Raw genomic sequence first — 461,373 nt, 5'->3', positions numbered from 1 at the left:
TGGGCAGCGCCCTGTGCTGCCGGTACGACTCCGCAGGCGGGGTGCTCTCCTGGGCGCAGGCGGGACACCCGCCGCCCCTGCTCTTCCGTGACGGGACGGGACGGCAACTGCCGCCCCCGGACGGGGTCCTCCTCGGTGCCGGGTCGCAGGTCGCGTACGAACAGGACGAGGTGCGGCTGCTCCCCGGCGATGTGCTGGTGCTGCACACGGACGGCCTCACCCGGCGCGACGACCGGGGCGCGGGCCCGGAGCGGCTGCTCGCCCTCGCCCCCCGGTTCGCCCACGCCCGTACGGCACAGGAGTGCGTGCGGGGCGTGGTCGAGGAGTTCGGCGGGGCCGAGCGCCTGGACGACGCGTGTGTGCTGGTCGCCCGCATCAGGGCGTGACGGGGCTCGGGGCCGGCCCTCGGGGCTGCCGGACTCCATGACGAAGGAGCGCCGGAGCATCGGGAGGGAAGACCGCCGGGTGCCATGACGGGGGTCAGGGCGTCCAGACGTCACGTCGTCGGGGCGTCAGGACGGAAGGTGCGCGCGGCGGTTACGGTCTCCGCCGGCGGACCCGTACGGAGTTCACGCCTGGGCCCCCTTGGCCTTCCTGGCGATCGGACTCTGCGGCAACGACCGCTCGATCTGCTCGCGGAGGTCCTGGATCCTGGCGTGCCCGGCGAACTGGCCGGTGAGCCGGTACATCTCGCGGAGCCGGTCCCAGGTGCGGTGCGACGAGGTCTCCCCCATCGAGATCAGGGCGAGCCTCGCGTACCGGTCGCCCTGTTCGGGGTCGTTGGCGATGAAGCAGGCCGAGGCGAGCGAGATGTGGTCGAAGAGCTTGGACCGCTGACGGCCGCCCACCCGCAGCTCCAGGGCCTGCTTGGCGTGGTGCTGGGCGATGACGGCGGCGGCCGGGTCGTGCTCGGCCAGCGTGCGGAACGCCAGGGCCTGCATGCCGTGCAGGTCGGCCTCGTCGAACATCTGCATCCAGCTGGGCGGGGGCACGTCGCCCTTGTCCGAGACGAACAGCTCCTCGGCCTCACCGAGGGTGCGCCGCATGGCCTGGCCCTTGCCCATCGCCGCCTGTGCCCAGGCCTCGATGGTGCGCAGCATCGCCTGCGTACGGGGCAGGGTCTCGTCGCCCGAGCCGGACTTGGCGAGCTTCATCAGGTCGAGGGCGTCGTCGGGACGGCCCAGGTGGACCATCTGCCGGGCGGCGCGGGAGAGCGCCTCACCGGCGCGCGGCCGGTCGCCGCCCTCGCGGGCCGCGTGGGCGGCGATGACGAAGTACTTCTGGGCGGTGGGTTCGAGGCCGACGTCGTGGGACATCCAGCCCGCGAGCACGGCGAGGTTGGCTGCGACGCCCCACAGGCGGCGCTGGAGGTGGTCGGGGTGGCGGTAGGCGAGCATGCCGCCCACCTCGTTGAGCTGGCCCACCACGGCCTTGCGCTGGAGCCCGCCGCCCCGGGAGGCGTCCCAGGCGCGGAACACCTCGACCGAGTACTCCAGGGCCTCGATCTCCTCGGAGCCCACAGGCGCGGCCTCGTACCGGTCGAGACCGGCGGGGTCGGCGTGCTGCGGTTCGTTGGCGCGTGGCGCGTCGGCCGCCAGGACGGGGTCGCTGTGCAGCCAGTCGTACATGGGGCCGGCGATGGTCGAGCCGGCGGCGAGCGCGGCGCCCGCACCCACCAAGCCGCGTCGGTTGAGCATGAGGTCCATTCCCGTGAATTCGGTGAGGACCGCTGCCGTCCGCTCGGGCGCCCACGGCAGTTGATCGGGATCGCGTTCCGTCCCGGAGTCACGCCGTTTCCCTGCACGCCCGCGTCGGCCGAACCCGAGGTCCTCGATGGTCACGACACGGCCGAGCCGCTCGGTGAACAGGGCTGCCAGCACTTCGGGCACGGGATCACGGGGGGACTCCCCCATGTCGATCCAGCGCCTGACCCGCGAGGTGTCGGTGGCCAGCTGCGGGTGGCCCATGGCCGCCGCCTGCCGGTTCACCATTCTCGCGAGTTCGCCCTTGGACCAGCCGGCCAGGCCGAACAGGTCGGAAAGACGGGTGTTGGGTTCTCCGGTCACGTCAAGCCCCCAGGTTCTCGGCTGACTTGACACTAACCCCCTGTCAGATGCGCTGTGACTATTCGCCAGGGTTCGCCAGGGTCCGCCAGATGGTCTGCCACCCGCGCTCCGGTGTCAGGTAGGAAAGCGCCACCCCGCCCGGCAGCCCTAGGTACTCCCCAGGGTGCCGAACGGCCGTCGGCCGGGTTGGCGTACGTAACTTGTCGGCGCACGAAGGGATCTGTCTCGCCCATGTACACAGCATCGTCCTCCGTGTCCGCCCCGCCCCGGCCGCTCCGTCCCATGGGGACGGGCGGCGGGCCGTATCTCGCCCCCCACGCCGGTGCGCCGGCTCAGGGTCTGGGCGGCCGGACCCGGCGGGCGGCGGGACCGGGTGCCGGACCTCTCAGCGGCAGAATCGACCTCTCCGGGCCGCAGGGCGCGCAGGTGCGGATGGCCATCGCCTCCGTGCAGCGCATCTGCCCCGAGTTCAACCCGGTCCAGGTGCTGCGGCGCAGCGGCCGTTCCGTACTGATCGTGGGCGCCACCGGGCGGGCCACCGCCGTGGCCAAGTGTTTACTGGACCACTCCCCCGCCTGGACGGAACGGTTCCAGCACGAAATAGCGGCATACCGCGCGTTCGTCCGGCACCGCCCCCCGGTGCGGGTGCCCCGGCTGATCGCGGCGGATCCGGAGAACTGCACGCTGGTGATCGAGCGGATGCCCGGACGGGTGGCCGCGCTGACCCGGCATCCGGCGGAGGCCCCGCCGCGGGCCGACATCCGGGCCGCGCTCGGGGCGATCGCCCGGGTGAACGCCTGGCGGCCGCCGCCCGGGCTGTTCGAGGCGCCGCTCGACTACGGTTCGCGGATCGCGCGCTACCACGAGCTCGGTCTCTTCACCGACCGGGATCTGGGCGACCTGCAGAAGCTGCTGCACGGTCTGGCCCAGACGGGCGGCCGTCAGTCCATGGGCCAGTTCTGCCACGGTGACGCGCTGCTCTCCAACATCCTGCTGTCGCCGACCGGCCCGGTGCTGGTCGACTGGGAGCACGCGGGCTGGTATCTGCCGGGCTACGACCTGGCGACGCTGTGGACGGTGCTGGGCAACGCCCCGGCGGCGCGGCGCCAGATCAGCCAGCTGGCGCAGGCCAGGGGACCGGCCGCGCGGGACGCGTTCCTGGTGAACCTGATGCTCGTGCTGACCCGCGAGATCCGTAACTACGAGACGGCCGTCCAGCGCACCATGCGCGAGACGCCCCCGGTGAGCGCGGGGCAGGACCGGCCGTGGGTGCTCTCCTCGGGCGAGGAGCAGCGGCTGCTGCTGCGCCGGCTGCACGACGACTGCGCGATGGCGCGGCGGGCGGTGCGGGCGGCGGTCGGGACGCGCTGAGTCCGGACGGCGAGAAGGCCACTGTGTAAGGGAAGCGCGCTGCGGGACAGGTGCCGACACACCGGTCCCGCAGCGCGCTGTGCTGTGTCCGGACGGGGGCGGGGACGTACGGGCATACGGGCATACGGGCATACGGGCATACGGGCATACGGGTCCGGCGTAGCGGGCTCGGGCGGGCGGCGGGCGAAGTCCGCCAAGGCTGTGCCGCTCCGTGACGGGGCGCTGACCGATCGCCACCCGAGGGGCGTCCCCGGGTGAGGCGCGCCACGAGACCCACGTCACCTACGAGCGGGGGTAGTGGGCGCGACCCCTCCCCTGCCGCGCAACGAAAACGCCAAAAGGGATATTTCTCCCTATCAACTACTCATCCTAGTAAATAGGGTCATTGCCTCCTGTCTCGACGGCCGTTAACCATGGATCCCGGCAAGCACCGAGACCGAGCCCGCGACGAGCGCCCTACGGCGGTCGCGGCCGACATCTCTCGGTCTCTGCTCACGCGGCCCATGGCCGCAGGCCCCGTCCCCCACAGGAAGAGCTACGCATGCCCCGCACCATCCGCATCACCCGCTCCCACAAGCTCGCCGCCGCCGTGCTCGTCGCGGCCGGTTCCGTCACGGCCATCACCGCGACCGGCGGGCAGAGCGAGGCGCAGCCCACCGCCGCCAAGTCCTCCGCCACCGCCGGGAAGGCCGCCACCGGCGCCCCGACGGCCCAGGAGATCGCGGCGGAGAAGGCTGCGGCGGAGAACGCCGCGAAGAAGGCGGCCGCCGACGCCGCCGCGGCGAAGAAGGTCGCGGCCGACCGCAAGGCCGCCGCCGCGAAGGCCGTCGCCGAGCGCAAGGCCGAGGCGAAGAAGGCCGCCGAGAAGGCGCGCTCCGAGAAGCAGGCCGCCAACCGCTCCACCGAGCGCAAGGCCGTTGCCGCCCCCAAGAAGGCCGCCCCCAAGGCCGCTCCCAAGAAGTACGCGAACAACCTCGACGGCTGGATACGCGAGTCGCTCGACATCATGAAGAAGAAGAACATCCCCGGCTCCTACGAGGGGCTGCACCGCAACATCATGCGCGAGTCCAGCGGCAACCCGAACGCCGTCAACGACTGGGACATCAACGCGCGCAACGGCATCCCCTCCAAGGGCCTGCTCCAGGTGATCCAGCCGACCTTCGACGCGTACCACGTCAAGGGCACCCCGAAGAAGCTCACCGACCCGGTCGCCAACATCACCGCCGCCGCCAACTACGCCGCGGACCGGTACGGCTCGATCGACAACGTCGACTCCGCCTACTGAGTCGACGCCGCACACTGCGGGCCGCCACACCTAACGGGCGCGCCGAAAAGGCACGCCCAACAGGCACAGACCAGACCACGATTATCTGACTAATCCCTCTGGTGCGTGCCCCGGTTGGCCGAAGGGTAGGGCTGGCGCGGACACCATCGATCCGCGCCCTCGCCGCGCGGAGCCTTCCGGAAAGGCCTATCGCACATGGCACAGCCCTTCTCACTGCCGGACTTCTATGTTCCGTATCCGGCCCGGCTCAACCCTCATGTGGAGGCGGCACGGACACATACCCGGGAGTGGGCACGCGGGATGGGGATGCTGGAGGGATCCGGCATCTGGGAGGAGAAGGACCTCGAGGCGCACGACTACGCCCTGCTCTGCGCCTACACCCACCCCGACTGCTCGGCCGAGGCCCTGTCCCTGGTCACCGACTGGTACGTGTGGGTCTTCTTCTTCGACGACCACTTCCTGGAGCTGTTCAAGCGCACGCCCGACCGTGAGGGCGCCAAGCGCTATCTGGACCGGCTGCCCGCCTTCATGCCGATGGAGCGCGGGGCGGCCATGCCCGAGCCGGAGAATCCCGTCGAGGCGGGCCTCGCGGACCTGTGGGAGCGGACGATCCCCGCGATGTCGGACGCGTGGCGCGCCCGGTTCGCGGTGGCGACGGAGAACCTCCTCAACGAGTCGCTCTGGGAGCTCTCCAACATCAACGAGGGCCGCATCGCCAACCCCGTCGAGTACATCGAGATGCGCCGCAAGGTCGGCGGCGCCCCCTGGTCGGCCGGGCTCGTGGAGTACGCGGCGAACGCCGAGGTGCCCGCTGCCGTCGCCGGGTCGCGCCCGCTGCGGGTCCTGCGGGACGCCTTCTCCGACGGGGTGCACCTGCGCAACGACCTCTTCTCGTACCAGCGCGAGGTCGAGGACGAGGGCGAGAACAGCAACGGGGTCCTGGTCCTGGAGAAGTTCCTCGGGTGCACGACCCAGGAGGCCGCCGAGGCCGTCAACGACCTGCTGACCTCGCGGCTCCACCAGTTCGAGAACACCGCCCTCACCGAACTGGGCCCGCTCTGCGCGGAGAGGGGCCTCGACCCGGCGCAGACCGCTTCCGTCCTCGCGTACGTCAAGGGGCTCCAGGACTGGCAGTCCGGCGGCCACGAGTGGCACATGCGCTCCAGCCGGTACATGAACGGCGGCGGGGCCGGAGAGGCGGTGGCGGGCTTCGGCATGTCCGCCGCCTCCATCAAGTTCACCCTCCGCTCCGAGACGGCACGGGCCCGCAGCCACAGCCACCGGCCCTTCCAGCACGTCGGCCCCTCGGTCGTCCCCGACCTGAAGCTGCCGTTCTCCACGACGCTGAGCCCGCATCTGGAGGGAGCCAGGCTCCGGCTGGTCGACTGGGCGCGCCGCATGGGCATCCTGGAGGCGCAGCCGGGCGTCCCGGGCTCGCACATCTGGGACGAGGAGCGGATCCTCGCGATCGACCTCCCCCTCTGCGCGGCGGGCATCCACCCGGACGCAGCACCGGAGGAGCTGGACATCTCCTCGGCGTGGCTGGCCTGGGGTACGTACGGTGACGACTGGTTCCCCGTGGTGCACGGGCGGACCAGGGACCTGGCGGGGGCCCGGCTGGCCAACGAGCGGCTCTCGCTCTTCATGCCGCTGGACGGCGAGGCCACCCCCGAGCCGGTGAACGCGCTGGAGCGGTCGCTGGGCGATCTGTGGCTCCGGACGGCGGGGCCGATGGACCCGGAGGCGCGGCGCGCCTTCCGGACCGCGATCGAGTCGATGACCGAGAGCTGGCTGTGGGAGCTGGCCAACCAGGCGCAGAACCGTATCCCTGACCCGGTCGACTACACCGAGATGCGGCGGGCGACCTTCGGTTCGGACCTGACGATGAGCCTGTGCCGGCTCGCCCACGGCAGGAAGGTGCCCGAGGCGGTCTACCGGAGCGGCCCGATGCGGTCGCTGGAGAACGCGGCCGCGGACTACGCGTGCCTGCTCAACGACCTGTTCTCGTACCAGAAGGAGATCGAGTACGAGGGTGAGGTGCACAACGGCGTCCTGGTCGTCCAGAACTTCTTCGGCGTCGACTATCCGACGGGCGTACGGATCGTGCACGACCTGATGGAATCCCGGCTGCGGCAGTTCCTGCATGTGGCGGAGGTGGAACTCCCGGTACTGTACGACGACTTCGATCTCGACGCCGAGGCGCGGGAGGTGCTGGCGGGCTATGTGCAGGAGCTGAAGCACTGGCTCGCGGGCATCCTCATCTGGCACCGGGGCTGCCGCCGCTACCGCGAGGAGGACCTGCGCCGCGGGCACGGCGCCCCGCAGATCCTCGCCGGGCCGACCGGACTCGGCACCTCGGCGGCCCAGGTGACCCGGCTGATGGCGGACCTGGCGGGCAGCAGGGCGTAGTTCCCGGCCCGCGGACGGCACGGCCACCGCCGTGCGCCGCACGGCCCGTCGCGACTGACACGCGGCGGGCCGTTCGCCGTGCCCGGACGCTCCTGGAGCCGGATGCTCCGGTGGTCAGCCAGGACGAGTGGCCGGAGACGAAGAGAGGCCGGGCATGAAGAAGGACCAGGCAGGAGAAAGGCCGCCCGGCATATTCGGGCGGCCTATGCAGTGACGTTTCAGCCCTGCTGGAACAGCTCGGCGGGAAGGGGCTTCAGAAGGGTGTAGAGATCGTCGGTGATGGGCCGGTCCCAGCTGGCGATGGTGACGAGCACCCCGTCGCTGCGGTCGAACTGGACGCAGGCGATACGGCTCTCCGAGAGCTTCACCCGGCGGACGATCAGCAGGTTGTCGCCCTGCATCACGGGGACGTCCTCGCTGCTGACGACCTCGATCGGCTCGTCGTTCTCCAGGGCCAGCAGCAGCTGCGCGACCTCGAAGGGAACCTGGCCCTCCTCGGTCTCGCGGGCGGGCGAGCCCTCCGGGAGATTGCCGATGATCATGGCCGGGCCACGGCCGCCGTACAGGTCGTATCGGAGGAAGACGCCCTGGCAGCTGCCGTCGGGCGCGGGGAGCAGACCGGCGCCCAGGTTGCCGGGCCAGTCCCCCGGGTCCATGGCCAGGACATCGAAGTCCGGGCCCGCGGGTGTTGCGGCGCTGCGGCGGCGGAGGAAGGACATGCTGACATGGTACGTGGCCCGGCTCACGTCGCGGAGCCGGGCCCGGGCCCGGCCACCGCCCCGGGCCCGGCCTTCCGGCCACCGGCGGACATCGTGCGCGGCACCCCGGCCCTTACCCTCCCGGCACCGCGTCGGCGCACGTTCGGGCACACCCTCGACTCTTCCGCGTGGAATCGGCGCAAGTTCCTGCACGACGGACCCATGTGCCGCATACCGTTGGATCACCGCCGTGCCCGGTCCGCCGTGGCAGTGGTGGGTGCGGGGACGGCGGTGCGCCGCGAGACGGATACGGCGATGCGCCGGAGGAGAGGACAGGATGACGGTGGAGGGCACAGTGGGCGGGCTGGAAGAGCGGGTGGCGGGGCGCGCGTGGATGGTGCGTCTGGACCCGGCCGACCGGGGCGGTACGGCGGTACGCGTCTCGTGCGGGCGCCCGGGCTGCGCCCCCCAGGTCCTGCCGTCCGCCGCCGTCGGCCGTACCGCAGCCGTCGCGCACCTGGCGACACATCTGCGGGCCGCGTCGGGGCCCCGGCCCGAGGCGTACTGCGCCTGCCGGGCCGATGACTGCCACACCCATGTGCGGACCGACGGCCCCCGCGACCGGGCCCCGGCGTCGCGGTGCGGGGGCCCGGTCGTCCTGGCCGTCATCAACGACCGGCAGGGCCGCTGGTGGCGGGCCCTGGAGTGCTGCGCGCGCTGTGCGGCCGCCCATCCCACGGCGAAGGTCGTCGCCACCGCCCCGGCGGTCGCCTCCCCGTCCGCCGCCCCCGCGGCAGGGGCTCCGGCCGGAGGGGCCCGGGCCGCCGCGCCCCGGCCGCCCGCCCAGATCGGCCCGCAGTTCTCCCACGCCGCAGCGGCCCCGGCCCCCGTCCCCGAGGGGGTGCCCGCGGCCCGTCCCCCCCGGCCCCGCCGCAAGCGCCGGTCCGGGAAGATCGCGCAGCGGATCGTGCCGTTCGACCTGCACCCCGTCGCCCTGCGCGAGGAGCTGATCGAACTGGGCGATCTCTTCCGCGCCTATCAGCAGCGCCCCGAACCGGATCTGGTCGAGCTGTCCGAGCTCCATTCCCGCAAGGCGAAGGCCTTCCGGACCTGGGCGGAGGTCACCGGGGAGACCGAACTGCGGCTGGAGGCGGAGCGCGCCGAGCAGGCGGCCGCCGCCGCTCTCCTCCAGCACCAGCAGCGCACCGGCCAGAGCCCGGCGGGCGACGGTCAGGTCACCAGCCGGCTGCTGCCCGGCCTCACGCAGTGGGACCACGCCCGGGCGATCCTCGCCCATGTCGCCGAGCACACCCCGGTGCCCGGCGCGGAGGCCCGCCTCCTGGCGGTGCTGCTGACCCTGCGCTCGGCGCTCACCGGCACCGGCAACCTCGTGGGGCAGGACGTCAGGGGGCTGCCCCTGACGGATCCCGAGGAGCTCATCGGCCGGCTCGTGGAGAGCGGCTGGCTCTCCTTCCCCGGTACGGTCGAGGAGTTGCTCGCCTCCCGTCCGGAGAGCCCCACCCCGATCACCATCCCGTCCCTGATGCCCGACGAGGACGGCCCGGGTCCGTTCGTCTTCGGCCGGAAGACCCGCCCCAAGCTCAGCGGGTGGGCCCAGCGGGTGGTGGGCGACAAGAAGCTCCGGAAGAAGAAGACCGGCGCCGATGTCCGGCTGCTGGCCCTGGCCCTGGCCGTACGGACCAGCGCCGACGGGCGGCTGGGGCCCGACGGCGAGGGCGTCGAGGTGGAGCCCCTCGCCTCCTGGTGCGCTGTCGAGCCCGACGGGCTGGAGGCGCTGGTGGAGCAGCTGACGGTGGCGGACTGGCTCACCGATGCGGAGTTCACCGCCGACGGCCTGCTCCGGGGGCGGCTGACCGAACGGGTGCTGCCGGTCAGCTGCCCGCTGGCCTGAGCCGGTGCCTCCCAGCCCCCGCCCGGGAGGCCCGGGCGGGGGGGCCGTCATCCCGGCGGGGGCTGTGAGCCGACGAGCCACATGGCGAAGAACTGCGCCCCGCCGCCGTAGGCATGGCCGACCGCCCGGGTGGCCCCGTCGATCTGGTGGTCGCCCGCCCGTCCCCGTACCTGGAGCGCCGCCTCGGCGAAGCGGATCATGCCCGAGGCGCCGATGGGGTTGGTGGACAGCACCCCGCCCGACGGGTTGACGGGGAGGTCGCCGTCGAGTTCGGTGACGCCCGCCTCGGTGAGCTTCCACCCCTCGCCCTCACCGGCGAAGCCGAGGTTCTCCAGCCACATCGGCTCGTACCAGGAGAACGGGACGTACATCTCGACGGCGTCGATCTCCCGGCGCGGGTCGGTGATCCGGGCCTGCCGGTAGACATCGGCCGCGCAGTCCTTGCCGGCCTGCGGAGAGACGAAGTCCTTGCCCGCGAAGAGGGTGGGTTCGCTGCGCATCGCGCCGCCGTGCACCCATGCGGGCGGGTACGGGGCGCGGCTCGCGCCCTCGCGGTCGGTGAGGACCATCGCGCAGGCTCCGTCGGAGGAGGGGCAGGTCTCCGAGTAGCGGATCGGGTCCCAGAGCATGGGGGACGCCTGGACCTTCTCCAGGGTGAGGTCCGGGTCGTGGATGTGCGCGTAGGGGTTCTTGAGCGCGTTGCGGCGGTCCTTGTACGCGACGAGGGAGCCGACCGTGTCCGGTGCTCCCGTACGGCGCATGTACGCGCGGACGTGCGGGGCGAAGAAGCCGCCCGCCCCGGCCAGCAGGGGCTGCTGGAAGGGGACGGGCAGGGAGAGCCCCCACATGGCGTTGGACTCGGACTGTTTCTCGAAGGCGAGGGTCAGGACGGTCCGGTGGACGCGGGCGGCGACCAGGTTGGCGGCGACGAGAGCGGTGGAGCCGCCGACCGAACCGGCCGTGTGGACGCGGAGCATCGGTTTGCCGACGGCTCCGAGCGCGTCCGCGAGATACAGCTCCGGCATCATCACGCCCTCGAAGAAGTCGGGGGCCTTGCCGATGACGACGGCGTCGATGTCGCTCCAGGTCAGTCCGGCGTCCTCCAGCGCGCGGACCGCCGCCTCGCGGACCAGTCCGGCGATGGAGACGTCGTGCCGGGCGGCGACGTGCTTGGTCTGGCCGATGCCGACGACGGCGACGGGCTCCTTAACCATGAGCGCTCTCCCCTTCCAGGACGGCGACCAGGTTCTGCTGGAGGCAGGGCCCGGAGGTGGCGTGGGCGAGCGCCCTAACTGACGCGCCCCGGTGGATGCGGGCGGCGGCCTCGCCGAGCCGGATGAGGCCCGCCGCCATGATCGGGTTGGCGGCGAGGGCTCCTCCGGAGGGGTTGACACGGACGTCGTCGCCGAGGTCGAGGGCCGTGCGGAGGATCACCTCCTGGGAGGTGAAGGGGGCGTGCAACTCGGCTGTGTCGACAGGCCGTTCGAAGGCTCCGGCATGCCGGGCGGCGAGCCGGGTGGAGGGTGAGTCGGTGAGGTCGCGGACGCCGAGGGCGTGGGCCTCGATGCGGTGGTCGATGCCCCGGATCCAGGCGGGGCGGGCGCAGAGGGCGCGGGCGGTGTCCCCGGCGGCGAGGATCACGGCGGCGGCGCCGTCACCGATGGGCGGGCAGTCGCCGGTGCGCAGCGGGTGGACCAGGAGGCCCCCGGCGGGGACGTCTCCGGTGAGCTGGGCGTACGGGTTGGCGGCGGCGTCGGTGCGGCTGCGGGTGGCGATGGCGGTGAGGGCGGCTCGGTCGGCGTGGCCCGCGTCGAGGAGTGCCTGCGCCTGGAGGGCGGCGAGGGCGAGGGAGTCGGGCCAGAGGGGGGCGAGGTAGTAGGGGTCGAGCTGGCGGGTGAGGACGTCGCGGACCTGGCCGGGCGAGGACTTGCCGTACGCGTAGACGAGCGCGGTGTCGGCCTCCCCTGTCATGATCTTCACCCAGGCCTCGTACAGCGCCCAGGCCCCGTCCATCTCGACATGGGACTCGGAGATCGGGGGGTGGGCGCCGACGCCGTCGAGCGCCATGGTGAAGGAGAAGGCGCGCCCGGCGAGGTAGTCGGCGGAGCCGGAGCAGGTGAAGCCGATCTCGTTGGCCTTGAGGCCGGTGGTCTCCAGCACCTGGTGGAGGACGGGCATCAGCAGGTCGACCTCGGAGAGTTCGTCCGTACGCCGTCGGTGCGGGCTCTGGGCGAAGGCGACGATCGCCACGTCTCGCATCTACACCAGCTCCTTGTACGTGTCGTAGCCGGCGTCGGGCTCCCCGGTGGGCCGGTAGTGGTCGGGGTGGCGGGCGCCCTCGGCCCAGACCGGCTCGACGCGCAGCCCCATGCGGACCTGGTCGTACGGGATGCCGGCGATGCGGCCGTGGAGCGCGAGGTCGGCGCCGTCGAGGGCGATGTGGGCGTAGACGTAGGGGACGTCGATGTCCAGGTTCTTCGCTTTGATGTTGACGATGCAGAAGGTGGTGACGGTGCCGCGCGGGCCGACCTCGACCTGCTCGGCGGTGGCGATGCCGCAGGTGGGGCAGGCGCCGCGCGGCGGTACGTAGACCTTGCGGCAGGCGGGGCAGCGTTCGCCGACGGTGCGGTGGTCCTCCAGCGCCTTGAGGTAGGCGCTCTGGGCGCGGCCGGGGGTGTGGACGTAGTCCAGGCGGGCGGGGACGGTGATGCCGGTGACGGAGTCGGTGAACTCCCCGCCGTGCGGCACGGGTTCGGTGGTTCCCGGCTCACCGTCGTACGGCTCGAAGCAGGCGATGTCGGTGATGGCTCCGGTACGGGTGGCGGCCCAGCGGATCCGGACGCGCATCCCGGTGTGCACGGCGTCGGGTCCGGGGGCGTCCAGGGCGTGCAGGAGCGCGGTGTCGGCGCCGTCGAGGCGGACGAGCACCCAGGCGAAGGGGGTGCCCAGGGGCTGGTCGCGGCGCGGGGCGGGGTTCCAGGCCCAGGTGGTGACGGTGCCGGTGGGGGCGACCCGGAGGAGCGAGCGGAGTTCGTTCGCGGTGACGGGGTCGTACTCGACGGGCGGGACGAGGACCCTGCCGTCGTCGGTGCGGACGCCGAGGACGGTGCGCTCGCGCAGTCCGGTGAGGAAGGCGCTCTGGACGGGGCCCAGGGAGCGGGTGAAGGGGAACTCGACCACCAGCGGGGCGCTGAGGATCTCGGTCATGGCTCTCTCCTAGGCTCAGGAATCAGAACTCCGGTCTCCGGGCTGAGGACTTGGGGCTCGGGGCACGAGACGCGGGGTCAGGCGCGGCGGTAGACGGGCGGGCGCTTCTCGGCGAAGGCGCGGGCGCCCTCCTTGGCGTCCTCGGTGGCGAACACGGGCCAGCCGCGCTGGAGTTCGGCGGCCAGCGCCTCGCTCTCGGTCAGCTCGGCGCCTTCGTAGACCGACGCCTTGACGGCCTCCACGGCGAGCGGGCCGCAGGCGTTGATCCGTTCGGCGACGGCGAGGGCCTCCTCCCGGGCGGTGCCGTCGGGCACGACCCGGCCGATGAGCCCGATGGAGGCGGCCTCGTCGGCGGTGTACGGGCGACCGGTGAGGAGCATTTCGAGGGCGTGGGTGTGCGGGATCTGGCGCGGCAGCCGGACGGTGGAGCCGCCGATGGGGAAGAGGCCGCGCCGGACCTCGAAGAGCCCGAAGGTGGCGCCCGCCCCGGCGATACGGATATCCGTTCCCACGAGGATCTCGGTGCCCCCGGCGACACAGGGGCCCTCCACGGCGGCGATCACCGGTTTGCGCGGGCGGTGGTGGCGCAGCATCGCCTTCCAGTGCAGGTCCGGGTCGGCGGTCATCCGCGCGCGGTACTCCTGCCCCGCCATGCCGTCGCCCGCGAGCGCCTTGAGGTCCATGCCGGAGCAGAACGCGCCGCCCGCGCCGGTGAGGACGATCGAGCGGACCCCGTCGTCGGCGTCGGCCGCGAGCCAGCCGTCGTAGAGGCCGACGAGCATCGGCAGCGACAGCGCGTTCCTGGCCTCCGGCCTGTTCAGGGTGAGCACCAGTGTGGCGCCCTCGCGCTCCACGGTCAGGTGTTCCGTACCGCCCATGACGAACTCCCCTCTGCGGACCTGGAACAGGTTGCAGGAGGCGGGTTCACAGTTCAATAGTTTTCTGACTGTCAGTCAGATTCTTTCGACGCCGCCCCTTCCCACTTGTGCCGACCGGCGCTCTAATGACGGCCGAGTCGCCAGTCATCCGGGGTCAGGAGGAACGGTGGAGTACAACCTTGCCGACCTGTTCGAGTCGGTCGTGGACGTGGTCCCCGACCGTGAGGCACTCCTCTACGTCGACCATCCCGGTACGGGCGCCGAGCGGCGTCTCACCTACCTCCAGCTGGACGCCGCCGCCAACCGGATCGCCCACCACCTCATCGGCGCGGGCCTCCGCCCGGGCGAACACCTGGGTCTGCACCTCTACAACGGGATCGAGTACCTCCAGACAGCCCTGGGGGCACTCAAGGCCCGGCTGGTGCCGGTGAACGTCAACTACCGCTACGTAGAAGAGGAATTGGTCTACCTCTACCGGGACGCGGATCTGGCGGGGCTCGTCTTCGACGGCGCGTTCGACGAGCGGGTGGCGGCGGCGTCCGCGCAGGCCCCGGCACTGCGCCACCTGGTCCGGGTGGGATCGACGCCCGCTCCACCGGACCTGGAGGCCGCCCCCTTCACCGAGGCCGAGAGCTCCGGCTCCCCCCTGCGCGGCTTCGAACCCCGCTCCGCCGACGACCAGTTCATCATCTACACCGGCGGCACGACCGGTATGCCCAAGGGGGTGATGTGGCGTCAGGAGGATCTGTTCTTCTCGGGCCTTGGTGGTGGCGCGCCGACCGGGGAACCGGTGAGGAGTCCGCAGGAGCTGGCCGAGCGGGTGGCGGCGGGCGGGGACGGCATCACCTTCTTCCCCACTCCCCCGCTGATGCACGGCACCTCCACGCTCACCGCGTTCATCGGCTTCAACTTCGGTCAACGGGTCGTCGTGCACCGCAAGTTCGTCCCCGAGGAGGTGCTGCGGACGATCGAGAGGGAGAAGGTCACCAGCGTCTCCCTGGTGGGCGACGCGATGCTGCGTCCGCTGATCGACGCCCTCAACGGGCCGCTGCGCGGGACGGACTGTTCGTCGCTGTTCTCCGTCTCCAGCTCCGGGGCGATCATGTCGGACTCGGTGCGGGCGGAGTTCCAGGCGCTGGTGCCGACCGTGATGCTGCTCAACAACTTCGGCTCCTCCGAGTCCGGCTTCAACGGCACGGCGACCGCCGACTCCGGCCCCGAGCGCGGCTTCCGGGTCCAGGTCAACGCCCGTACGGCCGTGGTCGATCCGGCGACGTACGAGCCGGTGGCACCGGGCGAGGTGGGTCGCATCGCCCAGCGGGGCCACGTACCGCTCGGCTACTACAACGACCCGGCCAAGACCGCCGACACCTTCTTCCACAAGAACGGCGAACGGTGGGTGCTGCTGGGCGACATGGCGACCGTGGACGCGGACGGCATCGTCACCGTGCTCGGCCGGGGCTCGCAGTGCATCAACACCGGCGGGGAGAAGGTCTATCCGGAGGAGGTCGAGCAGGCCCTCAAGTCCCACCCGGACGTGTACGACGCACTCGTGGCGGGCGTCCCCGACGCACGCTGGGGCAGCAGGGTCGCGGCCGTCCTCGAACTCCGCGAGGGGGCGGCGGCGTTGGACCTGGACGCGGTCCAGGCCCACTGCCGGACCCGGCTCGCCGGATACAAGATCCCGCGCGCCCTGGTCCTGGCCGACCGGATCCAGCGCTCACCGAGCGGCAAGGCTGACTACCGCTGGGCCAAGGCGGTGGCGGCGGCCGGGGCGAGGGCGGACGACTGAGAGGTCACCGCCCGCCGAGGGCGTGGGTCACCAGGCCCTGTACGTACGCGGCGTCCAGGCCACCGGGGCGGAACAGGATGCGGTACATGACCGGTGCCACGACCAGGTCGATGAGCGTTTCCGTGTCCGGGGCCGGTTCGCCGCGCCGGGCGGCGCGGTTCAGGATGGCCTCGATCTGCTGGGCGGCGTACGCGGAGCAGCGGCCGGCGTTGTCGCCGTCGGGGTCACCGAGGAGCGCGTCCCTGATGGAGGCGCGTCCGGCCGGGGAGGCTATCTCGTCGAGGAACTGCTCCGCCCACGCGTCGAGGTCGGCCCGGAGGCTGCCGAGGTCGGCGGGGTCGGCGTCCGGGCGCAGGTGCTCGACCGCGACGTCGGAGAGCAGCTCGCGCAGATCGCCCCAGCGGCGGTAGACGGTGGACGGCGTGACCCCGGCTCGGGCCGCCACCAGGGGCACGGTCAGCGCGTCCCGGCCCACTTCACCCAGGAGGTCACGGACCGCCGCGTGGACGGCCTCCTGCACCCGTGCGCTGCGCCCGCCGGGGCGGGCCATCGGCCTGGGGCTCATGCAGCTCCTCCTCGGATACGTAAAAGCAATGTGTTTGCGTTAGCTCTGCTCTGAGGGGCCCCGTGATCAGGCAAGCCAGCACCGGACCGGCATCCACGCGCCCCGTCCCCACGTGGTCCGTGGGCGACCACACCGTCCGGCGCATCGACGAGACGCCCCTGCCGCCGGAGACCGGGCCGTGGCTGCTGCCCGAGGCGACCGCCGATCTCGTCACCCGGACACCCTGGCTGCTCCCCGAGTTCGCCGACGACCAGGGGGTCCTCCGACTGGCGAGCCACGGTTTCGCCGTCGAGACGGACGGCCTGCGGATCGTCGTCGACACCGGCATCGGCAACGGGAAGCAGCGGGCCAACCCCGCCTGGCACCAGCAGCGGACCGCTTACGAGGAGCGGCTGAAGGCGGCGGACTTCGCGCCGAAGAGCGTCGACCTCGTCGTGCTGACCCACCTCCACACCGACCACGTGGGGCGGAACACCCGGGCCGAGGGCGATAACCGGGTGCCTATGTTCCCCAACGCGCGGTATCTCACCTCGCGCACCGAGTGGGACCACTGGGCAGGCGCCGAGCCGGACGAGCCGCAGCAGCAGATGTTCCGGGACGCCGTGCACCCCGTCCGGGAGGCGGGTCTCTTCGATCTGGTGGACGTCTCCGACGGGGGTACGGACATCGCCCCGGGCGTACGTCTGCTGCCGACGCCCGGCCATACACCGGGGCAGGTGGCGGTGGAGCTGAGCAGCCACGGCGAGCGGGCGGTCGTCACCGGCGACAGCATCCACCACCCCGTCCAGCTGACGCACCCCGGGATCTGCAGCTGCGCGGACCTCGACCCCGGTCTCGCGGCCCGGACCCGGCACCGGCTGCTCGACTCGCTGGCCGGCACCCGGCGCTGCTGCTCGGCACCCACTTCCCGCCGCCGACCGCCGGATCCGTCCGGCGCGCGGGCGACGCGTACCGGCTGGTCCCGGCCCCGCCGGAGCGGCGCTGACGGTCAGCCCAGGCCGAACGACCGGAGCGCGGCGAGGAACTCCTCCGGCCGGGCGGTGTGGACGAGGTGGCCCGCCTCGATGGTGACGAACACGGCGTCGGGGATGGTCTCCGCCATGTGGGCCAGCTGTTTCTGGTCGATGTGGCTCGTCGCACCGCCGCCGATGACCAGCGTCGGGGCGGTGATCTCGGCCAGCCGCTCGCGGGAGGCCGGGTCCGGGGCGTTCAGCTGGGCGTCGGTGTGCGGGACGACGGGCCAGTCGAAGTCCAGCTCGCCTTCGGGGCGTTCGGCGGCCGGGCGGGGCGGGTCGAGCGGGAGGAGCGGCGGGGCGTCCTCGATGACGAGCCGGCCGATGAGCCCCGGTTCGCGCTGGGCGAGGAGGTAGGCGGCCACCCCGCCCATGGAGTGCCCCACGACGGTGGCGCCCGCCAGGTTGCGGGCCTCCAGGAAGGCGTGCAGGTCGTCGCGGAACAGCTCGAAGGAGTAGTGGCCGGGCCAGTCGCTGAGCCCGTGGCCCCGGAAGTCGGGGGCGTACACGCGGTGTTCGGCGGCCAGTTCCCCGGCGATCCGCGTCCAGGTGAGGGAGGAGCCTCCCCGGCCGTGGAGCAGGACGACCGGCGGGGCGGCGGGGTCGCCCCACACCCGGTAGGCGAGCCGGACACCGCCCGCCGACACACTCCGGACCTCCCCGTCGAGGAAGGCCGCGACCGTACGGGAGAAGGCCCCCGGATCGTCGAGCCACGGGAAGTGCCCCGCGCCCTTCTGGACGGTGAACTCGCCGTACGGGAAGAGCGCGGCCAGCTCCGTCGCCCGGTCCGGGCTCGGGTGACCGTCCAGCTCCCCGGCGAGGACGAGGACCGGCGCGGTCAGCTCGCGCAGGGCCGGGACGGTGGTGGCGGGGTCGTACGCGCCGTCGTCGTACCGGCCGCGCGCCTCGGCGTTGGTCTGCCCGGCGGAGGCGGCGGCGTGGGCCTTCGCCGTCCCGTCCCAGCGGCCGTAGGTGAGCGGCCGGACGGCGGGCCACAGCTCGGCGAAGGGCCCGCCCGCGAGCAGCGCCTCCTGGGCGGCCCGTGCCTCGGCGTACCAGGGTTCGCCGCTGCGCAGCCGGGCCGCGTCGCGCAGGTCCTGGTGGGTGACGGGGATACCGGCGGCCTGGGTGGAGGGGGTGATCAGGGTGAGGGTGCGCAGCCGCTCCGGGTGCCGGGCGGCGTACAGCTGGGCCAGGTTCGCGCCCGCCGAGTGGGCCAGCAGGTCGATCCGGTCCAGGCCGAGGTGTTCGCGCAGCGCCTCCACGTCGTCGACGAGCCGGTCGCACCGGTAGGTGGCGGGGTCTTCGGGTGCGGCGGAGTCGCCCGTTCCGCGCAGGTCGAGCAGGACCAGCTGCCGTACGGCACCGAGCCCGCCCAGCTCCCCCAGGCAGGCGCTCGCCCTCATCGGCCCGCCGGGCAGGCAGATCAGCGGCTCGCCCTCCCCCACCAGGTGGTAGGCGAGCCGGGTGGTGTCGTACGCGGAGAAGGTCGGCATACCACCCATCCGAACAGGCGCACGGGGCCGTGCGCAACGTGCTTCGCCACGAGCCGATCCGCGGAAGCCGGCGGGAGGCCGTCGGGGAGCCGCGCCCCCGGTCCGCGGGGATGATCCGTGCGCCGCTCTTGCCAGCGCCCCCGGCCTCCTGAATTACTGCTCCCAGGAAGATCGACCGAATGATCGGTCGCCCGGTTCGGGAGGAAGGGCCCTGATGACAGCCATGCTGGACGCGGCGGAGCGGCTCGGACGCGCGGAGCTGGAGGCCCTCCAGCTGGAACGGCTCCGCACGACCCTGCGCCACGCCTACGAGAACGTCCCCTTCTACCGGGCCGCCTTCGACGGGGCGGGGCTGCGGCCGGAGGACTGCCGTACGCTCGCCGACCTCGCCCGCTTCCCCTTCACCACCAAGGCCGATCTGCGCGACAACTACCCCTTCGGGATGTTCGCCGTGCCGGAGCGGGACGTCCGCCGCATCCACGCCTCCAGCGGGACGACCGGGCGCCCGACCGTGGTCGGGTACACCGAACGGGACCTGGACACCTGGGCCGACGTGGTCGCCCGGTCGATCAGGGCGGCGGGCGGCAGGCCCGGCCACAAGGTCCATGTGGCCTACGGCTACGGGCTGTTCACCGGCGGGCTCGGCGCGCACTACGGGGCCGAGCGGCTCGGCTGCACGGTGATCCCCGCCTCCGGCGGCATGACCGCCCGGCAGGTGCAGCTGATCCAGGACTTCCGCCCCGAGATCATCATGGTGACGCCGTCGTACATGCTGACGCTGCTGGACGAGTTCGAGCGGCAGGGCGTCGACCCGCGGACGACCTCCCTCGAGGTGGGGATCTTCGGCGCGGAGCCATGGACCGAGGCGATGCGGCGGGAGATCGAGGACCGGTTCGCGATCGACGCGGTCGACATATACGGGCTCTCCGAGGTGATGGGCCCCGGGGTGGCGCAGGAGTGCGTGGAGACGAAGGACGGGCTGCACATCTGGGAGGACCACTTCTACCCGGAGGTGGTGGACCCGTTCACCGGTGAGGTGCTGCCCGACGGGGAGGAAGGGGAGCTGGTCTTCACCTCGCTGACCAAGGAGGCGATGCCGGTGATCCGCTACCGCACCCGGGATCTGACGCGGCTGCTGCCGGGGACGGCCCGGATCTTCCGGCGGATGGAGAAGGTGACCGGGCGCAGCGACGACATGGTGATCCTGCGCGGGGTGAACCTGTTCCCGACCCAGATCGAGGAGATCGTGCTCCGTACGCCCGCCGTCGCCCCGCACTTCCAGCTGCGGCTGACCCGGCACGGGCGGCTGGACGCGCTCACGGTCTTCGCGGAGGCGCGGCCGGACGCGACGGCCGACGAACGGGAGAAGGCGGCCCGGGCCATCGCGGCAGGCGTCAAGGACGGCGTCGGGGTGTCGGTGAACGTCGAGATCGTGGACCCGGAGTCGCTGGAGCGTTCGGTGGGCAAGATCCGGCGGATCGTGGACCTGCGGGAGACCGGGACGGAGTGAGCGAGACCACCCGAAGTCAGGCCTCCCACCACGGAGTTCACACGTCCGCAACACCCCTTCTCACTATGCGGACAGTTGCTGGAAAATCTCGACAGGGAGGCCCGCGCACTGGAAGTCTCCCGCTATGCATCTCGCCAACCGTTCCCTGGTCACCGCCGCCTGCTCCGCCGCCGTCCTCCTCGCCGCCCTGACCGGCTGCGCCCCGCAGCCGGAGGCCGGACCGCAGACGAAAGCATCGGGCCAGGCCGGTGGGACGGCCGGGGCGTGCGCGCCGGGCAAGCTCGCCACCGAGGTCCCGGGGAAGCTGACCGTGGGCACGGACAAGCCCGCGTACGCCCCCTGGTTCTCCGACGACGACCCGTCCAACGGCAAGGGGTTCGAGTCGGCGGTGGCGTACGCGGTGGCGAAGCAGCTCGGCTACGAGCGCGATGCGGTGGTCTGGCAGCACACGCCGTTCAACAGCGCGTTCGCGCCCGGCGCCAAGAAGTTCGACTTCGACATCAACCAGGTCTCCATCAACGAGGACCGCAAGAAGGCCGTCGCCTTCTCCTCGGGCTACTACGACGTCCGCCAGGCGGTCGTCGCCCTCAAGTCGTCGAAGGCCGCGAAGGCGACGAGCCTGGCCGATCTGAAGGACGTCAAGCTGGGCGCCCAAGTGGGCACCACCAGCCTGGAGTTCATCAACGACCTGGTGAAGCCCGACCAGAAGCCCGCCGTCTATCAGCGCAACGACTTCGCCAAGTCGGCGCTGAAGACCGGCCAGGTGGACGCCATCGTGGTGGACCTGCCCACCGCCTTCTACATCACGGGGGCCGAGGTGCCGGAGGCGACGGTCGTCGGCCAGTTCCCCAACTCCACGGACAATCCTGAGCAGTTCGGTCTGGTGCTGGACAAGGAGTCCGCCCTCACTTCCTGCGTGAGCGGTGCGGTGGACGCCCTGCGGAAGGACGGCACCCTCGCCGCCCTGGAGAAGGAATGGCTCTCCGACGCCGTCGACGCGCCGGTGCTCAAGTGACGCTGCACAAGACGCCGCCCGTGGTGGGCACGGACACCTACACCCCCTCCGAGCGCAGGCTCGCCCGTGAACGCCACCACCGCACCCGCACCCGGCGGGCCACGGCCATCGCCGCGACCAGCACCCTGGTCACGGGGGTGGTGCTGTACTTCCTGATCACGGGGTCACCGGGCTGGCAGCGTACGCAGGAGACGTTCTTCAGCCTCCACTACGCGCGCGAGGCGCTGCCCGAGGTCCTGGAGGGCCTCTGGCTCAACCTGCGGCTGCTGCTGATGTGCGGTTCCGCCGTGCTGGCGCTCGGGCTGCTGCTGGCCGTGGCCCGTACGCTGCGCGGTCCGGTGTTCTTCCCGATCCGGGCGCTGGCCACCGCGTACACGGACTTCTTCCGTGGACTGCCCCTGATCATCTGCCTGTTGATGGTGGTCTTCGGGGTGCCCGCGCTGCGCCTGGAGGGGGTGACCAACGACCCGGTCCTGCTGGGCGGCGCGGCGCTCGTGCTGACGTACTCGGCGTACGTGGCGGAGGTCTTCCGGGCCGGCATCGAGTCCGTGCACCCCTCGCAGCGGGCCGCCGCCCGGTCGCTGGGGCTCAGCAGCGGCAAGACCCTGCGGTTCGTGGTGCTGCCCCAGGCGGTACGCCGGGTGGTGCCGCCGCTCCTCAACGACCTGGTCTCCCTCCAGAAGGACACCGGTCTCGTCTCGATCGCCGGTGCGGTCGACGCCGTGTACGCGGCGCAGATCATCGCCAGCAAGGACTTCAACTACACCCCGTACGTGGTGGCGGGGCTGGTCTTCGTCGCGCTGACCATCCCGATGACCCGGCTCACCGACTGGGTGACGGCCCGGATGGACCGGCGGCGGGCGCAGGGAGGACTCGTATGAGCAAGGCAGCCGCCCCGGGAGGCCCGGTGCTGCGGATGGAGGCGGTCCGCAAGTCGTTCGGTACGTCGCTGGTGCTGCGGGACGTGGACCTGGAGGTCGCCCCGCACACGGTGACCGCGCTGATCGGTGCCTCCGGGTCCGGCAAGTCGACGCTGCTGCGGTGCGCCAACCTCCTGGAGGAGGTGGACGACGGGGCGATCTGGCTGGACGGCGAGGAGATCACCGACCCCCGGGCCGACGCGGACGCGGTACGCCGCCGGATCGGGGTGGTCTTCCAGGCGTACAACCTCTTCCCGCACCTCACCGTCCTGCAGAACATCACCCTCGCCCCGCAGCGCGTGCACGGCCTCTCCCGCGCCGACGCCGAGGCACAGGCCCGCGAACTGCTGGACCGGCTCGGGCTCGGGGCCAAGGCCGACGAGTACCCGGACCGGCTCAGCGGCGGCCAGCAGCAACGTACGGCCATCGTGCGGGCGTTGGCGGTACGGCCCCGGCTGCTGCTCCTGGACGAGATCACCGCCGCCCTGGACCCGGAGCTGGTGGGCGAGGTGCTGAACCTGGTCCGCGAGGTGAAGGACGAGGGCATGACGATGGTGATCGCCACCCATGAGATGGCCTTCGCCCGTGAGGTGGCCGACCAGGTCTGCTTCCTGGACGCGGGCGTGGTGCTGGAGCGCGGCACCCCGCAGGAGGTGTTCGGCGCGCCCCGGGAGGAGCGGACGCAGAAGTTCCTGCGCCGGATCGTGGAGGCGGGGCGGCTGTAGCGGCCGGGTTCAGGTGAGCTCGTCGCGCAGTTGCCGCTTGAGGATCTTTCCGCTGGCGTTGCGGGGCAGCTCCTCCACGAAGACGATCCGCTTGGGTGCCTTGAAGGGGGCGAGCTTCTCGCGGGCGTGGGCGATGAGTTCGGCGTCGCTCGCCTCGTCGCGCAGGACCACGACGGCGGTGACGGCCTCGATCCAGCGCTCGTCGGGCAGGCCGACGACCGCGGTTTCGGCGACGGCGGGGTGGGTGTAGAGGGCGTCCTCCACCTGGCGGGAGGCGACGAGGACGCCGCCCGAGTTGATGACGTCCTTCACCCGGTCGACGACGGTGAAGTAGCCCTCGGCATCCCGGACCGCCAAGTCGCCCGAGCGGAACCAGCCGTCGCGGAAGGCCTCCGCCGTCTCCTCGGGCTTGTCCCAGTAGCCGGTGCAGAGCTGGGGCGAGCGGTAGACCACCTCGCCTGCCGTGCCGTCGGGGACCTCGCGGCCCTCCTCGTCGACCACCCGGGCCTCCACGAAGAGGACGGGCCGGCCGCAGGACTCCATCCGCCCCTCGTGCTCGTCGGGTCCGAGGACGGTGGCGAGCGGGCCGATCTCGCTCTGGCCGAAGCAGTTGTAGAAGGCCAGGTGGGGCAGGCGGGCGCGGAGCCGTTCCAGGACGGGCACGGGCATGATCGACGCCCCGTAGTACGCCTTGCGGAGGGCGGAGAGGTCGCGGGCGGCGAAGTCGGGGTGGTGGGAGAGGCCGATCCAGACGGTGGGCGGGGCGAACAGGCTGTCGGCCAGGCCCGCTTCGACCAGGTCGAAGATCCGGCCCGCGTCCGGCCCGTCCAGGATGGTGTTCTCCGCGCCGACCGCCAGATACGGCAGCAGGAAGACGTGCATCTGGGCGGAGTGGTAGAGCGGCAGCGAGTGCACGGGCCGGTCGCCCGCCGCCAGGCCGAGGGCGGTGATCGCGCTGACGTACTCGTGGACCAGGGCCCCGTGCGTCATCATCGCGCCCTTGGGGAGGGCCGTGGTCCCGGAGGTGTAGAGCAGCTGCACCAGGTCGCCGGAGCCGGGGGCCCGCTCCGGGGTGAAGGGCCGCTCGGTCCCCAGGGCGTCCAGGAGCGAGCCCGGAGCGTCGCGCAGAGCTCGTACGGGGCGGCCGACGGGGACCCGGTCCGCGAGGTCCGGGTCGGTGAGGACGAGGGCGGATCCCGACTGGTCCAGGAGATAGGCCAGGTCGTCGCCGGTGAGGTTCTGGTTGACCGGTACGTGGATGAGCCCGGCCCTCGCGCAGGCGAGGAAGGCGATCAGATAGGCGTCCGAGTTGTGGGCGTACGAGGCCACCCGGTCGCCGGGGTGCAGGTCGTGATCCCCCGTCAGGACAGCAGCCGTGGTGGAGACCGCCGCGTCCAGGGCCCGGTAGCTCCAGACGCGGTCGCCGTACCGTACGGCGGTCCGTTCCGGGGTGCGGCGGGCGCTGCGGGTGAGGACGCCGTCGACTGTGCTGCTGCGTACACCGGTCATGGCGTGATCCTGTGCGGCCGGGCCCGGCGGGTCAAGGGGCCGTCGGGGAGTGTCGGCACGGGAGCGGGGATGTCGGGGCGGAGGGCGGCGAGCGGGGCGTGTCACGGGGAGGCCGGGGTGTGCCGGGCGGCCGGATACCGACCAGACGGTTGACAGCGGGCGCGGCGCCCTGGCTGAGTGGCGCGTGGCTGCCCGGCGGACCGGGCGAACCACCCTGGCCACCCGCTGTGTTGGGAGGAACACCCTTGACCTTCCGTAACCGCCTCAGACTCTTCGCGGTCTCCGGTCTCGCCCTGTTCACCGTGTCGGCGTCGCTGCCACCGGCCGCCGCCTCCGGTGCGCCGGAGGCCCGGCACCCGAAGGGCGGCGGGCTCTCCGCCACCGTCCGGTACACGGAGTACGGCATTCCGCACATCGTGGCGAAGGACTACGCGAACCTCGGCTTCGGCACCGGCTGGGCGCAGGCCGCCGACCAGGTCTGCACGCTGGCGGACGGGTTCGTCACCGTGCGCGGAGAGCGGTCGAAGTTCTTCGGCCCGGACGCGGCACCGGACTTCTCCCTCTCCTCGGCGACCACGAACCTCTCGAGCGATCTGTTCTTCCGGGGCGTCCGGGAGAGCGGGACGGTGGAGAGGCTGCTGAAGGTTCCGGCCCCGGCGGGTCCGAGCCGGGAGGCCAAGGAGTCGATGCGCGGGTTCGCCGCCGGGTACAACGCGTGGCTGGCGCAGAACCGTCACCGCATCACCGATCCCGCCTGCCGGGGCGCCTCCTGGGTGCGGCCGATCACCGCGCTGGACATGGCGGCGCACGGCTTCGCGCTGTCGGTGCTCGGCGGGCAGGGGCGTGCCGTCGACGGCATCACGGCGACCCGCCCGCCGACGGTCGCACCGCCCGCAGCGGGAGTCACCCCCAAGGAGGCGGCAGCGGCGGCCGAGCGCCTCCTCTCGACGCAGAACGCCGACATGGGCTCCAACGCGGTCGCCTTCCGGGGCTCCACCACCGCCAACGGGCGCGGCCTGCTCCTCGGCAACCCGCACTACCCGTGGGACGGCGGCCGCCGCTTCTGGCAGTCCCAGCAGACGATCCCCGGTGAGCTGAACGTGGCGGGCGGCTCCCTCCTCGGCTCGACGACCATCTCGATCGGGCACAACGCGGACGTGGCGTGGAGCCACACCGTGGCGACCGGCGTCCCCCTGAACCTGCACCAGCTGACGCTGGATCCGGCCGATCCCACGGTCTATCTTGTCGACGGGAAGCCGGAGCGGATGACGCAGCGCACGGTCACCGTGCCGGTGAAGGACGGGGCGCCGGTCACCCGGACGCAGTGGTGGACCCGGTACGGCCCGGTGGTCACCGCGTTCGGGGCGGCGCTCCCGCTGCCCTGGACGGCGACCACCGCGTACGCGCTCAACGACCCGAACGCGACGAATCTGCGCGCCGCCGACACCGCGCTCGGCTTCAGCAAGGCCCGCTCCACCGCCGGGATCGAGCGGTCGCTGCACCGCTCCCAGGGGCTGCCCTGGGTCAACACGATCGCCGCCGACCGGTCGGGCAACTCCTTCTTCTCCCAGGCGCAGGTGCTGCCGAGGATCACGGACGAGCTGGCGGCCCGCTGCTCGACCCCGCTGGGCCAGGCCACCTACCCCTCGGCCGGTCTCGCGGTGCTCGACGGCTCGAAGGCGTCGTGCGCGCTCGGCCGCGACCGGGACGCGGTGCAGCCGGGCATCTTCGGGCCGGGCCGGATGCCGACCCTGAAGAACGCCCCGTACGTCGAGAACTCCAACGACAGCGCCTGGCTGGCCAACGCCGACCGGCCGCTGACGGGGTACGAGCGAGTCTTCGGCACGACCGCCACCCAGCGGTCGATCCGGACCCGGGGCGCGATCGAGGACGTGGCGGCGATGGCGGAGCGCGGACGGCTGCGCGTCGGTGACCTGCAGCGCCAGCAGCTCGCCAACCGGGCGCCGACCGGCGATCTGGTCGCGGCCGATGTGGCGCAGTGGTGCGCGGCGCTGCCCGGCGGGACGGCCGTGGGCAGTGACGGGGCGGCGGTCGATGTGTCGGCGGCCTGCCCGGTGTTGCGGCGGTGGGACCGGAGCGTGGCCGACGACAGCCGGGGCGCGCTGCTCTTCGACCGGTTCTGGCGCAAGGCGACGGCCGGGGTACCGGCGGCGGAGCTGTGGAAGGTGCCGTTCGACGCGGCCGATCCCGTACGTACGCCGCGTGGCATCGACACCGCCGCGCCCGGCCTCTCCAGGGCGCTGGCCGACACGGTGACCGAGCTGCGGGCGGCCCGTATCGCGCTCGACGCGCCTCTGGGCAAGCACCAGTTCGTCGTACGGAACGGGAAGCGCATCCCGGTCGGCGGCGGGACGGAGTCGCTGGGCGTCTGGAACAAGATCGAGCCGGTGTGGAACCCGGCGGCGGGCGGCTACACCGAGGTGTCGGCCGGTTCGAGCTACATCCAGGCCGTCGGCTGGGACGACAGCCGGTGCCCGGTGGCCCGGACGCTGCTCACGTACTCCCAGTCCTCGAACCCGAATTCGCCGCACTACAGCGACCAGACGCGGCTGTTCTCGGACGGGCGGTGGGTGACGTCCCGGTTCTGCGAGAAGGACATCGCGCGCTCGCCGCAGCTGCGGGTGGTGCGGGTGCACGAGCGGCGGTAACTGATGGGCGGGGTCCGTGAGGGGGCTCTTCCTCACGGACCCCGCGTCCTGCTACAGGGGCCGTTCCTGGCCCTCCCAGTACGGCTCGCGCAGCCGCCGTTTGTAGAGCTTGCCGTTGGGGTCGCGGGGCATCGCGGCGATGAAGTCGATCGAGCGGGGGCGCTTGTAGCCCGCGAGCCGCTGCTCGCAGTGGGCCAGGATCTCGGCTGCGAGCGCCTCGCCCGCCTCGTATCCCTCGGCCGGTTCCACGACGGCCTTGACCTCCTCGCCCCGGTCGGCGTGCGGGATGCCGAAGGCGGCGGCGTCCGCGACGGCGGGGTGGGTGAGCAGGGCGGCCTCGATCTCGGCGGGGTAGATGTTCACGCCGCCCGCGATGATCAGGTCGATCTTGCGGTCGCGGAGGAAGAGATAGCCCTCCTCGTCCAGGATGCCGAGGTCTCCGACGGTGAAGAAGTCACCGATGCGGCTGGAGCGGGTCTTGGTCTCGTCCTTGTGGTAGCTGAAGCCGCCGGTGAGCATCTTCATGTAGACCGTGCCGAGTTGACCGGGCGGGAGCCGGTTGCCGTCGTCGTCGAAGACGGCGAGTTCGCTGATCGGCCAGGCCTTGCCGACGGTTCCGGGCTTCTTCAGCCACTCCTCGGCGGTGGCGAAGGCTCCGCCGCCCTCGCTGGCCGCGTAGTACTCCTCGACGCAGCTCCCCCACCAGTCGATCATGGCGCGTTTCACGGGGGCGGGGCAGGGGGCGGCCCCGTGGATGGCGTGGCGCATCGAGGAGACGTCGTACCGCTCCTTCACCTCCTCCGGCAGGGCCAGCAGTCGGTGGAACTGGGTCGGGACCATGTGCGTGTGCGTGCAGCGGTGGGTGTCGATGAGGCGGAGCATCTCCTCGGGCGCCCAGCCGTCCATGAGGACGAGCCGGTGTCCTATGTGGAGAGCGGCGCTCGCGAACTGGAGCACCGCTGTGTGGTAGAGCGGTGAGCAGACCAGGTGGACGTTGTCGTCGAACGGCCGGATGCCGAAGATGCCGAGGAAGCCGCCGAGGTACGTCTCCTCGGGGAGCCTGCCGGGGAGGGGGCGGCGGATGCCGCGCGGGCGGCCGGTGGTGCCCGAGGTGTAGTTCATGACCCAGCCGAGCGTGCGGTTCTCCGGCGGGGTGGCGGGGTGTCCGTCGAGCAGGTCGGCGTACGGGCGGCAGCCGGGGGCGATCCCCACGGCGTAGCGGTGGCTGCCGGGGAGTCCGGCCTCGTCGGCGGCGGCCGTCGCGGCGGTGGCGAAGCGTTCGTGGGTGATGAGGACGCGGGCGCCCGAGTCGGAGACGATCCAGGCGGTCTCGGGGCCGGTGAGGTGGTGGTTGACCGGGACCAGGTAGAAGCCTGCCTGGGATGCGGCGAGGTGGGCGGTGAGGAGTTCGGTGCCGTTGGGCAGGACGACGGCGAACGCGTCCCCTGTGCGCAACCCGGCCGCCCGCAGCCCGTGGACCATGCGGTTGGCGTCGGCGTGGAGGCGGCCCGCGCTCCACTCCTCGCCGTCGGGGGCGACGAGGACGGTGCGGTGGGGGTCGGCGGTGGCCTGGGCCCAGAAGCCGTTGGGGGGCGGGGTCACGGAGCGCTCCTTCCGGCGATGCGGTTGATGCGGGTGACGGCCCGTTCGAAGCCGCGCGTCAGATCGTCGACGACCGCCTGCACACTGCGTTCGCTGGTCATCCGGCCGACGATCTGCCCGACCGGGGTGCCGAGCAGCGCCCCGACCTCGTACTTCTGGATCCGGGAGACGGCGTCGGCGACCAGCAGCCCCTGGAGGGGCATGGGGAGGGTGCCGGGTCCGGCCGGGTCGTCCCAGGCGTCGGTCCATGCGGTACGGAGCTGGCGTGCGGGTTTCCCGGTGAGGGCGCGGGAGCGGACGGTGTCGCCGGAGCCCGCGGCGAGGAGCTTGCGGGTGAGGGCCGGTGAGTGGAGGTCGGCCTCCTCGGTGGTGAGCCAGAGGGAGCCGAGCCAGACGCCCTGGGCGCCGAGGGCGAGCCCGGCGGCGATCTGTTCGCCGCTGCCGATGCCTCCGGCGGCGAGCACGGGCAGCGGGGCGACGGCCTCGACGACTTCGGGGACGAGCACCATGGAGCCGATCTCGCCGGTGTGGCCGCCCGCCTCGTACCCCTGGGCGACGACGATGTCGATACCGGCCGCCGCGTGTCTGCGGGCGTGTTCGGCGCTTCCGGCGAGGGCGGCGACACGGACGCCGTGGTCATGGGCGCGTTCGACGACATCGGCGGGCGGGGAGCCGAGGGCGTTGGCGAGCAGCTTGATCGGATACTCGAAGGCCACGTCGAGCTGGCGCCGGGCGACCTCCTCCATCCAGCCGGTGATACGCCAGCCGCTCGCCTCGCCCTCGGGAAGTTCGGGCACGCCGTGACGGGCCAGCAGTTCCTGGACGAAGCCCCGGTGCGCGTCGGGGATCATCGCCTCGACATCGGCCTCGGTGACACCCTCGACCTTCCTGGCCGGCATGACGACGTCGAGTCCGTACGGCCTGCCGTCGGCCAGCTTGTCCAGCCGGTCGAGGTCGCGGGCCAGCTCCTGGGGGTCGGTGTAGCGGACCGCGCCGAGCACGCCGAAGCCGCCGGCTCTGCTGATGGCCGCCGCGACGGCGGGGAACGGCGTGAAGCCGAAGATGGCGTGCTCGATGCCCAGTTCTCTGCTCAGCTCCGTCTCCATGGGCGGCAGGATGGCGCAGCCGAGCGGCCGAGGGAAGAGATTTTCTGATGCAGTGTCAGATTCTTTGCGGGTCCGGAGGCGTACGGGACGGCGGGGGCGACAGTAACCTCGGCGGCGGCAGGAACTTTCACTGCTCGGCGAGATTTCGGAAGTTACTTTCGCGCCGGGGCCGTGGCCGTGGCGCGGGCACCACCGGGCGGCGACCGGCTCCGGGCACGGGAAGGGGTTGCGGATGACCGGGTACGCGGCAGGGAACGGGGAGACCCCGGGGAACGGGGACACGGCGGAGAACGGGGTCACGGCAGGGACCACGGACACAGCTGGGGCCGGGGGCGTCGGTGCCGCGGTCGGCGCCACCGGGATCGGCATCGGCCGCCGGAGACTGGGCGGCGGGATACTGGCACTGGGCGGCGCGCTCGCCCTGGCGCCGATCCCCCTGGCCGGGGCGGCCGAACGGGGCACACCGGGCACGGGCCCGGCGACGACGGAGGCGGGAGCGGCAACGGGCATGGCACCAGAGGCAGGTCGTCCGCACCGGCCCACGCTGCGGCGCGGCAGCGCGGCCCGCGCCGGGCTGCTCCAGGGGCCGCTGGACCAGCTGGTGCGCGAGGCCGAGGCGTATCTCGCGGACTCCCCCAAGCACCCCTGGTACGCGGGGGCGGTGCTGCTCGCCGGGCGGGGCGGGACGGTGGCGCTGCACCGGCCGATCGGCAAGGCGGTGCGCTACGCGGCGTACGACGAGACGACGGACACCGGGGTGGAGTTCCCGGCGGAGCAGCAGATCCCGATGGCGGAGGACACCGTCTTCGACCTGGCCTCGATCTCCAAGCTGTTCACGTCGATCCTGGCGGTGCAGCAGATCGAGCGGGGGGCGCTGGAGCTGGAGGCCGCGGTGGCCACGTACCTCCCGGACTTCGCGGGCGGCGGCAAGCAGGACATCACGGTCCGTCAACTGCTGACGCACACTTCCGGTTTCCGGTCCTGGATCCCGCTGTATCAGGAGCCGACCCGGGAGGGGAAGCTCCGGATGCTCTGGAAGGAGGTGCCGGCGAGCACACCCGGCAGCACCTACCTCTACTCCGACCTCAATCTGATCTCGCTGCAACTGATCCTGGAGGAGATCACCGGTCGCACCCTGGATGTCCTGCTCCACGACGAGATCACTGCTCCGCTCGGGATGCACCGCACGCGCTACAACCCGCCCGCCTCCTGGAAGCCGAGGATCGCCGCCACCGAGGACGCCCGGCTCCCCTGGTCCGGCCTCGAACGCGGCCTGGTCTGGGGCGAGGTGCACGACGAGAACGCCTACGGCTTCGACGGGGTGGCCGGGCACGCCGGGGTCTTCTCCTGCGCCAGGGACCTGGCGGTCCTCGCCCGTACGCTGCTCAACGGCGGGGTCTACGGCCGTTCCCGCATCCTCTCCGAGGCCTCCGTCGATCTCCTCTTCACCGACTTCAACACCGCGTTCCCCGGCGACGAGCACGGCCTCGGCTTCGAGCTCTACCAGCACTGGTACATGGGCGCGATGGCCACCCCGCGCTCGGCGGGCCACACCGGGTTCACCGGGACCAGCCTGGTGCTCGACCCGTCGACCGACACGTTCCTGGTCGTGCTGGGCAACTCGGTCCATCCCGTACGGAGCTGGCGCTCGGGCAGCGCGCCCCGGGTGGCGACGGCCAACCAGCTGGCGCGGGCGGTGCCGGTCCGGCCGGAGCGTGGGCGTACGGCCTGGTTCTCCGGGATGGCGAGCGCGTCGACCGCCACGCTGACCCTGCCCGCCCTGCGCCTTGACTCCGTACGCGCCCGGCTTGAGTGCGGCCTGTGGTGGGACACCGAACCCGGCTCCGACCGGCTGGTGCTGGAGGCGTCGGCGGGGCAGGAGTGGCGGCCGGTGCCGTTCACCACGGTGGGGCCGGGGTCCGGGCCGGGTGCCGGTCACGCCGGTGCGGGGCCTGGCCACCACCGGCCGGGACCGCAGCCGCATCCGGCGGGCTGGGTATCCGGCTGGTCGGGGCGGGTCTGGCACCGGCTGGAGGCGGACCTGTCGGCGTGGCGCGGGAAGCGGGTCCGGCTCAGGTGGCGCTACACCACGGACCAGTTGTACGTGGGGCGCGGCGCGTACGTCGACGCTCTCCGGGTCCGGGACGGCGGCCGCACGGTCTTCGACGCGGACCGCCCCCGGGACGCGGGGCGGATCGAGGCGACGGGCTGGGTGGTCTCGGCGGACTGAGCCGAGCTAGGGGCGCGGGGGCGGTGGGGCGGGGCCCGGGGAGCCGGGGGCTGGCGGCGCGGGGCCTGGCGAGGCCGGAGGCCGGTAAGCCCGGGGGCCAGCGGCGCGGGAGCCGGTAAGGCCGGAGGCCGGTGAGCCCGGAGGCCTGGCGAGCCCGGGGCCTGGCGAGGCCAGGGACCGGCGGCGCAGGGCTCGGCGAGGTCGAGCCCTCACCTGCCGGGGTCCCGCGCGCCGGGCCCCCGCGTGCCGGAAGCCCGCGCGACGGGCCCCCGCGCGGCAGGCTCAGGAGGCCTCCAGCACCGCCATCGCCGCGTTGTGGCCCGGCACTCCGCTCACACCGCCGCCGCGCACCGCGCCCGCGCCGCAGAGCAGCACATTGGCGTGGGCGGTCTCCACGCCCCACCGCCCGACGCCTTCCTCCGCGTACGGGAAGGAGAGGTCGCGGTGGAAGATGTGGCCGCCGGGGAGACGGAGGTCCCGTTCGAGGTCGAGCGGGGTCTTGGCCTCGATGCAGGGCTCGCCGTTCTCGTCGAGCGCCAGGCAGTCGGTGATCGGCTCCTCCAGGTGGGCGTCCAGTTCCGCGAGGGTGGCCTTCAGGAGGGTGGCGCGGGCGGTCTCGTTGTCGGCGGCGAAGAGCCGGGCGGGGGTGTGGAGGCCGAAGAGGGTCAGGGTCTGGTAGCCGCGCGCGGCGAGGTCGGGGCCGAGGATCGAGGGGTCGGTCAGCGAGTGGCAGTAGATCTCGGACGGCGGGGCGGTGGGGAGCCGGCCGGCCGCCGCCTCACGGTAGGCGTCGGCCAACTGCCCGTACCCCTCGGCGATGTGGAACGTTCCGGCGAAGGCCTGCCGGGGGTCGACGGACCGGTCGCGGAGGCGCGGGAGCCGGGTGAGCAGCATGTTCACCTTGAGCTGGGCACCCTCGGCGGGCGGGGGCGGGGTCTCCCCGAGGAGGGCGGCGAGGGCCTGCGGCGAGGCGTTGACCAGCACCCGGCGGGCGGCGACGGTCTGGTCGCCGTCGGGGGTGCGGACGGTGACCTCGGCGTGGCCGCCGTCGGTCTCGATGCGGGTCGCCTCGTGCCGTACGCGGATCTCGGCGCCCGCCGTTCGGGCGGCCCGGGCGAGGGCGTCGGTGAGTGCGCCCATGCCGCCGACGGGGACGTCCCAGTCGCCGGTGCCGCCGCCGATCACGTGGTAGAGGAAGCACCGGTTCTGGAGCAGCGAGGCGTCGTGGGCGTCCGCGAAGGTGCCGATCAGGGCGTCGGTCAGGACGACGCCCCGTACCAGGTCGTCGGTGAAGTTCCGTTCGACGGCCACCCCGATGGGCTCCTCGAACAGTGCCCGCCAGGCGTCGGCGTCGTCGATGCGGGCCCGTAGCACCTCCCGGTCGGGGAGCGGTTCGGTGAGGGTGGGGAAGACCCGTTCCGCGACGCGCTGCGTCATGGCGTAGAAGCGCTGCCAGGCCGCGTACTCCCGCTCGCCGCCGGTCAGCGCGGCGAACGACTCCCGGGTGCGGTCGCCGCCGACGAGCAGGCCGGTGGGGCGTCCGTCGCGCAGCGCCGGGGTGTAGGAGGAGACGGTCCGCTTCCGTACGGCGAAGTCCAGGCCGAGGTCGCGGACGATCTTCCGCGGCAGCAGCGAGACCAGGTAGGAGTAGCGCGAGAGGCGGGCGTCGACCCCGGCGAAGGGGCGGGTCGAGATCGCCGCTCCCCCGGTGGTGTCCAGGCGTTCCAGGACGAGCACGGACTGCCCGGCGCGGGCGAGATAGGCGGCGGCGACCAGACCGTTGTGGCCGCCGCCCACGATCACGGCGTCGTAGCGGTCCCGGGCGGGCGCGTGCGGCTGGCGGGCGGACGACGGGGATGCGGACGGCTCAGGTGCGGGCATGCACCTTCGTAACACGGGCGGCCGGGTCCCGGCCAGGGGTGCCGGGCACGTCGGGCCTGGCAGCCCCCGGGCCCGGCGCGGGCCCACGGCCAACGCGGCACCCAGGGGCGGCCGGGCGCCCGGAGCCCGGCACCGCGCCCCGGGCCCCGCTCAGTGCTGGGGTGGCAGGGCGTTCTGGGCGCGGTGGGCGGCGAGGGTGCGGTAGAGCTCGGCGGCCTCGTCCTTCCGGCCGAGGCGGTCCAGGCAGTGGGCCTCGTCGTTGCGGGCGGCGAGGGTCTCCGGGTGGTCGGGGCCGAGCGCCCGGCCGCGTGCCTCCGCGACCTCCCGGTACGCGGTCAGCGCGTCGGACCACCGCCCCAGCCAGCCGAGGGCGACGGCGACCTCGCGGCGGCTGATCACGGTGTCCGGGTGGTCGGGGCCGAGGGACTCCTCCCGGATCGCGCACACCTCGCGCGCCTCGGTCAGCGCCTCCTCCCAGTGGCCCATACGCCCCAGGTTGACGCCGAGGCCGTGGCGGGCGCGGAGCGTCTCGGGGTCGGTCGGGCCGCCCACCCGCGTACGGTCGGCGACCAGGGCGCGGTACAGCTCCAGCGCCTCCGCGCTGCGGCCGAGCCGGCCGAGGCTGATGCCCGCCTCGTAGCGGGCGGCGAGGGTGTCGGGGTGGTCGGCGCCGAGGGTGGCGGCGCGGGCCCGGGCGATGTCCTGGTACGTCTCCAGGGCTTCCGCCCAGCGCCCCAGCCTGCCCAGGGTGTAGGCGACCTCGTACCGGGTGGCGAGCGTGTCGGGGTGGGTCGCGCCGAGCAGCCGGGACCGGTCGTCGGCCACCTGACGGGCCAGTTGCCAGGACTCCTCGGGGCGGCCGAGCCGGCTGAGGTTGAAGGCGAGGTTGTGGCGGCAGCGCAGGGTGTCGGGGTGGTCGGGGCCCATGGACCGTTCCCGGGCGGCGAGGACCGCCGCGTACACCTGGTGGGCCTCGAAGTGGCGGCCGAGCTGGCCGAGGACGTACGCGGTCTGCTCCCGGGCCCCGAGGGTCTGCGGGTGGTCGGGGCCGAGGATGCGCTCGCGGCCCGCGGCGACCTGGCCGAACTCGCGCAGCGCGTCGGCGGCCCGGCCGGTGCGGCTGAGGGTGAGGCCGACCTCGTACCGGCTGGCGAGCGTGTCCGGGTGGTCGGGCCCGAGGAGGCTCTCGCGCTCGGCGGCGACCGCGCGGTGCACCTCGACCGCCTCCTCCCAGCGGCCGAGCCGTCCCAGGTCGACGCCCTCGCTGTGGCGGCTCGCCAGTGCGGTGAGCCGGTCGGCGGCGGGGGTGGGGGCGGAACGGGCGGGCGGCACGCCGGCGGAGCCGTCGGTGAGCGGGGGCCGGGGAGCGGCGGTGCTCGCCGCAGTGGTCCAGCGGCGGGTGAGTCCGGCGGCGGGGTTGGGGACGGCGGGGCTGCTCAAGGAGCCGTTCGCCTTGTGACCGGACGTCATGTTCCGGGCCCAGGAGGGTAGTTCGGTGTCCGATCGTACGGAACCCGCATGCCCGGACGCCGGCCGTGCGGACTCCTGTCGTACGACACCGGGCACGGGCTGTTCGCCCGAGCGGCCGAGCACGATGCGGCGGCGCAGGTCGCTCGCGTCGGCGGGCCGCTCGTCGGGGGCCTTGGCCAGCAGGTCCAGGACCACACGGTCGAAGAAGCCGGGGAGTTCGGCGCGGTGGGTGCGCGGCGGCTCGGGCCGGGTGTCGCGGTGCCCCACGAGGATGGCCCAGGGGTCCGCCAGGTCGAAGGGCGGCACGCCGGTGGCGATCTCGTACAGCACACAGCCCAGCGAGTAGAGGTCGCTGCGGTGATCGACCTCCTTGCCGCCGATCTGCTCGGGCGACATGTAGTGCGGGGTGCCCATGGCGATGCCGGTGGTGGTGAGCCGGGAGGTCATGCCGATGTCACGGCCGAGGCGCGCTATGCCGAAGTCGCAGATCTTCACCGTGCCGTCGGTCAGCCGCATGATGTTGGCGGGCTTCAGGTCGCGGTGGACGATGCCCTGACGATGCGTGTAGCCGAGGGCGTCCGCGACCTGTTCCGCGATGTCGACGACATGGTCGACGGGGAGCGGGCGCTGCTGGTTCTCCTCCAGGAGCTGGCTGAGGTTCTGTCCGTCCAGCAGCTCCATGACGAGGTAGAGGACGCCCTCGTGCTCGCCGAAGTCATGGACGACGGTGACGCCCCGGTGCTGGAGGGAGGCGGCGACCCGGGCCTCGCGGCGGAAGCGCTCGCGCAGGATGCGGGTGAACGCCTGGTCGTGCTGGGGGCCCATGGGCTTGAGGCATTTGACGGCGACCAGCCGGCCCAGCGACTCGTCGCGCGCCCGCCACACCTCGCCCATGCCACCGCGCCCGATCAGATCGAGCAGCCGGTACCGGCTCTGGATCAGCCTGGTGTCCGCCATCTGCCGTTTCCCGCCCCCGTCGTTCCCCGCCGCCGGTGCTGCGCCCTCCCCGGCCCGTCCAGTATGGCTGCCTCCCGGCGGAGTCGGTACGGCGGCGGGGCGGCCGGCCCGGCGCGTCGCAAGATCGGGAACAATGGCGGGCGCGGGTGTCCTCCACGGCGGAGGGCGGTCGCGCCACGGCGGTACGGTCGACGAGCGGGGGAGAACATGCCCAGGTGGGGGCTGCTGGTGGAACAGAACCTCGGGTTCGGGGGCCAGCGCCGGGTCTGGTCGGGCGGGGTCATCGACCATGTGGACGGCACCCGTGAGGAGGCGCTGGAGGTCCTGCGGCAGCGGGCCGAGGAGTACCGGCCGGTGCATCCGACGAGTCCGAAGCGGCGGCGGCTCTACCGGGAGCGGGACGGGTTCGTGCTGGTGCTGGACGGGGGCTGGCAGAGCTTCCACTGCCGGTTCACGGTGATCGAGCAGCTGTACGACAGCGCCCAGCCGAAGCCCGTACCGCAGCCGGAGGCCGTGCCCCGGCCGCCGCATGCCCGGGAGCCGGAGCCCGACCCTCAGCCGGAACCGGGGCACCCGCTTCCGCTCTCGCCTCCGCCCCCGCCCCCGCCTCCGTCGGCGCCCGAGGAACCGCGGGCGTGGGACGCGGATGTGCCCGAGGTCCCGTCGTGGCTGAACCGGGACCGGCCGTCCTGAGCCGGGAGGCCGGGGCCGGGAGATGTCCCCGGCCCCGACTCCGCACAACAGCACGGTCGGCCCCGTACGGTCCCGTCACTCCCCCACGTACGCCGCCAGGTGCTCGCCCGTGAGCGTGGAGCGGTCCGCGACCAGGTCGGCCGGGGTGCCCTCGAAGACGATCCGGCCGCCGTCGTGTCCGGCGCCGGGGCCGAGGTCGATGATCCAGTCGGCGTGTGCCATGACCGCCTGGTGGTGCTCGATGACGATCACCGACTTCCCGGACTCGACCAGCCGGTCCAGCAGCCCGAGCAGTTGCTCCACATCGGCCAGGTGCAGGCCGGTGGTCGGCTCGTCGAGCACGTACACACCGCCCTTCTCGCCCATGTGGGTGGCGAGCTTCAGCCGCTGGCGCTCGCCGCCGGAGAGCGTGGTGAGCGGCTGGCCGAGGCTGAGGTAGCCGAGGCCGACGTCGGAGAGGCGGGTGAGGATCTTGTGGGCGGCGGGGGTGCGGGCCTCGCCCTCGGAGAAGAAGGTCTCGGCCTCGTCCACCGACATCGCGAGCACCTCGCTGATGTCACGGCCGCCGAGGTGGTGGTCGAGGACGGAGGCCTCGAACCGCTTGCCCTCGCACTCCTCGCAGACGGTGGCGATGCCCGCCATCATCGCCAGGTCGGTGTAGAGGACAGCGGCGCCCTTGCAGGTGGGGCAGGCGCCCTCGGAGTTGGCGCTGAACAGGGCGGGCTTCACGCCGTTGGCCTTGGCGAAGGCCTTGCGGATCGGGTCGAGGAGCCCGGTGTACGTCGCCGGGTTGCTGCGGCGGGAGCCGCGGATCGCGGTCTGGTCGACGGAGACGACGTCCTCACCGACGGGGATCGACCCGTGGATGAGCGAGCTCTTCCCGGAGCCGGCAACCCCGGTGATCACGCAGAGCACCCCGAGCGGGATGTCGACGTCGACGTCCTTCAGGTTGTGCGTGGAGGCGCCGCGGATCTCCAGCGTGCCGGAGGGCGTGCGGACCTCCTCCTTGAGGACGGCCCGGTCGTCCAGGTGGCGGCCGGTGAGGGTCCCGCCCGCGCGCAGGCCGTCCACGGTGCCCTCGAAGCAGACGGTGCCGCCCGCGCTGCCGGCCCCGGGGCCGAGGTCGACGACATGGTCCGCGATGGCGATCGTCTCCGGCTTGTGCTCCACGACGAGCACGGTGTTGCCCTTGTCCCGCAGCCGCAGGAGCAGGTCGTTCATCCGCTGGATGTCGTGCGGGTGCAGGCCGATGGTGGGTTCGTCGAAGACGTACGTCACGTCGGTGAGCGAGGAGCCGAGGTGGCGGATCATCTTGACGCGCTGCGCCTCGCCGCCGGAGAGGGTGCCCGAGGGGCGGTCGAGCGAGAGATAGCCGAGGCCGATCTCCACGAACGATTCGAGGGTGCCGAGCAGGGCGCTGAGCAGGGGCGCCACCGAGGGCTCGTCCAGCTCACGCACCCAGTCGGCCAGGTCGCTGATCTGCAGGGCGCAGGCGTCGGCGATGGAGATCTTCTTGATCTTCGAGGACCGGGCGCTCTCGCTGAGCCGGGTGCCGTCGCACTCGGGACAGGTGGTGAAGGTGACCGCGCGCTCCACGAAGGCGCGGATGTGCGGCTGCATCGCCTCCTTGTCCTTGGAGAGGAACGACTTCTGGATCTTGGGGATGAGTCCTTCGAAGGTGAGGTTGACGCCCTCCACCTTCACCTTGGTGGGCTCCCGGTAGAGGAAGTCCTGCATCTCCTTCTTGGTGAACTTACGGATCGGCTTGTCCGGGTCGAGGAACCCCGACTCGGCGTAGGTCCGTACGGTCCACCAGCTGTCGGACTTCCAGCCGGGGATGGTGAACGCGCCCTCGGCGATCGACTTGGTGTCGTCGTACAGCTGGGTGAGGTCGATGTCGGAGACCGTGCCCCGGCCCTCGCAGCGGACGCACATCCCGCCGGTACGGGTGTAGGTCTGCTTCTCCGTCCTGGTCCCGGCACCGCGCTGGACGGTGATCGCCCCGCTGGCCTTGACGGAGGCCACGTTGAAGGAGAACGCGTTGGGCGAGCCGATGTGGGGTTTGCCGAGCCTGCTGAAGAGGATGCGCAGCATGGCGTTGGCGTCGGTGGCGGTGCCGACGGTGGAACGGGGGTCGGCGCCCAGCCGCTGCTGGTCGACGATGATCGCCGTCGTCAGCCCTTCGAGTACGTCGACCTCGGGGCGGGCCTGCGTCGGCATGAAGCCCTGGACGAAGGCGCTGTAGGTCTCGTTGATCAGCCGCTGGGACTCCGCGGCGATCGTGTCGAAGACCAGCGAACTCTTGCCGGAGCCGGAGACCCCGGTGAACACCGTCAGCCGGCGCTTGGGGATCTCGATGTCGACATCCTTGAGGTTGTTCTCGCGCGCCCCGTGCACACGGATCACTTCGTGGCTGTCGGCGACCGGCTGCGCAGCCGACTGCCCCGCCGACCGCGATCCGGTCTTCCCGGCCTTGCTCATCGTCTCTCCATCTGTTGCCCACACGCTGTCGCACACATCGTCTTCTCGTCGCCACGGCCCCGCCGGCCCCGTGCGACGACGGAACCGGTCCATCGGCGGGTGTCAGCCCTTGCGCGGCTGGTTGAAGCGCAGCATGTTCCCGGCGGGGTCGCGGAAGGCGCAGTCGCGGACACCGTACGGCTGGTCGATCGGCTCCTGGAGCACTTCGCCGCCGGCCGCTCGGATGCGTTCGAAGGTGGCGTCGACGTCGTCGGTGGAGAAGATCACCCCGCGCAGCAGGCCCTTGGCGAGCAGCTCGGCCATGGCCTGCTTGTCGGCGGCCGGGGCGTTGGGGTCGGCGAGCGGCGGTTCGAGGACGATCTCCACGTCCGGCTGGGCCGGGGAGCCGACCGTCACCCAGCGCATCCCCTCGAACCCCACGTCGTTGCGGACCTCCAGGCCGAGAACGTCCCGGTAGAAGGTGAGGGCCTTGTCGTGGTCGTCGACGGCGATGAAGGTCTGTGCGAGCTTGATTTCCATGGCTCTCACGCTACGGAGGGGGCGGAGGTTTTGCTTCTCCATTCCTGATCGGTCGCGTGCGGATCTTGGCGACGCACGCCGGAATGGCGGCACCTTCCTCGTGCGGCCGGGCCCGGTACGCGCTGGGGCTCTCCCCGACCAGCTCGGTGAAACGGGAGCTGAAGGACCCCAGCGACGTACACCCGACCGCGAAGCAGACCTCGGTCACCGACAGGTCCCCCCGGCGCAGCAGCGCCTTGGCCCGCTCGATCCGGCGGGTCATGAGGTAGCTGTACGGGCTCTCGCCGTACGCGGCCCGGAAACTGCGGGAGAAGTGGCCGGGCGACATCAGCGCACCCCGCGCCAGCGCGGGCACGTCGAGCGGCTCCGCGTACTCACGGTCCATCCGGTCACGGGCCCGGCGCAGCCGGACGAGATCCTCCAGCGTCACCCGGCCATCCTCCCACGGCGGGCCCGACGGCTCGCGGTGCCGGGCCCGCCGTGGCGCGACGCCGCCCGTGGCGTCAGGCCAAGCCGCCGTGGCGTGGGAGCGGGCCCGGCGTCACGCCGTCCGGGCCCGCTCCCACGCCTGTTCCAGGGCCCGGTCCCGGGCCTGGCGGTGCGCCGTGATCCGCGCTTCCCTCTCCCCCGCAGCGGCTTCCCGGCAGCTCCCGTCGGCGCTGCGACGGGAGCTGCCGCAGAACCCCGTCGCGGCGCTCGTCACGCGAGGGCGCGGATCGCCTCGATGGTCCGGTCCACGGTGAGGGTTCCGTTCGCACAGTCGCGCAGCAGGGCCGTCACCCGTTCGTCCTGGTATTCGCGCAGAGGCGCGGGTGGGGCCTCGGGCGGTGCGGACCCGGCGATGTCGTCGCGGGTCAGGAGATAGTCCGCCAGGGCGGCGCAGGAACGGTGCTGGAAGATGACGTCCGGTTTGATGGGAACGCCGAGGACCGTCCCGGCCCGGCGGGCCAGGCGGACGTAGATGATGGAGTTCAGGCCGAGCTGCCGGAACGACGCGTCCTCGTCGAAGGCCAGCGCCTCGTCTCCGATCTCCGGCTGGAGGATCTCGCGCTTGATGCGCTCGATCAGGTCCCGGCGCGGGTCGGGCGCGGGCTCCTCCGCGGGCTCCCGCGCAGGGTCCTCTGCGGGCTCCTTCGCGAGCTCCGGTGCGGGCTCCTTCGCGAGCTCCGGTGCGGGCTCCTGCGCGGTGGTGATCCGGTCGATGAGGGAGGTGAGCACCTTCGATTCGCCCAGTTCCGTGAAGGCCGACACGCCCGCGTCCCGCAGATACCGGATGCAGTCGGTCCAGCGGACGGGCTGGGCTATCTGGTCGGCCAGCAGATCGCGGACTTCCTGCGCGTCGGGGCCGAACGGGCGGCCCGTCACGTTGGAGATGACCGGTGTCCGCAGTTCGCCCACCTCGACCGAGGCCAGCAGGGAGCGGAAGCGGTCGGCGGCCGGGGCCATCGCCGGGGCGTGGAAGGGGCCGCTGACGCGGACCGGGACGAAGCCCCGGACGCCCTCCACCTGCTCGAAGGCCGGTTTGATCCGCGCCAGTTCCTCGCGGCTGCCGGAGAGCACGAACTGCTCGGGCGCGTTGTAGTTGGCGATGACGACGCCGGTGGCACCGTGCCGCTTCAGGGTCTCCTCGACGATCTGCTCGGAGAGACCGACGACCGCGGCCATCGCACCGCCGCTGACCTGGCTCATCAGTTCCGCACGGCGTCGCACCAGCGTCAGGCCGGTTTCGAAGTCGAAGGCGCCGGCCGCGAACAGGGCGCTGTACTCACCGAGGCTGTGGCCCGCGAAGAAGTCCGCGGGGGGCAGGTCCTCCTGCGCCGCCGACCAGTGCAGCGCGTTGACGACGTAGATCGCGGGCTGCGCGTACGCCGTGTCGGACAGCCGTCGTTCCGGGTTCTCCAGGCAGAGCTCTTCGATCGGGTAGCCGAGCACCCGGTCGGCGCGGCGGCGGAGGTCGGGGAACCTTCCGAAGAGGCTCCGTCCCATCCCCTTCTTCTGGGTGCCCTGTCCCGGGAACACGTAGCAGCGCATCAGATCCGCCCGCCTCCGAGGCCGGATCCGGCCGACGGCGCCGGCCACTCGGGAAGCTCGACGATCCGGACCACGGCGCACGTCCAGGTGAAGCCGGCGCCGACGCCGAGCAGCATGCAGAGGTCACCGGCGTCCACGGCGCGCTGCTCCACGAGGTGGCCGAGTCCGGCGATCTGGTCGCCCGCGCCGAGGTGGCCGACGGTGCGGCCCCAGGACCAGGTCGTGAGGTCGAGGTCGATGTCGAGTGCGGCGAGGACCTCGCGTTGCAGCACGATGCGCCCGAAGTGCGGAACCACGAACCGGGCGATGTCCTCCAGACCCGTGCCCGCGTCGCGCAGGGCCCGGTCGACGCAGTCGCTGAGGCCGGCCCGGAACCGGCGGGTGAACTCGTCGAGTTCCACGTCTCCCAGGTACTGCAGCTTGCGCAGCCGCAGATCGATGGGGAGCGTGGGGTCGTGGTGGGGCGTGAAGGGGGCGTCGCCGCGGTGCAGGCGCTCGAGGGTGGGGTCCGACACCGTGGAGGTGCTCAGCACCTGGGCGAACCCTGACCTCTTGCTGAGCACCATCGCCGACGCGCCGTCGCCGGGGACGATGCCGATGTCGCTGTTCCAGCGGTCGATCGCGGGCGGGCTGACCTTGTCGGCGGTGGTCACCAGCGCCGCCACGTCGTCGGTGGCCGCGAGGGACCGCGCCGCCATGTCCAGCGCGGTCATGCAGCCGTTGGAAGCGTTCTTGACCTCGAAGGCGAGGGCCGAATGGTCCCCGAGCACTTCGCGGTGGATGTAGGAGGCCGTCGGGTACAGCTCGAGGCCCTGGAAGTACACGCAGGCGTGCAGCAGCAGCGCGATGTCCTCGGCCCGGTGCCCGGACCTTTCCAGGGCATCTCTGGCAGCGGCCACCGCCATCTCGGGCGGAGCTTCGTCCGTGGCCTCGCGGACCGACTCCAGCTGCGTGTCCTCGGCGTCCTGGGCGTCGAACAGGCCGTCTGCGACGGCTTGTTCGACCTTGGTCGCCGGGGGCAGGTAGGTGGCGACACCCGCGATGAACAGGGCCTCTGTCTTCACTTCTCGTTCCCTCTCAGGGTGGTGGCGTCATGGAGCAGGAGCCCGGCGATGGCCTCGGCGGTCGGGTAGTCGAACACCAGGGTGGCGGGCAGCGTGGTGTTCAGCCGCTTGGCGAGGCGTTTGCGCAACTGGACCATGGTGAGCGAGTCGATCCCGAGGGACCGCAGGGCCCGGTCGGCCGGCACGCTGTCGGGTCCGGGCAGACCGAGCACGTCCGCGACTTCGCTGCGTACGAGGTCCAGCAGCAGAGCCGGTCGTTCGGCTTCGGAGGCGTCCGCCATCCGGGTGTCGAGCGACTGCGTGGTCCCGGCGACTTCGGTCCCGCGCCCTTCGGTTGTGCGCTGCAGCATGGCGCGCAGCAAGGGAGGCGCTTCCGCACCGCCGAGCGCGTGGCGCAGCGATGCCAGTTCCAGGCGTACGGGCATCAGCTGGGTCTCGGGCCGGGCAAGGGCGACATCCAGGGCATGCAGGCCCTCGGCCAAGGTGAGGGCACCGATCCCCTGACGCCGCAGGCGTCCCAGCTCGGCCTTGCCGAGGTGGGCGGTCATGCCCACTCCGGCCTGTTCCCAGAGCCCGAAGGCGAGGCTGAGTCCGGCAAGGCCCCGCTTGCGCCGGTTCGCCGCCAGGGCGTCCAGCGTCGCGTTGGCCGCCGCGTACCCGCTCTGTCCGGCGGTGCCCAGCGTTCCGGCCGCCGAGGAGAAGAGGACGAACGCGGCCAGGTCCAGCCGTTCGGTCAACTCGTCGAGCAGCAGCGCGCCCTGGACCTTGGGGGCCATCACCCGGTGCAGCCGCTCTGCGGTGAAGCCCTCCACCAGGCCGTCGTCGAGCACGCCGGCGAGGTGGAACACGGCCGTGAGGGGATGGCCCTGGTCGATCCCCTCCAGTACCGCGGCCACCGCGGCCCGGTCCGCGATGTCGCCCGCGACCAGGTCCACCCGCTCGGCGCCTGCGGCTTCGAGGTCCCGTACGAACGAGGCGGCTTCGGGGGCGCTGCCACCGCGCCGCGAGAGCAGCACGAGCCGCCGCACCCCGCACGCGCGGACCAGGTGGGCGGCGAGCGCGCTGCCCAGCTCGCCGAGACCGCCGGTGATCAGCACCGTGCCGTCCGGGTCGAGGGCGCGTGGCAGGGTCAGTACGCTCTTGTGGGCGGCGTTCTGCTGCGCGTGGCGCAGGGCGTACGGCGCTTCGCGCACGTCGAAGGCGGTGAACGACCCCCTGTCGTGCCTCGGTTCGGTGGCGGACGGATCAGCGGCCGCCTGGGCGAAGGCGAGGTTCGCGGGCATCGGCCTGAGGGCGGCGCCCTCCACCCGGATCTCCTTGCCGAGCGCGGCTGTCGCACGCCCCATGACCCGGTCACCCGTGCGTACGGAGGTGACGGCGCTGCCGACCTCCATGACGGTCCCCGCGAACTCCAGGACCTGTGCGTGCCCCGGGCTCATCGCGGCGGCCCGTACCTCGACGCGGGCCTCCGACGGCGCGACCGGCTCCGGCGCGCCCTCGTCGTGCGGGGCGGCGACGACGTCCACCTGGCCGTCCTCCCGCTGGTGCAGGTGCCAGCCGCCTCCGTCCGGCAGGACGAGCGCGTCGGTCTCCTCGACGGTCGGCCTTGCCCGTGGTACATGGACCGTCCCGCCGCGCACTACGCACTCCGGCTCGCCGCCGGTCCCGATCACGCGTGCCAGGAGCGGGAAGTCCGGGGTACCGGGATCGAGGTCGATCAGGCGCAGGACGCGCTCCGGTTGTTCCGTGCGGGCCGTGCGTACCATGCCCCACACTGCGGCGTGGGCCCAGTTCCGTACCTGATCGTCAGGGCTCGACGACACCGCGTCCCGGGTGATCCAGACCAGCTCCGTGCCCTGGAGCCGGGCATCACCGAGGCACACCTGAAGCGTCCGCAGCGTTTCGGCGGCGCTCCGTTCCGCGTCGTGCCCCTGGGCGGACGCACGGTCGGACAGCGTGAACAGCAGCCGCCGAGGCGCATCCGCCCTGCCGTCGAGCCGTTTCACGAGGGCGTCCAGGCCGGGTACGGCGTCGGCGCCGAGCCCCGCGCCCAACTCCGCGTCACCGACCACGAGAGTGCCCGCGGGGTCGGGGGTTTCGGCCTGGGGGTGTACGGGTTCGAAGCCGACGCGGTAGAGGTGCTCGGCGAACGGGTGTCCGCGGCGTCGGCCGCGCTGGAACTTCAGCCCGCCGATCCGGGCCACCGGGTCGCCTGCCGGGTCAGCCAGCCAGACAGTGGCCGGTGCGAGGTCCTCGTCCCCGCCGGACCCGTACGACACGCGCACGGTCAGTTCTCTGCCTGCGGGGCGGAACAGCTCGACGTCCGACCAGATGAACGGGACGAGCGGCCCGGGAGCCGCGCCCGCCTCCATCAGACCGGCGACGACCACCTGGAGTGCCGCGTCGAACAACGCCGGATGCAGGCCGTGTTCGCCCGGGTCCAGCGCGTCGGGAAGGGAGACCCGCGCATAGTGGACGCCGTCGCGGCAGGTGAGTTCGCGCAGTCCCCGGAACGCCGGTCCGTAGTCGAGCCCGTTCGCGAGGGCGCGTCCGTAGAAGGCCTCGACGTCGAGGGACCGGGCATCGGGGACCGGCCAGTTGCCGAGGTCCGACGGCACCGTGGCGTCGGCGCCCTCCCGGGTCACGCACTCCCCGGTCACGTGCTGCTGCCAGACCAGCGGTTCGTCCGTGTCCTCGGGCTGGCTGTGGAACGTGAAGGGGCGCCGTCCGTGCGCATCCGGCTCACCGACGGTGGCCTGGATCCGCAGTGCCCGGCCCGGCAGGAGGACGACCGGCTCCAGCAGCGTGAGGTCCGCCAGGGCGTCGGCGCCCGCGGTCCGGGCGGCGGACAGCGCGGCGTCGATCAGGCCCGCGCCCGGCACGTAGACCTGCCCGCCGACGACGTGATCGGCCAGCCACGGGCCGTCGTCGAGCGACAGCCGACCGGTGAACAGGCGGCCGCCACCGCCTGCGAGCGTCGTGGTCGCGTCGAACCACGGGTGGCCGTGCGTAGATTGACGTGCCGTCACTGCAACGGGCCCGGAAGGAAGTTCGCCGATCCAGAAGCGCTGGCGTTGAAACGCGTACGTCGGGATGTCGACCTTGTCGGCGCACTGGGGCCCGAGGACTCGCTCCCAGTCCAGCGGGAAGCCCCGCTCGAACAACTCGGCGGCCGCCCGCCAGAGTTGGTCCACGCCGCCCAGTGAGCCTTCGGAGGGCGGGCCGATCTCGACGAACGCTCCGAAGCCTTCGCCGCGCAGCCGCTCCAGCGCGCGGTCGAGCGTCCTGGGCTCCGGCTCCGGCAGGTCGCGGAACCAGTGGTCCCCGCCGAGCTGCGGGCCCGGTACGACCTCGCCCGTCAGGCGCGAATGGAAGGGGACGGACGTCCGGGCAGGAACGATCCCCGGCATCGCACCGCCGACCGCGCCCCCCGAGCGTGCGCGGGCTTGCAGGGCCACGACGCGGGCGCCGTCCGCCAAGGTCAACGCCCCGCTCACCACGGCGGCGGCGACCTCGCCCCGCGCGTCGCCCGCCACCGCCGCAGGCTCCACACCCCAGCTGCGCCACAGCGCCGCGAGTCCGAGGTGGGTCGCGAACAGCGTGCACGGCAGCGCATCCGGACTGCTCCGGTCCTCCTCGCCGCGCAGCACCTTCAGCACGGACCAGCCGGTCAACGGCGCGAGGGCGGCGTCGCACTCCGCCACGGTGTCGCGGAACACCGCGCTCTGCTCCAGCAGTTGGCGGTCCACCCCTGTCAACTGCGGTTCCTGGCAGCCGAAGACGAAGGCGATCTTCCCCATCAGCTTGCCGGAGCCGGGCTCGACCGCCCGCAGGGCTGCGGCGGCATCCGTGGCGTTGCCCGCGAAGACCACGGCGCGGGCGTCGAAGTGCGTACGGCCGACGGCGGAGGTGTGGGCGATGTCCCGCATCGGCGCGGCGGGCCGCGCGTCGAGCCACTCGGCCCAGTGCCGGGCCTGCGCGCGCAGGGCGGCCGTGTCGGTGCCCGAGATCACCAGCGGGTGGACGAGATCGTCGCCGGGCCGGTCCGCGACGACGGCCTCCGGTGTCTCCGGTGCTTCTTCGATGATGACGTGCGTGTTCGTGCCGCTGATACCGAACGAGCTGATACCGGCGCGACGCACCCGCCGGGTCCGGGGCCACTTCCTCGGCTCCCGCAGAAGCTCCAGTTCGCCGCCGGTCCAGTCGATCCGGGTGTTCGGCTTCTCCGCGTGGAGCGTGCGGGGCAGGAGTTCGTGCTGGAGGGCCAGCACCATCTTGATGACGCCGATGACGCCGGAGGCCGCCTGGGCGTGGCCGATGTTGGATTTGGCCGATCCCAGGTGCAGGGGTCGTACGCGGCCGGAGAACACCGAGGCAAGGGCTCCGGCCTCGATGGGGTCGCCGAGCACGGTGCCGGTGGCGTGCGCTTCGACGGCGTCGATGTCGGCCGGGGTCAGGCCCCCGTCGGCCAGGGCGCTGCGGACCACGCGCTGCTGCGCGAGGCCGTTCGGGGCGGTGAGGCCCTGGCTGCGGCCGTCCTGGTTCATGGCGGTGCCCCGTACGACGGCCAGTACGCGGTCACCGTCGCGCCGCGCGTCCGAGAGCCGCTTGAGGACCAGGACGCCGCAGCCTTCCGCCCAGCTCGTCCCGTCGGCGTCGTCGGCGAAGCTCTTGCAACGGCCGTCGGCAGCGAGCCCGTTGAGGCGGCTGAACTCGACGAAGATCTGCGGGGTGCTCATCACGGTCACTCCGCCGGCGAGCGCCAGGTCGCATTCGCCGCTGCGCAGCGCCTCGCACGCCAGGCGCAGGGCCACGAGCGAGGAGCTGCACGCGGTGTCGATGGTGAGCGCGGGCCCGGACAGGCCGAGGGTGTAGGACACCCGGCCGGAGATCAGGCTCGACCCGTTGCCGGTGATCTTGTAGCCGTCGCTGCTCCCGACGTCCCAGCGGCGGGCGACGTCGTAGTCCGAACTCATCGCGCCGATGTAGACGCCCGTGTTGCTGCCCTCGAGGGACGCGGTGCGCAGGTTGGCCCGCTCGATCGCCTCCCATACGACTTCCAGGACGAGCCGCTGCTGCGGGTCCAGGGAGAGCGCCTCACGTGGGCTGAGTCCGAAGAACGCGGCGTCGAAGTCCTCGACGTCGCGTACGAAGCCGCCCTTGCGCTCGAAGCGCCTGCCGGTGGCGGCGCGCTCCGTCTCCTCGATCGTGCCGAGATCCCATCCGTCCCAGCGCTGGGGGAACGGGGAGGAGGCTTCGCGGCCGTCGGCGAGCAGGTCCCAGAACGCCTCGGGCGTGTCGATGCCGTCCGGAAGCCGGCAGGCCATGGACACGATCACGACGGGGTCGTCATCATCGGGCCGTACGGGCGCCGCCGCGACGGCGGGCGGGACGTCCGGGGCCCGGTCCTGCGGGTCCTGTGCATCGGCGTGCGTCAGCAGCAGGGTCGCGATCGCTTGCGGGGTCGGGTAGTCGAAGGCGAGCACCGTGGGCAGCGGGACCCGCGTGCGTGCGCTGAGCCGGTTGCGCAGCTCGACCACCATGAGGGAGTCGAAACCCTGTTCGCGCAGCGTCAGGTCGGGGCGCACGGCGTCCACGGGACGGCCGAGCAGGGCCGCGGCCTCCTGCGTGACGAGTGCGACCACCGATCCTGGACGCTCGGGTTCGGGCAGTGCCATCACGTCCTCGCGCCATGAAGCCGTGCTGACGGCCGGGATCGCGTCGTCGTGTTCGTCCAGCCAGTAGCGGCGGTGTTCGAACGCGTACGTCGGAAGGTCCGTCCTGTACGTGTCGGAGGCCGGGAACACCCGCTGCCAGGAGACCGGGACCCCTTGGACGTGCAGCTCCGCCAGCGCCCGCAGCGGCTGTTCGAGCCCTCCGCGATCACGGCGCAGGGTGCCCACCACGACGGCCGCCGCGTCGGCCTCGGTTCCCTGCGCCAGGGCTATCTGGAGCACCGGGTGCGGGCTCACCTCGACGAAGGTCCCGAACCCGTCCGCCCGCAGGCGTTCCAGCGCGCGGTCGAAGCGGACCGGCTCGCGCAGGTTGCGGCACCAGTAGTCCGCGCCGAGTTCCGGACCGGCTGCCCGCTCCCCCGTCACGCTCGAATAGAAGGCGATCCCCGTATCCGTGGAGGCGAGGCCCGTGAGCTGTTCGCGCAGGGCGGGCAGCAGGGCGTCCATGTGGGGGCTGTGCGAGGCGTAGTCCACGTCCACGCGCTGGCAGTACGCGCCGGTGGCCTCCATCTGCGCGAGGAACCGGTCCAGCGCCTCGGCGTCTCCGGCCACGACGGTCGAGCGCGCGGTGTTCACCACCGCGACGGACAGCGCGTCGCCGTAGGCCGCCAGCTGCTCGGTGACCTCGCCCACCGGGCGCTCCACGAGCCCCATCGCCCCGTCCGGCGCATGGTCCTGCACGGCCCGGGCGCGCAGCGCCACGATGCGGGCGCCGTCCGCCAGGCTCAGCGCCCCGCTGACGACCGCCGCGGCCACCTCGCCCTGGCTGTGGCCGACGACCGCCGAGGGCTCGACGCCCCAGGCGCGCCACATCGCGGCGAGCCCGACGTACATCGCGAAGAGCGCCGGCTGCACCACGTCCGTACGGGTGAAGGGCGGCGCGGTCCCGTCCTGTCCCCGTACGACTGCGGCGACCGAGAACCCGGTGTGCGGGGCGAGGGCTTCGTCGCAGGCCGTCACGGCCTCGCGGAACGCCTCGCTCTCCTCCCACAGCGACCGGCCCATCCCCCACCACTGGGCGCCCTGGCCGGGGAAGACGAACGCGACACGGCCACGCTCGGCGGCCAAGCCCGTCACCACCGCGTCGTGGCTCTCATCGGCGGCGAGCGCCCGCAGACCGGCCACGGCCTCGTCCGTCGTACCGGCGATCACCACACCGCGCGTGGGGTGGTGCGTACGGGTCGTCGCCAGTGAGTGGGCGACGTCGGACAGCCTCGTGCCCGGCGACTGCCCGAGGTGGCTCGCCAGCCGTGCGGCGTTCCGCGCGAGCGCGTTCGGGCTCCTGCCGGACACCGCCAGGCAGACCGGCCCGCCCGCGTCCGGTGCGGCCGGTACCGGCGCGCTCCCGGGCGCCTCACCGAGGGCGACATGGGCGTTGGTGCCGCCGTATCCGAAGCTGCTCACCCCCGCGAACCGCGGCCCGTCCGGCCAGGCGGCCGCCTCGGTGACCACGTCCAGCCGTTCGGCGGCGAAGTCGATGCGCGGGTTCGGTGTGCGGAAGTGCAGGCTCGGCGGAAGGACGCCGTGGTGCACCGCCAGTGCGGCCTTGACGAGTCCGAGCACACCGGCCGCCGCTTCGAGATGGCCGAAGTTCGTCTTCGCGGAGCCGATGCGCAGCGGCGCGGGCCGGTCGGGCGCGAACACGGTGCCGAGCGCGCCCGCCTCCGTCACGTCGCCCAGGGGCGTGCCCGTGCCGTGCGCCTCGACGTACGACACCGACGACGGTGCGACCCCGGCGTTCTCCCACGCCGACCGCAGCACCTCCGTCTGCGCCTCGTGGCCGGGGGCGGTCAGTCCGTCCGTCGCGCCGTCGTTGTTGACGGCGCTGCCGTGCACCAGCGCGTAGACGCGGTCGCCGTCCGCGAGCGCGTCGGAGAGCCGGCGCAGCGCGACCACCGCGCAGCCCTCGCCCCGGGCGTAGCCGTCGCCGTCGGCGTCGAAGGCCCGGCACAGGCCGTCGGGGCTCTGTGTGCCGAGTTTCGTCATGGCGACCGAGGTGTTCGGATGCAGCATCAGGTTGACGCCCCCGGCCAGGGCGAAGTCCGACTCTCCGGAGCGCAGGCTCTGCACGGCGAGGTGCACCGCGACGAGGGAGGAGCTGGACGCGGTCGCCACGCCCATCGCGGGGCCGCGCAGCCCCAGCGCGTAGGCGATGCGGGACGGGATCACCGAGTTGTCCCAGCCGATGGCCGAGTGGGCGTGGATCGCCTCGGCGGCGCCCTGCGTGAACAGCGGGTACTCCTGCCACATCGCGCCCATGAAGACGCCGGTGCGGGTGCCCGCGAGACTCGCCGTGGAACGCCGCGCGTCCTCGACGGCGGCGCACGCCACCTCCAGGGCGATCCGCTGCTGCGGGTCCATCTGCCGTGCCTCGGCCGGTGGGATACCGAAGTACTCCGCGTCGAAGCCCGTGACGTCGTCGAGGAATCCGCCCCGGCGGTTCGCCGCCCCGCCGGACGCCTCCGCTTCGGCCCAGGCGGTGGCGTTCCACCGGTCGTCCGGCACCTGGCGTACCGCGTCGACGCCGTCGAGCAGTGCCTGCCAGAGCGCGGTCGGGTCCTCGATCCGGGCCGGCAGTCGGCAGCCGATGCCGACGATCGCCACCGGCTCGTGGCGGCCGTACGTCCGGGCGGCGGTCAGGTCAGACACGGGTGGCCCCGATCTCGTCGGGCGCGTAGAGCGCCAGGCAGGTCTCCTCGATCGCGGCGAGCGGCCCCGCGTCGTTCAGGATCGTCATGTGGTTCGCGGCGTCGATCTCCACCAGGCGGAGGCCCGGCAGCTCGCGCTCCCAGTCCTGCCGGTAGTTCACGTGGTCGAGGGAGAAGGTCTCGCCCGCGACCTGGAAGTAGGGTTCGACCTCGCCCAGGAAGAGCCCGCGCCGGTTGCGGAAGTAGGTGCACACCACGGCTTCCGGCCGTGGCAGAGGTCTGATGGTGTGCTCTCCGAGCCGGTAGGCGAGCTGGATCGCCATGTTGCGTCCGACGAACCGCGCGGTCCGGTCGGGTCTCATGGCGAGCCCGCGCTCGGCCGCCAGCTCCGCGAGCCGCAGGACGAACGCGTCCTCGTCCAGGGCCTCCGCGATCTCGTCCCGGTGGATCAGACGGGCGCGCAGGACCGCCGGGTCCTTCTCCCCCGCCGGCCAGAGCAGGGAGTTGACGACCTGGAGGGCCGCGCTCCGGGCCGACTGGAACCCGTTCGCGTTCGCCTTCGCCAGGCCCGTCTCGTCCGGCGAGTCCACCATCGTCAGCGAGGCCACGTCCTGGCCCTGCTCCTGCAACCGCCGGGTCACCTCGTAGGCGACGATGCCGCCGAGGCAGAATCCGCCGACGTCGTACGGCCCTTCGGGCTGCACCGAGCGGATGATCCCGGTGTAGTACTCGGCCATGGCCGTGACGCCCTCGATCGGCGCGTCCTCGGTCAGCAGGCCGCGGGCCTGGATCCCGTAGAAGGGCCGGTCGATCCGCCCGGCGATCGTACGGTAGGACTCGACGCCGGCGAGGGCGCCGTGGATCCAGAAGACCGGCCTGCCCTCGGTCGCGCCGTTGAGGCGCACCAGCTCCGGGGCCGACGCGCGCGTGGAGCGGGCCTCCGCTTGGGACAGCCTCGCGACCACGTCGTTCAACGTGTCGTGCGGCTGCCACCATTCGGGCCGGAACCCCGGGAACACACTGCTGATCCGGCCCAGCATCGCGACCAGGAGCAGGGAGTTGAGACCGTAGTCCGCGAGCGACCGCGTGCCGTCGATCTCGTGGCGCGGCAGGCCCAGCACCGAGGCGACGAGATCACCCACGAAGGCGTCGCCGTCCTCGCCTTCCGGAACGCCGACGCCTGTGTGCGCGGCCTGATCCGGCTGCGGTGTCTGCTCGGCGAAACACGTCAGCCGCGCGAAGGGGTACCCGGGCAGGGGGATCCGCCTGCGCCGGGCGCCGCGATGCATCAGCTCCCAGTCGATGGACGTGCCCGCGGCCCACTGTTCCGCCACGTCGTCGAGGTGCGTCGGCTGCCCGTCGTGGCCGGCCTCGGCAGCGGGATCGACGCCGTCGGTGAACGCCACGCGGGCGAGCGTGTCCGGGTCACCGTCGAGCCAACCGCCCAGGGTGCGAGCGGCCTCGTCGGTACTCCGCGCGACGAACGCCAGCCGGCAGCCCATCGCTTCCCGGCCGACCTGCAACGTGTACGCGATGTCCGCCCAGGAGCGCGGATCCGCCCCGGCCAGCCGGTGCGTCAGCCGGCGCGCCCGCTCGCGCAGGGCGTCGGCGCTCCGCGCGGAGAGCACGAGGACCTGCGCACCCGGGTCGTCGTCCAGGTTCGCGGAGGCGAGGTTCTCGGAGGCGAGGTTCTCGGAGGCGATGTGCTGCTCCAGCACGACATACGCGTTCACGCCGCCGATCCCGAAGCTGTGCAGGCCCGCGCGGCGCGGCAGCGGGCGGCCGGCGTCGTCGGTGCGCTCGGGCCAGGGCAGGTTCCGCGTGGCGATGCGCAGCCGCGTCCCCTTGAGGGAGAGGTCGGGGTGCGGCTGCCCGAACCCCGGGATCGCCGGGATGACGCCGTGCCGTATCGCCTGCGCGGTCTTCACCAGCGCGGCCAGGCCGGAGACCACCTCCGTGTGCCCGATGCAGGGCTTCACGTTGCCCAGATACGTCACGTCCTCCCCGCCGTCCTCGCTGCGGTGTCCGGCGCCGAGCGCCGCCAGCTCCGCGCTGTCCGCGAGCAGCGAACTCATGCCGTGGGTCTCGATGTAGTCCACGGCGCCCGGGGCGATCGCGGCGTCGGCGTGGGCGTGCGCGACGGCTGTCTTCATGCCCCTGATGTTCGGTGCCGTGAAGGACACGCCCCTGCCTCCGTGGGCCACGCCGGTGCCGCGTACGACGCAGTGGACGAAATCCCCGTCCTCCAGGGCCCGCCTCAGCGGTTTGACCAGTACGGCGGCGACGCCCTCGCTGCGCGCCGTACCGTCGGCACCCTCCTGGAACGGCCGGACGTCGCCGCCCGGGCTGAGCATCCCCGCGGCCCGCATCCCGCCGAACCCCGCGGGCGACATCACCAGGTTCACCCCGCCGACGATCGCCTGCTCGCACTCGCGGTCGCGGATGGACCGGATTGCCCGGTGCAGGGCCACGAACGAGGACGAGCACGTCGTGTCGTACTGCTCACTCGGGCCGTTGAGGTCGAGCAGGTACGAGATCCGGTTGGGCACCATCGCGGGCGACGGCAGGCTCATCAGGTCCCTGGCCGCGGGCCGGTATTCGCTCTGCGTCGTGGCGACGAAGACGCCCGTGGGCCGGTTCCGCAGCTCGGCAGGCCGGTAGCCCGCGTCCTCGACGGCGTTCCACGACGCCATCAGCAGCAGGCGCAGCTCCGGCGTCACCTGGCGTGCCTCGGTCATCGACATGCGGAAGAAGAGAGGGTCGAATTCATGCACGCCGTCGAGGAATCCGCCCCGCAGCGCGGCTGCCTCGTCGCCGTGGCCCGCCCAGTCCGGACGCTTCTCCGGCGGTGCGGTGATGCAGCGTCTGCCCTGCTCGACGATCCGCCAGAACTCTTCGACGTCGTCGGCCCCGGGGAAGCGTGCGGACATGCCGACGATCGCCATGCCGTCGAGCGCGGCCCCGTCCGGCTCGGGCCGAGGCCGAGGCCGTACGGGATCGGGCGCCGGGTCCGGCGGTGCGGGCTCCGGCGGTGCGGGCTCCGGCGGAAGCGTCTCCCGCAGCTCCTCGGCGTACTCGGAGACGATGAACTCGCCCAGCTCGGCCAGGGTGTTGTGCTCGAACAGCACGGTGATGTCGAGGTCGATGCCGAGTGTCCCGCCGAGGGTCCGGGCCACGTTCACCGCGAAGATCGAATCGAGCCCGTAGCCGGAGAAGGGCTCGTCCCGCGCGATCCTCGACCGCGGGATGTCCAGCGCCTCTGCCAGCACGTCGAGCGCGACCGCCTCGATGTGAACACGCAGCCGGTCCCCGGGCTCGCTCCCGGTACTGTGACCGGCCACGGCCCGCACCGGGCTCTCGGGCATCGGCTCCGCTCGCGGCGCGGACGGGCGCGGTACGGCGGCCGCCTGCCGTACGACGCCGTCGCTCTCGGCCACGATGATCTGCTGTCCCAGATCCTCGGCGTTCTGCGCGGGCAGAGCGATCGCGCGGAATCCTTCCTGCGTCAGGACGCGCTGCCAGTTGTCCGTGGAGAGCAGCGGGCTCCCCTGGATCCGCAGGTGCGGGTCCTCGTAGCGCCACCATCCGTCGAGGAGGCCGAACGAGAACTGGCTGAGCAGGTTGTTCGCGGTCAGTTCGTTCAGGACCAGCACTCCGCCGGGCCGGAGCAGCGCCTTGGCGTTGCGCAGGGTGTGGCGGATGTCCCGGGTGGCGTGGAGGACGTTGGCGGCGACCACGGCGTCGTACGCGCCGAGGGTGAGCCCCTGCTCCGCCACCGGGCGCTCGATGTCCAGGGTTCCGTAGGTCAGCCAGGGGTTCGCCGCACCGAACGAGCGCTCCGCGTGGTGCAGGAAGGCCCTTGATATGTCGGTGTAGCAGTACTCGCGCACGTCCAGCCGCGCGGACCGCAGTGCCTCCAGGACGACGGCGCTCGTGGCGCCCGTACCGGCGCCGATCTCCAGGATCCGCGCTCCGTCCGCCGTACGGGCCTGTGCCCGCCGTCGCAGCCGCGCCACCAGGTCGGCGGCCAGCACCCGGTTGAAGAACGCGGACGCCGGGTTGGTCGCGTAGGCGTTCTGCACCAGCTCCAGCGATCCCCCGGGGAAGAGGACCTCGGTGGCCGGCCGCCGTCCGCCGAGGATGTCGGGGAAGGCGCGTAAGGCGGTCTCCACCAGGAGGTGGGTGGCCGCGAGGTCGGGATTGCCCTGCCAGGCGGGCTTCTCCGCCTCCCATGCGCGCCACAGCTGCTCGATCGGCCGGTGCGGCCTGGCATCGTCGAGCAGGATCCTGCCCTCCCGCCGATCGAGGTAGCCGGCCCCCTCGAAGATGCGCAGGCACTCGTCGAACCAGGGTCCGTACCCGGGCGCGAGGCCTGCCGACTCCCGTGCGGCCTCCGGAGTCTGCCCGGATTCGCGGAACGCGCCGAGCGAGCGCAGCTGGGACCAGAGAAGGTCGAGCAGCAGCTGTTTCATGATCAGTCCCTTCGGAGGCCGCGATCAGATCGCGAGCGCGGTCAGCTCGGCGATGCGGGCGCGCACCAGCTCCAGTTCGCCGTCCGGCACCGCCGCCGGTTCCCGGACGTCGGCGGGTTCGGTGTCCGGCAACACGGCCGTGGGCAGGCTGACTTCGTCGTCGCCCAGCACGATGCCCCGGTCGTTGAGCGCGGGACTGAACTTCATCAACGTCAGTCTGCCGACCGGCGCCGCGCAGAGCCGTTCGATCGCCGCCGTCAGCTCGTCCGGCTGGATGAGCGGTGCCTGCGCTCCGACCACCGCGCCCCGCTCTCCCTCGGTGGGTGCGTTGTTGAAGCAGTACCCCAGGTTCAGCACCTTGCCTTCGGCCCCGTACTCGCGTTGCACGGTCAGTGCGAACGCGTCGAGGAACGTGCAGGCGGCCGCGTAGTTCGCCTGCTTGATGGCCTTGAGGTAGGAGTTGATCGAGGACAGGAACAGGGCGAAATCGAGCGATTCCCCGCCGAACACCTCCATGCACCGGACGCCGGCGTCGACCTTGCCGCGCAGCACGTCCTCGAACTGCGCCTCGCTCATCCGGGACAGGGTCGCCCCCGCGAACACGAGGCCCGAGTGGATGACGCCGTGCACCGCGCCGAACCGTCGTACGATCTCGTCCTTCGCCGCGCGCAGGGACGCGAGGTCGGTGGCATCGCACCGCAGGTAGAGCGGCGCGGGCCCGTCCGCGCCGGTCGCCCGGGCGACGGCGGCTTCGACGCGCGCGTCCTGCGGCCTGCGGCCGAGCCACACCACCTGGGCGCGGTACCGCCGGATCAGGTACTCGCTGATGACCGTGCCGAGGGCGCCCGCCCCGCCGATGATGACGTACGTGCCGCCCTGCCGCAGCCGGGACGACGTGGGCGGGGCCGGCCGAACCGTCATCAGCCGCTGCTCGTGCCACCGGCCGTCGCGGTGGATACGCAGGTTGCCGTCCGGATCAGCTGCCAGGTCCAGCACCGCGGCGAGCGAAGGCGCGTCGTACTCCTCGACGTCCGCCACCCGCACCCGCCAGTTCGGGTACTCCTTCGCGGCCGCCCCCGCCAGGCCCGCGACACCGGCGTGCGCCGGGTCGACGGCCTCGGCCTCATGGACGGCGTGCGCCCGCTCGGTGATCACGGTGAGGCCCAGGGAGCGGTCGCCGTACCCCGCGGCCAGCAGGGCTTTCACCGTACGGAAGGCGTGCAGCGAGCCGTCGGCCTGGTCCTCGACGACGCTCGCCGCGGACCGGTCGTCCACGGCGCCGGGCGCCACCCAGATCAGATGGTCGAGTTCCGGGACCGACCGGAGAGCCGTCTCCAGGTCGTCGTGCGTACGCCGCGCCGGGTCCGCCACCACGTGTGCGCCGGGAAGGCGCGCGAGGAGAACGTCCCGTGCCCGCCCCGGGGGCGCGATGATGCCCACGGACGCGGAACTCGGCGGCCACGGCGCGGATTCCGTCGGCTGAACGGGATCCCAGACCGGTATCAGCGTGGTGACGCCGTCGTCCGCCGGGGCCGCAGTCGTCTCCTCGGCACGCGCCGGGTCCGGCGTCCACTCGGTCCGTCGGCCTGCGATGCCTCGCAGACGCAGGCACACCGTGCCGTCGTCGGTCGTGAGGTCGATGTCGATCCGGTCCGCGCCGTGCGTGTCCTCGGCCCGGCGTATCAGGGCCCACATCGTGGTCGCGCCGGGGGCGAGGACTTCCACCGACTTGATGGTGAACACCAGCCCGACCCGGTCGTCGCCGCCGTCGCCGTCGCCGTCGAGCAGGCGCATGCACTGCATCGCCGCGTCCACCAGCGCCGGGTGCGGAAGGGGACCTTCCATGGATCCTGACGCCGCGCCGGGCAGCCTCAGTCGGGCGAGCACCCCGTCGTCGCCGCGATGAACCTCGGCGACCCCCTGGAACGTGGGGCCGTAGGCGATGCCGCGATCCCGCCACTCGGCGTAGAACCGCTGGGGGTCGAATGCCGTGGGCCGGAAGTCCCGGAGCAGCGCGGGCAGATCGAGCGCCCGCACGGCCGTCGGCTCCGTGGCGGACACCTCGCCCTGACAGTGGAGTACGGGCTCGTCTCCGGCGGACTCCGTGGAGGACACCGTGAACCGGGTGACGTCACCGTCCGCGCGGAGAGCCACTCGCAGTGCGCGCGGTGCCCCCGGCACCGAGAGGGGCCGCAGGAAGACGACGTCGTGCAAGCGCACCGGAGCGCTCGCGGTCCGCCTCGCCGCAGCCGCGGCCCACTGCAGATACATGGCACCCGGGGCGATCCCGGTTCCCTGTATCCGATGTTCCCGCAGGTAGAACTCGTCGCCGGTGAGGAGTTGCCCGTCGTGCCGCGGTGCGTCGTCCGCCGCAGCGCGGTTCGGCAGTGCGTAGCGTTCCCGCTCGAAGGGGTAGCCGGGCAGCGGAACGCGACGGTAGCGGCTGTCCCGGAACAGCTCGGCGAAATCCGGTGCCTCACCGTCGAGGAACTGCTGGGCGAGTGCCTGCACCTGGGAGTCCGCGCCCCGCGCCGGAATGTCCTGCCCGGAGAGCCAGGCGGTGCACCGGCTCTCCAGTTCCGTGATGTCCCGGACCACCGTTGCCCATCGGTGCCGCAGGTGTCTGCGGCCGAGCAGAAGGGTGTGGCTCACGTCTCCGGGATCGAGGTCCGGGTGCTCGCGGCAGTGGCGCGCGAGCCGGACCACCTGTTCGCGCAGGGCGTCCTCCGTCGCGGCTGACAGCGCAATCAACCGAGCCCTGCCCTGCCTGCTCAGCGGCGGCGTCGGCGTCGGCGGTGCGGACGGCTGCTCGATGACGGTGTGGGCGTTGGTTCCGCTCGCGCCGAGCGATGTGACGGCGGCGCGCCGCCTGCCCCCCTCGGGCACGGCCCACCGCCTGGGCTCCGTGTGTACGAAGAACGGGCTGCCGGCCAGCGTGACACTGGAGTTCGTCTCCGTGTGGTGGGGCAGGCCGGGGATCACCTCGTGCCTCATCGCCAGCAGTGTCTTGATGACGCCGATCACGCCGGCCGCGGCCTGCGCATGGCCGATGGAGGCCTTGGTCGAGCCGAGCGAGCAGAACCGCTCGGCGTCCGTGAAGCCGCGGAACGCGCGGTCGAGCGCCCGGAATTCCACCGGATCACCGAGCTTGGTCCCGGTGCCGTGCGCCTCGACCAGTCCGATCCCCGCCGGGTCGATGGCGAAGTCCTGGTAGATCTGCCGGATCAGCCGTTCCTGCGAGGTCCCGTTCGGCGCGGCGATCCCGTTCGTCGTGCCGTTGTGGTTGATCCCGATGCCGCTGATCACGCCGTGGATGTGGTCGCCGTCCGCCTCGGCGTCCGAGAGCCGTTTGAGGACCAGCGCACCGACCCCCTCGGCGGGCACGAATCCGTCGGCCGCCTGGTCGAACGCGCGGCTCCGGCCGGTCGGGGAGAGCATTCCGGCCCGCGACGCCGCCAGATACAGCCGCGGCGAGTTCTGTACGTAGACCCCGCCCGCGATCGCCGTGGTGACCTCGCCCGCCCACAGGGCCTGACAGGCCAGGTAGAGGGAGACCAGCGAGCTGGAGCACGCGGTGTCGACCGCGAGCGCCGGCCCGTGCAGGTCCAGGTAGTACGCGATGCGGGACGGCACGAGCGAGTTCATGTTGCCCCACAGCGCCTGGCCCGGGTAGTCGGACGGCCCCGTCAGATCCAGGTAGTCGCCCGCGGCGCAGCCCACGTAGATTCCGCACCGGTCCCGGTCGAGCGAGTCGCCCGCGTGGCCCGCGTCCTCGAGCGCCCGCCACGCTTCCTGGAGGAACAGCCGCTGCTGCGGCTCCATGTAGACGGCCTCGGCACCGGAGATCCCGAAGAAGAGCGGGTCGAACTCGTCGACGCCGTCCAGGAGGCCGCCGTCCAGGCAGACGCTGCCCAGCGACGCGAGGTCCCAGCGGTCCACCTTCGAGACGGCGTCCCGGCCGGAGGCCAGCAGGTCCCAGAACGCGTCGGTGTCCCGGGCGCCCGGGAACCGGCCACTCATACCGACGATCGCGACGGGCTCCCGGCCACGGCCCGACGGCTCGGGTACGGCGGGCGCCTCGGGTACGGCAGCCGGCTCCGGTGCAGCGAAGGGCTCGGATACCACCGACGGTACGGGGGCGGCCGACGGACCAGGTACGGGAGACGGCTCCGGCACCGCGGCCACGAGGGCGGCACCTTCCTCGTCGACGATGAAACGCGTCAGCCGCCTGATCGACGGGTTCTCGAACAGCACGCTCGGATCGAGGTCGGTGCTCAGCGACTCGTTGAGCCGCTGCACCAGGGAGACGCCGGTGAGCGAGTCCAGTCCGTAGTCGGCGAAGGGCTTGTCGGCCGCGAGCTCATCCGCCGTCAGCTTCAGCGTCTCGGCGAGGATCGCCTCGACGGTCGCGCGGACGTGCTCCTCGACCGAACCGGACGCGGCAGGCCGCGGATCCGGGCGCGAACCCCGGTGCGGGACGGGCGAGCCGACGCGCGCCAGGAGTACCTGCTGGCCCAGGTCGCGGGCGGGTTCCGCCAGCGGCTCGACCGTGTCGAACCCGCACTCCCGCAGCACGTCGCGCCACGCGTCCGGGGACAGCGCCGGTCCGCCCTGGATACGCCGTCCGTCCGTGAACCGCCACCACCCGTCGAGGAGCCCGAAGGTCAGGTGCGACCACCAGTCGTTCCGGGCGAGTTCGTTGAGTACGAGGACTCCGCCGGGCCGCAGCAGTGCTCGGGCATGGCGCACCGTCTGCACGATGTCCTCGGTGGCGTGCAGGACGTTGTTGGCGACGACGATGTCGTACTCACCCGTGGCAAGGCCCTGTGCGCCGGGCTCCCGCTCCACGTCGAAGGCCGAGAAGGACACGTAAGGTACACGGTCGGCGAACCGCCGCTCCGCGTCGATCAGGAACGCCTTCGATATGTCCGTGTAGCGGTACTCGGCGAGGTCGCGGCCCGCCAGTCGGGCGAAGACGCGCTCGCTGGTGCTGCCGGTGCCCGCTCCGATCTCCAGCAGCCGGATCCCGTCGCCGCGGGCGTCCACCTCCGCTCGGACCGCACCGGCCGTCACGTCGTTGAAGTAGTCGGCCGTCGCGTTCCCCCGGTACACCGGTTCGACCAGCTCGAACGAGCCGCCCGGGAACATGACCGCCGTGGCCTTCGTCCGCCCGGACAGGATCGCGGGCAGGGCCTCGATCATGCGCTCGGTCAGGCCGGTCTTGGCCGCCACCTCCGGATCGTCCGCACGGGCGTCCTTCCACGCACGCCAGGCGCGCCAGACCTGTTCAGGGTCCGGCGCGCTCTTCCCGGGCGCCACGAAGTCGCCCTCACGCACGAGTTCTCCGTGGTTCAGCAGCACGGTGACCGTGTGGTCGAGCCACTGGGCGAGGGAGAGCGTGATCCGCTGCCCGATCAGGTCGCGACGAACGGGCTCGTCGAAGAGGCCCGCCGCCACGAGCTGGGCGAGCACGAGCGGGCGCGAAAGGCTGTCCAGCTCTTCCGTGGCGGACGTGCGACCGGACAGGAACGTCTCGACGCCCTCGGGCCCGGCCGCGGCCACGAGCAGCGCTTCCGCGTCGAGCGGGTCGGTGGCCCGAGGCGCCGACACGGCGCTGAGCCGATCGGCGGCCCGGGGAACCGGCACGGCGTCGAAGGAGTCGGCGGCCCGAGAGACCGACACCGCCCCGCCATCCGGCCAGTACCGTTTCGCGGCGAACGGATACGTCGGCAGGCTCACCCGCACCGGCGGGCGGGCGCCGTGGTGGGCGTGCCAGTCGACGTCGATGCCGTTGACCCACAGGGGCGCGATCTTGTCCCACTCCCCGCGTTCGAGCCACCGGGCCAGGAGGTCCCGCAGCTCCCCGGGGCGCTCGAACATGGCCCGCAGCTCGTCCTCCGGCCGTCGGGCCGTCCCTTCGAACACCGTTCCGCGCGCCCCGCGCTCGACGTAGTCCTGAAGCGATGCGATCAGCCCGTCGACGTCGTTCGCGACGAAGACCACGCGTTCGGCCATCGCCCGCCGTCCGACCTGCAGCGTGTACGCGAGCGACGCCAGGTCGCCGTGCGCGTCCCGGTATCCCGGCAAAAACTCCAGCAGCTGTCGCGCGAGGACGCCGAGCCGCTCCCCGTCGCGGGCCGAGAGGACCACCGCCTGGGGGCCGGGGCGTCCGGCGGCGGCCTGCACACCGGTCGGCGCCTGTTCCAGCACCGCGTGCGCGTTGGTGCCGCCGATCCCGAAGGAGCTGAGTCCCGCCCGCGCGGGTCCGTCGCCGTCCAGCGGCAGATTCCGGTCGGCCACGAAGAACGGCGAATCGTCCCAGTCGATTTCCGGACTCGGCACGTCGCAGTGCAGGGTCCGGGGAACCTCGCCGTGCTGCAGGGCCAGGGCCACCTTGATGAGGCCCGCGATCCCCGCGGCAGCGTCCAGGTGACCGATGTTGCTCTTGACCGAGCCGATGGCGCAGTACTGGCTGCGGGCCGTGTACTGGCGGTACGCCTCGGTCAGCGCCGCCACCTCGATGGGATCGCCCAGCCTCGTGCCCGTACCGTGCGCTTCGACGTAGCTGATGGTCGACGGGTCCGTGCCCGCCTTGTCCAGCGCCTTGCGGATCACCTCGGCCTGGCCGCGTACACCGGGCGCGTAGAACCCCGCTTTGTCGCCGCCGTCGTTGTTCACCGCGATGCCGCGGATCAGGCAGTAGATGTGGTCGCCTGCGGCGATCGCCTCACCGGCGCGCTTGAGGACGACCACGCCGACACCCTCACCGCCGGACATGCCGTCGGCGCCGTCGGCGAACGCGCGGCTGCGCCCGTCGCTCGAGAAGTTCAGGCCCGGCTGGTGCACGTATCCCAGTTCCCCCGCGGAGAACAGGCTGGCCGCGCCGACGAGCGCCTGGTCCACGTCACCGGCCAGAAGTCCCTGACAGGCGACGTGCACCGCGCTCAGCGCCGAGGAGCAGTTGGTGCTCACCGCCATGCTGGGGCCGCGCAGACCCAGCTTCGTGGAGATCATCGTGGGCACGGTGCCGCCTTGCGCGAACAGCCACGCCGCGTACGTCTCGGAGCCGGCCAGGACCCGCGGGCCCGAGGCGTTCGCCATCAGGGCCGGGAGCAGGGCCTGGTAGAAGTTCGAGCTGGTGGAGGTGGTGACGCTGGTCTGGGGAACGTCCTCCGGGCGGTAACCGGCGTCCTCCAATGCCTGCCACGCGTGCTGCAGCAGCAGGCGCGCCTGGGGGTCCATGAACTCGGCGTCGCGGGGCGAGATGTCGAAGAACGCCGCGTCGAACTCCGCCCTGCCCTCCACGACCGACCGCTGCGGTACGTATCCGGGTCGGGTGATCAGCTCCTCGGGCACTCCGAGCGCGCGCAGCTCCTCCACCGACCAGGACGTGGCGCCGCTGCGTCCGTCCACGAGCGCGGACCAGAAGGCACGGTGGTCCAGGGCTCCCGGGAACCGGCAGGAGATGCCGATCACCGCGATCGCATCACCGAGCGAGGCGTCGTCGGCCGCCGGAGTGGTACGGCGCGGATCAGGGTGCCGCTCGGGCTCGACCGGCTGCGCCGCAGATCCCTGCGCCCCAGCGGCTGCCTGTCCAGCACGTGCCTGCCCGTGCGGTGCCTGCCCACCCGGTACCTGCCCGGCAGGCAGCAGCCCCGTCAGGTGCCGGGCCATCGCCGCGACGGACGGGTGCGCGAACATGCTGGTGGGCCGCAGCGAGCAGCCGAACTCACGGTTGATCCGCTCCACCGCTTCGATGGCCGCGAACGAGTCTCCGCCGATGTCGAAGAAGCCCGCGGCACGGTCGATGTCACGCGAGCCGAGCACCTCTTCGAAGATCCCGCGCACGGTCCGCTCGACGTCGGGCGCGGCCACCGGACTGTCGGCAGTCTGGCTGTCGGCGGCCGGGCTGCCAGCGGCCGGGGGCGGCTCCGTCCGCGCGGCCTCCGCCAGCTTCGCCCGGTCGACCTTGCCGTGCGGCGTGAGCGGAAAGGCGTCCAGGGCCACGAACGCGGCAGGCAGCATGTAGGCGGGAAGGGTCTTGGCGAGTTCCGCGCGCAGCAGCGCGGCGTCGACCGGCGCGTCCCCGTTCCCCGTGTAGTAGGCCGTGAGCCTGTCGGAGAGACCGGCATGCTCGAGCAGGACGATGCTTCGGGCGATCTCCGGGCGGGCGTCGAGCACCGCCTCGATCTCACCGGGTTCGACGCGGTGGCCGCGCAGTTTGAGCTGGTTGTCCATCCGGCCCAGGACGACGATCTCGCCGTTCGGCAGCCGGCGCGCGCGGTCGCCGGTCCGGTACAGCCGTCCGGGCGCGAACGGGTTGTCCAGGAAGCGCTCGGCCGTCAGCTCCGGCCTCCGGTGGTAGCCCAGGGCGACCCCGTCGCCCGCGATGTGCAGCTCGCCGGTCACGCCGACCGGCAGGGGGTTGAGGTTCCGGTCGAGGACGTACAGCTGGGTGTTGGCGATGGGGCTGCCGATGGTCACCGGCTCCTCGCGGCGCAGCCGCTTGGCCGCCGACCAGATGGTCGTCTCCGTGGGCCCGTACAGGTTCCATGCCTCGCCGCGCGCCACGAGTTGGTCCTTCAGGCCGTCCGGCAACGCCTCGCCGCCGCACAGCACCTTGACGCCCTCGGTGTTCTGCCATCCGACGCGCACCAGCATGGCCCAGGTCGCCGGGGTGGCCTGCATGATGGTGGGCCGCCAGTCCGCGACCTTCTCGGCCAGCAAGGTGGCGTCTGCGGCCGTCGCCGCGTCAGCGACGCAGACCTGCCCGCCGGTGATCAGCGGAAGGTACAGCTCCAGGGCGGCGATGTCGAAGCTGTGCGTGGTGACGGCCAGCAGCCGGTCGTCGGACGTCACTTCCAGCGTGTGGGCCATGGCCAGCAGGAAGTTGGTCAGCGCCGTGTGCGGAACGACGACGCCCTTGGGCTTCCCCGTGCTGCCCGAGGTGTAGATGATGTAGGCGGCCCGCGGTGTCGCGGCTCGCGGGTCCGGCGCAGCGCCGGTCGTCTCCCCCGCCGCTGCCGGTGCCTGGGCGGCCTGGTGACCCTGGCGGTCCGTCACGTACAGCCTCGTCTGCGGCGTCCCCACGGCGGCCAGCCTGTCCAGCACCGCCTCATGGCAGATGACGAGGTGCGCACCGCTGTCGTCGACCATGTAGGAAAGGCGTTCGGCCGGCGTCCGGCTGTCCAGGGGCAGGTACACCGCGCCGAGCCCCATGACGGCGAGAAGGGCCACGACCAGGTCCGCCGACCGTTCGTAGCAGACCCCTACGACGTCCCCGGGGCCGACGCCCTGACGCCTCAGCGTCTCCGCCAGCGCCGAGCTGCGGTCCGCGAGTTCGCGATAGGTGAGAGTCCGCTGCCCGCAGGTGACCGCCGGGGCCTCCGGGTTAGCCTCCGCCTGCTCCGTGAAGAGATCCCAGCACGTCCGGTGCGCGGGAAGGTCGGCCTCGGTGCGGTTGAATTCCTCGATGACGAGACGCCGTTCCTCGTCGTCGAGCAGGTTCAGCCCGCCGATCGGCGACTGCCCGTCCGCGTCGAGGATGCTGTCCACCAGGGTGGCGAAGTGTCGTGCCATGCCCGCGACGGCGTCGGCCGGGAAGGCGTCGGGGTGGTACTTCCAGTTCACCAGGAACCCGTCACCGGGAGCCACGTCCACCGTGAGGTCGTACTCGCCCAGTTGGTACAGCCCGTCGACGAGGTCGAAGTCCGTCTCGCCGGTGGCGCGGGCCCGCTCGCCCAGGTAACCGGAGAGAGCGGAATCCTGGTAGTTGTACACGATCTGGTAGAGGGGTGACCGCGGGTTCACTCCCCGGGCGCCGAGATCGGTCACGATCCGGTGGAACGGGTAGGCCCCGTGCTCCAGCACGTCGAGCACCGTGGACTGTACGCGCCGGGCGAACGAGGTGAACTCCTCGGAGGCGTCCGGTCTGCTCCGGACGGGCAGCGTGTTGACGAAGTGGCCGACGATCGGGTCGAACTGTTCCGTCGGGCGCCCGGCCACCGGCATCCCGATGACGAGGTCCTCGCTGCCGGTGTACCGGTGCAGCAGCGTCAGGAAGGCCGCCAGGAAGAAGATCCCCGGGCTGATCCCGTGGGCGGCGGTGAAGGCCGCGACGGCGGCGGCCCGCTCCTCCGACAGCCGGCTGGTGTGCACCTCGCCCACATGAGGCGCGTCCGGCTCCAGGGCCACCTGGGAGGGTAACCCGGTGAGGACGTCCGCGCCGGCGAGTTCCCTCACCCAGAACTCCCGGTCCTCCACGGCGCGTTCACCGGTGAGCGCGTCCCGCTCCCACGCGACGAACTCACCGAACGAGGCGGCGCCCACCTCGATCGGGACGTCCCGCCCCTCGACCCGCGCCCGGTAGGAACGGAACAGTGTGTCGATGACGAGACGCGCCGACACCCCGTCGATCACGAGGTGGTGGACGACCAGCAGGACGTACGCCTCCGAAGCGGAGCACCGCAGCACGGCCAGCCTGGCCAAGGGCCACCGGCCAGGTCGAACGGCCGCCTCGCCCTTTCCTTCAGAAGGTCCGGCACCTGGTCGGACGGCACATCGGAGATGTCCACATCCTCGATGACGAAACCGTCCGCATCCCCGTGGGACAGAAGCGGCCCGTCATCGGTCTCGCGCACCGTGGCCGAGAGCAGCGGATGCCGGGAGAGCGTGTCGCGGAACGCGGCCTGAAGCGCCTCGGTGTCGACGTCCGCGGCCGAAAGACACACGGGAACGTTGTACGCGTACGTCTCCGGCTCCAGCTTGGCCAGCGCCCACAGGCCGCGCTGCCCCTCGGAGAGCGGAGTGTCCGCACGCCGGGAGAGTTCGGCCAGTACCCCCGCCGTCGACACCTTGCCGTCGGCGTACATGCGGGCGAGCGCGTGAAGGCTCATGACGGATTCCCTCCTGCCACTCCACCGGACGGTTCGGGACGGTCGGACCGCTTCGGCACGCTCACCGGCATCTCGGCCAGGTCGTGGGACCAGCCGTGGTGGGTACGGGCGCAAGGGCGGATCGAGCCGAAAGGGGCGCGGCTCACCGGGGTGCCGCGGTCAGGGCACGAGTCGGGGCCTGCGCGCAGGAGCGAACAGCAGGCGTCCACGGATGTGCCCTCGGTGTCATGACACTCAGTATGTCTCGCAGGCCGTTGCGTGTTCACACGTTTGTTCCACTGTGAAACACGTCACTTGTATGTTTCGGCCAGCGTGGAATGCGTGATCCATGCTGTGCGCTGCGTGCTGCCGCCGTGATGCGGCGTCCTGCCGTCCGTTCACCGCCGCACGCGTGGCATCCCCAGTCCGATCCAGGAGATGATCTCGCGCTGGATCTCGTTGTTGCCGCCGCCGAAGGTGAAGATGACCGCCGACCGGTAGCCGCGTTCCAGTTCGCCGTGGAGGACCGCGCCGGTGGAGCCCTCCTTCAGGGGGCCCGCGGAGCCGGTGATCTCCATGAGCCAGGCGTAGGCGTCGCGGCGGGCCTCGGAGCCGTAGACCTTGACGGCCGAGGCGTCCTGCGGGGTGAGGGTCCCGTCCTGGAGGGCGGCGACCATCTGCCAGTTGAGCAGTTTCATGGCGTCGAGGCGGGTGTGGGTGCGGGCGAGGAGGGCGCGGACCCAGGGGAGGTCGATGACGCGGCGGCCGTCGGCCGACTCCGTCTCCGCTGCCCAGCGTTGGACGTTGTGCAGGGCACGGACCGCCATGGTGCCGTGGGCGGCGAGGGTGACGCGTTCGTGGTTGAGCTGGTTGGTGATGAGCCGCCAGCCCTGGTTCTCCTCGCCCACCCGGTGGGAGACGGGGACGCGTACGTTCTCGTAGTAGCTGGCCGTGGTGTCGTGCGAGGCGAGCGTGTTGATGAGGGTGCAGGAGTAGCCGGGGTCGCTCGTGGGGACCAGGAGCATGGTGATGCCCTTGTGCGGCGGGGCGTCGGGGTCGGTGCGGACGGCGAGCCAGACCCAGTCGGCGGTGTCGCCGTTGGTGGTCCAGATCTTCTGGCCGTTGACGACGTACGTGTCCCCGTCGCGGACCGCGCGGGTCCTGAGGGCGGCGAGGTCGGTGCCGGCGTCCGGTTCGCTGTAGCCGATCGCGAAGTCGATCTCACCGGCGAGGATCTTCGGCAGGAAGTACGCCTTCTGCTCCTCGGTGCCGTACCGCATGATCGTGGGGCCGACGGTGTTCAGGGCCATCAGCGGCAGCGGGACGCCCGCCTGGGCCGCCTCGTCGAAGAAGATGAACTGTTCCATCGGGGTGAGCCCCTGGCCGCCGTACTCCTCAGGCCAGCCCGCCCCCAGCCGGCCATCCGTGCCGAGCCTGCGGATCGTCTCGCGGTAGAAGCGCTTCTGGGCGGCGGGTTCCGCATAGCGGGCGTAGGCGTTGTCGGGGACCAGGGCGGCGAAGTACGTACGGAGTTCGGTGCGCAACTGCTCTTGTTCAGGCGTGTATGCGAGGTGCACGACCCCTCCAGAGTCTCGCGTCTGCGTCGCCCGTGTGCGGCGGCGCACACAGTAGAACGTGTTGCAAGAATCCGGAAGGGCCGGGGCGACGGGGATGTGCCGTCAGCGCTTCACCGCGCGCAGGACCACGAACTTCGGGTCCCCCGCCACCGTGGTGCAGTTGCCGAAGATCCGGCGCAGATGCGTGTGGTACGAGAGGTGCCGGTTGCCCACCACCCAGAGTTCGCCGCCCTGCCGCAGCGCCGTCCGCGCGCCGACGAACATGGTGCGGGCGGTGGCGTCGGTGGTCGCCAGGTGGGAGTGGAACGGCGGGTTGTTGAGCACCAGGTCCATGGAGCCGGGCGCCAGGTCCGCGAGTCCGTCGCCCACCAGGAAGTCCGCCTTCGCCCCGTCCGGCGCGCCCAGGCGGAAGGTCTCCTCGGCGGAGGCGACGGCCCCGTACGACTCGTCCACGAAGGTGAGGTGCGCGTCGGGGTTCGCGAGCGCGGCGGAGAGGCCGAGGACGCCGTTGCCGCAGCCCAGGTCGGCGATCCGGACCGGCCCGGTCCTGGTGGGCAGGTGCTTCAGGAAGAAGCGGGTGCCGATGTCCAGCCGGTCGGCGCAGAAGATCCCGGCGTGGTTGACGACCGTGCGGCCGGAGGCGGGGCCGATGCCGGTGGGGAGTTCGTAGCGGTACGGCCACGGGTTCGGCGTGCGCTCCGGCGCCGGGTCCGGGTCGGGGGTGGTGAAGATGAGCCGCGCCTTCCGTACCGCCAGGGAGGTGCGGGTCGGCCCGATGATCCGCTCGAAGAGCTTGAGGGTGGAGGTGTGGATCTCCTTGACCATGCCGGTGCCGATGATCACGGTGCCCGCGTGGACGGCGGGGGCGATCCGGTGGAGCTGGTCCTCCAGGAACGCCAGGGACTTCGGCACCCGTACGAGCAGGACGTCGACCCGCTCCGGCGGGGTGTCGCGCGAGGACAGCAGCGTCACGGCGTCGGCGTCCAGGCCGTTGCGCTCGAGGTTGGCGAGGGTGGCGCGCCGGGCCAGGTAGGAGTCGCTGATCTGGACGGGCCGGTGGGCGGCGAGCGCGGTGGCCAGGACACCCCACCGGTCCCCCACGACGGCGACCGTGCCCGAGAGGTCGACGGGCCCCGTCTCGGCGTCCGTCAGCTGCCGGAGCAGGTATTCGTCGGATGCGTCCCAGGCCCGGAAGGGATCGCTCGGGTGCTCGGGGAAGCGGGCCAGCTCGAAAGTGCCCTGTGAGGTCGTCAAACGGTTCATATGCCGCTCAGGCTAACCGAGAGGCCGGGGGCGCCCCACACGCTCCCCGGCCCCTCGGTCGTAGCGCGACCCGACGGCGGTCCTAACGCGACCCGACGGCCCTGTCCGCCGGGGCCGCTCCGGAGTCCCGGCGGGCCTGTCCTTCCGGTCTCCCGGCGGATCTGTCCGTCCCGGTGGTCCCTGCGCGGGGCGGTGCGCTCCGTCAGGGCAGCTGTCTGTCGAGGGCGGAGCGCCCCTCGTCGGCCAGCTTGCGCCGCGCCCACTCCAGGGTCTCGGGCGTCACGTCCCGCCCGGAGGCGAGCACCAGGTCCTCCGCGCTCGGCCGGTCGCTCCCGCCCGTGTGCAGGAGCCGGTCCGGGGTGATGCCCGACGCCTGGGGCGCGGGCGCGGATACGGATTCGGGGTCTTCGCTCATGCCGCCTCCTCCTCGTCCTTGTGCCGCAATTCTCGCGCCGTACGGGCCGGGCCGCATCCGAGGGGCCCGGGCCCGGTGTGCCACCCGGGAGAGTGAATCCGTCATTGGGCCGGACGAGGAGTGGGCAGAACCGGAACGTCGTTTCTCATCTCTCGAGGCGGTGCCCATGCTCCACGGCGTCGACGTCAGCGCCTACCAGCCCTCCTACGACACGGACGGCCTCGACTTCGTCTTCATCAAGTCCACCGAGGGCCGCAGCTACGTCAATCCGCGTCTCGACGCCCAGGTGAAACGGGCCCGGGACGCCGAGTGCGTCGTCGGCTTCTACCACTTCCTCTGGCCGGGGGACATCGAGGACCAGGTGGCGTACTTCCTCGGCAGGACCCCGGAGAAGGAGGGCGACCTGCTCGCCGTCGACTGGGAGCAGACCGGCGGCGGAACGCGCGCGAGCAGCGCGGAGAAGGACCGTTTCCTGCGCGCGGTGAAGCGGGAGCGGCCCGGTCACCGGGTCCTCCTCTACTGCAACCGGACCTTCTGGCGCACCCATGACACCAGCGGCTACGCGGGCGACGGGCTCTGGATCGCCGACTACGTCTCCGCCGGGAAGCCCCGGATCGAGGCGTCCTGGCGGATCCACCAGTACACCGACGACCCCCTGGACAGGAACGTCGCCGACTTCGGCTCGGTCCAGGCCCTGCGCGACTGGGCCGCCGGCTAGCCGCACCCGCCGGACAGCGCCTGCCCCCCCCCGGAGCGGGCCTGCTCCCGGGGCCGACCGGGCCCAATCTTGACCTGCACATGATAGGTACACAGCGTTCACACGCGGGCCACGGTCCGTGTGCGACTCTCCCGGGTACCACCCATCGCACGGCACCCCGACGAGCGCCCCCACCCAGGGCGAGCGCCGTGGCGCCCGCGTTCCGAGAGGACACCCCACATGTCCCGTCGCCATCCGTTCTACGCGCGTCCGCTCCTGGCCACCGCAGCGGCCGTAGCCGTACTCGCGGGCACCGCCGCCGCTGCGCCCGCCGACACCCCGCCCGACCGTCCCGCCACCCTCGCCGCCGCGCTCGACGACACGTACTACCAGGACGCCCTGGGCAAGACCGGTTCCGAGCTCAAGGCCGCCCTGCACACGATCATCAGCGACCAGACCAAGCTCTCCTACAGCCAGGTCTGGGACGCGCTCAAGGCCACCGACGAGGACCCGGCCGACTCCTCCAACGTGATCCTGCTCTACACCGGGCGCTCCCAGTCCAAGAACGACAACGGCGGCAACGCCGACCAGTGGAACCGCGAGCACGTCTGGGCCAAGTCGCACGGCGACTTCGGCACGGCCACGGGCCCGGGCACCGACATCCACCATCTGCGCCCCGAGGACGTGTCGGTCAACTCCGCCCGCGGCAACAAGGACTTCGACGAGGGCGGCGGCGAACTGGGCGAGGCCCCCGGCAACTACACCGACGGCGACTCCTTCGAACCGCGTGACGCGGTCAAGGGCGACGTCGCCCGCATGATCCTCTACATGGCGGTCCGGTACGAGGGCAACGACTCCTTCGCCGACCTCGAACCGAACGAGCAGGTGAACAACGGCTCGGCCCCGAAGATGGGCAGGCTGTCCGTGCTGAAGCGGTGGAGCCAGGAGGACCCGCCGGACGCCTTCGAGAAGCGCCGTAACGACGTCATATTCGAGCGGTTCCAGCACAACCGGAACCCGTTCATCGACCACCCCGAATGGGTCGACGCCATCTGGTAGTCCCGGCCTCCCGGCCCCGGGTCACCCCTCCCCGGCCAGGGCCTTCGCGCTGCCCTCCACCGCGGCCTCCCGGGTCGCGTAGCGCGGCAGGTCCTGGCCGATGCCCTCCCGGACGACGTCCGGCGGGCCCAGCAGGTCGCGCGGGTCGACGATCGCGACGCGCCGGCCGTCGGCGGAGAGCCGGCCCAGCCCCGTGTGCAGCATCCCCAGGCCGACGGAGTCGGCCGAGGTGACGTCGTGGAGGTCGAGCACGACCGGGCTCTCCTCGTCCGGCCCCGACTCGTCCAGGGCGTACAGCACCCGCTCGGCGGCCGTGAAGTCGATGGACCCCTGCGCGGCGACCACGCCGACCTGCTCGTGCAGGACCCGCTCGTGATCGGCCGAGGGCGCGGACGGCAGGTCGTCGGCGGTGGTGACCAGGCTGACGGTGGAGCCGGGCAGCGCGGGGTTGAGCATCAGATGGAGCCCGTACCGCTCCGAGAGCGCGCGCAGCGCCGCCTGGCCGCGTACCGAATTGCCCGCGGTGTCCAGCGGCGGGCTGTAGGTGGCGAGGCCGAAGCGGGCCGGGCCGACCGCGATCAGGCCGCCGGAGACCCCGCTCTTGGCGGGCAGCCCGATCCGCAGCAGCCACTCCCCCGAACCGTCGTACATCCCGCAGGTGGCCATCACGGCGAGCACCCGGGAGGTGACCTCCGCCGAGACGACCTGCTCCCGCGTGACGGGGTTGAATCCGCCGTACGCGAGGGTCGCGGCCATCGTGGCGAGGTCGAGGGCGGTGACGCGCACCGCGCACTGGCGGAAGTACCGGTCCACCGCGAGCACCGGGTCGACGGGCATGGTGCCGGTGGCGCGGATCAGGTAGGCGAGCGCCCGGTTGCGGTCACCGGTCGTCGCCTCGGAGGTGAACACCTCCTCGTCCACATCCAGTTCACGCCCGGCGAAGCGGCCGAGGCAGTGCAGGATGCGCTCGAAGGCGGGTTCGTCGGGGGCGTCGGGGATCAGGGCGGTGGTGACGATGGCCCCGGCGTTGACCATCGCGTTGGCGGGGCGGCCGGTGCCCGGTTCGAGGCTGATCGCGTTGAAGGCGTCGCCGCTCGGCTCGGCGCCCACCCACCGGCTCACCTCGTCCAGGCCGAGGAGGGAGAGGGCGAGGGCGTAGATGAACGGTTTGGAGACCGACTGGATGGTGAAGGGCACGTCGGCCTCGCCCGCGCTGTAGCAGTGGCCGTCCATGCTGACCAGGGCCAGCCCGAAGGCGTCGGGGTCGGCGAGCCCCAGCTGCGGGATGTAGTCGGCGGGCCGGCCGCCGGGGAGGTCCCGGAATTCGGCGCGCATCCTGTTGAGCGAGTCGGTCACCGCGTCGGAAGCACTCATCTGCGTCTCCTTCCTCAGCCGCGCTCGGCCTGGGCGACCCGGGGAAAGGTCTTCACCCCGGCGGCCTTGCGGCTGTTGGCCTGGGCGGTGACCGTCCGGTCCGGCGGGGCGTCCTCCACGCCGACGAACACCGTGTCGAGGACCTTGTCCTCCGCGTCGACGAACTCCACCTTCACGGCGTAGAAGGCGGGCGCGTCCGTGGGGTTGGTGATCCGGACGAGGGCGCTGCGGACCTCCTCCGACGCGGCGACGGGCAGCCCGTTCACCGAGACGTCGGCGACCGCGTTGCCCCGGCCCTGGACGCCTCCGAGCTTCGCGGCGGCCTCCTGCCGGAGGCGTTCGGTCTCGGCGGAGACGGAGGCTGCGAAGCTCCGCTGGGTGCGCGGGCTCTCCCCCGCGGAGGGCGACCCCTCCGGTTCGGCGTGCGGGGACTCGGACGACGACGCCGACTCCGCGTGCTCGGAGTGTTCCGGCGTGAGCGTCCGCACGCTTTGGGAGGTGCCCTCGCCGCTGGTGTCGGAGTCGCAGGCCACGGCGGAGGCGGTCAGCAGGGCGCCGGCCGCGGCGGGCACCAGGAGCCGGGCCCTGCGGCGGTGGAGGTTCGCTGTCACGGACGATCCGTCCAATCGAGGGATGAGAAGCGGGCGGAGGGGAACGCGGAGGCCGCGAGCGTGGACATCGCGCGCACCTCGACGGCCGATGATCACCAACTCGCCCATACTAGGATCAAAAGGTATGAATTGACTCGTCGAAGCATCCGCTTCATACGGGAGCGGGTTCGAGCCCCGGGAGGGAACGATGGACACGGACGCCCTGACCGCCGGAGTGTTGCGGGAGCTGCGGGCGACCCGGCCCTATCCGGCCCTGTCCCTGACGATGCCGACCCACCGCACGGCCCCCGACAACGCCCAGGACCCCGTGCGGCTGCGCAACCTGGTGGCGGAGGCGGGCCACCGCCTGGACGCCGATCCGCGGGTGAGCCGGGAGACGGCCGCCGCCATCAGGGCCGAGCTGGACCGGGCCGTCGACGAGGTGGACCCGCGCCGGGCCCTGGACTCGCTGGTCGTGCTGGCCACGGCCGACGAGCACCAGGTCTGGCAGCTGCCGCGCACCGCGCCCGAACGGGTGGTGCTCAGCGACTCCTACCTCACCCGCAACCTCGTCGCCGCGAAGGCCCAGGCCCGTCCGTACTGGGCGCTCACCGTCGCCGCCGACCACGCCACCCTGTGGAACGGCACGGACGGGGGCATCGAGGTGCGGGAGACCGGCGGCTTCCCCCTCACCGCGCCGAAGGAGCCGCCCAACCCGCAGCGCGAGGAGCGGACCGGGGGCACCCCGAGCACCTTCACCGACGAGGACACCCGGAACTTCTTCCGTACGGTCGACGAGAAGCTGCGCGCCCTGCTGGCCGCCGACCCGCGTCCGCTGTACGTGATGGGGCTGCCGCCCGCCCTCTCGCTCCTGGACGACGTCGGCGAGAGCGCGAAGGCGGCCGTCGGCCGTGTCGCCAAGGGCGCACCGGCCGACCTGCCCCCGGCCGAGGTCCTCAAGGAGCTGCGGCCCGCGCTGGAGGAGGGCGCCCGGCAGGCCACCGCCGACGTCGGGCGGCGCCTCGACAACGCGCGCAGCGCCCACACGTTCGCCGGCGGGCTCGACGAGGTGTGGGCGGCCGTCCGGGAGGGCCGGGTGGGGCTGATCGCGGTGGAGGAGCACTTCCAGACCACCGTCCGGGTGACCGACGGGCACCTGGAGCCGGTTCCCGAGGGCACCACGGCGGCGGAGGACCCGGAGATCCGCGAGGACATCGTGGACGAGCTGATCGAAGCGGCCCTGGACGGCGGGGCCGACGTGGTGTTCGTCGAGGACGACTCCCTGGCCGGGCACGGCCGGATCGCGGCGGCGCTGCGGTTCTGACGACCGCCGACCGGCCGAGGCCGCCTCCGTACGCGACCGTACGGGGGCGGCCTCAGCCGATCCGCCGCACCGGCTCCCCGTCGAGGAACGCCCGGATGTTCTCGACCGCCTGCCCGTAGTACGTCGCGTAGTTGGCGCGGGAGACGTACCCCAGGTGCGGGGTCGCCAGCAGGCGCGGGGCAGTGCGCATCGGGTGGCCGGACGGGAGCGGTTCGACGTCGAACACGTCGATCCCGGCCCCGGCGATGGTCCCGGCACGCAGGGCCGCGAGCAGGGCGTCCTGGTCGACGATGGCGGCCCGCGAGGTGTTGACCAGATAGGCGGTGGGGCGCATCCGGGCGAGTTCGGCGGCGCCGATCAGGCCCCGGGTGCGCTCGCTCAGCGCCAGATGTACGGAGACGAAGTCGGCGCTCTCCAGCAGCTCTTCCTTGGACCCGGCGAGCGCGGTCCCGACCTCCCGCGTACGTTCCTCGGTGAGGTTCTGGCTCCAGGCGACGACCTCCATGCCGAAGGCCCGGCCCACCTCCGCGACCCGGCCGCCGATCTTGCCCAGGCCGAGCAGTCCGAGCGTCCGGCCGTGCAGGTCGGCGCCGAGGGTGGACTGCCAGGGGCCGTTCCCGCGCAGGCCGTTCGCCTCGGGGACGATCGAGCGGGCGAGGCCGAGGAGCAGGGCCCAGGTGAGTTCGACCGGCGGGGTGGAGGAGCTGGCCGTTCCGCAGACGGTGACGCCGTGGCGCTCGGCGGCGGCGAAGTCGATCACGGAGTTGCGCATGCCGGAGGCGATCAGCAGCCGGAGCCGGGGCAGCCGCGCGAAAGCCTCCGCCGGGAACGGGACCCGCTCGCGCAGGGTGACGACGATGTCGAACTCCGCGAGGGCGGCGGCCACTTCGTCCACCGAGCCCAGGTGTCCGGTGAAGGTGACGACGTCCACGTCGGCGGTGACGGGCGACCAGTCGGCGACGGTGGTGGCGGCGGACTGGAAGTCCTCGATCACGGCGCAGCGCAGCTTCATGAAGGCTCTCTCCAACGAGGCGGGTCGGGCGGGGCGGTCGGACACCACCCATGATCACCCGGCCTGCCCCGCGGCCCTCACCCGCCCCAGCTCCACTCCGCGACCTCCGGCAGATCGACGCCGTGCTCGCGGATCCAGGCGTGGTGGCGGGTGCGGGTGTCGGCCATCGCCTGGCGTACGGCGACCGCGCGGACGCCGAGCCCCGGCACCCGGTCGATGACGTCCATGACCAGCCGGTAGCGGTCCAGGTCGTTGCGGACCACCATGTCGAAGGGTGTGGTCGTGGTGCCCTCCTCCTTGTAGCCGCGCACATGCAGGTGGGCGTGGCCCGTCCGGCGGTAGGCGAGCCGGTGGATCAGCCACGGGTAGCCGTGGTACGCGAAGATCACCGGCCGGTCCCGGGTGAACAGGGCGTCGTACTCGGCGTCCGTCATTCCGTGCGGGTGCTCCTCGTTGGGCATCATGCGGGCGATGTCGACGACGTTGACCACCCGGACGGCCAGCTCCGGCAGGTGGCGCCGGAGCAGATCGGCGGCGGCCAGCACCTCCTGGGTGGGCACGTCCCCGGCGCAGCCGAGCACCACGTCCGGCTCGCGGCCGCCGTCCTCGGTCCCGGCCCACTCCCACACCCCGGCCCCGCGCGCGCAGTGGGCGCGGGCCTCCTCCATCGTGAGCCAGTCGAAGGTCGGCTGTTTGCCCGCCACGATCACGTTGACGTAGTCCCGGCTGCGCAGGGCGTGGTCGGCCACGGAGAGCAGGGTGTTGGCGTCCGGCGGCAGATAGACCCGGACGACCTCGGGGCTCTTGTTGAGGACGTGGTCGACGAAGCCGGGGTCCTGGTGCGAGAAGCCGTTGTGGTCCTGACGCCAGACGTGCGAGGTGAGCAGGTAGTTGAGCGAGGCGATGGGACGCCGCCAGGGCAGCCGGCGGGCGGTGCGCAGCCATTTGATGTGCTGGTTGACCATCGAGTCGACGATGTGGGCGAACGCCTCGTAACTGGAGAAGAGCCCGTGCCGTCCGGTCAGGAGATATCCCTCCAGCCAGCCCTGGCAGAGGTGTTCGGAGAGCACCTCCACCACCCGGCCGTCGCGGGCGAGGTGTTCGTCGGTGGGCAGGGTCTCCGCCTGCCAGGCCTTGCCGGTCGCCCGGTAGAGGTCCTGGAGCCGGTTGGAGGCGGTCTCGTCGGGGCCGACCACCCGGAAGTCCCGGCGTTCGGCCGTCGCGGCCATGACGTCCGCGAGGAGTCCGCCGAGCACCTGCGTCGGCGAGTGGGTGGCCGAGCCCGGCTTGTCGAGGCGTACGGCGTGGTCCTCCAGGGCCGGGATCGGCAGCGCGCGCAGGAGCAGACCGCCGTTGGCGTACGGGGTCGAGCCGAGGCGGGCCGTGCCCTCGGGGACGCAGGCGAGGACCTGTGCGGTGGGGCGGCCGTCGGCGTCGAAGAGTTCCCCGGGGCGGTAGGAGCGCAGCCAGGCCTCCAGCTGCCGCAGATGGGCCGGGTTCTCCCGGACCCCGGGGAGCGGGACCTGGTGGGAGCGCCAGGTGTTCTCGACGGGGAGGCCGTCGACCTCCTCGGGGCCGGTCCAGCCCTTGGGGGTGCGCAGGACGATCATGGGCCAGCGGGGGCGCTCGGTGGCCCCGTCCTCGCGGGCCGCGCGCTGGTGGGCGGCGATCCGGTCGGCGGCGGTGTCCATGGCGGCGGCCATCGCCCGGTGGACGGTGGCCGGGTCGTCGCCGGTGACGTACAGCGGGTCATGGCCGTAGCCGCGCAGGAGGGCGTCGAGTTCGTCCTCGGGGAGGCGGGCCAGGACGGTGGGGTTGGCGATCTTGTAGCCGTTGAGGTGGAGGACCGGCAGGACGGCCCCGTCGTGGACCGGGTCGAGGAACTTGTTCGCGTGCCAGGAGGCGGCGAGCGGTCCTGTCTCCGCCTCGCCGTCCCCGATCACGCAGGTGACCAGCAGGTTCGGGTGGTCGAAGGCGGCGCCGTAGGCGTGGGCGAGGGCGTAGCCGAGTTCGCCGCCCTCGTGGATGGAGCCGGGGGTCTCCGGGGCGACATGGCTGGGCACCCCGCCGGGGAAGGAGAACTGTTTGAAGAGGACGCCCATGCCCTCGGCGGTGCGGGGGACGTCGGGGTACGTCTCGGAGTAGCTGCCCTCCAGCCAGGCGTTGGCGAGGACGGCCGGGCCACCGTGGCCGGGGCCCCAGACGCAGAGCGCGTCGATGCCCCGGTCCTTGACGATGCGGTTGAGGTGGGTGTGGACGAGGTTGAGCCCCGGTGAGGTGCCCCAGTGGCCGAGCAGCCTCGGCTTGATGTCCTCGGGGGTCAGCGGCCGGGTCAGCAGGGGGTTGGCCATCAGATAGATCTGGCCGACGGCGAGGTAGTTGGCCGCGCGCCAGTGCGCGTCGAGCGCGGCCAGTTCCTCGCCGGAGAGGGTGGGTGTGGTGTTGTGGGTGTCGCTCGCATCGCGGGGGTCGCTCACGGAGCAGGTCTCCTCGTCGGGTGACGGCGCACGGGTGGGCGGGGCTGCCCCGGGAAGGCCGGGGCTGGGGGCCCGGGGCTTGAGGTCGCGAAACCCCGGGTCAGGAGTTCTCGGGGCCGTACCAGAGCGTGGTCGCGTTGCAGAACTCGCGGATGCCGTGCCCGGCCAGCTCCCGCCCGTAACCGGAGCGTTTGATCCCGCCGAAGGGCAGGGCCGGGTGCGAGGCGGTCATTCCGTTGAAGAAGACCCCGCCCGCCTCCAGATCGCGGGCGCACCGCTCCTGCTCCCCCGCGTCCCGGGTCCAGACGTTGGAACTGAGCCCGAACGGGGTGTCGTTGGCCAGGTGGACGGCTTCGTCGAGGTCCGCGACCCGGTAGAGAGTGGCGACCGGGCCGAAGGTCTCCTCCTGGTGGATGCGCATGGCGGGGGTGATCCCGGCGAGCACGGTGGGGTTGTAGAACCATCCGTTCTCCAGGCCGCCGTCGAGCTTGTCGGGCCGGCCGCCGCCGCACAGGACGGTGGCGCCGCGCTCCACGGCGTCGTCGACCAGTTCCTCCAGGTCGGTGCGGCCCTGTTCGCTGGAGAGCGGCCCGATGTCGGTGGTCTCCTCCAGCGGATCGCCCACGGTGAGGGCCCGCATCCCGGCGGTGAAGTGCTCGGCGAACGTGTCGTACACGTCGGCGTGGACGATGAACCGCTTGGCGGCGATGCAGGACTGGCCGTTGTTCTGGACGCGGGCGGTGACGGCGGTGGCGGCGGCCTTCTCGACGTCGGCCGAGGGCAGCACGATATACGGGTCGCTGCCGCCCAGCTCCAGCACGGTCTTCTTGATCTCGTCCCCGGCAATGGCGGCGACGGCGCGGCCCGCCGGTTCGCTGCCGGTGAGGGTGGCCGCCGCGACCCGGGGGTCGCGCAGGACGGCCTCGACGGCGCCCGAGCCGATCAGCAGCGTACGGAAGCAGCCCGCCGGGAATCCGGCCCGGTGGAACAGGTCCTCCAGGTAGAGCGCGGTCTGCGGGACGTTCGAGGCGTGCTTGAGGAGGCCGGTGTTGCCCGCCATCAGGGCGGGGGCAGCGAAGCGCACGACCTGCCAGAGCGGGAAGTTCCACGGCATGACGGCGAGGACGACGCCGAGCGGCCGGTAGCGGACCAGGGCGCGGGAGGCGCCGGAGTCCGTGACATCGGCGGGTTCGGGGTGCTCGTCCGCGAGCAGGCGCTCGGCGTTGGCCGCGTACCAGCGCATGGCCTTGGCGCACTTGGCCGCCTCGGCGCGGGCCGCCGTGACCGGCTTGCCCATTTCGAGCGTCATCGTCCGGGCGATGGTGTCGCGGTCCGTCTCCAGCAGGTCGGCGGCCCGGTTCAGCCAGGCGGCGCGCTGCTCGAAGGGGGTGGTGCGGTACTGCTGGAAGGTGGTGTGGGCGGCGGTGATCCTGCGCTCGGTCTCCTCCTCGCCCAGGGCGTCGTAGGACCTGATCAGTTCGCCGGTCGCGGGGTTGACCGTCGCGATGGGCATGGCAGTGGCCTCCTTGCATCGGTACTTCGACGGTGCCGCGTCGTGTGGTCGGGCGCAACGTGGCCTCTCCCCCGCACGTACCCGGCCGACGCGGATCATGCGTGCCGGTGAGGCACGTTCCGCGTCGGCCGGGTGGGGTGCTGTGGCTATACGAGCGTCTGCGCGAGCGCCGTGAGCGGGGCGCGGCGGGACTCGCGCACGCCCGGCAGCGGCGGGTACGGGAGCAGGCCCGCGGTCTGCGGCGCCTGGGCGTAGCGGGTGAACCAGACGACCTTGCCGTCCGTGGTCCGGCAGGTGCCCCAGCTGTCGCTGAGGGCCATCACCCGGCTGAGCCCGCCGCCGGCCGCCAGCAGCCGGGGCATCCGGGGGCTGTTGTCCGCGACCGAGACGGTGACGTGCCGTCCGGTCCAGCGGAGTTCGACGACACAGGTGTTCTCGTCACCGACGTGCCGGTGGACATTGGTCAGGAGTTCGTCCAGGGCCCGGCAGACCGGCCGGACCTGGAGTTCGAGACTCCAGTGACGCAGGTGGGCGGCGACGATGCGCCGCACCTGGGAAACGCGCTCTGCGGACACCCGCAGTTCGACCGCGTAGTGCCGGTCGGGTGGAACGGTCATCGTCGAGGCTCCTCACCACGAGGCCCATCTGCTTCACCCCGTCGTACCAACGACCCCCGAACACGAAGCGTGAGCACTGATCACTTCTGGGTCACTCAACAGGGTGACCCGGGTGAGCCGTCCCCGCAACAGATGAGCTGTCGCCGCTGGTGAGGGCCGTTCGGCGGGGCTCGTCACGAGGAGGTTCAGAGGAGGTACGGCAGCAGTCGGTCGGGGGTCAGGGGCAGTTCGCGGATCCGGGCCCCGGTGGCATGGCGGACCGCGTTGCCGATGGCGGCGGCCGTGCCGACGATGCCGATCTCCCCGATGCCCTTGGAGCCCATCGGGTTGAGGTGGTGGTCGTCCTCGTCGATCCAGTGGGCCTGGATGTCGAGCGCGTCGGCGTTGACCGGCACGTGGTAGGAGGCGAGGTCCTTCGCGGTGAAGTCCCCGAAGACCGGGTCGATGGCGGACCCCTCGGTGAGCGCCATGCCCAGGCCCATGACCATGCCGCCGACGAACTGGGAGCGGGCGGTACGGGCGTTGAGGATCTTCCCGGCCGCGTACACCCCGAGGAGCCGGCGCACCCGGATCTCGCCGGTGACGGAGTCGACGGCCGTCTCGGCGAAGTGGGCGCCGAAGGCGTGTCGGGCGTACGGGGAGTCGGCGGCGGTCTCCTCCTCGGTGTCGGCGGTGGTGGTGAGCCCCTCGGCGGGCAGCGGCCCCCGGTGTCCGGCGAGGCGGTCGGCCAGACCGGACGCCGCCTTGTGGACCGCCCACCCCCAGGAGGCGGTGCCGGAGGAGCCGCCGGCGAGCGGGGCGGTGGGCAGGTCGGTGGAGCCGATGGCCACCTCGACGCTCTCCACGTCCACGCCGAGCGCCGAGGCGGCGATCTGGGCGAGGACGGTCCGGGCGCCGGTACCGATGTCGGTGGCGTTGACCTCGATCCGGAAGGTTCCGTCGGCCGCCGCGTGGGCGCGTGCGGCGGACCGGGAGACGAGGACGGGGTACGTCGCGGAGGCCACGCCCGTACCGAGGAGCCAGCGGCCCTCCTGGCGGGCGGCGGGGCGGGGGTCGCGCCCCTGCCAGCCGAACCGGTCGGCGCCCTCGCGCAGACAGGCGGCCAGGCCCCGGCTGCTGAAGGGGCGCCCGCTGTCGGGTTCGGCGGCCGGGTCGTTGAGCAGCCGCAGCTCGACCGGGTCCATGCCGACCGCGGAGGCGAGTTCGTCCATGGCCGACTCCAGCGCGTACATGCCCGAGGCCTCGCCCGGCGCGCGCATCCAGGAGGGGCTGGGGACGTCCAGGGCCACCACCCGGTGGACAGTGGTGCTGTCCGGCGATCCGTACATCACGCGGGCGGGGACGGCGGCCTGCTCGACGAACTCCTTGAGGGTGGAGGTCTGGGTGACGATCTCCTGGGAGACGGCGTGCAGGGTGCCGTCGAGGTCGGCGCCGAGGCGCACCCGCTGGATCGTCGGAGCGCGGTGGCCGACGACCTCCGCGAGCTGGGCACGCGGGAAGACCGTCTTCACCGGGTGGCCGGTGTGGCGGGCGGCCATGGCGGCCAGGACCGGCTGGGGGCGGGTGGTGCCCTTGGAGCCGAAGCCGCCGCCGACGTGCTCGGAGTGGACGGTGATGCGGTCGGGGTGGAGGCCGAAGACCTGGGCGAGGCTCTTGCGTACGGCGTTGGAGCCCTGGCTGGAGTCGTGGACGGTGAGGTGCCCGTCCTCCCACCAGGCGGTGGCGGCGTGCGGCTCCATGGGGTGGTTGTGGAGCGGGACCATGCGGTAGGTGGCGTCGACCTGGACGGGGGCGGCGGAGAAGGACCACTCGAAGTCGCCGCGCTTACGGACGGCGGGGAAGCCGCCGTTGGCCTCCTCCGGGGTGTAGAGGCCCGGATGGTCCTCGGTGAGGATCACGTCGTGCTCGGTGCTCTCGTACTCGACCAGCAGCCGGCCGGCGCCCGTGCGGGCGGCCTCCGGGGAGTCCGCGACGACCAGGGCGACGGTCCAGCCGTGGTGCGGGACCCGGTCGCTCTGGAGGACGGCGAGGATGGGGTCGTCGGGTTCCGCGAGCCGGGGCGCGTTGTCGTGGGTGAGGACGGTGTGGACGCCGGGGACGGCGAGCGCGTCGACGGCCCGTACGGCGGTGACCCGGCCGGCCGCGATGGTGGCGGGGACCGGCCAGGCGTACAGGGTGCCGGGCGGGGTGTGCTCGGCGGCGTACCGGGCGGCGCCGGTGACCTTGTCCCGGGCCTCCCTGCGGACGACGGGCGCACCGGTGGGCTGCGGGTCGAGGGGCATGGCGGTGGGGCCTCCGGTCGGTGGGGCGAAGGGGGTGGGTCAGACGGTCGGGCCGGGCTCGGGGCCCTGTGGCCTGGTGAGTTCGCCGAGGACGTCGAGGGCCACGCGGCGGACCAGGTCCACCTTGAAGGCGTTGTCGCGCAGGGGCCGGGCCTCGGCGAGTTCGGCGATCAGGGCGTGCTGGAAGGCGGCGGGCGTGGCGGGGGCGCCGCGCAGTTCGGCCTCCGCCCGGTGGGCGCGCCAGGGCCGGTGGGCGACTCCGCCGAAGGCGAGCGTGGCCCGGTCGACGCGGCCGTCGTCGACCTGGAGGGTGGCGGCGACGGAGACCAGGGCGAAGGCGTACGAGGCCCGGTCGCGGGCCTTGCGGTAGCGGGAGACCGTGCCGGGGGCGGGCGGCGGGAGCACCACCTCGGTGATGAGTTCGCCGGGCCGGATGACGGTGTCCTGGTCGGGGTTCTCGCCGGGCAGCCGGTGGAACTCGGCGACGGGGACGGTCCGTTCGCCCTCGGGGCCGAGCAGCAGCACGGTCGCGTCGAGTGCGGCGAGGGCGACGGCCATGTCGGAGGGGTTGGTGGCCACGCACTCGGTGGAGTGGCCGAGGATCGCGAGGTCGCGGTGGTGGCCCTCGCGGGCGGGGCAGCCGGAGCCCGGGAGCCGCTTGTTGCAGGGCTTGGAGACGTCCTGGAAGTAGCTGCAGCGGGTGCGCTGGAGGAGGTTGCCGCCGGTGGTGGCGGCGTTGCGGAGCTGCCCCGACGCCCCGGCGAGCAGGGCCTGGGCGAGGGCGGGGTAGGCGCGGCGTACGTCGGGGTGGGCGGCGAGGTCGCTGTTGCGCACGGTGGCGCCGATGCGCAGGCCGCCGTCGGGGGTGGCGGTCACCCGGTCCAGGGGGAGCCTGGTGACGTCGATGAGGAGGCCGGGCTCCTCGACGCCGAGCTTCATGAGGTCGACGAGGTTGGTGCCGCCGCCCAGGAAGCGGGCTCCCGATCCTTCCGCGCAGAGCCGTACGGCCTCGGCGGTGGTGGTGGGTCGCTGGTAGCCGAAGGGCTTCACGGTGTCACGTCCTCGATGGCTTCGACGATCCGGGGGTAGGCGCCGCACCGGCAGAGGTTGCCGCTCATCCGCTCGCGGATCTCGTCCGGGGTGAGGGTGGCGGGTTCCGTGGTCAGGGCGTCCGGAGGGGTGGCGTGGGACGGGTGGCCGTCGGCGGCCTCCGCGAGCATCCCGACGGCCGAACAGAGCTGCCCGGGGGTGCAGTAGCCGCACTGGAGGGCGTCGCGTTCCACGAAGGCCTGTTGCAGCGGGTGGAGGGTGTCGCCGTCGGCCAGACCCTCCACCGTGGTGATCTCCGCGCCGTCCTGGGCGACGGCGAGCAGCAGGCAGCTGTTGGTGCGGCGGCCGTCGACGAGGACGGTGCAGGCGCCGCACTGGCCGTGGTCGCAGCCCTTCTTGGCGCCGGTCAGGCCGAGCCGTTCGCGCAACAGGTCCAGGACCGTGGTGCGGTGGTCGAGCGTCAGCTCGGTCTCCTCCCCGTTGATGCGGAGGGTCACGGTGGAGCGTTCGACGGTGACCGGTTCCGGTGCGGTGACCGTCTCCAGGGCGAGGGAATCCATGCGCGAGCACCTTTCGCTTCGGGCCCTTGTCGACCCGGTTCACAGGCTTTTCGGCGTACGTGGCGTCCATCGGGGGCGCCGTGCGCGTCAGCGGTTCTCCAGGCGCAGCCGTACCTCCTGCTCCTGGTCCCCCGCCGCCGTACCGACCACGCGGACGGCGAACGCGCCGGTGAGGTGGGTGCGCAGCCGGTCCACGGCCCAGTAGCCGCCCTGGGCGTCCACGGTGACCGGGGCGGTGAGGGTCACGGGTTCGGCGGCGGCCCTGGGCTCGGTGACGTCGACCGTGGTGACCCAGACGGTGGGGCGGGGGCCGCTCGTCGCCTCGGGCTCGTCGTCCGCCTCGCGGTCGGAGTCGAAGGCGTGGCCGAGCACACCGAAGACGCTGCGCGCGTCCGCGAGGTCGCACCGGCTCAGCGACACCAGCACCTCCTGGCCGTGGCCGTCCGTGGCTCCGTCGCCGCTTCGTTCGGGGGTGCTGTTCACGGGGTTCCTTCCGTCGGATGCCGGCCTTCGGGTCCACTCCAGGCTGACCCCGCATCGGGCCGACGGCGACACGGGAAGGGCCGAAGAGGGCTACAGCTCCCGGAGAGCGGGCAGGAGGGTCTTCTCCGCCCACGAGATGAAGGACTGCTGGTGTTCCCCGCCCACCTGGACGAGCGCGACCTCGGTGAAGCCCGCGTCGCTGTAGGCGCGGACCGCGTCGACGAACGTGTCGACGTCCTGTCCGCAGGGGATGGCGGAGGCGATGTCCTCCTCGCGGACGAGTTCGGTCGCCTGGGCGAAGCTCGCCGGGCCGGGGAGTTCGGAGTTGACCTTCCAGCCGCCGACGGACCAGCGGAACTGTTCGTGGGCGCGGGCGACGGCGGCGTCCCGGTCGGGGTCGTAGCAGACGGGCAGCTGGCCCACCCGGGGCTTCCCCGCCCCTCCATTGCGGTCGAAGTCGTCCAGCAGCGCGCTCTTGGCCTCGGTGGCGATCACCAGGTCGGCGCGGCGCCCGGCGAGGGCGCAGGAGGCCGGGCCGGAGACGGCGACGCCGATGGGCACCCGGGTCTCCGGAAGGTCCCAGAGGCGGGCGTTCTCCACGTCGAAGTGGGTGCCGTGGTGGTTGACGTTCCCGCCGTCGAAGAGGGCGCCGATGATCTCCACGGCCTCGTCGAGCATCTCCAGCCGTACGTGGGCGGCGGGCCAGCCCGCGCCGACGACGTGTTCGTTGAGGTTCTCGCCGGAGCCGAGGCCGAGCCGGAACCGGCCCTCCGCGAGGATCTGCAGCGTCGCGGCCTTCTGGGCGACGACGGCGGGGTGGTAGCGGGTGGTCGGGCAGGTGACGTACGTCATCAGGCCGATGCGCTCGGTGGCCTGTGCCGCAGCGCCGAGGACCGCCCAGGCGTACGGGGCGTGGCCCTGCTCCCGGAGCCAGGGAAAGTAGTGGTCGGAGGTGACGGAGAAGTCGAATCCCGCCCGCTCCGCGGCCACCACATCCCGTACGAGTTCTCGCGGTCCGGTCTGTTCGGTCATCATCGTGTAGCCGATTCGCACCATGCGAAACGCTTTTCCCGTTACATACTCATAAAACATGAATTGATGTGACTGGCCGACTGACGCCCTTCCCTCGGGGTATGCGGCAACCATGGACGTATCGAACGGAGCCACGCAGGCACTGGCCGCCCCACTCGCCGACGGGACGGGCGCGCTGGCGGCCATCCTCTTCCCCATCGCCGCGCTCGCCGTGGTGGGGCTGCTGATCGGCGGTTTCCTGCTGGGGAAGCGGAAGCGGGACGCCGAGCTGCCGCCGCCGCGCCCCGATGAGCAGCCCCACAAGCCCGAGGGACGCACGCACATCGAGGCGCACGACCCGCACGGCACGGACCGCTTCCCCACCGACGGCAGCGCGCTCAACCCGCACCAGCTCGACGACCACGGGAACGCACCGCTCCCGCCCCACCGGGACGATCCGCGCACCGACACCGATCCCCCGCGCAGCTGACCCGTTCCCCCGCAGGGGGCGGGCCCGCCCGGCCCCCTCGTCACCAGAGGTGGTGATGAGCCGGTCGGCCGCCGACCGACAGACCCGTTTCACCGTCCTGGTCGCGCTCGCGGCCAACCTGGTGATCGCGGCAGCCAAGACCGCGGGCGGGCTGATCTCCGGCTCGCCCGCGCTGTTGTCGGAGGCGGCCCACTCGGTCGCCGACAGCCTCAACGAGATCTTCCTGCTCGCCGCGCTCCGGCGCAGCCGCCGCCCCGCCGACGCCCATCACCCGTTCGGCTACGGCAAGGAGCGGTACTTCTGGGCGCTCCTGGCCGCCGTCGGCATCTTCGTGATGGGCGGCTGCTTCTCGTTCCACCAGGGGCTCCACGCCCTCCGGCGCGACGACGACGAGTCCCCCAGCGGCTACACCGCCGGGCTGATCGTGCTCGGTGTCGCCCTGGTCGCCGAGAGCACCTCGCTGGCCCGGGCCCTGCACCAGGCGCGCGGCAAGAAGGGCGCGGCCATCGACCCGGCGCTGCGGACGGTCATCGCGGAGGACAGCACGGCGGTGCTCGGTGTCAGCCTGGCCATCGCCGGGATGTCCCTGCACCTGGCCACCGGCAGCGTGGTCTGGGAGGCCGCCGCCTCCCTGGGCATCGGGCTGCTCCTCGTGTACGTCGCCTTCCGGCTCGGCCGCAACGCCCGGTACCAGTTGATCGGGGAATCCGTCGATCCCGAACTCCACCGCGAACTGGTCGGCTTCCCCATGCGCCAGCGCGAGATCGACAACGTGGCCGAACTCCTCACCGTGCGACTGGGCATGCACTCCGTGCTGGTGGCGGCCCGCATCGACCTGGCTCCCGGTATCGGACAGCGAGCGGGTGGAGGAGGTCTCCATGCGCATCCGGCACGCGATGTGCGAGCGGTGGCCGCAGGCGGACCAGGTCTTCCTGGACATCACGAACGCCCCGCCGCGCATCGGACTGTGAGCGCGGCCCTCGTGCGGCCCCGCGTTGCGCCGCCGCACGGACCGTCCGAGGGTGGGTGCTGGACCACGGCGGCCGCACCTCGCGCCGCACCCCCGTGAGAAGGCAGTGGACCATGACCGGAAGCGATCCCCGTACGGCCCCCTCGACGGCGCCCCTGACCGGCCCGGCCGCGCCGTGCTGGGTGACCCTGATGACCCGGGACCTCCAGGCCGCCCAGCGGTTCTACTCCGGGGTGCTGGGGTGGACGTTCCGCCCGGGGAAGATCGGCGCGGAGTTCTCCGTGGCCCGCCGCGGCGACATCCCGGTCGCGGGCATCTTCGCCGTCTCCACCGCGTACCAGGTCGCGGTGGCGTGGACGCCGTACTTCGCGGTGGCGGACGCGGATGTGGCCGCCGCCCGGGTCCGGGAGCGCAGCGGGACGGTGGCGGTGGGGCCGCTGACGCTCGGCAAGGGGCGCGGCGTCCTGGCCTCGGACCGGGACGGCGCCTCGTTCGGCCTCTGGGAGCGCACGGAACCGGCCACTTCGCCGCCGGCCCCCGACGACCACGCCCACACCTGGCTGCGGCTGCGGACCCGCAACGCGTTCGACGCGGCGATCTTCTACGGCGAGGTGCTCGACTGGGCCAGCGGCCGCCCCGGGTGCTGCGACGTCGCGTACGAGGGCGACGAGGTCATCGTGCGGTGCGAGGGACGCCCGCTGGCCCGGATCAGCTCCGGGGCGGTGGAGACCGCCGTGGACCCGCTGGTGCGCCCGCACTGGCAGGTGCAGTTCCCGGTGGCCGACGTCCCCGTGACGGTGGCCGAGGCCGTACGGAAGGGCGGCACCCTGGTGGAGGAGCGGACCGTCGTGGGCGGCAGCGAGGCCACCCTGCGGGACCCCGACGGCGCGCTGTTCACGGTGACGGACGTGCGGGGCCCGGTGGAGGCGCCGGGCTGAGCCGCTCATTCCTCGGACGGCACGTCCTCGCGCGGTCCCGAGCGGTTGCGGGCCAGCGCCCAGACGGGGAAGACGATCCAGCAGGCCAGGAACCACAGCGCGATGCCGCCGACCAGCCAGAGGGCGAACGTGTTGTGGAGCGCGACGCGCATGATCAGCAGCAGGGTCGAGCACATCGTGAAGAACAGCAGCACCAGCCCCACCATGGTCATGCGGGAGGCCCAGATGACGGTCTGAGGCTTCAGCCGCCGGCCGGTGAGCAGCCGGTGGTAAGTGACGGGGCCGATGAGGGCGGCGACGGTCGCGGAGCCGAGCACCACCGTGGTGACGTAGATGTCCCGGTCCACCTCGGACAGTTCGGCGAACCTGGGCTGGAACACCACGGCGAGGAGGAACCCGAAGAGGATCTGCACCCCGGTCTGGGCGACGCGCAACTCCTGGAGCAGTTCGGTCCACTGCCGGTCCGCCCGCTCCTCCTGGGTCTCCTCGCGGCCTCTGCCGTTGGTGGTTGACACGGGCACCCTCCTCGTCTCGACGCGACCGGGGGCACTGACACACCCGTTCGATCCGCGTCTACAGGTTCCCCGGCCCCGCAGGCTCAATCCCGCCGGTGAGGCCCACGGTCGGCTCGACCGCACCGGACCGGTCGCCTAGGATCGCGCCTACGGCATCGCGCGCCGGTCACCGTCCGGGTGAGGCGTGGAGGTAGCCCGTGAGATGCCCGTTGGAGGCATTCCACCGTGTCGGTCGAGTTGAATCACACCATCATTCATTCCCGCGACAACCGCGAGTCCGCGGAGTTCCTGGCGGAGCTGCTGGGCCTGGAAGCCGGACCGGAGTGGGGCCCGTTCGTCCCCGTCGTCCTGGCGAACGGAGTCACCCTGGACTTCGCGACGGTCCCCGAGGAGTCGATCACCCCGCAGCACTACGCCTTCCTGATCTCGGAGGCGGAGTTCGACGCCGCGTTCGCCCGGATCCAGGAGATGGGGATCGCGTACTACGCCGATCCGCACCTCAAGCACCCGGGCGAGATCAACCACAACGACGGCGGCCGGGGCGTCTACTTCCCCGACCCCAGCGGCCACGGCATGGAGCTGATCACCCGCCCCTACGGCGGCTGAGCGGCCTTCACGCGCCGAGGGGCAGCAGAAACTCCGGGCGGTCCCACAGGACCGCCGGCGGGTTGGCACGGACGGTGCCGGTGGGCTCGGCGCCCACGCTGCGGTAGAAGCCCTCGGCGGGCGGGTGGGCCACGATCCGGATCCCGGTGAGGCCCGCCCGCCCCGCCTCCTCGCGCAGATGGCCGATGAGCAGCCGGCCGATGCCGAGCCCCTGCGCCTCGTCGGCGACGAACATCAGGTCCAGCTCCGGCGGCTGGAGGGTCAGCGCGTAGAAGCCGAGGACCCGGTCGTCGTCGCGGTCGGCGGCGACGAAGACCCGGTGCGCCTCGATGTAGTCGGGGCCGACCCGGTATCCGGCGACCATCGGGGCGTACGGGCCCTCGTAGGCGCGTGACGTCCGGACCAGCCGGGTGAGCCGGCGGGCGTCACCCGCCGTGGCCCGGCGGACCAGGGGCACGGCGCGGTGCGGGCCGCGCACCGACCTCGTAATGGCTGATGTCATACGTCGAGTATTACGTACGTCGACGTCTGCACGGTACACGGAGCGTTCGGCCGCCCTCGGCCGCATGAACGGCTGTTCGGGGGTACACGGACCCCTGCACGTCGCCCGGTGGCCACTCCGCCGGGCCGGACCGAGAGGGGTTGACCACTGTGCGACACCACAGCCGCGTACCGGCCGACGAGCGGTGGGGGCGGTAGCCGTGACAACAGCGATCATCGTCATCGCCGTGGCGCTCGTCGCGGCCGCCGCCGTCTACTTCTTCCTCGTCCGCGGGGGCGCCGCCGGCGGCCGGGGGCTGCGCGGCCGCTTCGGCCCCGAGTACGACCGGGTGGTCGCCCGGCACAACGGCGACACCAAGGCGGCCGAGCACGAGCTGGGCGAGCGGGTGCGGCGCCACGGGGACCTGGAGAAGCGGCCGCTGACGGAGGCGGCCCGCGCGGAGTACACCGCCCGCTGGGCCCGTACGCAGGAGCAGTTCGTCGAGTCGCCGCAGCAGGCGGTGGCAGAGGCCGACGCGCTGCTGGCCGACCTCGCCCGGGACCGGGGCTTCCCGGCCGGTGAGAGCTTCGAGGAGCGCGCCGACGCGCTCTCGGTCCACCACGCCCGCCATGTCGAGGGCTACCGCCGGGTGCACTCCGCGTGCGACGGCGGCACCGGCACCGAGGAGATGCGCGAGGCCTTCGTCGAGGCGCGCGGGCTCTTCGACGCACTCCTCGCGGACGGCCCGGCGCCGCGCGGCCACGACAACCGACAGCTCACGAAGGGACGCGGCACATCATGACGCAGACTCCGAACACCGGCGGCACCCCCGGCGACGCGCCGAACCGGGCCACCCCCTCGACCGGCGCCGAGCGCGTCCCGCCCGTGGCGCCTCCGCCCGGGAACGCGCCCGCCACCCCCGTACCGCCGACGGCCGCCAAGCCGTCCGGTCCCCCGCCGACGGCCGATCAGGCGGGCCCCGACCGGACGTCGGTCGACCGGACGCACACGGACCCGGCCCGGGCCGTCCCCGCCCGCCCGGACGAGACCCCGGAGGCCTCCCGTACAGCGGCTTCGACGGCCCCCCGCACGACGGCCTCCCCCGGCCGCACGGAGACACCCGCGCACAGCGGCCGTCCGCTCTTCGCCGCCGAGCAGCGGGAGAAGTTCGACGCGCGCATCCACCAGGCGGTGGCCGGCTTCGTGGAGAACCCGCGCCAGGCGGTGCAGGAGGCCGACGCGGCCTTCGACGACGTCGTCGCCGGGCTCACGGAGGCCCTGGCCGAGCGGTCCCGGCTGCTGCGCGCCGACCGGGACGGCGGGCGGTCCGAGGCTGGGACGGAGGATCTGCGGATCGCCCTCCAGCAGTACCGCGATCTCACGGAGCGGCTGGTCCGTCTCTGAGCGGCGCACACGCCGTTCACGCGGGTGCGGGGCCGGTCCGACCGATACGTATCGGTCGGACCGGCCCCGCACCATGTGGTGGGTCAGTGGCTCGCACCGCTCTCCTCCGGGTGGGTCGAGGAGTGCGGGGTGGCGGGCTGGTCGGTGCTGGGCCCGGGGGTGGGTTCCGGGTCCGGGCCCGCCACCCTGCCCACCCCGAAGGCGATGGCGAAGACGGCGGCGACCGCGGCGGCGAAGGCCGCGATCCTCAGTCCGGTGTTCATGGCTCTCTCCCGGCGGACGACAGCGGTTTCCGACACCGCCAATATACCCCCTAGGGGTATCAAAGTCACACCGGAGCGTCGGACCGGGCCCTCTCCGCACGGCGATCGGCCGACCGCCGGCCACCGATCACCAGCCCCTCGCGCAGCCGGTCCAGTACCGCTTCGGGGAGGCGCAGCCCGGTCCGTACATAGCCGTCGAGCCCGCCCCACCGCTCGTCCATCGCGTCGAGCGCCACATCCAGATAGCGGGGGCGCACCTCGACGATGGCCGCCGCGACGGCCGGGTCGCCGCCGCCGTCCAGGAACTTCTGGACGTAGGGCGCGAAGGCGGCGCGTACGGCGGGGTTCACGGCCAGGAAGTCCGCGCGCACGGTCTCCCGGGAGGCCCCCAGGATCATCAGCAGGACGGCCGCCGCCCAGCCGGTGCGGTCCTTGCCCGCCGTGCAGTGGAAGAGCACCGGGCGGGCGGCGGGGTCGGCGACGGTCTCCAGGAAGGCCCGGTAGGCGGCGGCAGCGCCCGGCGAGAGCACCATCTTGCGGTAGGTCTCCGCGAACAGCTCCTCGGCCCGGCCGCCGCCCAGCGCGCGGTCCGCCTCGTCCGGGTCGGCCAGCAGCGCCTTGAGCCGGGCCGGGGCCACGCCCGGGTGGTCACCGAGGACGTCGGCCACGAAGAGCCTGGCGCGGGCCGGGAGCCGGTCGGGGGCCCACCGGCGTTCGTCGGCGGTGCGCAGGTCGACGACCGTACGGATGCCGAGCGCGGCCACCGCCCGGTCGTGGTCGGGCGCCAGCTCGCTCAGCTGCCCCGAGCGGAACAGGACCCCCTGCCGCACCCGGCGGTCCCGGCCCAGGGCGATACCCCCCAGGTCACGCAGGTTGACGACGGTGGCGGCCGGAACGGTCCGGGCGGTCTCCACGATGCACTGCCTCTTTCCCTGATGAGAACACCCAGGACCCCACCGGTCCCGGCTCAGTCCGCCAGCAGCTTCGCCTTCTGCTCCGCGAACTCGGCGTCCGTGAGCACGTCCCGCCGCCACAGCTCCGCGAGCCGCTCCAGCCGGGTGATGATGTCGTCCCCCTCCGGGGCCTCGTCCGCGTCCGATACGGCCGCCGCGCCGAAGCGCTCGTGGGCGACGAAGGCACCGCCCGCCTCCCGGAAGGTCCGGGCGAGCTGCGAGGTCCACAGGTCCTCCCGGACGACGAGGGCGACCACCTCGCCCTGCGGCACGCTCCCCTCCAGGACCTCGATGTCCCCGGCGCCCAGCTCCACAGCGGCCCCGTTCTCAGCCGGGTCGGCGGGAACCGTTCCCTCCGGGTCGAGTTCCCGCAACTCCACCGGGATCGGCGCACCCCCTTCGGCGCGGCGGACGAAGGCCAGATCGGCGGGGCGTACGGCGCCGGACGCCACGGCATCGGCGAGAACGGGCACGACGGTTCCGGTGAAACCGCTGCCGGGGAAGGCGATGACGAGGTGTTCCACAGGTCCGACGGCCACGGTCGCGTCCTCTCCGCATCCCGGCGGCCACGCGGGCTCCGGGGTGGATACGGGCATTCCAGAGATTGCAGGTATGACAGGGATTGCATAAGAAACCGGAAAACTTCCCACATAATATGCATCAACCGGTCAATTCACCCCGATGTCGAGCATCGCCGTGTTGCGGCGGGCCCGTCCCGGCCTTTTCTTGCACGCAGAGGTCGCTCCGGTAACGCGACGGTAAGTAAAGGATCAAGTGCGGACCGGAGAGGGCAAGGTCACAGCACGTGCCCCTGCTGCTCGTTCCCCGCGCTGGCCTAGCATCTGAGCATGACGGTCCAGCCTGCTGACGGGCTCTCTCCGGCCGCCGCGTTCCCCGACCCCTCCCATGACCAGTGGCAGAGCCTCGTCGAAGGCGTTCTGCGCAAGTCGGGCAAGGAAGTCTCGGGCTCGGCCGCCGAGGAAGCGCTGTCCACCACACTGGAGGACGGGCTCACCACCCGGCCTCTCTACACCGCGAACGACGTCTCTCCGGACACCGGTTTTCCCGGCTTCGCGCCCTTCACCCGGGGCAGCAGGGCCGAAGGAAACGCGGCGGGCGGCTGGGACGTACGCCAGCGCCACGCCCTGACGGACCCGGCCCGGCTCAACGAGGCGGTGCTCGGTGATCTGGAGAACGGGGTCACCTCCCTCTGGCTCACCGTCGGCGGTCCGGCCGGGGTCCCCGTGGACGCGCTCGGCCGCGCGCTGGAGGGCGTCTACCTCGACCTGGCGCCGGTCGTGCTCGACGCTCCCGCCGACCTGGACGCGGCCGCCACCGAACTGCTGCGGCTGTACGGGGAGCGGGGCGTCGCCAAGGGCGAGGCGCGGGGGACCCTGGGCGCCGACCCGCTCGGCCACGAGGCCCGGACCGGAATCGAGGCCGACCTCACCGCGGCCGTCCGCTGGGCGGAGGTCTGCGGTGCGGAGTACCCGGGGCTGCGGGCGATCGCCGTGGACGCGCTCCCGTACCACGAGGCCGGTGGCTCGGCCGCCGAGGAGCTGGGGCTCTCCCTGGCGACCGGCGTCGCCTATCTGCGGGCGCTGACCGGGGCCGGGATGGGCGTGGAGGCGGCCTGCGGGCAGCTGGAGTTCCGTTACGCGGCCACGGCCGACCAGTTCCTGACGATCGCCAAGCTGCGGGCCGCGCGCCGGCTCTGGGCGCGGGTCGCCGAGGCGTCGGGGGCGCCCGCCGCCGGGGCGCAGCGCCAGCACGCCGTGACCTCCCCGGTGATGATGACGCGCCGTGACCCGTGGGTGAACATGCTGCGCACCACGCTCGCCACGCTGGGCGCGGGGGTCGGCGGCGCGGACGCCGTCACGGTCCTGCCGTTCGACCACGCGCTGGGGCTGCCCGACGCGTTCGCCCGCAGGATCGCCCGTAACACCTCCACGATCCTGATGGAGGAGTCGCATCTGGCCCGGGTCATCGACCCGGCGGGCGGCTCCTGGTACGTGGAGCGGCTGACCGACGAACTCGCCGCAGCCGCCTGGGCGTTCTTCCAGGAGACCGAGCGCGCGGGGGGGCTGCCCGCCGCGCTGCGCTCGGGGATGGTGGCGGAGAAGCTGGCCGCCACCTGGGCCGCGCGCAGTGCGAAGCTGGCCCGTCGCAAGGAGCCGGTGACGGGGGTCAGCGAGTTCCCGCTGCCCTCCGAGCGGCCGGTGGAGCGCGATCCCGCGCCCGATCCGTACGCGGACGCCCCGGGCGGTCTGCCCCGGGTCCGGCGCGACGAGGCGTTCGAGGCGCTGCGGGCCCGCTCGGACGCGCATCTGGCCGCGACGGGCGCGCGGCCGAAGGTGTTCATCGCCGCGCTGGGTCCGGCAGCCGCGCACACCGCGCGGGTCTCGTTCGCCGTCAACCTCTTCGGGGCGGGCGGGATCGAGGCGGTGCACGAGCCGGTGTCGGTGGACGCGGAGACGGCGGCGGGTGCCTTCACCGCCTCCGGTGCGGGTGTCGCCTGTCTCTGCTCGTCGGACGCGCTGTACGCCGAGCAGGCGGCCGGGGTGGCCGGGGCGCTGAAGTCGGCGGGCGCGGCGCAGGTGTTCCTGGCCGGGCGCCCCGGCGAGTACGCCGATGTCGACGCCTACGTCTTCGCGGGCTGCGACGCGGTTGCCGTTCTCACCTCCGTACTCGATCGCATGGGAGTGGCGTGATGCAGACATCGCCCACGGAACAGAAATCCTCCGTTCCCGACTTCTCCGAGGTCGCGCTGGAGTCGCCCGCTCCCCCGGCCGCCTCCGCCTCGGCCGAGGAGTGGCAGGCTGCCGTCGCCAAGGCGGCCGACGGCGGCGAGCCGCCGCTCTGGGAGACGCCCGAGGGCATCACGGTCAAGCCGCTCTACACGGGCGAGGACCTGGAGGGCCTGGACGCGCTGCACAGCTACCCGGGCATCGCCCCGTATCTGCGCGGTCCGTACCCCACGATGTACGTGAACCAGCCCTGGACGATCCGTCAGTACGCAGGGTTCTCCACGGCCGAGGAGTCCAACGCCTTCTACCGGCGCAACCTCGCGGCCGGGCAGAAGGGCCTCTCGGTCGCCTTCGACCTGCCGACCCACCGGGGGTACGACAGCGACCACCCGCGCGTCACCGGTGACGTCGGTATGGCGGGCGTGGCGATCGACTCGATCTACGACATGCGCCAGTTGTTCGACGGCATTCCGCTGGACCGGATGTCGGTGTCGATGACGATGAACGGCGCGGTGCTCCCCGTACTGGCGCTGTACATCGTGGCCGCCGAGGAGCAGGGCGTACCGCCCGAGAAGCTGGCCGGGACCATTCAGAACGACATTCTGAAGGAGTTCATGGTCCGCAACACCTACATCTATCCGCCGACTCCGTCGATGCGGATCATCTCGGACATCTTCGCGTTCACCTCGCAGAAGATGCCGCGCTACAACTCGATCTCGATCTCGGGCTATCACATCCAGGAGGCCGGGGCGACGGCCGATCTGGAGCTGGCGTACACGCTGGCCGACGGGGTGGAGTATCTGCGCGCCGGGCAGGAAGCGGGCCTGGACGTCGACGCGTTCGCGCCGCGCCTGTCGTTCTTCTGGGCGATCGGGATGAACTTCTTCATGGAGGTCGCCAAGTTGCGGGCGGCCCGGCTGCTCTGGGCGCGCCTGGTCAAGCAGTTCGACCCGAAGAACCCCAAGTCCCTTTCACTGCGCACCCATTCGCAGACCTCGGGGTGGTCGCTGACCGCGCAGGACGTGTTCAACAACGTCACGCGTACGTGTGTGGAGGCGATGGCCGCGACGCAGGGCCACACCCAGTCGCTGCACACCAACGCACTGGACGAGGCGCTGGCGCTGCCCACCGACTTCTCGGCGCGGATCGCCCGTAACACCCAGCTCCTGCTCCAGCAGGAGTCGGGCACCTGCCGGGTGATCGACCCGTGGGGCGGCAGCGCGTACGTGGAGAAGCTGACGCGCGATCTGGCGGAGCGGGCCTGGCAGCACATCGAGGAGGTGGAGGCGGCCGGCGGGATGGCGAAGGCCATCGACGCGGGCATCCCCAAGCTCCGGGTGGAGGAGGCGGCCGCGCGGACGCAGGCGCGGATCGACTCCGGGCGGCAGCCGGTGATCGGGGTGAACAAGTACCGGGTGGAGACCGACGAGCAGATCGACGTCCTCAAGGTCGACAACTCCTCGGTGCGCGCCCAGCAGATCGAGAAGCTGCGCCGGCTGCGCGAGGAGCGCGACGAGGTGGCCTGCCAGGAGGCGCTGCGCGCGCTGACGGCCGCCGCCGAGCGCGCACCCGGCCCGGGCCTGGAGGGCAATCTGCTGGCGCTCGCGGTGGACGCGGCGCGGGCGATGGCCACGGTCGGGGAGATCTCGGACGCGCTGGAGAAGGTGTACGGGCGGCACGCCGGGCAGATCCGTACGATCTCCGGTGTGTACCGCAAAGAGGCAGGGGATTCCCCTTCGGTGGACCGGACCCGCGCGCTGGTCGACGCGTTCGAGGAGGCGGAGGGGCGCCGTCCGCGCATCCTGGTCGCCAAGATGGGCCAGGACGGCCACGACCGGGGCCAGAAGGTGATCGCCACGGCCTTCGCCGACCTGGGCTTCGACGTGGACGTCGGCCCGCTGTTCCAGACGCCGGGCGAGGTGGCGCGGCAGGCGGTGGAGGCGGACGTGCACATCGTGGGCGTCTCCTCGCTGGCGGCCGGGCACCTCACCCTGGTACCGGCGCTGCGGGAGGAGCTGGCCGCCGAGGGACGCGAGGACATCATGATCGTGGTGGGCGGGGTGATCCCGCCGCAGGACGTCGAGGCGCTGCACGAGGCGGGGGCCGCCTCGGTCTTCCCGCCGGGGACGGTGATCCCGGACGCGGCCCACGATCTGGTGACGCGGCTCGGTGCCGCGCTCGGCCACGAGCTGTGAGCCGCTGACCGGATGGCTGCCAAGATCGACATCGACAGTTATGTGCAGGGAGTGCTCGACGGGAAGCGGGCGTTCATCGCCCGCGCGATCACGCTCGTCGAGTCGACGCGGGCCGAACACCGGGTGCTGGCCCAGGAGTTGCTGAGCCGGTTGCTGCCGCACGCGGGGGCGGCCCGGCGGATCGGGATCAGCGGGGTGCCGGGCGTGGGCAAGTCCACGTTCATCGACGCGCTCGGCACGATGCTCACCGGGCTCGGCCACCGGGTGGCGGTGCTGGCCGTCGACCCGTCCTCCAGCCGTACGGGCGGCTCCATCCTGGGCGACAAGACCCGGATGGAGCGGCTCGCGGTGGACCCGGCCGCCTTCGTCCGCCCCTCCCCCACCGCCGGGACGCTGGGCGGGGTGGCGAAGGCGACCCGGGAGTCCATCGTGGTGATGGAGGCGGCGGGGTACGACGTGGTGCTCGTGGAGACGGTGGGGGTCGGGCAGTCGGAGACGGCGGTCGCCAACATGGTCGACACGTTCCTGCTGCTGACCCTGGCCCGGACCGGCGACCAGTTGCAGGGCATCAAGAAGGGTGTCCTGGAGCTGGCGGACGCCATCGCGGTGAACAAGGCGGACGGTCCGCACGAGCGCGACGCCCGGTCGGCGGCGCGTGAACTGGCGGGCGCGCTACGGCTGATGCACCCGGCGGACGCGGCCTGGACGCCTCCGGTGCTCACCTGCAGCGCGCGCGAGTCCACCGGGCTCGACACGCTGTGGGACCGGCTGGAGCAGCACCGTACAGCCCTGGAGTCCACCGGCCGGCTGGCGGCCAAGCGCCGTGACCAGCAGGTGGACTGGACCTGGTCCATGGTTCGGGACGAGCTGCTGGACAGCCTGCGCAACCACCCGGCCGTACGGAAGCTGGCACCGGAGCTCGAACAGCGCGTCCGCGAGGGCACGTTGACGGCAACGCTGGCGGCCGAGGAGATCCTGCACGTGTTCCGGGGCGACGATCCCGCCTGAGCCGTGCGGCTACGGACCGATGGGCCCCTGGACGGAGGGGCCCATCGGCGTTTTCGGGGACGCTTCCTGACGGCTTGTCGAAGGCTTTCTGACGACTTGTCAGGCAGCGACGGGAGGCACGCTCACGGTCGGCACGACGACGGGGGTGCCGTCGGAGGTGGCGGTGAGGATCTCCGCCTCGATGCCGTACAGCTCGCGGACCAGGTCGGCGTCGACGATCTCGCGGGGCGGGCCGGAGGCGACGATCCGCCCGGCGCGCATGGCGACCAGGGTGTCGGCGTAGCGGGCGGCACCGGCCAGGTCGTGGACGACCATGACGATGGTCCGCCCCTCCGCCGCGACCTCGCGCACCAGGTCCAACACTTCCACGGCGTGGCCGATATCCAGGGCGCTGGTGGGCTCGTCGAGCAGGACGATCGGGGTCTCCTGGGCGAGGGCCATGGCGAGCCAGCAGCGCTGGCGCTGGCCGCCGGAGAGCTGGTCGAGGCGGCGGTCGGCCAGGCCGGTGGTGCCGGTCGCCTCCAGGGCCCGGGTGACCGCCTCCTCGTCCTCGTGCGACCACTGCCGGAACAGCCCCTGGTGGGGGTGGCGTCCGTACCGTACGAGCCCGGCGACGGTGACGGCCTCCGGGGCCTGCGGGGCCTGGGGCAGCAGGGCGATGCGGTGGGCGGCGTCCCGCTGGCGCAGCTCCCACACATCGGCGTCCCCGGCGAACACCTTGCCCGAGCGCGGCTGGTGGAGGCGGGCCACACAGCGCAGCAGGGTCGACTTGCCGCAGCCGTTGGGCCCGACGATCGCCACCACCTGTCCGGATCCGACGGTGAGATCGACACGGTCCACGGCGGTATGACCGGCGTACCCAGCGGTGAGCTGTTCAACACGGATGTCCACGAGGACCGGCCTTTCCGAAGAAATGGGGCATCACCTTGCCTGATGCCACTAAAGTAAGGCTAACCTTAGCTCGCCGAGAGGTCGTCGGTGGCCCCGTGCTGCCTTCTGCCCTCGTCGCTTCATGTCCCGTTGATTCCGGAGCCCTTGATGAACCTGCACCGCCCCGCCCGCACCGCCTCCCGAAGAGCCGCTCAGGCCGTCGCCACGCTCGGGGCCGCCGTGCTCCTCCTGACGGCCTGCGGAGGGGGCTCCGACTCCGGCAGCAGCAGCAAGCCCGCCGCCGACAAGACCGCCGAGGCGGACTCCGGATCGGCCAAGACCCGGACCGTCAAGGACGCCACGGGCACGGCCGTGGAGATACCGGCGGAGCCGAAGCGCATCGTGACGCTCACCCAGGAGGACCTGGACGCGGTGCTGGCGCTGGACATCAAGCCGGTCGGCATCACCAACGGCCAGGGCCTGGACAAGCCGCCGGCCTACCTGGCCGACAAGGTCCAGGGCATCAACATCGTCGGCAACCTGCTCCAGCCGGTCATGGACAAGGTCGTCGCCGCCAAGCCCGACCTGATCCTCGCCGGGGACATGCAGGACGAGCAGGTCCTCAAGCAGCTCCGCCAGATCACCCCGGCCACGCTGGTGACGATGGCCCCGACCGACGACTGGAAGCTGTTCTTCCGCGGGGTCGGCAACGCCGTCAACAAGCTGGACGCGGCCAACAAGTTCATCGCCGACCACGAGGCCGCCGCCGAGGCAGCCGGTGAGAAGCTCGGGAAGAACAAGGGCGCCGAGGTCTCCATCGTCCGCTGGAACCCGGACGGCCCGAGCTGGATGGAGAACAAGCAGTTCGCCAGCGGTGTCGCGCTGGAGATGGGGCTGAAGCGGCCCAAGTCCCAGAACAAGGACGGCAACGCGCACACGCCGTCGCTGAGCCTGGAGAAGATCAACGAGATCGACGGTGACTGGCTGTTCCTGTCGACGCTGACCTCCGACGGCGCCAAGGCGCTCAAGGACGTCCAGGACAAGCCCGCCTACAAGGAGCTGGGCGCCGTCAAGAACAAGCAGGTCGTGACGGTCGACGGTTCGGTCTGGTCGACGCGCGGCGGGCCGCTGGCGGCCGACGTCGTGATGGAGGACTACATCAAGGCGCTCTCCGCCAAGTAGTCGCGACGCCGCGACACCCTGACGTCGTTCGGCCCGGCCCGGAATTCCGGGCCGGGCGGGGATCAGACGGTGGGGGCGGCTTCCGCGCCCGCCGCACCTGCCGTACGGGCCGCCGCGAGGTCCGCCGCCGTCCAGGCCATCCCCACCGCACCGTCCAGCAGGGCCTGTTCGGCCGCCGGGGAGACCGCGGCGGCGACGAACTCGAGCTCGTGCGGGCCGCAGGCCCCACCGCTGATGTCGAGGACCGGGTGGATGGACGGCACCACGTGCGAGACGTTGCCCATGTCCGTACAGGCGAAGGGCGGGCGTTCCACGGACTCGGCGCGGCCGAGCACCCGGGCGTTGGCGGTCCAGAGCCGCAGCAGCTCTGCGTCGCCCCGGAAGTCGAGGTAGTCGGGCTCCGGCTGCTCCAGGGTCACTTCGCACCCTGTGGCGAGCGCACCGGCCCGGAAGCAGTCCTCGACGCGCTGCCGCAGCTCGCGCAGGTCCTCGGCGGCCAGCGCGCGGATCTCGTAGGTGGCGGTGGCCCGCTCGGGTATCACGTTGGGCGAGGTCCCGGCCGCCGTGGTGATGCCGTGCACCCGCCACTGGGGCGGCAGTTGCTGGCGCAGCAGCCCCAGGGCGACCTGGGCGACCGTGAGCGCGTCGGCGGCGTTGCGGCCCTCGTGCGGGTTGAGGCTGGGGTGGGCGGAGCGGCCGGTGTAGGTGACGTCCAGGGTGCCGAGGGCGAACGAACGGAAGTCGGCCAGCTCGAAGGGGCAGGGGTGGACCATCATCGCGGCGTCCACGCCGTCGAACGCCCCGGCCTCCAGGAGCAGCGCCTTGCCCGCGCCGCGCTCCTCGGCGGGGGTGCCGATCACCCGGACGGTCAGGCCGAGTTCGTCCGCGTACGGGGCGAGGCCGAGGGCGGCGCCGACCCCGGCGGCGGCTATGAGGTTGTGGCCGCAGGCGTGGCCGAGGCCGGGCAGCGCGTCGTACTCGCAGGCGATGGCGACGGTGACGGGGCCCGAGCCGATGGTGGCCCGGAAGGCCGTCTCCAGGCCGTGGGCGGGCGCGGTGACCTCGAAGCCGCGCGCGGCCAGGAGCTGGGCGCAGAGCGCGGCGGAGCGGTGCTCCTCGAAGGCCGTCTCGGGGTCGGCGTGGATGCGCCGGCTGAGGGCGACCAGCGCCTCGGCGTTCTTCATGACCGTGTCCCGGACGGCCGCTTTCAGGGCGTCCAGCCGTTCGTCGGCCCTCTCGTCGGCCTGCGGCGCGGAGGGGTCGGTTCCGGCTGCGGTCATGGGTTCTCCTGGCGTTCCGGACCGTCCGGGGACGGTCGCCTGCACTGTCGGAAATAGGTTAACTTAGCCTTACCTAAGTGCGTACCGGGGAGCCTGGTGGCCCGGTGTCCGTTGTCCTTCAGGGGAGTCGTCACACACATGCATGAGCGTCCGAACCGCCCGACCAGCTCTTCGGCAGCGCACCCCGGCGGCCCTCCCTCCCGAGCGCTGCCCCTCCTGACCTCCCAGTCGGGGATCTACTACGCGCACCAACTGGCCCCGCTCGGCACGGAGCTGAACACGGCCGACTGCGTGGAGATCGCCGGGCCGCTCGACGCCGACCTGTTCACCGAGGCCCTGGTGCGGACGGTGGGCGAGGCGGACACGCTGGCCCTGCGGATCTCCGAGGCGGACGGCACCCCGGTGCAGCACGTCGTCCACGGCGAACCCGTCGTCCACCGGCTCGACCTGACGCCGGAGCGGGCCGAGGCCTGGATGCGGGAGGACCTGGCCCGGCCGGTGGACCTCGCCTCCGCCGACGGGCTGATGACCCAGGCGCTGATCCACGTGGGCGAGGACCGCCACTGGTGGTACCAGCGGGTCCACCACATAGCCGTCGACGCCTACGCCCTCTCGCTCATCGGGCAGCGGGTCGCCGAGCTGTACACGGCCGCCGTCACCCAGGAGCCCGCGCCCGAGGGCCGGTTCGCCCCGCTGAGCGAGCTGACCGACGACGAGACGGCGTATCTGTCCGGCGAGGAGTACGCGGCGGACCGCGCCTTCTGGGCCGGGCGGATGGCCGGGTACGCCCCCGAGGCCGCACCCGTGAACCCCGAGGCCCCGGCCGGCGGCGCACTCCTCCACCGGATCACCGACCTCCCCGCGAGCACCCTCGACCGGCTCTCCGAGGCGGCCCGGGCCGCCAGGGCGACCTGGGCCGAGCTGATCGTCGCCGCCACCGCCGGGCATCTGCACCGGCTCACCGGCACCGAGGACGTGGTGCTGGGCCTGCCGCTCACCAACCGGCGCGGCCCGGCCGCCCTGCGCACCCCGGCCATGGCGGTGAACGTCCTGCCGCTGCGCATCGCCGTACGCCCGCAGGACACCGGCGCCGAGCTGCTGCGCCGGATCGTGCTGGAGATCCGCGAGGTCCGCCGCCGCCAGCGCTACCCGCAGGCCGACCTGCGCCGCGATCTGGCCCTGGAGTCGGCCGACGCCCCGCTGACCGGCCCGATGGTCAACATCAAGGCCTTCGACACCGCCCTGGACTTCGCCGGGCTCCCCGGCACCGTACGCAACCTCGCCGCGGGGCCCGTGGAGAGCCTGGCGGTCGGCGCGGCCCCGGGGCCCGACGGTGGCCTGCGGCTGACGCTGGACGCCAACCCGGCCGCGTACGGCGAAGCGGACCTCGCCGCCCACGAACGGTCCTGGCTGCGCTACCTCGACGGCCTGACCGAGCTGCTGCTCACCGACCCGGACCGGCCCGTCGCCTCGGTGGACCTGCTCACCGACGACGAGGTGCGCGAGGCCACGGCGGGCCGCACCGAGCCGGCCCCCGTCCTGACGTTCCCGCAGACGTTCACCGCGCAGGCCGCGCTGACGCCCGGAGCCGTCGCCGTACGCTCCACCCTCGCGGGCACGTTCCGGGGGGCGCTCCCGGAGACGGACGCGGCCGGGACCGCCCTCACCTACGCCGAGCTGGACGCCGCCTCCGACCGGCTGGCCCACCTGCTGGCCGGGCTCGGGACGCCCGGAGCGGGTCAGGCGCGGACCGGTGCCACGGTGGCGCTCGCGCTGCCCCGCACCGCCGACATGGTGGTGGCCCTGCTCGCCGTGCTCAAGGCGGGCCTGGTCTGCCAGCCGCTGGACCTCGGCCACCCCGCCGCCCGGACACTGGCCGTCCTGGAGGACGCCCGGCCCGTCGCCGTCATCGGCACGGCCGAGACCCTGGCCGCGCTCCCGCCGCACGGCGTGGCCACGGTGGCGCTCGACGAGCCCGCCACGGCCGAGGCGCTGGCCGCCTGCCCGGACGGCCCGCCCGCCACCGGGCCCGCGCCCGCGGACCCCGCCTATCTCATCCACACCTCCGGCTCCACCGGCCGCCCCAAGGGCGTCCTCGTCGGCCACGCCGCCCTGGCCAACCTCGGCGTCGGCCACCTCACCGACCACATCGCCCCGGCCGTCGCCCGCACCGGCCGGGAGCGGCTGCGGGTCGCGCACAGCGCCTCGTTCGCCTTCGACGCCTCCTGGGACCCGCTGCTGTGGATGGTCCACGGCCATGAGCTGCATCTGCTGGACGACGCCGCCTACCGGGACCCCGCGGTCCTGTCCGCGTACGTCGACAGCCACCGTGTCGACTATCTCGACGTCACCCCCTCCTACGCCGAAGCGCTCATCGCCGAAGGCCTGCTGGACGAGGGGCGCCACCACCCCGCCCATGTGGTCGTCGGCGGCGAGGCCGTACCCCTGGCCCTCTGGGAGCGGCTGACCGCCGCCGAGGACGTCCACCCGGTCAACCTCTACGGCCCCACCGAGACGACCGTCGACGCCTACTACTGGCTGCCCGGCGAGTCCGCCGACCGGCCCGAGGGCAGACCCGTGCGGGGATCGCGGGTCTATGTCCTGGACTCCTCCCTGCGTCCCGTGCCCGCCGGGGTGACCGGTGAGCTGTACGTCGCCGGGCCCTGCCTGGCCCTCGGCTACCTGGGCCGCCCCGACCTGACCGCCGAGCGGTTCGTCGCGGACCCGTTCGGCGCGCTCCACGGCACCCCCGGCGGCCGGATGTACCGCACCGGGGACCTGGTGCGCCGCCGCGAGGACCACACCCTGGAGTTCCTCGGCCGCAGCGACGACCAGGTCAAGATCCGCGGCTTCCGCATCGAACTCGGGGAGATCCAGGCCCGGCTGGCCGCCCACCCGCAGGTCGCGGCCGCCGCCGTCATCGCCCGGGAGACCGGGCACGGCAAGCGCCTCCTCGCCTACGCCGTCCCGGAGAAGGGCGACACGGCCCCCACTCCGAACGCCCTGCGCGACCACCTGGCCGCCGCGCTGCCCGAGCACATGGTCCCCGCGACCGTGACGCTGCTGGACGCCCTCCCCCGGACCGCCAACGACAAGCTGGACCACCGCGCCCTGCCCGACCCCGAACCGCTCTCCGCCGCCATCGGCGCGGAGGTCGTCGGCGAGAGCGGGCCGCACACCGAGATCGTGCGCGGGCTCTACGCCGACGTGCTCGGTATCGCGGAGCCCCCGGCCGCCGACGCGGGCTTCCTGGACCTCGGCGGGCACTCCCTGCTCGCCGCCCGGCTGGCCGCCCGCGTCCGCGAGCACTTCGGCGTCCCGTTCTCCATAGCCGACGTCTTCCGCCACTCCTCCCCCGCGGCCGTCGCCGCGCAGGTGCGCACCCGCAGTGGCGCGGCCACCGCGTCCGTACCGCTCTCCCCCGTGCCCCGCACCGGTCCCCTCCCGCTCTCCCCGGCCCAGCAGCGGCTGTGGTTCCTCCACCGCCTCGAAGGGCCCAGCCCGACCTACAACATCCCACTCGTGCTCAGCGTCAACGGCCCTCTCGACCGGGACGCCCTCCAGCTCGCCCTGCACGATCTGGTGGACCGTCACGAGACACTCAGAACGGTATATCCGCCCACTGACAACGGGTCCGGAGCCGACGGCGACGGCACCCCCCACCAGGTGATCCTTCCGCCGGGCCATGAGGCGGCCCGCCCGGTGCTGCGCCTCGCGGAGCCCGGCAGCGACCTCACCGAGGCCGTGCGGTACTGCTTCGACCTGGCCGCCGAGCCGCCGCTGCGCACGGTCCTCTTCAGCGACGGGCCCGACCACCACACCCTGCTCCTGCTGCTCCACCACATCGCGGGCGACGGCGCCTCCACCACTCCCCTGGCCCGCGACCTGGCCACCGCCTACACCGCCCGTCTCGCGGGCGGCGCGCCGGAGTTCACGCCGCTGACCGGGCAGTACGTCGACCACGCCGCCCGGCTCCAGGAGGTCCTGGGCTCCCCCGCCGAGCCGACCCCGCTGGCCGAGGCGCAGCTCGCCCACTGGCGGGAGGCACTGGCCGGGCTGCCGGACCAGCTGGAGCTGCCCACCGACCGGCCCCGCCCGCCCGTGGCCACCTCGGCCGGTGACACCGTGCCGTTCGCGCTCGACGCGGCCACCCACGAGGCGCTGCGCCGGCTGGCCCGGGAGCACGGGGCGACGGTCTTCATGACCGTCCAGGCCGGTCTCGCCGCCGTGCTGACCCGGCACGGCTGCGGCACCGACATCCCCCTCGGCACCCCCGTGGCGGGGCGCGACGACGACACCACGGCCGGGCTCGTCGGCTTCTTCACCAACACCGTGGTGCTGCGCACCGACACCTCCGGCGACCCCGGCTTCGGGGTCCTGCTGGACCGGGTGCGGGCCACGACGCTCGCTGCCTACGAGCACGACGCGCTCCCCTTCGACCACCTGGTTGAAGCGCTGAACCCGCCGCGCTCGCTGGCCCGGCACCCGCTGTTCCAGGTGATGCTGGCCTGGCAGTCGATCGCGGACGGCCCCGCCGCCTTCGGCCCGGACGCCACCGCGCGGCTCGCCGCCGTACCGTCGGGCACCGCCAAGTTCGATCTGACGCTGAACGCGGGCGAGCTGGCCGGGGGCGGGATCGCCGGGTTCCTGGAGTTCCGCACGGACCTCTTCGACCGAACGACCGCCCAGGCGCTCGCGGACCGGCTGGCCCGGCTGCTGACCGCCGCCGCCACGGAGCCGGAGACCCCGGTGGGGCTGCTGCCGGTGCTCGGTGCGGACGAGGTGCACCGCGCCCTGGTCGAGGCCAACGGCGTGCCCGCCGACCGGCCGGTGCCGCTGACGCTCGCGGAGGTCTACGAGGTGGCGGCCCGCCGTCACCCGGAGCGGGTGGCCGTGAGCTGTGCGGGCGATTCACTGACGTACGCTCAACTTTCCTCCCGTGCCCAGTCGTTGGCGCGGCTGCTGGCGGCCCGTGACATCGGCCCCGGCTCCATCGTGGCGCTGGCTCTGCCGCGCTCGCTGGACCTGGTGGCGGGGCTGCTGGCGGTGTCGCTGTCGGGGGCCGCGTATCTGCCGATGGACCCGGACTACCCGGCGGACCGGCTGGCGTACATGCTGGCGGACGCCCGGCCGGCCGCGCTGATCACCGACGCGGCGACGGCGGACCGACTGCCCGCGCACGACCTGCCGCTGATCACGGTGGACGAGGCGGCGGGCTTCCCCGACGGGCCGCTGAGCCAGTCGGACCGGACGCGGCCGCTGAGCCCGCAGGACCCGGCGTACGTCATCTACACCTCGGGTTCCACCGGCCGCCCCAAGGGCGTCGTCGTCACGCAGCACAATGTGACGCGGCTGATGACGGCGACCGAGCACTGGTTCGCCTTCGGCCCCGAGGACGTGTGGACGCTGTTCCACTCCTACGCCTTCGACTTCTCGGTCTGGGAGCTGTGGGGCGCGCTGCTCTACGGCGGCCGGGTCGTCGTCGTCCCGCATCTGACGAGCCGTGACCCGCAGGCGTTCCTGCGGCTGTTGGCCGACGAGCAGGTGACGGTCCTCAACCAGACGCCGTCCGCCTTCTACCAGCTGGCCGCCGCCGACCGGGAGGCACCGGGGCACGAACTGGCCCTGCGGTACGTGGTGTTCGGCGGGGAGGCGCTGGAGCTGGGGCGGCTCGCGGACTGGTACACCCGGCACGGCGAGAACGCGCCGACGCTGGTCAACATGTACGGCATCACCGAGACCACGGTCCATGTCTCCTACCTGGCGCTCGACCGGGCGACGGCCGCCTCGGCGGTCTCCAGCACCATCGGGGTCAACATCCCCGACCTGCGGGTCTATGTGCTGGACGACCGGCTCCAGCCGGTGCCGCCCGGGGTGACCGGTGAGATGTACGTCGCCGGTCAGGGCGTGGCGCTCGGTTATCTGGGACGGCCCGACCTCACGGCGGGGAGGTTCGTCGCGGACCCGTTCGCGCATCTCTTCGGGGAGAGCGGCACTCGGATGTACCGCTCCGGCGACCTGGCCCGGCGGCGGACCGACGGGGCGCTGGAGTACTTCGGCCGGGGCGACCAGCAGGTGAAGATCCGCGGGTTCCGCGTCGAACCGGGCGAGATCGAGGCCGTGCTGGCCGCGCACCCCGAGGTCGCGGATGTGGCGGTCGTGGTCCGAGAGGACGTCCCGGGCGACAAGCGGCTGGTCGGTTACGTGGTTCCCGCGCCCGGCTCCGAGCCGGTCCCGGCGGCGTTGCGCGAGCACGCGGCCGCCACGCTGCCGGTGCACATGGTGCCCTCGGCCGTGGTGGTGCTGGAGCGGCTGCCGCTGACCGGCAACGGGAAGCTGGACCGCAAGGCGCTGCCCGCGCCGGGGGTTCCGGTGGGCGGGGGCGGCCGGGCGCCGCGCACGGTCCGCGAGGAGCAGCTCTGCTCGATCTTCGCGGAGGTGCTGGGGCTGCCGGCAGCCGGGGTGGAGGACAACTTCTTCGACCTGGGCGGCCATTCGCTGCTGGCGGTGCGGCTCGCGGGCCGGATCAGGTCGGCGTTCGGCATCGAGGTGTCGATCGGCACGGTCTTCCAGGCGCCGACCCCGGCCGCGCTCGACGCGGCGCTGGACGTCTCGCGCGAGGACGATCCGCTGGACGTCCTGCTGCCGCTGCGCCCGGCCCGCCCCGGCGACCGGGCGCCCGTCCACTGCGTGCACCCGGCCGGTGGTCTGAGCTGGTGCTACGCGGGGCTGATCCGCCATCTCCCGGCGGATGTGCCGATCTACGGGCTCCAGGCGCAGGGCGTCGGTGAGGCGACGGCGGACGAGCCGCTGCCGACCACACTGGAGGAGCTGGCCGCCCACTACGCCTCCCGGATCCGCGAGGTACAGCCCGAGGGGCCCTACCGGCTGCTCGGCTGGTCGACCGGCGGGATCATCGCCCACGCCATCGCGGCGGTGCTCCAGGAGGCGGGCCAGGAGGTCGAGTTGCTGGCGATCCTGGACGCGTACCCCGCCGAGGGGTTCCGGGACCTGCCGGTGCCCGATCAGGCGGAGGCGCTCGAATCGCTGCTCACCATGGGCGGTTACGGCCCCGAGAGCCTCGGCGACAAGGAGCTGACGACGGCCAACGTGGTGGAGGTGCTGCGCCGCGAGGGCTCCCCGCTGGCCGCGCTCTCCGCCGCGAAGATCGAGGCGCTGGGCGAGGTGTACCTCAACACCAACGACCTCGTACGCGCCTACGACCACCGGGTGTTCCAGGGCGATGTGCTGTTCTTCCGGGCCACGGTGGACACCATCGACGACACCCTGACGCCGGAGACCTGGACCCCGTACGTGAGCGGGCGCATCGACAACACGAACGTCGCCTGCTCGCACAAGGACATGACCCTGCCCGAACCGATCGCGCACATCGCGCGCGTGGTCGCCGACCGACTGACCGAGCTGGAGAAGTGACACCGATGAGTGACGCACCCGCCAACCCCTTCGACGCGGACGGGGAGTTCCTCGTCCTGACCAACGACGAGGGCCAGCACTCGCTGTGGCCGCTCTTCGCGGCGGTGCCCGCCGGCTGGTCGACGGCGCACGGCCCGTGCGCCCGCCAGGAGGCGCTGGACTGGATCGGCGCCCACTGGTCCGGCCCCCTCGCCGCCCGGTGAGCGGGCTGCTGATCCGGCCCCGGATACGTCCCCGGGTCGCCGTCGTCCTCGTCTACACGGCCGCCATGTGCATGAACGGCCTGGACTCGACGATCGTGAACCCGGCGCTCTACACGATCGCGGGCGACTTCGGCCGCCCGCTGTCGGCCGCCAACACCGTGGAGACGGCCTTCCTGGTCGCGCTCGCGGTGGGGCTGCCGGTGGCGGGGTGGCTGGGCGACCGGTTCGGGACGAAGCGGGTGTTCCTCGGCGCGCTGACCGCGTTCACGATCGCCTCGGCGGTCTGCGGTCTGGCGCCCGATCTCGACACGCTCGTCGTCGCCAGGGCCGTACAGGGCCTGGCCGGTGGGCTGTTGACGCCGGTCGGGATGACGCTGCTGTTCCGGGCGTTCCCGCCGCACGAGCGGATGAAGCTGGCCAAGGTGCTGATCGTGCCGACGGCGCTGATGCCCGCGCTCGGTCCGCCGCTGGGCGGGCTGCTCACCGAACACCTCTCCTGGCACTGGCTGTTCTTCGTGAACGTGCCGATCGGCACGGCGGCGGTGCTGCTGGGCGTCTTCGGGCTGCGCGAGCATGTCGAGGGCCCGGAGGGGAAGTTCGACACGGTCGGCTTCTGGCTGGCCACTCCGGCGCTGGGGCTGCTGACGTACGCGCTCGGCTTCGGCCCGTCCCAGGGCTGGACCCGGCCCGCCGTCGCCGTCAGCGCGGCCCTCGGCTCGGTCCTGCTGCTGGCGGCGGTGCTGCACCAGGTGCGGGCGAAGACGCCGCTGCTGAAGCTGCGGCTGCTCGCGGACCGGGTGTACGGGTCGGCGTCCGCGCTGGCCGGGGTCACGGCTGCCGGGCTGATGGGGGTGCTGTTCGTCTTCCCGCTGCTCTACCAGGCGAGCCTGGGCGCCTCGGCGCTGGACGCCGGGCTGAGCGTCTTCCCGGAGGCGGTGGGGCTGATGCTGGCCTCGCAGGTGGTGGACCGGCTGCTCCCCCGGCTCGGCCCCCGGCTGCTGACCGTCCCGGCGCTGCTGGTCGCAGCGGCCGTCTTCGCCACGCTGGCGATTCCCGGCGTGGCGGAGAACGCGTGGAGCGTGCGCGGGCTGATGTTCCTGATCGGCCTGGTGCTGGGGACGGCGGTGCTCACCGTGCAGATCTCCGGCTTCGAGTCGATCGGGCCCGCGGACATGGGGCAGGCGATGGGCCTGTTCCAGATCGTCCGCACCCTCGGCGGGGCGCTGGGCATCGCCGCCTGTGCGGCGGTGATCGGCGGCGGCCACGTGACGGAGGCCGCCGCCGACCCGGGCCCGTACCGCACGGCGGTCTGGGTCACGGCGGGGCTCGTCGCGCTCGGGGCGGTGATGGCGCTGCGGCTGCCACGTGAGGCTCCGCAGCCACCGCCGTTCGACGACGAGGACGCGCCGCCGCCGGGCGAGGGCCTGGCGGCGGACGAGGCTCCGGCCGTCAAGGGCTGAGAGCGCACGAGGCTCGCAAGAGCTGAGTGCATACGGAAAGGGGCGGGGCGGCATCCGGAGGGGGATGCCGCCCCACCCCTTTCCGTATGCGTCCGGAGAGCGGGTTGTACGGGGGCGGGTCAGCGGCCGCCGAGCAGCGCGGCCAGGCCGTCCGCGAGGCCGCCGCGCCAGCAGGCGTAGTCGTGGCCGCCGTTGAACTCCCGGTAGCGCACGTCGTAGCCACGGGCCCGCAGGATGTTGCGGAAGCGGCGGTTCTCCGCCAGGAGCATCCACTCCTGGTGGCCCACCTCCAGGTGGAGGGTGACGGGCCGGCGCTCGCCCCAGGCGTACTGGCGGGTGAGCCATTCGCCCCCGCGGTCGTCGTCGGGCCACCAGAAGGAGCCGGACTGGGAGAGCGCGAGGCCGAACCGCTCGGGGCGGCGGAAGGCGGCGAAGGCGGCGGTGAGGCCGCCCGCGCTCTGCCCGGCGATCACCGTACGGGCCGGGTCGGCCCCGGCCCCGTACTCCTGCTCCGTCCAGGGCAGCAGGGTGTCGGCCAGCCAGTCGACGAACGGGCCGCTGCACGCGAGGTCCTTCATGCGACGGCCCATGGTGTCGACCAGGACCGTGACGGTGGGCGGGAGTTCGCCGTCGGCGTGGAGGTTGTCGACGATGTCACCGACGCCGAGGACCGGCCCCCACATCTCGCCGTCCAGGAGCACCGCGAGCGCGTACGGGCCGCCGTCCGGCCGGTGGCCCGACGGGAGGTGGACCGTGATGCGGCGGCCGTCGACCTCGGTGTCGAGCGTGGTGCCGCGCGCCACGCCGTCGCGGCGCCGGATGCGTGACTGGTCGGGTGCTTCGGGGAGTTCGAGTACGGAGGCGGGGTTGCGGCCGTCCCGGGAGGGCAGCGGGGCCCCGGTGTTGAGCGGGTCGGGTTCGGCGTGGTCGAGCACCCGCAGCCAGGAGGCCCGGTCGGCGCGGACGGCGTCCTCGCGGGTGCCGCCGCTGGCGTGGAACTGGTAGGAGGCGCGGTGGTCGGTGCGCAGCCGGTGGCTGATGGCCCAGACCCCGGTGCCCTCGACGCGCTCCATCAGGTGCGGGGCGAGGTCTCCGGCGTGCCGGTCCTTGTCGGTGACCGTGTGGACCAGGGCCAGGACATGGGTGGCGGGGCGGGCGGGGTCCTCGCGGCGGACGAAGGTGACCAGCCGGTGGTCGGCCTCGCCCTCCGGGTCGGGTTCGACGAGGGGGGCGCCGGTCTCGGAGACGTACGCCCAGAACGCCTCCTCGGCGCCGGGCTTGCCCGCTCGTACGTCCTCGACGAGCGTACGCAGCACGGGACTTCGCACGGCGGTCACCTCGGATCCGGTCGGTCCCGCGGGGGCGGGCGGGTTGCGGCGCGGTGGGTAGGTCATGTGCGGGGCGCCTTTCAGACGCGGGTGGCGGCGGAGCGGCCGAGGAGCACCCAGAGCAGGAACGGGCCGCCGAGGACGGTGGTGACGATGCCGACGGGGAGTTCGACGCCGTCGAAGACGATCCGGCCGAGGGTGTCGGCGGCGACGACGAGGACGGCCCCGGTGAGCATCGAGCCGACGAGCGGGACCCGCAGGGGTCCGGCGAGCCGGGAGGCGATGACGGGGGCGGCGAGCGCCACGAAGCCGACCGGTCCGCAGATGCCGACCGCGAGCCCGGCGAGGCCGACGGCCAGCAGCAGGGCGAGGGTGCGGACCCGGCCGGGGGCCGAGCCGAGCGAGGAGGCGGTGGCGTCGTCGAAGCGGAGGACGGCCAGGTGGCGGGCGACGGCGAGGCTGACGGGGACGAGGATCGCGAGGCCGATGAGGACGGGCACGGCGACGGAGTAGCTGCGCCCGTTGAGGCTGCCGGAGGTCCACACGTACAGCGAGCTGGCGGAGCTGAGGGAGCGGCGGGAGAGGACGACCTGCGTGATGGCGGAGGCCAGGGCGGACATGGCGAGGCCGACGACGAGGACGCGGTAGCCGCGCTGGCCGAGACCGCCCGAGACGGTGGTGACGACGATGACCGCGACCAGGGCCCCGATCGGCCCGGCCCACCAGGCGCCGAACGTGCCGGTGGCGCTGAGGGTGACGGAGAGCAGGACGGCGGCGGTGGCCCCGTCGTTGACGCCGAGGAGTTCGGGGGTGGCGAGGCGGTTGCGGGCCAGGGTCTGGGTGAGGCAGCCCGCGAGGCCGAGGGCGGCGCCCGCGGTGAGCCCGGCGACGATGCGGCCGAGGCGGAAGTTCTGGACGAGCAGTACGTCGAAGCGGTCGCCCTGGCCGAAGACCGCGCGGAAGGTGCGGCCGACGCCCATGTCGCTCTGGCCCGCGTAGGCGGAGAGGACCACCGCGCACACCAGGGCCCCGGCGAGCGCGACGGCGGCGATGGCCGCGCGCCGGGTGAGCAGGACGGAGAGGGGGCCGCGGCGGACGACGAGGGTGTCCGGCGGGCGGACCCGGACGGCCTTGGGCTTACGGGGCTTGGGGCGCGGCAGGGAGAACGCGAAGCGGCGCGGGCGGTCCGGGGTGCGCTCCTCGGTGGCCGGTTCCGTCATGCCCATCGAGGCCAGTTGCCTGGAGCGGACGATGGCGATGAGGACGGGGGCGCCGATGAGGGCGACGATCACGGAGACGGGCGCCTCGAAGGGCCGGGAGACCACGCGGGCGGCGACGTCGGAGACGGCCAGCACGCAGGCGCCGATGAGCCCGGCGAGCAGCAGGCGGGCGGCCAGCCGGGTGCCGGCGATGGCGCGGGCCAGGAATCCGGCGAGGAGGCCGAGGAAGGAGATGGGCCCGGCGAGCGCGACGGCGGAGGCGGTGAGGAGGGTGACGCCGATGGCGACGACCGTACGGATCACGGGGGGCCGGTGGCCGAGGCTGCGGGCCAGGTCGTCACCGAGCGCGAGGGCGGAGAGCGGCCGGGCCACCAGCAGGGCGACGAGGAAGCCGACGGCGAGGACGGGGGCCAGGCGGCCGAGTTCACCGAAGCCCTCGACCCCGGCGAGGGAGCCGAGGACCCAGAAGCGGAATCGGTCGTAGGTCTCGGCGGAGTTGACGACGATGACGCTGGTGAGCCCGCCGAAGGTGGCGCCGAGCGCCGCACCGGCGAGGACGAGCCGCATAGGGGAGCCGCCGCCGCGCCGTCCGGAGATGAGGAGGACCAGGCCGCTGGCGACCACGGCGCCGACGAACGCGCAGACCAGGTAGGCGTAACCGGAATCGAAGCCGAGGAGCGCGATACCGGCGACGACACCGAGCGAGGCGCCCGCGTTGACGCCGAGCAGACCGGTCTCGGCGAGCGGGTTGCGGGTGACCGCCTGGAGCAGACAGCCGGCCACGCCGAGGGCCGCGCCGACGAGGAGGGCGGTCAGGGTGCGCGGGAGCCGCAGGTCCCCGACGACCAGGGAGAGACGGGCATCCGCGCGGGCCCCGTCCCGGTTGAGCAGATAGTCGAGCACCCCGCCGACGCCGACCTCGCCCGCCCCGACGGCGAGGGAGAGGCCGCTGAGCAGCAGGACGGCGGCGGTGAGCCCGGCGACGGCGAGCGCCACCGTGCGGCGGCCGGCCGCGGGTGCGCCGACGGCCTTCCCCGTGCCCGCGGGTGTCTCCGTGGCAGCCGCGGGTGTCTCCGTACCGGGTACGGGGCCGGGTCTGGAGCCGGGTGCCGGAGCGGGTTCGTCCGCTTTGGCGGGCGATGTCTTCGCCTGCCGGTCGCTCTCCTCTCCGTCCAACTGGACGGTCGAGGAGTCATGTTCGGGAGCCGAGGCCGGGGTCCCCGTGTGCGGCGTTTGCATAAGGTGAGGCTAACCTAACCGTATATCGACGGCTCGACACCCTTCTGGGCGGTCGAATCAATTTAGGTTACCCTTACCTAACACCCAGGGGGAGGTTCGTTCATGCCTGAGCACATACCGGGCAGAAGTGACGAGTTCGCGGGCCGCACGGCCCTGGTCACCGGTGCCGGACAAGGCATCGGGGCCGCCGTGGCCGAACTGCTCGCCGACCTCGGCGCCCAGGTGGCCGCCACCGACCGCGCGGGACACAGTATCGAGGCGCTGGCGGCCGACTGGCCCCGGCGGCAGGAGAAACTGTCCGCGGGCGAGCGGTCGGCCGGCCGTCTGGAACCGTATGTGATGGACGTCACCGACCGGGTCGCGGTGGAGAACACCGTGGCACGGGTCGAGGACCAACTCGGGCCGGTGGACATTCTGGTGAACGTCGCGGGCATCCTGCGCACCGGCCCGGCGACCACGCTCTCCGCGCAGGACTGGGCGGACACCTTCGCGGTGAACACGACCGGTGTCTTCCAGGTCTCCCAGGCCGTCGCCCCGCTCATGGTGACGCGGAAGACCGGCTGCATCGTCACCGTCGGCTCCAACGCCGCCGGGATCCCGCGCACCGGCATGGCCGCCTACGCCGCCTCCAAGGCCGCCGCGGCCATGTTCACCAAGTGTCTGGGGCTCGAACTCGCCCGCAGCGGCGTACGCTGCAACGTCGTCGCCCCCGGCTCCACCGACACCGCCATGCAGCGGGCCCTGTGGACCGACCCGGGCGCCGAGGCGCGGGTGATCGACGGCGACCCGTCGACGTACCGCACCGGCATACCGCTCGGCCGGATCGCCGAACCCGCCGACATCGCCCAGGCCGTGGCGTTCCTCGCCTCGGACCGCGCCCGCCACATCACGCTCCAGGAGCTGTACGTCGACGGCGGCGCGACCCTGCGCTGACCGGCGGCCCCGCACCACCCCTCCGTACCACGTCACTTCTCCCACCAGCCCCCCGCACCCGCTGACGGGACCATCGAGAATGGAGTCCCCCGTGTCGACGGCATCCCAGGTCGCCACGCACGTCCCCCCGGCCGATCCGGCCCACCCCGCCGTAGGAGCGGCCACCTCCCTCCTGGACGCCTACGCACCGGGCGACCACTTCCTCGCCACCCCCGGGCGCACGCTGCTCGCACGGGGCGCGGGACGCCAAGTCCCGCACGACGAGAGACCTTTGACCGAGCGGGTGGACGCCGCCCTGGCCGAGGCCGTCGCCGTGGGCCAGGAGTCGCCCGTGGTGATCGGCGCCATCCCCTTCGACCACACGGCACCGGCCGCGCTCCACATACCGGCCACCGTGCGCTCCGCCCCGCCGCTCGCCTCCGACCCGCTCATCGCCCTGCCCGCGGGCTCCTCGGCCACCGCGGACTGGCGGATCCGGCCGGTGCCCGAGCCCGAGGTGTACGGCGAGGGCGTCGCCGCCGCCGTGGCCCGCATGTGGCGCGGCGAGTTCAGCAAGGTGGTGCTGGCCCGCACCCTGGAGCTGACCTCCGACGCCCCGCTCGACCTGCCCGCGATGCTCCAGCGCCTGGCCCGCCGCGACCCCTCCGGCTACACCTTCGCGCTGCCGACCGGCCCCGCGCGCACCCTGATCGGCGCCAGCCCCGAACTGCTGGTCTCCCGCCGGGGCAACCAGGTCGTCTCCAACCCGCTCGCCGGGTCCACCCCGCGCAGCGACGACCTCGCCGAGGACGTCCGCCGGGCGGCGACGCTGCTGGAGTCGGTCAAGGACCTCCACGAGCACGCCGTGGTCGTGGACGCCGTCCACCAGGCGCTCGCCCCGCACTGCACCGACATGACCGTCCCGGCCCGGCCGACGCTGATCCGCACCGCCACCATGTGGCACCTGTCGACCACGGTCACCGGCACGCTCACCTCCCCCGACACCTCGGCGCTGGACCTGGCGATGGCCCTGCACCCGACGCCCGCCGTGTGCGGCACGCCGACGCAGACGGCCCGTCAGGTCATCGCGGAGACCGAGCCGTTCGACCGCGGCTTCTTCACCGGAGTCGTCGGCTGGGGCAACGCCGAGGGCGACGGCGAATGGGTCGTCACCATCCGCTGCGCCGAGGCCGAGGAGCGCACCCTGCGCCTCTACGCGGGCGCGGGCGTCGTGGCCGCGTCCGAGCCCGAGGCGGAGACCGCCGAGACCGGCGCCAAGTTCCGCACCTTCCTGAGCGCCGTGGGAGCCGAGCTGTGAGTACGCAAGCCGCTCCCACCTGGCCCGCCGAGTTCGCCGAGAGGTACCGGGCGGCCGGCTGGTGGCGTGGCGAGACCTTCGGCGAGATGCTGCGGCAGCGCGCCGAGGAGCACCCGGACCGGGTCGCGATCATCGACCCGGTGGCGGGGAGCCGGTGGACCTACGCCGATCTCGACCGGCGGGCCGACCGGCTGGCGGCGGGCTTCCTCGCCCGCGGCATCGCCAAGGGCGACAAGGTGGTGGTCCAACTCCCCAACATCGCCGAGTTCTTCGAGGTGATCTTCGCCCTGTTCCGGATCGGGGCGCTGCCCGTCTTCGCGCTGCCGGCCCACCGCGAGACCGAGATCGCCTACTTCTGCGAGTTCACCGAGGCCGTCGCCTATGTCATCGCGGCCGAGCACGGCGGCTACGACTACCGGGAGCTGGCGGCCAAGACCCGCGCCCACGTGCCCACGCTGAAGCACGTGTTCGTCGCCCAGGGCGACCCGGGCGACTTCGAGGCGCTGGCCGAGGTGGCCGAGGAGCCGGTCGGCTACGGCGGGCCGCGCCCGGACGACCTGGCCTTCCTCCAGCTCTCCGGCGGCAGCACCGGCGTACCGAAGCTGATCCCGCGCACCCACGACGACTACATCTACTCGCTCCGGGGCTCCAACGAGATCTGCGGGGTCGACGAGAACAGCGTCTACCTGTGCGTGCTGCCCGCCGCCCACAACTTCCCGCTCTCCTCCCCCGGTTCGCTCGGGATGCTGTACGCCGGTGCGCGCGTGGTGCTCTGCCCGCAGCCCTCCCCCGAGGTGGCCTTCCCGCTCATCGAGAGCGAGGGCGTGACCATCACCGGTCTGGTGCCGCCGCTGGCGCTGCTGTGGACCGAGGCCGCGCCCGGCTCCGCGCACGACCTCAGCTCCCTGGACGTGCTGCTCGTGGGCGGCGCCAAGTTCAGCGAGGAGGCCGCCCGCCGGGTCCGCCCCGCGCTCGGCTGCACGCTCCAGCAGGTCTTCGGAATGGCCGAGGGGCTGGTCAACTACACCCGGCTGGACGACCCGGTGGAGACCATCGTCACCACACAGGGCCTGCCCATCTCGCCGGACGACGAGATCCTGGTCGTCGACGACGAGGACCGGGAGGTGGCTCCCGGTGAGACGGGCCACCTGCTGACCCGGGGCCCGTACACGATCCGCGGCTACTGGAACGCCCCCGAGCACAACGCCCGTTCGTTCACCGAGGACGGCTTCTACCGCACGGGCGATGTCGTCCGGGTCACCGAGACCGGGCACATCGTGGTGGAGGGGCGCGCCAAGGACCAGATCAACCGGGGCGGTGAGAAGGTCGCCGCCGAGGAGGTGGAGAACCACATCCTCGCCCACCCGGCCGTGCACGACGCCAATGTGGTGGCCGAGCCGGACCCGTATCTGGGCGAGCGCGTCTGCGCGTACGTGATCCTGCGCTCGGGCGCCGGACCGCTGAAGGCCGTGGCCATCAAACGGTTCGTGCGGGAGAGGGGGCTGGCCGCCTTCAAGGTGCCGGACAGGGTCGAGTTCGTGGACGCGTTCCCGCAGACCGGGGTGGGCAAGGTCTCCAAGAAGGACCTGCGCAACGCCGCCGCCCGCACCGCCTCCCCGTCCCTCTGACGTCCCCTCCCGCCCGCCTCCCGCACCTTTCGAACGGAACCCTCTCCACCATGGCCCTGCCCGCCATCACGCCCTACCCCATGCCGGCCGCGGACGAGCTGCCCGCCAACCGGGTCGACTGGACCGTCGACCCGGCCCGCGCGGTGCTGCTCGTCCACGACCTGCAGAACTACTTCCTGACGGCGTACGACCGCCAGGCCGCCCCCGTACCCGAACTCCTGTCACACGTGGCCGAGTTGAAGAAGGACGCGGCACGCCTGGGCGTCCCCGTCCTCTACACCGCGCAGCCCGGCGGCCAGAGCCCCGAGGAGCGCGGGCTCCAGCAGGACTTCTGGGGCCCCGGCCTGCCCGCCGACAAGCACCTGGCGGCCATCGCGGACGAGGTCGCCCCCGACGCGGACGACACCGTCCTCACCAAGTGGAAGTACAGCGGCTTCGTCCGCACCGATCTGCTGGAGCGGCTGCGCGAGCAGGGCCGCGACCAGATCGTCATCACCGGCGTCTACGCCCACATCGGCGTCCTGATGACCGCGTGCGACGCCTGGATGCAGGACATCCAGGCGTTCGTCGTGGCCGACGCCGTGGCAGACTTCTCGGCCGACGACCACGCGATGGCGCTGCGCTGGGCGGCCGGCAAGTGCGCCGTCGTCACCACCACCCGAGCCGTCTTCGAAGGAAAGTGACCGCTGTGGCCCTGACGCTGGAACAGTTGCGCGCCGATGTCGCCGACATCCTCGGCGAGGAGCCGGAGGAGATCCCGCTCGACGAGAACCTCGTCGACTACGGGCTCGACTCCGTCCGTCTGATGTCCCTGACGGCGGCCTGGCGCCGCGACCACGGAATCGAGGTGGCCTTCGCCGACCTCGCGGAGAAGCCGGCCCTGGAGGCCTGGGCGCCACTGCTCGGCGTCACCGCCTGAGCGGACGGCGGCAGCAGGCAGTTCTCGAGAGGGTGGTGCGGACCCGGCAGTACCGGGTCCGCACCACCCTCTCTTCGTTCACGCACGCATGGGGGCCGCCTGCCGGATCAGGCGCCGTCCAGCGCCTCGGAGACCAGGGCGCGGGCCTCCTCCTGGACCCGGGCGAGGTGGTCGGGGCCCTGGAAGCTCTCCGCGTACACCTTGTAGACGTCCTCCGTGCCCGAGGGGCGGGCGGCGAACCAGGCGCTGTCGGTGCAGACCTTGAGGCCGCCGATCGCCGCCCCGTTGCCGGGCGCCTCGGTGAGGACGGCGGTGATGCGTTCGCCGGCCAGGGTGTCGGCCTTGACCTGCTGCGGGGAGAGTTTGGCGAGGACCGCCTTCTCCTCGCGGGTGGCGGGGGCGTCGACGCGGGCGTAGGCGGGGTCTCCGAAGCGGGCGGTGAGCTGGGCGTACCGCTGGGAGGGGGTGGAGCCGGTGACGGCGGTGATCTCGGCGGCGAGGAGGGCCAGCAGGATGCCGTCCTTGTCGGTGGTCCAGACCCGGCCGTCGCGGCGGAGGAAGGAGGCGCCGGCCGACTCCTCGCCGCCGAAGCCGAGGCTGCCGTCGTACAGCCCGTCGACGAACCACTTGAAGCCGACCGGGACCTCCACCAGGGTGCGGCCGAGGTCCTGGGCGACCCGGTCGATCATCGAGGAGGAGACCAGCGTCTTGCCGATGCCCGTCCCGGCGGGCCAGGACTCGCGGTGGGTGTAGAGGTAGTCGATGGCGGTGGCCAGGTAGTGGTTGGGGTTCATCAGGCCGCCGTCGGGGGTGACGATGCCGTGCCGGTCGGCGTCGGCGTCGTTGCCGGTGGCGATGGTGTACGCGTCGCGCTGCTCGATGAGCGAGGCCATGGCGTGCGGGGACGAGCAGTCCATGCGGATCTTGCCGTCCCAGTCCAGCGTCATGAACCGCCAGGTGGGGTCGGCCAGCGGGTTGACCACGGTGAGGTCGAGCCGGTGGCGCTCCGCGATGCGCCCCCAGTACGCGACGGAGGCGCCGCCGAGCGGGTCGGCGCCGATCCGGATGCCCGCCTCCCGTACGGCGTCCAGGTTCAGGACGGAGGGAAGGTCGTCGACGTACGCGGTCAGGAAGTCGTGCCGGTGGGTGGTGTCGGCGGCCAGGGCGCGGGCGTACGGGATGCGACGGACCCCGTCGAGCCCCGCCTCGATCAGGGCGTTGGCCCGGTCCTGGATCCAGGAGGTGGCGTCGGAGGCGGCCGGTCCGCCGTTCGGCGGGTTGTACTTGAAGCCGCCGTCGGCGGGCGGGTTGTGCGACGGGGTGACCACGATGCCGTCGGCCAGGTGCTCGGTGCGCCCGTGGTTGTACGTGAGGATGGCGTGCGAGACGGCGGGCGTCGGGGTGTAGCCGTCCTCGCTGTCGATGAGGACGGTGGCCCCGTTGGCGGCCAGGACCTCCAGGGCGGTGGTCCGGGCGGGCTCGGAGAGGGCGTGGGTGTCGGCGCCCAGGAAGAGCGGTCCGTCGGTGCCCTGGCGGGCCCGGTAGTCGCAGATCGCCTGGGTGGTGGCGGCGATGTGGTCGTCGTTGAACGCCGCCGCGAGCGCGGAGCCGCGGTGGCCCGAGGTGCCGAAGGCGACCCGCTGGGCGGGTTCGGCCGGGTCGGGGTGGAGGGCGTAATAGGCCGTCACCAGCCGAGCCACGTCGACCAGGTCCGTGGACTGTGCCGGCTGCCCGGCCCGTGCGTGCGCCATCGGGTCTCCTCTTGCGTCTTCGTCGTCGTCGGCCCTGGGGTGCGGGCCGTCGTCCCGGGGTGGGCGATCGCCCCGATCCGTACCCGATTCTGTCCCCTTGCCCCGCCCGGGTGTGCGACGGGTCCGCCTCCGTACGGGGGCGGCGTCGCGGCCGGACGCACCGCGCCCCCGGCCGGGGTGGACCGGGGGCGCGGCACGGCGGGGAGTGCGGGGGTCAACGGCCCTGGAGCACCTTGACGTTGTCGCCGAAGGTCCAGTTCCGGGAGCCGTCCCAGTTGATGGACCAGGTCATCAGGCCCTTGAGGGAGCCGTTGTAGTGGTTCCAGGCCTGGGAGACGAGGGAGGGCGACATATGGCCGCCGCCCGCGCCGGGCTGGGCGGGCAGGCCGGGGACCTGCTTGTCGTAGGGGACCTTGATGGTGGTGCCCTGGATGACGAGCCCCCGGTTGAGGCAGTCCGTCTGGGCGACGAAGCCGGCGACCGTACCGGCGCTGTAGGAGTCACCGGAGCAGCCGTACATGCTGCCGTTGTAGTACTGCATGTTCAGCCACCAGAGCCGGCCGTTGTCGGCGTACTTCTTGATGACGGGCAGGTACGCGCCCCAGATCGAGCCGTAGACCACGCTGCCGCCGGTGACGTACGCCGTCTCGGGGGCCATGGTGAGGCCGAAGTTCGAGGGCATGGCGGCGAGGACCCCGTCGATGATGCGGATGAGGTTGGCCTGCGACGGGGAGAGCTGGTTGATGTTGCCGGTGCCGACGAGGCCGGTCTCGATGTCGATGTCGATGCCGTCGAAGTTGTACTTCTTCAGGATCGGGACGACGGTCGCGACGAACCGGTCCGCGACCGCGCTGGAGCTGAGGTCGATCCCGGCGGTCGCCCCGCCGATCGACATGAGGAGGGTGAGCCCGGAGGCCTTGGCCTGGCACATCTCCGCAGGGGTGGCGACCTTGACGGTGTTGTCCATGCCGTCCTCCCAGAGGACGGTGCCGTCGGAGCGGATCACGGGGAAGGCCGCGTTGATGACGTTGTAGCCGTGCTGGGTGATACGGGAGTCCGTGATGGGGATCCAGCCGAGCGGCGGGTGCACGCCGTTGGCGGCGCCGTCCCAGTTCTCCCAGTACCCGTGGAGCACCTTGCCCGTGGGCTTGGACTTGACCGCACAGGTCTCGGCGGCAGCAGCCTTCGAGGGAGTCTCGGCGGTCTTCGCCGGGGCGGCTCCTACCAGCATCGGTACGACGAGCGCCGCGGCCAGCCCGAGGCCCAGCAGTCGTGAGGTACGGCTCATGATCCGTATGTCCTTCCTGCCCGGGTCCGCCGCCGGCCGGACGAAAGGTTCGCCCGGCCCCGCCCTATGTCGTGACCCTGCCAAACCGTAGAATGGTCCAGACCTTCGGTCAAGAGGTCTGGACCAAGCCACGACCGCAGCGGCGGGAGTGGCGGAAACACACCGCAGCGGGGTGGGAAGCAGCACAGTCAACTGCTCCGCACCCCGCTCTCGGCACCGGACGCGGTCCCTCAACCGCGGCCCGGACCCGGGCCCCTCAGCCCCGGTCGTACGTGTGGAACCCGCGGCCGGTCTTCCGGCCGAGCAGCCCCGCCTCCACCATCCGCTGGAGCAGCGGCGGCGGGGCGTAGAGCGGTTCCTTGAACTCCTCGTACAGCGATACGGCGATGGAGGCCACCGTGTCCAGTCCGATCAGGTCCGCCAGCTTGAGCGGGCCCATCGGGTGGGCGCAGCCCAGCTCCATCCCGGCGTCGACGTCGGCGGCGGTCGCGTAGCCGGACTCGGCCATGCGGATCGCGGAGAGGAGGTACGGGATCAGCAGCGCGTTGACGACGAAGCCGGACCGGTCCTGGGAGCGGACCACGGTCTTGCCGAGCACGGAGGTCACGAACTCCTCCGCCGCCGCGACGGTGGCGGGCGCGGTGTGCAGGGAGGGGACGACCTCCACCAGCGGGAGCACGGGGACCGGGTTGAAGAAGTGCAGGCCCAGGACGTGGTCGGCGCGGTGGGTGGCCATGCCGAGGCGCATGACGGGGATGGCGGAGGTGTTGGTGGCCAGAATGGCCCCCGGGTCCTCGACGATCTTGTCGAGGGCGGTGAAGACCTCCGTCTTGGCCCCGGCGTTCTCGACGACGGCCTCCACGACGAGCCGGCGGTCGGCCAGGGCGTCGAGATCACCGGTGAAGGTCAGCCGGCCGAGGGCGTCCTCGGCGCTCAGCCGGTCCAGCTTGCCGCGCTGGACGGCTCGTTCGAGGGAGACCGCGACCCGCTCGCGGGCCCGGTCGGCTGCGGTGGCGTCCGCCTCGCAGACCATGGTGTCCACCCCGGCCCGGGCGCAGACCTCGGCGATCCCGGCCCCCATCTGGCCGCCGCCGACGACTCCGACCTTGGTGATACGAGCGGCGCGCGCGCTCATGCCCGCACCGCCGGGCGGCCGACGAGGTGGCGGGCGTACGCCTCCGTGGTGAAGAAGGCGGGCAGCTCCTTGGCGAGGGCGGTACGTTCGAAGAGGTCGCGGACCTGGTCGAGGCGGGCCCAGGGGTAGGTGGCGCCGAGCGCGGCCAGCTCCTCCTCGAAGTGGCGCTCCACCGTCTCCCGGGCGACCGTACGGTGCTTGAGCCACTGCCAGATCTGGACCCGGGCGATCTCGGCGGTCGCCGTGTCCTCCATCAGGCCGTTGAGGGCGACGGCTCCCTGGCCGCCCAGCCAGGCGTCGTAGTAGCGCAGGGTGACGGCGATGTTGTCGCGTACGCCCTCCGGGGTCGGACGCCCTGCGGTACGTCGTACGGCGACCAGTTCCTCGGCGGTGACATGGACGTCGTCGCGGGTGCGTTCCAGCTGGTGCGGCCGTTCCCCGAGGACCCCGTCGAAGGCGGCCCGGCAGACCGCGACCAGGCCGGGGTGGGCCACCCAGGAGCCGTCGAAGCCGTCCTCGGCCTCGCGCTCCTTGTCGAGCCGCACCTTGGCCAGCGCCGCTTCCAGGGCCTCCGTACCGCCGCCGGGGATCTGGGCGGCCATGCCACCGATGGCGTGTGCGCCGCGCTTGTGGCAGGTGCGCACCAGGAGTTCGGTGTAGGCGCGCAGGAAGGGGGCGGTCATGGTGACCGTGGCCCGGTCGGGGAGGACGAAGTCGGGGCGGTGCGCGAAGTTCTTGATCAGGCTGAAGAGGTAGTCCCAGCGGCCCGCGTTGAGGCCGGCGCTGTGGTCGCGCAGTTCGTAGAGGATCTCCTCCATTTCGAACGCGGCGGTGATCGTCTCGATGAGGACGGTGGCGCGGATGGTGCCCCGGGGGATGTCCAGCAGGTCCTGGGCCAGCAGGAAGACGTCGTTCCAGAGGCGGGCCTCATACCGGTTCTCCAGCTTGGGGAGGTAGAAGTACGGTCCGCTGCCCGCGTCGATCTGGCGCCGGGCGCAGTGGAAGAAGTAGAGCCCGAAGTCGACGAGGGCGGCCGGGACGGGCCGGTCGTCGATGACGAGGTGCTTCTCGGTGAGGTGCCAGCCGCGCGGCCGGACCATGATGGTGGCGGGCCGGTCGGTGAGCCGGTACTCCTTGCCTGCCTCGCTGGTGAAGTCGATGCGCCGGTCGATGGCGTCGATCAGGGTCAGCTGGCCCTGGACGATGTTCTCCCAGGTGGGCGAGGTGGCGTCCTCGAAGTCCGCCATCCACACCTGGGCCCCGGAGTTGAGGGCGTTGACCGCCATCCGCCGCTCGGGCGGGCCGGTGATCTCCACCCGCCGGTCGGTGAGGCCGGGGGCGGGGCGGGCCACCTGCCAGTCGGGGTCGGTGCGGATCGGCTTGGTGGCGCGGGAGAAGTCCAGCGGGGTGCCGCCGCGCAGCAGGGCGGAGCGGCGGCGGCGCTCGGTGAGCAGGTCGAAGCGGCGGGCGGCGAAGGCCGCGTCGAGCCGGGCGATGAAGTCGAGGGCCTCGGGGGTGAGGACCTCCTCGGGGCGGTCGCCCGGTACGCCGAGGACCTGGACGCGGCCGGTCGTGACAAGGGTGGTCATGCGGGTCTCCTCAGCGGGGTGTGGGCGGGATCGGGCCCCGGCCGCGGGGGTGGCGGGGCCCCCGCGGCCGGCCGGGACTTCTAGTGGAACTGCTCCTCCTCCGTCGACCCGGTCAGCGCCGTGGTCGAGGAGGCGGGGTTGATGGCGGTGGAGACCTGGTCGAAGTAGCCGGTGCCGACCTCGCGCTGGTGCCTGACGGCGGTGAAGCCCTGCGCCTGGGCGGCGAACTCCCGCTCCTGGAGGTCGACATAGGCGGTCATGCCCTGCTCGGCGTAGCCGCGCGCCAGGTCGAACATGGCGTGGTTGAGGGAGTGGAAGCCGGCCAGGGTGATGAACTGGAAGCGGTAGCCCATCGCACCCAGCTCGCGCTGGAACTTGGCGATCTGGTCGTCGTCCAGGGCGGCCCGCCAGTTGAAGGAGGGCGAGCAGTTGTACGCGAGCATCTGGTCCGGGTGCTCGGCGTGGATGGCCTCGGCGAACTCACGGGCCTGGGCGAGGTCCGGGGTGCCGGTCTCGACCCAGATGAGGTCGGCGTACGGGGCGTAGGCGAGGCCGCGCGAGATGACCGGCGCCATGCCGTTCTGCACCCGGTAGAAGCCCTCGGCGGTCCGCTCGCCCGTGATGAACTGGGCGTCGCGCTCGTCCACGTCGCTGGTGATGAGGTTGGCGGCGAGCGCGTCGGTGCGGGCCACGATCAGGGTCGGGACGTCCGCGATGTCGGCGGCGAGGCGGGCCGCGTTGAGGGTGCGCACATGCTGGGCGGTGGGGACGAGGACCTTGCCTCCGAGGTGGCCGCACTTCTTCTCGGAGGCGAGCTGGTCCTCGTAGTGGATACCGGCCGCACCGGCCTCGATCATCGCCTTGGTCAGCTCGAAGGCGTTGAGCGGGCCGCCGAAGCCGGCCTCGGCGTCGGCCACGATCGGGGCCAGGTAGTCGGTGGTGTCGCCCGCGTCCTCGGCGGTGGCGATCTGGTCGGCGCGCAGCAGGGCGTTGTTGATGCGGCGGACCACGCTCGGCACCGAGTTGGCCGGGTAGAGGCTCTGGTCGGGGTAGGTGTGGCCGGCCAGGTTGGCGTCGGCGGCGACCTGCCAGCCGGAGAGGTAGATGGCCTGGAGCCCGGCCTTGACCTGCTGGACGGCCTGGCCGCCGGTCAGGGCGCCGAGCGCGTGGATGTAGTCCTGCTCGTGCAGCTGGCGCCAGAGCCGCTCGGCGCCGCGCCGGGCGAGGGTGTGCTCCTCGCGAACGCTGCCGGAGAGCCGGACCACGTCCTCCGCGCTGTAGGTGCGCTCGATGCCCTTCCAGCGGGGATCGTTCGCCCACCGCTGCGCCAGCTCTTCCGCCGTCGTCCTTGCCTGCGCCATGGCGTTTACTCCCGAAGTCGTGTGGGTCGATCGTGTGAAGGGTGCGAAGCCATGTCACCGGGTGACGCGCATCCCAGGTGCGGCCCACCGGACCTCCGAGGTGGAACGGTAAGCAATGCGCCCGGCGGACCGGTCCGGGATCCCGAGGAGTACGACGTCAGGGCATGAAATCGTGCTCGATACCCCGGTCCGGAGCCGGTGTCCGGTGGGCCGCTGGAACAACTCTGACAGTGGCACTGAGTGCCATCAACAGAGGACGTCTGCCAAGTTCTGCAAATCTTCCCGCCCACTTTGCCAAGGTTGCGAAGGCTTCCGGGGGTCGTATCGCGGCTAGGGTTGTCGACATGTTGACCACGGCTGGGAGGGCTCCGGCATGAGCAAGACCTACGCGGGCGCGCGGCTGCGCAGGCTGCGTGAGGAGCGCGGGCTGAGCCAGGCGGAGCTGGCGCGGATGCTGGCGATCTCGCCGAGCTATCTGAACCAGATGGAGCACGATTCGCGCCCCCTCACCGTGCCGGTGCTGCTGCGCCTGACCGAGGCGTTCGGGGTGGACCCCGGCTTCTTCTCGGAGCGGGACACCACCCGGGTGCTGGCGGATCTGCGCGAGGCGCTGGCGGACGAGGTCGGCGCGGCGCGGGTCTCGGCCGCCGAGCTGTCCGAGCTGGCCTCCCGGCTGCCGGGGGTGGCGAACGTGCTGCTGGATCTGGGCCGCCGCAACCAGGCGCTGGCCTGGCGGCTCGCGGAGGCCGCCGAGCTGCGGGGCGGCGGCGGGACGGAGCTGCCGCGCTCACCGCACGAGGAGATCCGCGAGTTCTTCTACCGGCGGCAGAACTATCTGCACGAGGCGGACCTCGCGGCGGAGGAGCTGGCGGCGGAGATCGGGGTGCGCCCGGGGGAAGTGGTACGGGCACTGTCGGCCCGGCTCACCGAGCGGCACGGCATCCGGCTGGCCACCGCCGACGACCGGCAGGGCCGGTCCGGAGGCCACGGGCCGGTGCCGGGCCGGGGTGACCGGGGCGCCTCACGGAGAGCCGCTCCCCCGCGCCCGGACACGGGCCGGCTGCACCACTACGATCCGGACGCGCGGGTGCTGTACCTCTCCGGCCGGCTCCGGCCCGGCCAGCAGGCGTTCCGGATGGCCACCCAGCTGGCGCTGCTCGAATACGGCCGGGAGATCGCGCAGTTGGCGTCCGAGGACTACGACGAGGGGTCGGCGGTCTGGCCACTGGCCCGGATCGGGGTCGCCAACTACGTCGCGGGCGCGCTGATCCTCCCCTACCGCGCCTTCCACACGGCGGCGGAGGAGGTCCGGTACGACATCGAGCGGCTCACCGACCGTTTCGGGCTCGGTTACGAGACGGTCTGCCACCGGCTCTCCACGCTCCAGCGGCCCCGGCTGCGCGGGGTGCCGTTCTCCTTCGTCCGGGTCGACCGGGCGGGGAACATGTCGAAGCGGCAGTCCGCGACCGGGTTCCACTTCTCCCGCGCGGGCGGCACCTGCCCGCTCTGGAACGTGTACGAGGCGTTCGCCGCTCCCGGCCGTATCCACGTGCAGATCGCGGCCATGCCCGACGGGCAGCGCTATCTCTGGACCGCGCGGGCGGTGACGCGCCACCGGGGCGGGTGGGGCGAGCCGGGCAAGACGTTCGCGATCGGGCTCGGCTGCGAGATCCGGCACGCGGGGCGGCTCGTCTACTCCGACGGCCTCGACCTGGACAACGCCTCGGCGGCCACCCCGATCGGGATGGGGTGCCGGATCTGCGAGCGGCTGGACTGTCCGCAGCGGGCGGTGCCGCCGCTGGGGCAGCCGCTGGCCATCGACGAGAACAGCAGCACGTTCGTGCCGTACCCGGTGCAGGGGGCGCCGCCCGCCTGAGGCGGTGTGCGGGCCCCCGCACCGGTCCGGGTCAGGAGTAGCGCAGGGCGATGGTGTCGCCCACGTTGATCACCTTGTCGCGGGTGGCCCCGGCGAACGCCGAGCCGTCGACGGAGACCTTCCAGGTCGCCGAACCGGCGTTGGCCTTGCCGTTGACCGAGGTGATGGTGCCCGTCCCGGAGGAGGGGACCACGGAGGTGACGCACCCGGCCGGGGTGGAGGCGGTGGACGCGGCGGCCAGGACGGTGCCGAGGTCGGTCGTGGTGCCGGTGGGGGTGAAGGCCACGTTGCAGACCTTCAGGGTGCCGGTGCCGTCGTCCACGGTGAGCGCCAGCTTCGTCGCCGTACCGGAGGTGAAGCCGCTCGCCGCGACCCAGGTGGGCGCGCCGGAGGTGACCGGGGTGGGCGGGGCGGCGGTGAAGCCGCCGCCCGCGACGGCGCGCAGTGCGTCGGTGGAGGAGTAGGCGGAGGGGCTGGTGTCCGAGGGCTGGTACTTGAAGCCGCCGGCCGGGTTGAACTGGTTGGCGATCAGGAAGTCGATCGGGGTCCTGCCCATGGAGGTGAGGAAGTCGCCGGTCTGCGGGTTGATGCCGCAGGCGTTGAGGCCGGAGACGGCCCAGCCGTTGGAGCTGGTGTTGATGCCGTACATGGCGTTGAAGGCGCCGGAGGCGTTGACCAGCTTGCTCTTCAGGAACGCCTTGGCCTGGACGATGTCGGGGTCGGTGTTGGGGACGCCGGAGGAGCAGAGCGCGGCCATCGAGGCGCCCGTCATGTCGATGTCGCCCGGCTTGGCCAGCTCGGTGGGGTTGCCCTCGGCCTTGGCGTAGGTCCAGCCGCCGTCGGCGTGCTGGTTGGCGCGGATCCGGGTGACGATCTTGTCGACGAGCGCCTGCGGGACGCGCTGGGCGCCCGCCTGCGTTCTGGCACCGCTCAGCGCGAGGGCGGCGAAGACCGTGCCGTTGTAGTTGGCGGAGGGGCCGAAGTAGCCGGCCTCGGCGTTCTGCCAGTAGCCGTAGATGTCGGCGATGAGGTTGCGCGAGGCGGAGACCCGGGCTGGGTCGATCCCGGCGGCGTACGCGTTGAGCGTGCCGCGCTGGTAGTCGGTGACCACGGGGGTGGCGGAGGGCCAGCCGGGGGTGGTGAGCAGATTGCGGTAGACGGTCCGGGCGTTCTTCGTGGCGTCACCGCCGGGCGTCACGTCCACGGCGGCCGTCCCGGCGGCGGCGAAGGCGCTGAAGGCCCACTCGTTGGAGAGGCCGGAGCCCGCGTACGAACCGTCGGCGGCCTGGAGGGACTTGAGATACGCCACACCGTTGGTCTTCGAGGTGGCGATCTGGGCGGGGGTGGAGGTCGCGGCGGCCGGGAGCGCGGTGAGGACGAAGGCCCCCAGGGCGGCGGGCACCACGAGGGCGATGCGACGGGACGTACGAGAGGTACGGGAGGTGAGAGAACGGGGCATGTGCCTGCTCCTGGAGTGAGGGGCGCACGGCACCGCCCGCCCCCGCGTCCACGCACGGGCAGAGGTGGGTGGCCGACGCCCGAACGCGTGGGTACGGCTTCGCTGGTACAGCTGCCAGCAGGGCATTCGGGCTCGGGAACGGCCCCCTGCCGTCCCACACCGCTGCGCGTCAGCCCCGGATTCGCACCGGGTTCCCCCTCGTGGCAGGCCAGGACGCTACCCGAGGCGGCAGGGGCGCGCCAGGCACGGCCGGGAGCGTAGGGGGGCGCGAAGGGAACGAGACGTAAGCCACCTTGACGCTCTCTTCGAGAGCGTGTTCCAATCCGCCTGATAAGCACTCAGCCTCAGGGGAAGCCGGTCGGAATCCGGCGCTGACCCGCAACCGTAGGCCCGCCACCGCGCGGGCGAGCCGGAATGCCTGGGGCCTGGAACGTCAGCGAGAAACGCCGTCGCGGACTACGGCGTGGTTCGAACAGCTCCCTGTGGGCGGCCCCTTGTGCGGCCGCGTCCCCGCGGGGGGCCTTCCGCCGCGCACGGGCCGCCCGGACGACACGAGGGGCCGTGGTGGGGACCGCACAGCAACATGACCGGCTCGCGGCCGGGCGAAGACTCCTGTCGCTGTTCTCGGCGGCGGCGACCTTCGCCGCGGGCCTCACCTTCGTCACCGGTGCCGCTCCGGCCGCCGCCGACCCGCTCGAGCAGTGCACACCGACGCACGGCGCCGTCGTGGCCGTGGACTTCGGCCCGTTCGGCGGCGGGGTGGTGCGCGGCTGCGACACCACGCCGACCACCGGGTACGAGCTGCTGCGCGACGGCGGGTTCACCACCGAGGGCACCCAGCACGACGGGGAGGGCTTCATCTGCCGTATCGGCACCGCCTCCTTCAACTCCGGTACGCGGTACCCGACTCCGCTCACCGAGGACTGCGTGCTCACCCCGCAGGCCACCGCCTACTGGTCGTACTGGATCGCCTCGCCCGGCCAGTCGAGCTGGTCCTACAGCCCGCTCGGCGCCATGGACCGCAAGCCCAAGACGGGCGACGTGGACGCCTGGGTGTTCGGCGGCACCGACGTCGGCGGCTCAACCGGCCGCCCCACCTTCACCCCGGACGATGTGCGCGCGGGCGGGGGCGCGACCCCGGGCCCCACGCCGACGCCGACGGACGGACCCAGCGTGCCGGTCGGGAAGATCGATGTCCCGGCCGCCGCCCGCTGGGTGTCGGAGCAGTTGCACGACGGCTCCCATGTGGTGGACGAGGGCTCCGAGACCCCGAACTACTTCCTGACCACGGAGGCCGCGTACGCGCTGGCCGCCGCCGGAGGGAAGAGCCCGGCCCTGGACAAGGTGGTGGCCGAGCTGGCCTCCGGCGCCACCGAGTACGCCTACCCGGCCGGGCCGGAGGAGGCTCCGGACGCCGCCGCGGCGGCCCGGCTGGCGCTGGTCGCGGCGGTCACCGAGGGCGACCCGCGCGCCTTCGGCGGGCGCGATCTGCTGGGTGACCTGGAGAAGAACGTCTGCGCGTCGGGCCCCGCACCGGGGTGCACGGCGAAGGGCGACTTCCGGGGCGCCGCGTACGGCGACGGGCAGGCGCTGGCCGTGCTGGCGCTGCTGCGCGGCGGGGTGGTGCCGCCGGCCGATACGGTGACCCGACTGACCCAACTGGTCTGCGAGGACGGCTCGGTGACCAGCATCCTCATCGGGCCCGGGGAGTACTGCGACGGCGACCCGATGACCACCGGTCTGGTGGCCCAGGTGCTGGACGAGGCGGGCGGCCAGGACGCGGCCGTGGCGAAGATGGTCGCGTACCTGGAGAAGGCGCAGCTCAGGAGCGGCGCGTTCCCCCCGTACAACGGGGCCACCACCGGCTCCGTCGCGGCGACCGCCTACGCGGCGCAGGCGCTGCGCGCGCTCGGTGAGGCGCGGGCGGCCGACGCGGCGGTCTGGTGGCTGTCCCGGGAGCAACTGGCCGACGGCGGCTTCGGGTTCGACGAGGGTGCCGAGTCCGGCGCGCTCTACGCGACGGCCCCCGCCGTGCTGGCGGGCACCGGCACCAGCCTGGTCACGCTGACCACGAAGGCGCCCGAGCCCACCGACCCGCCGACCACTCCCCCGACAACCCCGCCCACCACCGCACCGCCCACGACGCCCCCGGCCGCTGGGGACGGCCCGGACCTCAAGAAGGCCGTCGCCTATCTCACCAGCCCCGCCAACCTCCAGCAGAGCCGCTACTACGCGGCGGGCGGGTCCACCACCCGGGCCGACTTCGGCCTCACCATCGACGGCGCGTTCGCGCTCGCCGCGACCGGCCACGACAACGACGCGCTGCGCACGGTCGTGGACTTCCTGGACCGGGGCGGCAAAGACGGCGAAGCCCGTACGGTGCACGACTGGACCAACGTCGGCTCCGCGCACGCCATGGGCGGCTCGATGGGCAAGGCGGCGGTGCTCGCCCAGGTCGTCGAACGCGACCCGCGCGACTTCGGCGGCAAAGACCTGATCGGCGGTCTCGCCGACGCGGTCTGCACCGCCAAGAGCCCGCAGCCGGACCGGAGTTGCGCCGACAAGGGCGCCTACGCTTATGCGATGTCCGTCTTCGGCCAGTCCCTCGGTGTCATCGCCCAGATACGGGCAGGCGAGACCAAGGCCGCCGAGGCCCCGATCGGCTATCTGGCCGGGCTCCAGCACACCGCCACGGGCGCCTGGCCGAGTCTGGTCCCGCCGACCGGTGACGCGGACGTCGACTCCACCGCGATGGCGGCGATGGCCCTGGACCTGGTCGCCGGCGACACGCACGCGGGGGCCGTGGACCGGGCGCTGGCCTGGATCGCCGCCCAGCAGCTGCCGGACGGCGGCTTCCCGGGCGCGGCGGGCAACTCGGTCAACTCGGCGGCCCTCGCCGTGCAGGGTCTCTCCCTGGACGCCGGGAAGTACGGCGCGCAGATCGCCAAGGCGCGTAAGTTCCTGGCCTCGCAGCAGAACGCGGACGGCGGCTTCAACGTGGCCAAGGAGGGCCAGCGCGGCTCCGACCTGCGCGCCTCGACGCAGGCGGTGGGCGGTTCGACCGGCATCTCGTTCGGTGTGCTGACCCGCTCCCTGGAAGGGACGACCCCGAATCCGGTGCCGTCACCCTCCGCCTCCGCCCCGGTGATCGTCACGCCGGGCGACAGCGCGGGCTCCGCGGGCGGACCGGGCATCGTGGACACCGACGGTCCGGGCGGCGGCAGCGGAGGCGGTGGTGGCCTCGCGGCGACCGGCGGTCAGGCGCTCGGCCTGGCGGCAGCGGCCGCCGTGCTCGTGCTGGCGGGCTGGGGCGCGGTCGTGGCCGCCCGCAACCGGCGTTCGGCCGTGGGCGGTGGGCTGTGAGGTCCCGCCTCCGCCGGGCCGTCGGCCATGCCGTGGCTGCGCTGGGGCTCGCGGGCGCGGCGCTGCTCGCGCCCGCCGCCCCGGCGGCAGCGGCCCCGCAGCCGATCGGGCAGTGCACGACATCGTCGGGTGTCGTGCTGGCCGTGGACTTCAGCCACTGGGGCGGTCCCGTCTACCGCTCCTGCGGTACGACGCCGACGACCGGCTACGAGCTGCTCAACCAGGGCGGCTGGCGGACCACCGGCACCGGGCACGACGGTCCGGCGTTCATCTGCCGGATCGGCTACAGCGGCCACCAGGGCGGCAAGCAGTATCCGACGCCCCAGCAGGAGGACTGCGTCCTCACCCCGCCCGCCTCCGCCTACTGGTCGTACTGGCACGCCAACCCCGGGCAGAACACCTGGGAGTACAGCCAGTTGGGCGCCATGAGCTACAAGCCCGAGCCGGGCAGCGTGGATCTGTGGATCTTCGGCGGGACGGACATCGGGGGCACGAAGGGCCGCCCCACGCTCACACCCGACCAACTGCGTGCCCACAACACCCGTCCCACGGGCGGCGATCCGGCCCCGCAGCCCCCGCCGAAGCCGAAGCCCCAGCCCGACCCCGTGAGGACGACGGAGCAGCCGGGCGGCGGCGCCCCGGCGGCTCCACCTCCGCCGGCCGCCACGGCCCCGGCGACCCCTTCGCCGTCCTCCTCCGCCAACACCTCGCCGTCCGCGTCCCCTTCCGACTCCCCGTCCCCCTCCCCCAGCGTGTCCGCGTCCCCCTCCACCTCGCCGGGTGAGGTCGTCGCGGCGCCGGGCGGGGAGGCGAAGGTGGTCGACGCCGCCCCGGCGCCGGACGCCGAGCACGACTCCGGCTCGATGGTGCCGCTCGCGGCGACGGCCGGTCTGGTGACGGTGATCGGCGGCGCGGCCGTCTTCGCCGCCAAGCGCCGCCGCCGTGCGGAGTGACGCCCGCGTGACCCGTACCGCCGCCGCGAAAGCCGCGACAGCCGGTGCGCCGGTGTCCGCCTCCGGGCCGGACACCGGCGGCAGGCGGCTGCCGCGCACCCTGCACCCGCTGGCCTGGTGGATCTGGGCGCTCGCCCTGGCGACCGCCGTCAGCCGGACCAACAATCCGCTGCTGCTCTTCCTGGTCCTCGCCGTGCTCGGCTACGTCATCACCGTGCGGCGGACCGAGGCCCCCTGGGCGCGGGGGTTCAAGTACTACCTGTATCTGGCGCTGACGGTCGTCGCGATCCGGGTGATCTTCCGGGCCGTCTTCGGCACCGGTATGCGGCCGACCGACCACCACCTCTTCTCGCTCCCCCACATTCCCACCCCGGACTGGTACGCGGGCATCCAACTCGGCGGCCCCGTCTCGCTGGAGGCGCTGCTGTCGGCCGCCACGGACGGGCTCCGGCTCGCCTGCATGCTCTGCTGCATCGGCGCGGCGAACACCCTCGCCAACCCGAAGCGGGCACTGCGCGTACTTCCGGGCGCACTGTACGAGTTGGGGGTGGCCGTCACCGTATCCATCAGCGTGGCACCGCAGTTGGTACAGAGCGTGCAGCGGGTCTCGCGCGCCCGCCGGCTGCGCGCGGGCCGCAACAAGGGGCTCAAGGCGCTGCGGGGCATCGTCGTGCCCGTGCTGGAGGACGCGTTGGAGCGCTCGCTCCGGCTGGCCGCCGCCATGGATTCGCGAGGGTACGGGCGGGCGGGTTCGGCGACGCGCGGTTCGCGGCGGCTGACCGGGGCGCTGATGCTCGCGGGCATGTGCGGGCTCTGCGCCGGGGCGTACGGGCTCCTCGACCCGACCGCGCCGAAGCTGCTGGGGCTGCCCGCGCTGGCGGCCGGTTCGGTGCTCTGTCTGGCGGGACTGCGGCTCGGCGGGCGCCGGGTGACGCGGACGACCTACCGGCCCGATCCCTGGCGGTTCGCGGAGTGGGCGGTGGCGGGGTGCGGGGTGCTCTCAGCGGTGCTGCTCTTCGCCAACGTGGGGTACGACCCGGCCGCGTTGAACCCCAGCTACTACCCGCTCACCTGGCCGACGCTGCCACCGGTCCCGGCCGCCGCCATCCTGCTCGCCGGGGCGGCCGGGTTCCTGGCGCCGCCGCCGGCCAAGCCCGTCCCGTACGTCTCCGCACCGCGCACCGAGGAAGCCGCATGATCACCTTCGACCAGGTCACCGTGGAGTACGACGGGGCCGACGAGCCGGTCCTGCGGGAGGTGGACCTCACGGTCGAGGAGGGCGAGCTCTGCCTGGTGGTGGGGCATACGGGCATCGGCAAGTCGACGCTGCTCGGCGCGGTCAACGGGCTGGTGCCGCACTTCACGGGCGGCACGCTCTACGGCACGGTCACCGTCGACGGCCGCACCACGGCCGACCATCCGCCCCGCGAGCTGGCCGATGTGGTCGGCGTGGTCGGCCAGGACCCGCTGGACGGTTTCGTCACGGACACGGTGGAGGAGGAACTCGCCTACGCGATGGAGCAGTTGGCGATCTCCCCGGCGGTGATGCGCAAGCGGGTGGAGGAGACCCTCGATCTGCTCGGGCTGGCGGATCTGCGCCACCGGGCGCTGTACGAACTCTCCGGCGGGCAGCAGCAGCGGGTCGCCATCGGCTCGGTCCTCACCGCGCACCCCCGCGTCCTGGTCCTGGACGAGCCCACGTCCGCGCTCGATCCGACGGCGGCGGAAGAAGTGCTGGCCGCCGTGACCCGCCTGGTGCACGACCTCGGGGTCACGGTGCTGCTGGCCGAACACCGCCTGGAGCGGGTCGTGCAGTACGCGGACCGGGTCATCCACCTCCCCGGCAACGGGCTGGTGGTCTCGGGCGCCCCCGCGGACGTCTTCACCACGTCGTCGATCGCGCCGCCCATCGTGGAACTGGGCCGCGCCGCCCACTGGTCACCGCTCCCGCTCTCCGTACGGGACGCCCGCCGGGCCGCCGCTCCGCTGCGCACCGCCCTGGCGGCCACCGCTCCCCCGCCACCGCCCGTCCGACCGGTGCCGGAGACCCCGGGCCCGGCGCTGCTCACGGCGCGCGGGGTCACGGTGGCGTACCGGGGCGTGGCGGCGGTGCGTGAGGTGGACCTCGAGCTGCGGGGCGGCGAGATCACCGCGCTGATGGGCCGCAACGGTTCGGGCAAGTCGTCGCTGCTGTGGGCGCTCCAGGGCTCGGGGCCGCGCAAGTCCGGTACGGTCAGGGTGGGTTCGAGCAAAGATGTGGGCTCGACGAAAGGCAGCGACCCCAAGTCGCTCTCCGCCGCCGAGGCCAGACGGCTCGTCGGTCTCGTCCCGCAGACCCCGACCGATCTGCTCTACCTGGAGAGCGTCAAGCAGGAACTCGACCAGGCGGACGCCGAGTCGGCGGCCGGGGAGGACGGTGGGCTCTCCGCCCGCGCGATCCTGGAGCGGCTGGCGCCCGGCATCGACGGCGCCACGCATCCGCGCGACCTCTCCGAGGGCCAGAAGCTGGCGCTGGTGCTCGCCATCCAGCTGACGGCGGCGCCCCGGGTGCTGCTGCTGGACGAGCCCACCCGGGGACTGGACTACCGGGCGAAGACCCAGCTCATCGCGATGGTGGACGGACTGGCCGCCGAGGGGCGGTCGGTGGTGATCTCCACCCATGACGTCGAGTTCGCGGCGCGGGCGGCGGACCGGGTGGTCGTGATGGCCGAGGGCGACATCGTCGCGGACGGCCCGACCACGGAGGTGATCGTCGCCTCGCCGGTCTTCGCCCCGCAGGTGGCGAAGATCCTGGCGCCGCTCCCGTACCTGACGGTCGATCAAGTGGCGTCCGTGCTGCCGGAAGAGGGGACGGGCGCATGACGGAGCTTCCGCCGCTCACCGAGCGGTCGGCGGGTGCCATCCGGATCGGTCCGCGCGCCGGGATCGTCATCGCCCTGGCGGCCTTCCTCGGCCTGGTCGCCTTCTTCTGGCCGTTCCTGGTCGCCCCGGGCAAGCTGGGGGCCAACTACGCCCCACCGCTGATCTTCGGGGTCCTGCTGGTGCTCGTCCTGTGCGCGGTGATCTCCGAGATCTCCGAGGGCGGCATCAACTCCAAAGCACTGGCGATGCTCGGGGTGCTCTCCGCCGTCAACGCGGCCCTGCGCCCGCTCGGCGCGGGCACGGCGGGGATCGAGACGGTGTTCTTCGTGCTGGTCCTGGCGGGCCGGGTCTACGGTCCGGGGTTCGGCTTCACGCTGGGCTGCACCTCGCTGTTCGCCTCCGCCCTGATCACGGGCGGGGTCGGGCCGTGGATGCCGTACCAGATGTTCGGCTGCGCGTTCGTCGGGATGCTCGCCGGGCTGCTGCCCCGGGCCACGGGCCGCCGTGAGGTGATGATGCTCGCGGTCTACGGTTCGCTCTCCGGCTACCTCTTCGGGTTTCTGCTGAACCTGTCCTTCTGGCCGTTCTCGGTGGACCCGAACAGCTCCATCGCCTATCTCCCCGGGCTCCCCTTCACCGAGCAGTGGCAGCGCTATCTCGCCTTCGACGTGGCGACCTCGCTCGGCTGGGACACGGGCCGGGCCGTCACCAACTTCGTCTGCATCACCCTGGCGGGCCCGGCGGTCCTCACCACGTTCCGCCGGGCCGCCCGCAAGGCGCGTTTCCGGGCCCCGGTGCGGTTCGCGGGGCCGAAGGGGTAGGAGCGGGGGGGGGCGCCCCGTGGGCCCCCGGCCACGGAGCGCCTCGCCGGACACCGTACGGACGTATCCCGCCTATCCTGGGCCCGTGGAACCACCCCAGGGACACCAGGACGATGCGGAGACCGCCCGCTACCGCGCCGAGTTGAGGCGGGTGCTCGACACGGCATCGACCACGGTGGCCCGACGGCTCGAAGCGATCCGGGACACCGCGACGGCACGGACCGACGGGGTGGTCGTCGTTGTGTTCCCCGACCAGGACGGCGAGGGCACGTTCGCCGTGTGGGCGCGGTTCGAGGGCGCGGACTCCTTCGAGCTGGACCGCCGGCTCGGGGAGGAGCGTGAGCTCTTCACGGCCGTCCGGACCGGGACCGGCTGGGAACCACCGGTCCCGGAGCGGCCCGCCTCCTGGTCAGCCGCACTCCTCGAGAACGTCCTGTTCGACGTCGTCACCGAGTGGATCGACCCGCTCGTCCCGGCCGACGCCACCGCCCTGTTCCGGGAGGTCACCACGGCGGACGGGACGCAGGACCACCGCCCGGTGGGCCCGAGCCGCTGATGCGGGGGGGGTCCGGTCGTCAGCTCGTACGGTTGTAGATCGCCGTACCGGGGCAGGCCGTGACGCCGAGCCGGGTGCCGCAGCCGGAATACTGGCCGGAACCGTTCCACCAGGCCCAGCCGCCGATGGTGCGGCCGTTCAGCCAGGTGTACTGGCCGTTGTAGTTGGCGTCGTACGTGCGCAGGCTCCAGTGCACATGCGCGCCGGTCGCGGAGCCACCGGCACAGGTGTCGGTGCCGATGGTGCCGAGCAGCGCGCTCCGGGCGATCGACGTCCCGTTGTAGTAGGTGGTGTTCCGCATGTGGTAGTAGTCCGTGGAGAAGCCGCCCGGGTGGATGACCCGGGTCCAGCCGCCCCCGGCGCCGCACATCGAGGTCGCCGTGCCCTCCCGTGAGGAACGGACCAGTCCGCTGGCGTTGCCCCCGGCGAAGTCGAGGGCGCTCCAGTAGCCGGACCCGCCGTCGTGGGCGTGGGGGCCGCCGGTGAGGGTCATGTAGTAGTCGGGCATCCAGGGCAGCAGCAGGCCGTTGGTGTTGGCCAGGACTCCCACCTCACCCGCCCCGGCCTGCGGCTCGGTCCTGCGCTCCGCGTACGCCGTCATGTTCCGCCGCTCCGCCTCGCCCACCAGCGGGGAACGGGCCACGTACGCGGCGAACTCGCGGTCACCCTCCAGGCCCGGGATCCACCGCCCGTTCTGCCGGTGCGCGATGTAGAGCCAGCCCTCCGGTTCACCGTGCTGCGCACGGGAGGCCTCGACATAGGCCACGCCCCGGGCCCAGTCGCCGGCGACGGTCCGTACGTCGACGACCACCTTGCGGCCCTCGTCGGCGAGCTTGGAGACGGCCGCCTCCGGGGCGAGGCCCTCGGCGTCGTGGGACCGCGCGAGGACGTCGGCGGAGACGGCGTCGACCAGCTTCTCGCGGTCGGCGCCGAGGCGGTCCCCGACGGCGGACGGCATCTTGACGACGACGTCGGCGGAGGTCGCCGCCGCGGAGGCGTCGGGGGCCGCCGACGCCACCGGGGCGACGGCGAGGAGCCCGGTGACGGCCAGGGCGGCGACGGTGATTCTTATGGACAGTCCGGGGAACACGGGCGGTCTTCCTTTCGCGTGGGAGGAGCCGGGGGCGGGCCGGGGGATCGATGCGGCGGACGGCCCGACCGCGACGGCTGGAGGTGGCGCCGGAACTCTTGACGGAGGGGTCGGCTCACCGACCCCCTCCGCGCAATTTGGCGTGCACCTGTCAAAGATTGACGTCTCGGTCAACGCGCGTCAACCAGCGAGAACAGGCCATACCTCAGAGGTTCGATCAAGACGCTCGCACGCCTGGTCGGCCGCTCCGTGCCCCGGCTCTCAGCAGAGGCTCAGGGCCCGGAGCGGCCGACCAGGCTTCAGGGCCCTCAGCCCGCCCCCGGCTCCGGACGGGAACCCACCGCTCCCCCGCCGTTGAAAGTCAGCCCCGAGATGTCGTGCCCCTGGATCACCTGGCTGTAGTAGGTGCCCCCGTTGGTGCTGTTGTTCACCGTGACGGTCGGGGCGGCAGGCTGGTGGGGCTCCAGTTCGTCCAGCAGCTCCCGAAGCTCCCGCGCGGCCTCCGGGTTGTCGCGCAGGGCCCGGCGGAGCCTGATCCGCCACTCGGCGGTCACATCGGCGGCACCGTCCTCGTCGCCGCTGCGGCGCGCTGCCAGCAGCGCCACGCGGGACTCCTCCAGCTCCGCGTCGACGGCCTCGCTGTCCTCGCCGTCCTCACCCCGCGCCAGGAACCGGGCCACCCGGCCGCGCACCTGGTTCCACGCCTCCGTCGCCATCAGCCCCACGAAGGCCGTCGCGCCTGATGCCGCCAGCGCCGTCAACTCGGCTTCCACCGGACCCCCCTCTTGCCTCACCCGTCACCGTACGGGCACGTAACCCGTCACGGCGCCCACCGTAGAGAGCGAACGGTGCCATCGGAAGCGGCATCGGGGGCGCGGCACCGTACAGTTCCGGCCATTGCCCCGAGCCGGGGGCGGCCGTGCGCCCGGGCTGTGCGGGGGCGTGGGAGCAACCGCGAACCGGCCGGACGCGTGATGATGGATGAGGGGCCCGACACGGCCATGCTCCGCCGGGACGGCCGGCCGGTGCCCCGGAAGGACGGTCGTCGCCATGTCCGTAGCCCTCCGAAGGCCCGCACGCCCCCGCACGTCCGTGATCCACCGGCCGAAGGCCTCGCTCACCGCCCTGATCGCCGCGCTCCTGCTCGCCCTCCTCGCGGCCGGCTGCACGGGCGGGGGCGGTGCGGAGCCCGAGAGCGAGAGCAGCAGTCCGTCCGGTACGGGGGCGGGTGCGAGGGTGCTCGCGGTGAAGATCGACAACGTGGGACCGGCCCGGCCGCAGACCGGGCTCGACCGGGCGGACGTCGTCTACGTCGAGCAGGTGGAGGCCGGGCTCAGCCGCCTCCTCGCCGTCTACTCCTCCGAGGTGCCGCCCGTCATCGGCCCGGTCCGCAGCGCCCGGGAGACCGATCTGGAGCTGCTGCGCCAGTTCGACCGGCCGGTGCTCGCCTTCTCCGGGGCGCAGAGCAGGCTACTCCCGGCCATCGAGCAGGCGCCGCTCGACGCCGTACCGCCGTCCGTCGCGCCCCGGGCGTACTTCCGGGGTGCCGAGCGTCCCGCCCCGCACAACCTCTATCTGCGGGCCGAGCGGATTCCGTACGTGGCCCCGGGCAGCCAGGCCGTGGAGGCGCTGGGGCTGCGGTTCGGCCCGGCGCCCTCCGGCGGGAGTGCCGAGGAGAGCCGTACGGTCCGCTTCCCGTCCGCACGCACCACCTTCACCTGGTCCGCCGAGCGGGAGCGGTGGCTGATCGCCATGGACGGCTCCCCCGCCCGGACGAGCGAGGGCGAGCGGCTGGGGGCCGCCACGGTGATCCTGCAGGAGGTGACCGTACGTCCGTCGTCCTTCGGTGACCGCTCCGGGAACAACACCCCGTTCACCGAGACCGTGGGGGCGGGCACCGCGCAGGTCCTGCGCGACGGCAGGACGTACGAGGCCCGGTGGTCCCGGCCCGCGGCGGACGCGGACACCCGGTTCACCACCCCGGACGGTCAGCGGATCGACCTGGCCGAGGGGCCGCTGTGGATCGTGTACGAGGCCCGCTGAGCATCCGGGAAGGGGTAGGGCGTGCGGTCCGGACCACGGCCTGCCGCGGCCCGGACCGCACGCGCTTCAGCGAAGGGTCACTGCCGGACCTTGCTGAAGGTCACTGCCAGACCTTGATGTAGTCGACGCTCAGCTTCTGCGGGAAGCGGGTGGTGGTGTCGGGCGGGCCCGGCCAGTCACCTCCGACCGCGTTGTTGAGGATCAGGAAGAAGTCGTGGTCGAACACCCACGGACCCCGGGTGCGCTCCAGCTCCTCCCTGTCGACCCGGTGGGTCACCCGGCCGTCGACCCGGAACGTCATGCCCGTGCTGTTCCAGTCGACGGCGAAGGTGTGGAAGTCGTCGGCGAAGTTCGCGCCGCCGGGGAGTGAGTAGGGGGCTCCGTAGCCCGCCGCGCCGTGGTAGGCGGGGGCGTGCAGGGTGGAGTAGGTGGTGTTCGGCTCCTTGCCGACGTGCTCCATGATGTCGATCTCACCCGTGTACGGCCATGGGCGCCGCTGGTCGAAGTAGTCCGCGCCCAGCATCCAGAAGGCGGGCCAGAGCCCCTGCGTGCCGGAGACCTTCATGCGTGCCTCGACCCGGCCGTAGGTGAACTGGAACTTCCCGTAGGTGTTGAGCCGCGCCGAGGTGTACTGGCAGGTGGTGCTGCCGCTCAGCGGGTCGCGCGGGCAGGACGAGCCCGGGGTGGGTTCGCGGCGGGCCTCCAGGACGAGGTTGCCGTTGCCGTCCTGGGCGGCGTTCTTGTTGTCCGTGTAGTACTCCAGCTCGTTGTTGGGGCCGGTGCCGGTCTCGGGGACCCACTTGGCCGGGTCGGGGGCGGCACCGGCGGGGCCGTTGAACTCGTCGCTGAACACCAGCCGGTCGTAGGTGGGTTCGGGTGGCTGCGGCGGGGCGGGTATCGGTGCTCCGCCGGTGCCCCAGACCTGGAACTCCCAGAGCGAGTAGCCGTATTCACCGCTGCGCTGGGTGGCGTACAGCCGTACGTGCCGGCCGGTGCCGCTGACGTTCAGGGTCTCCTTGAAGCCGGTGCCGGTGGTGGTCTGGTGGATCGTGCGCCAGTCGGTGCCGTTGTCGGAGACCTCGATCCGGTACGCGCGGGCGTGGGCGGGGTCCCACTGGAGGACCACCCGGTTGATCGTGGCAGGGGCGCCGAGGTCGACCGCGATCCAGCCGGGGTCGGTCCAGCCGCCCTCGGGGCTGGTGGCCCAGCGGCTCGCGGGGTCGCGGTCGAAGGCCTTGTCCGGGGTGCACTGCCAGCAGGTGGAGTCGTGCTGGGAGGTGGAGGCCGAGCCGGTCCTGCCGTACGAGAGCAGGACGTCGCCGCCGGGGCCGCTGCCGCCGCTGGTGGAGTAGACCTGGAACTCGTACAGGGAGTAGCCCCACGGGGTGGCGCGCTCGGTGCCGACGAGGCGGATGTGGCGGCCGGTTCCGGAGACGGTGAGGGTCTCGGTGCCGCCGGTGCCGGTGGTGGTGGAGTGGATCGTGGTCCACTGCTGCCCGTCGGCGGACAGTTCGATCCGGTAGCCCTTGGCGTACGCGGCCTCCCAGTTCAGCACGACCTGGCCGACCGCCGTGCTCGCACCGAGGTCGATACGGATCCACTGGTCGTCGGAGAACGCGCTGGACCAGCGGGTCCCGGGGTCGCCGTCCACGGCGTTGGGAGCGGTGAAGGGGCCTTCGGCGCTGGAGGCGGTGGCCGGTTTCCCCTGGGAGACGAGGACCGGTGCGGCGACCGCCCGCTCCGGGGCGAGCGCCACCGAGAGGGTGAGCAGGAGGGCCACCACGGCCATGACGGCCAGGGTGCCTCTGAGCCGTGGTGTTCCACGGGCATACATGCGGACTCCTTGGTCTGTAGCGGGACAGGTCGAGAGAGCGCTCCCCGCATGGGGGAGCGTGGCGGGAGCGGCGCCGACCGTCAAGGGTTCGCGTGCCTTCCTCTCAACTTCCCTTCTGCTTTCAGGAGATGAAACATCAATCGGCTCCGGAGCCCGTTCGCACCGAGCCTGTACACAACTCTTGACGTGGCCGAAACGTGGGAGAATCATGCGCGTATCGAGAGAGCGCTCTCTCTCCCTGTCGGAGCTTGCGCCCGCCCCCACCTCTCCACTCCACGTGCCCCCGCGCCTCTGAGACCTCAGGAGATCCGGACATGTCCGTTGCCCTCGTCAGACCCTCGCGGCCCCCGATGGCCGTACTCCACCGATGGCGTGCGCTCGGCTTCGCCCTGGTAACCGCTCTGGTGGCGGCCCTCCTCGGGGTGGCACAGGCCGGCCCGGCGCAGGCCGCGCCCGTCCTGCTCTCCCAGGGCAGCCCGGTCACCGCCTCCAGCGAGGAGAACGGCGGTACGGCCGCGCGCAACGCGGTCGACGGGGACGGCGGAACCCGCTGGTCCAGTGCCTTCTCCGACCCGCAGTGGCTGCGGATCGACCTCGGTTCACCGGCCGCCCTCAGCCGGGTCGAACTCGCCTGGGAAGCCGCGTACGCCAAGAGCTACCGCATCGAGCTGTCCACCGACGGCTCCACCTGGCGAAACGCCTACAGCACCACCACCGGCCAGGGCGGCAACGAGACGCTGACCGTCTCGGGCGAGGCCCGGTACGTACGGCTGACCGGCACCGAACGCGCCACCGGATACGGCTACTCCCTCTGGGAGTTCAAGGTGTTCGGTACGCGGGACGGGGGCGGCGGTCCGGAGATTCCGGGCGGCGGTGACCTCGGCCCGAACGTCCATGTCTTCGACCCGTCCACGCCCGACATCCAGGGCAAGGTCGATGCGATCTTCCGGCAGCAGGAGTCCGACCAGTTCGGGCTCGGCCGCCACGCGCTGCTGTTCAAGCCCGGCACGTACAACAATCTGAACGCCCAGATCGGCTTCTACACGCAGATCGCGGGGCTGGGGCTGCACCCGAACGCCACCACGTTCAACGGTGATGTGACGGTGGACGCGGGCTGGTTCGACGGGAACGCGACCCAGAACTTCTGGCGCGCGGCGGAGAACCTGACGCTGAACCCGGTGAACGGCACCAACCGCTGGGCGGTCTCCCAGGCGGCCCCCTTCCGCCGGATGCACGTCAAGGGCGGGCTGAACCTGGCGCCCGACGGCTACGGCTGGGCCAGCGGCGGCTACATCGCGGACAGCAAGATCGACGGCACCGTCGGCCCCTACTCCCAGCAGAAGTGGTACACCCGCGACAGCTCCGTCGGCGGCTGGACCAACGCCGTCTGGAACATGACCTTCTCCGGTGTGCAGGGCGCGCCCGCGACCAGCTATCCGAACCCGCCGTACACCACGCTCGACACCACCCCGATCTCGCGCGAGAAGCCGTTCCTCCACCTGGACGGCAACGAGTACAAGGTGTTCGTCCCGGAGAAGCGCGTCAACGCGCGCGGGGTCTCGTGGGACGGCGGGAGCCAGCGGGGCGAGTCGATCCCGCTGGACCGCTTCTACGTCGTCAAGCAGGGCGCCACCGCGGCGACGATCAACGCGGCGCTCGCCCAGGGCCTCAACCTGCTGTTCACGCCCGGCGTCTACCACCTCGACCGGACCATCGAGGTGAACCGGGCCAACACCGTCGTCCTGGGTCTCGGCCTCGCCACGATCATCCCGGACAACGGGGTGACCGCCATGAAGGTCGCCGATGTCGACGGGGTGAAGCTGGCCGGTTTCCTCATCGACGCCGGTCCCGTCAACTCGCCCACCCTGCTGGAGGTCGGCCCGCAGGGCGCCTCCGCCGACCACGCGGCCAACCCCACCACCGTGCAGGACGTGTTCATCCGCATCGGCGGCGCGGGCCCCGGCAAGGCGACCACCAGCCTGGTGGTCAACAGTGATGACGTGATCATCGACCACACGTGGGTGTGGCGGGCGGACCACGGCGAGGGCTGGGGCTGGGAGACCAACCGGGCCGACTACGGCGTCCGCGTCAACGGCGACGACGTCCTGGCCACCGGCCTCTTCGTCGAGCACTTCAACAAGTACGACGTCGAGTGGTACGGCGAACGCGGCCGCACCATCTTCTTCCAGAACGAGAAGGCCTACGACGCCCCCAACCAGGCCGCCATCCAGAACGGCTCCACCAAGGGCTACGCGGCCTACCGGGTCGACGACTCCGTCGAGCAACACGAGGGCTGGGGCATGGGCAGCTACTGCTACTACAACGTCGACCCCACGATCATCCAGGAGCACGGCTTCAAGGCCCCGGTCAAGCCGGGCGTGAGGTTCCACAACCTGCTGGTCGTCTCGCTGGGCGGCCACGGGCAGTACCAGCACGTGATCAACAACATCGGCGCCCCGACCTCGGGGACGTCGACGATTCCTTCCACCGTCGTCAACTTCCCCTGATCTCCAGGGAGTTCCTTTGATCTCCCGGGTCTTCCCCTGATCGCACCGCAGGAGCCCTCCGGTGGACATGAGCGTCCGCCGGAGGGCTCCGTCCTGTGCGCTCAGCGGCGGAGCCGGTGCTCGACGAGGACGATGGCGTCCTCCACGTACCGTTCGAAGTACGCGTCGCTGGTGAGCGTGGGCAGTTCGGCGGCGGCACGGGCGTACGGCACGTCCAGCTCGGGGTGGACGGCGAGCCAGGGGGCGGGCACGGGCTGCTGCATCATGGCCCGGACGGTCTCGTCGCTGCGGTCGTAGCGGTAGTCGATCAGCAGGGTGAAGGCGAGGACGTCCTGGAGGAAGCGCCCCCGGACGTGTCGCCGCCGTCGATCCGCAGACCGAGGCCAGGATCCAGGAGGCGCTGGCCCCGGCTGGTGGCGGGGCGGACGACGGTCGTCATCGCCCACCGCCTGGACACGGTCCGCGAGGTGGACCGGATCGTGGTCCTCGCCGGGGGCACGGTGGAAGCCGCCGGGACGCACGAGGAGTTGGTCACCACGAGTCCGACGTACCGCGCGCTGCTGGAGGCGCACGGCTCGTAGGAGGTCTCGTTAGGATCACGGCAAGGCTCCGGGCCGAGAACTGCGGGCCGAAATGAGCGCCCGTGCCCGAGGAACTGCGGTGAAGGAGAGAAGTGCTCCCCGAAACGGTTCTCCGAACGGACGACGTGGCACCGGACATCAGATTCGACGTGTGGCGGGACGCCATGGCGGCGACGATGTCACCGATGCACGTCAGCAGTCAGCACTCTTCCGATTTCTGGGGCGAGACACGCCTATTGACTCTGGAGGACATCCTGCTCTGGCCGGTGGCGATGCAGGCGTCCCGCTATCGCCGGACGCCGAAACTGATCCGCCAGGGCGATCCCGAGCTTTACCACATCACGCTCGTCCTGCCGGGGAGCGGGCGGCTCAGGGTGGACCACAACGACCGGAGGCACATGTCCCTGGTCAACGACCTGTACATCCTGAACAGCTCGTACCCCTGCGATGTCGAGGTGGAGGAGAACGAACTGGCCGTGGGAATCGGCGTCGAGATTCCCCGGAGCCACTTTCCGCTCGCGACCGAAAGGGCCATCGGCCGCGTGCTCGGCCAACGCCTTCCGGGACAGGAGGGGTTCGGGGCGGTCCTCGCCCATTTTCTCTCCCATCTCGTCGCCCGCAACTCCGCGCACCAGCCGTCCGACGTGCCCCGGCTCAAGCAGATTCTGCTCGATCTCGTCACCGGACTCGTCGCCCGCGAACTGGACGCGGAGACGGCGCTCAGCAAGGAGACAAGACAGAGGAACAAGTTCCTGCTCATCCGCTCCCACATCAACCGGCACTATCACGATCCGGGGCTGACCCCGCGCACCGTCGCCGCCGCCCATTTCATCTCCCCGCGCCAGTTGCACCGGCTGTTCGAGGCCGAGGGGATCACGGCGGCGGCCTACATCCGCGGCCGGCGCCTGTCGGAGGCCCGGCGCCGACTGGCGGACCCCGCGCAGTACACGACCTCCATCCAGTCGATCGCCCGGCGCTGCGGCTACACCAGCGCCGCGCACTTCAGCCGGTCGTTCTCCGCCGCGTACGGGATGGCGCCCCGGGAGTACCGGGAGCTGGAGCACCGGCAGCAACTGGACACGGAACTCCGGACGCTCACTCGGCCGCCCGCCACCGGCCGCGACCCGATACCGGCGTAGGACCGCATGCGGCCAAGGTGTCGCTCCGGGGCAAGGGGCTGGCGCCGATGGTCAAGGACAGCTCGCCGCCGATCGGTCAGTGTTCTCTTCGGGCCCTGGGGAACGACCCCTGGAGACCTGCCCCGGAGAACCGCACGACAATTCGGCGCGCCCTGCGCCCGGGCTGCCGTGCCACGACCCGAGAGGGAACAGCATGCGATCGACCGTCCTGGTCAAGACACTCGTCAGTGTCACCACCGCCGTCGGCATCGCCGCCGGAGGACTGGCAGCGGCGGGCACGGCCGCCGCGTCACCCGCACCGGCCGAGAAAGCCGCAGTGAGCACGCAGTCCGTAGCGCCTCTCTCGGTGAACAACCTCGGGCTGAGTGTCTCCCAGGCCAAGAAGGTCCAGCACTTCCTGGCCAAGTACTACAAGTACGACGGGGCCATCGACGGACAGCTCGGTTCCGAGAGCTGGAAGGCGCAGCAGCGCTGGCTGAAGAGCTGGGACTACACCGGCCCCGTCGACGGGATCGCCGGAAGCGGCACGATCAAGGCGTTGCAGCGCTTCCTCAAGACCCGTCACGGCTACACCGGTGCCATCGACGGGATCGCCGGGACCGGAACCCGGTCCGCGTACGAGCGGTTCGCCAACCGGCTCTGAGCCTGCCGCGACCGGCCTGGCCCCGGACATCGGCCCCGGGAAGACCCACGACGATCCGGCGCGCAGGCCGTCCGTGCCGCGGCGCCACGACCCGAAAGAGACCTGCATGCGATCGACCGTCCTGGTCAGGACACTCGTCAGTGTCACCACCGCCGTCGGCATCGCCGCCGGAGGACTGGCAGCGGCAGGCGCGGCCTCCGCCACACCAGCACCCGCCGAGAAGACCGCGGTGAGCACGGTGAGCACGCAGTCCGTCGCACCGTACGCGGTGAACAACCTCGGGCTGAGTGTCTCCCAGGCCAAGAAGGTCCAGCGCTCTCTGCCCGCCTGGGGCTACAGGGGAGAGATGGACGGGTACCTGGGCACCGGGAGCTGGATGGCCCTGCAGCGGTACATGAAGGCGTACTGGGGTTACAACGACGCCATCGACGGAGTCGTCGGACCCAACACCGTCAAGGCGCTCCAGCGCTGGATGAAGACGCAGTTCAACTACAAGGGTCCCATCGACGGGATCGCCGGGCCGGACACCCGGGCCGCCTTCAAGCGGTACGCCAACTTCGTCTGACCGTCCCGCGACACGGACCGGCAGGTACCAGGGGCTTCCTCCATCGCCTCCGGTACCTGCCTCTTCCCGTGCCGTCAGGGGCGGCTACGGCTGCACCACGATCTTCCGCCCCACCCCCGCCTTGAACTGGTCGATCGCCTCCGGGTACTGCTCCAGCGGCAGCCGGTCGCTGATGAAGACCGCCGGGTCCAGGACCCCGCTGGCGAAGAGTGCGGCGGCCCGTTCGTAGCTGTGCAGGACCGCCATCGAGCCGGTGATGGTGATCTCCTGGTTGTAGATGCGGTACGGCTCGATGACCGCGGTCGTGGCGTAGTCGGCGACCCCGAACTGGAGGAACGTGCCGCCCTTGGCGACCCGGCCCAGCCCGTCCTGGATGGCGCCCGCGTTGCCGGTGGCGTCGATGACCACGTCCCAGCCGCCGGGGCGGTCGAACTCCTCCGCGCGGGCCGCCGCCCCCGTGCAGCCGAGGAGCGTGGCGGTCTGCAGGCGCTGCGGGTTGACGTCCAGGACCTCCACCGAGGCGGCGCCCGTCCGCTTGGCCAGCTCCAGCATCATCAGGCCCATCGTGCCGGAGCCGTAGATCAGCACCTCGGCGCCCAGGTTGCCCTTGAGGACGTCGTAGCCGCGCACCGCGCAGGAGAGCGGCTCGATCAGGGCGGCGTCGGCGACGTCGATGTGCTCGGGCAGCTTGACGCAGTTGGCCACCGGGGCGACGGCGAACTCGGCGGCGCCCCCGGGGACGGTGACGCCGATGGCGGCCCAGTTGTCGCAGAGGTTGCCGCGGCCGGAGCGGCAGTAGCGGCACTCGTGGCAGTGGAGCGAGGGGTCGACGGCCACCTTGTCCCCGACGGCCAGTTCGGTGACGTCGGTGCCGACGGCGACGATCTCCCCGGCGAACTCATGGCCGGGCACGATCGGCAGGGTGGGGGCGAACTCCCCCTGGAGGATGTGGAGATCGGTGCCGCAGAGCCCGCAGGACGCCACCTTCACGACCACGTCACGGCGGCCGGGCGTGGGGTCGTCGACCGTGGTGACCGACACCTTGCCGGGGGCCTCGACGATGGCTGCCCTCATTTGACTGCTCCCAAGGAAAGGCCCTGGACGAGTTTGTCCTGGGCGGCGTAGCCGGCGACGAGCACCGGCAGGGACACGACCACCGACGCGGCGCACAGCTGGGCGAGGAAGAGGCCCTGGCTGGTGACGAAGGTGGTCAGATGGACGGGGGCCGTCCCGGCGACCACGCCGGTCAGCACCCGGGCGAACAGCAGCTCGTTCCAGCTGAAGATGAAGCAGATCAGGGCCGTGGCGGCGATGCCGGGGGCGGCGACCGGGGCGACGACCCGGCCGAGGACCGTGGGCAGCTTCGCCCCGTCGACCTGGGCCGCCTCGATGATGGAGACCGGGACGTCGGCGAGGAAGGACTGCATCATCCACACCGCGATCGGCAGGTTCATCGAGGTGTAGAGCAGGACGAGCAGCCAGATGTTGTCCAGGAAGCCGGTGTTCTTCGCGAACAGGTAGATCGGCAGCAGTCCGGCGACCACCGGCAGCATCTTGGTGGAGAGGAAGAAGAACATCACGTCGGTCCACTTGCGCACCCGGCGGATGGAGAGCGCGTACGCCGCCGGGAGCGCCAGCAGGAGGACCAGCACGGTGGAGAACACCGACGCCATCAGGGAGTTGACCAGCGGCGGCCAGGGGGTCGGGCCGCCTCCGCCGCCGAAGAACGTCCGGTAGCCGTCGAGCGTCAGCGCGGCCGCCAGGGAGGGCGGGTTGGTCGCCGCGTCGGCCTCCGAGTGGAAGGAGGTGAGCACCATCCACAGGGCGGGCAGGCAGAAGACCAGGCCCACGGCCCAGGCGGCCAGGCCGAGGGCGGTGGAGCGCCTGCGGGCCCGGTTGGTCGGGGCGGTGGCCTTCGCGGTGGCGCGGGTGCGGGTCGGTGCTGCGGTCGAGGCGCTCATGCGCGGCTCGCCTCCTCACGGAAGAGGGAGGAGACCACCCGGAGCGCGAACGTCGCGATGATCACGGTGCCGATCACCACGACCACGCCCACGGCGGACGCCAGTCCGTACTCATGGGCCCGGTAGAAGGTCTCGTAGACGGTGTACGGGAGGTTGGCGGTGCCGAGGCCGCCCGCGGTGATGGTGAAGACGGCGTCGAAGTTCTGCACGATGTACACCGAGCCCAGCAGGACGCCGAGTTCGAGGTAGCGGCGCAGATGGGGCAGGGTGAGGAAGCGGAACATCTGCCAGGCGCCCGCGCCGTCGAGCCGGGCGGCCTCCATCATCTCGGCGGGGCGGCTCTGCAGTCCGGCCAGCAGGATCAGCATCATGAACGGGGTCCACTGCCAGACGAGGGCTGCGGCGACCGCCATCAGGGGCATCTCGGAGGTCCACTCCGGCTGGACCATGGAGTCGATGCCGAAGAGGTTCCCGAACCAGGTCAACGCCCCGTTGAACAGCCCGTACTCGGGATTGTAGAGGGCGTGTTTCCACAGCAGCGCCGCCGAGACCGGCACGATCAGGAACGGGGTGATGAGGAGGGTGCGGACGAAGCCCCGGCCGAAGAACGTGCGGTCGAGCAGCAGAGCGAAGGCGAGGCCGAGGACGACGCTCACGATGACCACGGTGGCGGTGAGCAGGACGGTGGTCAGGACCGAGTCGCGTAGGGCCGGGTCGGTGAAGACGGAGCCGTAGTTGGCGAAGCCGGTGAAGTGGCGCTGGTCCGGCTTGAGCGAGTTCCAGTCGAAGAAGGAGATCACCAGCGTGGCCACGAAGGGCAGTTGGGTGACCACGATCAGGAAGACGAGGGCGGGCAGGAGCGGTGCGCGGGTCGCCCAGGCCTTCGCTCTGCTGCCCGTGGGGCGCTTGCCCGATGGGGCGGGACGGGGCGGGGTCGGCCGTACGGCGGTGGTGGTGGTCATCGGTACTCCTCCGCGACCTTCTCGGCCAGCTTCTGGGAGGTGGCGAGTGCAGTGTCCACCGACTGGCGGCCCGCGATGGCGGCGCTGATCTCCTGCGCCACCTTGGTGCCGAGGTCGGTGAACTCCGGAACGCCGACGAACTGGATGCCCGCCGTGGGGCGCGGCTGGGTGCCGGGGTTGTTGGGGTCGGCCTCGGAGATGGCCTGCTGGGTGACGTCCGCGAACGCCCCTGCTTCCTTGCGGTAGTCGGGGTGGGCGTAGGTGGACGCGCGCTTGCCCGCCGGGACGTTGGACCAGCCGCTGGTGGCGCCGACGAGTTCCTCGTACTCCTTGCTGGAGGCCCAGGAGATGAACTTCCAGGCGTCGTCGGCCTTCTTGGAGGCGTTCTGCATGCCCCAGGCCCAGGTGTAGAGCCAGCCAGAGCTGTCGGTCCGCTCGACGGGGGCCGGTACGTACCCGATCCTGCCCTTGACCGGGGAGCCCTTGGCCTCCAGCGATCCGGCGCCCGCGGTGGCGTCGTACCACATGGCGGTCTTGCCCTGGGTCATGTTGTTGAGGCACTCGGCGTACCCGGACTGCGGGGCGCCGAGCTGTCCGTGCTTGCGCACGAGGTCGACGTAGAACTTCGTCGCCTTCTTGAACTCCGGTGCGGTCAGCTGCGGTTGCCAGTCCTCGGTGAACCAGGTGCCGCCCATGGTGTTGACGACGGTGGTGAGCGGGGCGATGACCTCGCCCCAGCCGGGGAGCCCCCGCAGGCAGATGCCCTTCATCCCGCGCTGCGATCCGTCGGTTTTCGCGGCGAGTTCGGCGACCTCTTTCCAGGTGGGCTTGGCGGGCATGGTGAGCCCTTCCTTCTCGAAGACGTCCTTGCGGTACATCAGGAAGGAGGACTCGCCGTAGAAGGGCTGGGCGTAGAGCTTGCCGTCCTTGTGGGTCAGCGACGCGCGCAGCGGCGGGAGGATGTCCTGCTGGTCGAAGTCCGGGTCGGCCTCGACGTATTGGTCCAGCGGGCGGAGCCAGCCGTTCTCGGCGAAGAACGGCAGCTCGAAGTTGGAGATGGTGGCGATGTCGTACTGACCGGCCTGGTTGGAGTAGTCCTGGCTGATCTTGTCGCGGACGTCGTTCTCGGGCAGCACCGTGAAGTGGACGGTGATGCCGGTCTCCTTGGTGAAGTGCTCCTTGGTCAGCTTCTGCAGTTCGACCATCTGCGGGTTGTTCACCATCAGGACGTTGAGGGCGTCACCGCCCCCGAAGGAGGTCCCGCCCGCTCCGGCGCAGCCGGTGGCGAGGAGGGCGAGTGCCGTGGCCACGGCGGCGGCGCGCGGCAGGCGGCGTGGTCCGTGGCGTCGGCGGGGGTGGTGGCGCATGGGGACTCCTGATCAGTCGTAGCGGCTCGGTGATCGGGTCGGGCGGAGGCGGCAAGGGGATGCCGGAGGCGTACGGCGGCAGGACGGACCGCGCCCCGACGGGGGGCGGGGCGCGGTGGTACGGGGGTCGCGCGGCCGGTACGGGACCGGGGGCGCGGGTCGGGTCAGGTGCGGATGACCTGGGGGCCCAGGAGGGAGTAGCGCTGGGCCTCGGCGGAGGAGAGCCCGGCGTCGGTGACGATCGTCTCGAAGTCCCCGACCCCGGCGAACCGGCAGAAGCTCACCGCGCCGAACTTGGCGTGGATCCCGACGAAGACGCGCCGCCGGGAGCTGCGCATGGCCTGGGCCTTGACCTCGCTGACGGCCGGGTCGGGGGTGGTGAGGCCGTACTCGCGGGAGATGCCGTTGGCACCGACGTACGCCAGGTCGATGACGAAGCCGGCGAGCATCCTGGAGGCCCAGTGGTCGACGGTGGCCATCGTGGAGCCGCGGACGCGGCCGCCGAGCAGGATGACGGAGATCTTCTCGGCGTCCGCGAGGACGGTGGCGACGGCCAGGGACGCGGTCACCACGGTCAGCGGCCGGTCCCGGGGGAAGGCCTCGGCGACGAGCTGGGGGGTGAAGCCCTCGTCGACGAAGACGGTCTCGGCGTCCCCGAGCAGATCGGCGGCGGCGGCCGCGATCCGCGACTTCTGCGGGACGTTACGGGTGGTGCGGACCGCGAGCGTGGTCTCGAAGCCCGCCGACTCCACCGGGTAGGCGCCGCCGTGGGTGCGGCGGACGAGACCGTGCTCCTCCAGTACGTGCAGATCGCGGCGGACGGTCTCCTTGGCCACCTGGAACAGCGCCGCGAGGGCGTTCACCTCGACCGATCCGTCCCGTCGGGCGGCGTCGAGTATTCCTCTGCGGCGTTCGTCGGTGTCCACGACACACATCCCTGGCTCTTGCGGTGGCGCTTTTCGGGGGTGGGTCCCGTCCGTTCGGGCCCATGTGACGTTTTTACAAGCAGGGTCAGCCGCTCGACCAGGCTCTTCGCGGGATTCCCTCTGCCCGTTCCTGCCCGTTTCCCCGGCGGGCCGCCGCTGGTCACGGGCCTGCCAAGGGCTTTCCGGGCGCTTCCGCCGCCCGCTCGGCGGAGGCGGGCGCCCGAATCGCGCCCGAACCCGGGGAACGGTGCCCGTTGGACGGCTCCCGTTCCCCGGGGAGGTGCGGCTCCCGTCCCCGGGGAGGGGGTCAGACGGTGGTCTCCTCCTCCAGCCCTTCGAGGCTGTCCATGAAGGAGCTGACGGAGAAGACGGCCCGGCCGGGGCCCGCGGGGCCGTAGCCGGGCGGGGAGTTGAGGCCGAACTCCTCCAGCGTCGCCCGGTAGGCCTGGAGCAGCCGGATGTGGTACTCCAGCGGCGCGCCGAGCGGGTTGGCCTTGCCGAGCGGAGTGGTGGGCTCGGGGCACCAGGTGGTGAAGCGCGGCACGACCCCGTTGGACATGAAGAACCGCAGCCCCTCGGTGGTCGAGTCGATGGCCTCGCTCACCTTGGTGAAGCCGAAGGGCTCGGCCATCTCGATGCCCGCGACGAAGTTGGGGATGACGTTGCGCGGCCCGAAGACCTCGGCGGAGTCCAGGATGCGGCGGTGCCACTCGTCGCGGCCGACGTACCGCTCCTTGCCCGGGCAGTGCAGCTGGAAGAGCCGGCGGTCCCACACCTCGAAGTTGGGGTGGTAGATGCGGATGCCGTAGTCGTGGAAGCGCTGCACGTCCTCGCGGGGCAGCGCCTGGGCGACCACCTTGCCGGTCCAGCGGCCGGGGAAGCGCTCCTCGATGGCCTTGGCGTAGTGGCCGTAGAAGTCGGCCTCGTCGCGTCCGCCGACCTGGGAGGTGATGGAACCGCCGGTGAGGGTGTAGGCGCGGGAGACGCCGGCGGTGTCGTACCGGTCGATGATCTCCAGGGCCTCCAGCACCTCCTCGACCGGCTTGACCCCGGTGTAGGGGCGGCCGGCCGCCTTGTGCTGGCGCCAGTTGTGGTTGATGTCGCAGAACTGGCACTCCTCCTTGGCGCCGAAGTACTGGCACACCCGGAAGACCGTCAGATAGATGAGGTAGCCCCACTGGATGGTCGGGGCGACCTCCATGACGGACTTGCCGTTGGAGAGCTGGTGGCGGTAGTACTCCGGCATCGGCGGGAGGCCGACGTCCGCGATCCGCGCCCCGTCCAGGTAGAGGCCGAGCGTCCCGTCCTCGCCGCCGCGCACGACGTACGGGGAGTCGGGGTTGACCCGCACCGAGACCACGGTGCGGCGCAGCCCGTAGGGTCCGCCGGTGAGGACGACCTCCTCCGGCGGCCGGTTGAGCGCGGCGGCGCCCAGCTCGGGCAGGGTGCGGTGGTCGAAGGAGAAGATGAAGTACGACTTCGGCTTCACGTCACCGGTGGCGCCACCGATGGATCCGCTGAGCGCGGACTCGTCGAAGGCCATGCCGCCGCGCAGCAGGTCTTCCTTGATGACGGCTTCCCGGGGCACCTCGGGGAAACGCCCCATAAGGTCCTCGACCAGTGCCGTACGACTGCTGCTCGGCATGTACGCGAACCTCCGTTGTCACCCCACCCGCGACGGCGCACGCACGGGTGGGCGGGTCTGTCCAGTCAGGCTGGCAAGCCTACGCCAACGGCTTCTCCCACCTGCATTGACCAGGTGGAAACGGGCTGCGGGGGCGGTTCGGCAGGTACGTCGCCGCCGTAGCTGGGACAATGCGGGTGAGGAGACGGGGGCCACGCGTCGACCGAACACCTGGGGCCGCACATGTCCGGCACACCGACCGCCGAGGGCGGGGACCCGATCCGCGTCTTCCTGCTGGACGACCACGAGGTCGTCCGCCGGGGGCTGCGCGATCTGCTGGGGTCCGAGCCCGGTGTGGAGGTCGTCGGGGAGGCGGCCACGGCTGCCCAGGCGCTGGCCCGGGGCCCGGCGCTGCGGCCCGATGTGGCGGTGCTGGACGTCCGGTTGCCGGACGGGGACGGCATCACCGTCTGCCGGGAGCTGCGTTCGCGGATGCCGGGGCTGGCCTGTCTGATGCTGACGTCGTTCGACGACGAGGACGCCCTGCTCGACGCGATCATGGCCGGGGCGGCCGGGTATGTGCTCAAGCAGATCAACGGCTCGGACCTGGTGTCGGCGGTACGGACCGTGGCGACGGGGCAGTCGATGCTCGACCCGGCGACCACGGCCCGGCTCATGCGGACCCTGCGCGCGCCCGAGGCCGCCGGCCCCGTGGAGGACGAGAGGCTGTCGGTCCTCTCCGAGCGGGAGCGGTCGGTGCTCGGCCTCATCGGGGAGGGGCTGACCAACCGGCAGATCGCGGGGCGGCTGTTCCTCTCCGAGAAGACCGTGAAGAACCACATCTCCCGGCTGCTGGGGAAGCTGGGGGTGGAGCGCCGGGTGCAGGCGGCCGTCATCGCGACGGAGGCGCGGGAGCACGGGCAGCAGTGAGGCCGCGGGACCGGGCGTGCGGGCTCGGGCGGCGCGGCTGAACGCGTACGGCTCGCGCACGCCGCGTACGTGTCCGGCCCGCCCGTCCCACGTAGTACGTGTCCGGTCGCGCCCGCCCACGTACGTGCCTGCCCGCCCGTCTCCGTACGCGCACCGCCTGCCCCCACGTACACGCTGGCCCCGCCCGCGTACACGCACCGCCGACCCCCACGTACGCGTACGGTTCGCGCGCCCTATGCGCGCCCCGTCGGCAGCGGGACCCGCCACTCCAGGACCGTGCCGTGGTGCGGGGCGGGCCGTGCGGTGGCGGAGAAGGTGCCGCTCAGCCGTTCGGCCCGCTCCGCGAGGTTGCGCAGGCCGCTGCCGTGGACGCTCTCCGGGAGGCCGGTGCCGTCGTCGGTGGCGGTCACCGTCAGCGTGCCGCTCCCGGCGACGACCGCCACCTCGGCCCTGCCGGCCCCCGCGTGGCGGGCGACGTTACTCAGGGCCTCCACGATCACCGCGACCACCTGGTCGGCCACCTCCTGGGGCACGTCCGTGTCGATCAGCCCCTCCATCCGCAGGGCCGGGGGAAAGCCGAGCGAGGGCGCGGCGGCGTCCACCGCCTGGACGACCCTGGTCCGCAGGCCGGGGGCGTCGCCGGTCGGTTCGTGGTCCCGGAGGCCGAAGATCGTGGAGCGGATGATCTTGATGGTGGTGTCGAGGTCGTCGATCGCGCGGCCCAGCCGCTCGGCGGCCTCCGGGCGCTCCACGAACGGGCGGGCGCTCTGGAGGGTCATCCCGGTGGCGAAGAGCCGCTGGATGGCGAGGTCGTGCAGGTCGCGGGCGATCCGGTCGCGGTCCTCCAGGAGGCTGACCCGTTCGGCGGCCCGTCGGCGCTCGGCCAGTTCGAGCGCGAGCGCGGCCTGTCCGGCGAAGCCCGGCAGCGAGGCGATCTCCGGCCCGGCGAACGGTGGACCGCCCTGGAGGCGGGCGAGGATCAGGACCCCGCTGAGCTTCTCCTTGGTGCCCACGATGACGGCCACCGCGGGCCCGAACCCCTCCCAGCGCTCCGGCCGCACGGTGATCCGGGGGTCGTTTCCGACGTCCGCGACCGTGACGAGGCTGTCCGCGGCGAGCGTGGCCCCGGCGAGGGTGCCCCGGGTCGTCGGCAGCGCCAGCCCGCGATGGGCCCCGGCCCGCTCCCCGTGGGCGAGGGAGCCGCTCAGCTCGCCGTCGACCCCCACCAGGTGGAAGACGCCGACGTCGGCACCGGCGATGTCCACGGCCCGGGCGAGCATCCCCTCCAGGACCTCCGTCTCCGCCGAGCCGGAGAGCAGCGCCCTGGTGAAGTCGGAGCCGGCGGCGAGCCAGCGCTCCCGCAACCGTCCGGCCTCGTAGAGGCGGGCGTTCTCGATGGCGATGCCCGCCGCGACGGCCAGGGTCGAGACGACCGCCTCGTCCTCCGCGTCGAAGTCGGCGCCACCGCGCTTCTCGGTGAGGTAGAGGTTGCCGAACACCTCCTCGCGGACCCGGACGGGCACGCCGAGGAAGGTGTGCATGGGCGGATGGTGGGGCGGGAAGCCGTACGAGGTCGGGTGCTCGGAGAGTTCACCGAGCCGCAGCGGCTCCGGGTGGCGGATCAGCTCACCGAGGAGGCCGTGGCCGGAGGGGAGGTCGCCGATCCGTTCCCGTACGTCGTCGTCGATGCCGATCGGGAGGAACTCGGAGAGCTTCTGGTCGTCCCCGATCACGCCCAGCGCCCCGTACTCGGCGTCGACGAGGACGACCGCCGCCTCGACGATCCCCCGCAGCACCTGGGGCAGCGCCAGTTCCCGGCCGACCGACATGACGGCCTCCAGCAGGCCGTTGAGCCGGTCGCGGGTGCCCCGGGCCTCGTCGATGCGGCCCTGCAGTTCGTCCAGCAGCTCGTCGAGCCGCAGGCGCGGGAGCCTGGCCCGCCCGGTCTCACGGGCATCCCCGCCCATGGGTACCTCCGGCGGCTTCGAGGGAGGCGGACTGCCGGCGTCCGCTCCTCCAACGTAGCCGCCGCACCGCGCGGCCTCATGTCGAGCGCCCGGCCGTACGGGATCAGCTCGGGGCCGTACGAAATCGGTACGGGTCCGCACGGGATCAGCTCAGGGCCGCACGGGTTCGGTACGGGTCCGTACGGGGTCGGCGCGAGGTCGTACGGGATCAGCACGAGGCCGTGCGTGGTCACGGCCGCTCCTCGACCGGGACCGTGATCACCGGGCAGGGGGCCCGGTGCAGCAGCCCGTGGACGACCGAGCCGACGCGCATGCCCAGGTAGCCGCCGTCGCCCCGGCGGCCCACCACGAGGGCCTCCGCGTGCTCGGCGGCCTCCGCCAGCGCCTCGACCGGGGAGCCGGTCACCACCTCGTGGCTCAGCCGCACACCGGGGTACTTCTCGGCCCACCCGGCCACCGTCTCGGCCAGCAGCCGGCGCTCGGTGTCGAGCGGGGCGTCCCGGCCCCGGAGCGAGAACACCGGGGGCTGCCACACCGCCACGGCCCGCACGGCGCAGCCCCTCAGCTCGGCCTCCTCCAGGGCCAGTGCCAGGGCCGCCTGCGAGGGCTCGCTCCCGTCCACGCCCACCACCAGGTACGGCGGCTGCCCGGTGCTCCGCGCGGTGCGGACCACGACGACCACGGGGCAGTGCGCCTGCGCGCTGACGGGGACGGCGAGGGAACCGGCGCTGAGGAACTCCGCCACCCGGTTCAGCCGCCGGGAGCCGAGCACCACCATGCGGGCTTCGCGGGTCAGGCCCGCCAGGGTGGGCGCGGGGACCCCGTCGAGGAGCGTGGCGGTGGTCCGGATCTCCGGCTGCCGCTCCCGCACCCAGGCGTCGGCGGCCTCCAGCGCACGGGTGGCGGCCTCCTCGAACTCCCGGTGGCGGGGGAGGTCGCCGGGGCGGCGGGGCTCGTGGAGCGGGGGGACGGCGACGACGAGCCGCAGCAGAAGGCCGCGGCGGTGGGCCTCGTCCGCCGCCCACGCGACGGCCGGGCGCCAGTCCTCGCGGGGGTCGACGCCGACCACGATGTCCTGGCGTGTCGCCGAGGTGCTCATGAGGGGTTCCTCCTGCCGCACGGGGCTGCCTCTTCTCCGGGGTCTCCCGGGCGGTACGGGAGGCTCCCGGACCGGTAGGTACGCGGGGACAACCGGGGGATTCCAGGCTGATACGGCGGCGAGGGGCGCGGGAAGGGCCGCTGGGGGCCGGAAAGGGGCCCCGGTCGGTCCGGGGACAGGGCCGTTCGGCCCCTCCCCTCCCGGGGCGGTCGCGGCGGAGGGTGGAGCTGCGGGGAGCGCGGAGAGGAAGCCATGCCCACCACAGACGAACTCGTGGAGACCGTGACGGCGCTGGTCGAGGACGCCGTCACCGCTCCGTCCATGCACAACGCCCAGCCGTGGAGGTTCATCCACCGTGCGGGCACCCGTTCGCTCGCCCTGTACGGCGACCCGTCCCGCACCCTGCCCGCCGGGGACCCGGAGGGCCGCGGGCTGCATCTGGGGTGCGGGGCGGCGCTGTTCAATCTGCGGGTGTCGGCCGCCCACCACGGGTGGGACGCCGCCGTCGAGCTGCTCCCCGACCCCCGCGACCCCTGGCATCTGGCCGATGTGGTGCTCCAGGAGCCCGATCCGGTGGAGCCGGAGACTCCGGGTCCGGTGCTCGCCGACCTCCACCCCGCGCTGCCGAAGCGGCACACCAGCCGCTTCCCCTTCTCCGACGAGCGGATCCCGGGCGAGATCCTCGACGGGCTGCGCGGTGCCGCCCTGCTGGAGGGGTGCCGGCTGATCGTGCCGGGGTCCTGGCACTCGGACGCCGTCCTGGACCTGGTCCGTGACGCCGAGCTGTTCGAGTCCGCCGACGCGGCGCTGCGCGAGGAGATCGCCTCCTGGACCCGTACGGGCAGGGCCGGTGAGGGGCCCGCCACCGAGGGCGTCCCGTCGTACGCCTTCGGCCCCCGCCAGTACGGTGTGACCGCCCCGGCCCGTGACTTCGACCCCGAGCGCGGCCTGCCGGGCCGGATCTCCGCCGACTTCGAGGAGCGGCCGCAGATCGCGCTCCTGGGCACCCTGGACGACTCCCCGGCCGACTGGCTGCGGGCGGGGCAGGCCATGGAGCGCGTACTCCTCCAGGCCACGCTGGACGGACTGTCCACCTCGCTGATGTCTCAGCCCCTGGAATGGCCCGAGCTGCGTGCCCTGACCCGTGAACCCGGCTCGCCGACCGGCTTCGTCCACATGCTGTTCCGGTTCGGGTACGGGCCCCGGGGCACACGGACGCCGCGTCGGCCGGTGGGCGAGGTCCTCACCGTGGAGTAGGAGGTCGTCATGCCGTCCGGCTCCGGACCGGCCCCGCACGCCGCCCGCGCACCCGCCCGGCCCGCCCTGCTCACCCTGCTGGGCGGGGTGGGCACCGTGACCGGCAGCAAGTTCCTGGTCGAGAGCGACCACGCCCGCATCCTCGTGGAGTGCGGGCTCTTCCAGGGCCACGCGAAGCTGCGCAGGCGCAACTGGGTGAAGTTCGCGCGGGCCGCGTCCGATGTCCACGCCGTCGTCGTCACCCATGCCCACCTGGACCACTGCGGGTATCTGCCGCGCCTGGTCCGGCAGGGGTTCCGGGGGCCGATCCTGATGAGCACCCCCACGGCGCGGTTCGCGGAGATCGTGCTGCGGGACAGCGCCCGGCTCCAGACGGAGGCGGCCCGGCACGCGAACGAGCACGGCTGGTCCAAGCACCGCCCGGCCGACCCGCTGTACGACGACGCCGATGTGGAGCGGACGCTCGCCTTCTTCGACCCGGTGCCGGTCGGCAGCGAGGTCGAGATCATGCGGGGCACCCGGCTCACGCTCCACCACGGCGGCCACATCCTCGGCTCCGCCTGGGCGCACCTCACCCTGGAGGACGGGCACGCCCTGGCCGTCTCCGGCGATCTCGGCCGCCCGGGGCATCCGCTGCTGCGGCCCCCGGATCCGTTCTCCGGCGCCGACGTCCTGCTCATGGAGTCCACGTACGGCAACCGCCGCCACGACCGGGAGGGCGGCCGCCGGGCCTTCGCCTCGGCGGTCGGCCGGACCCTGGCCCGCGGCGGCTCCGTGGTGATCCCGGCCTTCGCGATCGACCGCACCGAGGTGGTCCTGCACGAGCTGGCGGAGCTGCGGTACACGGGGGCGCTCCCCCGCTCGGTCCCCGTGTACGTCGACAGCCCGATGGCCCTGGCCGCCCTGGACGTCTACCGGGACGCGCTGCGCGGCCGCTCCGCCGAGCTGCGCCCGGAGATCCTGGACCGGGGCACGGACGCGCTGAGCCCCGATCCCTTCCTCGCCGCCCGTACGGTCCAGGAGTCCATCGCCATCAACAGCGCGCGGGGCCCCTGCGTCATCGTCTCCTCGGCCGGTATGGCGACGGGCGGCCGGGTGCTGCACCATCTGCGCCGACTGCTGCCCGACCCCCGCAACTCCGTGGTCGTCGTCGGTTTCGCCGCCGCGGGCACCCGCGCCCGGGACCTGGTGGACGGGGCGCGGGTGCTGAAGATGTTCGGCGAGTACGTTCCCGTACGCGCCGAGATCGTCGACGTACCGCACTTCTCGGCGCACGCCGACGCGGACCAGATCCTCGACTGGCTGCGGGACGCACCCGCCCCGCACACCACCTATCTGGTGTACGGGGAGGAGGGCGCGTCGGCCGCGCTGCGTGACCGGCTGGACCGGGAGCTGGGGTGGACGGCGGTCGTACCGAAGCCGGGCGAGGCGGTCCTGGTGCGGTGAGGGTGCTGCCCCCGACGGTTCGACTCGACGGTTCAGCTCGTGGCCCTGTAGCCCGGCGGGATGATCTGGACCGGGCAGTGGCCGTGGTGCAACAGGGCGTGGGTGACCCGGCCCAACGCCGTCCCGGAGCCGAGCATCCGGCGCCGGGCGCCCATCACCAGCAGGTCGGTGAGGGCCGTGGCCTCGACGAGGATGCCCGGCACGCTGGTCCCCGTCTCCACGTCGTGGGTGACGGTGAGGCCGGGGTACCGCTTCCGTACCTCTTCTGCGACGGCGGCCGTCTCGTGCACCTTCTCCTCGGTGATCTCCCCGATGCTGTCGAGCATGGTGGTGAACCTGCCGACGTGGGTCAGCACGTTGCTGACGCTCAGCAGCCGCAGGGACGCCTTGCGTGCGTCCGCCTCAGCCGCCGCGATCAGCAGCCAGTCCAGGTCGGAGGTGCCCTGCACGGCCGCCGTGACCACCCCGGTCGCCGGCCGGTCGGTCTCGCCCCGTACGACGATCACCGGCACCTCGGTCCGTGAGGCCACCCCCAGGCCGACGGAGCCGAGGGTGAGCGAGGCGAAACCGCCCAGCCCCCTGCTGCCCACGACGATCGTGCCCCGGTCACCGGCCGCCGCGTGCAGCGAGGACACCGCGTCCCGGTTGCTCAGTTCCTTCGTCACGGTCAGGTCGGGGTGGGCGGCCCGGACGGCCTCCGCGGTCCCGTCCAGCAACTCGTTCCCCGTCTCCCGCAGGGCCCGGAGGGTCTCGGCCGGGGTGAGGACGGACCGGCCCTCGATGTCGGCGGCATGGACGATGTTCAGCGGCTGCCCGCGGTGGGCGGCCTCGGCGGCGGCCCACAGGGCGGCCGTCCGTGCCTGCTCGGACGCGTCCACTCCGACGACGACGGCGCCGAGTTCCACGGGGTCGGGAAGGTCGCTGGTCATGGCTCCTCCTCGGGGGCGGCCATCATCGGGGGTGGCCAGGGGACTACCTCTCCACGGTCGCACCGCGGGGCGGCCCCCGCAGATGGGCCCTTCGGCCCCGATCCGGCCCTGTCGGCCCCTGTCCGGCGGCCGCCCGGGCGGGGAGGCTGGATCCGTGGTTCCGCAACCGAAGCCCGCCGTACCGAGGAGGCCCTGGTCATGACAGCGCACGTCACCGTCGGAATGGACGAGTCCCCCGAGAGCCTCGCGGCGGCGCGCTGGGCCGCGGAGGAGGCCTCCCTGCTCGACGTTCCGCTGCACCTGATGCATGTGGAGGAGTGGCCGATCACCGCGGAGGTGCCGGTGCTCTCCGCCGATGCCCTGGTCGAGCGGTACGAGACCCTGCTGCGGAACACGGTGGACCGGGTCCGGCGCGAGCGCCCCGGGCTCGAAGTGACCACCGAGATGGCCCGGGGGCGCGCCCCGGCCGAGCTGACCGCCGCCGCCAACGAGTCCGAGGTGACCGTGCTGGGTTCGCGGGGGCTCGGCGGTGTCGTCGGCTTCCTGATCGGTTCGGTGTCGCTCGCGGTCGTCGGCCGGGCGCGGCGGCCGGTGGTGCTGGTGCGCTCCCCGGAGGACACCCGGGCGGCCACGTCCGTGCCGGGCGCCGACGGCCCGCCCTCGGGGATCGTGCTGGGGCTGGACATCGACCAGCCGTGCGACCCGGTGCTGGCCTTCGCCTTCGGTCAGGCCGCCCGCAGGCACGAGGAGCTGCGGATCGTCCACAGCTGGTCCCCGTCGCCCGCCTACGGGTACGCGGCGATCCTGAACCCGGGCGTCGGCAGCGGGCTGGGCCGGCGGGCCGCGGAGGGGCTGGCCGACATGGTGCGGCCCTGGCGGCAGAAGTTCCCGGCCGTCCGGGTGACGGAGCGGGCGGTGGTGGGACCGGCGGCGGCCGAACTGGTGGACGCGTCCCGGAGTGCGGGGCTGCTGATCGTGGGGCGGCGCAGCCGGCGCTCCCCGGTGGGGCCGCACCTCGGCCATGTCGCGCACGCAGCGATCCACCACAGCCCGGCGCCGGTCGCGGTCGTGCCGTTCGAGTGAGCCGGGTTCATCCACCCTGCGGGGTCAGGGGGTGTCCTCCGGGGCGTCGGCCACGATGATCCTGCGCCCGGTGGTGCGCCGGGGCGTGAGGATCATGACGTGTTCGCGCCCCTCCCCCGCCCAGGGTCCCGAGTACGCCGCCTCCCTGAGCCGGAGCGCCTCGCTCTCGTCCTCCACGGCCCGGACGGTCCCCACGAGCAGCACGCTCCAGCCCTTGCTGAAGGCGTCGTCGAGGTGGTCGGTCTCGAAGGCGATCTCCGTACCGGCCGCTCCGGCGAGCGGGGAGCGGTCCCCGGTGGTGAACATGACCTCGCCGTTCAGCACCTGGTAGTTGATCGGCAGGACCACCGGCCCGTCGCCCCCGGTCAGCGCCACCCGCCCCACCCCGTGGTCACCGAGCAGCTCCCGGCACTCCGCCTCGTCCAGTTCGACCATCCGGGCCTCACGGGCCGCCCGGCCGAGCCCGCCCGGCAGGTCCACGGTCCCGCCGGTCAGCTCCTGGACCGTGGTCTCCAGCGCGTCCGCCAGCCGGAGGAGGAAGCCGATGCCGGGGGTGGCGGACTGCTCCTCCACGTACTGGATGTAGCCGGGCGCGGCACCCGCCCGCAGGGCCACGTCCTGCCGGGACAGACTGAGTTGGTGGCGGCGCGCCGCGACGCGTCGGCCGATGTCGCCTCGCGGCGACTGCGGTGCTGGGGACATCGTATGGTCCTTCGGCTCGTGGGGCTTCGACTCAGGGGGGCGGGGCCCTACGTGCTCACGCTAACGAGACCCCGGACCGGGCGCAGTCCGGAAACCCGGGCCGAAAGCCCCTAAGGTTAGGCTCGCCTTATGCAGGGCGGGCCCGGCCCTTCCCCATCCCCTCTCGCAAGGAGATGTTCATGCGCCTCGCGGCGGACGCGACCAGCCCTTTTACTCCTTTCGGGCTCCCCGGTGAGCCCGGCACCGACGCGTTCTGGGCGGCGGCCCGGCCCCCGCTCTCCGTTCCCGCCGACGACGGCTGGACGACCCTGTTCCTGTGGCGGGGCTCCCCGGCCGACCTGGACTTCGAGAGCTGGTCGGGGCCGGTCCCGCTGCTCCGGTGGAAGGACACGGACTGCTGGTACGCGGAGGTGGCCCTGCCCGCGCGGCTGCGGGTGACCTACCGCTTCCTGGTGGACGGCGAGCCCCGCGCCGACCCCCTCAACCCGGCCGGGGCGGGCGGTGACCGGTCCATCGCCGCGACCCCGGACGCCCCGCCCCAGCCGCACTGGCCCGCCCTCGGCCCGGACGCCGTGCTGCCGCTGCCGGAGACCCGGCTGCGCTGGAGCAGCGAGCGGCTCGGCGGGCGGCGGACCGTGCGCGTCCAGCCGGTGGGCGGTGGCGGCCCGGTGGTCCTGTTGCTGGACGGGGACGACTGGCTGTACCTCCATCCGGCGATGACCGCCTTCGCATCCGCCGTGGCCGCAGGGGAGTTGGAGCCCGTCACCCTCGTGTTCCTGCCGGCGAAGGACCGGTCGGCCGAGTTCGGGTGCCGCCCCGGGCTGTGGGAGGCGGTCCGGGACGAGCTGCTGCCGCTGGTGGCCGGGTCCGGCGTACCGGCCGATGTGGGCCGGCTGGTGGTCGCCGGGCAGAGTCTGGGCGGGCTGAGCGCGCTCTACGCGGCGGTGACGTTCCCGGAGCTGGTCTCCCGTGTCGCCTGTCAGTCGGGGTCGTTCTGGTGGGCGCCCGGCGCGGACGAGGTGGCGGACCCGCTGGGCGGGCCGGTCGGCGGGACGATCGCCGGACTCCTGCGCGAGGGGCCCGACTTGTCCGGGCTGCGCTGCGCGTTCGACGTGGGCGAGCACGAGACGCGGATGCTGCCCCACTGCGAGCTGGCCGAGTCGCTCACCGAGCGGGCCGGGGCAACCGTACGGATCTCCCGGTCCGCCTCGGACCACGACCGCGCGGGCTGGCGGCACGCACTGCTCCGGGATGTGGCCTGGGCGCTGGGCTGAGCGAGGCCCCCGGGCGGGTGGGGTACTACCGCGCCACCGCCAGGCAGTACGCCTCGTCCTCCGCGAGCAGGTTGCGGTGGGTGTCCTCTGCGGTGATGATCCCCTCGTCCAGGACCAGCACCCGGTCGGCCGCGTCCAGGAGCGCCGGGCTGCTGGTGATCACGAGCGTGGTGCGGCCCCGGCGCAGCTTGGCGATGTTGCGGGCGATGAGCTGTTCGGTGACCGCGTCCACGGCCGTGGTCGGGTTGTGCAGGACCAGGATGTCGGTGTCGGCGGCCAGCGCGCGGGCCAGGGAGAGCCGCTGGCGCTGCCCGCCGGAGAGGTTGGCCCCCCGGTCGCGGACCGCGTAGTCGAGCCCGTCGCGGTGGAGGGCGACGACATCGGTGAGCATGGACGCCTCGACGGCCTCGGGGAGCGTACGGCTGCTGCCCGACGGGTCGATGTTGGTCCGCAGGGTGCCGCCGAAGATCTCCGCGTCGTACGGGTTCACCAGCAGGTGTTCCCGGACCGCCTCCACCGACAGCTCCGCCAGCTCCCGGCCGCCGAGCCGGACCACTCCCTCGTACGCGGGTGGCGGCACGTTCACGGCGAGCACGGCGGCCAAGTCTGCGGCCGCACGCGGCTGGTAGGGCGCGATCGCCACGAACTCCCCCGCCCCGACGCGGAACTTCACCCCTTGCAGGGTCCCGTGGCGTACGCCGTCGACCTCCAGGTCCCCGCCCGGCTCGGGGCGTTCGGGCCCGGGTGCCGCGACCGGCGGGGCGGAGAGCACCAGGGCCATGCGCTCGGCGGAGGCGCGGGCGATCATCACGTACTTGGGCATCTCCGAGAACATCTTCAGCGGCTCCATGATGAACTGCGCGAGGCCCACGGCCATGACCAGTTCACCGATGGAGATCTGGCCGCCGAAGGCCAGCCAGCCCGCCGTCAGCGAGACCGCCGCGGCGAGGACCGCGTTGAGGGCCAGGGCGGTGCCCGCGTAGGCGCCGTTCACCTTGGCGACGGTGATCGCCTGCCGCTTGGCGTCGGTGCTGACCTTGCGGTAGGAGCCGAACGCGGCGTGGTTGCCGCCGAAGCCGTGGAGCGGGCGCAGCCCGATGATGAGGTCGGCGACCTTGGCCCCGGCCCGCGCCACCTTGGCCTGCTGTTCCTGGGTGCTGGAGCCGATCCGCCCGGACATCACCGCGAGGATCGACAGGATGCCGACCGTCCCCACGATCACCAGCAGGCCGAGCCTGATGTCGGCCAGGCTCAGCGCGACCGCCGCCACGACCACCGCGACCAGGGAGCTGATCAGCAGCGGCACCACCTCGATGATGTCGGCGGTCTGGTCGGCGTCCTCGGTGGCGATGGTGAGGATCTCGCCGGACTTGAGGCCGTCCACGTCCCGGGCCACCGGCTGGAGCCCGCAGGCCGCGACCTGGACCCGCCAGCGGTGCGCCTCGGTCGTGTTGGCCTTCTGGAGCACCCGCATGCCGAACCGCCACGACAGGGAGACCGTCGTGATGATCACGGCGAGGGAGCCGATCGACACCCCGAGCGAGCCGAGGCTGCGGTCCTGCATCGTGTGCTCGACGATCATGCCGAGCGCGATGGGGAACGCGGTCTCGGCCGCCTGGTAGAGGCCCATCAGGACGGTGCCCGCGATCATGGCGCCGATGTTCCGGCGCAGGGCGGTCCGCAGGATGGCGGCGCCGGGGCGGGGCCGCTGCGTGTCAGTCTTCATCAGGCAGTGTCAGTTCTCGTCGAGGTGGCGGGCGATCGCTTCGGGGGTGCGCAGGGCGAACAGATCACGGATGGTGATCACCGGACCGTACTCGCGGCGGAGCAGCCCGATCAGCCGGACCGCCAGCATGGAGTGTCCGCCGAGCGAGACGAAGTCGCTCACCGCGCTCACCTCGTCGTCGTCCAGGTCCAGTGCCTCCGCGAAGAACTCGCAGACCACGGTCTCCGTCCCGGTCTCCGGCCCGCGCTCCCCCGCCGTGGTCAGCGCGCCGAGGGGCCGGGCCTCGGGCAGCGCCTTGGTGTCGGCCTTCCCGTTCACGGTCAGCGGGATGCTCTCGACCTGGGCGAAGTGGGTCGGGCGCAGGAAGTCCGGCAGCCCCGCACTCACTTCACCCGCGACGGCCGCCAACTCCGCTCCCTCCAGGACCAGATAGGCGGCGAGCCGGTGGGCGCCGTCGACCTGCGGGTCGGGCTGGGCGACGGCGGCGACGAACCGCACCGCCGGGTGGGCGGCGAACACGGCCTCCACCTCGCCCAGTTCGACCCGGTGGCCCCGGATCTTGACCTGCTGGTCGGTACGGCCCAGATAGGCGATGTTCCCGTCGGGCCGACGGATCACCAGGTCCCCCGTGCGGTACATGCGCTCGCCGGGCGCACCGAACGGGCAGGCGACGAAGCGGTGGGCGGTCTGGGCGCTCTGGCCCAGGTAGCCGCGGGCGATGCCGACGCCCGCCACGTACAGCTCGCCGGGCGCCCCGTCGGGCAGCGGTCGCAGCCAGGGGTCGAGGACGTACACCTCGGTGTTGTCGATGGCGACGCCGACCACCGGGTCGGGGCATTCGAAGGTGCCGACGCCGAGGGTGTTGATGGTGTACTCGGTGGGGCCGTACAGGTTGTAGCCGACCGTGCCCTCGGTCTCGGCCAGTTGCCGCCAGAGCGTCGGGGTGACGGCCTCGCCGCCCAGCAGGACGAGTGCGGGCCGCCGTCCGGGGTTGTCGAGGAGTCCTTCCGCCACGAGCTGCTGGGCGTAGGTCGGGGTCACGTTGATGACGTCGATCGCGTGCTCGCCGCAGTACTCGACGAGTCGGGGGGCGTCGCGGCGCAACTCCTCGTCGCAGATGTGGACTTCATGTCCGTCGGCGAGCCAGAGCAGCTCCTCCCACGACATGTCGAAGGCGAACGACACGGTGTGCGCGATCCGGAAGGTCCGGTGGCCGTGTTCGGCCAGGACCGGTGCGAAGATACGGCGCTGATGGTTGATCAGCATGTTGGTGAGTCCGGCGTACTCGGTCACCACGCCCTTGGGCTTCCCGGTCGATCCTGAGGTGTAGATCGTGTACGCGGGGTGGCGCAGCCGGTCCGGGTCGTCCGGGGCGAACGTCACATACGGTTCGGCGGTCGGCAGCGGGCGGTCCAGTTCGATCAGCTCGCCGCTCAGCCGGTGCGACACGCTGCTCACGGTGAGGACGACCTCGGGCCGCGCGTCCTCCACGATGGTGGCGATCCGCTCGTCCGGGTGGTCCAGCTCCAGCGGTACGTAGGCGGCGCCGACCCGCAGGACGGCGAAGAGCGCGGCGACCCAGTCGGGGGAGCGCGGGATCGCCAGGCCCACGGTGGTCTCGGGCCCGATGCCCCGCGCGGCGAGCACGCCCGCCAAGGTCCGGCTGCGGTCGCGGAGTTGGGCGAAGGTCAGGGTGGCACCGTCCGCGACGAGCGCGATCCGGTCGGGGTGCCGGTCGGCGGCGAGGTCGAAGCGGTCGACGACGGTGTCGGTGCCGATCTCGGTGCGCGCGGCGGGCTCGGGGTCCGGCCCCAGTCCCCGCAGCGCGCCCAGCGGCCCGGTCGCCCGGGCCACGTCCTCCAGCACCCGCAGGTAGTCGTCGAGGAGGCGGCGGGCGGATGCGGGGTCGCCGTGGCGGTGCTCCAGCTTGACGGTGAGCCGGTCGCCGGGGGTGACGACCCAGGTGTACGGGTAGTGCGTGGAGTCGTCCGCCCGGACCGAGGTGATGCCGTGGCGGGCGTTCATCGCGGCGAAGGCGTCCAGGTCCAGGAAGTTCTGGAGGACGAAGAGGTTGTCGAAGAGGGTGTCGTGGCCGGCAGCCCGCTGGATCTCCCCGAGCCCCAGGTGCTCGTGGTCCATCGCCGCCACCCGGGCCGCCTGCACACCCGACAGATAGGCGCCGACCGTCTCGTCGGGCCGGGCCCGGGTCCACATCGGCACGGTGTTGAGGAGTACGCCGACGATGTCGCCGTGCCCCTCGCCCTCCCGGCCCGATACGGTCACACCGAAGACGGCGTCGCTCCGTCCGGTACGGGCCCCGAGCAGCAGGCCGAACGCCCCGGTCAGCACCGAGTTCAGGGTGACGCCGTGGACCCGGGCCGCCTCCTTCAGCGCCTCCGTCAGCTCGGCGGAGAGGGTCTCCACGAGCGGGCTCGGCAGCTCCTCGCCGAGGACCGGGGCGGGTCCGGCGAGCAGCGTGGGCCCCGCGAGACCGGCCAGGTGGTCCGCCCAGAAGCGCTCCGACGCGACGTGGTCCCTGGCGGCGAGCGCCCGCGCGTACTCCTCGAAGCCCGGCACGGCCGGGGTCGCGTCCCACGGTTGACCCGCCACGACGGCCTCGTACGCGTCGAACAGGTCCCGCAGCACGATCTCCCGGGACCAGCCGTCCCAGAGCAGCAGGTGGTAGCTGAGCAGCAGCCCGTCCCGGCCGTCGGGCATCCGGACCACGGTCACCCGGATCAGCGGCGGCTCGCCCGGGTCGAAGCCGCGCTCGCGGTCGCGGGTGCGGAGGTCGTCCACCTCGGTGTCCGTGACCAGTTGGACCGTGCGGACGTCGACGCGGCGTCCTGCCTTGAGGAGTTGGACCGGGTTGCCGTCGTCGTCGGTGGTGAACCCGGCGCCGACGACCGGGTGGCGGGCGATGACGTACGCCATCGCCTCGGCCAGAGCGTCGGTGTCCAGGCGCCGGTCGAAGGTGAAGTAGCTCTGCGCCACGTAGTGCCCGGCCGCGCCCGCCAGTTGGGCCTGGAAGAACAGGCCGCGCTGGAGCGGGGTGACCGGGGCCGTGCGCTCGGCGGTCGCGGCGGCGGTGGAGATCAGGGTGAGGGCGGTGAGCCAGTGCTCGGTGATCGCGTCGGGAATGCCCGCGGCGAGGGTGAAGGCCGCGTGGAGGCTGCCGGTGGCCTCGTCGGTCCAGGCGTTGACCTCCACGGCGTACGGGCTGTGCTGCTCACCGCCGGTGATGTGGAGAGCCTGCGACTCGCCGCCGCGGCCGAGGTAGTTGAAGAGCACCTGGGGGCGGGCGGTGAGGAGGGGTGCCGTCTGCGCGTTGAGGTGGCGGAGCCGGCCGTATGCCACATGGCCCTGCTCGTCGGGCTGGCGGGCGGCGACCTCGCGGGCGGCGGCCACGGGGTCGGTGTGCGGGGTGAGGCGGACGGGGGCGATGGAGGTGAACCAGCCGACGGTGCGGGTGTAGTCGTGGTGGTCCGCCGCCGGGACGCGGCCGTGGCGCTCCAGGTCGATCGCCAGGTCGGTGGGGTCCGGCTGGACCTGGGTGAGCGCGGTGCGCAGGGCGCCGCAGAGCAGTTCGGTGAGGCCGACGCCGAGCGCGGCGGGGGCGCTGCGGGTGACCAGGTCGCTGACGTCGGGCGGGAGGGTGACGGCGGTCTCCCTCAGCCCGGTGGGCGCGGGGAGCGGTGCCGGGGCCTGGAGGGTGGTGATCCAGTGCCCGAGCCCGTCGGCCGACTCGGCCGCGCGTAGGGCGAGGGCCTCGGCGTACTCGGCGTACGGGGTGGTCGGGGGCGGCAGGGCGGAACCGGCGAGGGCGGTGGTCAGGTCGTCCAGGAGGATCAGCCAGGACACCGCGTCGACGGCGAGGTGGTGCACGGTGACGACCAGGGTGCGGGTCGCCGCCAGCCAGGTGAAGGCGATGAGGTTCCCGGTCTCGGGGTCGAGCCGCCCGGCGGCCTCGTTCGCGGCGGCCGTGGCGTCGGTGGTGTCCGGGGTGGTGACCGTGGCCTCGCGGGCGGGTTCGGTGCGCAGGGCCCAGACGCCGTGCTCGATGTGGAGCCGGAGCCGCAGGGCCGGGTGGGCGGCCAGGACGGCGTTCGCGGCGCGCCGGATGTCGGGCAGGCCCGTGGTGTCGGGGACCTCCAGGGTCCTGGCCTGGGCGAACCGGTCGAGCGATCCGCCCAGCTCGCGCTGGCGCAGGATGATCGGCGTGAGAGGCAGGGGGCCGTCCTCGCGGCGGGTCTGCGGTGCGGGCGCGGTCTCGGGGTCGCTGGTGGCCAGGTGGGCGGCGAGGGCGCGCGGGGTCTTGAGGAGGAAGACGTCCCGGGGGGCGATCGGCAGGCCGAGGGCGCGGGCGCGGTTGATGACGGTGATGGCGACGATGCTGTCGCCGCCCGCGCCGAAGAAGTCGGTGTCGGCGTCCACGGTGGCGCCGGGCAGCGCTTCGGCGAAGATGGTGACCAGCGCGGCGAGTCGGGAGCCGGTGGGAGCGGCTTCGGCGCCGTCCTGCTCCGCGGCGGCGCGTTCGGTGAGGGCCTTGCGGTCGAGCTTGCCGTTGACCGTCAGCGGCAGTGCGTCGAGGGCCAGCACCCGGCCCGGGATCATGTGGACGGGCAGCTTGGCGGAGAGGCGGGCGGTGAGGTCGGCGGGCGCCTCACCGACGACATGGGCGACGAGGTGGTCGCCGCTCTCCGCCACGGTGACGGCGACATCGACGACGCCGTCCACCTCCCGTATCACGCCCTCCACTTCGCCCAGCTCGACCCGGAACCCCTTCAGCTGCACCTGGTCGTCCGCCCGGCCCGCGAACTCCAGCTCTCCGTCGAGCGTCCGGCGGGCGAGGTCGCCCGTGTGGTACATCCGGGAGCCGTCACCGGCGAACGGGTCGGCCACGAACCGGCTCGCGGTGAGTCCGGGGCGGCCCAGATAGCCGAGGGAGAGCTGATCGCCCGCGACATAGATGGCGCCCACCCGGCCCGGTGGCACCGGCCGGAGCCGGTCGTCGAGGAGATAGGTGGTCAGACCGGGGATGGGGCCGCCGATCGGGCTGACGTCTCCCCCGTGGGCGAAGTCCCGTGCGTCCAGCACCCGGTGGGTGACGTGGACGGTGGTCTCGGTGATGCCGTACATGTTGACCAGCTCGGGCGATGTCGTGCCGTGCCGCTCGACCCAGCCGCGCAGCCGCCCGAGGTCCAGCGCCTCGCCGCCGAAGATGATCCGGCGCAGGGCGGTGACCGGTCCGTCCGCGTGCAGGTCGGCCTCGATGAACTGATAGAAGGCGGAGGGGGTCTGGTTGAGGACGGTCACCCCGCGCTCGCGCACCAGCCGGTGGAAGTCGACCGGCGAGCGGGTCAGCGCGTACTCCGGCACCAGCAGCTCGCCGCCGTGGACGAGGGCGCCCCACAGCTCCCAGACGGCGAAGTCGAAGGAGAAGGAGTGGAACTGGACCCAGACGTCCTGCGGCCCGAAGTCCATCTCCGGCCGGGTGTTGGCGAGGAGCGTGACCACGGCGGAGTGCGGGACGACGACGCCCTTGGGGCGGCCGGTGGAGCCGGAGGTGTAGATGACGTACGCGGGGTCCTGCGGGCGCGCCACGGCTGCCGGGGCGTCGGCGTGCGGGAGGCCGTCCTCGCCCTGGACGAGCACCCGGGCGTCCACCCCGGCCCGGTCCAGCAGCCGGGTGAAGCGGTCGCGCTGCTCCCGGCCGACCAGGACGACCTGCGGGGCGGCGTCGGTGAGGATGTACTCCAGCCGTTCGTCCGGGTAGGCGAGGTCGAGCGGTACGTACGCGCCTCCGGCGGTGACGACGGCGACGAGGGCGGCGACCTGCTCCAGGGAGCGCGGGACGGCAACGGCGACCCGCTGCCCGGGGCGGACCCCGGCCGCACGCAGTACGGAGGCCAACGCGTCCTTCTCGGAACGCAGTTCGCCGTACGTCAGGGAGCGCGTGGAGCCGTCCAGGGCGCACTGGGTGACGGCGGTCGCGGCAGGGTCGCGGTCCGCCGCCGTGTCGAACAGCTCGCCCAGGGTGGTCGCGGTCACCCGCTCCGGGGCCCGGTCCGTCCCGGCCGCCAGCTCGTCGACCCGGGCGTCCGGGCGGCTGAGCAGCTCGGTGAGGGTCCGGGTGAAGGTGGTCAGGATGGTCTCGGCGCTCTCCCGGCGCAGCAGCTCTCCGTCGTAGATCAGGTTGAAGCGCGGGCGGCCGTCGGGCGACCGCTCGACGAGGAGCGTCAACGGGTAGTGCGGGGCACCCTCGTTGACGATGTCGGTGATGGCGAGGGTGTCGTCCGGGCCGCGCAGGGCGGCCACGTCGGTGGCGACGTCGAAGACCACCAGGGTGTCGAAGAGCGAGCCCGCACCGGCCGCCTGGCGGCCGATCCTCGCCAGGGAGACGTGCTGGTGGGCCAGGACCGCGCTCTGGTGTTCCTTCACCGCCGTGAGCAGGTCGTACGCGGTGTCGGTCGCGGACCAACGGGCCCGTACGGGAATGGTGTTGATGAAGAGGCCCACCATGTCCCGGATGCCGGGGACATCGGCGTCGCGTCCGGAGACGGTGGAGCCGAAGACGACGTCCCGGCCGTGCAGGAGGGAGCCCAGGGTCACCGCCCAGGCGCTGTGGACGGCCACGCTGAGGGGGACGCCCGCCGAGCGTGCGGCGATGTCGATGTCCTCGGCGGGCTCGGTGGCGACATCCGCGAACTGCTCGGAGGGGGTGTGCCCTTCGGCGACCAGGGAGGGGCCGGGCAGCTCCGCGAGTTCGTCGCGCCACACCCTGTCGCTCTCGTCCTGGTCCTGTCCGGCGAGCCAGCCGACGTAGTCGCGGTAGCCGCCGACCGGGTACACGGAGCCCGGTGCGTGGTACTCGGCCAGCAGGGCGCGGAGCATCGGCGGGACGGACCAGCCGTCCGCGATGATGTGGTGCACGGTCTGGACGAGGACGGTGCGGCCGGCTCCGGCGCGGATGAGGGAGTAGCGCATGAGGGGGCCGGTGGCGAGGTCGAACCCGGCGCGGCGGTCCCGCTCGGCCAGGTCGCGGATCTCGTCGTCCGTGATGGCGGGGCGGTCCAGGGTGGTGAAGGGCGCCCGGCGGCCGCTCTCGACGACGGAGACGACACGGCCGTCGGCCAGGGCGGTGAAGCGGGCGGCCAGGTTGGGGTAGAGGGTGAGCAGCCGGGTGGCCGCCGCCGCGAGCCGGTCGGCGTCCACCTCGCCGTCCAGGGTGAGCAGCTGCTGCTCGACGTAGCTGCCGGTGGTGTCGTCGTCGAAGACCGAGTGGAAGTAGAGGCCTTCCTGGAGCGGGGTGAGCGGCAGGATGTCCCGCAGCTCCGCGCTGTCGAGGTCGTCGACGTCGGCCTGGGTGAGCGGGACCAGCGGGAAGTCGCTGGGGGTGTGGCCGCCCTCCTCCAGCGTGGCGAGGGTGGCCAGGGCCGAGCGGAAGTAGCCGCCGAGCGTGGTGATGTCGCCGTCGGTGAAGAGGCCGTCGGGCCAGGAGATGGTGGTGACGAGTTCGTACGCTCCGCTCGCGTCCGGTTCCGCGATGGCGTTGAACTCCAGGGCGCGCGGCAGCCGCATCCTGGGGTCGCGCTTCTCGCCCAACTGGCCGGTGGTGCCGGTGAGCTGCCAGTCCCCGGCGGCTCCCGCGTCGAAGCGGCCCAGGTAGTTGAAGAGCACCTGGGGTGCGGGGGCGGTCGGCGGGGTGTCGGTGAGGTAGCGCAGGGCGCCGTAGGAGAGGCCGTTGCTCGGGACCCGGGCGAGGTCTTCCTTGACCGCCTTGAGGGCGGCGGCGAGGTGGCCGGGGGCAGTGAGGTCGGGGGCCGTGCCGGGGTCGACGGTCACCGGGAAGAGGGTGGTGAACCAGCCGACCGTACGCGAGAGTTCGGGTTCGAACCCGGCCGCGTCCGCGACGAACCGCCCCTCACGGCCGTGGCCCTCCAGCTCGATGTGGGCGAAGGTCTGCTCCTGCCCCCGGTCGCGTCGCCAACGGGCGAGGGCGACGGCCAGGGCGGTGAGCAGGACGTCGTTGACGCCCGCGTGGAACCGGGCGGGGATCTCGCCCATCAGCGCGGCCGTCTCCTCGGGGCCGACGGTGACGGTACGGGTCCGCTCCCGGGCCACGGTGTCGGACCCGGTGAGGGCGCGTCGGCCGATCGGCGCGTCCGGGCCGGGCAGGGCACGCCGGAAGTGGGCGCGGTCCGCGTCGAAGGGGGTGCGCCCGAGCAGTTGGGTCCAGCGCCGGAACGACGTGCCGACGGGCGGGAGTTCGACGGTGCCGCCCGAGGTGTACTGGCGCCAGGCGATGGCGAGGTCGTCCATCAGGATCCGCCAGGACACGCCGTCGACCACCACATGGTGGGCGACCAGGACCAGTTGGCGGGCCTCCCGGCGCCAGACGGCGCGCAGCATCACGCCGTTCTCCGGGTCGAGCCCCCCGGTGGCCCGCTCGACGCACTCCTCCAGCGGCCGGTCGCTCTCCTGCCAGCCCACGCTGGCCCGTCCGGCCGGGGGGATGTCGAAGCTCCAGCGGGCGCCGCGCACCAGCCGGGCGCGGAGCATGTCGTGGCGTTGGAGCAGGGCGTTCAGGAGGGTGTCGAGGGCGTCGGCGGTCAGCCCGGCCGGGGTGTTGAGGACGACGGACTGCACGAAGCCGTCGATCGCGTCGGTGGTCTCGCCGAGCCACTGCACGATGGGTGATCCGACGACGGCCCCGGTGGCGGTGTCGCCGTGGTCCACGGTGGCGACGTCCTCGCGGCTCGCCACGGCCGCCAGGGCTCCGACCGTACCGTGGGTGAAGATCTGGCGGGCCGTCACATAGAGGCCCGCGTCCCGCAGGGCGCTCAGCAGGGAGATGGCCAGGATGCTGTCGCCGCCGAGCTGGAAGAAGTCCTGGTCGACGCCGACGTCGTCGAGCCGCAGCACGGTGGCGACCGCCGCGCACACCAGGCGCTCGTTCTCGGTGGTGGGTGCGGTGACGGTGCCGGTGGGCCGGGCGGGTTCGGGCAGGGCGGCGCGGTCGATCTTGCCGTTGGCGGTGAGCGGGAACTCGGTGAGGACGACGAGGTGGGCGGGGACCATGTACTCGACCATGTGGGCGGTGGCCCAGGCCGTCACCTCCTCCGCCGTCAGTTCCTCACTGCCGCCCGTGGGGATGACGTACCCCACCAAGTAGGTGCCTCCCGCGCTGTTCTTCCGGGCGACGACACAGCTGTGCCGTACGCGGGGGTGTTCGGCGAGGGATGCCTCGACGTCCTCGATCTCCAGCCGCATCCCGCGGATCTTGATCTGGTTGTCCGCCCGGCCGAGGAAGTCCAGGGAGCCGTCCGGGGCGTACCGGGCCAGGTCACCGGTGCGGTAGAGGCGGGAGCCGTCGGTGGCGAAGGGGTTGGCGACGAAGCGGGATGCGGTGAGGCCGGGGGCGCCGACGTAGCCGCGGCCCAGGAGGAGCCCGCCGACGTACAGTTCGCCGCCGACCCCCACCGGGACCGGGCGCAGTTCGTCGTCGAGCACATAGAGCTGGGTGTTGGGGTTGGCCCGGCCGATCGAGGTCGACAGACGTTCGGCCGCGCCCCGGTAGATGACGTGGGAGACGCCGATGGTCGTCTCGGCGGGGCCGTAGCCGTGGTACATGGGGATGTCGAGGCGGGAGCGGAACCGCTCGTACAGCTCCGGGGTGAGCACCTCGCCGCCGCACCAGACGTGACGCAGGCTGTCGAGGCGGCCGGATCCGGCCTCGATCTCCAGGAGGACGTCCAGCATGGACGAGACCAGGTAGGTGAAGGTGACGCGCTGCTCGTCGATCACGCTCAGCAGATGGTGCGGGTCGCGCTCGCCGCCGGGGCGCAGGATCACCAGCCTGCCGCCGGAGACCAGCGGGAGGAAGATCTCGTTGATGGAGATGTCGAAGGAGAGCGGCGCCTTGAAGAGGGACGCGTCGTCGTGGCCGAACCGCAGGATCTCCTCCCGCTGCCACAACAGCCGCTCGCTGATCGCCTCGTGGCGGATCATGGCGCCCTTGGGACGGCCGGTGGAGCCCGAGGTGAAGATGGTGTACGCCAGTGAGGTGGCGTGGACGGTCACCTCGGGCGCCTCGGCCGGGCAGGAGCCGTACGCCCAGTGGCCGAGGTCGACGGGGACGGCGTCCGGCTCGGCGGGGTCGGCGTCGGGTGAGCCGCTGAGCTGGAGCACGACGTGGGCGTCCTCGATGACGACGGCCCGGCGGGCGGCGGGCCACTGGGGGTCGAGCGGGACGAACGCGCACCCGGCCCGGAGGACGGCGAGGAGGCCGACGACCATGTCGGCGGAGCGGCCGAGGGAGATCCCGACGACCTGTTCGGAGGTGAGTCCGCGCTCGATCAGATGGTGGGCCAACTGGGCGGACTTCTCGTCCACTTCCCGGTACGTCAGGGTCCGGTGCTCATCGGTGATCGCGACGGCGTCCGGCCTGGCGCGCGCCTGCTCCTGGAACAGCTCCACGACGGTGGGGCGGGTGCGGTCGGTCCGGTTGTCGTTCCACCGGGCGAGGGTCTCGATGCGCGCCGCGATGCTGGAGGGGGCGATGGTGGCGACGGGCCGGTCCGGGAAGTCGGCCAGGTCGTCCAGGGCGAGCTGGGCCTCGGCCTGCTCGACACCGTCCGGGACCGTGATGCTCAGGCCGTCCGCCGCAACCTCCCACCCCGGGCTTCCGCCGCCGCCGTTGTCGACCCAGCCGAGGACGTCGGCGAAGGAGGTGCCCGGGGTGAGGTCGATGCCGTCGGGGCCGCTGCCCGTCGCCCAGTAGGCCAGCCCTATGGCACACGCCTGGGCGATGGTCCGGTCGTGGTGCTCGCCGCCGATCCGCCGGCGTACGGAGGTGAAGTGGGCGGGAGAGAGGAGAACGTGAGGAGCGGTCGGTCCCGTCATCGAAAACTCAGCACCCTTCCAAGGTACGTAAGTTGGCCTGACCTTACTGAGGTTGACCTAACTGCCTTCGCGCCACGCACGCCACAGTCGCGCGTACATGCCCCCGAGCGCCACCAGTTCCTCGTGTGTGCCCTCCTCCACCACCCGGCCCGCGTCCAGGACGGCGATCCGGTCCGCCGCCATGGCCTGGGTCAGCCGGTGGGCGACGAAGAGCGTGGTGCGGCCCGCGCAGGCGGCCAGGACGGCACGCTCCAGCTCGGCGGCGCCCTCGCTGCCCGCCTCGGCGGTCGACTCGTCCAGGACGACCACCGGGGAGCGGCTCAACACCAGCCGGGCCAGTGCGACTTGTGCGACCTTGGTGACGTCCAGCCGCTCACCGCCCTCCCCGACCATGGCGTGCAGTCCGCCGGGGAGCAGTTCGACCCAGCCGTCGGCGCCGACCGTCCGCAGCGCCTCCATCAGCTCCTCGTCGCTCGCCTCGGGCGCGGCGAGGCGCAGATCGTCGGAGAGCGGCCCGGAGAAGACGTGCGTCTCCTGGGTCAGGATGCTCACCAGGGACCGTGCCTCGGCCTCGTCGAGCCCGGCGAGATCCCGGGACCCGATGCGTACGGCTCCGGACTGCGGGGTCCCGATACCGGCGATCAGCGCGGCCAGGGTCGATTTGCCGGCCCCCGTCGCGCCCACCAGCGCCAGGGAACCACCGGCCGGAATGGACAGGCCGACCTCCCGCAGCACCGGTTCCTCGGTGTCGGGATAGCTGAAGGTCAGGTTCTCCACCGTGACCGCGTACGGCACGTCCTCGGCGCGGGCGACGGAGGCGTCGCCCACGAGCCGCTGCTCCGCCGGCTCCCCCAGCACCCCGACCAGGCGGGTGAGGCTGGCGCCGGACTTCTGGGCCTCGTCGAAGGTGAACATGATGGCGCCGAGCGGAGTGAACAGCCGGTGGAACATCAGCGGGGCGGCCGAGACCTCACCGAGCGTCGCGGCGTCGGCCTCCAGGAGGGCGTATCCGACCACCAGGATCAGGACGAGGCCGATGAACTCGGCGCGGTTCTCCCGTCCGACGAACCGGCCGAAGAAGCGGAAGACCTCGATGCCGAGGTTGCGCACCCGCCAGGACTCGGCGGTGACCTTCTCGCGGACGTCGCCCTCCAGGCGGTACGCCCGTACGGTGTCTATCCCGTTGAGCCCGCTGATCAGCGCCTGGGCGCGGTCCGCCTGGGCGATGCGCTGCTTGCGGTAGAGGGGCGCGGAGCGCGGCAGATACCAGCGGAGGGCGAAGGCGTACGCGGGCAGGGCGCAGGCGCCGGCGATGCCGAGCCGCCAGTCCAGGCCGAACATGCCGAGGGTGGCGATGGCGACCAGCACCCCGGCCGAGAAGACGGTGGGGATGGCCTGCCGGATGCCCTTGGAGAGCACGGCCACGTCGTCCCCGACCCGGGAGAGCACATCGCCCCGGCCGACCTGTTCGACGCGGGCGCTCGGCATCCCGAGCACGGCCCGGACGGCGCTCTCGCGGAGCTGGGCGAGCAGTTCGGCGCCCAGCCGCCCGATGAGGTACGTGGAGGCCGCGGTGGCCGCCGCGCCGAGCAGCGCGGCGGCCCCCATCAGTACGCCGACGGTGATGAGCACCGAACGCGGTTCGCCACCGACCACCCCGTCGACCACCCGGCCCAGCAGGAGCACGGGGACCACTTGGAGGGCCGCCCCGGCGACGGTGGTGAGCACGGTGGAGAGGGTGAGCCACGGGGCTCTGCGGCAGTGTGCCGCGACCCATCCGGTGGCCTCCCTCCCCGTCGCCGTACGCAGCTTCGTCGGGGCCGCGGGGATGTCGGTGACGTTCACGCAACCGCCAGTTCTCGTTGGAGGGAGGGCAGTTCGGCCACCATCACTACTTGGCCGACTTCACGAGTTCGTCGATCGCGTACGGCAGGGAGAGCAGGGTGCCCTGGGACATGGCGGCGCCGATGGCCGGGCCCTCGCTGTCCAGCAGGTAGGAGACCTTGCCGTTCTTGACGGCGGGGAGGTTGGCGAACAGCTCGAACTTCTTCAGCGCCTCGGTGTCGGCCTTGTCGTTGATGACGAAGATGCGGTCGACGTCGATCAGGTCGATGCGCTCGGGCGAGAGCTGGGTGGAGAAGTTGCCGTCGGCGACCTTGTCGATCTCGGTCTGGTACGTGAAGCCGCTGCCCGTCACCAGCTGTCCGCGCACATCGGTGGAGGTGAAGGGGTGCACCGCGTCCTTGTACCAGGAGAGGGCGACGGCCTTCTGGTCCGCGAAGTCGGGGTTGGCCTTCTTGGCCGCGTCCAGCTTCTCCTGGATGCCCTTCACCAGCTCCTCGCCCTCGGTCTCCTTGCCGAGCGCCTTGGCGATGTGCACCGCGTTGTCCTGCCAGGGAGCGCTGAAGGGCTCCTTCTCGGTCCTGGTGCGGCCGACGGTGGGGGCGATCTTGGAGAGCTTGTCGTAGGCGGCCCGGTCGACCTCGGAGTAGACCGCGATGATCAGGTCCGGGCGCAGGGAGGCGATCTTCTCGAAGTTGGGGCCCGCGTCGCCGTTCTTCATGACGACCTCGGGGCGGGTGTCGCCCCACTTGTCCTTCACCCAGGGCCACTGGGTGTTGATGTCGGGGACCTGGCCCACCGGGTTGGGGTACTGGTCGACCATGCCGACCGGCTTGATGCCGAAGGCCAGGATGGCCTGGTCGTCCGTGTAGCCGACGGAGACGACCCGCTGGGGGGCCTTCTCCACCTTCGTGGACCCGAAGGCGTGCTCCACCGTGACCGGGAACGCGCCGGTGGCGGCGGCCGGGGCGTCGTCGCTCTTCTTCCCCTCCGTCTCGGTGCCGCAGCCGGTGAGGAGGCCGACGCCGAGAGCCGCGACGGAGAGTGCCGCGGCCAGCCGCCGTCGCGGCCGAACAGGCGTCGTTCGATGGAGAAGCATCCAGGATCCCTTGCTTTCGCGCTGTCCACTGCGCCCCGGTACGAGGGCGAGCAAACCTTATCCCGCTCAAGTGAGGCCAGCCTAGCCTTACTTGGAATTTTCCCTCGTCCGGGTCAGGTGGGTCCGAGTGGCCAAATCGCTTTGCTGCAGCCCTACTTCACGGGGGCGTCGTTCACCGGTTCGATCCGTACATGCGTGCGGCCGATCGGGACGATGAGCGGCCGGTCGCCCACCGGATCGTCGATCACCGCGGCCTGCAGCCCGAAGGCCTCGTGCAGCAGCTCGGCGGTGATCACGTCCCGGGGGTGTCCCTGGGCCAGGATCCGGCCCGACCGCATCACGATGAGGTTGTCGCTGTAGCGGGCGGCGAGGTTGAGGTCGTGCAGCACCATCACCACCGTGCACCCCGACTCGTGCAGATCGTCGACCAGGTCGAGCACGTCGATGGCGTGGGCGAGGTCCAGATAGGTGGTCGGCTCGTCCAGGAGCAGCAGGTCGGTGCCCTGGGCCAGGGTCATGGAGATCCAGACGCGCTGGCGCTGGCCGCCGGAGAGCGAGTCGACCGGGCGGTCGGCCAGATCGGCCACCCCGGTCATGGTCAGCGCCCGCTCCACCACCCCGGCGTCGTCCGAGGACCACTGGCGCAGCCAGCTCTGGTGCGGATGGCGGCCCCGGGCGACCAGGTCCCCCACGGTGAGCCCCTCGGGCGCCACGGGCGCCTGCGGCAGCAGGCCGAGCTTCTTCGCCACGTCCCGGGTGCGGAGCTTCGCGATGTCCTCGCCGTCCAGCACGACCGTCCCGTCGGCCGGCTTGAGCAGCCGGGTCAGGGTGCGCAACAGGGTGGACTTTCCGCAGCCGTTGGGGCCGATGATCGTGGTGACCACACCCGGCGGGATCTCCACGTCGAGATCGTCGATGACGGCCCGTCCGCCGTAGCCGACCGTGACGCCCCTCGCGGCCAGCCGCGAGACCTCCTCGGCCCCGGTCCGCTTCTCGGTGATGAACTGCGTGGCCACCAGCCCCCCTTGGTTTAGGCTCGCCTAACCTTAGTGCCTCCGGCGGGAGTTCGTCTCCGTACGGCGAGGAGGCCACGCGCTAGCGGAGGTTGGCCCGGACCAGCAGATACACGAGGAACGGGCCACCGATCGCGGCCGTCACGACCCCCACCGGCAGGGTCACCGGCAGCGCCGTCCGCGCGACGAGGTCCGACCCGGTCAGCAGCACCGCCCCCAGCAGGCCGGACGCCACCAGCGGCGGCGTCGGGCACCGGGCCAGCCGCATCGCCACCTGGGGCGCCACCAGCGCGACGAACGGTACGGGCCCCGCGGCGCTCACCGCGACGGCGGCCAGCAGCACCGCGCAGAGCAGCAGGACCGCCCGCACCCGGGTGTACCGGACGCCCAGACCGGCGGCCACGTCGTCCCCCAGGTGCATCGGCTTGAACTGGAACGCGGCGGCGGCCACCACCACCAGCAGCACCAGCGAGCCCCAGGACGCCACCAGGACCTCGCCCCAGGACCGGCCGTCCAGGGAGCCGACCAGCCACGCCTGGGCCCGGGCCACGTCCCGGATGTCGGCCGACACCAGCAGCCAGGTCGTGAGCGCCTGCATCACGGCGCTCACCGAGATCCCGATGAGGATGAGCCGGAAGCCGTCGATCCCGCGCCGCCAGGCCAGGAAGTAGACCAGCAGCCCGGTGCCGAGGCCGCCCAGGAGCGCGGCCGCCGACAGCCCCACCGAGCCGGCGACCGCCGCGGCGGCCCCGCCCGACACCGTCACCAGGAAGACCGCGACCGTACTGGCCCCGCCGGTGATCCCGAGGATGTCGGGGCTGGCGAGCGGGTTGCGGGCGACGGACTGGGTGATGGCCCCGGACACACCCAGGGCGATGCCCACGACGAGACCGGCCAGGGCGCGCGGCATCCGCAGGTCCATCACGACGAACTCGTCGACCTGTTCGCCCTGGCCGGCCAGGGTGGCGATCACCCGGGACAGACCGATGGGGAAGTCCCCGACGGCGATGGAGAGGCAGAACACCAGGAAGGCGGAGCCGGCGAGCACCAGGGTGACCAGGACGAGCCAGGGCCGCCAGACGAACGACACCTGCCCGAGCCGCACACCGGCCGCCAGCGCGGGCCGCGTCTCCACCTTGCTCATGTCCGCCCTGCTCATCTCTGTTCCGCTCATGCGCTCTTGAACTTCCCTCGCCAGACGAGAACGGCGAAGAATGGGGCGCCGAGAAGCGCGACCACGACGCCGGGCTCCAGCTCACCGGGGCGCACCACCAGGCGCCCCACGATGTCGCAGACCAGCAGGACGACGGCGCCGAGCAGCCCCGCGTACGGCACGAGCCAGCGGTAGTCGGGGCCCGTCAGATACCGGGCCACATGGGCGACCATGAGCCCGAGGAAGGCGATGGGGCCGCACGCCGCCGTGGCCGCGCCCGCCAGCAGGGTGATGGCGACGATGCCGACGGCGCGGCTCCGCACGATGCCCACGCCCAGGCCTCGCGCCACGTCGTCGCCCAGGTTGAGCAGGTTGAGGGAGGGCAGCGTGGACAGCGCCAGGACGAGCCCGAGGGCGATGAACCCGGTCACCGGCCAGATGACGTCGAACCCCACCCCGGCCACCGAGCCCGCGTTCCAGAACCGCAGAGCGTTCAGCGACTTCTGGTCGGTGAGGGCGACCGCGGTGGTCATCGCCATGAGGAAGACGGTGATGCCCTGCCCGGCCAGGGCGAGCGTCAGCGGGTTGCCCGCTCCCCTGCCGATGCTGGCCAGCCCGAAGACGACGACCCCGGCGAGGGCCGCTCCCGCGAAGGCGAACCAGACGTACTGGAAGGGGTTGGTGAACCCGAACACGGCGATCGCCGTCACCACGGCGAAGGAGGCCCCGGTGTTCACCCCCAACAGCCCGGTGTCGGCGATGGGGTTACGGGTGTAGCCCTGGATCAGCGCCCCGCCGACGCCCAGGGCGATGCCCGCCACGACCGCGAGGACCGTGCGGGGCACCCGTACGGTCTGCACGATGAGCCTGATCTCGGTGAGCCGCTGATCGGGGTCGGCCGCCGCGAACAGCCCCTGCCAGACCTCGGCCGGGCTGAGCGCCCTGGCCCCACGGCCAGCGAGAGGGCGGCGGCGAGCGCGAGGCCCGCGGCCAGCGCGCAGAGGCCCCCAAGGCGCCCTCGGCGTACCTCCGTTGCGCCCTTGGGAGCTGGGCGCTCGACTGCAGTCGTGCTCATGTGGACGTACGTTATCCCTATTGATCGTCATCGCTGTCGGTCCCGCCGGAACGCATGATCGGCCGGGCAGGGGCGCACCCGCGGCCGGGTGCGCCCGTACGGCTGCTAGCCGACGGTGCTGCCCGTGCCGTCCGCGACGGGGCGGGCCTCGTCGGAGCTGGACTTGACGCTCCGGTCGAGGAGGGAGTCGAGGATCTCCCCGACGCGTATCGCGGTGTTGGAGAGCAGGGACGTGGTGATGCCGTGGGTGTGCTCCGTACCGCCCTGGAGATAGATTCCGCAGGTCAGGGCGGGGTCGGTGGCGATGCGATAGTCGCGCTCGACCCGGACACGGCCCTCGTCGTCGAGCAGGCAGCGGTCCGCGACCTCGCCGAGGAGGCCGAGCGGGTCGGCGGGGCTGTAGCCGGTGGCGAAGACAACGATATCGGCGTCCAGGGGGGTCTCCTCGCCGGTGACGAGGGACTTCACCGTCGTACGGACCCCGTCGGGGGTCTCCTCGACGTCGGTGACCCGCGAGACGTTGAGGAAGCGCAGCCGTTCGGTGCCGAGGACCTTCTCCCGGTACATCTGCCGGTAGAGGTCGTCGATCAGGTCGATGTCCACCACGGAGTAGTTGGTGTTCCCGTGATAGGCCATCAGCTGACTTTTGACGTCGTCGGGGGCGGCGAAGTAGTCGTCGACCGCACCGGGGTCGAAGATCCGGTTGGCGAAGCTGCTGTCGTCGGCGGGGCTGTAGCCGTAGCGGGAGAAGACCGCGCAGACCTCGGCGTCGGGGAAGCGGCGGTGGAGGTAGGCGACGTTCTCGGCGGCGCTCTGCCCGGCGCCGACGACGACGAAGCGCGAGGGTGAAGTACCCTCCAGCGCTTCGACGTTGCGCAGCAGGTCGGAGTTGTGCCAGACGCGGTCGCCGCGCCGTACGCCTTCGGGCAGGAGCGGGCGCAGCCCGGTGCCGATGACGAGGTTGCGGGTCCGGTGGACCTCCAGGCCGCCGCCCGACCGGACGGTCACGTCCAGATACTCCACGGTGCCGTCATGGACCAACGGCGTGACGGAGACGACCTCGTGGCCGTAGGAGACCATGTCGTCGACCTTGGCCGCGGCCCACTCGAAGTAGTCGTGGAACTCCACGCGCAGCGGGAAGAGGTTCTTGTGGTTGATGAAGTCGATCAACCGGTCCTTGCTCTGGAGATAGCAGAGGAAGCTGAACTCGCTGGCCGGGTTGCGGAGTGTCACCAGGTCCTTGAGGAACGACACCTGCATGGTCGCGTCGTCGATCAGCATGCCGCGGTGCCAGCCGAATTTCGGCTGCTGCTCGAAGAAGCGGGCGGTGACCGGCGCCTGCCCGCCGACGCGTGTGTTGTGCTCTCTGAGCGCGATCGCCATGGCCACATTGGACGGGCCGAAGCCGATTCCGATGAGGTCGTGGACCGGTGGTGCGTCGCCAGGATGAACCTGTGACATGTCACTCCCATCGTGCGGGAAAGCCGCCTGTCAGGCGCCGGGGAAGGTGGGCGAGATGGGCACGCCGACAGAGCGGCCCAGTCCGACTTAGGTGAGCCTAAGCTAATCAATTCGCAACTGTCGATAGGGCAAAGCGGATACCGAAGATCTGACGTTTCATCAATTCATCTGCACGTCAGTCCTGTTGTCGAACACGGTGAGTAATCCATCACCCTGTGCGACCACAACGCCGACCGAAGCGAACGCGCCACCGCACCCGTCCGGCGGGACGGCCGGGCACCCCCTAGAGTGCGGGGGTGCCTTCGTACAGCATTGGCCAGGCCGCGCAGTTGCTGGCCGTGAGCCCGGAAACGGTCCGCCGGTGGGCGGACGGCGGTCACCTCGCGATGGACCGGAGCAGCTCGGGAAACCGGCTGATCGACGGCGTCAGCCTGGCGGCCTTCGCCACGGAGCGTGCGGCCGGGCTCCACCCGGTACCCGAGGGCGGCGCCCTGACCTCGGTCCGCAACTCCTTCGCCGGCATCGTCACCGCCGTCACGATGGACGACATCGTGGCCCAGGTGGAGATCCAGTCGGGTCCGCACCGGCTGGTCTCGCTGATCAGCCGCGAGTCGGTGGAGGAGCTCGGGCTGGAGGTCGGCGTGCTGGCGACGGCCCGGGTCAAGTCGACCAACGTACACATCGACCGCCCCGGAAGCCCGGCCTGAGCCCTCCGGCACGCCGTCACTGCGGCGGATATGATGACATCCCCCGTCCGGGCTTCACAGAAGCGAGCCCGAAAAGGCCTGCAGCCTGGCAGACGCGACTCGGCGGGATATCCGCCGGGCATACCTCCCCGGCAGCCGCCGCCCTGCGGGCCGTCCGATCGGGGGAATGAGCACGAGCCGACCCGGTGCGCCACTCGGCGCCTCCGCCACACAGCTCGCATCGCTCTCCGTGATCGGCGAGGTCGATCTGCCCGCCACCCTTACGGTGCGTGATTTGCGCGAGGGGTGGCGCCCGCACCGGGCGGAGGTCGTCTTCGACTGCGCCACCAGTGGGCCGCGACGCCATGTGCTCGAGGGCCCCCGCTGCGCGAGGTCGCCCTCGCCTCCGACCCGCTCTTCGACATCCGCCGGCGCAAGGAGCGGTCCCGGTTCACCCTGACGGTGTCCGGCGGCGAAGGGCACCGCACCGTGCCGGCCCGGGCGGAGATCGACGCCGATTTCGGGGACGCGCCCGTCCTCCTGGCCACCCGCCTCGACGGGGGGGCCTGGACGCGGTCGGCAGCCGGCCGGTGGTCCCCGTCGACCGGTACGGGGCGCGCTACATCAGCGCCGTGACACGGGTCCGGGTCGGTGCGTGGCCGGGGGCCTGGTAGAGCGGGCGGCATCCGAACCCCGGCCCCCGACTGACACGTGGAGCGGTGTACGCCGGTTTCGGGCAGTCTCCGGTCGAGCGCCGGAAGAGGCCGTTTGATCCCGGTCAGGTCTCGGAATGCCCCGGAGAGTTGACGTTTAGGTTAGGCAAACCTTAGATATTCATGACCATCACTTGAGAAAGGCTTTTCCATGAGACGCGCAACCTCTCGTCGTATATCCGCTCTGGCCGCGGTCGCCCTCCTCGTGCCGCTCGCCGCTGCCTGCGGTTCCGACGACAAGGGCGCCAAGGACAGCGGCACAGCTGCCGAGGAGAAGGCGACCGGACCGCTGGTCATCTACTCCGGGCGCAACGAGGAACTCATAGCCCCGCTGCTGGAGAAGCTGGAGAAGGCGACCGGCACCAAGGTCGAGATCCGCTACGGCGACAGCGCCGAACTCGCCGCCCAGCTCCTGGAGGAGGGCGACAAGACCAAGGCGGACATCTTCTTCTCCCAGGACGCCGGTGCCCTCGGGGCCCTGGCCAAGGCGGGCCGGCTCGACGCGCTGCCGCAGGGGACCCTGGACCAGGTCGACAAGGAGTACCGCGCCGAGGACGGCAGCTGGGTCGGCGTCTCGGGCCGGGCCCGTGTCATCGCGTACAACAGCGACAAGGTGGCCAAGGCGCCGGAGAGCGTCAAGGACCTCACCAAGCCGGAGTGGAAGGGCAAGGTCGGCTACGCTCCGACCAATGCGTCGTTCCAGGCGTTCGTCACCGGCATGCGCGTGCTGGAGGGCGACGACGCCACCCGTACCTGGCTGAAGGACTTCAAGGCCAACGAACCCCAGGTGTACGAGAAGAACGGCGCCGTCCTCACCGCGGTCAACGACGGCAAGGCCGAACTCGGCCTCATCAACCACTACTACTGGTACGAGAAGGCGGCCGAGGAGGGCGCGGACAAGCTCAAGGCCGCGCTGAGCTTCCCGAAGAAGGGCGACCCTGGCGCGCTCGTCAACGTCGCGGGCGCCGGCGTCCTCAAGGGCAACGACCAGAAGGCCGCCGCGCAGAAGGCCGTCGACTTCCTCCTCGCCGAGGAGGCCCAGACCTACTTCGCCGACGAGACCCACGAGTACCCACTGGCCGCCGGTGTCACCAGCAAGGACGAGCTCCCGAAGCTCGACACCCTGGGCGTGCCCGAGATCGACCTGAGCAAGCTGGAGTCGCTCGAAGTGACGCTGGAGATGCTGCGGGAAGCCGGGATGGTCTGACCCGTATGAACGACCCGGGTACCCGGGGCCGCGAGGCCCCGCCGGCGCCCGCCCGCACCGCCACCCGCCCGGACGCCGCCCACGCGGCGTCCGGGCGCGGGCGTGCCGGGCGGAGGCCGCCTCTCGTCCTGATCCTGTCCGCCTCCGTCGCCGCCGCCCTGGCCCTGCTTCCGCTGATCTATCTGGGTGTACGGGCCCTGGAGCGCGGTCCCGCCTTCGCCTGGGAGGTCGTGGCCACCGGCCGTACGGGCCAACTCCTCGCCCACAGCGTGGGCCTGGCCCTCGTGGTCGTCGTCGCCTCCCTCGTGCTAGGCGTCTCCCTCGCCTGGCTCACCACCCGCACCGCGCTGCCCGCCGCCCGCACCTGGTCGGTGCTGGCCACGCTGCCGCTCGCGGTGCCCAGTTACGTCGCGGCCTTCGCCTGGGTCTCCGCGCGCCCGGGTCTCGCCGGGTTCGGCGGCGCGGCGCTCGTGCTGACCCTGGTCAGCTACCCGTACGTCTATCTCCCGGTCGCGGCGGCGCTGCGCGGGATCGACCCCGCCCAGGAGGAGGCGGCACGTTCGCTCGGGCACGGCCCCTGGCGGACGTTCCGGCGCGTCACGCTCCCCCAGTTGCGTCCCGCTGCGGCGGGCGGCGGGCTCCTGGTCGCCCTCTACGTCCTCTCCGACTTCGGGGCCGTGTCGATCATGCGGTACGAGACGTTCACCCTGGCCATCCACACCTCGTACAAGGCGAGCTTCGACCGCACCCCGGCGGCGGCGCTCGGGGTCGTGCTGGTCCTCATGACCGTGCTGCTGGTCGCCGCCGAATCCCGTACGCGCGGCCGCGCCGGGTCCGCGCGGACCGGCTCCGGAACGGCACGGCCGACGGTGACCGCGCCCCTCGGCCGGCTGCGGCTGCCCGCACTGGCCTGGTGTTCCGCCGTCGCCGCGGCCGGGGTGGTCTTTCCGCTCGGCACCCTGGCGTACTGGCTGGCCGTGGGCGGCTCCGCCACCTGGGAGCCCGCCCGGCTGCTGGAGACCGGGACGACGACCCTGCTGGTCGCGGCCCTCGGCGCCCTGCTGACCACCGTCCTCGCTCTGCCGGTCGGGGTGCTCGCCGCCCGGTACCGGGGGCGCGCCGCGCACTTCCTGGAGCAGGCGGCGTACGCGGGCCACGCCGTGCCCGGGATCACGGTCGCGCTCGCCATGGTCTTCCTCGCGGTGCGCTACGCCTATCCCCTGTACCAGGAGCTGCCGTTGCTGGTGATCGCCTACGCGGTGCTCTTCCTTCCCGTGGCCGTCGGCGCGACCCGGGCGGCGGTCCTGCAGTCCCCGCCGGTGCTGGAGGACGTGGCCCGGTCGCTGGGCCGGGGGCCGGTACGGGTCCTGCGCGAGGTCACCGTGCCGCTCGCCGCCCCCGGCATCGCCGCGGGGGCCGCGCTCACCTTCGTCGTCTGCATGAAGGAACTCCCCGCCACCCTGCTCCTGCGCCCCACGGGCATGGACACCCTGGCCACCCGGCTGTGGACCGAGACCGGCACCGCCTCGTACGCGGCGGCCGCCCCCTACGCGGCCGTTCTCGTCCTGATCGCCGCCGTCCCCGCGTACCTCCTCGGAAGGCACCGCACATGAGTGACCTGCACATCACCGGCCTCACCCGCTCCTACGCCCCCGGGGTCCGGGTCCTGGACGGGCTGGACCTCACCGTTCCCGGTGGGCGACTGGCCGCGGTGCTGGGCCCCTCCGGCTGCGGCAAGACCACGATGCTGCGGATCGTGGCGGGGTTCCTGCGGCCGGAGGCGGGTTCGGTCGCGCTCGGCGGGCGGGCCCTCACCGGCCCGGGCGTCCATCTCCCGCCGGAGCGGCGCGGGATCGGGATAGTCCCGCAGGAGGGCGCGCTCTTCCCGCACCTGGACGTCGCCCGCAACGTGGCGTTCGGGCTGACGGACCGACCGCATGCCGAGCGCCGTCGGCGCTCCGAGGAGATGCTCGAACTCGTCGGCCTGCCCGGCTACGGCCCCCGCATGCCCCACGAACTCTCGGGCGGCCAGCAGCAACGGGTCTCCCTGGCCCGGGCGCTGGCCCCGGCGCCCGCCCTGGTGCTGCTGGACGAGCCGTTCAACGCGCTCGACAGCGCCCTGCGTGCCGGGGTGCGGGCCGACGTCCGCACCGCGCTCCGGGCGACCGGGGCCACCGGCGTCCTGGTCACCCACGACCAGCAGGAGGCGCTGTCCACCGCGGACCTGGTCGCGGTCGTCCGGTCGGGCCGGGTCGCCCAGTGCGGGACGCCGGAGGAGGTGTACCGCAGGCCGGCCGACCCGTGGGTGGCGGGCTTCGTCGGCGGTGCCGTGCTGCTGCCCGGCAAGGGCGAAGGTGCCACCGCCCGGACCGCCCTCGGTCCCGTACGCCTGGAGGTCCCGGCCGACGGAGGCGGCGGAACGGTCGTGCTGCGGCCCGAACAGCTCGCCCTGACCGCCCCGTCGGACGGTGCGGCGCGGGCCACGGTGGCGGACGTCTCGTTCCACGGGGCCGACACGCTGGTGAACGTCACCGTGCCGGGGGTGGACGCCCCGGTGCAGGTGCGCGCCACCGGTCCGGTGGACCGGCGCCCCGGCGACCCGGTCGGGATCGTCGTCACGGGAACCGCCACCCTCCACAGCTCGGACGAACCGTTCCGGACAGCTTCGGGGCGTGAGTGAGGCCACACCCTTTCACGTTTGACAGAAGAATCTTCACGAAGTCGACGCCGGATCCGCAAAAGCTCCCGCCACGATCCCGTTCTGTCGGTCGAACAGAAAGATCAACTTCGTTGAAGGCCGCACGGTCCCTTTCGGTCTGTCCGTATGACGGTGAACCGACCGGCCGTGACTACACCCTCCCGCGCATGTGGCTGTAGGCATATGACAACACGGTCCACCGGACGTGCCGGCCCTGACCAGGTCGAGCGCCCGGCCGGTGACATGCCGTCAATCAAGGGGGGTCCGGGGGCAGTAGCCCTCGCACTCCCCCATGCCACTGCCGCACTTGGGGGGACTTTCCCATGTCTCGAATCACCCGTCGCCATGCCCTGGGGGCCGCTGCCGCGACCGCTCTGACCGGCCTCGCCCTGGCCGGCCTCGCGCGGACGGCCGGAGCCACGTCCGCCCCCGGGCCACCGGCCACCAGCCCCCCGAGGGGCACGCCGGGCACGACGGCCCGCAGCCCTTCAGCGAGACCTTCCAGGGGCGCCGCATCGAGGGCGCCCCGTCGCACGCCGACGGGCACCACGGCGGCTACGCCGTACGGATCGACGGCGAGGAACTGCACGTGATGCGGAACGCCGACAGCACCTGGGTCAGCGTCATCAACCACTACGAGACGTTCACGACCCCGCGCGCGGTCGCCCGGGCCGCCGTGATCGAGCTCCAGGGCGCCCGACTCGTACCCCTGGCCTGATCCCGTCCCCGCGATTCCGCAGAACTTCTCAACCCTTTCCTGAACCGGGGAGCACCCTCATGACCGTACGCAAGAACCAGGCGAGCCTGACCGCCGCCGAGAAGCGCACCTTCGTCGACGCCGTCCTGGAGCTCAAGCGCACCGGCCGCTACGACTCGTTCGTCACCACGCACAACGCCTTCATCATGAGCGACACCGACAACGGTGACCGGGTGGGTCACCGGTCGCCCTCCTTCCTGCCCTGGCACCGCAGATTCCTCATACAGTTCGAGCAGGCGCTCCAGGAGATCGACCCCGCCGTCGCCCTGCCCTACTGGGACTGGACGGTGGACCGCACCGTCGCGTCCTCCCTGTGGGCACCGGACTTCCTCGGCGGCACCGGCCGTGCCAGGGACGGGCAGGTCGCCGAGGGGCCGTTCGCCGTCAGCAGCGGCAGATGGCCGGTCACGGTGACGGTCGACGGGCGCGGCTTCCTCCGCCGGGCCCTCGGCTCCGGCGTAGCGCAACTGCCGACCCGGGCGGAGGTCGAATCGGTCCTCGCCATGCCCACGTACGACACCGCGCCCTGGAACAGCGCGTCGGACGGCTTCCGCAACCACCTCGAAGGCTGGCGCGGCGTCAATCTCCACAACCGGGTGCACGTGTGGGTGGGCGGCCAGATGGCCACCGGCGCCTCGCCCAACGACCCGGTCTTCTGGCTGCACCACGCGTTCATCGACCGGCTCTGGGCCCAGTGGCAGGCACGCCACCCCCGCTCCACCTACCTGCCGGCCGCGAGGACCAGGAACGTCGTGGGCCTGGATGACGTCATGCGCCCCTGGAACGACGTGACGCCCGCCGACATGCTGGATCACACCCGGCACTACACGTACGACACGATGGCGTAGCTCGGCGTACGGGCCCCGGGGCGGGGGGCGGTTCGGTGGCCTGTCGGGGGGCGGCGGCCGGCCCGGGCGTTCCGTGGCCGGTCGAGGGGCGGAGGCCGGCCCGGGGCCGATGGCCGGAGCACTGTCGGTCCCGGGCCGCCGTCCCACCCGCTCAGCCTCCGTGCAGGGCCGTCCTCAGGGCGTCGACGGCGAGCTTGCGGGCGACGTGGGCCGCACGGGTGTCGCGCAGGCTGTCCAGGAGCAGGAAGTCGTGGACCATACCCGCCACCCGGACGGAGGTCACGTCCACACCGGCCTCCCGCAGCCTGTTGGCGTACAACTCCCCCTCGTCGCGGAGGACATCGGCCTCGTCGGTGATGACCAGGGTGGTGGGCAGCCCCTTGAGCTGTTCCAGGGAGGCCCGCAGCGGGGAGGCGTACACCTCGGTGCGCCGGGCGGGGTCGGGGATGTAGGCGTCCCAGAACCACTTCATGCCGTCGCGGGTGAGGTAGTAGCCCTCGGCGAACCGGAGGTACGACGGGGTGTCGAAGTCGGCGTCGGTCACCGGGTACAGCAGGACCTGCGCCTTGAGGCCGATCCCGCCGCGCTCCTTGTTCATCAGCGCGAACACCGCCGACATGCAGCCGCCGACCGACTCACCGGTGACGGCGATCCGCGAGGTGTCCAGGCCGTGTTCCGCACCGTGCTCCAGGACCCACTGGCCCACGGCGTAGTTCTGCTCCACCTGGGTGGGGTACCTGGCCTCGGGCGCCCGGTCGTAGACGGGGAAGACCCCGGCCGCACCGGCGCCGACGGCGAGTTCGCGGAAGAGCCGGTCGTGGGTCCTGTCGTCGCCGAAGACCCAGCCGGCGCCGTGGATGTAGAAGACCACCGGCAGCGGCCCGGTGGCCCCCTCGGGCCGGATGATCCGGGTACGGACCGTGCCCCACTGGCCCGCGTCCACGTCGACCCACTCCTCGTCGACGTCCGGGCGGGGGACGCTCTCGTCGCTCTGCAGGCCGAGCAGGATGTCGCGGCCCTTCTCCGGGGGCACCTCGTAGATCCGGGGGTGCGGATCCGTGGCCTCGCACAGCTCCTTGGCGGCGGGTTCGAGGTAGGGCGTGATCGGAGGGGGAAGGTCGCTCATGTCAGCTCCCTGTCGCGGGCACGCGCGGGTGCCCTGTTCGCGGTCGCACGGGTGCCACGGATCGCGGGGCTCACCGACGTACCACCGTGAGTCTCATCGGCGTGGGTCCTCCCCCGTGTGCTGCCGTCGGTCTCACCGGCCTGGCACGACTACGGATACCCCGGCACCCATGCCCGGGTTTCCATAGTTCGTTCCGCCTTCCTCCTCCGCAATCCGGCACGGAAACCATCGGGAGTTCATGGCCGGCGCCGTCGCGCCGCCGTCGCGTCGGCGTCCGCGTCGATGCGCCGGGCCAGGCGCTCGGAGGAGGCCGCGCTCCGCCCGGCGCAGAGGCTGCGGTCGGCGACGACGCACGGGCGGAGCGGCGGGCTCCCTCGATGCCGAACCCGGTGCTGGCACGGAATCCGTCCACCTCGGGAAGCTCCGGGGCCGGCTGTGACCGAGCGCCGTGGTTGGCCGGTCCGGCCAGGTGTGTGCTCACTTCGGGAGGAGCTTGTTCGTGCCCGGTGCCGGCCCGCTGCTCCTGGCTCGGCCGGGTGTCGTCCTGAATCCGGTGATGCAGGCGGCTGCGGAGAGTGCTGCGAGGGCGATGAAGAGCTGTGGGTAGCCGCCGAGTGGTGGGGCGACGGCGGTGGCGGCGAAGGGGGCGATGGCGGCGGCTGTGGTGGTGGGGGCTGCGAGGAGTCCGGAGAGGCGGCCGTAGTGGGTGGTGCCCCAGCGGTCGGTGATGGCGGTTGCCTGGAGGAGGGTGAGGTTGCCGCGGACGGCTCCTGCTGCGACGGAGAGAGCGACCAGCATCGCGTAGGGGCCCGAGGTGACGGCAAGGGCTGCGGTGGTGAGGGCGCCGAGTGCGACAAGCGTGACGGTGCGGGTGGTGGGGCTGGTGCGGCGAGCGAGAGTGGCGTAGAGGGTTCGGCCCAGGGTTTGTCCGGCGCCGCCGAGTCCGAGTGCCCAGGCTGCTTCGGTGCTCGTGTAGCCGCGTTCGGCCATGAGGGGGACGAAAGCGATGACGGCGGCGGAGACGGTGAAGGCGGACAGCGTCAGGGTGGCTGCGAGCATCCAGAAGGGGCGCGTGCGTGCGACCTTCTCCACGGCACCGCCGTTGTGGGGTCCGGTACAGACGGAGGCTCTGGGCCAGGGGGCTCTGAGTGCCAGGGCGTGGGCGGGGATGGTCACCGCGGCGAGGATCAGGGCGAGGACGGCGTAGGTGGCACGCCACGACAGGTGATCGGCGAGGGTGGCGGTCAGGGGTGCGAAGGCGGTGGAGGCCAGGCCTCCCGCGAGCGTGACGATGGTGAGCGCGCGGACGTGGTCGGGTGCCCACCAGCGGGTCAGGGCGGCGAAGGCCGGCTGGTAGAAAGTGGCTGCCATCGCGAGTCCGGCGAGCAGCCAGCCGGCGGTGAAGGCGGGCAGGTTGGGTGCCGAGGCGATGATGAGGACGCTCAGGAAGCCGAGGACCGAGCCGGTGGTCATAACGGTACGCGGGCCGTGGCGGTCGATGATCCGGCCGACACGGATCCCGGCGAGGGCGGAGACGAGCAGGGCGGCGGAGAAGGCTGCGGTGGTCGCCCCGGCGGGCCAGCCGGTGGCGGTGGTGATCTGCGGGTTCAGGACGGGGAACGCGTAGTAGACGACGCCCCAGCTGGTGATCTGCGTGACGCACAGCGCGGGCAGCGCGGCGCGGGGCCGTGACCGGACCCCCGTCCCGGTCACGGCCCCGCGCTCGGGAGTGTTGAGGTCGGTCATGAGCCGCAGCAACCACCCGCCGGCGATTCATCGGCCGACTCCGCCGTGACAGGCTTGCCGACGCCGAGCTGCACGAGGGCCGGTTCCGGCGTCGCGCAGCAGCCTCCGGCATCGGTCTTGGCCGCGTCCGGGGCGTCGAAGAGTCCGGCTCCGCCGCAGACTCCGGTCTCGGGCAGGGTGAGTTCGACACGGTCGGCGGCTTCCAGGTCTCCGGCGAGGGCGGCCGCGACGGAGCGGACCTGCTCGTAGCCGGTCATGGCGAGGAAGGTGGGGGCGCGGCCGTAGGACTTCATGCCGACCAGGTAGATCCCGGCCTCCGGGTGGGAGAGTTCGCGGTGGCCGTGCGGGTAGACGGTGCCGCAGGAGTGCTGGTTGGGGTCGATCAGGGGGGCGAGCCCGGTGGGGGCCTGGAGCCGATCGTCGAGGCCGAGGCGGAGCTCGCCAAGGAAGCCGAGGTCGGGGCGGAGGCCGGTCAGCACGATGACTTCGTCGACCGGATCCAGGCGGCGTCCGTCCTCGCCCACCAGGACCAGGCGGCCGTCGGTGTCGCGTTCGATCGCCTCGGTACGGAATCCCGTGACCGCGTCCGCGTGCCCCTCGTCGACGGCGGCCTTCGCCGCGAGGCCGAGGGCTCCGCGGGCGGGGAGCTGGTCGGCGCTGCCGCCGCCGAAGGTGGAGCCGGAGATGCCCCGGCGCAGGACCCACACCCCCTTCGTGCCCGCGCCGTCGTCGGCCGTCGCCAGGCCGGCGAGGGAGGCGAGGGCGGTGAAGGCCGAGGCCCCCGAGCCGATGACGGCAGTGCGGCGCCCCGCGTAGCGGGCGCGGACAGCCGGGTCCTGGAGGTCGGGGACGCGGTAGGTGATCCGGTCGGCGGCGGCCTCCTCGCCCAGGGCGGGCAGGCCGGAGGCGCCCGCCGGGGACGGCGTGGACCAAGTGCCGGACGCGTCGATGACGGCGCGGGCGAAGACCCGCTCCTCGCGGCCGTCGGCGTGGGCGATGTGGACGACGAACGGCTGCCGCTCGCGGTCGGCGTCGACGATCCGGTCGCGGCCGGTGCGCGAGACGCCGGTCACCCTGGCACCGAGGCGGACCCTGTCGCCGAGCGCGTCGGCGAGCGGCTGCAGGTACTGCTCGGCCCAGTCCCCGCCGGAGGGATACGTGGCCGCGTCGGGGCGGGTCCAGCCGGTGGGGGCCAGCAGCTTCTCGGCGGCCGGGTCGATCAGCTCACCCCAGGTGGAGAAGAGGCGTACGTGCGCCCATTCCCGGACGGCGCTCGCGGCGGCGGGGCCGGCTTCCAGGACGAGCGGGAGGAGGCCGCGCTCGGTGAGGTGGGCGGCGGCGGCAAGGCCGGCGGGACCCGCGCCGATCACGGCGACCGGCAGGCCCTCGGGGGTGGTGGTCATGGCGGTGATCTCCTCCGGGAAAAGGCGGCAGGTCGGCTGCTGTTTCGATTGCTGTCTATGTTTGGAGCTTGCCACTCACATCGACAAGCGTCAACATAGACATATGTCGAATTCTGAGGTTGCCGAGTCGCCGGTGCCGGACCCGGAAGCGGTGGTGCCGTGCTGCCCGCCCCTCACCGCCGGGGAGCTGTCCGCCCCGGACGCGGAGCGGATGGCCGCGATGTTCAAGGCGCTCTCCGACCCGGTGCGGCTGCGCCTGTTCTCCAAAGTCGCCTCGCATCCGGGGGGAGAGGCATGCGTCTGCGACATCCAGGACGTCGGCGTCTCCCAGCCGACCGTCTCCCACCACCTGAAAAAGCTCCGCGCGGCAGGGCTCCTGACTTCGGAGCGGCGCGGAACGTGGGTCTACTACCAGGTCGCACCCTCCGTCGTGGCCGCCATGTCCGCCATGCTCGACCTCCGCCCGGCCGCCCGCAGATGAACTGTCGGCCTGCCCCCGTCCGGCGTCAGCAGACGGTTCCGGGCGGGCAGCAGACCGCCAGGTACGCCTGAAGGTCGGAGAGCCGCTCGGCCATGGCCGCGCCGTCGGCGCGATAGAACACCTGCCTGCCCTCCTTGCGGGCGACGACCAGCCCTCCCCGGCGCAGCAGGCTCAGGTGCTCCGAGGCGGTCGACGCCTTCAGTCCGCACCGTTCTGCGACCTCGCCGACCATCAGCTCGGCACCACCGGCGAACTGGAACATCACCCGCTGGCGGGTCTCGCTCGCCAGCGCCTTGAGGAAGTCGGCCGTCGCCGGATCGAGCACGGCCCCCTCACCCCTGTCCTCCGTCAACGCCCCACACCCCACATTTCGTTACTTCCCGAAACAACGACTCATTGTGAGAGGTCCAGGTTCTCATGGAGCACGCTGATCTCATCGTCATCGGTGCCGGACAGTCCGGTCTCGCCACAGCCGCCCTCGCCCCGCGCCACGGCTTCGCCCGGGTGCTGGTCCTGGAGAGCGCCGAGGAGCCGGGCGGGGCCTGGCCGCGCTACTACGACAGCCTCACCCTCTTCTCCCCTGCCCGGTACTCCTCCCTGCCCGGAATGCGGTTCCCCGGCGACCCGGACCGCTACCCGCGCCGCGACGAAGTCGTGGACTACCTGCGCGCCTACGCCGAGCGCCTGCCCGCCTCGATCCGCACCTCGACGGTCGTCGCCTCCGCTATCCGCCAGGACAGCGTGTGGAGGGTGCGGTCCGAGGACGGACGGGAGTTCACCGCCCCTGCGGTGATCGCCGCGACCGGCGACTACGGCACACCGTTCTCCCCCGATATCCAGGGACACCCGGGGTTCGGCGGCCGTGTCCTGCACGCCGCCGACTACCGCAGCCCCGGCGCGTTCGCCGGGCAGCGGGTGATCGTGGTCGGCGGAGGAAACTCCGCGATCCAGATCGCCGCCGAACTCGGCCCGGTCGCCGACACCACCCTCGCCACCCGCCGCCCGGTCGGCTGGACTCCCCAGAAGCCGCTGGGCCGGGATCTGCACTGGTGGCTCAAGTACTCCCGGGTCGACATCGCACCGATCCGCCGTCTGCTCGCGAAGGTCCCCGTGTCCGTGATCGACGACGGGCACTACCGCGCCGCACTCGACGGGCACGGCGTCGACCGCCGCGACATGTTCAGCCGGTTCACCACCGGCGGTGTCCTGTGGGCCGACGGGTCCAAGGAGGACGTCGACGCGGTCGTCTTCGCCACCGGCTACCGCCCCGTGTTCAGCTACCTGACTGGCTCGGGAGCCCTGGACGCGGCGGGAGCGCCCGTTCACCGCGGCGGCTTGTCCACCACGGTGAAGGGGTTGGGCTTCGTCGGCATGGACTTCCAGCGGAGCTTCTCGTCGAAGACGCTGCGTGGAGTGGGGCGTGACGCCACCTGGCTCCTTCACCGCCTGCCAGCGCCGCGCCGCTGACGTCTCAGGCATTGCCGCTCTGCGGCCGCAGCTCCTCGAACCCGATCACCTGTTCGGAGGTGAGGTGGCTGGGGCGCAGGCCCCTCACCAACGTGGTGTCCCAGGGGCGGCTGCCGCTGTGGTTCGGGGTGAGTATCACGCCGTCGCTGCACAACGAGTCCGGGTGGCTGTATGGGCGTTGGCCTGTCCGGCGCCGGCCGGGACCTGGGGAAGCAGGGGCGTGAAGAACCGGTGGCCGCCCGGGCCGACGCGTTCGGTGTCGATGTCCACGGGCGGCGCGGCGGCGTCGGCCGCCGCGTGCTCGCAGTAGGGCACCAGCTCGTCGTTCAGCGCGATGGGCGACTCTCCGGCCACTCGGAGCAGCGAGTCCAGCACCTCCGTGGTGGCGGGACCCCGGAACATCTCGTGGCCTTCAGCGTCGTGGCGCGCCGAGTGGACAGCGCAGCCCTCGACGCATCCTGAGCACGGCCGGGAGGCATCAGCCCAGCAGGGCGGCGATCTCCCGGACGGCGTCCCGGGCCGGGCGGCCGACGCCGATCAGTGTGGCCGATGCGGGACCCGTCCAGTCGCCGTAGCCGAGGAGGTGCAGGCGAGGTTCGTCGACGGCACGAGTGCCGTGGGTGGGGATGCGGCCGCGTTCGCCTCGCAGGCCCAGCGGGGCAAGGTGGGAAAGCGCGGGGCGAAAGCCGGTGCACCAGATGATTTCGGCAGCTTCCGCTCTGGTGCCGTCCGCCCACTCCGCGCCCTTCTCGGTGAGACGGGCGAACATCGGCTGGGCCTTGAGGAGGCCGGCATCCCGTACGGCGCGGACCGGCGCGACGGCGACGATATCGCCGAGCGAGGCGACGCCCCCCGTGTCGGTGTCCCCCGTGTCCAGCGCGCGGCGGCGGGCCGTGGCAGCGTCGAAAAGGGCACGGCCGTCGATGTCGTCGGCCAGGTAGCGTGCGGGCCGTTGGGTGACCCAGGTCAGGTCGGTGTGCGGGGCGAGGTCGGCGGCGATCTGGGCTCCGGAGTTGCCTCCTCCGACCACGATGATCCGCCGTCCCGCGAAGTCGTCAGGGTTGCGGTACTGCACGGTGTGGAGCTGGCGGCCGGTGAAGGTCTCGCGGCCGGGTACGGCAGGGAGGAAGGGCCGCCACCAGGTTCCGGTCGCCGAGACGACCGCGCGGGCGGACCAGACACCCGCGTCCGTCTCCACCCGCAGCCGCTCCTTGTCACGGCGTACTGCGCTGACCTGGACCGGTCGCTCGACGGGAAGGGCGTAGCGCTCCTCGTACGCACTCAGGTACTGGACGACGTGGCGCGCGTCCGGGTACTCCCACCCGTCTTGGGAGGGCATCAGCCAGCCCGGCAGGGAGGAGTAGGCGGCCGGGGAGAACAGGCGGAGCGAGTCCCACGTGTGCTGCCACGCGCCGCCCGGTGAGGGCTGGGCGTCGAGGATGACGAAGTCGAGGTTCTGGCGGCGCAGGTGGTAACCGGCGGAGAGGCCCGCCTGGCCGCCGCCGATCACCACCACGTCCACATCCACCGCGTGTGTCACCGGACCGCCCCCGGACCGACGGCGAGCGTCTCGGCTCCCGCCCCACCCCTGCGCGGCGCAGCTTCCGCCGCCGGGCGCACGGCGAGGTGGGCCGTGGGGCGGACGGCGGGATGCGGGCGGGAACCGAGGCGGTACATCAGTGCTGCGTGGTGCTGGTGGTGATCGCGGTCGGGGCGAACCTCTTGCGCCAGGCCAGCGCCACGTACACCAGGGCGATGAGAACCGGGACCTCGATGAGCGGGCCGACGACGCCCGAGAGCGCCTGACCCGAGGTGACTCCGAACGTGGCGATGGCCACGGCGATGGCGAGCTCGAAGTTGTTCCCGGCGGCCGTGAAGGCGAGTGTCGTGGTGCGGTCGTAGGCCAGGCCGATCGCCTTGCCGATCACGAAGCTGCCGAAGAACATGATCGCGAAGTACACCAGGAGCGGAAGCGCGATCCGCACCACGTCCAGAGGCTGCGAAGTGATCGTCTTCCCCTGGAGGGCGAAGAGGATGATGATCGTGAAGAGCAGGCCGTAGAGGGCCCAGGGGCCGATCTTCGGCAGGAACTTCGCCTCGTAGGACTCGCGGCCCATCTTCTTCTCGCCGAGGCGGCGGGTGAGGAAGCCGGCGAGCAGGGGCACGCCGAGGAAGATGACGACGTTGAGGGCGATCTTCCACATGGAGATGTCGAGCGTCTCCCCTTCGCCGAGGCCGAGCCAGCCTGGCAGCAGGTCGAGGTAGAGCCATCCGAGAAGGCCGAAGGCGATGACCTGGAAGACGGAGTTGAGGGCGACGAGGACGGCTGCGGCCTCGCGGTCGCCGCAGGCGAGGTCGTTCCAGATGATGACCATGGCGATGCAGCGGGCGAGGCCGACGATGATCAAGCCGGTGCGGTACTCGGGCAGGTCCGGCAGGAAGATCCAGGCCAGGGCGAACATGACGGCCGGGCCGATGATCCAGTTGATGACCAGCGAGGAGACCATCAGCTTGCGGTCCCTGGTGACGACGTCGAGCTTGTCGTAGCGGACCTTGGCCAGTACCGGGTACATCATGATCAGCAGACCGACGGCGATCGGCAGCGAGATACCGCCGACCTCCACCTTCGCCAGGGCGTCGTTCAGCCCCGGGATCAGCCGACCGAGGCCGAGGCCGAGAGCCATGGCCAGGAGGATCCAGACGGCGAGGAAGCGGTCCAGGATGGACAGCCTCTGCACGACCGAGGACTCCTCGGTCATCGCGGGTGCTTGCGTGGGGGTCACGGACAGGCCCTCTTGTTCTCGGCGGCGGTACGAGCGGACTCGGCCAGATCGGCGAACTGGCCGGCGAGCTGGGCGATGACGTCCGGGCGGAGCTTGTAGTACGTGAAGCGCCCGCACGGTTCGGTCTCCACCACTCCTGCCTCGCGCAGGACCCTCAGGTGGTTGGAGAGGTTCGTCTGCTTCGCACCGGTCTCCTCCACCAGGTGGGTGGTGCACAGCGTCTCGCGGGCGAGCAGGGTCACGATCCGGAGGCGGAGCGGATCGCCCAGCACCCGAACCAGTTCAGTGTCGACTGACGTCATCATGGGCTGATACTCTCACATCAGTTGCCACTGACGCCACCAGGTGCTGATGTCATGTGCGCCTGATTCGACCCTATGACGAGAGAGACCTCCTGATGCCCGAGAAGCCCTCTGTCCTGTTCGTCTGCGTCCACAACGCCGGCCGCTCCCAGATGGCCGCCGCCTGGCTCACCCATCTCGCCGGGGACCGCGTCGAGGTCCGCTCCGCCGGATCCAACCCGGGTGACGCGGTGAACCCGGCCGCTGTCGAGGCGATGGCAGAGGTCGGCATCGACATCTCCGCCGAGACCCCCAAGATCCTCACGGTCGACGCGGTCAAGGAGTCGGACGTCTGCATCACCATGGGCTGCGGCGACACCTGCCCCGTCTTCCCCGGCAAGCGCTACCTCGACTGGAAGCTGGAAGACCCGGCCGGCCAGGGTGTGGCAGCGGTCCGCCCGATCCGCGACGAGATCAAGGTCATGGTCGAGGGCCTGATCAAGGAGATCGCGCCGGAGACGTCCAAGTGAGCGCCGACACGGACGTCCGGAACGTCATCGTCATCGGCTCCGGCCCTGCCGGATACACCGCCGCCCTCTACACGGCGCGCGCCGACCTCAAGCCGCTGGTCTTCGAAGGCTCGGTGACCGCGGGCGGCGCGCTCATGAACACCACAGAAGTGGAGAACTTCCCCGGCTTCCCCGAGGGCATCGTCGGCCCGGACCTCATGGACAACATGCGGGCCCAGGCGACACGCTTCGGCGCCGAGTTGGTCCCCGACGACATCGTCGCCGTCGACCTCACGGGCGACATCAAGACGGTCACCGACAGCAGCGGAGCGGTCCACCGGGCCCGCGCCGTGATCGTGACCACCGGATCGCAGCACCGCAGGCTGAATCTGGAGCGCGAGGACGAGCTGTCGGGCCGCGGCGTCTCCTACTGCGCGACCTGCGACGGCTTCTTCTTCCGCGACCGCGACATCGTGGTCGTCGGCGGCGGCGACACCGCGATGGAGGAAGCCACGTTCCTCACCCGGTTCGCCCGCTCCGTCACGGTCGTCCACCGCCGCAGCACGCTGCGGGCCTCCCAGGCCATGCAGAGCCGCGCGTTCGCCGACGACAAGATCTCCTTCGCCTTCGACAGCGAGATCGCAGAGATCAAGGAGGAGAACGGCGCGCTGTCAGGCCTCGTCCTGCGCGACACGTTCAGCGGCCGGACGCGCGACCTGGACGCCACGGGCCTGTTCGTCGCGATCGGCCACGACCCCCGCACGGAACTCTTCGCCGGTCAGCTGGACCTGGACGACGAGGGATACCTGAAGGTCGAGGCCCCCTCGACCCGCACGAACATCCCCGGCGTCTTCGGTGCGGGAGACGTCGTCGACCACACCTACCGCCAGGCGATCACCGCTGCCGGTTCGGGATGCGCCGCAGCCCTGGACGCCGAGCGCTACCTCGCGGCTCTCACCGACACCGAGGCGGGCGCGGAACCCGAGATGACCCCGGCAGCTGTCTGAACGTCCCGGCCGAACAACTCCGCGCACGAGCTCCGGGAAGGCTCTCCGCGCATCGAGAAGTGCGCGCGGCCGCCATCATTCCAAGGCGGGCGAGAGGGCCGGCCAGGGCTCGACAGCCCAGCAGAATGCGCTGAAGCACTTACTTCAGAAGCATCGGAGCTCTAGTCTTCTGAGTTAGGAATTCTGTTCAGATGTATAGGCTTGGCCTGTGGCGCGTACTGGGCGGCCGAAGGCCGAGTTGATCCTGTCGGGTGAGGAACGGGCCGCGCTCGAAGGGTGGGTGCGGCGTCGGTCCACGCCGCAGGCGTGGGCCTTGCGCTGTCGGATCATCCTGGCCTGCGCGGAGGGCGCTTCGAATAAGGACGTTGCTGTCCGGCTCGGCTCGACGCCGCATGCGGTGGGCCGGTGGCGTGCGCGTTTTGTCGAGCACCGGATCGCCGGCCTGGGCGACATGCCCCGCTCGGGCGGTCCCCGGACGGTGACCGACGAGCGGGTGGCCGCATTGGTCACCAAGACGCTGGAGTCGGCGCCGAAGAACGCGACCCACTGGTCGACGCGGTCGATGGCGAAGCAGACGGGTCTGTCGCAGTCGACCGTATCGCGGGTCTGGCGGGCGTTCGGCCTGCAGCCGCACCGCTCGGAAACGTTCAAGCTGTCGACGGATCCGTACTTCGTCGACAAGGTCCACGACGTCGTCGGCCTCTATCTGGACCCGCCCGAGCGGGCCCTGGTCTTCTGCGTCGACGAGAAGTCGCAGATCCAGGCCCTGGACCGCTCTCAGCCGGTGCTGCCGATGATGCCCAAAGTGCCGCAACGCGTCACGCACGACTACGTCCGTGCCGGCACCACCACCCTGTTCGCCGCACTCGAGGTCGCCACCGGCAAGGTCATCGGTTCCCTGCACCGCCGCCACCGCGCCGAGGAGTTCAAGAAGTTCCTCATCAAGCTCGACCGGGAAGTGCCGGACGGCCTCGAGGTCCACCTGGTGCTGGACAACTACGCCACCCACAAGACCCCGGCCATCAAGACCTGGCTGCTGGCCCACCCCCGGTTCCACCTGCACTTCACACCGACCGGGTCGTCCTGGCTCAACCTGGTGGAGCGATGGTTCGCCGAGCTGACGAACAAACAGATACGGCGAGGCGTCCACAAGACCGTCCAGGCCCTGGAGAAGGACATCCGGACCTGGATCGCAGCCTGGAACACCGACCCCAGGCCCTATATCTGGACCAAGACCGCGGACGAGATCCTCGAACGCCTCGCCTCATATCTGAACAGAATTCCTGACTCAGGAGACTAGGGCCTGTCGTCAAACTGCCGTCGTTGCCCGAAGGGCGGCCGTGCGGCGTCCGGTGCGTGCGATCGCAAGGCGCCGGAATGGTCTTGTAGCGGAGCTACCAGGGCATTTCGGCAACGCCGCGAGCGTGCGTGCCGGGCGTCGCACGGCAGGCGGCAGTTTGACGACAGGCCCTAGTCCCGCAGCGCGGGCAGCGGCGCCTCGCCGGGAGCGTCCCGGAGGCGGGTGCGGAGGGTTTCGGCGAAGTCTTCCGCGCGGGTCAGCTGGGTGCGCAGGTCGTCGATCTTCCGGGCGGCGGCCCGCTCGTAGGCTCTCATGCGTTCCAGGAGCGCTTCGCGTTCACCGCTGTCGCCCGACAGGGCGGCGTCGAGGCGGTCGGTGATGTCGAGGAGGTCGCGCATCTCGTCCAGGGTGAAGCCGAGAGGCTTCATCCGGCGGATGACCATGAGCCGGGCGACGTCGGCCTCGGTGTAGAGGCGGAATCCGCCCTGGGAGCGGGCGGAGGGGGTGACGAGCCCGACTTCCTCGTAGTGGCGGATGGTGCGCAGGGACAGCTCGGTCCGCGCGGCGACTTCGCCGATCTGCATGTGCTCGTCGTCCACGCCTGTGGCCCCGGCCCTTCTCGTCGCGGCGGCCCGCATCGGTACGACCCGCCGATCTCCACTCTAACGTTAGGGTAGAGTTGCTGGTGCGGAGCGGCTGGTCCGTACCGTGGCTGTTGTTCCAGGGGCAGCAGACGCCCCCGGCGAAGGTTCCTATTCCTGCAGGAGACAGAGCGTGCGCGAGTCGATGACGCCGATCGCCGCCACCTGCCCGCCGTGAATCTTCGCACCCCGATGTGAGCCGTCGGCCGCACACCTGCGCCAAGCTCCGCCCTCATTCGGCTTCCGGCCCGCCACGCGGGCCGTCCGCAGGGTTCCGCTCCGGCCCCTGCGTGTCCTTCCCGCATGCCCCGGCTTACCCGCGGGCTGTGCCCGAGCACGACAGGTGCCTGCTTCCTTGTCTTCTTCCGTACTGACTCCCACCGGACGGCTGCGCGGTCTGCGCCCGGACTGGCTGAACAACCCGAAGGTCTGGCGCACCGAGATCCTGGCCGGCCTGGTCGTCGCGCTTGCCCTGATCCCCGAGGCGATCTCCTTCTCGATCATCGCCGGTGTCGACCCGGCGGTCGGCCTGTTCGCCTCGTTCACCATGGCCGTGGTCATCTCGATCGTCGGCGGGCGCCGGGCGATGGTCTCCGCCGCCACCGGCGCCATCGCCCTCGTCATCGCCCCCCTGAACCGCGAACACGGCCTGGGCCACCTGATCGCCGCCGTCATCCTCGCCGGAATCATCCAGATCGCCCTCGGCGCCCTCGGCGTGGCGAAACTGATGCGGTTCGTCCCGCGCTCGGTGATGGTCGGCTTCGTCAACGCCCTCGCCATCCTGATCTTCATGGCCCAGGTCCCCGAGATGCGGGACGTCCCCTGGGCCGTGTATCCGCTGATCATCGGCGGTCTGGCGCTCATGGTGTTCTTCCCGAGGATCACCAAGGTGATCCCGGCCCCTCTGGTGTCCATCGTCATCCTGACCGTGATCACGGTCGCGGCCGGCATCGCGGTGCCCACCGTCGGTGACAAGGGCGAACTGCCCTCCTCGCTGCCGGTGCCGGGCCTGCCCGACGTGCCCTTCACCATGGACACCCTGACCACGATCGCCCCCTACGCGTTCGCGATGGCCCTGGTCGGGCTCATGGAGTCGCTGATGACCGCGAAACTGGTCGACGACATCACCGACACCCACTCCTCCAAGACCCGCGAGTCCATCGGCCAGGGCATCGCCAACATCGTCACCGGCTTCTTCGGCGGCATGGGCGGCTGCGCCATGATCGGACAGACCATGATCAACGTGAAGGTCTCCGGCGCCCGCACCCGCCTCTCCACCTTCCTCGCCGGGGTGTTCCTGATGGTGCTGTGCATCGTCTTCGGCCCGGTCGTCTCCGACATCCCCATGGCCGCCCTCGTCGCCGTCATGGTCATGGTGGCCTTCGCGACCTTCGACTGGCACTCCATCGCCCCGAAGACACTGAAGCGCATGCCCGCCGGGGAGATCGCCGTCATGGCCATCACGGTGATCGTGGTGGTCGCCACCGACAACCTCGCCATCGGCGTCGTCGTCGGCTCCGTCACCGCCATGATCATCTTCGCCAAGCGCGTCGCCCACCTCGCCCGCGTCCACGCAGTCACGGACCCCGACGGCAGCAGCGTCGTGTACTCCGTGACCGGCGAGCTGTTCTTCGCCTCCTCCAACGACCTCGTCGGGCAGTTCAACTACAACGACGACCCCGACCGGATCATCGTGGACCTCTCCGCCGCCCACATCTGGGACGCCTCCTCCGTCGCGGCCCTCGACGCCATCGAGACCAAGTACGAGCAACGCGGCAAGACCGTGGAGATCATCGGCCTCAACGACCCGAGCGCCGACCTCCACTCCAAGCTCACCGGCGAACTCACCAGCCACTGACTGACCCCCGCACCCGCAGCCCCACAGCCCAGGGCCCCGGCATCAGCACCGGGGCCCTGGGCATTTCGAGGCTCTACTCCGGCGAAGGTCCACGGTAGGTGCCGAAGGTCCACAGGTTGTGCTCGGGATCCCGCACCGTGCACACGAACGCCGCAGCACCCGACCCGAACCGGGTCTCGTGCGGCGGTTCGAGGACCTCTCCCCCAGCGGCGACGACCCGTCGGTGCACCGCGTCCACGTCATCGCTCACCACGTAGACCGCGCTGGTACCCGCCCGCATCACACCGTGCACCGAGTCCGTGTGCCGGGTCGACCCGAACACCAGCGCACCGCCCCCGGGCCACCGCAGCTCGGCATGCACCACACCGCCGTGTTCGTCCCGCGCCGCAACCACCGGCGCAAACCCCAGGACGTCAACCAGAAACCGCAGCGCCCTCTCCGTATCGTCGTAGTGCAGGACGGGCCACACCGAGGACACAGCAGCATCGGACGACATGCCACCCATCGTAGGCCCGAGCATCCTTACGCTGTCTGCCACGTACCCCAGGTGGACGCACTCAGGGCGGTCGACGGCGAACCGGTGCGGCTCTCTCCGCGGAAACTCACCATCCGCAAGTGCCGCCGCTTACGTCAGGGCTGCCGCCTTTCGGTTGCCGAACGGGAAGACACCAGGGCCTGGGCTGCGCCCGCCCGTAGCTCCCCGCCGCAGCAGTCGCGTGCGTAGTGTGGACCGGATGCTCCTCACAGCAGCTTCGACGAACGCAGTGCGCACGCCACAATGGGTCTGCAGAATCGGTGAGAGATGTTCGGCAGCCGGGGCCGAGCCGCCCCGAGGCCTCACGACCCACAGGTGACGGGCAGTCTGGTAGATCGGCAACCGGTCAGCACGAGCGCCGTCTAACGAAGCTTCCGGACGCCGAGGATCACCCGTATCGATACCGCACCGCATCCCCCTTCACCAGTAAAAAGCAGATCGAGAAGCCCTCTGCCATCGCCCCTGGGAGACAGTCGTGAAGATGCTCATCAACGTCCCCGAGACCGTGGTCGCCGACGCCCTCCGGGGCATCGCCGCCGCCCACCCCGAACTGACCGTCGACGTGGAGAACCGGGTCGTCGTGCGGCGGGACGCGCCGGTGGCCGGGAAGGTGGGGCTCGTCTCGGGGGGCGGGTCGGGGCACGAGCCGTTGCATGCCGGGTTCGTGGGGCCGGGGATGCTGTCGGCCGCCTGTCCGGGGGAGGTCTTCACCTCGCCGGTGCCCGACCAGATGGTGCGGGCAGCCGCGGCGGTGGACAGCGGGGCGGGGGTGCTGTTCGTCGTCAAGAACTACACCGGTGACGTGCTGAACTTCGAGATGGCCGCCGAACTCGCGGAGGACGAGGGCATCCAGGTCGCCCAGGTCGTGGTGGACGACGACGTGGCGGTGAGCGACAGCACGTTCACGGCCGGGCGGCGCGGTACGGGGGCGACGCTCTTCGTGGAGAAGATCGCCGGGGCCGCCGCCGACGAGGGCGCGCCGCTGGACCGGGTCGTCTCGGTGGCCCGCCAGGTGAACGGGTCCTCGCGGAGCTTCGGGGTGGCCCTCAGCGCGGTCACCACCCCGGCGAAGGGCAGCCCGACCTTCGATCTGCCCGCCGGAGAGCTGGAGTTGGGCATCGGCATCCACGGGGAGCCCGGTCGCGAGCGGCGGCCCATGATGACCTCGGGCGAGATCGCGGACTTCGCCGTGGAAGCGGTGCTGGACGACCTCCGCCCCACCGGCCCCGTACTCGCCCTGGTCAACGGGATGGGGGCGACCCCGCTGCTGGAGCTGTACGGGTTCAACGCCGAGGTGCAGCGGGTCCTCACCGAACGGGGTGTGCCGGTCGCCCGTACGCTCGTGGGGAACTACGTGACCTCGCTCGACATGGCAGGCTGCTCGGTGACGCTGTGCCAGATCGACGAGGAGCTGCTGCGGCTGTGGGACGCGCCCGTGGAGACGCCCGCGCTGCGCTGGGGCCGCTGAGCCCCGCGCTCCCGGTGACGCAGTCGCACGGACAACCGTACGCACCGGGCCTCACCGGCCCGGGGAACAGGAGACCAGGTGCTCGACGCCGACTTCTTCCGCCGCTGGATGGCCGCCGCCGCGGCCTCGGTGGACCGTGAGGCGGGCCGACTGACCGAGCTGGACTCCGCGATCGGGGACGCCGATCACGGCAGCAACCTCCAGCGCGGCTTCGCGGCGGTGGCCGCCGCGGTGGACAAGGACGCGACCGCCACCCCGGGAGCGGTGCTGACCCTCGCGGGGCGGCAGCTGATCTCGACCGTCGGCGGCGCGTCCGGGCCGCTGTACGGGACGCTGCTGCGGCGTACGGGCAAGGCGCTCGGCGAGGCCGCCGAGGTGGACCGGGACCAGTTGGCCCGGGCGTTCGCGGAGGGCGTGGCCGCCGTTGGGCAGTTGGGCGGGGCGCAGGCCGGGGACAAGACGATGCTGGACGCGCTGCTGCCGGCCGCCGAGGCGCTGGGCTCCTGCTTCCGGGGCGCGGCCGAAGCGGCCCGGGCGGGAGCCGAGGCGACGATCCCGCTGCAGGCGCGCAAGGGGCGGGCCAGCTATCTCGGGGAACGCAGCATCGGCCACCAGGACCCGGGGGCGACCTCGGCGGCCCTGCTGGTCGAGGCGCTGGCCGACACGGCACGGGCCGGGGGTGCGGAGGCATGAGCGAGGCTGCGCAGGTGGGCATCGTGCTGGTCTCGCACAGCGGCCCGGTCGCGGAGTCGGTGGCCGAGCTGGCCCGGGGGCTGGCCGCCGGAGGGGTGACGGCCCCCGTCGCGGCGGCCGGCGGGCTGCCGAACGGCGGTCTCGGCACCAGCGCCGAACTCATCGGCCGGGCGGCCGCGTCGGTCGACCGGGGCGCCGGGGTGGCGGTCCTCGTCGACCTCGGGAGCGCGGTCCTCACGGTGAAGGCGATGCTGGCGGAGGGCGACGAACTGCCGGAGAACTCACGGCTGGTGGACGCCCCGTTCGTGGAGGGCGCGGTCGCCGCCGTGGTGACGGCCTCCTCCGGTGGTGACATCGACGCGGTGGAGGCGGCGGCCTCGGAGGCGTACGGGTATCGGAAGACGTAGGAGCAGGGGTGGAGGGGCGGGCGGGGGCCGGCGATTCCGTCCCCCCAAGCGGTTCCATCCCGCCCGGCGGTTCCGGAGCCGTCGCCTCCATCGCCCCCGCCCCTCCGTTCGCGTCTCTCCCCGCCCCGCCGCAGACTGGGCCGCATGGCGGCGACCAGGCGCAGTGCGGGGCTTCTCCTCTTCCGGACCACCGGTACGGGAGGTGAGCGGGATGTCGAGGTGCTGATCGGGCACATGGGCGGGCCGTTCTGGGCGGGGCGGGAGGCGGCCGCCTGGTCGGTGCCGAAGGGTGAGTACGGCCCCGAGGAGGACCCGGCGGCAGCCGCGCGGCGGGAGTTCGAGGAGGAACTGGGGCTGCCGGTGCCGGAGGGGGTGTGGCTGCCGCTCGGTGAGGCCCGGCAGCGCAGCGGCAAGACGGTGTCCGTGTGGGCGGTGGAGGCGGAGCTGGACGTGGCGGCCGTGGTGCCGGGGACCTTCACGATGGAGTGGCCGCGCGGCTCCGGCGTGCAGCGGGAGTTCCCGGAGATGGACCGGTTCGCCTGGTGCACGCCGGAGCAGGCCGCCGAGCGGCTGATCGCCGGTCAGCGGGTCTTCGTGACGCGGCTGCGCGACCGGGTACGCGAAGAGGGCTCCGGCTCCCCGGAGGCGTAGGCGAGTCCCGGCGGGGTCGGGCCCGCTTCCCCGGAGGGACAGTCCGCGGCGGGGCGGCCCGCCCTCAACTCCAGTACGTCACCGGTGAAGCGGGCGCGGAAGCTGCGGTCGTGCGACACCACCACGACGGCTCCCGGGTACTGGGCGAGCGCCGTCTCCACCTCCTCCACCAGGTCGAGCGCGATGTGGTTGGTCGGCTCGTCCAGCACCAGCAGATCGGCCGGCCGGACCACCAGCCGGGCCAGGGCGAGCCTGCGCTGCTGGCCGATGGAGAGGGACGCGACCGGCACCCCGAGGTCCTCGGGGCGGAACAGGCCCAGCTCCAGCAGTTCGTCCGCGTACTCGTCCGGGAAGCCCGGGCGGCCCGCCGCGTAGGTGGCGAGCAGGGTGCGCCGGGTCGGCCGGGCGGGCAGCTCCTGCGGGAGGTAGCCGACCCGGGCGCGGCGGGCGACCGTCCCGGTGTCGGGCGCCAGGTCCCCGGCGAGGGCCCGCAGCAGGGTGGTCTTCCCGGCCCCGTTCTCCCCGGTGACCAGCAACCGCGCCCCGGGCTCCACGCGCAAGGCCGGGATGTGGAGCCGGTCGCCCACGGAGATGTCGGCCAGCTCCACCAGGGGGCCGGGCCCGGTCTCCCCCGCGAGGGCCGGACGGCCGGTGAAGGCGAGCGGCTTGGGCGGGGGCGGTACGGGGGTGCGGCGCAGCGCCTCCAGCCGGGTGCGGGCGGCCCTGACCTGGCCGGAGAGCTTGGCCTCGTGGGAGCGGCGGTGCTTGCCGAACCCCTGCTTCGGGTCCTTGCCGGTGGCCGCGAGCCGCTGTCCGGCGGCGTCCACCAGCTCCTGCGTACGGGCCAGTTCGTCCAGGTACTCCTGGTGTTCCCGCGCCCAGCGGCGGCGGGCTGCCGCCTTGGCCGTACGGTAGCCGTCCCAGCCGTCCCCGTACCGGGTGACCGTGCGCAGATCGCGGTCGACCTCCAGGATCACGGAGGTGACCCGCTCCAGGAAGGCCCGGTCGTGGGTGATGGCGACGACGGTGCCGCGGTGGGCGCGCAGGTGTTCCTCCAGCCAGGTCACCGCCCGTACGTCCAGGTGGTTGGTGGGTTCGTCCAGGAGGAGCAGTTCGGGGGCGGCCGCCAGGACGCAGGCGAGGGCCAGCCGGGACTGTTCGCCGCCGGAGAGGGTGGCGAGCGCACGGTCCCGGGTGAGGTGGGCGAGGCCGAGGCCGTGGAGGGCGGCTTCGGTGCGGGCGTCGGCGCGGTAGCCGTCGCGCTCCTCGTAGGCGGTGAGGAGGTCTCCGTACGCGGCGAGTTCCGCCTCCGTCGGGTCGCCCGCCGACAGTCTCTCCTCGGCCGCGCGGATGGCCCGTTCCAGGGTGCGGAGTTCGGCCAGGGCGGCGTCGACGACGTCCTGCACGGTGTCGGCCGGGTCGAGGGCGAGGGTCTGGGCGAGATAGCCGGTGGAGCCGGGGAAGCGGACGGTGATCTCACCGCTGTCCGGCTGCTCGGCCCCGGCCAGCAGACGCAGGAGGGTGGACTTGCCGGAGCCGTTCTCGCCGATGACGGCGGCCTTCTCGCCGGGGCGGACGGTGAGCGTCACCTGGTCGAGTACGGAGCGGTCCCCGTACGCCTTGGAGACGTCCTTCATGGTCAGTTGGGCGCGTTCGCGCTGGGGGTGCATGGGTGCCTTTTCCCTGATTCCTGGGTGCCCGGCCCGCGGTGGCGCGTGCGGGGACGCGCGGGGAGGGCGGGGCGTGACGTGGGTGTCCGGACGGCGGAGGGACAGCGGCACACCGGGGACGGCGACGAGCGGGGGCCGCCCGGTGAGGTCACGGGCGGTGCTGTGCTCGGCGGCGGTCGGGCCGGTGGGTGCCTGCCGGTGACGTCAGGCGTCGGGCGGCGGCTGTCCGGGCCGGGGAATCAGCGGAAGTAGTAGTACGAACCCATGGCATCGAGTGTAACGGGGTGCGGGAAGCGGGGCCGGGGATTCTTCCCTGCCCCGCTCGCGGACGTACGGGTACGGCTCAGCCGTTCGGCAGGATGACCGCGCGGCCGTTGATCCGGCCCTCGTGCAGCCGCTCGTAGGCGCGCGGGGCCTCGTCGATGGAGTACGTCTCCACGTGGACGTCCACGGCGCCCGCGTGGGCCAGGTCCAGCACCTCCGCCAGCTCCTTGCGCGAGCCCCAGTAGGGGGCGCTGACGTTGGTGCCGTACGGAAGCGTCCCGAAGCCGACGGGGAGCGCGCCACCGCCGATGCCGACGATCGTGACGTCGCCGTCGACCCGGGCGGCGGCCCCGGCGGTCTGCACGGTGGGCGGGGCGCCGACGAAGTCCAGGACGACGTGCGCGCCGAGTCCGCCGGTCAGCTCCAGGACGCGGGCCGCCGCCTTCTCGTCGGAGAGGACGGCCTCGTGGGCGCCGACGGCCCGGGCGAGGTCGAGCTTCTCCTCGGTGACATCGAGTGCCACGACCCGTACGGCCGTCATGGCGCGCAGGAGCTGGATCGCGACATGGCCGAGGCCTCCGGTGCCGATGACGACGGCCGTCGCGCCGGGGACGAGCTTGGGCAGGGAGCGCTTGATCGCGTGGTACGGGGTGAGTCCGGCGTCCGTGAGCGAGACGGTCTTCACCGGGTCCAGCTCACCGATGGGCACCAGGTGGCGGGGGTCGTCGACGATCATGTACTCGGCCATGGCGCCGGGGGCGCCGAGGCCGGGCGGCATGATGCCCAGCTCCTTGGCGCGCAGGCAGTAGTTCTCCTTGCCCTCGGCGCAGTTGACGCAGATCCCGCAGCCCCAGGGCCCGTACACCGCGACGGAGTCGCCTTCGGAGAGGCCGGTCACGCCGTCCCCGAGCGCGGCGACCGTGCCGACGCCCTCGTGGCCCAGGGTGAGCGGGAGCGGGAAGGGTATCTGGTCGGCGGTCCAGCTCATCACCGCGATGTCGGAGTGGCAGACACCGGCGGCGGTCACCTTGAGGAGGACCTGGCCGGGGCCGGGCTCGGGGTCGGGGACGGTGACGACCTCGGGGGCGGCGCCGACGGCTCGGTACTGGACGGCTTTCATGGGGTCTCCTCGCTTCTTCCCGCTGGTTTCTTCCTGGCCCTCGTTGCCCCCGTGCCCTCGTTGCCCCCCGGCTCCCTCGCCCCCGTGCCCGTATCGCTCTCTCCTTTGTCCCGCCCGACTCCCCCGTCCGCCACCCGGGCGCCGTCGTCACGGGGCGGAGTAGCCGCCGTCCACCAGGTGGTAGCTGCCGTGGATGAAGGAGGCCTTCTCTGAGAGGAGGAAGACGGTGAGTTCCGCGACCTCCTCGGCGGTGCCCAGGCGTCCGGCCGGGTGCAGGGAGATCAGGTGCTCGCGGGCCTGGGGGTCGGCGTTCCGCAGGAGCGGGGTGTCGATGAAGCCGGGGCCGACGGCGTTGATCCGGACGTTCTGTGCGGCGTATTCGAGCGCGGCGCTCTTGGTGAGGCCGACGACGCCGTGCTTGGCGGCGACATAGGCGGGCGAGCCCGCGAAGCCGTTGGTGCCGAGGATGGAGGACATGTTGACGATCGCGCCGCCGCCCGCCGCGACGATGGCGGGGAGTTCGTGGCGCATCGAGTAGAAGACGCCGCTGAGGTTGGTGGCGACGACCCGGTCCCAGTCCTCGACGGGGTAGGCCCCGGTGGGGGCGGAGGGGCCCGCGATCCCGGCGTTGTTCACGGCCAGGTGGAGGGCGCCGAAGGTCTCCACGGTGAACCGCACCCCGGCTTCCACGGAGGCCGGGTCTGTGACGTCCATGCGGACGGCGGCGGCTCGCGCCCCGGTGCTCTCCAGCTGGGCGGCGGCCTTGCGGGCGCTCTCCTCGTCGTAGTCCGCTACGACGACGGCCGCACCGGCCGTGGCGAGCAGCCGGGCCACGGCGAGGCCGATGCCGGAGGCGCCGCCGGTGACGAGGGCGGTACGGCCGGCGAACTCGGCTGCGGGGGTGGTGGGGGTAGTGCTCATGAGGTTGCCTCTTCTGCTTCTGCTTCTGCTGTGTCTTCGGTGGCGCTGTCTTCTGCAGTGCCGGGCCGGTGGCGGCCCGTTGCGGTGTCCGGTGCCGTGAGCAGGTCCGCCGAGAGCGCGTCGAACGCCTCGGTGACCAGCGCGGGCAGGGCGTCCGGGCGTCCGCCGCGCACCCAGGCGGCCTGGGCCGCGAGGAGCGCGCCCGCGCCCGCCGCCACGGTCACGGCGGGGCGGATGTCATGGCGCGGGTCGACGCCGAGCCGGTCCGCGACGATGGCGATCGAGTCCTCCTGGGCGTCCACCCGGATGTGGTGGAAGGCCGCGTAGAGGGTCGGTTCGTCCTCGGCGGCGACCAGGAGGTCGAAGATCCGGGGGCGGCGGTGCCAGGGCTCCGCCTCGGGGTCGGCCAGCCAGGCGAGGACGGCGCGCCGGTAGGCGAGGAGCGGGGGCTCCTCGGCCGGGCGGGCACGCAGGGCCGCGTTGATCCGGTCGCCGTCGCCGCGCAGGGAGTCGAGGGCCGCGGCCTCCTTGCTCGCGAAGTAGCGGCTGAAGGTGCGGCGGTCGACGTCGGCGGCCTCCGCGATCTCCTCGACTGTGACGTAGCGCAGCCCCCGGTCGAGCACCAGCTCGAACGCGGCCTGCGCGAGGGTGTCGCGGGTGCGGCGGGCCTTGCGGCTGCGCCGCTCGGGCGCCCTGCGTTCAGCTGTCCCGCGCTCCGGGCGCTCCGGGGTGCTCTCTTCCGGACTCATACATGCACCGTACACCTGAAAATGTCCCCATGCGACATCAGTCTCATGGGGACATCGGGCGGCTCTCCGTTCAGTCGGTCACGGCGCCCTCAGTCGGTGACCGCACCCGCGACCGGCCTGGCGGCCTCCCCGGCCCCGGAGGCCGGTCGCGGTCCGCCGTCGCCCGGGGCGCGGCGCAGGGCGAGTGCGGCGACGTCGTCGCGCCGGACCCCTCCGGTGAACTTCTCCAGGTCGGTGCGGAGCGCGTCGAGCAGCTCGCGCGGGCCGTGCCCGGCCCAGTCGGCCAGCCGCCGGTCGAACGGGTAGAAGGCGCGGGCCGCGTCACGGGCCTCGGTCACCCCGTCGGTGACGGCCAGGAGAGTGGCGCCGGGTGGGAAGGCGAACGATTCCGCCGTACGGGTCTCGCGGCTGAGCCCCGCGAGGCCGAGGGGCACGGAGATCTGGCGCAGCGGGACGGCGGAGGCCCGGCCCTCGTGCAGCAGGCGCGGCGGCAGATGGCCGCAGTTGACCGCCTGTACGCGGTCCTCGTCGTCGAACCCGAGGACCAGCGCGGTCACGAAGCGTTCGGCCTCGCCGGTCTGGGCGGAGAACACGTTGTGCCGGACGACGGCGTCCTCCAGGGCCTCCACCACCCCGGTCAGCGTCGGCTCGCGGACCGCGGCCTCGCGGAAGGCGGCGATGGCGGCGAACCCGGCTCCTATGGCCGCGAGCCCCTTGCCCTGGACGTCCCCGATGATCACCCGGGTCCCGTACGGCGACTCGACGACCTCGTAGATGTCGCCGCCGACGAAGCGGTCCTCCTCGATCGGCTCGTAGAGCCCGTACGCGAAGACCTGGTCGGTGACGACCGGCAGCGGGCGCAGGATCTGCCGCTGGAGGGCGACGGCGGCGGAGCGGAGCCGGGCCACCTCGGTGGCGTGGCGTATGCGGGCCGCGCAGGCGGCGACGCCGAGGGCGCAGGCGAGGACGGTGAAGCCGATGCCGAAGACGAAGTCCCAGAAAGTGCCGTCACCGCCGAGGCCGGACGCGACGACGACCACCGTGATCCAGACCGCGACCCAGACCGTCTGCCGGAGGGTGCAGAAGACCGAGGCCAGCGCCGGGACGACCACCAGCAAGGGGATGACCCGCAGGTCCTCGCCGACGGCCAGGTCCAGGAGGACGATCAGGGCGGTGAGCAGCGCCAGCCCGCCGGCCAGCGCCCCGCTCCCGATCCGGCCCGTGGCCGCCGCCGCGACCGCGTCCGTTCCGGACGGGGCCGCCGTCCGGTCCCGTGCCGTGCGCCGTCTGCCCAGGGCCACGGCCGCTCCTTCCGTCCACTCCTCGATGCCGCCCGCTGTTCGGCCGGTCCCTTCCAGTTGACCGGGGTCCGGGCCCGGGCGCAGGGGGGCATAGGGCCCGCAGGGGGTGCCGAAGGTCCCGAACGGGTCGTTCGGCCCGGGACCTCCGGCGGGCCCGGCGGGGGTACGAAGTCCTGGAAGCCGACCCGGCGGCGGGTGCCGGAAGTCCCGCCGCCGGGCCGTGGGCGCCCCGGGTCCCGCCGCCGGACCGGGCCACCGGAGCACGGCCAGGGGCATCGCAGCGCGATCCCGGTCACCGGAGCACGGCCCTGGTCACCGCAGCGCGGCCTCGCGGGCCTCCTCGGTGGGCGGGAGCGCGGCCGGGGCCTGGAGGGAGAGGAACTCCGGGTGGGCGCGGAGCCGGAAGCCGAGCGCCTCGTAGAGCCGGATCGCCCCCGTGTTGGCGGCCGAGGTGTGCAGGAACGGGGTCTCGCCGCGCTCCCGGATCCCGTACGCGACCGCCCGGACCAGGCGGCTCGCCAGCCCCTGCCCCCGTACGGACTCGTCCGTGCAGACCGCGCTGATCTCGGTCCAGCCCGGTGGGTGCAGCCGCTCCCCCGCCATCGCCACCAGGGCGCCGCCCCGGCGGATGCCGAGATAGGTGCCCAGCTCCACGGTGCGCGGCAGGAAGGGGCCGGGGCGGGTGCGCTCCACCAGGTCCAGCATCTCCGGTACGTCGGCCGGGCCGAGCCGCACGGCTTCCGCGTCGGGCTCCGGGACCACCGACTCGTCGACGAGCTGGACCCCGGCGACCCGCTGGAGGATCTCCCACCCCTCCGGCGGCTCCTCCCGCAGCGTGTTCAGGCCGATGGCGCCGCCCGGACCAGCGAGCGCCGCGAGATCGACCCAGTCCCGCGCGTCCGGCGCGTCGGGGTGGGCGGTCCAGGGGGTGACGTCGACGGGGTAGCGCAGGATCCGGCCCCGGCGCTCGGCGAAGTGGGCGTGCGGGCCGGTGAGCGAGGCGAGGGCGGGGGCGTCGAGCGGGTGCGGGTCCCCGGCCACCGGACTGGGCTCCCCGGACCCGGCGCCCGCCGCCCGGGCGGCGGCGGACGGCTGTCGGAGGGCTGGTCCCTGGTGCCGGTCGAGGGTGCTCACAAGATCACCCCGGCGATCGGATCGGGCCGTTCACCGGCACCCCGTGCCATGCCCCGGCACCCCTCTTCGTACGCGTACGAATGGCGCATGCTCTCCCTCGTTCCGGTCCATCGCGCGGTTCCTCCCTGCGGGCACCCCGGTGCCCTGGCGTCGCGCGCCCGCCACCCGGCAAAAGCCGATGCGCGCAGGGCGTATTCCGTGTCGGGGAACTGTTCACGCGGCTGCAACGGAGCGCTCGGCCGGGGGCTCCGAAGGGCTCCGCGCCGCCCGGAGGGAGAGGTTCCGGAGCACGGTGCGGACCGGCGTGCGCCCGCCCCGGGGACCGGCGAATTCGACTCATCCGTCAGCCAATACGGCCCGGTCCGGCCCCAACTGCCCGTCAGCTGTGGCACTCTGGTGGAGACCGCCCCACCGGGCTCCCCCGTACCGGTGGGGCGGTTCTGTGCGCCCCCTGTGGATCCGTCCGCCCCATGACGGGGTTTCAGGGCTCCAGGCAGGCCGTTCCCGGCCACTTCTCACCGGCCGACTGAATCCCGTCCCCTGCTCCATGCATGAGGGCGGGAGTGCAGGGCAGGCGAGTAGACCTCATGGCCTACGAGCGAGGGGAGCGTGACGAGATGACGGCACAGACCGCGCGGACCACCGGTGCGGACCACCGGACGAGCACCACGGAGGACCTTCCTTGGATCGAAGATGCCGGCAAGGTCGCCCCCATGGACGCGCGCCGGCTCTCGCGCCTCTTCTTCGACCGTCTCCAGGTGCTGGAGGAGGGCACGCACGAGTACCAGTACGCGCGCAACACCCTGATCGAGATGAACCTGTCCCTGGTCCGGTTCGCCGCCAACCGCTTCCGGAACCGGGGCAGCGGGGACATGGAGGACATCGTCCAGGTCGGGACGATCGGGCTGATCAAGGCGATCGACCGCTTCGACCTCTCCCGCGAGGTCGAGTTCACCTCCTTCGCCGTCCCCTACATCGTCGGTGAGATCAAGCGGTTCTTCCGGGACACCAGCTGGGCCGTCCATGTGCCCCGGCGCCTCCAGGAGCTGCGGGTCGACCTCGCCAAGGCGAAGGAGCAGCTCTCCGCCGAGCTGGACCGCGACCCCACGGTCAAGGAGCTGGCCGAGCATCTGGGCATGGACGAGGCGGAGATCACCGAGGGCATCGTCGCCTCCAACGGCTACACGGCGGGTTCCCTGGACATGCCGACCGACTCCACGGAGTCCGGTCCGCAGAACACCGCCGGGCGGACCTTCGCCGATGTGCTGGGCGAACCCGATCCGGCGATGGAGGCCGTGGAGAACCTGCACGCCCTCGCGCCGCTGCTGGGCGACCTGGACGAGCGGGAGCGGCGGATCATCGACATGCGGTTCGGCCAGGAGCTGACGCAGGCCCAGATAGGGGCCGAGCTGGGGATATCGCAGATGCACGTCTCCCGGCTGCTGAGCCGGATGCTGGGCAAGCTGCGCAGCGGGATGCTCACCCAGGAGTGAGACCTCAGGAGTGAGATTTCGCCGCGTTGCGGCACGGGATGAAGGCCGGTCCGGGGTTCCGGACCGGCCTTCGCATTGCCGCCGTATTGCAGGTTCGTGGCCAAGAGGGCGACACGCTTCCGGGGCGGTCCGGCACGTCCTACGGTCCGTAATCAGCCCGGTGCCGCCCGGGCTGCCGCCGACCGGCGGACGTACGCCGTACGGCGACCGAACCACGTGCGAGGAAACACATGAGCCAGCCCCTCGACTCCGTCACCGCAGGCCACACCCCCGAGGACACCGACCGCCGGAAACCCGGGGCCGCCTGGTCGTTCGAGACCCAGCAGATCCACGCCGGAGCCGCCCCGGACCCGACGACGGGCGCCCGCGCGGTGCCGATCTACCAGACGTCGTCGTTCGTCTTCCGCGACACCCGGCACGCCGCGGACGTGTTCTCCCTCGCCGAGCCCGGCAACATCTACACCCGCATCCACAACCCCACGCAGGACGTCCTGGAGCAGCGGATCGCCGCGCTGGAGGGCGGGGTCGCGGCCGTGGCGCTCGCCTCCGGGCAGGCGGCCGAGACCCTGGCGCTGCTGACGCTGGCCGGTTCGGGCGACCACATCGTCTCCTCGCCCTCGCTCTACGGCGGCACCTACAACCTCTTCCGCCACACCCTGCCCCGGTTCGGGGTCGAGGTGACGTTCGTCGAGGACCCCGACGACCTGGAGGCCTGGCGGGCCGCCGTCCGCCCCAACACCAAGGCGTTCTTCGCCGAGACGCTCGGCAATCCGCGCGGCGACGTGCTGGACGTCCGGGCGGTGGCCGACACCGCGCACGCCGCCGGGGTCCCGCTGATCGTGGACAACACCGTGCCGACGCCGTACCTGCTGCGGCCCATCGAGCACGGCGCGGACATCGTCGTCCACTCCGCGACCAAGTTCCTCGGCGGGCACGGCACCACCATCGGCGGGGTCGTCGTGGACGGCGGCACCTTCGACTTCGGGGCGCACGCCGAGCGCTTCCCAGACTTCCACGAGCCGGACCCGAGCTACCACGGGCTGCGCTACTGGCCCGCCCTGGGACCGGGCGCCTTCGCCATCAAGCTCCGTGTCCAGCTGCTGCGCGACCTGGGCCCGGCGCTCTCCCCGCACTCTGCGTTCCTGCTGCTCCAGGGGGTGGAGACGCTGAGCCTGCGGCTGGAGCGGCACACCTCCAACGCCCTGGAGCTGGCCCGCTGGCTGGAGGGGCGCGACGAGGTGGAGACCGTGCACTACGCGGGTCTGCCGTCGAGCCGCTGGTACGAGGCCGGGCAGCGCTATCTGCCGCGCGGCGCGGGAGCGGTGCTCTCCTTCGAGCTGAAGGGCGGGGCCGAGGCGGGCAAGCGTTTCGTGGACGCGGTGGAGCTGTTCAGCCATCTCGCCAACATCGGTGACGTACGGAGCCTGATCATCCACCCCGCCTCCACCACCCACAGCCAGCTGACGGAGGAGCAGCTTCTCCTCACCGGCGCCACGCCCGGTCTGGTGCGGCTCTCGGTCGGTCTGGAGAACGTAACCGACCTCAAGGCCGACCTGGACGCCGGGTTCCGGGCCGCGAAGGCCGCGTCCTGAACCGTACGACCGCGCCCGCCGCACTTCCCTTCCCACCGGCCTCCGGCGGCCGGCGGGAGGGGGACCCGCCCGGTCGTCGCCGCTGGGTGACGATCGAGGACCCGCTGCCCCTGGAGTCCGGCGCCCGGCTACCGGGGGTCCGCCTGGCGTACGAGACCTGGGGGCAGCGGGCGGCGGACGGCTCCAATGCCGTGCTGGTCCTGCACGCGCTGACGGGCGACAGCCATGTGGCCGGAGCCGCCGGTCCCGGCCACCCCGCCCCCGGCTGGTGGGACGCGCTGGTCGGCCCCGGCCGGGCGCTCGACACCGACCGGTGGTTCGTCGTCGCCCCGAACGTGCTCGGCGGCTGCCAGGGCAGTACGGGCCCCTCTTCCCCGGGGCCCGACGGCGCGCCCTGGGGTTCCCGGTTCCCGTATCTGACGGTACGGGACCAGGTGGCGGCCGAGGCGGCGCTCGCCGACGCGCTCTCCGTCGAGCGGTGGGCGGCGGTGATCGGCGGGTCCATGGGCGGGATGCGGGCCCTGGAGTGGGCGGTGAGCAGACCGGAGCGGACCGGTTCGCTGCTGGTGCTCGCCGCCCCGGCCGCCGCCTCCGCCGAGCAGATCGCCTGGGGCTCGGTGCAGATCGACGCGATCCGCTCGGACCCGGGGTGGCGCGGCGGCGACTACCACCACGCCCCGCCCGGCACCGGTCCGCACCGGGGCCTCGGCCAAGCGCGCCGCATCGCCCACATCACGTACCGCAGCGAGCCCGAACTCGCCGTCCGCTTCGGCCGGGAGCCACAGCCGGGCGAGGAGCCGCGGCGCGGCGGGCGCTATCAGGTGGAGTCCTATCTCGACCACCACGCGGGGAAGTTGGTGCGCCGGTTCGACGCGGGCAGCTATGTGACGCTCACCGAGGCGATGAACGGGCACGACGTGGGACGGGGCCGGGGCGGAGTCGAACAGGCGCTGCGCCGAGCCGAGTTGCCCGCGCTGGTGGCAGGCGTCGACTCGGACCGGCTCTATCCGCTCTCCCAACAGCGGCAGTTGGCGGAGCTGCTGCCCGGCTGCGACGGACTGCGGATCGTCGAATCTCCTTACGGCCACGATGGGTTCCTCATCGAGACGGACCAGGTCGCCTCTCTCGTAAGGGAGTTGCTGCCCACGGTCCCGTCCGCTCCCCCTGCCGCCTCCCCACCGTCCCTCCCCCACCAGGAGCTGCCATGACCCCACTGTCCCCGGCCTCCGAGGCCGCCTACGACCGGATACGGCTGCGCCAGTGGTCCGCCGGGCGGGCGCGTTCCGCCGGGATCGACCGCCGCGATCTGCTGCGGCTCGTCGCGGCCGCGACGGCCGCCGTACCGCTGGCCTCCGTCACCGCCCCGGCCCGGGCGGCGGCTCCGGCCCCCGCCGCCGGGCTGCCCGGGGTCGTCAAGCCGCTGCCTCCGGAGCTGTTCACGCTGCGCGGCACCAACGCGGAGACCAACTTCGCCGCGCTCAAGGGCACCGGGCTGCTCACCCCCGCCGACCGGTTCTTCGTCCGCAACCACACCGCGACCCCGGACATCGACCGGGCCACCTGGAAGCTGACGGTCTGGGGCGACGGCCTCAAGGGCGGCCCGGTCGACTTCACGTACGCCGATCTGCTGCGGCTGCCCTCGGTCACCCGTACCGCCTTCGTGGAGTGCGCGGGCAACGGGCGCAGCTTCTTCGCCTCGCAGCAGGGGCAGCCGGTCAGCGGCACGGCGTGGACGCTCGGGGCGATCGGCACGGCCCGCTGGCGCGGGGTGCGGCTGGGCGATGTGCTGCGCCGGGCCGGGATCGGGCGCCACGCGGAGGACGTGCTGCCGCGCGGGCTGGACGCCGAGGTGGTCACGGACGGAGTGAGCCTGGGCCGGGTGCGCCGTCCGCTGCCGGTGGCGAAGGCGCTGGACGACGTGCTCCTCGCGTACGAGATGAACGGCGAGCCTCTGCCGCCCGACCACGGGTACCCGCTCCGGGTGATCGCGCCGTCCTGGGTGGGCATCGCCGACGTCAAGTGGCTCGGGGACATCGAGGTGAGCGCCGAACCGCTGCTCACCCCGTGGAACACCGGCCTCTACCGGCTCTTCGGCCCCGGCTACCCGCCGGAGGGCAGCGCCCCGCTGACCCGGCAGACCCTGAAGAGCGCCTTCGAGCTGGAGCGGGGCGCCACGTTCCGCGCCCGTCGCCGTACGGTGCTGACCGGCCGTTCCTGGTCGGGCGGGGCTCCGGTGCGGTCGGTGGAGGTCAGCACCGACGGCGGGCAGCGGTGGCGGCCGGCCCGGCTGCACGACGTGCCGCGGGCCGGGAGCTGGGTGCGGTGGTCGGCGGACTGGGTGCCGGTGCGGACGGGGCCGGTCGAGCTGCTGGCGCGGGCCACCGACCGGTCGGGGCGTACGCAGCCGAAGGAGACCGCGCACAACACGCAGGGGTACCTCTTCGACGCGGTGGTGCGGCACCCGGTGACGGTCAGCTGAGGTCCCGCGCCGGGCGCGCTCCGGCCAGTACGGCGGTGTGCACGGCGCGGGCGATGCGCGCGCCCCAGGGGGAGCGGGGTCCGGCGAATGGCTCGCCGCCGTCGGGCCCCGGCTCGGGGGCGGCGATACAGACGGCGTCCGTGGGGGTGCCGGAGCAGTCGAGTCCGGCGTCCAGGAGGGCCTGGACCTTGGCCTCGGTGGCGGTGGCGACGGCGTTGACCAGGGCGGCGTCGGAGAGGGCGACGGGGAGTCCGACGACGATGTTGACCGTGCCGGGCCGGGGCGGGGTGCGGGGTTCCGTGCCGGGGGCCACAGGTTTGGGAGCCGTGGTTTCGGGCGTCGGGGTTTCAGCGGCCACGAACTCCGGGGCCGTGGTTTCGGGCGTTGAGGTTTCGCCGGTCGCGGTTTCGGCGGCCGCGCGTTCCGGGGCTGCGGTCTGGGAGGCCACGGTATCCAGAACCGTGGTTTCGGGGGCCGCCGCCCAGCCCCGTACGCCGAGGCCCGTGGTGACGGTCGCGGTGACGCCGCCGTCGTGGCCGGTCGTGTACGCGGCGACCTCGGCGGCGGTCATCAGCCCGACGCCCGGGCCGGTGAGCCCTTCGGCGGCGGCGATCTCCGCGAGATGGCGGTCCGGGTCGAGGCGGGGATAGCCGCCGGGGACCTGGGCGTTGAGGATCCAGGCGCGGGGGCCGATGCCGCCGCCGAGCACCGCGCTGCTGCACACCCGCACCCCGGGGCCCAGCCGCCACACCAGGTGGTGGAGGTGGTGGCCGTCCTCGTGCCGGTCGCGAAGCTCGGCGCGCGGTTCGCTGCGGGGTTCAGCGCATCGGCCGGGCAGGTGGACACGTACGGAATCGATGGCGCACCCCTGGTGGCTCGGCGGGACCGGCTCTGGCCCGTCCTCCCGGGGCCGCCGCGCTCCGCCGATCATATGCGGGGCCCGCACCCGCTCACCCGATTGGCCTAACCGGGTCACGGGCCGCCGGGCGGCTCCGTACGGGGCCAGCAGGGTCCCCGGGGCCTCCGGGGGCCCTTCGGCCGGGTGGCCGGGCGGTTGCACCGTCCAACCGGGTGAGGCGCGATGGAAGCCGGACGTGCCACATCTGGTGGAGCCACCCACAGGGCGCGCCCAGCGAGGAGGGTTCGGTTATGGGAGCCGCTGACGGTTTCACGGATTCCGGAGAGCTCGACGGTCTGACCGTGTACGACAACGAGGGCGAGAAGGTCGGCAGTGTGGGCCGGGTGTACGTCGACGACGACACCGGCAAGCCCGACTGGGTCACGGTCAAGACCGGCCTGTTCGGCATGAAGGAGAGCTTCGTACCGCTCGCCGGAGCCCGTCGAGTGGGCTCCGACCTGCATGTCTCGCACTCCAAGGAGACGGTCAAGGAGGCGCCCCGCGTGGACGCGGACGCGCACCTCTCCGTCGCCGAGGAGGAGGAGCTGTACCAGCACTACGGCATGACCCGTAAGGCGGGCAATCTCGGCGGTGACGCCAAGGGCACCGGCACGGGTACCGGCGCCGACGCCCGGACCGTCGCCGGAACGGGCGCCATGGGCGCGGCCGGAGCGGGTGCGGCGGGCACGGCCCGAGGCACGGGCACGCCGCCGCCGAGCGCCAAGGCGACCGGCCACACCACGACGGGCACGGGCGCCGCGGGGACGACGGCCGGAGCCGGCATGGCCGGTGCGGGCGCCGGTACCGGCAGGCACCGCGACACCTCCGCCACCTCCAGGCCGCTCGCGGGCGCGGGCGCGTCCCGGGGTGCCGACATGAGCGGCAAGGACGAGCTGATCCGCTCCGAGGAGCAGCTGCACGTCGGTACGGAGGAGTACGAGAGCGGCCGGGCCCGGCTGCACAAGTACGTGGTGACCGAGGAGGTCACCCGGTCCGTTCCGGTCTCCCACGAGGAGGTGCGGGTGGTCCGCGAGCCGTTGCAGCCCGGTGAGAAGGTGACCGGTACGACGGACTTCGGCGAGCAGGACGTGGAGGTCACCCTGCACGCGGAGCGCGCCACCGTGCGCAAGGAGGCCGTCCCGGTGGAGCGGGTGCGGCTGGAGACCGAGCGGGTCACCGAGCAGAAGGAAGTCTCGGCCGAGATCCGCAAGGAGAAGATCGACTACGCGGACGGCAAGGACATGGGCACCGGCAAGGACGCCGGTGGCGAGTTCGGCCAGGGGCGCCGCCGCTGACGGCACCTCCTTCCGGCGGCCGGAAGGCCGCTCCCATGTCCTCGACCTCCGGGCGGGCCCGTACGACGGGTCCGCCCGGCGGGCTGTCCGGGACCGGTGCCTCCTGCCCGGCATTCATGCCGGACCCCGACGGCTACCGACGCGGCAGGAACCGTACCGAAGGTCGTCCCTCCGGCCCGTCCGGGGTGACGACCGCACGGACCCCGTACACGTCCTCGATCAGCTCCTCGGTGAGGACCTCGGCCGGGGTGCCGCCCGCGACGACCCGGCCCGCCTTCATCACGGTGATCCGGTCGCAGAACATCGCGGCCAGGTTGAGGTCGTGCAGGGCGACGACACTGGTCAGGGGCAGTGCGGCGACCAGGGCGAGCAGTTCCAGCTGGTGCTGGATGTCGAGGTGGTTGGTGGGCTCGTCGAGGAGGAGTTCGCGGGGCTGCTGGGCGAGAGCGCGGGCGATCTGGACGCGCTGGCGTTCGCCGCCGGAGAGGGTGTGCCAGGACTGGGCGGCCCGGTCGGTGAGCCCGGTGCGCCGCAGGGCGTCGGTGACGGCTTCCTCGTCACCGCGGTCCGGGGCGGACCAGGCGCGGCGGTGCGGGATGCGGCCGAGGCGTACGACATCCAGGACGCTCAGGTCGACCTGGGTGACGGCGTGCTGGTCGACCACGGCGATCCGGCGGGCCACGGTGCGGCGGCCGAGGCCGGTGAGCGGGTCGCCGTCCAGGGTGACGGTGCCGGTGTCCGGGGCGAGGAGCCCCGCGAGGATGCGCAGCAGGGTGGATTTGCCGGAGCCGTTGGGGCCGAGCAGTCCGACGGTGGCGCCGGGTGGCGGGGTGATGTCGACGCCGTCGAGGATGAGCCGCCCGCCCGCCTTCCGGCCGACCCGTTCGGCACGCAGGCCGCCGCCGGTGGTGGGGCTCATGAGGCGCTCCGGGTGCGGTACAGGACGAGGACGAAGGCGGGGACGCCGATCAGCGCGGTGACCACTCCGACGGGCACTTCCTGCGGGTCCAGGACGGTCCGGGCCAGGGTGTCGACCCAGACGAGGAAGATCGCCCCGGCGAGCGCGGTGACCGGCAGGAGCCGCCGGTGGCCGGAGCCGGTGAGCGCGCGGGCCGCGTGCGGGAGGACGAGGCCGACGAAGCCGATCGCCCCGGCCGAGCTGACGAGGGCGGCGGTCAGCAGGGCGGTGGTGCACAGCAGCACGATCCGGGTGCGGGCGACGTCGACACCGAGCGCGGCCGCGGCCTCCTGCCCGAAGGCGAAGGCGTCGAGCGTACGGGCGTGGGCCAGGCAGATCACCAGGCAGACGGCGAGGACGGCGGTGCAGAGGGCCACTTCGCCCCACCCGACCCCGCTGAGCGAGCCCAGCAGCCAGAAGAGCACTCCGCGGGTCTGCTCGGCGTCGGCGGAGGTCATCACGACGAAGGAGGTCAGGGCGGAGAAGAGCTGCATCGCGGCGACCCCGGAGAGGACCACCCGGTCGGTGGTGGCGCCGAGGGTGTGGCTGAGCAGCAGGACCAGGGCGAAGGAGCAGAGGGCCCCGACGAACGCCCCGGCCGAGAGCGACACCGCTCCCCCGCCGACCCCGAGGACGACCACCACGACCGCCCCGGTGGAGGCCCCCGAGGAGACGCCGAGGACGAAGGGGTCCGCGAGCGGGTTGCGCAGCAGGGACTGCATCACCGTGCCGCACACCGCGAGCCCGGCCCCGCACACGGCGGCGAGCAGGGTGCGGGGCATGCGCAGGTTCCAGATGATGCCGTCCCGGATCGGGCTCAGCTCCGAGGTGCCGAAGCCGAGGTGGGAGGCGACGGCGGACCAGACGTCGGGGACGGAGATCCGGGCGGGCCCGATCGTGACGGCGACGGCTGTGGAGAGCAGCAGGAGCGCGAGTCCGCCGGTCCAGAGCAGCGCCTGGAACGGCGCGCCCACCCGCCGTGCCCCGGGGGACGTCTTCGCCGTCGGGTGGCCGGCGCTCACCCCGTGAGTCCGAAGTCGCGCAGCCCGGCGGCGACGCGCTCCAGTCCTTCGACCGTCCGGATGGTGGGGTTCATGGCCTGGCCGCTGAGCAGCACGTAACGGCGGTTCTTCACGGCGTCCATGGTCCTGGTGACCGGGTTGGACTCCAGGAACTCGATCTTCTTCTCGGCGCTCTCGGCGGTCTGCATGGTGCGGCTCAGGTCGCCGATGACCAGGACGTCGGGGTTGCGGTCGGCGACGGTCTCCCAGCTGATCTGGGGCCATTCGTCGTGGGTGTCGTCGAAGACGTTCTTCGCGCCGAGTTCCCTGGTGATGACGCCGGGGGCGCCGCAACAGCCCGCGAGGTAGGGGGCCTTGGAGTCGGAGAACCAGTAGAGGAGGGAGGCCTTCGAGCCGTCGATGCCCTCGGTGGCCTTCGCGACCCGCTCCTGGAGCTTCTTCACCAGGGCGTCGCCGCGCTCGGGGACGCCGAACACCTGGGAGAGTTCCCGGACTTCGGTGTAGACGCTGTCCATGGTGAGGGGCGCGGTACGGGCTCCGTCGCCGCCGCCGCTGTTGTCCTTGCCGACGCAGTCGGCGGGCGAGATGTAGGTCGGCACGCCCAGCTTCTCGAACTGTTCGCGCGGTGCGACGCCGCCCTTGGCGAGGGTGGAGGCGAAGGAGGCGGAGAGGAAGTCGGGCTCCTTGTCGAGGACCTTCTCCGAGGAGGGCCGGTTCTCGGAGATGCGCTCGACGCCCGCGTTGGCCTTCTCCAGGCCCTTCATGACCGGGTCGCTCCAGGTGGCGGTGCCCGCGAGCCGGTCGGCGAGGCCCAGTGAGAGGAGGATCTCCGTCGATCCCTGGTCGACCGAGACGGCCCGCTGGGGCGGCGCCTTGACGGTGACGGTGCGCCCGCAGTTCTTCAGGGTGACGGGGAAGCCGTCGGCCTGGTCGCCGCCCTCGGCGGAGGATGTGGTGGTCCCGCCGCCGCAGGCGGTGAGCAGGACGGCGGCGGCCGCGAGGAGGGCGGCGGTACGTATCGGGGCGGGGGTGGCCTGGGGCAGCACGGAGGACCTCGGTTGTCTCTGGGCCCAGCCGCGGAGCCCGTCGTACGGTTCCGTGCCCCGGGTGCGGGGCGCGGGTGCCAGCAGGTCTTCGGACTCGGGTTCGTCCGGGCGGGACGCCTTCCCGGAGCGTGTGGGTGCTCCAGTGGCCGTGGCCCCGCCCGTCCCCCTCACCGCTGCGCGTCAGTTCCGGTCTCGCACCGGATTCCCTGACCCCGTCGCCGGGGTTCGACTGGCCCCGGCAAGCTATCACGGGCCTTCGCCCAGGTCGGAGCCGGTGCGCGGGCCGCTCCCCCGTGGGCCGGTGCGGCGCGGGATCGTCCCGCCGCACCGGCCCGGCCGCCCCTCAGGGGGCCTGTCGGACGGTCTACGGGGCCTCCAGGGCGATCACCGCGTTCTGTCCGCCGAACCCGAAGGAGTGGCTGACGGCCCGTCGTACGGGCACCTCACGCGGGGTCTTGGTGACGCAGTCGATGGCGAACCCGGGGTCGGGGGCGTCCAGGTTGGCGATCGGCGGGACGATGCCGTGCTGGAGCGTCAGGACGGTCAGCCCCGCCTCAATGGCCCCGGCCGCCCCATGCAGTGGCCCAGGACGCCCTTGGGGGCGGTGACGGGCGGCCGGTGCGGGTAGGCCCGGCCGATGAGGGCGGCCTCGGTCGCGTCGTTCAGGGGCGTCGAGGTGCCGTGCGCGTTGACGTGCTCCACGTCCTCGGCCCGCCAGCCCGCGTCCCTCAGCGCCGCCTCCACGGCGGCCTGGGCGACCGCCCCGGAGGGGTGCGGGGAGGTCGGGTGGTGGGCGTCGGTCGTGGCGCCGGTGCCGGCGAGCAGCGCTCGGGGGGCCGCTCCCCTGGCCCGGGCGTCCGCCGCCCGCTCCAGGACCATGATCGCGGCGCCTTCGCCCATGACGAGCCCGGCCCGGTCGGCGGCGAAGGGGCGGCAGAGGCGGGCGGGGTCGCCGCCCTCCGGCCCGTCCGCGTCCCGCAGGGCGGCCGCGCCGGAGCGGGCGAAGCCGGTCATGGCGACCGGGAAGACGATCGACTCGGTGGCCCCGGCGATCGCGATGTCGCACTGGCCGAGCGCCAGCATGTCGCGGGCCACGGAGAGGGCGGTCACCCCGGAGGAACAGGCCGTGCAGGGCGCCAGGCTGGGGCCGGTGGCCTTCATCTGGATGGCGATCTCGGCCGCGGGCATGCTCGGGATGGTGAGCAGGATGCCCGAGGGCGAGGTGGCCTCGGGGCCGCGCCGCTCCAGGGCGACGGCCTGTTCGGTGAGTCCGGCGGAGCCTCCGCTGCTGGTGCCGACGACGACGGCGACGCGGGCGCCGTCCCAGTGGGCGGGGTCGAGCCCGGCGTCGGCCACCGCCTCCCGTGCGGCGAGGACGGCGAACTTGACGTACCGGCCCATCCGGAAGGCGCTGCGGCCGCCGACCGCTCCGTCCAGGTCGATGCCGGTGACCGTACAGGCGAAGTCGACGGCGCAGCCGTGCAGTTCGGGGACGGTGCGGGCGAAGGAACCGCCTCGGCAGACGCCGTCCCAGGTGGTGTCGGTGGTGTGGCCGGCCGGGGTGATCATGCCCAGGCCGGTGACGGCGATGGCGGGTCGGTTCATCGGGTGTTGCTCACCGGCACCGCACTGCCCGCCGCCTCGCCGCCGACGGCCGCGTCGATGAACGCGGTGATGTCGGCGAGCGTGGCGTCCTTGTAGAGCTTCTCGGAGTCGGCGGTGACCCCCAGGGTCTCCTTGATGATGACGGCGAACTCCGCGACGGCCAGGGAGTCCATCTCCAGGCTGTCCATCGTGGACTCCGGCAGGATCTCGGCCGCGGGCACCTTGAACGTCCCGGTGAGTACCTCGGTGATCTTCGGGTGGATGGTCTGGGTCTGCACGGCGTTTCCTCTCATCGGTTCATCGGCCCGCCGACGGCTTCATCAACCCATCGGGGGCTTGACGCGGGGCGGGTGGCTGAAATCAGCCCCCGCCGAAGTAACTGGATGAAGATCTTCCGGTTACGCCCTGGGGCGAACCGATTCATCTGCGCCCACCTGCGGCTTCTCGAACCACCGGGAGAGCACGGATGTGGTCCCCCAGTACGCCAGCAGCACCCCGCGCGTCCCGAGCGCCGCGACCTTCTCGCGCAGCGGCCGCCGCCGCTTGCTGCCACAGGCGGGCCGCAGGAAATCCGCCGTACGACGCCCGGCCCCGGCGCCCGTACGGGTGCCGCTCCCCTCTCCCGTGCGGCTGCCGCTCCCGCCCGAAGCGCCCGCCCCGGTCCCTGCCGGCCCGCGGTCCCGGTGCCAGGGCCCCTCCGGGTCGTCGTAGGCGTCCGCGTAACCGGGTCCGGCGATCGGCCAGTCCGACATCAGCCGCTCCGGCAGCGCGAAGGACCGCACCAGCTCGGGGGCGTGCCGGGCGACGGTCGCGATGAGCCGCTCCTCCGCGTCGGGCAGCGCGGACACCTGTCCGGCGGTCAGCCGTCCGGCGGCGAGGAGGTCGCCGCTGTTGCGGGCGATCCACCGGAGGGCGAAGAGCCGGTGCAGCTCGGTGAGCCGCTCGCGGGCCGGTCCTTCGGGCAGTGCGGCCACGGCCTGTTCGAACGCCTCGCCCGCCTGCCGGTAGCCGTACGCCTCCACCCCGCGCAGCGCCGGGCCCGAGGCGGCGTTCCACCGGCCGAGCGGGTCCCCGGCCGGGGCGGCGCTGATCCGCTCCCGGGCGCGGTCGAACCAGATGTCCTCCACCGCCGCGAGCAGCCGTCCCAGGAAGTGCGGGTCGTCCAGGTCGCCGGGCCCGTCCCCCTCCTCCTCGTCCCGGACCGTGACGCCGAACAGCATCTCGGCGGCGGCCTTGGCGTGGACGGCGAGGTTGTCGCCCTCGGCGGTGATCGCCCCCTCGATTCCGGTGAACAGCTCGGTCATGCCGTTGTTCTCCAGCAGCCCCTGCGCCCCGCACCGCTCCCGGCACTCGACGATGACGCCGCGCGCCTGCCAGGTGATCCACCCCTTGGCGACGGCGACCAGACGCTCCGCCTCGGCCCGGTCGGCAGCCGGGGCGGACTCCCAGCGGTCCAGTGCCCTGCGGTGCAGGAGGCTCATCGCGAAGACGGTGGCCATCGCCCCGGCGAGCGGGCCGTGGTGGCTGCGGTGCGCGTAGACGGGCACCCGCCGGTCGCCGCGCGCCCCGGAGACCAGCCGGTGGCCCGCGTACCGGATCGCGATCGCGAGGGTGACCCGGGCGGAGCCGACGGCGCAGGCGCTCATGGAGAGCTTGCCGGGGGTGACGCGCCCGATGGAGAGGAGGAACCGCCTTCTGCGGTTGGCCAGTCGGCTGGTGAACCGGCCGTCCGCGCCGATCCGCCCCTGCTCCCCGGCGAGCAGCGCCTCGCGCGGGACGAAGTACCGGTCGAAGGAGGTGAGGCAGTGGTCGACCGGGGAGCCCATCCGGGCGGGCAGCCGCCGCACCCGTACGCCGGGCAGCGCGGCCACGGCATCGGTGAGCGGGGCGAGGAAGAGGAAGACCCCGTGGTCGGTGCCGTCGGCGAGGAGCCGGGCGGCGACCACTCCGGTCTTGGGGCCCCCGGCGGGGCTGGTGTTGGGCATGAACTTCTGGGCGCCCGCGTGCGGGGTGTGCAGGACGAAGCCGTCGCGTTCGGGGTCGTACGTCGCGGTCGTCTCGACGGCCGCCGCGTCGTTGCCGTGCGCCACCTCCGTACAGAGGAAGGTGCCGATGTTCCGCAGCTCCAGGAAGTCCGACAGGTCGCGGAGCGTGCCTGGGTCGTGGTCGAGGAGGGAGCCGAGGAAGAGGTTGTAGTGGATGCCCGCGACGGTGGTCAGCGCGGGGTCGACCGGGCCGAGCCATTCGTGCAGGGCGGCCAGGGCGCGGGGGTCGGCGGCCAGCCTCGCGCCGCTGTCCAGTGCGTCGTTGAGGATGCGCAGCCGGTGGTAGGAGAGGGCGAGCCGCTCGTCGGGGGTGCCGCCACCGGGCCGCCGAAACGGTTCTGTTGTGATCAGCCGACGCCAGAAGGCGTGCTCCTGGCGGAAGTTGTCACCGTAGAGCGTTCGGGTGAGCAGATCGATCGTCGTGGACGGGGGCGTTTCATGCATGAATACGGTCACGACAGAGTAACGATCAAGGAACGGCGAGGACACCCCTCGCCGTTCCCGAACGGCCCTTTCGGGTCAGGCGCGTTGGAAGGCGAGCGCCACGTTGTGACCGCCGAAGCCGAAGGAGTGGCTAACCGCGCGTTCGACCCGCTGGTGGCGGGGCTCCTTCACCACGCAGTCGAGCGGGAAGGCGTCGGGGAGGGAGTCCAGGTTGGCGATCGGCGGGACGAGCGAACGTTCCAGCGTCAGGACGGTGGCCACCGCCTCGATCGCGCCCGCCGCCGCGAGGGTGTGCCCGATGACGCCCTTGGACGCGGTGACGGGCGGGCGGTGCGGGAAGAGCCGGGAGATGAGGTTGGTCTCCATGGCGTCGTTGAGGGGGGTGGAGGTGCCGTGGGCGTTGATGTGGTCGACCTCGCAGGCCGTCCACCCCGACTGGTCGAGGGCCGCCCGCACCGCGCGTTCGGCGCCGCGCCCGTCGGGGGCCGGGGCCGTGGGGTGGTGGGCGTCGGTGCTGGACCCGGCGCCGGTGAGCAGGGCGCGGGCCCGTACGCCCCGGGCGCGGGCCGCCTCCGCCCGCTCCAGGACGAGCATGGCGGCGCCCTCGCCGATCACGAACCCGTCCCGGTCGGCGGCGAACGGCCGTGACGCGCCCGCCGGATCGTCGGTACGGGTGGAGAGCGCGCCCATCCGTGCGAACGCGGTCACCACCAGCGGGGTCAGCACCGACTCGGAGCCGCCCGCCACCACGACGTCGCAGCTCCCGCCGAGCAGCAGATCCCGGGCGACGGCGACGGCGGTGGCCCCGGAGGCGCAGGCGGTGGCGGGGGCGAGGGAGGGGCCGCCCGCCTTCAGCGCGATGGCGACCTCGCCCGCCGCCGCGTTGGGGATCATCATCGGGACGAGCAGCGGGGACACCGCGTCGGGCCCCGAGGCGGCCAGTTTGGCGGCGTTGTCGACGAGGACGGAGACGCCCCCGACGCCGACGCCCAGCACCACGCCGACCCGCCCGCCGTCCCACACCGCGGGGTCGAGCCCGGCGTCCGCGACGGCCTGCCGGGCCGCGACGACGGCCAGTTTCACGAAGCGGGCCATCCGCCACACCGAGCGGCCGCCGACCGCCGCATCGAGGTCGATGCCGTCGGCCGCGCAGGCGAAGTCGACCGGGAGACCGGCCAGTTCGGGCCGGCGGCGGGCGGTGGAGTGCCCGGCGCACAGCCCCTCCCAGAAGCTGTGCTCGTCAGCCCCTGCGGGTGTCACCAGGCCGACGCCCGTCACCGCGACGGCGGTTCCGGATCCGGCTCCGGTGCCCTGATCAGCGGACTGCGACATGCTGTGTTCCTTCCGTAGAAATCGTCGAATCGGTCTGCGGGGTTCCCGGCCAGCGGAGTGCGGCCGAGCCCCAGGTCAAGCCGCCCCCGAACGCGGTGAGCAGCACCCGGTCGCCGCCCCGGAGCACCCCCCGGCCCGCCGCGTCGGCCAGGGCGAGGGGGATGGAGGCGGCGCCGGTGTTGCCGACCCGCTCCAGATGGGTGACGCAGCGCTGCGGTCCGATCCCGACCCGGTCCGCGACGGCCCGCAGGATGCGGGCGTTGGCCTGGTGCGGCACGAAGCGGTCGACCTCGGCCGGGTCCCAGCCCACCCGCTCCAGCAGCGTCCGGCAGGAGCCGGTCATGCGCTCGACGGCGTGCTGGTAGACGGTGGAGCCCTGCATCCGGAAGTACGCGTCCGGCAGCGCGGGCGGCTTCCCGCTCGCGCGGGCGCGGGCACCGCCGCCGGGGACGGTGATCAGCTCGTAGCCCGTGCCGTCGCTGCCCAGGTCGAAGGCGAGCAGTTCACCGGGGTCACCGGCCTGCCCCGCCGCCACCAGGGCCGCGCCCGCCCCGTCGCCGAAGACGACTCCGGCGGAACGATCCTCCGGGTCGAGCCAGGTCGAGTAGACATCGGCGCCGACCAGCAGGACGCGCCCGTACAGCCCGGAGGCGATGAGCCCGTGGCAGAGGGCGAGCCCGTAGACGAAACCGCTGCACACGGCGGCGATGTCCAGCGCCGGTACGGTGCCGAGCCCGAGTCGGGCCGCGAGGGCGGGGGCGGTGCCGGGGCAGAGGTGGTCTGGGGTGGCGGTGGCGAGGACCACCGCGTCGACGGGCCCGGCCGCCGGGGCGCCCGCGAGGAGCCGGGAGGCCGCCTCGTAGGCGAGGTCACCGGTGGCGGCCCCGGGTCCGGCGCGGTGCCTGCTGCCGATGCCGGTGCGCCGACGCACCCAGGCGTCGTCGACGCCCCAGCCGGCCGGGAGCAGTTCGTTGGGGACCGGCTCCCCCGGCACCCAGCCCGCCACGCCCTCCAGTACGGCCGTGCGTCCACTCCCGGTCGCTAAGGCGCGCTCGCGTCCCCGCGGCCCCGCCCCGCTGCCTGCTGCTCGTCTTCCCGTCACCCGCTGCCCCGATCCCGTTGTCATACTGCGGCCGGTTGACGAACGGCGGGGCGCCTGGCGAGGATGCGTTCGACTGGGCCGAACGGGTCATGACGGTCTGTCAGTTACGGTCGGGCGCCTCCCTGCGCGTCGAGCGCCTCCCTCAGCTCCGCCGCGTCGGGCGGGTTGGCACCGGCCCGGGAGACGGTGACGGCCGCGGAGGCGACCGCGTGGCGCAGTACGTCGGTGAGGGTGGCCCGGTCCACCGTGCGCAGCCGCTCCCGTGCTCCGGCGCCGAGGAGGCCGTGCGCGGCCAGCGCGTGGAGGGTGCCCGACATGAACGCGTCGCCCGCGCCCACGGTGTCCACCACCTCCGCCCGTGCGGCGGCCACCGTGAACGGCCCGCCGGGCAGCACGGCGAGGGCCCCGTCGCCGCCCCGGGTCACCAGCACGGCGGCGGGCCCGTGCTCCAGCCAGCGGGCGGCCACCTTCTCCGGCTCCTCCCCCGGGTAGAGCCAGGCCAGGTCCTCGTCGCTCGCCTTGACCAGGTCGCTCAGCCCGACGCACTCCTCGACCCGCCGCACGGCCTCGGCGCGCTCCCCCATGAGGGCGGGCCGCACGTTGGGGTCGTAGCTGACGGTCGCCGTGGCGCGGGCGGCCCGCACGATCTCCAGGACCGTGTCCGCCCCCGGCCCCACCACCGCTCCGATCGACCCCGTGTGCACATGGCCCGGGGCCGGGTCCACGGCGACCGGGGCGAGGGTCCAGGAGACGTCGAAGGCGTACGAGGCCTGCCCGGCCGCGTCCAGGGTGACGGCGGCCGACGGGGTGCGGGCGGGCGCCCCGTCGGTGCGGACCGTGACTCCGGCGGAGGTCAGGTGGTCCCGGATGAGCCGCCCGTTCGCGTCGGGGCCGAGCTGGGTGAGGAGGGTGGCCCGGTGGCCGAGCCGGGCGAGGCCGTACGCGACGTTGGCGGGGCTGCCGCCAGGGTGGACCCGGTCCTCCTCGTCCGGCAGCCGGACGATGTCGGCGACGCATTCGCCGACGACCAGCAGGTCGCTGTGGTCGAGCATGGGGGTGGATCTCCTCAGCTGCTGTGACGTGGGGTGGCGACGGATGGACCGGTCTTCCGCCGTCTCCGTACCGGTGCGGGTGACCGGTGCGGTCTCCGCCCATTCAGCCCGATCGTGCCCCTCCGGCGGAAGCCGCCCGGGCGATCGGGCACCGGCCGGTCACCGTTCGGACGCCGATCCGGCCACAACGGGCAGCGGGGAGGGCAGCCGCTCCTCCGGGTTCCCTGCGGTCCGGCGCACCCAGAGCAGCGCCCCGGCGAGCACGACGGCGGCGGCCAGCAGCCAGGGCAGCGGCCCGAGCGGCAGCAGGCCGAAGGCGATCCCCGCACCGGCGGCGACCAGTTGCAGGGCCAGCGACTGGACGGAGAGCGCGGTGGCCCGGCCCGAGGCGTCGACCCGGCGGTGCAGCAGATCGTTGGCGTTGGGGGCCGCGATGCCCAGCCCCAGGTACGCCAGCCCGAAGCCGGTGCCGGCGGCCGCCGTGGCGAGGGCGCTCGTCGAGGACGCGGAGGCACCCAGCAGGACGAGCCCCAGCACCACCACGCCCCGGCCCGCCAGCACCGCGCGCCCACTGCTGCCGGTCGACCGGGCGGCGAGCGGCGCCAGTTGGCTGCCGAGGGCGGCACAGAAGAACCCCGCACAGGCCAGCCCGGCGAAGACCACGGCGCCGGACTCGGCCGTACCCGTGAGGGCGGCGGCCCGGCCCGGGGTGAGGAGTTCGAGCACCGCCAGTCCGGCCCCGGTGGTGCCTGCGGTCAGCAGGAGCGGCCGGATCACGGCGTCCCGGCCGCCGAGCCGGAGCCCGGCCCCGATCGCGGCGGGCACCCCGCCCAGGACCCCGCGCAGGGTGGCCCGGGGCCGGGGCGGTTCGGGCAGGGCACTCACCACGTAGAGGACGAAGCCGACTTCGACCAGGGCTCCGAGGAGCGCGGGCACGGAGAGCAGGATGACGTGGCCGCCGGTCGCCCCGGTGAGCCACTCCCCCGCGCCGGGGACGCGGCCGAGCAGCCAGGGCAGCCCGCCGCCGAGCAGGGTGCCGAGCGCGAGGGCGGCCGAGGTGGCGGAGCTGCCGCGCGCCAGCCCCGTACGGAGGTCGGCGGCGGGTCCCGCGTGGGCGTGGACGGTGTCGACGTACCAGGCCTCGGCGGGCCCGCTGGACAGGGCACGGGCGCACCCCATGAGGGCCATGCCGAGCGCGATGGCCCAGGCGGCGGAGGCGAGGCCGAAGAGGGTGAAGGCGGCCACGTTGAGCAGCCCGGCGGTAGCGAGGACGGCGCGCCGCCCGATGACGTCGGAGAGGCCTCCGGTGGGCAGCTCCATCGCGGCGGCGGTGAGCGAGTGCACGGCGAAGAAGCCCGCGACGGCGGCGAGGCCCATGCCCCGGTCGGTGAAGAGGAGCACCCCGGTCGCGATGGACATGCCGATGGGGAGCCAGAAGAGGAAGGAGACCGTGACGAACCGGCGGCGCGCGGTCAGCGGGTCCAGTCGCCGGGCGGCGGGCGGTGGCGGTATCGGGGCGCCGGGGGCTCCGGCCGTCCCGCTCATGAGGCGCGCCCGTCGGCGGGGGCGTTCCCGTCAGCGGGGGCGTTCTCGCTGGTGTGGGCGGACCCCTCGGTGGCCGCGGACCCGGCGGAGGCCACGGGCGGTTCCGGCGCCAGTGGGAGCCCCGCCGTGAAGACCACGACCTGCTCGGCGCGGGGGTCGTCCGCGTCACGGGCGGCCAGTTCGGCCGTCTTGGCGGCCAGCGCCTCCCACAGCTCGGTCAGCGACTCGGGGGTCAGCCGGGGCAGGCTGTCGCTCAGGCCCGACGGCTCCTGCCAGGCGCTGTCGAGCCGGCCGCTCTCCAGATCCGCCTCGTGCCGACCCAGCGAGCGCTCCAGGTGCTCGAGCTGGCGGCGGCGGAGTGCGCTGAGCGCGGCCCGGCCGCCGGGGGCGCGGTGCATGGCCTCGTTGCTAAACGAGGTGAGGGCGTGCACGGACTTCCAGCGGCGCTCGCGGCCGTCGCGGTGCTCGGCCTCGGCGACGAACCCGTATTTGGCCAGGACCCGCAGGTGGTAGCTGGTGGAGGCGGAGGACTCGCCCGTGCGCGCGGCCAGCTCGCTGGCGGTGGCCGGGCCGTGCTGCCGCAGCAGGCCGAGCAGCTCGATCCGCAGCGGGTGGGTGAGGGCCTTGAAGGCGGCTCCGTCGCGCTCGGGATCGAGGACGCGGCGGCTGGGTTCGCTGGTCATGGCAGCAGCGTAGAGCGGCCCGGCCACTTTCCCAAAGTATTTTTGCAGAATATCTTTTGGAGAGTTGCGCGGACCCCCTCAGGCCGCACGGACCCTCCTCAGGCGGACCGCGCCCGCAGGACGTCGATCACCTCCCGGCACCAGTCCCGGTTGGCGCGCTCGAAGGCGAGCCCGCGTCGGCAGGTCAGATAGGGCCCGATCCGCTCCCCGTACCGCAGGAACTCCGCCTCCGTCCGCCCGCCGCGCATCCCCTTCAGCAGCGCCACGAACTGCGCGGCCTTGGCCTCGGCGAACTCCGCCCGCTCGGCGAGCCGGGCGATCAGCTCACCGGCGTCGAGATGGTCGGCCGCCTGCACCTTGACGAGCAGGTCGTCCCGGATGAACGAGGGCTTGGCGCTCTCCGCAGCGAACCGCTCCAGCTCGGCCAGCCCGTCGGCGGTGACCCGGAACAGCCGTTTGTTGGGCCGGGCGTCCTGGACGACCTCGCGCCCGTCGACCAGCCCCTCCTTCTCCAGCCGGGCCAGCTCGGCGTACAGCTGCTGCGGCTGCGCGTGCCAGAAGTTGGCGACGCCCATGTCGAACGCCTTGGCCAACTGGTAGCCGCTCAGCTCCTCGTCGAGCAGCGCCGCCAGTACGGCATGACGCAGAGCCATCGGGCCGCCCCCCTCTCCCACTCGTTCCCCCGCACCCCTGTTCCGGAGCGCAGGACCATGGTAGTCATAAAAATGACTACTCACATTCATGACTAGTCACTTTTATGACCGACCACCTCCGAGGGGACGCCATGACCACCACCGCAGTGGACCGCTTCCGCGCAGCCGTCGACACCCGCGACCTCGCCGCCCTGGACGACCTGTTCACCGAGGACATACGGCTCTACAGCCCGGTGAAGTTCACCCCGTTCGAGGGCCGCCCCATGGTGCTGGGCCTCTTCGGGGTGCTGCTGCGCACCTTCGAGGACTTCCGGTACGTCGGGGAGTTCGCGGGCACGGCACAGACCAGCGCCGACGGATCCGAGGCCCCGGCGGCGGTCCTCCTCTTCCGGGCCACCGTGAACGGCAAGGGGATCCACGGCATCGACCTGGTCCACCTCGCCGAGGACGGCCGGATCAAGGAGTTCACGGTGATGGTCCGGCCCCAGTCCGCCGTCCACGCGCTCGGCGAGGCGGTCCTCGCCGGGCTCGTGGCCGACGGGCTGGTACCGGCTCCGTAACCGCGCCTACCGCGCCCGGGCCGCCTCCAGCGCGTCCGCGACCAGGCCGAGGAAGCGGGCGTGGTCGCGGGGGCCGTACAGCGGCTCCGGGTTCCACGGCACGACGGGCACCGCGCCGTGCTCCTCCCCGCGCAGTTCGTCGAGCGGGGCGGCGTGGGCGCGGATGTCGGTGAGGATCACCTCGGGGCGGAGCGCGAAGGTCTCCGCCCGGCCGAGGGTGGACCAGTTGGCCCCGGGGCCCGGGGCCGGCTCCACCAGGCGGACGCCCAGCTCGGTGAGGACGCGCAGCTCGGGCCACATCTTGGGGCGCGCCACATGCGCCTGGTCGGGTCCGGCCGGGGAGAAGGCGACCACCCGGGGCCCGTCGGCCCCGCCCGCCGCGGCGGCGACCGCCCGCAGCCGCTCCCGGGCGGCGTCGAGGTCGGCGTCCGCGTCCGCGCGGCCCTCGGCGCCGAGCGAGCGGGCCAGTTCGGCGAAGCGTTCACCGATCTCGGTGAACGTGCGGGCCTGGCTCACATCGATGACGACGACCGGAACCCGCTCCTCCAGCGGCTTGGCGGTCTCCGGCGCCAGCCCGTACACATGACCGCCGCCGTAGCTCACGGTGACCACCAGATCCGGCCTGCCGGCGAGCAGTCGCTCAACGTCCAGCGCGCTGCCCGCGCCGACGTACGCCACCTCGTCCAGCGGGAGCGTCCCGGTCTTGGCCCGGTCGGGGTCGGGGCCGTCGTGGTCGGAGCCGAAGATGCCCTGCGGCCGGATGCCGAGGCCCCACAGCGTCGCCCCGGCCTGCGCATAGGCGAGCACCCGCCCGGGCCGCCGGGGTGCCGCGGACAGCTGCCCCCGGTCGTCGGAGAACCGCCATTCGCTCTGTTCCGTCACGTCACACACGCCCCTCTACCGCCGACTGCCGTACCGCTTGTGCGAGTTCGTACACGTGTACCTGCCCACCTCCTCACCGGCACATCCCTCGGTCCGGCCTCAACCTTCGTACCGCCCGGTATCCGGCGCGACCAGCGGCCGGGTCGACCGAGTGTTAGAAAGCCGTCGCACTTGGTAAGCATGAGCGGCACCTTCCGCCGCCCTCTCCGGATGGAGTCAACTCCCCATGCGCGCGCCCCTCCTGAAGGCGGCTCTGGCCGTCTCCCTCGCCGCCTCCCTCTGCGCCGCCCCGTTCCTCGTCGGCCGTTCGACGAGTGCTCCGGCCGCTCCCCCGGCGGAGGGCAAGGCGGCAGGGGCGGCGGCGTGCCCCGTGGTCGACGTACTGGTGGTGCACACGCCCAAGGCCGCGCAGCGGGTCGGCGGCGAGCACCGGGTCCGGGCGTCGGCCCAGCGGATCGCGACCCGGCTGAACCGCTCACTGGCGGCGGACGGGCTCTGCGGGACGATCCGGATCGTCCACCCGTACACGGCGAAGGGGTACGACGGTCCGGAGGAGTTCCGCGGCGCGTACGCCGTCCTCAAGGACCACACCCGAGGGCTCGGGCGCCAGGTGCACCAGCAGCGCGACCGGTACGGCGCCGATCTGGTGACGCTCGTCGTGGAGCGGGCCGAACGCGGCGGCGGCACCGCGGACTACACGCCCGCCCTCGACAGCTCGACCCATGAGTACGCCTACGCGGTCGTCGAGGTCGACGGCATCGAGCTGGACTCGGCCAGCCACGAGATCGGCCACAACCTGGGCCTGGCCCACGACCGTACGACGCTGGCGTCGGACGGCGGCGGGGCGATGAGCGTGAGCCGCACCCGCCCGTACAACACCGGCTGGATCACCGAGGACGGGAGCCACTACACGCTCATGGCGTACCGCGCCGCCTGTGGCGGCCACTGCAAGCGGATCAGCCGGTTCTCCAGCGCGGAGGGGGTGTGGAAGGGGCACCGGCTCGGGGACGCGTCGAACGACAGTGTGCGGGTGCTGCGCGAGACGATGCCGATCGTGGCCGGATACCGTGCGAAGGCCTGACCGGCCGGGCCGCTCGCCCGGGACCGGGCCGAACCGTCGTACGAAGGGTCCCCGCCATGGACCGCATGCGCGCCGTGCGCCTGCACCTGCCCACCCGCACCCTCTCCGTCCAGGAGGTGGCGAAGCCGGTACCGGGCCCGGGTGAGGTGCTGGTGAAGGTGGGCGCCGCCGGGGTCTGCCTCTCCGATGTACACCTCGCGGACGGCACGCTGACGCCCCTGTATCTGGAAGGAGAATCGGTCACCCTGGGCCATGAGGTGGCCGGGACGATCGAGACGCTGGGAGCCGGGGTCGGCGGCTGGACGGCCGGGCAGCGGGTGGTCCTCCAGGCGGGCGAGCGGCGCGGGGGCCGGACGCATACGCGGGGTGTCGACTACGACGGTGGCTGGGCGGAGTACGCCGTGGCCTCGGCCACCACCCTGGTCGCCCTGCCCAGCACGCTCCCCCTGGAGCAGGCGGCGATCATCCCGGACGCGGTCTCCACCCCCTGGGCGGCGGTGACCGGCACCGGTGACGTGCGCCCCGCGCAGGCCGTCGGCGTCTGGGGCGCGGGCGGGCTCGGGGCGCACGCCGTGCAGCTGCTGCGGGCGGTCGGGGCGTATCCGGTCATCGCGGTGGACCCGCACCCCGCCGCCCGCGACCGGGCCCTGCACTTCGGGGCCGACCTGGCGCTGGACTCCGGCGACCCGCTCCTGCGCGAGCAGGTGCTCGGGGCGACGGGCGGTGCCGGTCTGGAGGCGGCCTTCGACTTCGCGGGCGCGCCCCCGGTCCGGGAGCAGGCGCTGAGCGTGCTGGCGCCGAAGGGGCGGCTGGTGCTGGTGGGGCTGAGCGACCAGCCGCTGACGGTCGACCGCTCCACCCGCTTCAGCTACCTCCAGCACCGCATCCTGGGCCACTACGGCTCCGAGGAGCACCATGTGGCGCAGCTGGTCCGGCTGGCGGAGGGCGGGCGGCTGGACTTCTCCCGGTCGATCACCGACGTACTGCCGCTGGAGGAGGTGGCCACGGCGGTGCGGCGGATGGAGACCAAGGAGGGCGCCCCGGTCCGCCTCATCCTTCGCCCGTAGCGGGCGTGACGGCCCCCTTCTCCGACTGCTTCTCCGGCTCCGGGCGGTCCAGTTCCACGTTGAACTGGGCTCCGGCGAGCAGGGAGAGGTTGGCGAACCAGACCCAGATCAGGAAGACGACGAGGCCGGCGAGCGAGCCGTAGAGCCTGCTGTAGCTGCCGACCTGGGTGGCGTACAGGGCGAAGAACGCCGATGCGGTGAGCCAGAGGAACGCGGCCAGCACCCCGCCGGGCAGCCCCCGGCGGATGCCGCGCGCGGAGCGGGGGCCGGTGCTGAAGAGGACCAGGATCAGACAGGCGACCAGGCAGAGCAGCACCGGCCACTTCAGCGCCACCCACAGGGTCTCGCCCTCGTGGGGCAGACCGACGCGGCGGCCGAGCCAGCGGGCCAGGGGGCCGGTCAGGACGAGGGCGAAGGCGCTGGTCATCAGGAGGACGAGCAGGCCGATGGCCGAGACGACGATGATGTGCGCCTGGCGGAGCGGCGGCCGGTTGTCCCGTACGTGGTGCATGGCGTGCATGGCCCGGCGGAAGACGGCGAGATAGCTGCACGCGGACCAGATCGCGCTGACGGAGCCGGTGCCGACGAGCAGCCAGACGGCGGTGCGCTGCTCGGTCGCCGCCTCCAGCGGGCGGCGCAGCGCCTCGCCGGATTCGGCGGGGGCGAAGGCGGTGATGTCCGCGATCAGGGCGGTGGTGGCGGCGGGGTTGGCGAGGCCGATCACGGAGACGGTGACGAGGAGCGCGGGGAGCAGGGCGAGGATCGCGTAGTAGGTGAGGGCGGCGGCCCAGTCGGTGATGTCGTCGTTCCACAGCGAGACCGGGGTGCGGCGCAGGGCGGTGAGCCAGGGGCGCGGCGTGCGGGGGCGCCCGGCGGGGGTGGTGGTGCGGTCCGCGGGGGCGGCGGTCTGGGTGGTCAAGCTGGTACTCCGGGGACGTGGATCGGACGCGGCGGGCGGGGGTGCCCGTCCGTCGGACGCCCCTGCTTGTCTCGATCCTCTCCTGCCACGTCGGCGGCCGGACACACCTGTCCGGGCCGTACGAGTCCGCAGGCCCTGTTGTTCCTCTACGGTCCGCGGCTTCTTCTGCAGCCCGCGGCTTGTCCTGCGGTCCGCAGCCGTCAGTCGTTGACCGCCGTGAGCAGCACCACCGCGTCCTGGAGGGCCACCAGCCCGTGGCGCTCCTGCGGGATCGGGTGGAGCGTGCCGGTCGGGAGTTCCGCGTCCCCGGACGCGGCGGTGAGGCGGACGGTGCCGCGCAGCACCAGGAGGGAGGCGGCGGGCGGGGCGTTGTGCTCGTCGAGCGCGGAGCCGGAGGTGAGGGCGATCACCGTCTGGCGCAGGGGCGGTTCCTGGATGAGGAGGTGGGCGCTGCGGCCGTGCGCGGAGGCGCGGGCGGCGGTCAGGTGCTCTTCGGCGAGTGCGTTGAGGTCGTCCATGGTGCCCACTCTGCCGCAGGGCCCGCCGCCCCGCGATCCTGGAGGCGCCTCCCGCCGGGCAGGAGGCGCCTCCGCGTCGGACCGGTTCTCCCTTCGCCAGGGGTCGGTACGGATCCTGCTCCGCTACGGGTTGATGTTGATCTTGAAGGTGGAGGTGGTGTTCCGGATGTCCTGGGCGTTGTCCGCTGAGCCTCAGCCCGTTGAAGGTGACCTCACCGACGGCCGGGCCCTGCCCCGCCTCCGGCCGCCCGTACCTCCAGCTCGGAGAGCTGGGCCGCCTGCCAGCCGGTGTTGGCGGTGATGTGCACCCGGACGAAGCGGGTCAGGGTGGCCGGGAAGGTGACCTTCACCGTGTTGGCGGCCCCCGGGGTGAAGGAGTAGGCGGCCGAACTCCTCAGCGTCGCGAAGCTCGTGCCGTCCGCGCTGCCCTGGAGCGACAGGGTCTGCGTCCGGCTCTCCCAGGACGGCGGGAGCTTCAGGGTCACCTCGTCGACCCGGGCGGGAGTGCCGAGGTCGGTCTGCACCCACTGGGGCAGGCTGCCGCCCGCGCTCTCCCAGTACGTCGACGCGTTGCCGTCGGTGATGCCGGTGGCCGGGTACTCGGCGTGGGCGCTGCTCGCGGCCGTGGCCCGGCCCGCGGCGAGGTTGGGGCCGTCGGCCGCCGATGCGGCGAGCGGCGGCCCGCCGATCAGCAGAAGACTCGTCGCGACGAGGGCGGATATCGCCCGCCGTCTCCAGCGTTGGGCTCTCATGGTTCCCCGATCGTCGGCCCCGGCGCAGAGTGCGTCGAGGGCGCGGCTCTGGATCCGTAGTCAGGAACACGCGATTCTGCACGCACTACGGCTTCTTTTGCGCTATGCGGTCAGAGAGTTGCAGAGAAATGAGAGACCGTCCACCGTTCCGGCAACAGCCGGACAGGGCGGGGGCCGGTGGGCGGGAGGCCGGTCGGCCACCGCTCACCGGCCCCGGCCGGCGGTACGGGTCAGAGACCGCCGGTGTGCAGCAGCAGGTCCGGCGAGCCCTGGCCGAGGCCGGAGAGCACGTCGGGGGTGGCGGTCTCGGTCAGCGTGCGCGCGAGCGCGGCGGGCGAGGCCTCCGGGTTCTCCTGCAGGTGCAGGGCGGCGACCCCGGCGACATGCGGGCTGGCCATGGAGGTGCCGTTCAGGGAGACGGTGCCGCCGCCGAGCCGGGCGGAGACGACATCGGCGCCCGGGGCGTAGAGCGAGACGCAGGAGCCCCAGTTGCTGAACGAGGTCTCCCGGTCCTGGCGGTCGCTCGCACCCACCGTGACCACCCCGTCGGCCGCCGCCGGGGAGACGTTGCAGGCGTCCTGGTCCTCGTTGCCCGCGGCCACCACCGGCAGGACCCCCGCGTCGGCGACGGCCTCGACCGCCGCGTCGACCGCCCGCGAACGGGCCCCGCCGAGCGAGGCGTTGAGAACGGCGGGGGTGGTCCCGGCGGCCGCGTCCTTGGCCGCCCAGTCGAACCCGGCCAGGATCCCGGCCCAGCTGCCCCGGCCCCGGCAGTCCAGCACCCGTACGTTGACCAGCGAGACGTCCTCGGCCACCCCGGAGGTGGCACCGCCGACGGTCCCGGCGACATGGGTGCCGTGACCGTTGCAGTCCTGGCCCGTCCGGCCGTCCCCGACCGAGTCGTACCCGTTGACCACCCGGCCGCCGAACTCGGCGTGAGCGGCGTCGATCCCGGTGTCGACGACGTACACCTTCACGCCGTCGCCCGTGGCGGTCGTGGTGAAGGTGCCGTCCAGCGGCAGGGCGCGCTGGTCGATCCGGTCGGTGCCCCAGGTGGCGGCGGGGGCCCGGAAGAGACCGCCCGTGCGGGGTGCCTCCACGGCCACCTCGGCGTTCTCCTCGACGGCGAGCACCCCGGGGAGGGTCCGGACGGCCTCCAGCTCGGTGGCGGTGAGCGTGACGGCGAACCCGTGCAGGACGTTCCCGTACGTGAAGAGCGGGCGGAGCCCGAACTCCTCCAGGACGGTGTCCGGGGAGAGTTCGGGCTCCAGGGTGACGATGTACTGCCCGGGGACGGCCCGGGCGCTCCGCTCCACCGGGACCCCCTTCGGTCCGGTGTCGGCGGTGGCCGGGGTGGTGGTGCCGATCAGTGGCGCGATCAGCAGCAGGGCTGCCGGGGCCCATCGGGCGCGCAGGCGCATGCAGGTCTCCTTGGGTGGGGTCGGTCCGCGGTGCGGGTGTGCGGCCGCGAAGCGCGAATACCCGGTCCTTCGTCCCCTCCCGTGCGGCGCCTTAACACGGGTTCAGCCGGACAGCGCAACGCCCGTCGTGAGCTCCAGCTCGGCCAGTTCCCGGTCGGGGCCGGCGGCCGGGTCGTGGTGGGTCCAGCTGCCGACGGCGACCTCGGCGGTGATGCCCGGGCCGAATCCGGCGATCATGCCCTGCGCCGAGGGGGCCGCCCCGCCGTCGTCGAAGAGACGGGCGAGCGCGTCGAAGACGACGGAGCTGGCGATGTTGCCGCGTTCGGTGAGGGTGGCCCGGCTGTAGCGGAACATCTCCATCGGCAGGTCGAGGTAGTGGCAGAGGTCGTCGAGGATGCGCGGTCCGCCCGCGTGGATGATGAAGAAGTCCATGGCCGGGACGGTCCAGCCGTGCAGGTCGACGATGTCCTTGAGGACCGGCGCGAGCATCTCCATGGTGCCGGGGACGCGCTTGTCGAGCAGGAAGTGGAATCCGGTGTCGCGGACGGCGTAGGAGATCCAGTCCTCGGTGTCGGGCACGAGGTGGGAGCCGTTGCGCTCCAGGCTCATGCCGGTGCCACCCTCGCCCCGGACGACGGCGGCGGAGATGGCGTCCCCGAACAGGCCGTTGGAGAGCAGCGACCCGACGCCGATGTCAGTGGGCTGGTAGCAGAGCGAGCAGAACTCGCAGGAGACGATGAGGACGTTGGAGCCGGGGTAGGCGCGGCAGAAGTCGTGCGCCCGGTTGATCGCCGCCCCGCCCGCCGCGCAGCCGAGCTGGGCGATGGGCAGCTGCCGGGTCTCGGCCCGGAACCCCATGGTGTTGATGAGCCAGGCGGTCAGCGAGGGCATCATGAAGCCGGTGCAGGAGACGTAGACGATCAGGTCGATCTCGTCCGGTTCGGTCCCGGCGTGGGCGAGGGCCTGCCGTACGACGTCGGGGACCCGGGACTTGGCCTCGGCCTCGTACACCTGGTTGCGGAGTTCGAAGCCGGGGTGCTGGAGGGTCTCCTCGATGGGCCGCACCAGGTGGCGGGTCTGGACGCCGGTGTTACGGATGAGCCGCAGGACCAGGTCGCGCTGCGGGTGCCCGTGGTGGGTCTCCCGCGCCAGGTCCAGCGTCTGCTCCATCGTGATGATGTGTTCGGGCACAGCGATGGCGGGTCGGCACAGGGTCGCCATGGGTTCTCCTCGTATCTGGGAGCGGAGGCTCTCGTCACCATGTGACGGGCAGGGCGAGCGGGTAACGCCAGATGGACGTGGTGTTCCACCGGATGTCCTCGGGTGCGGCGTCGAGACGCAGGCCCGGGAAGCGGGCCAGCAGCGTGGTGAAGGCCACCTCCAGCTCCATGGTGGCCAGCGGTGCGCCCAGGCAGTGGTGGGCGCCCCAGCCGAAGGTCATGTGCGGGATGGAGGACCGGTCGGGGTCGAGTTCGTCGGGGCGGTCGAACTTGGCGCCGTCCCGGTTGGCCGTCAGGTACGACACATGGACGACGTCGCCCGCCTTGATCGTGACCCCGCCCAGCTCCACGTCCTCCATGGCGATGCGGGGGATGCCGACGCCCTTGCGGAAGGGGATGTACCGCAGCAGCTCGTCGATCGTGCGGGGCAGCCGCTCGGGTTCGGCCCGGAGCGTCTTGAGCAGGTCGGGCCGGGTCAGCAGGGTGTAGGCGATGTTGCCGAGTTCGTAGGTGGTGGTGTCCTGGCCGGTGATGAGCAGGACCATCGCCATGACGGCGAGTTCCTTGTCGTCGAGCAGTTCGTCACCGTCGCGGGCGGTGGCCAGGGTGCTGATCAGGTCCTGGCCCGGGGAGCGGCGGCGCTCGGCGGTCAGTTCGGTGAAGTAGCCGCGCAGTTCGGCCTTGGCCCGTACCGCGTCCTCCTTGCCCGCCGCGCCGACGCTCATCATCGTCATGGCGTGGGCGCGGAGCCAGGGCCGGTCGGCCTCGGGGATGTCGAGCGCCTCGCAGATGGTGATGAGCGGCAGCGGCGAGGAGACCCGGGCGACGAAGTCGGCGGGTGAGCCCTCCGCCTCCATCTCGTCGAGCAGCCGGTCCACGACGCGCTGGGTGCCCGGCCGCATCTGTTCGACGCGGCGCGGGGTGAAGCTCTTGGCGACCAGGCTGCGCAGCCGGCTGCTGGCGGGCGGGTCCATGAGGTTGATGGACTCGGCCTGGACGATCGGCTCGGGGGTCATCCGGGGGAAGTCCCGGCCGAGGACGGCGCCGCGGCTGAAGCGCCGGTCGGTGGTGACCGTCCGGACGTCCTCGTACCGGGTGACGAGCCAGGCCTCGCCCTCGCCGTACGCCATACGGATACGGGAGACGGGCTCCTCGGTGAGCAACTCCTTGAGCTGGGGGTCGAACTCCAGCCGCTCCGCGAAGTCGAAGGGGCAGCTCCGTACGGATTCCTTGTCCTGCGCCGGGGCGTTCTGCACCGAGGTGTTCTCCACCGAGGTTCTCCCAATGGCCGGTTCGGGGGTGTCGGGGCGTCCGGGCTCCGGGCCCGGGGACAGACCTCCCCTGTGTCCCCCGTCAGGGGGGAAAACATGTACGTCACCCTCCGCAGTCAGCCGATCAGAGGGGCGCACGCCCCGGCGCTCGTCCGCTCGGCGCACAGAGGTGGAGCCTCGGAGCAACATGCGTGGTGAGCTGGTGGTGAGGGGGAGGGTCGCGGAAGGGGACCCCCAGAGCCATGGAGAGTGCGGACATGACGGAAAGTATCGAGGACCAGCGTGCGTATCCCGGCCGGCGCGCCTTCGCCCGTGGCGCCGCCGGGCTCGCCGGAGCCATGGCGCTGACCGGGACGGTGCCGACGGGCAATGCGGTCGGCGCGGTGCGCTGTCCATCGGCAGCGGAGGCGGGCCGGGTGCCGTTCCACGGCCCGCACCAGGCCGGGATCATCACCCGGCAGCAGCCGTTCGGCGGCTTCGCCGCCTTTGACGTCCTCGCCCGCGACCGGGCGGAGTTGGTGGAGCTCTTCCGGCGGCTGACCGTGCGGTGCCGCACCCTGACTGCCGGGGTGACACCTCTGGACCCCGAGGTGGCAGCGGTGCGGGGCCCGGAAGACCGGCTGACCATCACCATCGGCGTGGGGGCCTCGCTCTTCGACGGACGGTACGGGCTCGCGCACGCCCGGCCGCCCGGACTCGTCCCGATGCCTGCGTTCCCGGGAGACCGGCTCGACCCGGGACGGTGCCACGGTGATCTCTCGGTGCAGGTCTGTGCCCAGCACCCGGACGCCGTCCTCCATGTCGTCCGGGACCTGGCCCGGGAGAGCTCGGGACTTCTCCGGGCCAGGTGGCGGACCGACGGTTTCCTCAACCCGCCGCGTCCCGAGGGTGCGCCCAGATCGTTCGTCGGCTTCAAGGACGGCACCGCGCACCCGGACACAACCTCGCCGCGGGAGATGGACCGGTTGGTATGGGTCGGGGCGGAGGGGCCGCGATGGGCGCGAGGCGGCAGCTACCAGGTGCTGCGCACCATCCGACTGCGCGCCGAGGCATGGGACCGGGTCCCCCTCCGCGAGCAGGAGCAGATCTTCGGCCGCCGGAAATCGACCGGGGCCCCGCTCGACGGCCGCAAGGAGAGCGACCTGCCCGACTACGGGCGGGACCCGGAGGGGCGGGTCACCCCGCTGGACTCGCACATCCGCCGGGCCAACCCGCGGACACCGGGCAGCGAGGACTCGGTCCTGCTGCGACGCAGCTACAACACCGACCACGGCCTCGCGCCGGACGGCACCCTTGACGTGGGGCTGGCCTTCTGCTGCTACCAGCGGGACATCGCGCGGCAGTTCGCCACCGTGCAGAAGCGGCTGGAAGGCGAGCGCTTCGCCGACTTCAGCACGACGACGGGCGGCGGCTACTTCCTGGCGCTGCCGGGGGTGGCCGACGCCTCGGACCGGTACGGGTCAGCGCTGTTCGGCTCCTGAGTTCCGGCCTGGGCGCCCTGTTCCCGCACATGGGTGGTCGCCGGTGGGGAGCGTCAGGGACGGCTCGAGACGAGGCCCTCGATGTCCTGCTGCGTCAGCCCGGAACAGGCGCCAGGGTGGCATCGGGCTTGGTGTCCCGCGACGGCCTCGAAGTCGATCCCGTCGGTCCCCGTCGCAGAGCACCGGCGTCCTGGCCGCGAACCGCGTCGGCCACTCCTCATACCAAGGCAGCACGCCGTTGCCGCCGCCGTCACCGACGTTGGCCGTCGCTATGACGACGAGCACGCCACCGAGCGCGGGCGGCACTTCGTGGTTGGCCCGGTTGACCGTGGCGAAGCTCTTCGGCCCTGCGGGGATCGTGGACTCGCCGAGGGCATGCCCGCCGACAGCGGGAAGCAGCCGACCGTGCTTCCCCCAGCCTTCTGGTTCGTGGTGTCACCAGCCCCGCCAGGCAGCGACGGAGACGAGGGCGGCGGCCAGGGGTGTCGTGGGTGACGACCTCGTCGTAGGGCTGGATGACGAAGGGGGTGTCGACCGCGCCGGGCGCGTGCGCGGGCAGCGATCGGGGCTCCCGGGTCGTGGCCGGTCCGGCTTCCCCGGTCCCGACGGGCGTCACTCGCATCCGTCCACCCTGGAAGGTGGGCCCGGCGGTCCCTTCCCCCGCTCCCTCGGTACGACACCGCCGTCGGCGGACCGTACCGGGGCGTGCAAGGGGCGCGGGCCCGGAACGTCTGCCTCAACTGGACGTTTGCGCCGGGGCGGTTACGTCCTTCAGGTGAAAGGGGGACGACTTTCGCCGCGCCCGCCCCTTCCCGGCCGGACAGTGGGTCCCGCCGACCGGGCTCCGGTCGGCGGGACCGTACGGCGAAAGGTGACGGATTCATGACCACTGAGGCCGACCGGCGCGTGGCGCTCGTCTTCTCCCTGTTCGATGCCAACGCCAATGGAGTCCTGGAGGCCGACGACTTCGAGATCATGGCCGACCGGGTCATCCGGGAGGCGCACGCCTCGGACCAGGCGGCGAAGGACGCGATGCGGGCGGCGTTTCGGCGGTACTGGCGGACCCTGCTCACCGAACTGGACGAGAACGGCGACGGTGAGATCAGCTTCGAGGAGTTCACCGCCTGTGTGCTGTCGCCGGAGCGGTTCGACGAGACCGTGGCAGTCTTCGCGGAGGCGCTGGCCGCGCTCGGGGACCCGGACGGCGACGGGCTGATCGAGCGCCCCCTGTTCATGGCGCTGATGACGGCCATCGGGTTCGAGCCGGCCAACATCGACGCGCTCTTCGACGCCTTCGAGCCCTCCGACGGGGACCGGATCCGGGTGGAGACCTGGGTCGCCGGGATCAAGGACTACTACGCCCCGGGCAAGGCGGGCATCCCCGGCGACCAGCTGACCGTCGGCACCGCCGTCTGACCGGCCGCCCCGCTGAACCGTCGGAGGCCCCCGCCCTCACAGGGTGGGGGTCTCCGGCGTACGTCCGGCCGGTCAGCCCGTGAGCAGATCCGGGTTGTCCGCCAGGGCGGCCAGCCGGCCACCCGGGTCCGGGACGAGGCGGCGGGCGGTCAGGTCCAGGACGCCGCCCACGCCGGTGATCTCGGCGGCCACCGTGCCGTCCTCCTTGAGGATCCGCTGCTCCAGGGTGAACGTCTTCCCCGTGCCGTAGTCGAAGCGGCAGGTCACCCGTACCCGCTCACCGCCACGCAGCTCGCGCAGGTACTTCACGGTGACCTCCAGCGCCACCGGCCCGATCCCGTCCGCGAGCAGCTTCTCCTGCGGCAGCCCGGCCGCCCGCAGCAGCTCCCAGCGGGCATGTTCCGCGTACTGCAGGTAGACGGCCTGGTTCAGATGGCCCTGGGTGTCCAGCTCGTAGCCGCGCACGGTCACATCGACGGAGAAAGTCATGACCGTGCGAACGCTTCCGGACGGCGGTCCATTCCGGCCACCGGTCCCGCACAGGTCTGCCGAACCGGCCCTGCCCGATCCCTTTACGGGCCTGTCATGCACCGGTAACTTCCACCCCGCAAGAGATTGCAGCAACATTCCGGCAGAGTTTTCTGCCGGGCCGTGTTCCAACTCGCCGAACCCCGAGGCGCGTCAGGGTTCTCCCCCTCCCCTGGAGACACGCATGAGACGCACCCCTCGCCGGCTGCTCGGCCGCCCGCTCGCGGCGGCCCTGGCGGCGGCCGGACTGCTGGGACTCCTCACCGCCGTACCGCAGACCGCCCCCGCACCGGCCACCGAACCCGTCGCCGCGGACGGGACCACGGCGACCGTCTTCTACTCGACCAAGACCCGCGACTGGTCGGCGTACCACCTGCATTACGCCCCCGACGGCGGCTCCTGGACCACCGTGCCCGGCACCCGTATGCAGTCCGCCTGCACCAACTGGGTCAAGCTGACCGTCCCCCTCGGCGGCGCGGCCGGGCTCCAGGCCACCTTCACCGACGGCTCGGGCACCTGGGACAACAACGCGGGCCGGAACTACGACCTGGGCACCGGGAACATCACCGTCAAGGACGGGGTCGTGGCGCACAGCGACCCGTGTACGGGGACGGGCCCCGAGGAGCCTGATCCCGGCGGGCCGAACACCGCGTCCGTCTACTACGCGACGTCCACCGTCGGCTGGTCCACCGTCAACCTCCACTACCGGCCGCACGGCGGAGCCTGGACGGCGGTTCCAGGGGTCGGCATGGAGGCGGCCTGCACCGGCTGGGTGCGGCGGACGGTGGACCTGGGCAGCGCCACCGGTCTCCAGGCGGCCTTCAACAACGGCACCGGGGTCTGGGACAACAACAACGGCGCCGACTACACCCTCCCGGCCGGGCTCACCACGGTGCAGGACCGCAAGGTGACCGCCTCCGCAAAGGACCCGTGTGCCGCCGAGGAGCCGGACACCGAGGCGCCCTCCGTGCCCACGGGCGTGAAGGCCGTGGCCGACGGGGTGTCGGTGCTGGTCACCTGGGAACCCGCCACGGACGACCGGGAGGTGACGAAGTATCAGATCACCCGGATCGGTGGCACGAAGGGCACCCTGGTCACCGATGTCGGATCAACCATCGTCGCGGATACCGGACTTGAGGCGAAGACCGCCTACCGCTACACCGTCCGGGCCGTGGACGCCGCCGGGAACGTGTCGGCCGAGTCCGCACCGGCCACCGCCACCACCGGCGAGAAGCCGACCGCCCCGGCAGCCGGTACGCCGCTCGGCACCGATCCGCGCAAGGACCCGATCTACTTCGTACTGACCGCCCGCTTCAACGACGGCGACCCCACCAACAACCGGGGCGGCAGCCAGCACGAGAAGTCCGGCAACGCGGCCAACGACGACCCCATGTTCCGGGGGACTTCAAGGGTCTGGTGCAGAAGCTCGACTACATCAAGGGGCTCGGCTTCTCCGCGATCTGGATCACCCCGGTCGTCCTCAACCGCTCGGACTACGACTACCACGGGTACCACGGGTACGACTTCTACAAGGTCGACCCGCGACTGGAGTCGGCAGGCGCCTCCTATCAGGACCTCATCAACGCGGCCCACGCCAAGGGCATGAAGATCTACCAGGACGTCATCCACAACCACTCCTCGCGCTGGGGCGCCAAGGGGCTGTTCACGCCGAAGACGTACGGCGTGCGCGACGCCCAGTGGAGCTGGTACTACGACGAGCGCAACGACGGTTTCGCGTACGACGGCCTCACCGTCGAGCCCAAGTCGGGGAAGTCGTACTACAACGGCGACCTGTGGTCCACGGCCGAGCCGACCGGCAACACCTGCGTGGGCTGGGGCACGCCCACCGGGCACACCTCGCCGGAGGGCTACCGGATCTACAACTGCCAGTGGCCGAGCCCCACTTCGGGGATGTTCCCGAAGGCTCTCTACCACAACTGCTGGATCGGCAACTGGGAGGGCGAGGACTCCCGTTCCTGCTGGATCCATGACGACCTGGCCGACTTCAACACCGAGAACGCCCAGGTCCAGAACTATCTGATCGGCGCCTACAACAAGTACATCGACATGGGCGTGGACGGCTTCCGCCTGGACACGGCCGTGCACATCCCGCGCACGACCTGGAACCGCCGTTTCCTGCCCGCGATCCAGGAGCGCGTCACCCAGCGGTTCGGGGCCGAGGCGGCGGAGAACTTCTTCGTCTTCGGTGAGGTCGCCGCCTTCGTCAACGACAAGTGGAACCGCGGCTCGGTCAACCACTCCGCCCAGTTCTTCACGTGGAAGGAGCGCAAGGAGTACAGCGCGGACGACGAGAAGGCCGCCCTGGAGATGTACGACTACGAGCAGCAGCAGGGCACGGCGGCGCAGCCCGTCTCCGACAACGCCTTCCTCAGGGGCAACGCCTACCACGCCCCCGACCGCAGCCGGTTCTCCGGGATGAACGTCATCGACATGCGGATGCACATGAACTTCGGTGACGCGAACAACGCCTTCCACAACGGCAAGGACTCCGACGACAGTTATCACGACGCCACCTACAACGTGGTGTACGTCGACAGCCACGACTACGGGCCCAACAAGAGCAGCGAGCGGTACACGGGCGGCACGGACGCCTGGGCCGAGAACATGTCGCTGATGTGGACCTTCCGGGGCATCCCGACGCTCTACTACGGCTCCGAGATCGAGTTCCAGAAGGGCAAGAAGATCGACTGCGGGCCCACCTGCCCGCTGGCCTCCACCGGACGGGCCTACTTCGGGGACCAGCTGACCGGTGAGGTGACCGCCTCCGACTTCGGCAAGGTCTCATCGGCCACCGGCAAGGTCGCGGACACCCTCGCCGCGCCGCTGGCCCGCCACCTCCAGCGGCTCAACGAGATCCGGCGGGCCGTGCCCGCGCTCCAGATGGGCCAGTACTCCACGGAGGGCATCAGCGGCTCCATGGCGTACAAGCGGCGCTACACCGACGCGGCGACCGGCACCGACAGTTTCGCGCTGGTGACGGTCTCCGGGGGCGCCACGTACACCGGCATCCCGAACGGCACGTACACGGACGCCGTCACGGGCGACACCAAGGTGGTGAGCGGCGGCACGCTCACGGTCCCGGCGCCCGGCAAGGGGAACCTGCGCGTGTACGTCCTGGACCTCGGCGGGAAGAACGCCGCGCCCGGGAAGATCGGCACGGCGGGCCCGTATCTGAAGTAACACCCGTGCCCGGAAACGAAGTTGCCCGGGCTCACCCCGCGACCCGCCGCACCGTGCGCAGGAGGTACTCCTTACGGTGCAGCGGGTCGTGGTCGGTGCGCGGGCGCTCCGGGACCGGCCCGGTCACCGGGCGGTGCCCGTCGAAGGCGGACTCCAGCACCCCCTCGCCCCGGGTCGCCCCCGGCAGCAACTGCTGGAGTTCATGGACCCGGGCGGCCGGGATCACGCCCTCCACCATGCAGAGCGCCCCGCGCGGCTCGGGCGGATCCGGTACGGCCCCGAGCCGGGCGAGGACCGGGACCAGCGCGCCGAAGGTGTCCGTGGGCAGCTCCAGGCGGAAGCGGTGCATCGGCTCGTACACCCGCGTCCCGGCCCGGCGCAGCGCGTCCATCAGCACCAGCGGTGTCAGATTCCGGAAATCGCCCGCCGTGCTCGACATGCTCTCGTCGAACGTGCCGTGGGAATGGCTCTGCCGGGGCCAGTATCCGGAATGCGTCTGTGTGACGACGCAATCGGTCACCTGCCATCCGTGAATTCCCTGGCTCAGCGTGGAATACACGGTCTCCTCCACCGCCCGCATCAGCGAATAGGGCATCGAGCCCAGTTCCACTTCGCGGCGGAATTCCACCCCGCTGCCGTACGGGGCGGGGTCGACGCGGAGTCCGACGGTGGCGAGGAAGGGGTTCGGGTCGGTGTCGATGAACTCGGCGGCCGCCCCCGTACCGACCGGGCGTTCCAGGCAGATGGTCGTGGTCGTACGGAAGGTGACGTCGACGCCGAACTCGTCGGCCAGGGTCGCCTGGATGACCTCTTTCTGCACCTCCCCGTAGAGCGAGAGGGACACTTCCCGGCGGATGTCGTCCCGGCGGACGGCGATCAGCGGGTCCTGGTCCGCGAGGTGGGCGAGGGCGACATGCAGGGCGCCCCGGTCCTCGGGCCGTGCGGGGAGGACGACCGTCTCCAGGGTCGGCGGGGCGAAGTGGCGGCCCCCGGCCTCCGCCCGGGCCTCGCCCACACTGTCACCGATCCGGATGCCGGTCAGCCCCTTCAGCCGGGCGATCCGCCCGGCGCCGACGGCGGGCACCGGCACCTCACCGCCGTCCTCGAAGAGGCCGACCGCCGAGACCTTGCCCTCGCCCTCCCGGCCGTCCGGGCTGCGGAAGCGCAGGACCTCGCGGGTGCGGACGGTTCCCTCGACCATGCGGACGTACGCGGTCCGCTCGCCGTTCGCGGTCCGCTCGACCTTGAACACCGTGCCCCGGGCCGAGGCCTGCGGATCCCCCGTGGCGGCGGGCAGCAGTGCGGTGATGCCGTCGACCAGGGCGTCGATGCCCGCGCCGGTCGCGGCGGAGCCGAAGAAGACCGGGTGGACCAGGCACCGGGCGGTCTGTCGAGCCAGCGCCTCCAGGAGCCGGGGATGGGTGAGGGCCGCCGGGTCGTCGACGTACGCGGCCAGCAGTCCGTCGTCATGGCGGGTCAGCAGCTCGGTGAGCGCGGCAGTGAAGCCGGGGTCGGCCGCCGTGAACGGGGTGGTGGCCGCCTCGCGGGTGCCGAGACGGCGGGTGGCGCCCATGGCGACGGTGTCCGGGGAGAGGCGTTCGGCGATGCTCGCCAGGAGCGAGCCGTACCGTGCGCCGGTCCGGTCGGTCTTGTTGACGAACAGCAGGGTCGGGATACGGAGCCGGCGCAGGGTGCGCAGCAGGACGCGGGTCTGTGCCTGGACGCCCTCGACCGCCGAGACCACGAGCACGGCCCCGTCGAGCACGCCGAGGACCCGCTCCACCTCCGCGATGAAGTCGGGGTGGCCGGGGGTGTCCATCAGGTTGACCGTGGTGGTGCCGAGGGTGAAGGAGACGACGGCGGACTTGATGGTGATGCCGCGCCGGCGCTCCAGGGCGAGGGAGTCGGTCCGGGTGCTGCCGTCGTCGACGCTGCCGAGGGTGTCGACGACCCCGGCGGTGTGGAGCAGCCGTTCGGTCAGGCTTGTCTTACCGGCGTCGACGTGCGCCAGAATTCCGAGGTTCAGCGTGTGCACGAAGCTTCATGTCCTTGAGAGAAAGGTCAGTTTCTGTCGGGAGGAACACGAAAGCTCCGCGCATAATCAGACTCCTGGGTCGTTCCGATGACGTTCGGGGAGTAGATCAGGGGGCCGCGGAGAGCCGCAACCTATTTTCCTTCGGCGCCCAAGTGCGGAAAGCGCCATTCGGTGCGGCTGTGCAGGGTTTCGCCAGGGCGCAGGACGGTGCTGGGGTGGTCGGGGCGGTTGGGCGAGTCGGGCAGGTGCTGGGTCTCCAGGCAGAGCGAGCCGTGGCGCTGGTGGGGGCGGCCGGTGCCGTCGGTGAAGGCCCCGTCGAGCTGGTTGGCGGTGTAGACCTGGAGCCCCGGTTCGGTGGTCCAGAGTTCGAGGGTGCGCCGGTCGCCGGGGGCGGTGAGGCGGGCGGCCCGGCGGAGCGTCGCGGGGTCCGTGCCGCGCAGCACCCAGCATTGGTCGAACCCTCCGGCCAGGGCGAGTTGGGGGTGGTCCAGGGCGAGGCGTTCACCCAGCGGGCTTGGGGTGGTGAGGTCGAAGGGGGTGCCGGTGACGGGGACTTGGGGGCCCTCGGGGATGGAGTCGGGGTCGACGGGGAGGTAGTGGTCGGCGTCGACCTGGAGGGTGTGGCCGAGGATGTCGTCGGCGCCGAGGTCGAAGTAGGCGTGGTGGGTGAGGTTGACGACGGTGGGCCGGTCGGTGGTGGCCGTGTACTCCAGGGCGAGGGTGCACCAGGGCCAGGCCCCGGCCGCCGACGAAGAGGGCGAGGGTGGCGACGATGGGTTGCAGCCCGACGAGCGAGACCAGCGACCCGTTGACGGCCCCGACGACCGCTCCGGCGAGCAGTGCGACGACGAGGCCGGGCACCAGCCCGTAACCGAGGTAGAGCGGGAGGAGGGCGGCGGCGAGCGCCATGGTGGAGCCGACGGAGAGGTCGATGCCCTCGGTGCCGAGATTCTTCGCCGTGCGGCCGATCTCCGGGACGGTCTCGGCCCCGGACGTCAGTCCGCCCTTGCCGTCGTAGACGACCTTGACCCGCTGGCCCTTGAGGACGGGGGCGGCGAGGTCGACGACCAGTGCCCGGGGTTGTCCGAGGCGCGCCGCACCGCCTTCACCGGCATCGGGGAGGTGTCGACCTCGATCTTGAGGTGGTCCTTCACCTTGCCGTGGTTGCCGACCCGGTCCTTGAAGGTGGCCTGGAGGCGCTCGCCGTTCTGCGCGACGCTCAGGGCGACCGGGTAGACCTCGAAGTCGGCGGGCGGGGTGAAGGCGGACTCGGGCACGATCTGCTTCTTGACCGTGTCGCTCTGCCAGCGCAGGAACATGCTGGCGCCGGCGACGTCCTGGAACATCTCCAGCTTGAAGTCGTGCCTCTCGCCCGCCTTCAGCGCGATCGGCTCGCTGTGCCGCTCGTTGTCCCAGTCGGGCTACCAGTGGTCGATGACAACGTTGCCGTCGAGGAGGAGCCGGAAGCCGTTGTCACCGATGGCGGAGAAGGTGTACGTCCCCGTTTCGGGGGCTTCGAGCTGTCCGGTCCAGCGGGCGGTGGTGTGATCGGTCCGGCCGGTCGCCGACTCGAAGGTGCCGGTGAGGCCGGGGAAATCGATCTCGGGGTCCAGGGCGGTGGCGCCGAGTTCGGCGAAGTCCCGGGCGCCCGGGGCGGACATGCGGAAGTACTCGCCCTTCAGCCCCCGTACATCGGTGACCGGGTCGTCGGCCGTGAAGGCCGTCACGGCGGCGGGAGCGGGGGTGGCAGGGGCGGCCGCCGCCGTCGGGACCAGGGTGGCGCCGACCGGCATCAGAAGCGCGGCGGCGCAGGTGAGGGCCCTGAACAGGGCACGGTGGCGCGGGTGTTGTCGCCTCAAGGCGTCGTCCTCGTCGCAGAGCCGGGGAGTGACTCGAACCGGCGAGGCACTGCGCATAGTCGAACATTGAGCCACAACACCAAACACTCCACAACGGTCGTGCACCGAGAATTTTCAACGATAGAAAACGGCGGTGCGGTACGGCGCGCGAGCCCGCCCCCCTGCCCCGGGGGTGGCCAGTCCGGGCCGCCCGCCCCGGGCGCTTTCCATGAAACGCCGTTCCGGGGGTATCCGGTTCTTCAGCCAGAAAGCTCACGCGACGGGGTGACCGCCATGAACGACCGCATGCTGATGACACTTTCGCCGGACGGGGAGACCCGCACCGATTACGTCTGCAGGCCGGAGAAGGCCGCCGACGCGCGGGACGCCGTCACCAGCTTCGTCGCGCGGCTGCACCCCGCGCCGGCCGCCCACGCGGTGCAGAACCTCCTGCTCCTCGTCTCCGAACTGGTCACCAACGCCATCCGGCACGCGGGCGCGGTGACGGCGCTCCGGCTCACCGCGGACCGGACGGGCATCCATGTCCGGATCAGCGACCCGAGCCCGGCGTACCCGCAGGACCGCACGCCCGACCTGACCGGCCGCACCGGGGGCTTCGGCTGGCCGATGATCCGGCGGCTGGCCCATGAGATCACGGTCCAGGAGTCGCCGGAGGGCGGGAAGGTCATCCTCGCAACCGTGCTCCGCTGACCGTGGGCCACTGACCGCTGAGCACCGGGCGCCGGGGCTGGGGATCGCAGCGAGGGCCGGGGCCGCGGGTCCGGGCCCGGGCATCCGAGGGTCCGGGTCGGGGGCCCGGGGATCCGAGGGTCCGGGTCAGGAGCCCAGGCCAGGGGGCTGGATCACGGTCGACCGGCCCGGGGACGGCAAGGTCGACGCAGCCCGGCAATGGGGCGAGCGCGCCTCGGCCATGAGGTCGACGCAGCCCGGCGGCAACGGGGGCAACGCGGCTCGGCGGTGAAGCGAGCACAGCCCGGCGATGAGGTGAACATGGCTCGGCGGTGAAGCGAGCGCAGCCCGGCGGCGACGGGCGCCGATCGTGACGTATCGATAGAATTCAGGACATGGGAGAGCGGCCCGCAGCACCGACTGCGCCCGAGCTCGTCCTGGAGACCGATCTCGGCTCCACGGTGATGAGTCCGAGCCGGGACTACCATGTCGGGCGCGACCCCGAGAGCGACATCGTCATCGACGACGACCGGGTCTCCTGGCACCACGCGGTGCTCCACCCCGAGGCCGGTCACTGGCTGCTCCAGGACGAGGACAGCACCAACGGCACGTACACCGGCGGTCATCGCGTCCGCACGTCGGACGTCGGCGCGGGTACCGTCATCCGCTTCGGCAACCCGGGCGACGGCCCCCGCGCCGTGCTCGTGGGCCGCGAACCCCCTGCCCGCCCGGCCGCCGCCGACCGGCCCTCCGCCGTCTCCGTGCCCGCCGCCACCGGCACCTTCCGGCAGCCCACCACCGTACGGCCGCTCCCCGCGAAGACCGTCCGCATCGGCCGCGACGCGGGCAACGACCTCGTCATCGACGACCTCGTGGTCTCCCGGCGCCACGCCGAGCTGCGGGCGCTCCCCGACGGCCGGCACGAGATCGTCGACCTCGGCAGCCACAACGGGACCTTCCTCAACGGCCAGCCCGTCGACCGGGCGGTCGTGGAGGCCGGGGACATCATCGGTATCGGCCACTCCGCCTTCAGCCTCGTCGGGGAGGTGCTCCAGGAGTTCGTGGACACCGGTGAGGTGTCGCTGGACGTGCAGGATCTGGAGGTCCACGTCGGGCGGGCGGGCCGGGGCCGCAAGACCCTGCTGGACAAGGTCTCGTTCCCCGTCGGGGAGAAGTGCCTGCTCGGGGTCGTCGGGCCCAGCGGGGCGGGGAAGTCGACGCTGCTCAACGCCCTGACCGGGCTGCGCCCGGCCGACACCGGCACCGTCCTCTACGACGGCCGCGACCTCTACCGGGACTTCGCGGAGCTGCGCCAGCGCATCGGCCTGGTCCCGCAGGACGACATCCTCCACTCGCAGCTGACCGTACGGAAGGCCCTCGGGTACGCCGCCGAACTCCGCTTCCCGCAGGACACGGCGAAGGCCGAGCGGCAGGCCCGGGTGTCGGAGGTCATCCATGAACTGGGCCTGGAACAACGGGTGGACCAGCCCATCCACTCCCTCTCCGGCGGCCAGCGCAAGCGCGTGAGCGTCGCCCTGGAGCTGCTGACCAAGCCCTCCCTGCTCTTCCTGGACGAGCCGACCTCGGGGCTCGACCCGGGGATGGACCGCTCCGTCATGCACATGCTGCGCGGGCTGGCCGACGACGGCCGTACGGTCATCGTCGTCACGCACAGCGTGCTGAGCCTGGAGGTCTGCGACCGGCTGCTCGTCCTCGCGCCCGGCGGCCGCATCGCCTACTACGGTCCCCCGGACGACGCCCTCGCCTTCTTCGGCTTCGAGGAGTGGCCGGAGGCCTTCGAGGCGTTCGAGAACGACCGGGACCGGGACTGGGCGACCACGTACGCGGACTCGCCCTTCCACCGGCAGTACATCGCGGGCGCCTCGGCCCAGCCGCAACTGCCCCCGGCCGCGCCCGGCGCGTCCGTCGCCCCGCCGCCGAAGACCCGTAACTGGGGTGCGCAGCTGGGCACTCTGGTCCGCCGGTACGCCTCCGCGCTCGCCGCCGACCGCACGTTCCTCATCATCATGATCGCGCTGCCCTTCGTCATGGGCGCCATGGCCCGCGCCCTGGCCGGGAGCAGGCTCACCCAGGAGACGGCGATGAACGCGCTGCTCATCCTGTGTGTGGGCGGGGTGCTGACCGGGGCCGCCAATGCCGTACGGGAGTTGGTCAAGGAGCGGGTGATCTATCAGCGGGAGAGAGCCGTCGGCCTCTCCAGATCCGCCTATCTGATGTCGAAGATCGTGGTGCTCGGCACCATCACGGTCCTCCAGGCCATCGTGCTGACGCTGGTGGCACTGGTCGGCGTGAACCTCAACGCGCCAGGTGACGAAGGGGTGTTCCTGCCACCGCTGGTGGAAATCACCCTGGCCGTCGCCCTGTTGTCCTTCACCGCGATGATGCTCGGTCTGCTGGTCTCCGCCCTGGTGCGCAAGGAGGAGGTCACGATGCCGCTGCTCGTCCTCCTCGCCATCGTCCAAGTGGTGTTCTGCGGTGCCCTGCTGAAGCTGAACGGGGTGCCGGGGCTGGAGCAGCTGTCCTGGCTGGTGCCGTCGCGGTGGGCGCTGGGCGCGATGGCCGGCACGATCGATCTGGCCCGGATCGTGCCGGGCGACCTGACGTCCGACCCGCTCTTCGGGCACTCGGCCGGGGTCTGGCTGCTCAACATGGGCATGCTCGTCGTCCTCTCCGCCCTCTTCGGATACATCGTCGCGAAGCTGCTGCGGCGCCATGAGCCCGCGGTCATGCGGAAGTGAGGCGGTGCCATGGCGACCCCGGACCCGGCCCCGGCCCTTGATTTCCGCCCCACCCATGTCGTCCCCCCGGACGGGCTGCCCGCCTGGGAGGCGCCGGACGCCGCCCGGCCCACCGACCCGCTGGACGCGCTGCTGCCGGTGCAGCTGGCCGAGCGGCGCGGTGACTGGGCGTACGTCGTCTGCTCCAACGGCTGGGCGGCCTGGGTCGACGGCCGGCTCCTCGTCTCCGTACCCCGCACTCCCCCGGCCCCCGGTCAGCCGCTCGCCCGCACGGCGGACCCGCGCCCCCTGCTGGCCCGCGCGGAGGAGGCCCTGAACCGGTACCGCCGCGCCGCCCAGGATCTGGCCGAGGGCCGCAGCGACGGTGAGGGCTTCCGGCAGCGGACGCGGGGGCTGCGGGTGGGCATGGTCGTGGACGGCGAGTCGGTGTGGCTGTACGACGCCGAGCACGAGCGGTGGGTCTTCTGCGACGGGACACAGCTCAGTACGTACGCGGCGGAGTCCGGGCCCGGGTCGGGGACGGCGTTCACGGGGCCGGGCGCGGCAGGACCGGAGCCCACCCGGGTGGTCACGGCGGACGGCCCACCGGAGGCGACGCGGGTGGTGGCTCCCGAGGGCGCCGAACCGCCCGAGGCGGTGGCGTCCGGCGGCCCCGAGCCGACGCGGGTGGTGACGCCGGAAGGGCCACCGGAGCCCACGCGGGTCGTACCCGCAGACGAGCCCGAACCGACCCGCGTGGTCACCGCCGACGGCCCCGAACCAACACGCCTGGTGACGCCGGAGGGACCGCCGGAGCCGACGCGGGTGGTGGCCCCCGACGCCCCCGAGCCCACCCGGGTCGTACCCGCCGACGGCTCCGAACCGACCCGCGTGGTCACCGCCGACGAGCCCGAGCCCACCCGGGTCGTCGCTCCGGACGAGTCGCCCGACGGCGGGCGGTGACGGGCCATGGCGCCGCCCCCGCCTTCTCCGCCGCCGCCCTCGCACGATGCCGGGCTCCCCACCGGCCGGGACGACGACCTGGTGGGGAAGCGCATCGCGGGCTATCTCGTGGAGGCCGAGATCGGCCGGGGCGGCATGGCGGTCGTCTACCGGGCCAAGGATCTGCGGCTGGACCGGGTCGTCGCGCTCAAGCTGCTCGCCCCGGAGCTGGCCCGTAACGACACCTTCCGGCAGCGGTTCACCCATGAGTCGCGGGTGGCGGCCGCGATCGACCACCCCCATATCGTGCCGGTCTTCGAGGCCGGTGAGACGGACGGGCTGCTCTACATCGCGATGCGCTATGTGGCGGGCGCCGATCTGCGCGTGCTCATCGACCGGCGTGGGCCGCTCGATCTCACCGCCGCCGTCCGGATCGGCGGGCAGGTGGCGTCCGCGCTGGACGCGGCGCACGACCACGATCTGGTGCACCGCGATGTGAAGCCGGGGAACATCCTGGTGGCGGCGGGCACCGACAGCGACCATCCGGAGCATGTGTATCTGACGGACTTCGGGCTCACGAAGAAGTCGCTGTCGCTGACGGGGTTCACCACGGTCGGCCAGTTCGTCGGGACGCTCGACTACGTGGCGCCGGAGCAGATCTCGGGGAAGCCCGTGGACGGCCGGTGCGATGTGTACAGCCTCGCCTGTGTCGTACAGGAGACGCTGACCGGGGCTCCACCGTTCCAGCGGGACGACGACATGGCCCTGCTCTGGGCCCACCAGTACGATCCGCCGCCCCCGCCGAGCGGGCAGCGGCCCGATCTGCCGGGCGCGGTCGACGGCGTTCTGGCGAAGGCGCTGGCCAAGTCGCCGGACGACCGTTACGAGACGTGTCTGCGGTTCATCGCGGCGCTGCGGGCGGCGGCGTCGGGAGCCCCGGCCGGGCACCGTACGGCGACCGTCGTGGACGCGCGGGCCGGTTCCTGGTCGGCCACGCCCGAGCCGGTGCCCCGGCCGCCGCGCTGGGCCCTCCCGGTCTTCCCCGAGGTCTAGGTCTCCTCCGGCGGCGGGACCTCGCCGTGGTGCCGGTGCACCCGGGAGGCGGCGAGCGCGCCCAGGAAGCCGGCGACCAGGCCCCAGAGGAAGGCGATCCCGAGCGCGGTCCAGAGCTGCGGGCGCACCGAGACCTCACCGCCCAGGCCGCCGCCGAGGTCCCCGATGCCGAGCAGGGAGAGCCCGTAGCGGGCGGAGACCGCCGCCGTCAGGCCGATGAGCAGCACGGTCAGGGTCAGCGCGACCGCCAGGTGCAGGGCGTGCTGCCAGGGGCGCATCCGGGCGGGTGAGCGGACCGCCATGAGGAAGGCCGCGCCGAGCACCAGGAGCGCGGCGACGACGAGCAGCCACCAGACGCGCCCGTCCTGGGCCGCGAGGGTGCGCAGGTTGACGGTGGAGAGGTCGGGCGTACGGAGTACGGAGTCGAGCACCTGGGGCATCGGCAGCCCGAAGGGGCCCTGTACCTTGCCCTCCCAGGAGGCTCCCAGGCCCACCGTGAACGCGAGCCAGACCAGGTTGGGCAGGCCGAGGAGGATCACCGCGAGGGTCTGGGCGGGGTGGCCGCGCACCACCATCACGACCAGCCCGGCGACCACGCCCAGGGCGACGGAGGCCAGGAGCAGCGCCACCATGGCGGAGGCGGCGGGGCGCACGGTCTCCTGGAAGCGGACCAGCCGGGGCGGGAGCGGCGCCCGGCGCGAGACCAGGAGCGCCAGCAGGAGGACACCGGCCAGCCACACAAGGCCGATGATCACGGTCAGCGGGATGTCGGCCCGGAATCCGACCCGGGCCGAGTCGCCCAGGACGTCGCCGAAGGCGTCTTCCGTCCCGTCCCCCGCTCCGTCTCCCGTGAGGTTCTCGGCCGGGAGGGTGAACGTGTGCCGGGCCACCAGCGAGAGGACGACCAGCACCACGGCCCAGAGGACGGCGACCCGGCCCGCCCAGCCGGCCAGCTCCCGCACTCCGGCGACGGCCCGGTGGCGCAGCGGGCGGAGGAAGCCGTGGGCGATGAGCAGCGCGCCCGCGAGGGTCACCGAGAGCGGCAGCACCGAGAGGCCCGCCTGCGCCCCCACGAGGGACCCGGCGTCGCCCGCCAGGCCGACCGAACCGCCCGCCGCCATCACGACGACCGCGGCCACGACCCGGGGGAAGCCGCCGTCGGGCAGCCCCGCGGCATCGGCGGCCCACAGGCCGAGGGCGGCCGTCACCAGCATGGCCAGGGTTCCGGCCAGCACCGCCACGAGGGCGTCGAACCAGCGGTGCGGCGCGCGCGCCGCGCTCTTCCTGTCGTTGCTCGCCCGGACGTTCACGCTGCCACGCTAAGCAGTGGTACGACGCTCCGCTCCCCGGGGAAGCGGTCGCTCCCTCCGCTTGCGGGGAGCGCGCGGACGGTACACACAATGAGGGCAATAGGCCCGGATCACCCGCGTATGCCCCGGTTGTGGGAGCGGGAGTCCGGAGCGGGTCCCAACCTCGGGGAGTGCAGCCCGTGAGTGTCCAACCGCCGTCCTCCGGCCGACCCACAGGACCGCCCTCCGGTCCGCTCTCGGGTCCCTCCCAGCCAGGCCCTTCCGAGTCGGGTCCGACGACACCTCCGCCCCCCACCGTCTCCGGTGCCCCTCCCGGCCCGCCCAGCGGCGGTGACCACGGATCGGGCGGCTCCGGTGGTTCGGGCGGCTCCGGGGACTCCGGTGGCGGTTCGACGGGCGGCCCGGGAGGCGGTTCCGGCAGTGGTTCGGGGGCCGCCCCCGGGTCCGGTCCCGGGCGCCCCTGGTGGCGCTCCGTCCCCCGGATCGCCGCGATCACGGCGGCTGTCGTGGTGGCCGTCGCGCTGGTCATCTTCCTGACCCGCCCCGACGACGGCGGCGGCTCGAAGGCGGGCGGCGAGGTGTTCCTCCAGGCGGCGGGCACCTCCGGCCCGGACCCGTTCACGGAGTCCACCGCGCGCGACAGCGACCCCGAGCCGTCGACCGCCTCCCCGTCCGCCGTGCCGAGCGCCTCGGGCACCGGCTCGCAGGTGACGCGCGGGGTGGACGGCGCGGCGCCGGGCCTCTACGGGGGGACCCGCAAGGTCGCCAGCTGCGATGTGGAGAAGCAGATCAAGGTGCTGGGGGCGGCCCCGGAGAAGAACCGGGCGTTCGCCTCGGTCCAGAAGATCGAGCCCTCGGCCGTACCGGAGTATCTCCGCTCCCTCACCCCCGTACAGCTGCGCATGGACACCCGCGTGACCAATCACGGCTTCCGGGACGGGAAGGCCACGGCGTACCAGGCGGTGCTCCAGGCCGGTACGGCGGTGCTCGTCGACGACCGCGGGGTGCCCCGGGTGCGGTGCGCCTGCGGCAATCCGCTGCTGCCGCCCGTCGCCCAGAGGAGCACCCCGAAGCAGACGGGGAAGGCCTGGCCGGGGTACCGGGCGTCGGACGTGGTCGTGGTGGAGCCGTCGTCGAAGCCGGTGGACGAGTTCGTGATGGTCGATCCCGAGAACGGTGAGTGGTTCACCCGTCCGGCCGGTGACACCGGCGACGGGGACAAGAAGACCGATCCGCCCGAGGGCACGGAGAGGGACGAGTCCGGTTCGCCCTGCCCGCCGGGTGCCGGTGACGACAGCCGTTCCTGTCCCCCGAGCCCGGGTGAGTCGCCGCCCGACGGCGAGTCCCCGCCGCCCGGTGACTCCCCGCCCCCGGCCGACGACGGGACGACGGCACCGCCGGACAGCCCGCCTCCCTCCGACCCGCCGCCGGACAGCCCGCCCGCGGACACACCCGACTCGCAGCCCGCACCGCCGCAGGAGCCGCAGCAACCGGAACAGCAGCAGTCGGAACAGCAGCAGCCGCAGCCCCCGGAGGAGCAGCAGCCCGGCTCCGGCGCGGCGGCCCTGTCCCGGAGCGTCTAGAGCACGGCGTCCGGCCGCTGGTCCGCCCTGCCGGTCTTCTCCGGGCGCGGGAGCTCCACCGGGGCGCCCGCGCCCTTGGCCCGTCCGAGTCCGGCCGAGGCGGCGGCGGAGTGCAGGGAGCGCAGCGCCAACAGCAGGAAGCCGATGTCGTCGAGGTAGACGGGGTCGGGCAGCAGGTCGACCGGGGAGACGGTGTAGACGACGGCCGCCCAGACGAGGGCCTTGTTGCGCAGCGGGATCCCGGCGTCGACCAGGAGCTTCCGGGCCTTGAAAACGCGCACCAGCAGTACGGCGGCCAGGGCCAGCATGGCCAGGGCGGCGACGGCTGCGACAACGAGCCAAACGGTGGTGTCCATGGCTCATCGTCTACCCACTGCCGCCGATGACGAAATTCTCCGTCCGGGCGGACATCGGTGACGACGGGGCCGTGGCGGGAGGTCAGCCGGCGGAGTTCTTCGTACGGCGGCGGTTGCGGCGCTTCAGCGCGCGTCGTTCGTCCTCGGCGAGGCCGCCCCAGACGCCGCTGTCCTGGCCGTTCTCCAGGGCCCATTCCAGGCACTGGGCCTGCACCGGGCAGGTCCGGCAGACCGCCTTGGCCTCCGCCGCCTGGACGACGGCGGGGCCGGACGTCCCGATGGGGAAGAACAGGTCCGGGTCCTCGTCGCGGCAGGCCGCGTGTGTGCGCCAGTTCTCCATGCTGCTCACTCCCGGGTGTCGGATGCGTGCCGTAGGCACCTGCTTACGGCCGTACCGTGCGGGTGACCGACGATCGGCGCCTCAAACACGTGGCGGCCGGAGAACCGGGCTGGTCGCCCCGGTGGGGCGGTGCAGGGCCAGGAGGGCCTGGTCGTCCTGGATGCGGCCGCCGGTGTGGCGCCCGACGTCGTCGCTCAGCAGTTGGCGGATCTGCGCGGGGGCCGGCGGGTCACCGACGAGCGAGCGGTGGCGCAGCAGGTGGGGCAGGCGTACGGCCGCGTCGTAGAAGACCCCGTTCTCGTCGCGGGCCTCGGTGACGCCGTCCGTGTAGCAGAGGAGGGTGGAGCCGGGCGGGAAGGCGAACGTGTCGACGGGGGCCTGCCAGGTGCCCAGGTCCCCCATGCCGAGCGGGGACGCCTCGCGGGACGGGCCGAGCACGGCGGCCCCGCCCCGGGCGTCCAGCAGCAGCGGGGGCGGATGGCCGCGGTTGACGATCCGTACGGTGTCGAGCCCGGCGGCGAACTCCGCGATCAGGGCGGTGGTGAACCCCTCGTCCTCCTCCTGGCCGCCGCGCCGCCCGCCCTCGCGCAGCAGGGCCCACTCCAGCGCGTTCACCAGGCGCGGCAGGTCCTCCGCCTCGTCGGCGGCGTACCGGAAGGCCCCCAGGTCCGCGCAGACCGCGCTGACGGCGCCCAGCCCCTTGCCCCGGACGTCCCCGACCATCACGCGGACGCCGTGCGGGGTGTCCTGGACGACGTAGAGGTCGCCGCCGATCATGGCCTCGTCCTCGGCGGGGATGTAGCGGGCGGCGATGGCGAGGTCGCCCAGCCGCGAGGGGGGCCGGGGCAGGACGGCGGCCTGGGCCACGGCGGCGACCTGGCGGGCGCGCCGGGTCCGGGCGCTCTGGCCGGTGAGGGTGCGGTTGATGAGGACGGCGAGCACGGTCACGGCCACCACGGTGAGCTGGTTGCGACGCCCCCGTGCCAGCCGAAGGTGTGGTCGACCCGGGCGAGGATCACGTGGACGATCATCGACAGGACGCCGACGGCGACGATGCCGACCGGGCTCAGCAGGGCGCGGCGGCGACGGGCGCCGTCGCGATCAGGGGCGCGGAGGTCACGTCGGTCGGGGTCACCAGATCGATCACGACTGCCAGCGCGATCACCCCGACCGGGATCCACTGGGCCCTGCGCTGCCGCACCACTCCCCCACGCTGTACGGCCCCGGCCCGCACCGCATCCGGAGCGGTCCGTACGGACCCCGGGGCCGCCCTGCCCTGCGCCCCGCCCGGGGAGTCAGCCGGCCGCGAGGTCCGGCAGCGGGGTCTCCGGCGGTGGGGCGGCCGCGCATGCGGCGTCGAGCCGGATGCGGTGGGCCATCACGGCCTCCGGGTCGTCGATGAGGTCGACGCGGACCCCGGGCGTCTCCAGCACCGCCTGGTCACCGATCTCCGGGGCCGGGACCCGCAGCAGGTGCAGCGGCGGCATGGCGGTCATGGCGTGCGGCGGATGGTCCAGCGGCACCACCTGGACGGTCACGTGCTGCTGCTCCATCGCCCCGGCCAGCGCCCGCCGCTGCCCGGCCATGGTCTCCGGGTCGCCCACCCGGGTGAGCAGGGCGGCGGCCGGGAACAGGGCCCACAGGGCCGTACCGCGCTCGTACAGCCGGCGCTGCCGCTCCCGCAGCAGCTCCACGCGGCGCCCGATCCGGTCGGGTCCGTCGTCCGGGTACCGCATCCGGTAGAGCCCGGCGGCGTAGGCGGGCGTCCGCAGCAGTTCGGGCACGAGGGCCGGGTGCCAGGTGCGGACCAGACTGGCCGAGGACTCGACCCCGATGACCTCCTGCTGCCAGCTCTCCATGGTGTCGCGCCACTGGTGCCACCAGCCGGGCAGGTTCGCGGCGCCGAGCCCGGCCAGGATCGGTTCCGCGATCCGGGGCGGAGCGCCGTAGCAGCGCAGCAGCTCGGTGACCTGCCGGGCGTCGAGCCCGGTCTCGGCCCGCTCGATCCGCCGTACGGTGGCGGGGTGGGCGCCCAGGGCGTCGGCGGCGGCCCTCAGGGAGACCCCGGCCTGTTCCCGCAGGATGCGCAGCCGGGCCGCCAGGACGCGGTGCTGCACCGTGGGGCCGGAGCGGGGTCGCATGCTCGTACCTCGTTCGTCGAGCCCCGGAACGGAGCCTTAAACACTCTGTCGCTTGCAAAGTACGCGTTTTGCGCCGAGAGTGCATACATGTCGGAAATAGTCAGTTGCGCAGAACGCGCCCCCGCCGAGGGGAGTGTCAGAAGTGCACACAGCTGGTGGGTCCCCCGGTTGCCCGGGGGCGTTCCGGAGGCCCGGCACCGGGTGCAGGAGGTGATGCACGCGTGGGGAGAACCCGCGGAACGCATCGAGGCGGCGGCGCTGATAGTGACCGAACTGGTCACCAACGCCGTGCAGCACACCAGCACCCGCAGGATCCGCTGTCGCCTCCTCCGCTCGGCGGACGGGGTGCGTATCTGCGTGTGGAACCGCGGCCGGGCCCGGATCCCGGCGCCCGCCTGCCCGGCCGATTCGGCGGTGCTGCCCGTCGAGGCGGCCCCGGCGGCGGACGGCCCGGACGGCGATGATTCGCTCGACTGCCTCGCCGAGGACGGCAGAGGCCTTCTTCTCGTGGACGCCCTGGCGGCCCGCTGGGGCACGCGCGCCGCGCTGGCCGGCCGGCTCGTCTGGGCCGACGTCTGAGACCCACCGCGTGACCGCCTCCCGCGACTCCCCGCAGCGTCCGGACCGTCCCTGATCAGACGGTGGCCGTACGGCACTCCGGGTGACCCCAGCCGTTGGGGTTCTTCGCGATCGGCTCCTTCGCCGCGTACGGCTTCCCGCAGTGGCACCGGCCGGCGAACCGCGCCTTGATCGTGCCGCTCGACGACCGTCCGTTCCGGGACGCGCCCCCCGCGCCCTTCGCCCTCGCACCGCCCGCGCTGCCGCCGCCCGTCTCCGTACGCCCCTTCGTGGAGCGCGCCGGGGCGGGGACGGGCAGGGCGGTCGCCCCGTGCGCGGTACCGGCCGGGCGCTGCGCCACCGCCGCCTCGCTGGCGGCCTGGTCGGCGAGCGCGTTGAGCAGGTCCCCGTCCACCTGGTGGGCGGGGACGTAGCGGAACGTCACCGTACGGGCGGTGAGCAGGGCGTCGATACGGGTGACCAGCTCACGGTTGGCGACCGGCTTGCCCGCCGAGGTCTTCCAGCCGTTGCGCTTCCATCCCGGCAGCCACTTGGTCACGGCGTTCATCGCGTACTGCGAGTCCATCCGCACCTCGATACGCGCCGCCGGGTCGGTGGACTCCAGCAGCTCGGCCAGGGCGGTCAGCTCGGCGACGTTGTTGGTCGCGGTGCCCAGCGGGCCCGCCTCCCAGCGCTCCGGCCTGCCCTGCGCGTCCGCGACGACCCAGGCCCAGGCGGCCGGTCCGGGGTTTCCCTTGGACGCGCCGTCACACGCGGCGATGATGCTCTCGTTCATCCCCCGATCATGCCAGCCCCGCATGACCGTCAGGACCGGCCCACGCCCCTCCGCAGCGCCTCGGGGCGCCTCGCTCAGGAACGTCCCAGGAGCGCCTCGCGCCAGGACTCCTCGCTCAGGGCACGATCGAGTCGACGTACCCGCCGTCGACCCGCACCGCCGCCCCCGTCGTCGCGGATGCCTGCGCGGAGCTGAGGTAGACCACCAGGTTGGCGATCTCCTCGGGCTCGATCAGCCGCTGGAGCAGGGACTGCGGCCGGTGCAGCCGCATGAACTCCCGCTGGGCCTCCTCCCACGGGAGGTCCTTGTCCACCAGCTCGTGGACGAAGTCCTCCACGCCTCCGGTGTGGGTGGGGCCCGCGATCACGGAGTTCACCGTCACTCCGGTCCCGGCGGCCTCCTTGGCGAAGCCCCGGGAGACGGCGAGCAGCGCGGTCTTGGACATGCCGTAGTGGATCATCTCGGCGGGGATGACGAGCGCGGAGTCGCTGGCGATGTTCAGCACCCGGCCCCAGCCCTTGCCGGTCATCGAGGGCAGGTAGTGGCGGATGAGCCGGACCGCGCTGAGCACATTGGTGTCGAAGTACGTCCGCCACTCCTCGTCGGTGATCTCCAGGGGCGGGCGGGAGCCGAAGATGCCGAGATTGTTGACGAGGACGTCCACCGCCGGGACGGCCGCGTACAGCTCGGCGGCCCCCTCCTCCGTGGTCAGGTCGCAGGCCACCGCCGCGACGGCCGCACCGGGGACCTGATCCCGCAGGGAGCCCGCCGCCGCGTCCAGCCGGTCCCGGGAGCGGCCGGTGAGGACGACCTCGGCACCCGCCGCGGCCAGCCCGGTGGCGATGGCGAGGCCGATGCCCTGCGAGGAGCCGGTCACCACCGCGTTCCTGCCCGTCAGATCGATGCGCACACCGTCGCTCCTCTGGTCCGTTCGTCCCGTCTGCCGGTCGGCCGACTACCCGGCGAGGGGCGTTCTCACCCTCAGGCTCGCACCGGGCGGAGGGCGGCGCCCGGCGGAGGGCGGCGCGCCCTGTTGACCTCAACCAAACTTGAGGTCCTAGCGTTCCGATCAGTCCCCACCATCCAGGTCGGCAGAGTTCGGAGCACCCCATGGACATGGAAGTCACCGCATGGACCTCGCTGCACAGCGCGATGAACGCCGAGCAGGACCGGCGCCCCTTCTCGAAGGCGACGCTCCGCCGCATCCTGGTCTTCGCCCGGCCGCACAGGGCACGTATCTACCGGTTCCTGCTGCTCAGCACCGTGACCGCGCTGCTGGCGGTGGCCACCCCGGTCCTCGCCGGGCGGGTCGTCGACGCCATCGTGCGGGGCGCGGAATCGGGGACGGTCACCCGGCTCGCCCTGCTGATCGCCCTGATCGCGGTGGCGGAGGCGGGGCTCGGTCTGGTCACCCGGTGGCTGTCGGCCAACCTCGGTGAGGGGCTGATCCTCGATCTCCGTACGGCGGTCTTCGACCATGTGCAGCGGATGCCGGTCGCCTTCTTCACCCGGACACGGACCGGTGCCCTGGTCAGCCGCCTCAACAACGACGTGATCGGCGCCCAGCGGGCGTTCAGCAACACGCTCTCCGGGGTCGTCTCCAACCTCGTGACCCTGCTGCTGACGCTCGGCGTGATGCTCACGATCTCCTGGCAGATCACGCTGCTGTCGCTGGTCCTGCTGCCGGTCTTCGTCGTGCCCGCCCGCCGGATGGGAGCCCGGATGGCCGGTCTCCAGCGGGAGGCGGCCGCCCACAACGCCTCGATGGGCACGCAGATGACCGAGCGGTTCTCCGCCCCCGGCGCCACCCTGGTCAAACTCTTCGGCCGCCCGTCGCTGGAGTCGGCCGAGTTCGCCGAGCGGGCGCGCCGGGTGCGGGACATCGGGGTGCGCTCCGCGATGGCCCAGTCCGCCTTCATCACCGCGCTCACCCTGGTCTCCGCCCTCGCGCTCGCCCTGGTCTACGGGCTGGGCGGCTACTACGCGCTGCGCGGCACGCTGGAGCCGGGGGCCGTGGTGGCCCTGGCCCTGCTGCTGACCCGGCTGTACGCCCCGCTGACCGCGCTGGCCGGGGCCCGGGTCGAGGTGATGAGCGCCCTGGTCAGCTTCGAGCGGGTCTTCGAGGTGCTGGACCTGAAGCCGCTGATCGCCCAGAAGCCGGACGCCCGTGAGGTGCCGGAGGGGCAGGTCTCGGTGGAGTTCGACAAGGTGTCCTTCGGCTACCCGTCGGCGGAGAAGGTCTCCCTCGCCTCGCTGGAGGAGGTCGCGACGCTGGACAACCGGGGCGGCACCCCGGTCCTGCACGATGTGTCGTTCCGCGCCGAACCGGGGCAGATGATCGCCCTCGTGGGCTCCTCCGGCGCGGGAAAGTCGACCATCGCCCAGCTGCTGCCGAGGCTGTACGACGCGGACGCCGGTTCCGTACGGCTGAACGGGATCGACGTACGGGATCTGAGCGCCGACTCCATCCGCGACACGCTGGGGATGGTCACCCAGGACGGGCACCTCTTCCACGAGTCCGTACGGGCCAATCTGCTGCTCGCCCGGCCGGATGCCTCCGAGGACGACATCTGGGACGCCCTGCGCCGGGCCCGGCTGGAGGGGCTGGTGGCCTCGCTGCCCGACGGGCTGGACACGGTGGTGGGCGAGCGCGGCTACCGGCTCTCCGGCGGTGAGCGCCAGCGGCTCACCATCGCCCGGCTGCTGCTGGCCCGTCAGCGGGTCGTCATCCTGGACGAGGCGACCGCGCACCTGGACTCCACCTCCGAGGCCGCCGTCCAGGAGGCCCTGGCCGAGGCGCTGGAGGGGCGGACCGCCGTGGTGATCGCCCACCGGCTCTCCACCGTACGGGCGGCCGATCAGATCCTGGTCGTCGAGGCGGGCCGGATCGTCGAGCGCGGTACCCACAGCGAACTGCTGGCGGCGGGCGGGCGGTACGAGGAGCTGTACCGCACCCAGTTCGAGCGGCCGTCGGCGGACGAGGCCCAGCCGGTCGGCTGACAGCGGACCGGCCTCAGCGGCGGACGAGGCGGGGACGTCCCGTGGTGCGCAGGCGCCGCAGGGCGTCCCCGCCGCAGCTGCGCCACTGCTTGGGCGAGACCCGGGGGCGGTGGCTGCCGTTGGTGACGAGGGCGTTGACCGAGGTCATCGGGTCCGCCGCCATGGACTTGGCCAGCAGCACGCCGACCACCAGGGGCAGCAGGGAGACCGCCAGGGCGGTACCGGCGGTGGTGACGTGCTGGATGCGGGGGCTGCGCCGCGCTGCGGAGTCCATGGCCTCATTCGAACAGCGGCCGGGTGGCCGGAACATCGGGCCGGGTACTCAGCGTCCGGCGCACCGCATACTCAGACGCGCGTACGGGGACGCTGGGGACGCGGCCCCGGTCGTCGGGGGCGCGGCTCCGCGAAGCCCCTCGTACGGAGGCTTCGCGGAGCCCCTCGTACGGAGGCTTCGCGGAGCCCCGTACCACCGGAAGGACCACGCCCATGAGCGACCAGACCCCTGGACGGCCCGCGGGGCTCCCCGCAGCGACGGTGTTCGACGCGCTGGGCGCCGAGTACGAGCGGGCGTTCGGCGGTTCGGCGGCCCACCACGCCTCGCTGGACCGGCTGCTGGAGCGGCTCGCGCCGGGCAGCCGGGTGCTGGACGTGGGGAGCGGTACGGGAGTGCCGACCGCGCGGCGGCTGGCGGCGGCCGGGCACCGGGTGGTGGGGGTCGACGTCTCGCCGGTGATGACCGCGCTGGCGGCCCGGCAGGTGCCGGAGGCCGAGTTCCGGTGCGGGGACATCCGTGAGCTGCCTCTGGTGGACGGGGAGTTCGACGCCGTCTGCGTCTATTTCTCGCTGCTCCAGCTGGCGCGCGGCGAGCAGCGGGAGCTGCTGGGCCGCCTCGCCCGTGCGGTGGGGCCGGGCGGCCGGCTGGCCGTGGCGACGGTGCCGGTGGACGTGGCGGAGGTGAGCGCGGTGTTCATGGGGCAGCCGGTGGTGGTGTCGAGCTTCGGCGAGGAGGAGTTCGTCTCGGTGGTGGCCGGGGCGGGGTTCACGGTCGAGGAGCGGCAGAGCGTGCTGTTCACCCCGGACCACCCGATGGGCGAGCCCGAGCCGCATCTCTTCCTGGACGGCCGCCGTCCCTGACGCCCCCGCAGGACGCATCCCGCTCCCCTGCCGTCGCATAGGGCGCCATTGCCCCAAAGGTTTTCGCAATCACAAAGAACAAGCCGAATGAATGACAAGAATGGCGCATTCGCGCTCCTTCACGAGAAGGTAATGCGATAGCAAAGTTCTCGTCTATATGCTGAGCTGTAGTCGTACCCGTTCGGATGCCGTGCGCACGGCTTCACAGCCCGGATGTTCGACAAAAGCGGGAGGTGGAACACAACTCCTCCTCCGAACATTCATCCGGATTTAATCAGCGCATTCGTCCCCATGACCCGACCACACCGCTCCCCGGAACCACCGGGCGCAGGAGGCAGGCCACCCCATGAAGTCCCTTGTCTTACCCGCCCGGACTTTCACCGAGCACGACACCGCGAACGCAAAGGAGGCCGGGCTCCCCACGTACGCCCGGCCCCCGAGACCTTTCCCTTCGGTCCGCGGCGCGGTGCGCCCCGGACCGATCAGCGTTCACCGGCCGGAGAGCGGCCCGTCGTGCGGCCGCCTCTGACGGCTTCCCGCCCCCACCCTTTCCGTGCCCGGCCCCGGCCGGGCACGGATCTGACCCCCGAGGGAATCGTCACCGTGATCTCCGTGAAGGAACTCAAGAACCCCCACGTCGTACGACGTGACCTGCTGGCGTCACTCGTCGTCTTCCTGGTCGCCCTTCCCCTCTGCGTCGGCATCGCCGTCGCCTCCGGCGTACCGGCCGAACTCGGCCTGGTCACCGGGATCGTCGGCGGCATCGTCGTCGGCCTGCTGCCCGGCAGCAAGCTCCAGGTCAGCGGCCCGGCCGCCGGTCTCACCGTCCTCGTCTACGAGGCGGTCACCGAGTTCGGTCTCGCCACGCTCGGGCCGATCGTCCTGGCCGCCGGTCTGCTCCAGGTGGTGATGGGCTTCGCGCGCTTCGGCCGCTGGTTCCGCGCCATCTCCGTCTCCGTGGTGCAGGGCATGCTCGCGGGCATCGGCCTGGTCATCGTGCTCGGCCAGCTCTACGCGATGGCCGACACCGCACAGCCGGACACCGCCCTCGCCAAGCTCGCCGGACTCCCCGGGCTGGCCGCCGAGATCGTCACCGACACCGAGGCGATGACCGCCTTCGGCCTCGGCGCCGGGACCGTCGCCGTCCTGCTGATCTGGCCCAAGCTCCCCGCCCGCGTACGGATCGTCCCGGCCCCCCTCGCCGCGGTCGGCCTCGCCACCGCCGTCGCCGCCCTGGCCGGGCTGCGGCCGATGGTGGCCGATGTGAACGGGCTGCTGCACGCCATCGACCTGCCGGGCGCCGCCGAGTTCGGCAATCTGGCCAACGTGGCCGTCATCGGCACCGTCCTCGCCTTCGCCCTGATCGCCTCGGCCGAGAGCCTGTTCAGCGCGGCGGCCATCGACCGGATGCACGACGGTCCCCGTACGAACTACGACAAGGAGCTGGTCGCCCAGGGCGTGGGCAACACCATCTGCGGGGCGCTCGGCGCGCTCCCCATGACCGCCGTCATCGTCCGCAGCGCGGCCAACGTCCAGGCCGGGGCCACCACCGCGCTCTCCCGGGTCGCCCACGGCGTGTGGCTGCTGCTCTTCGCCGCGCTGCTGCCCGCCGCCATCGGCATCATCCCGCTCGCCTCGCTCGCCGGGATCCTGGTGCACGCCGGGTGCAAGCTGGTGCCCTGGAAGGAGTTCGGCCCGCTCTGGCGCGAACACCGCGGGGAGGCCGTGCTCCTGGCGGTCACCGCGCTCGCCATCGTGGTCACCAACCTCTTCGAGGGTGTGGTGCTGGGGCTGCTGCTCGCCGTGGTCAAGTCGGCCTGGGAGACCTCCCACGTACAGCTCTCCACACGTGAGCTGACCGGCGGCCGGGTCGTGGTGACACTCACCGGCAACGCGACCTTCCTGCGGCTGCCGCGCATCCTGGAGCAGTTGGAGAAGCTGCCGCAGGACCAGCCCATAGAGCTGGACCTGACCGGGCTGCGCCACCTCGACCACGCCTGCCGGGTGGCCCTGGAGAACTGGGCGCGCCGGCACAACCACGCGGAGATCGAGCCGGTGACGATCCGCCGGTAGACCGGTGGTTCAGGCGGCCGTGCGGGTCGCCGAGCGCTTCACACAGGCGCCCGGCGTCTCGCCGAAGTAGCGCCGGAAGGCCAGGATGTAGCCGTTGGTGGAGACGAAGCCGAGCCGGGCGGCGACCGTGCTCACCATGTGCCCGGCGGCGAGCAGTTGGAGCGAGTGGTTGAGGCGCAGCCGGGTCCGCCACTCGGAGAAGGCGAGCCCGGTCTCGGCGCGGAATCCCGGCGCAGGCTGGTCGAGCTGGTGTAGAGGCTCTCGGCCCACTCGGAGGCCGTACGGGGGTCCCCCGGGTTGCGCATCAGCTCACCGGCCACGGTCGCGGCGGACCGTCCGGTGGGCCGGGGCAGCGGCAGGACGTCGCGGTGGCCTGAGCAGAGGGCGGCGAAGAGCGCCGGGTTCTCCTCGGTGGGCTCCGACGCGCGCATCCGGCTGAGCAGCAGCTGCCGCTGGGCGCCGGAGACGTTGACGCTGGTCACCTCGGAGTAGGGCAGCCGGTGCAGCTCCGGGTCGAAGTTCTCCGGGACCACCAGGGAGTCGGGGTCGAAGCGGGCGCTGTGCGGGATGCCGGCGGGGATCCAGAGCGCGACCGACGGGGAGAGTTCGTGGTCGCGGCCGAGCGCGGTGACCACGATCCGGCCCAGCGGTACGTGGAGGAACTGGTGGAAGTCGTGGACATGGGTCGGGTGTCCTCCGGCCGCGATGAACTCGTCGTCGACCAGGACCTCGGACGCGGGCTCGGCTCCGGCCGACGCCTCGGACGCGGCCCGGGCTCCGGCCTGCGTTTCGGGCGCGGGCTCGGCTCCGGTCGGGGCCACGGTCCGCAGGGCAGCTTCCGCCACACCGTCCTCCGAGCAGCGCGGGGCCGGCTAGTTGACACCTGATTGTGAGCGCAACGGTTCCGGCATTGGACCGTCCCAAAGTTGGATAAGGGTAACCTCACCTGCGGCTTGCCCAGGTGAGGAGCCCAGGAATCCCCATGTACGCCACGTCCCCGCCGGCGCCACCACCAGCGCCACCGGCGAGGATCCGCTCCTCGCGCGGTACGGCGCTGGTGGTGACCGCCTGCGCCCTTCTCTTCGTCGCGGTCGTCGCGAGCATCGCGCTCGGCTCCGTGACATCTCCCCGCCGGAGGTGGTGCGCATCCTGCAGCACCCCGACAGCACCGGATACAACAGCCATATCCTGTGGACCGAGCGGATTCCGCGCACCCTCCTCGGGCTGACCGTGAGGGCCGCGCTGGGGGCCTCGGGGCTGATGATGCAGGCGCTGACAATGAACCAGCTGGCCGACCCCGGGATCCTGGGCGTCGAGCAGGGCGCGGCCATGTTCGTCGTGCTCGGCATCCTGTTCCTGGACATCAGCGGGGTGACCGGATACTTCTGGCTGGCGCTGGCGGGGGCCGGGGTCACCTCGGCGCTGGTCTATCTGATCGGGACCCGGACCAACGCGGGCAGCTCCACCCTCGGGCTGGTGCTGGCCGGGGCGGCGCTGGCCGCCGTGATGTCGTCGCTGATCACCCTGCTGGTGGTCCGGGACGAGGCGGTCTACGCGCATCTGCGGTTCTGGTCGGTGGGGCAGCTCACCGGGCGGGCGAAGGTGCTGGACGAGATCCTGCCGTTCGCGGTCGCCGGACTGCTGCTGGCGCTGCCGTTCGGCCGCACCCTCAATGTGCTGAGCATGGGCGAGGACGCGGCGCGCGGGCTCGGGGTGCGGGTCGAGCGGGCCCAACTGCTGGGCGCGGCGGTGGCGGTGCTGCTCTGCCCGGCCGCCACCGCCGCCGTGGACCGGTGGCGTTCGTGGGTCTGGTGGCCGCCCACTGCGCCCGGATGCTGGCGGGGGCGGACCACCGGTGGTCGCTGCCGCTGTCGATGGCGTGCGGGGCGATCCTGCTGATCGGCGCGGACATCGCGGGCCGGCTGGTGCTGGGCCGCGGCGAGATCCAGGTGGGCGTGATGACGGCGGTGATCGGCACCCCGTTCTTCGTCTGGCTGGCCCGCCGCCGGAATCTGGTGCGTGTCTGATGGACCTGCTGATACGGGTCGCCGCACCCGACTCCGCGTTGCGCGAGGCGACGCTCGCCCGGCTGCTGGCGGACCGGCGCCCGGACGCGCCGTACGGTCCTCGCCGTCTCCGTCCTGACCGCGGTGCTGCTCGGGCTGCTCGTCGCCCCGGTGCTGCTGGGTCTGGTGTACGCGCTGAGTCTGCGCGGCGGGCTCAACACCTACCGGCTGGTGCTGGTGGGGATCGGGCTGAGCGGGGTCTGCACCGCGTACACCAATTGCCTGTTCAGCCTGGCCGACCAGCACAGCATCGCCGTCGCGATGCGCTGGCTGGTCGGCAGCGTCAACGGCGCCGACCGGACCGGGGTGTCCGCGCTCGCCATGGGGCTGGCCGTCTGCGGGGACTGTGCCGCGCGGCTCGGCCGCCCGCTGGGCAGCATGTCGCTCGGGGACGAACTGGCCACCGGGCTCGGCACATCGGTGCCCGCCGCCCGGGTCGCCGTCCTCGCGCTCGGTGCGGGCGCGGCGGCGCTCGCCACCAGCGTCGTCGGGCCGATCGGCTTCGTCTCGCTGATCAGCGGGCCGATCGCCGCCCGGCTGGTCGGCGCGGACCGGGCCCTTCGGGCTCGCCCCGTTCGTCGGCGCGGCCCTGGTGCTCGGCGCCGACGTCCTCGCCCAGAACGCCCCTCTGATCAGCCCGGTCCCGACCGGGGTCCTCACCGCGCTGCTCGGCGCGCCCTACTTCGTCTGGCTGATCCTTCGGCGCAGACCGGAGCCACGTCGTGACCCACCACATCGAAGCCCGCTCCATCACCGCCGGGTACGGCAAGGTCCCGGTCATCGACGGTCTCTCGGTCGCGATCCCCGCCGGGGAGATCACGGCGCTGGTCGGCCCGAACGCCTGCGGGAAGTCCACGCTGCTGAAGTCCGTCGCCCGGCTGCTGCCGATCGCCTCGGGCTCGGTGCTCCTGGAGGGCTCCGACATCCACGCGATGCCGACCCGGGAGGTGGCCCGGAAGCTGGGCATCCTGCCGCAGTCCCCCATCGCCCCGGAGTCGATCGCGGTCGGTGATCTGGTCTGGCGGGGCCGCCATCCGCACCGCCGGTTCGGCCAGCGGCGTACGGCGGCCGACGATGCGCTGATCACCGACGCGCTGCTGGCCACCGGGACGGCCGAGCTGATCGACCGCCCGGTGGACGAACTGTCCGGCGGTCAGCGCCAGCGTGTCTGGATCGCGCTGGCACTCGCCCAGGACACCCCGGCGCTGCTGCTGGACGAGCCCACCACCTATCTCGACATCGCCCACCAGTTCGAGGTCATGGACCTGCTGGGCGATCTCAACGAGAAGACCGGCAAGACGATCGTGCTGGTCTCCCACGACCTCAACCAGGCCGCCCTGTACGCCGCGTCGATCGTCGCCATGCGCGACGGCCGGATCGTGCACCAGGGACCGCCCGAGCATGTGCTCACCGAGGAAACCGTCGCCGACGTGTTCGGTCTGAACTGCGTCGTCGTCCCCCATCCCCGTACCGCGAAGCCCCAGATCTTCCCCCTGGGCCGCCGCACCCTCACGCAGGAGAAGTGAACGATGTCCCTTTCCGTACGCCGTCGGCCGCTCGTCGCCGCCGTGCTCGCCTACGCCACCTGCCTCGGCCTCCTCACCGCCTGCTCGGGCCCCTCCGACACCGGCTCCTCCGACGGGAAGGCGGCCGCCGCGGGTGACGGCTCCTTCCCCGTCTCGCTCACCACCGCCTGGGGCCGTACGGAGGTGAAGGAGAAGCCGGTCCGGGTGGCCACCGTCTCGGACGGCGACACCTCCATCGCCCTGGCGCTCGGTCTGGTCCCGGTGATCACCCCGGACGTGGAGGACGGCGACCCGGTCGCCGAGTACAAGCAGCGGGCGGTCGAGAAGCTGGGCAAGAAGAAGCTGAAGACGTACGACGACACGGACGGCACCGACTACGAGGCGATAGCCGCCGAGGAGCCGGACATCATCCTCGGGGTCAACACCTGGGACGTGGACACCGACTACGCCAAGCTCAGCCCGATCGCCCCGGTCGTCACCTTCGCCGACAAGAACCAGGCCAACACGCTGACCTGGCAGGAGCGGCTCAAGACCGCCGCCAAGGCGCTCGGCCTCAGCGAGAAGGCGGAAGAGGTGATCGCGGCCAACGAGAAGACCGTCAAGGAAGCGGCCGCGGCCCACCCGGACTTCAAGGGGAAGACGTACACCTACTCCGTCGTCCACCCCGAGCAGATCACCTACATGTCCTTCGCCGACCAGGACCCGGGCGTCTTCGAGCAGTTGGGGTTGGTCAAGCACCCCCGGTCCAAGAACTACACCGCCGACAAGGACAGCGTGAGCCTGGAGAACCTGGACGAGCTGGAGGCCGACGTCCTGCTGATGACCTACCCGTTCGGGGACGAAGGGCTGCTCTCCGCCTCGGAGTTGGAGAGCAACAAGCTGTTCCGCTCGCTGGACGTGGTGAAGAACAAGCACTTCGCGGTGGTGCCCTCGGAGAACACGCTCGCCTCCGCCATCGCCTACCCGGACGCGCTGAGCGCCCCGTGGGTGGTGGAGAACCTGACGCCGATCCTGGCGAAGGCGGTCGCGGGCGAGTAGCGCCCGGACAGGGGTGGCCTGCCGGTCGGTGACGGCGCCGGTCGCATCGGCCGGCCCGACCACGGCGGCCGGTCCGGGCCCGGGGCGGGCCCGGACCCCGGAGGCGGGTCAGGGGACCGGGGCCGTCATCACCGTACCGTCGCCGAAAGCGAGGAAGTAGGCCCCGCCGGACACCAGCACCACGCTCGGTTGGACCTTGCTCCCGGCGGTACCGCCCTCCAGGGGCCAGTTCCGGACGGTGCTCAGGGCCGCCCCCGGGGCGCCGTCGGCCAGGGCGAAGGTGCGCACACCGTCACCGCCGAAGACCAGCAGCCTGTCCCCGGCCACCACCACGGAGTCCCCGCGCGTCCAGGGCGCGGTCCACCGCTCGTCCCCGCTCCGCACGTCGACCGCCGCGATGTACCGGGAGCCCGCACGACGGCCGTCCCCCTCGACGAAGAGGAGTCCCTCGCGGCTCACGGCCTCCGGGATGCCCGGGTAGGTGCCGTTGCCCACCGGCCGCAGGGTCCGTGCGTCCACGACGCGGCCGTTGCAGGCGTCGTAGAGAGCGCCGCGGATGCGGCGGTCACAGTTCCACGGGGCCTCGGCCAGCGTCTTCCCGGTCTCCGGGTCGAGGGTGAAGGTGGCCCGGCTGCCGGTGAGCCACACGCGGTCGCCCACGATGTCCAGGCTCGGCGTGAACGCCCAGGGGATCACCCGTTCCCAGACCTGGGCGCGGTCGTCGGCGTCGTACGCGCGGAAGAGCATGTTGGCGGCCAGGCCCGCTCCGGCGCCGCCCGCGTACGAGGTGAAGATCCGCCCGTCGTGGACGCGGACCACCGACGGGTCGTACCCGGTCCGGCCGGGCAGCCGGGCGACCGGCTTGCCGTCGGACAGGTCGAGCACCTCGAAGCCCTCCCCGTCGGCCGCGGTGACATAGGCGTGCCGGTCGTCCACGTCGAGGCCGCCGACCCCGAGGAGGCCGGTGGCCTCGCCCTCGGCGGGATAGCTCCACAGCCGGGAGCCGTCGGAGGCGTCCCGCGCCTCCAGCCGGGTCTGCCGGGTCGGCTCGTCCCGGAGCCGGCAGACCAGTACGTCGCCGCTGAGCGCGCAGTCGTCCGCCGCGCCGGGCCCCTCGAAGGAGACCGCCCAGGGCCGCCAGTCCTCGGGCTGGAGGGTGCGGTCCAGGGCATCGGGCCCGAAGTCCGACATCTTGCTCGCGGCTATGGGGGCGGTGCGCGGGGGTGGCGTGGGCGAGGGGGTGGCTCCCCCGCTCGCCCCGGCGCTCCGCTCCGGTGTCGCACGGGAGTCGCCCGGGGTACGGCGTGCCGGATCGTCAGGGAGGAGCAGCAGGACGGCCGTGAGCACTCCGGCGAGCACCGCCGCCCCCGCCGCGACGGCGAGGCCCCGTCGACGGCCGCGCGCCCCGGCCGGTCCCCCGGCGCGGGTCTGCCCGGCGGGGTGCCCCGCCGGAGGTCCGGCCGAGGGCGGCGCCGGGGCCGGGGCGGTCCGGGGCATGGGAGGCGCGGCCAGGGCCGCCGCCGCGGCGCTCTCGTACGTACCGATCAGCTCACGCACGTCGTCCGGCCAGGGGAAGGCCCGGGGTGCCGGTGCCGGGCGGACGCCCGGTCGGTCCGGCGGGGAGGACGTGTCGAGCGCGCGGATCAGTTCCGCGGTCGTCGGTCTGCGGCCGGGGTCCCGGTGCAGACAGTCGGTCACGATCTGCCGCAACTCCTCCGGCACCCGGGAGAGGTCGGGCCGCCCCTGGGCGATGCGGTGCACGATCGCGGCGAGTTCGCTGTCCTCGAACGGCCCGTGGCCGGTGGCGGCGAAACAGAGCACCGCCCCGAGGCAGAACACGTCGGACGCACCGGTCACCGACCGGTCGGCCGCGATGTGCTCGGGCGACATGAAGCCCGGCGACCCCACCATGACCCCGGTCGCCGTCAACGCCGTCGCGTCGTAGGCCTGGGCGATGCCGAAGTCGATCAGCCGAGGTCCCGTGGCGCCGAGGACGACATTGGCCGGTTTCAGGTCCCGGTGGACGAGCCGTGCGCCGTGCACGGCCGCCAGCCCGCGGGCGACGGCCGCGCCCAGGTCCCGGACGACGGGCACGGGGAGCGGGCCCCGTCGGTCCACCGCCTCCTCCAGTGAGGGCCCGGCGATGTACTGGGTGGCCAGCCAGGGCCGTTCGGCGTCCGGGGCGGCATCGACGAGCGCGGAGACGTACGGGCCGCGGACGGCACGCGCCGCCTCCGCCTCGCGCCGGAAGCGGAGCCGGAAGTCGCTTGCCTGCTCCAGATCGCGGCGTACGGTCTTCAGCGCGACCAGGTCCGCGGTGCCGCCGCCGGACGGGACGGCGAGATGGACCGTGCCCATCCCGCCGGAGCCGAGTGAGGCGAGCAGGCGGTACGGGCCGATCTCGTACGGGGAGTCGGAGTCGAGCGGGCGCAGCACGGGGTACCTCTCGGGAACGGTCCGGCGCCACGGGGAGCCGGACGGGTCTGCGGTCGGGGCTGAGCAGGGGCTCGCGGGACGGCGGCCCCGTTCGTCAGGCGGGCAGTTCGACGGACCGGACGGTCCCGTCGTGGAAGACCAGGTAGAGCACTCCGCCGATCGAGATCACCTCGGGCGCCCAGGCCTTGTCCGCCAGGTCGTCGAATTCCCCGGTGCCGTCGGTGCCAGTACCGGATCCAGCGGGCGGCCCGTGTCCGGGCGCTCCCTCGATGTCGTGCCGTTGGCTCCCGCCGCCGCGCAGGGGCAGGGTGTAGAGGCTCCGGTTGTCGGCGAAGAGAGCCGTGGATCCGACGATCACCGGCTCCGAGTGGAGGCCGCCGCCCTTCGCCGACCCCGCCTGGTCCGCCTCCGGTCCGGGCAGCGCCCCGACCGTGCGCGGGGACCGGTCGGCGCCGGTGGCCGACAGGTCGGTCAGCTCGACCGCGCCCTTGGCCTCATTCGGTTCCAGGGCGTACTCCCGGCCTCCGGCGGCGACGACGCCCCGGGCCCGGGGAGCGCGGCTGCCCGGGTCCAGCTCATCGAGGATCGGGCGCAGCGTGACGGCGTCCAGGACCGCGGTGTCCTGGCCCTCGATGTCGCAGTAGACCTGGCCGCCGTGGACGCGCATCGCGGCGCAGCTCTTGTCCCCCGGTACGGTCACCGGTGTCCGCTTCCCGGTCCGGGCGTCGAACGCGACCAGGCCGCCGTCGGTCACGGCGATGAGCCTGCCCTCCACGAACACCTCGGCGCGGTAGCGGCCGTACCCGGCCATCGGGGCGTCGTGCGAGGTGAGTTCCGCCTGCCACAGCCGTTCGCCGCTGCGGACGTCCACCGCGTACACGCTTCCCGCGCCGCCCAGGGTGAAGAACGCGACGTCCTCACCGAGCAGCGGGTCTCCGTAGACCTCGGTCTCCTCGCCGCCGCCCGGGTCGCTCTCCCAGCGGACCGCCCCGTCCGCGGCCGAGCGGCCCCTGATCACACCGGCCTCCATGGTGACGACGACATCGTCCTGGATGAGCGGGCTGCTGCCGCGCCCCGGGAGGACGACACCCCGGTTGCCGGTGACCGCGCGGTCGCCGGGGAAGGGAGAGGCCGCCTTCCACAAGGGTCTGCCGTCGGACGGACGGACGGCCTCAAGCCCGCCCGCGAGCGTGCGGCAGACCAGCACGTCGGGGCTCAGGGCACAGCTCCACGGCCGCTCGTCGAGCTTGGCCGACCACGGCTTCCAGCCGGCCGGGCGGGCGTCGGGGGCCGCCGGGAAGTAGCGGCTGCGTTCGGCACCGAGCGGGCCCAGCCCGGTGCCTGCCGTGGCCCCGCCCGGCGGTGAGCCGGACTCCGAGGGGGAGGCCGAACCGGACGGCCCGGCCGGAGCCGCCGTCCCCGGCCCTCCGCCCCCGGCCTCGTCCCCGCCACCGTCGTTCTGCCAGGCCCGCAGACCCACGGCGCCCAGCACACCGAGGACGAGCACCGCCGCGACCGCCGCGGCGATCGTGCGACGGCGCCGACCGGGGCGAGGGGCGTCGGGAACGGTGGGGGCCGCGCCGGGGGACGCCACGGGGTCGGGGCCGCCCGGCGGACGGGTGACCGTTTCGGCGCTGTGGACGGGCGAGGCGCCCGGCATCGTGGGCGCATGGGCGGTGAGAGGGCCCGCCGCCGCCACGACGGCGGCCAGTTCGCTCTCGTGAGCGGCCACCAACTCCCGTACCACGGGCGGCCAGAACGGCCGGTCGCCGCCGCTCCCGGGCCGGGCGTCCTCCGGAGCACCGGGCTCCCGCTCGGACGCGCCGGGCTGGCGGGGCGGTGTGGGCTCGTGGGGCAGCTCCGACTCGTGCGGTTCGGCGGGTTCCCGGTGCACTGCGGGCTCATGGGGCGGCGCGGACTCGTCCGCTGCGGTCCGGGGGTCCGCCAGGACCGCCGCACGGAACCGTTCCTCCAGGGCCGTCGAGTCGGGCCGGCGGGCGGGATCGGCGGACAGGCAGTCCTCGATCAGCTCGCGCACGGCGTCGGGCACCGCGCGGAGATCCGCCTCCGCCTGCGAGATCCGGTAGAGCACGGCCGCCAACGGGCCGTTGCCGAACGGGGATTCGCCAGTAGCGGCGTAGCACAGCACCGAGGCCAGGCAGAAGACGTCCGACGCCGCCACCACATGCCGTCCGCCCAGCACATGCTCCGGGGACATATGGCCCGGTGACCCCAGCATCGCCCCTGTCGCGGTCATGGTGCTGGCGCCGAAGGCCCGCGCGATGCCGAAGTCGATCACCTTGGCGCCGTCCCGGCCGAGCAGCACGTTCGACGGTTTCAGGTCCCGGTGCTGGACACGGGCGTGGTGGATGCCGCGCAGCCCCCGGACCAGATCGAGCCCGAGGGCCCGCACGGTCGCCACGGGCAGGGGCCCGGCCGCGCGGACCGCCTGCTCCAACGTGGGCCCGGCCACGTACTCGGTGGCCAGCCACGGTTCCGCGGCCTCCGCGTCGCCGGACAGCAGCCGGGCGGCGAAACGGCTCTCCACCGAGCGGGCGGTGTCCATCTCGCGGCGGAACCGGTCACGGAACGCCCGGTCCCCCACCAGTTCGCGCCGGACGGTCTTGACCGCCGCCAGCTGCGGCCCGGTGCCCCAGGGCGCCGGGCGGGTGTCGGCGCCGAGGTAGACCTCGCCCATGCCACCCGCGCCCAGACGGGCGAGGATCCGGTACGGGCCGATACGCCGGGGCGCCCGCTCCGGCAGCGCACCGAGCACTCCCCTGCCCGGCCCGTCCCCGGCCGACTCTCCGACTGCCATGCTCCACACCCCCGTTGACGCGTCGCCGCCTTCGCGGCCCATCCGACGATCAAGCCTTGCACCTGGCAACCTTCCGCGCCACCCTCGGCCGCCGCCCGGGCACGGCCCTCAGCCATCAGCCGCACACTTCAGAACCCTGTCGGCCTCCTCCTGCACGACGTCGGTGAGGCGGCCTCCGGGCATGCGCAGCAGGCGGCGGCCTCGGGCGAGGGTGTCCGCGCGGTGGGCGATGACGACGAGGGTGGAGAGCGCCTCCTCGATGCGGGCGGCGGTCGCGTGGTCGACCCCGGCGGTCGCCTCGTCCAGGATCAGCACCGCCGGATCGGTGAGCGCGGCCCGTGCGACGGCGACGAGCTGCCGCTCCCCGGCGGAGAGGGTCCGGGTGGAGACGGCGGTGTCGAGCCCGTACGGGAGGGAGTCCACCCACTCCGTCAGCCCGAGCAGCCCGAGGGTGCGGGCCACGGCCGCCCGGTCGGGGCTGCCCGCCGTCATGGCCAGATTCTCCGCGAGGGTGCCGTCGACGAGGGGCACTCCCTGCGGTACGAGGACGGTCCTGGAGCGCAGCCGGTCCGGGTCCACCGTGGCGAGGTCGTGGCCCGCGAAGCGGACGGTGCCCCGGTCGGGGGCGTACAGCCCGGCCAGGAGCTTGCCCAGGGTGGACTTGCCGGAGCCGGTCTCCCCGGCGATGACGAGCCGTTCGCCGCTGTCGACGGCGAGCGTGAGCGCGTCGAGGACGGGTGGACCGGTGCGGTAGCCGAACGTGACGTTCTCCAGGGCGAGTTCACCGCACGGGGGCAGCTGGCCGCGGGCGGCCGGGCGGTGCTCCTCGCCGGTCGCGCGGAGGAGGTCCAGAAGTCGTGCGAGCCGTACGTGGGCCTCGCGGGCGTCCCCGACGGCCCCGGCGAGGTCCTCGAAGCGGTGGAAGATGTCCCGGGTCGCCAGGACGAACACCACCGCCACGCCGACGCTCAGCGCCCCGCGCCCCACCATGACCGCACTGACCACGAGCAGCCCCGCCACACAGACCGCCTGGGTCAACGCCAGCTGGTTCAGACGCAGGAGGAGGACGGTGGCGGCGACGGCGAGGCGGTGTCCGGCCAGGAAGGGGGCGGCTCGGCGGAGGACGGCACGCTGGTCGGGGAGATCGGTGAGCAGCGCGGGGTCAGCCATGGAGCGGTTCCTGTTCGGGGGCGGGGGGGTGCGGCGGGTGCGGGGAGGGTGGCGGTGGCGGCGGTGGTGGCCTGCCCGGTGCCGGGTGCCGTAGGGGTGGCGGCGGCCGTGCCCCTGGTGCCGGATACGGGAGGCGCCGCGAGGGTGATCTCCCGGTCGGCGCGGGCGCGGACGGCGGGGGCGTGGGTGGCGAAGAGGACGATCCGGTCGGCGGTGGCGGCGCGGAGCCGGTCCAGCACGGCGGCCTCGGTGGCGGCGTCCGGGGCGGAGGTGACGTCGTCGAGCAGCAGGACGGGCGAGTCGCGGAGCAACGCCCGTGCCAGGGTGACCAGTTGGCGCTGACCGCCGGAGAGCGCCCCACCGCGCTCCCCCACCTGCGTGTCCAGGCCGTCGGCCGACTGGGCCAGCGCCAGGTCGAGTCCGGCGGTGTGCGCGGCGGCGACCTCGGCGGGCGGCCGGTCGCCGGGGAGGAGCAGGTTCCCGGGACGGTGCCGTGGAGCAGGAGGGGCCCTTCGGGGACGAACCCCACCAGGGCGTACAGCTGTTCCGGATCCAGGCGGGCCAGCGGTACCTTTCCGTAGGCGGCGGTGCCGGATGCGGGCACGAGCTGGGCGACGGCCCGGAGCAGGGTGCTCTTGCCGGAGCCGGTGGGGCCGGTGAGCACCACCCACTCGCCGGGGGCGGCGGTGAGGGTCGGCGGCCCGACGGCCGCCCGGTCGGGCCTCCGTACGGTCAGCCCGTCCACCCGCAGGACGTCCCGCCCGGGCAGGTCGACGTACGGGCGTGCCGGTTCGGGCAGTTCCAGGATGCGGGCGATCCGGTCCGCCGCGACCCGGGCCTCGGCGAAGCCCCCGAGCCGGGCGATCATCGCGTTGACGGCGAGGGAGACCGTCCCCGTCCAGAGGACGAAGGTGGTCAGCGCGCCGACGGTGATCCGTCCGTCGGCCACGGCGAGACCGCCGACGAGGAGCCCTGCGGTGACCGCCAGCAGCGGCACGGCGAACGCGACGGCCTCCCACACCGAGCCGACCGAGGCGAGCCGCTTGGTGGCGCGGGTGACCTCGGTGCTGTGCCGGTGGTGCCGCTCGACCAGCAGGTGGTCGGCGCCGACGCCCCGGAGCGGGAGGTGGGCGGAGAGGAGTTGTTCGGCGGCGGAGCCCCGGGCCCCGTGGGCGGCCGCGAGGTGTTCGGCGCGGCGGCCGAAGAGCGGCGGGAAGACCCGGTTCACGGCGAGGAGTACGGGCACGGTGGCGGCGGCGACCAGCAGGAGCAGCGGGTCGAGTCCGGCGACGGCCGGGACCAGGACGAGCGCGGTGAGGCCGATGACCACCCAGGTCGTCAGTCCGTGGATCCAGACGATGACGGTGTCCACGTCGCGGGTGGCGCGGGTGGTGATGTGCCCGAAGGTCCCGGTGCGGCGCTGGAGGGTGTCGGCGTCGACCGCGAGGATCGCCGTCAGCAGCCGGGTGCGCAGCCAGGTCCCGGCCCGGTTGTCGGCGAGCGTGGCCCACAGCTGCCAGCCGCGCATCCCGGCGTACTCGACGCAGGCGGCGGCCAGGAACGCGCCCCCGTACAGCAGCGCGCCGCGGGGCGATCCTGCCTGCACCCCGGCGTCGACGGCCCGGCCCAGCAGCCAGGGCATGGCCAGGAAGGCGCTCTGGCGCAGGGCGGCCCAGGCGACCGAGCGCAGGACGTGGCCCCGCACCCGGGAGAGGGTGCGGCGCAGGAGCCGCGCAGCGGGGTCGGCGGGGCGGCGGGAGAAGATCCCGGGCGGCTGCGTCCTCGGTCACGGGCGGCGGCGGTGCGGGCGGGTCCGGTCACCGTAGGAGCGGCGCGCGGGCCGTGGTCCGAGGCAGAGAGCGGCCGGTCGAAGCGGCAGGTCGCGGCTCTGCCCTCCGAACTCCGGGTACTCGACGAGCGGATCCTGGACACCGACGTCTCACCGAGCGTCGAACTGATCCCGCAGACCGGGCCGGTGCCGCATGGGGGCAGCACCGTCCTGGTCTCGCGTCTTCTGGAGCGGCTGGCCGACGAGGACGCCGTCCTGGCGCTCACCGAGGCGTCCGCCGCCCTGCCCGCCGACGGGACGCTGCTCCTGGTCGAGCAGATCCGTCCCGTCGGCGGGGACGACCTCGATGCCACGCTCCAACACCTGCGGCCGGCCTGCCTGTTCGGCTCGGGGCTGCGCTCGCGGGACGAGCCGGCCGCACTGGCGGTACGGGCCGGGCTGCGGGTCCGCCGCTGCGACGACATCGGGTGGGACCGCCGGCTGTGGGTGCTGGAGCGCGGCGCCGGGGAGTGACGGGCCGGGGGCCGGGGCGGTATCGCCCGGGCCCCGGCGGTGTTCTCGGGCCGTTCGGGCTGCCCGGCCCTCACGGGCTCCCAGCTCCCTGGACTGCTCAGGCTGCCCGGGCCTCCTGGGCCGCTCGGACCGCTCAGGCCGCCGCGCCGAGCTGGGTCCGGGCCGCTGTGGTGAGCTGGGCGCGGCCGAAGAGCAGGGCGTAGCCGGGCGGCAGGGACTCGATGACCCGGGTGACGAGCGCCGGGTCCATCAGCGTGGCGACGGCCGCCAGCACGGTGCCCGCGTCCCAGCGGGCGGTCGCCGCCGTACCGCCGGTCCGCGCGGCCAGATCGTCCACGAAACGGGCGGCCGGGGCCGGGTCGATGCCGGGGGCCTCGGCGGTGAACACCCGGGCGGCCTCCCTGGGGAGCGCGGCGGCGAACGCGACCCGCTCCTCACCCGTGATCTGCGCGCCGAGCCCGCCCAGTACGGCGTTCAGGGCCTCCTCCGCCCGCTCCCGGGTGGGGTAGGCACCCTCGTATCTGATCTTCTCCAGCAGCCGGTCGAACGTCATGGCCTTCGGGGCGGCGATGGTCCGAGGCTCAGGAATCATGGCGGCAGCAGCCCTTCTCGTGGTCCTGCGGTGTCGTGTTGTCTCTGGCTTCTTCTCCGAAAGCGCCGCCGTACACCCCCCGGGGGTGATCCGAGAGTGATCCGGACAGGGTCCGGGGGTGATCAGGCGGTCACAGGGGCTGCGGGCGGCCGAAGAGGAGGTCGTACCCCGTCGGCAGCTGCAGCAGGATGCGGCGCAGGAGGTCCTCGCCCGCCGCGTCGGCGGCGACGCTGAGGACGGCTCCCACGTCCCACAGGGCGGTCCGTTCGGTGGCGCCCTCGATCCAGGCCGCCGTGGCGCGCACGAACCGCTCGGGCGAGAGCGGTTCGGCGGCCTGGAGCGGGTTGAGCAGGATCAGGGCCATGGTCTCGGGCAGCCGGGCGGCCAGTTCGGCCCGCTCCGCGCCCACCAGGTGTGCGCCGAGAAGGGCCAGCACCACGCGCGCGGCGCGCTCGGCCTCTTCCCGGGTCTCGTACGTGCCGCGTTCCCGGACCCGGTCCAGGAACGCCTCCCATCGCAGAGTCACGGTGACCGCTCCCTCGGACGTCCCCCCTCGGGTTCCCCCGGCGGCCCGTCCCCTGGGGCCCCTCCAGAAGGAGGACGGGGACGGGCCGGGTGCCGGTCAGCCCTTGATCTGCTTGCGCGAGGAGCCCGCGCCGATGGAGATCTTGCGGGGCTTGGCGCGCTCGGCGATCGGGATGCGCAGGGTCAGGACACCCGCGTCGTAGTCGGCGTCGATGCGCTCGGTGTCCAGGGTGTCCGCCAGGACGATCTGCCGGGAGAACACGCCCAGCGGCCGTTCGGACAGCTCCATCTGGACGTTGTCGGCGTTGACGGCCGGCCGCCGCTCGGCCCGGACGGTCAGCATGTTGCGCTCGACGTCCACGTCGATCGCGTCCGGCGAGACACCGGGGAGATCGAACGCCACCACGTACTCGTCGCCCTCGCGGTACGCGTCCATCGGCATCGCCGAGGGCCGCGACCAGGTGCCGGGGCGCAGGATCTGCTCGGTGATCCGGTCGAGTTCACGGAAGGGGTCGGTACGCATGAGCATTGCGGAAACACCTCCAGTCGGTCGGGCGGTAGCCCGCGCGTTTCACCTGACACCGTTGTAGCATGTCATCCATTCGATGACAAATGAAATGTCACCGAAAGGACGACATGACGTCGAACCTGTCGTGAAACCGCACCTGCCGAAGGAGTCACCGTGTCAGCAGCGGAGCAGCCCGACCCCACCCGCCACCCCGATCCGGACGCCGTCTCCCTCCTCGCCGCAGCCGCGGCGCTGGGCATCATCGACGGCGCGGTCCGTGACGCCCGGACCGCCACGGCGGAGCAGGCCGACGGCCCGGCGACCGATCCGGACCGGGCCCAGGCACTGGCCTCGCTCCAGCTGCTGCGCGAACTGCGGGAGCGGCTCGCGGGGTGGGAGACCGGGCTGATCGAGGCCGCCCGGGCGGCGGGGGCCAGCTGGGCCGAGCTGGCCGACCCGCTCGGTGTCGCCAGCCGGCAGGCGGCCGAGCGCCGCTATCTGCGGCTGCGTCCCGGCTCCCTCGGCTCCACCGGGGAGGAGCGGGTCAAGGCCACCCGGGACCGGCGCGCGGCCGACCGCACCATCACCACCTGGGCCCGTCAGAACGCCGCCGACCTGCGCTCCCTGGCCGGTCAGGTCACCGCCCTCACCGGGCTGCCCTCCCCCGCGGGCGCCCCGCTGGACCAGTTGCGCCAGGCCCTCGCCGCCGACGACGCCGCCCTCCTCGTCGCCCCGCTCACGGCGGTCCGGCCGCATCTGCCGTCGGGGCAACGGCAGCTGGCCGCCCGGATCGACTCCCTCACCCGCCGCACCGGCGAACTGCGCGAGGACACGGCGGCGCGGCGGCAGGGCGGCTGAGTACGGGAGCGGCACGTCAGGCGGAGCCGCGTACGGACGCCACGTACGGAACCGGGCCGGGCCGAACGGAGCGCGAGGAACACCGCGTACGGGACAGGCCGCATACCGGACCCGCTCGCGAGGAACACCACGTACACGTACGCGGGGAAACGCCCGAGGGGCGGAGGGTTCCGCAACCCTCCGCCCCTCGGGCGTGCCACACTTCCCCGCTCCCGGCTACGGCTTGCGGGCCACCAGCCCCCACTGGTCGACCAGCACCGGGTCGTCCTCCTCGGGGCGCCACAGGGCGATCGACAGGAAGCCCGGCTCGATGATCTCCAGACCCGCCGCGCAGTCCGTGATCTCCTCCGGCTCCCTGACCAGGTACGGGGGGTTCTCGCCGGAGTCGTACGCCTCCTGGGCGGCCAGCGTCTGCGGGGTCTTCACCGTGTCGCAGAGCACCAGGTAGCTGCCCGAGGGCATCCGGGCCATGTACTGCTGGACGACCCTGATGCCGTCGGCCGGGACGAGGTGCCCCAGCGTCGAGAGCAGCAGCACGGCGACCGGCTCGGAGAGGTCGAGCGTCTTCGCCGCCTCGTCCACCACCGTGTCCGTCTCGGAGAGATCGGCGTCCACGTAGGCGGTCCGGCCCTCCGGGGCGCTGGTCAGCAGGGCGTGGGCGTGGGCGAGGACGATGGGGTCGTTGTCCACGTAGACGATCCGTGCGTCCGGCACGATGCTCTGGGCCACCTCGTGGGTGCTGTTCGCCACCGGCAGACCCGTGCCGACGTCCAGGAACTGACGGATGCCCAGGGAGGCGAGGTGCCGGATCGCCCGGGCCTGGAAGGCGCGGGAGGCGCGCGCGATGTCGACCATCTGGGGGTAGGCGGCGCTCACCGCGTCGGCCAGCTCCCGGTCCACGGGGTAGTTGTCCTTGCCGCCCAGCCAGGCGTTCCACACCCTCGCCGAGTGCGGGACATCGGAGCGGATCCTGCGGCGGAACTCAACGTCGTCGACGCTCATGTCTCTCCTCTACTCACTGTCCGTGCAAGGCCGTTGACCGCATAACCGCCGGTGAGAGCCTTGAGCTGACCGTACATCGCCATTCCTCTCCGCGCTGGACCGGCTCCCGCTCAGACCGGCTCCCGCTCAGACCGGGTCCCGTTCAGACCAGGTCCGCGTCCAGCCCGGTCAGCCGTGCCGACTCCTCCCAGAGTGCCCGCGCCATGTTCCTGTCCCGCGCCCGTCCGGACCTGCGGGCGGGTCCCGGGGCGCCCCGGGTCTCGCCCAGGTGCCGGGGACCGTAGTACGAGCCGCCGGGCGCGTCCGGGAGCGTCGCCGCGTACAGCGTGGGCAGCGCACCGGCGGAGGCGGGCTGGGTGTACAGGCGCGACGCCCGCTCCAGCTTCGCCGCCCACTTCCGGCCGGACAGCAGCGGTCCGGCCTGCCCCAGCTCCGTGGCGGCGAGGCCGGGGTGGGCGGCGAGCGCGAGGAGGTCGCGGCCCGAGGCGCGGGCGCGCCGGTCGAGTTCGGCGGTGAAGAGCAGGTTGGCGAGCTTGGACTGCGCGTAGGCGCCCCACTTGCTGTAGCCGCGTGCGGCGTCGAGGTTGCCGAGGTCGATGCGGCCGATGCGGTGACCGAGCGAGGAGAGGGTCACCACCCGGGCGGGTCCCGTCACGCCGAGGACCGGGAGCAGCCGGAGGGTGAGGGCGAAGTGGCCGAGGTGGTTGGTGCCGAACTGCATCTCGAAGCCGTCCGCCGTACGCAGGAGCGGCAGCGCCATCACTCCGGCGTTGTTCACCAGGAGGTCGAGGCGGCCGTCCGCCTCCTTCGCGACGGTGTCGGCCGCCTCGCCCACCGAGGCCAGATCCGCCAAATTGAGGCGGACGAGCCGGGCGTCCGAGCGCGGCGCGGCCCGGCGGACGGCCTCCAGCGCCCGCCGCCCCCGCTCCGGGTCCCGGCAGGCGAGCAGAGTACGGGCCCCGGAGCGGGCGAGGGCGAGCGCGGTGACCGCGCCGATGCCGCTGTTGGCGCCGGTGACGACGGCGGTCCTGCCGGAGAGGTCGGGCATGTCGTCGAGGTTCCAGGAGTGCATGCCGCACACCTCCCCGGCGGGGGCCGGGTCACACCCACCGTTCGGCCGGAGGTCGGCCGAAGGCCGACCGGCGACGGGGGCCGGGGGCCGACTCTCACACGCCGTTCGGCCGGAGGCCTGCCGGGGAGGGGGAGCCCAAGGGGGCCGGGGGAGGCAGCCCGGGGTCAGCCGAACTGGCCCACCTGGTAGTCGCCCGCAGGCTGCTGGACGATGACGTTCAGCCGGTTGAAGGCGTTGATGAGGGCGATCAGGGAGACCAGGGCGACGAGCTGTTCCTCGTCGTAGTGCTGGGCGGCCCGCGCCCAGACATCGTCCGGGACGCCGCCGGCCGCGTCCGCGATGCGGGTGCCCTGTTCCGTCAGCTCCAGGGCCGCGCGCTCGGCGTCGGTGAAGACCGTGGCCTCCCGCCAGGCCGCGACCAGGTTGAGGCGGAGCTGCGTCTCCCCGGCCGCCGCGGCCTCCTTGGTGTGCATGTCCGTGCAGAACCCGCAGCCGTTGATCTGGCTCGCACGGATCTTCACCAGTTCCCGCGTCCTGTCGGGCAGCCCGGTCTCCGACACCGCCCGGCCCGCGGCGGTGAGGTTCTTCAGGATCGTGCCCGCGGTGGGGCTGCCGAGCATGTTCAGTCGGGCGCTCATCTTTCCGGCTCCTTCGTGATGGTCATCGGTCCCTGCACCTCGAGGGTGTCCGACCACCCTCAGGACGGAAAGGATCTTCCTGATGTGACACGCGGACCCGTCACCTCTGTCGTCGCGGTGCACCGGCCACGTCCCCTGCGCCGAATCGAGCCCGCAGCCCGGTGCGTTGTGGCCACAGTTCCCGTGGGTGGCGGCAACTCGGGCTGTACGGGGGCATGGTGGGCGGTTCCGGAACGACTCAACTGGTGTTCGTCCATGGGATCGGCGGACCGCGGGACGCGGCGGAGGAGCGGCGCGAGTGGCTGAACGCCCTGGCGGACGGGGCCCGTGCGGCCGGACACGCCGACGCGGTGTCCGGGCTGACGCAGGGCCGGCTCGCGGAGACCCGGTTCGCCGACTACAGCGACCTGTTCACCGACCCCGACGCCCAGGGGGCGGAGGCGATCCCAGGGGCCGGAGCGCTCGGCGGACCCGAGGACCGGCAGGACACGGAGTTCATGACCGCGTTCGTACGGGCCCTGATCGACGAGGTCGACCACCAGGCCCGGGAGCGCGGCGACCGGCGGACGGCGGCGGTGGCCGAGGACGCGCTCGCCCAGTTACCGGACGAGGACGGAAAGGACGACGAGGAGCAGGGCGTCGGCGAGCCGTTCCGCGTGCTGGGCCGGGTCCTGACGACCCTGCTGCAGGCACCGGGGCTGCGGGGAAGCACGCAGTGGGCGAGCGGCCTCCCGCTCCTCAGCCACCTCTCCCAGGTCGGCCGCTATCTGCGCAGGCGGGAGGCGGACGGCGACAGACGCACGCTGGACGCCCGGATCCGCGAGCGGGTGCTGAGCGGAACGGACCCCGACCGGCCGCTGATCGTGGTGAGTCACTCGCTGGGCACCGTAATCGCCTTCGAGGCGCTGAGGGGTTACGAGGGGCGGGTCCCGCTGCTGGTGACGCTCGGCTCCCCGCTGGCGACGGGAGCGGCGGTGCTCCAGCGGCTGGAGCCGCAGCCGCCCCGTACCCCGGCCCGGGTGGAGCGGTGGCTGAACTTCTGGGACCGCGACGACATCGTGGTGGGCCGCCCTCGCCTGGAGCGGTGGATGCGGCCCAACGCCTCGGGCGTCGTCCCGGTGACCGCGCGGGTGGACTCCGGCGGGCTCTGGGTCCACACGGCCACGAAGTATCTGCGGCAGGCGGCGGTCGCCGGACCGCTGGTCGAAGCGCTCAAGGCCGGGCCGCTGGTCGAAGCGTTCGAGAAGTGACCGACGAGCAACACCGGCCCGGGGACGGGCCACGTCGGCATGTGCTGGTCGTCGGTGCGCAGTGCCGGTCCATGGGCACGCTGACCCGGCTGGAGGAGGCGGCCCGGGAGCTGCACACCGTACTGACCGACCCGGCGCGCGGCGGGTGCGCGCACCGTACGGGCGAGCGCGGGTCGCTCCTGGTCGGGGCGGAGCTGACCCCGGAGGACGTCGTCACCTCGGTGCGCGAGGCGGCGCTCCGGGCCCGGGCGGACAACGCCGTGCTGGTGATGGCGCTGCTCGGGCACGGCTTCACACCACCGCAGCAGAGCGAGCTGTACTACATGGTCGCCGGGTCCACGACCGGCAGCACTCTGTCGGCGCTGAACGTCGGGCAGCTCCTCGCGGAGGCCGTCGACGAGCCCGGCGTCGAGGGCGTGATCGCCCTGATCGACACCTGCCATGCGACCGGGGCGATGCCGGACGCGCGCCGGATCGCGGGCGGGGTCAAGGCCGGACGCACGCGGCTCTCCGTCGTCACCGCCGCCGCGGCTGATCAGGCGGCGCGCGGGATGCGCCTGTCCTTCGCACTGGCCGACGTGTTGCGGGACGGCATTGCCGGGGCCGGGCCGGCCGTGTACGCGGACGCCCGGCTCACCGAGGCGCTGCGCGAGCGGATCGTGGGCCAGGTCGTCGGACGGTTCGACTACGACAACGATCCGTTCACCGCGGAGGGCCTGTGGCTGGCCCGTAACGTACGCTCTGCCCCCGGCACGGCGGGCGGGGTGGTGGGGCCGCTGGGCCGGCAGGACCTGGAGGAGGCCGTCGCGATGTGGCGGGGGGACGGCCTGCGGCTGCCCGCGCCCCTCACCCTCGCCGCCCTCGGTGAGCTGGATGCCTTCGCCCGGGAGGGGAAGGCGGACGGGAGCGCCGACCCGCGCTGGCACGGCCGGGTCCGCCAGGTGGTGGCCACGCTCCTGCGCTGTGCCGGGACGGTGGACCTCCTGACCACGGTGCTGACGTCCGTGCTGACCAGCGACGTCCTGCGCGAGGCGCGCCGGCTGTCCGGCCTGCCCGCCGAGGCGGAGGGGGCCGAACTGCTGCGCGGGCTGGTCGAGTACGCGGCCCTGCGCGCGCCGGGCGCCGACGAACCGCCGTGGAAGGCGTCGGCACGGTTCCTCGCCGCCCTCGCCCAGGTGTCCGGGTCCGACGACGTGGCGGCCCGGCTGCGCGCGTGGGCGCGGGACCTCGGCGCGGTCACCGAGTTCAACGACGCCCTGGCCGAGTTCGCCCGCAGGCGGCAGGAGGGGGAGCTGCGGCTGGTGGTCAGTCTGGCGGGGGCGCTCACGGACTGGCCCGAGGAGGTGGACGCCTGGCTGGTCGGCACCGGCGAGCCCCTGCCCGTACACCGGCGCTTCGCGTGCGCATCGCCGGACCGTGCCGGGACGTGCCGGGCGATCGGTACGGCCCTGGCCTGGGCGCGCGCCCTGCTCCCCGCGCCGGCCACCCTCGTCCATGTGGACATCGCCGCCCCGGCCCATCTGCTGGCCCGTTGGCGGCCGGAGGAGTCGAAGGTCGGGCTCCGGCTGCTCGGGGTCAACCACGACGTCGTCGTCCGGTGGAGCGGGCGCATGGACCCGGCCGACGAGAGCGCCGAGATGAACGACGCCGCCCGCAAGGCCCTGAGGTCCATGGCCGGCTGCACCACCGTGCCGGTGGAGTGGCTCGGCGCGGCGGTGCTGGGCGACCACGAGGCGCTCGAACGGGGGCTCAGCACCGGCCGTTACGACACCGTCGTCGGCCTCGACCACCACCCCGACGCCCTGCAGGACGTTCTCGAACAGCTGCTGCCCTACGCCCCGATCATCCTGTGGCCCCGCCAGGACGCCCGCCCGTCCGACGACGGGCTGGCGGGCCTGGTGCGGCAGCACTGGCAGAGCCTGCCCCACGGTCTGCCCGCCGCCTACCGCAACCGGTGGAGCGAGCAGCACGAGGGATGCGTGGCCTGCCTGGGAGACGTACGCGCGATCTGGCACGACGAACCATGGCTGGAATTCTGCCGACCCTTCGAACAACGCGTCGTGGCCGGCCCTGAGGAGGAGTGGTGACCTGGAAGCCCTACTACCGTGGCGACGGCGAGCAGCGGGAGGCCGCACTGGCGGACCCGCCGCCGTGGCGGACGTTCCCGCGCAGGCCGCAGCACCGCGAGTACCGGCCACCGCCCGGCCTCGTCGACGCGGTGAACGCGGCCCTGCACCTCCGCCGCCCGCTGCTCGTGAGCGGCCCTGCGGGGTCCGGGAAGTCCTCCGTGATCGAGCAGGTGGCCCATGAGCTGAGGCTCGGCGGTGTGCTGCGCTGGCACATCACCTCGCGCAGCTCGCTGACCGAGGCCCTGTACCGCTACGACGCGCTCGGCCGCATCCACGCCCAGAGCCTGCGCTCGGCCATGTCCCAGGGAGCGGCGGCCCGGACGGGGCGCGGGCGCAGCCGGGACGAGATCGGCCCCTTCCTCCAGCTCGGCCCACTGGGAACGGCGTTGGTCCCGTCGGAACAGCCACGCGCGCTGCTCATCGACGAGATCGACAAGAGCGACCTGGACCTGCCCAGCGACCTGCTGGAGGTGCTGGAGCGCGGCGAGTTCGTGATCCCGGAGCTCGTCCGGTACCGCAAGCCCCGGGTGGCGGTCCGGCTGTGGGACAGCGACGAGGAGTACGTGGTCGAGCGCGGGCGGGTGCCGTGCACACAGTTCCCGTTCATCCTGCTCACCAGCAACGGGGAGCGCGACTTCTCACCGGCCTTCCTGCGGCGCTGCATCCGCTACACCATGCCCCCGCTCACCGCCGACCTGCTGCACGGCATCGTCGAGGCCCATTTCGACGGTGCGCCGGAGGGCAGCGACGAGCTGGTCCGGCTGTTCGCCGAGCGGGTCGGGGCGGGCGAGCACCTGGCCATCGACCAGTTGCTGAACGCGGTGGCCCTGCTGCTCGGTGAACAGGCCCCGGGGGGCAGCCAGTACGAGGAGCTGCGCGAGCTGATCCTGCGGGAACTCTCCCGTGCCTGAGGGGGCGGGGAGCGGCGATGCGGTGGGAGGGCATGCCTCCGCGCCCGGGGACGCGCTGACCCGCTTGCTGCGGGCGCTCGGGGAGACGCGGGCGGTAGGCGGCGCGGCGGACGCCCGTACCCTCGCGGACGCGCTCTGGCTGGCGGCGTCCGGTGTCCTCGGGGAGGGCACCGGCCCGGCGTCCCGGCCGCCCTTGGAAGCGTCCGAGGAGCCGGAGCCCGAGGAGCCGGAGCGGTCCGGGGCCGACGCACTGCCGGGGCCGGCTCCCGGGGCAGTCGCGACGACCACGAGCACCGCGGTCTCCGTCCGCCACCGGCCCGGGTCGGGAACGACGGTACGCGGCGTGCCGCTCTCCCTGGGACGGGCCGACCCGCTCCCGGACGCCCTCGCCGTCGGCCGGGCGGTCCAGCCGTTCCGGCGGCCATGGCTGCGGGGCGGCCGCAGCGAGCTGGACGTCGAGGCCACGGTGGAGCACTACGCGCGCGGAGGGCCGCTGGTCCCGCTGTTCCGCCCGGCCCCGGAGCCCTGGTTCGAGGTGGTGGTGCTCGTCGACGCCTCGCTGTCCATGAGCGTGTGGGAGGAGACCACCCGTGCGGCGACCCGGCTCCTGACCGCGCTGGGCGGGTTCCGCGCCGTCCACGCCTGGCGCCTGGAGTGGCAGGGGACGGAGCCGCTCGTACGGGACCACCACGGCCGCGAGGTCCCCGGCGACCGGGTCCCGCACCACGGCAGCGGGGCCCTGGGCCGACGCCTGGTCCTGGTCTTCTCCGACTGCGCGGCCCGGGGCTGGCACGCCCCGGCCCCCTGGCTCCTGCTCCGCGACTGGGCGAACCGGGTTCCGGTGGCCCTGGTCGACCCGCTCCCGCCCCGCCTGTGGCGCCGCTCGGCCCTGAACCTTCCCGCTGTACGGGTCACGGGCAGCCGGGTGGGCGCCCACAACGGCACGTTGCGCTTTGCGCTGCCCCGACGGCTGGGCACGGAGGCGGGACAGGCGTACGCCGGGGGCCGGAGCACGTCTGCCCGGGGCGCTTCCGCCGGGGGCGCGTCGGCCGGGGACGGGACCGCCGGGGGCCAGGGCGCTTCCTCGAAGGGCGCGTCCGCGAGGGCCGCGTTCCCCGGGCCGTGGACCGCGCTGCCGGTCGTGTCGTGCACGCCGCACCTCCTGGGCGCCTGGGCCTCTACGTTGATGCGCTCCGACCCGGCGGGGTGCGGGGCCGTCCTCATCCCCGCCACCGGCCGCCTGCCCTCCCGTACCCGCGAGGGCGAGACACCGCCCCGGCGGCCGGACCCGGCGCGTCTGGCCGAAGCGTTCGCCCACACGGCCCCGGCCCCCGCCGTCCGGCTCGCGGTCCTCTGCTCAGGCCTCCCCGACCTCTCGCTCCCCCTGCTGCACGTCCTGCACAAGGAGGTGGTCCCCGAGGCCTCCCCCTCCGACCTGGCCGAGGTCCTGACCAGCGGCCTGCTCACGGTACGGCGCGAGGCCGACAGCGACCCGGTGCTGGTGTTCCACCCCGCCGCCCGGCAGTACCTGCGTACCCACCTCACCACGCACGACGAGTGGCGCACCCGGGCCGCGTTCGGCCGCCACGCGGCCGCCCACCCGAGCGCGCCGCAGGGCATCGCGGCGGTGCTGCACAGCGCCTGGGCGGAGACGGAACTTCCGGCGCAGGAGGAGCCGTTCGCGGAGGTGGCGACGGTGGCGCGAGCGGGTGCGGAGGCACCGCGACGGACGGATGGCCGGTCCCCCGGTGGCGGCACCGGAGCGGTCGCCGCTCCCGGCGGGGCGTCACCCGTCGCCCGCCGGGCGGTGGGCCGGCTGCGGTCCCTCCTCGGCACGGCCGTGTCGGGTCGCACCGTCCGGGAGGCCGAGGAACTGCTGCGGCTCCTGATCGACTACACCCACTCCAGACTGCCCGCCCCGGCCGGAAGCTGGCCGAGACCGGACACCCTCTTCGACGACCTCCGTACGGCCGACAGCTTCGTCCGGGCCGCAGATGTGGCCGACGACCTGCGCAGGTTCTTCGCCCGCCGCGGCATCACCCTGCTCCATTCCGCCGGCGGGCAGGACCCGGCCGTGCAGAATCTGGTCCGGCCGACCGCCGATGGTCCCATCGGCATCCGGGTCGACACCCCGTTCGTGTTCTCGTGGTCGGCGCTGACCTCGGCCGCACGCTCGGCACCCGACCGCTTCACTGCCCACGCCTGCCCTGTCGAGTTCCTCGTCTCCCTCGACAATTCGGACCGGAAGGACGGCTTCCAGGACCTCGACCACTGTGTGCGGCTGACCGAGTGGCGCGGCGAGCGCCCGGGGGTGACCGTGCACATCCGCGTGCAGACCCGCTACGGACGGGACCCCTCCCACAGCCGAGCCGCCTTCGCGGGGGAACTGCGTGCCCTCTACAATCGCGCCGGCAGCCCGCCGTTCTCGGAGCTGGTCCGGGAGGCCGACGCGGCGACCCCTCCGGTGGCCCTGCGGAGCACCACCCTGCACAGCTGGCTGACCGGGCGGAGTGTTCCGGCCGAGGCCCCGCCCTTCGACTGGCCGGCGCGCTATCTCCTGGCGCGGGCCGACCTCCAACCCCCCTCCGGCCCGACACTGCCCGACGATCTCGCCGTTCCGCGCCACCACGCCCTCGGTGGGACGGCTCGGCAGGGCGATCGCCCCTCGCCGGAGCGCATCGCGCGGCTCGGCCGCCCTGTCCGCACATTCGACCGGGCGGAGGAGGAACTGGGCATGCCTCGCTTCGTCGAGCGGCTCCACGATCAGGCTCTCCGCGATGCCGTACGGGAGTGTGCCGCCGGGGCCAGCCGGATGGTGACGCTCGTCGGTCCCGTAGGGTCGGGGAAGAGCCGGTCGTGCATGGAGGCAATGCGTACGCTTCCGAGCGACTGGTGGTTGTGGGAGCCCGGCGGGAGCGCCGACCTGGCCGCCGTACTCGACGCGGTCCCGGAGGTCCCTCCCCGTACCGCGATCTGGCTGGACCCCGGGGAGCGATACCTGCTGGACCGGTCGGAGGGGCGCAGAGGTGCCCGCACGGCGGCCGGGCTGAGGAGGCTTCTACACGAGACCGGCAGCGGGCCCATCCTCGTACTGGCGTCCCTGCGGCCCGAGGACTGGAGCCTCCTCACGGCCGGTCCTCGTCCGGACGGGACGCATCCGTACGTTCTGCCCCGGTCCTTGTGCGAAGAGGGCCTGGTCATCCGCTCCGAGCCGGACGGCACCGCCACGTTGGACCACTTCAGGTCCGGTCCGCCCGCCGCCCGCGCATTCGTGACCGCTGCGCTCGACGCCCGCCACTACGGCCACGGTGCCGTGATGTCCGAGCAGTTGCTCATCGACGCGGCCCGCGGATATCCGGGCGATCGTGCATCGCCCTTCTCGTCCGCGGACCTCCCTCCGGCCGTCCTCGCGAGGATGGGCCCGTACCGGCTGCCACGGACGACCGACGAGAGCGACGGCCCCGGGCCCGTACCGACGTACTACCGGCTCTCCGAGTCGATGGAGCAGTACGCGAAGGACCCGTTGCGGCGGCCCTCTCCCCCGGACACCCTGTGGGACGCCCTGGCCGCACATGCCCCGGGCTCCGACCTGGACCGGATCGGGCGGACCGCGCGGAACTCCGGCCACTCGCAGCAGGCGGACCGCTTCCGTGTGCTCGCCCGGTCCGACCGGGTGCGGCGCGGATCGCTCGCCCGCCAGGTGAGGCAGGCCCGCGCACTGCGCTCACAGCTCCAGCAGGCGAACCGCACCGGGTTCGCGGTACGAGGCACCGCCGACGAGGCTCTGGCCTGGCTCCGGGCCGAGGACCGCAGCAGCGCCGCCCAGTACGTCCTCAACGGCCTGCTGTCGTGCACCGGGCTGCCCTGGACGGTGACGGCGGAGACGTTCCGGCAGGCCCTGGACTGGCTGATGGTGCACGGGGACACCCCCTATGCGAGGTTCGTCCTCCGTCCGCTGCTGCAACGGGCCGACCTCACACCGGAGCAGGCGCACAGAGCGACGGCTCTCGCGTTCGACTGGTTGCGGGCTCATTGCACCGTACGCGACGCCGGGTTCGTCCTGAGCGCCCTGCTCGGCCGTCCCGGGCTCCGTCCGGCAACGGTCGAGGCTGCGGGACGGCTGGCGATCCGCTGGCTCGGTGTCCACGGCACCGACTCCTCGGCCCGGCACGTTCTGCGCCCGCTGCTGGAACGCGACGACCTCGGGATGGAGCTGCTGGTGGACGTGATAGCGGCGGACGAGACCTGGGGGCGTACGCGGCCGCCAGGTGAGCGGGCCGACGCGATGCGCGCCCGAGCCCCCGGGAAACGCCGGGCCGAGGAGCAGGTGGCAGAGGAGCGTATCGTCCTGGTCGCGGAGATCGTGGGCGATACCGACATGCAGGGGTACCAGATCTCCGCACTGGCGGGCGTCCTCTCCCGGGTCCTGGAGCGTCGCGAGAGGCTGCTCTGGGACAGTGAGTTCTCGGGAGACGGTATGACAGTCGTCCTCGCTCCGGACCAGGTGCGGCGCACGCCCCTCGTCCCGGAACTCCTGAGAGACCTGGAAGCCGAGTTGCACGACCATGCCGTCGTCGGAAGGCTGCGGCTGCGGGTCGCTCTGCACCGCGGTGCGGGCGTCAGCGACGGATGGGGCTGGCAGGGGACACCGGTCACACTCACCCGGCGGCTCGTCGATTCCGCGGTGCTGCGCACCGCACTGCGTGAAGCCCACCGGTCGCCCTTGGCCGCGGTGGTGTCCGACAGCCTCTTCAGGAGCGCCCACTTCGGACGGGAACACCCGCTGGTCGACCGGTTCCGTTCGGTGTACATCCCGACCAAGGAGCGCACAGAGAAGGCGTGGATCTCCGTCACCGGCTACGAGGAGCCGCCTGGCATCGCGCTGTGGACCGCGCCACGGCCCGATGGGGGAGCCGGAAACATTGCCCCCGGCCGACCCCGATAAGCCGGCCGACGTCGGTCAGCCCTCCCCCGACGTCCGCCGGAACCACGCCGGCCCCTCCGTCAGCGCCTGCTTGATCCGGAAGAGGGCGAACTCCGCGAGCGGCGGCAGCCCGTCCAGGGGGAACCAGCCGACCTCCAGGGACTCGTCGTCGTTGACGCGGGCCTCGCCGCCGGTGGCGCGGCAGCGGAAGGTGATGTCGAGGTACTGGCAGCGGTCGCCGTTGGCGTACTGCACGGGCGCCAACGCCTGCGTGAGGACCAGGCGCTCGGCCACGCAGTGCACCCCGGTCTCCTCCAGGACCTCGCGCTCGGCCGTCAGCGCGGGCTCCTCGCCGGGCTCCGCGATGCCGCCGATCACCGACCACCTACCGGTGTCCGCCCGCCGCCCCAGCAGGACCCGGCCCTCGTCGTCGAAGACGATGGCGGTCACCCCGGGCAGCAGGAGCAGCTGGTGGCCGGCGGTGGCGCGGATGGTGCGGATGAAGTCGGGAGTCGCCATGGGTCCGAGCCTACGTGGCCGGTGCCGGGCTACCGCGCGCTCCCCGGCCCTGCCCGGCAGCCGGTCCGGGGGCGGCCCTTCGGTCCCCCGAGCCCGGGGCTACCCCTCGGTCCCCCGCCCCCTCCGGGCCCGTACCGCCGACACGCCCACCCAGCCCAGGCCCGCCACGGCCACCAGGGCGATCAGGCCCTCCGGCAGCGGGCCCAGCCGGGTGGCCGGGGTGAGGGAGGAGCGCAGCGGGACCTCGGCGACCAGGGCGTCGGGGGTGAACATGCCGCTCCGGTCGGCGATGGTACCGTCCGGCCGGATGACGGCGCTGACCCCGCTGGTGACGGGGACGACGACGGCCCGGCCGTGTTCGACGGCCCGGACCTGGGACATGGCGAGCTGCTGGTAGGTCATCTCGCTGCGGCCGAAGGTGGCGTTGTTGCTCGGTACGGCGATCAGCTGGCCGCCGTGGAGGACGGTGTCGCGGGCGGCGTCGTCGAAGGCGGCCTCGTAGCAGGTCACCAGCCCCACCTTCGTACCGGCGAGGTCGAAGACGCCGACCTCGGTCCCGGGGACGAACTCGCGCTGCACCCGGTCGACGTCCTCGCTGAAGAACCGGGCGACCGTCCGCATCGGCATGTACTCACCGAACGGCTGGATGTGCCGCTTGTCGTAGGTGTCCACGGGGCCCTGTTCCGGGTCCCACTCGATCAGGGTGTTGCGCAGGCTGTCCGAGCCCTTCTCGACCACCGAGCCGATGACCGTCGGGACCCCGATCGCCTTGACCGCGTCGTCGATGACCTGGTGGGCGTCGGCGTTGAGGTAAGGGTCGAGGTCGGAGGAGTTCTCCGGCCAGAGGACGAAGTCGGGCTGCTTCGCCTTCCCGGCCCTGACCTCCTCCGCGAGCTGGGCGGTGCGCCGGGCGTGGTTGTCCAGGACCGCGCGGCGCTGGGCGTTGAAGTCCAGGCCGAGCCGCGGCACGTTGCCCTGGATCGCGGCGACGGTGGCGGTGCCGTCCTCGGCCGAGTCGTCGACGAGCGGGAGCGCGGCGACCGCGGCCACGACGGGGGCGAGGACGCAGGCGGCGGCTCCGGCGGCCGCAGCGCGGTGGGCGTGCCCGGAGGTGCGGTACGTACGGAGCCGGCGCGCCGTCTCGTAGAGGCCGAAGCCGCACAGGACGACGGCGAAGGAGAGCAGCGGGGTACCGCCGAGCGCGGCGAGCGGCAGGAACGCGCTCTCGGCCTGGCCGAAGGCGATCTTGCCCCAGGGGAAGCCGCCGAACGGGATCCGGGCACGGACCGCCTCGTCCAGGGTCCAGACGGCGGCGGCCCAGACGGGCCAGTACGCGAGCCGGGTCACGGCGGCGATCCCGAGGCAGCCCACCGCGATGAAGAGCGCCTCCGCGGTGGCGAGGGCGAGCCACGGCACCGGGCCGACGTCCTCACCGGTCCAGCGCAGCAGCGGGAGCATGAAGCCGAGCCCGGCCAGCAGCCCGAGACCGAAGGCGGCGCGCAGCCTGCGCCCGTGCAGCACCCAGCCGAGCAGGGCGAAGCCGGGCAGGACCAGCCACCACAGGGGCCGGGGCGGGAAGCTCGCGTACAGCAGCACCCCGGAGAGGGCGGCGGCGGCCGGGCGCAGGAGCCGCCGGGGCCATCCGGCGGGCTGGGGCGTCGGCGCGGGCTGCGGGTCGTCGACGGGGGTCATAGTGGCGCTCACCTGGCGGAGTCTACGGTGGGCGGCTGTGGAGAGCGGTGCAGGAGTCGGTGCCAGAGGGCGGTGCAGGAGGGCAGTGCCGGACTGGACACGCCGGGGGCCTCCGGCGCTTCCGGCCCTGCTCCCCGCGTCCCCTCAGCCCCGGTCCCGTTCCCCGCGCCCCGTCAAGTGGAGGCGTTCCCGGATGAACCGTACGGCGGTCTCCGCATCGTCGACCGTGACGGTGAAGGTGCGGCCGTCGCCCAGGCGGAGGGCCATGCCCTCGCCCTTGCGCACGACGACGGCGGTGCCCTGTTCGGGGCGCCAGCGGTAGCCCCAGCCGCCCCACTGGCGCGGGTTGATCCGGGAGACGTACTCCGCGCCGACCACATGGTCGAGCAGGATCCTGCGGCGCGGCAGGCCGGCGTGGCCGCAGCGGACCTCCAGGGCGTCGCCGTCGACCTTCACGGCCACGTGGACGAAGGCCAGCGTGCCGAAGAGGATCAGCAGGCCGACGGCGAGGCAGCCGATGACGGACATCAGCAGCGGGGTGAGACCGGAGGACCAGGGCGAGGCGACGGCCAGCTCGACGCCCAGGGCCATGCAGCCCGCGCCCGCCAGGGCCAGGAGCCACTGGAAGTGGTTGGTCGCACGGCCGGTCCAGACGGTGGACGGTGCCTGCGTCGAGCCGTGGTATGCGCTCTCGGGGTGGTCCGTCATATGCGCAGCGTACCCACGTCGAGGCCGCTCGGCCCGGGGTGGCCGAGCGGGGCGCGGTGGTTCCGCACGGGCGGAACCGCCGGACAATCCCAGGTCAGCGGGTGGAGGCGACGGCCTGGAGGGCCCGGCCCTCCGCGTAGGCCAGGGCGGGCTGCGGCAGGGTGCCGGGGCGGCCGCCGAGCAGGACGGTGAGGGTGCCGGAGGGGGCGGCCGTCGGGGCGGGCCGGGCGCCGATCCGGCGGAGCGCCTGGGCGGCCACGGCCCCGGCGGAGCCGTGCAGGACGAGCGGCGGGCGGCCGGGCTGCTGGACGGCGGCGCGGATGCGGTCCGCGACCAGCTCGTAGTGGGTGCAGCCGAGGACCACGGCCTGTACGCCCGGCGGAGTGAGGGCGGCGGCAGCGGCGACGGCGCGGTCGATGCCGGTCTCGTCGCCGTGCTCGATGGCGTCGGCCAGTCCGGGGCACGGGACCTCGGTGACGTCGACGTCCCCGGCGAACTCGGCGATCAGCCCGCGCTGGTAGGGGCTGCCGGTGGTGGCCGGGGTGGCCCAGATGGCCATGGGGCCGCCGCCCGCCGCGGCGGGCTTGATGGCCGGGACGGTGCCGATGACCGGCAGCGCGGGCTCCAGCGCGGCACGGAGCGCGGGCAGCGCGTGGACGGAGGCGGTGTTGCACGCGACGATCAGGGCGTCCGGCCGGTGGTCGGCGGCGGCGCGGGCCACGGCCAGGGCGCGGGCGGTGACGTCCTCGGGGGTGCGTGGGCCCCAGGGCATGGAGCCGGGGTCGGAGGAGACGACCAGCTCGGCGTCGGGCCGCAGTCGGCGAACGGCGGCCGCTGCCGCCAGCAGGCCGATTCCGGAGTCCATGAGCGCGATCTTCACCCGGTCACCCTAGCCGACAGCCCTTGCGGACCGGGCTCAGTGGGGCAGACTGCGGCGAATGAGCGCCGTTGCCTGGATCGCCGTGGGTTCGCTGATCGCGTGGGGGTGGCTGCTGCTGGGGCAGGGCTTCTACTGGCGGACCGACCAGCGGCTCCCCCGTCGCACCGATCCTGCCCGCTGGCCCTCGGTGGCCGTGGTGGTCCCCGCCCGCGACGAGGCGGAGATGCTGCCGGTGAGCCTGCCCTCGCTGCTGGTCCAGGACTATCCGGGCGAGGCGTGGATCATCCTGGTGGACGACTGTTCCGGCGACGGTACGGGGCAGCTGGCCCGGGAGCTGGCCGCCCGGTACGGCGGGCTCCCACTGACCGTCGTGGAGCCCGGGGAGCCGGAGCCGGGGTGGACGGGCAAGCTCTGGGCGCTGCGGCACGGAATCGCGCTGGCCCGGCGCCACAAGCCGGACTTCCTGCTGCTGACGGACGCGGACATCGCCCACGAGCCGGACAGCCTGCGCGACCTGGTGGCGGCGGCCGGGGACGCGGGGCCTGCGGGATACGACCTGGTGTCGCAGATGGCGCGGCTGCGGGTGGAGAGCTTCTGGGAGCGGCTGGTGGTGCCCGCGTTCGTCTACTTCTTCGGGCAGCTCTACCCGTTCCGCCGGGTGAACCGGATGGAGTCGCGGACCGCCGCCGCGGCGGGCGGCTGTGTGCTGCTGCGCACGGAGGCCGCCGAGCGGGCGCGCATCCCGGAGTCGATCCGGCAGGCGGTGATCGACGACGTGTCGCTGGCCCGGGAGGTGCGGCGCGGCGGCGGCCGGATCTGGCTGGGGCTGGCGGACCGGGTCGACAGCGTGCGGCCGTATCCGCGGCTCGCGGACCTGTGGCGGATGGTGGCGCGCAGCGCGTACGCCCAGCTGCGCCACAGCCCGCTGCTGCTGGCGGGGACGGTGCCGGGGCTGCTGCTCGTGTACGTGGCTCCGCCCGCGACCCTGGCCGCCGGGCTGGCGACGGGCGACACGGTGGCGGCCTGGGCGGGTGGCCTGGCGTGGGCGGTGATGACGGTGACGTATCTGCCGATGCTCGCCTACTACCGGCAGTCGCCGTGGCTCGGGCCGCTGCTGCCGCTCACGGCGGTGCTGTACCTGCTGATGACGGTGGACTCGGCCGTGCAGCACTACCGGGGGCGGGGGGCGGCCTGGAAGGGGCGGACGTACGCCCGGCCGGAGCCGGACGCGGCCCCCGGCCGGAAAGGAGACGTGGCCTCCGGCCTGGACGGAAGGGCCGGGCCGGACGTGGCGCCCGGTCGGGGCGGAACCGCTCAGCCGGACGTGGTGCCGGGAGCCGGGCCGGACGGAGCGCCTGGGCCCGCGCCCGGGCGGTGATGCGACGGGGGCACGTGCCTGTCACGTCACCGGCCGGGCGGCGGAGAGCAGCGCCCGAGGCGCGGCCCGGAGGTGCGTCAGGCGCTGCTCACTTGCGGCCCGGCGTCCAGTTCATGCCCCAGCCGTAGGCGGCGTCGATCGTGCGCTGCGGGCTGACTCCGCGCTGCGGGACGAGGTAGCGGGCCTCGCGCTGCACGGTGAGGTCGTCGCCGTTGTTGGTGATCAGCGCGAGCGCGCAGACCGTGGAGGGGACGGTGCACTCGTCGAGGGAGAAGTCGATCGCCGCGCCGTTCTGCGGCTGGAGGGTGACCGTGGCGTGGAGGTCGGCGAAGCTGCGGGCGCCTTCGTAGATGGTGACGAAGATCAGGACGCGGCGGAGCAGGTTCTTGTGGTCGAGGTTGACCGTCATGTTCTCGCCGGTGGAGACCGCGCCGGTGCGGTCGTCGCCGTCGAGGTGGATGAAGGGCGGCTGGTGCAACGACCCGAAGGCGTTGCCGAGGGCCTGCACGACTCCCTTGCGCCCGTCGGTGAGTTCGTACAGGGCGCAGAGGTCGAGGTCGAGGTCGGAGTGCATCGCGACGGCCCGGCCGAGCTTGGCGCCCCAGCCCTTGAACTGCTTGCGCACCTCCCAGTTGAGGTTGACGCGGAGCGCGCCGGAGGTGCCGCCCTGCTTGGCGAGGGAGACCGCCGGGGCCTCCTTCGTCAGCGTGATCTTGGACAGCCGGACGGGCTCCGCGGGCGCCGGGGCGGGCGGGGCCGGAGGGGCGGGAGGCGCCGCCGGGGTGGAGAGCGGGGTGTGGAGCGTGGGCGCGGTGTGGAGCGTGGGCGCGGGCGCGGAGGGCGCCGGCGGGGCCGGGGGCTGTACGGAGCCGGGGGCGGCGGGCCAGGCCGGGGCGGGCGGCGCGACGGGAGCGGGCGGTGCCACGGGGGCGGCCTGCTGCGGTTCGTCCACGGAGATGCCGAAGTCCGTGGCCAGCCCTTCGAGCCCGGTGCTGTAGCCCTGGCCGACCGCGCGGAACTTCCAGGCGCCCTGGCGGCGGTACAGCTCGCCGAGGATGAACGCGGTCTCGACCGTGGCGTCGGTGGGGTCGAAGCGGGCCAGCTCGGCGCCGTTCGCCGCGTCCACGACCCGTACGTACAGGCCGCTCACCCGGCCGAAGCTGCCGCCGTCCGCCGACCCGGCGACGACGATCCGCTCGATCGCCGGCTCGACCCGGCCGAGGTCGACGAAGAGGGTGTCGGTGACCGCGTCGCCCGCGGTCCGCTTGCCCTCGTGGCGGACGGCGCCGGAGGAGTGGGCGGGCTGGTTGTAGAAGACGAAGTCGGCGTCGCTGCGGACCTTCCCCGATGCCAGGAGGAGTGCGGAGCCGTCGACGTCCGGGGTGCCCGGGGCGGACCGCCAGCCCAGTTCGACGCGCACGGTGCCCGCCGGCACCGGAACGTTGGTTCCCTTTTGCATGGTCATGCTCGCCCCCATCAGGTGTCCGGCTGCCCGCAGGCCTCTCCTCCACAACCTAATCCCTCCGGGGGGCGATGGACCGGCACGGTCGGGCGGTCAGCCGTCGGTGTGGCGGTCAGCCCTCCGTGTGGTGCGGGCGGAGGACCGTGAGCGCGTCCTCCTGGGTCGCCACCATGGCGAAGGGGAACCGGTCGAGTTCGAGGCAGAGGGCGATGTCGTCGGGGTGGACGCCCAGGCGCACCCCCTCCGCCAGTTCGTGGGCGGCGCGCGAGTCGCGGGCGCGGCGGAGGTGGTCGGCCGGGTCCGTCCCGGGGCCGTCCTCGGTGGCCCTCCGTGCGATGTACTGGGCGCAGGCCAGGTCCTCGTCGGCGCGCCCGTCCTCACCGGTGACCACGTACGTGACGCTGTCGCCCCCGTGGGCCCGCAGCACCCGGGCCGTCGCCTCCGCCACCACGAACCCGGCGCAGAGCACCAACGGCGCCTCCTTGACCGCGAGGGCGCCGACCGTCCCCGCCGTGGTCTTCTGCACGACGGTCCGCCCGCCGAGGTCGAGGGAGCGCAGCAGGCCCGGGGAGTTGACGGTGTCGAACCCGGGGGCGGGCGCCCCGTCCTTGAGCGCGATCCACTCCGGGTTGCGGGCCTTGAGCGCCAGGGCCTCGTCCGGCGACCCGGCGAGCACGATCTTCTCGGCCCCGCGGGCGAAGGCCCAGGCGGCCACCGTGAAGGCACGCATGACGTCGACCACGACGGCCACGGACGGAGTGGAGCGCAGTTCACCTATACCGAGGAAACGGGATTCCATCCGATCATGGTCGCATATGCCCTGCGGGAAGCGTCCGACGGGTGTGCGCCCGGGTGCCGGTTTGCCGGTATGCCGTTCATGACGGGGGGACACAAAGCCGTACGGGCACGGCAGTTGCCGACGCCCGGGCCGGGGGAACACGGAGTCGCGTTGCCGGAATCGTATCGGACCTTTGTCGCCGGGATAGCGGGCGGGTCACGTCCGGGCCCTCGTTTACGGGCGGCCCGGGGCGGCGCCCGAATGCGGGCCGCCGCCATGCCCGGAGCCGCCCGGTCACGGGCCGCCCGCCGTGTCCCGACCCGCCCGGCGACGGTCCCACGCACCGGGTCACCACGGCCCGTCATCGCTTCTCGGGCACATCCGCATTACCGAGGGAAATGACAGCCCCGGCCGACCGGGGGTCGCCCTTTGTAACCCGCCCGCCACTTCTCGTCAACAATGGCGACCATGAAGAGAAAAGCCCCCTGGTGAGGGTGGGATGAGCGGTGTTTTGGCAGTTCCGGCCGACAGAACCGACGAAAATCTGATGAGCCCAGGATTGGGGCTCCCCAACCGGCTCATCGTGGGCTTAACTTAGGTGCCATGACCTCCCCTCGCTCCGCCTTCGGCGGCGGCTACTACGCCGCGTCGTTCCCCGACACTCCGATCTACGACTCCCTGGTCGCGGAGCGGGGCACCCCGCAGATCGCCCCGATCCGCGTCCCTGCCGCGTACGACACGTCCAGCAGCTATCTGCCGGCCCTGCCGTCCGCGCTGCCTGCTCTTCCCTCGGCGCCCTCGCAGCCCATGGGCGGCTCCTACGGCTACCCGCAGCAGCAGCCGGTGCCGCAGTACCAGCAGGCTCCCGCGCAGAGCGCCCCGATGTATCCCGCCGGGCTGCAGAACGCCCCGGCGCCGTACATCCCGCAGCAGCCCTCGGCCGTGCGCGGCTATCCGCAGCAGCCCCAGCCGCAGCGCCCCGCACCCGCCTCCGGGTACGAGTCGATGCGACCGGCCGCGCCGCGGCCCGCGCCGACCCCGTCGCCGTACGAGGATCCGTACAACCGCCCCTATCAGGGCCGCGGATACTGACAGCGTCCACCTGACAGGTCCGCGAGAGACCGGGCGTACGCGTGCGGGGTGACTGGCAGGATGGGCTCATGGTCCTTCCTGTGCTCCGGTCCGTCCATGTGTATCCGGTCAAATCGCTGGGCGCCCAGACATCAGATGAGGTCGCCGTCGAGCCATGGGGACTCGACGGCGACCGCCGCTGGATGCTGGTCGACAAGACCTCGCGGGGGATCACCCAGCGCGAGCAGCCGTCCATGGCGCTGATCTCCGCCGCGCCGCTGCCCGGCGGCGGGATCGTCGTCTCCCTGCCGGGCCGTCCGCCGCTCCGGGTCGAGGTGCCGGGCCCCGAGCGGCTGATCCGGGCGGAGGTGCGCCGGGACACCGTCACGGTGGCCGAGGCGGCACCGGAGGCGCACGCCTGGTTCAGCGAGGCCCTGGGGGTGGAGCTCCGGCTCGTCCATCTCGACGAACCGGCCCACCGCAGGCCCGTCGACCCGGAGTACGCGCGCCCCGGCGACACGGTCTCCCTCGCGGACGGCTATCCGCTGCTGCTGACCACCACCGCTTCGCTGGACGCCCTCAACGACCTGATCGCGGCGGGCGGCCACCCGCACGAGGGGCCGTTGCCGATGAACCGCTTCCGGCCGAACGTCGTGATCGACACCGCCGAGGCCTGGGCCGAGGACGGCTGGCGGCGGATCACCATCGGAGATGTTCACTTCTCCGTGGTGAAGTCCTGCGCCCGCTGCGTCATCACCACCACCGACCAGCACACCGCCGAGCGCGGCAAGGAGCCGCTGCTCACCCTGGCCCGGCACCGGCGGGTCGGCAAGCGGCTGCTCTTCGGCCAGAATCTGATTCCGGACGGGACCGGGGTGATCCGGGCCGGGGACCCCGTCAAGATCCTCGACTGAGGACGGCGGGCCCGAGGGGGGAGGTGTCGGCACATGGGGGCGATCAGGGGAGTTCGGCGGTGGCGGCACAACCCGCTGTGGCGCGCCACCGACCGCCACGAGGCGTGGGTGACGCTCGGCGCGCTGGTGCTGCTGACCGTGGGGGCGCCCACGGTTGGCTGGGCGGCCGGGGCGCTCGCGGACGCCTCGCTCCAGCGGGAGGTGAAGGCCCAGCACGCCGAGCGCCGGGCCACGGCGGCCACCGTGGTGGGCGGAGCGCCGGGGGCGCGGCGGTTCACCGGTGACCCGGACGTGACGTCGGGGCGGACGGTGGTGGCGGCCTGGCGGGCGCCGGACGGCTCCCCGCGTACGGGGGAGGTCACGATGGTGTCGGGGTCCGGGGCGCCCGGTTCGCCGGTGCGGATCTGGACGGACGGCGCCGGAGTCCCCGTACCGCCCCCGATGGCCCCGGGGACGGCCCGTACGCATGCGGTGCTCGGTGGCATCGGCGCGTTCCTGCTGGCCGCCGGGTGTGTCGAGGCGGGCAGGCGGCTGATCGTGGGGCGCCTGGTGCGGGCGCGGTACGCGCGCTGGGACCGGGCGTGGGCCGAGGCGGGGGCCGACTGGGGCCGGGCGGGGACCGGCAGCGGGGAGCCGGAACCGTACGGCGGACGGTGACGGGGAGCGCACAGCAGGCCGGCGCGGACGGTGACGGGAAACGCACAGCAGGTCGGCGCGGACGGACCCTCCGCCCCGCACCACCCCGACTCGTCAACTCCCGCCCCTCCCGCGCGCTACGGTGGTCCGACCGCGTCCGGCTCCCCGAGCAGTTGCACAGGCAGGGCGGGCGGACGGACCCGAGGCAGCGCACGGCACGAGGTGGGGGCAGAGCAACTCCATGGCACAGGGCACGGTCCAGGTGACGCACACCGGCACATCGCGATGGCGCCGCCGCACGGGCGAGTACGCCTCCCTCTCCGCGGCCCTGGAAGCGGCGGCCGACGGGGACGTCCTCACCGTCGCGCCCGGGACCTACCGGGAGAACCTCGTCGTCCACCGGGCGGTGACCCTGCGCGGCCCCGAGGGGTCGGTCGGCTCCGTGCGGATCGCGCCGGTCGACGGCGTACCGCTGACGGTCCGGGCCTCCGCGATCATCCAGGATCTGCACATCGAGGGGCAGGACTCGGCCGCCCCGGCGCTGCTGGTGGAGGACGGTACCCCGGAGTTCACGGATCTGCGGGTGGTGACGCGGTCGGCGGCGGGCGTGGAGGTACGGGGAGCGGCCCGGCCGACCGTGCGGCGCTGCACGGTCGACAATCCGGCCGGGGTCGGCATCGCCGTCCTGGACGGGGCGGGCGGGGTCTTCGAGGAGTGCGAGATCGTCTCGGCCGGACAGTCCGGTGTCTCGGTCCGCGACGGCGGCCACCCGCGCCTGGACCGGTGCCGGATCCACCACGCCTCCGGTGCGGGCATCGGCGTCACCGGCGAGGGCAGCGGCCTGGAGGCGATCGGCTGCGAGGTGTACGAGGTGAAGGGCAGCGGCGTCCAGGTGACCGCCCGCGCCACCGCGCACCTCACCGACTGCACCGTGCACCGCACGTCGGGCGACGGCGTCACGCTGGACACCGACGCGGTGCTGACGCTCGCCGACTGCGACATCCACGACATCCCGGAGAACGCGATCGACCTGCGGTCGCGTTCGGTGCTCACCCTCACCCGCTCCACGGTCCGCCGGTTCGGCCGCAACGGCCTCTCGGTCTGGGACCCGGGGACCCGGGTGGACGCCAACCAGTGCGAGATCCACGACAGTACGGGCGACTACCCGGCGGTCTGGGTGAGCGACGGAGCCACGGTGATACTGGACGCCTGCCGGGTCCACGACGTGCCGGACGCCCTCTTCGTCCTCGACCGGGGCTCGCGCGCCGACGTGGTGGACAGCGATCTCTCGCAGATCCGCAACACCGCCGTCTCGGTGAGCGACGGGGCCACCGCCCAGCTCGACGACTGCCGGATCCGGGAGACCTCCACCGGCGCCTGGTTCCGCGACCACGGCAGCGGCGGCACCCTCAACAACTGCACCATCGACACGGCCCAGACCGGGGTCATCGTCACCAAGGGCGCCGACCCGGTGATCGAGCGGTGCACCGTCACCAACCCCGCCGAGGCCGGGTTCTACGTCTCCGCCGAGGGCCGGGGCACCTTCGACAGCTGCCGGGTGACGGGCAGCGAGGGGTACGGCTTCCATGTCATGGACGGCTGCCGCACCACGCTGACCCGCTGCCGCACCGAGCGGTGCGCGCGCGGTGGTTACGAGTTCCCCGAGGGCGGCGACGGGTCCGGCGCGTCGGGCCCGGCGGTCACCGACTGCACGAGCGACGAGAGCGGTCTGCGGACGGCACCGGCTCCGGCGCCCACCGTGCTGACGGCCACCCAGGCGACGCCCGGCCTGCTCTCCGCCCTGCCCGGCCAGCGCCCCGTGGCACCCGAACCCGCCGCCCCGGCGCCACCGTCCCCCGCCGCCGAGCCCGCCCGGGACGCCTCGGCGGTCCTCGGTGAACTGGACGCGCTGGTGGGGCTGGAGAGCGTCAAGCGTGAGGTGCGGGCGCTGACCGACATGATCGAGGTGGGCCGCCGCCGCCAGGAGGCCGGGCTCAAGGCCGCCTCCGTCCGCCGCCACCTCGTCTTCACCGGCTCCCCCGGCACGGGCAAGACCACGGTCGCCCGGCTGTACGGGGAGATCCTGGCCTCCCTCGGGGTGCTGGAGCGCGGCCACCTGGTGGAGGTCTCCCGGGTGGACCTGGTCGGGGAGCACATCGGCTCGACCGCGATCCGGACCCAGGAGGCCTTCGACCGGGCGCGCGGCGGGGTGCTCTTCGTGGACGAGGCGTACGCCCTCTCCCCCGAGGACTCCGGGCGGGATTTCGGCCGGGAGGCCATCGACACGCTGGTGAAGCTGATGGAGGACCACCGGGACGCGGTGGTGGTGATCGTCGCCGGGTACACCCACGAGATGGAGCGGTTCCTCACCGTCAACCCCGGGGTGGCGTCCCGCTTCTCACGGACCATCACCTTCAGCGACTACATCCCCGAAGAACTGCTGCGGATCGTCGAGCAGCAGGCCGAGGAGCACGAGTACAGCCTGGCGGACGGGACCGGCGAGGCGTTGCTCAAGTACTTCACGGAGCTGCCCAAGGGCCCCGCCTTCGGCAACGGCCGCACCGCCCGGCAGACCTTCGAGTCGATGGTGGAGCGGCACGCGGGCCGGGTCGCCCAGCTCGCCGAGACGAGCACGGACGACCTGACCCTGCTCTACCCGGAGGACCTCCCCGAACTCTTGTGAAGCCGCCCGCCCTCCTCTCCCCCGGTCTGCCGGGGCAGGCGGGGGCCCAGCTCCTCGAGGAGGGCGGTGCGCTCCTGGGCGAAGACCGGGTCGGCCTGGTAGTCGGAGTGGCCGAGGATCGGTTCGGGCAGCGGGAGCGCGGTGGTGCGCCCGTACGCCAGCGGGTCCTTGAGGGGTCCCCGGTCGACCCGGGGGTCGTGGTCGGTGGCGAGCCGGACGGGCCCGCCGATCGGGTCGGTGGCCCGCCACAGGTTGCGCCAGCAGTGCACCGAGTCGTGCAGGCCGAGCAGGGGTACGGCCCCGAAGTAGGCCGGGAACCAGCGTCCGTACAGCCGCTCGATCGGGGAGCCGTAGGTGAGCAGCCCGACCCGGCGGCGGGCGGTGTCGGGGAGCTGCCAGACGGCGGCGGCCGCGAGGACGCTGCCCTGCGAGTGGCCCGAGATGATCAGTCGGCCCTTGGTCGTCGCCGTCCAGGCGCACATGCGGGACGCCAGGTCGGGGACGGCGCGTTCGGCGTAGCAGGGGGGCGCGAAGGGATGGGCGGCGCGCGGCCAGAAGGTGCCCACGTCCCAGAGGATGCCGATGGTGCGCCGGGCGGAGGCGTCCCGGTAGGCGCGGCGGCCGCCCGCGACGAACAGTATGAAGCCGAAGCCGATCAGCCAGGAACCGGTCGACTGGGCGGCCTCCGCGAGCGATTCGACGGGGGCGGCGGCCCCGTCCGTCGCGAGGCCCGGCACTTCGCCGCTGGTCCAGGAGCCGACGACGGCCGCCGCGCCGAGGAACAGGGTGGCGGCGGAGACCACGCCGACGATCCAGGGGGCCGAGTCGGTGAGGGCGGCGGTGGCCCGGATCCGGGCGATCCGCCGGGTGCGGGCGCGGTCGGGCGGCTCGGGGGCGTACTCCGCCTCGATGTCCGGCCCCATCCGGCGGGCCCGGCGGGCGGTGCGGACGACCAGGTAGAGGACCGGGACGAGCAGCAGGAGCAGCAGCACCGGGATGACGGAGGCCTGCCAGCTGAGCAGGACGGGCGGGCCCTCGATGATGGAGCCGCGCCCCATGCCCGGGGTGCCGGGCCCGTCCAGCCAGTCCGCGACGCGCTGGGCCACGCCCCCGGTCATCACGCCGCCCAGGGCGCAGGCGAGCATGGCGACGGAGGGGCCGCCGAGCCCGTACAGCGTGGTGCGGGGTTCGGGGGTACGCCGGTAGAGGCTGCGGGCGACCAGGGCGAGGATCACGACCAGGAGCCCCTGGGTGAGGGCGAGGAACCGGAAGGCGGTCTCGCCGGGCAGGCTGCCGGAGGACTCCCACGCGGGCCGCGACCACCCGGCGTGCAGGACGGCGAGGACCAGCAGGGCGAGCGCGGAGCCCGGGAGGTACGTGATGAGCGCGCCGTCGAGCCGGGTGTCACGGGCGTTCTCGCTGCGGCCGCGCCGGCAGACCACCCACACGGTCACCACGGCGCAGAGGACCAGGGCGGCTTCCAGGGCCGCGCCCAGCACCTGGGGCACCGGGCTGTCGGCGGTCCGGTCGTGGCGGGCGGCGGCGACGGTGACGGCGGCGGCCACCGTGAGGAACCCGGCGGCGGTGTGCGCGGCCCGCAGCCGCGCGACGAGCCGCCGCCCGTACCAGAATCCGGGCCGGCCGAGCGCGGGACGGACGGCGGGGGCCGGGGGCGTGGGGGCGGGGACGCCGCACGGGAAACCTGGGGAGGCCTGGGGCTCCGCGGACCGCGGGGCGGCTGGGGAGCCTTGGGGCCCCACGGACCCCGAGGCGGCCGGGGAGCCCGCCGGGTCAGGGGTGTTCGTGGTGTTCGCGGTGGCCGGGGTGTTCGCGCCGTCCCGGGCCTCCGGGACCTCCGGGGCGCCGGGCCCGTGGGCCTCCTCCGCCCCGTCCGGGTCGCAGGCGTCGGCGTCCGTGGCGTCCAGCGGGCTCTGGGACTCGTAGGCGCTCCAGGTCCGGTTGGAGAGGTACCACAGCAGCCCCACCAGGGCGGCGGGCACGACGGCGGCGAGCGCGAGCCGCCGCCCGGGCTGGGACCACCAGCCGCCCTGATGGCTCGACAGGAAGCCCAGCCAGGAACGGCGTTCGGAGCAGGCGGAGGTGCCCGCGCACTGCCAGGCCACCAGGTCCAGGGCCACCTCGCAGGCGGCCGCGGTGAGCAGCACGGTGAGGCTGAGCGCGACGAGCCGCACCACCAGCCCGTACAGCCGGACCGCGCGGGTGCGGCCGGTGGCGGTGGGGCGCATCCAGTGGGCCAGGTTGACCACCATGAACGGCAGGAGCAGCAGCCACAGGGCGCGGGAGCCGTTGCCGGAGGTGAGCCCCGACCAGCAGTACGCCTCGGCCACGGGCTCGTCCCGGTAGCGCTCGGGGTGCTTCTCGCCGTGGGCGTCCTCGGTGCGCCGGTAGACGGCGGCGGTCGCGTCCCCGGTGACCCGGACCGTCCGGGGATCGCCGAGCATCTCCTGCGGGGTGGCGCCTCCGACGCCGTGGACCAGCAGTTCCAGCGCTGCCCCGGTGTTCGGCGGGGGTGGCTGCGGGGGCGGGATGGCAGGAGCCAAGGGGGAACTCTCTCTCGGGCGCGTCGGCCGTGCGTTCGGGCCGACGGAGACATGACAGGGGTGGAGCGGCGAGGGGCGCGGGGAGCCGTGGGCCCCGGCCCGTGGCCCGGTCCCAGAATCCTTCGGGCGGGGCGCGTGCGTGAGCGGTCTCACGGAATCTCCCCAGGTGGTACGCGGGACATGCCTGCGTGGCAGGATGAGCGTGTCTCGCAGACCGCTGCGGACCGTACGGCAGAGGGAAGGACCGGGCGACCGCGTTGAGCGAGAATCAGAATCTGCTCGCGGAGCAGCGACGTGCCCTGATCCTCGACGAGGTGCGCAGGCGCGGCGGGGTCAGGGTCAACGAGCTGACCCGCAGGCTGAACGTCTCCGACATGACGATCCGTCGGGATCTGGACGCGCTGGCCCGCCAGGGGGTCATCGAGAAGGTCCACGGCGGTGCCGTCCCCGTGGTCGAGGCGAGCACCCACGAGCCGGGTTTCGAGGCCAAGTCGGCGCTGGAGCTGAGCGCCAAGGAGGACATCGCGCGGACGGCGGCGGCGATGGCCCAGCCCGGCAGCGCGATCGCGCTCTCCGGCGGTACGACGACCTACGCACTGGCCCGGCAGCTGCTGGAGGTGCCGGATCTGACGGTGGTCACCAACTCGGTGCGGGTGGCCGATGTGTTCCACGACGCCCAGCGCCCCGCGTCCGGCCGGGCCGCGCGGCCGGGGACGGCGACGGTGGTACTGACGGGCGGGGTGCGGACGCCTTCGGACTCGCTGGTGGGACCGGTCGCGGACCGGGCCATCGACTCGCTCCACTTCGATCTGCTCTTCCTCGGCGTGCACGGGATCTCCGCCGAGGCCGGTCTCTCGACGCCCAACCTCGCGGAGGCCGAGACCAATCGCCGCTTCGTCCGCTCGGCGCGGCGGGTCGTGGTGGTGGCCGACCACACCAAGTGGGGGACGGTGGGGCTGAGTTCGTTCGCCACCCTGGACGAGGTGGACGCCTTCGTGACGGACGCGGGGCTGACGGCCGGAGCACGCGAGGAGATCGCGGAGCATCTGCCGGGGCTGGTGGTGGCGGGCGAGGCGCGTGAGCCGCAGGAGTCGCGTGAGGCGCACGGGTCGCGTGAGGCGGCCGGGGAGACCGTCCACCCCGGCTGACAGGGCGGCCCGCTGCCCTGAGCCGGATTCCGTTCGGGTCGCCGTCCGGCCGTGACGTCCTAGGATCGAAGAATGGCCGTCTTCCGGATCGAGCGCTTCTCCCCTCTCCCCGCAGCCGAGGCCTGGCGCCGGGTCACCGACTGGGAACGGCACGCCGAGCATGTCCCGTTGACCGCCATCACGGTGACGGGCGGGGCGCCGACCAGGGTCGGCACGGTGTTCACGGCGCGTACGGGGGTGGGCCCGCTGGCCTTCGACGACCCGATGGTAGTGGTCCGCTGGACGCCCCCGGCGGGCGGCCGGGCGGGGATCTGCCTGCTGGAGAAGCACGGTTCCGTGGTGCTGGGCCGGGCCTCGATCGACGTCCTGCCGACGCATTCCGGTTCCCATGTGGTGTGGGTGGAGGAGTTGCGGGTGCGGCTGGTGCCCCGATGGGGTGATCCGCTGCTGGCCTCGGCCGGGCGGCGGCTGTTCGGCGGGGTGCTGGACCAGCTGCTGGCCTCGCCGGGAGGGCCGTCCCGGCGAGGATGACCGCATGGGTGACCGCGCGGGTGACCGGTGCGGGTGATGTGACCGTCACACGATTGACTCGTTTGCCGGTATGACACTTCCCCGCCACGGCCCCGGAAGGCACCGAACCCATGCCGATCCATCCACCGCAGCAGCAACAACATCGGTCCGCCCCCGCACCCGGTCGGCCCCTGGGCGTGCAGCAGGCCGAGGCCGCGCTCGTCGAGCACTACCCGCGCCTGGTCCGGCTCGCCTATGTCGTGCTGCCGCCCGCGCTGGGCCGGCACCGCCGGGTCCTGGCCGCGCACGGGGCCGTACAACGGGCGCTGCCGGGGGCCAGGACCGTCCCGGCGCCCGCCTCCCGGGTGCCCGCCCAGTCCCGCCGTCGCTCCTCCGAGGAGGCGGCAGCTGAGGCGGTGGGGGCGGACGCCGCGAAGGGGCCGGTGAGCGCCCCGTACGCGTGGATGCGGCTGCGGGTGCTGCGGACGGCCCTCGCGTACGAACGCAGGCCCCGCTGGTGGCCGGGGCGGCTCCCCGCGCCCGCCGCGCTGCGGCCGACGCTGCCGGTGGTGTGGGGGCTGCGGCTCTTCCCCCGCGCGGGCGGCGCCGACGAACTGGCCCTGGACCGGGCTCTGTCGGGGGTGCCGGGTGCCGTACGGGCCGCGTTCGCGCTGCAGTTGCTGGAAGGGCTGACGGAGTCCGGGGCACGGGCGCTGCTGGCCGAGGCGGGGGCGGACGATCCGGCGGGGGCGGTGCGGCGGGCGGCCGGGCTGGGGACACCGGACCGGGCGGGGGCCCAAGTACTGCTGCGGTCGGACGAGTTCGACCCGTGTTCCGTACAGACCCGGCCGAGCGATCTGCTGCGGCGCAGGCACCGGACCCGGGGGCTGGCCCTCGCGGCGGCGCTCTGCGTGGTGGCGGGCGCGGTCGTGGTGACCGCCGAGCGCGGCGTGCAGGGTGCGGGTGACGAGAGGGCCGGGGTCTCCGTCCCCGCGCTCGACCCGGCGGCCCTGCTGCGTACGGCGGCGGAGCAGTGGGCGGACACCTCCCGCATCGACTTCACCGCCTGGCCGGTACGCGGCGACCGGCGCGGCGATGACGGACTGCTGGGGCGGGCGCTGCGGGCGTGGGCCGAGCCTTCGGGGGCCGTACGGGTGTCGGCCACGCCGGGCACCGTCGACGTACCGCCCGCGCAGCCGCCCCAGTTGCTGTTCGCGGGCGAGGTGGACGGGGCGGCCGTGGTGCTCTTCCACGACCGTGGCGTACGGGTGGTGCGGTACGCGGAGCCGTCGGCGGGCGGGGGCGCGGCGGCGCTGGACTTCGCCCGGACCGATGACGCGGACGTGACGACGGGGGCGGCCGTGGTCGTGAGCCGTACGGGGGACACGGCACGGTTCCTGCTCGCCCCCTGGATCTCCACGGCCACCACCCGGGACCTGCTCGCGCCGGGCACGCCCGACCGGCCGCTGGAGGTGGCACCCGACGGGGTCACCGCCCCGGTGGAGCGCCCGGCGGCGGGCGGTGGCTGCGACTCCTGGCCGGTGCTCCGGCTGCGCTCCTCCGAACGCATCGTGGAGAACCACGCGTTCCTGCTGACCGACCTGGGCGACCTGACCCCCGCCCACCTGACGTACACCCCGCAGCCGGGCAGCGGCGCGCCCGCCCGGCAGCCCCGCGAGGCGACCGGCCCGGAGGCGCTGGGCGCCTGGGCGCGTACGGCGTGTTCGCTGCGGACGCTGTCGGGCTCGGGGGTGCGGGCGGTCAACAACTGGGCCTTCGCGGAGCAGCGGCTGCCCGAGGGCGGGGCGCGGGCGGAGTGGCTCTGCACCCGCGCCGACACCTGGCGCGGTCCCGGCCGGGTGCTGGTGCAGTTCCTCCAGCCCGCCGGCTCCCCCACCACCCCGGCGGCCGTCGTCGCGGACCGGAACGACACCGCGCTGTGCAGCCGGTTCGGGCAGCACATCCTGGCGGGCACCCACTGGAAGGCCGCCTCCGGCCGGTGGTACGTCCTGGCGGCGGGCAGCCGTGCGGTGGACCGGATCGAGGCCACGGGTCAGGTGCGGGGCACGGCGGACGGCCCGACACTCGCGGTACGGGCGCCGCGCGACGCCTCCGTACGGCTGACGGCCGGACTGCGCGAGGGCGGGACGCTGGCGGCGGTGCGGTGAGCCGCCGGTGACGCGCACTCCGCCGTACGGAGTCCTCTTACCGCCCCCGTACCCGATCCGGTGCGAGACTCGGACGGGTGACGGATCTTCCTGAGGAACCCGGCGTACGCGACTCCACCGACAACTCCACGGGCGAGGCCGGGCCGCGCTGCCTGGTCACCGGTGCCACCGGCTACATCGGCGGCAGACTGGTGCCCGCGCTGCTCGACGCGGGTCACCGGGTCCGCGCGCTGGCCCGGACGCCGCAGAAGCTGCGCGACTACCCGTGGGCGGACCGGGTGGAGGTGGTGCGCGGCGATGTCACCGACGCGGACTCGCTGACGGAGGCGATGCGGGACGTCGACGTCGCGTACTACCTGGTGCACGCGCTCGGCTCCGGCTCGGACTTCGAGGAGACCGACCGCCGGGCCGCCCGGAACTTCGGCGAGAAGGCGCGGGCGGCCGGGGTGCGGCGGATCGTCTACCTGGGCGGGCTGACCCCGGCCGGGGTGCCGGAGAAGGAGCTGTCGCCGCATCTGCGCTCGCGCGCCGAGGTCGGGCGGATCCTGCTCGACTCCGGGGTGCCGACGGCGGTGCTGCGGGCGGCGGTGGTGATCGGTTCGGGTTCGGCCTCGTTCGAGATGCTGCGCTATCTGACCGAGCGGCTGCCGGTGATGGTGACCCCGAGCTGGGTCTCCACCCGGATCCAGCCCATCGCCGTACGGGATGTGATCCGGTATCTCGTGGGGAGCGCGGCCCTGCCGTCCGAGGTGAGCCGCACCTTCGACATCGGCGGCCCGGACATCATGACGTACCGGGACATGATGCAGGGGTACGCGCGGGTGGCGGGGCTGCCGCGGCGGGTGATCGTGCCGGTTCCGGTGCTCACGCCGACGCTCTCCAGCCACTGGATCGGGCTGGTCACCCCGGTCCCCCGGTCGATCGCCCGGCCGCTCGCGGAGTCGCTGCGCCACGAGGTGGTCTGCCGGGAGCACGACATCGTCCGGTACGTCCCCGATCCGCCGGACGGGCCGATCGGCTTCGACCGGGCCCTCGGCCTCGCCCTCCAGCGGATCAAGGACGCCCAGGTGGCCACCCGCTGGACCTCCGCCTCGCTGCCGGGGGCGCCGAGCGACCCGCTTCCCACCGACCCGGACTGGTCGGGCGGCAGCCTCTACCGGGACGAACGGGAGCTGGCGGTGCCGGTGGACCGGGCGGACCTGTGGCGGGTGATCGAGGGCATCGGCGGCGAGAACGGCTGGTACTCCTTCCCGCTCGCCTGGGCGGTACGGGGCTGGATCGACCGGATCGTCGGCGGGGTGGGGCTGCGGCGCGGCCGCCGGGACGCCCACCGGCTGCGGGTCGGGGACTCGCTGGACTTCTGGCGGGTGGAGGAGATCGTGCCGGGCGAACTGCTGCGGCTGCGGGCGGAGATGCGGCTGCCGGGCCGGGCCTGGCTGGAGCTGTCGGTCGACACGGACGACCGGGGCCGCACGCTCTACCGCCAGCGCGCGCTGTACCACCCGCAGGGGCTGCTCGGCCACGCGTACTGGTGGGGCGTGTCACCGTTCCACGCGGTGGTGTTCGGCGGGATGGCCCGCAACATCGCGGAGGCCGCGAGGACCGCCGCCCGGGCACGGCGGGGGGGCCGCCGGGACGCGGTGGCCGACTCCGGGCCCAAACACCGCACCCCGGGGGCCGACTCCCGGCCGAAGGGCCGGAAACCGACCTCCGGCAGTGGTACAGACAACTGACGCCCCGGCCGCTAGGGTGTGCCTCCCCCATACGCGCAGACCGCCGGGAGGTGCAGCGATGGCACGCCGACTCCGTACCGTAGGGCTGGAGTTCACCGACTCCGCGCCGATCCTTCTGGTGTTCGCCGCCGAGGTGTCCGCCGCCCCGGACGTGGTCTACCGGGCGCTCGCGGACGACGTCGCCTCCTGGCCCTCCTGGTTCACCGCCGTCACCCGGGCCACGCCCACCGACGGGGGCGCGGGCCGGGAGGTGCGGCTGCGCGGCGGGGTCCGCTTCCGGGAGACGGTGGTGGCCGCCGAGCCGGGCGAGCGGTACGCCTACCGGGTGGACGAGACCAACGCCCCCGGGCTGCGGGCCCTGCTGGAGGAGTGGCGGCTCACCGCTGACGGGACCGGCACCCGGGTGCAGTGGACCTTCGCCGCCGACGGGACCGGCCCGTTCCGCGCGGTGCTGGGGATAGCCCGCCTGGGGATGGGCCGGTCCTTCCGGGACGCGGTGCGCCGGCTCGACGGACGGCTGACAGCACCGGCTGCCTGAGGGCTCGACGGACGGCCGACGGCACCGGCGGCGTGATCCGCGCGAGGCCCCGGCTCAGCCGGTCAGGGCCCCGGTCGTGAGGAAGGCGTCGATCGCCGCGCTGTACGGGGCGATGTCCAGCCCCTGCTCCTCCAGCCAGGAGTCGGAGTAGTACTTGTCCAGGTAACGGTCGCCCGGGTCGCACAGCAGCGTCACGACGCTGCCCCGCTCCCCCCGCTCCACCATCTCCGCGATCAGCTTGAAGGCGCTCCACAGCCCGGTCCCCGTCGAGCCGCCCGCCTTCCGGCCGATGGCCCGCTCCAGCGCCCGTACGGCGGCGACGCTCGCCGCGTCGGGCACCTTCATCATCCGGTCGATGGCGCCGGGCACGAAGCTCGGCTCCATGCGCGGGCGGCCGATGCCCTCGATCCGGGAGCCGCAGTCGCTGCTCGCGTACGGGTCGTCGCGGGTCCAGCCGTCGAAGAAACAGGAGTTCTCCGGGTCGGGGACGCAGACCCGGGTGTCGTGCTGGAGGTAGTGGACGTACCGGGCGATGGTGGCCGAGGTGCCACCGGTCCCGGCGGTGGCGACGATCCAGGTGGGTTCCGGGTAGCGCTCCAGCCTGAGCTGCTGGTAGATCGACTCGGCGATGTTGTTGTTGCCGCGCCAGTCGGTGGCGCGCTCGGCGTAGGTGAACTGGTCCATGTAGTGCCCGCCGGTCGTGGCGGCGAGCGAGGCGGACTCCTCGTACATCTTGCGGGAGTCGTCCACGAAGTGGCACTGCCCGCCGTGGAATTCGATGAGCCGGCACTTCTCGGGGCTGGTGGTGCGCGGCATCACGGCGATGAACGGCACCCCGATCAGCTTCGCGAAGTACGCCTCCGAGACGGCGGTCGAGCCGCTGGACGCCTCGATGACCGGCTTGCCCGGCCGGATCCAGCCGTTGCAGAGCCCGTAGAGGAAGAGCGAGCGGGCGAGCCGGTGCTTGAGGCTGCCGGTGGGGTGGGTCGACTCGTCCTTGAGGTAGAGGTCGATGCCCCACTCCTCGGGCAGCGGGAAGCGCAGCAGGTGGGTGTCGGCGGACCGGTTGGCGTCGGCCTGGACCTTGCGGACGGCCTCCTTCAGCCAGGCCCGGTACTCGGCGTCGCTGCGGTCGACGTCCACCGTCTCCAGGACCGCCCCCGTGGCCCCTCGGTCATGTCCCGGCTCGTGGCTGTGCATCGCCGTGCTCCCTGTTCCGTACGTTGCTGGTGTGCCGCCGGTCCGCATGCTCGTCCAGGCGGTGTTCCTCCCTTTCACGATAGGCCCCCGACCTGCACAAACGTTGACTTTGACCGTCCATAGCCCTGCCTTTGGGCAGGCCGGCGGGGGCAGTTGGGGCGGGCGGGGCGAACGGCGCGCGACCGGGCCGGACGCCCTCTGGCGGCCGGGGCCCCGGCGCGGCACACTGCAACAGGAGAAGTGGTGACGAAGGGGGGCGAAGCCGCAATGGCGGACGCCGAGTTCAGTGCGTCGGGGGTCAGGATCGAGCGGTTCACCCGGTCGCTGACCCATGCCGGCCAGGTGGTCGTCAAGGACGGTCGGCTCTCGCTGCTCACGAGCAACGGGCGGGAGATCGACAGCGCTCCCGTGACCACGGTGAGCGCGGGCAAACGGTGGTTCTTCGCGGCGGATTCGGCCATCGCCCGGGTGAACGGCGTGCGCTACCGGTTGACGATGGGGCAGCGCAACCGCAGACGCGACGGAGCGGCCCCGCTGCGCCGCTTCCTGGAAGCCCTGCGCAGCGCGGGAGGACGCCGGGGCTGAGACGGGACGGCGTGGCGGATGCATCCCGGGTGCAGCGTCGCGTATCGGCGCGGCGTGCGGGCCTTGGGGTGGCGTACGGATCTTGGGTGCGGCTCCGCGAGTTGCGGAGCCGCACCGGGTGGGCCACGCTGGATCCACGTCACTGAAGGTGAACTTCCGGTGACAGAGCGATTCGCCTCATGGGCTCGCCCCGGGGGACGGGTCGCGCGACACGAGCAGACACGACAAGAGCAGAGCGGATTCGGCAGCCAGTCGTCCGCCGGCTCCGTTCGTCCGTCTTCTTTCTTCCGGACCTATTTCGGGGAGTCGCAGCCGTGATCAGCGAGCCAAGCAGGCACTGCACGGTGGAGCTCCAGGCCCTGCCGTCGCGGATCGGTCAGGTCCGCAGGATCATCTCGGCGCAACTGCGCTACTGGCATCTCGATCCTCTGATCGACCAGGCAGCCCTGGGCGTCACCGAACTCCTGACCAACGTCCACCGGCACGCACAGCCGGACAAGTCATGCACCGTCGACATCGAGCTGCTGCTCGACCGGTTGACGGTCTCCGTCCACGACCACGACCCCCGTGTCCCCACGGTGAACGAGGCGGATTCCTTCGCCACCTCGGGCCGGGGTCTGGCCCTGATCGCCGCTGTCAGCGAGAGCTGGGGCGTGCGGCCGAGCGGCGCGGCCGGAAAGGCCGTCTGGTTCACCCTGCCGGCGACCTGCGACACCTCGACCCTGCCGCCGCTCGCGGTCTACGGGTCGACGACCGACGGGCCGTTCGGGTCCGTGCCCATCAGCCCCGAGGCCGTCGCGGCGGCCCCGGCCCGGTCGGCCGTCGTCGGCTGACCGGGCCTCCCGGGTCCTCACGTCGTTCCGGCGGTGCGGCGAGCGTCATGCCGCACCGCCGGAACGGTGCGCCCGCACCGTCCGGGCCTTCCCCGTACAGCTCCCTCGGCCAGTTCCCTCAGCCTTCTGTACCTACTGTTATGTACAGTGTCCGCATGAGCACTCCGGACCGGCTGATCGAGGCCACCCAGGACCTCCTGTGGGAGCGGGGCTACACGGGGACGAGCCCCAAGGCCATCCAGCGCGCGGCGGGTGCGGGCCAGGGCAGCATGTACCACCACTTCACCGGCAAGTCCGATCTGGCGCTCGCCGCCATCTCCCGTACCGCGCAGGAGATGCGGGAGACCGCGGGCAGGCTGCTCGACGGGCCCGGCACCCCCCACGAGCGGATCACGGCGTATCTGCTGCGCGAGCGCGAGGTGCTGCGCGGCTGCCCGGTGGGGCGCCTCACGATGGACCCGGACGTCATCGCGGACGACGCGCTGCGCGCGCCGCTCGACGCCACGCTGGAGTGGCTGCGGGAGCGGATCGCCGCCCTGCTCCAGGAGGGCCTGGACAACGGGGAGTTCGCCCCGGGCACCGTCCCCGGCCCGGTCGCGGCCACCATCGTGGCCACCGTGCAGGGCGGCTATGTCCTGGCACGGGCCTCCGGCTCGTCCGCCGTTTTCGACTCCGCGGTGGGCGGGCTGCTCTCGCTGCTCGCGACCCCCGCCCGGCCCGCCTGAGGAGAGACAACGCCGTGCACGCCATGCAGTACGAGATAACGCTGCCCGCCGACTACGACATGGACATCATCCGCACGCGGGTCGCGACGAAGGGACACCTCCTCGACGCCTTCCCGGGGCTCGGCCTCAAGGCCTATCTGATCCGGGAGCGCGCGGGCGGCTCCCCGGTCAACCAGTACGCGCCGTTCTATCTCTGGCGCGCCCCCGAGGGGATGAACGCCTTCCTCTGGGGCGCCGGGTTCCAGGGGCTCGTCGACGACTTCGGGCGCCCCGAGGTCCAGCACTGGACTGGGCTGTCGTACGAGGAGGGGCCGGCCGCCGACGCGCTCCCCCGGTCGGCCGTCCGGCTGCGGCGGTCCGTCCCCGGTGCCGTACGCCCGGCCGCCGCCGTCGACGCGGCGCTGGAGGAGTCGCGCCGGACCGCCGCGGGGCCGGGGGTGGTCGCCACCGCGCTGGCGGTGGACCCGCGCCGCTGGGAGCTGGTGCGCTTCACGCTGTACGAGGGGGCGCCGCCGGGGGCGGAGGGCGAGGCGTACGAGGTGCTGCACCTGTCGGCGCCGGAGGCCGGGCGGCTGGGGCGGGGGCGGCAGTGGTGAAGCTGGTCCGTACGGCGCTCGGGGACGTTCCCGCCGATGAGCTGGGGATCTGTGACGCCCACGACCACCTGTTCCTGCGCAGCCCGCGCCTGCCGGGCCAGGAGCTGGACGACCCGGAGCGGGCGGCCGGGCAGCTGGCGGCGTTCCGGGAGCTGGGCGGCGGGACGGTCGTGCAGTGGACGCCGTACGGGATGGGGCGGCGGGCGGCGGATCTCGCGGCGCTCTCCGCCTCGGCCGGTGTCCATGTGGTGGCGGCGACGGGGCTGCACCAGGCGGCGCACTACGCGCCCGAGGTGCTGCACCGGCTCGGCCACTCGCACCCAGGCTCCCCGGCCTCCCCCGCCCCCACCTTCCTCCCCGACCCCGCCCGCCTCTCCGACCTCTTCGTGGCCGAGCTGACGGAGGGCATCGGGGAGAGCGGCGTACGAGCCGGGATGATCAAGGTGGCGGGGGCCTTCCACGGGGTGGACGCCCACGCCCGGCGCACCATGACGGCCGCCTCCGAGGCCCACCACCGCACCGGTGCGCCGATCGGCGTCCACCTGGAGCTGGGCACCGGTGCCTTGGACGTCCTGGACCTGCTCTGCGGCGAGCTGGAGGTGGCGCCGGACCGGGTCCTCCTCGGCCACCTGGGCCGCTGCCCCGACGTGGGCGTCCAGCGGGAGGCCGGACGGGCGGGGGCGTTCCTCGCCTTCGACGGCCCCTCCCGGGCCAACCACGCCACGGACTGGCGGCTGCCGGACCAGCTGGTGGCGCTCGCGGAGGCGGGGCTCGGCGGCCAGCTGCTGCTCGGCGGCGACACGACGGTGCCGGAGACGCCGGGCATGCCGCATCTGCTGCGCCGGGTACGCCCCCGGCTCGAGGAGGCCCTGGGCAAGGAGCTGCTGGACACGGTACTGACCACCAACCCGGCCCGGGCGTTCGGCTTCGTGCGGGGGCCGGGGAGCTGAGGGGCGGGGGCCTACGGCCTGGGAGCCGGGGCCCGGCCACAGGCTCCCCTCGGCCAGCGGCCCACGCACCCGGCGCCCCGCGCCCCCGCCTCCTCAGGCGAGAACGGCCAGCGGGTCGTCGAGGACCGGCTGCCAGGCCAGTTCGGCGGCGCCGACCAGGCTGTTGTGGGTGAGGGTGCAGGGCAGGATCGGCACGCTGCCGCTGCGCCCCCAGAGGCTGCGGTCGGCGACGACGGCCCGCAGCCGCTCCGGGTCGGCCTCCAGCAGCTCGCGGTGGAGGCCGCCGAGGATGATCCGGTCCGGGTTGAGGATGTTCACGAGCCCGGCGAGGCCCAGGCCCAGGCGGTCGATCAGCTCCTCGGCGGCATGCCGTACGTCCGCGTCCTCGTACTCCGTACGCAGCAGATCACCGGCCTGCTTGAGCAGCGACTCCTCCGGGCCCGGGTCCCGGCGGGCGGTGGTGAGGAAGGCGAGCGGGTCCGTCTCGACGTCGAGGCAGCCGCGGCCGCCGCAGTGGCAGGGCCGCCCCTCGGGGTTCACGGTGAGGTGGCCCACCTCCAGCGCGAGCCCCGAACTCCCGCTGTGCAGACGGCCGTCGAGGACCAGGGCCCCGCCGACGCCCCGGTGGCCGGTGGCGACGCAGAGCAGGTGCTGCGCGCCGCGTCCGGCGCCGTGGCGGTGCTCGGCCAGCGCGGTGAGGTTGACGTCGTTGCCGGTGAAGGCGGGCCCCGCGATGCCGGCGTCCCGTACGCAGGCGGCGAAGATGTCCCGTACCGGCGAACCGGCGGGCCAGGCGAGGTGCAGCGGGTTGAGGGCGGTGCCCTCGGGTTCGGCGACCGCCGAGGGGACGGCGAGCCCGGCGCCGACGCAGCGCAGCCCGCTCTCGCGCAGCAGCCCGGCCCCGGCGGCCACCACCTCGCCGAGCACCTGGGCGGGGTCGGCCATCACCGTGACGCAGCCGGGCGCGGTGGCGACGATCCGGCCGCCGAGCCCGACGAGCGCGGCCCGGAAGCCGTCGGCGTGGACCTGGGCGGCGAGGACGACGGGGCCGGTCTCCAGGACGGCCAGCCGGTGCGAGGGGCGGCCCTGCGAACCGGCCGCGGAGCCGGGGCTGGAGTCGACCCGGATCAGCCCGAGCGCCTCCAGCTCGGCGGCGACCGCCCCGGCGGTGGCCCGGGTGACGCCCAGCTCGGAGGTGAGGACGGCGCGCGTGGGGGCGCGCCCGGTGTGGACCAGTTCCAGTGCGGGCCCGAGCGCGCTGCGGCCCCTCTCCAACTTCGTCCGGGTGGTGGTCGCCTTGCCGTTCATGAGGGCGAGTCTCCCATGATCCGGCGGGTGCCCCGGACCCCGAGGGAGCCCACCGGAACGGGTGATGTGCCCCTCCGTCAGGCAGGTGGCACCGAGCCCGTCGGGCGGGTTGTGCCGGACCGTCGTCCGCGTCGCGCCCACCCCGCCGGCCCGGTCGCACCCGCACCGTCGGCTGTGTTGCACCCGCCGTCCGGCCGCCCCTATGCTGAATTTGTGCCGCAACTAAACAAACTGCGGACGGCCCTACCGGGGGGACCTGGCGGAGACACCGCCCCTCCCGCGTCGGCCCGCCTCCGTACCGCGCTGACCGTGTTCTTCGCCCTCGACGGGTTCCTCTTCGCCGGCTGGGTGGTCCGTATCCCGGCCATCAAGCAGCAGACCGGAGCCTCCGCCTCCACCCTCGGCCTCGCCCTCCTCGGCGTCTCCGCGGGCGCCGTGATCACCATGATGCTCACGGGCCGGCTCTGCCGCCGCTACGGCAGCCACGCCGTCACCGCTGCCTGCGGTGTCCTGCTCCCCCTCTCCATCGCCCTGCCCGCCCAGACCCACTCCGCACTCTCCCTCGGCCTCGTCCTGCTGGTCTTCGGGGCGGCGTACGGCGGGATGAACGTGGCGATGAACAGCGCGGCCGTCGACCTGGTCGCCGAGCTGCGCCGACCGGTGATGCCGAGCTTCCACGCGGCGTTCAGCCTGGGCGGCATGGTGGGCGCCGGACTCGGCGGGCTGGTGGCGGGCGGCCTCTCCGCCTCGGCCCACCTGTTCCTGCTGGCCGGCATCGGCCTGCTCGTCACCGCGTTCGCGGGCCCGGCGCTGCTGCGCCACCGCCCGGCCCGTACGGCGTACGAACCGCGCACGCCCCGGCAGCAAGGCCCCCGGCGGAAGCTCGACCCGCGGGCCCGCCGGATCGTGCTGCTCTTCGGCGTGATCGCCCTGTGCACGGCGTACGGGGAAGGCGCACTGGCCGACTGGGGCGCGCTCCACCTGGAACAGGACCTGGGCGCCCACCCCGGCCTCGCCGCCGCCGGCTACGCGCTGTTCGCCCTGACGATGACCATCGGCAGGCTCACCGGGACGCTGCTCCTGGAACGGCTCGGCCAGACCCGCACACTGGTCCTGGGCGGGCTGGTCGCGGCGGCCGGAATGCTGCTGGGCTCCCTGGCGCCGACCGCCTGGCTCGCGCTGGCCGGGTTCGCGGTGACCGGGCTGGGGCTCGCCAACATCTTCCCCGTCGCCGTGGGCCGGGCCGGTGAACTGGCCGGACCGAGCGGGGTGGCCGCCGCGTCGACCCTCGGCTACGGCGGGATGCTGCTGGGCCCGCCCGCGATCGGCTTCCTCGCCGACTGGTTCTCGCTGCCGGTGGCGCTGACGACGGTGGCCCTGCTGGCGGCAGGGGCGGCGGTGCTGGGGTACGGGGCCAGGAACGCGACGCACACGTGAGCCGAGCGGGCTCTGCCGCAGGCGGCGGAGCCCGCTGGCAGAATCCCGCCATGGAGATCACCCAGTACATCGCGTCCCTGTCCGAGGAAGGCCGGCTCCTCGCGGCGGCGGCCGAACAGGCGGGCCCCGGGGCCTCGGTCCCGACCTGCCCCGGCTGGCAGATACGCCATCTGCTGCGCCACACGGGCATGGTGCACCGCTGGGCGGCCGAGCTCGTCGCCGAGGGACACACCACGCCCCACCCCGACGGCGGCGAACCGGACCTCGACGGCACGGCACTCCTCGACTGGTTCCGGGAGGGCCACGACCACCTGGTCCGTTCCCTGGAGGCCGCTCCCACCGGTCTGGAGTGCTGGACGTTCCTGCCCGCCCCCTCCCCTCTGGCGTTCTGGTCCCGCCGCCAGCTGCACGAGACCACCGTCCACCGGGCCGACGCGGAGTCGGCGCTCGGCGGCCCGCTGTCGCCGGTGGACGCCGACCGGGCGGTGGACGGCATCGACGAACTGCTCACCGGCTTCCACGCCCGCCCCAAGAGCCGCGTGCGCTCCAGCACGCCGCGCACGCTGCGGGTGCGGGCGGTGGACACGGACGCGGTGTGGACCGTACGGATCTCGGAGGAACCGCCGCAGGCCGTACGGACGTCCGCCGCGAATCCCGGGACGGACACCACGGATCCCGGGGCAGGCGCTGCGGATCCCGGGACGGGCGCTGCGGACTGCGAGCTGAGCGGAACGGCGGAGGGGCTCTACCTCGCCCTCTGGAACCGTCTGCCGCTCACCGCCGTCACCCTGCGCGGCGACCGCTCGGTGGCCCGGCTCTGGACGGACAACTCGGCGGTCACCTGGTGAAACCGCGCGGTACGGGGACGGGCGAGCGGCCCACCCGTACGGATCGGAGCCGTACACAGCAGAGCCGTACGCGGGACGGGGCACGCTTGCCGGGAGCGTGCCGTCCCTGTGACACTGCGTCAATGGGACGGCGGACGCAGGCGGAACGGGACGCGATGACGGTCGAGATCGGCTTCGCGCTGGTCAGCGCCGCCGTGCTGGCCGGCCTCACCTTCGCGGCGATCTCGGCCCCGGCCCTGCTGCTCCTCGACCTCGGCCGCACAGCGCGGACGGCGGTCCTCGGAGTCGCCGTCACGACGGCCGCGGTGGCGTTCGTCGCCCGGACCGTCCATGTCCTGTGGCGCTTCCCGTCGAGACAGCGGGGCCACCGGCTGGACGGCACCCCGGACCCGGCCGGACTGAGCCGCCCCGGCTCCACCGACTCCTCCCCGTAGAGCGGCGGTTCCGCCCCCACTCTCAGCGGCCGGCCGGACGCCCACGGAGGCCGACCGAACGGGCCAGTTCCCCCGCCGCCTGCCGGAAGAACGCCTCGCGCGCCTCGACCATGCGGTTGAACTGGCCGAAGAGCTCGAACGAGATCAGGCCGAACAGCTGCGCCCAGGCGGCGACCAGGGCGAGCGCGGCGGCGGGCGGGAGGTCCGGGGCGATCTCGGCGGTGATCCGCTCGGCCTCGCCACGCAGCTCCGGTGCGAGGGGCGGCACGGCGAGACCGTCGGCCCGGAACGCGTCACGGATGAGACCGATGAACACCATCCCCACCCGGGAGGCCGGGCCCACGGTGTCCATGGGGGCGCTGTACCCGGGGACGGGCGATCCGTAGATCAGGGCGTACTCATGCGGGTGGGCGAGGGCCCACTCCCGTACGGCACCGGCCACGGCGACCCAGCGCTCCGCGTACGGGGCGGGGTGCGGGCGGGCCCGGTCGGCGGTGGCACGGGCGGACTCCGCCACCTCGCCGATGGCGTCGTAGGCGTCGATGATCAACGCGGTGAGCAGCTCGTCACGGCTCGGGAAGTAGCGGTAGAGCGCCGAGGAGACCATGCCGAGTTCACGGGCGACGGCCCGCAGGGAGAGCTTGGCCGCACCCTCCGCCGCCAGCTGTTTCCTGGCCTCGTCCTTGATGGCGGCGGTCACTTCGACGCGGGCACGTTCCCTGGCCCCTCGGATGGTGCTCATGACGATCAGTCTGCCACCCGGCCGGAGAGCACCGGCCGGAGGAGGTGCGAGCACATCGCCCGGGGGCCGGCCCTCGGTCGGCGAGTCCGCTCCAGGGCGTCGGACCCCACGCCCGCCGTCCCGTCGGCATGGCGCCGGTCGTGCTGGTTCCGTCAGGGGCTGGGGCTGGGGCTGAGGCCCTCGACGGCGAGGGCGAAGAGGCGGTCGGCCTGGACCGATGGTTCGGTGTGGTGCTCGGTGGCCAGGGCGATGCCGACGGCGAGGGTGAGCAGGTCGTGGAAGGTGGTGCCCGGCCTGACAACGCCGTCGTCCAGGGCGCGGGCCAGCAGCGGGGCGGCCGCGTCCGCGAGCTGCGCCCCGCAGGAGTCGGGCGCGGCGTCGGCCGGTCTGTCGGTGGGGGGCTCGAAGGTCAGGGCGTCCGCGAGCCCCCGGGCGGAGACGGCGTACGCCACCAGGTCGTGCAGCCACTCCAGCAGCGCGGCGCGGCTGCCCTCGGTCCGGTGCAGCTCTGCCGCGCGTCGGCAGAGGGCCTGGATGCGCTCCTGGAAGACGGCTTCGAGGAGGGCCTGCCGGGTGGGGAAGTGGCGGCGCACGGTGGCGGACCCGACGCCGGCGGTACGGGCGACCTGTTCGAGGGAGGCCGCCGAGCCGTGCCGGGCCACCTCGGCCTCGGCCACGGCGAGGATGCGGCTGTAGTTGCGGCGGGCGTCCGCTCGCTGACCGGTCACGTTCTCTCCCCGTTGCCAAGTGGTGGGCCCCGCCATATCGTAGCGACCACGAAACGGCGGGGTCCGCCGTTTAGCGTGGCGCACACCCCTGCCCCTGCCCCTGCCGCTCTGCGCGCGGCCGGTTCCGCCGATCCCGAGGAGACACCGACATGACATCGCCCACTGCCCCTGTACTGGTCACCGGCGCCACCGGACGACAGGGCGGGGCCGCCGCCCGCGCCCTGCTGGCCGCCGGGGTGCCGGTCCGCGCGCTGGTGCGCGACCCGCTGGCCCGGCGCGCGAAGGAGGTGGCGGCGCTGGGCGCCGAACTGGTCACCGGCGACCTCTCCGTGCGGTCCTCGCTGGACCCCGCATGCGCGGACGTACGCGCCGTGTTCTCGGTGCAGATGCCGCCGATGAGCGAGAGCGGGGTCGACTTCGCCGGGGAGCTGGCGCAGGCCACGAACCTGATCGGGGCCGCGCGGGCGGCGGGCGTCCCGCAGTTCATCCAGTCCTCGACCAGCGGGGTGGGGCAACACACGGAGACCCCGGGCTGGGCGGCAGGGCAATGGGCGGCGATGGAACCCTACTTCGCCACCAAGCAGGCGATCCTGGAGGCCGTACGCGGGGCGGGCTTCGCCCGCTGGACCGTGGTCAAGCCCGCGTTCTTCATGGAGAACCTGCCCCAACTGGCACCGAACGGGCCGGAAGGCGGCCTGGCGACGGTCGTCCGGCCGGAGACGACCCTGGCGCTGGTGGCGTGCGAGGACATCGGCACGGCCGCCGCCCACGCCGCACGGGAGCCCGACCGCTTCCACGGGGTGGAGCTGGAACTCGCGGGCGACCGGCTCACGATGGAGCAGGTGGCCGAGGTGCTGTCCGAGGTGTGGGGCGTACCGGTGAAGGCTCCGACGATGGACCTCGACGAGGCGCTCGCGGCGGGCATGCCGGCCTGGGGCGCCGGTCACACGTGGAGCAACGCCATCACCCAGCCGGCCCGCCCCGAACTCGCCACGGAGCTGGGGATTCCGGTGACCTCGTTCGCCACCTGGGCGCACCGGCACCTCTCGGCGGCGAGCTGACAGCGGACGCCGCGCCTCCGAGGGAGCGAGCGCGTCGCTTCGGATGCCCCGCCCCTGGGGCCCGGCGGCGCTCGCCGCGGCTTCACCGAACGTCACGGCGTGACGTCGGCACCCCCGTTCGCCTCACGCCACAACTCCTTCGCGTACGCGTCCCAGTCGGCCGGCGGGTAGGTCGCCTCCGGAGCGGCGAGCGCACGGTCGATCCGATCGGCGAAGCCGTCGCCGAAGAAGGTGTCGAGTTCACGGAGCAGTTGCATCGCCCGCACGGTGTCCTCGCCGAGCGGGCGCGCCATCCGGTCGACGCCGGAGGGGACGGAGAGCGGCGCATGACGGAGAAGGGCGCGTTCACGCGCGGCCTGGTTCTCCAGACCGAGGGTCATGAAGCCGACGTACTGGGCGAGACCGTCCATCCGCTTCCGCAGACCGTCGACCATTCCGCCGAGCCCGATCAGTGTCTGCCGGGGGCTCCCCGCACTGCTGTCGTGGCTCCGACCGGACCGTCGTTCCTCGAGGCGTTCCTTCTCCCTCCTGAGCAGAACGAACGCTTCGTTCAGGATCCCGCCGACGCGCTTGAGCTCTTCCAGATCATGGTCCATCCGTGTTCCTTCCTCCGGGCCTGCACCGACCTCAGAGGCGGATGTACGGAGCGGATGGCGCTTTTCCGTACATCCGCGGAGACCGCGCCGACAACGTCGAGGGGGGCACCGAGCCCGCGCCTCCGGCCTGCTCCATCGGCCCGAACTCACAGGCCTGCGGCGAGGCCCGCACAACGGAACGAGAGCAGTGCTCTTGCTTTTGAGCAGCGATCTCGCACACACTGGTCTCAAGCAAGAGCACTGCTCTCTCAAGAGTGCGGCTCCGCCCCGGCGCAGCGCGCACGGACAGCACACGGGAGTCACCATGTCGCAGACGTACTACCTCCGGGCGAGCGCCTCCGCCCAACGTCTCAACAAGGCCGTCGGCTGGCTGGCGCGGCACGGTGTCAGCCTCATGGGCTCCGCCGAGCTGTCGGTACGCGGACGTAGGAGCGGGCAGCCGCAGCGCGTCCCCGTCAACACCCACACCTTCGAGGGCGAGCGATACCTCGTCTCGGCCCGGGGCCACTCCCAGTGGGTGCGCAACATGCGCGCCGCGGGCGGCGGCGAACTGAGGCTGGGGCGCAAGGTCAGCCGCTTCACCGCCGTCGAGATCCCGGACGACGCAGAAAAGGCCCGGATCATCCGGGCCTATCTGGAGCGGTGGGGCTGGGAGGTGAACCAGTACTTCCAGGGCGTCACCGCGAAGTCCACGGACGCCGAACTCCTGGCCGCCGGCCCGGACCACCCGGTGTTCCGCATCACGGTCACCGACTGACGGCCCCCGCCCCCGCCAACAGCCACCGACCAGCGACCACCGACCAGCGCCAATAGCTACCGGCTACCGGTCCATCGCGCTCAACGCCCGCTGGGCCAGCGGGTGCGTACGGACCAGCTCGGCCAGCGACGTCGTGCCGCGGGTGATCCCGGCGAACGCCTTCCAGGCCGGGCGGAAGCCCGTCAGGACCGCGTGCAGCACCCCCGGGCGGCGCTCGAAGAGCTTGAGCATGCGGCGGCCCACGCCCATCTCCACGCCGAGACCGGCCTTGATGGCGAAGGCGTAGTTGAGGGCCTGCCGGCGGGCGTCCACCGCGTCGTGCGACTCGGCGATCCTGACGGCCCATTCACCGGCGAGGCGGCCCGAGCGCAGGGCGAAGGAGATGCCCTCCCGGGTCCACGGCTCAAGGAGGCCCGCCGCGTCGCCGCAGACCACGACCCGGCCGCGCGAGAGCGGTGAGTCGTCGCTGCGGCAGCGGGTCAGATGACCCGAGGAGATGGACGGCTCGAACCCGGCCAGGCCGAGGCGGGCGATGAAGTCCTCCAGATACCGCTTGGTGCCCGCGCCGTCGCCGCGCGCCGAGATCACCCCGACCGTCAGCGTGTCGCCCTTGGGGAAGACCCAGCCGTAACTGCCGGGCATCGGGCCCCAGTCGATGAGCACCCGGCCCGCCCAGTCCTCCGCCACCGTCGCCGGAACCGGGATCTCCGCCTCCAGGCCGAGGTCCACCTGGTCGAGCTTCACCCCGACATGTGCTCCTATCCGGCCCGCGCTGCCGTCCGCGCCGACGACCGCCCGCGCGAGCACCGTCTCACCGCCGGCCAGCACGACCGCGACCGTACGCCGGTCGGGCACGGCCGGTCCGTGCTGCTCCACCCGCACCACCGAGGCGCCGGTGCGCAGTTCGGCACCGGCCTTCTGCGCCTCCTCGACCAGGCCGGCGTCGAACTCCGGCCGGTTGATGAGCCCGAAGAGCATGCGCCGGGAGCGGCGGGTGCGGGCGAGCTTCCCGTTGAGGGAGAAGGTGACCGCGTGGATACGGTCCTTCAGGGGCAGTTCGAATCCGGGCGGCAGGGCGTCCCGGGAGAATCCGATGATGCCGCCGCCACAGGTCTTGTAGCGCGGCAGTTCCGCCTTCTCCAGCAGGAGGACCCGCCGGCCCGCCACGGCTGCCGCGTACGCCGCCGATGCGCCGGCCGGTCCGGCGCCGACGACCACGACGTCCCAGACCGACGACGACTCTTCGTTTTCCCGCCCGGCGTCTGCGTTCTCGCTGCTCACGATGTGCTTCTGCTCCCGATCCGACCAGTGGCCCCAAGCTGCTCACGGCATCCTACGGCGCGCCCCGGCCGAGCCCCCCTGTGGGAGGATCGGCCATGATTCTGTCCTGCCTCACGGCACCGCACCCACGGTGTCGTGGCGGGGCGCGTACACACCGTGCCCTACCCATAACGTCGCACCCACGAGGAGCGTGCCCATGACCGCCCGCCCGATTTCCGAGACCGTCGCCTCGCTGATGCCCCGTGCGCGGGCGGAGCTGGCCGAGCTGGTCGCGTTCCAGTCGGTGGCGGACCCCGCGGTGTTCCCGAAGAGCGAGTGCGAGGCGGCGGCGAACTGGGTCGCGGACGCCCTGCGCGCCGAGGGCTTCACCGACGTCGCGCTGCTCGACACCCCCGACGGCACCCAGTCGGTCTACGGTTTCCTGCCCGGCCCGGCCGGTGCCCCGACCGTGCTGCTCTACGCCCACTACGACGTGCAGCCGCCGCTGGACGAGGCGGCGTGGCTCTCACCGCCGTTCGAGCTGACCGAGCGCGACGGCCGCTGGTACGGGCGGGGCGCGGCGGACTGCAAGGGCGGGTTCATCATGCACCTGCTCGCGCTGCGCGCCCTCAAGGCGAACGGCGGCGTCCCGGTCTCGGTGAAGGTGATCGCGGAGGGTTCCGAGGAGCAGGGCACCGGCGGTCTGGAGCGGTACGCGGAGGCCCACCCGGAGCTGCTGGTGGCCGACACGATCGTCATCGGGGACGCCGGGAACTTCCGGGCCGGGCTGCCGACGGTCACGGCGACGCTGCGTGGGATGACGATGCTGCGGGTGAAGCTCGACACGCTCGAAGGGAACCTGCACTCGGGCCAGTTCGGCGGTGCCGCGCCCGACGCGCTGGCCGCGATGATCCAGCTGCTCGCCTCGCTGCGCGACGAGAACGGCACGACGACGGTCGACGGTCTGACGGGTGACGCCGACTGGGACGGACTCCAGTACCCGGAGGCGGAGTTCCGGCAGGACGCCAAGGTGCTGGACGGCGTGGAGCTGATCGGTACGGGCACGGTCGCGGACCGGATCTGGGCGCGCCCCGCCGTCACCGTCATCGGCATCGACTGCCCGCCGTGCGTCGGCGCCACCCCGTCGGTGCAGGCGAGCGCGCGGGCCCAGATCAGCCTGCGGGTGCCGCCCGGCCACGACGCCGCCGAGGCGACCAAGCTGCTCACCGCGCACCTGGAGGCGCACACCCCGTGGGGCGCGCGGGTGGCGGTGGAGCAGGTGGGCCAGGGCCAGCCGTTCCAGGCCGACACCTCCAGCCCGGCGTACACGGCGATGGCGGAGGCGATGCGGGACGCCTACCCGGGCCAGGAGATGCAGTCCTCCGGCATGGGCGGCTCCATCCCCCTCTGCAACACGCTGGCGTCGCTCTACCCGGAGGCCGAGATCCTGCTCATCGGCCTGAGCGAGCCCGAGGCGCAGATCCACGCGGTGAACGAGAGCGTGTCGCCGGAGGAGCTGGAGCGGATGTCGGTGGCGGAGGCGCTGTTCCTGCGCAACTACGCGGAGTCGAAGAAGGTCTGAGGGCCGGACCGTGAAGCCCCGGTGGCGGCCCCGACCGGCCGCCACCGGGGCTTCGGTGCCTCCGCCACGCCGTCGGCCGCTATGCCGTCGGCGAAGTCGCCGGAAGCGTAGCTCCGTACGGTGGGTGCCGTCGGCTGCGTACGTTCACGGCATGGATCTCATCGAGGTGCTCCCCCACCGGCTGTACATGTTCCGCTTCCGGATCGGCCAGGCCTATCTCTGGCACGACGGCAACGGCGACGACGGCAACGGCGACGACGGCACGTCGGAGCTCACTCTCGTCGACGCCGGTGACATCGATGCGGCTCCGGCGATCGAGAACGCGGTACGGGGTCTGGGCCTCGCCCCCGCCCGGATCGCCCGCATCGTCCTCACCCACGGCCACCGCGACCACTACGGCGCGGCGCAGGAGCTGGCCGACCGCCACGGCGCCGAGATCCTCGCCCACCCGCTGGACGCCCCGGTGATCCGGGGTGAGCTTCCCGTACCGGAACCGGACCTCCTCGACTGGGAACGTCCGCTGTACGAGCACGGGTTGACGGTCCCCGAGGCCCCGCCCACCCGGGTCGACCGCGAGGTGGCCGACGGTGAGGTGCCGTTCGGCGGCGGGGCCCGGGTGGTCCATGCCCCCGGCCACACGCAGGGCTCCATCGCCCTCCATCTGCCGCGCCACGGGGTGCTGTTCACCGGGGACTGCGTGGCGGCGGTCGAGGAGGTGATGCTCGGCGTCTTCAACGTGGACCGGGCGCGGGCGCTGGAGACGTTCCGGCGGCTGGCCGCGCTGAAGCCCCGTACGGTCTGCTTCGGCCACGGCGACCCGCTGACGGAGAACGCGGCGGAAGTCATGCGGGCAGCGGCGGAAGCGGCGGCCTAGGACGTGCGTGCCGGGCGTCGCACGGCAGACGGCAGTTGGACGACAGCCCTGGGACGTGTCCGGCGCATGGGGTCCGCTCAGCCCACCGGGACGCCCGCCTCCAGGTTGAGAACCGTGGACCGTTCGCGCGCCCGCAGCGCCCAGCGCAGCCGCTCGTAGCGGGTGGGGGCAGCATCCCCGCCGCCTCCTGCTCGGTGACGAAGCGCCAGCCGCGCAGTTCGGAGCCGGGGAGCAGGAGCCGTGCGGCGTCCTCGGAACGCAGCAGGCCCCCGTCGAAGAGGAAGCGCAGCCCGCCGTAGCCGGGCGGGGAGGGCGGCTCCCAGTCGACGAGGAGCAGGGTGGGGACCCGGTCGAGCCGGAGCCCGGTCTCCTCGGCGACCTCCCGTATCCCCGCCTGGGCCGGGGGTTCGCCCTCCTCCACCACGCCGCCGGGGAACTCCCAGCCCGGCTTGTACGTGGGGTCGACGAGGAGCACCCGGTCCTGTTCGTCGAAGAGCAGCACCCCGGCGGCGACGGTGGCGGCGGTCGGCTGGGGGCTCTGGACGATCTCGCACGGCCCGGCGGCACCGGTGCGGACGGCCTCCGCGATGCGTTCGGCGGTCTCGCGCGGGGTGAGGGCGCCGTTGTCGACGACATGGGCGTCCTCGGTGATCCACCCGAGCGCATCCCGGTAGGGGCCGATGTGGTCGTACGCCCACCGGTTGACGCGCTCGCTCCGCTCCCGGTCCCCCGGGTGCTCCGCACGACCGGCTATCCGGCTGCGCAGGATCGTTTCCTCAGGTGAGAGCAGCACATGGCGGACCGGGATACGACGGGAGGCCAGCCCGCCGAATATCTCGTCCCGGTACTCCTGTCTCAGCAGCGTCATCGGTACCACCAGCACCCCGGGTGACTCCGCGAGCAGGGCGGCCGCCGTGTCCACCACCAGCCGCCGCCAGATCCTGAGGTCCTGGAAGTCGTCCACCTCGGCCAGCTTCTTCGGGGGCAGCAGCCCGCGCAGTCCGGCCCCGGTGAGTTCCGGGTCGTACAAGGTGCTGTTCGGGATCAGATCGATCAGTTCGCCTGCGACGCTGGACTTGCCCGCGCCGAACGCCCCGTTCAGCCAGACGATCACGGTTCCCCCTCTTCGTAGCCCCCTGTGGCTTGCCCGCAACACCCTGCCGGGGAAACCCCACCACGGCGACGGCGTTTCCGGGACGGGGCGATCCGGCCTGATTTGGGACGTGCGCCGGTACGGAGGCGGGGCGCGCGGCGGTACGACGTGGGGGGCAGGAGGTAGCACGAGGAGGGCACGGAGGCGACAGGGGGCGCGAGGGTGGTACGGGGGTGGGGCGCGGGGGCCGGGGCAGGCGCCGCGCCACCGCCCGCGCGCCGACGGGACGCCAAGTCCTCCCCGTGCGCCCTGTGTCGTGGTCAACCCCTGCCCGTACGCCCGGCGCCATGGTCAACCCCTCCCCGTACAGCCCGTGTCGCGGCCGGCCTCTCCGCCGTACGGCCCGTGTCGCGGTCAAGCCCTTCCCGTACAGCCCTGTCGTACTACTCGCATCTACGGGGTCAGCGCAGCGCGATCGCCGCGGCCGCCGCGCCGACCAGGCCCGCGTCGGTGCCCATCACGGCGGGCGCGATGTCGAGGCCCTGGACGAAGGAGAGCGTGGCGTAGTCGTGCAGGCTGCGGCGCAGCGGGGCGAATAGCACGTCCCCGGCGCCCGCCACTCCCCCGCCGATGACCGCGATGTCGATCTCGACCAGGGTGGCGGTGGCGGCGATCCCGGCCGCGAGGGCCTGGGCGGCCCGTTCGTACGAGGCGATGGCGACCGGGTCCCCGGCGCGGGCGGCGGCGGCCACCGCGGCGGCCGTGGTATCGCCGTCCGGGCCGGGGAACCAGCCGTCGGCCAGGGCGCGGCGGGCGATGTTGGGGCCGCTGGCGATGCGTTCGACGCAGCCGCGCGCGCCGCAGGGGCACGGGTCGCCGTCCAGGTCGACGCTGATGTGGCCGATGTGGCCGGCGTTGCCGGAGGGGCCGGGGTGGAGGGAGCCGCCGAGGACCAGGCCGCCGCCGACGCCGGTCGACACGACGAGGCAGAGCGCGTTGTCGTAGCCGCGCGCCGCGCCGAGCCAGTGTTCGGCCGCCGTCATCGCCACGCCGTCACCGACCAGGGCCACGGGCAGCCCGCCGATCGTCTTCTGCACCCGCTCCACCAGCGGGAAGTCTCGCCAGCCGGGGACGTTGACCGGGCTGACCGTCCCCGCGCCCGCGTCCACCGGTCCCGCGCTGCCGATCCCGGCCGAGCCCGCCCTCTCCCACAGCGGGGAGGCCGTCAGCTCGCCCAGGACCTCGTCCACGGCGCCCATCACCGCCTCGGCACCCTCCCGGGCGGGCGTCGGCCGCTGCGCCCGTACGAGAAGGGTGCCGTCGCCGTCGACCAGCGCGCCGGCGATCTTGGTGCCGCCGATGTCGAGCGCGGCGACGAGGTCGGTATGCATCGGTGTGGCTTCTCCGGTGGGTGAAGGGCGGGACCTGCGGGTTCAGTCAATAGTCTGCACAGTCTCTCTGGCCTTGACAACGTTGTCCAGGGCCTATGCTCGACGCCAAGGCCTCCGTTCGTGTCCGCAGCGGGCTCCGCGGACCGTCCGGAGGTGCCCGTTTGCCGCCCGAATCGCCGACCGCTCCCCTTCCTCCCCCGCCCGTATCCGACGACAGGACAGCGCACCGTGGACCGGACCACCCGTCATTCCGAGACCCGTTACGGCAACCGGCCGACCATGAAGGACGTGGCGGCCCGCGCCGGTGTCGGCCTCAAGACGGTCTCCCGGGTGGTGAACGGCGAGCCCGGCGTCACGCCCGACACCGAGCGCCGGGTACAGGAGGCGATCGAGGCGCTGGGCTTCCGCCGCAACGACAGCGCTCGCGTGCTGCGCAAGGGGCGTACGGCCTCGATCGGCCTGGTCCTGGAGGATCTCGCGGACCCCTTCTACGGCCCGCTGAGCCGCGCCGTGGAGGAGGTCGCCCGGGCGCACGGGGCGCTGCTCATCAACGGCTCCAGCGCCGAGGACCCCGAGCGGGAGCAGGAGTTGGTCCTGGCGCTGTGCGCCCGCCGGGTGGACGGGCTGATCGTGATCCCGGCGGGCGACGACCACCGGTATCTGGAGCCGGAGATCAAGGCGGGCATCGCGACGGTCTTCGTGGACCGCCCGGCCGGCCGGATCGACGCGGACATGGTGCTCTCCGACAGCTTCGGCGGCTCCCGCGAGGGGGTGGCCCACCTGATCGCGCACGGCCACCGCCGGATCGGGTTCATCGGTGACCAGCCCCGCATCCACACCGCCACCGAGCGTCTGCGCGGCTACCACGCGGCGATGGCGGACGCCGGGATCACCGTCGAGGACTCCTGGGTCTCCCTCGGCACGACCGACCCCGGCCGGGTCCGGGCCGCCGCCGAGGCGATGCTGGAGGGGCCCGAGCCGGTCACCGCGCTCTTCGCGGGGAACAACCGGGTGACGGTAACGGCGGTCCGGGTCATCGCCGAACGGCAACGGCCGGTGGCGCTGGTCGGGTTCGACGACATCGAGCTGGCCGATCTGCTCGGCATCACCGTCATCTCGCAGGACGCGGCAGCCGTGGGCCGCACCGCCGCCGAGCACCTGTTCCGCCGCCTCGACGGCGCCGACCACGCCCCGGCCCGGGTGGAGCTGCCGACCACACTGATCCCACGCGGCTCGGGCGAACTGCCTCCTGCGTGAGGGTGGTTGGCGGATGCCGGGGCTTCGTGCCGCCCGCGACGGAACTGCGGGACGTGCCCTGAGGGCAGCCACTGGAGCCGTCACTCCCTCCCCGCGCCGAACTCCCGCGTGAGCAGGGCCAGAAGCTGCGCGGGCGCGTCCTCCTGGATCGCGTGGCCCGCGTGCTCCACCCAGTGCAGCTCCGAGCCCGGGATCAGCGCGTGCAGTTGCTCACCGAAGGGCGGGGGCAGGAAGCGGTCCTCGCGCCCCCAGATGATCCGGGTCGGCACCGGAATGGCACCCAGCAAGTGCTGGAACTCGTCGGTGGCGGCCTGCTCAAGCTGCCCGTACTGCCGGTAGTACGCCGCCCTGCCTGCCTCCCCGCGCCAGGGATCGAGGTGGGCGGCGAGGACGTCCGGCCGGTAGCCGGAGTGGCTGGCGTACCGCAAGTGGCTCTCGGCCAGCGCCTCGTGCGCATATACGGGGAGCTGCTCGAAGACGCGGGCGTTCTCCCGTACGAGCCTGAAGAGGCCGGTCCCCCAGTCACCGCAGGCCACCGCGTCGACCAGGGTGAGATCTGCGTACCGGGCCCCCTCCAGCAGGAGCGCCCGCAGCGCCACGGCCCCGCCGATGTCGTGGGCGATCACCCGGGGGCGCTCCAGCCCCCAGTGGTCCAGGAGCCCGGTGAACGCCCGCGTCTGCGCCTCGAGCCCCACGTCCTGGCCGTCGCGGCGCTCGGAGCGCCCGTAGCCGAGCAGGTCGAAGAAGTGGACGCGGTGGTCCCGGGCGAGTGCGGGGGCGATCTCCCGCCAGATGAACGACGAGAACGGGGTGCCGTGGAGCAGGACGGCCGGGTCGCCCTCCCCCAGCACGCCCCAGCGGACCGCGCCGTCCGGGGTCTCGAAGGTCCTGGTCGGACGGACGTTCATGACACGCCTCCTGACGTCGGGGGCAGAACCCTGCCGGATTTTCGACGTTACCAGAGAAAGGATTATGTCGGTAACGTTGATAAGGTGGCGATCATGCGACGGAAACCGGCCCCGACGGAACTCGAACCGGTCGAGGTGTTCTGCAATACGGCGGTCCAGCTCCACGGCGAGGACGAGTTCGCCCGGCCGGAGACGGCGAGCAGGTGGCTGCGGGCGCACGGCCATCCGGAAGCGGTCGCCCCGCCCGAACTGGAGGCCCTCGCGGAGGCCCGGGAGACCGTACGGGCATTCCTCGTCGACCGTTCCTCGCCCGAGGCGCTCGACGCCCTCAACCGGCTCATCCGCTCGGTCGCGGGCGCCCCCGTCGTACGCCCCGATGGCACCCTCGCGCTGCACCCGGCCACCGACGAGCCGGTGGCACGGACCGTGCGGACGGTGCTCGAAGCGCTGTTGCGGGACGGCCTGACCGGACGTCACGCGGCGCGGCTCAAGGCCTGCGCGGCGCCGGAGTGCCGGTGGGTCTTCTACGACCGGGCCCCGTCGTCGAACGGCCTCTGGTGCGACATGGACGTGTGCGGCGCCCGGCACAAGATGCGCGCCTACCGGGCCCGTACGGGTGGATCCGGCGCACACCGGGACGGCTGAGGGCGGACCGCCGCGGACTGTTCCGGTGGCCGGGCTCGACTCCCCGTACCGCCTGGCCTCCGCCCCGACGGGGACGCTGCACATCGCGGACTTCGGCAACGACCGGGGGGAGCTGCCGGTAGGCGGCGGCCGGCGGACCCTGCCCGCCACGGACCTGTGCACCCCGGCCGGACCGGCCGTACCACCGCCGGGGCGCGACGCCCGCTCAAGGCGGGTACTGAAGGCGGGCCGCTACGGGGCCGTGACCGTCAGGTCGCCCCGGCGCGGCGAGGCGAAGGCGTCCAGGTCGGCGCGGGTAAGGCCGGTGAGCCGGGCGACCTCGGCGGTGTCGAGCGCGCCGCAGTCGATGCCGCGCAGCAGGTAGCCGCTGAGGGCCTTGGCGGTGGCGGGCTCGTCCATCACGTCACCGCCCGCCTTGGCGACGTACGCGGCGAGCCGGGCGGCCGCGGGCTCCAGGCCCTCCCGGTAGAAGGCGTAGACGGCCGCGTAACGCGTCGGGAGGTGGCCGGGGTGCATGTCCCAGCCCTGGTAGTACGCGCGGGCCAGAGCGCGGCGGGTGAGGCCGTAGTGGAGCCGCCAGGCCTCGTGGACCCGATCGGTCGGGCCGACGGGCAGGACGTTGGTGGAGCCGTCGGAGACGCGTACGCCGGTGCCCGCCGCGGCGACCTGCATGACGGCCTTGGCGTGGTCGGCGGCCGGGTGGTCGCTGGCCTGGTAGGCGGCGCTGACCCCGACGCAGGCGCTGTAGTCGAAGGTGCCGTAGTGCAGCCCGGTCGCCCGGCCCTGCGCCGCGTCGATCATGCGGGCGACGGCGGCGGTGCCGTCGGCGGCGAGGATCGACTGGCTGGTCTCGATCTGGATCTCGAAGCCGAGCCGCCCGGCGTCCAGGCCGTGGGCCTTCTCGAAGGCCTCGAGGAGTCGGACGAAGGCGGTGACCTGCTCGGGGTACGTCACCTTCGGCAGGGTCAGCACGAGCCCCTCGGGGAGCCCGCCCGCCTCCATCAGACCGGTGAGGAAGACGTCGGTGGTGCGGATGCCCCGGTCGCGCACCCCGGCCTCCATGCACTTCATCCGGATGCCCATGTACGGGGCGGCGGTGCCGTTCGCGTACGCCTCGGAGACCAGGCGGGCGGCGCGGGCCGCGGCCTCGTCCTCCTCGGCGTCGGGGCGGGGCCCGTAACCGTCCTCGAAGTCGATCCGCAGGTCCTCCACCGGCTCGCGCTCCAGCTTGGCGCGTACGCGGTCGTGGACGGGGCCCGCCAGTTCCTCCGGAATCCCGAGGACGGCGGCGAAGGAGGCGTCGTCGGGGGCGTGTTCGTCGAGGGCGGCCAGCGCCTGGTCGCCCCAGGAGCGGAGGGTGCCGGGTGCGAAGACGTCACCGGGGACGTAGACGGTGTGCACGGGCTGGCGGGTGCCGGGGTCGCCCGGGTAGCGGCGGGCCAGCTCCGCGTCGACCGCCGTGAGGGAGGCGCTGATCTCCTCGCTGACCGTGCCCGCGAGGCTCGTTGCCACCTTCTCCTGCTGACCCATGACCGTAACCCTCCACGCTCTCGCAGTTTCCGCTTCCCGGAATCAACAATCCGTATAGTGAATTTATAAGGCCGCTCGACCTGCGTCAATGGTGACCCGGAACGGCTCCGGGCCGCATGGTGGGGTTCACCGTGCGGCCCGGAGGGGTGGAGCGGGAGGGAAGGGGATCAGCTCTTGCGGTTGTTGATCTCTTCGGTGAGCTGGGGCACGACGGTGAAGAGGTCGCCGACGACGCCGTAGTCGACGAGGTCGAAGATCGGGGCCTCGGGGTCCTTGTTGACCGCGACGATCGTCTTCGAGGTCTGCATCCCCGCCCGGTGCTGGATCGCCCCCGAGATACCGGAGGCGATGTACAGCTGCGGGGAGACGGACTTACCCGTCTGGCCGACCTGGGAGGTGTGCGGGTACCAGCCCGCGTCCACCGCAGCACGCGACGCCCCCACCGCAGCCCCCAGGCTGTCCGCGAGGGCCTCGATCAGGGGGAAGTTCTCCGCCCCGTTCACCCCGCGACCGCCCGAGACCACGATCGCGGCCTCGGTCAGCTCCGGACGCCCGGTCGACTCACGCGGCGTCCGCGCAACCACCTTCGTCCCCGCCGCCGCCGCACCGAACGACACGTTCAGCGCCTCCACCGCACCCGCAGCAGCAGCCGGCTCGACCGGAGCCGAGTTCGGCTTCACCGTGATGACCGGAACACCCTTCGACACCCGGGACTTCGTGGTGAAAGAAGCGGCGAAGGCCGCCTGAGTGGCGACGGGACCCTCGGAACCGGCCTCCAGATCGGTGGCGTCGGTGATGATCCCCGACCCGATCCGCAGCGCCAGACGCGCCGCGATCTCCTTGCCCTCCGCGGAGGACACCACCAGCACCGCCACCGGGGAGACCGCATCGAACGCGGCCTGCAGGGCATCCACCTTCGGCACCACGAGGTACTCCGCGAACTCGGAGGCATCCGCCGTCAGGACCCGCACGGCACCGTGCTCGCCCAGCACCCCGGCGGTCGCTTCGGCACCCGCACCCAGGGCGACGGCGACGGGGTCACCGATACGGCGGGCCAGCGTCAGCAGCTCCAGGGTGGGCTTGCGGACCGCACCGTCCACGTGATCGACCAGAACAAGAACATCAGCCATGACAACGCACTCCAGACACAGAGACAGAAGAGACAGAAGAGAGGGAGGGAATCACCCGGGGGCGGGGCTCAGATGAACTTCTGGCCCGCGAGGAACTCGGCCAGCTGCCTGCCGCCCTCACCCTCGTCCTTCACGATCGTGCCCGCCGTCCGCGCCGGCCGCTCCGCCGCCTCGTCCACAGCCGTCCACGCACCCTCCAGACCGACCTCGTCCGCCTCGATCCCCAGATCATCCAGATCCAGCGACTGAACCGGCTTCTTCTTCGCCGCCATGATCCCCTTGAACGAGGGGTAACGCGCCTCACCGGACTGGTCGGTCACCGACACCACCGCCGGCAGCGACGCCTCGAGCTGCTCCGATGCCGTGTCACCGTCACGCCGCCCGCTCACCACACCGCCGTTCACCGCGACCTCGGACAGCAGCGTCACCTGCGGCACACCCAGACGCTCCGCCAGCAGGGCCGGGAGGACGCCCATGACACCGTCGGTCGAGGCCATCCCGCAGATCACCAGGTCGTAACCGGTCTTCTCGACCGCCTTCGCCAGCACCAGCGACGTCCCCATCACATCCGTGCCGTGCAGATCGTCGTCCTCGACATGGACCGCCTTGTCCGCACCCATCGACAGAGCCTTGCGCAGCGCGTCCTTCGCGTCCTCCGGACCCACCGTCACCACAGTGATCTCCGCGCCGTCCGCCCCGTCCGCGATCTGCAACGCCTGCTCGACCGCGTACTCGTCCAGCTCCGACAACAGACCGTCCACATCCTCACGGTCCACCGTCAGGTCATCGGCGAAACGCCGGTCACCGGTCGCGTCGGGCACATACTTCACACAGACAACGATCCTCAAGCTCACGCCGGCTCTCCTACTGCATCGTCATTTCTGGGCTGCCTTGTTGCACGCAGCATAGGCGCCTTACAGGGCCGTTTCCGGCCGGGCCGACCGAGGCCCCGCCCGATATTACTCGCCAGTACACCCAGTCTCTTACCCCTGAGCAAGCGCTCCGCACTGTGACCTTGCCTACGGCGGAAACGGTCCTGCACGGCGCGCTCGCACGCGCTCAGTCTCGCAGAGCCGTGAACCGTCCCTGGTGGTAGACCAGCGGCCGGCCGGCCCCCGAGGGGTCGCCCGCCACGGCCTCCGCGATCACGATGCGGTGGTCGCCCGCCGGGACCCGGGCCACGACCCGGCAGACCAGCCAGGCGGAGACGCCGGCCAGCAGCGGAACGCCTTCGGGGCCGCTGCTCCAGTCGGTGGACGGGCCGAAGCGGTCGGCGCCGCTGCGGGCGAAGGTGGCGGCCAGCTCCTGCTGGTGCTCAGCGAGTATGTGGACGCCGACGTGTTCGGCCTCGGCCAGCACCGGCCAGCTGGAGGAGGACGTCCCGATGCCGAAGGAGACGAGCGGGGGCTCGGCGGCGACGGAGTTGAGCGAGGTGGCGGTGAAGCCGACCGGCCGGTCCCCGGCGGCGGTGATCACCGCGACGCCCGCGGCGTGGCGCCGGAAGACCGAGCGCAGCAGCTCGGGCGAGGCCTTGAGGACGGGGGCGGGAGCGAGTTCGGGTGAGGCCGTCATGGAGGTGTCCTTCTGCGAGGAGGGCGTACGGGGCCGTGGTTGCTCAGGCACCCGGACAGCGCGCACTCGCGTGGCGTGCGAGGTCCACGTGGACCCGGCCGTAGAGAAGGAGTTCTGGCGGCATAGCGTCAGACTGACGATGCGTGGCGGGTGCAGTCAAGTGCGTCCCGGAATGTGGGAGATGTGTCACGGTCCGTCATATGGCCCGTCCCAGCGCCGCGACGACGTCGGCGGTACGGGGCTGGCCCGAGGCGCGCCGGACCACTTCGCCCGCGCTGTCGAGCACGAGGACGGTCGGGGTCCGCGTGATGTCGAGCTGCCGTACGAGCGTGAGATGCGCCTCGGCGTCGATCTCGATGTGGGCGACCCCGTCGACCATGGCGGCCACCTCCCCGAGGGTGCGGCGGGTGGCCCGGCACGGCTGGCAGAAGGCGGTGGAGAACTACACGAGTGTGGCCCGTTCCCCCAGTTCCGCGCCGAGTTGGGCCGCGTCGAGCCGCTGCGCGGGTGTTCCGCCGTCCACGTGTCGCCTCCTGGTCCAGAGCCCTTCGCAAGGAGTCAGCACCGGCCGGCCGCAGGACATTCCCGCAGCTCGGAGGCGACGCCCACGTGACGAGAATCTCGCCGCCCGGGCCCACCGGGACTGGTCACGGGCCCGCACATGGGGCACCATCGCCACAATGCCGAAAACCTACGGCTGCGTAACTTCCGCCGGGAGAACCCTCCCCAGGCACTGAAGAAGGGTCTTCCCCAGATGGCAGAACTCGTCTATCGACCGGTCATCGGCGCCGCTCGCACCATGTTCAAGGCGCTCGACCTGAAGATCGACACTCAGGGTTCGGAGCACATCCCGAAGACCGGCGGCGCGGTGCTGGTCAGCAACCACATCAGCTATCTCGACTTCATCTTCACCGGTCTGGGCGCCCTGCCGCAGAAGCGGCTCGTCCGCTTCATGGCGAAGGAGTCGGTCTTCCGGCACAAGGTCTCCGGTCCGCTGATGCGCGGGATGAAGCACATCCCGGTCGACCGCAACCAAGGCGAGGACGCGTACGCGCACGCCCTGCGGTCGCTGCGCTCCGGTGAGATCGTCGGCGTCTTCCCCGAGGCGACCATCTCCCAGTCGTTCACGCTGAAGAGCTTCAAGTCGGGTGCCGCGCGCCTCGCCCAGGAGGCCGGGGTCCCGCTGATCCCGATGGCGCTGTGGGGCACGCAGCGGATCTGGACCAAGGGGCGCCCGCGCAACTTCAAGCGCAGCCACATCCCGATCACCATCCGGGTCGGTGAGCCCGTGGAGGCGCCCGCCGACCAGTACGCGGGGGCGATCACCCGGCGGCTGCGGGAGCGCGTGCAGGAGCTGCTGGAGGCGGCGCAGCGGGCGTATCCGGTGCGGCCGAAAGACGCGAGTGACACGTGGTGGGTGCCCGCCCATCTCGGCGGTACGGCCCCGACGCCCGCCGAGGTCCGCGAGCGCGGCTGATCCCGGCCGCCCTCATGACCTGAGCGTGGCCACTCCCACGGCCTGAGCGTGGCCACTCCCACGGCCTGAGCGGCACGTCTAAGGCCGTGAGAGGCATCCTGAGCCCCCGGCGCACCCCGCCGGGGGCTCAGAGCTGCGTGGGGAGCATCCGCCACAGCTCCGTACGGTCCTGGGCGCTCCGCAGCGCGTGGAGCACGGCGGCGGGCGGGGTGGCATGGAGGGCCGGGTAGTCGATCTCGCCCAGTTCCTCGCGTACCGCCCAGGCCAGCCGCTCGGTGTCGAGCGAGAACCGCGCGTCGACGCCCGGCCTGTTGCCCCGGGGGTCCACCCGTGCCCAGCGGTCGCGGCCGGGGAGCCGGAGCGCGACCAGACCGTGGACCACGGGGTTCGTGCCGTCGTCGGTGAGCCGCTGGTAGCAGAGCCCGGCGGGGACGGCGTGGGCCCGGAGCAGTGCGGTGAGGGCGATGGACTTGGCGTAGCAGATGCCGGTGCGGGTGGCGAGGACGTCGGAGGCGCGCCAGGTGACGCGCGGATCGCCCGAGTCGGCGGAGTGCGGGATGGTGTCCCGTACGTACGCGAAGGCGGTACGGGCGTATGTGTATGCGTCGTCCGCCCTGCTCGCCAGCTCCGCCGCCACGCCTCTCACCTGCGGGTGATCGTGGTCGATGGCTTCGTCGGCGGCCAGGTAGGCGGCGATGTCCGGGGTCTGCTGGATCAGCTCCATGGCCCCGGAGCGTACGGAAGCGGCCGACCGGAGATCAATCGATTTCCGGTCGGCCGCATATCCATGCGAACAGTTGGGCGTCCGCTACCGCGCCATCTCTTCCTTCAGCGCCTGGAGGAAGGCGTCCACGTCGTCCTCGCGGGTGTCGAAGGAGCACATCCACCGGACGTCGCCCGCGGTCTCGTCCCAGAAGTAGAAGCGGAAGCGCTCCTGGAGCCGCTCGCTGACCGCGTGCGGCAGCCGGGCGAAGACGGCGTTGGCCTGGACCGGGTAGAGGATCTCCACACCGTCGATGGCGCGGACGCCCTCGGCGAGCCGCTGGGCCATGGCGTTGGCGTGCCGGGCGTTGCGCAGCCAGAGGTCCTTGGCGAGCAGCGCCTCCAGCTGGACGGAGACGAAGCGCATCTTCGAGGCGAGCTGCATGGAGAGCTTGCGCAGATGCTTCATCGCCCGGACCGCGTCCGGGTTCAGCACGACGACGGCCTCGCCGAACAGGGCGCCGTTCTTCGTGCCGCCGAAGGAGAGCACGTCGACGCCGACCGTGTTGGTGAACGTCCGCATCGGCACGTCCAGGGAGGCGGCCGCGTTGGCTATCCGGGCCCCGTCGAGGTGCACCTTCATGCCGCGCTCGTGGGCGTGGTCGCAGATGGCGCGGATCTCGTCAGGGGTGTAGACGGTGCCCAGCTCGGTGTTCTGGGTGATCGAGACGACCTGCGGCATGGCCCGGTGCTCGTCGTCCCAGCCGTACGCCTGCCGGTCGATCAGCTCGGGGGTGAGCTTGCCGTCCGGCGTGGGTACGGTGAGGAGCTTGAGGCCGCCCATCCGCTCGGGCGCGCCGCCCTCGTCCACGTTGATGTGCGCGGACTCGGCGCAGATGACCGCGCCCCAGCGGTCGGTGAGCGCCTGGAGGGCCACCACGTTGGCTCCTGTGCCGTTGAAGACCGGGAAGGCCTCGGCGGTGGGGCCGAAGTGGCTGTGCATGACGCGCTGGAGGTGGCCGGTGTAGTCGTCCTCGCCGTAGGCGACCTGGTGGCCGCCGTTGGCGAGGGCGATGGCCGCGAGGATCTCGGGGTGCGCGCCGGCGTAGTTGTCGCTCGCGAACCCGCGCACCTGCGGGTCGTGGTGGCGGCGCGCGTCGGTCCTCACGGTTGCGGGGTCAGCCACAGGCGCTTTCCGTTCACTTCGGGGGCGGGCCGGTCCCAGACGCCGGCGATGGCCTCGGCCAGCTCCTTGACGTCGGTGAAGCCCGCGAACTTCGCATTCGGGCGCTCGGCGCGCATGGCGTCGTTCACCAGTGCCTTGACCACCAGGATCGCAGCCGCCGCGGCGGGGCCGTCGTCGCCCCCCTCCTTGCGGAAGGCGTCCGCGAGGGCGAGGGTCCAGGCCTCGGCGGCGGCCTTGGAGGCGGAGTAGGCGGCGTTGCCCGCGGTGGGCTTGCCGGCGCCCGCGGCGCTGATCAGCAGATACCGGCCCTTGTCGCTGCGCTGGAGAGCCTCTTGGAAGGCGAGCGAGGTGGACTGGACGGTGCGGATCAGCAGCTTCTCCAGGGTGTCCCAGTCCGCGAGGCTGGTCTCCTGGAAGCTGGGGCTGCCGCGCCAGCCGCCGACGAGGTGGACCAGGCCGTCGATCCGCCCGAACTCGGCCTCGGTCCGCTTGGCCCAGTCCCGGGCCGCGTCGAGGTCGAAGAGGTCGACGGTCTCGCCGGTGACGGTCGCACCGCCGTGGGCGTAGCGGGCGGCGTCCACCGCTTCCGCGAGCCGCTCGGGGTTGGCGTCGCAGCCGACGACGGTCGCACCGGCCTCCGCGAGCCGCAGCAGCGTCGCGCGGCCCGCGGGCCCCGCCGCTCCGGCGACCGCGATCACAGCACCTTCGAGCACACCTGTCCCCTCGCCCTTGCCTGTTCCGTTCATGGCCACCGCCTCCTCAGGAGATGCGTTCACGCGGCTGCCTTCTCGGCGCTCGCGGCGGTAATTCCCTTGGCGGAGGCAATCACGTGCTTCAGCTTCTTGGCGAGCGCCTCATAGAACATGCTCAGGGGAAACTCGTCCGGAAGCACGTCGTCGACGAGCTTGCGAGGGGGCTGAGTGAGGTCGAGGGCGTCGGGACCCTTGGCCCAGGTGGATCCGGGGTGCGGGGCGAGGTAGGTGGAGACCAGGTCGTAGGCGGCGAACCAGTGGACCAGCTTGGGGCGGTCGATGCCGTCGCGGTAGAGCTTCTCGATCTCGGCGCAGAGCTGGTTGGTGACCTGCGGGGCACGCTCCCAGTCGATCTTCAGGGTGTTGTCGGTCCAGCGGACGACATCGTGCTTGTGCAGGTAGGCGAAGAGGAGCTGGCCGCCGAGGCCGTCGTAGTTGCGGACGCGGTCGCCGGTGACCGGGAAGCGGAACATCCGGTCGAAGAGGACGGCGTACTGGACATCGCGGCCGTGGCTGTTGCCCTCGGCCTCCAGCTTCACGGCCTCCTTGAAGGCGGTGAGGTCGCAGCGCAGCTCCTCCAGGCCGTACATCCAGAACGGCTGGCGCTGCTTGATCATGAACGGGTCGAACGGCAGGTCACCGTGGCTGTGGGTGCGGTCGTGGACCATGTCCCACAGGACGAACGCCTGCTCGCACCGCTTCTGGTCGCCGACCATCTCGCGGATGTCCTCGGGCAGCTCCAGGCCGAGCAGCTCGACGGAGGCCTCGGTGACACGGCGGAAGCGGGCGGCCTCGCGGTCGCAGAAGATGCCGCCCCAGCTGAAGCGCTCGGGGGCCTCGCGCACGGCGATGGTCTCGGGGAAGAGGACCGCGGAGTTGGTGTCGTAACCGGCGGTGAAGTCCTCGAAGGTGATCCCGCAGAAGAGGGGGTTGTCGTAGCGGGTGGCCTCGAGGTCGGCGAGCCACTCGGGCCAGACCATCTTCAGCACGACGGCTTCGAAGTTGCGGTCCGGGTTGCCGTTCTGCGTGTACATGGGGAAGACGACCAGGTGCTGGAGGCCGTCGACCCGGTTCCGCGCGGGCTGGAAGGCGAGCAGCGAGTCCAGGAAGTCCGGTACGCGGAAGCCGTCGGCGGCCCAGCGGCGCAGGTCGGTGACGAGCGCACGGTGGTAGGCGGCGTCGTGCGGCAGCAGCGGGGAGAGCTCCTCCACCGCGCCGATCACGCGCTCCAGGACGCGCTCGACATCGGCCGGGGACGGGGCGCCCTCGGCATCGAAGTCGATGGAGCCGTCCTTGGACTGCCACGGGCGAAGCTCCTCGACGGCATCCCTGAGCGCGGGCCACGCCGGGTGCTCGACCACCCGCGGGGCAGCAGCTATCGCGCCTTCGGTGGCATCGTGCACAAGAATTTCCGTCATAACACTTCCTCCACGGGAGAACCTCGCGTGCAGTCACCGTAGCCGCGCCGGGTTACTTCACACAAGTGAAGACCCGAAAATTATCCTGCCGACCCCCTATGGTCACCGCTGTTTTTCCTGTCGTATGCCGGGTAGGCGGATAGTTCCCACTGCCCTCCCTCCCTCCGGCCCATCGGGCCCGCACGGCGGCAGACATCCATGGCCCCGGCCGCTACCCTCACCGGTGCCGTCTTGCCGTATCTCCTTCCGTATCTCCTTGCGGGCACGAGCAGTTGGCGGGCAGCCGCCGACGGGAACGAGGTCGCCTTGTCATTTCTCACCCTGGGCCATCGCGGCGTGATGGGCGTCGAGCCCGAGAACACCCTGCGCTCCTTCGTCCGCGCGGAAGAGGCGGGGATGGACGTCATCGAGCTGGATCTCCACCTGAGCAAGGACGGCGCGCTCGCCGTGATGCACGACGCGGACGTGGACCGGACGACCGACGGCACCGGGCCCATCGCGGGCAAGACCCTGGCGGAGCTGCGGGCGCTCGACGCCGGGCAGGGCGAGCGGGTCCCGGTCTTCGAGGAGGTCCTGGACGCGGTGAAATCCCCGCTCCAGGCCGAGATCAAGGACGTGGCGGCGGCCCGCGCGCTGGCGGACGTGCTTCTCGCCCGCGACCTGGTCGAGCGGGTTGAGGTCTCCTCGTTCCACGACGAGGCCGTCGTGGAGATCGCCCGGCTGGTGCCGGGGGTACGGACGGTCCTCGTCGCCAGCCACTGGAGCGGGGACATCGTGGAGCGGGCGAAGGCGGCGGGCGCCCAGAGCCTGGCACTGAACATCCGCCGGCTGACCCTGGAGGTGGTGGAGCTGGCGCACGCGGAGCGGGTCAAGGTGATCGGCTGGGTGGTGAACACCCAGGACCACCTGCGCCTCGCCCGGGCCCTGGAGCTGGACGGCGTCACCACGGACTTCCCCGAGATCCGCCGCACGGGCCGCTTCACGGCCTGAAGCCGGGGCGGGGGCGGGGCCCCGGTGGGGGGACTGGAGGCCTGAGACTGGCGGCCGGGGCCGGAGGTCGGGGGCGTACGGAACCCGAGGCCCCGGGAGCCGGAGGCCTGAGGCCGACGGCCGGCGGCCGGGGGCGGAGGGTACGGGGCCAGGGACGTACGGAACCCGGGGCCCGGGGCCTTGTAAGCCCGGGCCCGGAGGCCTGAGGCCCGGGTCCTGGCCTCTAGAGGGCTTCGATGTTCTTGACCAGGAGTTCGAAGGCCAGGTCGTCCCGCTGCGGGATGCCGAAGCGCTCGTCGCCGTACGGGAACGGCGTGAGCTGCCCCGTACGCCGGTAGCCGCGCCGCTCGTACCAGGCGATCAGCTCCTCGCGCACCGAGATCACCGTCATGTGCATCTCGCGCACGCCCCAGCTCTCCCGGGCCGTGCGCTCCGCCTCCGCGATGATCACCTTGCCGAGGCCGCCGCCCTGGGCGCCGGGGCGGACCGCGAACATCCCGAAGTACGCCGCGTCGCCACGGTGCTCCAGCTGGCAGCAGGCGATCAGTTCGCCGTCGCGCTCGACCGCCAGCAGCCTGCTCGCGGGAGCGTTGATCACCGCGCGCACACCCTCCTCGTCGGTCCGCTGCCCCTCCAGGAGGTCGGCCTCCGTGGTCCAGCCGGTGCGGCTGGAGTCGCCCCGGTAGGCGGACTCGATGAGCGCCACCAGCGCCGGGGCGTCCGCGTCGGTCGCGTCGCGGAAGGTCAGGCGGGCCGAGCCGGGGGGCGTGGCGGTGTCCATGGGGAAACGCTCCGTTCTCTGCTGCTTCGCTGCTGCTCGCCGCGTGGGGTGCACGCGTGCGGGTCGAGAGTAACGCGACCCGGAGCGCCCCTCCCGGGCCCCGGCGCACCCCCTTCACGCCCCCACGCGCCGGGTTCGGCGGCCCGGGCCTGGGCATCGACCAGAACGGTGCCGTACGCCGCCGCGCGCGGTTTCGTGGCCGTACGCCGCCGCACTGGGCTGTACGTCCGAGGGGGAGGTTCGCCGTGCACGGAGGGGCCCTGGCCGGCTGGCTGATGGTGGCGTTGTGCGCGGTGAGCGGCGCCTACTGCCTGCTGCGCACCCGCACCGGCACCCCGCAGGAGCGCCGGACCGCGCGCAGCGAGGCGCTGATGGGGTTCGGCATGGCGGCGATGGCCCTCCCCGCAGCGGTGCTGACGCCTCCGGAGTGGGCCTGGGCGGTGTACGGGGTGGTGTTCGGCGCCGCCGCGCTGCGGGCGCTCCGGTGGGCCCGGCACGGCGGCCACCATCTGCACCACCTGGTGGGTTCGCTGGCGATGGTCTACATGGCCGTGGCGATGGCCCCGGGGGTGGCGGGCGCGGGCGGGCACGCCGGGCACGGGGCGGTTGGGGACGGCGGCATGGGAGGCGCGGGGGGCCTCCCCCTGCTGACGGGGGTGCTGCTCGTCTACTACGCGCTGTACGTGCTGCGCTCGGCCGGGCACCTCATACCGGCGGGGACAGCAGTGGCCGGCTTCGCGGGCGGGAGTGCGGAAGGGATCGTACGGGGCGGTTTCGGAGGCGGTCCGGGCGGTGTCCCGGGCGGCCCGGCGGGCGGGGGGACCGAGCTGACGGCGGCCTGCCGGCTGACGATGGGCCTCGCCATGTTCGCCATGCTTCTCACCCTGTGAGACGGATCGTGGGACAGAGGCCTTCCAAACCGTGGTCTACGTCACTTGCCGGGCAGAGCCGTACCCGTGGATCGCCCGCCCCTCATAGGCTGACGTCATGCTGGTCTCCCTCGCGCTGCTGCTGCTCGGTGCACTGACCGCTCTGGTGACCCCGCGCCTGATGGCCCGGGCCCGGTGGCCGGAGCGGGAACCGGTGGTGGCGCTGTGGGTATGGCAGTGCGTGGTGGCCGGGGTGCTCGTCTCGTTCGCGCTCTCCATGGTCTTCAGCGCGGCCGCCGCCTGGCAGGCGGTGCGCGGCCATGTCTTCGCCCCCGCCCCGCACGCGGTGGTCGAGGCGTACGCCCTGGCCGCGTACGGGCCCTGGTCGGCGGTGATCGCGGTGCTGCTGGCGTTGGGCGGCCTGTGGAGCGGCGCGATGCTCCTGCGCGAGATCCGGCGCGCGCGGCGGCGGCGCAAGCAGCGCCGGGCGGAACTGCTGGTCCGCGCCCCGCTGATGCCGGGCGAGGAGCCCGGTGCCGACCGTCTCGTGGTGCTGGAGGGCGCGCGCCCGGACGCCTGGTGGCTGCCCGGCGCGGCGCCCCAACTGGTCATCACCACGGCGGCGCTCGGTCGGCTGAAGGGCCGTCAGCTCGATGCCGTGCTCGCCCATGAGCAGGGCCATGCGCAGGCCCGCCACGACTGGCTGCTGCACTGCTCTTCGGCGCTGGCCAACGGTTTCCCGCAGATCCCGGTGTTCGCCGCGTTCCGCGACGAGATGCACCGGCTGGTGGAGCTGGCCGCCGACGACGTGGCCTCGCGCCGCTTCGGCCGGCTCACGACCGCGCTCGCCCTGGTCGGGCTCAACGAGGACCGCGGGGTCTTCGGGCCTTGCCCCACCCCGGACGCCCAAGTGCCGCTGCGGGTCAACCGGTTGCTGGCCCCGGTCGACCGGCTGACGGCGGGGCGGCGGCTGCGGCTGACGGCGGCGGCCGCGCTGGTTCCGGTCATCCCGGTCGTGGTGGCCTTCGTCCCGGGGCTCCGCGCGCTGGGCTGAAAGCCTGGGGGCGCCGACCGGCCGACGCGGCGCCGAACCGGCGAACCTGCCGAACCGGCCCGGAATTTCGTGCTCCGGGTTGGCCATGCGGCGGTGGCGTCCGCGAGGATCGGCCCATGTACTCCCCCCACATCACCCGGCCCGCCCCCTCCCCCCGCCCCACGGCCGCGCTGGCCGCCGGGATCGCGGGCACGGCCCTGTTCGTGGCGCTGCTCGCCCTGGTGGTGGCGCAGTGGTCCCCGCTGATGGCCCTGGACCGTACGGTCGCCGACGGCCTGCACCGGCACGCGCTGGCCGACCCCGGACAGGTCCGGGTCAACCGGGTGCTGACGGACTGGTTCTGGGACCCCTGGACGATGCGGGCGCTGGTCGCGGTGGCCGTGGTGGTCCTGTGGTGGCGCGGTGCCCGGCGGCTCGCCCTGTGGGTGGCGGCGGCCAGTCTGCTCGGCTCGCTCCTCCAGCAGGGGGTGAAGGCGGCCGTCGACCGTGACCGCCCGCGCTGGCCGGAGCCGGTGGACACGGCCCACTTCGCGGCCTTCCCCTCCGGGCACGCCATGACGGCCGTGGTGAGCTGCGGACTGCTCCTGTGGCTGCTGCGGCTGTACGGGGCCGGTCCGGCGCTGTGGGCCGGTTCGGTGGGGGTGGCGGCGGTCTCGGTGGCCGGGGTGGCGGTGACCCGGCTGTATCTGGGGGTGCACTGGCTGACCGATGTGGTGGGCGGGGTGCTGCTGGGCGTCGCGGTGGTGGCGTTCGCCGTCGCCGGGTACGCGTGGAGCGTGAGCCGACGGGAGGCAGAGCCCGTAACCCGTGGAGCGTGAGCCGACGGAGGGCGGAGCCCGTAACCCGTGGAGCGTCAGTCGGTGGAGGGTGAGCCCGTGGCGGCCCAAGGGCCGCCCGTAACCCCTCCAGGGCCCGGAGTGTGACCGAGATCCCGCCCCGAATCCCCGCTGTGTGAGGGATATCCCGTCCCGCGAGGGGTCGGATCATCGGATCGGGGCCGTAGCCTTGTATCCATGTCCCCGATGTCGTCGTCGTCCGTTTCCACGCGCTCCGCCACCGAAGTCAACGCGGACATCCGCGGCCTGTGGCAGCGCTCGGGCGGCTACCTGTCCCCGCAGGACGAGGCGGAGTACCAGCGTCTGCTGGTGGAGTGGGCCGCCGCGACCGGCGCCGGCGCCCGTAACGCCCGTACCGGCGTCTGAGCCCCTGACGAGCCGTATCCCCGGGAGCGCGCCTGACTCCGGCGATCCCCCGCGTCGCCGGATCCAGGCGCGGCCTACAGCATGTCCCTGCCCCGCCTCATCGGTCAATGAATAATCTGCGTCGCACGCGCATGCACACGCACTGATGGGGCCGGTGTGTACCGGCCCCATCAGTGGGGCGTGCTCGGCGGAGTACGTGCCCTGCCCTCGATCAGCGGGCGAAGTAGTCCGGCTGCGTCTGCACGTTCAGCTCGTCCAGCTTGACCCGTTCGGCCGGGTCGGTGCGCTTGTCCGTCAGCTTCAGTACGTCGAAGCCCTTGGCGATGTCGCTGGAGTAGATGTGGCCGTTGTAGTAGTACGTCGACCAGGGGCCGGCCGTGGTGACCTGGCTCAGCGTGACCGGGCCGCGCTCGAAGAAGGCGATCTCCCTCGGCTTGGAGGAGTTGGTGAAGTCCCAGACGGAGATACCACCCTGGTACCAGGCCTGGACCATGATGTCGCGGCCCTTCACCGGGATGATCGAGCCGTTGTGGGCGACGCAGACCTCGACGTCGGCCTGGTGGCGGTCGATCTTGAAGTAGCTGCGGAAGACCAGCTTGCGGTGGTCGCCCTTGCCCACGATGTCGTAGATGCCGTTGGCACCCCGCTTGGGCCCGATCTCCTCGTTGCAGGTGGCCGCGCCGCCGCCGCCGAGCTCGTCGGTGAAGACAACCTTCTTCGCACCCTGGTTGAAGGTGGCCGAGTGCCAGAACGCGAAGTTCACGTTGTCCTGGACCCGGTCGATGATCTTCGGGCGCTCCGGGTTCTTGATGGAGAACAGGATGCCGTCACCCATGCAGGCACCGGCCGCGAGGTCCTGGGAGGGCAGGACCGTGATGTCGTGGCAGCCCGACGTCTTGGTGACGCCCGGGTTCTCCGGCGCTCCCGGGTTGCCGCCGTCCGGGAAGAGGACCGAGAAGTCCACGAGACGGGCCTTCTGCGGCGCCTTGAGCGGCACCTTGATGATGGAGATGCCGTCATGCGGCGGCCGGCAGTCGGGGAACGCCTCGTTGGGGCCGTAGGAGGAGACGTAGATGTAGATGTTCTTCTTCGTTTTGTCCGGTACGAGGGTGTGCGTGTGCGAGCCGCAGGCGGTCTCGACGGCCGCGATGTACCGGGGGTGGCGCTTGTTGCTGATGTCGAAGATCTTCATGCCCTCCCAGGAGGACTTCTCCGTGGCGGGCTGGGTGGTGCTGGAGCAGGAGTCGTCGCTGCGCGAGGAGTCGGTGGAGAGGAACAGCAGGTTCCCGGAGACCGAGATGTCGTTCTGCGAGCCGGGGCAGAGCACCTCGGAGACGGTCTTCGGCTTCTTCGGGTTGCTGATGTCGTAGACGACGAAGCCGTCGTAGTTGCCGACGTAGGCGTACTTCCCCTGGAACGCGAGGTCCGTGTTGGTGCCCTTCAGGGCGCCCTTCGGGACGTTCGTCAGGTGCTTGATGTTGGAGCTGTGGACGATCTCGTCCACGCCCGGTATGTCGCCGCCGCGGATGGCGGCGCGGGCCTCGGCCTGCTGACTGGTCGTCACGGAGCCGCGTTCGAGCGGGACGTCGCCCGGGTCGGGTGTCGCCGCTGCGGGGGCGGCCGTCAGCAGCGCGGCGAAGAGCCCGGCCGCGGCTGCCGCCACGCCCAGACGTCTGCGCCGCACGCGGGTGGTGTGCAACGAGATCACTGCGTCCTCCCTTGTATCCGTTCGGGGTTCGAACGGTTCTCGGACCCCGGCAGTATCGTCCCTCTCATGTACACATCAACAGATGGCAACAGAGACGTAATGAAGTTTTTGATCTTCGCCCCCGAGGAAGCGTGCTAGGAACGGTCTGCAACACACCCATGTGGCACAGGAGGTCGCCGTGTTGATCCACCGCCCGTCCGCCCGGCTGCGCACAACCGCCCTCGCGGCGGCGGTCGTTGCCGCCGTCCTCACCCTGGGCGGCTGCGACGACGGCGGCGACGCCACGAAACCGGCCGCGGGCAAGGACACAGGTCCGGGGGTGGTGGCCCCCGGCAGACCGGGCGAGCCGGCCAGGACGCTCACCGCCGAGGAGGCGGCGAAGGAGGCGAGCAGGGACACCGCGAACTCCGCCGACTTCCGTTACGCGCAGATGATGATCGAGCACCACGCCCAGGCCCTCGTGATGACCGAACTCGTCCCGGAACGGGCCTCGTCCACCTCCGTGAAGAACCTCGCCGAGCGCATATCCGCAGGCCAGAAACCGGAGATCGGCGCGATGGAAGGCTGGCTGAAAAGGAACGGCGCCGAGGACCGTGAACAGCCGGAGCACCATGACCACGGCGGAATGCCCGGTATGGCGACCGAGGAGCAGCTGAAGGAGTTGCGCGCGGCGCGGGGCAAGACCTTCGACCGGCTCTTCCTGGAGCTGATGATCACCCACCACCAGGGGGCGATCACCATGGCCACGGAGGCGCTCTCCGAGGGGAACGACGTGTTCGTCGAGGAGATGGCGAGCGATGTCGTCGCCTCGCAGACCGTGGAGATCAACCGGATGCGTGCGCTGATGACGTGAGCGGGGGCTGCTCGGTGCGCGCGCTGGACGCCGGTGTCGGCGCCGGGCAGCGTGCAGGAGGCGCGCAGTACGCGATCCGGCCGTCGGTGCGATGCTGGAAGCACCCTCCGAAAAGAGGTGTGCCGTGCTGCGAGTCGCCGTCGTCGGTTCCGGTCCCAGCGGGGTCTACACCGCCCAGGCCCTGCTGAACCAGTCGCTCGTGCCCGAGGTCCGCGTCCACGTCCTGGACCGGCTGCCCACCCCGTACGGCCTGGTGCGGTACGGGGTCGCGCCCGACCACGAGAAGATCAAATCGCTCCAGAACAGCCTGCGCGCGGTCCTGGAGGACGAGCGGGTCACCTTCGTCGGCCATGTGCAGATCGGCGGGGCGGACGGCGTCCCTCCGGCCCGGCTCGCGGAGCTGTACCACGCGGTGGTCTACTGCGTGGGGGCCGCCGCCGACCGCCCGCTCGCGGTGCCGGGCGAGGAACTGCCGGGGAGCTGCTCCGCCACCCGGTTCGTCTCCTGGTACAGCGCGCATCCGGACTCCGCCCCCGACGACTTCGCCCTGCGGGCCCGCTCGGCCGTGGTCATCGGGGTCGGCAACGTGGCGGTCGACGTGGCCCGGATCCTGGCGCGCGGTGCCGACGAGCTGCGCGCCACCGACGTCCCCCGGGCCGCGCTCGGGGCGCTCGCGGGCAGCCGGGTGCGCGAGGTGCACATCGTGGGGCGCCGCGGCCCCTCCCAGGCCCGGTTCACCACCAAGGAACTGCGGGAACTGGGCGCGCTGCCCGGCGCCCGGATCGTCGTCGACCCGGCGGAGCTGGCGCGGGACCCGGCGTACGCGGCCCCGGACGGGCTGCCGCTGCCGGCGGTGGTCCGGCGGAACCTGGAGGTGCTGCGCCGCTGGGCGGTACGGGGAGAGCCCGCGCCCTCCGGGCCGGTGTACGGGCCGTCCGGGGCGGCACACGGTCCGTCCGAAACCGTGTACGGCCCGTCCGGGGCGGCGTACGACGGCGTACGACGGATCCGGCTGCGGTTCTTCCTGCGCCCCGTCGAGCTGCTGGAGCGCGGGGGCAGGGTGGCGGGGGTGCGGTTCGCCCGTACGGTCCCCGACGGCGCCGGTGGCGTACAGGACACGGGAACGTACGAGGACATCGAGGCCCAGCTGGTGCTGCGGGCGGTCGGCTACCGGGGCGTGGAGCTGCCCGGGCTGCCCTTCGACCCGGTGCGCGGGACGGTGCCGCACGCGGCGGGGCGGGTGCTGCGGGACGGGGTGCCCTCGCCCGGGCAGTACGTCGCCGGGTGGATCAAGCGCGGACCGACCGGGGTGATCGGGTCGAACCGGTCCTGCGCCAAGGAGACCGTCGCCTCGCTGATCGAGGACGCGCCCCTGCTCGCCCGGCGGCCCGCCGCCGACGACCCGCTGGCCGTGCTGCGGGCGTGGGGGCAGCGGCCGGTGGAGTGGGACGGCTGGCTCTCGATCGAGCGGGCGGAGGAGGCCCTGGGGCGCTCGCTGGGGCGGGGGCCGGTGAAGATCCCCGACTGGTCCGGGCTGCTGGCGGCGGCCCGGGGCGAGGAGCACTGAGGGCCTGCCGCCTCGGAGCGGTGAAGGCGCCCTGGCCGGCGGGGTGAAGGTCCCGGTCTCACTCGCGGGCCGCCACCACGAGGCGGGCGCGCGGGGAGCCGTCGGGGCGCTGCCCCAGATCGGTCAGGGCCCTCAACTCCACGGTGAAGCCGGCGTCGGTGAGGTCGTCGAGCACATCGGAGAGCCGGAACGTGCGGTAGTACATGATGAACTTCGGGCGCCACACGGCGTTGCGCACCCGCATCGCCGCGTCGAAGCCGAGGAGCGACCAGTAGGCGCGCGACCCCACGGCGGGCGGGGCCCCGATCGGGAAGACGAACCGGCCGCCCGGCCGGAGCGACCCGTACACCTCCGCGAAGAGCCCGAAGCGGTCCGCGGGCAGGAAGTGGCCGAACGCGCCGATGCTCAGGGCGAGATCGAAGCCCGGGGCGAACGGGAGGGCCAGGGCATCGGCCCGTACCCAGTCGACCGCCGGTCCGCCCTCCCCCGGCGGCAGCGCCGCACGGGCCTCGGCCAGCATGCCCGCGCTGAAGTCGACCCCGACCACCCGCTCCCGGCACACCTGCCGCAGCACGCCCACGCCCGCGCCGGTCCCGCAGCAGACGTCGAGGCCGGTGCCGAAGGGGCCCAGCGGCTCCAACGCGCGGGTGACGCTGTCGAGTACGCGGTCCGGGGTCCGGTAGGGCGTGTGGTCGAACTTGGGGGCGAGGAGGTCGTAGCCGCGCTCCGTCGACGAGAGCGCCTGGACGGCCAGTTCGCGGAGGGTGGGGCCCTGTTTGGTGAACATCGCGGCCAGCCTATCGAGGGCGGGAGCGGCCCGGAGGCCGAAGCCGTCGCCTCCCGGGGCGCATCGGCGGGCGGACCTGCGGCCGAGCGGGTCAGCGGGTGCCGGGAAGCCGGCGCCTGAGGGTGATCGCGGTGTTGACGTCGTAACTCTGGGTCCAGGTCCGGCCCTCGACGGACTTCCAGGTGATGTGGGCCGTGGAGCCGTCGGTCCTTGCGCCGTCCACCGTCATGGGGCGTTCCCCGTCCCGTACGTCACCGCGGCGCAGTTCGTCCGCCCGGACGGTGACGGGCCCCTCGGCGGACGCGTTCTCCGCCTCCTCGGCCGCCCGGACCAGCGCAGCGGCCAGCTCCCGGGCCGCCGCCGGGGTGCACGACCAGCGCAGCTCGCCCGTCGACGGCGACGGGGCTGGCGCCGGCGACGGGGCTGGCGCCGGTGACAGCGTTACGGAGACACGGGCGTCGGCCCCGGTCTCTTCCGGGACCACGGCGGTCTCCACCCCCACCGGTACGTCGTGGTTCTCGGCGTCCGTGAACGTGAACCCGCTGCCTGCCGTCATCGTGCGCTCCCTGTCGGTGTGTGCCGCTCCAGCATCGCAGCCGCGCCGGAGATCCCCGAACCGGCCGTGAACAGGGGAATCCGGTTGTGCGGGCGTCGACTCCGCCCGTAGTTTCACCGTCTGTGAACCCTTTGCTGCGCACCGATCGCCTCCTGCTCACCCCGTACGCGCCCACCGACGAGGAGGAGTTCGTCGCCCTCTTCCAGGACGTCCGGGTCTCCCGGTGGATGGGCGACGGGCCGTCCACGGAGGCGGAGGACCGGGCGCTCTTCGGCCGGATCTTCACCAGGGTCTACGCCGAGAACCGCTTCGAGGTCTGGGCGGTCAGGGCCGACGGCGAACTCGTGGGGCACGCCGAGATCAAGCCGACCGAGGCGTCCGGCGGCCACGAGATCATCTACGCACTGGCCCCCTCGGCCTGGGGCCGTGGCCTCGGTACGGAGCTGGCGCTCGCCCTCGTCTGGCACGGGTTCACCACCCTCGGGCTGGCGGAGGTGCACGCGACCGTGGCCGCCGAGAACGCCGCCTCGCTGGCGGTGCTGGGCCGGATCGGGTTCGAGCACGTCCGGGACATCCAGGAGGACGACGGCAGCACGACACGGCTGCTGACGTGCTCCCGGGCGGACGCACCCGCCGAACGCTCGGTGCAGGCGCAGGCGCAGCTCCGGTAGTGGCACGGACTCAGACCCGATAGCAGCGCAGGAGACCCCGTAGTGGCTCGGGCTCAGACCTGGTAGCGGCGCAAGGGACCCGACCCGGTAGCGGCACTGGCTCAGACCCGGAGGGGCGCGGGCTCAGACCCGGTAGCGGCGGCAGGGCACCCACTAGCGGCGCGAGCGGCTCAGACCTGGTAGACGTCCAGCCGGCCGCACATCCCGAACCGTCCCCGTACCACCGGCCGTCGCTCGTGCACCCGGGCCCCGGCCAGGTGGTCCCCCTCGCCGCGCCCCAGCGCGTCGAGCTGGTCGGCGGTCGCGGCGGCGGCCTGGGCGGCGCCCTGCTCCCAGCGGGTGCGCCACTCCTCGGTGCGGGGGCGGACGAGGGCGGCGGCGGCCCGGTGGAACGCGGCGAGGGGCTCCGGATCGCCCGCCTCCGCAGCCTCCCGCAGGGCGAGGAACCCCGCCACGGCGAGGTCCCGCCGGGCCCGGGCCGCCTGCTCCCGTTCCGCTTCCGTGCCGTCCGGGGGCAGGGCGGCGGCCGCGCCGTAGGTCTCCGGGTCCGTGAGGAGGTCGGGCGGCAGGGTGAGGACGGCGTCCCCGGCCTCGGGCAGCCCGCTGTTCTGCATGAGCACGACGATGCGGAGCCCGCCGTCGTTGACCAGCCGGTGGATCGTGCCCGGGGTGAACCAGACGAGGGTCCCGGGCGCCAGGGGCGTCTGCCGGAAGCCGGTGGTGGTGAGGGTCTGCACCGAGCCGGTGCCGCCGATGACGACGTACCCCTCGGAGCAGGTGAGGTGCAGATGCGGGGTGCCGCCGCGCAGGCCGTCGGCGGCGGGCCAGTCATAGACGGTCAGGTGCGAGACGGCGACGGCGCCGGGCAGTCCTTCGAAGGTCACCACGGGTGCTCCAGGGTCTCGGGGTCAACCAGGGTCCCGACGGGGCCCACCGCAGGGCCGCACGGGCTCCACAGCCCTAGCCCTACCTCTAGCCCCACCTCTAGCCGCGCAAGCGCTTTCTACGCCGCTGAACGCTAGGTCCGCCGCCCCAGGCGGTCAAGGGTGCCGCGTGCGGCAGGACGTCCGGGGCCGGTGACCGGGCGGGCCGGGCGCGTGCGCGAGCCACTGTCAGTGGTCGGGTGCAGACTGGCTCACATCCGGCACAACGGCGTTTCGGGAGGTCTCGACCATGACCGACGTACTGCTCACCGTGGGCACCCGCAAAGGTCTCTTCATCGGCCGCAGGCGCGAGGGGAACTGGAAGATCGAGGGGCCGCACTTCAACGCGCAGGCGATCTATTCGGTGGCCGTCGACACCCGTGGGGACACCCCCCGGCTGCTGGCGGGCGGCGACAGCGCGCACTGGGGGCCGTCCGTCTTCCACTCCGACGATCTGGGCGAGAGCTGGGTCGAGCCGCAGCGGCCCGCGGTGAAGTTCCCGGAGTTCACCGGGGCCTCGCTGGAGCGGGTCTGGCAGTTGCAGCCGGCCGGTCCCGAGGCACCGGACGTGGTCTACGCGGGCACCGAGCCGGCCGCGCTGTTCCGCTCCGAGGACCGGGGCGAGTCCTTCGAGCTGGTCCGCCCGCTCTGGGAGCATCCGACCCGGTCGAAGTGGGAGCCGGGCGGCGGCGGGGAGGGGCTGCACACCATCCTCACCGACCGCCGGGACCCCCGTGCGGTGACGATCGCGGTCTCGACGGCGGGCGTGTTCCGGACGAAGGACGGCGGGGCGAGCTGGGAGCCGGCGAACAAGGGCGTCTCCGCGGTCTTCCTGCCGGATCCGGACCCGGAGTTCGGCCAGTGCGTCCACAAGGTCACCCGGGACGCGGCCGACCCGGACCGGCTCTACCTCCAGAACCACTGGGGGGTGTTCCGCAGCGACGACGGGGGCGACAGCTGGAGCGGCATCGGCGCGGGCCTGCCCTCCGACTTCGGGTTCGCCGCCGTGGCGCATCCGCACCGGGGCGACACCGCGTACGTCTTCCCGATCAACGCCGACGCCGACCGGGTCCCGGCGGAGCACCGCTGCCGGGTGTTCCGCACGAGCGACGCGGGGCGCACCTGGGAGCCGCTGACGGTGGGCCTGCCGGGTGGCGCGCACTACGGCACGGTGCTGCGGGACGCGCTCTGCACGGACGACGCGGATCCGGCGGGGATCTATTTCGGCAATCGCAACGGGGAGTTGTACGCGAGCGCGGACGACGGCGACAGCTGGCAGCAGCTCGCCTCGCATCTGCCGGACGTGCTCTGCGTCCGGGCGGTGACCCTGGACTGAGACCGGGTGCGGGGCGGGGGCCTTCGGCCGACGGCAGTTGATCGGAGTGGTCGTATCACCAGTAGAGTGCGGCGCGTGGCAGCACGACCGTTGAAAGAAATCATTGAGCCGGGGTGGGCCGATGCTCTCGAACCCGTGGCCGAACGCATCGCCGCTATGGGCGACTTCCTCCGCGCGGAGATCTCCGCGGGCCGTACGTATCTGCCCTCCGGGGCCAACGTCCTGAGGGCGTTCCAGCAGCCGTTCGAGGAGGTGCGGGTCCTTGTCGTCGGGCAGGACCCCTACCCCACACCCGGGCACGCGATCGGGCTGAGCTTCGCCGTGGCCCCCGATGTCCGGCCGCTGCCGGGCAGCCTGGAGAACATCTTCCGGGAGCTGAACGCGGACCTCGGCCTGCCCCGCCCGTCCAACGGTGATCTGACGCCGTGGACCAAGCAGGGGGTGCTGCTGCTCAACAGGGCGCTGACCACCGCACCGAAGCGGCCCGCCGCCCATCGGGGCAAGGGCTGGGAGGAGGTGACCGAGCAGGCGATCAAGGCGCTGGTGGCCCGGGGCACCCCGCTGGTGTCGGTGCTGTGGGGGCGCGACGCCCGCAATCTCCGCCCGCAGCTGGGCAACTTCCCGGCGATCGAGTCCGCGCACCCTTCGCCCATGTCGGCCGACCGCGGGTTCTTCGGCTCGCGGCCGTTCAGCCGCGTCAACGAACTGCTGGAGCGCCAGGGGGCGCAGCCGGTCGACTGGCGTCTGCCGTGACGGACACCCGGCCCTCGGCGATCACCCCCGATGCGTATGTCCTGGGGGTGGACTCCGGTGGGTCGGGGCTGCGGGTGGCGCTCGGCCGGGCGGGCTCGGACGGGCCGCTGTCCACGGCCGTCTGCGCCGAGCCGGTGCGGACGGGGACCGGTGGGATCGATGCCGCCCATCTGCTGGACCAACTGCTGCCGGTGGCGGCGGAGTTGCTGGAACGGGCGGCGGCCGGCGGCGGCCGCCCGGGGAACGGCCCTGCCGGAAACGGGCCTACGGGATCCGGTCTTACGGCGGACGGCTCCGCGCAGGTCGCCGCGCTGGCGGTCGGGGCGGCCGGGATGGCCACCCTGGGCGGACGGTTGCGGGCGGAGCTGCCCGGGGCGCTCGCGGCGGCGCTGGGCGTCCGCCGGCTGGCGCTGGCGGCGGACGCGGTGACGGCGTACGCGGGGGCGGTGGGGCAGCGCCCCGGGGCTGTCGTGGCGGGCGGCACGGGCATGATCGCCCTCGGTACGGACCTTGTCGAGTGGCGGCGGGCCGACGGCTGGGGCCATCTTCTGGGTGACAACGGCAGCGGTGCGTGGATCGGGCGCGCGGGGCTCGAGGCGGCGATGCGGGCCCATGACGGCCGACGCGGCGGCTCCCCCGCCCTGCTGGACCGGCTGCGGTCGGTGTTCGGCCCCGCCGAGGAGCTGCCGGGGCTGCTCTACCCGCGCTCCGACCGCCCGGCGGTGCTCGCCTCGTTCGCCCCGGAGGTGGCGGCGTGCGCCGGAGCGGACGCGATCGCGGCGGACATTCTGCGGAGGGCGGGCGTCCATATCGCCGAGGCGGCGGCGGCCGTCTGCCCGAAGGAGGGCGCCGAGGCCGACGGCGGGTGCGAAGTGGCCCTGACCGGTGGGCTGTTCCGGATGGGCGAGCCCCTGATCGGACCCGTGCGCGAGGAGTTGGCACGGCTGGTTCCACAGGCCCGCCTGACCACCGGTACGGGCGATCCGCTGACCGGCGCACTCCGGATCGCACGCGCTCTGGCGGCGGACGACCTGCGCCTGCCGCACCACCCCACGATGCTGTCCGTGCAGAACACGCGGAACGGAAGCGCCCCTTCCGGGCGTGCGACGACGACGGTACGGAACGGAGAGCCCGGACCCGACGACGTACCGGCGCACGGGGCTCCGTAGGAGGCGGCCGCAGGGGACGGACAGGGCGACAGACACGGACACTTCACCGGTAGGCCACTCATCGGACATAAGCGGATAGTTGACGCTCGACCGGACCCTCCCCGAACAGAGGGGCAGCCAAAACCAGTAGCATGCGGCGCCATGAGCACCCCCACTGGGCCCGCTTCCGGCCTGCCTGTACGAATGCCGCGACCTCGCCAGTCCGGACGGCACCGCCGCCCGGAGCCGGTGGTCGCACCCGAGGGCGCTGCCGCGCTCGTTCTCGCCGTTCCCGGTACCCCCTCCTCGGCCACGCGCGCGCTGGCCGAAGAGGTGATCAGCATCGCCCGTTCCGAGCTGCCCGGCCTCAACGCCCGGATCGGCTACCTCGACGGTGACGACGCCGAGTACCCCACGCTTTCCTCCGTTCTCGCCCACACCGCCGCCGAGCGCGTCGCGCGGTACGAGCAGGCCGTCGCCGCCGGCCGTGAGGTCGCCGAGCCGACCGGTGCGGCCGCCGTCGTGGTCCCGCTGCTGGCGGGTCCGGACAGTGAGCTGATCCGGCGGATACGGCAGGCCGTGATGGACAGCGGTACGCAGGTGGAGCTGACCGACGTGCTCGGTCCCCACCCGCTGCTCGCCGAGGCCCTCCACGTACGGCTGTCGGAGGCCGGTCTCGCCCGTGCCGACCGGGCCCGGCTGTTCACCGTGGCCACCGCCGCCGACGGCATCGTGCTGGCCACGGTGGGCGGCGAGGAGGCCGTGCGGGCCGCCGGGATCACCGGCATGCTCCTTGCCGCCCGGCTCGCCGTGCCCGTGATGGCCGCAGCGCTGGACGTGGAGGGTTCGGTGGCCTCGATCGCTGAGCAGCTCCAGAACTCCGGTTCCGCGCAGCTCGCGCTGGCGCCGTACCTGGTGGGTCCGGAGGTGGACCCCGGTCTGCTGGACGCCGCCGCCAAGGAGGCGGGCTGCGCGACCGCCGAGCCGCTGGGCGCCTACCCGGCGATCGGCAAGCTCGTGCTCTCGCTGTACGCCACGGCGCTCGGCATCACGCCCGCGACGCCGCAGGGCGCCCAGGCTCACTGACCCGGGTCCACCGGCCCGGGCCCACGGAGGCGGCACGGACATACGGAAGCCGCGGTCCGGAACGGAGGAGGTCCTCCCGTTCCGGACCGCGGCTTCCGCGCGTTCACGGGTACGGCCCCGGAGTCGCCTTCGCGGGTACGGCCCCGGGACCGTCCTTCGCGAGTACAGCCCGGGCTCTGCTTTCGCGGGTACGGCCCCGGTCAGCCGAGGACGACGCAGGAGGCCGCCGGGACCTCCACGGAGCCCGCCTGCCGCGGGATGCCCGTCTCGGCGTCCACGGCGAACCAGCTGACGTTCCCGGAGCGCTCGTTGGCCGCGTACAGCCACTGGCCGCTCGGGTCGAGGGTGAGGTCGCGGGGCCAGTGGCCGCCGCAGCCGACGGTGGCCACCAGCGCTGCCTTCTCGCCGCTCTCGTCGAGGGTGAGCACGGAGATGCTGTCGTGGCCCCGGTTGGCGGTCCACAGGAAGCGCCCGTCCTGGGCGACGACCACCTCGGACGGATAGGTGAGCAGCGAGCCGTCCTCGAAGTGGGCGGAGGGGTCGGACTCGGGCAGCACCAGCACCTCCCCCAGCGGCTCCAGGCGGCCCGCCTCGGCGTCCCAGCGGCACACGGTGAGGGTCGGGACCAGTTCGTTGAGAACGTAGGCGTAGCGGCCCGAGGAGTGGAAGGCCAGGTGGCGGGGTCCGGTGCCCGGGCGCAGGGCGGTCTCGCCGTGCGGCTCGAGGGTCCCGGTGGCGGGGTCCAGGGCGCCGACCCGTACCGAGTCGGTGCCGAGGTCCACGCTCACCACCCAGCGGCCGGAGGGGTCGGCCAGCACCTGGTGGGCGTGCGGCCCCTCCTGGCGCTCGCTGTCGGGGCCGCTGCCCTCGTGCCGGACGACCGAGGAGACCGGGCCGAGGGAGCCGTCGGGGAGGACGGGCAGGACGGTGACGCTGCCGGAGCCGTAGTTGGCGGTGACCAGGTGGTCCGCGGCGAGGGCGAGGTGGGTGGGGCCGTCGGCGTCGACCGGGCGCACGGGGCCCAGGAGGGCCGGTACGTCGCCGCTGACGTCGAAGGCGGCCGCCGAGCCGGGGGCGCTCTCGCCGACCGCGTACAGGACCGTTCCACCTGGCGCGAGGGCGAGGAACGAGGGGTCGGTTACGGCGTCCGACGAGCCGAGCACGGTGAGCGCCCCGGTGTCCCGGTCGACCTCCGCGACGGTGACGCCGAGGCCGCCCGCCGAGGTGAACGACCCCATGAATGCCCGCCCGGTGCTGCTGCCGCCCATCGCACTACCCCACTTCACCGTCGCCGTGATCTCCAGGCCGACGGTAGCAGGCGGCCCATCTCAGGTCTGGACCAATCTCGCGGGACGGTGACACCGGGGCGGGACGGTGACGTGGGGTGCGCAGGGCCGACCGTCGGCCCTGCGGGTGCGGCCTCAGGCCGCGATCGGGGCCCGGGGTGAGCTGTGCAGCGGTGCGGCGAGGTCGCCCAGGGCGCGCTCCAGGCCGTGCAGATGGGCCAGGGCGGGGTGGTCCGGGGCGGCGGCGGGCTGCACGGCCGCGCGCTCGGCTCCCCGCGCCTGCCGGCTCTCCTGGCGCAGCAGTTCCTCCACCGCCTCCTCCACCCGGGAGCAGGCGGCCGAGAGCCGGGCGTCGTGCGAGGCGGCCGGGTCGGCGGCGATGGAGGCCAGCCCGCGCACCTCGCGTACGCAGTCGTCCAGCAGGGCCAGCACCTGGCGCGCCCGCGCCTTGCGGGCCTTCAGCGGGCTCAGGGGGTGCACCAGCGGGGCGAGCGAGAGCCGGACCCGGCCGAGGAGCACGTCGAGTTCCGCGACGCGGGGCGCCGGGTCGGCGCTCAGGGACCCGGCGAGGCGTTCGGCGGCCTCGGCCGTGCAGGCGTGGACGCACCGCAGGGCCTTCCGGATCCACGCGTCGGTGACGGCGTGGGTCGTGACGGGCAGGACCAGCAGCACGGCGAGGACGGCGCCGAGCGCGCCGACGGCCGTCTCTGCGACCCGCAGCCAGAGGAGGGAGGCATCCAGGACTCCCAGGACCCCGTAGAGCACGCCGACCATGACGGTGACGAAGAACATCATCCAGCTGTATGAGACGGCGGCCGTGTAGAAGATCCCGAAGACGCAGACCGCGACGATGGCGGCGGTCGGCGCCCCGGCGCCCTCCAGCGGGATGGCGACGAAGAATCCGGCCGCGATACCGATCACGGTGCCCAGCACCCGCCGGAAGCCGCGTACGAGGGTCTCGCCGCGCGAGGTGGTGTTGACGAACACCCACCAGGTGGCACCGACGGCCCAGTACCAGCGCTGGTCGGAGAGGACCTGCCCCAGGCCCAGCGCGAAGGCGCCGCCCAGGGTGGCCTGCACCGCCTGCCGGGTGGTGATACGGGCCAGCCCCCGGCCCTCCGGGGGTGCGGGCACGGCCACGGCGGGCAGCCGCCGCTCGTAGCACCACAGACCGAAGCGGACGGCGGCGGAGGCGGCCAGGGAGAGCAGGACGGCGGCGTACAGCTCGGGCAGCTGCCCCGGCACCGTGTGCAGGAACTGGGCGGCGAAGAAGGTCATGAACGCGAAGATGCCCAGCGCGTGGCCGCGCGGGCCCCAGCGTCGGGCGTAGACGCCCGCGCCCATGACCGCGAGGAAGACCAGGTCGCGGGCGAGGGGCTGGTCGTGCAGCAGGGCGGCGACGGCGAGGACGGGGAGCCCGGCGGCGGGGAGCAGCGCGGTCGTGACGACCTGCTGCCGCACGGTGGCGTCGGTGACCGTGAAGAGGGCGAGCAGCGCCGCGAGACCGCCGGTGATGGCCGCGACGAGCGAGTGCCCGACCAGCCCGCACAGCGCGACCGCGAGCCCGACCCCGATGACGGCGCGGCTCGCGAACCGCAGCCGCACCCGCCCCGGGTCCGGCGCGACGAAGACCCTCTTCAGCACTCTGCTCCCCTTCCGCGTCCCCGGTGGCCCGTGCCCCGGGTGATCCGCGCGCTCGGCATGAAAAAGGCGCCGCGGAAGTCCGCAGCGCCATCGACACCAGTATCAGAGCATCCTGGGGGCCCTTGGATCAAACGAGGGCGAAAAGGGTGAGCCAATGGCCCAGTCTCGGCCGCAGGCCGTCGGCCGGGAGGATGCCAACGGACCAGCGGGGAGAGGAGGCAGGCCCCAGGGTCGGGCCTCGCACGGCAGGCGGCAGTTTGACGACAGGCCCTAGCGGACCGCGCCCATGACGAGGAAGGCGGAGACGGCGACGGGAACAGCGAGCGCCAGGGCCTCGGCCGTCCGGAGCGTCCGGCGGAGCAGCCGCGTGAGCGCCACCAGGGCGAGCATTCCCCATGCCGCGTTGATGAGCAGGAGGACCGGGCGGAGGTTCTCCTCGGCCAGGCCACCGGCGACCGAGCCGGCCAGCGCGGCGAGGACCGTCACCCCCGTGGCTGCCCATCCCAGCGGGAGAAGGCCGCGCTCTCCTGCCGGCGGTGGTGTACCGCGTTTCCGTGCCGTCTGGTCACGGATCCCGGCGACGGCCATCAGGACCGCGCTCAGGGCGGGCAGCAGTACGGGGACGAACGTGGGCATCTGGGCTGGACCCTCACTTCTCACCGGCCGCGCCCGGACGTTCCCCCGTCCCGGCGCACGGCTCCACCGGCTCGGCAGCATAGCCGTACGCGTTCGACGGTCGAACGATCGAGCGGCCGGACAGTCGCGCCCACCGGCCTTCGAGTGGGCCATCGGTACAGTCGGAGCCGTATCGTCCGGACCGGAAGGAGGCCGACGGACCATGGCCGTGGACGCGCTCGACACCCGGATCCTGCGCCTGCTCATCGAGCAGCCGCGCACCAGCGTGCGGGAGTACGCCCGCATCCTCGGGGTGGCCCGGGGCACGCTGCAGGCCCGGCTGGACCGGCTGGAGCGGGACGGGGTCATCACCGGTACCGGGCCGACCCTCTCCCCCGCCGCCCTCGGCCATCCCGTCCTCGCCTTCGTCCACCTGGAGGTCACCCAGGGGCACCTGGTGGAGGTCGGGGACGCGCTGGCGGCCGTTCCCGAGATCATCGAGGCCTTCTCGACCACCGGCGGCGGGGATCTGCTGACGCGGGTCGTGGCCCGGGACAACGGGCACCTGGAGGACGTCATCCAGCGGCTGATCCAGCTGCCGGGCGTTGTCCGGACCCGGACGGACGTGGCGCTGCGCGAGCGGGTGGCGCACCGGGTCCTGCCGCTGGTCGAATCCGTGGGACGGGCGGCGGGCGGCCAGAGCTGAGGCAGCCGTCGCGGGGCCGACCACCGCTGGTCACGGCCCGATCCACCCCTTGCGGCATGCTGGGGCCATGACGTCACGCCCCGGACCCCAGGTGATCTTCGACCTCGACGGAACGCTGGTGGACAGCGAGCCGAACTATTACGAGGCCGGGCGGCGGCTGCTCGCCCGGTACGGGGTGACCGGCTTCGGCTGGGAGGACCACACCCGGTTCATCGGGATCGGCACCCGTCAAACGCTGGAGACCCTGCGTTCCGAGTACGGGATCGACGCCCCGGTGGACGAACTGCTCGCCGGGAAGAACGCGCTCTATCTGGAGCTGGCCGGGGCCTCCACCGAGGTGTTCGGGCAGATGCGGGTCTTCGTGGAGCGGCTGCACGCCGCCAGGGTGCCGATGGCGGTCGCCTCCGGCTCCTCCCGGGCCGCGATCGGGGCGGTGCTCGCGGTCACGGGGCTCGACGCGTACATCCCGCTGTACGTCTCCGCCGAGGAGGTCGCGCACGGGAAGCCGGAGCCCGACGTGTTCCTGGAGGCGGCCCGGCGGCTGGGGGCGGAGCCGGGCGACTGCGTGGTACTGGAGGACGCGCCGCCGGGGGCCGCCGCCGCGCGTGCGGCGGGGATGCGGTGCATCGCCGTCCCGTATGTGCCCGCGACCGCCTCCGACCCGGCGTTCGCGACCGCGGATCTGCTGTTCGCCCAGGGGCAGTCGGCCTTCACGGCGGAGGCCGCGTACGGCTGGCTGCTGGGCGGGGCGGAGGAGGCGGGCCGACCCGCCGGACCGGGCGCGCGGACCTGAACGTGCCGGGGCGTCAGCAGTCGTCCGGCGCGGGGCCGTCGGGACATCGGCGGCCCCGCGGACCGATATCCTGATCATGTCGTTCACTCCGCCGTGCAGGGCCCCTCGGGGGCAGGTCGCCGCGCGGTGGGCCGGCAGTCGGAGCGGGCCACGATTCGAGTTAGGTGAACAGGTGCTGGTAGCTGGTCGGTACCGGTTGATATCCCCCATCGGCCGGGGCGGCATGGGCGAGGTCTGGCGCGCGGCGGACGAGGTGCTGGGCCGTGCCGTGGCCGTGAAGCTGCTGCTGGGGGACCAGGCCGACGCGTCGGCGACCGCCCGGTTCCGGCTGGAGGCCCAGACCGCCGCCCGGCTGAGCCACCCTCACCTGGTGGCCGTCTTCGACTTCGGGGCCTGGGAGGACCGGTTCTTCCTGGTGATGGAGCTGGTCGAGGGGCAGAGCCTCGGTGATCTGCTGGCCGCCCAGGAGCGGGTCCACCCCGAGCAGGTCGCGCGGATCGCGGGCGAGGCGGCGGCCGGGCTCGCCGCCGCGCACCGGCAGGGCATCGTCCACCGGGACATCAAGCCGGGCAACCTGATGCTGGACGCGGACGGTTCGGTGAAGATCGGTGACTTCGGGATCGCCCAGTTCGTCGACGACCCCTCGACCGCGCTGACGACGGCCGGTCACATCGTGGGCACCAGCCTCTACCTGGCGCCCGAACGGGCCCTGGGCCGTACGGCGGACTCCGCGTCCGACATGTACTCCCTGGGCTGTGTCATCTACCAACTGCTGCTCGGAAAGCCGCCGTTCACGTCCGACACCGCGACTGCCACGCTGTATCAGCACGTCGACACCCCGCCGGTCCCGCTGCGGCAGCGCGGGGTGGACATCTCGGCCGCCTTCGACGCGTATCTGCTCGGTCTGCTGGCCAAGAAGCCCGAGGAGCGGCCCACCGCGCAGCAGGTCTCCGACTGGTTCCGTACCGACGCGTGGCGCGGCCGCGCGGAGCCCCTTCCGGCGCCGAAGCCCGCCTCCCGCCGGGCCCCCTCCCCCACCCGTTCCGCCGCCCCGGCCCCCGTGTCCCCGGCGGCCGCGCCGCCCGCCCCCGTGGGCCCCTCGACCTACCGGCTGCCGCAGCCCACGGGGCGCAGGCGCAGCGCCGCGTCCCGGTCGGCCCCGGCCCGCCGCCGCTCCACGCGGGAGGCGATCCGGCGGCGGCCGAGGGTGGCGAGCGCCATCGCGGGTACGGCGACGTTCCTGGCGGCGGTCTATCTGGGGATGATCCTGTTCTCGCCGGACTCCAGCTCCGCCGACACCCCCGCCCCCACTCCCTCCGGCCCGGCCTCCCAGGGCGTCCAGGACGGACAGGGCGGCCAGGACAGCGGGGACAACCAGGACGGCGGCCAGCAGCCGCAGCAGGACCACGGGCAGCCGGACTCCCACGAGCAGGAGGACGACGAGCGGGACGACTGAGTCCCGCCCGCCCTCCTCGGGAGCCCCGGCCGCCGCCCCGGGTCACCAGCGGTCATGGACCTCCGGGCGGATCGACCGGTCGTACAGCTCCCGTACGGCGTCCAGCGTGGACTGCGTCAGCGGCGGCAGGGCGGCGGCCGCCGCGTTGGCGCGGGCCTGTTCCACCGAGCGGGCGCCGGGGATCACGCTGGTGACGCCGGGCTGCTGGATGATCCAGCGCAGCGCGGTCTGCGCGGGGGTGGCGCCCTCGGGGGCCAGTGCGGCGAACTCGGCCGCGGCGGCGACGCCGGTCGCGTAGTCGATGCCGGAGAACGTCTCGCCCCGGTCGAACGCCTCGCCGTGGCGGTTGTACGTACGGTGGTCGTCGGGGCCGAAGACCGTGTCCTTCGTGTACTTCCCGGAGAGCAGCCCGGAGGCGAGCGGGACGCGGGCGATGATGCCGACGCCCGCCGCGACGGCCGCCGGAAGGACCTCGTCCAGGGGCTTGAGGCGGAACGGGTTGAGGATGATCTGCACGCTCGCGACGCCGGGGCGGGCGATGGCGGTCAGCGCCTCGGCGCAGGTCTCCACGCTCACCGCGTAGGCGGCGATCCGCTGCTCGTCGACGAGCGTGTCCAGGGCGTCGTAGACGGCGTCGGAGGAGTAGACGCTGCTGGGCGGGCAGTGCAGTTGTACGAGGTCGAGCGTGTCGACGCCGAGGTTGGCGCGGGAACGGTCGTTCCAGGTACGGAAGTTGTCCAGGACGTAGCTCTCCGGCACCTGGTCGGCGCGGCGGCCCATCTTGGTGGCGACGAGGACGTCCGCGTCCGGGCGGTTCTTGAGGTAGCGGCCGATGAGCTGTTCGCTGCGCCCGTCCCCGTACACGTCCGCGGTGTCGAAGAAGGTGACGCCGGAGTCGACGGCCGCGTCCAGGACGTCGAAGGCGTCGCTCTCCCCGACCTCTCCCCAGTCACCGCCGAGCTGCCAGGTGCCCTGTCCGACGACCGAGACGTCACGGCCGGTCCTGCCGAGTGTGCGCTGTTCCATGAGGATCATGCTATTCCGCTTCCTCTGCCGGGGGCTTCTGCCCGGGAATGGGTGGGCGGCGACAGGAGCACCTCTGCCGCCGTCCACCGTTCAGGGCCGCCCGGGACGGGTGTCGGTCGGACGGGCGGGCGTCAGTCGTTCGTCGTCACGCGGACGTAGTCGATGACGAGTTGCGACGGGAAGGGGGTGGAACCGTCGGGGTCGCCGGGCCAGAAGCCGCCGACCGCGAGGTTGAGGATGAGGAAGAAGGGCTTGTTGAACACCCACTCCTTGCCGCCCAGGTCGGCGGGGGTGCGCCGCTGGAAGACGTTGCCGTCGACGGACCAGGTGATGGAGTCGGGCGCCCAGTCGACGGCGAAGGTGTGGAAGTCGTCGGCGAACGCGGCACCGTCGGGCAGGGTGTACCCGGCACCGATGCCCTCGGCACCCGAGTAGCCGGGGCCGTGCAGGGTGCCGTGGACGGTGCCGGGTTCGAAGCCGACGTTCTCCATGATGTCGATCTCGCCGCTCTGCGGCCAGCCGACGTTGCCGAAGTCGTCGCCCAGCATCCAGAACGCGGGCCACATGCCCTGGCCGCGCGGGACCTTGATGCGGGCCTCGACGTGCCCGTAGGCCGCGGAGAACTTGCCCGCCGTGTTGAGCCGGGCCGAGGTGTACTCGCAGGTGCCGTACCAGCACTGGTAGTTGCCGGGGTTCTCCTTGCGGGCGGTGATCACCAGGTTGCCCTGGCCGTCGAGGGCGGCGTTGCTGTTGCCCCCGGTGTAGTACTGCCGCTCGTGGTTGTTGACGTTGTCGCCGGTCTCCAGCTGCCACTTGGAGCCGTCGACCGCCGAGCCGGCCGGGCCGTCGAAATCGTCGGCGAAGACCACGGCCGCCGGGCCGGGAGCCGGAGCGGGGACGGGCGCGGCGGAGGCGCCGCCGGGCAGGGTGGCGAGGAGGGCGGAGCAGCAGAGCAGGGAGGCCGCGTAGAGCGCGGTGCGGCGGCGCCGGGAGTGCGTGCGGGCAGGGTGGTGCGGACGGTGCACGGTCATCACATCGCTCCGTGGGGGGAGTGGGGGGACGTGTGGGAGAGGGACGTGGGGGCGTGGGGGAAACGAACAGAAAGTCATGCGCATGACAGCTTGACGCCGAGAGGTGAACGATTGGGGCGAACACCTCGGGCGCATATTTCACTTCTTGATTTAAGGGAGTGCCACAGGAACCGTCAATAACCTGGTCCGGACCGGAAAGCGAACGGACCATGTCATGGGCATATGCGCCTGAAGGCGGGCGGGCCCGCCGTGCGCTTCCCTCCGGGCGGCGGCAGAGTGGAGATACCGGCCCGGTCGCACGGCTGAGCTGCACCGGACAGCCCGGCGGGACCGACGGTGCGGGCGGAGGGAGCACGGCATGCGGAACGACGGCGTACCCGGGCCCCGGCCCGACGGCGCACCGCGCCCCTGTTTCGTCGTGCAGATCCATGACGCGCGGCGCATGCACTTCGACTTCCGCCTGGAGGTCGACGGCGTACTCAAGTCCTGGGCGGTACCCCGCGGCCCGTCGGAGAACCCGAGCGACCGGCGGCTCGCCGTGGAGACGGAGGACCACCCGCTGGAGTACCGCGAGTTCGAGGGGGTCATCCCCCAGGGCGAGTCGGGCAGCGGCACGATGATCGTCTGGGACCAGGGCACCTACGAGCCGCTCGGCCACGACCAGCAGGGCGGGGCCGTCCCCTTCGCGGAGTCGCTGGCCCTCGGCCATGCCACGTTCTGGCTCCACGGCTCCAAGCTGCACGGCGAGTTCGCGCTCACCCGCTTCCGGGTGGGCGACGAGCCGGAGAGCGGCGGCCGGGAGGCGTGGCTGCTGATCAAGGCCGCCGACCGGCTCGCCGTACGGGGCAGGCCCGGCTCACCGGACCCGTACCACGCCCGCTCCGCCCGTACGGGACGCACCCTGCACCAGGTCGCCCTGGCGGCGGCACGGGGCGACGGGGACTGAGCAGGGGGTACGACGGGGCGAGGCCTGGTTCCGCCGCGGCCCCTCCTGGCCGATGATGATGTTGCCCGGGGTCGGCACCCCGGCACAGCATCGGCCGTCCGTGGGAGGGGTTGTGATGCGGGAGTTGTCACCGGAACCGGAACCGGAACCGGCAGCAGAACCGGCAGCGGCGGGCGGGCACGCGGGTGAGCCGGTCGGGAGAGCGGGTGAGGACGCCCAGGTCATCGTGGTGGGGGCGGGCCCGGCCGGCTCGTCGGCCGCGTACCACCTGGCGCGCGCGGGCGTGGACGTGATCCTGCTGGAGAAGGCCCGCTTCCCCCGCGAGAAGGTGTGCGGCGACGGCCTCACCCCGCGCGCGGTGCACCGGCTCATCCGGATGGGCGTCGACATCTCCGCGCCGGGCTGGGTCCGTTCGCGCGGGATGCGCTGGGTGGCCGGGGAGCACCGGGTGCACATCGACTGGCCCGCGCTCGGCCGCTACCCGGACTTCGGGCTCTCCCGCAGCCGCCACGACTTCGACGACATCCTGGCGCGCCACGCGGTGGCGGCCGGGGCCCGGCTCTTCAGCGGCTGGAAGGCGGAGGCACCGCTGACGGACCGGGCGGGCCGGGTCACCGGGGTCACCGCCCGGTCGGACTCACCGGACGTCCCAGGATCGCCGGACGCCCCGGGCTCACCGGACGCCCCCGGCCCGTCAGGTCCCCGCACGCAGATCGGAACCGGCGCGAAAACCCCTGCCCGTACGCCCGTCGACTTCCGCGCCCCGGTCGTCATCGCCGCCGACGGGGCCTCCGCCCGGCTCGCCCTGGCGCTGGGTCTCGAACGGGACCCCCGGCGGCAGATCGCCACCGCGGCCCGCCGCTACTACCGGAGCCCGGAACGCTCCCAGGAGGAGTATCTGGAGCTCTGGGCCGATCTGCGCTTCCCCGACCACGGCCCCTACCTCCCCGGTTACGGCTGGATCTTCCCGATGGCCGACGGACGGGTCAACGTCGGGCTCGGCGCGCTCCCCCACCGCCGGCACGGCAAGGCGGACCTGCGGGCCACCCTCGATCAGTGGCTGGCCCGGACCCCCGAGGAGTGGGGGCTGCGCGAGGAGAACGCGCAGGGCCCGGTCCGCAGCGCCGCCCTGCCCCTCGGCTTCAACCGCCACCCGCTGTACGCCCGCGGGCTCCTGCTGGTCGGGGACTCCGGCGGCATGGTCAGCCCCTGGAACGGCGAGGGCATCGCCCAGGCCCTGGAGGCCGGTGAGGTCGCCGCCGAGACCGCCGCGCTCGCCCTGGCCCACCCGGAGGGCCCGCGCCGCGAACAGGTGCTGCGCGGCTACCCGGTGGAGATGCACCACCGCTGGGGCCGCCACTACCGCCTGGGCAACGCGGCCGCCGACGTCATCTTCAGCCGCTCGGGGTTCCAGCCGGTGCTCAACCGGTACGTCATGAACTCCCCGTTCCTCCTCAACACCCTGGCCCGCCTCCTCACCGACCTCACGGACAAGCCCTCGCGCGATGTGATCGACCACGTCCTCAACACCGCGTTCCGCGTCGTCCCCGCCCCGAAGCCCGGGCGCGCGCCCGCCCGCCGGCTCCGGCCCGGGCTCGGGAGAGCGGTTCGGTGACGTCCTCCCGTCCGCGATCCGCATCGGGGCGGGTCACCCTCCGGACGACGCCACCGTGCGGCTGCCGCCCGGGGGCCGACCGGGCAGCGGGTCCGGGGGCCCGGTCCCCGGTGAAGCGTCGGCCAGGGCCCGTTCGAGGTCGTCCAGGGCGCGGCGGGCCGCCGCCACGCGGGCGCGGAGCAGGACGGGATCGCCGGTGTACGGGGGCTGCGCCCCGGCGGCCGGGGACTCCGCGGGCCGGGCAGCGTCCTCGTCCTCGTCCGCCTCCATGGAGCGGGCCTCGTCCAGGGAGGTGATCACGACCCCGATCAACACGTTCACCAGGACGAACGAGGCGAGCAGGACGTACGAGGCGTAGTAGAGGATGCTCCACCGGGAGATCTCCAGGCCCGCGCGCACGGCGTCACCGAGACCGTCCAGGGTCATCAGCAGGAAGAGGGTCAGGACCGCACGGCCGAGCGAGCCGAAGTGTTCCGGATCCTCGGCCGAGAAGCAGATCCAGCCGACCATGGCGTACAGGTAGAGCAGCAGGCCCCCGACGAGCAGGAAGCTGGCGGTGCCCGGCAGGCTCCGGCCGACGGCGACCAGGATGATCCGCAGCTGCGGCAGGAAGCGGGCGGCGCGCAGGACGCGGGCGAGGCGCAGCAGCCGGAGCACGGTGCCGTTCTCGCGGATGACCGGCAGGAACGCGGAGAGGACCACGACGAGGTCGAAGAGGTTCCACGGGTCGCGGAAGAAGTCCTTCGGGCGGTCGGCGTGGGCTCCGGCGCGCAGCAGGATCTCCACGGTGAACGCGGCGAGGAAGGCGTACTCCGTGGTGCGTAAGCCCTGTTGCCAGCAGTCGCTGAGGCCGCTGTAGGTCTCGATGCCGAGGACCGCCGCGTTGGCGAGGATGAGGGCGAAGACGAGGACGGCGAACCAGCGGGCCTCGGTGATCTCCCGGCAGCGTCCGGCCACCGCCTGCCGGCGGCGCGGCGTCCGCGCCGTACGGTCCGTCATCGTGCTTCCCCGGTCGTCCGAGGCCCGCCGAACACGGCTGGCCTGAAAGGCGGTTGTACGGGGAGCCTGATCACAGAACCCGTGAGCGGATACTCTACAGGCCTGTAGATTCAGCTAGGTTCGGTTCAGGTTCGACTCTGCCGGTCCGTCAGGGGCCGGACGGCCTCCGGGCCGGTTCCTCCCCAGAGAAAGCGGCAATCATGTTCGGGATCGGCGAACTCACCATCCTTCTCCTGGTGATCGTGGCGGTGCTGGCCGTGAAGAGGCTGCCCGACCTCGTGCGGTCGGCCGGAAAGGCCGCGCGCATCCTCAAGAGCGAGAAGCAGGCGCTCAAGGAGGAGGACGGCGGCCCCTCCCAGCCGTCCCCCCGCGTGATCCGCGGGGAGACGACCGAGCGGGACACCACCGCCTGACCCGATCCCGCCCTAGGCGGTCGTCGGGGGGTGGAGCAGCCGGGCGAGGAGATCGTCCAGGCTGACCAGCCCGGAGAGCCGGCCCTCCCCGTCCCGTACGACGGCGAGCGTCGCGTGCCGCTCGCGGAGCCGCTCCACGGCGTGGGCGGCCGTCTCGTCCGGCGCCAGTTCCGGCACGGGCCGGGCCAGGGCGCGTGCGGTGACGCTCCGGCCGCCGGCGCGCGCCACCAGGGCGTCGCGGGCGTGCACCGTTCCGAGGACGCGCTCCCCGTCCCGTACGAGCAGGCGGGTGCGGTCGGCGGACGTGGCGACGGCCAGGATCCGGTCGAGATCCGCGCCCGCCGGTACGGTCACGATCCGCTCGGCGGGAATCTGGAATTCGGCCACCGGGGTCTGCGGCTCGGTCAGCGACCGGGTCACCAGCCCCGAGTCGCCCTTGCTGATCAGCCCGAGGCGCTCGGACTCCTCGATCAGGTGGGTGAGCTGGTCGCGGTTGTGGACCGAGGTCAGCTCGTCGCGCGGGGTCACCCGGCAGAGCCGTACCAGGGCGTTGCTGACCGTGTTCAGGACCCGGATCAGCGGGCGTACGACCTTGACCACGGCGCGGAACGCCGGGCTCAGGAGCATCGCGGAGCGCTCCGGATGGGCGATGGCCCAGGACTTGGGCGCCATCTCACCGACCACCATGTGCAGGAACACCACGATGATCATGGCGAGCGCGAAGGCGATGCCGTAGCTGAGCGCGGTCGGCAGTCCGAGCCGCTGCAGGAGCGGGTCCAGTTCGTGCGAGATGGCGGGCTTGGAGAGGGAACCGAGGCCCAGGGTGCAGACGGTGATACCGAGCTGGGCACCGGCGAGCATCAGGGACAGCTCGCGCATCCCGGCGAGGGCCGCCTTGGCGCCGCGCTGACCGGCCAGGGCGGCCTGTTCCATGCGGTGGCGCTTGGAGGCGACCAGGGCGAATTCGGCGGCGACGAAGAAGCCGCTGCCGATGAGCAGCAGGACGGTGACGAAGAGCGCCATGGGGAAGCTCATGCCTGCGGCTCCTGTTCGCCGTGTTCCGTGCGCTGCGTCTGTTCCGCGCGCTGCGCCTGCTCTGCGGGCTGTGCCTGGTCCGCCTGGTGTGCCTGCTGGGCGGGTTCCGTGTGCTCGATACGGACGTATTCGGCCACATGCCGGTCGAGCGTGCGGACCTCGATCCGTACGTCCGCGACGGTGAGGCGGTCCCCGACGGTGGGGAAGCGGCCGAGCCGGTCGATGATCAGCCCGGCGAGGGTGTCGTAGTCGCCCTCCTCGGGCAGCACGATGCCGGTGGCCTCCTCGATCTCGTCCAGGCGGCTCCCCGCGTCCACGATCCAGCCGGAGCCGTCCGCGACCGCGAGTTCGGCGACCGTGTCGGACTCGTCGGAGATCTCTCCGACCAGCTCCTCCGCGATGTCCTCGTACGTGACGATGCCCGCGAGACCGCCGTGCTCGTCCAGGACGACGGCGAACTCGTCGTCCCGCTCCCGCATCTCCGCGACCGCCGCCGGGAGCTTCATGATCTCGGGCAGCAGCAGCGGGCGGCGGGCCAGCTCCCCGGCCGTGGTGCGGCCGAGGTCGGCGGCGGGCAGCCCCATCAGCTCCCGTACGCCCAGCACGCCCGCGGGGTCGTCGGGGTGGTCACCGAGCACCGGGTAGTTCGAGTGGCCGTGCCGGGCGATCAGCTCGACGGCCTCCAGGGCCATGGCGTCCCGGCGTACGAAGGTGACGTCGGCGCGCACCACCATGACCTCGCCCAGGTTGCGTTCGGAGAAGTCCAGCGCGTGGTCGACGAGTTCGGCCGTCGCGGCGGGCAGCTCGCCCTGCTCGTGGGACTCACCGATCAGATGGCCCAGCTCCTCCAGGGTGGCGCCGTGGTGCAGCTCCTCCACGGGTTCGATGCCGATGCGGCGCAGCAGCCGGTTGGCCGCGCTGTCGAAGATGTGGATGACGGGGCCGACGATCCGCAGATAGATCAGGGTGGAGGTGGCCAGGGACTTCGCCAGCCGCTCGGGCACGGCGAGGGCGAGGTTCTTGGGCGCGAGTTCGCCCAGGACCATCTGGATGACCGTCGCCAGGACGAAGGAGAGGGTCACGGAGACGGCCGAGACCGCTCCGGCGGGCAGGCCGATGCCCTCGAGCACCGGGCGCAGCAGGGCGGAGACGGACGGCTCCGCGAGGAAGCCGACGATCAGACCGGTGACGGTGATGCCGAGCTGGGCGCCCGAGAGCATGAACGAGAGCCGCTCCAGGACCTTCACCGCGCGGGCGGCCCGCTTGTCACCGGCCGCGGCCTCCCGGGAGAGGGTCAGCCGGTCGGCGGACACATAGGCGAACTCCTGGGCCACGAAATAGCCCGTCCCCGCGGTCAGGACGAACACCGCCAGGAGGCCGAGCAGGGCGGCGATCACCGCTCACCCGCCAGGTCGTTGCGGCCCTGAGGGCCTGGGGAGCCCTGGGGGCTCCGGGGGTCGAGGGACCTTCGAGGTCCCTGATACGCATACTCCGAAGGCCCCGAAGGGCCCGGACTGGCAGACAACGTGTCGCTCCTCATAGCCGGGCTCACGAACTTTACAGGCCCGTAGATGTCAAGGCCGCACACCCCACATGGCTCGATTCCGGCGCCCCCCGGAGCCCCCGGGAACTCCCCCGCCGCTCCGCGCAGTTCTGCTGGCGGTCCCGTCCGGGACCGGCCGCCGTGACGGCGGAGGAACGAGTTCTCAGGAGGCAGCAGTGGCCCAGATCGACCTGGACAAGGTGCTCGACAAGGCTTACGCGGACAAGGACCTGGCCACGATTCTCGCGGCGCCGGTCTCGGCGCTGAAGGGTGTCTCGGACCGCGACGGCGAGCTGCTCCAGGAAGCGTTCAACGTCAAGACGGTGGCAGATCTGGCCAACTTGAAGTACGCCCGCTGGGCCCAGGCCCTCGCCGCGCTGGACGTCTGACCGGCCCGACCCGACGGCGTCGGCCCGCCGGAGCGATCCGGCGGGCCGTTCGGGATGGTCGGAGCGGGTGGAGGCAGTGAACCGGCGCGGCCGGGGGCCTCGTACCGGCGCCGGGGGGCGCCCGTGCGAGGAGGTCACAGCGGCGTCGTCGCCGCCTCCAGTACGAGATAGAGGGCGACGGCCGCGTTGAGCGCCGAGAGCGCGGAGACGGTCGTCCCCGCTGCGGCGACGAACGCGGCGGCACCGGCCGGTGTCAGCGCGGGCGGCCAGCCGCGGTCCGGCGGGACCGGGCCCAGCAGCGCGGCCACCCGTCGGGGCACCGGCCCCGCGGCCGCGAAGCCCGCCACGGCGGCGGCCCGGGGGTCGGGGCGGGAGATGAGCGCCGCCTTGCCGACCGCCCGGGCCGTCAGCCTGCGGTCGCCGGTGGCCCGGGCCGCCTCCTCGTCCGCCCACCGCTCGGTGGAGTAGACGAGGGCCGCCTGGAGGGGCCGCAGCAGCGGGTTGACGCATCCGGCGAGCCGGGTCGCGAGCAGCAGCCGGTGGTGGCGGCCCGCCAGGTGGGCCCGCTCGTGGGCGAGCAGCGCCCGGCGCTCGGCCGGGTCCAGGGCGGCGAGCATGCCGGTGGAGACCATGACCCGGCCGGGCGAGCCGGGCAGCGCGTAGGCGTACGGCACGTCGTCGGGGAGGACGGCGAGGTCGCCGCCGCCCGGCAGCCCGGCGAGCGCGCGGTGGGCGCGGGCGCGGAAGCGGTAGTGGCGGTGGAGGGTGAACCCGCAGGCCATGGTGACGGCGACGAGCGCCAGGATGGACGCCTTCCCGGCGAAGGCGTCGTGCGGGACGGCCTCGCGGACCTCGTCGTCGGACCAGCCGTCGGGCAGCGGGTTGCCGGGCAGCTGCGCGGTGCCGACCACCACCAGCAGCCCGAGGCAGACCAGGCTGCAGGAGGCGAGGATCACGGCGACGGTGGTCAGCAGGCGTGCGGCTCTCCGTGGGTGCAGGTGCTGCTCGGCCAGGCGCGCGATCGGCAGCGCGGTGAGTGGCAGGACCAGGGGCAGATACACGAAGACGCCCATCGTCAGCCCTCCGGCCGGTCCGTCGCCGCGCCGGACCGGCCGTGACCGGGCCGACCGGAACCGGACCCACCGGAACCAGGCCCACCGGCACCCGGCTCCCCCGGAGCCGCCCCGCCCGCCCCGCTCTCCGCCAGCAGCGAGCGCAGCAACTCCTCGTCGTCAGCCGACAGGACGGAGACGAAGCTGGAGAGCACCGCGTCCCGGTCGCTCTGCTTGTCGAGGAGGCGGCGCATGCGCAGCGCGGCGAGCCCGGCCTCGTTGGCCACGGGCTGCCAGAGCACGGGACGCTTGGGCCCGGTCCGGCTGACGGCCTGCTTGGCGTGGAGCCGGGTCAGGATGGTGATGACGGTGCTGTACGACAGGCCGCCGCCGAGCCGTTGCAGCACCCAGGCGGCGGTGACCGGTTCGGTCGCCTCGCCCAGCACGGACAGCACCTGGGACTCCAACTCGCCCTGGCCGCGCCTGCGGGCAGGCGTTTCCCGTTCACCACCGGTTCCTTCGGCGTCCACCGTCCGGCCCCCCTCTCGCTCGGCGGCCCGGTCACGGTCGTTCACCTGCCGGGCACCGGGGAATCGTATCCAGCCGTCGGCCCCCCGGTGGCGGCCGGGAAAATCTACAGTGCTGTAGATTTTAGGGTGTTGCCGCAGCGTGTCCACGCCGTCACCCGTAGCGGTGCGGTCCGTGCGCGCACCCGTCACCACACAAGGGAGAACACCATGGGCGTGAGCCTGGCCAAGGGCGGAAATGTCTCGCTGACCAAGGAGGCTCCGGGGCTGACCGCGATCCTCGTCGGCCTCGGCTGGGACGTCCGCACGACCACCGGCACCGACTACGACCTCGACGCGAGCGCGCTGCTCTGCGACGAGTCGGGCAAGGTCCTCTCCAACGAGCACTTCGTCTTCTACAACAACCTGAAGAGCCCGGACGGTTCGGTCGAGCACACCGGCGACAACCTCACCGGTGAGGGCGAGGGCGACGACGAGATCGTCAAGGTCGACCTGTCCGCCGTGCCGGGGACCGTCGCCAAGATCGTGTTCCCCGTCTCGATCCACGAGGCGGAGGGCCGCGGCCAGAGCTTCGGCCAGGTCCGCAACGCCTACATCCGTGTGGTGAACCAGTCTGGCGGCGCGGAGATCGCCCGTTACGACCTCAGCGAGGACGCCTCGACCGAGACGGCGATGGTCTTCGGCGAGCTGTACCGGCACGGCGCCGAGTGGAAGTTCCGTGCGGTCGGGCAGGGTTACGCCTCCGGGCTGAGCGGCATCGTCGCCGACTTCGGCGTCGGTCTCTGAACACTCCGGCCCGGTCCGGACGTATCCATCTCAGCGAAGCCACCGAAGGCGGAAACATGACGATCAACCTCTCCAAGGGCCAGCAGGTCAGCCTCAGCAAGTCCGGCGGCGGTGAACTCGGCGTCGTCCGGATGGGGCTGGGCTGGAAGTCGGCGCGCAAGGGCTTCCTGGCCCGGCTGACCGCCCGTGACATCGACCTGGACGCCTCGGCCGTGCTCTTCGCCGGCCAGGAGCCCCAGGACGTCGTCTTCTTCCAGCATCTGACCAGCGACGACGGCTCGGTCCAGCACACCGGGGACAACCGGGTCGGCGGGGCGGGCGAGGGCGGGGACGACGAGTCCATCGTCGTCGACCTGCGCCGGGTGCCCGCCCATGTCGACCAGATCGTCTTCACGGTGAACTCGTTCACCGGCCAGACCTTCGAGGAGGTCGAGGCCGCCTTCTGCCGTCTGGTCGACGAGAGCAACGGCCAGGAGCTGGCGCGGTACACGCTGACCGGCGGCGGGCGGCACACCGCGCAGATCATGGCCAAGGTCCAGCGGTCCGGAGCGGGTTGGCAGATGACGGCCATCGGCGCGGCGGCCGACGGGCGCACCTTCCAGGACCTGATGCCCGCCGTCGCGCAGCACCTGTAGGAACGCCTTAGCGCCGTGGGGGCTCGCGGGACCTCCCGTGGGCCCCCACGGCCACACATCGATCGAGGGAGAGTATGGGCAGGCCTTCCCGGCTCGGGGACGAGGACAGATCCGACTACGCGGATGTGCTCGACGAGGTGCTCGCCTCGGCGGAGATCCGCCGGCTGCTGGAGCGGTCCGGGCTGAGCGCCGACCGGCTGCGCACCCGGGCCCTGGCCGCGGCGGCGCGGACCGCCCCGGCGGCCGCCGCCGAGCACCGGGCGTACGCGGCCCTGCGGCGCGCCCACCACGACCGGGTCCCGGACGGCGGGCGCCCCTCCCTGTCGGGCCCCGGGGCCCAGGAGCGGCCGGGCGCCGGGGTGCTGGCGGTCCTCGGGGTGCTGACGCCGATCCTCGCCGCGGTCGCCGCGACGACGTTCCTGCTGCTGGGGTACGGGCTCCGCCTGACCGACAGCCTGACGGACCTGGCCGACACCCTCGTCCGGGTGGGCTGGGTCAGCCTGGCCATCGCGGCGGCCACCTCCCTGATCAGCCTGGTCGCCCTCTACCGCACGGCCGCGCTCCAGTCGGCCCCCGGCTCACCGTCCGGCCCGTCGCGCGACGAGCACCGCTCGCCCGACCTTGACCGTGCCCGGGATGCCTGGCGCACCGCCCTGCGGGACAAGGCGATCCGGCCGTTCCTGCTCCAGGAGCTGGCGGCGGCGGACCGGACGGCCGAGGCCCCGAGGGCCGATCGCGCCCGGCCCCGCCCGCGTTCACGGGCCCGGACTTCTCCGCGCCGGACTTCACCGCCCCTGACTTCTCCGGGCCCGGTGCCCACACCCGCCCCGCCTACAGCCGCCCCGACTTCACCGGCCCGGGTTTCTCGGGCCCCGGGGCACCGGGCGCCTGAGCAGGGCACCTGTACACCGCAGCACCGCACCTCCCCGGCGCTCGGCGCCGACGCGGCCCCGGACGGCGGCCGGGCCCCGGTCACCGGCTCACCACGCCTGTACGGCCCCGGGGCACGCACAAGGGGCTCCCGGCGCCGACGCCTACACCGGCGTACGCTCCCGCTGTCGGCGGCCGGCCGCGTCCGCCAGGGCCGTCATGACCCGGAGGTCCTCCCCCATCTCCGGGTGCCACTGGACCCCGAGCACCAGGCTCTCGCGGTCCGGGAGTTCCAGCGCCTCCACCGTGCCGTCGGGGGCGTGGGCCGAGGCGATCAGGCCGGTGCCCAGGCGGTCCACGGCCTGGTGGTGGTAGGCGGGGACCGTGGTCTGTTCCGGGACGGCCGCCGCGTACGCCGTGCCTGGGACGGGGTCCACCGGGTGGCCGCCGAAGACGGCGTGGCCGCCGGTGTGGCCGTCCAGGTGCTGGTGCAGGGTGCCGCCGAGGGCCACGTTCAGGAGCTGCATGCCCCGGCAGATGCCCAGCAGCGGGACGCCCTGCTCGATCGCCGCCTCGATCAGGGCGAGTTCCCAGGCGTCGCGCTCCCGGGCCGGAGGCCCCGTACGGGGGTCGGGGTCGGCTCCGTACCGTACGGGCTCGACATCCGCTCCCCCGGCGATCACCACCCCGTCCAGGGCGGCGACGAGCTCCCGGGCCGCGTCCTCCGCCTCGTCCGGCGGCAGGAGCACCGCGAGTCCGCCCGCCGCCCGGACCAGGCGGGGGTAGGCGGCGGGCAGGAGCACCGCGGGCATCTCCCAGACGCCCCAGCGGGCGGGGTCCTGGTAGGTGCTGATGCCGATGACGGGCCGGGACATGGGACGGCTCCTTCGGTTGTCTCGTTACGGATCAGGGGGCACGGGCGGTCGGTTCTCGTCGCGGCCCCCGGAGCGCGGGCGGTCAGCCGCGCCGGAGTTCGGCCTCCGCCGCCGCCAGTGCGGCGAACTCCTCCTCCGGGGCGCCCGCGACCAGCCGGTGGCGGCTGTAGAAGGCGAAGTAGGCGAGCGCCACCGCGTACACGCCGAGCGCGATGAACGCCGCGTCCCGGTCCACCAGGAAGGTCGCCACCAGCGCCGAGCATGCCAGAACGAAGGCGACCGACGAGGTGCCCGCGCCGCCGGGGGTGCGGTAGGGCCGGGGCAGTTCGGGTTCGCGGCGGCGCAGCACGATGTGGGAGAGGGCCATGAGCGCGTAGCTGATGGTGGCCCCGAAGACGGCGACGTTGAGCATCCGGCCGCCGTTGCCGCTCCAGGCGGCCAGGGTGAAGCCGATGATCCCGGGGATGAGGAGGCCGAGGTAGGGGGACTTGCGGCGGTTGGTGAGGGAGAGGAAGCGGGGCAGATAGCCGGCCCGGGAGAGGGCGAAGAGCTGGCGGGAACCGGCGAAGACCAGGGAGAAGAAGGAGGCCACCAGTCCGGCGAGGCCCGCGTAGTTGACGAACCGGCTCAGGACGGTGGGCTCGCCGCCGCCCTGGAGGGCGACCACGAGCGGGTTCCCGGCCTCCTTGATGGCGTCGGCGCCCCGGGCGCCGGTGGCGGAGACGAAGGTGATGAGGGCGAGGAAGACCAGGACGGCGAGCGAGATGGCGAGGGCCTTGGGCATCGAGCGGACCGGGTCCCTGGCCTCCTCGGCGGCGAGCGGCACGCCCTCCACCCCGAGGAAGAACCACATGCCGAAGGGGAACGCGGCCCAGATGCCGAGCAGTCCGTACGGCAGCCAGGAGTTGGAGCCGAAGGCGGTGGTGTCGGCCGGGATGTCGTTGAGGCGGCCCGCGTCGAACTCGATGAAGGCGCCGATCGCGAAGATGAGCAGGGCGGCGACCGCGATGGCGGTCACGACCAGGCTGAAGCGGAGCGCTTCGCCCACGCCCCAGAGGTGGATGGAGATGAAGATCGCGAAACAGGCGAGGTAGACCGGCCAGCTGGAGGTCAGTCCGAAGAGGCCGAGCGATTCTACGTAGTCACCGATGAAGAGGGAGATCGCGGCGGGGGCGAGGATGTACTCGATGAGGATGGCCGTGCCGGTGAGGAAGCCACCCCAGGTGCCGAGCGCGCGCCGGGCGAAGCCGTAACCCCCGCCCGCCGTGGGGAGGATGGCGGAGAGTTCGGCCAGGGCGAAGACGAGACAGGCGTACATGACGCCCATCAGGAGCATGGCCACGGCGAGTCCGCCGAAGCCGCCCTTGGAGAGGCCGATGTTCCAGCCGGAGAAGTCGCCGGAGACGACGTAGGCGACGCCGAGCCCGGTGAGCAGCAGCCAGCCGGCGCTGCCCCGGCGCAGGGTGCGGCGGTCGAGATACGCGGCGGTGCCGGAGGCGTCGGCCGCGCCCTTCCCGGTGCCGGTGCTCTTGCCGCCCGGCGGTCCGGCTGGTGTTTCGGTTCCCTGGGCCATGAGGTGCTCCAGACGTGTGTCGACTCCGTCGACGGAATCCCGTCGCTCAAAGGTTCGTCGGCACACCTTTGTGGAACGTCGGGGCGGATGGCAAGGGGCGCGCGTTAAAGAGTGGTTACGGATCCACCGTGCGGGGGCCGGCGGGGCGGCCGGTCAGGAGAGGAAGCCGCGCAGCAGGGCCGCCGTGCCGGCGCAGTGTTCGCGCATCATCTCGCGCGCCGCCTCCGCGTCCCGGTCGAGCACCGCCTCGACGACGGCCGCGTGCTGCTGCTGGGAGTGCTCCAGGTTGCGGACCAACAGGGGGATGCAGTCGAGGAGTTCGTTGAGGGTGGCGCGTACGGAGGCGTACTGGGCGGCGAGCGAGCGGGAGCCGGAGAGTTCGGCGAGGGTGAGGTGGAGCAGGGTGTCCTGGCGGCGGTAGTCCTCCAGCCGGGCGCCCTGGGTGGCCTCCAGGGCCGTACGCAGCCGGCCGGCGCCGTCGGCCGCGAGCCCGTCGGCGCAGAGCCCGGCGGCCCCGGTCTCCAGCACCTCGCGGAAGCGCAGGGTGTCCTCCACGTCGACGGCCGCGATCCGGCGGCGCAGCTCGTCGCCGCTGCCGGGGGCGGTGGCGCGGGGCAGGACGAACGTTCCGCCGTAGCGGCCGCGCCGGCTCTCCACCATGCCCTGGTCCTGGAGGACCTTGAGCACCTCGCGCAGGGTGACCCGGCTGACGCCCAGGTGCTGGGCGAGTTCGCGTTCGGCGGGGAGGCGGTCGCCGGGCGGGACGAGGCCGAGCCGGAGCAGTTGCAGCACCTGTTCGAGGGTCTCCTCGAAGCCGTTGCCCGCGCGGACGGGCCGCAGCACGGAGGCGAGCGGCCCGGGCCCGGCGTCGGCCACCCCGCCCGCCGCCTCCCCGCCCGCCCCCTCGACGGCCTCCGGGGGGCGTTCCGCTGCCGCCGGACGGGTGTCGTCGGTTCTCCTCCTGGCGGCCATCCGCGCATCCCCTTCCCAAGCAATGGTTTCCTGTCATACCTTAAGCCTCCCGGTTCACCCAAGGAGGAATCCCGTGGCAGACCGCACATCCCCGCTCACCGTCGACGAACTCTGTTCACGGGTCGCGGAGGGCTCGATAGACACGGTGGTGCTGGCCTTCCCCGATATGCAGGGCCGGCTCCAGGGGAAGCGGTTCGCCGCCAGGTTCTTCCTCGACGAGGTGCTGGAGCACGGTACCGAGGGCTGCAACTATCTGCTGGCCGTGGACACCGAGATGCGTACGGTCGACGGCTACGCGATGTCCTCGTGGCAGAACGGCTACGGCGACTTCGGCATGGTCCCCGATCCCGCCACGCTCCGCCCGGTGCCCTGGCACGAGGGCACCGCCCTGGTGATCGCGGACCTGGCCTGGCACGACGGCGGCCCGGTCGTGGCCGCGCCGCGCCAGATCCTGCGCCGCCAGCTCGACCGGCTCTCCGCGCTCGGGTACACCGCGCAGGTCGGCACGGAGCTGGAGTTCATCGTCTTCCGGGACAGTTACGAGGAGGCCTGGGACCGCGACTACCGCGGGCTGACCCCGGCCAACCAGTACAACGTCGACTACTCCATCCTCGGAACCGGCCGCGTCGAGCCGCTGCTGCGCCGCATCCGCAACGAGATGCAGCAGGCGGGGCTGACCGTCGAGTCGGCCAAGGGCGAGTGCAATCCCGGCCAGCACGAGATCGTCTTCCGTTACGACGAGGCGCTGACCACCTGCGACCAGCACGCCGTCTACAAGACCGGCGCCAAGGAGATCGCGGCCCAGGAAGGCGTCTCGCTGACCTTCATGGCCAAGTACGACGAGCGCGAGGGCAACTCCTGCCACATCCACCTCTCCCTCACCGACGAGAACGGTGAGAACGTGATGGCGGGCGACGGACCGGACGGGATGTCCGAGCTGATGCGCCACTTCCTGGCCGGACAGCTCGCCGCCCTGCGGGACTTCTCCCTCCTCTACGCGCCCAACATCAACTCCTACAAACGCTTCCAGCCCGGCTCCTTCGCCCCCACCGCCGTCGCCTGGGGCGTCGACAACCGCACCTGCGCCCTGCGGGTCGTCGGCCACGGCCGGTCGATGCGCTTCGAGAACCGGCTGCCGGGCGGTGACGTCAATCCGTATCTGGCCGTGGCCGGGCTGGTCGCCGCCGGACTGTACGGGGTGGAGCAGCGGCTGCCGTTGCCGGAGGCGTGTACGGGCAACGCCTACACCTCCGCGTACGACCAGGTGCCGACGACCCTGCGGGAGGCGGCCGAGCTGTGGGAGGCCAGCCCCATCGCGAAGGAGGCGTTCGGCGAGGAGGTCGTCGCGCACTACCTGAACATGGCCGAGGTCGAACTCGCCGCCTACGACTCGGCGGTGACCGACTGGGAGCTGCGCCGCTCCTTCGAACGCCTCTGACCATCCCTGCTTCCTGATCGAGGTCCGTACGTGTCACAGCACTCCGCGGCGTCCACCCTGGACGTCCTGAACCCGGCCACGGCCGAGGTCATCGCCAGCGTGCCCGCCGCCTCCCCCGCCGATGTGGACGCGGCCGTCGCCCGCGCCACCGCCGCCCAGCGCCCGTGGGCCGCCGCCGCGCCCGCCGACCGGGCCCGGCTGCTGCGCCGCTTCGCCGCCACCGTCGACGAACACATCGAGGAACTGGCCCAGTTGGAGGTGCGGGAGGCCGGTCACACCATCGGCAACGCCCGCTGGGAGGCGGGCAACGTCCGCGACCTCCTCGACTACAGCGCGGGCGGGGCCGAGCGGCTGCTCGGCCGGCAGATCCCGGTGGCGGGCGGCATCGACTTCACGGTCCTGGAGCCGCTGGGCGTCATCGGGATCATCGCCCCCTGGAACTTCCCGATGCCCATCGCCGCCTGGGGGCTCGCCCCGGCGCTCGCGGCGGGCAACGCCGTCCTCCTCAAGCCCGCCGAGACCACCCCGCTCACCGCTCTGCGGCTGGCCGAACTCGCCCTGGAGGCAGGGCTTCCCGAGGGACTGTTCCAGGTGCTGCCCGGTGAGGGGCCGGTGGCCGGGAGCGCCCTGGTGGACCATCCGGGCGTGGCGAAGATCGTGTTCACCGGCTCCACCCGGACCGGGAAGCACATCATGACCCGGTGCGCCGAGCGCGTGAAGCGGCTGACCCTCGAACTCGGCGGCAAGAGCCCCAACATCGTCTTCGCGGACGCCGATGTGGAGGCCGCCGCGGCCGCCGCCCCGATGTCCTTCCTGGACAACGCGGGCCAGGACTGCTGCGCCCGGACCCGGATCCTGGTCGAACGGCCGGTGTACGACCGGTTCCTGGAGCGGTTCGCCCCGGCGCTGGCGGCCGTGGTGGTGGGCGATCCGGCTGACGGGAAGACGCAGATGGGCCCGCTGATCTCGGCCGCCCAGCGGGAGCGGGTGCGCGGCTTCGTCGACGGGGACCGGGGCGCCGACGGCGTCACGGTGCTCCTCGGCAAGGCTCCCGAAGGGCCCGGGTTCTGGTATCCGCCGACCGTGCTGACCGGGGTGGCGGCCGATGCCCCGGTGGCCGTGGAGGAGGTCTTCGGGCCGGTCGCCGTGGTCCTGCCGTTCGACGGCGAGGAGGAGGCCCTGCGGCTGGCGAACGCCACCGACTACGGGCTCGCGGGGTCCATCTGGTCCCGGGACATCGGGCGGGCGCTCCGCGTCGGCCAGGGGCTGCGGGCCGGGAACCTCTCCGTCAACTCGCACTCCAGCGTGCGCTATTCGACCCCCTTCGGCGGCTTCAAGCAGTCGGGTCTGGGCCGTGAACTCGGTCCTGACGCCCTGGCCGCCTTCACCGAAACCAAGAACGTCTTCATCAGCACGGAGGCCTGAGCACCATGACCGACACTTCCCCTGTCTGCCGCCGCCTGGTCGGCCGCACCGCCGTCGTCACCGGAGCCGGCAGCGGCATCGGCCTGGCCACCGTACGGCGGCTGGCCGCCGAGGGCGCCCAGGTGGTCTGCGCCGATGTGGACGAGGTGAGCGGCAAGGCCGCCGCCGAGGAGGCGGGCGGGCTCTTCGTCCGTACCGACGTCACCGACGCCGAGCAGGTCGAGGCGCTCTTCAAGGCGGCGTTCGACACCTACGGTTCGGTGGACATCGCGTTCAACAACGCGGGGATCTCGCCGCCCGACGACGACTCGATCCTGGAGACCGGTCTCGAGGCCTGGCGGCGGGTGCAGGAGGTCAACCTGACCTCCGTCTACCTCTGCTGCAAGGCGGCCATCCCCTACATGCGCGCCCAGGGCCGGGGCTCGATCATCAACACGGCCTCGTTCGTGGCCCGGATGGGGGCGGCGACCTCGCAGATCTCGTACACCGCGTCCAAGGGCGGGGTGCTGGCGATGTCGCGTGAGCTGGGGGTGCAGTTCGCCCGCGACGGCATCCGCGTCAACGCGCTCTGCCCGGGGCCGGTGAACACGCCGCTGCTCCAGGAACTGTTCGCGAAGGACCCGGAGCGGGCCGCGCGGCGGCTGGTGCACATCCCGGTCGGCCGGTTCGCCGAGCCGACGGAGATCGCCGCCGCCGTCGCCTTCCTGGCGAGCGACGACTCCTCGTTCGTCAACGCGACGGACTTCCTGGTGGACGGCGGAATCGCCGGGGCGTACGTCACCCCGGTCTGATCCCGTACGCCTGCGGGGGTCACTCGCCCCCCGCCGCTGGTGCTCCCCTCAGCCTCTGTGAGCGGAGCACCAGCAGCATTTCGAAGCGCTGGTCGGGGTCGTCGATCGCGTCGCCCCACAGCTCGCGGATCTGGCGGAGCCGGTAGCGGGCCGTCTGCGGGTGGATGCCGAGCCGCTGGGCGACCTCGGGGGCGCCCCCGGGCGTCTCGATCCAGGCGAGCAGGGTCTCGGCCAGCCGCCGCGCGGCGGTCGGGCCGAGGCCGTCCAGCGGGGCGAGGCAGCGGCGGGCGGCGGCGTCGATCAGCTCCCGGGACGGCAGGAGCACCAGCTCCTCGGTGCGCTCGGTGCAGTGCAGCACCTCGCCCTGGGGCAGCAGGTTCTTCTTGATCAGCTGGACGGCCGTCTCGGCCCAGCGCAGCGAGGTGGCGGCGGCGGCCAGCGGGACCGACGGGCCGATCGCGCCGGACCAGCCGGCGGTGGCCCGGCGCAGGGTCTCCGCCCGGCCGGCCGTCTCCGGGTCGGGGATGACGATGCGGGGCTGCTCGCTCTCCATCTCCAGCAGGATCCCCTGCCCCACCGCGGGGGCCACGGCCTCCCGGGCGGGGCGCATCAGGACGCCCACCGCGATGGTCTCCGGCAGCTCCCAGCCCACCCGGGCCGCCCGCTCGGCGAGCGTACGGGCGGAGTCGCCGCGGTGCTCCACCAGGAGCAGGTCGATCAGCTGGCGCTGGAGGCGCAGCCGCTCGCTGGCACGGCGGGCCGCCGCCTCGGCGTAGCCCAGGACCGACTGTTCCACGAGGCCGTCCAGATACTCGAAGCCGGATTCGGCCAGCTCGTACATGGCGGGGGCGGCGATGTCGACCTGCTGGCCGATCTCGGCGAACCTGCGCCAGGTGAGCCGGACGCCGAGCCGGTAGACGGCCTGGAGGGAGTCGAGGGTGCGCCCGTGCAGCCCCTCGCCCCGGCCGAACTCCTGGAAGACCTCCGGGGGCACCCGGGGGTCGGCGGCGCCGGAGGCGAGGTGGCGGACGAAGCCCTCGATGGCCCGGCGGATGCCGACGAGCGCCATGGGCTCGCCGGACTCGTCCTCGACGAGCTGGAGGTAGGGGTAGTCCTGCCGGATCTCGGTGAGGATCTTCTGGGCGATCTCCGGGGCCTCGGCCAGGGCGATGGAGGCGAACCGCTCCACCTTCGACCGGGGCACCTCCTGCCAGGCGTGAGACTTCACGAGCCCGCCGACGCGGTCTCGTAGCTGATCAGGGGGGTGTTCGGCTGCTCGGGCGTGGCGTCGAGCAGCGCCACGATGCCCATGGCGGCACCGACGGCGAGCGCCGCGCCCACCAGAGCGGTGGCGGCGGCGGTGATGAGTCTGCGCATGATCGGGTCAGCTCCTTGCTCGGAGTCGATCCCCGCTCCGTACAGCCGGGCCCCTCCGGCTGGCACACAGTGTCGGCAGTCCATTGACATGCCGTCAAGGCCTTGCTTACTGTTCACGCCAATCAAGGGCTGACCGGCCCGGGGCCCGTGCACCTCCCGCGAAGAGATTCGACCCAGGAGTGCCCGGATGCGCCGCACTGCTTCACCTCTGTCACTTTTCCTACTGGGTGCAGGGGTCTTTCTGCTCGTCCTCGCGCCCCTGCTCGTCTGGTACGTCCAGCCGCAGGCCAAGCGCACCCCGATCGACACCGACACGACCACGGTCTTCACCGGGACCGGCAGCTACTTCGACACCGGCGAGGTGGAGACGGTCACGGGCAAGGAGATCACGATCACCCGCCAGGTGCGCGGGGACGTGGCGGACAGCCTCAAGAGCGGCAACGCCGTATGGGACGTGTCCACCTCGGTCGACCACTCCGAGACCCTGCCCGCCTCCGATCCGCGGGACGCCCTGCAGTGGACCATGGAGCGCTGGGTGACCGACCGGTACACCAATGAGCCGGTCCACTGCTGCGAGGAGTCCCCGACCTTCGACGGCGAGGCGTATCTGAAGTTCCCCTTCGATGTCGAAAGACGCGCATACCGCTGGTGGGACAGCACCCTCGGCGGCGTGGTGCGCCTGGAGTACGCGGGCGAGCGGAAGATCCAGGGGTACGAGGGCTACCTGTTCAAGGGCAAGGTCGAGCCGACCAGGACCGGGGTGCGCCAGGTGCCCGGCGTGCTCGTGGACAGGCCGAAGACGCCCCAGATCCTGGCCGAGGAGTGGTACTCCAACAGCGGCATCGAGCTGGTGGTGGACCAGCGGACCGGGCGGATCATCAACGCGGCGATCGGCCCGAGGAAGACGCTGCGGGCGCCGGGCTCCTCCAAGGACGCCGTGACGCTGCTGGAGAGCAAGCGGGTCGAGTTCACCGAGGAGACCCAGAAGAAGCAGGTCGAGCTGGCGTCGGCGGACAGCAAGCGGCTGGCACTGCTCGGCGGAACCCTGCCGGCGGGGACGGTCGCGCTCGGTCTCGTCCTCACCCTGGTGGGCACGGTGCTCGTCGTCCGGGGGCGCCGGAGCGAGCCGGAGGCCCCGAATACTCACATGATGACGAACTCGCCCACCTGAGTTACCGGCAAGTTGTCGCATCGGTGAGTAGCCGGGTGCCTACCCGTGACGAAAACTGTCTATCCCCACCAAAGCACGGCCCCCGGTCTCGTCACACCTTGATCCCGCGCCCCACCGCACCACCTTCACACCCGTTCCCTTTCCGTCTTCCCGACCCCGTTCCCGTGCGCCTCGCCCCTCCGGCACCGGAACCCTCACCGCTCGTCCCAGCCCCACCCGAGTCCCCCGCTCCCCGAGCCGAGTTGGAGCACCCATGCCCCAGCACGTACCTCCCCCGCTGCTCCACGCAGCCGCGCCACAGGGTCAGGGCCCGGTCTCCCCCAGGATTCCCGCCTCCCCGAGACGCATCGTCTTCCTCGCCCACCGCGACCTGGGCAACCCGGCCGCGGGCGGCTCCGAGCTGCTCATCGACCAGCTCGCCCTCGGCCTCACCGAACGCGGCCACGACGTCACCCTGCTCTGCGGTGGGCAGGCCGCGCGGCGGCCCTACCGGGTCGTCTCCGCGGGCTCCCAGCTGGGGCACTACCTCGGCGCCCGCTCCGCGTTCGCCCGGCAGGTCGGCAGCTGCGACCTGCTGGTGGAGGTCTGCAACGGCATGCCGTACCTGGCGCCCCTGTGGCACCGGGGTCCGACGGTGTGCCTGGTCAACCATGTCCACACCGATCTGTGGGAGATGCGTTTCCCGGCGCCGGTGGCCCGCGCCGGGCGACAGCTCGAACACTGGGCGCTCTCCCGGGCCTACCGGGACCATCTGATGATCGCCGTCTCCCCGTCCACCGCGACCGCCCTGCGGGAGCTGGGCGTTCCGGACGAGCGGATACGGCTGGTGAACAACGGCGTCCAGGAGCCGCGCCCGCAGACCGAACGCTCCGCGACCCCGCTCTTCCTGGCGCTCGGCCGGCTGGTCGACTACAAGCGCATCGACCTGCTGCTCCAGCTCTGGGAGCGGGTCCGGCCCGTCACCGGCGGCCGGCTCGTGGTCGTCGGTGACGGTCCCGAGCGCGAGCGGCTGGAGCGGCTCGCCGGTCCCGGTGTGGAGTTCGCCGGGCATGTCTCCGAGGAGGAGAAGCACCGGCTGCTCTGCGCCTCCTGGATGCTGCTGCACCCGGCGGCCGTCGAGGGATGGGGGCTGGTGGTCACGGAGGCCGGTTCCCGGTCGACGCCGACCCTCGGCTTCGACGTCCCCGGGCTGCGCGACTCCGTCGAGGACGGGGTCACGGGCATCCTCGCCCGGGGCGAGTCGTCCTTCGCCGCGGCCTGGTGCGCGCTGGCGCTGGACGAGGAGCGCCGCCGGGCGATGGGCAAGGCCGCGCGCGAGCGGGCCGCCGCCTACCGGTGGAGCAGCAGCGTGACCCAGCTGGAGGCCGTGGCCGCCGAGGCGATCAGCGGTACGCGGTCCTGGCCGACGGGTGCCCGCCCGTGAAAGACCCGTCCTTCCGCCGTTCCCTCGCGCTGTTCCGCGCCTTCCTGCGCGAGCCCGAGGACCCGGAGACCGTCTACACCCTGCTGGCCAGGGACGCGGCGGACCAGGTCGAGCGGCATGTCCCCCTGGAGGGGAAGGTCGTCGTCGACGTCGGCGGCGGCCCCGGTTACTTCACCCGGGAGTTCCGGCGGCGCGGCGCGCAGGGCTATCTCTTCGAGCCGGACGCCGGGGTGCTGGGTGACCGGTCGGCGCGGGGGCCGCGGGACGCGGTCGTCGCGGACGGCTATCTGCTGCCCCTCGCGGACGGGGCGGCCGATGTCACCTTCTCCTCCAACGTGCTGGAGCACGTCGAGGACCCCCACACCTTTCTCAGCGAGATGGCGCGGATCACCCGCCCCGGCGGGCTGATCTACGTCTCGTTCACCAACTGGTACTCGCCGTGGGGCGGCCACGAGTGGGCCCCCTGGCACTACCTGGGCGCCGAGCGCGCCCGCGCACGGTACGAGCGGCGCACCGGCAAGCCGGCCAAGCACCGCCTCGGCGAGAACCTCTTCAGGATCGGCGTCGGCCCGACACTGCGCCATGTGCGGGGCCGTACCGACGTGGACATCGTGTCCGCGCGGTCGCGGTACTGGCCGGTCCTGCCCGAACTTGTCACCCGGGTGCCCGGAGTGCGGGAATTCGCCACCTGGAACCTCCTTCTCATTCTCCGGCGGTGTTCATGACCAGCGCAGTCCACCTCCCACCCCACCAGGCCCCGGACGGCGGCGACCCGCCATCCGGCAGACCGGCCGACGGTACGGCGCCCCGTTCGCGGCGCTGGCTGCTGGGGGTCTGGGCCGTGGTGTTCGTGGCGTTCCTGGCGGTGTCGCCGGGACGCATGACGTTCGACACCAAGCTCGGGGTCGTCGTGGATCCCGGGCGGTTCCTCGGTGACCTGGGCGAGCTGTGGCACAGCCGGAACGGGTTCGGCGGGATCGCCGACCAGTACATCGGCTACCTCGTGCCGATGCTGCCGTACTACGGGCTGGCCGAGCTCACGAAGGTGCCGACCTGGCTCGCGGAGCGACTGTGGCTCTCGCTGATCGTGGCGACCGCCTTCTGGGGCGCGCTGCGGCTGGCGGAGCGGCTGCGGGTGGGCTCCTCGGCCACCCGGCTGCTCGGCGCCCTGGTGTACGCGCTCTGGCCGACGTACACGATCGTGATCGGCTCGACCTCGGCCGCCGCCCTGCCGGGCGCGATGCTGCCGTGGGTGCTGCTGCCGCTGACGGACGCGCGCCTCGCGCCGCGGATCGCCGCCGCCCGTTCCGCGCTGCTGATCCCGCTGATGGGCGGGGTGAACGCGGCGTCCACGCTGGCCTCGCTGCTGCCGGTGGGGCTCTATCTGCTCTCCCGGCCGGGGGGTCCGCGCAAGCGGGCGCTGCTGCTGTGGTGGATACCCGGCGTGATCCTCGCGACCGCGTGGTGGATCGTTCCGCTGCTGCTGCTCGGCGTCTTCGGTGAGAACTTCATGCCGTACGTGGAGTCGTCGTTCACCACGACGACGACCATGTCGGCGGCCGAGGCGCTGCGCGGCGCGGGCAACTGGGTCGGCTATCTGAACTTCGGCGAGGCCTGGCTGCCCGCCGGGTGGACCGTCGTCACCGGGACCGTCACGATCCTGGGCTCGGCGCTGGCCGCCGCGCTGGGTCTGGCCGGTCTGGCCCGGCGCGATCTGCCCGAGCGCCGCTGGCTGGTGCTGACCGTGCTCTCCGTCGCGCTGATCACGCTCGCCGGGTACGGCGGTGCGCTGGGCGGTCTCTTCCACGGGACCGTGCAGGAGTGGCTGGACACCTGGCTGGTGCCGTTCCGCAACATCTACAAGTTCCAGACGGGTCTGGCCCTCGCCCTGGCGCTCGGCCTGGCCCACATCACCGCCGTGCTCGCGCTGCGGCTCGGGCGGAGCGGGCAGGACGGGCGGGTGCCGGTGCGGGCGCGCCGGCTGGCCCCGGTGGTCGCCGCCGTGCTCGTGCTGCCGGGTCTTGCCTGGCCGTACGTCAACGGGTCGATCCTGCAGCCGGGTTCGTTCAAGGAGATCCCGGATCACTGGGCGAAGGCCGCGGACTGGCTCAAGGAGAACTCTCCGGACGACCGGGCCCTCGTGGTGCCCGCCACCGCGCACGGCATCTACGCCTGGGGCTCCACCATCGACCAGCCGCTGGACGTGCTGGCCGACACGCCGTACGCCCAGCGCGACTACGTCCCCTTCGGCACCCCGGGCAACCGGCGGGCGATGGACGCGGTCGAGCAGGCGCTCACCTCCGGCGGGCAGGTGCCCGGGCTGAGCGAGTTCCTGAACCGGGCGGGGCTGCACTACGTCGTGGTCCGCAACGACCTGGACCCGGACCAGTTGGGGTACGTGCCCACCACCACGGTCAAGCGCACCCTGGAGGCCTCCGGCTACCGGCGCGTCGAGAGCTACGGCCCGGTGATGACCGGCGGCCGGATCGCCGACGGCACCCCGGTGCAGATCGAGGGGCTCTACCCGCGCCAGAAGGCGGTGGAGATCTACGAGCCGCCCACCGGCACCGAGCGTCCCGGCCGGGCGACCGCCGTCCCCGTCTCCTCGACCGCCGTCGTCAGCGGCGGCCCGGAGTCCCTGCTGCCGCTCGCGGCGGCCGGTGTCCTGGAGGGCCGGCCGACCGTGCTGGCCGGTGACGCCCACCCGGGCGTGGGCAAGCCGTCGCTCTACGCGGCGGGCGACGGGCTGCGCCGGGCCGACACCCGCTTCGGCCTGGTCAACACCAACACGTCCCACACCTACACGGCGGACGAGCGCAACGCGCCGGAGGCCGAGCAGGACCCGGGTGCGCAGCCGCGCCAGATCCTGCCGACCGAGGGGAAGCAGCACCAGACCACGGCGGTGCTGCGGGGCGCCAAGTCGGTGACCGCGTCGTCCGTCGGCAACTGGCTCTTCCATCTGCCGCAGTACGACCCGGTCAACGCCTTCGACGGCAACCCGGACACGGCGTGGGCCGAGGGCTCCGCGGCCTCCCCGAAGGGCGAGTGGGTCCGGATCGACTTCTCCGGTACGCAGGAGATTCCCGCCTCGCTGCAGCTCACCCCGCTCCCCGGCAACGGTGTGCGGGCGGCGGCGACCGAGGTGCGCGTCGAGACGGACCGGGGCCACAAGGACAGCCCGGTCCGCCCCGACGGCTCCCTCCAGCAGGTGGCCGCGCCCGAGGGCCCGGCCCAGTGGCTGAAGGTGACGATCCTCAAGTCCCAGCAGGGGCGCCCCGGTCTGACCGGCGCCGGGTTCAGCGACATCGCCATCCCCGGGGTGCAGGTGACCCGGATGCTGGAGCTGCCCGCCGACGCCCCGCGTGAGGGTGCCGACGCGACGGTCTACGCGCTGAAGCGCGGCAGCGACCCGGGCGGGCTCTCCGCCGTGGCCGCGGAGACCGGGCTGCACCGGCAGTTCACCACCGGTCAGGCCGGGGAGTACACGGTCGCCGCGAGTGCGGTGCCCGTGCCGGGCGACGCGCTGGACAAGCTGCTGTTCGAGCTGACGGGGAAGCGCAACCAGATCCTGGTGAGCGCCGACTCCACGGCCCGGCTCGGCACCAACCTCACCGCGCGCAACCTCACCGACGGCGACCTCACCACGGCGTGGATCGCGGGCGACCGCCCCGTACTGCGCCTGTCGTGGCCGGAGGCGACCGAGGTCGGGGAGATCGTCTTCGCGGCGGCCGGCGGGATCTCCGCCCGGCCCGAGCAGGTGCAGATCAGCTCGCCGGACGGCACGGCGGTGGCGGCGGTGGACGAGAACGGCATGGCCCGCTTCTCCCCCATCAAGACCGACAAGATGGACATCACCATCTCGCGTACCGCGCCGCTCACCGTCCACAACCCGTTCGCCGGCGACAAGTTGCAGCTGCCGGTCGGGCTGAGCGAGGTCTACATCCCGGCGCTGGACAAGTTCCGCTCGCCGCAGCCGGACCCGGAGAAGGAGTTCAGCCTGCCCTGCGGAAAGGGTCCGGTCCTCGCCATCGGCGGCACGCTCATGGAGACCAAGGCGGAGGGCAGAATCGGGGATCTGACCCAGCGTCGCCCCATCGCCGTCTCGCTCTGCTCCGAGCAGAGCAAGGTGGAGCTGGGCGCCTCGACCCACACGGTGGAGGCCGGGGACGCCGGTCCGCTCGCGATCACCGATGTCACGCTCTCCTCGGGTGGGACGAAGGCTCCCGCGGCCACGGCCCGGACGCTCGACGTCAAGGAGAGCGAGGGCGACCGCCGCACGCTGACCATCGGCGCGGGCGAGGCCTCGTACCTCCAGCTCCACGAGAACCACAACAAGGGCTGGAAGGCCACGCTGAACGGCAAGGAGCTGACGCCGCTGCGGATCGACGGCTGGCAGCAGGCCTGGCTGGTCCCCGAGGGCGAGGGCGGCACGGTCACCCTGGAGTACGGTCCCGCGCGGATCTACCAGGCGGGGCTGATCGGGGCCGGGGTGCTCTTCCTGGTGCTGGTGGGGCTCGCGTTCGGCCGTCGCCGGGACTCCGGTGGTGCGGAGGGCGCGTACGACGGTACGCACGCGGACCAGCCGGTTCCGCCGGGTCCGGGGCTGATCCTGGGCACGGTGGCGCTCACCCTGGTGGGCATCGTGATCGCGGGTCCGGTCGCCCTGGTGGTGCCCGTCCTCGCGGTGCTCGCCCACTTCCGCCCGTCGTGGCTGGCGCCCGTCGCCTTCGCCTCCATGGCGGCGGCCGGGGTGGTCGTGGCCATCGGCACCGGGGAGTACACGGCCAGGGGCGAGGGCGCCTTCGGGGCCACCGCCCAACTCCTGGCGCTGATCGCCCTGTTCGCCGCACTGGTCACGGTCTCCGCACCGGGCCGGGGACGGCGGGCGGCGGGCCGCTCACCAAAGCCTTCGGCCGTGGCGGCCGGTGGCGGGGACACCGAGGCGACGATCCCGCAGCAGGCGGTGCCGTCGTCCGGCCGGACCCTCTCCGCCGACGCCCGGAAGCCGGACGGCACCGGCCCAGGCACCGGGAAGCCGCACCTCGGGAAGGAGCACACCGACCCGCCCACGCGCGGTCCGGGCTCCCCGGCCTCCCCGTCCGACGGCGGAGGACCCAACGGATGACCGCCACGCACCCCGCCCGGCCGCTCGCGGCCGGGCGGCTGCCCCGGGTTCCGTTCCCCGTCGTGGACGAGGTGGACCGGCACTGCGCGCAGGACGCCGAGCCGAGCACCATCCACATCGAGGTCCATCTGCCCGGGCGGCTGGAGGAGGACCGGCTGCGGGCCGCGTTCGCCGCGGCGCTGGCCCGGCATCCGCGGGCGCTGATGCGGGAGCGGCCCCGCGGCCCGTTCGCCCGGCGGTACGAGTGGGAGCTGACCGACGCCCCGGACCGGGACCCGGTCGGCTTCCCGCCCGCCGCGCCCGGGGCACTGGACCGGGCGCGGGCGGACTCGCTCGCCGCCGCCCCGCCGCTCACCCTCTCCCCTCCACTGCGGGTCACCGTGGTCGAGGAGCCGGGGAGGGAGGGGTGCGTGCTGGTCTTCACCGTGCACCACACCGCCATGGACGGGCCCGCCTGTCTGCGGCTGGCGGCCACCGCCGCCGAGATCTACAGCGGGCGGGCGGCCCCCGTGCCGGCCGCCCCGGCCCGCCCGGTCACGGCCCCGGTGCCCCCACGCTCCGGGGCCCCGGCCCTCGCCCGGCCCGCCCGGGTGGCGGCGGGCACCCCGGGCAGCGCGGCGGGCAACTCCCAGCTGCTGGTCGAACTGCCGGTGCCCCGGCGGGAGTCGGGCGCCCCGTACACGGTGAACGACCAGCTGATGGTCGCCACCGCGCTGACGGTGGCCGACTGGAACCGGCGGCAGGGGGCGCCCGAGCGGCCGCTGCGCATCACCATGCCCGTGGACGACCGCGACCGGGGGCCCGGGATGCCCATCGGCAACGGCACCCGGCTGGTCGAGGTCGGCTTCGACCCCGCCGAGGTGGCGCCCGGCGCGGACATCCCCGTACTGCTGCGGCTCACCGCCGAGCGCACCCGGGCCCTCAAGGCGCTGCCCCGCCCCCAACTGGGGCGCTCCGTCTCGCTGTTGACCACCCCGCTGCTCCCGGTCGCCGCGCGTGCTGCGTACACCCGGGGGCTGCGGGTGCTGGCGGGGCCGTGGACCTCCACGACGCTGCTCAGCAACGTCGGCCGGATCCCGTACCCGCTGGACTTCGGTGAGGCGGGGAGGTCCGGCGCCCTGTGGATCTCCGCCCCGGCCCGGCTGCCGAGAGGGCTCACGTTCACCACCGCGTCCACCGGCGGCCGGCTCCATCTGGCCCTGCGCTGGTCGCGGACCCTGCTGGGCGACGAGGACGGCCGGGAGTTGCTCGGCCTGTTCACCCGCCATCTGGCGGCGACTTCCCCGGAGACCGTATGACCGACACCGCACCGCTCCCGCAGGCGGCCGCCGTGCCCGCCGCCCCGCACGGGACAGACACCCCGGCCGCCGTGCCCGCCGCCGCCCCGCACGGGACAGACACTCCGGCCGACGCACCCGCCGCCGCCTCGCAGGAGACCGGCGCCCCCGCCGCCCCTCCTTCCGGCCTGCGGGACTTCTACGAGAACCCGGCCGTCCCCGTGGCCTCCGGCGACGGGCGCAGCCTGCGCCAGGCCCGGCTGCTGGCCGCCGCCCTCGCCGGGCGGCCCGGCGGGACCGTGGTGGACGTCGGCTGCGGCGACGGGACGGCCGCCGCCACCGCCGCCCCGCTGCTGGCCGGACACCGCCTCATCGGCATCGACTGGTCGCAGGACGCGCTGCGCCGGGCCCGCCCCCGGATGGGCGCGGTGGTCCGGGGCGAGCTGGAACACGGGGGGCTCCCGCTCGCCGACGGGTGCGCGGACGCGGTGCTGTTCAGCGAGATCCTGGAGCACCTGGTCGACCCGGACCAGGCGCTGGACGAGCTGCGGCGCATCCTGAAGCCCGGCGGCCATCTGATGCTCTCCACCCCGAACCTGGCCGCCTGGTACAACCGCGCGCTGCTGCTGGCCGGGGTGCAGCCGGTCTTCTCCGAGGTGAGCCTGCGCGGTATCCACGGCCGCCCCGGCTCGGAGGTGGTGGGCCATCTGCGGCTCTACACCGCCCGTGCGCTCCGCTCGTTCCTCACCGCCTCCGGCTTCGAGGACGTGAAGATCACCGGCGCCCCCTTCCACGGGGTGCCGCGCCCGCTGCGGCTGGTGGACCGGGCGGCGTGCGCGGTGCCCGGAGCGGCGTCCATCCTGCTGGCCCACGCTCGGCGGCGATAGCGCGATGTGGTGGGGTGTGGGGGCCGCGCTGGTGGCCAACCTGCTGTACAGCGTGGGGTTCGTGGTGGAGAAGCGGGCGCTCGGCAAACTGCCCGCGCTCTCCGCGGGCCAGCCGCTGCGCGTCATCCTCGTGCTGCTCACCAGCCCGCTGTGGATCGTGGGCGCGCTGGCGCTCGCGGCCGGTTTCGCGGCCCAGCTGGTGGTCTACCGCGCGCTGCCGATCGCGGCGGCACAGGGCATCTTCGTCTCCGGCCTGGTGCTGCTGCTCCTGCTCTCCTCGGCCGTCCTCGGCGAGGAGTCGACCGGGCGCGAACGGTACGCCCTGGGCGGGGTGCTGGTGGCCCTGCTCATGGTCGTCGCCTCGGTGCGCGAGGGCGAGGACACGGTGGGCAGCGGCGCCCCCTGGATGCTGGTGCTCCTGGTCTGCGTCCCGGCGCTGGCGGCGGGCGTCTGGCTCTACGTACGGGTGGAGAGCCGGGCGCACAACCGCCACCGGGTGCCGACCAGCGGCATCGGTTACGGGGTGGCGGTCGGGCTGCTGTACGGCGTCAGCTCGCTGGCCGTCAAGGGCACCTCCAGCCGGCTGACCACCACCGACCTCGGGGAGGCGGCCCGTTCGCTGTTCGGCTCGCCCTACCCGTATCTGCTGCTCTTCACCGCCGTGGCCGGTCTCGTCATGTCCCAGACGGCCCTGCAACGCTGCCGGGCCTCCCTGATCGTGCCCGTCTGCACCACGGTGACCTGCCTGTTCACCGCCGTCCTCGGGACGCTCGCCTTCGGCGAGTCCCTCCCCGACGATCCGCTGCTGCTGGCCCTGCGGGTGGCCGGCACGCTGCTCGCCCTGACCGTCCTGCTGGCCATGCCCCGTCACGACCCGCCCCCGGCGGCGGCCCCGTCCTGACCGCACCGAGACCACCTCACTCCGACCGACCCCCGTCCCCGAGGGAGCCCCGATGAACCCCGACGATCCGCTGCTCACGATCCTGGCCTGCCCGCTCGACAAGGGCCCACTGACCCTGCTCACCGACGAGGAGGCGCTCTACAACCCCCGGCTGCGCCTGAGTTACCCCATCCTGGAGGGCATACCGCAGTTGCTGCCCTCCTCGGGCCAGAAGGTCGGCGCCGACGAACACGAGAGGTACCTGGCGCGCCGGAAGGCCCCGGCCACGTGACCACGTTCGCGGCGGCGGTGGCGTCCCGGCTGCCCACCGGCCTGGTCGCCTCCGCCGCCGTCGCCCTCTACCCGCGCTTCGAACCGGAGCTGCGCCGGCTGGCCGACTTCTGCCCGCCCGGCTCCACCGCCGTGGACATCGGCGGCTGGTACGGGCCCTGGTCGCGGCGGCTCGCCCGGCGCTGCACGGAGGTCGTCACCGTCGAACCCGTACCGCATCTGGCCGACCATCTGCGCCGTACGCTGCCGTCCAACGCCCGGGTGGTGCAGGGGGCGGCGACCGACCGGACCGGCGACCGGGTCCGGCTCTGGTTCCCGGAGGGGGACGAGGGCGACCGGGGCGTCTCCTCGCTGGAGCGCCGGGACATCCATGCGCACAGCGTCGAGGTGGAGTCCCTCACCGTCGACGGCCTCGGCCTGCGCGGGGTCGGCTTCGTGAAGATGGACGTCGACGGCGCGGAGGTGGCCGCGCTGCGGGGTGCGGCTGAGCTGCTGCGCAGGGACCGTCCGGCGCTGCTCGTCGAGCTGGAGAGCCGGCTCGGGCCGATCGGCCCGGCGGTCGACCTGCTCACCGGCCTCGGGTACGCGGGGTGGGTCCTGGCGGGCCGCCGCTGGACCCCGCTGACCGGCTTCGACCTGCCCGCCCACCAGGCGAGGACGGAGCACCTGGTGCATCAGGGGCTGCTGCGCCGGGCGTTGGTGCCGCGGCGGACCCGGTACATCAACTCGGTGCTGTTCCTTCCCGAGGGGAGGGTGCCGGGCGGGGACCACGGCCGCTGAACGCGGGTCCGTCGCAGGTCATCTAGGGTGGCGCCGTGAGAGTGCTGCTGGTGGAGGACGACGCGGACCTCCGGTTCGGGGTGGCGGCCGCGCTGCGGGCGGCCGGTCTGGCGGTGGACGAGGCCGTCGATCTGCCGCAGGCCGACGAGGCCCTGTTCATCACCGCGTACGACTGCGTGGTCTTCGACCGGATGCTGCCCTCCGGGGACGCCGCCGCCTATGTGGAGGAGCTGCGGCGGACCGGGCGGGCCGTTCCGGTGCTGTTCCTCACCGCCCGGGACACCGTGGCCGACCGGGTGGAGGGGTTCGCCCGGGGCGGCGACGACTATCTGGTCAAGCCGTTCGCCGTGCCCGAGCTGGTCGCCCGGGTGCGCAGCCTGTGCCGCCGCGCCCCGGCCGTGGCCCCGCCGGTGCTGCTGGTGGGGGACGTGGAGATCGACACCGCCCGGCGCCAGGTGCGGCGGGCGGGGGTGCTGCTGACCCTCACGCGGCGGGAGTTCGCGGTCCTGGAGGTGCTGGCCACCCGCGCCGACCGGGCGGTGAGCCGGGCGGAGCTGATCGAGAGCTGCTGGGACGAGATGGCGGAGCCGCAGTCCAACGTGCTGGAGGTGCTGGTCTCGCAGCTGCGGCGGAAGCTCGGCACCCCTCCGCTGCTCCACACCGTGCGCGGCGTCGGCTACCGCCTGGCCGACGAGCCGGCCCGGTGAAGGGGCGCGGGGCGAGGCTTCGCGGGGTGAGGGGCCGTACGTCGTGGGGCGTGCGGAATCCGTTCCGTGTGCGCCGGGCGCCGACGCCGACCGCGCGGGTACGGCGGTTGCGTCGGCGCATCACCGTACTGTTCGCGCTCACCAGCGCGGCGGGGCTGGTCGCGATGGCCGTGCTGGCGGTACGCAGCGACGGCGTGCGCTGGCGCGAGCAGCTGGACCAGGCCATGAGCGCCGACACCAACTGGGCGCTGGGCCTGCTGGAGACCGACGAGGACGGCCGGCTGGACACCGAGGTGCTGCTCGACAACGCCGGGACCGCGTGCCCGCCGCTCTTCCTCCTCGCCGCGCCCTCCGCGGCCTCCGTGCCGGACCCCCCGGACACTCCGGGCGGCCTGGTCGTCGAGCACGCCCCGGGCCGCCCGTGTCTGACCGTCTCCACCGCCTCCGTACGGCAGGCCGCCGCCATCGCCGTTCGGGCCGACGAGCCCCGGTCCCGGGACGCGCGGACGGTGGACGGGGAGCCGGTGCGGATGTTCGCGCTGCCCTTCTACCCGCCGGACGCGGAGGAGGACGCGCTGCCGCAGGGCGCCCTGGTCACCGTGGCGGACGCTTCGGCCCAACGCGCCGACCACCGGCGGCTGACCTGGGTGGTGACCGGGGGCTGCGCCCTGCTGGTGCTGCTGTCGGCCGGGGTCGGGCATCTGCTCTCCGGGCGGGCGGTCCGGCCCGCGCTGGAGGTCCTGGACCGGCAGGAGGCGTTCCTCACGGACGCCGCGCACGACCTGCGGACCCCGGCGGCCTCGCTGCGGACGCTCGCGGAGACCGCGCTGCGCGGGGAGACGGACAGCACCGATGTGCACCGGCGTACGCTCCGGCTCGCGGAGACCATGGGCACGCTGGTCGACGGGCTGCTCACCCGGGCCCGGCTGATGTCCGGGACGGCCCCGCTCGCGGTGGAGCCGCTGCGGCTGGACCAGTTGGTGGAGGCCGTGGCCGAGGACGCGGCCGCCGAGGGACAGCGGGTGACGGTACGGGCTCCGGGGGCCGTGGTCGTGGCCGCCGACCCCGATCTCGTACGCCGTGCCGTGGCCAATCTCGTCGGCAACGCGCTCGTCCACGGCCGCCTGCCCGGGGAGCGGGCCGAGGTGGAGGTGACGGTCGGCGGCGAGGGGGCCACCGCGACCGTCACGGTGGAGGACGCGGGTCCGGGGCTGCCGCCCGAGGTGGCGGGTGCGCTCTTCGACCGGTTCCGCAGCGGTTCGGGCTCGACGGGGCTGGGGCTGTCGATCGCCTCCTGGGTCGCCCACGCCCACGGCGGCGGCCTCACTGCGGAGCCGGGGCGGCGCGGCGGGGCCCGGTTCGTGCTGCGGCTGCCCGCCGGGGGCCCGCCCTCCGACGGCTGACCGTACGGAGCCTCATCAAATCCTCAGCATCGCTCGGGAATGCTTCGGGCCGGAACCGTCCGACCCCCTTCAGGGAGCACTCCGTTGAACCGCGCCACCCGTGCCACCGCCACCGCCCTGGCCCTCCTCGGTGCCCTCTCCCTCACCGCCTGCACGGGCGGCGGCCTCCCGGACAAGGGCGCGGCGAAGGCCCCCGCCACCGCCGACCCGGCCTCCCGGTCCGACCTCAGGCCGTTCTACGGCCAGCGGCTGGCGTGGACCGACTGCGCGACGGACGGCTACGAGTGCGCACGCCTGACGGTCCCCCTGGACTACGCGCGGCCGGGGAACGGCCGGACGTTCGTGCTCCCGGTGGCGCGCGCCGCCGCGACGGGCCCGGGGAAGCGCATCGGTTCGCTCGTCTTCAACCCGGGCGGGCCCGGTGCGGCCGGGGCCGGGTCCCTCGAGGAGGGGATGGACGAGGCGTTCGGCGCGGCGGCGCGGGCCCGCTTCGACATCGTCGGCTTCGACCCGCGCGGCGTCGGCGGCAGCGTACCGGCGCTCACCTGCGAACCGGCCGAGGAGGAGACGGAGGAGGAACCGGCGGCGGAGGAAGCAGCGGCGGCGGAGGACGAGACCCCCGATGGCGTCGCCCCCCTCTACCCCCGTACGGAAGCCGACCGCTCGGCGGCCGCGGCAGGCGCCCGTACGGCGGCCGAGGACTGCGAGAAGCACAGCGGCCCCATCCTCCGGCACGTCGGCACCGACGACGCCGCCCGGGACCTGGACATCCTGCGCGCGGCCCTGGGCGAGCGGAAGCTCACCTATCTGGGCTGGTCGTACGGGACGAGCCTGGGCACCTCGTACGCCGAGCAGTTCCCGCGCCGGGTCCGCGCGATGGTCCTGGACGGGGCGATCGATCCGTCGCTGGACTGGCGGCAGCGGGTGCTCAGCCAGTCGGCGGGTTTCCGCCGGAGCGTGGACGACTACGCGGAGCGGTGCGCGGAGATCGCCGGTGACCGCTGCCCCGGCCGGACCCCCGGGGAGATACGGGCGCTGATCGAGCGGCTCTACCAGCGGGCGGAGCGCGAGCCGCTGCCGGTCGCGGAGGACAGTTCGTACGCGGAGTACGGGGGCATGGACGCGACCGCCGTGCTCGACGCGGTCTCGATGGCGATGTACACGCCGGAGGACCAGTGGGAGCCGCTGTCGGAGGCGCTGCGGGAGGCGGACCGGGGCGACGCGACGAAGCTGGGCGCGCTGGGCGACGAGGAGGAGACCGGGTCCGAGGACACCGACACCACGGAAGGGGAGGAGCAGGAAGACGCCTCCCCCGGTGCCTCCGAGCCCCCCGCCGTCCCCGACGACAACGGCGACGCCGCGCTCACCGCGGTCAACTGCCTTGACGTCCCCCACCCCCGCTCCGTCCGCCCCTACTGGGACGCCCTCGCCCCCGCCGACAAGGCCGCCGGGGTCTACGGCACCGCGGGCGTGACCGCCGAACTCACCTGCCGCGACTGGCCCTCCGGCGAGCGGCGGCCGCACAAGGTGGCGGCGGAGGGCGTACCGCCGGTCCTGGTCGTCGGCACGACGGGCGACCCGTCCACGCCGTACGCGGAGGCGGTGAGCCTCGCGGAGCAGTTCCCGGCCGGGATGCTGCTCACCTACGAAGGGCTGGGCCACACCGCGTACGGCCGTGGCGACGCCTGCGTCACCGCGAAGGTCGACGCCTACCTGGTGGAGCTGGAGCGGGTCGCTCCCGGGGCCACCTGCTGAACGGCGGCGGGGCCCGTCACCCCGTGACGATCCCGGTGACGAGGTTGATGGTGGTGGCGAGGATGCTGGCGCCGAACACGTACGACAGCAGGCAGTGCCGGAGCGTGACCGCGCGGATGGCGGAGCTGGAGACGTCGGTGTCGGAGACCTGGTAGGTCATGCCGAGGTTGTAGCTGAAGTAGAGGAAGTCGACGTACTTCGGGCTGTCCTGGGAGTTGAAGTCGATCCCGCCCTCGGTGGGAACGTAGTAGAGGTACGCGTACCGGGTGGCGTACATCAGGTGGAGCGAGGCCCAGGCGGTGAAGACCCCGCAGAGGGCGGTGGCCGCGGCGGCGTGGCCCGCCCCACGTCCGCATCCCACGCCCCCGCCCCGCGCTCCGCATCCCGCCACCGGCCGGGTGGCGTACGGGGAGCCCCCTGCATAGCCTGCCAAGGAGTCCGCTTTGCCCCATGCACCCCTGGTGGAAGGGCCGAGACCGTGAGCACCGACCACGACGATCAGCAGCAGGCCCCGGAAGCCCCGGTAGGCCCCGTCCCCGAGGGCGAGCCCCGGTTCCGCCCCTACCACCACCCCGCCGCCGGGTGGGGCGCGGCGGAGAGCGTGATCCGGTTCCTGGCGCGTGAGCGGTCCCCGGTGGACGGTCCGCGGGCGATCCTGAAGATGAACCACGAGGACGGCGGCTTCGACTGCCCGGGGTGCGCCTGGCCGGACGACCTCAAGGGCCTGCACCTGGACATCTGCGAGAACGGGATCAAGCACGTCACCTGGGAGATGACCCGGAAGCGGGTGGGGCGGGAGTTCTTCGCCGCGCACTCGGTGACCGAGCTGTCCGGGTGGAGCGACTACGACCTGGAGAACCAGGGGCGGCTGACCGAGCCGATGGTCTACGACCCGGACTCGGACCACTACGTACCGATCAGCTGGAAGGACGCGTTCGAGGTCGTCGGCTCCGCGCTGCGCGAGCTGGACGACCCGAACCGGGCGGCGTTCTACACCTCCGGCCGGCTCGGGAACGAGGCCACGTTCCTCTACCAGCTGATGGCCCGCGAACTGGGCACCAACAACCTGCCGGACTGCTCCAACATGTGCCACGAGGCCAGCGGCCGGGCGCTGACGGCATCGCTCGGTACGGGGAAGGGCACGGTCGGCCTCAAGGACTGGGAGAGCGCCGACGCGCTGTTCATCCTGGGGGTCAACGCGGCCTCCAACGCGCCCCGGATGCTCACGGCGCTCTCGGAGGCCCACCGGCGGGGCGCGCGGATCGTGCACATCAACCCGCTCGTGGAGGCGGCCGCCACCCGCACCATCGTGCCGCACGCCTTCCTGGACATGGCGCTCTTCAAGTCGACGCCGACCAGCTCGCTCAACCTCCAGCCGCGCATCGGCGGGGACATGGCACTGCTGCGGGGCATGGCGAAGGCGGTCCTGGAGCGGTCGGCGTCCGATCCCAGGGCGCTGGACCGGGAGTTCATCGACCGGCACACCACCGGGTTCGAGGAGTACCGGGCGCTCTGCGAGGCGACGCCGTGGGAGGAGATCGAGCGACAGTCGGGGCTGGGCCGGGACGACATCCTCGAGGCGGCGCGGGTGTACGGGGAGGCGGACCGCTCGATCGTGAGCTGGTGCCTGGGGGTCACCCAGCACGAGCACGGCGTCGACACCGTACGGGAGATCGTGAACCTGCTGCTGCTCCGCGGCAACCTGGGCCGTGAGGGCGCGGGCCCCTCCCCCGTACGCGGACACAGCAACGTCCAGGGGAACAGGACCTGCGGGATCGACCACCGGCCCGGCGACGCGTTCCTGGACCGGCTGGCCGCTGCCTGCGGGATCACCCCGCCCCGGGAGCACGGTCTCGACACCGTCGGCACGATCGAGGCGATGCGGCGCGGTGAGGTGAAGGTCTTCGTGGCGATGGGCGGCAACTTCGCGATGGCCGCCCCGGACACCCCGGTCACCTTCGAGGCGCTGCGCTCCTGCGACCTCACCGTCCAGGTGAGCACCAAGCTGAACCGGAGCCATCTCGTCCATGGCCGCCGGGCCCTCATCCTGCCGTGTCTGGGCCGGACCGAGAAGGACCACCAGCGCAAGGGGGTGCAGTCCACGTCGGTCGAGGACTCGATGAGCATGGTGCATCTGTCGGTGGGCATGAAGCGCCCGGCCTCCCCGCATCTGCTCTCCGAACCGGCCATCGTCGCCGGGATGGCCCGCGCCGCCCTGCCGGAGAGCGGGACGCCCTGGCACTGGTACGTCGAGGACTACGACCGCATCCGCGACACCATGGCCAAGGCCCTGGACGGGTTCGAGGACTTCAACCGCCGGGTGCGGCTGCCGCTGGGCTTCCGGATACGGCAGCCCGCGCGGGAGCTGGTCTTCCTCACCCCGTCCGGGCGCGCCGAGTTCTCCGCCGCCGCCCTGCCGGACGTGGTGCCGGAGGCCGGGACGCTGGCGCTGGGCACCATGCGCTCCCACGACCAGTGGAACACCACCATCTACTCCGACAACGACCGCTACCGGGGCATCGAGAACCTGCGCACGCTCGTCTTCATGAACCGGGCCGACATGCGCGAACGCGGTATCACCGACCTCGGTCCGGTCGACATCACGAGTACGGCGAGGGACGGCAGCCACCGCAGTCTGAAGGGCTATCTGGCGATCCCGTACGACATTCCGCGGGGCTGCGCGGCCGGGTACATGCCGGAGATGAACGTGCTGTGCGCGCTGGGCGACTACAGCACGCAGAGCGACCAGCCGATCATGAAGCATGTGAAGGTGACGATCGCGCCCGCCGCCTGAGCGGAGCGCATCGTCCGAGCGGAACGCATCGCGTGCGTGGAGCGCATTCTCCGCCTTCAGGGGCACAACACACCAGGCCGGGCGCGGTTTCTGAGGAATGCTCATTTACTGACCGGTAGAGATCTATGCGGCACAGGTCACACCGCTCTACCGTCGGGGCAGCGCTCCGGGTCCCGCCGATGTCGGTGAGCCGCCGACCGGGCCCCGGGGTCCCGCACGTCTCCCGCCCCAGGAGGTCCGATGCCACCGTCCCCCGCCCCCTCCCCGCGCTCCCGCCGCAGGTTCGCCGCCCTCACGCTCGCCGCCGCCCTGGGAGCCGTCACGCTCGGCGCCCCCTCCCCCGCGGCCGCCTCGGCTTCGCAGACCACACCGGCCTCGCAGGCCGCCACCGCCGAAGCGGAGTACCTCGTCGGGCGCGGCATCGCCGATGTCACCGGGGAGGCCGCCGAGACCGGGATGATGGGCTACTCCAGCTTCGACCAGAAGACGTCCGGCATCCACCAGCGCCAGCGGTCGCGCGCGTACGTCGTGGTGGACCGGGCGAGCGGCAAGCGCGTGGTCTATGTCAACGCCGACCTGGCGATGATCTTCCAGTCGGTGCGGCAGGGCGTCCTCGCCCGCCTCCAGGAGCGGTACGGCAGCCTGTACGGGGAGGAGAACGTCCTGCTCTCCGCCACCCACACCCACTCCGGCCCCGGCGGCTACTCCCACCACGTGGCGTACAACCTCTCCGTGCTCGGCTTCCAGAACGGCACCTACCGGGCGATTGTCGACGGCATCGCGGAGTCCGTGGCCAAGGCGCACGACGATCTGAAGCCCGGCTCCATCAGCCTGGGCACCGGCACCCTCACCAACGCCAGCGTCAACCGTTCCCGGGATGCCTTCGACCGCAATCCGGCGGCCGACCGGGCGGCCTTCCCCGGCGGGATCGACCCGGCGATGACCGTGCTGCGGTTCCGGCAGGGCTCCACGGACGCGGGCGCGATCAGCTGGTTCGCCACCCACAACACCTCGATCACCAACAAGAACACGCTGATCAGCCCGGACAACAAGGGCTATGCCTCCTACGCCTGGGAGCACGGCCACGAAGGCGTGCGCTATCTCGACAACACCCCCGGATTCGTCGCCGCGTTCCCCAACACCAACGCCGGTGACATGTCCCCCAACCTCAATCTGAAGCCCGGATCGGGGCCCACCGAGGACGAGTTCGAGAACGCGCGGATCATCGGTGAGCGCCAGCTCGACAAGGCACGCGAGGTGTACGCCGGTGCGCGGCCGGTGACCGGCGGGGTCGACGCCCGCCTCACCTATGTCGACATGGAGAACGTCACCGTACGCGGTGAGTACACGACCGACGGCAAGGAGCAGCGGACCTGTCCGGCCGTCGTGGGCGCCTCCACGCTCGCGGGCAGTGTGGAGGACGGCCCGGCGATCCCGGGCTTCGAGGAGGGCATGCGCACCCCGGTCGCCGGCATCATCGACGCGCTGCGCATCGACACCCCGTCCTGGCTGGCCACCTGCCAGTACCCCAAGGCGAGCCTGATCCCGACGGGGCTGCTGAGCAACGTCCATCCGGTGACCCCGAAAATCCTGCCGCTCCAGATCATGCGGATCGGGGAGCTGTACCTGGTGGCGGGGCCGGGTGAGTTCACGATCACCGCCGGGCTGCGGGTCCGCCGTACCGTGGCGCAGGAGCTGGGAGTCCCGCTGGAGCGGGTGCTGCTCCAGGGGTACGCGAACGCCTACAGCCAGTACGTGACGACGCCGGAGGAGTACGACACCCAGAACTACGAGGGCGGCTCCACCCTCTACGGCCGCCACACGCTCCCGGCCTACCAGCAGGAGTACGCACGGGTCGCGGCCGCCCTGCGCCAGGGCACCCCGGTGGAGCGGGGCACGCTGCCGCCGGACGAGTCGGCCCGGCAGTTCACGTTCCAGACGGGCGTGGTCTACGACAACCCGCCGCTGGGCAAGTCGTTCGGTTCGGTGCTGACCGGCCCGGCCTCCTCGTACGCCCGCGGCTCCACGGCCACCGTCGAGTTCGCCACCGGCCACCCCAAGAACAACCTCCGCCGGGGCGGCACGCTCCTGGAGGTCCAGCGCCTGGAGGCCGACGGACGGTGGACCCGGGTGCTGGACGACGGCGACTGGGAGACCACGTACCGCTGGACCCGGCTCAACGGGCTGACGGGGACGTCGAAGGCCACGGTCACCTGGAGGATCGGGGCGGACACCGCACCCGGCACCTACCGGATCGTGCACCACGGGGACGCGAAGAACCTGCTGGGGAGGATCACCCCGTTCACGGGCACGTCCTCCACGTTCACCGTGACCGGGTGAGACGAGGCGGGTGACCGGGTGAGACAAGGCGGTGGGCGGCCGCCCCGGGCCGCCGGGGTGCCCGCCCACCACAGGATTCCGCACCCGAGATGCCGCACCCCGGTGCCGGGTCCATGCTGGTGGCATGGGTGACCAGGCCGGCCCCGAGGCTTCCGTATCCGTCCGGCGGGACCTCCGGTTGCTGGAGTCCGCGGGGGCGCACCCCACTGGCGCGCCGGCGGAGCAGCTGGCCCGGGAGGCCGAGCTGCCGCGGCCCGTGGCCGAGGAGCACCTGCGGGCGCTGGTCGAGGACGGCTATCTGCGGGAGCTGGGCGACGGGGCGTACACCCTGGCCGACCAGGGCACGCCCCCGCTCACCGCACCCGGTGACGCCACCTGGGCCGAGCGCTTGCGCCCCCTGCTGACCTCCCTGCGCGACCGCCTCTCCGCCGCCGCGTACCTGACGCTGTACGACGAGGGGGAGATCCGGGTCCTCCAGATCGTCGACAGCCCCCGGGCGCCCCGCGTCGACCTCTGGGTCGGCTTCGAGGACGCCGGGCACGCCACGGCCCTGGGCAAGAGCGTGCTGGGCGGGCTGGACGAGGAGGCCCGCGCCAACTACCTCTCCCGCCACCCCCTGGCCGACCTCACGTCCCACACCATCACCCGCCGCGAAGAGCTGATCCGGGAGCTGGACTCCCCGCCGATGGCCCCGCTGGCCCGGGACCGGGAGGAGTACCGCCGCGGCACGACCTGTGTCGCCGTACGCGTGTACTGCGGCGACCAGGTCGGCTCGCTCGGCATCTCCTTCCGCTCGGACCGGATGTACCGGACCAGCGAGGTCAAGGACCAGCTCCTGTCCTCGGCGCTGCGCGTCACCCGCCGGCTGACGATCCCGGAGTGAGCCCGGGGCTCGTCCGGGGGCCTATTCGGCCATCTCGTACGCCCCCGACAGCGCCTCCACACGCCCCCAGATCCGGGCCGAACGCTCGGCGTCGACGACGGGACGCCGTACGGCGCCGAGCGCCCACTCCTGCTGCGCCCGGGTGGCGGAGTCCTTGCCGTGCAGCTCGACGGCGTGCGCGGAGAAGTCGCGCACGAGGACGGCGAACAGCTCGTCCAGCAGGTCCTCGTCCAGGCCGGTGAGACGGGCCTGCTCCAGGATGAGCTGGCCGTGGACGACGAGGGCGAAGAGCTGGCCGACGGCGAGGAGGAGGTCCAGGTCGCGGCTCTGCTCCTCGTCGGGGGCGGCGGTCTCGACGAAGGCGCACAGGGCGTCGGCCTGCTCGCGGAACCGGGCGACGTTGGGGATCTCCGCGTACGCGTCGAAGGCGGGGCGCCAGTCGTGGAAGCGTACGGAGCCGAGACCACGCGCCGGACCCTGCTGGAAGAGGAACGCGTCGTCGGCCGCGTCCAGACGGGAGGGGACGGCCGGGTAGTCGGCGGGGTTCAGCAGGTGGTTGCGCATGAACTTGAGGATCAGCGCGAGGTTGACGTGGACCGTGCCCTCCAGCTTCGGCAGGCCCCGGATCTCGATCGCGGCCTGGGCGAAGTAGTTGTCCTTCTCGAAGCCCTTGGCCGCGATGACGTCCCACATCAGGTCGATGACCTTCTCGCCCTCCGTGGTCACCTTCATCTTCGTCATCGGGTTGAAGAGGAGGTAGCGGCGGTCGTCGGGGCCTGCGGAGCGGAAGTAGTCGACGGCACGGTCGCTGAAGAGCTTCATCCCGACGAGCCGGACGTAGGCGTCGGTCAGCTCGCGGCGCACGTGCGGGAAGGCGGTGACGGGGCGGCCGTAGAGGATGCGGTTGCTGGCGTGGGTGACGGCCTCGTACATCGCGTGCTCGCAGATGCCGATCGAGGCGGTGCAGAGGTTGAACTTGCCGACGTTGACGGTGTTCAGCGCGGCGTCGAAGGCGGCACGGCCGGTGTGCAGGATGTCAGCGGGCGCGACCGGGTAGTCGGCGAGGCGGAACTCGCTGACGTACTTGGAGGAGTCGACGACGTTCTTCACCAGGTGGTAGGCGTCGTGGCGGCTGTCGGCGGCGAAGAAGACATAGCCGTCGGGGCCCTCGACGTCGGTGCGGCGGCCGAAGACGGAGACCAGACCGGCGGCGTTGCCGTTGCCGATGTAGTACTTGGAGCCGGAGGCCAGGAAGCCGCCGTCGCCGTCGGGGGTCAGCAGCATGTCGGTGGAGTAGATGTCGGCGCCGTGGGTCTTCTCGGAGAGACCGAAGGCGAACACCTCACCCTGGGCGAGGAGTTCGGCTGCCCGGGCGCGCGCCTCGGCGTTGTCGCTCTGCCAGACCGGGCCGAGGCCGAGGATGGTCACCTGCCAGGCGTACCAGTAGTCGAGGCCGTAGAACCCGAAGATCTCGTTGAGGGCGGCGATCCGGGCGGTGTCCCAGCGCTGGTCCTGCTCCTTCGCGGCGGCGGCCGGGGTGAGGAAGGTGGCGAACAGGCCCTCCTTCGCGGCGAAGGCGAGGAAGTCACCGAGCCAGGCGCGGGAGCGGTAGTCCTCGATCAGCCGGCGCTTGCCCCGCTCCTCGAACCAGTCGACGGTGGCGCGCAGCAGCCTGCGGGTCTCCGGGTCGAAGTGCTCGGGGTCGTAGGTGCGCGGGTTGAAGAGGAGGGACGCGGACTCGGCCATGGAGATCGCCTTCCGGGAGGGAGGGTTGAGGGTGGTGGGTTGGTGGGTTCTTCGGTGGTACGCAGGAGTTGGAGAGGTACGGGGGTGGCGGCCGGTGCCGTCAGGCGGCGGGGCCCGGCGGTGGACCGGCCAGTCGGTGCAGGGTGTCGAGTACGTCGTCGAGCCAGGCGATCGTCATGCGCTCGTACGCGATGCCGCCGCGCAGCACCACGTGCTGGAGTTCCTGGCCCGGGTCGAGGGGTGCGGGCGCCTCGGGCCCGGTGAAGTCGCGTGACTCCCCCGCCAGATAGTGGGCGAGGCGGTCGCGGTGGGCCTGACGGTGGCGCTCGACCTCGCGGACCAGGGCGGCCGGGTCGTCGAAGGCGGCGCCCCGGATCTTGACGGCGAGGTCGTGGCGCAGGCTCTCGGGCTCGATCGGCTTGTGCAGCCACTCGGCGAGGGCGGCGCGGCCGGGCCCGGCGACGGAGTACTCCTTCTTGTCCGGCCGGCCCTGCTGCTCGACCTCGCGCACGACGAGCCGGCCGTCACCCTCCATCCGGGCGAGGACGCGGTAGATCTGCTGGTGGCTGGCGGTCCAGAAGTAGCCGATGGACCGCTCGAACCGCCGGGCCAGCTCATAGCCGGAGCCGGGTTGCTCCAGCAGGGAGACGAGGATCGCGTGTTCGAGCGCCATGCCCTCGATCCTTCTATGCAACTCGTTGCATAGACAAGTCGCGGAGGCCCGGTGAGACACGGCTCACCCGGGCCCGGTGGGCTGCGGCCCCGCGATCAAGGTGCACCACCCCGCAGGCGACAATGAACGGCACACACCCGGCACACCCACCGTCCGGCACACCTGCCATCCGGCACCCGCCCGCCGGGCCGCTCGTCCGCCCGCCCGCCCCGTCAGGAGCACCACCACCTTGTCCCCCTCGCCCCAGCGGACCCCGCACGCCGCCCACCCCGACCTCCAGGCCGACTGCGGGAGCTGCTTCGGCCTGTGCTGTGTGGCGCTGCCCTTCGCCCGCTCGGCGGACTTCGCCGCGGACAAGGCGGCGGGAACCCCGTGCGGGAACCTCCAGGAGGACTTCGGCTGCGGGATCCACGACCGGCTGCGCGAGCGCGGCTATGCGGGCTGCACGGTGTTCGACTGCTTCGGGGCGGGCCAGAAGGTCTCCCAGGTCACCTTCGGCGGCCGCAGTTGGCGTACGGAGCCGGGTTCGGCCCGCACGATGTACGAGGTCTTCCCCGTGGTGCGGCAGCTGCACGAACTGCTCCGGTACGCCGCCGAGGCCCTGGACCTTCCGGCGGCGAAGGCGGTCCACCGCGAGCTGCGCGAGGCCTACGCCCGGATCGACGCCCTGACCCGGGAGAGCGCCGAGACCCTGCTCGCCGTCGACGTACCGGCCCTGCGGGCGGAGGTGAACGCCCACCTCCTGCGCGCCGGCGAGCTGGCCCGCGCCGCGGTGCCGGGCCGGAAGAAGAACCACCGGGGCGCCGAGCTCCTGGGCGCCCGGCTGCGCGGCGCGAAGCTGCGCGGGGCCACCCTGCGCGGCGCCTGCCTCATAGCCGCCGACCTCTCGGGCGCCGATCTGCGCCAGGCCGACCTGATCGGCGCGGACCTGCGCGACACCAACCTGTGCGGCGCCGACCTGACCGGAGCCCTCTTCCTCACCCAGCCCCAGCTCAACGCGGCCCGGGGCGACGCGGCGACCCGGATCCCGGCCGGTCTGCGGCGGCCGGGGCACTGGGCCGCCTGAGGAGACGGCACCACGGCACCACGGCACCGGCGAAAAGGGGCGTTTCGGTCCCGCCCGCAGGGGCACTCGTCCGGCGTGCCCCCCGTAGCGGCCCGGCGACCGGGACACTCAGGCCGTCCGGACCGACCGGGCCGGGTGAGCGGGCACCCCCTCCGCCCCCGCCCGGTCCGGACGTCACGTCACGTCACCGCCGAACAGAGAGGCCGCCATGACGCGGAACGAGCAGCCCGACGACCCGAACCGGCTCCACCCCCGCCCCGACTTCCCCCAACAGGACCAGGAACCACCCGGCAGGACCGGCCCCATGGACCCGCCGCCCGACCACGGTGAGGAGTCCTACCGGGGCTCGGGGCTCCTCACCGACCGGAAGACCGTGATCACCGGGGGCGACTCCGGCATCGGCCGGGCCGTGGCGCTGGCCTTCGCCCGGGAGGGCGCGGACGTCCTGCTGACCCATCTCGCCGAGGAGGAGCAGGAGGCGCGGGAGACCGCGCGTCTGGTCGAGGAGGCGGGCCGGACCGCCGTGACCGTCCCCTGTGACATCCGGGACGAGAAGCAGTGCCGCGCCCTCGTCGAGCGGGCCGTCTCCGACTTCGGCCGGATCGACGTCCTGGTCAACAACGCGGCGTACCAGATGTCCCAGCCGGACGGGATCTCCGCGATCTCGACGGAGTAGTTCGACCGGGTGGTGCGGACCAACCTGTACGGGATGTTCTGGCTGAGCAAGTTCGCCCTGCCGCACATCCCGGCGGGCGGCTCGATCATCAACACCACGTCGGTGCAGGCGTACAAGCCCAGCCCCCACCTGCTGGACTACGCCATGACCAAGGGCGCGATCGTCACGTTCACCCAGGGGCTCGCCCAGATGCTGGCCTCCGACGGGATCCGCGTCAACGCGGTGGCCCCGGGGCCCGTCTGGACGCCACTCATCCCCGCGACCCTGCCGGACACCACGGAGTTCGGGAAGCAGAGCCCGCTGGGGCGTCCGGCGCAGCCGGCCGAGATGGCGCCCGCCTATGTCTTCCTCGCCTCCGCCAACGCCTCGTTCATCACGGGCGAGATCATGAACACCACGGGCGGCACACCGCTGCCGTGACCCTGATTGGCCGAGGGCACGGCCGGGAACACGTCGGGAATGCCCATGAATCACCATGAAGCACCCGTTCTCGATGCCCTCGCCGCCTACCAGGACCGGGGTGAGCTGGGGTTCTCGCCGCCCGGCCACAAACAGGCCCGGGCGCCTCCCCCGCCGTACGGGCCGTGCTCGGGGACGCCGTCTTCCTCGGGGACGTCCTGGCGACCGGCGGGCTGGAGGACCGGCGGGAGAAGTCGGCCGTACTGCGTCGGGCCGAGGAGCTGATGGCGGACGCCGTCCACGCGGAGCACACCTTCTTCTCCACCTGCGGCTCCTCCCTCTCGGTCAAGGCGGCCATGCTCAGCGTCGCCGCCCCGCACCAGAAGCTGCTGGTCGGCCGGGACGCCCACAAGTCGGTGATCGCCGGGCTCATCCTGTCGGGCGTCGAGCCCGTCTGGGTGGAGCCCCAATGGGACGCGGAGCGGCACCTCGCCCACCCGCCGTCGGCCGAGTCCGTGGAGCGGGCCTTCGCCGCGCACCCGGATGCCCGGGGCGCGCTGGTCACCAGCCCGACCCCGTACGGTACGGCGGCGGATCTGCGGGCGATCGCGGACGTCTGCCACCGGCGGTCGAAGCCGCTGATCGTGGACGAGGCGTGGGGCGCGCATCTGCCGTTCCACCCGGAGCTGCCGTCCTGGGCGATGGACGCGGGCGCCGACGTCTGTGTCACCAGCATCCACAAGATGGGCAGCGGGCTGGAACAGGGCTCGGTCTTCCATCTCCAGGGCGACCTGGTGGACCACGACACCCTCGCCTCGCGCGCCGATCTGCTGGGCACCACCAGCCCGTCCGTGCTGGCATCGACGGCTGGCGCCGCCAGATGGCCCTGGACGGGCACGGTCTGCTCTCCCGGGCCCTGGAACTGACCTGGTCGGTCCGTGAGCGCATCGAGGAGATCGAGGGGCTGCACGTCAACGGGGAGGAGGACTTCTGCGGTCCCGGCGCGGCCGCGGAGTTCGATCCGCTGCCGGTGATCATCGACGTCACGGAACTCGGCACCACCGGCTACCGGGCCGCCGACTGGCTGCGCGAGCACCACCGTATCGACACGCATCTGGTGGACCACCGCCGGATCAGCGCCCAGTTCACCCACGCCGACGACGTGTCCACCGCGGCCCGGCTGCTGACCGCCCTGCGCCATCTCTCCCGCGAGGCGCACACCCTGCGCCCCGCCCCCGAGGTGCACGTCCCCACGCCGGACCAACTCCGCCCCGACCAGGCGTGTCTGCCCCGCGACGCCTACTTCTCCCGCACCGAGGACGTGCCGGCCGAGCGGGCGGTGGGCCGGGTCGCGGCCGAGATGATGACCCCGTACCCGCCGGGCATCCCGGCCGTGCTGCCCGGCGAGCGCATCACCGAGCCGCTGCTGCGCTATCTGTGCTCGGGCGTCGCGGCGGGCATGAACGTGCCCGACACCGCCGACCCGAAGCTGGAGACCGTCCGGGTCTGCGCGGAGGGGGAAGGGCCGTGACCGCCCGGGCCGGCTGAGGGCCGGGCCACCTGTCGGCCGGGGCGGGCGATGCCTGGGACCGGGGCCGGGGCGAGGACGGTCCGGGGCATGGGCACCCGTTCGGGCCGTGCCCCGAGACCTCAGGCCAGGTTCCGGGGCACGGTCTCGTTCCAGGTGCGGGAGAAGACCCGGCGGCCGTCCTCGTAACCGTCCAGCGTGGCGTCGACCCTGAACTCCTCGGCGTCGGCGGTGAGTACGGTGCTCGTCTCGACGCGTACGTCCCAGCCGCCGGGCCGGGAGAAGGTCATGGTCCACGCCGAACGGCCGCTGAGCGAGGCGAAGTCGTCGGCCACGGAGGCGTACCTCTCGCAGGCCCGCAGGCCGACCTCGATGCCGTTGGCCTCGTACCGCTGGAGCCCCCGGTCCTTCACGATGTCGAGGGCGGAGTGGTAGTCCACCAGGCTCCTGGTGACGTTCCAGGCCTGCTCGGGCTCGGTCAGCCGGGTGACGGGGGGCGGCCGGCAGCCTTCCGGTTCACCGAAGGGGGCCTCGGGCAGGCCGTCCGGCTCCTCCGGAGGGCGGACCGGCAGGGTCAGGGCGGCCCCCTCCTCGTGGACGGTGAGCAGGACCGGCTCCGGGGCGGGCCAGACCAGGGGCCAGTACGAGGTGGAGAGGGAGAGCCGGATGCGGTGACCGGGCGGGAAGGCCTGACCGACCCCGTTGAGCGTGATCCGGGCACGGTAGCGGCGGCCGGGCTCCAGCGGTTCGGGGTGCTCGTCGCTCTCCCGGTGGGTCAGGTTCAGCACGCCGTAGGTCACCCGGGTGGCGCGGCCGTCCGGGTCCACGTCGGAGATCCTGGCGGTGACCTGGGCGACCGGGGCCGAGGCGGAGACCTCCAGGTCGACGGAGGGGGCGCCGAGGATCTCCAGGCGTTCGGTGAGCGGCGCGGACTCGAAGACCAGGGAGCCGCCGTCCTCCTCGCGCTGGTCGTAGGGCAGGTCGGGCGGGGCGTTGTAGGAGGCCCACTTGCCCGCGAACTGGCCGACGGAGAGCGGTGACCGGACCGTACGCGGACGGCCGCGCGGCGCCTCCTCCTCGTCCGCCATGACGATGGCGGCGCCCCGCATCGGGTAGGCCACCTCCTTGATCCGCGGTGACGGCCAGGAGGGTTCGCCCACCCAGCGGCCGGGGCGCTCCTCGTAGGAGGTGGAGGGCGGGACGCTCTCCTGCATCCAGGTGCGGAGCATCGGCCCGTCCATGACCCCGTTGTCGACGCCCTTGAGCCAGTGGTCCCACCAGGCGACGACCTCTTGCAGATAGCCGATGGCGGGGCCGGGCTCGCCCAGGTGGGGCAGTTTGTGCGACCAGGGGCCGATCAGCCCCTTGCGGGGGACGTCGGCGCCGGCCAGGAGGCGGGTGACGGCGTTGGAGTAGCCGTCGGCCCAGCCGCTGGAGGCGAGTACGGGACACCGGAGGCGCGTGTAGTCCTCGCTGAGGGAGGCGTGCCGCCAATAGGCGTCGCGGTGCGGGTGGCGGAGCCACTCCAGGACCCAGGGGCGGGCGGCCTCCAGCCGCTCCTGCCACATCTCCCGCCACCGCTCCCCCACCACCGCCGGGTCGGGCGGGCAGGTGGCGTACGCGAACATGGTGCCGGCCTCGGCGAGGTTGTCGGAGAGCATGGCACCGCCGAGGTAGTGCATGTCGTCCGCGTACCGGTCGTCGGTGAAGGAGGCGATGACGATGGCCTTCAGGCTCTCCGGTCGGCGGGCCGCCGTCTGGAGCGCGGCGAAGGCGCCCCAGGAGATGCCCATCATGCCGGTGTTCCCGTCGCACCAGGGCTGGGCGGCGACCCAGGCCAGCACCTCTTCGGCGTCGCGCTGCTCCTGTTCCAGGTACTCGTCCGGCAGGACGCCCTCCGACTCCCCGGTCCCGCGCAGGTCCACGCGCACGCAGGCGTAGCCGTGGCCCGCGAGGTACGGGTGGTGGATGGCGTCCCGGGTGGAGGTGAGGTCGTTCTTGCGGTACGGGATGGTCTCCACGACCGCGGGGACCGGCTCCCGGTCCGAGGCGACGGGCCGCCAGATCCTGGCGGACAGCCGCACCCCGTCCGCCATGGTGATGGTGACGTGGTCCTCTTCCCGGGTCTCGTACGGGAGTTGCTCGACGAATCGCATACGGCCGGCAGGGTCCTTCCTGACGTCGGGGCGGGGCCCGGGTCCGGGCCCGGTGGGGTCGGGTACCCGGGGCGTCACGAGCCATTCCGGCCGCGTCCGCCCGGTTCCGTCTCGTCGAAGGTGAGGCCGAGGGCGGCGACGCAGGCGTCGAACTTGCGGCGCAGTTCGTCCTCGTCGTCGCCGCCGGTGAAGATGTGGGCGACCTCGTAGCTGTAGCTGTCCTGGCCGTGGACGGTGGAGAGCCGCTGCCCCTCGGCGGGGACCATGTCGATGTGGACACCCGGGATCTCCCGCTCGATGGCGGCGAGGTCCTCGGCGGTCGGCACCCGGTGGACCCGCCCCTCGCCGAACCAGCGGTAGTACCACTTGGCGGCCACCCGGTAGCGGCCGCCGCCCGGCGGGACGGCCGGGTCGCCGCCCAGGGCCAGCCGGAACATCCGGTGGTGGTTGGGCACTCCGTCGACGAACTGGAACATCTCGGCGTGCGACTGGGAGTGCCGGGGGTTGATCTCCAGCAGGCGGATGTCGGCGGTCTTCGGGTCGTAGAAGTACTCGATGCTGAACGTGGCCCGGTCCATGCCGATCTGGCGCATGGTGCGTTCGCTGACCTCGTGCAGCCGCCGGATCACCGGGGCGGGAAGGGTGCTCGGGTACTGGTGGCGCAGGAAGGAGGAGGAGCCGGGATAGTTGATGGAGTCGAGCACCCCGTAGACGGTGACCTCGCCCCGGTGCACGTATCCCTCGACGGCCACCTGGATGCCCGTCATGGCCTCCTCGGCCAGACAGACCTCGCCGCCCACGCCCGCCATCTCCGGCGGGAGTTCCAGAAGATCGAGAATGGCCTCGAAGGGCTTTCCGACCCGCGCGATCCCCTCCCGTATCTCCGCGACCGCGCTCCGGAACTCCGCCAGGTCCGCGACACCGAAGGCCAGCTCGGAGGAGTAGGCGAGGGCGGGCTTGACCCACATGGGGAAGCGCAGGCCCTCCGGCGGGCGGGGGTCGTCGCTCTCCAGGTCGACCATGCCGAAGCGGGGGTAGGCGTCGGTCACCTTCCGCTGCTCCAGCCGGCTCCAGTACTTGTGCTCGCATTTGACGACGGATTCGAGGCTGGTGCTGACCGTTCCGTACTCCTCGCTGAGAAGGGGGACGAGGGTGCTGACCGGGAAGTCCCAGTAGCCGACGATGGCGTCGATGCCGCCCTCGTGCGCGTCGAGCACGGCGCGGGCGCGGGCCAGCAGTTCGTCGACGGTGACCTGGCCCTCCTGCAACTCCTCGATGGTGAGCAGCGGGTGGAGCCGGTGGTGGTCGGCGTCCGGAACGGCTTCGAGGGTGCGGCGGTTGGCCTCGTCCATTCCGATGACGAATATGTTCTTGCGCGAATCGTCGGGCATGGGCATTCCTCTCGGGACGGCACAGGGAGATCTGCGCCGTGTACCCCCGGGCCGGGTTTCAAACGGGAATCCGTCGGCCACCGGGAATGCCGGACCCCTTCCTTTCGGGGAATTCCGTGATGCCGGTGCTTACGGGGGGAGCTGACGGGGCACCAGTGCAGCCGTGCCCCCCGACCGGCACCCATTCCCCCACACCACTCCCGAAGGAGACACCCCGTCATGCGCGCACTCGCCCTCGTCTGTACGTTGAACGCCTCGCCCGCCTCCTCCAGCAGCCACCACCTCGCCCAGCAGGTCATGACCGAGTTCGAGGGCCACGGGGTGCGGGGGGAGATCGTGCGGGTGGCCGACCACGACGTACGGCCGGGGATCGGCGTCGACCTGGGCGACGGCGACGCCTGGCCCGCGATCCGGGAGAAGGTCCTGGCGGCCGACATCCTGCTGATCGCCACGCCCATCTGGCTCGGCCACCCCTCCAGCGTCTGCCAGCGGGTCCTGGAGCGGCTGAACGCCGAGTCGTCCGAGACCGACGACGAGGGGCGCCCGCTGGTCTACGGCAAGGTCGGCGCCGTGGCCGTCGTGGGCAACGAGGACGGGGCGCACAAGGTGAGCGCCGATGTCTTCCAGGGGCTGAACGACGTCGGCTTCTCGCTGGCCGCCCAGGCGGTCACGTACTGGGTGGGCGAGGCCATGCAGGGCACCGACTACCAGGATCTGGACGAGACGCCCGAGGCCGTGGCCTCGACGACCCGGGCGCTCGCCGCCAACGCCGTGCATCTGGCCCGGCTGCTCGCCGACGCCCCGTACTCCCCGTCCTGACCTGCTGCCGTCCCGGCCCGGCGGCACGCGCGCCCGACGCGGTGTCAGCTCCGGGGCTGGAACCGCGCCTCGGGGGGCGTCTCCCCGGTGATGCTGGCGATCAACTCGGCGCAGAGATCGCGGAGTTTGATGTTCCGGTGCTGGGAGGCCGTGCGCAGCACCTCGAAGGCCTTCTCCGGGGTGCAGCGCTGCTGGCCGATGACCACGCCGATCGCCTGGTCGATGACCGTACGGGACCGCAGGGCGGCCTCCAAGTCGGCGGCGAACTCCTCGGTGTCGGCGATGCGCTGGGCCAGGGCGATGGCTCCGGTGGCCTGGGCGGTGAGCAGCCGAAGGGCCGTCAGATCGGCGTTCTCGAAGGCGCCGGGGACCGGGGCGTACAGGTTGAGTGCGCCGGCGGTGTGGCTGTGCGGGGCGATGGGCAGCGACAGCGAGGACCGGGCGCCGCAGACGGCCGCGTAGGCGGGGTAGTCGGCCCAGCGGCTCTCCCGGAGCGTATCGGGCACGCTGACCTCCAGGCCGGTGCGCATCGCCTGGAGACAGGGGCCGTCGTCCTGGCCGTACTGTGCCTCGTCCAGCTTCGTGGCGATGGCGCCCGCGCTGGACACGGTGACGGGACGGCCCTGCCGCTGGACCGTGATGCCGCACCCGTCGGCCTCCGCCACCAGGGCCAGGGCGCTGCGGGCGAGCGCCTGGAGGAAGTCGTCCAGGGACTCCGTCTCCAGGAGCAGAGCGGTCGTGTCCGGCGCCTCGGCCACGGGCCTGTCAGTCATGTTCATCTCGTTCTGGGCGGTGACCCGCCTCCCGAAAGGGCGGGGCAGAGCTGGCGCGGCGCAGTCCGGGCCGCTGGGACAGGGCAAGTTCCACCGACGCACGGGTGCCTGGGACGGGCTCCGGTGCGTGCGGCGGGGAGATCAGAGGTGAATGAGCGGAGGCCCTACGGGAGCGGGCGCGCCGCCGGCCGTGCTCAGGGGACTGCTGGGGGTTCTGCGGCGCCCGGTCGCGGGCGGGCGACTTCGGGCGGGGGCCGTCGGGGCGGTCGTACGCGCGGCACGGGAGGCGACGACGGCGGGGGCCGCGGTGACAGGGCGGCGGAGGGGAGAGCGGTTCACGGGAACTCCACGGAGGCAGGAAGGAATCTCAAGGGCCGCTTCCTGACCTCCAGCCCGCCATTATGCCCTCTCGCCCGGACCGGTCCGCCCAGTGGGCGGAAGGCACCGCAGCGAGACGGCCGGAAAACACCCCTGGCCTCCGCGTTGCCGGTCCGCCCGTGCCGTCATCGCTCCCGGGGGAAGCGTCGCCCGGGGAGGCGGGGCAGGGACGTGGCGGCGTACGGTCCGACGGCCCGGGCCCCGGGGGCGGCGGGTCCGTCCGCCGTCCGGGTGCCACGCCACAACCGCCGTCGCAGACCGCTCGTCCGGTCATCCTCCTCGGGTGTCCCGGCGCCCGGCAGGCATCCCCGGCTGCGGAGTTCGGCGCCCGCGAGGCTGTGTGCGACGCGCAGGATCCGGTTGAGCGCGGCGGCGCTCAGGACTTCACGTGCCGTCTCGAATCTGGCCACCACCGCCATCGACACACCGCGCTGCTCGGCGTCGGCACGCACCCGCAGCAGGACGCCCAGGGCGCGGGCGGTGAGCAGGGGGGTGACGACGTCGACGATGAGGGTGCTGGGGCCGCAGCCCGGCATCAGCCTCAGCAGCTCCCGCTCGATCGCCGCCTCGTTGTCGAGGTCGACGGCGTCGGACAGTTCGACGACGAGGTGGGCGTCGTCGAGGTGGTAGCTGAGCAGGACCATCACGTACTCCCTGGAAGCAGGCTGAAGAGAAGGCCGCTTCCTGACCTCGCTGCGCGTGTTCCCTCCCCCGCGCCTTCCACACCACTTCCGCCGCGGTTCTCCGGTCGGCGGACCGGGCCGGACGGACCGGCACGGAAGGGGGCTGCGACGCCGCCTCCCGTAACGTGCCATGCTGACTGCGAGGGCTCCGGCCCGGAAGGGAGCGACGATGACCGACGGCCTCACCCCCGGCACACCCGATCTGATCTCCCTTCTCCTCGACAGCGACACGCTGGACGACTTCCTCCAGGTGCTCGCCGAAAGCGCCCTTCTCAAGGCTCCGGCCGCCGACGGCTGCGGCATCACCCTGGAGCGGGAGAACCGGCCGCTGACCGTGGTCAGCTCCGGGGTGAGCGCGCCTGCGCTGGACGAGGCGCAGTACGGGCAGGACGACGGCCCGTGCCTGGAGGCTCTGCGGGAGGGGCACGAAGTCAGCGTCGGTGACATGGCGGTGGAGAGCCGCTGGAACGGCTATCCGGCCTTCGCCGTCGCCGCCGGGACCCGGTCGTCGCTCTCGCTGCCGGTGGCCGCCCGCTCCCACACGGCGGGCGCGCTGAATCTGTACTCGCCCAAGGTGAACGGCTTCGCCGAGGCCGATCTCGGCGGTCTGCGCGCCCTGGCGGCCCAGGCCACGGGGGCGATCGCCCTGGCCCAGCGGCTCTCCGACGCGCAGACGTTCACCACCGACCTCCAGGCCGCCCTGCGGTCGCGTGCGGTGATCGACCAGGCGGCCGGCATCGTCATGAACCAGCGGCGCTGCACCCCGGAGGAGGCGCTCCGGACGCTGCGCAGCGCCTCGCAGCACCGCAACGTCAAGCTGCGCGACCTCTGCGCGCAGCTCGTCGGCTCCGTCTCGGGGAGCGTGCCGCCGGGTGGCCCCCCGCTGCGCCCCCGCCCCTGAGCCGTCCCGGCGACCGGCCCGGACGAGCGCTCGGCTCAGGCGGAGACCACGTCGTCCCGTCTCGGGGCGGAGCGGCGCAGCTGGTCCCGGGCGACGGTGAGCGCGGCAGCGATGTCCCGGGTCCCGGTGGAGACGCAGAGCGTATAGCTGACGTCCTCCAACTGCCGGGCCGCCCCCTCGCCGTGCCGGGTCCGGAGTTCTTCGTAACGGCGCAGCAGTTCTTCGAGTACCGCGGGATGGGCCATCAGCATGGTGCTCTGCCTTTCTCTCATGACGAACCGCGGACCTACGGATACACGCGTCGGGCGGCGCATTGCGCATACGGCACAGGTACGGCTGAGGAGAAGAAATAGCCGGGAGCAGCCCGGTGACAACACGGCCCACTTGGGGAACGCGGACGGATTCGAGCCGGCCGCTTCCTGACCCAGCCCTATAACTGTGCCCAGCCGTGTGCGATTCATGCAAGCGTGGGAGCTTTGCCACCACACGTTTAGCGTCCGACCCTGGGGTACTCAGCAAGCAGGTGTCCGACGTACGCGGAGCTCAGGCGCCGGAAGGTTCGGAAAGCAGCCCTCGGCGCCGCCCTGCCCTCGGCCGGGAGAGCCGGCGGAGGTGTGTCACTCCAGTGGCCGTGTAACCACGGGGCGGGCGTGCTGCCCGCCCTCCGGCGCTGTTTATTGGGGCTCGTACGGGAAACGCGGGTGGCGGCCCCCCGGAACGCGGGCGGCCCCGAAGAGGAGAATTCATGCCTGCTGGATCGAATGCGAAGCGTGAACGTCAGTACGAGCACATCAAGGAGAGCCAGGAAGAGCGGGGCGCCTCCGAGAAGCGCGCCAAGGAGATCGCCGCCCGGACGGTGAACAAGGAGCGGGCGCGCTCCGGTGAATCGAAGACGGCGAGCCGGACGTCGACGCGGGACAAGAAGTCCGCGTACGAACGCGGGGGCGAACGCTCCCACAGGGGCGCGCAGGGTCCGACGAAGGACCAGCTCTACGAAGAGGCCAGGAAGAAGAACATCGACGGGCGCTCCTCGATGAACAAGGCGGAGCTGAAGAAGGCCCTCGGACGCTGATCCTCACCGGCCCGGCAGACACCCCCTACGCGGAGGAGATCGCATGAGTGACCAGGCGCGCGGCGACGATGTGTACCAGCCGCAGGACGACGACGGCCAGGACCCGCCGAACGACGACCTCGATCTGGAGAACACGCTCGACGAACGGGACCTGGACGACCAACTGGACGAGGGGTACTCCCCGCCGGAACGTCCGCTGGGTGTGACCAAGTTCGGCACCACGGGCGCGGAGGAGCGGGAGGGCGAATCGCTCGACCAGCGGCTCGCCCAGGAGGTCGCGGACGTCGAACCGCCGCCGGGTGACGGCATCGGTGACCTTCCGCGGGGCGAGGGCGAACCGCGGGAGCGCATCGAGGGCGATGCCTGTGCCGGGCGGCTCACGGAGGCGGACGACGCGACCGGGCGGCACACCGATGTCTTCGCGGAGGACGTCGGCATCGACGGCGGTGCCGCGTCGGCGGAGGAAGCGGCGGTGCACGTGGCCGACGAGGACGACCGGGCCGGGGGCGCCTGAGCCTCCCCTCACCCCCGGGCCCCTCACGGAGGGGCACACACAGCAGCGTAAGAGACGAGGGATCAGGTACATGGCAGCGCGCGCGGCAGTCTTCGACGTGGACGGCACTCTCGCCGACACCAACCACCTGCATGTCGTGGCGTGGTGGGAGGCGTTCCGGCAGGCGGGGCACACCGTGCCGATGCCGGACATCCACCGGGCGGTCGGGCTGGGCTCGGGCGATCTGATCGAGCGGCTGCTCGGCCCGGACCGGGACCGCGACCAGGACTCCGCCATCAGCTCCGCGCACAAGGCGCTCTACGGGACGTACTTCGACCGCCTCCCCGCCTTCGCAGGGGCGTGCGATCTGCTGCGCACCCTGGCCGGGCGCGGCTGGCGGGTCGTGCTGGCCACCTCGGCGAGCGGTCCGGAGCTGGCGGCCCTGCGGCGGGCGGTGGACGCGGACGAGGCCATTGCCGACACGGCGAGTTCGGACGACGTGGACGAGGGCAAGCCGTCCCCGGAGCCCGTACAGCTGGCCCTGGAGCTGGCCGGCGCCGAGGCGGAGCAGGCGGTCTTCGTGGGGGACACGGTGTGGGACATGGAGGCGGCGACCCGGGCCGGGGTGCGGACGGTGGCACTGCTGTCGGGCGGCATCCCCCGCGCGGACCTGGAGCGGGCGGGGGCGGACGCGGTCTTCCGGGACGTGGCCGATCTGCTCGCCCGGCTGGACGAGAGCCCGTTCGCGTAGACGTAGTGGAGTGGACGTACCGCCCAGCGGACCGGAAGGGCCTGGCAGCGCCTCGTGCACGGTACGGCGCTCCCGCTCGTCGCCCACCAGAACGCCGAGCGCGGCTCCCGTCCTGCCGACGGCCGCCTCGACGGCCGAGGCAACCGAACGGGCGCTCTCCTCCCAGGTGTTCTCCAAGCTCAGTCGGAAGTGGCGCTCGGGCCAGCCGGAGGCGGTCGTGCGGTGCACGGGCCGGTCGGCCCTCGACCGTGCCCTCGGGCCGGTCGCCGGTGGGCGTACGGAGGTCGAAGTCGGCGCCGATCCGGTCGATCCGGACGACGAGCGTGTCCGGTTCGCCCGGCGGCCCAGGGTGGCTTCGTCGGCGGACGAGGTGTCGAGGTACGCCGACGCCCAGGGGCCGTGGCGTTCGTACGGGGCGCCAGGGGTGCGAGATCCATGGGTTCCTCCCGTTCTGTCGGGTCGCTCGACGGAGGCGGGTACCCGTTCCGGCCGGCCCCCGACGCCGCGAGGCGCTCCCATGGCCGACGCAACGCAGCCGATTTACTCTTGTTTCATGCGTTTGGCCCCTATCCGCACGGGTATGAGGCTGAAAGTGCTTCGGACATGAGGCGCCCGTGGGAGTCCCGGGCGGCATCTGTCCGACTCCTGTGTGCTCCCACGGTGATCGAGCGTCATCACACGGATGTCACCGCAGAGGAGTGAGCACCATGCAGGCTGCATCTGCCCCCCAGCCCTCCACGGACACGGGTGCCCCGTCGTCCGACGAGGCATTCCGGAAGCTCGTCACGCTTCCCCGGGGGCCGGAGCGGGACGCCCTGCGCGAGGAGATCGTCTGCGCCTGGCTGCCGATGGCCTACCGCCTGGCCTCCCGCTTCCGCAACCGGGGCGAGCCGATGGACGACCTGCGACAGGTGGCCGCGATGGGGCTGGTCAAGGCGGTGGACCGGTACGACCCCGCGCGGGGCAAGGCCTTCGAGACCTACGCCGTACCGACCGTGACGGGCGAACTGAAGCGGCACTTCCGCGACCACACCTGGGACGTGCATGTGCCGCGCCGGGTCCAGGACCTCCGCAACCAGGTCCGGACGGCGCGCCGCGACCTCGCCCAGCGGCTGGGCGGACGGGCTCCCACCTGCGCCGAGATCGCGGCGGAGGCGAACCTCCCGGAGGAGGACGTCCTGCTCGGCCTGGAGGCGCTGGAGAGCTACAGCGCCCTGTCCCTGGACGCCGAACCGGCGGGCGTGGACGGCGGGGCCACCCTGGCCGACCGGCTGGGCTCCTGGGACCTCGCCCTGGACGTCGCCGTCGACCGCGAGGCCGCCAAGCCCGGACTGCGGAGGCTTCCCGAGCGCGAGCGGACCATTCTCTACCTGCGCTACTTCCGCAACATGACCCAGCTCGGCATCGCGGAGCACCTCGGCATCTCGCAGATGCACGTCTCCCGGCTGATCAGCCAGTCCTGCGCACGGGTCCGCGCCGGGGCCCTCAAGGAGACCGGGACCCTCAGGAAGACCAGGGCCGTCCCGGGGGCCGCGTGAGGGCACCGGCGTGAAGGAACGTCTCACGCGGCTCGCCCGGAGCGTGCGGCCCCCCGACCGCTACCAGGTGGTGCAGTCCCTCAAAGCCGCCGGCGCGGCCGCCGTCGCCTGGGCGGTGACGGGGTGGTGGCTGGAGGCCCCGATGGCGCTGATGGCCCCCTGGGCGGCCGTCGCCCTGGTGCAGGGGACCGTCTACCGCTCCCTGCGCTCCGCGGTCCAGCTCTTCCTGATGATCGCGGCCGGGACGCTGATGGCCGCCGGTGCAGCCCTCCTGACGGGCAACACCATGACCGCCCTGCTCATCGCCCTCCCCCCGGCCGTGCTGCTGGGCAACTGGGCCCGGGCCGGCGGCCAGGGGCTGTACGCGCCCACCACCGCCCTGTTCGTGCTGGCGTACGGCTCCTACTCACTGCCCGCCGTGGGGCACCGGCTCCTGGAGACGGCGGTCGGGGCCGCCGTGGGCATCGCGGTGAACGCGCTCGTCCTGCCGCCCGTGCACTCCCAGCACGTCAACAAGCTGGCGTACGCCCTGCCGCGCGACTGCGCGCGGCTGCTGGGCGAGCTGAGCGACGGCATCCGCGAGGGGTACGACGAGGAGCGCGCGGAGCGGTGGTACCGGTCGGCCGGTGACATGCTCGGGGCCCTCGCGGAGCTGCGGACCGCACGGGGGTGGGCCTCCGAGAGCTTCCGGCTCAACCCCGGCCATCGCCTCCGCCGCCGCACTCCGGCCCCGTCCGACACCTGGGACGTGCTCTGGGCCCGGGTGGGGGACCGGCTGCTGACCCTGACCCTGACGTTGTGGGAGGCCTCCTCCGAACGGCGGGGCCTCCCCCGTCCGCCGACCGGGGCCCTGGCCGGGCTGAGCGAGCTGCTCTCCGCCGCGGCGGAGGTCTGCGCCGTCGAGCAGGAGGTCATGGAGCACGGTCCGGACGAGGAGCGCCGGGGCCGCCGCGACGCCCAACTGGCCGACGCGCACCGGGCCTTCATGGGGGTGAAGGAGTACCTGCACGGGTCGGACTCCGACACGGACGCCTCCCTGGGCAGCCTGCTGGCGGCCTGCCGGGCGCTGCTCGACGACCTCACGCCCGAGAAGGAGGAAGGCGGCCGGCGGACCGCTGCCGGATGACCCGGCGTGCCGACGCCGCATGGGGCCCGGTCTTCGCGCCCGGAGCCGGACCTCGCGATCGCCGCGGGTGGGGGTGGCTGACGTACGGCCCGGGCGAGTACGGGGAGCGGCGGAGCCCCGGCAGCGTGGCCCGGGTGCTCCCCCGGCCGGCAAGGACTGCGCAGTCGTCCCATGTTTGGCACCGGGTGACGGTGGTACCCGCCGCGCGGCGGAGACCGCCCCACCCCCGCACATCGAGCACATCAGGCACATCGAGCACACCCGCACAGCAGGAGAAGAGATGACCGCACACACCTGGCCCGACGCACCGGTGGCGCTGGTGACCGGCGCGGATTCGGGCATCGGCCGGGCCGTCGCCGTGAAGCTCGCGCAGCAGGGCATGGACGTGGGCATCACGTACCACCGCGACCGTACGGGCGGCGAGAACACGGCCGGGGAAGTGCGCGCGGCCGGCCGGCGGGCAGCCGTGGCCCGGCTCGACCTCACCGAGCTGCCGGAGGCGGCCGATGTGGTGGACACGCTCGCGGGCGAGCTGGGCCGGGTGGACATCCTGGTCAACTGTGCGGGAACGGGCACCGCCACCCGCTTTCTCGACCTGGACCACACGACGGTCCGGCAGGTGGTCGACGTGGACCTCGTCGGCCCGCTCCTCTGCTCGCAGCGTGCGGCCCGGCGCATGATCGCCCAGGGGGACGGCGGCCGCATCGTGAACATCACCTCGGTCCACGAGCACCAGCCCCGGGTCGGCGCGGCCCCCTACTGCGCGGCCAAGGGCGGGCTGGGCCTGCTGACGCAGGTGATGGCCCTGGAGCTGGCCGAGTACGGCATCACCGTGAACTCCGTGGCCCCCGGCGAGATCGCCACCCCGATGACCGGGCAGGAGGACACCGACGTCGCGGCCGTGGACCGGCCGGGCATCCCGCTCGGGCGTCCCGGCGACGCCCGTGAGGTCGCCTCGGTCGTCGCCTTCCTGGCCGGCCCCGACTCCTCGTACGTCACCGGCGCCTCCTGGGCGGTGGACGGCGGGATGCTGCGCATGGGGCCTCAGGCGGGCTCCCATCTGCGCTCCGACGACTGGCGCCGCCCCTGAGTCCCCGGCCACCGCACCCCCGACGATCCCCTTTCCATCCGCGCGGAGCCCTCACCCGCGCGGAATCCCACGACTCCCCGGAGGACCCCATGGTCGACGACACCCTCCCGCTCCTGCTGCGCGGCTACGGCTGGCTGCCCGACCGCAGGCGCCGCAGCGGCGGAGCGCCCGTGGAGACCCGGCTGCTCGGCAAACGGGCGATCGCCCTGCACGGTCCGGCGGCCGTGCGGTTCTTCTACGACGAGCACCACATCCGGCGCACGGACGCCCTGCCCCAGCCCGTGATCGACACCCTCTTCGGCCGGGGCGCGGTCCACACCCTGGACGGCGAGCGCCACGGGGTGCGCAAGGCCCTCTTCACGGGGCTGCTCAAGGAGCCCGCCCGGGTACGCGACCTCTCCGAACGGGTCGCCCGGGAGCTGGAGGGGGCACGGGCGGGGTGGGCCGCGCGGGGGCGGGTGGTCCTCTTCGACGAGACGGCCGAGGTCCTCACCCGTGCGGTGCACGCCTGGGCCGGGGTGCCGCTGGCCGACGACGCGGTGGCCACCACGGCCCGGGACATGATCGCCATGGTGGACGGTTTCGCCTCCGTGGGCCCCCGCCACCTCCGGGCCCGGCGGGCCCGCCGCCACCAGGAGGAACGGCTGGCCCCGCTGGTGGGGACGGCGCGTGAGGGAATCGCTCCGGAGGGCGACGGATCCGGCCCCACCGTTTTCCGTACGATCGCGGCGCACCGGCACGCGGACGGGGCCCTGCTCGATCCGCGCACCGCCGCGGTGGAGGTGCTGAACGTGCTGCGGCCGACGGTGGCGATCACCTGGTTCGCCGTCTTCGCCGCCCACGCCCTGCACCGCCACCCCGAGCACCGCGAAGTGCTGGCGGGCGGGGACGGCCCCGAATACGCCTGGGCGTTCGCGCAGGAGGTGCGCCGGTTCTATCCGTTCGCGCCCTTCGTGGGCGGGCTGGCGGCCGAGCGGCTGGAGTGGGCCGGGCGGACGATCGAGCCGGGCACGATGGTGCTGCTCGATCTGTACGGGCTGGATCACGACCCGGACCTGTGGCCCGAACCGTACCGCTTCGACCCGACCCGCTTCCTGGGCAGTGCCCCGCCCGTCGACGCGCTGGTCCCCCAGGGAGGCGGTCCCGTGGACGGCCACCGGTGCCCCGGTGAGGACGTCACGGTCGCGGTCCTGGCCGAGGTGGCGGGGTTCCTGGCGCGGACCTCGTACGACGTCGTGGAGCAGGATCTGCGTATCCCGCTGAGCCGGATCCCGACGGCGCCCCGGAGCGGATTCGTGATCGGGAACGTGGCCCCGGCCCCGGCCGGAGCCGGGGCCGGGGCGGCGCGCAGGGGCTGAGGCCCGGGCGGGAACGCCGCCCCACTTCAGCTCCTGTCCGCCGGCCGGACGCCGCCCCGCCGCTCAGCCGGTCTTCCGGCCGGCCAACGGGGCGGTGTCCTCGCCCCGGCCTTCCCGCACGCCGCGCAGAAAGGCCCTGAGCGCGTCCTCGGCCGTGCGGGTGGGCCGCCACCCGAGTTCTTCGTGCGCCCGGGTGGAGTCCAGGACGGGCAGCCGCAGCACCGCGTCGAAGAGGTGCGGCGAAGCCGGTACGGCGTGGGCGCGCCAGGCGGTCGCGAGCGCCGTACGGACCAGTGCCCTCGGGAGCCGTACGGTACGGGCGTCGAGCAGCTCCGCCAGCCGGTGGGCGTCGAGCACCGGGTCCGCCGCCAGGTTGAAGGGGCCGCGTACGTCGCGGAGCACGGCCAGCCGGTACGCCTCGGCGGCGTCGTCGGTGTGCAGGACCTGGAAGCGCAGCCCCTCCAGGTCGGGCACGAAGGGCAGCAGGTCGGGGCGGATGAGGGTGCCCGGGACATGGCGGCCCGCGAAGATCCGGCGCTGCTCGGGCGCGGCCGTCTCCTTGAAGAGGAAGCCGGGCCGCATCCGTACCACCCGGATCTGCGGGTTCCGCAGCTCGTAGGCGTCGAGGACGCGCTCCAGGTAGGCCTTCTCCCGGCAGTAGGCGGCGTCCGGCCAGCCGTCGGTCGGCCACTGCTCGTCGACGCCGGGTTCGTGCTTGGGCCCCGGCGAGTAGGCGCCGACGGAGGAGGCGTGCACCAGAGCCGGGACCCCGCTCCGCTCGACCGCGCGGAAGACCCGCTGGGAGCCGAGGACGTTGCTGCGCCAGGTGGTGACGGGGTCGTGGGTGGGCTGGAAGCGCCACGCGAGATGGACGACGGCGTCGGCGCCGTCCAGCAGGCCGGTGAGCCGCTCCTCGCTGTCCTCGCGCGAGAGGTCGACGGTGTCCCAGGCGACCTTCGCGATGTCCAGGTCGGGGCGCCTGCGCGCCAGACCGAGTACGGAGCCGATCTCCGGGTCCGCCGCCAGCGCGCGGACCACGCCGGTGCCGACGTTGCCGGTGGCTCCGGTGACCACGACACGCCTGCCACCGGGCCGTTCGGTGCTGGTCTCCATCGGAGAATCCTTCCGTCGGGCGGTGGTGGTCAGGGGACCAGCAGGGTCTTGATCATGCCGTCGGCCTTCTTCTGGAACGTCTCGTACGCCTTCGGCCCGTCCTCCAGCGGGAGATGGTGGGTGGCGAAGGAGTCCACGCCCAGCGGGTCTCCGTCGACCAGCAGCGGCAGCAGGTCGTCGACCCAGCGCTTCACGTTGGCCTGGCCCATGCGGAGCTGGATCTGCTTGTCGAAGAGGGTCAGCAGCGGCATCGGGTCGGCGGAGCCGCCGTAGACACCGGAGATGGAGATCGTGCCGCCCCGGCGCACCAGGTCGATGGCGGTGTGGAGGGCGGTGAGGCGGTCGATGCCGGCCGTCTCCATCAGGCGCCGGCCGACCTTGTCGGGGAGCAGGCCCACCGCCGCGTGCGCCGCCTTGGCGACGGGTGCCCCGTGGGCCTCCATGCCGACGGCGTCGATCACCGCGTCCGTACCCCGCCCGTCGGTGAGGCCCCGGACCGCGTCGCCGAGTTCCTTGCCCTGGTCGTACCGGCGCAGGTCCAGGCAGGTGGCCCCGTACCGGCTGACCCGGTCCAGGCGCTCGGGCACAAGGTCCACGCCGATGACGAGTCCGGCGCCCCGGTGCAGCGCGATCCGGGCCGCCATCGCGCCGATCGGGCCGAGACCGAGGACGGTGACGCTGCCGCCGGGCGGGATGTCCGCGTACTCCACGGCCTGCCAGGCGGTCGGCAGGACGTCCGACAGATAGACGAACCGGTCGTCCGAGGGGCCGTGCGGCACCTTGATGGGCAGGGCGTTCCCGAAGGGCACCCGCAGGTACTCGGCCTGCCCGCCGGGCACCTGCCCGTACAGCTTGGTGTAGCCGAAGAGCGAGGCGCCGGTGCCGTACTCATGGACCTGGGTGGTCTCGCACTGCGAGTGCAGCCCCTGGCCGCACGTGTGGCAGTGGCCGCAGGACACGTTGAACGGGATGACCACCCGGTCCCCCGGGGCGACGGCGGTCACCTCGGGCCCCACCTCCTCCACCACACCCATGGGTTCGTGGCCGAGGATGTCGCCGGGATCGAGGTAGGGGCCGAGCACCTCGTAGAGGTGGAGGTCCGAGCCGCAGATCCCGGTGGAGGTGATCTTGACGATGATGTCCGTGGGGTCCTGGATCCGCGGATCCGGAACGGTCTCCACCCGGACGTCCCGCTTTCCCTGATAGGTCAGTGCGCGCACGGTGCCACTCCTTGTCTCTCGCGTCGTCCGGGCGTTGGGTTCCGCGCCTCTGCGCGTTCCGTTTCCGCGTTTCGTTTACGCGTTCCGGTCCGGCTTATGGCTTGCGCGTTCCGGTCCGGCGTTCTGTCACGGTGGCCGTTCCGGCGTTGTTCCGTGCCGGATGCACGGCCGCTTCTACGGGGGCGCGACGGATTTTGTCCCCGGCCGTTCGCCCCGGGGCCGGGACCACTGCCGGGTTCCCACAGGGCTCCGGGTGAAACACCGGCTGTGTGGGGCCGCGCCCCGGGTGCCAGGATGGGTCTCATGGGAAACAGCGCCCTCATCGTCATCGACATGATCAACGCTTACGACCATCCCGACGCCGAGCTGCTCGTTCCCTCCGTCCGTGCGGCCCTCCCCCAGCTCACCCGGCTGATCGACCGCGCCCGTGCCGAAGGCGTTCCGGTCATCTACGCGAACGACAATTTCGGTGAATGGCGGTCCCACCACGGCGAGATCATCGAGACCACGCTCGCCGGGAAGAACGCGGAACTGGTAGAGCCGATCCTGCCGGACGACGATTCCCTCTTCGTCGTCAAGGCACGGCATTCCATCTTCTACGAGACCCCGCTCAGCTATCTGCTCTCCCAGTTGGGGGCGGACCATGTCGTGCTCTGCGGCCAGGTGACGGAACAGTGCGTGCTGTATTCGGCGCTCGACGCGCATATCCGACAGTTGCGCGTCACCGTGCCGGAGGACGCCGTGGCCCATATCCACGGGGATCTGGCCGAGGCCGCGCTGCGCATGATGGAGCGGAACATGAGCGCCACGGTCCGGACGGCGGACACGGTCGCCTTCTGACCTCCAGTCCCCGGCCTCCGGCTTCTGACCGCCGGCCGGTCGCCTTTCCCACCCGTCTGCCGGGGAGACCGCCAGGTGTGTCACATCGGGTGCGCGGCCCGGAGCGGGCGCCGGTCGGGGTGGTGCCCGGGGTGATGCTCCCCCGCGCTCTCGCGGACGCGGCGGCAGGACTCGGAGATCAGCCGGGAGACGTGCATCTGCGAGATGCCCAGTTCGGTGGCGATGGCGCTCTGCGTCATCCCCGCGAAGAACCGCAGGTAGAGCACCCGTTTCTCGCGCTCGGCCAGCCTGCTGATGCCGGGTTTCGCCGCCTCGCGGTCGAGCACCAGGTCGTACGCCTCGTCCACGGCCCCCAGCCGGTCCCCGAGGAGGAGTTCGCCGCCGTCGGCCGTGGTCTCGGCATCGATGGAGAGGGCGCTGAAGCCGTGCAGCGCCTCGCTGCCCTGCCGTACCTCCTCCTCGCTCAGCCCCGTGTGCCCGGCGATGCGGGCGGGCGAGGGCGGGGTGCCCGAGGCGGCCAGTTCGGCATGTGCCAGGCGGACGATGTTGCGGAGGTTCTGGATCCGGCGGGGGACGTGCACGGACCACATGCGGTCCCGGAAGTGCCGTTTGATCTCCCCCGTGATGGTCGGTACGGCGAAGGGAGCGAAGGCCCGGCCGACGGCGGGGTCGTAGCGGTCGACGGCGTTGACGAGACCGATCGCCGCGACCTGCCGCAGATCCTCCAGCGTCTCGCCCCGGTTGCGGTAGCGGGCGGCCAGCCGGTGGGCCATGGGCAGCCAGGCGCAGATGACCTCTCCGCGCAGCCGCTCCTTCACCGGCCCGCCGGGCAGCTCGACGAGACGGCGGAACGCCGCGGCGGTGTCGGGGTCGTCGACGTACGGGCTTTCCTCGGCCATGGGGGCGGGCTCAACTCCTCGCCGTACGGGATCTCGGTCGCCGGGGAGGGGGCGCGGGGCGCGTCGTACCTCAGGGAGCACGACCCGCGCGACGTCCGTCACCGGGGAGTACCTCCCCTCCGAAGCACTCCGTGGCCTTGCCACGTGCGGGGACCGGGGGAAACGGCGGGGCGGCGGGGTTCACCCGGGTGGGCGCGGCGGGCCCCCTCCCGCGCGTCCTCGCTCCCGCCGAACGGCGGAGCCCCCCGATGCGCGGCAGAATGGAACCCGAGTACCCGCCCGTGAACCGAGGAGGGTCATGGCTGTACGTCATCACCTCGTCGCCCGGCCACCGGCCGCCGTCTGGTCGGTCCTGGCCGACGCAACGCTGTACGGGGAGTGGGTGGTCGGCACCTCGGACTCCCACCCGGAGCGGGGCGACTGGCCGGAGACCGGGTCGTCGATCGCGTACCACGTGCATGTCGGGCCCAAGCGGTTCGGCGGGCGCACCGTCGTCCGGCGCGTCGACCCGCCGCGGACGCTGGAGCTGGAGGCGGACGGCGGCCCCTGGGGCACGGCCCGGATCGCCTTCGACATCCGCCCCTGGGGCGAGCGGACCCTCGTGATCGTCGACGAGCACCCGCTGCGCGGCCTGGGCGGCACGCTCCACAATCCGCTGGTGGACACGCTGCTCCAGCTCCGTCACCGCACCATGCTGGCCCGCCTGGCGAAGCTGGTGGAGCGGGTGACGCCCGCCGGACCGGGCGGGCAGGAGCGGACCGGCGTACGGACGACCGGCTGATCCGGGCGGAGGGCGTGCCATGGTCGACGCGGTGGTGATCGGGAGCGGGCCCAACGGACTGGTGGCGGCCAATGTGCTCGCCGACGCCGGGTGGTCGGTGACGGTCCTGGAGGAGCAGGACGAGCCGGGCGGCGCGGTCCGGAGCGACCGGGCGGTCCACCCCGCGTACGTCAACGACCTGTTCAGCTCGTTCTATCCGCTGGCGGCGGTCTCCCCGGTGCTCGCGGCCCTCGACCTCGGGCGGGAGGGGCTGCGCTGGAGCCGCGCCCCCCGGGTGCTGGCCCATCCGCTGCGGGACGGCAGGTGTGCGGTGCTGGAGCACGACCGCGCGGCCACGGCCGACGGGCTCGACGGCTTCGCCCCCGGCGACGGGCAGAGCTGGCAGGAGCTGTGCGGCCTCTGGGACCGGCTGGGCGACGACATCGCCGCCTCCCTCTTCACCCCCTTCCCGCCCGTCCTCGCCGGCACCAGGCTGCTCGCCCGGCTGCGGGCGGCGGGCGGCCTGCGGCTGGCCCGGCGGCTCGTCCTTCCCGTCCGCAGGCTGGGCGAGGAGGAGTTCGCCGGTGAGGGCGGCCGGCTGCTGCTGGCGGGCAACGCGCTGCACGCGGATCTGGCGCCCGAGGCGGCGGGCAGCGGCGGGTTCGGCTGGCTGATGTCCATGCTGGGGCAGTTCCACGGTTTTCCGGTGCCGGTCGGGGGCGCGGGTGCCCTCACCGGGGCACTGGTGGGGCGGTTGCGGGCGCGCGGCGGCGAGGTGCGGTGCGGGCAGCGGGTGAGCGAGGTCGTGGTGCGGCGGGGGCGGGCCGTCGGAGTCCGTACGGCGTCCGGGGACGCGGTCCCGGCGCGGCGGGCGGTGCTCGCCGATGTGTCGGCCCCGAGCCTGTACGGGTCGCTGGTCCCCGCGGAGGAGCTGCCGGACCGGCTCTTCGAGGACCTGCGCCGGTTCGCGTGGGACTTCGCCACGTTCAAGGTGGACTGGGCGCTGGACGGGCCCGTCCCCTGGGGGAGCCCGGCCGCCGCCACGGCGGGGACCGTGCACCTGGCGAACGGCGTCGACGAACTCACCCGGTGGGCCGCCCAGATCGCCCGCGGTCTGGTCCCGGACCGCCCCTTCCTCCTCCTCGGCCAGATGACGACGGCCGACGCGACCCGTTCGCCCCGGGGCACCGAATCGGCCTGGGCCTACACCCATGTCCCCCACACCGTGAAGGCGGACGCCGGGGCCGACGGCCTGACCGGCACCTGGGACCGGGACGAGCGGGAGCGGATGGCGGACCGGGTGGAGGAGCAGGTCGAGCGGTACGCCCCCGGCTTCCGCTCCCGCGTCCTGGCCCGGCGCGTCCTGGCCCCACCCACGCTCCAGGCGGCGGACGGCAACCTCCACCACGGCGCGATCAACGGGGGCACCGCCGCCCTCCACCAGCAGCTGGTCTTCCGCCCGGTGCCGGGCACGGGCCGCCCCGAGACCCCGGTCGAGGGGCTCTACCTGGCCTCCGCCTCCGCCCACCCGGGCGGCGGCGTCCACGGCGCCCCGGGCGCCAACGCGGCCCGCGCGGCCCTGCGTTCGACCCGCGCCACGGCCGTCGCGCTGACGGCGGCCCAACGGATGCTGACGCGGCGGGGGCGTGGGGGCGCGGCAGGCGGGGCTTGAGCGGACGGCGGGGATTGAGCGGGCCGGGCGGTCAGGCCTGAGCGGGTGTATGGGCCGGGAGGCAAGGACGGCTCGGACCGGCCGGACGAGCCGGAGGCCGGACGAGCCGCACAGGCGGCACAGACCGGACGAGCCGGACGGGCCCGGGTGCGCCACGTGGCCGCAGCATCCCGGGCGGGCTCAGGCGGCCGCGGCAGCCCGGACGGCCCCGGGCCGCCCCCGCGCGCTACCCCGCCCGTCGCGCCTCTGTCGCGATGACCGCGGCCTGCACGCGACGCTCGACGCCGAGTTTGGCCAGGATGCGGGAGATGTTGTTCTTCACCGTCTTCTCGGCGAGGTGGAGCCGCAGGCCGATCTCCCGGTTGGTGAGGCCTTCCCCGATGAGCGCCAGGATGTCCTGCTCCCGGGCGGTCAGTCCGCCGACCCCCGAGGGCCGGTCCTCCTGGGCCGCTTCGCCGCGGAGGCGGGCCATCACGCGGGCGGTGGCGCCGGGGTCGAGCATCGAGCGGCCGGAGGCGACGGTCCGTACGGCCTGGACCAGGTCCGTGCCGGTGATCTGCTTCAGTACGTAGCCGGACGCGCCCGCCACGATGGCGTCGAGCAGCGCCTCCTCGTCGTCGAAGGACGTCAGCATCAGGCAGGCCAGATCCGGCATGCGGGAGCGCAGCTCGCGGCAGACGCTCACCCCGTCCCCGTCGGGCAGGCGGATGTCCAGGACAGCGACCTGGGGGCGCAGGGCCGGGACGCGGGCGAGGGCCTGGGCCACGGTGCCCGCCTCTCCGACGACGGTCATGTCGGGCTCGGCGTCCAGCAGGTCGTGCACGCCCCGGCGCACCACCTCGTGGTCGTCGAGGAGGAAGACCCTCACCGGAGCCTCCGCCGAGGCCTGCCCCGGGGCCTTCCCGTCGAGGCCCGCGCCCTTGTCCGTCATCACACACTCCGTCATCCGTCGTCCGTGCCCACCTCGGTGGACGGTCCCGATCGTGCCGCACGGCCGTGGCCGGCGAACAGGGCCGGTCGACCCTGATCCGCCCTCGTCGGTGCCTCAGCCCAGCGGGGCGCGCCAGAGCAGCCGGCTGCCGCCGCCCTCGGGCGTCGACAGCTCCAGGGCACCGCCGACCTGGCGGGCCCGCTCGGCCAGGTTGTCCAGCCCGCTGCGGCGGCTCTGCGCCGGGATGCCCCTGCCGTTGTCGGTGACCGTGAGGAGCACTTCGTCCGCCGTGGCCTTGAGACTCACCTCGACCCGGGTGGCGTGGGCGTGGCGGGCGGCGTTGCTGAGGAGTTCGCCGAGCGCGGCGACCACGTGTTCGGCCACGTCGAGAGGGACGTCGGTGTCGAGCAGGCCCTCCATGCTGAGCCGGGGCGGGAAGCCGAGCGAGGTGACCGCGTCGCCCACCGTGCGGGAGGCACGGGCGCGCAGGCTGGCGGCGGCGCCCTCGTCGCGGGCCCGCAGGCCGAAGACGGTGGACCTGATGATCTTGATGGTCTCGTCCAGGTCGTCGACGGCCCGGCCCACCCGCCCGGCCGCCCCGGTGTGCTCGATCAGCCGGGCGGTGCTCTGGAGCGTCATCCCGGTCGCGAAGAGGCGCTGGATCGCCAGGTCGTGGAGGTCGCGGGCGATCCGGTCCCGGTCCTCCAGGAGCGCGACGTGCTCGGCGTCCCGCCGTCGTACCGCCAGCTCCAGGGCGAGCGCCGTCTGCCCCGCGAAGGCGAGCAGCGGCTCCAGCTCGGCCTCGGTGAAGGCGGGTTCACCGACCGCGCGGACCAGCAGGAAGACGGCAGCGCCGGGCGCCCCCAGCCGTACGGCGACGGCGGGGCCCGGCGGGCAGGTGGGAGTCCGTACGGAGGCGAGGGTCCTTGCCCAGGCAGGCGGAGACCACATGGGTGTCCGCCGCCGAGGCCGCGCCCGCCCGCGTGCCGTCGGCCGGTACGACGAGCCCCCGCAGGCCGTCGGTGCCGCCGTCACCGTCGCCGGGGCTCTTCCCTGCCGCCGCCACGGACAGCTCCACGACCAGGTTGTCCGTGCCGGGGACAGGAGTGGACACCTCGGCCAGGCGGGCGCCGGTGATCTCCCCGGCGCGGCGCGCGACGAGTTCCAGCACGTCCTGGCGGGCGTCGCCGGACAGCAGGTGGTTGGTGACCTCGGCGCCCGCCCTGAGCCAGCGGTGCTGGCGCTGCGAACTCTCGTACAGGCGGGCGTTGTCGATCGCCACTCCGGCCGCCACCGCGAGGGTGGTGATCACGGACTCGTCCTCGGCGTCGAAGTCCAGGCCGTCCCGCTTGTCGGTGAGGTAGAGGTTCCCGAACACCTCGTCCCGCACCCGGATCGGCACGCCGAGGAACGTACGCATCGGCGGATGGTGCTCCGGGAACCCGAACGAGGCCTCGTGCGCGCCCAGTTCGCTCAGGCGCAGGGGCTCGGGGTGCCGGATCAGCTCGCCCAGCAGGCCGTGCCCGGCCGGCAGCGGTCCGATCCGCTCGCGCTCCTCGTCCGTCAGCCCCGAGGTGAGGAACTGCGACAGGCTCCGCCCGTCGGGCCCGATCACCCCGAGCGCGCCGTACTGCGCGCCACCAGGTGCGCACCGGCCTCGACGATGCGGCGCAGCACCTGGGAGAGGTCGAGTTCGCGGCCCACGGAGACGACGGCCTCCAGCAGGCTGTGCACCCGGTCCCGGGTACCCCTGGCGGCGTCGATCCTCGCCTGCAACTCCTCCAGCCGCTCGTCCAGCCGCATCTGAGGCATCCGCGACAGCGGCTGCTCGTCCCCCACAGTGCCCTCTTCTCCCCTTCACCCCCCGGCACCTACCGCGCCACTCTATGGGGCCGCCGCCGCACGCAGGAGCCCGCCCCGTGGGGAGACGGGGCGGGCTCGTCGAGCGGGAGACGGGTCAGGGACTCAGGACAGGCGGGGCGCCGAGTACGGGCGTCAGGCGTGCGGCACGACGGCGACCGGGCAGCGGGCGTGGTGCAGGACCGCGTGGGCGGCCGAGCCGATCCGGGTGCCGATCGGGGCCTGGCGAGCACGCCGTCCGACCACCATCAGCTGCGCCTCGGCGGACTCCTCGACCAGTACCTGCCCGGCGCTGCCCATCTGCACGTGCTCCGTGACCTGCACCTCCGGGTACTTCTCGCGCCAGGGGGCCAGGGCCTCCCGGAGCGCCTTGCGCTCGAAGGGCTCCAGCCCTCCGGCAGCGTCGGCGAGGGCCAGGGAGGCGCTCCAGGTGTAGATGGGCGGCAGGCTCCAGGCACGGACCACCCGCAGCGGGACCCCCCGTACGGAGGCTGCCTCGAAGGCGAAGCCGAGGACATCGGCGCTCTCCTCGGGGCTGCCCTGCTGGCCGACGACGACCTCGCCGTTCTCCCGGACCGGGTACTCACCGTCGTAGGCGCGTACGGAGACGACGGGACCCTTCGCCCCGGCGATCACCTGCTGCCCGTAGGAGCCGAGGAGGAATCCGAGGAGGGCACCGTGCCCCCGGGTGCCGAGGCAGAGCAGCTCGGACCGCTCGGCCTCGGCCAGCAGCGCCACGACGGCCGTCTCGGGCAGCACCCGGCAGGAGACGGGCAGTTCGGGGTAGCGGCCGACGACCTGGTCCTCGGCCTCCCGGAGCACGGCGCGGGCGGCCTGGGCCTCGGTCTCCCGGTTCTGGACGAGCGGGATGTCCAGCGGCTGCCAGAGCCAGGCGTGGACGATGCGCAGCGGCAGTCCCCGCAGGGCGGCCTCGCGCGCCGCCCAGTCGGCCGCCGCCAGACTCTCCGGCGAACCGTCCACCCCTACGACTACGGCCTTCTTCACGGGTCTGCCTCCGTACGTCCATGGGCCCGGCTCTCCGTCCGGCCCCTGGAACCAGCATCCCGGCCAGGCCCGCCCCGGGGGGAGGGCCGATCGGCCCTCCCCCCGGGGACCGTTGGGCACGCTGTTTTTCCCTGGACTGAAATGTGTGGCAGCGGGTAGGCGGATGGCGTTTGCGGGCCGTGCGCTGCGGTCCATCCGACGGGGGACATGGAGCACGACGTGGAACTGCTGATGACGGATCGAGGGACCGGCCGGGACCGGCGGCCGACGGATACGGGCACAGGTGCGGACACGGTCCCGCTGCTGGGCAGTGCCGCGTACGACATGGGCTCGGGAGAGATCGCCCGCGCCCGGGCCTTCGTACGCGAGTTCCTCACCGACGCACGGTCGCTGCACGGCATGGACGTCTCCGAGCGGGCGATGGACCTCGCGCAGCTGGTGGTGAGCGAGCTGGCCACCAACGTCTGCAAGTACGCGCCGGGCCCGTGTCTGCTCGACCTCGAAGCGGGCGACACCGTACTGGACATCACGATGTGGGACACCGGTTCGGTGCTGCCCACCGCCCGGCAGGCCGACCCCACGCGCGCGGGCCAGCACGGGCTGGCGATCGTCCTCGCGGTCTGCGAGAGCTTCGAGGTGCGCCGCGAACCGGTGGGGAAGCGTGTCCGCGTACGGATCTCGCTGCTCGACGTCCCCCGGTCCGGCGATGCCGCACGGTCCGGCGATCCGGCGGGCTCTCCTGCCTGGTAGCACTGTCCGGCAGCACTCCCCCGGCCGGTCAGGGGATGCCCGCGCGGATGCCGGGTAGCCGGGCGACCAGGGCGGACCCCGCCCCGACCGAGGTCAAGGAGAGGGCTCACCGATGAGCGACGAATCACCGAACCAGCTGGGCACCCCCACCCCCGAGGAGTTGCGCGAGCAGGTCGAGCGGACGCACGACGGACTCGCGCGGACCGTCGGGGCACCGGCGCCCGAGGAAGACCTCGCGGCGCAGGCGAAGGAGAAGGCCGCGGTGGTAGGGGAACAGGCGGCGGCCGTCAGGGAGCAGGCCGCCGAGAAGGCCGCGGCCGCCTCCGACCAGCTCCGCGAGAAGACGGAACAGGCGGCCCAAGCCGTGAAGGACCGTACACCGGAGGCCGTACGGGAGAAGACGGCGCAGGCCGCCGCACAGGTGCGCGAGAAGACCGAACAGGCCCGGCGGTACGCGGCGGACCGGACGCCCGACCCGCTGCTGGAGAAGGCGGACCGGGCCGCGACGGCCGCCCGCGCCAACCGCGCCCCGCTCCTGGCCGGCGGTGCGCTGCTGGTCGCCTTCCTGCTGATCCGCCGCAGCCGGGGGCGCAACCGATGAAGGCGTCGACCCTCGCGTACAAGCCGGTGGGGCTCGCCCTGGGCGCGGTCAGCGGCTTGATCGCGGGCGCCGCGTTCAGGCAGGCCTGGAAGCTCGTCGAGGGCGAGGGCGACGCCCCCGACGCCCTGGACGAGGACCGCCCCTGGGGGCAGATCCTCCTCGCCGCCGCCGTCCAGGGCGCGATCTTCGCGGTGGTCAAGGCCGCGGTCGAACGCTCGGGCGCCCAGGCGACCCGCCGCCTCACGGGCACCTGGCCGGGCTGACGCACCCGGTCGACCGACCGGCCCGGGTTTCCCGCCGCGGCGCCGGCCCTTCCTCCGAGGGCCCGGCCCCGCCCGGGCGGGGTGTGCGCGTGCGGGGCCGGTCGGAGGGAGAGGCACGGACCGCCGTGGTGGACCCGGACGCGGTTCTCGGTGGTCCGTGGGGCAGGCTGGGGGCATGCCGACCTACGAGAAGATGGCGTTCCACCTGGAGACCGAGCGGCTGGTCCTGCGGCCGTGGGCCGAGTCGGACGCCGCCGAGTTCCGTGACCTTCTCGCCGAACGCGGCACGGGAACGCGCACGGTGGAGTATGTCCGTACGGCCATCGCGGAGTTGCTCGCCGCGACGGAGAGGACGGGGATCGCGCTGCTGCCCGTCCAGCGCCGGGACGAGGGCGACTTCATCGGCTACTGCGGGCTGATCATCGGCCGCACCACCCTGGAGGAGCCCGAGATCGCGTACGAGTTGTTCCGGCATGCGCACGGGCAGGGGTACGCCACGGAGGCGGCCGGTGCGGTGGTGGACGCCGCCGCGGCGACCGGGCGGAAGCGGCTCTGGTCGACCGTCGGCACCTGGAACGCCCCCTCGCTCCGCGTCCTGGAGAAGCTCGGGTTCGAGCGGGACCGCGTCTCCATGGAGGAGAACGGTGAAGTGGCCTGGCTCACGCGCACGTTGCCGTGACGGGCGGCTCTTCTCCACCACGTACGAGACCCGGTCGGGCACAGGAATGGACATACACGCTCATGGCTCTTGACGTTCTCGTCGTCGGCGGCGGGTTGATGGGGGCGTCCGCCGCCTGGCGGCTCTCCGCGCGCGGCCACCGGGTCACCGTGCTGGAGCGGTTCGGGCCGGGCCACGACCGGGGCAGCTCGCACGGGACGTCCCGGATCTTCCGGCTGGCGTACGCGGAGCCCACGTACACCGAACTGGCCCTGCGGGCACTGCCCTTGTGGCGGCGGCTGGAGGAGGAGAGCGGGCGGGCGGTGCTGACGCTCACCGGGGCCGTCGACCACGGCCCGCCGGAGGTGCTGGAGCGGCTGGCCGAGGCGCTCGCCGGGGCGGGTCGGCCGGGGCGGCGGCTCTCCCCGGGGGAGGCGGCCGAGCGGTGGCCGGGGCTGCGGGCCGACACGGCCGCGCTGTACCACCCGGACGCGGGCCGGGTGCACGCCGACGACGCCGTGGCCGCGCTGCTCGACGCGGCCGGGCGGCGAGGCGCGGAGGTGCGCCACGGGGTGCGGGTGACGGAGATCCGCCGTACCGGGGGCGGGGCCACCGTGGTGACGGACACGGACGAGGCGCTGGTGGCGGACGCGGTCGTGGTCGCCGTGGGCGGCTGGGCGCCCGGTCCGGCGGCGGGCGTGGTGAACGGTCTGCCGCCGCTGCGGGTCACCCAGGAGCAGCCGGTGCACTTCCCGGTGCCGGACGCGCTGGAGTGGCCGTCGTTCATCCACCACCCGGGGGCCGGGCTGCGGCTGCCGGGCGGCGTGTACGGGCTGGGCAGCGTGGACGGCGTCAAGATCGGGCTGCACGGGGTCGGGCAGGTCGTGGACCCCGACCACCGCGACCGTACGCCGGACCCGGCGGCCCTCGACCGGCTCCGCGCCTACGCCGAGGAGTGGCTCCCCGGTGTGGCGGGTACCGAACCCGAGCCTCTCACCTGCCTCTACACCACCACGCCCGACGAGGACTTCGTCATCGACCGCCAGGGTGCGGTCACCGTGATGGCGGGCTGCTCCGGGCACGCGTTCAAGTTCGGCCCCGCCCTCGGGGAGCTGGCCGCCGATCTGGTCGAGGGCGGAGCGGGTCTCCCCCGGTTCGCCCTCGGCCGGACGGCCCCCGGCCGCTGAAACCCCTTCCGGGCGGACCTGCGGAAGGGCCGCCAGGAGCGGCGTAACAGATCCCGGTCGGCCCGGGTGCCGTCCGCCCCTTGGGGTGAGCGGCAACCGGCCGTCCCCTGGCCTGACCAGCAACCGGTCGGCCCAGGTGCCCTCCGTTGCCTGGCGTGACCGGCAGCCCATCGGCCCGGGCGGACCGGCGGTCGGTCGGCCTGGGTGCCGTCCGTCCCTTGGCGTGACCGGCGGCTAGTCGGGCCGGGTGCCGTCCTCCGGCGGGCGGCGTACCTCCTCGCGGTCCTTCTCCAGGCGCTCGTCGAGCTTCTTCTCGTCCGGGCGGCGGGGCATCCCGCGGCTGTGGCCGGTGTCCGGGTCGCCCTCGACCTCTTCGTTGGACTTGTGGTGGTGATGGGACATGGTCACTCCTTGTTCGTGCGGATCGTGCAGTGGAGGGAGTCGTCCTTCACATCGGCGACGATCGTGTCGCCGGGCTCGGCCTCGCCGCCGAGGAGCAGGGAGGCGACGCGGTTGTCCAGCTCCGTCTGGATCGTGCGGCGCAGCGGACGGGCACCGAACTCCGGCTGATGGCCGTGGGCCAACAGCAGCTTCTTCGCCGCCTCGGTGACCTCCAGCGTCAGCCCCTGCGCGTGGACGCGGCGCCTGCTGCGGTCGAGCAGATGCTCGACGATCTCGGAGAGGTCGTCCTCGGTGAGGCTGTGGAAGACGATGATGTCGTCGATGCGGTTGAGGAACTCCGGCAGGAACCGACCCCGCAGCTCCTCCATCAGCTCGTCCTTCAGCTCGGCGGCATCCCCCTCGTGGGCGAGGATGCGGTGGGCGCCGATGTTGGACGTCATGATGACGACGCAGTGGCGGAAGTCGACCGTGCGGCCCTGCCCGTCCGTGAGCCGGCCGTCGTCGAGGATCTGGAGGAGCGTGTTGAAGACGTCGGGGTGGGCCTTCTCCACCTCGTCGAAGAGCACCACGCTGTACGGGCGGCGGCGCATCTTCTCC

364 protein-coding genes, 23 pseudogenes and 2 riboswitches (2 of these 389 only partly in view) are annotated in these 461,373 nt (G+C 72.9%); of the genes and pseudogenes, 185 read left to right on the top strand and 202 right to left on the bottom strand.

All coding sequences use genetic code 11. The annotated features are described in order from the left end of the window. Window positions 1-386 carry the end of a SpoIIE family protein phosphatase gene (locus DJ476_RS33395; protein ID WP_112492272.1) on the top strand. Its footprint begins 1,114 nt before the window's first position, so 386 of the gene's 1,500 nt are visible here — the last part of the coding sequence; its start codon lies off the left edge, out of view; its stop codon occupies window positions 384-386. A 183-nt stretch (window positions 387-569) separates the two neighbouring features. On the opposite strand, the gene DJ476_RS33390 is transcribed toward DJ476_RS33395, so the two are convergent. After that, on the bottom strand, window positions 570-2,066 hold the full coding sequence (locus tag DJ476_RS33390) for a DNA-binding protein NsdB (RefSeq protein ID WP_070202957.1): 1,497 nt from the start codon (window positions 2,064-2,066) through the stop codon (window positions 570-572). Window positions 2,067-2,297: 231 nt separating this feature from the next. Between DJ476_RS33390 and DJ476_RS33385 the strand changes: the two genes are divergently transcribed. From DJ476_RS33385 to DJ476_RS33375, 3 genes are all read left to right on the top strand, one after another. Further along, window positions 2,298-3,437: an aminoglycoside phosphotransferase family protein gene (locus DJ476_RS33385; protein ID WP_112492271.1), complete on the top strand. Its 1,140-nt coding sequence runs from the start codon at window positions 2,298-2,300 to the stop codon at window positions 3,435-3,437. A 541-nt stretch (window positions 3,438-3,978) separates the two neighbouring features. Continuing rightward, entirely contained in the window at window positions 3,979-4,722 is a 744-nt protein-coding gene (locus DJ476_RS33380; protein ID WP_103417031.1) for a transglycosylase SLT domain-containing protein, read from the top strand. A gap of 195 nt (window positions 4,723-4,917) precedes the next feature. Next, window positions 4,918-7,131, top strand: coding sequence for a terpene synthase family protein (locus tag DJ476_RS33375; RefSeq protein WP_112492270.1), 2,214 nt, complete (start codon window positions 4,918-4,920; stop codon window positions 7,129-7,131). A gap of 218 nt (window positions 7,132-7,349) precedes the next feature. Here DJ476_RS33375 and DJ476_RS33370 read toward each other — a convergent pair whose 3' ends face one another. Further along, window positions 7,350-7,850 (bottom strand): hypothetical protein, encoded by a 501-nt coding sequence (locus DJ476_RS33370; protein ID WP_003971159.1) that lies wholly within the window; start codon window positions 7,848-7,850, stop codon window positions 7,350-7,352. 316 nt (window positions 7,851-8,166) lie between these two features. Between DJ476_RS33370 and DJ476_RS33365 the strand changes: the two genes are divergently transcribed. Further along, a complete protein-coding gene (locus DJ476_RS33365) occupies window positions 8,167-9,741 on the top strand; it encodes a hypothetical protein (RefSeq protein WP_103417029.1) in 1,575 nt (524 codons plus the stop codon). 47 nt (window positions 9,742-9,788) lie between these two features. Here the strand turns inward: DJ476_RS33365 and DJ476_RS33360 are convergent, their stop codons facing one another. From DJ476_RS33360 to DJ476_RS33345, 4 genes are all read right to left on the bottom strand, one after another. Continuing rightward, window positions 9,789-10,955, bottom strand: a complete 1,167-nt coding sequence (locus DJ476_RS33360; RefSeq protein ID WP_112492269.1) for a thiolase domain-containing protein — start codon at window positions 10,953-10,955, stop codon at window positions 9,789-9,791. Further along, a complete protein-coding gene (locus DJ476_RS33355) occupies window positions 10,948-12,000 on the bottom strand; it encodes a thiolase domain-containing protein (protein ID WP_112492268.1) in 1,053 nt (350 codons plus the stop codon). The genes DJ476_RS33360 and DJ476_RS33355 overlap by 8 nt, the downstream gene beginning before the upstream one ends. Next, complete coding sequence (locus DJ476_RS33350) at window positions 12,001-12,948, bottom strand: Zn-ribbon domain-containing OB-fold protein (protein WP_112492267.1); 948 nt, start codon at window positions 12,946-12,948, stop codon at window positions 12,001-12,003. A 77-nt stretch (window positions 12,949-13,025) separates the two neighbouring features. Then, entirely contained in the window at window positions 13,026-13,826 is an 801-nt protein-coding gene (locus DJ476_RS33345) for a crotonase/enoyl-CoA hydratase family protein (protein WP_103417025.1), read from the bottom strand. A gap of 166 nt (window positions 13,827-13,992) precedes the next feature. Here DJ476_RS33345 and DJ476_RS33340 point away from each other — a divergent pair, with 166 nt between their 5' ends. Then, window positions 13,993-15,618 (top strand): acyl-CoA synthetase, encoded by a 1,626-nt coding sequence (locus tag DJ476_RS33340; RefSeq protein ID WP_112492266.1) that lies wholly within the window; start codon window positions 13,993-13,995, stop codon window positions 15,616-15,618. Window positions 15,619-15,622: 4 nt separating this feature from the next. On the opposite strand, the gene DJ476_RS33335 is transcribed toward DJ476_RS33340, so the two are convergent. Continuing rightward, window positions 15,623-16,183 carry a TetR/AcrR family transcriptional regulator gene (locus DJ476_RS33335; RefSeq protein WP_112492265.1) on the bottom strand — a complete coding sequence of 187 codons (561 nt, stop codon included), beginning with the start codon at window positions 16,181-16,183 and terminating at the stop codon, window positions 15,623-15,625. A 119-nt stretch (window positions 16,184-16,302) separates the two neighbouring features. Between DJ476_RS33335 and DJ476_RS33330 the strand changes: the two are divergent. Further along, a pseudogene (locus tag DJ476_RS33330) lies at window positions 16,303-17,168 on the top strand (MBL fold metallo-hydrolase). Between the two features lie 3 nt (window positions 17,169-17,171). On the opposite strand, the gene DJ476_RS33325 reads toward DJ476_RS33330, so the two are convergent. Continuing rightward, the gene (locus DJ476_RS33325) at window positions 17,172-18,692 is read right to left on the bottom strand and encodes an alpha/beta fold hydrolase (RefSeq protein WP_112492264.1); all 1,521 of its coding nucleotides are present in this window, start codon (window positions 18,690-18,692) and stop codon (window positions 17,172-17,174) included. Window positions 18,693-18,906: 214 nt separating this feature from the next. Between DJ476_RS33325 and paaK the strand changes: the two genes are divergently transcribed. From paaK to DJ476_RS33305, 4 genes are all read left to right on the top strand, one after another. Further along, window positions 18,907-20,202: a phenylacetate--CoA ligase PaaK gene (gene paaK / locus DJ476_RS33320; RefSeq protein ID WP_112492263.1), complete on the top strand. Its 1,296-nt coding sequence runs from the start codon at window positions 18,907-18,909 to the stop codon at window positions 20,200-20,202. A gap of 124 nt (window positions 20,203-20,326) precedes the next feature. After that, complete coding sequence (locus tag DJ476_RS33315; RefSeq protein ID WP_103417020.1) at window positions 20,327-21,217, top strand: ABC transporter substrate-binding protein; 891 nt, start codon at window positions 20,327-20,329, stop codon at window positions 21,215-21,217. After that, window positions 21,214-22,098, top strand: a complete 885-nt coding sequence (locus DJ476_RS33310; protein ID WP_112492262.1) for an amino acid ABC transporter permease — start codon at window positions 21,214-21,216, stop codon at window positions 22,096-22,098. Before DJ476_RS33315 ends, DJ476_RS33310 begins: the two co-directional genes overlap by 4 nt. Then, entirely contained in the window at window positions 22,095-22,862 is a 768-nt protein-coding gene (locus DJ476_RS33305; protein WP_103417018.1) for an amino acid ABC transporter ATP-binding protein, read from the top strand. Before DJ476_RS33310 ends, DJ476_RS33305 begins: the two co-directional genes overlap by 4 nt. A 9-nt stretch (window positions 22,863-22,871) precedes the next feature. On the opposite strand, the gene DJ476_RS33300 is transcribed toward DJ476_RS33305, so the two are convergent. Further along, on the bottom strand, window positions 22,872-24,371 hold the full coding sequence (locus tag DJ476_RS33300) for an acyl-CoA synthetase (protein WP_112492261.1): 1,500 nt from the start codon (window positions 24,369-24,371) through the stop codon (window positions 22,872-22,874). A gap of 245 nt (window positions 24,372-24,616) precedes the next feature. Here DJ476_RS33300 and DJ476_RS33295 point away from each other — a divergent pair, with 245 nt between their 5' ends. Next, window positions 24,617-27,040 carry a penicillin acylase family protein gene (locus tag DJ476_RS33295; RefSeq protein ID WP_112492260.1) on the top strand — a complete coding sequence of 808 codons (2,424 nt, stop codon included), beginning with the start codon at window positions 24,617-24,619 and terminating at the stop codon, window positions 27,038-27,040. 51 nt (window positions 27,041-27,091) lie between these two features. Here the strand turns inward: DJ476_RS33295 and DJ476_RS33290 are convergent, their stop codons facing one another. Together DJ476_RS33290 and DJ476_RS33285 are read right to left on the bottom strand one after the other, a co-directional pair. Beyond that, complete coding sequence (locus DJ476_RS33290; RefSeq protein WP_112492259.1) at window positions 27,092-28,642, bottom strand: acyl-CoA synthetase; 1,551 nt, start codon at window positions 28,640-28,642, stop codon at window positions 27,092-27,094. After that, complete coding sequence (locus DJ476_RS33285) at window positions 28,639-29,748, bottom strand: NAD(P)H-dependent flavin oxidoreductase (protein WP_112492258.1); 1,110 nt, start codon at window positions 29,746-29,748, stop codon at window positions 28,639-28,641. Before DJ476_RS33285 ends, DJ476_RS33290 begins: the two co-directional genes overlap by 4 nt. Before the next feature lie 232 nt (window positions 29,749-29,980). On the opposite strand from DJ476_RS33285, the gene DJ476_RS33280 reads away from it, so the two are divergent. Continuing rightward, entirely contained in the window at window positions 29,981-31,978 is a 1,998-nt protein-coding gene (locus DJ476_RS33280) for a serine hydrolase (protein ID WP_318294840.1), read from the top strand. 282 nt (window positions 31,979-32,260) lie between these two features. On the opposite strand, the gene DJ476_RS33275 is transcribed toward DJ476_RS33280, so the two are convergent. Next, window positions 32,261-33,859 (bottom strand): phytoene desaturase family protein, encoded by a 1,599-nt coding sequence (locus DJ476_RS33275; RefSeq protein ID WP_112492257.1) that lies wholly within the window; start codon window positions 33,857-33,859, stop codon window positions 32,261-32,263. 150 nt (window positions 33,860-34,009) lie between these two features. Further along, the gene (locus tag DJ476_RS33270; RefSeq protein ID WP_103417012.1) at window positions 34,010-36,286 is read right to left on the bottom strand and encodes a serine/threonine-protein kinase; all 2,277 of its coding nucleotides are present in this window, start codon (window positions 36,284-36,286) and stop codon (window positions 34,010-34,012) included. A 207-nt stretch (window positions 36,287-36,493) separates the two neighbouring features. On the opposite strand from DJ476_RS33270, the gene DJ476_RS33260 reads away from it, so the two are divergent. Further along, entirely contained in the window at window positions 36,494-36,979 is a 486-nt protein-coding gene (locus tag DJ476_RS33260) for a hypothetical protein (RefSeq protein ID WP_112492256.1), read from the top strand. Window positions 36,980-37,054: 75 nt separating this feature from the next. Here the strand turns inward: DJ476_RS33260 and DJ476_RS33255 are convergent, their stop codons facing one another. The 12 genes and pseudogenes from DJ476_RS33255 to DJ476_RS33205 form a co-directional block, all read right to left on the bottom strand. Continuing rightward, window positions 37,055-39,460 carry an ATP-binding cassette domain-containing protein gene (locus tag DJ476_RS33255; RefSeq protein WP_112492255.1) on the bottom strand — a complete coding sequence of 802 codons (2,406 nt, stop codon included), beginning with the start codon at window positions 39,458-39,460 and terminating at the stop codon, window positions 37,055-37,057. Between the two features lie 102 nt (window positions 39,461-39,562). Next, on the bottom strand, window positions 39,563-39,979 hold the full coding sequence (locus DJ476_RS33250) for a VOC family protein (protein ID WP_028417068.1): 417 nt from the start codon (window positions 39,977-39,979) through the stop codon (window positions 39,563-39,565). Between the two features lie 10 nt (window positions 39,980-39,989). After that, entirely contained in the window at window positions 39,990-40,409 is a 420-nt protein-coding gene (locus DJ476_RS33245) for a helix-turn-helix transcriptional regulator (protein WP_103417009.1), read from the bottom strand. Window positions 40,410-40,678: 269 nt separating this feature from the next. Then, window positions 40,679-42,010 carry an ACP S-malonyltransferase gene (gene fabD, locus DJ476_RS33240; RefSeq protein ID WP_112492694.1) on the bottom strand — a complete coding sequence of 444 codons (1,332 nt, stop codon included), beginning with the start codon at window positions 42,008-42,010 and terminating at the stop codon, window positions 40,679-40,681. Next, a complete protein-coding gene (locus DJ476_RS33235) occupies window positions 42,010-43,074 on the bottom strand; it encodes a ketoacyl-ACP synthase III family protein (RefSeq protein ID WP_112492254.1) in 1,065 nt (354 codons plus the stop codon). Before DJ476_RS33235 ends, fabD begins: the two co-directional genes overlap by 1 nt. After that, window positions 43,071-51,458, bottom strand: coding sequence for a type I polyketide synthase (locus tag DJ476_RS33230; protein WP_112492253.1), 8,388 nt, complete (start codon window positions 51,456-51,458; stop codon window positions 43,071-43,073). The genes DJ476_RS33235 and DJ476_RS33230 overlap by 4 nt, the downstream gene beginning before the upstream one ends. Continuing rightward, entirely contained in the window at window positions 51,451-55,929 is a 4,479-nt protein-coding gene (locus DJ476_RS33225; protein ID WP_112492252.1) for a beta-ketoacyl synthase N-terminal-like domain-containing protein, read from the bottom strand. Before DJ476_RS33225 ends, DJ476_RS33230 begins: the two co-directional genes overlap by 8 nt. 24 nt (window positions 55,930-55,953) lie before the next feature. Further along, complete coding sequence (locus tag DJ476_RS36195) at window positions 55,954-61,809, bottom strand: SDR family NAD(P)-dependent oxidoreductase (RefSeq protein ID WP_404827602.1); 5,856 nt, start codon at window positions 61,807-61,809, stop codon at window positions 55,954-55,956. Between the two features lie 123 nt (window positions 61,810-61,932). Beyond that, window positions 61,933-66,800 (bottom strand): annotated as a pseudogene (locus DJ476_RS36190) (amino acid adenylation domain-containing protein); the annotation flags it as partial. Between the two features lie 401 nt (window positions 66,801-67,201). Continuing rightward, complete coding sequence (locus tag DJ476_RS33215; protein WP_093751414.1) at window positions 67,202-68,380, bottom strand: acyl-CoA dehydrogenase family protein; 1,179 nt, start codon at window positions 68,378-68,380, stop codon at window positions 67,202-67,204. A gap of 102 nt (window positions 68,381-68,482) precedes the next feature. Then, window positions 68,483-69,643, bottom strand: a complete 1,161-nt coding sequence (locus DJ476_RS33210) for a methyltransferase (protein WP_103417003.1) — start codon at window positions 69,641-69,643, stop codon at window positions 68,483-68,485. Window positions 69,644-69,845: 202 nt separating this feature from the next. Next, the gene (locus DJ476_RS33205; protein ID WP_019765974.1) at window positions 69,846-70,058 is read right to left on the bottom strand and encodes a hypothetical protein; all 213 of its coding nucleotides are present in this window, start codon (window positions 70,056-70,058) and stop codon (window positions 69,846-69,848) included. A gap of 166 nt (window positions 70,059-70,224) precedes the next feature. On the opposite strand from DJ476_RS33205, the gene DJ476_RS33200 reads away from it, so the two are divergent. Beyond that, entirely contained in the window at window positions 70,225-70,776 is a 552-nt protein-coding gene (locus DJ476_RS33200; RefSeq protein WP_112492251.1) for a GH25 family lysozyme, read from the top strand. 219 nt (window positions 70,777-70,995) lie between these two features. Further along, window positions 70,996-71,814 carry an endonuclease I family protein gene (locus DJ476_RS33195; protein ID WP_112492250.1) on the top strand — a complete coding sequence of 273 codons (819 nt, stop codon included), beginning with the start codon at window positions 70,996-70,998 and terminating at the stop codon, window positions 71,812-71,814. 21 nt (window positions 71,815-71,835) lie between these two features. Here the strand turns inward: DJ476_RS33195 and glsA are convergent, their stop codons facing one another. Further along, entirely contained in the window at window positions 71,836-73,188 is a 1,353-nt protein-coding gene (glsA, locus tag DJ476_RS33190) for a glutaminase A (RefSeq protein ID WP_112492249.1), read from the bottom strand. Window positions 73,189-73,202: 14 nt separating this feature from the next. Next, window positions 73,203-73,799 carry a hypothetical protein gene (locus tag DJ476_RS33185; protein ID WP_112492248.1) on the bottom strand — a complete coding sequence of 199 codons (597 nt, stop codon included), beginning with the start codon at window positions 73,797-73,799 and terminating at the stop codon, window positions 73,203-73,205. Between the two features lie 187 nt (window positions 73,800-73,986). Between DJ476_RS33185 and DJ476_RS33180 the strand changes: the two genes are divergently transcribed. Beyond that, the gene (locus DJ476_RS33180; RefSeq protein ID WP_112492247.1) at window positions 73,987-75,102 is read left to right on the top strand and encodes a baeRF3 domain-containing protein; all 1,116 of its coding nucleotides are present in this window, start codon (window positions 73,987-73,989) and stop codon (window positions 75,100-75,102) included. Between the two features lie 52 nt (window positions 75,103-75,154). On the opposite strand, the gene DJ476_RS33175 is transcribed toward DJ476_RS33180, so the two are convergent. From DJ476_RS33175 to DJ476_RS33135, 9 genes are all read right to left on the bottom strand, one after another. Next, the gene (locus tag DJ476_RS33175; protein ID WP_103416998.1) at window positions 75,155-76,114 is read right to left on the bottom strand and encodes a D-2-hydroxyacid dehydrogenase family protein; all 960 of its coding nucleotides are present in this window, start codon (window positions 76,112-76,114) and stop codon (window positions 75,155-75,157) included. Between the two features lie 77 nt (window positions 76,115-76,191). Further along, a complete protein-coding gene (locus DJ476_RS33170; protein ID WP_112492246.1) occupies window positions 76,192-78,591 on the bottom strand; it encodes a phosphoketolase family protein in 2,400 nt (799 codons plus the stop codon). Between the two features lie 100 nt (window positions 78,592-78,691). Next, window positions 78,692-80,104, bottom strand: a complete 1,413-nt coding sequence (locus DJ476_RS33165) for an NADP-dependent succinic semialdehyde dehydrogenase (RefSeq protein WP_103416996.1) — start codon at window positions 80,102-80,104, stop codon at window positions 78,692-78,694. A gap of 146 nt (window positions 80,105-80,250) precedes the next feature. Further along, window positions 80,251-80,721 (bottom strand): ATP-binding protein, encoded by a 471-nt coding sequence (locus tag DJ476_RS33160; RefSeq protein WP_103416995.1) that lies wholly within the window; start codon window positions 80,719-80,721, stop codon window positions 80,251-80,253. 185 nt (window positions 80,722-80,906) lie between these two features. Then, window positions 80,907-83,003: a xanthine dehydrogenase family protein molybdopterin-binding subunit gene (locus DJ476_RS33155; protein ID WP_112492245.1), complete on the bottom strand. Its 2,097-nt coding sequence runs from the start codon at window positions 83,001-83,003 to the stop codon at window positions 80,907-80,909. A gap of 39 nt (window positions 83,004-83,042) precedes the next feature. Then, the gene (locus tag DJ476_RS33150) at window positions 83,043-84,053 is read right to left on the bottom strand and encodes an FAD binding domain-containing protein (RefSeq protein WP_112492244.1); all 1,011 of its coding nucleotides are present in this window, start codon (window positions 84,051-84,053) and stop codon (window positions 83,043-83,045) included. Next, entirely contained in the window at window positions 84,050-84,613 is a 564-nt protein-coding gene (locus tag DJ476_RS33145) for a 2Fe-2S iron-sulfur cluster-binding protein (RefSeq protein ID WP_112492243.1), read from the bottom strand. The genes DJ476_RS33150 and DJ476_RS33145 overlap by 4 nt, the downstream gene beginning before the upstream one ends. An 87-nt stretch (window positions 84,614-84,700) precedes the next feature. Then, a complete protein-coding gene (locus DJ476_RS33140; RefSeq protein ID WP_103416991.1) occupies window positions 84,701-85,096 on the bottom strand; it encodes a hypothetical protein in 396 nt (131 codons plus the stop codon). A 90-nt stretch (window positions 85,097-85,186) separates the two neighbouring features. Next, the gene (locus DJ476_RS33135) at window positions 85,187-86,152 is read right to left on the bottom strand and encodes an LLM class F420-dependent oxidoreductase (RefSeq protein WP_112492242.1); all 966 of its coding nucleotides are present in this window, start codon (window positions 86,150-86,152) and stop codon (window positions 85,187-85,189) included. Between the two features lie 88 nt (window positions 86,153-86,240). On the opposite strand from DJ476_RS33135, the gene DJ476_RS33130 reads away from it, so the two are divergent. The 3 genes and pseudogenes from DJ476_RS33130 to DJ476_RS33120 all read left to right on the top strand — a co-directional run bounded on the left by DJ476_RS33130 (window position 86,241) and on the right by DJ476_RS33120 (window position 88,505). Next, window positions 86,241-86,597, top strand: a complete 357-nt coding sequence (locus tag DJ476_RS33130; RefSeq protein WP_112492241.1) for a DUF6479 family protein — start codon at window positions 86,241-86,243, stop codon at window positions 86,595-86,597. 55 nt (window positions 86,598-86,652) lie between these two features. Next, window positions 86,653-87,568: pseudogene (locus DJ476_RS33125) on the top strand (cation diffusion facilitator family transporter). A gap of 112 nt (window positions 87,569-87,680) precedes the next feature. Further along, the gene (locus tag DJ476_RS33120) at window positions 87,681-88,505 is read left to right on the top strand and encodes a glyoxalase/bleomycin resistance/extradiol dioxygenase family protein (protein ID WP_070203003.1); all 825 of its coding nucleotides are present in this window, start codon (window positions 87,681-87,683) and stop codon (window positions 88,503-88,505) included. A 5-nt stretch (window positions 88,506-88,510) separates the two neighbouring features. Here DJ476_RS33120 and DJ476_RS33115 read toward each other — a convergent pair whose 3' ends face one another. Beyond that, window positions 88,511-89,020, bottom strand: a complete 510-nt coding sequence (locus DJ476_RS33115) for a DUF6328 family protein (protein WP_103416988.1) — start codon at window positions 89,018-89,020, stop codon at window positions 88,511-88,513. A 225-nt stretch (window positions 89,021-89,245) separates the two neighbouring features. Between DJ476_RS33115 and DJ476_RS33110 the strand changes: the two genes are divergently transcribed. Further along, on the top strand, window positions 89,246-89,626 hold the full coding sequence (locus tag DJ476_RS33110) for a VOC family protein (protein ID WP_103416987.1): 381 nt from the start codon (window positions 89,246-89,248) through the stop codon (window positions 89,624-89,626). Window positions 89,627-89,633: 7 nt separating this feature from the next. On the opposite strand, the gene DJ476_RS33105 is transcribed toward DJ476_RS33110, so the two are convergent. After that, window positions 89,634-90,128, bottom strand: a complete 495-nt coding sequence (locus tag DJ476_RS33105; RefSeq protein ID WP_103416986.1) for a GNAT family N-acetyltransferase — start codon at window positions 90,126-90,128, stop codon at window positions 89,634-89,636. A 199-nt stretch (window positions 90,129-90,327) separates the two neighbouring features. On the opposite strand from DJ476_RS33105, the gene DJ476_RS33100 reads away from it, so the two are divergent. Together DJ476_RS33100 and DJ476_RS33095 are read left to right on the top strand one after the other, a co-directional pair. After that, window positions 90,328-90,909 (top strand): hypothetical protein, encoded by a 582-nt coding sequence (locus DJ476_RS33100; RefSeq protein ID WP_103416985.1) that lies wholly within the window; start codon window positions 90,328-90,330, stop codon window positions 90,907-90,909. Beyond that, window positions 90,906-91,511, top strand: coding sequence for a hypothetical protein (locus DJ476_RS33095; protein ID WP_103416984.1), 606 nt, complete (start codon window positions 90,906-90,908; stop codon window positions 91,509-91,511). Before DJ476_RS33100 ends, DJ476_RS33095 begins: the two co-directional genes overlap by 4 nt. A gap of 83 nt (window positions 91,512-91,594) precedes the next feature. On the opposite strand, the gene DJ476_RS33090 is transcribed toward DJ476_RS33095, so the two are convergent. From DJ476_RS33090 to DJ476_RS33080, 3 genes are all read right to left on the bottom strand, one after another. Continuing rightward, window positions 91,595-91,774 (bottom strand): hypothetical protein, encoded by a 180-nt coding sequence (locus DJ476_RS33090; protein WP_103416983.1) that lies wholly within the window; start codon window positions 91,772-91,774, stop codon window positions 91,595-91,597. Between the two features lie 65 nt (window positions 91,775-91,839). Next, window positions 91,840-92,688, bottom strand: coding sequence for a tyrosine-protein phosphatase (locus tag DJ476_RS33085; RefSeq protein ID WP_112492240.1), 849 nt, complete (start codon window positions 92,686-92,688; stop codon window positions 91,840-91,842). 53 nt (window positions 92,689-92,741) lie between these two features. Next, entirely contained in the window at window positions 92,742-93,266 is a 525-nt protein-coding gene (locus DJ476_RS33080) for an SHOCT domain-containing protein (protein WP_112492239.1), read from the bottom strand. A 309-nt stretch (window positions 93,267-93,575) separates the two neighbouring features. On the opposite strand from DJ476_RS33080, the gene DJ476_RS33075 reads away from it, so the two are divergent. From DJ476_RS33075 to meaB, 3 genes are read left to right on the top strand one after another with little or no spacing between them, the layout of a single operon-like run. Further along, window positions 93,576-95,438 carry a methylmalonyl-CoA mutase family protein gene (locus DJ476_RS33075; RefSeq protein WP_103416980.1) on the top strand — a complete coding sequence of 621 codons (1,863 nt, stop codon included), beginning with the start codon at window positions 93,576-93,578 and terminating at the stop codon, window positions 95,436-95,438. Next, a complete protein-coding gene (gene scpA, locus DJ476_RS33070) occupies window positions 95,438-97,669 on the top strand; it encodes a methylmalonyl-CoA mutase (protein WP_019762086.1) in 2,232 nt (743 codons plus the stop codon). The genes DJ476_RS33075 and scpA overlap by 1 nt, the downstream gene beginning before the upstream one ends. A 12-nt stretch (window positions 97,670-97,681) precedes the next feature. After that, window positions 97,682-98,677, top strand: coding sequence for a methylmalonyl Co-A mutase-associated GTPase MeaB (meaB, locus tag DJ476_RS33065; protein ID WP_112492238.1), 996 nt, complete (start codon window positions 97,682-97,684; stop codon window positions 98,675-98,677). Between the two features lie 99 nt (window positions 98,678-98,776). Here meaB and DJ476_RS33060 read toward each other — a convergent pair whose 3' ends face one another. Beyond that, entirely contained in the window at window positions 98,777-99,568 is a 792-nt protein-coding gene (locus DJ476_RS33060; RefSeq protein WP_019762083.1) for an ABC transporter ATP-binding protein, read from the bottom strand. 147 nt (window positions 99,569-99,715) lie between these two features. Here DJ476_RS33060 and DJ476_RS33055 point away from each other — a divergent pair, with 147 nt between their 5' ends. Continuing rightward, on the top strand, window positions 99,716-100,729 hold the full coding sequence (locus tag DJ476_RS33055; RefSeq protein WP_181006437.1) for an ABC transporter substrate-binding protein: 1,014 nt from the start codon (window positions 99,716-99,718) through the stop codon (window positions 100,727-100,729). 62 nt (window positions 100,730-100,791) lie between these two features. Here DJ476_RS33055 and DJ476_RS33050 read toward each other — a convergent pair whose 3' ends face one another. Beyond that, the gene (locus DJ476_RS33050) at window positions 100,792-102,009 is read right to left on the bottom strand and encodes an amidohydrolase (protein WP_112492237.1); all 1,218 of its coding nucleotides are present in this window, start codon (window positions 102,007-102,009) and stop codon (window positions 100,792-100,794) included. A gap of 138 nt (window positions 102,010-102,147) precedes the next feature. On the opposite strand from DJ476_RS33050, the gene DJ476_RS33045 reads away from it, so the two are divergent. Genes DJ476_RS33045 through DJ476_RS33035 form a run of 3 tightly spaced genes read left to right on the top strand, consistent with a single transcriptional unit; the run spans window position 102,148 to window position 111,106 of the window. Beyond that, window positions 102,148-109,443 (top strand): amino acid adenylation domain-containing protein, encoded by a 7,296-nt coding sequence (locus DJ476_RS33045; protein ID WP_112492236.1) that lies wholly within the window; start codon window positions 102,148-102,150, stop codon window positions 109,441-109,443. 5 nt (window positions 109,444-109,448) lie between these two features. Then, entirely contained in the window at window positions 109,449-109,646 is a 198-nt protein-coding gene (locus DJ476_RS33040) for an MbtH family protein (RefSeq protein ID WP_018491180.1), read from the top strand. Then, window positions 109,643-111,106 (top strand): DHA2 family efflux MFS transporter permease subunit, encoded by a 1,464-nt coding sequence (locus DJ476_RS33035; RefSeq protein ID WP_103416976.1) that lies wholly within the window; start codon window positions 109,643-109,645, stop codon window positions 111,104-111,106. The genes DJ476_RS33040 and DJ476_RS33035 overlap by 4 nt, the downstream gene beginning before the upstream one ends. A 119-nt stretch (window positions 111,107-111,225) precedes the next feature. Here DJ476_RS33035 and fes read toward each other — a convergent pair whose 3' ends face one another. Both fes and fhuB read right to left on the bottom strand, forming a co-directional pair. Continuing rightward, window positions 111,226-112,500: an enterochelin esterase gene (gene fes, locus DJ476_RS33030; protein WP_112492235.1), complete on the bottom strand. Its 1,275-nt coding sequence runs from the start codon at window positions 112,498-112,500 to the stop codon at window positions 111,226-111,228. Window positions 112,501-112,514: 14 nt separating this feature from the next. Continuing rightward, a complete protein-coding gene (gene fhuB, locus DJ476_RS33025; RefSeq protein ID WP_208853556.1) occupies window positions 112,515-114,893 on the bottom strand; it encodes a Fe(3+)-hydroxamate ABC transporter permease FhuB in 2,379 nt (792 codons plus the stop codon). A gap of 102 nt (window positions 114,894-114,995) precedes the next feature. On the opposite strand from fhuB, the gene DJ476_RS33020 reads away from it, so the two are divergent. The 5 genes from DJ476_RS33020 (at window position 114,996) to DJ476_RS33000 (ending at window position 119,670) form a co-directional block, all read left to right on the top strand. Further along, a complete protein-coding gene (locus DJ476_RS33020; protein ID WP_103416973.1) occupies window positions 114,996-115,826 on the top strand; it encodes a 2,3-dihydro-2,3-dihydroxybenzoate dehydrogenase in 831 nt (276 codons plus the stop codon). A 91-nt stretch (window positions 115,827-115,917) separates the two neighbouring features. Then, on the top strand, window positions 115,918-117,123 hold the full coding sequence (gene dhbC, locus DJ476_RS33015) for an isochorismate synthase DhbC (protein WP_112492233.1): 1,206 nt from the start codon (window positions 115,918-115,920) through the stop codon (window positions 117,121-117,123). Further along, the gene (locus DJ476_RS33010; protein WP_112492232.1) at window positions 117,120-118,751 is read left to right on the top strand and encodes a (2,3-dihydroxybenzoyl)adenylate synthase; all 1,632 of its coding nucleotides are present in this window, start codon (window positions 117,120-117,122) and stop codon (window positions 118,749-118,751) included. Before dhbC ends, DJ476_RS33010 begins: the two co-directional genes overlap by 4 nt. 50 nt (window positions 118,752-118,801) lie before the next feature. Next, window positions 118,802-119,434, top strand: coding sequence for an isochorismatase family protein (locus DJ476_RS33005; RefSeq protein ID WP_103416970.1), 633 nt, complete (start codon window positions 118,802-118,804; stop codon window positions 119,432-119,434). A gap of 5 nt (window positions 119,435-119,439) precedes the next feature. Then, complete coding sequence (locus tag DJ476_RS33000) at window positions 119,440-119,670, top strand: phosphopantetheine-binding protein (RefSeq protein WP_029394738.1); 231 nt, start codon at window positions 119,440-119,442, stop codon at window positions 119,668-119,670. Between the two features lie 107 nt (window positions 119,671-119,777). Here the strand turns inward: DJ476_RS33000 and pgm are convergent, their stop codons facing one another. From pgm to aceA, 5 genes are all read right to left on the bottom strand, one after another. Beyond that, complete coding sequence (gene pgm / locus DJ476_RS32995) at window positions 119,778-121,421, bottom strand: phosphoglucomutase (alpha-D-glucose-1,6-bisphosphate-dependent) (protein ID WP_103416969.1); 1,644 nt, start codon at window positions 121,419-121,421, stop codon at window positions 119,778-119,780. A gap of 214 nt (window positions 121,422-121,635) precedes the next feature. After that, a complete protein-coding gene (locus DJ476_RS32990; protein ID WP_103416968.1) occupies window positions 121,636-122,709 on the bottom strand; it encodes a chitinase in 1,074 nt (357 codons plus the stop codon). A 256-nt stretch (window positions 122,710-122,965) separates the two neighbouring features. Next, window positions 122,966-123,844 (bottom strand): 3-hydroxybutyryl-CoA dehydrogenase, encoded by an 879-nt coding sequence (locus DJ476_RS32985; protein WP_112492231.1) that lies wholly within the window; start codon window positions 123,842-123,844, stop codon window positions 122,966-122,968. Next, on the bottom strand, window positions 123,841-125,433 hold the full coding sequence (gene aceB, locus DJ476_RS32980) for a malate synthase A (protein ID WP_112492230.1): 1,593 nt from the start codon (window positions 125,431-125,433) through the stop codon (window positions 123,841-123,843). The genes DJ476_RS32985 and aceB overlap by 4 nt, the downstream gene beginning before the upstream one ends. A gap of 80 nt (window positions 125,434-125,513) precedes the next feature. Next, on the bottom strand, window positions 125,514-126,794 hold the full coding sequence (aceA, locus tag DJ476_RS32975; protein WP_112492229.1) for an isocitrate lyase: 1,281 nt from the start codon (window positions 126,792-126,794) through the stop codon (window positions 125,514-125,516). Between the two features lie 373 nt (window positions 126,795-127,167). Here aceA and DJ476_RS32970 point away from each other — a divergent pair, with 373 nt between their 5' ends. Next, entirely contained in the window at window positions 127,168-128,670 is a 1,503-nt protein-coding gene (locus DJ476_RS32970) for a short-chain fatty acyl-CoA regulator family protein (RefSeq protein ID WP_112492228.1), read from the top strand. A gap of 31 nt (window positions 128,671-128,701) precedes the next feature. Here DJ476_RS32970 and DJ476_RS32965 read toward each other — a convergent pair whose 3' ends face one another. After that, on the bottom strand, window positions 128,702-130,129 hold the full coding sequence (locus DJ476_RS32965; RefSeq protein ID WP_112492227.1) for a hypothetical protein: 1,428 nt from the start codon (window positions 130,127-130,129) through the stop codon (window positions 128,702-128,704). Between the two features lie 120 nt (window positions 130,130-130,249). Next, a riboswitch (cobalamin riboswitch) is annotated at window positions 130,250-130,326 on the bottom strand. A gap of 367 nt (window positions 130,327-130,693) precedes the next feature. Between DJ476_RS32965 and DJ476_RS32960 the strand changes: the two genes are divergently transcribed. The 6 genes from DJ476_RS32960 to DJ476_RS32930 all read left to right on the top strand — a co-directional run bounded on the left by DJ476_RS32960 (window position 130,694) and on the right by DJ476_RS32930 (window position 138,684). After that, window positions 130,694-133,492 (top strand): terpene cyclase/mutase family protein, encoded by a 2,799-nt coding sequence (locus DJ476_RS32960; RefSeq protein ID WP_208853555.1) that lies wholly within the window; start codon window positions 130,694-130,696, stop codon window positions 133,490-133,492. Next, window positions 133,489-134,445 (top strand): hypothetical protein, encoded by a 957-nt coding sequence (locus DJ476_RS35240; RefSeq protein ID WP_162638825.1) that lies wholly within the window; start codon window positions 133,489-133,491, stop codon window positions 134,443-134,445. The genes DJ476_RS32960 and DJ476_RS35240 overlap by 4 nt, the downstream gene beginning before the upstream one ends. A gap of 7 nt (window positions 134,446-134,452) precedes the next feature. After that, window positions 134,453-135,643 (top strand): energy-coupling factor transporter transmembrane component T, encoded by a 1,191-nt coding sequence (locus DJ476_RS32950; RefSeq protein ID WP_112492226.1) that lies wholly within the window; start codon window positions 134,453-134,455, stop codon window positions 135,641-135,643. After that, window positions 135,640-137,307, top strand: coding sequence for an ABC transporter ATP-binding protein (locus DJ476_RS32945; RefSeq protein WP_112492225.1), 1,668 nt, complete (start codon window positions 135,640-135,642; stop codon window positions 137,305-137,307). Before DJ476_RS32950 ends, DJ476_RS32945 begins: the two co-directional genes overlap by 4 nt. Further along, entirely contained in the window at window positions 137,304-138,128 is an 825-nt protein-coding gene (locus tag DJ476_RS32940) for an ECF transporter S component (protein WP_112492224.1), read from the top strand. Before DJ476_RS32945 ends, DJ476_RS32940 begins: the two co-directional genes overlap by 4 nt. 85 nt (window positions 138,129-138,213) lie before the next feature. Next, window positions 138,214-138,684, top strand: a complete 471-nt coding sequence (locus tag DJ476_RS32930) for a DUF6389 family protein (protein ID WP_112492222.1) — start codon at window positions 138,214-138,216, stop codon at window positions 138,682-138,684. A 19-nt stretch (window positions 138,685-138,703) separates the two neighbouring features. On the opposite strand, the gene DJ476_RS32925 is transcribed toward DJ476_RS32930, so the two are convergent. Together DJ476_RS32925 and DJ476_RS32920 are read right to left on the bottom strand one after the other, a co-directional pair. After that, entirely contained in the window at window positions 138,704-139,774 is a 1,071-nt protein-coding gene (locus DJ476_RS32925) for a M23 family metallopeptidase (RefSeq protein WP_103416958.1), read from the bottom strand. A gap of 308 nt (window positions 139,775-140,082) precedes the next feature. Beyond that, window positions 140,083-140,547 carry a hypothetical protein gene (locus DJ476_RS32920; RefSeq protein ID WP_103416957.1) on the bottom strand — a complete coding sequence of 155 codons (465 nt, stop codon included), beginning with the start codon at window positions 140,545-140,547 and terminating at the stop codon, window positions 140,083-140,085. A gap of 277 nt (window positions 140,548-140,824) precedes the next feature. On the opposite strand from DJ476_RS32920, the gene DJ476_RS32915 reads away from it, so the two are divergent. Next, a complete protein-coding gene (locus tag DJ476_RS32915) occupies window positions 140,825-141,817 on the top strand; it encodes a DUF3048 domain-containing protein (RefSeq protein ID WP_318294839.1) in 993 nt (330 codons plus the stop codon). Window positions 141,818-141,917: 100 nt separating this feature from the next. Here DJ476_RS32915 and DJ476_RS32910 read toward each other — a convergent pair whose 3' ends face one another. Next, window positions 141,918-143,651 carry a discoidin domain-containing protein gene (locus DJ476_RS32910; RefSeq protein ID WP_112492221.1) on the bottom strand — a complete coding sequence of 578 codons (1,734 nt, stop codon included), beginning with the start codon at window positions 143,649-143,651 and terminating at the stop codon, window positions 141,918-141,920. A 314-nt stretch (window positions 143,652-143,965) separates the two neighbouring features. Between DJ476_RS32910 and DJ476_RS32905 the strand changes: the two genes are divergently transcribed. After that, window positions 143,966-146,158 (top strand): discoidin domain-containing protein, encoded by a 2,193-nt coding sequence (locus DJ476_RS32905; protein WP_112492220.1) that lies wholly within the window; start codon window positions 143,966-143,968, stop codon window positions 146,156-146,158. A gap of 101 nt (window positions 146,159-146,259) precedes the next feature. Here DJ476_RS32905 and DJ476_RS35235 read toward each other — a convergent pair whose 3' ends face one another. Continuing rightward, window positions 146,260-146,424: a hypothetical protein gene (locus DJ476_RS35235; RefSeq protein ID WP_181006433.1), complete on the bottom strand. Its 165-nt coding sequence runs from the start codon at window positions 146,422-146,424 to the stop codon at window positions 146,260-146,262. Between the two features lie 87 nt (window positions 146,425-146,511). Between DJ476_RS35235 and DJ476_RS32895 the strand changes: the two genes are divergently transcribed. The 4 genes from DJ476_RS32895 to DJ476_RS32880 all read left to right on the top strand — a co-directional run bounded on the left by DJ476_RS32895 (window position 146,512) and on the right by DJ476_RS32880 (window position 149,086). Further along, on the top strand, window positions 146,512-146,739 hold the full coding sequence (locus DJ476_RS32895; RefSeq protein ID WP_404827569.1) for a hypothetical protein: 228 nt from the start codon (window positions 146,512-146,514) through the stop codon (window positions 146,737-146,739). 92 nt (window positions 146,740-146,831) lie between these two features. Further along, window positions 146,832-147,878 carry a helix-turn-helix domain-containing protein gene (locus DJ476_RS32890; protein ID WP_112492219.1) on the top strand — a complete coding sequence of 349 codons (1,047 nt, stop codon included), beginning with the start codon at window positions 146,832-146,834 and terminating at the stop codon, window positions 147,876-147,878. Window positions 147,879-148,071: 193 nt separating this feature from the next. After that, complete coding sequence (locus DJ476_RS32885) at window positions 148,072-148,521, top strand: peptidoglycan-binding domain-containing protein (RefSeq protein ID WP_112492218.1); 450 nt, start codon at window positions 148,072-148,074, stop codon at window positions 148,519-148,521. 106 nt (window positions 148,522-148,627) lie between these two features. Continuing rightward, window positions 148,628-149,086 carry a peptidoglycan-binding domain-containing protein gene (locus DJ476_RS32880; RefSeq protein WP_112492217.1) on the top strand — a complete coding sequence of 153 codons (459 nt, stop codon included), beginning with the start codon at window positions 148,628-148,630 and terminating at the stop codon, window positions 149,084-149,086. 84 nt (window positions 149,087-149,170) lie between these two features. On the opposite strand, the gene DJ476_RS32875 is transcribed toward DJ476_RS32880, so the two are convergent. The 6 genes from DJ476_RS32875 to DJ476_RS32850 all read right to left on the bottom strand — a co-directional run bounded on the left by DJ476_RS32875 (window position 149,171) and on the right by DJ476_RS32850 (window position 155,947). Further along, window positions 149,171-150,160, bottom strand: coding sequence for a zinc-dependent alcohol dehydrogenase family protein (locus tag DJ476_RS32875; protein WP_018491217.1), 990 nt, complete (start codon window positions 150,158-150,160; stop codon window positions 149,171-149,173). After that, on the bottom strand, window positions 150,157-151,047 hold the full coding sequence (locus tag DJ476_RS32870; protein WP_103416952.1) for a carbohydrate ABC transporter permease: 891 nt from the start codon (window positions 151,045-151,047) through the stop codon (window positions 150,157-150,159). The genes DJ476_RS32875 and DJ476_RS32870 overlap by 4 nt, the downstream gene beginning before the upstream one ends. Next, window positions 151,044-152,009: a carbohydrate ABC transporter permease gene (locus DJ476_RS32865; protein ID WP_103416951.1), complete on the bottom strand. Its 966-nt coding sequence runs from the start codon at window positions 152,007-152,009 to the stop codon at window positions 151,044-151,046. The genes DJ476_RS32870 and DJ476_RS32865 overlap by 4 nt, the downstream gene beginning before the upstream one ends. Then, on the bottom strand, window positions 152,006-153,376 hold the full coding sequence (locus tag DJ476_RS32860; protein WP_103416950.1) for an ABC transporter substrate-binding protein: 1,371 nt from the start codon (window positions 153,374-153,376) through the stop codon (window positions 152,006-152,008). Before DJ476_RS32860 ends, DJ476_RS32865 begins: the two co-directional genes overlap by 4 nt. Before the next feature lie 164 nt (window positions 153,377-153,540). Beyond that, entirely contained in the window at window positions 153,541-154,302 is a 762-nt protein-coding gene (locus DJ476_RS32855; RefSeq protein ID WP_026238085.1) for a DeoR/GlpR family DNA-binding transcription regulator, read from the bottom strand. 307 nt (window positions 154,303-154,609) lie between these two features. After that, window positions 154,610-155,947 carry a radical SAM protein gene (locus tag DJ476_RS32850; RefSeq protein ID WP_019763021.1) on the bottom strand — a complete coding sequence of 446 codons (1,338 nt, stop codon included), beginning with the start codon at window positions 155,945-155,947 and terminating at the stop codon, window positions 154,610-154,612. A 222-nt stretch (window positions 155,948-156,169) separates the two neighbouring features. On the opposite strand from DJ476_RS32850, the gene DJ476_RS32845 reads away from it, so the two are divergent. Continuing rightward, entirely contained in the window at window positions 156,170-156,856 is a 687-nt protein-coding gene (locus tag DJ476_RS32845) for a response regulator (protein WP_103416949.1), read from the top strand. A gap of 233 nt (window positions 156,857-157,089) precedes the next feature. Here DJ476_RS32845 and DJ476_RS32840 read toward each other — a convergent pair whose 3' ends face one another. Together DJ476_RS32840 and DJ476_RS32835 are read right to left on the bottom strand one after the other, a co-directional pair. Further along, window positions 157,090-158,823: a GAF domain-containing sensor histidine kinase gene (locus DJ476_RS32840; RefSeq protein ID WP_112492216.1), complete on the bottom strand. Its 1,734-nt coding sequence runs from the start codon at window positions 158,821-158,823 to the stop codon at window positions 157,090-157,092. A 229-nt stretch (window positions 158,824-159,052) separates the two neighbouring features. Further along, complete coding sequence (locus DJ476_RS32835; protein WP_112492215.1) at window positions 159,053-159,922, bottom strand: universal stress protein; 870 nt, start codon at window positions 159,920-159,922, stop codon at window positions 159,053-159,055. Window positions 159,923-160,174: 252 nt separating this feature from the next. Here DJ476_RS32835 and DJ476_RS32830 point away from each other — a divergent pair, with 252 nt between their 5' ends. Both DJ476_RS32830 and DJ476_RS32825 read left to right on the top strand, forming a co-directional pair. Beyond that, complete coding sequence (locus DJ476_RS32830) at window positions 160,175-161,179, top strand: Acg family FMN-binding oxidoreductase (protein WP_103416946.1); 1,005 nt, start codon at window positions 160,175-160,177, stop codon at window positions 161,177-161,179. Between the two features lie 9 nt (window positions 161,180-161,188). Then, window positions 161,189-162,625 (top strand): MBL fold metallo-hydrolase, encoded by a 1,437-nt coding sequence (locus DJ476_RS32825; protein WP_318294838.1) that lies wholly within the window; start codon window positions 161,189-161,191, stop codon window positions 162,623-162,625. A gap of 32 nt (window positions 162,626-162,657) precedes the next feature. Here the strand turns inward: DJ476_RS32825 and DJ476_RS32820 are convergent, their stop codons facing one another. Further along, a complete protein-coding gene (locus tag DJ476_RS32820) occupies window positions 162,658-163,554 on the bottom strand; it encodes a universal stress protein (protein ID WP_112492214.1) in 897 nt (298 codons plus the stop codon). A gap of 198 nt (window positions 163,555-163,752) precedes the next feature. Here DJ476_RS32820 and DJ476_RS32815 point away from each other — a divergent pair, with 198 nt between their 5' ends. Beyond that, complete coding sequence (locus tag DJ476_RS32815; protein WP_112492213.1) at window positions 163,753-164,637, top strand: universal stress protein; 885 nt, start codon at window positions 163,753-163,755, stop codon at window positions 164,635-164,637. Between the two features lie 24 nt (window positions 164,638-164,661). Here the strand turns inward: DJ476_RS32815 and DJ476_RS32810 are convergent, their stop codons facing one another. Then, window positions 164,662-165,339 carry a helix-turn-helix domain-containing protein gene (locus DJ476_RS32810; RefSeq protein WP_103416943.1) on the bottom strand — a complete coding sequence of 226 codons (678 nt, stop codon included), beginning with the start codon at window positions 165,337-165,339 and terminating at the stop codon, window positions 164,662-164,664. Window positions 165,340-165,512: 173 nt separating this feature from the next. On the opposite strand from DJ476_RS32810, the gene DJ476_RS32805 reads away from it, so the two are divergent. Then, window positions 165,513-166,613: an alpha/beta hydrolase-fold protein gene (locus DJ476_RS32805; RefSeq protein WP_112492212.1), complete on the top strand. Its 1,101-nt coding sequence runs from the start codon at window positions 165,513-165,515 to the stop codon at window positions 166,611-166,613. Window positions 166,614-166,638: 25 nt separating this feature from the next. Here DJ476_RS32805 and DJ476_RS32800 read toward each other — a convergent pair whose 3' ends face one another. The 8 genes and pseudogenes from DJ476_RS32800 to DJ476_RS32765 all read right to left on the bottom strand — a co-directional run bounded on the left by DJ476_RS32800 (window position 166,639) and on the right by DJ476_RS32765 (window position 186,887). Continuing rightward, the gene (locus DJ476_RS32800; RefSeq protein WP_112492211.1) at window positions 166,639-168,339 is read right to left on the bottom strand and encodes an ABC transporter ATP-binding protein; all 1,701 of its coding nucleotides are present in this window, start codon (window positions 168,337-168,339) and stop codon (window positions 166,639-166,641) included. A 9-nt stretch (window positions 168,340-168,348) separates the two neighbouring features. Then, on the bottom strand, window positions 168,349-179,244 hold the full coding sequence (locus DJ476_RS32795) for a non-ribosomal peptide synthetase (protein ID WP_112492210.1): 10,896 nt from the start codon (window positions 179,242-179,244) through the stop codon (window positions 168,349-168,351). A gap of 57 nt (window positions 179,245-179,301) precedes the next feature. Beyond that, window positions 179,302-181,089, bottom strand: coding sequence for an ABC transporter ATP-binding protein (locus DJ476_RS32790; protein WP_112492209.1), 1,788 nt, complete (start codon window positions 181,087-181,089; stop codon window positions 179,302-179,304). Between the two features lie 46 nt (window positions 181,090-181,135). Continuing rightward, window positions 181,136-182,185 (bottom strand): iron-siderophore ABC transporter substrate-binding protein, encoded by a 1,050-nt coding sequence (locus DJ476_RS32785; protein ID WP_103416938.1) that lies wholly within the window; start codon window positions 182,183-182,185, stop codon window positions 181,136-181,138. A gap of 152 nt (window positions 182,186-182,337) precedes the next feature. Then, window positions 182,338-183,201, bottom strand: a complete 864-nt coding sequence (locus DJ476_RS32780) for an ABC transporter ATP-binding protein (RefSeq protein ID WP_103416937.1) — start codon at window positions 183,199-183,201, stop codon at window positions 182,338-182,340. 79 nt (window positions 183,202-183,280) lie between these two features. Next, complete coding sequence (locus DJ476_RS32775; protein WP_112492208.1) at window positions 183,281-184,342, bottom strand: FecCD family ABC transporter permease; 1,062 nt, start codon at window positions 184,340-184,342, stop codon at window positions 183,281-183,283. 26 nt (window positions 184,343-184,368) lie between these two features. After that, window positions 184,369-185,426, bottom strand: a pseudogene (locus DJ476_RS32770) (FecCD family ABC transporter permease). 105 nt (window positions 185,427-185,531) lie between these two features. Then, window positions 185,532-186,887 (bottom strand): lysine N(6)-hydroxylase/L-ornithine N(5)-oxygenase family protein, encoded by a 1,356-nt coding sequence (locus DJ476_RS32765; RefSeq protein ID WP_103416934.1) that lies wholly within the window; start codon window positions 186,885-186,887, stop codon window positions 185,532-185,534. 296 nt (window positions 186,888-187,183) lie between these two features. Between DJ476_RS32765 and DJ476_RS32760 the strand changes: the two genes are divergently transcribed. The 7 genes and pseudogenes from DJ476_RS32760 (at window position 187,184) to melC2 (ending at window position 193,796) form a co-directional block, all read left to right on the top strand. Continuing rightward, window positions 187,184-187,594, top strand: a complete 411-nt coding sequence (locus tag DJ476_RS32760; protein WP_070203071.1) for a TOBE domain-containing protein — start codon at window positions 187,184-187,186, stop codon at window positions 187,592-187,594. A 166-nt stretch (window positions 187,595-187,760) separates the two neighbouring features. Next, a pseudogene (locus DJ476_RS35905) lies at window positions 187,761-188,247 on the top strand (molybdopterin-dependent oxidoreductase). A 190-nt stretch (window positions 188,248-188,437) separates the two neighbouring features. Then, complete coding sequence (locus DJ476_RS32750) at window positions 188,438-189,493, top strand: iron ABC transporter substrate-binding protein (protein WP_103416933.1); 1,056 nt, start codon at window positions 188,438-188,440, stop codon at window positions 189,491-189,493. 5 nt (window positions 189,494-189,498) lie between these two features. Next, window positions 189,499-191,106: an ABC transporter permease gene (locus DJ476_RS32745; RefSeq protein ID WP_103416932.1), complete on the top strand. Its 1,608-nt coding sequence runs from the start codon at window positions 189,499-189,501 to the stop codon at window positions 191,104-191,106. Next, entirely contained in the window at window positions 191,103-192,173 is a 1,071-nt protein-coding gene (locus tag DJ476_RS32740; protein ID WP_103416931.1) for an ABC transporter ATP-binding protein, read from the top strand. The genes DJ476_RS32745 and DJ476_RS32740 overlap by 4 nt, the downstream gene beginning before the upstream one ends. 310 nt (window positions 192,174-192,483) lie before the next feature. Continuing rightward, window positions 192,484-192,909, top strand: a complete 426-nt coding sequence (melC1, locus tag DJ476_RS32735; protein WP_208853554.1) for an apotyrosinase chaperone MelC1 — start codon at window positions 192,484-192,486, stop codon at window positions 192,907-192,909. A 59-nt stretch (window positions 192,910-192,968) separates the two neighbouring features. Next, the gene (melC2, locus tag DJ476_RS32730) at window positions 192,969-193,796 is read left to right on the top strand and encodes a tyrosinase MelC2 (protein WP_103416929.1); all 828 of its coding nucleotides are present in this window, start codon (window positions 192,969-192,971) and stop codon (window positions 193,794-193,796) included. A 151-nt stretch (window positions 193,797-193,947) separates the two neighbouring features. Here melC2 and DJ476_RS32725 read toward each other — a convergent pair whose 3' ends face one another. The 3 genes from DJ476_RS32725 to DJ476_RS32715 form a co-directional block, all read right to left on the bottom strand. After that, complete coding sequence (locus tag DJ476_RS32725) at window positions 193,948-194,922, bottom strand: alpha/beta hydrolase (RefSeq protein ID WP_112492207.1); 975 nt, start codon at window positions 194,920-194,922, stop codon at window positions 193,948-193,950. Window positions 194,923-195,399: 477 nt separating this feature from the next. Further along, complete coding sequence (locus tag DJ476_RS32720) at window positions 195,400-196,668, bottom strand: MFS transporter (protein WP_112492690.1); 1,269 nt, start codon at window positions 196,666-196,668, stop codon at window positions 195,400-195,402. Then, window positions 196,665-198,071 carry an NAD(P)-binding domain-containing protein gene (locus DJ476_RS32715; protein WP_112492206.1) on the bottom strand — a complete coding sequence of 469 codons (1,407 nt, stop codon included), beginning with the start codon at window positions 198,069-198,071 and terminating at the stop codon, window positions 196,665-196,667. Before DJ476_RS32715 ends, DJ476_RS32720 begins: the two co-directional genes overlap by 4 nt. 103 nt (window positions 198,072-198,174) lie before the next feature. Here DJ476_RS32715 and DJ476_RS32710 point away from each other — a divergent pair, with 103 nt between their 5' ends. Then, complete coding sequence (locus DJ476_RS32710; RefSeq protein WP_103416925.1) at window positions 198,175-198,552, top strand: ArsR/SmtB family transcription factor; 378 nt, start codon at window positions 198,175-198,177, stop codon at window positions 198,550-198,552. 25 nt (window positions 198,553-198,577) lie between these two features. Here the strand turns inward: DJ476_RS32710 and DJ476_RS32705 are convergent, their stop codons facing one another. After that, entirely contained in the window at window positions 198,578-198,904 is a 327-nt protein-coding gene (locus DJ476_RS32705; RefSeq protein WP_241565468.1) for an ArsR/SmtB family transcription factor, read from the bottom strand. 65 nt (window positions 198,905-198,969) lie between these two features. Between DJ476_RS32705 and DJ476_RS32700 the strand changes: the two genes are divergently transcribed. Next, entirely contained in the window at window positions 198,970-200,019 is a 1,050-nt protein-coding gene (locus DJ476_RS32700; protein WP_112492205.1) for a flavin-containing monooxygenase, read from the top strand. 4 nt (window positions 200,020-200,023) lie between these two features. Here DJ476_RS32700 and DJ476_RS35900 read toward each other — a convergent pair whose 3' ends face one another. From DJ476_RS35900 to DJ476_RS32680, 5 genes are all read right to left on the bottom strand, one after another. Then, on the bottom strand, window positions 200,024-200,158 hold the full coding sequence (locus DJ476_RS35900; RefSeq protein ID WP_275539261.1) for a hypothetical protein: 135 nt from the start codon (window positions 200,156-200,158) through the stop codon (window positions 200,024-200,026). After that, window positions 200,155-200,421 (bottom strand): hypothetical protein, encoded by a 267-nt coding sequence (locus DJ476_RS32695; RefSeq protein WP_112492204.1) that lies wholly within the window; start codon window positions 200,419-200,421, stop codon window positions 200,155-200,157. Before DJ476_RS32695 ends, DJ476_RS35900 begins: the two co-directional genes overlap by 4 nt. A 76-nt stretch (window positions 200,422-200,497) precedes the next feature. Beyond that, window positions 200,498-201,559 (bottom strand): ArsO family NAD(P)H-dependent flavin-containing monooxygenase, encoded by a 1,062-nt coding sequence (locus tag DJ476_RS32690; RefSeq protein ID WP_162638823.1) that lies wholly within the window; start codon window positions 201,557-201,559, stop codon window positions 200,498-200,500. 136 nt (window positions 201,560-201,695) lie between these two features. After that, window positions 201,696-202,802 (bottom strand): ACR3 family arsenite efflux transporter, encoded by a 1,107-nt coding sequence (arsB, locus tag DJ476_RS32685; protein ID WP_112492203.1) that lies wholly within the window; start codon window positions 202,800-202,802, stop codon window positions 201,696-201,698. Beyond that, entirely contained in the window at window positions 202,799-203,107 is a 309-nt protein-coding gene (locus DJ476_RS32680; protein ID WP_070199682.1) for an ArsR/SmtB family transcription factor, read from the bottom strand. Before DJ476_RS32680 ends, arsB begins: the two co-directional genes overlap by 4 nt. Before the next feature lie 92 nt (window positions 203,108-203,199). Between DJ476_RS32680 and DJ476_RS32675 the strand changes: the two genes are divergently transcribed. From DJ476_RS32675 to DJ476_RS32665, 3 genes are all read left to right on the top strand, one after another. After that, on the top strand, window positions 203,200-203,613 hold the full coding sequence (locus tag DJ476_RS32675; RefSeq protein ID WP_070203087.1) for an arsenate reductase ArsC: 414 nt from the start codon (window positions 203,200-203,202) through the stop codon (window positions 203,611-203,613). Beyond that, a complete protein-coding gene (gene trxB / locus DJ476_RS32670) occupies window positions 203,610-204,599 on the top strand; it encodes a thioredoxin-disulfide reductase (RefSeq protein WP_103416921.1) in 990 nt (329 codons plus the stop codon). Before DJ476_RS32675 ends, trxB begins: the two co-directional genes overlap by 4 nt. Window positions 204,600-204,807: 208 nt before the next feature. Then, the gene (locus tag DJ476_RS32665; protein WP_112492202.1) at window positions 204,808-205,899 is read left to right on the top strand and encodes an IS630 family transposase; all 1,092 of its coding nucleotides are present in this window, start codon (window positions 204,808-204,810) and stop codon (window positions 205,897-205,899) included. A 170-nt stretch (window positions 205,900-206,069) separates the two neighbouring features. On the opposite strand, the gene DJ476_RS32655 is transcribed toward DJ476_RS32665, so the two are convergent. Next, on the bottom strand, window positions 206,070-206,498 hold the full coding sequence (locus DJ476_RS32655) for a MerR family transcriptional regulator (protein WP_162638821.1): 429 nt from the start codon (window positions 206,496-206,498) through the stop codon (window positions 206,070-206,072). Between the two features lie 397 nt (window positions 206,499-206,895). Between DJ476_RS32655 and DJ476_RS32650 the strand changes: the two genes are divergently transcribed. Continuing rightward, a complete protein-coding gene (locus DJ476_RS32650) occupies window positions 206,896-208,398 on the top strand; it encodes a SulP family inorganic anion transporter (protein ID WP_112492201.1) in 1,503 nt (500 codons plus the stop codon). Between the two features lie 73 nt (window positions 208,399-208,471). Here DJ476_RS32650 and DJ476_RS32645 read toward each other — a convergent pair whose 3' ends face one another. Further along, window positions 208,472-208,894, bottom strand: coding sequence for a VOC family protein (locus DJ476_RS32645; protein WP_112492689.1), 423 nt, complete (start codon window positions 208,892-208,894; stop codon window positions 208,472-208,474). Window positions 208,895-209,408: 514 nt separating this feature from the next. On the opposite strand from DJ476_RS32645, the gene dhaK reads away from it, so the two are divergent. The 4 genes from dhaK (at window position 209,409) to DJ476_RS32625 (ending at window position 212,152) form a co-directional block, all read left to right on the top strand. Beyond that, window positions 209,409-210,401, top strand: coding sequence for a dihydroxyacetone kinase subunit DhaK (dhaK, locus tag DJ476_RS32640; RefSeq protein ID WP_070203091.1), 993 nt, complete (start codon window positions 209,409-209,411; stop codon window positions 210,399-210,401). 78 nt (window positions 210,402-210,479) lie between these two features. Further along, a complete protein-coding gene (gene dhaL, locus DJ476_RS32635; protein WP_112492200.1) occupies window positions 210,480-211,094 on the top strand; it encodes a dihydroxyacetone kinase subunit DhaL in 615 nt (204 codons plus the stop codon). Continuing rightward, complete coding sequence (locus tag DJ476_RS32630) at window positions 211,091-211,501, top strand: PTS-dependent dihydroxyacetone kinase phosphotransferase subunit DhaM (RefSeq protein WP_103419109.1); 411 nt, start codon at window positions 211,091-211,093, stop codon at window positions 211,499-211,501. The genes dhaL and DJ476_RS32630 overlap by 4 nt, the downstream gene beginning before the upstream one ends. A gap of 144 nt (window positions 211,502-211,645) precedes the next feature. Continuing rightward, window positions 211,646-212,152, top strand: a complete 507-nt coding sequence (locus DJ476_RS32625) for an NUDIX domain-containing protein (RefSeq protein ID WP_112492199.1) — start codon at window positions 211,646-211,648, stop codon at window positions 212,150-212,152. On the opposite strand, the gene abc-f is transcribed toward DJ476_RS32625, so the two are convergent. The 6 genes from abc-f to DJ476_RS32595 form a co-directional block, all read right to left on the bottom strand. Continuing rightward, a complete protein-coding gene (gene abc-f, locus DJ476_RS32620; RefSeq protein ID WP_112492198.1) occupies window positions 212,083-213,822 on the bottom strand; it encodes a ribosomal protection-like ABC-F family protein in 1,740 nt (579 codons plus the stop codon). The genes DJ476_RS32625 and abc-f overlap by 70 nt on opposite strands. A 343-nt stretch (window positions 213,823-214,165) precedes the next feature. Then, window positions 214,166-215,206 (bottom strand): NAD(P)-dependent alcohol dehydrogenase, encoded by a 1,041-nt coding sequence (locus DJ476_RS32615; protein ID WP_112492197.1) that lies wholly within the window; start codon window positions 215,204-215,206, stop codon window positions 214,166-214,168. A gap of 147 nt (window positions 215,207-215,353) precedes the next feature. Further along, the gene (locus DJ476_RS32610) at window positions 215,354-216,127 is read right to left on the bottom strand and encodes an SDR family NAD(P)-dependent oxidoreductase (protein WP_103419113.1); all 774 of its coding nucleotides are present in this window, start codon (window positions 216,125-216,127) and stop codon (window positions 215,354-215,356) included. Further along, a complete protein-coding gene (locus DJ476_RS32605) occupies window positions 216,124-216,876 on the bottom strand; it encodes a TetR family transcriptional regulator (RefSeq protein WP_112492196.1) in 753 nt (250 codons plus the stop codon). Before DJ476_RS32605 ends, DJ476_RS32610 begins: the two co-directional genes overlap by 4 nt. 89 nt (window positions 216,877-216,965) lie before the next feature. Continuing rightward, complete coding sequence (locus DJ476_RS32600) at window positions 216,966-218,177, bottom strand: PP2C family protein-serine/threonine phosphatase (RefSeq protein WP_112492195.1); 1,212 nt, start codon at window positions 218,175-218,177, stop codon at window positions 216,966-216,968. Window positions 218,178-218,489: 312 nt separating this feature from the next. Further along, window positions 218,490-219,218, bottom strand: a complete 729-nt coding sequence (locus DJ476_RS32595; protein ID WP_112492194.1) for a GNAT family N-acetyltransferase — start codon at window positions 219,216-219,218, stop codon at window positions 218,490-218,492. Window positions 219,219-219,928: 710 nt separating this feature from the next. Here DJ476_RS32595 and DJ476_RS32590 point away from each other — a divergent pair. From DJ476_RS32590 to DJ476_RS32575, 4 genes are all read left to right on the top strand, one after another. Then, a complete protein-coding gene (locus DJ476_RS32590) occupies window positions 219,929-220,804 on the top strand; it encodes an RNA polymerase sigma factor SigF (RefSeq protein ID WP_019765703.1) in 876 nt (291 codons plus the stop codon). Between the two features lie 230 nt (window positions 220,805-221,034). Next, window positions 221,035-222,396, top strand: coding sequence for a bifunctional o-acetylhomoserine/o-acetylserine sulfhydrylase (locus DJ476_RS32585; RefSeq protein ID WP_103419117.1), 1,362 nt, complete (start codon window positions 221,035-221,037; stop codon window positions 222,394-222,396). Beyond that, window positions 222,393-223,604, top strand: coding sequence for a homoserine O-acetyltransferase MetX (metX, locus tag DJ476_RS32580; RefSeq protein ID WP_103419118.1), 1,212 nt, complete (start codon window positions 222,393-222,395; stop codon window positions 223,602-223,604). Before DJ476_RS32585 ends, metX begins: the two co-directional genes overlap by 4 nt. Beyond that, window positions 223,601-224,875, top strand: a complete 1,275-nt coding sequence (locus DJ476_RS32575) for a sulfite oxidase (RefSeq protein ID WP_112492193.1) — start codon at window positions 223,601-223,603, stop codon at window positions 224,873-224,875. Before metX ends, DJ476_RS32575 begins: the two co-directional genes overlap by 4 nt. On the opposite strand, the gene DJ476_RS32570 is transcribed toward DJ476_RS32575, so the two are convergent. Next, window positions 224,868-225,806 carry an adenosylcobinamide amidohydrolase gene (locus tag DJ476_RS32570; RefSeq protein WP_241565633.1) on the bottom strand — a complete coding sequence of 313 codons (939 nt, stop codon included), beginning with the start codon at window positions 225,804-225,806 and terminating at the stop codon, window positions 224,868-224,870. The two genes, DJ476_RS32575 and DJ476_RS32570, sit on opposite strands and share 8 nt — an antisense overlap. A gap of 218 nt (window positions 225,807-226,024) precedes the next feature. Between DJ476_RS32570 and DJ476_RS32560 the strand changes: the two genes are divergently transcribed. Next, window positions 226,025-227,068 (top strand): PRC and DUF2382 domain-containing protein, encoded by a 1,044-nt coding sequence (locus DJ476_RS32560; RefSeq protein WP_103419121.1) that lies wholly within the window; start codon window positions 226,025-226,027, stop codon window positions 227,066-227,068. Between the two features lie 133 nt (window positions 227,069-227,201). On the opposite strand, the gene DJ476_RS32555 is transcribed toward DJ476_RS32560, so the two are convergent. The 12 genes and pseudogenes from DJ476_RS32555 to DJ476_RS32500 all read right to left on the bottom strand — a co-directional run bounded on the left by DJ476_RS32555 (window position 227,202) and on the right by DJ476_RS32500 (window position 240,555). Then, a complete protein-coding gene (locus tag DJ476_RS32555) occupies window positions 227,202-227,987 on the bottom strand; it encodes an ABC transporter ATP-binding protein (protein ID WP_103419122.1) in 786 nt (261 codons plus the stop codon). Beyond that, entirely contained in the window at window positions 227,984-229,048 is a 1,065-nt protein-coding gene (locus DJ476_RS32550) for a FecCD family ABC transporter permease (protein ID WP_381248206.1), read from the bottom strand. The genes DJ476_RS32555 and DJ476_RS32550 overlap by 4 nt, the downstream gene beginning before the upstream one ends. Further along, window positions 229,045-230,094, bottom strand: coding sequence for an ABC transporter substrate-binding protein (locus DJ476_RS32545; protein WP_112492191.1), 1,050 nt, complete (start codon window positions 230,092-230,094; stop codon window positions 229,045-229,047). The genes DJ476_RS32550 and DJ476_RS32545 overlap by 4 nt, the downstream gene beginning before the upstream one ends. 62 nt (window positions 230,095-230,156) lie before the next feature. Beyond that, window positions 230,157-230,343, bottom strand: a riboswitch (cobalamin riboswitch). 115 nt (window positions 230,344-230,458) lie between these two features. Continuing rightward, window positions 230,459-231,699, bottom strand: a pseudogene (locus DJ476_RS32540) (beta-ketoacyl-[acyl-carrier-protein] synthase family protein). Then, on the bottom strand, window positions 231,696-231,977 hold the full coding sequence (locus tag DJ476_RS32535) for an acyl carrier protein (RefSeq protein WP_239009276.1): 282 nt from the start codon (window positions 231,975-231,977) through the stop codon (window positions 231,696-231,698). Before DJ476_RS32535 ends, DJ476_RS32540 begins: the two are co-directional and overlap by 4 nt. Before the next feature lie 120 nt (window positions 231,978-232,097). Then, a complete protein-coding gene (locus tag DJ476_RS32530) occupies window positions 232,098-234,188 on the bottom strand; it encodes an acyl-CoA dehydrogenase family protein (RefSeq protein ID WP_208853553.1) in 2,091 nt (696 codons plus the stop codon). A gap of 75 nt (window positions 234,189-234,263) precedes the next feature. Next, window positions 234,264-235,520, bottom strand: coding sequence for a beta-ketoacyl-[acyl-carrier-protein] synthase family protein (locus tag DJ476_RS32525; RefSeq protein ID WP_112492189.1), 1,257 nt, complete (start codon window positions 235,518-235,520; stop codon window positions 234,264-234,266). Continuing rightward, window positions 235,504-236,646: a beta-ketoacyl-ACP synthase 3 gene (locus DJ476_RS32520; protein WP_404827565.1), complete on the bottom strand. Its 1,143-nt coding sequence runs from the start codon at window positions 236,644-236,646 to the stop codon at window positions 235,504-235,506. The genes DJ476_RS32525 and DJ476_RS32520 overlap by 17 nt, the downstream gene beginning before the upstream one ends. Before the next feature lie 80 nt (window positions 236,647-236,726). After that, a complete protein-coding gene (locus DJ476_RS32515; RefSeq protein WP_112492188.1) occupies window positions 236,727-237,674 on the bottom strand; it encodes a carbohydrate kinase family protein in 948 nt (315 codons plus the stop codon). A gap of 159 nt (window positions 237,675-237,833) precedes the next feature. Then, window positions 237,834-239,219 carry an MFS transporter gene (locus DJ476_RS32510; protein ID WP_112492187.1) on the bottom strand — a complete coding sequence of 462 codons (1,386 nt, stop codon included), beginning with the start codon at window positions 239,217-239,219 and terminating at the stop codon, window positions 237,834-237,836. Then, window positions 239,216-239,902: a helix-turn-helix domain-containing protein gene (locus DJ476_RS32505; RefSeq protein WP_112492186.1), complete on the bottom strand. Its 687-nt coding sequence runs from the start codon at window positions 239,900-239,902 to the stop codon at window positions 239,216-239,218. Before DJ476_RS32505 ends, DJ476_RS32510 begins: the two co-directional genes overlap by 4 nt. A 98-nt stretch (window positions 239,903-240,000) precedes the next feature. Next, complete coding sequence (locus DJ476_RS32500) at window positions 240,001-240,555, bottom strand: PadR family transcriptional regulator (protein ID WP_103419130.1); 555 nt, start codon at window positions 240,553-240,555, stop codon at window positions 240,001-240,003. A gap of 131 nt (window positions 240,556-240,686) precedes the next feature. On the opposite strand from DJ476_RS32500, the gene DJ476_RS32495 reads away from it, so the two are divergent. Beyond that, entirely contained in the window at window positions 240,687-241,115 is a 429-nt protein-coding gene (locus DJ476_RS32495; RefSeq protein ID WP_103419204.1) for a nuclear transport factor 2 family protein, read from the top strand. A gap of 6 nt (window positions 241,116-241,121) precedes the next feature. On the opposite strand, the gene DJ476_RS32490 is transcribed toward DJ476_RS32495, so the two are convergent. Beyond that, window positions 241,122-241,997, bottom strand: coding sequence for an ABC transporter substrate-binding protein (locus DJ476_RS32490; protein WP_103419205.1), 876 nt, complete (start codon window positions 241,995-241,997; stop codon window positions 241,122-241,124). A 226-nt stretch (window positions 241,998-242,223) separates the two neighbouring features. Between DJ476_RS32490 and DJ476_RS32485 the strand changes: the two genes are divergently transcribed. Together DJ476_RS32485 and DJ476_RS32480 are read left to right on the top strand one after the other, a co-directional pair. Beyond that, window positions 242,224-243,078, top strand: coding sequence for a M12 family metallo-peptidase (locus DJ476_RS32485; protein ID WP_103419131.1), 855 nt, complete (start codon window positions 242,224-242,226; stop codon window positions 243,076-243,078). Window positions 243,079-243,134: 56 nt separating this feature from the next. Beyond that, window positions 243,135-244,145 carry a zinc-binding dehydrogenase gene (locus DJ476_RS32480; RefSeq protein WP_103419132.1) on the top strand — a complete coding sequence of 337 codons (1,011 nt, stop codon included), beginning with the start codon at window positions 243,135-243,137 and terminating at the stop codon, window positions 244,143-244,145. Here the strand turns inward: DJ476_RS32480 and DJ476_RS32475 are convergent. From DJ476_RS32475 to DJ476_RS32450, 6 genes and pseudogenes are all read right to left on the bottom strand, one after another. Continuing rightward, on the bottom strand, window positions 244,129-245,064 hold the full coding sequence (locus DJ476_RS32475) for a YihY/virulence factor BrkB family protein (protein ID WP_112492185.1): 936 nt from the start codon (window positions 245,062-245,064) through the stop codon (window positions 244,129-244,131). The genes DJ476_RS32480 and DJ476_RS32475 overlap by 17 nt on opposite strands. A 200-nt stretch (window positions 245,065-245,264) precedes the next feature. Continuing rightward, entirely contained in the window at window positions 245,265-245,582 is a 318-nt protein-coding gene (locus tag DJ476_RS32470; protein WP_103419206.1) for a cupin domain-containing protein, read from the bottom strand. 239 nt (window positions 245,583-245,821) lie between these two features. After that, window positions 245,822-246,334: pseudogene (locus tag DJ476_RS32465) on the bottom strand (discoidin domain-containing protein); the annotation flags it as partial. Window positions 246,335-246,564: 230 nt separating this feature from the next. Continuing rightward, entirely contained in the window at window positions 246,565-247,755 is a 1,191-nt protein-coding gene (locus DJ476_RS32460; RefSeq protein ID WP_112492184.1) for a S8 family peptidase, read from the bottom strand. A gap of 102 nt (window positions 247,756-247,857) precedes the next feature. Beyond that, window positions 247,858-248,976 (bottom strand): type III polyketide synthase, encoded by a 1,119-nt coding sequence (locus tag DJ476_RS32455; RefSeq protein WP_103419136.1) that lies wholly within the window; start codon window positions 248,974-248,976, stop codon window positions 247,858-247,860. Between the two features lie 34 nt (window positions 248,977-249,010). Next, window positions 249,011-250,246: a cytochrome P450 gene (locus DJ476_RS32450; protein ID WP_112492183.1), complete on the bottom strand. Its 1,236-nt coding sequence runs from the start codon at window positions 250,244-250,246 to the stop codon at window positions 249,011-249,013. Between the two features lie 257 nt (window positions 250,247-250,503). On the opposite strand from DJ476_RS32450, the gene DJ476_RS32445 reads away from it, so the two are divergent. Then, entirely contained in the window at window positions 250,504-251,727 is a 1,224-nt protein-coding gene (locus DJ476_RS32445) for a Dyp-type peroxidase (RefSeq protein WP_241565618.1), read from the top strand. Window positions 251,728-252,208: 481 nt separating this feature from the next. Here the strand turns inward: DJ476_RS32445 and DJ476_RS35895 are convergent. Continuing rightward, window positions 252,209-252,349, bottom strand: a pseudogene (locus tag DJ476_RS35895) (AraC family transcriptional regulator); the annotation flags it as partial. A gap of 260 nt (window positions 252,350-252,609) precedes the next feature. Here DJ476_RS35895 and DJ476_RS32435 point away from each other — a divergent pair. Next, the gene (locus DJ476_RS32435; protein WP_103419138.1) at window positions 252,610-253,143 is read left to right on the top strand and encodes an EF-hand domain-containing protein; all 534 of its coding nucleotides are present in this window, start codon (window positions 252,610-252,612) and stop codon (window positions 253,141-253,143) included. A gap of 72 nt (window positions 253,144-253,215) precedes the next feature. On the opposite strand, the gene DJ476_RS32430 is transcribed toward DJ476_RS32435, so the two are convergent. After that, window positions 253,216-253,632 (bottom strand): acyl-CoA thioesterase, encoded by a 417-nt coding sequence (locus DJ476_RS32430; protein ID WP_103419139.1) that lies wholly within the window; start codon window positions 253,630-253,632, stop codon window positions 253,216-253,218. A 223-nt stretch (window positions 253,633-253,855) separates the two neighbouring features. On the opposite strand from DJ476_RS32430, the pseudogene DJ476_RS32425 reads away from it, so the two are divergent. Further along, window positions 253,856-256,872 (top strand): annotated as a pseudogene (locus tag DJ476_RS32425) (carbohydrate binding domain-containing protein). A gap of 31 nt (window positions 256,873-256,903) precedes the next feature. On the opposite strand, the gene DJ476_RS32420 reads toward DJ476_RS32425, so the two are convergent. The 5 genes and pseudogenes from DJ476_RS32420 to DJ476_RS36180 form a co-directional block, all read right to left on the bottom strand. Continuing rightward, window positions 256,904-258,907 carry a GTP-binding protein gene (locus tag DJ476_RS32420; protein WP_112492182.1) on the bottom strand — a complete coding sequence of 668 codons (2,004 nt, stop codon included), beginning with the start codon at window positions 258,905-258,907 and terminating at the stop codon, window positions 256,904-256,906. 106 nt (window positions 258,908-259,013) lie between these two features. Further along, window positions 259,014-259,629, bottom strand: a pseudogene (locus tag DJ476_RS32415) (aldose epimerase family protein); the annotation flags it as partial. Between the two features lies 1 nt (window position 259,630). Beyond that, window positions 259,631-259,855: pseudogene (locus DJ476_RS34710) on the bottom strand (ABC transporter permease subunit); the annotation flags it as partial. A gap of 47 nt (window positions 259,856-259,902) precedes the next feature. Further along, window positions 259,903-260,253, bottom strand: coding sequence for a hypothetical protein (locus DJ476_RS36185; protein ID WP_162638565.1), 351 nt, complete (start codon window positions 260,251-260,253; stop codon window positions 259,903-259,905). Window positions 260,254-260,328: 75 nt separating this feature from the next. Then, window positions 260,329-260,766 carry a PA14 domain-containing protein gene (locus tag DJ476_RS36180; RefSeq protein WP_162638563.1) on the bottom strand — a complete coding sequence of 146 codons (438 nt, stop codon included), beginning with the start codon at window positions 260,764-260,766 and terminating at the stop codon, window positions 260,329-260,331. A 273-nt stretch (window positions 260,767-261,039) separates the two neighbouring features. On the opposite strand from DJ476_RS36180, the gene DJ476_RS32405 reads away from it, so the two are divergent. From DJ476_RS32405 to DJ476_RS32390, 4 genes are all read left to right on the top strand, one after another. Continuing rightward, a complete protein-coding gene (locus tag DJ476_RS32405; RefSeq protein ID WP_208853552.1) occupies window positions 261,040-261,456 on the top strand; it encodes an ATP-binding protein in 417 nt (138 codons plus the stop codon). 374 nt (window positions 261,457-261,830) lie between these two features. After that, complete coding sequence (locus DJ476_RS32400) at window positions 261,831-264,194, top strand: FHA domain-containing protein (RefSeq protein ID WP_112492180.1); 2,364 nt, start codon at window positions 261,831-261,833, stop codon at window positions 264,192-264,194. Window positions 264,195-264,203: 9 nt separating this feature from the next. After that, on the top strand, window positions 264,204-265,136 hold the full coding sequence (locus DJ476_RS32395) for a hypothetical protein (RefSeq protein WP_318294836.1): 933 nt from the start codon (window positions 264,204-264,206) through the stop codon (window positions 265,134-265,136). Window positions 265,137-265,142: 6 nt separating this feature from the next. Then, window positions 265,143-266,168 carry a serine/threonine-protein kinase gene (locus DJ476_RS32390; RefSeq protein ID WP_208853551.1) on the top strand — a complete coding sequence of 342 codons (1,026 nt, stop codon included), beginning with the start codon at window positions 265,143-265,145 and terminating at the stop codon, window positions 266,166-266,168. On the opposite strand, the gene DJ476_RS32385 is transcribed toward DJ476_RS32390, so the two are convergent. Beyond that, entirely contained in the window at window positions 266,165-267,478 is a 1,314-nt protein-coding gene (locus DJ476_RS32385) for a streptophobe family protein (RefSeq protein WP_112492179.1), read from the bottom strand. The genes DJ476_RS32390 and DJ476_RS32385 overlap by 4 nt on opposite strands. A 179-nt stretch (window positions 267,479-267,657) precedes the next feature. Here DJ476_RS32385 and DJ476_RS32380 point away from each other — a divergent pair, with 179 nt between their 5' ends. Then, complete coding sequence (locus DJ476_RS32380) at window positions 267,658-269,061, top strand: DUF6777 domain-containing protein (RefSeq protein ID WP_318294835.1); 1,404 nt, start codon at window positions 267,658-267,660, stop codon at window positions 269,059-269,061. Here DJ476_RS32380 and DJ476_RS32375 read toward each other — a convergent pair. The 4 genes and pseudogenes from DJ476_RS32375 to DJ476_RS32360 all read right to left on the bottom strand — a co-directional run bounded on the left by DJ476_RS32375 (window position 269,058) and on the right by DJ476_RS32360 (window position 271,898). Further along, on the bottom strand, window positions 269,058-269,417 hold the full coding sequence (locus DJ476_RS32375; RefSeq protein WP_103419147.1) for a YkvA family protein: 360 nt from the start codon (window positions 269,415-269,417) through the stop codon (window positions 269,058-269,060). The two genes, DJ476_RS32380 and DJ476_RS32375, sit on opposite strands and share 4 nt — an antisense overlap. An 82-nt stretch (window positions 269,418-269,499) precedes the next feature. Continuing rightward, window positions 269,500-269,757 (bottom strand): WhiB family transcriptional regulator, encoded by a 258-nt coding sequence (locus DJ476_RS32370; RefSeq protein WP_103419148.1) that lies wholly within the window; start codon window positions 269,755-269,757, stop codon window positions 269,500-269,502. An 81-nt stretch (window positions 269,758-269,838) separates the two neighbouring features. Beyond that, window positions 269,839-270,961 (bottom strand): annotated as a pseudogene (locus DJ476_RS32365) (PP2C family protein-serine/threonine phosphatase). 91 nt (window positions 270,962-271,052) lie between these two features. After that, window positions 271,053-271,898 carry a helix-turn-helix domain-containing protein gene (locus tag DJ476_RS32360; protein ID WP_112492178.1) on the bottom strand — a complete coding sequence of 282 codons (846 nt, stop codon included), beginning with the start codon at window positions 271,896-271,898 and terminating at the stop codon, window positions 271,053-271,055. Between the two features lie 213 nt (window positions 271,899-272,111). On the opposite strand from DJ476_RS32360, the gene DJ476_RS32355 reads away from it, so the two are divergent. Further along, the gene (locus DJ476_RS32355; RefSeq protein ID WP_241565621.1) at window positions 272,112-272,477 is read left to right on the top strand and encodes an ATP-binding protein; all 366 of its coding nucleotides are present in this window, start codon (window positions 272,112-272,114) and stop codon (window positions 272,475-272,477) included. Window positions 272,478-272,532: 55 nt separating this feature from the next. Here DJ476_RS32355 and DJ476_RS32350 read toward each other — a convergent pair whose 3' ends face one another. Beyond that, window positions 272,533-273,252, bottom strand: a complete 720-nt coding sequence (locus DJ476_RS32350) for a ribonuclease H family protein (protein ID WP_112492177.1) — start codon at window positions 273,250-273,252, stop codon at window positions 272,533-272,535. Between the two features lie 115 nt (window positions 273,253-273,367). Further along, window positions 273,368-274,162 (bottom strand): SDR family NAD(P)-dependent oxidoreductase, encoded by a 795-nt coding sequence (locus tag DJ476_RS32345; protein ID WP_112492176.1) that lies wholly within the window; start codon window positions 274,160-274,162, stop codon window positions 273,368-273,370. A 200-nt stretch (window positions 274,163-274,362) separates the two neighbouring features. Between DJ476_RS32345 and DJ476_RS32340 the strand changes: the two genes are divergently transcribed. Further along, window positions 274,363-276,252: an ABC transporter ATP-binding protein gene (locus tag DJ476_RS32340; protein WP_070202839.1), complete on the top strand. Its 1,890-nt coding sequence runs from the start codon at window positions 274,363-274,365 to the stop codon at window positions 276,250-276,252. Between the two features lie 13 nt (window positions 276,253-276,265). On the opposite strand, the gene DJ476_RS32335 is transcribed toward DJ476_RS32340, so the two are convergent. Continuing rightward, window positions 276,266-276,526, bottom strand: coding sequence for a hypothetical protein (locus DJ476_RS32335; RefSeq protein ID WP_103419154.1), 261 nt, complete (start codon window positions 276,524-276,526; stop codon window positions 276,266-276,268). Between the two features lie 212 nt (window positions 276,527-276,738). On the opposite strand from DJ476_RS32335, the gene DJ476_RS32330 reads away from it, so the two are divergent. Together DJ476_RS32330 and DJ476_RS32325 are read left to right on the top strand one after the other, a co-directional pair. Beyond that, the gene (locus DJ476_RS32330) at window positions 276,739-277,386 is read left to right on the top strand and encodes a class I SAM-dependent methyltransferase (protein WP_103419155.1); all 648 of its coding nucleotides are present in this window, start codon (window positions 276,739-276,741) and stop codon (window positions 277,384-277,386) included. Between the two features lie 603 nt (window positions 277,387-277,989). Further along, on the top strand, window positions 277,990-279,459 hold the full coding sequence (locus DJ476_RS32325; RefSeq protein WP_103419156.1) for a SulP family inorganic anion transporter: 1,470 nt from the start codon (window positions 277,990-277,992) through the stop codon (window positions 279,457-279,459). A 9-nt stretch (window positions 279,460-279,468) separates the two neighbouring features. On the opposite strand, the gene DJ476_RS35890 is transcribed toward DJ476_RS32325, so the two are convergent. From DJ476_RS35890 to DJ476_RS35885, 3 genes are all read right to left on the bottom strand, one after another. Next, window positions 279,469-279,639, bottom strand: a complete 171-nt coding sequence (locus DJ476_RS35890) for a helix-turn-helix domain-containing protein (RefSeq protein WP_241565634.1) — start codon at window positions 279,637-279,639, stop codon at window positions 279,469-279,471. Continuing rightward, a complete protein-coding gene (locus DJ476_RS32320) occupies window positions 279,591-280,304 on the bottom strand; it encodes an AraC family ligand binding domain-containing protein (RefSeq protein WP_318294834.1) in 714 nt (237 codons plus the stop codon). The genes DJ476_RS35890 and DJ476_RS32320 overlap by 49 nt, the downstream gene beginning before the upstream one ends. A 97-nt stretch (window positions 280,305-280,401) precedes the next feature. After that, entirely contained in the window at window positions 280,402-280,563 is a 162-nt protein-coding gene (locus tag DJ476_RS35885) for a hypothetical protein (RefSeq protein WP_241565623.1), read from the bottom strand. Between the two features lie 33 nt (window positions 280,564-280,596). Here DJ476_RS35885 and DJ476_RS32315 point away from each other — a divergent pair. The 5 genes and pseudogenes from DJ476_RS32315 to DJ476_RS32300 all read left to right on the top strand — a co-directional run bounded on the left by DJ476_RS32315 (window position 280,597) and on the right by DJ476_RS32300 (window position 284,089). Further along, window positions 280,597-281,486: pseudogene (locus DJ476_RS32315) on the top strand (FecCD family ABC transporter permease). Between the two features lie 123 nt (window positions 281,487-281,609). After that, window positions 281,610-282,020, top strand: a pseudogene (locus tag DJ476_RS35880) (iron chelate uptake ABC transporter family permease subunit); the annotation flags it as partial. Window positions 282,021-282,117: 97 nt separating this feature from the next. Continuing rightward, window positions 282,118-282,168 (top strand): annotated as a pseudogene (locus DJ476_RS35875) (hypothetical protein); the annotation flags it as partial. 79 nt (window positions 282,169-282,247) lie between these two features. Then, window positions 282,248-283,051, top strand: coding sequence for an ABC transporter ATP-binding protein (locus tag DJ476_RS32305; RefSeq protein ID WP_112492175.1), 804 nt, complete (start codon window positions 282,248-282,250; stop codon window positions 283,049-283,051). A gap of 3 nt (window positions 283,052-283,054) precedes the next feature. Next, entirely contained in the window at window positions 283,055-284,089 is a 1,035-nt protein-coding gene (locus DJ476_RS32300) for an ABC transporter substrate-binding protein (RefSeq protein ID WP_112492174.1), read from the top strand. A 108-nt stretch (window positions 284,090-284,197) separates the two neighbouring features. On the opposite strand, the gene DJ476_RS32295 is transcribed toward DJ476_RS32300, so the two are convergent. The 5 genes and pseudogenes from DJ476_RS32295 to DJ476_RS32275 form a co-directional block, all read right to left on the bottom strand. Continuing rightward, on the bottom strand, window positions 284,198-286,525 hold the full coding sequence (locus tag DJ476_RS32295; protein ID WP_112492173.1) for a protein kinase domain-containing protein: 2,328 nt from the start codon (window positions 286,523-286,525) through the stop codon (window positions 284,198-284,200). 94 nt (window positions 286,526-286,619) lie between these two features. Next, complete coding sequence (locus DJ476_RS32290) at window positions 286,620-289,343, bottom strand: protein kinase domain-containing protein (protein WP_112492172.1); 2,724 nt, start codon at window positions 289,341-289,343, stop codon at window positions 286,620-286,622. A 108-nt stretch (window positions 289,344-289,451) separates the two neighbouring features. After that, on the bottom strand, window positions 289,452-290,513 hold the full coding sequence (locus tag DJ476_RS32285; RefSeq protein WP_318294833.1) for an ABC transporter ATP-binding protein: 1,062 nt from the start codon (window positions 290,511-290,513) through the stop codon (window positions 289,452-289,454). A 329-nt stretch (window positions 290,514-290,842) separates the two neighbouring features. Continuing rightward, window positions 290,843-290,887: pseudogene (locus DJ476_RS35870) on the bottom strand (hypothetical protein); the annotation flags it as partial. Window positions 290,888-291,072: 185 nt separating this feature from the next. Beyond that, window positions 291,073-292,155 (bottom strand): annotated as a pseudogene (locus DJ476_RS32275) (ABC transporter transmembrane domain-containing protein); the annotation flags it as partial. Window positions 292,156-292,314: 159 nt separating this feature from the next. Here DJ476_RS32275 and DJ476_RS32270 point away from each other — a divergent pair. Continuing rightward, window positions 292,315-292,815: a class I SAM-dependent methyltransferase gene (locus DJ476_RS32270; protein ID WP_318294832.1), complete on the top strand. Its 501-nt coding sequence runs from the start codon at window positions 292,315-292,317 to the stop codon at window positions 292,813-292,815. Window positions 292,816-292,948: 133 nt separating this feature from the next. Here DJ476_RS32270 and DJ476_RS32265 read toward each other — a convergent pair whose 3' ends face one another. The 3 genes from DJ476_RS32265 to DJ476_RS32255 all read right to left on the bottom strand — a co-directional run bounded on the left by DJ476_RS32265 (window position 292,949) and on the right by DJ476_RS32255 (window position 294,461). Beyond that, window positions 292,949-293,407 carry a DUF2267 domain-containing protein gene (locus DJ476_RS32265; RefSeq protein ID WP_167480414.1) on the bottom strand — a complete coding sequence of 153 codons (459 nt, stop codon included), beginning with the start codon at window positions 293,405-293,407 and terminating at the stop codon, window positions 292,949-292,951. A 130-nt stretch (window positions 293,408-293,537) separates the two neighbouring features. Further along, window positions 293,538-293,933, bottom strand: coding sequence for a DUF2267 domain-containing protein (locus tag DJ476_RS32260; RefSeq protein ID WP_070202829.1), 396 nt, complete (start codon window positions 293,931-293,933; stop codon window positions 293,538-293,540). 96 nt (window positions 293,934-294,029) lie between these two features. Further along, window positions 294,030-294,461 carry an Hsp20/alpha crystallin family protein gene (locus tag DJ476_RS32255; protein ID WP_112492171.1) on the bottom strand — a complete coding sequence of 144 codons (432 nt, stop codon included), beginning with the start codon at window positions 294,459-294,461 and terminating at the stop codon, window positions 294,030-294,032. 153 nt (window positions 294,462-294,614) lie between these two features. Here DJ476_RS32255 and DJ476_RS32250 point away from each other — a divergent pair, with 153 nt between their 5' ends. Then, the gene (locus DJ476_RS32250) at window positions 294,615-295,298 is read left to right on the top strand and encodes an HSP18 transcriptional regulator (protein WP_112492170.1); all 684 of its coding nucleotides are present in this window, start codon (window positions 294,615-294,617) and stop codon (window positions 295,296-295,298) included. A gap of 216 nt (window positions 295,299-295,514) precedes the next feature. Here the strand turns inward: DJ476_RS32250 and DJ476_RS32245 are convergent, their stop codons facing one another. From DJ476_RS32245 to DJ476_RS32235, 3 genes are all read right to left on the bottom strand, one after another. Further along, complete coding sequence (locus DJ476_RS32245) at window positions 295,515-296,300, bottom strand: SAM-dependent methyltransferase (protein ID WP_019767118.1); 786 nt, start codon at window positions 296,298-296,300, stop codon at window positions 295,515-295,517. Window positions 296,301-296,442: 142 nt separating this feature from the next. After that, window positions 296,443-297,372: an oxidoreductase gene (locus DJ476_RS32240; protein ID WP_112492169.1), complete on the bottom strand. Its 930-nt coding sequence runs from the start codon at window positions 297,370-297,372 to the stop codon at window positions 296,443-296,445. A gap of 164 nt (window positions 297,373-297,536) precedes the next feature. Further along, window positions 297,537-298,010 (bottom strand): carboxymuconolactone decarboxylase family protein, encoded by a 474-nt coding sequence (locus tag DJ476_RS32235; RefSeq protein ID WP_070202825.1) that lies wholly within the window; start codon window positions 298,008-298,010, stop codon window positions 297,537-297,539. A 245-nt stretch (window positions 298,011-298,255) separates the two neighbouring features. Between DJ476_RS32235 and DJ476_RS32230 the strand changes: the two genes are divergently transcribed. From DJ476_RS32230 to DJ476_RS32215, 4 genes are read left to right on the top strand one after another with little or no spacing between them, the layout of a single operon-like run. Then, window positions 298,256-299,260 carry a hypothetical protein gene (locus tag DJ476_RS32230; RefSeq protein ID WP_112492168.1) on the top strand — a complete coding sequence of 335 codons (1,005 nt, stop codon included), beginning with the start codon at window positions 298,256-298,258 and terminating at the stop codon, window positions 299,258-299,260. Continuing rightward, window positions 299,257-301,347, top strand: a complete 2,091-nt coding sequence (locus DJ476_RS32225) for a vWA-MoxR associated conflict system protein (protein WP_318294831.1) — start codon at window positions 299,257-299,259, stop codon at window positions 301,345-301,347. Before DJ476_RS32230 ends, DJ476_RS32225 begins: the two co-directional genes overlap by 4 nt. Further along, complete coding sequence (locus tag DJ476_RS32220; RefSeq protein ID WP_103419168.1) at window positions 301,344-302,300, top strand: AAA family ATPase; 957 nt, start codon at window positions 301,344-301,346, stop codon at window positions 302,298-302,300. The genes DJ476_RS32225 and DJ476_RS32220 overlap by 4 nt, the downstream gene beginning before the upstream one ends. A gap of 22 nt (window positions 302,301-302,322) precedes the next feature. Continuing rightward, complete coding sequence (locus DJ476_RS32215) at window positions 302,323-307,245, top strand: SAV_2336 N-terminal domain-related protein (protein ID WP_112492166.1); 4,923 nt, start codon at window positions 302,323-302,325, stop codon at window positions 307,243-307,245. A 15-nt stretch (window positions 307,246-307,260) separates the two neighbouring features. On the opposite strand, the gene DJ476_RS32210 is transcribed toward DJ476_RS32215, so the two are convergent. From DJ476_RS32210 to DJ476_RS32195, 4 genes are all read right to left on the bottom strand, one after another. Then, window positions 307,261-307,743, bottom strand: coding sequence for an NUDIX hydrolase (locus tag DJ476_RS32210; protein WP_112492165.1), 483 nt, complete (start codon window positions 307,741-307,743; stop codon window positions 307,261-307,263). 99 nt (window positions 307,744-307,842) lie between these two features. Then, the gene (lnt, locus tag DJ476_RS32205) at window positions 307,843-309,435 is read right to left on the bottom strand and encodes an apolipoprotein N-acyltransferase (RefSeq protein ID WP_112492164.1); all 1,593 of its coding nucleotides are present in this window, start codon (window positions 309,433-309,435) and stop codon (window positions 307,843-307,845) included. Between the two features lie 144 nt (window positions 309,436-309,579). Continuing rightward, the gene (locus DJ476_RS32200; protein ID WP_112492163.1) at window positions 309,580-310,143 is read right to left on the bottom strand and encodes a hypothetical protein; all 564 of its coding nucleotides are present in this window, start codon (window positions 310,141-310,143) and stop codon (window positions 309,580-309,582) included. A 94-nt stretch (window positions 310,144-310,237) separates the two neighbouring features. Then, entirely contained in the window at window positions 310,238-311,023 is a 786-nt protein-coding gene (locus DJ476_RS32195) for a glutamate racemase (protein ID WP_112492162.1), read from the bottom strand. 58 nt (window positions 311,024-311,081) lie between these two features. Here DJ476_RS32195 and DJ476_RS32190 point away from each other — a divergent pair, with 58 nt between their 5' ends. Further along, entirely contained in the window at window positions 311,082-312,401 is a 1,320-nt protein-coding gene (locus DJ476_RS32190; protein ID WP_167480412.1) for a glycosyltransferase, read from the top strand. Between the two features lie 88 nt (window positions 312,402-312,489). On the opposite strand, the gene DJ476_RS32185 is transcribed toward DJ476_RS32190, so the two are convergent. Beyond that, window positions 312,490-313,878: a TerD family protein gene (locus DJ476_RS32185; protein WP_112492161.1), complete on the bottom strand. Its 1,389-nt coding sequence runs from the start codon at window positions 313,876-313,878 to the stop codon at window positions 312,490-312,492. A gap of 97 nt (window positions 313,879-313,975) precedes the next feature. Next, the gene (locus tag DJ476_RS32180; protein WP_103419174.1) at window positions 313,976-314,662 is read right to left on the bottom strand and encodes a 2-phosphosulfolactate phosphatase; all 687 of its coding nucleotides are present in this window, start codon (window positions 314,660-314,662) and stop codon (window positions 313,976-313,978) included. 582 nt (window positions 314,663-315,244) lie between these two features. Between DJ476_RS32180 and DJ476_RS32175 the strand changes: the two genes are divergently transcribed. The 4 genes from DJ476_RS32175 (at window position 315,245) to DJ476_RS32160 (ending at window position 319,945) form a co-directional block, all read left to right on the top strand. Next, window positions 315,245-315,733: a DUF6643 family protein gene (locus DJ476_RS32175; protein WP_103419175.1), complete on the top strand. Its 489-nt coding sequence runs from the start codon at window positions 315,245-315,247 to the stop codon at window positions 315,731-315,733. A gap of 68 nt (window positions 315,734-315,801) precedes the next feature. Continuing rightward, on the top strand, window positions 315,802-316,626 hold the full coding sequence (locus DJ476_RS32170) for an MOSC domain-containing protein (RefSeq protein WP_103419176.1): 825 nt from the start codon (window positions 315,802-315,804) through the stop codon (window positions 316,624-316,626). 33 nt (window positions 316,627-316,659) lie between these two features. Then, window positions 316,660-317,283: an Rv1733c family protein gene (locus tag DJ476_RS32165; RefSeq protein ID WP_103419177.1), complete on the top strand. Its 624-nt coding sequence runs from the start codon at window positions 316,660-316,662 to the stop codon at window positions 317,281-317,283. A gap of 220 nt (window positions 317,284-317,503) precedes the next feature. Further along, window positions 317,504-319,945, top strand: a complete 2,442-nt coding sequence (locus DJ476_RS32160; RefSeq protein WP_103419178.1) for a right-handed parallel beta-helix repeat-containing protein — start codon at window positions 317,504-317,506, stop codon at window positions 319,943-319,945. On the opposite strand, the gene DJ476_RS32155 is transcribed toward DJ476_RS32160, so the two are convergent. Continuing rightward, window positions 319,915-322,506: a hypothetical protein gene (locus DJ476_RS32155; protein ID WP_208853550.1), complete on the bottom strand. Its 2,592-nt coding sequence runs from the start codon at window positions 322,504-322,506 to the stop codon at window positions 319,915-319,917. The two genes, DJ476_RS32160 and DJ476_RS32155, sit on opposite strands and share 31 nt — an antisense overlap. A 257-nt stretch (window positions 322,507-322,763) precedes the next feature. Here DJ476_RS32155 and DJ476_RS32150 point away from each other — a divergent pair, with 257 nt between their 5' ends. The 5 genes from DJ476_RS32150 (at window position 322,764) to DJ476_RS32130 (ending at window position 328,603) form a co-directional block, all read left to right on the top strand. Next, complete coding sequence (locus DJ476_RS32150) at window positions 322,764-323,654, top strand: DeoR/GlpR family DNA-binding transcription regulator (protein WP_103419179.1); 891 nt, start codon at window positions 322,764-322,766, stop codon at window positions 323,652-323,654. A gap of 72 nt (window positions 323,655-323,726) precedes the next feature. Further along, on the top strand, window positions 323,727-324,185 hold the full coding sequence (locus DJ476_RS32145) for an SRPBCC family protein (RefSeq protein WP_112492160.1): 459 nt from the start codon (window positions 323,727-323,729) through the stop codon (window positions 324,183-324,185). Window positions 324,186-324,295: 110 nt separating this feature from the next. Beyond that, window positions 324,296-326,332 carry a hypothetical protein gene (locus DJ476_RS32140; protein ID WP_112492159.1) on the top strand — a complete coding sequence of 679 codons (2,037 nt, stop codon included), beginning with the start codon at window positions 324,296-324,298 and terminating at the stop codon, window positions 326,330-326,332. 77 nt (window positions 326,333-326,409) lie between these two features. Beyond that, entirely contained in the window at window positions 326,410-328,065 is a 1,656-nt protein-coding gene (locus DJ476_RS32135) for an SDR family oxidoreductase (protein WP_112492158.1), read from the top strand. A 58-nt stretch (window positions 328,066-328,123) separates the two neighbouring features. Continuing rightward, window positions 328,124-328,603 carry an SRPBCC family protein gene (locus DJ476_RS32130; RefSeq protein WP_103419182.1) on the top strand — a complete coding sequence of 160 codons (480 nt, stop codon included), beginning with the start codon at window positions 328,124-328,126 and terminating at the stop codon, window positions 328,601-328,603. Between the two features lie 54 nt (window positions 328,604-328,657). On the opposite strand, the gene DJ476_RS32125 is transcribed toward DJ476_RS32130, so the two are convergent. Further along, window positions 328,658-329,803, bottom strand: a complete 1,146-nt coding sequence (locus tag DJ476_RS32125; RefSeq protein WP_070202810.1) for a PLP-dependent cysteine synthase family protein — start codon at window positions 329,801-329,803, stop codon at window positions 328,658-328,660. 267 nt (window positions 329,804-330,070) lie between these two features. Between DJ476_RS32125 and DJ476_RS32120 the strand changes: the two genes are divergently transcribed. The 5 genes from DJ476_RS32120 to DJ476_RS32100 all read left to right on the top strand — a co-directional run bounded on the left by DJ476_RS32120 (window position 330,071) and on the right by DJ476_RS32100 (window position 333,492). Continuing rightward, window positions 330,071-330,388 carry a hypothetical protein gene (locus DJ476_RS32120; protein WP_019766524.1) on the top strand — a complete coding sequence of 106 codons (318 nt, stop codon included), beginning with the start codon at window positions 330,071-330,073 and terminating at the stop codon, window positions 330,386-330,388. 314 nt (window positions 330,389-330,702) lie between these two features. Next, window positions 330,703-331,221, top strand: coding sequence for an ATP-binding protein (locus tag DJ476_RS32115; RefSeq protein WP_176727616.1), 519 nt, complete (start codon window positions 330,703-330,705; stop codon window positions 331,219-331,221). Between the two features lie 155 nt (window positions 331,222-331,376). Next, window positions 331,377-331,946, top strand: coding sequence for a TetR/AcrR family transcriptional regulator (locus DJ476_RS32110; protein ID WP_318294830.1), 570 nt, complete (start codon window positions 331,377-331,379; stop codon window positions 331,944-331,946). Between the two features lie 14 nt (window positions 331,947-331,960). Continuing rightward, on the top strand, window positions 331,961-332,542 hold the full coding sequence (locus tag DJ476_RS32105; protein WP_112492156.1) for a DUF4865 family protein: 582 nt from the start codon (window positions 331,961-331,963) through the stop codon (window positions 332,540-332,542). Beyond that, window positions 332,536-333,492: a phosphotriesterase family protein gene (locus tag DJ476_RS32100; RefSeq protein WP_208853549.1), complete on the top strand. Its 957-nt coding sequence runs from the start codon at window positions 332,536-332,538 to the stop codon at window positions 333,490-333,492. Before DJ476_RS32105 ends, DJ476_RS32100 begins: the two co-directional genes overlap by 7 nt. Before the next feature lie 93 nt (window positions 333,493-333,585). On the opposite strand, the gene DJ476_RS32095 is transcribed toward DJ476_RS32100, so the two are convergent. Continuing rightward, window positions 333,586-334,800, bottom strand: a complete 1,215-nt coding sequence (locus tag DJ476_RS32095; RefSeq protein ID WP_070202805.1) for an ROK family protein — start codon at window positions 334,798-334,800, stop codon at window positions 333,586-333,588. 309 nt (window positions 334,801-335,109) lie between these two features. Here DJ476_RS32095 and DJ476_RS32090 point away from each other — a divergent pair, with 309 nt between their 5' ends. The 3 genes from DJ476_RS32090 (at window position 335,110) to DJ476_RS32080 (ending at window position 337,519) form a co-directional block, all read left to right on the top strand. Beyond that, complete coding sequence (locus tag DJ476_RS32090; RefSeq protein WP_103419185.1) at window positions 335,110-336,237, top strand: MFS transporter; 1,128 nt, start codon at window positions 335,110-335,112, stop codon at window positions 336,235-336,237. 50 nt (window positions 336,238-336,287) lie between these two features. Next, entirely contained in the window at window positions 336,288-337,085 is a 798-nt protein-coding gene (locus DJ476_RS32085; RefSeq protein WP_103419186.1) for a maleylpyruvate isomerase family mycothiol-dependent enzyme, read from the top strand. 122 nt (window positions 337,086-337,207) lie between these two features. Then, window positions 337,208-337,519: a DUF6332 family protein gene (locus DJ476_RS32080; protein ID WP_112492155.1), complete on the top strand. Its 312-nt coding sequence runs from the start codon at window positions 337,208-337,210 to the stop codon at window positions 337,517-337,519. A gap of 22 nt (window positions 337,520-337,541) precedes the next feature. On the opposite strand, the gene DJ476_RS32075 is transcribed toward DJ476_RS32080, so the two are convergent. Together DJ476_RS32075 and DJ476_RS32070 are read right to left on the bottom strand one after the other, a co-directional pair. Next, window positions 337,542-338,261, bottom strand: coding sequence for a TetR/AcrR family transcriptional regulator (locus tag DJ476_RS32075; protein ID WP_103419188.1), 720 nt, complete (start codon window positions 338,259-338,261; stop codon window positions 337,542-337,544). A 152-nt stretch (window positions 338,262-338,413) separates the two neighbouring features. Further along, window positions 338,414-338,989, bottom strand: a complete 576-nt coding sequence (locus DJ476_RS32070; RefSeq protein WP_112492154.1) for a TetR/AcrR family transcriptional regulator — start codon at window positions 338,987-338,989, stop codon at window positions 338,414-338,416. Window positions 338,990-339,138: 149 nt separating this feature from the next. Here DJ476_RS32070 and DJ476_RS32065 point away from each other — a divergent pair, with 149 nt between their 5' ends. Further along, window positions 339,139-340,050, top strand: a complete 912-nt coding sequence (locus DJ476_RS32065) for an NmrA family NAD(P)-binding protein (RefSeq protein WP_112492153.1) — start codon at window positions 339,139-339,141, stop codon at window positions 340,048-340,050. Between the two features lie 92 nt (window positions 340,051-340,142). On the opposite strand, the gene DJ476_RS32060 is transcribed toward DJ476_RS32065, so the two are convergent. Beyond that, window positions 340,143-340,646 carry a hypothetical protein gene (locus DJ476_RS32060; RefSeq protein WP_112492152.1) on the bottom strand — a complete coding sequence of 168 codons (504 nt, stop codon included), beginning with the start codon at window positions 340,644-340,646 and terminating at the stop codon, window positions 340,143-340,145. 304 nt (window positions 340,647-340,950) lie between these two features. On the opposite strand from DJ476_RS32060, the gene DJ476_RS32055 reads away from it, so the two are divergent. Beyond that, window positions 340,951-341,403 (top strand): nitroreductase family deazaflavin-dependent oxidoreductase, encoded by a 453-nt coding sequence (locus tag DJ476_RS32055; RefSeq protein WP_103419192.1) that lies wholly within the window; start codon window positions 340,951-340,953, stop codon window positions 341,401-341,403. 63 nt (window positions 341,404-341,466) lie between these two features. Here DJ476_RS32055 and DJ476_RS32050 read toward each other — a convergent pair whose 3' ends face one another. Next, window positions 341,467-342,684, bottom strand: coding sequence for a geranylgeranyl reductase family protein (locus DJ476_RS32050; protein ID WP_053562264.1), 1,218 nt, complete (start codon window positions 342,682-342,684; stop codon window positions 341,467-341,469). A 196-nt stretch (window positions 342,685-342,880) separates the two neighbouring features. Here DJ476_RS32050 and DJ476_RS32045 point away from each other — a divergent pair, with 196 nt between their 5' ends. Beyond that, a complete protein-coding gene (locus DJ476_RS32045) occupies window positions 342,881-344,245 on the top strand; it encodes a dipeptidase (protein WP_103419193.1) in 1,365 nt (454 codons plus the stop codon). A 151-nt stretch (window positions 344,246-344,396) separates the two neighbouring features. Continuing rightward, the gene (locus tag DJ476_RS32040) at window positions 344,397-345,119 is read left to right on the top strand and encodes an MBL fold metallo-hydrolase (RefSeq protein WP_112492151.1); all 723 of its coding nucleotides are present in this window, start codon (window positions 344,397-344,399) and stop codon (window positions 345,117-345,119) included. Window positions 345,120-345,196: 77 nt separating this feature from the next. Here DJ476_RS32040 and DJ476_RS32035 read toward each other — a convergent pair. Further along, window positions 345,197-346,233 (bottom strand): annotated as a pseudogene (locus tag DJ476_RS32035) (NUDIX domain-containing protein). 440 nt (window positions 346,234-346,673) lie between these two features. Next, window positions 346,674-347,603 (bottom strand): ROK family protein, encoded by a 930-nt coding sequence (locus DJ476_RS32030; RefSeq protein WP_103419196.1) that lies wholly within the window; start codon window positions 347,601-347,603, stop codon window positions 346,674-346,676. A gap of 228 nt (window positions 347,604-347,831) precedes the next feature. On the opposite strand from DJ476_RS32030, the gene DJ476_RS32025 reads away from it, so the two are divergent. Further along, window positions 347,832-348,860 (top strand): LacI family DNA-binding transcriptional regulator, encoded by a 1,029-nt coding sequence (locus tag DJ476_RS32025; protein ID WP_103419197.1) that lies wholly within the window; start codon window positions 347,832-347,834, stop codon window positions 348,858-348,860. Between the two features lie 80 nt (window positions 348,861-348,940). On the opposite strand, the gene DJ476_RS32020 is transcribed toward DJ476_RS32025, so the two are convergent. Beyond that, window positions 348,941-349,768: an alpha/beta fold hydrolase gene (locus DJ476_RS32020; RefSeq protein WP_103419198.1), complete on the bottom strand. Its 828-nt coding sequence runs from the start codon at window positions 349,766-349,768 to the stop codon at window positions 348,941-348,943. A 93-nt stretch (window positions 349,769-349,861) separates the two neighbouring features. On the opposite strand from DJ476_RS32020, the gene DJ476_RS32015 reads away from it, so the two are divergent. Then, the gene (locus DJ476_RS32015; RefSeq protein ID WP_112492682.1) at window positions 349,862-350,413 is read left to right on the top strand and encodes a CGNR zinc finger domain-containing protein; all 552 of its coding nucleotides are present in this window, start codon (window positions 349,862-349,864) and stop codon (window positions 350,411-350,413) included. Window positions 350,414-350,644: 231 nt separating this feature from the next. Here the strand turns inward: DJ476_RS32015 and DJ476_RS32010 are convergent, their stop codons facing one another. From DJ476_RS32010 to DJ476_RS31990, 5 genes and pseudogenes are all read right to left on the bottom strand, one after another. Then, window positions 350,645-351,943: a DUF6986 family protein gene (locus tag DJ476_RS32010; RefSeq protein ID WP_112492150.1), complete on the bottom strand. Its 1,299-nt coding sequence runs from the start codon at window positions 351,941-351,943 to the stop codon at window positions 350,645-350,647. A 167-nt stretch (window positions 351,944-352,110) separates the two neighbouring features. Then, a complete protein-coding gene (locus DJ476_RS32005; protein WP_112492149.1) occupies window positions 352,111-353,073 on the bottom strand; it encodes an electron transfer flavoprotein subunit alpha/FixB family protein in 963 nt (320 codons plus the stop codon). A gap of 68 nt (window positions 353,074-353,141) precedes the next feature. Continuing rightward, on the bottom strand, window positions 353,142-353,927 hold the full coding sequence (locus tag DJ476_RS32000; protein WP_103421934.1) for an electron transfer flavoprotein subunit beta/FixA family protein: 786 nt from the start codon (window positions 353,925-353,927) through the stop codon (window positions 353,142-353,144). A gap of 205 nt (window positions 353,928-354,132) precedes the next feature. After that, window positions 354,133-354,645, bottom strand: coding sequence for a flavin reductase family protein (locus DJ476_RS31995; RefSeq protein WP_103421837.1), 513 nt, complete (start codon window positions 354,643-354,645; stop codon window positions 354,133-354,135). 196 nt (window positions 354,646-354,841) lie between these two features. Continuing rightward, a pseudogene (locus DJ476_RS31990) lies at window positions 354,842-355,168 on the bottom strand (TlpA family protein disulfide reductase). A 231-nt stretch (window positions 355,169-355,399) separates the two neighbouring features. On the opposite strand from DJ476_RS31990, the gene DJ476_RS31985 reads away from it, so the two are divergent. After that, window positions 355,400-356,122: a lysophospholipid acyltransferase family protein gene (locus DJ476_RS31985; protein ID WP_070202756.1), complete on the top strand. Its 723-nt coding sequence runs from the start codon at window positions 355,400-355,402 to the stop codon at window positions 356,120-356,122. Between the two features lie 127 nt (window positions 356,123-356,249). Here DJ476_RS31985 and DJ476_RS31980 read toward each other — a convergent pair whose 3' ends face one another. The 4 genes from DJ476_RS31980 to DJ476_RS31965 form a co-directional block, all read right to left on the bottom strand. Beyond that, the gene (locus tag DJ476_RS31980; RefSeq protein WP_112492148.1) at window positions 356,250-356,846 is read right to left on the bottom strand and encodes a transglutaminase-like domain-containing protein; all 597 of its coding nucleotides are present in this window, start codon (window positions 356,844-356,846) and stop codon (window positions 356,250-356,252) included. A gap of 84 nt (window positions 356,847-356,930) precedes the next feature. Continuing rightward, window positions 356,931-357,992, bottom strand: coding sequence for a threonine aldolase family protein (locus DJ476_RS31975; RefSeq protein ID WP_208623789.1), 1,062 nt, complete (start codon window positions 357,990-357,992; stop codon window positions 356,931-356,933). Next, window positions 357,989-358,756, bottom strand: coding sequence for an SDR family oxidoreductase (locus DJ476_RS31970; protein ID WP_103421834.1), 768 nt, complete (start codon window positions 358,754-358,756; stop codon window positions 357,989-357,991). The genes DJ476_RS31975 and DJ476_RS31970 overlap by 4 nt, the downstream gene beginning before the upstream one ends. Window positions 358,757-358,782: 26 nt before the next feature. Further along, the gene (locus tag DJ476_RS31965; protein ID WP_112492147.1) at window positions 358,783-360,180 is read right to left on the bottom strand and encodes a DUF6421 family protein; all 1,398 of its coding nucleotides are present in this window, start codon (window positions 360,178-360,180) and stop codon (window positions 358,783-358,785) included. A 339-nt stretch (window positions 360,181-360,519) separates the two neighbouring features. Between DJ476_RS31965 and DJ476_RS31960 the strand changes: the two genes are divergently transcribed. Further along, window positions 360,520-361,170 (top strand): glycerophosphodiester phosphodiesterase, encoded by a 651-nt coding sequence (locus DJ476_RS31960; protein ID WP_112492681.1) that lies wholly within the window; start codon window positions 360,520-360,522, stop codon window positions 361,168-361,170. Window positions 361,171-361,393: 223 nt separating this feature from the next. On the opposite strand, the gene DJ476_RS31955 is transcribed toward DJ476_RS31960, so the two are convergent. After that, on the bottom strand, window positions 361,394-361,951 hold the full coding sequence (locus DJ476_RS31955) for a GNAT family N-acetyltransferase (protein ID WP_112492146.1): 558 nt from the start codon (window positions 361,949-361,951) through the stop codon (window positions 361,394-361,396). Between the two features lie 245 nt (window positions 361,952-362,196). Here DJ476_RS31955 and DJ476_RS31950 point away from each other — a divergent pair, with 245 nt between their 5' ends. From DJ476_RS31950 to DJ476_RS31935, 4 genes are all read left to right on the top strand, one after another. Then, complete coding sequence (locus DJ476_RS31950; protein ID WP_112492145.1) at window positions 362,197-362,841, top strand: DUF5134 domain-containing protein; 645 nt, start codon at window positions 362,197-362,199, stop codon at window positions 362,839-362,841. A gap of 97 nt (window positions 362,842-362,938) precedes the next feature. Further along, window positions 362,939-363,874 carry a M56 family metallopeptidase gene (locus DJ476_RS31945; RefSeq protein WP_112492144.1) on the top strand — a complete coding sequence of 312 codons (936 nt, stop codon included), beginning with the start codon at window positions 362,939-362,941 and terminating at the stop codon, window positions 363,872-363,874. Window positions 363,875-363,990: 116 nt separating this feature from the next. Then, window positions 363,991-364,692, top strand: a complete 702-nt coding sequence (locus tag DJ476_RS31940; RefSeq protein ID WP_112492143.1) for a phosphatase PAP2 family protein — start codon at window positions 363,991-363,993, stop codon at window positions 364,690-364,692. 204 nt (window positions 364,693-364,896) lie between these two features. Further along, the gene (locus DJ476_RS31935) at window positions 364,897-365,076 is read left to right on the top strand and encodes a hypothetical protein (protein WP_018492407.1); all 180 of its coding nucleotides are present in this window, start codon (window positions 364,897-364,899) and stop codon (window positions 365,074-365,076) included. Window positions 365,077-365,287: 211 nt separating this feature from the next. On the opposite strand, the gene DJ476_RS31930 is transcribed toward DJ476_RS31935, so the two are convergent. Then, window positions 365,288-366,784, bottom strand: a complete 1,497-nt coding sequence (locus DJ476_RS31930; RefSeq protein ID WP_103421828.1) for an LVIVD repeat-containing protein — start codon at window positions 366,782-366,784, stop codon at window positions 365,288-365,290. Between the two features lie 160 nt (window positions 366,785-366,944). Here DJ476_RS31930 and DJ476_RS31925 point away from each other — a divergent pair, with 160 nt between their 5' ends. Together DJ476_RS31925 and DJ476_RS31920 are read left to right on the top strand one after the other, a co-directional pair. After that, window positions 366,945-367,637, top strand: a complete 693-nt coding sequence (locus tag DJ476_RS31925; protein WP_181006715.1) for a DUF305 domain-containing protein — start codon at window positions 366,945-366,947, stop codon at window positions 367,635-367,637. Window positions 367,638-367,761: 124 nt separating this feature from the next. Beyond that, window positions 367,762-369,204 carry an FAD-dependent oxidoreductase gene (locus DJ476_RS31920; protein WP_112492142.1) on the top strand — a complete coding sequence of 481 codons (1,443 nt, stop codon included), beginning with the start codon at window positions 367,762-367,764 and terminating at the stop codon, window positions 369,202-369,204. A 58-nt stretch (window positions 369,205-369,262) separates the two neighbouring features. Here DJ476_RS31920 and DJ476_RS31915 read toward each other — a convergent pair whose 3' ends face one another. Together DJ476_RS31915 and DJ476_RS31910 are read right to left on the bottom strand one after the other, a co-directional pair. Further along, entirely contained in the window at window positions 369,263-369,991 is a 729-nt protein-coding gene (locus DJ476_RS31915) for a class I SAM-dependent methyltransferase (RefSeq protein ID WP_103421826.1), read from the bottom strand. A gap of 91 nt (window positions 369,992-370,082) precedes the next feature. Continuing rightward, complete coding sequence (locus DJ476_RS31910; RefSeq protein ID WP_112492141.1) at window positions 370,083-370,547, bottom strand: hypothetical protein; 465 nt, start codon at window positions 370,545-370,547, stop codon at window positions 370,083-370,085. Window positions 370,548-370,669: 122 nt separating this feature from the next. Here DJ476_RS31910 and DJ476_RS31905 point away from each other — a divergent pair, with 122 nt between their 5' ends. Next, window positions 370,670-371,218, top strand: a complete 549-nt coding sequence (locus DJ476_RS31905; protein ID WP_103421824.1) for a GNAT family N-acetyltransferase — start codon at window positions 370,670-370,672, stop codon at window positions 371,216-371,218. 170 nt (window positions 371,219-371,388) lie between these two features. On the opposite strand, the gene DJ476_RS31900 is transcribed toward DJ476_RS31905, so the two are convergent. Further along, the gene (locus DJ476_RS31900; RefSeq protein ID WP_103421823.1) at window positions 371,389-372,105 is read right to left on the bottom strand and encodes a cupin domain-containing protein; all 717 of its coding nucleotides are present in this window, start codon (window positions 372,103-372,105) and stop codon (window positions 371,389-371,391) included. 286 nt (window positions 372,106-372,391) lie between these two features. Between DJ476_RS31900 and DJ476_RS31895 the strand changes: the two genes are divergently transcribed. The 4 genes from DJ476_RS31895 (at window position 372,392) to DJ476_RS31880 (ending at window position 376,464) form a co-directional block, all read left to right on the top strand. Further along, window positions 372,392-373,477: a WD40/YVTN/BNR-like repeat-containing protein gene (locus tag DJ476_RS31895; RefSeq protein WP_112492140.1), complete on the top strand. Its 1,086-nt coding sequence runs from the start codon at window positions 372,392-372,394 to the stop codon at window positions 373,475-373,477. Window positions 373,478-373,552: 75 nt separating this feature from the next. Next, entirely contained in the window at window positions 373,553-374,230 is a 678-nt protein-coding gene (locus tag DJ476_RS31890; RefSeq protein WP_112492680.1) for a uracil-DNA glycosylase, read from the top strand. Next, window positions 374,227-375,399, top strand: a complete 1,173-nt coding sequence (locus tag DJ476_RS31885) for an N-acetylglucosamine kinase (protein ID WP_103419503.1) — start codon at window positions 374,227-374,229, stop codon at window positions 375,397-375,399. Before DJ476_RS31890 ends, DJ476_RS31885 begins: the two co-directional genes overlap by 4 nt. A gap of 141 nt (window positions 375,400-375,540) precedes the next feature. Continuing rightward, the gene (locus DJ476_RS31880) at window positions 375,541-376,464 is read left to right on the top strand and encodes a sirohydrochlorin chelatase (protein ID WP_103419502.1); all 924 of its coding nucleotides are present in this window, start codon (window positions 375,541-375,543) and stop codon (window positions 376,462-376,464) included. A gap of 200 nt (window positions 376,465-376,664) precedes the next feature. Here the strand turns inward: DJ476_RS31880 and DJ476_RS31875 are convergent, their stop codons facing one another. The 3 genes from DJ476_RS31875 to DJ476_RS31865 all read right to left on the bottom strand — a co-directional run bounded on the left by DJ476_RS31875 (window position 376,665) and on the right by DJ476_RS31865 (window position 380,030). Continuing rightward, window positions 376,665-377,732 (bottom strand): lactonase family protein, encoded by a 1,068-nt coding sequence (locus tag DJ476_RS31875; protein WP_112492139.1) that lies wholly within the window; start codon window positions 377,730-377,732, stop codon window positions 376,665-376,667. A 153-nt stretch (window positions 377,733-377,885) separates the two neighbouring features. Then, complete coding sequence (locus tag DJ476_RS31870) at window positions 377,886-379,394, bottom strand: FUSC family protein (RefSeq protein WP_112492138.1); 1,509 nt, start codon at window positions 379,392-379,394, stop codon at window positions 377,886-377,888. Window positions 379,395-379,664: 270 nt separating this feature from the next. Then, on the bottom strand, window positions 379,665-380,030 hold the full coding sequence (locus DJ476_RS31865; protein ID WP_112492137.1) for a hypothetical protein: 366 nt from the start codon (window positions 380,028-380,030) through the stop codon (window positions 379,665-379,667). Window positions 380,031-380,232: 202 nt separating this feature from the next. Between DJ476_RS31865 and DJ476_RS31860 the strand changes: the two genes are divergently transcribed. The 3 genes from DJ476_RS31860 (at window position 380,233) to DJ476_RS31850 (ending at window position 382,964) form a co-directional block, all read left to right on the top strand. Continuing rightward, window positions 380,233-380,715, top strand: coding sequence for an Lrp/AsnC family transcriptional regulator (locus DJ476_RS31860; protein WP_103419498.1), 483 nt, complete (start codon window positions 380,233-380,235; stop codon window positions 380,713-380,715). A gap of 67 nt (window positions 380,716-380,782) precedes the next feature. After that, complete coding sequence (locus DJ476_RS31855; RefSeq protein ID WP_112492136.1) at window positions 380,783-381,508, top strand: HAD family hydrolase; 726 nt, start codon at window positions 380,783-380,785, stop codon at window positions 381,506-381,508. A gap of 223 nt (window positions 381,509-381,731) precedes the next feature. Next, window positions 381,732-382,964: a serine/threonine-protein kinase gene (locus tag DJ476_RS31850; RefSeq protein WP_241565664.1), complete on the top strand. Its 1,233-nt coding sequence runs from the start codon at window positions 381,732-381,734 to the stop codon at window positions 382,962-382,964. Window positions 382,965-383,006: 42 nt separating this feature from the next. Here DJ476_RS31850 and DJ476_RS31845 read toward each other — a convergent pair whose 3' ends face one another. Continuing rightward, window positions 383,007-383,999: an aldo/keto reductase gene (locus tag DJ476_RS31845; protein ID WP_112492135.1), complete on the bottom strand. Its 993-nt coding sequence runs from the start codon at window positions 383,997-383,999 to the stop codon at window positions 383,007-383,009. A gap of 122 nt (window positions 384,000-384,121) precedes the next feature. After that, window positions 384,122-385,021: a glycoside hydrolase family 16 protein gene (locus DJ476_RS31840; protein ID WP_112492134.1), complete on the bottom strand. Its 900-nt coding sequence runs from the start codon at window positions 385,019-385,021 to the stop codon at window positions 384,122-384,124. Window positions 385,022-385,379: 358 nt separating this feature from the next. Between DJ476_RS31840 and DJ476_RS31835 the strand changes: the two genes are divergently transcribed. Beyond that, complete coding sequence (locus DJ476_RS31835; RefSeq protein ID WP_112492133.1) at window positions 385,380-385,967, top strand: DNA polymerase ligase N-terminal domain-containing protein; 588 nt, start codon at window positions 385,380-385,382, stop codon at window positions 385,965-385,967. 115 nt (window positions 385,968-386,082) lie between these two features. Further along, a complete protein-coding gene (locus DJ476_RS31830) occupies window positions 386,083-387,582 on the top strand; it encodes an FAD-dependent oxidoreductase (RefSeq protein WP_318294829.1) in 1,500 nt (499 codons plus the stop codon). A gap of 33 nt (window positions 387,583-387,615) precedes the next feature. Here DJ476_RS31830 and DJ476_RS31825 read toward each other — a convergent pair whose 3' ends face one another. Continuing rightward, complete coding sequence (locus DJ476_RS31825) at window positions 387,616-388,581, bottom strand: ion transporter (RefSeq protein WP_112492131.1); 966 nt, start codon at window positions 388,579-388,581, stop codon at window positions 387,616-387,618. A gap of 200 nt (window positions 388,582-388,781) precedes the next feature. Here DJ476_RS31825 and DJ476_RS31820 point away from each other — a divergent pair, with 200 nt between their 5' ends. Further along, on the top strand, window positions 388,782-388,994 hold the full coding sequence (locus tag DJ476_RS31820; protein WP_103419491.1) for a twin-arginine translocase TatA/TatE family subunit: 213 nt from the start codon (window positions 388,782-388,784) through the stop codon (window positions 388,992-388,994). A gap of 12 nt (window positions 388,995-389,006) precedes the next feature. On the opposite strand, the gene DJ476_RS31815 is transcribed toward DJ476_RS31820, so the two are convergent. Together DJ476_RS31815 and DJ476_RS31810 are read right to left on the bottom strand one after the other, a co-directional pair. Then, entirely contained in the window at window positions 389,007-390,029 is a 1,023-nt protein-coding gene (locus tag DJ476_RS31815) for a hemolysin family protein (RefSeq protein WP_112492130.1), read from the bottom strand. Next, window positions 390,026-391,426, bottom strand: a complete 1,401-nt coding sequence (locus tag DJ476_RS31810; protein ID WP_103419489.1) for a hemolysin family protein — start codon at window positions 391,424-391,426, stop codon at window positions 390,026-390,028. The genes DJ476_RS31815 and DJ476_RS31810 overlap by 4 nt, the downstream gene beginning before the upstream one ends. Window positions 391,427-391,748: 322 nt before the next feature. Between DJ476_RS31810 and DJ476_RS31805 the strand changes: the two genes are divergently transcribed. Next, window positions 391,749-391,961, top strand: coding sequence for a hypothetical protein (locus DJ476_RS31805; protein ID WP_018492432.1), 213 nt, complete (start codon window positions 391,749-391,751; stop codon window positions 391,959-391,961). A gap of 134 nt (window positions 391,962-392,095) precedes the next feature. Here DJ476_RS31805 and DJ476_RS31800 read toward each other — a convergent pair whose 3' ends face one another. Then, window positions 392,096-393,034: a M56 family metallopeptidase gene (locus tag DJ476_RS31800; RefSeq protein WP_103419488.1), complete on the bottom strand. Its 939-nt coding sequence runs from the start codon at window positions 393,032-393,034 to the stop codon at window positions 392,096-392,098. A gap of 2 nt (window positions 393,035-393,036) precedes the next feature. Next, window positions 393,037-393,543 (bottom strand): BlaI/MecI/CopY family transcriptional regulator, encoded by a 507-nt coding sequence (locus DJ476_RS31795; RefSeq protein WP_112492679.1) that lies wholly within the window; start codon window positions 393,541-393,543, stop codon window positions 393,037-393,039. A gap of 207 nt (window positions 393,544-393,750) precedes the next feature. Here DJ476_RS31795 and DJ476_RS31790 point away from each other — a divergent pair, with 207 nt between their 5' ends. Both DJ476_RS31790 and DJ476_RS31785 read left to right on the top strand, forming a co-directional pair. Further along, window positions 393,751-394,326, top strand: a complete 576-nt coding sequence (locus DJ476_RS31790) for a TerD family protein (RefSeq protein ID WP_019762110.1) — start codon at window positions 393,751-393,753, stop codon at window positions 394,324-394,326. A gap of 56 nt (window positions 394,327-394,382) precedes the next feature. Beyond that, window positions 394,383-394,961: a TerD family protein gene (locus tag DJ476_RS31785; RefSeq protein WP_070202723.1), complete on the top strand. Its 579-nt coding sequence runs from the start codon at window positions 394,383-394,385 to the stop codon at window positions 394,959-394,961. 115 nt (window positions 394,962-395,076) lie between these two features. On the opposite strand, the gene DJ476_RS34695 is transcribed toward DJ476_RS31785, so the two are convergent. The 4 genes from DJ476_RS34695 to DJ476_RS31765 all read right to left on the bottom strand — a co-directional run bounded on the left by DJ476_RS34695 (window position 395,077) and on the right by DJ476_RS31765 (window position 399,251). Beyond that, window positions 395,077-395,469, bottom strand: coding sequence for a hypothetical protein (locus DJ476_RS34695; protein WP_162638819.1), 393 nt, complete (start codon window positions 395,467-395,469; stop codon window positions 395,077-395,079). A gap of 526 nt (window positions 395,470-395,995) precedes the next feature. Further along, window positions 395,996-396,706, bottom strand: a complete 711-nt coding sequence (locus DJ476_RS31775) for a gamma-glutamyl-gamma-aminobutyrate hydrolase family protein (protein ID WP_112492129.1) — start codon at window positions 396,704-396,706, stop codon at window positions 395,996-395,998. Between the two features lie 82 nt (window positions 396,707-396,788). Beyond that, complete coding sequence (gene eat, locus DJ476_RS31770) at window positions 396,789-398,279, bottom strand: ethanolamine permease (RefSeq protein ID WP_112492128.1); 1,491 nt, start codon at window positions 398,277-398,279, stop codon at window positions 396,789-396,791. Between the two features lie 153 nt (window positions 398,280-398,432). After that, entirely contained in the window at window positions 398,433-399,251 is an 819-nt protein-coding gene (locus DJ476_RS31765; protein WP_241565662.1) for a FadR/GntR family transcriptional regulator, read from the bottom strand. A gap of 73 nt (window positions 399,252-399,324) precedes the next feature. Between DJ476_RS31765 and DJ476_RS31760 the strand changes: the two genes are divergently transcribed. The 3 genes from DJ476_RS31760 to DJ476_RS31750 are packed head-to-tail and all read left to right on the top strand — an operon-like array spanning window position 399,325 to window position 402,905. After that, on the top strand, window positions 399,325-400,689 hold the full coding sequence (locus DJ476_RS31760; protein ID WP_112492127.1) for a glutamine synthetase family protein: 1,365 nt from the start codon (window positions 399,325-399,327) through the stop codon (window positions 400,687-400,689). Window positions 400,690-400,719: 30 nt separating this feature from the next. Beyond that, window positions 400,720-402,114, top strand: a complete 1,395-nt coding sequence (locus DJ476_RS31755; protein WP_112492126.1) for an aldehyde dehydrogenase family protein — start codon at window positions 400,720-400,722, stop codon at window positions 402,112-402,114. A 5-nt stretch (window positions 402,115-402,119) separates the two neighbouring features. Further along, the gene (locus tag DJ476_RS31750; RefSeq protein ID WP_103419479.1) at window positions 402,120-402,905 is read left to right on the top strand and encodes a 3-oxoacyl-ACP reductase; all 786 of its coding nucleotides are present in this window, start codon (window positions 402,120-402,122) and stop codon (window positions 402,903-402,905) included. Between the two features lie 19 nt (window positions 402,906-402,924). Here DJ476_RS31750 and DJ476_RS31745 read toward each other — a convergent pair whose 3' ends face one another. Both DJ476_RS31745 and DJ476_RS34690 read right to left on the bottom strand, forming a co-directional pair. After that, complete coding sequence (locus DJ476_RS31745) at window positions 402,925-404,133, bottom strand: helix-turn-helix domain-containing protein (protein ID WP_103419478.1); 1,209 nt, start codon at window positions 404,131-404,133, stop codon at window positions 402,925-402,927. Next, entirely contained in the window at window positions 404,130-404,282 is a 153-nt protein-coding gene (locus tag DJ476_RS34690; RefSeq protein ID WP_114929289.1) for a DUF2613 family protein, read from the bottom strand. Before DJ476_RS34690 ends, DJ476_RS31745 begins: the two co-directional genes overlap by 4 nt. A 187-nt stretch (window positions 404,283-404,469) precedes the next feature. Between DJ476_RS34690 and DJ476_RS31740 the strand changes: the two genes are divergently transcribed. The 12 genes from DJ476_RS31740 to DJ476_RS31685 all read left to right on the top strand — a co-directional run bounded on the left by DJ476_RS31740 (window position 404,470) and on the right by DJ476_RS31685 (window position 419,981). Then, complete coding sequence (locus tag DJ476_RS31740) at window positions 404,470-405,453, top strand: DUF3068 domain-containing protein (protein WP_112492125.1); 984 nt, start codon at window positions 404,470-404,472, stop codon at window positions 405,451-405,453. A gap of 253 nt (window positions 405,454-405,706) precedes the next feature. Then, a complete protein-coding gene (locus tag DJ476_RS31735) occupies window positions 405,707-406,876 on the top strand; it encodes a glycosyltransferase family 4 protein (RefSeq protein ID WP_112492124.1) in 1,170 nt (389 codons plus the stop codon). Continuing rightward, window positions 406,873-407,601, top strand: a complete 729-nt coding sequence (locus tag DJ476_RS31730) for a class I SAM-dependent methyltransferase (protein WP_103419476.1) — start codon at window positions 406,873-406,875, stop codon at window positions 407,599-407,601. Before DJ476_RS31735 ends, DJ476_RS31730 begins: the two co-directional genes overlap by 4 nt. Next, on the top strand, window positions 407,598-412,001 hold the full coding sequence (locus DJ476_RS31725; RefSeq protein WP_112492123.1) for an alpha-(1->3)-arabinofuranosyltransferase domain-containing protein: 4,404 nt from the start codon (window positions 407,598-407,600) through the stop codon (window positions 411,999-412,001). Before DJ476_RS31730 ends, DJ476_RS31725 begins: the two co-directional genes overlap by 4 nt. Further along, window positions 411,998-413,299, top strand: a complete 1,302-nt coding sequence (locus DJ476_RS31720) for a condensation protein (protein WP_103419474.1) — start codon at window positions 411,998-412,000, stop codon at window positions 413,297-413,299. Before DJ476_RS31725 ends, DJ476_RS31720 begins: the two co-directional genes overlap by 4 nt. Further along, a complete protein-coding gene (locus DJ476_RS31715; protein ID WP_318294828.1) occupies window positions 413,296-414,165 on the top strand; it encodes a class I SAM-dependent methyltransferase in 870 nt (289 codons plus the stop codon). The genes DJ476_RS31720 and DJ476_RS31715 overlap by 4 nt, the downstream gene beginning before the upstream one ends. Before the next feature lie 4 nt (window positions 414,166-414,169). After that, entirely contained in the window at window positions 414,170-415,066 is an 897-nt protein-coding gene (locus tag DJ476_RS31710; RefSeq protein ID WP_079167453.1) for a hypothetical protein, read from the top strand. Between the two features lie 52 nt (window positions 415,067-415,118). Then, the gene (locus DJ476_RS31705; RefSeq protein ID WP_019763518.1) at window positions 415,119-415,337 is read left to right on the top strand and encodes a Trm112 family protein; all 219 of its coding nucleotides are present in this window, start codon (window positions 415,119-415,121) and stop codon (window positions 415,335-415,337) included. Continuing rightward, on the top strand, window positions 415,334-416,116 hold the full coding sequence (locus DJ476_RS31700; protein WP_112492122.1) for an FkbM family methyltransferase: 783 nt from the start codon (window positions 415,334-415,336) through the stop codon (window positions 416,114-416,116). Before DJ476_RS31705 ends, DJ476_RS31700 begins: the two co-directional genes overlap by 4 nt. 41 nt (window positions 416,117-416,157) lie before the next feature. Then, a complete protein-coding gene (locus DJ476_RS31695; RefSeq protein ID WP_112492121.1) occupies window positions 416,158-416,823 on the top strand; it encodes a response regulator transcription factor in 666 nt (221 codons plus the stop codon). A 50-nt stretch (window positions 416,824-416,873) separates the two neighbouring features. Continuing rightward, window positions 416,874-418,226, top strand: coding sequence for a sensor histidine kinase (locus tag DJ476_RS31690; protein WP_112492120.1), 1,353 nt, complete (start codon window positions 416,874-416,876; stop codon window positions 418,224-418,226). 84 nt (window positions 418,227-418,310) lie between these two features. Then, complete coding sequence (locus DJ476_RS31685) at window positions 418,311-419,981, top strand: alpha/beta hydrolase (protein WP_318294827.1); 1,671 nt, start codon at window positions 418,311-418,313, stop codon at window positions 419,979-419,981. Window positions 419,982-419,997: 16 nt separating this feature from the next. Here DJ476_RS31685 and DJ476_RS36175 read toward each other — a convergent pair whose 3' ends face one another. Beyond that, window positions 419,998-420,552: a DUF1345 domain-containing protein gene (locus DJ476_RS36175; protein ID WP_404827562.1), complete on the bottom strand. Its 555-nt coding sequence runs from the start codon at window positions 420,550-420,552 to the stop codon at window positions 419,998-420,000. Between DJ476_RS36175 and DJ476_RS31675 the strand changes: the two genes are divergently transcribed. The 3 genes from DJ476_RS31675 to DJ476_RS31665 all read left to right on the top strand — a co-directional run bounded on the left by DJ476_RS31675 (window position 420,460) and on the right by DJ476_RS31665 (window position 425,998). Further along, entirely contained in the window at window positions 420,460-422,775 is a 2,316-nt protein-coding gene (locus DJ476_RS31675) for an FdhF/YdeP family oxidoreductase (RefSeq protein ID WP_112492118.1), read from the top strand. The two genes, DJ476_RS36175 and DJ476_RS31675, sit on opposite strands and share 93 nt — an antisense overlap. Before the next feature lie 240 nt (window positions 422,776-423,015). Continuing rightward, a complete protein-coding gene (locus DJ476_RS31670; RefSeq protein ID WP_112492117.1) occupies window positions 423,016-425,115 on the top strand; it encodes a neutral/alkaline ceramidase in 2,100 nt (699 codons plus the stop codon). Window positions 425,116-425,239: 124 nt separating this feature from the next. Further along, entirely contained in the window at window positions 425,240-425,998 is a 759-nt protein-coding gene (locus DJ476_RS31665) for an IclR family transcriptional regulator (protein ID WP_112492116.1), read from the top strand. A gap of 21 nt (window positions 425,999-426,019) precedes the next feature. Here the strand turns inward: DJ476_RS31665 and DJ476_RS31660 are convergent, their stop codons facing one another. Further along, a complete protein-coding gene (locus DJ476_RS31660) occupies window positions 426,020-427,744 on the bottom strand; it encodes an acyl-CoA dehydrogenase family protein (RefSeq protein WP_103419466.1) in 1,725 nt (574 codons plus the stop codon). Window positions 427,745-427,844: 100 nt separating this feature from the next. After that, a complete protein-coding gene (locus tag DJ476_RS31655; RefSeq protein WP_070202701.1) occupies window positions 427,845-428,417 on the bottom strand; it encodes a PadR family transcriptional regulator in 573 nt (190 codons plus the stop codon). 229 nt (window positions 428,418-428,646) lie between these two features. Between DJ476_RS31655 and DJ476_RS31650 the strand changes: the two genes are divergently transcribed. From DJ476_RS31650 to DJ476_RS31640, 3 genes and pseudogenes are all read left to right on the top strand, one after another. Further along, window positions 428,647-429,483: a pentapeptide repeat-containing protein gene (locus DJ476_RS31650; RefSeq protein WP_112492115.1), complete on the top strand. Its 837-nt coding sequence runs from the start codon at window positions 428,647-428,649 to the stop codon at window positions 429,481-429,483. Window positions 429,484-429,691: 208 nt separating this feature from the next. Continuing rightward, window positions 429,692-430,579 (top strand): annotated as a pseudogene (locus DJ476_RS31645) (SDR family oxidoreductase). A 39-nt stretch (window positions 430,580-430,618) separates the two neighbouring features. Then, window positions 430,619-432,089, top strand: a pseudogene (locus DJ476_RS31640) (aminotransferase class I/II-fold pyridoxal phosphate-dependent enzyme). A gap of 119 nt (window positions 432,090-432,208) precedes the next feature. Here the strand turns inward: DJ476_RS31640 and DJ476_RS31635 are convergent. Next, on the bottom strand, window positions 432,209-434,242 hold the full coding sequence (locus DJ476_RS31635) for a CocE/NonD family hydrolase (protein WP_112492114.1): 2,034 nt from the start codon (window positions 434,240-434,242) through the stop codon (window positions 432,209-432,211). A 74-nt stretch (window positions 434,243-434,316) separates the two neighbouring features. Continuing rightward, window positions 434,317-435,633 carry an ATP-grasp domain-containing protein gene (locus DJ476_RS31630; protein ID WP_103419462.1) on the bottom strand — a complete coding sequence of 439 codons (1,317 nt, stop codon included), beginning with the start codon at window positions 435,631-435,633 and terminating at the stop codon, window positions 434,317-434,319. Window positions 435,634-435,852: 219 nt separating this feature from the next. On the opposite strand from DJ476_RS31630, the gene DJ476_RS31625 reads away from it, so the two are divergent. Next, entirely contained in the window at window positions 435,853-436,452 is a 600-nt protein-coding gene (locus DJ476_RS31625; RefSeq protein ID WP_070202695.1) for a flavodoxin family protein, read from the top strand. A gap of 44 nt (window positions 436,453-436,496) precedes the next feature. On the opposite strand, the gene DJ476_RS31620 is transcribed toward DJ476_RS31625, so the two are convergent. Together DJ476_RS31620 and DJ476_RS31615 are read right to left on the bottom strand one after the other, a co-directional pair. Further along, window positions 436,497-437,225 (bottom strand): GAF and ANTAR domain-containing protein, encoded by a 729-nt coding sequence (locus tag DJ476_RS31620; protein ID WP_070202787.1) that lies wholly within the window; start codon window positions 437,223-437,225, stop codon window positions 436,497-436,499. A 503-nt stretch (window positions 437,226-437,728) separates the two neighbouring features. Continuing rightward, window positions 437,729-438,247, bottom strand: a complete 519-nt coding sequence (locus DJ476_RS31615; protein ID WP_103419460.1) for an STAS domain-containing protein — start codon at window positions 438,245-438,247, stop codon at window positions 437,729-437,731. Between the two features lie 208 nt (window positions 438,248-438,455). On the opposite strand from DJ476_RS31615, the gene DJ476_RS31610 reads away from it, so the two are divergent. After that, complete coding sequence (locus tag DJ476_RS31610; RefSeq protein WP_112492113.1) at window positions 438,456-439,187, top strand: GAF and ANTAR domain-containing protein; 732 nt, start codon at window positions 438,456-438,458, stop codon at window positions 439,185-439,187. Window positions 439,188-439,222: 35 nt separating this feature from the next. On the opposite strand, the gene DJ476_RS31605 is transcribed toward DJ476_RS31610, so the two are convergent. Next, window positions 439,223-439,438, bottom strand: a complete 216-nt coding sequence (locus DJ476_RS31605) for a DUF5133 domain-containing protein (protein ID WP_103419459.1) — start codon at window positions 439,436-439,438, stop codon at window positions 439,223-439,225. Between the two features lie 494 nt (window positions 439,439-439,932). On the opposite strand from DJ476_RS31605, the gene DJ476_RS31600 reads away from it, so the two are divergent. From DJ476_RS31600 to DJ476_RS31590, 3 genes are all read left to right on the top strand, one after another. Beyond that, window positions 439,933-440,259: a plasmid stabilization protein gene (locus DJ476_RS31600; protein ID WP_070202691.1), complete on the top strand. Its 327-nt coding sequence runs from the start codon at window positions 439,933-439,935 to the stop codon at window positions 440,257-440,259. Between the two features lie 43 nt (window positions 440,260-440,302). Continuing rightward, window positions 440,303-440,773, top strand: coding sequence for a DUF5709 domain-containing protein (locus tag DJ476_RS31595; RefSeq protein ID WP_112492112.1), 471 nt, complete (start codon window positions 440,303-440,305; stop codon window positions 440,771-440,773). A 70-nt stretch (window positions 440,774-440,843) separates the two neighbouring features. Then, window positions 440,844-441,503: an HAD family hydrolase gene (locus tag DJ476_RS31590; RefSeq protein WP_103419457.1), complete on the top strand. Its 660-nt coding sequence runs from the start codon at window positions 440,844-440,846 to the stop codon at window positions 441,501-441,503. A 96-nt stretch (window positions 441,504-441,599) separates the two neighbouring features. On the opposite strand, the pseudogene DJ476_RS36170 reads toward DJ476_RS31590, so the two are convergent. Continuing rightward, a pseudogene (locus DJ476_RS36170) lies at window positions 441,600-442,022 on the bottom strand (baeRF2 domain-containing protein); the annotation flags it as partial. 188 nt (window positions 442,023-442,210) lie between these two features. Between DJ476_RS36170 and DJ476_RS31585 the strand changes: the two are divergent. The 4 genes from DJ476_RS31585 (at window position 442,211) to DJ476_RS31570 (ending at window position 446,615) form a co-directional block, all read left to right on the top strand. Continuing rightward, a complete protein-coding gene (locus DJ476_RS31585) occupies window positions 442,211-443,041 on the top strand; it encodes an RNA polymerase sigma factor SigF (RefSeq protein WP_112492111.1) in 831 nt (276 codons plus the stop codon). Window positions 443,042-443,051: 10 nt separating this feature from the next. Then, the gene (locus tag DJ476_RS31580) at window positions 443,052-444,167 is read left to right on the top strand and encodes an FUSC family protein (protein ID WP_318294826.1); all 1,116 of its coding nucleotides are present in this window, start codon (window positions 443,052-443,054) and stop codon (window positions 444,165-444,167) included. 280 nt (window positions 444,168-444,447) lie between these two features. Next, the gene (locus DJ476_RS31575) at window positions 444,448-445,257 is read left to right on the top strand and encodes an SDR family oxidoreductase (protein WP_112492110.1); all 810 of its coding nucleotides are present in this window, start codon (window positions 444,448-444,450) and stop codon (window positions 445,255-445,257) included. Between the two features lie 89 nt (window positions 445,258-445,346). Next, window positions 445,347-446,615 (top strand): cytochrome P450, encoded by a 1,269-nt coding sequence (locus DJ476_RS31570; protein WP_112492109.1) that lies wholly within the window; start codon window positions 445,347-445,349, stop codon window positions 446,613-446,615. Between the two features lie 63 nt (window positions 446,616-446,678). On the opposite strand, the gene DJ476_RS31565 is transcribed toward DJ476_RS31570, so the two are convergent. Together DJ476_RS31565 and DJ476_RS31560 are read right to left on the bottom strand one after the other, a co-directional pair. Then, a complete protein-coding gene (locus DJ476_RS31565) occupies window positions 446,679-447,728 on the bottom strand; it encodes an NAD-dependent epimerase/dehydratase family protein (protein ID WP_112492108.1) in 1,050 nt (349 codons plus the stop codon). Window positions 447,729-447,757: 29 nt separating this feature from the next. Continuing rightward, window positions 447,758-448,948 carry a zinc-dependent alcohol dehydrogenase gene (locus tag DJ476_RS31560; protein WP_103419452.1) on the bottom strand — a complete coding sequence of 397 codons (1,191 nt, stop codon included), beginning with the start codon at window positions 448,946-448,948 and terminating at the stop codon, window positions 447,758-447,760. Between the two features lie 303 nt (window positions 448,949-449,251). Here DJ476_RS31560 and DJ476_RS31555 point away from each other — a divergent pair, with 303 nt between their 5' ends. Next, window positions 449,252-449,788, top strand: coding sequence for a cysteine hydrolase family protein (locus DJ476_RS31555; protein ID WP_070202683.1), 537 nt, complete (start codon window positions 449,252-449,254; stop codon window positions 449,786-449,788). Between the two features lie 80 nt (window positions 449,789-449,868). On the opposite strand, the gene DJ476_RS31550 is transcribed toward DJ476_RS31555, so the two are convergent. Then, window positions 449,869-450,687: a SigB/SigF/SigG family RNA polymerase sigma factor gene (locus DJ476_RS31550; protein ID WP_112492107.1), complete on the bottom strand. Its 819-nt coding sequence runs from the start codon at window positions 450,685-450,687 to the stop codon at window positions 449,869-449,871. 298 nt (window positions 450,688-450,985) lie between these two features. On the opposite strand from DJ476_RS31550, the gene DJ476_RS31545 reads away from it, so the two are divergent. After that, entirely contained in the window at window positions 450,986-451,468 is a 483-nt protein-coding gene (locus tag DJ476_RS31545) for an SRPBCC family protein (RefSeq protein ID WP_112492106.1), read from the top strand. Window positions 451,469-451,487: 19 nt separating this feature from the next. After that, window positions 451,488-453,119 carry a phytoene desaturase family protein gene (locus DJ476_RS31540; protein WP_112492105.1) on the top strand — a complete coding sequence of 544 codons (1,632 nt, stop codon included), beginning with the start codon at window positions 451,488-451,490 and terminating at the stop codon, window positions 453,117-453,119. 226 nt (window positions 453,120-453,345) lie between these two features. Here DJ476_RS31540 and DJ476_RS31535 read toward each other — a convergent pair whose 3' ends face one another. The 3 genes and pseudogenes from DJ476_RS31535 to DJ476_RS31525 form a co-directional block, all read right to left on the bottom strand. Then, the gene (locus tag DJ476_RS31535) at window positions 453,346-454,050 is read right to left on the bottom strand and encodes a response regulator (protein WP_103419447.1); all 705 of its coding nucleotides are present in this window, start codon (window positions 454,048-454,050) and stop codon (window positions 453,346-453,348) included. A 114-nt stretch (window positions 454,051-454,164) separates the two neighbouring features. Continuing rightward, a pseudogene (locus tag DJ476_RS31530) lies at window positions 454,165-455,862 on the bottom strand (GAF domain-containing protein). A gap of 183 nt (window positions 455,863-456,045) precedes the next feature. Beyond that, a complete protein-coding gene (locus DJ476_RS31525; protein ID WP_112492104.1) occupies window positions 456,046-456,915 on the bottom strand; it encodes a universal stress protein in 870 nt (289 codons plus the stop codon). Between the two features lie 207 nt (window positions 456,916-457,122). On the opposite strand from DJ476_RS31525, the gene DJ476_RS31520 reads away from it, so the two are divergent. The 5 genes from DJ476_RS31520 (at window position 457,123) to DJ476_RS31500 (ending at window position 460,374) form a co-directional block, all read left to right on the top strand. Next, a complete protein-coding gene (locus DJ476_RS31520) occupies window positions 457,123-457,665 on the top strand; it encodes an ATP-binding protein (RefSeq protein WP_318294825.1) in 543 nt (180 codons plus the stop codon). A gap of 112 nt (window positions 457,666-457,777) precedes the next feature. Further along, complete coding sequence (locus DJ476_RS31515) at window positions 457,778-458,266, top strand: hypothetical protein (protein ID WP_103419444.1); 489 nt, start codon at window positions 457,778-457,780, stop codon at window positions 458,264-458,266. Continuing rightward, window positions 458,263-458,529 carry a DUF4235 domain-containing protein gene (locus tag DJ476_RS31510; RefSeq protein ID WP_103419443.1) on the top strand — a complete coding sequence of 89 codons (267 nt, stop codon included), beginning with the start codon at window positions 458,263-458,265 and terminating at the stop codon, window positions 458,527-458,529. Before DJ476_RS31515 ends, DJ476_RS31510 begins: the two co-directional genes overlap by 4 nt. Window positions 458,530-458,704: 175 nt before the next feature. Further along, window positions 458,705-459,208 carry a GNAT family N-acetyltransferase gene (locus DJ476_RS31505; RefSeq protein WP_103419442.1) on the top strand — a complete coding sequence of 168 codons (504 nt, stop codon included), beginning with the start codon at window positions 458,705-458,707 and terminating at the stop codon, window positions 459,206-459,208. Window positions 459,209-459,270: 62 nt separating this feature from the next. Beyond that, the gene (locus tag DJ476_RS31500) at window positions 459,271-460,374 is read left to right on the top strand and encodes an FAD-dependent oxidoreductase (RefSeq protein ID WP_103419441.1); all 1,104 of its coding nucleotides are present in this window, start codon (window positions 459,271-459,273) and stop codon (window positions 460,372-460,374) included. Window positions 460,375-460,608: 234 nt separating this feature from the next. Here the strand turns inward: DJ476_RS31500 and DJ476_RS35040 are convergent, their stop codons facing one another. Together DJ476_RS35040 and DJ476_RS31495 are read right to left on the bottom strand one after the other, a co-directional pair. Beyond that, the gene (locus DJ476_RS35040; RefSeq protein WP_019764290.1) at window positions 460,609-460,776 is read right to left on the bottom strand and encodes a hypothetical protein; all 168 of its coding nucleotides are present in this window, start codon (window positions 460,774-460,776) and stop codon (window positions 460,609-460,611) included. Between the two features lie 2 nt (window positions 460,777-460,778). Continuing rightward, window positions 460,779-461,373, bottom strand: partial view of an ATP-dependent Clp protease ATP-binding subunit gene (locus DJ476_RS31495; RefSeq protein WP_112492102.1) — the end only. It continues 1,895 nt past the right edge of the window; only the last 595 of its 2,490 coding nucleotides appear in the window; its start codon lies off the right edge, out of view; it ends in the stop codon at window positions 460,779-460,781.

The organism is Streptomyces bacillaris (genome assembly GCF_003268675.1).
Taxonomy (GTDB): Bacteria; Actinomycetota; Actinomycetes; order Streptomycetales; family Streptomycetaceae; genus Streptomyces; species Streptomyces bacillaris.
The sequence above is the reverse complement of the archived record's forward strand: the minus strand, read 5'-3'. Positions and strand labels throughout refer to the sequence as shown.

Excerpts from the sequence above, each read along its gene's own strand:
- DJ476_RS32810 (WP_103416943.1), bottom strand. The coding sequence starts at position 165,339 with ATGTCCCCAGCACCGCAGTCGCCGCGAGGCGACATCGGCCGACGCGTC.
- DJ476_RS33200 (WP_112492251.1), top strand. The coding sequence starts at position 70,225 with ATGCTCCACGGCGTCGACGTCAGCGCCTACCAGCCCTCCTACGACACG.
- DJ476_RS32200 (WP_112492163.1), bottom strand. The coding sequence starts at position 310,143 with ATGACGGACCACCCCGAGAGCGCATACCACGGCTCGACGCAGGCACCG.
- DJ476_RS32080 (WP_112492155.1), top strand. The coding sequence starts at position 337,208 with ATGGGACGGCGGACGCAGGCGGAACGGGACGCGATGACGGTCGAGATC.
- DJ476_RS32585 (WP_103419117.1), top strand. The coding sequence starts at position 221,035 with ATGAGCCAGCCCCTCGACTCCGTCACCGCAGGCCACACCCCCGAGGAC.
- DJ476_RS31980 (WP_112492148.1), bottom strand. The coding sequence starts at position 356,846 with ATGGAGCTGATCCAGCAGACCCCGGACATCGCCGCCTACCTGGCCGCC.
- DJ476_RS32870 (WP_103416952.1), bottom strand. The coding sequence starts at position 151,047 with ATGAGCGCCTCGACCGCAGCACCGACCCGCACCCGCGCCACCGCGAAG.
- DJ476_RS32605 (WP_112492196.1), bottom strand. The coding sequence starts at position 216,876 with ATGAGTCCGGAAGAGAGCACCCCGGAGCGCCCGGAGCGCGGGACAGCT.
- DJ476_RS31620 (WP_070202787.1), bottom strand. The coding sequence starts at position 437,225 with ATGACTGACAGGCCCGTGGCCGAGGCGCCGGACACGACCGCTCTGCTC.
- DJ476_RS32575 (WP_112492193.1), top strand. The coding sequence starts at position 223,601 with ATGACCCCACTGTCCCCGGCCTCCGAGGCCGCCTACGACCGGATACGG.
- DJ476_RS31765 (WP_241565662.1), bottom strand. The coding sequence starts at position 399,251 with ATGGCCGCCAGGAGGAGAACCGACGACACCCGTCCGGCGGCAGCGGAA.
- DJ476_RS31800 (WP_103419488.1), bottom strand. The coding sequence starts at position 393,034 with ATGGGCGTCTTCGTGTATCTGCCCCTGGTCCTGCCACTCACCGCGCTG.
- DJ476_RS31850 (WP_241565664.1), top strand. The coding sequence starts at position 381,732 with ATGGGCGAGGTCTGGCGCGCGGCGGACGAGGTGCTGGGCCGTGCCGTG.
- lnt (WP_112492164.1), bottom strand. The coding sequence starts at position 309,435 with ATGACCCCCGTCGACGACCCGCAGCCCGCGCCGACGCCCCAGCCCGCC.
- DJ476_RS31500 (WP_103419441.1), top strand. The coding sequence starts at position 459,271 with ATGGCTCTTGACGTTCTCGTCGTCGGCGGCGGGTTGATGGGGGCGTCC.
- DJ476_RS32480 (WP_103419132.1), top strand. The coding sequence starts at position 243,135 with ATGGACCGCATGCGCGCCGTGCGCCTGCACCTGCCCACCCGCACCCTC.
- DJ476_RS33250 (WP_028417068.1), bottom strand. The coding sequence starts at position 39,979 with ATGGAAATCAAGCTCGCACAGACCTTCATCGCCGTCGACGACCACGAC.
- DJ476_RS31845 (WP_112492135.1), bottom strand. The coding sequence starts at position 383,999 with ATGATCCTCATGGAACAGCGCACACTCGGCAGGACCGGCCGTGACGTC.
- DJ476_RS31785 (WP_070202723.1), top strand. The coding sequence starts at position 394,383 with ATGACGATCAACCTCTCCAAGGGCCAGCAGGTCAGCCTCAGCAAGTCC.
- paaK (WP_112492263.1), top strand. The coding sequence starts at position 18,907 with ATGACAGCCATGCTGGACGCGGCGGAGCGGCTCGGACGCGCGGAGCTG.
- DJ476_RS31960 (WP_112492681.1), top strand. The coding sequence starts at position 360,520 with ATGGGCGTCGAGCCCGAGAACACCCTGCGCTCCTTCGTCCGCGCGGAA.
- DJ476_RS34695 (WP_162638819.1), bottom strand. The coding sequence starts at position 395,469 with ATGGCCAGGCTGACCCAGCCCACCCGGACGAGGGTGTCGGCCAGGTCC.
- DJ476_RS32125 (WP_070202810.1), bottom strand. The coding sequence starts at position 329,803 with ATGCACAGCCACGAGCCGGGACATGACCGAGGGGCCACGGGGGCGGTC.
- DJ476_RS32210 (WP_112492165.1), bottom strand. The coding sequence starts at position 307,743 with ATGGCGACTCCCGACTTCATCCGCACCATCCGCGCCACCGCCGGCCAC.
- DJ476_RS32615 (WP_112492197.1), bottom strand. The coding sequence starts at position 215,206 with ATGAAAGCCGTCCAGTACCGAGCCGTCGGCGCCGCCCCCGAGGTCGTC.
- DJ476_RS32455 (WP_103419136.1), bottom strand. The coding sequence starts at position 248,976 with ATGGCGACCCTGTGCCGACCCGCCATCGCTGTGCCCGAACACATCATC.
- DJ476_RS32060 (WP_112492152.1), bottom strand. The coding sequence starts at position 340,646 with ATGGACCATGATCTGGAAGAGCTCAAGCGCGTCGGCGGGATCCTGAAC.
- DJ476_RS36195 (WP_404827602.1), bottom strand. The coding sequence starts at position 61,809 with ATGTTCGAGCGCCCCGGGGAGCTGCGGGACCTCCTGGCCCGGTGGCTC.
- DJ476_RS32495 (WP_103419204.1), top strand. The coding sequence starts at position 240,687 with ATGACCACCACCGCAGTGGACCGCTTCCGCGCAGCCGTCGACACCCGC.
- DJ476_RS32750 (WP_103416933.1), top strand. The coding sequence starts at position 188,438 with ATGAGACGCGCAACCTCTCGTCGTATATCCGCTCTGGCCGCGGTCGCC.
- DJ476_RS31965 (WP_112492147.1), bottom strand. The coding sequence starts at position 360,180 with ATGACGGAAATTCTTGTGCACGATGCCACCGAAGGCGCGATAGCTGCT.
- DJ476_RS32985 (WP_112492231.1), bottom strand. The coding sequence starts at position 123,844 with ATGAGCGCGCGCGCCGCTCGTATCACCAAGGTCGGAGTCGTCGGCGGC.
- DJ476_RS32245 (WP_019767118.1), bottom strand. The coding sequence starts at position 296,300 with ATGAGCGTCGACGACGTTGAGTTCCGCCGCAGGATCCGCTCCGATGTC.
- DJ476_RS34690 (WP_114929289.1), bottom strand. The coding sequence starts at position 404,282 with ATGCGCAGACTCATCACCGCCGCCGCCACCGCTCTGGTGGGCGCGGCG.
- DJ476_RS32285 (WP_318294833.1), bottom strand. The coding sequence starts at position 290,513 with ATGGCTGACCCCGCGCTGCTCACCGATCTCCCCGACCAGCGTGCCGTC.
- DJ476_RS33055 (WP_181006437.1), top strand. The coding sequence starts at position 99,716 with ATGAACCTGCACCGCCCCGCCCGCACCGCCTCCCGAAGAGCCGCTCAG.
- DJ476_RS32335 (WP_103419154.1), bottom strand. The coding sequence starts at position 276,526 with ATGGACTCCGCAGCGCGGCGCAGCCCCCGCATCCAGCACGTCACCACC.
- DJ476_RS33365 (WP_103417029.1), top strand. The coding sequence starts at position 8,167 with ATGACGGTGGAGGGCACAGTGGGCGGGCTGGAAGAGCGGGTGGCGGGG.
- DJ476_RS32055 (WP_103419192.1), top strand. The coding sequence starts at position 340,951 with ATGTCGCAGACGTACTACCTCCGGGCGAGCGCCTCCGCCCAACGTCTC.
- DJ476_RS31660 (WP_103419466.1), bottom strand. The coding sequence starts at position 427,744 with ATGGCCGAGTCCGCGTCCCTCCTCTTCAACCCGCGCACCTACGACCCC.
- DJ476_RS33020 (WP_103416973.1), top strand. The coding sequence starts at position 114,996 with ATGCCTGAGCACATACCGGGCAGAAGTGACGAGTTCGCGGGCCGCACG.
- DJ476_RS32560 (WP_103419121.1), top strand. The coding sequence starts at position 226,025 with ATGGGAGCCGCTGACGGTTTCACGGATTCCGGAGAGCTCGACGGTCTG.
- DJ476_RS32485 (WP_103419131.1), top strand. The coding sequence starts at position 242,224 with ATGCGCGCGCCCCTCCTGAAGGCGGCTCTGGCCGTCTCCCTCGCCGCC.
- DJ476_RS32180 (WP_103419174.1), bottom strand. The coding sequence starts at position 314,662 with ATGGAATCCCGTTTCCTCGGTATAGGTGAACTGCGCTCCACTCCGTCC.
- DJ476_RS32505 (WP_112492186.1), bottom strand. The coding sequence starts at position 239,902 with ATGACCAGCGAACCCAGCCGCCGCGTCCTCGATCCCGAGCGCGACGGA.
- DJ476_RS33300 (WP_112492261.1), bottom strand. The coding sequence starts at position 24,371 with ATGACCGGTGTACGCAGCAGCACAGTCGACGGCGTCCTCACCCGCAGC.
- DJ476_RS32165 (WP_103419177.1), top strand. The coding sequence starts at position 316,660 with ATGGGGGCGATCAGGGGAGTTCGGCGGTGGCGGCACAACCCGCTGTGG.
- DJ476_RS32825 (WP_318294838.1), top strand. The coding sequence starts at position 161,189 with ATGCCGTCCGGCTCCGGACCGGCCCCGCACGCCGCCCGCGCACCCGCC.
- DJ476_RS32170 (WP_103419176.1), top strand. The coding sequence starts at position 315,802 with ATGGTCCTTCCTGTGCTCCGGTCCGTCCATGTGTATCCGGTCAAATCG.
- DJ476_RS31935 (WP_018492407.1), top strand. The coding sequence starts at position 364,897 with ATGTCGTCGTCGTCCGTTTCCACGCGCTCCGCCACCGAAGTCAACGCG.
- DJ476_RS32990 (WP_103416968.1), bottom strand. The coding sequence starts at position 122,709 with ATGAGCCGTACCTCACGACTGCTGGGCCTCGGGCTGGCCGCGGCGCTC.
- DJ476_RS31895 (WP_112492140.1), top strand. The coding sequence starts at position 372,392 with ATGACCGACGTACTGCTCACCGTGGGCACCCGCAAAGGTCTCTTCATC.
- fes (WP_112492235.1), bottom strand. The coding sequence starts at position 112,500 with ATGACCTACCCACCGCGCCGCAACCCGCCCGCCCCCGCGGGACCGACC.
- DJ476_RS33385 (WP_112492271.1), top strand. The coding sequence starts at position 2,298 with ATGTACACAGCATCGTCCTCCGTGTCCGCCCCGCCCCGGCCGCTCCGT.
- eat (WP_112492128.1), bottom strand. The coding sequence starts at position 398,279 with ATGGCCCAGGGAACCGAAACACCAGCCGGACCGCCGGGCGGCAAGAGC.
- DJ476_RS33040 (WP_018491180.1), top strand. The coding sequence starts at position 109,449 with ATGAGTGACGCACCCGCCAACCCCTTCGACGCGGACGGGGAGTTCCTC.
- DJ476_RS32840 (WP_112492216.1), bottom strand. The coding sequence starts at position 158,823 with ATGGGCGGGGATGCCCGTGAGACCGGGCGGGCCAGGCTCCCGCGCCTG.
- DJ476_RS31735 (WP_112492124.1), top strand. The coding sequence starts at position 405,707 with ATGCCCCAGCACGTACCTCCCCCGCTGCTCCACGCAGCCGCGCCACAG.
- DJ476_RS31985 (WP_070202756.1), top strand. The coding sequence starts at position 355,400 with ATGGCAGAACTCGTCTATCGACCGGTCATCGGCGCCGCTCGCACCATG.
- DJ476_RS31565 (WP_112492108.1), bottom strand. The coding sequence starts at position 447,728 with ATGGAGACCAGCACCGAACGGCCCGGTGGCAGGCGTGTCGTGGTCACC.
- pgm (WP_103416969.1), bottom strand. The coding sequence starts at position 121,421 with ATGGCGCACGCACGGGCCGGGCAGCCGGCACAGTCCACGGACCTGGTC.
- DJ476_RS31535 (WP_103419447.1), bottom strand. The coding sequence starts at position 454,050 with ATGACGGACAAGGGCGCGGGCCTCGACGGGAAGGCCCCGGGGCAGGCC.
- DJ476_RS35040 (WP_019764290.1), bottom strand. The coding sequence starts at position 460,776 with ATGTCCCATCACCACCACAAGTCCAACGAAGAGGTCGAGGGCGACCCG.
- DJ476_RS32945 (WP_112492225.1), top strand. The coding sequence starts at position 135,640 with ATGATCACCTTCGACCAGGTCACCGTGGAGTACGACGGGGCCGACGAG.
- DJ476_RS31840 (WP_112492134.1), bottom strand. The coding sequence starts at position 385,021 with ATGACCGTGCACCGTCCGCACCACCCTGCCCGCACGCACTCCCGGCGC.
- DJ476_RS32835 (WP_112492215.1), bottom strand. The coding sequence starts at position 159,922 with ATGAGCACCTCGGCGACACGCCAGGACATCGTGGTCGGCGTCGACCCC.
- DJ476_RS31515 (WP_103419444.1), top strand. The coding sequence starts at position 457,778 with ATGAGCGACGAATCACCGAACCAGCTGGGCACCCCCACCCCCGAGGAG.
- DJ476_RS31915 (WP_103421826.1), bottom strand. The coding sequence starts at position 369,991 with ATGTTCACCAAACAGGGCCCCACCCTCCGCGAACTGGCCGTCCAGGCG.
- DJ476_RS31655 (WP_070202701.1), bottom strand. The coding sequence starts at position 428,417 with ATGGCGCTCGAACACGCGATCCTCGTCTCCCTGCTGGAGCAACCCGGC.
- DJ476_RS33130 (WP_112492241.1), top strand. The coding sequence starts at position 86,241 with ATGGACGTATCGAACGGAGCCACGCAGGCACTGGCCGCCCCACTCGCC.
- DJ476_RS32010 (WP_112492150.1), bottom strand. The coding sequence starts at position 351,943 with ATGGGTCAGCAGGAGAAGGTGGCAACGAGCCTCGCGGGCACGGTCAGC.
- DJ476_RS32300 (WP_112492174.1), top strand. The coding sequence starts at position 283,055 with ATGTCCCTTTCCGTACGCCGTCGGCCGCTCGTCGCCGCCGTGCTCGCC.
- DJ476_RS33275 (WP_112492257.1), bottom strand. The coding sequence starts at position 33,859 with ATGCCCGCACCTGAGCCGTCCGCATCCCCGTCGTCCGCCCGCCAGCCG.
- DJ476_RS32845 (WP_103416949.1), top strand. The coding sequence starts at position 156,170 with ATGTCCGGCACACCGACCGCCGAGGGCGGGGACCCGATCCGCGTCTTC.
- DJ476_RS32725 (WP_112492207.1), bottom strand. The coding sequence starts at position 194,922 with ATGAGCGACCTTCCCCCTCCGATCACGCCCTACCTCGAACCCGCCGCC.
- DJ476_RS36185 (WP_162638565.1), bottom strand. The coding sequence starts at position 260,253 with ATGTTCCAGGACGTCGCCGGCGCCAGCATGTTCCTGCGCTGGCAGAGC.
- DJ476_RS32130 (WP_103419182.1), top strand. The coding sequence starts at position 328,124 with ATGGCACGCCGACTCCGTACCGTAGGGCTGGAGTTCACCGACTCCGCG.
- DJ476_RS31520 (WP_318294825.1), top strand. The coding sequence starts at position 457,123 with ATGGAGCACGACGTGGAACTGCTGATGACGGATCGAGGGACCGGCCGG.
- DJ476_RS31970 (WP_103421834.1), bottom strand. The coding sequence starts at position 358,756 with ATGAACGGAACAGGCAAGGGCGAGGGGACAGGTGTGCTCGAAGGTGCT.
- DJ476_RS32110 (WP_318294830.1), top strand. The coding sequence starts at position 331,377 with ATGAGCACTCCGGACCGGCTGATCGAGGCCACCCAGGACCTCCTGTGG.
- DJ476_RS31585 (WP_112492111.1), top strand. The coding sequence starts at position 442,211 with ATGCAGGCTGCATCTGCCCCCCAGCCCTCCACGGACACGGGTGCCCCG.
- DJ476_RS31605 (WP_103419459.1), bottom strand. The coding sequence starts at position 439,438 with ATGCTGATGGCCCATCCCGCGGTACTCGAAGAACTGCTGCGCCGTTAC.
- abc-f (WP_112492198.1), bottom strand. The coding sequence starts at position 213,822 with ATGCACCCCCAGCGCGAACGCGCCCAACTGACCATGAAGGACGTCTCC.
- DJ476_RS33360 (WP_112492269.1), bottom strand. The coding sequence starts at position 10,955 with ATGGTTAAGGAGCCCGTCGCCGTCGTCGGCATCGGCCAGACCAAGCAC.
- DJ476_RS32175 (WP_103419175.1), top strand. The coding sequence starts at position 315,245 with ATGACCTCCCCTCGCTCCGCCTTCGGCGGCGGCTACTACGCCGCGTCG.
- DJ476_RS31540 (WP_112492105.1), top strand. The coding sequence starts at position 451,488 with ATGGTCGACGCGGTGGTGATCGGGAGCGGGCCCAACGGACTGGTGGCG.
- DJ476_RS32700 (WP_112492205.1), top strand. The coding sequence starts at position 198,970 with ATGGAGCACGCTGATCTCATCGTCATCGGTGCCGGACAGTCCGGTCTC.
- DJ476_RS32625 (WP_112492199.1), top strand. The coding sequence starts at position 211,646 with ATGGCGGCGACCAGGCGCAGTGCGGGGCTTCTCCTCTTCCGGACCACC.
- DJ476_RS32795 (WP_112492210.1), bottom strand. The coding sequence starts at position 179,244 with ATGACGGGACCGACCGCTCCTCACGTTCTCCTCTCTCCCGCCCACTTC.
- DJ476_RS32460 (WP_112492184.1), bottom strand. The coding sequence starts at position 247,755 with ATGCGCCTGCGCGCCCGATGGGCCCCGGCAGCCCTGCTGCTGATCGCG.
- DJ476_RS32740 (WP_103416931.1), top strand. The coding sequence starts at position 191,103 with ATGAGTGACCTGCACATCACCGGCCTCACCCGCTCCTACGCCCCCGGG.
- DJ476_RS31510 (WP_103419443.1), top strand. The coding sequence starts at position 458,263 with ATGAAGGCGTCGACCCTCGCGTACAAGCCGGTGGGGCTCGCCCTGGGC.
- DJ476_RS32075 (WP_103419188.1), bottom strand. The coding sequence starts at position 338,261 with ATGAGCACCATCCGAGGGGCCAGGGAACGTGCCCGCGTCGAAGTGACC.
- meaB (WP_112492238.1), top strand. The coding sequence starts at position 97,682 with ATGGCTGCCAAGATCGACATCGACAGTTATGTGCAGGGAGTGCTCGAC.
- DJ476_RS33350 (WP_112492267.1), bottom strand. The coding sequence starts at position 12,948 with ATGACCGAGATCCTCAGCGCCCCGCTGGTGGTCGAGTTCCCCTTCACC.
- DJ476_RS32800 (WP_112492211.1), bottom strand. The coding sequence starts at position 168,339 with ATGAAGACTGACACGCAGCGGCCCCGCCCCGGCGCCGCCATCCTGCGG.
- DJ476_RS32710 (WP_103416925.1), top strand. The coding sequence starts at position 198,175 with ATGTCGAATTCTGAGGTTGCCGAGTCGCCGGTGCCGGACCCGGAAGCG.
- DJ476_RS32500 (WP_103419130.1), bottom strand. The coding sequence starts at position 240,555 with ATGGCTCTGCGTCATGCCGTACTGGCGGCGCTGCTCGACGAGGAGCTG.
- DJ476_RS33045 (WP_112492236.1), top strand. The coding sequence starts at position 102,148 with ATGCATGAGCGTCCGAACCGCCCGACCAGCTCTTCGGCAGCGCACCCC.
- melC1 (WP_208853554.1), top strand. The coding sequence starts at position 192,484 with ATGCCACTGCCGCACTTGGGGGGACTTTCCCATGTCTCGAATCACCCG.
- DJ476_RS32515 (WP_112492188.1), bottom strand. The coding sequence starts at position 237,674 with ATGCTCGACCACAGCGACCTGCTGGTCGTCGGCGAATGCGTCGCCGAC.
- DJ476_RS32340 (WP_070202839.1), top strand. The coding sequence starts at position 274,363 with ATGGACATGGAAGTCACCGCATGGACCTCGCTGCACAGCGCGATGAAC.
- DJ476_RS31710 (WP_079167453.1), top strand. The coding sequence starts at position 414,170 with ATGTGGTGGGGTGTGGGGGCCGCGCTGGTGGCCAACCTGCTGTACAGC.
- DJ476_RS31880 (WP_103419502.1), top strand. The coding sequence starts at position 375,541 with ATGAGCACCCCCACTGGGCCCGCTTCCGGCCTGCCTGTACGAATGCCG.
- DJ476_RS32880 (WP_112492217.1), top strand. The coding sequence starts at position 148,628 with ATGCGATCGACCGTCCTGGTCAGGACACTCGTCAGTGTCACCACCGCC.
- scpA (WP_019762086.1), top strand. The coding sequence starts at position 95,438 with ATGCAGACATCGCCCACGGAACAGAAATCCTCCGTTCCCGACTTCTCC.
- DJ476_RS32630 (WP_103419109.1), top strand. The coding sequence starts at position 211,091 with ATGAGCGAGGCTGCGCAGGTGGGCATCGTGCTGGTCTCGCACAGCGGC.
- DJ476_RS31910 (WP_112492141.1), bottom strand. The coding sequence starts at position 370,547 with ATGACGGCAGGCAGCGGGTTCACGTTCACGGACGCCGAGAACCACGAC.
- aceB (WP_112492230.1), bottom strand. The coding sequence starts at position 125,433 with ATGACCACCCTTGTCACGACCGGCCGCGTCCAGGTCCTCGGCGTACCG.
- DJ476_RS32045 (WP_103419193.1), top strand. The coding sequence starts at position 342,881 with ATGACCGCCCGCCCGATTTCCGAGACCGTCGCCTCGCTGATGCCCCGT.
- DJ476_RS32695 (WP_112492204.1), bottom strand. The coding sequence starts at position 200,421 with ATGTTCCGGGGTCCCGCCACCACGGAGGTGCTGGACTCGCTGCTCCGA.
- DJ476_RS33345 (WP_103417025.1), bottom strand. The coding sequence starts at position 13,826 with ATGGGCGGTACGGAACACCTGACCGTGGAGCGCGAGGGCGCCACACTG.
- DJ476_RS33195 (WP_112492250.1), top strand. The coding sequence starts at position 70,996 with ATGTCCCGTCGCCATCCGTTCTACGCGCGTCCGCTCCTGGCCACCGCA.
- DJ476_RS33210 (WP_103417003.1), bottom strand. The coding sequence starts at position 69,643 with ATGAACCGTTTGACGACCTCACAGGGCACTTTCGAGCTGGCCCGCTTC.
- DJ476_RS32020 (WP_103419198.1), bottom strand. The coding sequence starts at position 349,768 with ATGAACGTCCGTCCGACCAGGACCTTCGAGACCCCGGACGGCGCGGTC.
- DJ476_RS31995 (WP_103421837.1), bottom strand. The coding sequence starts at position 354,645 with ATGACGGCCTCACCCGAACTCGCTCCCGCCCCCGTCCTCAAGGCCTCG.
- DJ476_RS33145 (WP_112492243.1), bottom strand. The coding sequence starts at position 84,613 with ATGGATTCCCTCGCCCTGGAGACGGTCACCGCACCGGAACCGGTCACC.
- DJ476_RS32065 (WP_112492153.1), top strand. The coding sequence starts at position 339,139 with ATGACATCGCCCACTGCCCCTGTACTGGTCACCGGCGCCACCGGACGA.
- DJ476_RS32590 (WP_019765703.1), top strand. The coding sequence starts at position 219,929 with ATGACGGCACAGACCGCGCGGACCACCGGTGCGGACCACCGGACGAGC.
- DJ476_RS31575 (WP_112492110.1), top strand. The coding sequence starts at position 444,448 with ATGACCGCACACACCTGGCCCGACGCACCGGTGGCGCTGGTGACCGGC.
- DJ476_RS31595 (WP_112492112.1), top strand. The coding sequence starts at position 440,303 with ATGAGTGACCAGGCGCGCGGCGACGATGTGTACCAGCCGCAGGACGAC.
- DJ476_RS32370 (WP_103419148.1), bottom strand. The coding sequence starts at position 269,757 with ATGGAGAACTGGCGCACACACGCGGCCTGCCGCGACGAGGACCCGGAC.
- DJ476_RS33205 (WP_019765974.1), bottom strand. The coding sequence starts at position 70,058 with ATGAGCGAAGACCCCGAATCCGTATCCGCGCCCGCGCCCCAGGCGTCG.
- DJ476_RS32375 (WP_103419147.1), bottom strand. The coding sequence starts at position 269,417 with ATGGACACCACCGTTTGGCTCGTTGTCGCAGCCGTCGCCGCCCTGGCC.
- DJ476_RS32030 (WP_103419196.1), bottom strand. The coding sequence starts at position 347,603 with ATGCATACCGACCTCGTCGCCGCGCTCGACATCGGCGGCACCAAGATC.
- DJ476_RS31705 (WP_019763518.1), top strand. The coding sequence starts at position 415,119 with ATGAACCCCGACGATCCGCTGCTCACGATCCTGGCCTGCCCGCTCGAC.
- DJ476_RS31570 (WP_112492109.1), top strand. The coding sequence starts at position 445,347 with ATGGTCGACGACACCCTCCCGCTCCTGCTGCGCGGCTACGGCTGGCTG.
- DJ476_RS33325 (WP_112492264.1), bottom strand. The coding sequence starts at position 18,692 with ATGCCGACCTTCTCCGCGTACGACACCACCCGGCTCGCCTACCACCTG.
- DJ476_RS33175 (WP_103416998.1), bottom strand. The coding sequence starts at position 76,114 with ATGAAGCTGCGCTGCGCCGTGATCGAGGACTTCCAGTCCGCCGCCACC.
- DJ476_RS32820 (WP_112492214.1), bottom strand. The coding sequence starts at position 163,554 with ATGACCAGCGACCTTCCCGACCCCGTGGAACTCGGCGCCGTCGTCGTC.
- DJ476_RS32255 (WP_112492171.1), bottom strand. The coding sequence starts at position 294,461 with ATGCTCATGCGTACCGACCCCTTCCGTGAACTCGACCGGATCACCGAG.
- DJ476_RS32520 (WP_404827565.1), bottom strand. The coding sequence starts at position 236,646 with ATGACAACGGGATCGGGGCAGCGGGTGACGGGAAGACGAGCAGCAGGC.
- DJ476_RS31630 (WP_103419462.1), bottom strand. The coding sequence starts at position 435,633 with ATGCCCGACGATTCGCGCAAGAACATATTCGTCATCGGAATGGACGAG.
- DJ476_RS33120 (WP_070203003.1), top strand. The coding sequence starts at position 87,681 with ATGACCGGAAGCGATCCCCGTACGGCCCCCTCGACGGCGCCCCTGACC.
- DJ476_RS32330 (WP_103419155.1), top strand. The coding sequence starts at position 276,739 with ATGAGCGACCAGACCCCTGGACGGCCCGCGGGGCTCCCCGCAGCGACG.
- DJ476_RS32885 (WP_112492218.1), top strand. The coding sequence starts at position 148,072 with ATGCGATCGACCGTCCTGGTCAAGACACTCGTCAGTGTCACCACCGCC.
- DJ476_RS32805 (WP_112492212.1), top strand. The coding sequence starts at position 165,513 with ATGTTCATGCGCCTCGCGGCGGACGCGACCAGCCCTTTTACTCCTTTC.
- DJ476_RS31830 (WP_318294829.1), top strand. The coding sequence starts at position 386,083 with ATGCGGGAGTTGTCACCGGAACCGGAACCGGAACCGGCAGCAGAACCG.
- DJ476_RS32765 (WP_103416934.1), bottom strand. The coding sequence starts at position 186,887 with ATGTCACAGGTTCATCCTGGCGACGCACCACCGGTCCACGACCTCATC.
- DJ476_RS32645 (WP_112492689.1), bottom strand. The coding sequence starts at position 208,894 with ATGTCGTCCGATGCTGCTGTGTCCTCGGTGTGGCCCGTCCTGCACTAC.
- DJ476_RS32610 (WP_103419113.1), bottom strand. The coding sequence starts at position 216,127 with ATGAGCACTACCCCCACCACCCCCGCAGCCGAGTTCGCCGGCCGTACC.
- DJ476_RS32830 (WP_103416946.1), top strand. The coding sequence starts at position 160,175 with ATGCCCACCACAGACGAACTCGTGGAGACCGTGACGGCGCTGGTCGAG.
- DJ476_RS32850 (WP_019763021.1), bottom strand. The coding sequence starts at position 155,947 with ATGCCGAGCAGCAGTCGTACGGCACTGGTCGAGGACCTTATGGGGCGT.
- DJ476_RS32875 (WP_018491217.1), bottom strand. The coding sequence starts at position 150,160 with ATGAGGGCAGCCATCGTCGAGGCCCCCGGCAAGGTGTCGGTCACCACG.
- DJ476_RS32390 (WP_208853551.1), top strand. The coding sequence starts at position 265,143 with ATGGCGCCGCCCCCGCCTTCTCCGCCGCCGCCCTCGCACGATGCCGGG.
- DJ476_RS33050 (WP_112492237.1), bottom strand. The coding sequence starts at position 102,009 with ATGACCGCAGCCGGAACCGACCCCTCCGCGCCGCAGGCCGACGAGAGG.
- DJ476_RS31740 (WP_112492125.1), top strand. The coding sequence starts at position 404,470 with ATGCGCCGCACTGCTTCACCTCTGTCACTTTTCCTACTGGGTGCAGGG.
- DJ476_RS32040 (WP_112492151.1), top strand. The coding sequence starts at position 344,397 with ATGGATCTCATCGAGGTGCTCCCCCACCGGCTGTACATGTTCCGCTTC.
- DJ476_RS33375 (WP_112492270.1), top strand. The coding sequence starts at position 4,918 with ATGGCACAGCCCTTCTCACTGCCGGACTTCTATGTTCCGTATCCGGCC.
- DJ476_RS31665 (WP_112492116.1), top strand. The coding sequence starts at position 425,240 with ATGGGTGACCAGGCCGGCCCCGAGGCTTCCGTATCCGTCCGGCGGGAC.
- DJ476_RS32430 (WP_103419139.1), bottom strand. The coding sequence starts at position 253,632 with ATGACTTTCTCCGTCGATGTGACCGTGCGCGGCTACGAGCTGGACACC.
- DJ476_RS31715 (WP_318294828.1), top strand. The coding sequence starts at position 413,296 with ATGACCGACACCGCACCGCTCCCGCAGGCGGCCGCCGTGCCCGCCGCC.
- DJ476_RS33315 (WP_103417020.1), top strand. The coding sequence starts at position 20,327 with ATGCATCTCGCCAACCGTTCCCTGGTCACCGCCGCCTGCTCCGCCGCC.
- DJ476_RS32915 (WP_318294839.1), top strand. The coding sequence starts at position 140,825 with ATGTCCGTAGCCCTCCGAAGGCCCGCACGCCCCCGCACGTCCGTGATC.
- DJ476_RS33225 (WP_112492252.1), bottom strand. The coding sequence starts at position 55,929 with ATGAAACAGCTGCTGCTCGACCTTCTCTGGTCCCAGCTGCGCTCGCTC.
- DJ476_RS32570 (WP_241565633.1), bottom strand. The coding sequence starts at position 225,806 with ATGATCGGCGGAGCGCGGCGGCCCCGGGAGGACGGGCCAGAGCCGGTC.
- DJ476_RS31940 (WP_112492143.1), top strand. The coding sequence starts at position 363,991 with ATGTACTCCCCCCACATCACCCGGCCCGCCCCCTCCCCCCGCCCCACG.
- fabD (WP_112492694.1), bottom strand. The coding sequence starts at position 42,010 with ATGCGCTGCTACGTGTTCCCGGGACAGGGCACCCAGAAGAAGGGGATG.
- DJ476_RS32360 (WP_112492178.1), bottom strand. The coding sequence starts at position 271,898 with ATGCGACCCCGCTCCGGCCCCACGGTGCAGCACCGCGTCCTGGCGGCC.
- DJ476_RS31625 (WP_070202695.1), top strand. The coding sequence starts at position 435,853 with ATGCGCGCACTCGCCCTCGTCTGTACGTTGAACGCCTCGCCCGCCTCC.
- DJ476_RS31635 (WP_112492114.1), bottom strand. The coding sequence starts at position 434,242 with ATGCGATTCGTCGAGCAACTCCCGTACGAGACCCGGGAAGAGGACCAC.
- DJ476_RS32745 (WP_103416932.1), top strand. The coding sequence starts at position 189,499 with ATGAACGACCCGGGTACCCGGGGCCGCGAGGCCCCGCCGGCGCCCGCC.
- DJ476_RS32970 (WP_112492228.1), top strand. The coding sequence starts at position 127,168 with ATGAGCAAGACCTACGCGGGCGCGCGGCTGCGCAGGCTGCGTGAGGAG.
- DJ476_RS32815 (WP_112492213.1), top strand. The coding sequence starts at position 163,753 with ATGACAGCGCACGTCACCGTCGGAATGGACGAGTCCCCCGAGAGCCTC.
- DJ476_RS32435 (WP_103419138.1), top strand. The coding sequence starts at position 252,610 with ATGACCACTGAGGCCGACCGGCGCGTGGCGCTCGTCTTCTCCCTGTTC.
- DJ476_RS32145 (WP_112492160.1), top strand. The coding sequence starts at position 323,727 with ATGGCCGTCTTCCGGATCGAGCGCTTCTCCCCTCTCCCCGCAGCCGAG.
- DJ476_RS32905 (WP_112492220.1), top strand. The coding sequence starts at position 143,966 with ATGTCCGTTGCCCTCGTCAGACCCTCGCGGCCCCCGATGGCCGTACTC.
- DJ476_RS32235 (WP_070202825.1), bottom strand. The coding sequence starts at position 298,010 with ATGAGCGCCCGACTGAACATGCTCGGCAGCCCCACCGCGGGCACGATC.
- DJ476_RS31875 (WP_112492139.1), bottom strand. The coding sequence starts at position 377,732 with ATGGGCGGCAGCAGCACCGGGCGGGCATTCATGGGGTCGTTCACCTCG.
- aceA (WP_112492229.1), bottom strand. The coding sequence starts at position 126,794 with ATGGCGCAGGCAAGGACGACGGCGGAAGAGCTGGCGCAGCGGTGGGCG.
- DJ476_RS32240 (WP_112492169.1), bottom strand. The coding sequence starts at position 297,372 with ATGCACTCCTGGAACCTCGACGACATGCCCGACCTCTCCGGCAGGACC.
- DJ476_RS32085 (WP_103419186.1), top strand. The coding sequence starts at position 336,288 with ATGGAGATCACCCAGTACATCGCGTCCCTGTCCGAGGAAGGCCGGCTC.
- DJ476_RS31815 (WP_112492130.1), bottom strand. The coding sequence starts at position 390,029 with ATGAGCTTCCCCATGGCGCTCTTCGTCACCGTCCTGCTGCTCATCGGC.
- DJ476_RS33090 (WP_103416983.1), bottom strand. The coding sequence starts at position 91,774 with ATGAACACCGGACTGAGGATCGCGGCCTTCGCCGCCGCGGTCGCCGCC.
- DJ476_RS33355 (WP_112492268.1), bottom strand. The coding sequence starts at position 12,000 with ATGCGAGACGTGGCGATCGTCGCCTTCGCCCAGAGCCCGCACCGACGG.
- DJ476_RS31860 (WP_103419498.1), top strand. The coding sequence starts at position 380,233 with ATGGCCGTGGACGCGCTCGACACCCGGATCCTGCGCCTGCTCATCGAG.
- DJ476_RS32965 (WP_112492227.1), bottom strand. The coding sequence starts at position 130,129 with ATGCCCCGTTCTCTCACCTCCCGTACCTCTCGTACGTCCCGTCGCATC.
- DJ476_RS32120 (WP_019766524.1), top strand. The coding sequence starts at position 330,071 with ATGGCGGACGCCGAGTTCAGTGCGTCGGGGGTCAGGATCGAGCGGTTC.
- DJ476_RS32185 (WP_112492161.1), bottom strand. The coding sequence starts at position 313,878 with ATGGGGGCGAGCATGACCATGCAAAAGGGAACCAACGTTCCGGTGCCG.
- DJ476_RS32680 (WP_070199682.1), bottom strand. The coding sequence starts at position 203,107 with ATGATGACGTCAGTCGACACTGAACTGGTTCGGGTGCTGGGCGATCCG.
- DJ476_RS32005 (WP_112492149.1), bottom strand. The coding sequence starts at position 353,073 with ATGGCTGATGTTCTTGTTCTGGTCGATCACGTGGACGGTGCGGTCCGC.
- DJ476_RS33380 (WP_103417031.1), top strand. The coding sequence starts at position 3,979 with ATGCCCCGCACCATCCGCATCACCCGCTCCCACAAGCTCGCCGCCGCC.
- DJ476_RS32555 (WP_103419122.1), bottom strand. The coding sequence starts at position 227,987 with ATGAGCCCCACCACCGGCGGCGGCCTGCGTGCCGAACGGGTCGGCCGG.
- DJ476_RS32160 (WP_103419178.1), top strand. The coding sequence starts at position 317,504 with ATGGCACAGGGCACGGTCCAGGTGACGCACACCGGCACATCGCGATGG.
- DJ476_RS31855 (WP_112492136.1), top strand. The coding sequence starts at position 380,783 with ATGACGTCACGCCCCGGACCCCAGGTGATCTTCGACCTCGACGGAACG.
- DJ476_RS31750 (WP_103419479.1), top strand. The coding sequence starts at position 402,120 with ATGACCGACACTTCCCCTGTCTGCCGCCGCCTGGTCGGCCGCACCGCC.
- DJ476_RS31555 (WP_070202683.1), top strand. The coding sequence starts at position 449,252 with ATGGGAAACAGCGCCCTCATCGTCATCGACATGATCAACGCTTACGAC.
- DJ476_RS31610 (WP_112492113.1), top strand. The coding sequence starts at position 438,456 with ATGACCGACGGCCTCACCCCCGGCACACCCGATCTGATCTCCCTTCTC.
- DJ476_RS33280 (WP_318294840.1), top strand. The coding sequence starts at position 29,981 with ATGACCGGGTACGCGGCAGGGAACGGGGAGACCCCGGGGAACGGGGAC.
- DJ476_RS31955 (WP_112492146.1), bottom strand. The coding sequence starts at position 361,951 with ATGGACACCGCCACGCCCCCCGGCTCGGCCCGCCTGACCTTCCGCGAC.
- DJ476_RS32395 (WP_318294836.1), top strand. The coding sequence starts at position 264,204 with ATGGCGACCCCGGACCCGGCCCCGGCCCTTGATTTCCGCCCCACCCAT.
- DJ476_RS31600 (WP_070202691.1), top strand. The coding sequence starts at position 439,933 with ATGCCTGCTGGATCGAATGCGAAGCGTGAACGTCAGTACGAGCACATC.
- DJ476_RS35885 (WP_241565623.1), bottom strand. The coding sequence starts at position 280,563 with ATGCTCGCGACGACCGCGACGAAGAGAAGGGCGCAGGCGGTCACCACC.
- fhuB (WP_208853556.1), bottom strand. The coding sequence starts at position 114,893 with ATGCAAACGCCGCACACGGGGACCCCGGCCTCGGCTCCCGAACATGAC.
- DJ476_RS33155 (WP_112492245.1), bottom strand. The coding sequence starts at position 83,003 with ATGCCCCTCGACCCGCAGCCCACCGGTGCGCCCGTCGTCCGCAGGGAG.
- DJ476_RS33095 (WP_103416984.1), top strand. The coding sequence starts at position 90,906 with ATGACGCAGACTCCGAACACCGGCGGCACCCCCGGCGACGCGCCGAAC.
- DJ476_RS32015 (WP_112492682.1), top strand. The coding sequence starts at position 349,862 with ATGCGACGGAAACCGGCCCCGACGGAACTCGAACCGGTCGAGGTGTTC.
- melC2 (WP_103416929.1), top strand. The coding sequence starts at position 192,969 with ATGACCGTACGCAAGAACCAGGCGAGCCTGACCGCCGCCGAGAAGCGC.
- DJ476_RS31550 (WP_112492107.1), bottom strand. The coding sequence starts at position 450,687 with ATGGCCGAGGAAAGCCCGTACGTCGACGACCCCGACACCGCCGCGGCG.
- DJ476_RS31545 (WP_112492106.1), top strand. The coding sequence starts at position 450,986 with ATGGCTGTACGTCATCACCTCGTCGCCCGGCCACCGGCCGCCGTCTGG.
- DJ476_RS33255 (WP_112492255.1), bottom strand. The coding sequence starts at position 39,460 with ATGAGCAAGGCCGGGAAGACCGGATCGCGGTCGGCGGGGCAGTCGGCT.
- DJ476_RS32530 (WP_208853553.1), bottom strand. The coding sequence starts at position 234,188 with ATGCATGAAACGCCCCCGTCCACGACGATCGATCTGCTCACCCGAACG.
- DJ476_RS33260 (WP_112492256.1), top strand. The coding sequence starts at position 36,494 with ATGCCCAGGTGGGGGCTGCTGGTGGAACAGAACCTCGGGTTCGGGGGC.
- DJ476_RS32400 (WP_112492180.1), top strand. The coding sequence starts at position 261,831 with ATGGGAGAGCGGCCCGCAGCACCGACTGCGCCCGAGCTCGTCCTGGAG.
- DJ476_RS31945 (WP_112492144.1), top strand. The coding sequence starts at position 362,939 with ATGCTGGTCTCCCTCGCGCTGCTGCTGCTCGGTGCACTGACCGCTCTG.
- DJ476_RS33165 (WP_103416996.1), bottom strand. The coding sequence starts at position 80,104 with ATGCCCATCGCGACGGTCAACCCCGCGACCGGCGAACTGATCAGGTCC.
- DJ476_RS31720 (WP_103419474.1), top strand. The coding sequence starts at position 411,998 with ATGACCGCCACGCACCCCGCCCGGCCGCTCGCGGCCGGGCGGCTGCCC.
- DJ476_RS35235 (WP_181006433.1), bottom strand. The coding sequence starts at position 146,424 with ATGATGCAGCAGCCCGTGCCCGCCCCCTGGCTCGCCGTCCACCCCGAG.
- DJ476_RS33370 (WP_003971159.1), bottom strand. The coding sequence starts at position 7,850 with ATGTCCTTCCTCCGCCGCCGCAGCGCCGCAACACCCGCGGGCCCGGAC.
- DJ476_RS31775 (WP_112492129.1), bottom strand. The coding sequence starts at position 396,706 with ATGTCCCGGCCCGTCATCGGCATCAGCACCTACCAGGACCCCGCCCGC.
- DJ476_RS32510 (WP_112492187.1), bottom strand. The coding sequence starts at position 239,219 with ATGAGCGGGACGGCCGGAGCCCCCGGCGCCCCGATACCGCCACCGCCC.
- DJ476_RS31825 (WP_112492131.1), bottom strand. The coding sequence starts at position 388,581 with ATGACGGACCGTACGGCGCGGACGCCGCGCCGCCGGCAGGCGGTGGCC.
- DJ476_RS32860 (WP_103416950.1), bottom strand. The coding sequence starts at position 153,376 with ATGCGCCACCACCCCCGCCGACGCCACGGACCACGCCGCCTGCCGCGC.
- glsA (WP_112492249.1), bottom strand. The coding sequence starts at position 73,188 with ATGAGTGCTTCCGACGCGGTGACCGACTCGCTCAACAGGATGCGCGCC.
- DJ476_RS32140 (WP_112492159.1), top strand. The coding sequence starts at position 324,296 with ATGCCGATCCATCCACCGCAGCAGCAACAACATCGGTCCGCCCCCGCA.
- DJ476_RS32190 (WP_167480412.1), top strand. The coding sequence starts at position 311,082 with ATGAGCGCCGTTGCCTGGATCGCCGTGGGTTCGCTGATCGCGTGGGGG.
- DJ476_RS33285 (WP_112492258.1), bottom strand. The coding sequence starts at position 29,748 with ATGGAGACGGAGCTGAGCAGAGAACTGGGCATCGAGCACGCCATCTTC.
- DJ476_RS33075 (WP_103416980.1), top strand. The coding sequence starts at position 93,576 with ATGACGGTCCAGCCTGCTGACGGGCTCTCTCCGGCCGCCGCGTTCCCC.
- DJ476_RS32675 (WP_070203087.1), top strand. The coding sequence starts at position 203,200 with ATGCCCGAGAAGCCCTCTGTCCTGTTCGTCTGCGTCCACAACGCCGGC.
- DJ476_RS33305 (WP_103417018.1), top strand. The coding sequence starts at position 22,095 with ATGAGCAAGGCAGCCGCCCCGGGAGGCCCGGTGCTGCGGATGGAGGCG.
- DJ476_RS32715 (WP_112492206.1), bottom strand. The coding sequence starts at position 198,071 with ATGACCACCACCCCCGAGGGCCTGCCGGTCGCCGTGATCGGCGCGGGT.
- DJ476_RS31835 (WP_112492133.1), top strand. The coding sequence starts at position 385,380 with ATGCGGAACGACGGCGTACCCGGGCCCCGGCCCGACGGCGCACCGCGC.
- DJ476_RS31670 (WP_112492117.1), top strand. The coding sequence starts at position 423,016 with ATGCCACCGTCCCCCGCCCCCTCCCCGCGCTCCCGCCGCAGGTTCGCC.
- DJ476_RS33180 (WP_112492247.1), top strand. The coding sequence starts at position 73,987 with ATGGACACGGACGCCCTGACCGCCGGAGTGTTGCGGGAGCTGCGGGCG.
- DJ476_RS31865 (WP_112492137.1), bottom strand. The coding sequence starts at position 380,030 with ATGCCCACGTTCGTCCCCGTACTGCTGCCCGCCCTGAGCGCGGTCCTG.
- DJ476_RS32290 (WP_112492172.1), bottom strand. The coding sequence starts at position 289,343 with ATGGCAGTCGGAGAGTCGGCCGGGGACGGGCCGGGCAGGGGAGTGCTC.
- DJ476_RS32785 (WP_103416938.1), bottom strand. The coding sequence starts at position 182,185 with ATGCTTCTCCATCGAACGACGCCTGTTCGGCCGCGACGGCGGCTGGCC.
- DJ476_RS32865 (WP_103416951.1), bottom strand. The coding sequence starts at position 152,009 with ATGACCACCACCACCGCCGTACGGCCGACCCCGCCCCGTCCCGCCCCA.
- DJ476_RS31505 (WP_103419442.1), top strand. The coding sequence starts at position 458,705 with ATGCCGACCTACGAGAAGATGGCGTTCCACCTGGAGACCGAGCGGCTG.
- DJ476_RS33270 (WP_103417012.1), bottom strand. The coding sequence starts at position 36,286 with ATGGCGGACACCAGGCTGATCCAGAGCCGGTACCGGCTGCTCGATCTG.
- DJ476_RS32910 (WP_112492221.1), bottom strand. The coding sequence starts at position 143,651 with ATGTATGCCCGTGGAACACCACGGCTCAGAGGCACCCTGGCCGTCATG.
- DJ476_RS31615 (WP_103419460.1), bottom strand. The coding sequence starts at position 438,247 with ATGGTCCTGCTCAGCTACCACCTCGACGACGCCCACCTCGTCGTCGAA.
- DJ476_RS32720 (WP_112492690.1), bottom strand. The coding sequence starts at position 196,668 with ATGACCGACCTCAACACTCCCGAGCGCGGGGCCGTGACCGGGACGGGG.
- DJ476_RS31790 (WP_019762110.1), top strand. The coding sequence starts at position 393,751 with ATGGGCGTGAGCCTGGCCAAGGGCGGAAATGTCTCGCTGACCAAGGAG.
- DJ476_RS31820 (WP_103419491.1), top strand. The coding sequence starts at position 388,782 with ATGTTCGGGATCGGCGAACTCACCATCCTTCTCCTGGTGATCGTGGCG.
- DJ476_RS32445 (WP_241565618.1), top strand. The coding sequence starts at position 250,504 with ATGACGGAAAGTATCGAGGACCAGCGTGCGTATCCCGGCCGGCGCGCC.
- DJ476_RS31725 (WP_112492123.1), top strand. The coding sequence starts at position 407,598 with ATGACCAGCGCAGTCCACCTCCCACCCCACCAGGCCCCGGACGGCGGC.
- DJ476_RS31590 (WP_103419457.1), top strand. The coding sequence starts at position 440,844 with ATGGCAGCGCGCGCGGCAGTCTTCGACGTGGACGGCACTCTCGCCGAC.
- DJ476_RS33160 (WP_103416995.1), bottom strand. The coding sequence starts at position 80,721 with ATGACCGTTCCACCCGACCGGCACTACGCGGTCGAACTGCGGGTGTCC.
- DJ476_RS32470 (WP_103419206.1), bottom strand. The coding sequence starts at position 245,582 with ATGGACGACCTCAACGCACTCGCCGAAGAGCACCTGACCGCCGCCCGC.
- DJ476_RS32355 (WP_241565621.1), top strand. The coding sequence starts at position 272,112 with ATGCACGCGTGGGGAGAACCCGCGGAACGCATCGAGGCGGCGGCGCTG.
- DJ476_RS33005 (WP_103416970.1), top strand. The coding sequence starts at position 118,802 with ATGGCCCTGCCCGCCATCACGCCCTACCCCATGCCGGCCGCGGACGAG.
- DJ476_RS32525 (WP_112492189.1), bottom strand. The coding sequence starts at position 235,520 with ATGTCGCAGTCCGCTGATCAGGGCACCGGAGCCGGATCCGGAACCGCC.
- DJ476_RS32350 (WP_112492177.1), bottom strand. The coding sequence starts at position 273,252 with ATGAACGAGAGCATCATCGCCGCGTGTGACGGCGCGTCCAAGGGAAAC.
- DJ476_RS32095 (WP_070202805.1), bottom strand. The coding sequence starts at position 334,800 with ATGAACGGCAAGGCGACCACCACCCGGACGAAGTTGGAGAGGGGCCGC.
- DJ476_RS32940 (WP_112492224.1), top strand. The coding sequence starts at position 137,304 with ATGACGGAGCTTCCGCCGCTCACCGAGCGGTCGGCGGGTGCCATCCGG.
- DJ476_RS33105 (WP_103416986.1), bottom strand. The coding sequence starts at position 90,128 with ATGACATCAGCCATTACGAGGTCGGTGCGCGGCCCGCACCGCGCCGTG.
- DJ476_RS32265 (WP_167480414.1), bottom strand. The coding sequence starts at position 293,407 with ATGATTCCTGAGCCTCGGACCATCGCCGCCCCGAAGGCCATGACGTTC.
- DJ476_RS33335 (WP_112492265.1), bottom strand. The coding sequence starts at position 16,183 with ATGAGCCCCAGGCCGATGGCCCGCCCCGGCGGGCGCAGCGCACGGGTG.
- DJ476_RS32775 (WP_112492208.1), bottom strand. The coding sequence starts at position 184,342 with ATGAGCAAGGTGGAGACGCGGCCCGCGCTGGCGGCCGGTGTGCGGCTC.
- DJ476_RS32405 (WP_208853552.1), top strand. The coding sequence starts at position 261,040 with ATGAACGACCGCATGCTGATGACACTTTCGCCGGACGGGGAGACCCGC.
- DJ476_RS33135 (WP_112492242.1), bottom strand. The coding sequence starts at position 86,152 with ATGGTGCGAATCGGCTACACGATGATGACCGAACAGACCGGACCGCGA.